This is a genomic window from Pyrinomonadaceae bacterium (assembly GCA_036277115.1).
In the GTDB taxonomy this organism is placed as follows: domain Bacteria; phylum Acidobacteriota; class Blastocatellia; order Pyrinomonadales; family Pyrinomonadaceae; genus UBA11740.
In genome coordinates this window covers 1-461,373 of sequence record DASUNM010000021.1, presented here as the reverse complement: position 1 = coordinate 461,373, position 461,373 = coordinate 1, and the positions used below count along the sequence as shown (strand labels likewise).

General features: G+C 56.3%; 397 protein-coding genes, 26 tRNA genes, 1 other RNA gene and 1 pseudogene (1 of these 425 only partly in view). 219 read left to right on the top strand and 206 right to left on the bottom strand.

All coding sequences use genetic code 11. The annotated features are described in order from the left end of the window. Both VFX97_06410 and VFX97_06405 read left to right on the top strand, forming a co-directional pair. Positions 1–527: the 3' portion of a hypothetical protein gene (locus VFX97_06410; protein HEX5702811.1), read on the top strand. 406 nt of this gene lie to the left of the window's left edge; the window shows 527 of its 933 coding nt (coding positions 407–933); the start codon falls outside the window, past its left edge; the stop codon is at positions 525–527. A 96-nt stretch (positions 528–623) separates the two neighbouring features. Further along, positions 624–1,259, top strand: coding sequence for a hypothetical protein (locus VFX97_06405; protein ID HEX5702810.1), 636 nt, complete (start codon positions 624–626; stop codon positions 1,257–1,259). A gap of 128 nt (positions 1,260–1,387) precedes the next feature. Here the strand turns inward: VFX97_06405 and VFX97_06400 are convergent, their stop codons facing one another. The 3 genes from VFX97_06400 to VFX97_06390 are packed head-to-tail and all read right to left on the bottom strand — an operon-like array spanning position 1,388 to position 3,452. After that, positions 1,388–2,548 (bottom strand): carboxylate-amine ligase, encoded by a 1,161-nt coding sequence (locus VFX97_06400; protein HEX5702809.1) that lies wholly within the window; start codon positions 2,546–2,548, stop codon positions 1,388–1,390. Positions 2,549–2,582: 34 nt separating this feature from the next. Beyond that, positions 2,583–3,116, bottom strand: coding sequence for a hypothetical protein (locus VFX97_06395; GenBank protein HEX5702808.1), 534 nt, complete (start codon positions 3,114–3,116; stop codon positions 2,583–2,585). A 3-nt stretch (positions 3,117–3,119) separates the two neighbouring features. Then, positions 3,120–3,452, bottom strand: coding sequence for a PilZ domain-containing protein (locus VFX97_06390; protein HEX5702807.1), 333 nt, complete (start codon positions 3,450–3,452; stop codon positions 3,120–3,122). A 127-nt stretch (positions 3,453–3,579) separates the two neighbouring features. On the opposite strand from VFX97_06390, the gene VFX97_06385 reads away from it, so the two are divergent. Together VFX97_06385 and VFX97_06380 are read left to right on the top strand one after the other, a co-directional pair. Next, complete coding sequence (locus VFX97_06385; protein HEX5702806.1) at positions 3,580–4,776, top strand: cystathionine gamma-synthase; 1,197 nt, start codon at positions 3,580–3,582, stop codon at positions 4,774–4,776. Between the two features lie 71 nt (positions 4,777–4,847). Next, positions 4,848–5,780, top strand: a complete 933-nt coding sequence (locus tag VFX97_06380) for a protein phosphatase 2C domain-containing protein (GenBank protein HEX5702805.1) — start codon at positions 4,848–4,850, stop codon at positions 5,778–5,780. Between the two features lie 9 nt (positions 5,781–5,789). On the opposite strand, the gene VFX97_06375 is transcribed toward VFX97_06380, so the two are convergent. Both VFX97_06375 and VFX97_06370 read right to left on the bottom strand, forming a co-directional pair. Continuing rightward, a complete protein-coding gene (locus tag VFX97_06375) occupies positions 5,790–6,281 on the bottom strand; it encodes an NfeD family protein (protein ID HEX5702804.1) in 492 nt (163 codons plus the stop codon). Between the two features lie 157 nt (positions 6,282–6,438). Further along, entirely contained in the window at positions 6,439–7,356 is a 918-nt protein-coding gene (locus VFX97_06370) for a proline dehydrogenase family protein (GenBank protein HEX5702803.1), read from the bottom strand. Positions 7,357–7,397: 41 nt separating this feature from the next. Between VFX97_06370 and VFX97_06365 the strand changes: the two genes are divergently transcribed. Continuing rightward, the gene (locus tag VFX97_06365; protein HEX5702802.1) at positions 7,398–7,715 is read left to right on the top strand and encodes a hypothetical protein; all 318 of its coding nucleotides are present in this window, start codon (positions 7,398–7,400) and stop codon (positions 7,713–7,715) included. Here the strand turns inward: VFX97_06365 and VFX97_06360 are convergent. Beyond that, a complete protein-coding gene (locus VFX97_06360) occupies positions 7,698–8,306 on the bottom strand; it encodes a hypothetical protein (GenBank protein HEX5702801.1) in 609 nt (202 codons plus the stop codon). The genes VFX97_06365 and VFX97_06360 overlap by 18 nt on opposite strands. A gap of 79 nt (positions 8,307–8,385) precedes the next feature. Further along, positions 8,386–9,681, bottom strand: coding sequence for a VWA domain-containing protein (locus VFX97_06355; protein ID HEX5702800.1), 1,296 nt, complete (start codon positions 9,679–9,681; stop codon positions 8,386–8,388). A gap of 124 nt (positions 9,682–9,805) precedes the next feature. Between VFX97_06355 and VFX97_06350 the strand changes: the two genes are divergently transcribed. The 4 genes from VFX97_06350 (at position 9,806) to VFX97_06335 (ending at position 14,500) form a co-directional block, all read left to right on the top strand. Beyond that, positions 9,806–10,582, top strand: coding sequence for a uroporphyrinogen-III synthase (locus tag VFX97_06350; GenBank protein ID HEX5702799.1), 777 nt, complete (start codon positions 9,806–9,808; stop codon positions 10,580–10,582). A gap of 41 nt (positions 10,583–10,623) precedes the next feature. Further along, on the top strand, positions 10,624–12,009 hold the full coding sequence (locus VFX97_06345; GenBank protein ID HEX5702798.1) for a sigma-54 dependent transcriptional regulator: 1,386 nt from the start codon (positions 10,624–10,626) through the stop codon (positions 12,007–12,009). A 107-nt stretch (positions 12,010–12,116) separates the two neighbouring features. Next, entirely contained in the window at positions 12,117–13,100 is a 984-nt protein-coding gene (locus tag VFX97_06340; GenBank protein ID HEX5702797.1) for an alkaline phosphatase family protein, read from the top strand. A gap of 14 nt (positions 13,101–13,114) precedes the next feature. After that, complete coding sequence (locus tag VFX97_06335; protein ID HEX5702796.1) at positions 13,115–14,500, top strand: MFS transporter; 1,386 nt, start codon at positions 13,115–13,117, stop codon at positions 14,498–14,500. Here the strand turns inward: VFX97_06335 and VFX97_06330 are convergent. The 22 genes from VFX97_06330 to VFX97_06225 form a co-directional block, all read right to left on the bottom strand. Continuing rightward, positions 14,497–14,790 carry a PP0621 family protein gene (locus tag VFX97_06330; protein HEX5702795.1) on the bottom strand — a complete coding sequence of 98 codons (294 nt, stop codon included), beginning with the start codon at positions 14,788–14,790 and terminating at the stop codon, positions 14,497–14,499. The two genes, VFX97_06335 and VFX97_06330, sit on opposite strands and share 4 nt — an antisense overlap. A gap of 46 nt (positions 14,791–14,836) precedes the next feature. After that, a complete protein-coding gene (locus VFX97_06325; GenBank protein HEX5702794.1) occupies positions 14,837–15,079 on the bottom strand; it encodes a hypothetical protein in 243 nt (80 codons plus the stop codon). Between the two features lie 98 nt (positions 15,080–15,177). After that, positions 15,178–15,753: RNase P RNA component class A (gene rnpB, locus VFX97_06320), an RNA gene on the bottom strand. A 167-nt stretch (positions 15,754–15,920) separates the two neighbouring features. Beyond that, complete coding sequence (locus tag VFX97_06315; GenBank protein ID HEX5702793.1) at positions 15,921–16,628, bottom strand: CPBP family intramembrane glutamic endopeptidase; 708 nt, start codon at positions 16,626–16,628, stop codon at positions 15,921–15,923. After that, entirely contained in the window at positions 16,625–17,074 is a 450-nt protein-coding gene (locus VFX97_06310; protein HEX5702792.1) for a hypothetical protein, read from the bottom strand. Before VFX97_06310 ends, VFX97_06315 begins: the two co-directional genes overlap by 4 nt. A gap of 81 nt (positions 17,075–17,155) precedes the next feature. Then, positions 17,156–18,244: a polysaccharide biosynthesis/export family protein gene (locus VFX97_06305; protein HEX5702791.1), complete on the bottom strand. Its 1,089-nt coding sequence runs from the start codon at positions 18,242–18,244 to the stop codon at positions 17,156–17,158. A gap of 162 nt (positions 18,245–18,406) precedes the next feature. Next, positions 18,407–18,865, bottom strand: coding sequence for a hypothetical protein (locus tag VFX97_06300; protein HEX5702790.1), 459 nt, complete (start codon positions 18,863–18,865; stop codon positions 18,407–18,409). A gap of 6 nt (positions 18,866–18,871) precedes the next feature. Beyond that, complete coding sequence (gene rapZ, locus VFX97_06295) at positions 18,872–19,795, bottom strand: RNase adapter RapZ (protein HEX5702789.1); 924 nt, start codon at positions 19,793–19,795, stop codon at positions 18,872–18,874. Positions 19,796–19,988: 193 nt separating this feature from the next. After that, positions 19,989–20,522, bottom strand: a complete 534-nt coding sequence (raiA, locus tag VFX97_06290; GenBank protein HEX5702788.1) for a ribosome-associated translation inhibitor RaiA — start codon at positions 20,520–20,522, stop codon at positions 19,989–19,991. Between the two features lie 76 nt (positions 20,523–20,598). Then, entirely contained in the window at positions 20,599–22,200 is a 1,602-nt protein-coding gene (rpoN, locus tag VFX97_06285; protein HEX5702787.1) for an RNA polymerase factor sigma-54, read from the bottom strand. Between the two features lie 93 nt (positions 22,201–22,293). Beyond that, positions 22,294–23,109 (bottom strand): LPS export ABC transporter ATP-binding protein, encoded by an 816-nt coding sequence (gene lptB, locus VFX97_06280; GenBank protein ID HEX5702786.1) that lies wholly within the window; start codon positions 23,107–23,109, stop codon positions 22,294–22,296. Then, positions 23,106–24,575, bottom strand: a complete 1,470-nt coding sequence (gene trpCF / locus VFX97_06275; protein ID HEX5702785.1) for a bifunctional indole-3-glycerol-phosphate synthase TrpC/phosphoribosylanthranilate isomerase TrpF — start codon at positions 24,573–24,575, stop codon at positions 23,106–23,108. Before trpCF ends, lptB begins: the two co-directional genes overlap by 4 nt. Positions 24,576–24,581: 6 nt before the next feature. Further along, entirely contained in the window at positions 24,582–25,646 is a 1,065-nt protein-coding gene (gene trpD, locus VFX97_06270) for an anthranilate phosphoribosyltransferase (GenBank protein HEX5702784.1), read from the bottom strand. Between the two features lie 50 nt (positions 25,647–25,696). Continuing rightward, positions 25,697–26,260 (bottom strand): aminodeoxychorismate/anthranilate synthase component II, encoded by a 564-nt coding sequence (locus VFX97_06265; protein ID HEX5702783.1) that lies wholly within the window; start codon positions 26,258–26,260, stop codon positions 25,697–25,699. 191 nt (positions 26,261–26,451) lie between these two features. Then, positions 26,452–27,225 (bottom strand): ankyrin repeat domain-containing protein, encoded by a 774-nt coding sequence (locus VFX97_06260; protein ID HEX5702782.1) that lies wholly within the window; start codon positions 27,223–27,225, stop codon positions 26,452–26,454. 55 nt (positions 27,226–27,280) lie between these two features. Then, on the bottom strand, positions 27,281–27,931 hold the full coding sequence (locus VFX97_06255; protein ID HEX5702781.1) for a peptidylprolyl isomerase: 651 nt from the start codon (positions 27,929–27,931) through the stop codon (positions 27,281–27,283). Further along, a complete protein-coding gene (trpE, locus tag VFX97_06250) occupies positions 27,928–29,427 on the bottom strand; it encodes an anthranilate synthase component I (GenBank protein ID HEX5702780.1) in 1,500 nt (499 codons plus the stop codon). The genes VFX97_06255 and trpE overlap by 4 nt, the downstream gene beginning before the upstream one ends. A 281-nt stretch (positions 29,428–29,708) precedes the next feature. Further along, a complete protein-coding gene (locus VFX97_06245) occupies positions 29,709–30,503 on the bottom strand; it encodes an SDR family oxidoreductase (GenBank protein HEX5702779.1) in 795 nt (264 codons plus the stop codon). 6 nt (positions 30,504–30,509) lie between these two features. Continuing rightward, positions 30,510–30,749 (bottom strand): hypothetical protein, encoded by a 240-nt coding sequence (locus VFX97_06240; GenBank protein HEX5702778.1) that lies wholly within the window; start codon positions 30,747–30,749, stop codon positions 30,510–30,512. Between the two features lie 27 nt (positions 30,750–30,776). Next, a complete protein-coding gene (locus VFX97_06235) occupies positions 30,777–32,678 on the bottom strand; it encodes a PEP/pyruvate-binding domain-containing protein (protein ID HEX5702777.1) in 1,902 nt (633 codons plus the stop codon). A gap of 5 nt (positions 32,679–32,683) precedes the next feature. Further along, complete coding sequence (locus VFX97_06230) at positions 32,684–33,832, bottom strand: hypothetical protein (GenBank protein ID HEX5702776.1); 1,149 nt, start codon at positions 33,830–33,832, stop codon at positions 32,684–32,686. Then, positions 33,829–35,280, bottom strand: a complete 1,452-nt coding sequence (locus VFX97_06225; protein HEX5702775.1) for an aspartate aminotransferase family protein — start codon at positions 35,278–35,280, stop codon at positions 33,829–33,831. Before VFX97_06225 ends, VFX97_06230 begins: the two co-directional genes overlap by 4 nt. Before the next feature lie 56 nt (positions 35,281–35,336). Here VFX97_06225 and rsmG point away from each other — a divergent pair, with 56 nt between their 5' ends. After that, complete coding sequence (gene rsmG, locus VFX97_06220) at positions 35,337–35,975, top strand: 16S rRNA (guanine(527)-N(7))-methyltransferase RsmG (GenBank protein HEX5702774.1); 639 nt, start codon at positions 35,337–35,339, stop codon at positions 35,973–35,975. A 128-nt stretch (positions 35,976–36,103) separates the two neighbouring features. Here the strand turns inward: rsmG and VFX97_06215 are convergent, their stop codons facing one another. Further along, positions 36,104–37,972 (bottom strand): hypothetical protein, encoded by a 1,869-nt coding sequence (locus VFX97_06215; protein HEX5702773.1) that lies wholly within the window; start codon positions 37,970–37,972, stop codon positions 36,104–36,106. 89 nt (positions 37,973–38,061) lie between these two features. On the opposite strand from VFX97_06215, the gene VFX97_06210 reads away from it, so the two are divergent. From VFX97_06210 to VFX97_06200, 3 genes are all read left to right on the top strand, one after another. After that, positions 38,062–38,670, top strand: a complete 609-nt coding sequence (locus VFX97_06210) for a molybdenum cofactor guanylyltransferase (GenBank protein ID HEX5702772.1) — start codon at positions 38,062–38,064, stop codon at positions 38,668–38,670. A gap of 67 nt (positions 38,671–38,737) precedes the next feature. Further along, positions 38,738–39,682: a hypothetical protein gene (locus VFX97_06205; GenBank protein HEX5702771.1), complete on the top strand. Its 945-nt coding sequence runs from the start codon at positions 38,738–38,740 to the stop codon at positions 39,680–39,682. A 30-nt stretch (positions 39,683–39,712) separates the two neighbouring features. Then, positions 39,713–41,326, top strand: coding sequence for a hypothetical protein (locus tag VFX97_06200; GenBank protein HEX5702770.1), 1,614 nt, complete (start codon positions 39,713–39,715; stop codon positions 41,324–41,326). Position 41,327: 1 nt separating this feature from the next. On the opposite strand, the gene VFX97_06195 is transcribed toward VFX97_06200, so the two are convergent. Continuing rightward, a complete protein-coding gene (locus VFX97_06195) occupies positions 41,328–42,983 on the bottom strand; it encodes a glycosyltransferase family 39 protein (GenBank protein HEX5702769.1) in 1,656 nt (551 codons plus the stop codon). Positions 42,984–43,189: 206 nt separating this feature from the next. Here VFX97_06195 and VFX97_06190 point away from each other — a divergent pair, with 206 nt between their 5' ends. The 8 genes from VFX97_06190 to VFX97_06155 all read left to right on the top strand — a co-directional run bounded on the left by VFX97_06190 (position 43,190) and on the right by VFX97_06155 (position 51,938). Then, positions 43,190–44,173 carry a Gfo/Idh/MocA family oxidoreductase gene (locus VFX97_06190; GenBank protein ID HEX5702768.1) on the top strand — a complete coding sequence of 328 codons (984 nt, stop codon included), beginning with the start codon at positions 43,190–43,192 and terminating at the stop codon, positions 44,171–44,173. A gap of 6 nt (positions 44,174–44,179) precedes the next feature. Next, positions 44,180–45,310 (top strand): serine hydrolase domain-containing protein, encoded by a 1,131-nt coding sequence (locus VFX97_06185; protein ID HEX5702767.1) that lies wholly within the window; start codon positions 44,180–44,182, stop codon positions 45,308–45,310. A 189-nt stretch (positions 45,311–45,499) separates the two neighbouring features. Then, complete coding sequence (locus VFX97_06180) at positions 45,500–47,887, top strand: SpoIID/LytB domain-containing protein (protein HEX5702766.1); 2,388 nt, start codon at positions 45,500–45,502, stop codon at positions 47,885–47,887. A gap of 103 nt (positions 47,888–47,990) precedes the next feature. Then, the gene (locus VFX97_06175) at positions 47,991–48,551 is read left to right on the top strand and encodes a Uma2 family endonuclease (protein HEX5702765.1); all 561 of its coding nucleotides are present in this window, start codon (positions 47,991–47,993) and stop codon (positions 48,549–48,551) included. A gap of 201 nt (positions 48,552–48,752) precedes the next feature. Then, complete coding sequence (gene miaA, locus VFX97_06170) at positions 48,753–49,718, top strand: tRNA (adenosine(37)-N6)-dimethylallyltransferase MiaA (protein HEX5702764.1); 966 nt, start codon at positions 48,753–48,755, stop codon at positions 49,716–49,718. An 87-nt stretch (positions 49,719–49,805) separates the two neighbouring features. Beyond that, complete coding sequence (gene hfq / locus VFX97_06165) at positions 49,806–50,099, top strand: RNA chaperone Hfq (GenBank protein ID HEX5702763.1); 294 nt, start codon at positions 49,806–49,808, stop codon at positions 50,097–50,099. Further along, the gene (gene tmk / locus VFX97_06160; GenBank protein HEX5702762.1) at positions 50,096–50,803 is read left to right on the top strand and encodes a dTMP kinase; all 708 of its coding nucleotides are present in this window, start codon (positions 50,096–50,098) and stop codon (positions 50,801–50,803) included. The genes hfq and tmk overlap by 4 nt, the downstream gene beginning before the upstream one ends. 58 nt (positions 50,804–50,861) lie before the next feature. Then, entirely contained in the window at positions 50,862–51,938 is a 1,077-nt protein-coding gene (locus VFX97_06155) for a DNA polymerase III subunit delta' (GenBank protein ID HEX5702761.1), read from the top strand. 79 nt (positions 51,939–52,017) lie between these two features. Here VFX97_06155 and VFX97_06150 read toward each other — a convergent pair whose 3' ends face one another. The 9 genes and pseudogenes from VFX97_06150 to pyrE all read right to left on the bottom strand — a co-directional run bounded on the left by VFX97_06150 (position 52,018) and on the right by pyrE (position 61,565). After that, positions 52,018–53,529, bottom strand: coding sequence for a hypothetical protein (locus VFX97_06150; protein HEX5702760.1), 1,512 nt, complete (start codon positions 53,527–53,529; stop codon positions 52,018–52,020). A 205-nt stretch (positions 53,530–53,734) separates the two neighbouring features. After that, positions 53,735–54,865: pseudogene (gene ispG / locus VFX97_06145) on the bottom strand (flavodoxin-dependent (E)-4-hydroxy-3-methylbut-2-enyl-diphosphate synthase). Between the two features lie 72 nt (positions 54,866–54,937). Beyond that, complete coding sequence (gene rseP, locus VFX97_06140; protein HEX5702759.1) at positions 54,938–56,371, bottom strand: RIP metalloprotease RseP; 1,434 nt, start codon at positions 56,369–56,371, stop codon at positions 54,938–54,940. Positions 56,372–56,465: 94 nt separating this feature from the next. Beyond that, on the bottom strand, positions 56,466–57,668 hold the full coding sequence (locus tag VFX97_06135; GenBank protein ID HEX5702758.1) for a 1-deoxy-D-xylulose-5-phosphate reductoisomerase: 1,203 nt from the start codon (positions 57,666–57,668) through the stop codon (positions 56,466–56,468). 5 nt (positions 57,669–57,673) lie between these two features. Continuing rightward, positions 57,674–58,084, bottom strand: coding sequence for a cytochrome c oxidase assembly factor Coa1 family protein (locus VFX97_06130; protein ID HEX5702757.1), 411 nt, complete (start codon positions 58,082–58,084; stop codon positions 57,674–57,676). 2 nt (positions 58,085–58,086) lie between these two features. Beyond that, positions 58,087–58,971, bottom strand: coding sequence for a phosphatidate cytidylyltransferase (locus VFX97_06125; GenBank protein ID HEX5702756.1), 885 nt, complete (start codon positions 58,969–58,971; stop codon positions 58,087–58,089). 126 nt (positions 58,972–59,097) lie between these two features. Beyond that, positions 59,098–59,889, bottom strand: a complete 792-nt coding sequence (locus VFX97_06120; protein HEX5702755.1) for an isoprenyl transferase — start codon at positions 59,887–59,889, stop codon at positions 59,098–59,100. A gap of 161 nt (positions 59,890–60,050) precedes the next feature. Further along, entirely contained in the window at positions 60,051–60,803 is a 753-nt protein-coding gene (gene truA, locus VFX97_06115) for a tRNA pseudouridine(38-40) synthase TruA (protein ID HEX5702754.1), read from the bottom strand. Positions 60,804–60,980: 177 nt separating this feature from the next. Beyond that, complete coding sequence (gene pyrE / locus VFX97_06110; protein ID HEX5702753.1) at positions 60,981–61,565, bottom strand: orotate phosphoribosyltransferase; 585 nt, start codon at positions 61,563–61,565, stop codon at positions 60,981–60,983. Between the two features lie 41 nt (positions 61,566–61,606). Here pyrE and VFX97_06105 point away from each other — a divergent pair, with 41 nt between their 5' ends. After that, the gene (locus VFX97_06105) at positions 61,607–62,440 is read left to right on the top strand and encodes an exonuclease domain-containing protein (protein ID HEX5702752.1); all 834 of its coding nucleotides are present in this window, start codon (positions 61,607–61,609) and stop codon (positions 62,438–62,440) included. Here the strand turns inward: VFX97_06105 and VFX97_06100 are convergent. The 10 genes from VFX97_06100 to VFX97_06055 all read right to left on the bottom strand — a co-directional run bounded on the left by VFX97_06100 (position 62,423) and on the right by VFX97_06055 (position 73,078). Next, the gene (locus VFX97_06100; GenBank protein ID HEX5702751.1) at positions 62,423–63,052 is read right to left on the bottom strand and encodes a VTT domain-containing protein; all 630 of its coding nucleotides are present in this window, start codon (positions 63,050–63,052) and stop codon (positions 62,423–62,425) included. The two genes, VFX97_06105 and VFX97_06100, sit on opposite strands and share 18 nt — an antisense overlap. Before the next feature lie 6 nt (positions 63,053–63,058). After that, positions 63,059–63,715 (bottom strand): VTT domain-containing protein, encoded by a 657-nt coding sequence (locus VFX97_06095; protein HEX5702750.1) that lies wholly within the window; start codon positions 63,713–63,715, stop codon positions 63,059–63,061. 83 nt (positions 63,716–63,798) lie between these two features. Further along, complete coding sequence (locus VFX97_06090) at positions 63,799–64,677, bottom strand: transporter (GenBank protein ID HEX5702749.1); 879 nt, start codon at positions 64,675–64,677, stop codon at positions 63,799–63,801. Between the two features lie 99 nt (positions 64,678–64,776). Next, positions 64,777–65,235 carry an NUDIX domain-containing protein gene (locus VFX97_06085; protein ID HEX5702748.1) on the bottom strand — a complete coding sequence of 153 codons (459 nt, stop codon included), beginning with the start codon at positions 65,233–65,235 and terminating at the stop codon, positions 64,777–64,779. Positions 65,236–65,243: 8 nt separating this feature from the next. Beyond that, positions 65,244–67,049 (bottom strand): glycoside hydrolase family 2 TIM barrel-domain containing protein, encoded by a 1,806-nt coding sequence (locus tag VFX97_06080; protein ID HEX5702747.1) that lies wholly within the window; start codon positions 67,047–67,049, stop codon positions 65,244–65,246. Positions 67,050–67,058: 9 nt separating this feature from the next. After that, on the bottom strand, positions 67,059–68,231 hold the full coding sequence (locus VFX97_06075) for a galactokinase (protein HEX5702746.1): 1,173 nt from the start codon (positions 68,229–68,231) through the stop codon (positions 67,059–67,061). Between the two features lie 213 nt (positions 68,232–68,444). After that, positions 68,445–69,425, bottom strand: coding sequence for a UDP-glucose 4-epimerase GalE (gene galE / locus VFX97_06070; protein HEX5702745.1), 981 nt, complete (start codon positions 69,423–69,425; stop codon positions 68,445–68,447). Then, positions 69,425–70,579 carry a hypothetical protein gene (locus VFX97_06065; GenBank protein ID HEX5702744.1) on the bottom strand — a complete coding sequence of 385 codons (1,155 nt, stop codon included), beginning with the start codon at positions 70,577–70,579 and terminating at the stop codon, positions 69,425–69,427. The genes galE and VFX97_06065 overlap by 1 nt, the downstream gene beginning before the upstream one ends. Beyond that, positions 70,554–71,771, bottom strand: coding sequence for a UDP-galactopyranose mutase (gene glf, locus VFX97_06060; protein HEX5702743.1), 1,218 nt, complete (start codon positions 71,769–71,771; stop codon positions 70,554–70,556). Before glf ends, VFX97_06065 begins: the two co-directional genes overlap by 26 nt. Before the next feature lie 38 nt (positions 71,772–71,809). After that, a complete protein-coding gene (locus VFX97_06055) occupies positions 71,810–73,078 on the bottom strand; it encodes a glycosyltransferase family 1 protein (protein HEX5702742.1) in 1,269 nt (422 codons plus the stop codon). A gap of 406 nt (positions 73,079–73,484) precedes the next feature. Here VFX97_06055 and VFX97_06050 point away from each other — a divergent pair, with 406 nt between their 5' ends. Both VFX97_06050 and VFX97_06045 read left to right on the top strand, forming a co-directional pair. Continuing rightward, positions 73,485–74,405 carry a YihY/virulence factor BrkB family protein gene (locus VFX97_06050; GenBank protein ID HEX5702741.1) on the top strand — a complete coding sequence of 307 codons (921 nt, stop codon included), beginning with the start codon at positions 73,485–73,487 and terminating at the stop codon, positions 74,403–74,405. Positions 74,406–74,584: 179 nt separating this feature from the next. Then, positions 74,585–76,783 (top strand): VWA domain-containing protein, encoded by a 2,199-nt coding sequence (locus VFX97_06045; GenBank protein ID HEX5702740.1) that lies wholly within the window; start codon positions 74,585–74,587, stop codon positions 76,781–76,783. Positions 76,784–76,826: 43 nt separating this feature from the next. Here the strand turns inward: VFX97_06045 and VFX97_06040 are convergent. The 5 genes from VFX97_06040 to VFX97_06020 all read right to left on the bottom strand — a co-directional run bounded on the left by VFX97_06040 (position 76,827) and on the right by VFX97_06020 (position 80,954). Next, positions 76,827–76,902 (bottom strand) — tRNA-Val (locus VFX97_06040). A gap of 123 nt (positions 76,903–77,025) precedes the next feature. Continuing rightward, the gene (locus tag VFX97_06035; protein HEX5702739.1) at positions 77,026–79,056 is read right to left on the bottom strand and encodes an ABC-F family ATP-binding cassette domain-containing protein; all 2,031 of its coding nucleotides are present in this window, start codon (positions 79,054–79,056) and stop codon (positions 77,026–77,028) included. A 70-nt stretch (positions 79,057–79,126) separates the two neighbouring features. Next, positions 79,127–80,290 (bottom strand): SurA N-terminal domain-containing protein, encoded by a 1,164-nt coding sequence (locus VFX97_06030; GenBank protein ID HEX5702738.1) that lies wholly within the window; start codon positions 80,288–80,290, stop codon positions 79,127–79,129. Between the two features lie 43 nt (positions 80,291–80,333). Beyond that, positions 80,334–80,528, bottom strand: coding sequence for a 50S ribosomal protein L28 (gene rpmB, locus VFX97_06025; GenBank protein HEX5702737.1), 195 nt, complete (start codon positions 80,526–80,528; stop codon positions 80,334–80,336). A gap of 45 nt (positions 80,529–80,573) precedes the next feature. Next, the gene (locus tag VFX97_06020) at positions 80,574–80,954 is read right to left on the bottom strand and encodes a RidA family protein (protein ID HEX5702736.1); all 381 of its coding nucleotides are present in this window, start codon (positions 80,952–80,954) and stop codon (positions 80,574–80,576) included. A gap of 529 nt (positions 80,955–81,483) precedes the next feature. Here VFX97_06020 and VFX97_06015 point away from each other — a divergent pair. Continuing rightward, on the top strand, positions 81,484–82,155 hold the full coding sequence (locus VFX97_06015) for an ATP-binding protein (GenBank protein HEX5702735.1): 672 nt from the start codon (positions 81,484–81,486) through the stop codon (positions 82,153–82,155). A gap of 18 nt (positions 82,156–82,173) precedes the next feature. Here the strand turns inward: VFX97_06015 and VFX97_06010 are convergent, their stop codons facing one another. The 4 genes from VFX97_06010 to uvrA form a co-directional block, all read right to left on the bottom strand. Next, positions 82,174–82,545: a TraR/DksA family transcriptional regulator gene (locus VFX97_06010; GenBank protein ID HEX5702734.1), complete on the bottom strand. Its 372-nt coding sequence runs from the start codon at positions 82,543–82,545 to the stop codon at positions 82,174–82,176. Positions 82,546–82,671: 126 nt separating this feature from the next. Then, positions 82,672–83,742 (bottom strand): hypothetical protein, encoded by a 1,071-nt coding sequence (locus VFX97_06005; protein HEX5702733.1) that lies wholly within the window; start codon positions 83,740–83,742, stop codon positions 82,672–82,674. After that, positions 83,739–84,311, bottom strand: a complete 573-nt coding sequence (locus tag VFX97_06000; GenBank protein HEX5702732.1) for a D-sedoheptulose 7-phosphate isomerase — start codon at positions 84,309–84,311, stop codon at positions 83,739–83,741. The genes VFX97_06005 and VFX97_06000 overlap by 4 nt, the downstream gene beginning before the upstream one ends. 36 nt (positions 84,312–84,347) lie before the next feature. Further along, positions 84,348–87,224, bottom strand: a complete 2,877-nt coding sequence (uvrA, locus tag VFX97_05995; protein ID HEX5702731.1) for an excinuclease ABC subunit UvrA — start codon at positions 87,222–87,224, stop codon at positions 84,348–84,350. 163 nt (positions 87,225–87,387) lie between these two features. Here uvrA and pgsA point away from each other — a divergent pair, with 163 nt between their 5' ends. Then, positions 87,388–88,122, top strand: coding sequence for a CDP-diacylglycerol--glycerol-3-phosphate 3-phosphatidyltransferase (pgsA, locus tag VFX97_05990; protein ID HEX5702730.1), 735 nt, complete (start codon positions 87,388–87,390; stop codon positions 88,120–88,122). Between the two features lie 198 nt (positions 88,123–88,320). On the opposite strand, the gene VFX97_05985 is transcribed toward pgsA, so the two are convergent. Then, entirely contained in the window at positions 88,321–89,511 is a 1,191-nt protein-coding gene (locus tag VFX97_05985) for a M48 family metalloprotease (protein HEX5702729.1), read from the bottom strand. A gap of 292 nt (positions 89,512–89,803) precedes the next feature. Here VFX97_05985 and VFX97_05980 point away from each other — a divergent pair, with 292 nt between their 5' ends. After that, on the top strand, positions 89,804–90,796 hold the full coding sequence (locus VFX97_05980; GenBank protein ID HEX5702728.1) for a Rossmann-like and DUF2520 domain-containing protein: 993 nt from the start codon (positions 89,804–89,806) through the stop codon (positions 90,794–90,796). 151 nt (positions 90,797–90,947) lie between these two features. Then, the gene (locus tag VFX97_05975) at positions 90,948–91,313 is read left to right on the top strand and encodes a helix-turn-helix domain-containing protein (protein HEX5702727.1); all 366 of its coding nucleotides are present in this window, start codon (positions 90,948–90,950) and stop codon (positions 91,311–91,313) included. A 55-nt stretch (positions 91,314–91,368) separates the two neighbouring features. On the opposite strand, the gene VFX97_05970 is transcribed toward VFX97_05975, so the two are convergent. The 7 genes from VFX97_05970 to VFX97_05940 form a co-directional block, all read right to left on the bottom strand. Then, the gene (locus tag VFX97_05970; GenBank protein ID HEX5702726.1) at positions 91,369–91,809 is read right to left on the bottom strand and encodes a hypothetical protein; all 441 of its coding nucleotides are present in this window, start codon (positions 91,807–91,809) and stop codon (positions 91,369–91,371) included. Between the two features lie 133 nt (positions 91,810–91,942). After that, the gene (gene ligA, locus VFX97_05965; GenBank protein ID HEX5702725.1) at positions 91,943–93,958 is read right to left on the bottom strand and encodes an NAD-dependent DNA ligase LigA; all 2,016 of its coding nucleotides are present in this window, start codon (positions 93,956–93,958) and stop codon (positions 91,943–91,945) included. A gap of 71 nt (positions 93,959–94,029) precedes the next feature. Beyond that, entirely contained in the window at positions 94,030–94,785 is a 756-nt protein-coding gene (locus VFX97_05960) for a GNAT family N-acetyltransferase (GenBank protein ID HEX5702724.1), read from the bottom strand. Between the two features lie 118 nt (positions 94,786–94,903). Beyond that, positions 94,904–95,704: a HAMP domain-containing sensor histidine kinase gene (locus VFX97_05955; protein HEX5702723.1), complete on the bottom strand. Its 801-nt coding sequence runs from the start codon at positions 95,702–95,704 to the stop codon at positions 94,904–94,906. Between the two features lie 22 nt (positions 95,705–95,726). Next, the gene (locus tag VFX97_05950) at positions 95,727–97,073 is read right to left on the bottom strand and encodes a hypothetical protein (GenBank protein HEX5702722.1); all 1,347 of its coding nucleotides are present in this window, start codon (positions 97,071–97,073) and stop codon (positions 95,727–95,729) included. 75 nt (positions 97,074–97,148) lie between these two features. Beyond that, positions 97,149–97,676 carry a thioredoxin family protein gene (locus tag VFX97_05945; GenBank protein HEX5702721.1) on the bottom strand — a complete coding sequence of 176 codons (528 nt, stop codon included), beginning with the start codon at positions 97,674–97,676 and terminating at the stop codon, positions 97,149–97,151. Positions 97,677–97,681: 5 nt separating this feature from the next. Further along, positions 97,682–99,406, bottom strand: coding sequence for a M28 family metallopeptidase (locus VFX97_05940; protein ID HEX5702720.1), 1,725 nt, complete (start codon positions 99,404–99,406; stop codon positions 97,682–97,684). Positions 99,407–99,569: 163 nt separating this feature from the next. Between VFX97_05940 and carB the strand changes: the two genes are divergently transcribed. The 23 genes from carB to fmt all read left to right on the top strand — a co-directional run bounded on the left by carB (position 99,570) and on the right by fmt (position 128,881). Next, positions 99,570–102,851 carry a carbamoyl-phosphate synthase large subunit gene (carB, locus tag VFX97_05935; protein HEX5702719.1) on the top strand — a complete coding sequence of 1,094 codons (3,282 nt, stop codon included), beginning with the start codon at positions 99,570–99,572 and terminating at the stop codon, positions 102,849–102,851. 99 nt (positions 102,852–102,950) lie between these two features. Next, positions 102,951–103,442 carry a MogA/MoaB family molybdenum cofactor biosynthesis protein gene (locus VFX97_05930; GenBank protein ID HEX5702718.1) on the top strand — a complete coding sequence of 164 codons (492 nt, stop codon included), beginning with the start codon at positions 102,951–102,953 and terminating at the stop codon, positions 103,440–103,442. Between the two features lie 139 nt (positions 103,443–103,581). Continuing rightward, positions 103,582–104,163, top strand: a complete 582-nt coding sequence (locus tag VFX97_05925; GenBank protein ID HEX5702717.1) for an energy transducer TonB — start codon at positions 103,582–103,584, stop codon at positions 104,161–104,163. Positions 104,164–104,260: 97 nt separating this feature from the next. Next, positions 104,261–104,782 (top strand): toll/interleukin-1 receptor domain-containing protein, encoded by a 522-nt coding sequence (locus VFX97_05920; protein HEX5702716.1) that lies wholly within the window; start codon positions 104,261–104,263, stop codon positions 104,780–104,782. 548 nt (positions 104,783–105,330) lie between these two features. Further along, positions 105,331–107,307: a hypothetical protein gene (locus VFX97_05915; protein ID HEX5702715.1), complete on the top strand. Its 1,977-nt coding sequence runs from the start codon at positions 105,331–105,333 to the stop codon at positions 107,305–107,307. Positions 107,308–107,765: 458 nt separating this feature from the next. Continuing rightward, positions 107,766–108,188, top strand: coding sequence for an NADH-quinone oxidoreductase subunit A (gene ndhC / locus VFX97_05910; GenBank protein ID HEX5702714.1), 423 nt, complete (start codon positions 107,766–107,768; stop codon positions 108,186–108,188). A gap of 82 nt (positions 108,189–108,270) precedes the next feature. Next, complete coding sequence (locus VFX97_05905; protein HEX5702713.1) at positions 108,271–108,894, top strand: NADH-quinone oxidoreductase subunit B family protein; 624 nt, start codon at positions 108,271–108,273, stop codon at positions 108,892–108,894. A gap of 102 nt (positions 108,895–108,996) precedes the next feature. Further along, on the top strand, positions 108,997–109,632 hold the full coding sequence (locus VFX97_05900; protein ID HEX5702712.1) for a hypothetical protein: 636 nt from the start codon (positions 108,997–108,999) through the stop codon (positions 109,630–109,632). 376 nt (positions 109,633–110,008) lie between these two features. Then, complete coding sequence (locus tag VFX97_05895; GenBank protein ID HEX5702711.1) at positions 110,009–110,641, top strand: hypothetical protein; 633 nt, start codon at positions 110,009–110,011, stop codon at positions 110,639–110,641. A gap of 75 nt (positions 110,642–110,716) precedes the next feature. Further along, entirely contained in the window at positions 110,717–111,820 is a 1,104-nt protein-coding gene (locus VFX97_05890) for a hypothetical protein (GenBank protein HEX5702710.1), read from the top strand. Beyond that, a complete protein-coding gene (locus VFX97_05885) occupies positions 111,817–112,299 on the top strand; it encodes a heme-binding domain-containing protein (protein HEX5702709.1) in 483 nt (160 codons plus the stop codon). Before VFX97_05890 ends, VFX97_05885 begins: the two co-directional genes overlap by 4 nt. 189 nt (positions 112,300–112,488) lie before the next feature. Continuing rightward, positions 112,489–113,265 (top strand): response regulator transcription factor, encoded by a 777-nt coding sequence (locus tag VFX97_05880; GenBank protein HEX5702708.1) that lies wholly within the window; start codon positions 112,489–112,491, stop codon positions 113,263–113,265. Between the two features lie 91 nt (positions 113,266–113,356). Beyond that, a complete protein-coding gene (locus tag VFX97_05875) occupies positions 113,357–115,015 on the top strand; it encodes a HEAT repeat domain-containing protein (GenBank protein ID HEX5702707.1) in 1,659 nt (552 codons plus the stop codon). Positions 115,016–115,099: 84 nt separating this feature from the next. Further along, complete coding sequence (locus VFX97_05870; protein HEX5702706.1) at positions 115,100–116,842, top strand: HEAT repeat domain-containing protein; 1,743 nt, start codon at positions 115,100–115,102, stop codon at positions 116,840–116,842. Next, the gene (locus tag VFX97_05865; protein HEX5702705.1) at positions 116,839–118,878 is read left to right on the top strand and encodes a HEAT repeat domain-containing protein; all 2,040 of its coding nucleotides are present in this window, start codon (positions 116,839–116,841) and stop codon (positions 118,876–118,878) included. Before VFX97_05870 ends, VFX97_05865 begins: the two co-directional genes overlap by 4 nt. 243 nt (positions 118,879–119,121) lie before the next feature. After that, entirely contained in the window at positions 119,122–121,110 is a 1,989-nt protein-coding gene (uvrB, locus tag VFX97_05860; protein HEX5702704.1) for an excinuclease ABC subunit UvrB, read from the top strand. A 127-nt stretch (positions 121,111–121,237) separates the two neighbouring features. After that, positions 121,238–121,996 (top strand): hypothetical protein, encoded by a 759-nt coding sequence (locus VFX97_05855; GenBank protein HEX5702703.1) that lies wholly within the window; start codon positions 121,238–121,240, stop codon positions 121,994–121,996. Between the two features lie 9 nt (positions 121,997–122,005). Then, positions 122,006–123,535: an FAD-binding oxidoreductase gene (locus VFX97_05850; protein HEX5702702.1), complete on the top strand. Its 1,530-nt coding sequence runs from the start codon at positions 122,006–122,008 to the stop codon at positions 123,533–123,535. A 303-nt stretch (positions 123,536–123,838) separates the two neighbouring features. Beyond that, on the top strand, positions 123,839–124,027 hold the full coding sequence (locus tag VFX97_05845; GenBank protein ID HEX5702701.1) for a GxxExxY protein: 189 nt from the start codon (positions 123,839–123,841) through the stop codon (positions 124,025–124,027). A gap of 62 nt (positions 124,028–124,089) precedes the next feature. Further along, the gene (gene aroC / locus VFX97_05840; GenBank protein HEX5702700.1) at positions 124,090–125,259 is read left to right on the top strand and encodes a chorismate synthase; all 1,170 of its coding nucleotides are present in this window, start codon (positions 124,090–124,092) and stop codon (positions 125,257–125,259) included. A 296-nt stretch (positions 125,260–125,555) separates the two neighbouring features. Then, positions 125,556–126,074: a peptide deformylase gene (def, locus tag VFX97_05835; protein HEX5702699.1), complete on the top strand. Its 519-nt coding sequence runs from the start codon at positions 125,556–125,558 to the stop codon at positions 126,072–126,074. A 106-nt stretch (positions 126,075–126,180) separates the two neighbouring features. Further along, complete coding sequence (gene pruA, locus VFX97_05830; GenBank protein HEX5702698.1) at positions 126,181–127,767, top strand: L-glutamate gamma-semialdehyde dehydrogenase; 1,587 nt, start codon at positions 126,181–126,183, stop codon at positions 127,765–127,767. A gap of 184 nt (positions 127,768–127,951) precedes the next feature. Beyond that, a complete protein-coding gene (gene fmt, locus VFX97_05825) occupies positions 127,952–128,881 on the top strand; it encodes a methionyl-tRNA formyltransferase (GenBank protein ID HEX5702697.1) in 930 nt (309 codons plus the stop codon). 1 nt (position 128,882) lies between these two features. On the opposite strand, the gene VFX97_05820 is transcribed toward fmt, so the two are convergent. After that, positions 128,883–130,280, bottom strand: coding sequence for a DUF58 domain-containing protein (locus tag VFX97_05820; protein HEX5702696.1), 1,398 nt, complete (start codon positions 130,278–130,280; stop codon positions 128,883–128,885). Between the two features lie 51 nt (positions 130,281–130,331). After that, positions 130,332–131,306, bottom strand: coding sequence for a MoxR family ATPase (locus tag VFX97_05815; protein HEX5702695.1), 975 nt, complete (start codon positions 131,304–131,306; stop codon positions 130,332–130,334). Positions 131,307–131,473: 167 nt separating this feature from the next. Here VFX97_05815 and VFX97_05810 point away from each other — a divergent pair, with 167 nt between their 5' ends. The 4 genes from VFX97_05810 (at position 131,474) to VFX97_05795 (ending at position 135,061) form a co-directional block, all read left to right on the top strand. Next, on the top strand, positions 131,474–131,938 hold the full coding sequence (locus VFX97_05810) for a prepilin-type N-terminal cleavage/methylation domain-containing protein (protein ID HEX5702694.1): 465 nt from the start codon (positions 131,474–131,476) through the stop codon (positions 131,936–131,938). Positions 131,939–132,158: 220 nt separating this feature from the next. Continuing rightward, complete coding sequence (locus tag VFX97_05805) at positions 132,159–132,527, top strand: nuclear transport factor 2 family protein (GenBank protein HEX5702693.1); 369 nt, start codon at positions 132,159–132,161, stop codon at positions 132,525–132,527. Between the two features lie 38 nt (positions 132,528–132,565). Further along, complete coding sequence (locus tag VFX97_05800) at positions 132,566–134,083, top strand: sulfatase (protein ID HEX5702692.1); 1,518 nt, start codon at positions 132,566–132,568, stop codon at positions 134,081–134,083. 51 nt (positions 134,084–134,134) lie between these two features. Beyond that, complete coding sequence (locus tag VFX97_05795) at positions 134,135–135,061, top strand: hypothetical protein (GenBank protein ID HEX5702691.1); 927 nt, start codon at positions 134,135–134,137, stop codon at positions 135,059–135,061. 623 nt (positions 135,062–135,684) lie between these two features. On the opposite strand, the gene groL is transcribed toward VFX97_05795, so the two are convergent. Both groL and VFX97_05785 read right to left on the bottom strand, forming a co-directional pair. Continuing rightward, the gene (gene groL / locus VFX97_05790) at positions 135,685–137,331 is read right to left on the bottom strand and encodes a chaperonin GroEL (protein HEX5702690.1); all 1,647 of its coding nucleotides are present in this window, start codon (positions 137,329–137,331) and stop codon (positions 135,685–135,687) included. A gap of 65 nt (positions 137,332–137,396) precedes the next feature. Next, positions 137,397–137,720, bottom strand: coding sequence for a co-chaperone GroES (locus VFX97_05785; protein ID HEX5702689.1), 324 nt, complete (start codon positions 137,718–137,720; stop codon positions 137,397–137,399). Between the two features lie 416 nt (positions 137,721–138,136). Between VFX97_05785 and VFX97_05780 the strand changes: the two genes are divergently transcribed. The 3 genes from VFX97_05780 (at position 138,137) to VFX97_05770 (ending at position 142,552) form a co-directional block, all read left to right on the top strand. Continuing rightward, positions 138,137–138,844: a Crp/Fnr family transcriptional regulator gene (locus tag VFX97_05780; protein HEX5702688.1), complete on the top strand. Its 708-nt coding sequence runs from the start codon at positions 138,137–138,139 to the stop codon at positions 138,842–138,844. Between the two features lie 323 nt (positions 138,845–139,167). Then, the gene (locus VFX97_05775) at positions 139,168–141,060 is read left to right on the top strand and encodes a hypothetical protein (protein HEX5702687.1); all 1,893 of its coding nucleotides are present in this window, start codon (positions 139,168–139,170) and stop codon (positions 141,058–141,060) included. A 190-nt stretch (positions 141,061–141,250) separates the two neighbouring features. Then, positions 141,251–142,552 carry a glucoamylase family protein gene (locus VFX97_05770; GenBank protein ID HEX5702686.1) on the top strand — a complete coding sequence of 434 codons (1,302 nt, stop codon included), beginning with the start codon at positions 141,251–141,253 and terminating at the stop codon, positions 142,550–142,552. Between the two features lie 7 nt (positions 142,553–142,559). Here VFX97_05770 and VFX97_05765 read toward each other — a convergent pair whose 3' ends face one another. From VFX97_05765 to VFX97_05745, 5 genes are all read right to left on the bottom strand, one after another. After that, positions 142,560–142,898, bottom strand: coding sequence for a tetratricopeptide repeat protein (locus VFX97_05765; protein HEX5702685.1), 339 nt, complete (start codon positions 142,896–142,898; stop codon positions 142,560–142,562). A 47-nt stretch (positions 142,899–142,945) separates the two neighbouring features. After that, a complete protein-coding gene (locus VFX97_05760; protein HEX5702684.1) occupies positions 142,946–143,302 on the bottom strand; it encodes an antibiotic biosynthesis monooxygenase in 357 nt (118 codons plus the stop codon). 48 nt (positions 143,303–143,350) lie between these two features. Further along, positions 143,351–143,734 (bottom strand): hypothetical protein, encoded by a 384-nt coding sequence (locus VFX97_05755; protein ID HEX5702683.1) that lies wholly within the window; start codon positions 143,732–143,734, stop codon positions 143,351–143,353. Continuing rightward, positions 143,731–144,591 (bottom strand): TIGR02587 family membrane protein, encoded by an 861-nt coding sequence (locus VFX97_05750; protein HEX5702682.1) that lies wholly within the window; start codon positions 144,589–144,591, stop codon positions 143,731–143,733. The genes VFX97_05755 and VFX97_05750 overlap by 4 nt, the downstream gene beginning before the upstream one ends. A gap of 216 nt (positions 144,592–144,807) precedes the next feature. Then, complete coding sequence (locus tag VFX97_05745) at positions 144,808–145,077, bottom strand: hypothetical protein (protein ID HEX5702681.1); 270 nt, start codon at positions 145,075–145,077, stop codon at positions 144,808–144,810. A gap of 229 nt (positions 145,078–145,306) precedes the next feature. Between VFX97_05745 and VFX97_05740 the strand changes: the two genes are divergently transcribed. The 3 genes from VFX97_05740 to VFX97_05730 all read left to right on the top strand — a co-directional run bounded on the left by VFX97_05740 (position 145,307) and on the right by VFX97_05730 (position 146,514). Then, the gene (locus VFX97_05740) at positions 145,307–145,762 is read left to right on the top strand and encodes a response regulator (protein ID HEX5702680.1); all 456 of its coding nucleotides are present in this window, start codon (positions 145,307–145,309) and stop codon (positions 145,760–145,762) included. Positions 145,763–145,797: 35 nt separating this feature from the next. Continuing rightward, positions 145,798–146,007, top strand: coding sequence for a hypothetical protein (locus VFX97_05735; GenBank protein HEX5702679.1), 210 nt, complete (start codon positions 145,798–145,800; stop codon positions 146,005–146,007). A 288-nt stretch (positions 146,008–146,295) separates the two neighbouring features. Continuing rightward, positions 146,296–146,514, top strand: coding sequence for a DUF2007 domain-containing protein (locus VFX97_05730; protein HEX5702678.1), 219 nt, complete (start codon positions 146,296–146,298; stop codon positions 146,512–146,514). Positions 146,515–146,526: 12 nt separating this feature from the next. Here the strand turns inward: VFX97_05730 and VFX97_05725 are convergent, their stop codons facing one another. From VFX97_05725 to VFX97_05715, 3 genes are read right to left on the bottom strand one after another with little or no spacing between them, the layout of a single operon-like run. Then, complete coding sequence (locus VFX97_05725; protein HEX5702677.1) at positions 146,527–146,907, bottom strand: hypothetical protein; 381 nt, start codon at positions 146,905–146,907, stop codon at positions 146,527–146,529. Next, complete coding sequence (locus tag VFX97_05720) at positions 146,904–147,368, bottom strand: response regulator (protein ID HEX5702676.1); 465 nt, start codon at positions 147,366–147,368, stop codon at positions 146,904–146,906. The genes VFX97_05725 and VFX97_05720 overlap by 4 nt, the downstream gene beginning before the upstream one ends. Further along, positions 147,365–148,414 carry a fatty acid desaturase gene (locus tag VFX97_05715; GenBank protein HEX5702675.1) on the bottom strand — a complete coding sequence of 350 codons (1,050 nt, stop codon included), beginning with the start codon at positions 148,412–148,414 and terminating at the stop codon, positions 147,365–147,367. Before VFX97_05715 ends, VFX97_05720 begins: the two co-directional genes overlap by 4 nt. A 170-nt stretch (positions 148,415–148,584) precedes the next feature. On the opposite strand from VFX97_05715, the gene VFX97_05710 reads away from it, so the two are divergent. Genes VFX97_05710 through VFX97_05695 form a run of 4 tightly spaced genes read left to right on the top strand, consistent with a single transcriptional unit; the run spans position 148,585 to position 149,877 of the window. Beyond that, positions 148,585–148,869, top strand: a complete 285-nt coding sequence (locus tag VFX97_05710; protein HEX5702674.1) for a hypothetical protein — start codon at positions 148,585–148,587, stop codon at positions 148,867–148,869. Beyond that, a complete protein-coding gene (locus VFX97_05705) occupies positions 148,866–149,249 on the top strand; it encodes a hypothetical protein (protein HEX5702673.1) in 384 nt (127 codons plus the stop codon). The genes VFX97_05710 and VFX97_05705 overlap by 4 nt, the downstream gene beginning before the upstream one ends. Then, entirely contained in the window at positions 149,249–149,554 is a 306-nt protein-coding gene (locus VFX97_05700; GenBank protein HEX5702672.1) for a hypothetical protein, read from the top strand. Before VFX97_05705 ends, VFX97_05700 begins: the two co-directional genes overlap by 1 nt. 8 nt (positions 149,555–149,562) lie before the next feature. After that, complete coding sequence (locus VFX97_05695) at positions 149,563–149,877, top strand: hypothetical protein (GenBank protein ID HEX5702671.1); 315 nt, start codon at positions 149,563–149,565, stop codon at positions 149,875–149,877. A gap of 273 nt (positions 149,878–150,150) precedes the next feature. Here the strand turns inward: VFX97_05695 and VFX97_05690 are convergent, their stop codons facing one another. Both VFX97_05690 and VFX97_05685 read right to left on the bottom strand, forming a co-directional pair. After that, positions 150,151–150,399 (bottom strand): hypothetical protein, encoded by a 249-nt coding sequence (locus VFX97_05690; protein ID HEX5702670.1) that lies wholly within the window; start codon positions 150,397–150,399, stop codon positions 150,151–150,153. A gap of 24 nt (positions 150,400–150,423) precedes the next feature. Next, the gene (locus VFX97_05685; protein ID HEX5702669.1) at positions 150,424–150,963 is read right to left on the bottom strand and encodes a hypothetical protein; all 540 of its coding nucleotides are present in this window, start codon (positions 150,961–150,963) and stop codon (positions 150,424–150,426) included. A 1,676-nt stretch (positions 150,964–152,639) separates the two neighbouring features. Here VFX97_05685 and VFX97_05680 point away from each other — a divergent pair. From VFX97_05680 to VFX97_05570, 23 genes are all read left to right on the top strand, one after another. Beyond that, positions 152,640–152,727, top strand: a tRNA-Ser gene (locus VFX97_05680). Between the two features lie 167 nt (positions 152,728–152,894). Continuing rightward, positions 152,895–152,972: transfer RNA gene (locus VFX97_05675), tRNA-Arg, on the top strand. Between the two features lie 90 nt (positions 152,973–153,062). After that, positions 153,063–153,140 (top strand) — tRNA-Leu (locus VFX97_05670). Positions 153,141–153,292: 152 nt separating this feature from the next. After that, positions 153,293–153,368, top strand: a tRNA-His gene (locus tag VFX97_05665). A gap of 11 nt (positions 153,369–153,379) precedes the next feature. Further along, a tRNA-Asp gene (locus VFX97_05660) sits at positions 153,380–153,454 on the top strand. Between the two features lie 33 nt (positions 153,455–153,487). Beyond that, positions 153,488–153,579: transfer RNA gene (locus tag VFX97_05655), tRNA-Ile, on the top strand. A gap of 3 nt (positions 153,580–153,582) precedes the next feature. Beyond that, positions 153,583–153,661 (top strand) — tRNA-Lys (locus VFX97_05650). Between the two features lie 9 nt (positions 153,662–153,670). After that, positions 153,671–153,744, top strand: a tRNA-Pro gene (locus VFX97_05645). Between the two features lie 36 nt (positions 153,745–153,780). Further along, positions 153,781–153,856: transfer RNA gene (locus tag VFX97_05640), tRNA-Arg, on the top strand. A 166-nt stretch (positions 153,857–154,022) separates the two neighbouring features. After that, positions 154,023–154,097 (top strand) — tRNA-Gly (locus tag VFX97_05635). 88 nt (positions 154,098–154,185) lie between these two features. Continuing rightward, positions 154,186–154,260, top strand: a tRNA-Cys gene (locus VFX97_05630). 123 nt (positions 154,261–154,383) lie between these two features. Beyond that, the gene (locus VFX97_05625) at positions 154,384–154,938 is read left to right on the top strand and encodes an HNH endonuclease (GenBank protein ID HEX5702668.1); all 555 of its coding nucleotides are present in this window, start codon (positions 154,384–154,386) and stop codon (positions 154,936–154,938) included. Positions 154,939–155,032: 94 nt separating this feature from the next. Beyond that, positions 155,033–155,104 (top strand) — tRNA-Phe (locus VFX97_05620). A gap of 81 nt (positions 155,105–155,185) precedes the next feature. Further along, positions 155,186–155,261: transfer RNA gene (locus VFX97_05615), tRNA-Val, on the top strand. Positions 155,262–155,694: 433 nt separating this feature from the next. Next, positions 155,695–155,771, top strand: a tRNA-Met gene (locus tag VFX97_05610). 91 nt (positions 155,772–155,862) lie between these two features. Further along, positions 155,863–155,937: transfer RNA gene (locus tag VFX97_05605), tRNA-Ala, on the top strand. 112 nt (positions 155,938–156,049) lie between these two features. Further along, positions 156,050–156,129, top strand: a tRNA-Thr gene (locus VFX97_05600). A 107-nt stretch (positions 156,130–156,236) separates the two neighbouring features. Beyond that, positions 156,237–156,312: transfer RNA gene (locus VFX97_05595), tRNA-Asn, on the top strand. Between the two features lie 87 nt (positions 156,313–156,399). Next, positions 156,400–156,475, top strand: a tRNA-Lys gene (locus VFX97_05590). 127 nt (positions 156,476–156,602) lie between these two features. Continuing rightward, positions 156,603–156,677, top strand: a tRNA-Ile gene (locus VFX97_05585). Between the two features lie 88 nt (positions 156,678–156,765). Continuing rightward, a tRNA-Gln gene (locus VFX97_05580) sits at positions 156,766–156,840 on the top strand. A 68-nt stretch (positions 156,841–156,908) separates the two neighbouring features. Continuing rightward, entirely contained in the window at positions 156,909–158,483 is a 1,575-nt protein-coding gene (locus tag VFX97_05575; protein ID HEX5702667.1) for a hypothetical protein, read from the top strand. Positions 158,484–159,134: 651 nt separating this feature from the next. Further along, on the top strand, positions 159,135–160,376 hold the full coding sequence (locus VFX97_05570; GenBank protein HEX5702666.1) for an ATP-binding protein: 1,242 nt from the start codon (positions 159,135–159,137) through the stop codon (positions 160,374–160,376). Positions 160,377–160,892: 516 nt separating this feature from the next. Here VFX97_05570 and amrS read toward each other — a convergent pair. The 16 genes from amrS to VFX97_05490 form a co-directional block, all read right to left on the bottom strand. Next, positions 160,893–161,936 carry an AmmeMemoRadiSam system radical SAM enzyme gene (amrS, locus tag VFX97_05565; protein ID HEX5702665.1) on the bottom strand — a complete coding sequence of 348 codons (1,044 nt, stop codon included), beginning with the start codon at positions 161,934–161,936 and terminating at the stop codon, positions 160,893–160,895. Continuing rightward, entirely contained in the window at positions 161,911–163,584 is a 1,674-nt protein-coding gene (locus VFX97_05560; GenBank protein HEX5702664.1) for a hypothetical protein, read from the bottom strand. Before VFX97_05560 ends, amrS begins: the two co-directional genes overlap by 26 nt. A 504-nt stretch (positions 163,585–164,088) precedes the next feature. Beyond that, positions 164,089–165,543 (bottom strand): FHA domain-containing protein, encoded by a 1,455-nt coding sequence (locus VFX97_05555; GenBank protein HEX5702663.1) that lies wholly within the window; start codon positions 165,541–165,543, stop codon positions 164,089–164,091. Positions 165,544–165,593: 50 nt separating this feature from the next. Continuing rightward, entirely contained in the window at positions 165,594–165,851 is a 258-nt protein-coding gene (locus VFX97_05550) for a hypothetical protein (GenBank protein ID HEX5702662.1), read from the bottom strand. A gap of 92 nt (positions 165,852–165,943) precedes the next feature. Next, on the bottom strand, positions 165,944–166,735 hold the full coding sequence (locus VFX97_05545; GenBank protein HEX5702661.1) for a hypothetical protein: 792 nt from the start codon (positions 166,733–166,735) through the stop codon (positions 165,944–165,946). A gap of 65 nt (positions 166,736–166,800) precedes the next feature. Then, a complete protein-coding gene (locus VFX97_05540; GenBank protein ID HEX5702660.1) occupies positions 166,801–167,994 on the bottom strand; it encodes an AAA family ATPase in 1,194 nt (397 codons plus the stop codon). A gap of 49 nt (positions 167,995–168,043) precedes the next feature. After that, positions 168,044–170,335, bottom strand: a complete 2,292-nt coding sequence (locus VFX97_05535; protein HEX5702659.1) for an ATP-binding protein — start codon at positions 170,333–170,335, stop codon at positions 168,044–168,046. An 81-nt stretch (positions 170,336–170,416) separates the two neighbouring features. Beyond that, positions 170,417–172,486, bottom strand: a complete 2,070-nt coding sequence (locus VFX97_05530; GenBank protein ID HEX5702658.1) for a hypothetical protein — start codon at positions 172,484–172,486, stop codon at positions 170,417–170,419. An 879-nt stretch (positions 172,487–173,365) separates the two neighbouring features. Next, entirely contained in the window at positions 173,366–174,442 is a 1,077-nt protein-coding gene (locus VFX97_05525; GenBank protein HEX5702657.1) for a hypothetical protein, read from the bottom strand. After that, positions 174,433–174,663 (bottom strand): radical SAM-modified peptide, FtsH ternary system-associated, encoded by a 231-nt coding sequence (locus VFX97_05520; protein HEX5702656.1) that lies wholly within the window; start codon positions 174,661–174,663, stop codon positions 174,433–174,435. The genes VFX97_05525 and VFX97_05520 overlap by 10 nt, the downstream gene beginning before the upstream one ends. Positions 174,664–174,670: 7 nt before the next feature. Beyond that, positions 174,671–175,867 carry a hypothetical protein gene (locus tag VFX97_05515; GenBank protein ID HEX5702655.1) on the bottom strand — a complete coding sequence of 399 codons (1,197 nt, stop codon included), beginning with the start codon at positions 175,865–175,867 and terminating at the stop codon, positions 174,671–174,673. Positions 175,868–175,883: 16 nt separating this feature from the next. After that, on the bottom strand, positions 175,884–176,765 hold the full coding sequence (locus tag VFX97_05510; GenBank protein ID HEX5702654.1) for a ubiquitin-conjugating enzyme E2: 882 nt from the start codon (positions 176,763–176,765) through the stop codon (positions 175,884–175,886). A gap of 20 nt (positions 176,766–176,785) precedes the next feature. Further along, positions 176,786–177,439, bottom strand: a complete 654-nt coding sequence (locus VFX97_05505) for a hypothetical protein (GenBank protein ID HEX5702653.1) — start codon at positions 177,437–177,439, stop codon at positions 176,786–176,788. Positions 177,440–177,480: 41 nt separating this feature from the next. Continuing rightward, positions 177,481–178,479, bottom strand: coding sequence for a TIR domain-containing protein (locus VFX97_05500; protein ID HEX5702652.1), 999 nt, complete (start codon positions 178,477–178,479; stop codon positions 177,481–177,483). A gap of 31 nt (positions 178,480–178,510) precedes the next feature. Further along, positions 178,511–179,656, bottom strand: a complete 1,146-nt coding sequence (locus tag VFX97_05495) for a ThiF family adenylyltransferase (protein HEX5702651.1) — start codon at positions 179,654–179,656, stop codon at positions 178,511–178,513. 7 nt (positions 179,657–179,663) lie between these two features. Beyond that, entirely contained in the window at positions 179,664–180,398 is a 735-nt protein-coding gene (locus tag VFX97_05490) for a hypothetical protein (protein ID HEX5702650.1), read from the bottom strand. A 657-nt stretch (positions 180,399–181,055) separates the two neighbouring features. On the opposite strand from VFX97_05490, the gene VFX97_05485 reads away from it, so the two are divergent. After that, positions 181,056–181,130: transfer RNA gene (locus VFX97_05485), tRNA-Val, on the top strand. 116 nt (positions 181,131–181,246) lie between these two features. Here the strand turns inward: VFX97_05485 and VFX97_05480 are convergent. The 8 genes from VFX97_05480 to VFX97_05445 form a co-directional block, all read right to left on the bottom strand. After that, positions 181,247–181,852, bottom strand: coding sequence for a hypothetical protein (locus tag VFX97_05480; protein HEX5702649.1), 606 nt, complete (start codon positions 181,850–181,852; stop codon positions 181,247–181,249). Between the two features lie 71 nt (positions 181,853–181,923). Then, positions 181,924–182,079, bottom strand: coding sequence for a hypothetical protein (locus VFX97_05475; GenBank protein HEX5702648.1), 156 nt, complete (start codon positions 182,077–182,079; stop codon positions 181,924–181,926). Positions 182,080–182,349: 270 nt separating this feature from the next. After that, positions 182,350–184,530 (bottom strand): hypothetical protein, encoded by a 2,181-nt coding sequence (locus tag VFX97_05470; GenBank protein ID HEX5702647.1) that lies wholly within the window; start codon positions 184,528–184,530, stop codon positions 182,350–182,352. 28 nt (positions 184,531–184,558) lie between these two features. After that, a complete protein-coding gene (locus VFX97_05465; GenBank protein HEX5702646.1) occupies positions 184,559–185,596 on the bottom strand; it encodes a ThiF family adenylyltransferase in 1,038 nt (345 codons plus the stop codon). 29 nt (positions 185,597–185,625) lie between these two features. Continuing rightward, entirely contained in the window at positions 185,626–187,203 is a 1,578-nt protein-coding gene (gene aroE / locus VFX97_05460) for a shikimate dehydrogenase (GenBank protein ID HEX5702645.1), read from the bottom strand. Between the two features lie 78 nt (positions 187,204–187,281). Continuing rightward, positions 187,282–187,794 carry a zinc ribbon domain-containing protein gene (locus VFX97_05455; GenBank protein HEX5702644.1) on the bottom strand — a complete coding sequence of 171 codons (513 nt, stop codon included), beginning with the start codon at positions 187,792–187,794 and terminating at the stop codon, positions 187,282–187,284. A 43-nt stretch (positions 187,795–187,837) separates the two neighbouring features. Then, positions 187,838–188,638: a 23S rRNA (guanosine(2251)-2'-O)-methyltransferase RlmB gene (gene rlmB, locus VFX97_05450; GenBank protein ID HEX5702643.1), complete on the bottom strand. Its 801-nt coding sequence runs from the start codon at positions 188,636–188,638 to the stop codon at positions 187,838–187,840. After that, positions 188,622–189,119 carry a hypothetical protein gene (locus VFX97_05445; protein ID HEX5702642.1) on the bottom strand — a complete coding sequence of 166 codons (498 nt, stop codon included), beginning with the start codon at positions 189,117–189,119 and terminating at the stop codon, positions 188,622–188,624. Before VFX97_05445 ends, rlmB begins: the two co-directional genes overlap by 17 nt. A gap of 385 nt (positions 189,120–189,504) precedes the next feature. On the opposite strand from VFX97_05445, the gene VFX97_05440 reads away from it, so the two are divergent. The 3 genes from VFX97_05440 (at position 189,505) to VFX97_05430 (ending at position 192,898) form a co-directional block, all read left to right on the top strand. Continuing rightward, entirely contained in the window at positions 189,505–189,645 is a 141-nt protein-coding gene (locus tag VFX97_05440; GenBank protein ID HEX5702641.1) for a hypothetical protein, read from the top strand. A 135-nt stretch (positions 189,646–189,780) separates the two neighbouring features. Further along, positions 189,781–190,539 (top strand): NYN domain-containing protein, encoded by a 759-nt coding sequence (locus tag VFX97_05435; GenBank protein HEX5702640.1) that lies wholly within the window; start codon positions 189,781–189,783, stop codon positions 190,537–190,539. A 781-nt stretch (positions 190,540–191,320) separates the two neighbouring features. Then, positions 191,321–192,898: a hypothetical protein gene (locus tag VFX97_05430; GenBank protein HEX5702639.1), complete on the top strand. Its 1,578-nt coding sequence runs from the start codon at positions 191,321–191,323 to the stop codon at positions 192,896–192,898. Positions 192,899–192,908: 10 nt separating this feature from the next. Here the strand turns inward: VFX97_05430 and VFX97_05425 are convergent, their stop codons facing one another. From VFX97_05425 to VFX97_05415, 3 genes are all read right to left on the bottom strand, one after another. Continuing rightward, complete coding sequence (locus VFX97_05425; protein HEX5702638.1) at positions 192,909–194,069, bottom strand: citrate synthase; 1,161 nt, start codon at positions 194,067–194,069, stop codon at positions 192,909–192,911. Between the two features lie 84 nt (positions 194,070–194,153). Continuing rightward, a complete protein-coding gene (locus tag VFX97_05420; GenBank protein HEX5702637.1) occupies positions 194,154–194,954 on the bottom strand; it encodes an SAM-dependent chlorinase/fluorinase in 801 nt (266 codons plus the stop codon). 77 nt (positions 194,955–195,031) lie between these two features. After that, complete coding sequence (locus VFX97_05415) at positions 195,032–196,021, bottom strand: hypothetical protein (GenBank protein ID HEX5702636.1); 990 nt, start codon at positions 196,019–196,021, stop codon at positions 195,032–195,034. Positions 196,022–196,232: 211 nt separating this feature from the next. Here VFX97_05415 and VFX97_05410 point away from each other — a divergent pair, with 211 nt between their 5' ends. Then, positions 196,233–197,447 (top strand): cysteine desulfurase family protein, encoded by a 1,215-nt coding sequence (locus tag VFX97_05410; protein HEX5702635.1) that lies wholly within the window; start codon positions 196,233–196,235, stop codon positions 197,445–197,447. A 137-nt stretch (positions 197,448–197,584) separates the two neighbouring features. Next, complete coding sequence (locus VFX97_05405; protein HEX5702634.1) at positions 197,585–197,953, top strand: iron-sulfur cluster assembly scaffold protein; 369 nt, start codon at positions 197,585–197,587, stop codon at positions 197,951–197,953. Positions 197,954–198,084: 131 nt separating this feature from the next. Here VFX97_05405 and VFX97_05400 read toward each other — a convergent pair whose 3' ends face one another. Continuing rightward, on the bottom strand, positions 198,085–200,817 hold the full coding sequence (locus VFX97_05400; protein HEX5702633.1) for a PBP1A family penicillin-binding protein: 2,733 nt from the start codon (positions 200,815–200,817) through the stop codon (positions 198,085–198,087). A gap of 179 nt (positions 200,818–200,996) precedes the next feature. On the opposite strand from VFX97_05400, the gene VFX97_05395 reads away from it, so the two are divergent. Beyond that, the gene (locus VFX97_05395) at positions 200,997–201,812 is read left to right on the top strand and encodes a CAP domain-containing protein (GenBank protein ID HEX5702632.1); all 816 of its coding nucleotides are present in this window, start codon (positions 200,997–200,999) and stop codon (positions 201,810–201,812) included. Positions 201,813–201,875: 63 nt separating this feature from the next. Here VFX97_05395 and VFX97_05390 read toward each other — a convergent pair. Further along, positions 201,876–201,952 (bottom strand) — tRNA-Pro (locus tag VFX97_05390). 140 nt (positions 201,953–202,092) lie between these two features. After that, complete coding sequence (locus VFX97_05385; GenBank protein ID HEX5702631.1) at positions 202,093–202,671, bottom strand: MerR family transcriptional regulator; 579 nt, start codon at positions 202,669–202,671, stop codon at positions 202,093–202,095. A gap of 213 nt (positions 202,672–202,884) precedes the next feature. Here VFX97_05385 and VFX97_05380 point away from each other — a divergent pair, with 213 nt between their 5' ends. Together VFX97_05380 and thiL are read left to right on the top strand one after the other, a co-directional pair. After that, a complete protein-coding gene (locus VFX97_05380; protein ID HEX5702630.1) occupies positions 202,885–204,054 on the top strand; it encodes an aminotransferase class I/II-fold pyridoxal phosphate-dependent enzyme in 1,170 nt (389 codons plus the stop codon). A 61-nt stretch (positions 204,055–204,115) separates the two neighbouring features. Next, positions 204,116–205,141: a thiamine-phosphate kinase gene (gene thiL, locus VFX97_05375; protein HEX5702629.1), complete on the top strand. Its 1,026-nt coding sequence runs from the start codon at positions 204,116–204,118 to the stop codon at positions 205,139–205,141. Between the two features lie 129 nt (positions 205,142–205,270). Here the strand turns inward: thiL and VFX97_05370 are convergent, their stop codons facing one another. After that, positions 205,271–206,827 (bottom strand): cation:proton antiporter, encoded by a 1,557-nt coding sequence (locus VFX97_05370; GenBank protein HEX5702628.1) that lies wholly within the window; start codon positions 206,825–206,827, stop codon positions 205,271–205,273. A 362-nt stretch (positions 206,828–207,189) separates the two neighbouring features. On the opposite strand from VFX97_05370, the gene cysS reads away from it, so the two are divergent. From cysS to VFX97_05330, 8 genes are all read left to right on the top strand, one after another. Next, positions 207,190–208,590 carry a cysteine--tRNA ligase gene (cysS, locus tag VFX97_05365; protein HEX5702627.1) on the top strand — a complete coding sequence of 467 codons (1,401 nt, stop codon included), beginning with the start codon at positions 207,190–207,192 and terminating at the stop codon, positions 208,588–208,590. A 101-nt stretch (positions 208,591–208,691) separates the two neighbouring features. Beyond that, positions 208,692–209,534, top strand: a complete 843-nt coding sequence (locus tag VFX97_05360) for an NAD(P)-dependent oxidoreductase (GenBank protein ID HEX5702626.1) — start codon at positions 208,692–208,694, stop codon at positions 209,532–209,534. After that, a complete protein-coding gene (gene waaF / locus VFX97_05355; protein ID HEX5702625.1) occupies positions 209,531–210,592 on the top strand; it encodes a lipopolysaccharide heptosyltransferase II in 1,062 nt (353 codons plus the stop codon). Before VFX97_05360 ends, waaF begins: the two co-directional genes overlap by 4 nt. Positions 210,593–210,800: 208 nt before the next feature. After that, a complete protein-coding gene (locus VFX97_05350; GenBank protein HEX5702624.1) occupies positions 210,801–211,358 on the top strand; it encodes an isoprenylcysteine carboxylmethyltransferase family protein in 558 nt (185 codons plus the stop codon). A gap of 1 nt (position 211,359) precedes the next feature. Then, positions 211,360–212,175, top strand: coding sequence for a DUF3108 domain-containing protein (locus VFX97_05345; protein ID HEX5702623.1), 816 nt, complete (start codon positions 211,360–211,362; stop codon positions 212,173–212,175). Further along, positions 212,162–212,974, top strand: coding sequence for a glycerophosphodiester phosphodiesterase family protein (locus VFX97_05340; GenBank protein HEX5702622.1), 813 nt, complete (start codon positions 212,162–212,164; stop codon positions 212,972–212,974). Before VFX97_05345 ends, VFX97_05340 begins: the two co-directional genes overlap by 14 nt. Before the next feature lie 129 nt (positions 212,975–213,103). Then, the gene (locus VFX97_05335; GenBank protein ID HEX5702621.1) at positions 213,104–214,423 is read left to right on the top strand and encodes an inositol-3-phosphate synthase; all 1,320 of its coding nucleotides are present in this window, start codon (positions 213,104–213,106) and stop codon (positions 214,421–214,423) included. A gap of 355 nt (positions 214,424–214,778) precedes the next feature. Further along, a complete protein-coding gene (locus tag VFX97_05330) occupies positions 214,779–215,993 on the top strand; it encodes an AAA family ATPase (protein ID HEX5702620.1) in 1,215 nt (404 codons plus the stop codon). 34 nt (positions 215,994–216,027) lie between these two features. Here VFX97_05330 and VFX97_05325 read toward each other — a convergent pair whose 3' ends face one another. The 4 genes from VFX97_05325 to smpB form a co-directional block, all read right to left on the bottom strand. Further along, the gene (locus tag VFX97_05325) at positions 216,028–216,837 is read right to left on the bottom strand and encodes a HEAT repeat domain-containing protein (GenBank protein HEX5702619.1); all 810 of its coding nucleotides are present in this window, start codon (positions 216,835–216,837) and stop codon (positions 216,028–216,030) included. A 39-nt stretch (positions 216,838–216,876) separates the two neighbouring features. Then, a complete protein-coding gene (locus VFX97_05320; protein HEX5702618.1) occupies positions 216,877–217,710 on the bottom strand; it encodes a DnaJ domain-containing protein in 834 nt (277 codons plus the stop codon). A gap of 102 nt (positions 217,711–217,812) precedes the next feature. Further along, complete coding sequence (locus VFX97_05315) at positions 217,813–219,318, bottom strand: leucyl aminopeptidase (GenBank protein HEX5702617.1); 1,506 nt, start codon at positions 219,316–219,318, stop codon at positions 217,813–217,815. An 18-nt stretch (positions 219,319–219,336) separates the two neighbouring features. Then, a complete protein-coding gene (gene smpB / locus VFX97_05310) occupies positions 219,337–219,804 on the bottom strand; it encodes an SsrA-binding protein SmpB (protein HEX5702616.1) in 468 nt (155 codons plus the stop codon). Positions 219,805–219,904: 100 nt separating this feature from the next. Between smpB and VFX97_05305 the strand changes: the two genes are divergently transcribed. Beyond that, positions 219,905–221,407 (top strand): phospholipid carrier-dependent glycosyltransferase, encoded by a 1,503-nt coding sequence (locus VFX97_05305; protein HEX5702615.1) that lies wholly within the window; start codon positions 219,905–219,907, stop codon positions 221,405–221,407. Between the two features lie 4 nt (positions 221,408–221,411). On the opposite strand, the gene VFX97_05300 is transcribed toward VFX97_05305, so the two are convergent. Beyond that, a complete protein-coding gene (locus VFX97_05300; protein ID HEX5702614.1) occupies positions 221,412–222,647 on the bottom strand; it encodes a competence/damage-inducible protein A in 1,236 nt (411 codons plus the stop codon). A gap of 3 nt (positions 222,648–222,650) precedes the next feature. Beyond that, positions 222,651–223,145, bottom strand: coding sequence for a luciferase family protein (locus tag VFX97_05295; protein ID HEX5702613.1), 495 nt, complete (start codon positions 223,143–223,145; stop codon positions 222,651–222,653). Between VFX97_05295 and VFX97_05290 the strand changes: the two genes are divergently transcribed. After that, positions 223,144–224,292: an isocitrate/isopropylmalate family dehydrogenase gene (locus VFX97_05290; protein HEX5702612.1), complete on the top strand. Its 1,149-nt coding sequence runs from the start codon at positions 223,144–223,146 to the stop codon at positions 224,290–224,292. The genes VFX97_05295 and VFX97_05290 overlap by 2 nt on opposite strands. 119 nt (positions 224,293–224,411) lie before the next feature. Here VFX97_05290 and VFX97_05285 read toward each other — a convergent pair whose 3' ends face one another. The 5 genes from VFX97_05285 to VFX97_05265 all read right to left on the bottom strand — a co-directional run bounded on the left by VFX97_05285 (position 224,412) and on the right by VFX97_05265 (position 227,919). Further along, positions 224,412–225,293 carry a hypothetical protein gene (locus VFX97_05285; protein HEX5702611.1) on the bottom strand — a complete coding sequence of 294 codons (882 nt, stop codon included), beginning with the start codon at positions 225,291–225,293 and terminating at the stop codon, positions 224,412–224,414. Between the two features lie 61 nt (positions 225,294–225,354). Continuing rightward, complete coding sequence (locus tag VFX97_05280; GenBank protein ID HEX5702610.1) at positions 225,355–225,714, bottom strand: hypothetical protein; 360 nt, start codon at positions 225,712–225,714, stop codon at positions 225,355–225,357. After that, positions 225,711–226,250, bottom strand: a complete 540-nt coding sequence (locus VFX97_05275) for a hypothetical protein (protein HEX5702609.1) — start codon at positions 226,248–226,250, stop codon at positions 225,711–225,713. The genes VFX97_05280 and VFX97_05275 overlap by 4 nt, the downstream gene beginning before the upstream one ends. Positions 226,251–226,388: 138 nt before the next feature. Then, positions 226,389–227,384 carry a M28 family metallopeptidase gene (locus VFX97_05270; protein ID HEX5702608.1) on the bottom strand — a complete coding sequence of 332 codons (996 nt, stop codon included), beginning with the start codon at positions 227,382–227,384 and terminating at the stop codon, positions 226,389–226,391. 49 nt (positions 227,385–227,433) lie between these two features. Then, the gene (locus VFX97_05265) at positions 227,434–227,919 is read right to left on the bottom strand and encodes a transcriptional repressor (GenBank protein HEX5702607.1); all 486 of its coding nucleotides are present in this window, start codon (positions 227,917–227,919) and stop codon (positions 227,434–227,436) included. Positions 227,920–228,073: 154 nt separating this feature from the next. On the opposite strand from VFX97_05265, the gene VFX97_05260 reads away from it, so the two are divergent. Further along, positions 228,074–228,159: transfer RNA gene (locus tag VFX97_05260), tRNA-Leu, on the top strand. Between the two features lie 29 nt (positions 228,160–228,188). Here the strand turns inward: VFX97_05260 and VFX97_05255 are convergent. After that, positions 228,189–229,304 (bottom strand): glycosyltransferase, encoded by a 1,116-nt coding sequence (locus VFX97_05255; protein HEX5702606.1) that lies wholly within the window; start codon positions 229,302–229,304, stop codon positions 228,189–228,191. Positions 229,305–229,780: 476 nt separating this feature from the next. Here VFX97_05255 and VFX97_05250 point away from each other — a divergent pair, with 476 nt between their 5' ends. Both VFX97_05250 and VFX97_05245 read left to right on the top strand, forming a co-directional pair. Next, positions 229,781–230,992, top strand: a complete 1,212-nt coding sequence (locus VFX97_05250; GenBank protein ID HEX5702605.1) for a glycosyltransferase — start codon at positions 229,781–229,783, stop codon at positions 230,990–230,992. 8 nt (positions 230,993–231,000) lie between these two features. Further along, positions 231,001–231,948 carry a glycosyltransferase family 2 protein gene (locus VFX97_05245; GenBank protein HEX5702604.1) on the top strand — a complete coding sequence of 316 codons (948 nt, stop codon included), beginning with the start codon at positions 231,001–231,003 and terminating at the stop codon, positions 231,946–231,948. 301 nt (positions 231,949–232,249) lie between these two features. Here VFX97_05245 and VFX97_05240 read toward each other — a convergent pair whose 3' ends face one another. The 11 genes from VFX97_05240 to VFX97_05190 form a co-directional block, all read right to left on the bottom strand. Continuing rightward, positions 232,250–233,209 (bottom strand): glycosyltransferase family 2 protein, encoded by a 960-nt coding sequence (locus VFX97_05240; GenBank protein ID HEX5702603.1) that lies wholly within the window; start codon positions 233,207–233,209, stop codon positions 232,250–232,252. Further along, positions 233,182–234,132 carry a glycosyltransferase family A protein gene (locus VFX97_05235; protein ID HEX5702602.1) on the bottom strand — a complete coding sequence of 317 codons (951 nt, stop codon included), beginning with the start codon at positions 234,130–234,132 and terminating at the stop codon, positions 233,182–233,184. Before VFX97_05235 ends, VFX97_05240 begins: the two co-directional genes overlap by 28 nt. Before the next feature lie 4 nt (positions 234,133–234,136). Then, a complete protein-coding gene (locus VFX97_05230; protein HEX5702601.1) occupies positions 234,137–235,504 on the bottom strand; it encodes a glycosyltransferase in 1,368 nt (455 codons plus the stop codon). 311 nt (positions 235,505–235,815) lie between these two features. Continuing rightward, the gene (locus tag VFX97_05225; GenBank protein ID HEX5702600.1) at positions 235,816–237,144 is read right to left on the bottom strand and encodes an alpha/beta fold hydrolase; all 1,329 of its coding nucleotides are present in this window, start codon (positions 237,142–237,144) and stop codon (positions 235,816–235,818) included. 20 nt (positions 237,145–237,164) lie between these two features. Beyond that, a complete protein-coding gene (locus VFX97_05220) occupies positions 237,165–239,018 on the bottom strand; it encodes a CocE/NonD family hydrolase (GenBank protein ID HEX5702599.1) in 1,854 nt (617 codons plus the stop codon). 382 nt (positions 239,019–239,400) lie between these two features. Then, positions 239,401–241,107, bottom strand: coding sequence for a D-aminoacylase (locus VFX97_05215; protein HEX5702598.1), 1,707 nt, complete (start codon positions 241,105–241,107; stop codon positions 239,401–239,403). A 113-nt stretch (positions 241,108–241,220) separates the two neighbouring features. Further along, the gene (locus tag VFX97_05210) at positions 241,221–242,729 is read right to left on the bottom strand and encodes a serine hydrolase (protein ID HEX5702597.1); all 1,509 of its coding nucleotides are present in this window, start codon (positions 242,727–242,729) and stop codon (positions 241,221–241,223) included. 25 nt (positions 242,730–242,754) lie between these two features. Next, positions 242,755–246,057 (bottom strand): PDZ domain-containing protein, encoded by a 3,303-nt coding sequence (locus tag VFX97_05205; GenBank protein ID HEX5702596.1) that lies wholly within the window; start codon positions 246,055–246,057, stop codon positions 242,755–242,757. Positions 246,058–246,090: 33 nt separating this feature from the next. Further along, complete coding sequence (locus VFX97_05200; GenBank protein ID HEX5702595.1) at positions 246,091–247,188, bottom strand: hypothetical protein; 1,098 nt, start codon at positions 247,186–247,188, stop codon at positions 246,091–246,093. Between the two features lie 227 nt (positions 247,189–247,415). After that, a complete protein-coding gene (menC, locus tag VFX97_05195) occupies positions 247,416–248,549 on the bottom strand; it encodes an o-succinylbenzoate synthase (GenBank protein HEX5702594.1) in 1,134 nt (377 codons plus the stop codon). A 240-nt stretch (positions 248,550–248,789) separates the two neighbouring features. Further along, positions 248,790–252,269, bottom strand: coding sequence for a TonB-dependent receptor (locus VFX97_05190; GenBank protein ID HEX5702593.1), 3,480 nt, complete (start codon positions 252,267–252,269; stop codon positions 248,790–248,792). 370 nt (positions 252,270–252,639) lie between these two features. On the opposite strand from VFX97_05190, the gene VFX97_05185 reads away from it, so the two are divergent. The 14 genes from VFX97_05185 to VFX97_05120 all read left to right on the top strand — a co-directional run bounded on the left by VFX97_05185 (position 252,640) and on the right by VFX97_05120 (position 270,343). Continuing rightward, complete coding sequence (locus VFX97_05185; GenBank protein ID HEX5702592.1) at positions 252,640–253,593, top strand: MurR/RpiR family transcriptional regulator; 954 nt, start codon at positions 252,640–252,642, stop codon at positions 253,591–253,593. Between the two features lie 68 nt (positions 253,594–253,661). Continuing rightward, positions 253,662–254,468, top strand: a complete 807-nt coding sequence (locus VFX97_05180; GenBank protein HEX5702591.1) for a GNAT family N-acetyltransferase — start codon at positions 253,662–253,664, stop codon at positions 254,466–254,468. 55 nt (positions 254,469–254,523) lie between these two features. After that, complete coding sequence (locus VFX97_05175) at positions 254,524–255,696, top strand: M20 family metallopeptidase (protein ID HEX5702590.1); 1,173 nt, start codon at positions 254,524–254,526, stop codon at positions 255,694–255,696. Between the two features lie 89 nt (positions 255,697–255,785). Beyond that, the gene (locus tag VFX97_05170; GenBank protein HEX5702589.1) at positions 255,786–256,952 is read left to right on the top strand and encodes a pyridoxal phosphate-dependent aminotransferase; all 1,167 of its coding nucleotides are present in this window, start codon (positions 255,786–255,788) and stop codon (positions 256,950–256,952) included. 91 nt (positions 256,953–257,043) lie between these two features. Beyond that, positions 257,044–257,868: a M55 family metallopeptidase gene (locus tag VFX97_05165; protein ID HEX5702588.1), complete on the top strand. Its 825-nt coding sequence runs from the start codon at positions 257,044–257,046 to the stop codon at positions 257,866–257,868. Between the two features lie 588 nt (positions 257,869–258,456). Beyond that, a complete protein-coding gene (locus VFX97_05160; GenBank protein HEX5702587.1) occupies positions 258,457–259,449 on the top strand; it encodes a fatty acid desaturase in 993 nt (330 codons plus the stop codon). A gap of 12 nt (positions 259,450–259,461) precedes the next feature. Next, the gene (locus VFX97_05155) at positions 259,462–260,043 is read left to right on the top strand and encodes a CDP-archaeol synthase (GenBank protein ID HEX5702586.1); all 582 of its coding nucleotides are present in this window, start codon (positions 259,462–259,464) and stop codon (positions 260,041–260,043) included. After that, positions 260,040–262,766: a PEP/pyruvate-binding domain-containing protein gene (locus VFX97_05150; protein ID HEX5702585.1), complete on the top strand. Its 2,727-nt coding sequence runs from the start codon at positions 260,040–260,042 to the stop codon at positions 262,764–262,766. Before VFX97_05155 ends, VFX97_05150 begins: the two co-directional genes overlap by 4 nt. Next, complete coding sequence (locus VFX97_05145; protein HEX5702584.1) at positions 262,753–263,427, top strand: hypothetical protein; 675 nt, start codon at positions 262,753–262,755, stop codon at positions 263,425–263,427. The genes VFX97_05150 and VFX97_05145 overlap by 14 nt, the downstream gene beginning before the upstream one ends. Continuing rightward, on the top strand, positions 263,424–264,416 hold the full coding sequence (locus VFX97_05140) for a class I SAM-dependent methyltransferase (GenBank protein HEX5702583.1): 993 nt from the start codon (positions 263,424–263,426) through the stop codon (positions 264,414–264,416). Before VFX97_05145 ends, VFX97_05140 begins: the two co-directional genes overlap by 4 nt. Next, on the top strand, positions 264,413–265,198 hold the full coding sequence (locus tag VFX97_05135) for a lysophospholipid acyltransferase family protein (GenBank protein ID HEX5702582.1): 786 nt from the start codon (positions 264,413–264,415) through the stop codon (positions 265,196–265,198). The genes VFX97_05140 and VFX97_05135 overlap by 4 nt, the downstream gene beginning before the upstream one ends. Then, entirely contained in the window at positions 265,195–267,039 is a 1,845-nt protein-coding gene (locus VFX97_05130; protein ID HEX5702581.1) for a fatty acyl-AMP ligase, read from the top strand. The genes VFX97_05135 and VFX97_05130 overlap by 4 nt, the downstream gene beginning before the upstream one ends. Continuing rightward, a complete protein-coding gene (locus VFX97_05125) occupies positions 267,036–269,720 on the top strand; it encodes a thioester reductase domain-containing protein (protein ID HEX5702580.1) in 2,685 nt (894 codons plus the stop codon). Before VFX97_05130 ends, VFX97_05125 begins: the two co-directional genes overlap by 4 nt. Further along, on the top strand, positions 269,717–270,343 hold the full coding sequence (locus VFX97_05120) for a CDP-alcohol phosphatidyltransferase family protein (protein ID HEX5702579.1): 627 nt from the start codon (positions 269,717–269,719) through the stop codon (positions 270,341–270,343). The genes VFX97_05125 and VFX97_05120 overlap by 4 nt, the downstream gene beginning before the upstream one ends. Positions 270,344–270,359: 16 nt before the next feature. Here the strand turns inward: VFX97_05120 and VFX97_05115 are convergent, their stop codons facing one another. Next, positions 270,360–270,728 (bottom strand): gamma-glutamylcyclotransferase family protein, encoded by a 369-nt coding sequence (locus tag VFX97_05115; GenBank protein HEX5702578.1) that lies wholly within the window; start codon positions 270,726–270,728, stop codon positions 270,360–270,362. Between the two features lie 189 nt (positions 270,729–270,917). On the opposite strand from VFX97_05115, the gene VFX97_05110 reads away from it, so the two are divergent. From VFX97_05110 to VFX97_05030, 17 genes are all read left to right on the top strand, one after another. Then, positions 270,918–271,916 carry an ornithine cyclodeaminase family protein gene (locus VFX97_05110; protein HEX5702577.1) on the top strand — a complete coding sequence of 333 codons (999 nt, stop codon included), beginning with the start codon at positions 270,918–270,920 and terminating at the stop codon, positions 271,914–271,916. 67 nt (positions 271,917–271,983) lie between these two features. Continuing rightward, on the top strand, positions 271,984–272,298 hold the full coding sequence (locus tag VFX97_05105) for a cupin domain-containing protein (GenBank protein ID HEX5702576.1): 315 nt from the start codon (positions 271,984–271,986) through the stop codon (positions 272,296–272,298). A 113-nt stretch (positions 272,299–272,411) separates the two neighbouring features. Beyond that, positions 272,412–273,482: a chromate resistance protein ChrB domain-containing protein gene (locus VFX97_05100; GenBank protein HEX5702575.1), complete on the top strand. Its 1,071-nt coding sequence runs from the start codon at positions 272,412–272,414 to the stop codon at positions 273,480–273,482. Continuing rightward, positions 273,482–274,666 carry a chromate efflux transporter gene (gene chrA, locus VFX97_05095; GenBank protein ID HEX5702574.1) on the top strand — a complete coding sequence of 395 codons (1,185 nt, stop codon included), beginning with the start codon at positions 273,482–273,484 and terminating at the stop codon, positions 274,664–274,666. Before VFX97_05100 ends, chrA begins: the two co-directional genes overlap by 1 nt. Before the next feature lie 17 nt (positions 274,667–274,683). Continuing rightward, entirely contained in the window at positions 274,684–275,895 is a 1,212-nt protein-coding gene (locus VFX97_05090; GenBank protein ID HEX5702573.1) for an MFS transporter, read from the top strand. Between the two features lie 65 nt (positions 275,896–275,960). Next, on the top strand, positions 275,961–276,752 hold the full coding sequence (locus tag VFX97_05085) for a sterol desaturase family protein (GenBank protein HEX5702572.1): 792 nt from the start codon (positions 275,961–275,963) through the stop codon (positions 276,750–276,752). 271 nt (positions 276,753–277,023) lie between these two features. After that, positions 277,024–277,431 carry a thioesterase family protein gene (locus tag VFX97_05080; GenBank protein ID HEX5702571.1) on the top strand — a complete coding sequence of 136 codons (408 nt, stop codon included), beginning with the start codon at positions 277,024–277,026 and terminating at the stop codon, positions 277,429–277,431. Between the two features lie 44 nt (positions 277,432–277,475). Further along, on the top strand, positions 277,476–278,048 hold the full coding sequence (locus tag VFX97_05075) for a hypothetical protein (protein HEX5702570.1): 573 nt from the start codon (positions 277,476–277,478) through the stop codon (positions 278,046–278,048). Positions 278,049–278,080: 32 nt separating this feature from the next. Next, a complete protein-coding gene (locus VFX97_05070; protein HEX5702569.1) occupies positions 278,081–278,626 on the top strand; it encodes a hypothetical protein in 546 nt (181 codons plus the stop codon). Continuing rightward, complete coding sequence (locus VFX97_05065) at positions 278,614–279,891, top strand: MFS transporter (protein ID HEX5702568.1); 1,278 nt, start codon at positions 278,614–278,616, stop codon at positions 279,889–279,891. The genes VFX97_05070 and VFX97_05065 overlap by 13 nt, the downstream gene beginning before the upstream one ends. 142 nt (positions 279,892–280,033) lie before the next feature. After that, on the top strand, positions 280,034–281,122 hold the full coding sequence (locus VFX97_05060; protein ID HEX5702567.1) for a hypothetical protein: 1,089 nt from the start codon (positions 280,034–280,036) through the stop codon (positions 281,120–281,122). 123 nt (positions 281,123–281,245) lie between these two features. After that, positions 281,246–282,673 (top strand): aldehyde dehydrogenase family protein, encoded by a 1,428-nt coding sequence (locus tag VFX97_05055; protein HEX5702566.1) that lies wholly within the window; start codon positions 281,246–281,248, stop codon positions 282,671–282,673. Beyond that, positions 282,624–284,027 carry a glycosyltransferase family 4 protein gene (locus VFX97_05050; GenBank protein HEX5702565.1) on the top strand — a complete coding sequence of 468 codons (1,404 nt, stop codon included), beginning with the start codon at positions 282,624–282,626 and terminating at the stop codon, positions 284,025–284,027. Before VFX97_05055 ends, VFX97_05050 begins: the two co-directional genes overlap by 50 nt. A 67-nt stretch (positions 284,028–284,094) precedes the next feature. After that, on the top strand, positions 284,095–284,760 hold the full coding sequence (locus tag VFX97_05045; GenBank protein ID HEX5702564.1) for an ABC transporter ATP-binding protein: 666 nt from the start codon (positions 284,095–284,097) through the stop codon (positions 284,758–284,760). Then, the gene (locus tag VFX97_05040; GenBank protein ID HEX5702563.1) at positions 284,760–288,152 is read left to right on the top strand and encodes an ABC transporter permease; all 3,393 of its coding nucleotides are present in this window, start codon (positions 284,760–284,762) and stop codon (positions 288,150–288,152) included. Before VFX97_05045 ends, VFX97_05040 begins: the two co-directional genes overlap by 1 nt. 367 nt (positions 288,153–288,519) lie before the next feature. Beyond that, positions 288,520–289,776 (top strand): PQQ-binding-like beta-propeller repeat protein, encoded by a 1,257-nt coding sequence (locus VFX97_05035; protein HEX5702562.1) that lies wholly within the window; start codon positions 288,520–288,522, stop codon positions 289,774–289,776. Positions 289,777–289,804: 28 nt separating this feature from the next. Then, positions 289,805–291,460 carry a hypothetical protein gene (locus VFX97_05030; protein HEX5702561.1) on the top strand — a complete coding sequence of 552 codons (1,656 nt, stop codon included), beginning with the start codon at positions 289,805–289,807 and terminating at the stop codon, positions 291,458–291,460. Positions 291,461–291,466: 6 nt separating this feature from the next. Here VFX97_05030 and VFX97_05025 read toward each other — a convergent pair whose 3' ends face one another. Together VFX97_05025 and VFX97_05020 are read right to left on the bottom strand one after the other, a co-directional pair. Then, complete coding sequence (locus tag VFX97_05025; GenBank protein HEX5702560.1) at positions 291,467–292,696, bottom strand: PQQ-binding-like beta-propeller repeat protein; 1,230 nt, start codon at positions 292,694–292,696, stop codon at positions 291,467–291,469. A 105-nt stretch (positions 292,697–292,801) separates the two neighbouring features. After that, positions 292,802–293,251, bottom strand: coding sequence for a hypothetical protein (locus tag VFX97_05020; GenBank protein HEX5702559.1), 450 nt, complete (start codon positions 293,249–293,251; stop codon positions 292,802–292,804). A 323-nt stretch (positions 293,252–293,574) separates the two neighbouring features. Here VFX97_05020 and VFX97_05015 point away from each other — a divergent pair, with 323 nt between their 5' ends. Both VFX97_05015 and VFX97_05010 read left to right on the top strand, forming a co-directional pair. Continuing rightward, a complete protein-coding gene (locus VFX97_05015) occupies positions 293,575–296,769 on the top strand; it encodes a carboxypeptidase regulatory-like domain-containing protein (protein ID HEX5702558.1) in 3,195 nt (1,064 codons plus the stop codon). A gap of 19 nt (positions 296,770–296,788) precedes the next feature. After that, entirely contained in the window at positions 296,789–298,036 is a 1,248-nt protein-coding gene (locus VFX97_05010) for a PQQ-binding-like beta-propeller repeat protein (protein ID HEX5702557.1), read from the top strand. 1 nt (position 298,037) lies between these two features. Here the strand turns inward: VFX97_05010 and VFX97_05005 are convergent, their stop codons facing one another. The 4 genes from VFX97_05005 to VFX97_04990 all read right to left on the bottom strand — a co-directional run bounded on the left by VFX97_05005 (position 298,038) and on the right by VFX97_04990 (position 303,422). Next, positions 298,038–300,131 (bottom strand): M20/M25/M40 family metallo-hydrolase, encoded by a 2,094-nt coding sequence (locus tag VFX97_05005; protein HEX5702556.1) that lies wholly within the window; start codon positions 300,129–300,131, stop codon positions 298,038–298,040. A 10-nt stretch (positions 300,132–300,141) separates the two neighbouring features. Continuing rightward, the gene (locus tag VFX97_05000) at positions 300,142–300,546 is read right to left on the bottom strand and encodes a hypothetical protein (GenBank protein HEX5702555.1); all 405 of its coding nucleotides are present in this window, start codon (positions 300,544–300,546) and stop codon (positions 300,142–300,144) included. A gap of 188 nt (positions 300,547–300,734) precedes the next feature. After that, positions 300,735–302,102 carry an NAD(P)/FAD-dependent oxidoreductase gene (locus VFX97_04995; protein HEX5702554.1) on the bottom strand — a complete coding sequence of 456 codons (1,368 nt, stop codon included), beginning with the start codon at positions 302,100–302,102 and terminating at the stop codon, positions 300,735–300,737. A 6-nt stretch (positions 302,103–302,108) separates the two neighbouring features. Then, positions 302,109–303,422, bottom strand: a complete 1,314-nt coding sequence (locus tag VFX97_04990) for a coproporphyrinogen-III oxidase family protein (GenBank protein HEX5702553.1) — start codon at positions 303,420–303,422, stop codon at positions 302,109–302,111. Positions 303,423–303,686: 264 nt separating this feature from the next. On the opposite strand from VFX97_04990, the gene VFX97_04985 reads away from it, so the two are divergent. Next, on the top strand, positions 303,687–305,165 hold the full coding sequence (locus VFX97_04985; protein ID HEX5702552.1) for a cation:proton antiporter: 1,479 nt from the start codon (positions 303,687–303,689) through the stop codon (positions 305,163–305,165). Between the two features lie 87 nt (positions 305,166–305,252). Here VFX97_04985 and VFX97_04980 read toward each other — a convergent pair whose 3' ends face one another. The 5 genes from VFX97_04980 to VFX97_04960 all read right to left on the bottom strand — a co-directional run bounded on the left by VFX97_04980 (position 305,253) and on the right by VFX97_04960 (position 311,321). Then, positions 305,253–305,759, bottom strand: a complete 507-nt coding sequence (locus tag VFX97_04980; GenBank protein HEX5702551.1) for a hypothetical protein — start codon at positions 305,757–305,759, stop codon at positions 305,253–305,255. A gap of 128 nt (positions 305,760–305,887) precedes the next feature. Continuing rightward, a complete protein-coding gene (locus tag VFX97_04975; protein HEX5702550.1) occupies positions 305,888–307,393 on the bottom strand; it encodes a PQQ-binding-like beta-propeller repeat protein in 1,506 nt (501 codons plus the stop codon). 214 nt (positions 307,394–307,607) lie between these two features. Continuing rightward, positions 307,608–308,939, bottom strand: a complete 1,332-nt coding sequence (locus VFX97_04970; protein HEX5702549.1) for a PQQ-binding-like beta-propeller repeat protein — start codon at positions 308,937–308,939, stop codon at positions 307,608–307,610. Between the two features lie 30 nt (positions 308,940–308,969). Then, positions 308,970–310,298, bottom strand: coding sequence for a PQQ-binding-like beta-propeller repeat protein (locus VFX97_04965; protein ID HEX5702548.1), 1,329 nt, complete (start codon positions 310,296–310,298; stop codon positions 308,970–308,972). Positions 310,299–310,499: 201 nt separating this feature from the next. Beyond that, the gene (locus tag VFX97_04960) at positions 310,500–311,321 is read right to left on the bottom strand and encodes an ankyrin repeat domain-containing protein (GenBank protein ID HEX5702547.1); all 822 of its coding nucleotides are present in this window, start codon (positions 311,319–311,321) and stop codon (positions 310,500–310,502) included. A gap of 176 nt (positions 311,322–311,497) precedes the next feature. Between VFX97_04960 and VFX97_04955 the strand changes: the two genes are divergently transcribed. The 4 genes from VFX97_04955 (at position 311,498) to VFX97_04940 (ending at position 317,907) form a co-directional block, all read left to right on the top strand. After that, positions 311,498–313,687: a PQQ-binding-like beta-propeller repeat protein gene (locus tag VFX97_04955; protein ID HEX5702546.1), complete on the top strand. Its 2,190-nt coding sequence runs from the start codon at positions 311,498–311,500 to the stop codon at positions 313,685–313,687. Between the two features lie 143 nt (positions 313,688–313,830). After that, complete coding sequence (locus VFX97_04950) at positions 313,831–315,312, top strand: PQQ-binding-like beta-propeller repeat protein (GenBank protein HEX5702545.1); 1,482 nt, start codon at positions 313,831–313,833, stop codon at positions 315,310–315,312. Positions 315,313–315,599: 287 nt separating this feature from the next. Continuing rightward, entirely contained in the window at positions 315,600–316,748 is a 1,149-nt protein-coding gene (locus VFX97_04945) for an iron-containing alcohol dehydrogenase (protein HEX5702544.1), read from the top strand. A gap of 19 nt (positions 316,749–316,767) precedes the next feature. Further along, positions 316,768–317,907 carry a PQQ-binding-like beta-propeller repeat protein gene (locus VFX97_04940; protein HEX5702543.1) on the top strand — a complete coding sequence of 380 codons (1,140 nt, stop codon included), beginning with the start codon at positions 316,768–316,770 and terminating at the stop codon, positions 317,905–317,907. A gap of 173 nt (positions 317,908–318,080) precedes the next feature. Here the strand turns inward: VFX97_04940 and VFX97_04935 are convergent, their stop codons facing one another. From VFX97_04935 to VFX97_04925, 3 genes are all read right to left on the bottom strand, one after another. After that, positions 318,081–319,712, bottom strand: a complete 1,632-nt coding sequence (locus VFX97_04935) for a sodium:solute symporter family protein (protein HEX5702542.1) — start codon at positions 319,710–319,712, stop codon at positions 318,081–318,083. Then, positions 319,709–319,948, bottom strand: coding sequence for a hypothetical protein (locus tag VFX97_04930; protein ID HEX5702541.1), 240 nt, complete (start codon positions 319,946–319,948; stop codon positions 319,709–319,711). The genes VFX97_04935 and VFX97_04930 overlap by 4 nt, the downstream gene beginning before the upstream one ends. A gap of 156 nt (positions 319,949–320,104) precedes the next feature. Continuing rightward, on the bottom strand, positions 320,105–322,093 hold the full coding sequence (locus VFX97_04925; GenBank protein ID HEX5702540.1) for a tetratricopeptide repeat protein: 1,989 nt from the start codon (positions 322,091–322,093) through the stop codon (positions 320,105–320,107). A 202-nt stretch (positions 322,094–322,295) separates the two neighbouring features. Here VFX97_04925 and VFX97_04920 point away from each other — a divergent pair, with 202 nt between their 5' ends. The 6 genes from VFX97_04920 (at position 322,296) to VFX97_04895 (ending at position 328,573) form a co-directional block, all read left to right on the top strand. Continuing rightward, a complete protein-coding gene (locus tag VFX97_04920) occupies positions 322,296–322,880 on the top strand; it encodes a hypothetical protein (GenBank protein ID HEX5702539.1) in 585 nt (194 codons plus the stop codon). Between the two features lie 61 nt (positions 322,881–322,941). Beyond that, positions 322,942–323,400, top strand: coding sequence for a CARDB domain-containing protein (locus VFX97_04915; protein HEX5702538.1), 459 nt, complete (start codon positions 322,942–322,944; stop codon positions 323,398–323,400). Between the two features lie 67 nt (positions 323,401–323,467). Continuing rightward, complete coding sequence (locus VFX97_04910) at positions 323,468–324,679, top strand: hypothetical protein (protein HEX5702537.1); 1,212 nt, start codon at positions 323,468–323,470, stop codon at positions 324,677–324,679. A 32-nt stretch (positions 324,680–324,711) separates the two neighbouring features. Continuing rightward, on the top strand, positions 324,712–326,448 hold the full coding sequence (locus tag VFX97_04905) for a CARDB domain-containing protein (GenBank protein ID HEX5702536.1): 1,737 nt from the start codon (positions 324,712–324,714) through the stop codon (positions 326,446–326,448). Positions 326,449–326,761: 313 nt separating this feature from the next. Continuing rightward, entirely contained in the window at positions 326,762–327,760 is a 999-nt protein-coding gene (locus VFX97_04900) for an acetamidase/formamidase family protein (GenBank protein ID HEX5702535.1), read from the top strand. Between the two features lie 54 nt (positions 327,761–327,814). Continuing rightward, positions 327,815–328,573: an SDR family NAD(P)-dependent oxidoreductase gene (locus tag VFX97_04895; protein ID HEX5702534.1), complete on the top strand. Its 759-nt coding sequence runs from the start codon at positions 327,815–327,817 to the stop codon at positions 328,571–328,573. A gap of 119 nt (positions 328,574–328,692) precedes the next feature. On the opposite strand, the gene VFX97_04890 is transcribed toward VFX97_04895, so the two are convergent. The 5 genes from VFX97_04890 to VFX97_04870 all read right to left on the bottom strand — a co-directional run bounded on the left by VFX97_04890 (position 328,693) and on the right by VFX97_04870 (position 332,715). Next, a complete protein-coding gene (locus VFX97_04890; GenBank protein HEX5702533.1) occupies positions 328,693–329,946 on the bottom strand; it encodes a WG repeat-containing protein in 1,254 nt (417 codons plus the stop codon). Between the two features lie 149 nt (positions 329,947–330,095). Continuing rightward, a complete protein-coding gene (locus VFX97_04885; GenBank protein ID HEX5702532.1) occupies positions 330,096–330,563 on the bottom strand; it encodes a DoxX family protein in 468 nt (155 codons plus the stop codon). 39 nt (positions 330,564–330,602) lie between these two features. Further along, positions 330,603–331,178, bottom strand: coding sequence for a hypothetical protein (locus VFX97_04880; GenBank protein HEX5702531.1), 576 nt, complete (start codon positions 331,176–331,178; stop codon positions 330,603–330,605). Positions 331,179–331,243: 65 nt separating this feature from the next. After that, positions 331,244–331,750 carry a PaaI family thioesterase gene (locus tag VFX97_04875; protein HEX5702530.1) on the bottom strand — a complete coding sequence of 169 codons (507 nt, stop codon included), beginning with the start codon at positions 331,748–331,750 and terminating at the stop codon, positions 331,244–331,246. 80 nt (positions 331,751–331,830) lie between these two features. Continuing rightward, positions 331,831–332,715 (bottom strand): SUMF1/EgtB/PvdO family nonheme iron enzyme, encoded by an 885-nt coding sequence (locus tag VFX97_04870; protein HEX5702529.1) that lies wholly within the window; start codon positions 332,713–332,715, stop codon positions 331,831–331,833. Positions 332,716–333,043: 328 nt separating this feature from the next. On the opposite strand from VFX97_04870, the gene VFX97_04865 reads away from it, so the two are divergent. The 3 genes from VFX97_04865 (at position 333,044) to VFX97_04855 (ending at position 337,999) form a co-directional block, all read left to right on the top strand. Continuing rightward, positions 333,044–335,518: a protein kinase gene (locus tag VFX97_04865; GenBank protein HEX5702528.1), complete on the top strand. Its 2,475-nt coding sequence runs from the start codon at positions 333,044–333,046 to the stop codon at positions 335,516–335,518. A 130-nt stretch (positions 335,519–335,648) separates the two neighbouring features. Continuing rightward, on the top strand, positions 335,649–336,041 hold the full coding sequence (locus tag VFX97_04860) for a hypothetical protein (GenBank protein HEX5702527.1): 393 nt from the start codon (positions 335,649–335,651) through the stop codon (positions 336,039–336,041). A gap of 146 nt (positions 336,042–336,187) precedes the next feature. Further along, a complete protein-coding gene (locus VFX97_04855) occupies positions 336,188–337,999 on the top strand; it encodes a cation:proton antiporter (protein HEX5702526.1) in 1,812 nt (603 codons plus the stop codon). Positions 338,000–338,119: 120 nt separating this feature from the next. Here VFX97_04855 and VFX97_04850 read toward each other — a convergent pair whose 3' ends face one another. Beyond that, positions 338,120–339,379: an RNA polymerase sigma factor gene (locus tag VFX97_04850; protein HEX5702525.1), complete on the bottom strand. Its 1,260-nt coding sequence runs from the start codon at positions 339,377–339,379 to the stop codon at positions 338,120–338,122. Between the two features lie 96 nt (positions 339,380–339,475). Here VFX97_04850 and VFX97_04845 point away from each other — a divergent pair, with 96 nt between their 5' ends. From VFX97_04845 to VFX97_04800, 10 genes are all read left to right on the top strand, one after another. Continuing rightward, positions 339,476–339,826, top strand: a complete 351-nt coding sequence (locus VFX97_04845; protein ID HEX5702524.1) for a YciI family protein — start codon at positions 339,476–339,478, stop codon at positions 339,824–339,826. Positions 339,827–339,835: 9 nt separating this feature from the next. Next, positions 339,836–340,234, top strand: coding sequence for a YciI family protein (locus VFX97_04840; protein ID HEX5702523.1), 399 nt, complete (start codon positions 339,836–339,838; stop codon positions 340,232–340,234). 96 nt (positions 340,235–340,330) lie between these two features. Next, positions 340,331–340,741 carry a YciI family protein gene (locus VFX97_04835; GenBank protein HEX5702522.1) on the top strand — a complete coding sequence of 137 codons (411 nt, stop codon included), beginning with the start codon at positions 340,331–340,333 and terminating at the stop codon, positions 340,739–340,741. Positions 340,742–340,799: 58 nt separating this feature from the next. Next, positions 340,800–341,288 (top strand): VOC family protein, encoded by a 489-nt coding sequence (locus VFX97_04830; protein HEX5702521.1) that lies wholly within the window; start codon positions 340,800–340,802, stop codon positions 341,286–341,288. 142 nt (positions 341,289–341,430) lie between these two features. Beyond that, positions 341,431–341,847 carry a VOC family protein gene (locus tag VFX97_04825; protein ID HEX5702520.1) on the top strand — a complete coding sequence of 139 codons (417 nt, stop codon included), beginning with the start codon at positions 341,431–341,433 and terminating at the stop codon, positions 341,845–341,847. Positions 341,848–341,854: 7 nt separating this feature from the next. After that, on the top strand, positions 341,855–342,622 hold the full coding sequence (locus VFX97_04820; GenBank protein HEX5702519.1) for a DNA alkylation repair protein: 768 nt from the start codon (positions 341,855–341,857) through the stop codon (positions 342,620–342,622). Then, the gene (locus tag VFX97_04815) at positions 342,619–342,993 is read left to right on the top strand and encodes a DoxX family protein (protein ID HEX5702518.1); all 375 of its coding nucleotides are present in this window, start codon (positions 342,619–342,621) and stop codon (positions 342,991–342,993) included. The genes VFX97_04820 and VFX97_04815 overlap by 4 nt, the downstream gene beginning before the upstream one ends. A 20-nt stretch (positions 342,994–343,013) precedes the next feature. Continuing rightward, complete coding sequence (locus VFX97_04810; GenBank protein ID HEX5702517.1) at positions 343,014–343,403, top strand: DUF1801 domain-containing protein; 390 nt, start codon at positions 343,014–343,016, stop codon at positions 343,401–343,403. Between the two features lie 27 nt (positions 343,404–343,430). Next, positions 343,431–343,790 (top strand): DUF1428 domain-containing protein, encoded by a 360-nt coding sequence (locus tag VFX97_04805; GenBank protein HEX5702516.1) that lies wholly within the window; start codon positions 343,431–343,433, stop codon positions 343,788–343,790. A gap of 159 nt (positions 343,791–343,949) precedes the next feature. Next, positions 343,950–344,798, top strand: a complete 849-nt coding sequence (locus tag VFX97_04800; protein ID HEX5702515.1) for a 5'-3' exonuclease H3TH domain-containing protein — start codon at positions 343,950–343,952, stop codon at positions 344,796–344,798. Between the two features lie 340 nt (positions 344,799–345,138). On the opposite strand, the gene VFX97_04795 is transcribed toward VFX97_04800, so the two are convergent. Next, positions 345,139–346,107, bottom strand: a complete 969-nt coding sequence (locus VFX97_04795; protein ID HEX5702514.1) for a hypothetical protein — start codon at positions 346,105–346,107, stop codon at positions 345,139–345,141. A gap of 181 nt (positions 346,108–346,288) precedes the next feature. On the opposite strand from VFX97_04795, the gene VFX97_04790 reads away from it, so the two are divergent. The 9 genes from VFX97_04790 (at position 346,289) to VFX97_04750 (ending at position 357,998) form a co-directional block, all read left to right on the top strand. Next, positions 346,289–346,882 (top strand): hypothetical protein, encoded by a 594-nt coding sequence (locus VFX97_04790; GenBank protein HEX5702513.1) that lies wholly within the window; start codon positions 346,289–346,291, stop codon positions 346,880–346,882. 211 nt (positions 346,883–347,093) lie between these two features. Continuing rightward, on the top strand, positions 347,094–348,254 hold the full coding sequence (locus VFX97_04785) for an FAD-dependent oxidoreductase (GenBank protein ID HEX5702512.1): 1,161 nt from the start codon (positions 347,094–347,096) through the stop codon (positions 348,252–348,254). Positions 348,255–348,325: 71 nt separating this feature from the next. Then, the gene (locus VFX97_04780) at positions 348,326–350,293 is read left to right on the top strand and encodes a CocE/NonD family hydrolase (protein ID HEX5702511.1); all 1,968 of its coding nucleotides are present in this window, start codon (positions 348,326–348,328) and stop codon (positions 350,291–350,293) included. Positions 350,294–350,506: 213 nt separating this feature from the next. Then, on the top strand, positions 350,507–350,977 hold the full coding sequence (locus VFX97_04775) for a response regulator transcription factor (protein HEX5702510.1): 471 nt from the start codon (positions 350,507–350,509) through the stop codon (positions 350,975–350,977). A 174-nt stretch (positions 350,978–351,151) separates the two neighbouring features. After that, the gene (locus VFX97_04770) at positions 351,152–351,613 is read left to right on the top strand and encodes a DUF1579 domain-containing protein (GenBank protein HEX5702509.1); all 462 of its coding nucleotides are present in this window, start codon (positions 351,152–351,154) and stop codon (positions 351,611–351,613) included. Between the two features lie 45 nt (positions 351,614–351,658). Beyond that, on the top strand, positions 351,659–352,225 hold the full coding sequence (locus VFX97_04765) for a DUF4199 domain-containing protein (protein ID HEX5702508.1): 567 nt from the start codon (positions 351,659–351,661) through the stop codon (positions 352,223–352,225). Between the two features lie 246 nt (positions 352,226–352,471). After that, the gene (locus tag VFX97_04760) at positions 352,472–354,373 is read left to right on the top strand and encodes a M1 family metallopeptidase (protein ID HEX5702507.1); all 1,902 of its coding nucleotides are present in this window, start codon (positions 352,472–352,474) and stop codon (positions 354,371–354,373) included. Between the two features lie 435 nt (positions 354,374–354,808). Continuing rightward, entirely contained in the window at positions 354,809–357,502 is a 2,694-nt protein-coding gene (locus tag VFX97_04755) for a serine/threonine-protein kinase (protein HEX5702506.1), read from the top strand. A 202-nt stretch (positions 357,503–357,704) separates the two neighbouring features. After that, positions 357,705–357,998: a hypothetical protein gene (locus tag VFX97_04750; protein ID HEX5702505.1), complete on the top strand. Its 294-nt coding sequence runs from the start codon at positions 357,705–357,707 to the stop codon at positions 357,996–357,998. A gap of 296 nt (positions 357,999–358,294) precedes the next feature. Here the strand turns inward: VFX97_04750 and VFX97_04745 are convergent, their stop codons facing one another. Continuing rightward, complete coding sequence (locus VFX97_04745) at positions 358,295–359,797, bottom strand: tetratricopeptide repeat protein (protein HEX5702504.1); 1,503 nt, start codon at positions 359,795–359,797, stop codon at positions 358,295–358,297. Positions 359,798–360,000: 203 nt separating this feature from the next. Between VFX97_04745 and VFX97_04740 the strand changes: the two genes are divergently transcribed. The 4 genes from VFX97_04740 to VFX97_04725 all read left to right on the top strand — a co-directional run bounded on the left by VFX97_04740 (position 360,001) and on the right by VFX97_04725 (position 363,291). Continuing rightward, positions 360,001–360,525 carry an META domain-containing protein gene (locus VFX97_04740; GenBank protein ID HEX5702503.1) on the top strand — a complete coding sequence of 175 codons (525 nt, stop codon included), beginning with the start codon at positions 360,001–360,003 and terminating at the stop codon, positions 360,523–360,525. Positions 360,526–360,932: 407 nt separating this feature from the next. Continuing rightward, positions 360,933–361,526, top strand: a complete 594-nt coding sequence (locus tag VFX97_04735) for a phosphoglycerate mutase family protein (protein ID HEX5702502.1) — start codon at positions 360,933–360,935, stop codon at positions 361,524–361,526. A gap of 113 nt (positions 361,527–361,639) precedes the next feature. Further along, on the top strand, positions 361,640–362,545 hold the full coding sequence (locus VFX97_04730) for an alpha/beta hydrolase (GenBank protein ID HEX5702501.1): 906 nt from the start codon (positions 361,640–361,642) through the stop codon (positions 362,543–362,545). Positions 362,546–362,568: 23 nt separating this feature from the next. Then, complete coding sequence (locus tag VFX97_04725) at positions 362,569–363,291, top strand: hypothetical protein (GenBank protein ID HEX5702500.1); 723 nt, start codon at positions 362,569–362,571, stop codon at positions 363,289–363,291. A gap of 77 nt (positions 363,292–363,368) precedes the next feature. On the opposite strand, the gene pepE is transcribed toward VFX97_04725, so the two are convergent. Further along, positions 363,369–364,091: a dipeptidase PepE gene (pepE, locus tag VFX97_04720; protein HEX5702499.1), complete on the bottom strand. Its 723-nt coding sequence runs from the start codon at positions 364,089–364,091 to the stop codon at positions 363,369–363,371. A gap of 379 nt (positions 364,092–364,470) precedes the next feature. On the opposite strand from pepE, the gene VFX97_04715 reads away from it, so the two are divergent. Continuing rightward, positions 364,471–365,874 carry a tyrosinase family protein gene (locus tag VFX97_04715; GenBank protein HEX5702498.1) on the top strand — a complete coding sequence of 468 codons (1,404 nt, stop codon included), beginning with the start codon at positions 364,471–364,473 and terminating at the stop codon, positions 365,872–365,874. Positions 365,875–366,343: 469 nt separating this feature from the next. Here VFX97_04715 and VFX97_04710 read toward each other — a convergent pair whose 3' ends face one another. Further along, entirely contained in the window at positions 366,344–366,979 is a 636-nt protein-coding gene (locus VFX97_04710; protein ID HEX5702497.1) for a hypothetical protein, read from the bottom strand. Between the two features lie 238 nt (positions 366,980–367,217). Here VFX97_04710 and VFX97_04705 point away from each other — a divergent pair, with 238 nt between their 5' ends. Beyond that, positions 367,218–369,068: an alpha/beta fold hydrolase gene (locus VFX97_04705; protein HEX5702496.1), complete on the top strand. Its 1,851-nt coding sequence runs from the start codon at positions 367,218–367,220 to the stop codon at positions 369,066–369,068. A 157-nt stretch (positions 369,069–369,225) separates the two neighbouring features. Beyond that, the gene (locus tag VFX97_04700) at positions 369,226–370,113 is read left to right on the top strand and encodes a dienelactone hydrolase family protein (protein HEX5702495.1); all 888 of its coding nucleotides are present in this window, start codon (positions 369,226–369,228) and stop codon (positions 370,111–370,113) included. 197 nt (positions 370,114–370,310) lie between these two features. Here VFX97_04700 and VFX97_04695 read toward each other — a convergent pair whose 3' ends face one another. Both VFX97_04695 and VFX97_04690 read right to left on the bottom strand, forming a co-directional pair. Beyond that, positions 370,311–371,216, bottom strand: a complete 906-nt coding sequence (locus VFX97_04695; protein ID HEX5702494.1) for an alpha/beta hydrolase — start codon at positions 371,214–371,216, stop codon at positions 370,311–370,313. A gap of 152 nt (positions 371,217–371,368) precedes the next feature. Next, complete coding sequence (locus tag VFX97_04690; protein HEX5702493.1) at positions 371,369–373,066, bottom strand: M1 family metallopeptidase; 1,698 nt, start codon at positions 373,064–373,066, stop codon at positions 371,369–371,371. A gap of 876 nt (positions 373,067–373,942) precedes the next feature. On the opposite strand from VFX97_04690, the gene VFX97_04685 reads away from it, so the two are divergent. From VFX97_04685 to VFX97_04660, 6 genes are all read left to right on the top strand, one after another. Then, complete coding sequence (locus VFX97_04685; protein ID HEX5702492.1) at positions 373,943–374,377, top strand: hypothetical protein; 435 nt, start codon at positions 373,943–373,945, stop codon at positions 374,375–374,377. Positions 374,378–374,526: 149 nt separating this feature from the next. Next, on the top strand, positions 374,527–375,951 hold the full coding sequence (locus VFX97_04680) for a serine hydrolase domain-containing protein (GenBank protein HEX5702491.1): 1,425 nt from the start codon (positions 374,527–374,529) through the stop codon (positions 375,949–375,951). A 378-nt stretch (positions 375,952–376,329) separates the two neighbouring features. Then, the gene (locus tag VFX97_04675; GenBank protein HEX5702490.1) at positions 376,330–377,043 is read left to right on the top strand and encodes an SGNH/GDSL hydrolase family protein; all 714 of its coding nucleotides are present in this window, start codon (positions 376,330–376,332) and stop codon (positions 377,041–377,043) included. A 320-nt stretch (positions 377,044–377,363) separates the two neighbouring features. Continuing rightward, a complete protein-coding gene (locus VFX97_04670; protein HEX5702489.1) occupies positions 377,364–378,251 on the top strand; it encodes a DNA adenine methylase in 888 nt (295 codons plus the stop codon). A gap of 35 nt (positions 378,252–378,286) precedes the next feature. Next, the gene (locus VFX97_04665) at positions 378,287–379,420 is read left to right on the top strand and encodes a hypothetical protein (GenBank protein ID HEX5702488.1); all 1,134 of its coding nucleotides are present in this window, start codon (positions 378,287–378,289) and stop codon (positions 379,418–379,420) included. 2 nt (positions 379,421–379,422) lie between these two features. Continuing rightward, positions 379,423–380,355: a hypothetical protein gene (locus VFX97_04660; protein ID HEX5702487.1), complete on the top strand. Its 933-nt coding sequence runs from the start codon at positions 379,423–379,425 to the stop codon at positions 380,353–380,355. Between the two features lie 28 nt (positions 380,356–380,383). On the opposite strand, the gene VFX97_04655 is transcribed toward VFX97_04660, so the two are convergent. Then, positions 380,384–380,854 (bottom strand): hypothetical protein, encoded by a 471-nt coding sequence (locus VFX97_04655; GenBank protein ID HEX5702486.1) that lies wholly within the window; start codon positions 380,852–380,854, stop codon positions 380,384–380,386. 571 nt (positions 380,855–381,425) lie between these two features. On the opposite strand from VFX97_04655, the gene VFX97_04650 reads away from it, so the two are divergent. Next, on the top strand, positions 381,426–382,262 hold the full coding sequence (locus tag VFX97_04650) for an AraC family transcriptional regulator (protein ID HEX5702485.1): 837 nt from the start codon (positions 381,426–381,428) through the stop codon (positions 382,260–382,262). Positions 382,263–382,335: 73 nt separating this feature from the next. Here VFX97_04650 and tnpA read toward each other — a convergent pair whose 3' ends face one another. Continuing rightward, the gene (tnpA, locus tag VFX97_04645; GenBank protein ID HEX5702484.1) at positions 382,336–382,779 is read right to left on the bottom strand and encodes an IS200/IS605 family transposase; all 444 of its coding nucleotides are present in this window, start codon (positions 382,777–382,779) and stop codon (positions 382,336–382,338) included. Positions 382,780–383,270: 491 nt separating this feature from the next. Here tnpA and VFX97_04640 point away from each other — a divergent pair, with 491 nt between their 5' ends. Further along, positions 383,271–384,830: a M1 family aminopeptidase gene (locus VFX97_04640; protein HEX5702483.1), complete on the top strand. Its 1,560-nt coding sequence runs from the start codon at positions 383,271–383,273 to the stop codon at positions 384,828–384,830. Positions 384,831–385,145: 315 nt separating this feature from the next. On the opposite strand, the gene VFX97_04635 is transcribed toward VFX97_04640, so the two are convergent. The 3 genes from VFX97_04635 to VFX97_04625 form a co-directional block, all read right to left on the bottom strand. Next, complete coding sequence (locus tag VFX97_04635; protein HEX5702482.1) at positions 385,146–386,489, bottom strand: hypothetical protein; 1,344 nt, start codon at positions 386,487–386,489, stop codon at positions 385,146–385,148. A gap of 530 nt (positions 386,490–387,019) precedes the next feature. Beyond that, positions 387,020–388,705: a M14 family metallopeptidase gene (locus VFX97_04630; GenBank protein ID HEX5702481.1), complete on the bottom strand. Its 1,686-nt coding sequence runs from the start codon at positions 388,703–388,705 to the stop codon at positions 387,020–387,022. Positions 388,706–389,014: 309 nt separating this feature from the next. Further along, on the bottom strand, positions 389,015–390,496 hold the full coding sequence (locus VFX97_04625) for an alpha/beta hydrolase (GenBank protein ID HEX5702480.1): 1,482 nt from the start codon (positions 390,494–390,496) through the stop codon (positions 389,015–389,017). 302 nt (positions 390,497–390,798) lie between these two features. Between VFX97_04625 and VFX97_04620 the strand changes: the two genes are divergently transcribed. Both VFX97_04620 and VFX97_04615 read left to right on the top strand, forming a co-directional pair. Then, a complete protein-coding gene (locus VFX97_04620; GenBank protein ID HEX5702479.1) occupies positions 390,799–391,440 on the top strand; it encodes a histidine phosphatase family protein in 642 nt (213 codons plus the stop codon). A 153-nt stretch (positions 391,441–391,593) separates the two neighbouring features. Beyond that, positions 391,594–392,592 (top strand): LLM class flavin-dependent oxidoreductase, encoded by a 999-nt coding sequence (locus VFX97_04615; protein ID HEX5702478.1) that lies wholly within the window; start codon positions 391,594–391,596, stop codon positions 392,590–392,592. A 270-nt stretch (positions 392,593–392,862) separates the two neighbouring features. On the opposite strand, the gene VFX97_04610 is transcribed toward VFX97_04615, so the two are convergent. The 4 genes from VFX97_04610 to VFX97_04595 all read right to left on the bottom strand — a co-directional run bounded on the left by VFX97_04610 (position 392,863) and on the right by VFX97_04595 (position 398,111). Further along, entirely contained in the window at positions 392,863–393,828 is a 966-nt protein-coding gene (locus tag VFX97_04610) for an amidohydrolase family protein (protein ID HEX5702477.1), read from the bottom strand. A gap of 317 nt (positions 393,829–394,145) precedes the next feature. Continuing rightward, the gene (locus tag VFX97_04605; protein HEX5702476.1) at positions 394,146–395,399 is read right to left on the bottom strand and encodes a S8 family peptidase; all 1,254 of its coding nucleotides are present in this window, start codon (positions 395,397–395,399) and stop codon (positions 394,146–394,148) included. 380 nt (positions 395,400–395,779) lie between these two features. Beyond that, complete coding sequence (locus VFX97_04600; protein ID HEX5702475.1) at positions 395,780–397,105, bottom strand: L,D-transpeptidase family protein; 1,326 nt, start codon at positions 397,103–397,105, stop codon at positions 395,780–395,782. A 310-nt stretch (positions 397,106–397,415) separates the two neighbouring features. Continuing rightward, complete coding sequence (locus VFX97_04595) at positions 397,416–398,111, bottom strand: peptidoglycan DD-metalloendopeptidase family protein (protein HEX5702474.1); 696 nt, start codon at positions 398,109–398,111, stop codon at positions 397,416–397,418. A gap of 170 nt (positions 398,112–398,281) precedes the next feature. Here VFX97_04595 and VFX97_04590 point away from each other — a divergent pair, with 170 nt between their 5' ends. Further along, a complete protein-coding gene (locus VFX97_04590) occupies positions 398,282–399,265 on the top strand; it encodes an NAD(P)-dependent alcohol dehydrogenase (GenBank protein HEX5702473.1) in 984 nt (327 codons plus the stop codon). A gap of 70 nt (positions 399,266–399,335) precedes the next feature. On the opposite strand, the gene VFX97_04585 is transcribed toward VFX97_04590, so the two are convergent. The 3 genes from VFX97_04585 to VFX97_04575 form a co-directional block, all read right to left on the bottom strand. Beyond that, positions 399,336–400,013, bottom strand: coding sequence for a hypothetical protein (locus tag VFX97_04585; protein ID HEX5702472.1), 678 nt, complete (start codon positions 400,011–400,013; stop codon positions 399,336–399,338). A 31-nt stretch (positions 400,014–400,044) separates the two neighbouring features. Next, positions 400,045–402,192, bottom strand: a complete 2,148-nt coding sequence (locus tag VFX97_04580) for a molybdopterin-dependent oxidoreductase (protein HEX5702471.1) — start codon at positions 402,190–402,192, stop codon at positions 400,045–400,047. 104 nt (positions 402,193–402,296) lie between these two features. Then, positions 402,297–402,896 carry a GAF domain-containing protein gene (locus VFX97_04575; protein HEX5702470.1) on the bottom strand — a complete coding sequence of 200 codons (600 nt, stop codon included), beginning with the start codon at positions 402,894–402,896 and terminating at the stop codon, positions 402,297–402,299. A gap of 209 nt (positions 402,897–403,105) precedes the next feature. Between VFX97_04575 and VFX97_04570 the strand changes: the two genes are divergently transcribed. Both VFX97_04570 and VFX97_04565 read left to right on the top strand, forming a co-directional pair. Continuing rightward, positions 403,106–403,918, top strand: a complete 813-nt coding sequence (locus tag VFX97_04570; GenBank protein HEX5702469.1) for an arginine deiminase family protein — start codon at positions 403,106–403,108, stop codon at positions 403,916–403,918. Between the two features lie 82 nt (positions 403,919–404,000). Next, positions 404,001–404,936 (top strand): alpha/beta hydrolase, encoded by a 936-nt coding sequence (locus tag VFX97_04565; GenBank protein ID HEX5702468.1) that lies wholly within the window; start codon positions 404,001–404,003, stop codon positions 404,934–404,936. Between the two features lie 58 nt (positions 404,937–404,994). On the opposite strand, the gene VFX97_04560 is transcribed toward VFX97_04565, so the two are convergent. The 3 genes from VFX97_04560 to VFX97_04550 all read right to left on the bottom strand — a co-directional run bounded on the left by VFX97_04560 (position 404,995) and on the right by VFX97_04550 (position 408,436). Further along, positions 404,995–405,858, bottom strand: coding sequence for a PP2C family protein-serine/threonine phosphatase (locus tag VFX97_04560; GenBank protein HEX5702467.1), 864 nt, complete (start codon positions 405,856–405,858; stop codon positions 404,995–404,997). A gap of 115 nt (positions 405,859–405,973) precedes the next feature. Beyond that, complete coding sequence (locus VFX97_04555; protein ID HEX5702466.1) at positions 405,974–406,726, bottom strand: response regulator transcription factor; 753 nt, start codon at positions 406,724–406,726, stop codon at positions 405,974–405,976. Positions 406,727–406,735: 9 nt separating this feature from the next. Further along, positions 406,736–408,436, bottom strand: coding sequence for a HAMP domain-containing sensor histidine kinase (locus VFX97_04550; GenBank protein HEX5702465.1), 1,701 nt, complete (start codon positions 408,434–408,436; stop codon positions 406,736–406,738). Positions 408,437–408,669: 233 nt separating this feature from the next. Between VFX97_04550 and VFX97_04545 the strand changes: the two genes are divergently transcribed. Next, the gene (locus tag VFX97_04545) at positions 408,670–410,109 is read left to right on the top strand and encodes an MFS transporter (protein ID HEX5702464.1); all 1,440 of its coding nucleotides are present in this window, start codon (positions 408,670–408,672) and stop codon (positions 410,107–410,109) included. Here VFX97_04545 and VFX97_04540 read toward each other — a convergent pair whose 3' ends face one another. Both VFX97_04540 and VFX97_04535 read right to left on the bottom strand, forming a co-directional pair. Beyond that, positions 410,110–410,454 (bottom strand): redoxin domain-containing protein, encoded by a 345-nt coding sequence (locus VFX97_04540; GenBank protein HEX5702463.1) that lies wholly within the window; start codon positions 410,452–410,454, stop codon positions 410,110–410,112. Between the two features lie 3 nt (positions 410,455–410,457). Continuing rightward, a complete protein-coding gene (locus tag VFX97_04535; GenBank protein HEX5702462.1) occupies positions 410,458–410,904 on the bottom strand; it encodes a hypothetical protein in 447 nt (148 codons plus the stop codon). 186 nt (positions 410,905–411,090) lie between these two features. Between VFX97_04535 and VFX97_04530 the strand changes: the two genes are divergently transcribed. Further along, entirely contained in the window at positions 411,091–411,699 is a 609-nt protein-coding gene (locus VFX97_04530; protein ID HEX5702461.1) for a tyrosine-protein phosphatase, read from the top strand. A 361-nt stretch (positions 411,700–412,060) separates the two neighbouring features. Here the strand turns inward: VFX97_04530 and VFX97_04525 are convergent, their stop codons facing one another. From VFX97_04525 to pyrR, 7 genes are all read right to left on the bottom strand, one after another. Then, complete coding sequence (locus tag VFX97_04525) at positions 412,061–412,987, bottom strand: DUF4956 domain-containing protein (protein ID HEX5702460.1); 927 nt, start codon at positions 412,985–412,987, stop codon at positions 412,061–412,063. 31 nt (positions 412,988–413,018) lie between these two features. Then, on the bottom strand, positions 413,019–415,235 hold the full coding sequence (ppk1, locus tag VFX97_04520; protein ID HEX5702459.1) for a polyphosphate kinase 1: 2,217 nt from the start codon (positions 415,233–415,235) through the stop codon (positions 413,019–413,021). 33 nt (positions 415,236–415,268) lie between these two features. After that, positions 415,269–415,916 carry a metallophosphoesterase gene (locus VFX97_04515; protein ID HEX5702458.1) on the bottom strand — a complete coding sequence of 216 codons (648 nt, stop codon included), beginning with the start codon at positions 415,914–415,916 and terminating at the stop codon, positions 415,269–415,271. Positions 415,917–416,052: 136 nt separating this feature from the next. Next, a complete protein-coding gene (locus VFX97_04510; GenBank protein HEX5702457.1) occupies positions 416,053–417,186 on the bottom strand; it encodes a hypothetical protein in 1,134 nt (377 codons plus the stop codon). Between the two features lie 225 nt (positions 417,187–417,411). After that, entirely contained in the window at positions 417,412–418,779 is a 1,368-nt protein-coding gene (locus tag VFX97_04505) for a dihydroorotase (protein ID HEX5702456.1), read from the bottom strand. Positions 418,780–418,782: 3 nt separating this feature from the next. Then, the gene (locus VFX97_04500; protein HEX5702455.1) at positions 418,783–419,805 is read right to left on the bottom strand and encodes an aspartate carbamoyltransferase catalytic subunit; all 1,023 of its coding nucleotides are present in this window, start codon (positions 419,803–419,805) and stop codon (positions 418,783–418,785) included. Between the two features lie 124 nt (positions 419,806–419,929). Continuing rightward, positions 419,930–420,499: a bifunctional pyr operon transcriptional regulator/uracil phosphoribosyltransferase PyrR gene (pyrR, locus tag VFX97_04495; GenBank protein ID HEX5702454.1), complete on the bottom strand. Its 570-nt coding sequence runs from the start codon at positions 420,497–420,499 to the stop codon at positions 419,930–419,932. Positions 420,500–420,635: 136 nt separating this feature from the next. On the opposite strand from pyrR, the gene VFX97_04490 reads away from it, so the two are divergent. The 8 genes from VFX97_04490 to VFX97_04455 all read left to right on the top strand — a co-directional run bounded on the left by VFX97_04490 (position 420,636) and on the right by VFX97_04455 (position 426,534). Beyond that, on the top strand, positions 420,636–421,739 hold the full coding sequence (locus VFX97_04490) for a quinone-dependent dihydroorotate dehydrogenase (protein HEX5702453.1): 1,104 nt from the start codon (positions 420,636–420,638) through the stop codon (positions 421,737–421,739). A gap of 57 nt (positions 421,740–421,796) precedes the next feature. Then, positions 421,797–422,528 (top strand): orotidine-5'-phosphate decarboxylase, encoded by a 732-nt coding sequence (pyrF, locus tag VFX97_04485; GenBank protein HEX5702452.1) that lies wholly within the window; start codon positions 421,797–421,799, stop codon positions 422,526–422,528. 123 nt (positions 422,529–422,651) lie between these two features. Further along, positions 422,652–424,256: a DUF3108 domain-containing protein gene (locus VFX97_04480; GenBank protein HEX5702451.1), complete on the top strand. Its 1,605-nt coding sequence runs from the start codon at positions 422,652–422,654 to the stop codon at positions 424,254–424,256. Between the two features lie 142 nt (positions 424,257–424,398). After that, complete coding sequence (locus VFX97_04475) at positions 424,399–424,983, top strand: nuclear transport factor 2 family protein (protein HEX5702450.1); 585 nt, start codon at positions 424,399–424,401, stop codon at positions 424,981–424,983. A gap of 87 nt (positions 424,984–425,070) precedes the next feature. Next, positions 425,071–425,229 (top strand): hypothetical protein, encoded by a 159-nt coding sequence (locus tag VFX97_04470; GenBank protein HEX5702449.1) that lies wholly within the window; start codon positions 425,071–425,073, stop codon positions 425,227–425,229. Positions 425,230–425,265: 36 nt separating this feature from the next. Continuing rightward, positions 425,266–425,742: a hypothetical protein gene (locus tag VFX97_04465; GenBank protein HEX5702448.1), complete on the top strand. Its 477-nt coding sequence runs from the start codon at positions 425,266–425,268 to the stop codon at positions 425,740–425,742. A gap of 12 nt (positions 425,743–425,754) precedes the next feature. After that, positions 425,755–425,934: a hypothetical protein gene (locus tag VFX97_04460; protein ID HEX5702447.1), complete on the top strand. Its 180-nt coding sequence runs from the start codon at positions 425,755–425,757 to the stop codon at positions 425,932–425,934. Between the two features lie 36 nt (positions 425,935–425,970). Next, positions 425,971–426,534, top strand: coding sequence for an AAA family ATPase (locus VFX97_04455; protein ID HEX5702446.1), 564 nt, complete (start codon positions 425,971–425,973; stop codon positions 426,532–426,534). A gap of 4 nt (positions 426,535–426,538) precedes the next feature. Here VFX97_04455 and VFX97_04450 read toward each other — a convergent pair whose 3' ends face one another. Then, positions 426,539–427,933, bottom strand: coding sequence for an IgA Peptidase M64 (locus VFX97_04450; protein HEX5702445.1), 1,395 nt, complete (start codon positions 427,931–427,933; stop codon positions 426,539–426,541). A 126-nt stretch (positions 427,934–428,059) separates the two neighbouring features. Between VFX97_04450 and VFX97_04445 the strand changes: the two genes are divergently transcribed. Further along, positions 428,060–429,046, top strand: coding sequence for a hypothetical protein (locus VFX97_04445; protein HEX5702444.1), 987 nt, complete (start codon positions 428,060–428,062; stop codon positions 429,044–429,046). A gap of 20 nt (positions 429,047–429,066) precedes the next feature. Here VFX97_04445 and VFX97_04440 read toward each other — a convergent pair whose 3' ends face one another. The 6 genes from VFX97_04440 to VFX97_04415 all read right to left on the bottom strand — a co-directional run bounded on the left by VFX97_04440 (position 429,067) and on the right by VFX97_04415 (position 437,531). Beyond that, complete coding sequence (locus tag VFX97_04440) at positions 429,067–429,516, bottom strand: hypothetical protein (GenBank protein HEX5702443.1); 450 nt, start codon at positions 429,514–429,516, stop codon at positions 429,067–429,069. 234 nt (positions 429,517–429,750) lie between these two features. Next, on the bottom strand, positions 429,751–430,821 hold the full coding sequence (locus VFX97_04435) for a dienelactone hydrolase family protein (protein HEX5702442.1): 1,071 nt from the start codon (positions 430,819–430,821) through the stop codon (positions 429,751–429,753). A gap of 11 nt (positions 430,822–430,832) precedes the next feature. Next, the gene (locus VFX97_04430) at positions 430,833–431,849 is read right to left on the bottom strand and encodes a hypothetical protein (GenBank protein ID HEX5702441.1); all 1,017 of its coding nucleotides are present in this window, start codon (positions 431,847–431,849) and stop codon (positions 430,833–430,835) included. Positions 431,850–432,016: 167 nt separating this feature from the next. Next, entirely contained in the window at positions 432,017–433,804 is a 1,788-nt protein-coding gene (locus VFX97_04425; GenBank protein ID HEX5702440.1) for a hypothetical protein, read from the bottom strand. 31 nt (positions 433,805–433,835) lie between these two features. Continuing rightward, on the bottom strand, positions 433,836–435,185 hold the full coding sequence (locus VFX97_04420; protein ID HEX5702439.1) for a sigma-54 dependent transcriptional regulator: 1,350 nt from the start codon (positions 435,183–435,185) through the stop codon (positions 433,836–433,838). A gap of 93 nt (positions 435,186–435,278) precedes the next feature. Continuing rightward, positions 435,279–437,531, bottom strand: a complete 2,253-nt coding sequence (locus VFX97_04415; GenBank protein HEX5702438.1) for an ATP-binding protein — start codon at positions 437,529–437,531, stop codon at positions 435,279–435,281. 103 nt (positions 437,532–437,634) lie between these two features. Between VFX97_04415 and VFX97_04410 the strand changes: the two genes are divergently transcribed. The 4 genes from VFX97_04410 to VFX97_04395 all read left to right on the top strand — a co-directional run bounded on the left by VFX97_04410 (position 437,635) and on the right by VFX97_04395 (position 441,938). Continuing rightward, positions 437,635–438,576, top strand: a complete 942-nt coding sequence (locus VFX97_04410; GenBank protein HEX5702437.1) for a type II CAAX endopeptidase family protein — start codon at positions 437,635–437,637, stop codon at positions 438,574–438,576. A 15-nt stretch (positions 438,577–438,591) separates the two neighbouring features. Next, entirely contained in the window at positions 438,592–438,969 is a 378-nt protein-coding gene (locus tag VFX97_04405; GenBank protein ID HEX5702436.1) for a DUF2203 domain-containing protein, read from the top strand. Positions 438,970–439,218: 249 nt separating this feature from the next. Next, complete coding sequence (locus tag VFX97_04400; protein ID HEX5702435.1) at positions 439,219–440,361, top strand: RDD family protein; 1,143 nt, start codon at positions 439,219–439,221, stop codon at positions 440,359–440,361. Between the two features lie 149 nt (positions 440,362–440,510). Further along, on the top strand, positions 440,511–441,938 hold the full coding sequence (locus tag VFX97_04395) for an NFACT family protein (protein HEX5702434.1): 1,428 nt from the start codon (positions 440,511–440,513) through the stop codon (positions 441,936–441,938). On the opposite strand, the gene VFX97_04390 is transcribed toward VFX97_04395, so the two are convergent. Then, positions 441,935–443,773, bottom strand: a complete 1,839-nt coding sequence (locus tag VFX97_04390) for an ATP-binding protein (GenBank protein HEX5702433.1) — start codon at positions 443,771–443,773, stop codon at positions 441,935–441,937. The two genes, VFX97_04395 and VFX97_04390, sit on opposite strands and share 4 nt — an antisense overlap. Positions 443,774–443,852: 79 nt before the next feature. Next, a complete protein-coding gene (gene polA / locus VFX97_04385) occupies positions 443,853–446,585 on the bottom strand; it encodes a DNA polymerase I (protein HEX5702432.1) in 2,733 nt (910 codons plus the stop codon). A 260-nt stretch (positions 446,586–446,845) separates the two neighbouring features. Between polA and lpxC the strand changes: the two genes are divergently transcribed. From lpxC to VFX97_04355, 6 genes are all read left to right on the top strand, one after another. Beyond that, positions 446,846–447,727 (top strand): UDP-3-O-acyl-N-acetylglucosamine deacetylase, encoded by an 882-nt coding sequence (lpxC, locus tag VFX97_04380; GenBank protein HEX5702431.1) that lies wholly within the window; start codon positions 446,846–446,848, stop codon positions 447,725–447,727. A 257-nt stretch (positions 447,728–447,984) separates the two neighbouring features. Next, positions 447,985–448,989 carry a hypothetical protein gene (locus tag VFX97_04375; protein ID HEX5702430.1) on the top strand — a complete coding sequence of 335 codons (1,005 nt, stop codon included), beginning with the start codon at positions 447,985–447,987 and terminating at the stop codon, positions 448,987–448,989. A 117-nt stretch (positions 448,990–449,106) separates the two neighbouring features. Continuing rightward, positions 449,107–449,181, top strand: a tRNA-Gly gene (locus VFX97_04370). Positions 449,182–449,324: 143 nt separating this feature from the next. Then, positions 449,325–449,399, top strand: a tRNA-Cys gene (locus VFX97_04365). Positions 449,400–450,087: 688 nt separating this feature from the next. Then, positions 450,088–450,774 carry a hypothetical protein gene (locus tag VFX97_04360; protein HEX5702429.1) on the top strand — a complete coding sequence of 229 codons (687 nt, stop codon included), beginning with the start codon at positions 450,088–450,090 and terminating at the stop codon, positions 450,772–450,774. Between the two features lie 48 nt (positions 450,775–450,822). Further along, entirely contained in the window at positions 450,823–451,860 is a 1,038-nt protein-coding gene (locus tag VFX97_04355) for a hypothetical protein (GenBank protein HEX5702428.1), read from the top strand. A 305-nt stretch (positions 451,861–452,165) separates the two neighbouring features. Here the strand turns inward: VFX97_04355 and VFX97_04350 are convergent, their stop codons facing one another. The 8 genes from VFX97_04350 to VFX97_04315 form a co-directional block, all read right to left on the bottom strand. Continuing rightward, positions 452,166–452,312, bottom strand: coding sequence for a lmo0937 family membrane protein (locus VFX97_04350; protein HEX5702427.1), 147 nt, complete (start codon positions 452,310–452,312; stop codon positions 452,166–452,168). Positions 452,313–452,370: 58 nt separating this feature from the next. Further along, positions 452,371–453,216, bottom strand: a complete 846-nt coding sequence (locus VFX97_04345) for a Ku protein (GenBank protein HEX5702426.1) — start codon at positions 453,214–453,216, stop codon at positions 452,371–452,373. Positions 453,217–453,333: 117 nt separating this feature from the next. Continuing rightward, on the bottom strand, positions 453,334–454,119 hold the full coding sequence (locus VFX97_04340) for a Ku protein (protein HEX5702425.1): 786 nt from the start codon (positions 454,117–454,119) through the stop codon (positions 453,334–453,336). Positions 454,120–454,457: 338 nt separating this feature from the next. Continuing rightward, positions 454,458–454,679, bottom strand: coding sequence for a translation initiation factor IF-1 (infA, locus tag VFX97_04335; GenBank protein ID HEX5702424.1), 222 nt, complete (start codon positions 454,677–454,679; stop codon positions 454,458–454,460). 25 nt (positions 454,680–454,704) lie between these two features. Further along, positions 454,705–455,064, bottom strand: a complete 360-nt coding sequence (locus VFX97_04330) for a hypothetical protein (GenBank protein ID HEX5702423.1) — start codon at positions 455,062–455,064, stop codon at positions 454,705–454,707. A 63-nt stretch (positions 455,065–455,127) separates the two neighbouring features. Then, positions 455,128–456,024 (bottom strand): fatty acid desaturase, encoded by an 897-nt coding sequence (locus VFX97_04325; GenBank protein HEX5702422.1) that lies wholly within the window; start codon positions 456,022–456,024, stop codon positions 455,128–455,130. Positions 456,025–456,026: 2 nt separating this feature from the next. Continuing rightward, entirely contained in the window at positions 456,027–456,293 is a 267-nt protein-coding gene (locus tag VFX97_04320) for a hypothetical protein (GenBank protein HEX5702421.1), read from the bottom strand. Then, a complete protein-coding gene (locus tag VFX97_04315; GenBank protein HEX5702420.1) occupies positions 456,290–456,703 on the bottom strand; it encodes an STAS domain-containing protein in 414 nt (137 codons plus the stop codon). Before VFX97_04315 ends, VFX97_04320 begins: the two co-directional genes overlap by 4 nt. A gap of 248 nt (positions 456,704–456,951) precedes the next feature. Between VFX97_04315 and VFX97_04310 the strand changes: the two genes are divergently transcribed. After that, complete coding sequence (locus VFX97_04310) at positions 456,952–457,176, top strand: helix-turn-helix transcriptional regulator (GenBank protein HEX5702419.1); 225 nt, start codon at positions 456,952–456,954, stop codon at positions 457,174–457,176. A gap of 111 nt (positions 457,177–457,287) precedes the next feature. Further along, positions 457,288–458,775 (top strand): radical SAM protein, encoded by a 1,488-nt coding sequence (locus VFX97_04305; protein ID HEX5702418.1) that lies wholly within the window; start codon positions 457,288–457,290, stop codon positions 458,773–458,775. Here VFX97_04305 and VFX97_04300 read toward each other — a convergent pair. The 3 genes from VFX97_04300 to VFX97_04290 all read right to left on the bottom strand — a co-directional run bounded on the left by VFX97_04300 (position 458,772) and on the right by VFX97_04290 (position 460,950). Beyond that, entirely contained in the window at positions 458,772–459,128 is a 357-nt protein-coding gene (locus VFX97_04300; GenBank protein HEX5702417.1) for a hypothetical protein, read from the bottom strand. The two genes, VFX97_04305 and VFX97_04300, sit on opposite strands and share 4 nt — an antisense overlap. A gap of 55 nt (positions 459,129–459,183) precedes the next feature. After that, a complete protein-coding gene (locus tag VFX97_04295) occupies positions 459,184–460,407 on the bottom strand; it encodes a DEAD/DEAH box helicase (GenBank protein HEX5702416.1) in 1,224 nt (407 codons plus the stop codon). 153 nt (positions 460,408–460,560) lie between these two features. Next, positions 460,561–460,950, bottom strand: a complete 390-nt coding sequence (locus VFX97_04290) for an RNA-binding protein (GenBank protein HEX5702415.1) — start codon at positions 460,948–460,950, stop codon at positions 460,561–460,563. Positions 460,951–461,373: the final 423 nt, after the last annotated feature.

Here is a 461,373-nt window from a genome sequence, read left to right as displayed (position 1 = left end):
AAATTCTCGACACGTTTAAAAGCTTCATCACGGCCACGCGTTTGCCGGTGCTGGCCATCTGCGGTGGGCATCAACTTGTTGGACTTAGTTTCGGTGTCCGCGTCTTGACCCTCGATCAGCAGGAACAGGAACAGCGACGTACTGGCCGGGTAACGGAATACCAGTATCGTTATGTGCGGATTGTTGAGCCCGAAGATCCAATCTTCGAGGGCATCGACAATCCGGAGTCGCGCCGCTGGCACGACTACACTCGCGAGGGCTGCATTCTGCGCGTCTGGCAGAACCACGGACTGCAACTCGATGGTGTTCCCGAAGGCTTTACGTTGCTGGCCACCTCAGTTCTCAGTCGCAATCAGATGATGGTCAAGCGCTCTGATGGTCAGTTGATTTATTCCGTTCAGTTTCATCTGGAAAAGTCTTTCGAGGATTGGCACAAAAACCCGACCCGCTGGGAACATCCGAATGAATCGCGCGACGGCCGGATCCTTTTTGAGAATTTCCTCAGACTCGCTTTAGAAAACCGCTAGGCTCTGTGGCGCCTCTGTGGTTCTCTGTGTCTCTGTGGTAAACGATCCTTCTTTCACCACAGAGGCACAGAGGACCTCAGAGATTCACCGAGACCATTGAAGCCGGACCGCCTGACAAACGAAACTCTGGTAACTGCGGCTAAGATTCTTGCGTCGCGCGATCGTCATTTAGGATCCATTTACAAAACGCTGGGCGTCCCACCCATGTGGGGCCGCCGGCCTGGCTTCGAAACGCTTCTGCGGATTGTCCTTGAGCAGCAGGTTTCGCTTATCTCAGCGCGCGCTGTTTTCGCGCGCTTAAAAACAAACATCGAACCGTTTACTCCTGCCGCGTTAATCTCGCGCGATGAGCAATATCTGCGCTCGCTCGGCCTGACCCGGCAAAAGGCTCACTACTGCATTCAAGTCGCGCACGCGTTCACGAACGGCGACCTGCAAGGCGTTGGTAGGTTGAGTGACGACGAGGCGCACGCGACACTACTGCGCATCAAGGGCGTCGGTCCGTGGACGGCGAACATCTACCTGCTGATGGCTCTGAAGCGGCCGGACATCTGGCCCGACGGGGATATCGCTCTGGCCACCGCGGTCGGCAGAGTTTGGAAGCTTGAGACGCGTCCCACGTTTCGTGAACTTGCCGTGCTCGCCGAAAAATGGCGTCCATACCGTTCCGTCGCAGCACGAATGTTGTGGCAGTACTACCTAGCTGAACGCGCGAAGAGATTGAAAGCATAAGTGGCTGGAGTATTCGCGATCAAGATAGTGCCAGATCGGAAGAATCGCCTTTTCTCAGGGCCGATCACAAGATGGCATACCCTCGCTGGTCAAGCTGATTCTCGACGTTCTTAGATCAGTCCATCTCGTTACTTCGCAATCGTTGAGGGCGCAGTAGCAAATTTCCCAACGTTAAGATCGACGTCACGAGGAACGTTTTCCATTGTCAGCTCCATGAGCCGATCGACAACCGCGGTCAAGTCATTCGTCTCGCGATAGATGCGGAGTTGTTCCTCGGCTGAGGTTCCGCGCTGGAGAATGGTGTGGATATGTTCGACTTCCTTGCGTGAACCGAGATCGTCAAGTACGTCGTCAACAAACTCTAAAAGCTCGAGCACTAAATCTCGCGTCGGCACTTCTTTCTGCTTCCCGAAATCAATCATCTTGCCTTCCAGACCCCAACGCACCGCGCGCCATTTGTTTTCCTGAATCAACATGCGCCGGTAGAGACGGAAGCCGAGATTTCTTTCAATCAGTTTGGTGAGCTTCGCGACAATCGCCTGGAACAGCGCTGCAATTGCGACCGTGTCGTCCACGCGCGTAGGAATATCGCAGATGCGAAACTCCAGCGTCGGAAAGACGGGATGCGGCCGGCAGTCCCACCAAATTTTCTTGCCGTCATTGATGCAGCCCGTCTTCACCAACAAATCGACGTAACGCTGAAACCCCGGATAGGAATCAAAGTGATCGGGAATGTCAGTGCGCGGAAACTGTTTGAAGATTTCCGACCGATAACTCTTCAAGCCCGTGTTATGACCCATCCAGAACGGCGACGACGTGGTGAGCGCGAGGATGTGCGGCAGAAAATAGCGCGAGGCATTCATGATGTGGATCTGGCGCTCGCGGTCCGGAATACCGACGTGAACGTGCAAGCCAAAGATCAAAAGCGAACGAGCCACGGTTTGCAGCTCCTGGACCAACAGCTCGTATCGCTCATCCTCGAAAATTTTCTGGTCCTGCCAACGCGAAATCGGATGAGTGGACGCGGCAACGATCCGAAGTCCGTTTTTTTCGGCAAGTGAGGCAATGACCCCGCGCAGGTTCGATATGTCGGCGCGCGCTTCCTGAATGTTTTGGCAAATGCCGGTGCCCACTTCGATCATGGACTGAATCATCTCGGGCTTGATCTGCTCCCCGAGAATCATCCGCCCTTCATCCAGAAACTCAGTGACGTGCGAACGCAGCTCCCGCGTTGCCGGATCAACGATCTGGAACTCTTCTTCAATGCCGAGTGTGAATTGGTCGAACATACCACGCTGCGGACAGCGCCCGCGTCTTACACTGTCACTTCATCCATTGCTTCATTATGCGCCAATCGGGCCTGAACTTTCGGAAACGTTCGTAATACAAGTGCTGAATCATGGTCAGGATCGATCCCCATCCGCCATATAAGTCGAGGTGAACATGCCACTCGCGCTCACCTTCCTGCGGGTCGATGTAAAGAAAGTGCAGCGACGCGCGTGGGCGGCCTTTCTCCAGAAAGCCGCCGGTGTTATCACGATGTCTGGCGAACGATCGCGTGAATTGTCGCCTGCTCTGCAGGTCAGTTTCAAGGTCGGACACGGCGCTGAAGTACATTCCCACGCCGCCGCGCCCATAAACATTGACGATTCGACCGACATGACGCCATAGGTCGGTCTCAATCAATCGGTCGGAGAGAAGGTCGAGCGCCTCATGTTTGTCCCGCGTCAGCGCGTTATACGCGCCCTCGTCGCCTTCGTGACCGTACAGCCCGCTAAGTTTTTCCCGGTAGCGCTGGCGCTTCTCTTCCGAAATTTCAGCCCAGACGAGCGGCTGTTCATCGATCGCGACCGCCATGTTCTATGCCGGTCGTAACCCAAGCTCCAACGCGCGACGCGTGTCGTCTGTCAACTCGTTGAATTTCACGCCTACACCTTCGCCGGGATTGCTGTAAACGACCTCTCCGGTGACGATCACGTGATCGCCGCCGATGGGTATGCGCAGCGCCAGCCTGGCCCCGACCGGAATGCGCGTCTGCGTGCTCATGTACAGGCCGCCAGGGCTGATGTCCTTAGTGCTCGCGACACCGGTTGATTCAGCTCCATCAAAGTGTACGTCCACGATCAAACGCGAGCGGTCGTGTTGCCGTCGATCATCGTGCGAAATTTCCTGAGGGTCTTCGGTTTCGGCCATGGCCTGTCCTTCGAAGTCTTATGGCGTTAACGCGCGTGATTCTACTCGATTATAGACAATTAAATCTATTTGTTACGCAACCGGATGCGCGAACCGCCCATTCGATTGACACTAAGATCGCGCGAAGATACTATCGCCTTTCGCAATCAGCTCCCGAAAATCTACTTTTCGAGCTTCAACTATGGGCTTCGCAACAACGGCAATTCACGCCGGCAATGAACCAGACTCCGCTACGGGAGCGGTGAGCGTCCCCATCTATCAAACGTCAACGTACGCGCAGGACGGCCTCGGCAAAAATAAGGGATTTGAGTACGCGCGCACCGCGAATCCGACGCGTCTGGCGCTCGAGCGGAACATCGCGGCACTTGAAGGCGCCCAGTTCGGTTACGCGTTCGCCTCAGGAATGGCCGCCATCGATGCGACGCTACGGCTGATTAAAGCCAACGAGCACGTAATCGTTTCCGACAACACGTATGGCGGGACGTTTCGGCTCTTCAGCAAGATTCTTTCGAACTATTGTATCGAGTTCGACTTTGTGGACACCGCGGATGTGACGAACGTCGAAGCCGCCATCAAAGACAACACGCGCATGGTGTTTATTGAGACGCCGACGAATCCGGTGATGATGATCACGGATTTGCAAGCAGTCAGCGACGTGGCGCATGCCGCGGGAGCACGCGTCGTCTGCGACAACACTTTCATGTCGCCGTACCTGCAAAGACCGATTGAGTTCGGTGTCGATATAGTCGTTCATTCGACGACGAAATTTCTGAATGGCCATTCGGACGGTATCGGAGGCGCGGTCGTGCTCAATAACGAAGACGACGCCGCGTGGATTCAATTCGTCCAGAACAGCGCCGGCGCGATTCTTTCTCCGTTTGATTCCTGGCTGGTTTTGCGCGGCACCAAAACTCTGGCGCTGCGCATGGAGCAGCATGACAAATCCGGACGCGCAGTGGCCGCGTTTCTCGAGGACCATCCGAAGGTGCAGAAGATTTACTACCCGGGATCGCTGTCGCACAAACAGCACGAGCTGGCCAAGCGCCAACAGAAGGGCTTCGGCAGTATGATTTCGTTCGATGTCGGATCGCTTGAGGCGGCGCGGACGGTGCTCGAATCTACAAAACTTTGCACGCTCGCGGAAAGTCTCGGCGGCGTTGAGACGTTGATTTGTCATCCAGCCACCATGACGCACGCCTCGGTTACGGCCGAATCGCGCGATCGGCTCGGTATTACCGATGGGTTGGTGCGAATTTCCGTCGGCATCGAAGACACTGACGACATCATTGCAGATTTGGATCAGGCGCTCGCCTCCGTTGGGTGACAACACAGCGGCGACAATATAAAATCCCTGACGAATTACCGGCTTCAAATTCGCCCTTAACGCTCCTCAAAATGCTCGTAGAGCTACACGCCAAATCCGATGTAGGCCGCGTGCGCCGTGGCAACGAAGATAATTTTCTGCTTCTCGATCTGGGGACGCAGCAGGCGTGGACTGGCTCGGATGGCGCAGACAGCCCGTCAGAGATGAATCAACTGGACGTCGGCGAAAAAGGTTTGGTCCTGGTCGTATCAGACGGCATGGGCGGTGCGCTGGCCGGCGATGTCGCCAGCCGCATGGCCATCGATTCGGTGCGCGAAGTAATGACCGGAAATGACGGTAATGCCTGCGATCCGGAATCGTCGCTGGTTGATTGTCTGAAACACGCCACCCTGCAAGCCAACCGCGCGATCCACTATAAGAGTCTCGAGGACAGCCGTTGCAGCGGCATGGGCGCGACGTTAACCGGCGCCGCTATTCGCCACGACATGCTCGACCTCGTGCAGGTGGGTGACAGTCGTGCGTATGTTGTGCGCGGCGATCAGATTCGCCTGGCCACTAAGGATCAGTCGCTCGTGCAGCAGCTTGTGGACGTCGGCCAAATCAGTGAGGAAGAAGCCGAGACGCACATGTTTCGGAACGTGATTCTTCAGGCCCTGGGCGCCCAGACTGAGCTGACGCCTGTCACGGCGCGCATTCAGCTTCGCCAGGGCGACGTGCTATTGCTTTGCAGTGACGGGCTGTCAGGAAAACTGCGGAATGAAGAGATTCGTCAAATCGTGAGTGACTCGAGTGACGACTTAACCGCCGCCTGCGATGCCCTGGTGGCAGCCGCGAACGACCGCGGCGGCGAAGACAACATCACGGTTGTGTTGGCAAAATTTTCAGGGGAAGATTTACAAGACTCAGCCGGAGACCGGATTACGATCGAGTTGCCGGTGATGGATGACGATAAGACGCTCGACGAAACTGAGATAGACACGCAGCATCGCACGCCCAGGCTCTGATTCCTGTCGCTAAGACTTCAATTCCTTCCCGCGCCAGTCGGGCACCTGCCCAGTACGACGAACATAAATCGAAGCACCCTTGACCCGCTCGACCTGCACGCGGTCGCCGGCTTCAAGCGGCTCTTCACCGTCAGCCGGATAAGCAGTCCAGGTTGAACCGAATACTTTGACGGCGCCTTCATGCAGCGCGCCGCGACTGGAAGTAACGACCGTGCCTACCTGACCTGGGAGGGCATCGGCGCCGCTTTTCAGATCGCCGCCGGACTTCTCACGCGAAAAGTAGTTGACGAAGATGGTGCGCGATGCAGCAGTCAGCCCAATTGAAACCACGGCAAAAATCAGGAACTGCAATGGCAGGCTGGTGACGCCTGCGAGATTAGCCAGCGCCGCGGCCAAAGCGCCGATACCAAACCATAGCAGTACAAATCCAGTTGAGAAGATCTCAGCGGTGATTAAAAGTGCGCCGAGAATCAGCCAAACAATCCAGAAGTAGTTTTCCATGGGTTAAGTGCTCGAAGTCGCGAAGGACAGCATGACCATTTTCCATTTGTCATTTCTGATTTGTCATTTGGCATTTTAAGTTGCGTCTTGAATTGGTGCCGGTCCCTCCTGTCAGCGGGAATGGAAAATGTTAAATGCCAAATGGAAAATGCTCTTTCTACTTCCAAAGGTTCTTCATCACAAACCAAATATTTGCCGGACGTTCCGCGAGCCGGCGCATAAAATACGGATACCAGTGCTTACCGTATGGCACATAGACGCGCATATTATACCCGTCGCGCGCCAGTTTCTCCTGCAAATCGCGGCGGATGCCGTAAAGCATCTGAAACTCGAAAGCTTCCTTGCCGATTCCCTGATCGCGCGCGTGGCGAATCGTGGCGTTAATCATGTGCGGGTCGTGGGTGGCGATTCCATGATAGGTGCCGCTGGAGAGCAGAAGTTTCATCACCCGCACATAATTTTCATCCACGTCCTTCTTGTCTGGGAATGCAACTTCGGGGGGCTCGTTGTAGGCGCCTTTGCAGATGCGTATACGTGCCGGAATCTTTAACAAGTCCTGCGCGTCGTCGTAGGTCCGCCGCAGGTACGACTGCAAAACTATTCCCACGTCATTCAGACCAAATTCGCTGCGCAGCCGCTTGAAGATATCGATCGTAATCTGAGTAACCGCTGAGCTCTCCATATCGACGCGCACAAAGTTGCCGCGCCGGGCGGCGTCGGCGACGACTGCACGCGCGTTGCGATAGGCCAGTTCCGGATCGATATCGAGGCCGAACTGGGTCAGCTTGATCGAGACGTTCGAGTTGATATGTGACTCGTCGATTTTCGCAAGCACGTTGAGATACTCACGCACTTCGCCTTCGGTTTCCGCGACGCTATCGACGGATTCGTTCAGGTGATCGAACGAGGCGGAACATCCGCGCGCGTTAAGTTCCTTGATCGCGGCCACGGCTTGGTCGTCCGTTTCGCCGGCGATGAACCGTGCGGTGATCTTTCTGAACGCCGCGAAACGCGCGGCGAAATCTTTGAGTTTGTCCTGACGGGCGAGGTAAAGCAGCGCGCTGCGAGTTAGCATTTGTCCGGGTACTTAACCGCTATGATATTCTTTCGGTGATAATGCGTTTCAAGCTGATTTTGCTTACATCGCTGATTGCGTCGATGTTCGGTGTTGGCTTTTCCATCGCGCTCATCCTTGCGACAGTTGGCGCGTCAGAACTCTTTTCAACGGCGCCTCTGGGCCCGGAATCAGTTCGTTGGCTTTATCTCGAACTGTCGCTGCCGCCGTTTTTCGTAGCAGTGCTCGGCGGTATCTTCGCTTATCGGCATACCGCTCACCGACGTAAACTGCAGGCTTTCTTAACCGGCATCCTCGTCTTGCTGTTCTGCTTCGCTGAATTCATCGCCCTTGAGCGTTTTCTAACCTTCGCCGACTGAACTCCTCACCGTCGCCTGGGGTCCCAGCCCAATCTCTTTCTGGACCGGCTTCAAAGCATCAATCACAAACTGAATGTGCTCATCAAGCGTAACTCCGAGTTCCTCTACACCTTGATGAATGTCATCGCGATTAACTGAACGCGCGAAGGCTTTGTCTTTCAGTTTCTTCTTTACCGATTTCACTTCAAGATCATCCAAACTGCGAGTGGGCCTAACCAGTGCGCATGCGACCAGAAATCCGCAAAGCTCGTCCGTCGCAAACAGCGCCTTAGCCATCTGCGTGTCGCGGGGGACGCCTGTGTACGTCGCATGACCGAGTATTGCTTTGATTATTCGATCGGGATAACCGCGGCCGCACAGAATGTTAGAGCCTGTGAATGGATGCTGGTCCGCTGACGGAAACATTTCGTAATCAAAGTCGTGAAGTAAACCGACCAGACCCCACTCGTCTTTGTCCGCGTCCGCGTCGCCGTAGCGTCCAGCACACGCGCGCATTGCCGTCTCGACCGCCAGGCCATGCTTGCGCAGGCTATCGCCCTTCGTGTACTCGCAGAGCAGTTCCCACGCTTCTTCACGGGTCGGTGTTGTCATGAAATTCGCTGGACCGAGTGGAAAACTAACACGCGGGATTCGTCAGCGACAAGTGATGAGAGCTTCGCATGGGCGTCTATTACTTTGTCTTCGAGCGATAGCCGGGCCGCGCGCGAATTGCGACGTCTTTGCGAGTAGTCTTGACCTGAATCTTGCGGTACTTCCCGTCCTTCTCACGGTTTGTCGGGTAATATCCGAGCGAATACTGCGTGCGCAGCTCGGCCGCGATTGCGGCGAACGCCTGCGGCAGCATCGCGAGAGTATCGGCGCGGTGCACCTGTCCACCCGAACGTTCAGCCAGTTCCTTCAAGTACCCGTCCGCCATGAAGTACGCCCGGTCGAGCATCCCTTTGATCGAGTCGTCGGGGGTTGGGCGCTTGTTTGGTGCGGGCCCAGGATCCATTGTCGGTCGCCGGCCGGAAGCGTCGGGGAAATCGGTTGGCGATCCTTGCGGCGTCTGCGTCGGGATCGGACGGCGCACCGGGCGGCTGAGAATCATTTCCAACGGCGATTTGCCCTGCGCCGAACGATTCGGATCCGAGGAAGGATCTTCAGAGGGAAAGGTGGAAGGGGTGGTGCCCTGTTGGCGAATTACGTCGCTGGTCGGTAATCCGATCCCGCCCTGCTCCCCTGCCTGACGTCGCGCGATCGCTTCGGTCTCCGCTCGGGTATCGAAACGAATCGGATAAACGATCACGCCGCTTTCGTCCAGGTTCTTGAGCGTGCCCTCGTAACTCCCGCCCCTGTCGCTGTGCCAGTCAACACCATCCGTGAAAACGACGATCGCGCGCCGCCCACTAACCGGTCGCAGATTATTCAGCGAGCGCTCAACCGCGTCATAGACCTTCGATCCCTCGCCCGAGGTGGTCTGCGAGATAGCATTGCGAATGACGGCTTTGTCGGACGTGAACTCATTCCAGTCTTTCACCGAATCGTCGAACGAGATCACTTTCACTTTGTCGGCTGGGCCGAGCTGCTCGACAAACGCGATTGCCGCACGCTGTATCATCGGCAGCTTCTCTTTGGTACTCCCGCTGGTATCCAGAAGCAGCACCAGAGTGAAGGGCGCGTTCACCGTCGCGAGAAAAGCGATTTCCTGGGCGACGCCGTCCTCAGAAATCTTGAATTCCTCTTTGACCAGATCGGCGATGTACTTTCCGGTGCGCGAACTGGCAATCACCGGAACCGTCACCAGGTTGGTGTCGACTTTAACCGTCTCCAGATCCTGTTCGGTGGGAGCCTCTTCGACCGGCTCGACCTTGGTCGGTTTTTGCGGAGTAGCGACTGGCGGCTTCTTCTGGGGCTGAGCGAGCAAAGACTGCCCCACAAATACGAGACTAATCAGCAGGGCCAAAACTCGAGTTGCCTGTTGCATTGGAAAAAAGACGGCCGCGGTGAATCGAACTATTCGGAGAGACGCGGTATTGTAAACACGTTTCAGCGCGAATCCAACTAGATCTGTCACACCACGCGGTGTTTGACGATCCCTCGTATGTCCGATGAATGAACGTGTTCTGCTCGTTGCCCCGGCGTCAAATCTGATTCCGCAGCTCGAATCGGCGGGTTATCAAATCATCACGTGGCCGAAGCTGCGGTTAACGCCTCTTGAGAATTTCGCGGCTCTCGATGAGGCGATCGCGAATCTCTACGGCTACGACTGGATCATCTTCACTAACTCCGACGCAGTTCGCTTCTTTGTCGAGCGCATCAAGCAGCAGTCACGGGAAATTGGCGACCTCGACACACTCCGGGTATGCGCAATTAGCGAAGCGACCGCCACCGCCCTTGAACATGCGCGGGTTCATGTCGATGTGGTGCCGACGGAAACTAATCCGGCCGCAATTATCGAACAGTTGGCAACGTACGCCGGCGGCTTCGATCACCTGGATCGCCTGAACTTCCTGTTGCCGCAGGCCGCGATAGGCCGCGACTATCTTAAAGCATCCATTGAAGACACTGGTGCACGCGCGGACGTGGTCGCTTCGTATCAGACCGTCGCTAACGATGAGTTGACGCGATTAACGGGTCTGCAAAGCATGCTGCTCACCGGCAGCGTTGACGCCGTCGTGTTCACCCACCCTGATGAAGTGTTCGACTTGGCGCGCGTGCTCGACACGAACCACCCGGCCCCGCTCTTCAGGAACACGTTCGTGCTCGCTGTTGGCGATGCCACCACTAACGCAGCCGAAGCCGTTGGCATTTCTCAGCCGGCCCAGGCGAACGAGTCACCACCGCACGCAATCACTGAATCGCTTGCGAAACACTTCGGCGTTTAACCTCGACGGCCCGTCATTTGCGCTGTGCTAAACTGAGGCGGATGAAAGGCCGCGTGCTCATCATCGACAGCGACCGAAACTCTTCGCATGCTTTGCGCGATCAGTTGAAGGTGCTTGGTTACGAAGTCCTCGCCGAACCAAACAACGCTTCCGGCATCAAAGTCGCCGAGACATTTTCGCCCTCGGTAATCATCACCGACACCATTCCGACCGACGGTGAGGCATTCGCGGCCCTGCGCGAAATCCGCGTCAACCACCCGCACACGCCGATAATTGTGGCGGGCGAAGCCAGTTCGGTGGAAACCGCGCTGCGCGCGATTCAGGATGAGGGCGCCTACCATTATTTCAACAAGCCAGTCGAAGTCGAGAAACTGACGCCGGTGCTCGAGCGCGCGGTGGAACTCGCTGAAGCACGACGCGAAAACGAGTTACTAAGACGAGAATTGCGCGACCGGGGCGCGTTCGGAGAACTGGTCGGCAGTTCCGAAGCGATGCAGCAGGTTTATCGCTTGATCGAACAGGTTGCGTCGTCGTCGGCTTCGGTGCTGATCACAGGCGAATCCGGCACGGGCAAAGAGTTGGTGGCCCGGACAATTCACAATTTGAGTCCGCGGCGCGATGCACCGTTTCTCGCCATAAACTGCTCGGCCATTCCGGACACGTTGATGGAGTCTGAGTTGTTCGGCCACGAAAAAGGAGCTTTCACCGGCGCGGTGGCGCGGCGACACGGTTGTTTCGAGCTGGCAAACACCGGCACCCTCCTGCTCGATGAAATCGGCGAAATGCCGACACTACTGCAGGCAAAGCTGCTCCGTGTGATTGAAGAACGCGTCCTGCATCGGCTTGGTAGTCGAAAGGACATCTCGGTTGATGTTCGCATTCTTGCTGCGACCAACCGCGACCCGCATACAGCTGTTCGTGATCGGACGCTGCGTGAAGACCTGCTGTACCGTTTGAACGTAATCACGATTCATCTGCCGCGTTTGGCTGAACGGCTCGAAGATCTGCCGCTTCTGGTGCAACATCTCGTGACGCGGCTGGCCGCCAAACATGATCGACCGGCGCGATTCATTAGCCCGGCGGCACTCGACGCTCTACAATTTCATTCGTGGCCCGGTAACGTCCGCGAGCTGCGCAACGTCATCGAGCGTGCCGTCGTGATTTGCTCGGGTGAACAAATCGAGCGGCATCATTTCACGCCATATCCGTTTGATCAGCGGCAGCGGTTACGGTCCGAAGATACGGTTACGTTTCCGGTGGGCACGCCCCTGGATGAAATTGAGCGCCACATGATTCTGCGCACGCTCGACAAGACGGGCAATAACAAGACGCGGGCGGCGGAGATGCTCGGCATCAGCTTAAAGACGCTGCACAACAAATTAAATGCGTATCGGGCCAAGGGACTTCTTCAGGAAGAAGAAAGATAGGAGTATTTTCCATTTCTCATTTGGCATTTAATATTTTCTCATTTCTAATCGGCTGGGCGCGAGTGCCCGCGATTCGGGAATGGCAAATGGAAAATGTGAAATGACAAATGGAAAATGTTCTGCTCTTCTTCATTGACGGACTCGGCATCGGCACGCGCGGGCCGCACAACCCGCTCGATGGGTTGCCGGATGCTGAGCCGTTGGCGATTTTTCAAGACGAACAGGCGCGAATTCCGTTCGACGGCGTCTTAGTTGAGACCGACTCGCGGTTAGGCGTAGAAGGCCGACCGCAAAGCGCGTCCGGTCAAACGACGATCCTCACAGGGATTAACGCGCCGGCAGCGATAGGCCACCACAAGCAGGGCTTTCCGAACGCCGCGCTGCTTGAAATAATTCGTGAGCATTCGATTTTCTTGCAGCTAAAGCGCGCGGGAGTCGCTCCGATTACTTTCGCAAACACTTATACCAGGCGTTTCTTCGAGAGTCGTCCACGATGGATCTCAGCGACGACGGCTGCAGTCGAAGCAGCCGGCCTGAGTTTCAATACCGTCGATGACCTGAGGGCCGGCCGCGCGGTGTACCAGGACTTCACTAACGGCCAACTACTCGAACGCGGCGAAGACGTTGAACCTCGCACGCCCGAACAAGCAGCCGACGTTCTCGCATCCGTCGTCGCGGACCATCGATTTACACTTTTCGAATACTTCATCACCGACAAGGTCGGCCACGCTCAGGACATGACTTCGGCGAGGCTCGTACTGCAGAATCTGGCCCGGATGATTCGCCGTCTCATTGGACAACTGGATTTACAGACGACGACCATTATCCTGACGAGCGATCACGGCAACATTGAAGACCTATCGACAAAGAGCCACACGCTCAACGCCGTCCCGACAATCTTTTGGGGCGCCAACAAGGAATGCATTTCGGCACGCATCACCTCGCTCGCGGACATAACGCCGGCGATTGTGGGCTCGTTAACCGATAGCCCCTCCCCGCAAGCGGGGAGGGCTTGGGGTGGGGTTGCGCAGCCGCCAACCTCTCCCCCCAACCCCCTCTCTGCTTGCGGAGATGGAGCTAAGCCAGATTAAGAGCGCAACCGCGAATGTCTAAAACCCAAAGCGCCCTACTTGAAAAGAACAATCCGCGTGAGATTGTCGGTTGGATGATGTATGACTGGGCGAACTCCGCCTTCTACACAACGGTGGTGGGAGCGCTTTACGGACAATATCTGACTTATGTAGTGCAGCAGGCGGTTGGCGAGAACGGCATCGCGATCAGCTTAGGTTCGTTCTTTTCCATCTCAGCGAAATCCTTTTACCCGCTTTGCATTACGTTGGCAGTGCTCATGCAGATTTTTCTTCTGCCCTTGCTGGGGGCGATCGCTGATTACTCGAGCCTGAAAAAGCGTCTCCTGATCTTCTTCTGTTATGCGGGCGCAGGAGCGACATGCCTCATGTATTTCGTCGCTAACGGGAGATACCTTCTCGGTGGACTGCTCTTCATCATCGCGATGCTGGGCTTCAACGCGGCCATCGTGATCTACAACTCTTACCTCCCACAAATCTGCACTGAGGACCGGCGCGACAAAATTTCGAGTCGAGGTTTCGCGCTCGGCTATCTCGGTGGTGGACTTCTGCTGGCGATGAACTCAGTCTTCATCGGCGTCATCGCTCCGCGGATAGGAATCTCCGAGGCGACGGCCGTCCGCATCTCGCTGCTGTCCGCCGGTATTTGGTGGGGCAGCTTTGCGTTACTGACATTTAGCCTGCTGCGATCACACAATGCGGCGCGCCGGCTCCCGCCGGGCAAGTCCTACCTAACGATTGGTTTTTCTGAACTGGGCCAGACTTTTCGCGAGCTACGGCGGCTGCGGCACACGTTCCGTTACCTGATTGCCTATCTGTTTTTTATCGACGGCGTGCAGACAATCATCGGCATGGCCGGTGTTTTTCTCGCTCAGGAATTGTTCGTCGCGCGCGGCCTGGAGGCCAACCCGGCATTTCTGCTCGGCATCTTCCTGTTGGTTCAATTCATGGCCATATTCGGGGCGCTGCTGTTCGAACGTATCGCCGCCTTCATCGGCACTAAAAAGGCAATCATGGCCTCGCTCGTGATCTGGTCGGGCGTCGTCATCTACGCCTATGGATTTTTGCAGACCACGACGCAGGCCTGGTGGATGGCAGCGTTCATCGCCGTAGTGTTGGGAGGCACGCAAGCCCTTTCACGCGGCCTGTACTCACGCATGATTCCGCCGGGACGCGAAGCTTCGTTTTTCGGACTTTATGAAATCTCCGAGCGCGCTTCGTGGATGGGCATGGGAATGTTCACGATCGTAGTCAACCAGACGGGTTCCTATCGCCAGGCCATTCTCCTTCTAATCGTCTTCTTTGTGATTGGCCTGTTGATTCTGATCTTCACTGACACTGACCGGGCAATACACGAAGCCGGAAACCTCCTGCCTGAAGAGGCGGCGGAAACCCAAAGTTAGGCCGCCGTGTTCGTGCGTCGAGACGTGCCGGCACGCTTCAAACATTCGCGTGAGCAATAAGCGAGCGAGCCGCTGCTCAATGTCCTGCCTTCCGGGGTCCAGACACCACACGTTTCGCATTTGACGAGTTTCTCGGCGGCATTGCCTGGCCGGGCGGGCGGGCTGGCGACTTGTTGAAAGTGCCGAATCGTCTTGAGGAATTGTCGCGCGATAGTGATAACCGGACGAAGCACTCGATACAGCACTAACGCGAGAACGAGCAGGACGCCGACGACGAGCAGGATTTTCAATTGATTTTTTTACCGCCGTTACGGGAACTAACCGAAAGGCACTAAGTCACGGCAAGTCGTCTTTTCGCCTGCGCGGATATGGATCGACCGCGCGCCGGCGCGACGGCGAATTTGGCGCGCGCCTGTCGATGCTGCCCGCCGGCAAACCGCGACCATGCACAGCCTCTGTCAGGATTCGAGTAATTTCCTGCGACAACGTGCGATGCTCTGCGGCGGCTTTGCGCCGCAGGGATTCTTTCAGATCGCTTGGGACATAAGCTCCGATGAAAACGCCTTTGCGATTGGCCATTGGTTGGGGGCTCCTTCATTCCAGGCTGATCGAACTCGGAAATAGCCGCACTCAGACGATAAGAAGCAAACAAAGCAGTACGAGGAAAATGCCGATGCAATGAGAGCAAGTCTGTAAGCCGAATTCTGTCTCCCGCTTTCAGATTTGAAATTTCAGATCTGAGATCTCAAATCTGAAAGCGGAAGGGCGATCATTCCTCTAGCCCAACCGTTGCCGATTGGATCCAGCGACCTACCCGGAAGCCTTGGGCGGGCAACCCCACTGAAATCTCAGATCTGAGATCTGAAATCTCAAATGCTTCCCTATTTGGTCTTGCACCGCGAGGAGTTTGCCTGGCCGCGCATGTCACCACACGCGCCGGTGCGCTCTTACTCTCTCAAATCGGAAACCTGAGATTAGCCTTTCGGCCGCACCGTTTCACCCATCACCTGCGGACTCAGATCTGAGATCTCAAAATCTGACTTGCCGCCGGCTGGTCTGTTTTCTGTTGCACTTGTCGTCGGTCAGCTTTGGAATCTTGAATGAATTCTTGAATCCGAAGCTGCCGCCCCGCCGTTAGCGGGCTCGCTGCCCTCTGGTGTTCGGACTTTCCTCTCCTTCGATTCGCGTCTGATTCAAATCTTAGATCTGAAATCAGACTTTGAAACCGAAGCAGCGACCGCCCGACCTGCTCTCATGCAAGGCTCGATGATTATAGCAAACCATTGTTCAACACGCACAGACGAAAAAACTAAGCGTTACGCACGGCGGGGGTCGGGGCACTAGCCCGACCGTCAGGGAGGGCTCAGTAAGTCGCACAGTTGGAGCTCTCCCTGACAGACGGGCTAATGCCCCATCTTTCCTAGCCGAAATACCCCAAACCGACACGTAAGTGCCGAAGCATCGACGCCGGCAGTGTCGAGACAATAAACCACGTCATCACCGAATGCGTGACAGCCAAAGCAAAGAGGTTCGGGGCGCGCTGATAGACCGCGGCCCAAATTCCGCCTGCGATAAAAGTAATCAGCGTGATCCATGGATTGGGAAGGTGCAGCAGACCAAAGATAACGGCCACGAGCGAAACGCTAAGCCAGCCACGGCCGAGCGCAATCATTGCGCGCCGGTTGAAGAAGCCCTGGAGTACGTATTGTTGCGCCAGGGCCCAGGCAAATCCAATTGCGAGCTGGAGCCCCAAATTTCGATTCGGATGCCATCGCAGGAAACTAATCGACGAACCCGTCATCCACGCAACTAACAGGCAGGCACCGGCCACCAAGAGGACCGGCACCGCCAACAGATAAAGTGCCGGGAAAAAATTGTCGAATCGAAAGCCGACGTCGCGCAGGCTTTCACGCCGGACGCGGTGCGACACGAACATCAACAGAGCCCCAAAGATCACCGGCACTGCGATAACCGCTTTGCTGAAGCCTGCGGCAGAAGCAGCCATCCATTCCGCAATTACGACTGAAGAAGCGACAGAGGCGAGCTCCCAAATGGCGAGCGTCCGATCCGGCAGCGCCGCCGCTTGAGGCACGCTCGAAATATCCGGCGGTGAGGTTGAATCGTTCATTGAACGGGTGCGGAATGGACTGTAAAGCGCAAAGGCTTTCCGATTATCTGGAGTGTTCTCCGCGCCGGCGAGGCGCCGCGATGGAGCAGATAGACGCGGGCTTCGTGTTCGCCCGGCGGCAGCGCCGGCGTTCTAAAAATGAAACCGTGCGAGCCATCCGTAGCTCGTCCTGCTTGGCGGACGTCTGGCCGCAACTCAGCGGCCGTGCGTTGTTCGATAAATTGATCGTCGATGAAGAGTTGTACTTCCACGCGCCGGCCCGGATTGTCATCGTCAACTGCCCACCCGGAAATCGTGTTTGCGTCTGCAGAATCCAACCAGCCGCGCAGGCTCGGGTTCGTCGTTGAAAGATAGAAGCCTGCGGCAACCGTTGTGACCAGTAGTGCTTCGACGATCGATTTGCCGATTAGCAAATTAACCAGGCCCGCACGTGAAAAGAGATTCATGTTCTGCTATTTAGACAAAGAAAAAGGGCGGCACGCGTACGCACCGCCCTTCGTCATCCGCGTCTCATGCGGCAGAGATTATCACATACCTGACCTGACCTCGATTCGGTCACCGGCTTGCAGCAACGGGTCGGCCGCTTTTCCTTGTTCGATGGCTTTAAGGTTGTGGTCCTGCGATCTGAGAAAGCCGCTTCCATCGCGGCGCGATATTTTTGCGGTGAATTGACGATCCTGGCGAACGCCACCGGCAGCGAGCAACAGTTGCGTCAGTGTCATCCCCTGACGCAATTCCTTTTCACCGGCGGCCGCTATTTCCCCACCGACATAAACGAACAGACCGGACGCGGGCGAAACACGAATAACATCGCCGGGCATGACCAGCATCGACAGCTCGTCGGTACGATTCACCGAGAGACTTGTTTCCTGGCCGTTTCTGACAACTGTTACGGTCGCGGCATCGGAACGCGGTAAAGCTTCAGCTAACAGCGTGAAGAGTGGCATCGCTTCACGGCGCATTACCTTGCGTCCCGGGTTGTCCACGGCGCCGGTTATCAAGACAAAGTGACTTGCATAGTCGCGGACACTGACCGATGGTCGCGGGTTCTGAATGACCTTGATCTCTGCGCCCAGCCGGCGCGCGATTTCGTCAGGCGTCAGACCGGCGACATTCAGTGGCTTGGCGAGCAAAGGGTACTCCAACACGCCGTTCTTCATCACGGTAAAGAGTGTCGATTCGCGCGTCGCCATGTTCGACAGACGAATGTCGAGCACATCGCCAATCCCAACTCGATAAGTCGAGGTCGGCGCGGTCGCCGGAGCAGGACGCGCTGTCGTGGAATTACCGACGTTCAAGCTCGTCGGTTTCACCAGCTGGTTCACCGCGGCGCGTGGAATGTCGCGAGTGTTTGTTGGGCGTGGCGGCGTGACCACCGTCGGATGAGCAGCCACCGGGACACCTGAATCGCCCCAAGCCGGTTTCGGCTGGTTCGCCATGCCGGCGTCATTCAGGGGCGTATTATTGGGCGCAACGGTTCGATTCCGGGTGGACGAATTCTGATTTTCCTGAACTGTCGAAGGCGCGCCGGTCATGCGCGCTCGGATTTGCGTTTGCGCAGTGGCCGCCGGGACAGCCACCAAGAGGAAGAGAAAAACGAGGGATGTGTTCTTCATCATGACACTCAACTCCACATCAACTTTGCTGCTGGCGTCGGGCAATGACGCCGAATTGCTCGCCCGTCGGGCGACGGGCTTATCAATGTGGATAAACGACTAAAGGCCGCTGGTTTCAGGAAAATTGGGAAAGTTTCCCGCGGACAGGCGGGCAGCGCAGAACTATTCGGAAGGGACGGTCCGCGGTAGGAGTTCACCGGCCATTTGAATTCCGTCCTTACCGCTGTCACGGACGGCTTTCGAGACGGTCAAGAGGGACCCGCCGGGCTCCTGTTGCGCCAGCTTCAGCACCATCGGCAGGTTCACGCCGGAAATAACTTCCACTGTGGGGTCATCAAGAAACATCGAGGCGACATCGGTCGGCGCGCCACCGAACATGTCGGTGATTAGCAAAACGCCTTTGCCCTGAGACACGCGGGCGATCGCGCGCTCCAGCTCGTGACGCGCGACATCCACATCATCATGCCAGTCGATCGACGCTGAAGTGATATGCGGCAGCGGTTTGCCGAGAATCATTTCTGCCGCGGCGAGAAACTCACTTCCCAGGTGTGCATGTGAAACAATCACTCCGCCCACAAGGGGTTGAGGAGCAGTACGCGCTGTGCCGTCGATAACTTTCATGTCGCTCTAACTCTTCGCGTGCGCCGCCTGACGAACGTCGCGATGGACCGCCTGCGCATCGAACCCACCCTTACGCAGACGCGATGCCAGCTCATTCGCAACCATTACCGATCGGTGACGCCCGCCCGTGCAACCAATGCCGACCGTCAGATACGACTTCCCTTCCCGTTTGTATTGCGGCAGCAGATAAGTCAGCAGATCCATGAATCGTCCGACAGTGTCCTCGACTTCGGGCTGCGCGTTCAGGTACTTAATAACCCGCGGATCCTCGCCGGTCAGGTTCTTCAAAGTGGAGATGAAGAACGGATTCGGAAGATGCCGCACATCAAACAGAAGCTCCATCTCTCGCGGCACTCCGTATTTATGACCAAAGCTCAAAACCTGAACGCGCATTGGCGCCGCACTTGTCGAAGGCCGGAATCGCTCGAGTAACACGTTCCGCAGGGAATGAACCGTGTAGTCGGACGTATCGATCACTTCATCCGCCAGAGCGCGCACGCGCTTCATCGCGGTCCGTTCAGTGCGAATCGCATCGTGCAGGCCCTTGCCGCGTTCAGCCGGGTGGGGCCGCCGCGTTTCACTGAAGCGGCGCGCCAGGATCTGATCCGAAGCTTCGAAGAAAAGAACTGACACGGTCAGGCCGCGCCGGCGAAGGCTGCGCAGTTGCGTCGCGAAATCCGCGAGGAACTGGCCTTCCCGAAAGCTGATCACCAGGGCCGCGCGATCAATCCGTCCGCGATCATCATCACGCGACTGCACCAGGCGCGCGAAGGTGGGCAACAACGTCAGCGGCATGTTGTCCACGCAAAAGTATCCCAGGTCTTCAAACGCGTTCGTCGCCGAACTCATGCCCGAACCGCTGAGCCCTGTGATAATGACGACGTCAGGCGCCGTGCCATCAATCGTCTTGGGTTTTTGCTTTGCTGCCATACGTGGCACAGACTTCAGTCTGCGATTTCAACGACTTTGACCCTGATTTGGTTAGAAAGCACAGACTGAAGTCTCTGCCACCACATCGCGAACGGCTTCAATGTAATTGGGACTGTGCATCAATACAAGCACAAACGAAAAGGAGCGCGACCAAAGTGATCCGCTCCTTTGCCGTAATCAAATTCAATTACCGTCACGGCTCGATCAGACCAAAGTTTCCATCCTGACGCTTGTAAAGCACGCCGAGACGGTCTGTGTCCGCGTCGCGAAAGACGACGAACTGGTCACGGCGGCCTGACAAGTCGAGAGCGGCCTCTTCAGCCGTCATTGGTTTCACCGCGTAACGCCGCGCGGCAATGATGCGAGCCGGGGGCGGCGCGGCTTCAATCTGTCCATCCGGACTTGGGGCGTCCGCAGATCGCTTGCGCGCGTGCTGCTTGCGGTCAATGATGCGTTTCTTGAGTTTGAGAGCCTGCTTCTCGAGCTTGTTGATCGCCCGGCTCAAAGCCATGTACATGTCGGCGTTCGTGTCTTTGGCTGCGAGCGTGTGATCGAGCCAGTAAACAACGATTTCGCCGATTTGCCGGTTCTTTTCGATTTCGAGAATTACATGTACGCGCGGCTCGGTTCCATTGAAGACGTTGTTAAGTTTCTTGAATTGCTCTTCAACATGACGTCGTATTGCTGGAGTGACTTCCACATGGCGTCCGGTATATTCAAACTTCATTGCGGTTTTTTGCCTCTCCTGTTGGCGCGCAGGACGAATGTTTTCTGGTCAGCGATGCGAAGCGACGATCAGCACATTAAACAACTGCGCGACGCTCGCGCGACCCGGGAATACTCATTTGGTCCCGGTACTTTGCCACCGTTCTGCGCGAAAGTTTTATTCCGTCTTTCACCAGTATCTTTACCACTTGATCGTCGGTAATCGGGTTGTGAGAGTCTTCTTCTTCTATCAATTTTTTGATCTTTAGCTTGATAATTCGCGTCGAGACTTCTTCGCCTTCCTCGTTCAGCATGCCTTCGGTGAAGAAGCGGCGCAGTTCGATCACGCCCTGCGGGGTGTGGGCGTATTTGCGATTGACGACGCGCGACACCGTCGAAAGGTGCATGCCGATGTCTTCGGCGATGTCTTTCAACATCATCGGCTTGATGTACTGGACGCCATTATCGAGAAATTCGCGCTGGCGATTCACGATCGATTCCACGACGCGATATATCGTCTGGCGGCGGTGCTCGATGTTTCGCAACAGATCGACTGCCGAGCGCATCTTTTCTTTGATGAAGTCGCGCGTCTCCTTGGTCGTGTCGCCCTGCGAAAGCATCTGTTGATAACTGGGACTGATGCGCAGGCGCGGGCTGCCGTCATCGGCAAAGTAGATGATGTAATCGCCGCCCTCGTCCAGCTTCTCGATGTAGATTTCGGGCGAAATCAGAACCGGCTCTTCCGACGAATAGCGACGACCCGGATACGGGTCAAGCGTGCGAATGAATTCCAGCTCAGCCACAAGCGTTTCGACGGTTAAACCAATCTGTTTCGCCAGGTGTGGCAGCTTGTGCTGTTGCAAAGCTTCAAGATGGTCGCGGATCAATTGACTGGCCAATCGCTCCGTCTCGCCGCGCACCTCCAGCTGCGTCAGCAGACACTCGCGCACATCACGCGCGCCGCAGCCAACCGGATCGAGCCTCATCACCAGCTGACGCGCGCGCTCAACAGTCGTTTCCGGCCAACCACCTTGTGCGGCGATCTCTTCGTTGCTCGCATTTAGGCGACCGTCTTCATCGAGATTTCCGATGACGGCTTCCGCGGCGTCGCATACCGCGCCGTCCCCGCAATCCATGTGAAGCTGCCATTCAAGGTGCTCGCTTAATGAAGGCGCCTTCGTAAGAAACTGCTCGAAAGTTGGCGCGTCTTCTTTGTACTCAAATTCCTGGGTCTTGTACCCGGGGTCGAGGTAGTCCTGAAACTCGCGGCCGAAATCCACTTCTTCAAAGGGATCGCGCGTCCCTTCGACCGCAGTGTCTTCCGTGCCTTCGGCCGTGGCTGCTTCCGCATCCATTTCAAAGTCACCGATAGGTTGCGCGTCGGGTCCCGATTCGGAAAACGCGATTTCGCCGTCGCCATTCGAAGACGGCGATCCCAGTTCCGGAGCAGACGCCTCGACGTTCGGCCCGGGCAGGTTTTCGAGCTCGCCACCATTGGCCATGTGGTCGAGGATTTTCTCAGCCAGTTCGCGCGCTTCCTCCTGCGTGGCCACCTCTTCGAGCACCGGATTTTCATTCAGCTGTTGCTGAATCAAATCGGAAAGCTCGATGGTAGTCATCTGCAGCATCTCGATCCGTTGACGCAACTGTGGCGTCAAGACGAGTCGTTGCGAAAGACTGGTGGTTAACCTAACTGACATAGTCGGTGAATCTGCTCTTCAACTGCCGGGGGCTTGCGTGCGGGAATCCCGCGGGGAGATTATAACGCAATCGCGCATCAATCACTCGTCACGTTACATTCGGAACTTCTCGCCAAGATAAAGTCTTCGAACCTCGGCATCTTCTGTCAAGTCCCGCGGCTTTCCAGAGCGAAATATTTTTCCTTCAGCCATGATGTAGGCGCGATCGGTGACGCCGAGCGTCTCACGGACATTGTGATCCGTGACGAGAATTCCAATGCCGCGATCCCGCAAATATAGGATGACGGTTTGAATGTCATCTACTGCCTTGGGATCGATTCCAGCGAATGGCTCGTCGAGCAGGATGAACTGGGGCTCAGTGGCTAACGCGCGCGCGATCTCAGTGCGACGACGTTCGCCGCCCGACAGCGATTCGCCCCGCGTGTTGCGTACATGCTCGATGCCGAATTCCTGAAGCAACTCCTCTACCCGTTTTAGTTGTTCACGACGACGCAGCCCCATGGTCTCGAGAACGGCAAGCAGGTTTTCGGCGACAGAAAGTTTTCGAAAGATGGATGGCTCCTGGGGTAAGTATCCCAAGCCCAGTCGGGCCCGCAGGTACATCGGCAGACGCGTCACGTCCTCACCGCTCAAGGAAATGCGGCCGTCTTCAGGGGTCTCCAGACCGACCATCATGTAAAACGTCGTGGTCTTCCCCGCGCCATTTGCGCCCAGCAAACCAACCACTTCGCCTGGCTCAACGTGGAGGGTGACATCGTCCACCACGCGCCGCCGGCCGTAGGACTTTCGCAAATTGAACGCGGCCAGCGCGTGCGCCGACACGGTCTTTGGTTCAGACTCATTCGCGCGCGGCTGCGCTTTCGTGGATGGCGGAGCTTCGATGGTTTGGGCCAAAACGCTTTCCTTCATTGCGCGGACACTTCGTCTGGCAGTTTAACCGCTCGGACGGCGGCGACAAACTCCCTCATGCGTGCATGGTCTTTCTTACCGGGCGAAAGCTCCAACAAACTGCAGGCGTCAACTGCGTAAGGATGAACTCTGGCAATGGCCTCAGCGACATTTTCGGGGGAAAGACCCCCGGCCAGAAACACACGCGGAAGTCGCCGTTCGGCCTCACGCGCCAGGGACCAGTCCGCCGTTTGACCCGTGCCGCCGCGCAGCTTTGGGTCGTAAGCGTCGAGCATGAACCCATCAACCGGATAGCAACTCAGGCCAGGAAAATCGATTGTGCCGTTCGAACGGACTACCTTAATGGCGAATCGCGTCGGGGCACGCTGCTTCAACTCTGCACAGTACTCAACCGTCTCGTCGCCGTGGAGCTGGATCCCATCCAAGCCGCTGAGTTCGGCAATTCTGTGAACATTCTCGACCGATTCATTCACAAACACGCCGAACATCACGACGCTTTCGTAATCTGATCGAGTTTCGACGCGAAGCGCGGTGATAATTTCGCGCGCGGCATTGGCTTCGATGAACCGCGGGCTTGCGGGGAAGAAATTAAATCCAAGCATGTTGGCGCCTGCTTCAATCGCGGCGCGCGCGTCTTCCAGATTGGTGATGCCGCAAATCTTCACAAACGCCGAACGCGCTGCGATTGGTTCTGATTCGCCGACAAAATCGCGAATCGCATTCGCCGGATCATCGGCCCGCATCAAAGCCTCGCCAACCAAAAATCCGCTGTAGCCCAGTTTGTGAAGCTCACGGACATCAGCAGGCGTCAAACCGCTTTCGCTGACGAGAACCGCATCGGCGGGCGCAAAGCGCGCTAACTTTCCAGAGGTCGTAACCGAAACGTTGAACGTTCCAAGGTCACGATTGTTCACCCCTATCAAGTGAGCACCACAGGCGACCGCTCGATCGAGTTCATCACGGGTGTGAACCTCGACGAGGGCATCCATTCCCAGTTCGTCCTCCGCGACCTCGCGCAGCCGCTTCAGTGTCTGGTCGTCCAATGCGGCAACGATCAGCAACAACGCGTCTGCGCCGGCAACCGCCGATTCGTAAACCTGATATTCGTCAAAAATGAAGTCCTTGCGCAGCACTGGCAGGCGGCTGGCTTCCCGAACCTGCCGCAGATCATCGAGCGACCCATCGAAGTAATCTTCCTCCGTCAGGACCGAAATAGCCGCCGCGCCTGCGGATTCGTAGATCTGGGCTGTCGCCGCTGGGTCAGCCGCGGACTTGATTGGGCCTTTGGAAGGAGATCGCCGTTTGAACTCGGCAATGAGGTTGGGCCGGCTTCTATCTTGCAGCGCTGCAATGAGGCGATGCTGAGACGGTCGGGCAAGCTCGCGCAACCGTTCGAGCGGCATGCGCGCCTTCGCGGCCTTAACGCGTTGGCGCTTTACGCTAATTATTTCAGAGAGAAAATCCATCGGCAGTCACTCGCTCGCGCTGGTCGTCCGCACAAGCTCGTTCAGTTTTCCCACGGCGCGGCCACTGTCGATACTGTCTTCGGCTAGGCGCATTCCCTCTTTCAAATCGGCTGCTGAGCCACCCACGTGCAAGGCAGCCGCCGCATTCAGCATCACGAGGGTTCGGGCCGCGTCTCGCCGCTGCCCGCCCAGGATCTCGCGAATCGTCGTCGCATTTTCTTCCGCGCCCTCTCCTGCCAATCCATCTAGAGGACTTCTCTGAACGCCGAAATCCTCCGGGGCAATCTCGAATGTGCGAGAGTTGCCGTTGGACGCCTCCGCACCAAACGTTTTGTCCGCGAGCGTTATTTCATCAAGGCTATCCGCTCCATGTACGACCCACGCTCGTTCGGTGCCGAGAAGAGTCAAAGCGCGGGCCATCGGTTCGACGAAGTCCCGATTGGAGACACCGATAATCTGCCTTGGCGCGCCTGCGGGATTCGTCAACGGGCCAAGCAGATTGAAAGTCGTCTGCACGCCGAGCTGCCGGCGAATGCCGGCCACGCGCGCGGTGGCGCCATGATAAAGGGGCGCGAACATGAAACAGATGCCAAGCTCATTCAAACATCTCTCAGAGATTTCAGGGGCGACCGAAACGTTGACGCCCAATGCCGACAGCACATCGGCACTACCGCATTTGCTGCTCGCCGCGCGATTACCGTGTTTGGCTACCGGTAGCCCTGCACCCGCAATGACGAACGCTGCCGCCGTCGAAACGTTAAAACACTTGGCTGAACTCGATCCGGTTCCGGCCGTATCAATGAACCGCTCGTGCCGGGACTGAATTCGCGTCGCGCGCGCGCGCATTCCTTCAGCCAGCCCGGCTAGCTCTTCGACTGTCTCGCCTTTGAGCTTGAGCGCGATCAGCGTCGCGGCGATCTGACCGTCGGCAGCCTCGCCGTTAAGCAAAGCTTCAAGGAGATCGTTCGCTTCACTGCGCGAAAGATCTTCGCGGCGCACTAACCGCCCAATGAAGTTTTTGAGTTTGGAGTCTGAGGTCTGAGGTCCCGTGGCTGGTGTTGTGTGATTCATCGTCGCGACGCTTCCATTAATAGAGAGACTCCAGACTTCGCATCCCAGACTCAAAGACTCAGAAAGTTCTTGAGCAGCTTCTTCCCTTCGGTCGTCATGATCGACTCCGGATGAAACTGAACGCCTTCGATCTTTAGTCTGCGATGGCGCAAACCCATGATCGTTCCGTTTGGTGTCGTCGCAGAAATCTCCAATTCATCCGGGAATGTCTCACGCTCGACGATCAGGGAGTGGTACCGGCCCGCGGGGAAAGGATTTTCCAAACCCTCGAAGATCGTCTTGCCGTCGTGCTGCACTCGTGACGATTTTCCGTGGAATTGCCGGGACGCACGCACCACTCGTCCACCAAACACCTGCCCGATCGCCTGATGTCCCAAACAAACGCCCAGAATAGGAAGCTTGCCGGCAAACTTTTCGATCACCGTCATCGCGATGCCCGCGTCCGAGGGCGTTCCCGGTCCCGGCGAAATCAGAATGCGATCCGGCTTCATCGCCTCAATCTGCTCGACAGTGACTTCATCATTGCGCCGGACTTCGATCCGCTCGCCCAGTTCCCCTACGTACTGCACGAGGTTGTAAGTAAACGAATCGTAGTTGTCGATTACCAGAAGCATGTCTGTCAGTGGTCAGTTGTCCGTTGCACGATCGTTGGTGCTTTGTGCTTTGTACTTTGTACTTTGATGTGTCATCCCAGAGTACCTTCAAATTGAAAGTGGGTCTGGGTTAAGGAATCAAAGTACAAAGAACTAAGTACAAAGCACAAAAGACCAACTGACTACTGACAACGGACCACTGACAAGTCTGACTACGGACTATCTCTTTCCGCGGCGCGCAACCTAAGTTCAATACTGGCCCGGCTATTCTTCGCGGCCCAACCCGCCGCCGTCACGCCATCTACATCGCGAATCTTCGGATCGGCGCCGCGGGTAAGCAGCACGCTGACAATCTCCTCGTGCCCGTAGGCGGCCGCCCACATTAGGGGCGTGCCTCCCAACGCGTTCTTGACGTTCGGATTCGCACCACCGTCCAGCAGCAGTTTAAGTATCCGTGCGTTTCCGTAAAGCGCGGCACCGTGCATGGCCGCGTCACCGTCCTTGTCCTGATGATTCACATCCCCGCCACGTTTCAGAATCAACCCCACGGCTTGTTCCCGCTGATGCCACACGGCGAGCATCAAGGCCGTCATGCCTTCCGGATTTTCAGCTTTGAAATCTACGTTCGGTCGCGCAAGCAGGATGTCGGTGACAATGTCCTGATCTTCTGACAACGCAAGCAAGAGCGCAGTCCAGGAATTACGCCCTTGCGCATTCACATCTGCGCCGCCGCGTAACAGGGCTTCGACGATGGTGGCATCACCGCGCGCGGCGCTTGCGGTCAGAGCCGTATCACCGTCTGCGTTCTTCGCGTTCACGTTGATGCCGGCGCTGATAAAACCGTTAATCGCCATGACATCGCCGGCCGCCGCGGCTCTGAAGAAGGAGGACTCGTCGAAATCGTATCCACGCAGTTTTAGGAATTGCTTCGACGCTTCCGGTGTCGGCTGATCGCTCGAGGTCCCTGTGCATGCACCCAGACACATACATAGCGCCATCGCCGCGTATTTAGCGGACCGGCGGAAAACCGTAGGTTTGCGACTATTTTTCACAGCGCGAGACAGTTGCATGAGTAATTCTGACCGGCGAAACGGGTTTCTCTGCCTCCGCCGGCGCCCGGTTGATCGAGTCGGCGACTTCAATCCCGCGCAGCACACGACCGAACGCCGCAAACTTTCCGTCCAGATGCGGCCCATCACCGACCAGAATAAAGAAGTGCGTCGTGGCGCTGTTCGGCTCTTCGCCACGGGCCATCGACACGATTCCGCGCACGTGTTTCACGTCGTTAGGCTCGTCGGGCAGCGACCGTTGCATTCTGGCCGACAGTTCCCCGCCCCACTTCTCGCTCGTGGAAAGATTTCCACCCTGAATCACAAAACCTTTCACGGTGCGGCTGAAGGTTGTCGTGTTCAGCGCGCCCGAAGCCGCCAGATTTAAAAACCCGCGCACGGTTTCAGGCGCCTTGTTCGGCAACGTCTCAAAGACGATGAGGCCCTGTTCGGTTTCGAGTGATACACACTGGCCCGTCATCTGTTCGACTGACGCGCCCACGAACGGTTCAACCTTTGGAGTAGGCGACGCAACCGGTCGCGCGTTGGCTTTCTTCAAAGTGTCCGCGGCCGGCGATGGATTCTGTGCGCAAACCGCAGTCGCAGCAGCCGCCAGGATTAACAGAAGTTTAACTAAGGTCATAGGCCTCTCTCAGCCAACTCGATCGCGCGAAATAGCGCGCGCGCTTTGTTGACGCATTCTTCGTACTCACGCTCGGGGACTGAGTCGGCAACAATGCCCGCGCCCGCCTGCACGGTAGCCACGCCGTCGCGCAAATGGATCGTGCGGATGGCGATACAGGAATCCAGGTTGTCAGCGTAATCGACATAAAGCACGGACCCTGCGTAAACGCCGCGCTTCGCCGGTTCCAGCTGATCGATGATTTGCATTGCCCGAATCTTGGGCGCGCCGGTGACTGTGCCCGCAGGAAAACAGGAACGCAAAGCATCGAATCGATCCAGATCGTCACGCAAGCGCGATCGCAGGCTGGTCACCAGATGTTGCACATGCGAATAACGTTCGATCGACATCAGCGCTTCGACTTTCACCGAACCGTAATCTGAGACGCGTCCCAAATCGTTTCGCCCCAGATCCACCAGCATTGTGTGCTCGGCGACTTCTTTCTCGTCACTGCTCATCTCTTCGCCGAGCATCCAATCTTCCGCTTCGGTCGCCCCACGTCGCCGCGTGCCCGCAATCGGACGGTAATCCAAACGCTGACCGTGACAGCGAACCAGCATCTCGGGCGATGATCCGATGATCGTCTCGCTGCCCATGCGCAGCAGGAACATGTAAGGTGAGGGGTTTGTCGCGCGCAGCGCTCGATAAATCGCCAAAGGATCGGCGGCAGTTGGCTTGGTGAATTTCTGGGCGATGACGGCCTGATAACAGTCGCCGGCCGCGATGTGTTGTTTCACCTTTTCGACCGCTGCTTCGAATTGCGGCCGGGGCCAATTGGATTGGAAGTGAACGGTTGTCTGACCGATTGTCGGCTGACTTGAAGGAACAGTTATCGGCTGACTCAGGAGTTTCTCTATTCGCTCAGTCTCGCGAACAGCTTGGTCGTAAAGAGCGCGCAACGCTTCACGCTCGCCCGATGCTTCAGACACGAACACGATGGAAGTGATTTCAATTTGCTGCTGCACGCGATCGAAGGCCAGCACGGTGCGGAAGAACATCCAGGCAGCATCATCTGCATCCGATTGATGACCATTGCGGCCCAGCACAGGCTCGAACCAGCTCGCCGCGTCATACCCGAGGTAGCCGACCGCGCCGCCGCACAACGGCGCTAATCCGGGTCGGCGCGCCAACTTCTTTTCGCGAAATGTCTCGCGCAGGACATCAACCGCATTCCGCTCGACTGTTTCCTGCCGGCCCTCCTTCTGAATCGTGGTGGTGTGGCCGCGACCGCGAGCAATCATCCACGGGTCCGCCCCCACAAATGAATAGCGAGCAAGTCTTTCCCCGCCTTCGATCGATTCCAGCAAAAACGAATAGGACGCGTCGCCCGAAATCCGCAGAAACGCTCCGAGGGGCGTCTGCAGATCCGCGAGCACCGTCCGCGTCACCGGCACCACGTTTCCGCGCGCGGTTTCACGTTCGAATTCTTCGAAGGTCGGTGGCGTTAGATCCAGCATCGGGGCGTAGATTATCAACTTTGCGCCGGCCGACAAACTGTTTGCACGACGAGGCCGGAAAGCGTCCTATAAAGAGAGCATGTTCGAGACCGACACAGTTTTACCGCCCGTTCCTGTCATTGAGGCCTTCAAGAAAGACGTCGACCGGACATTGATTAGAGAGACCTAGAAACTAACGGTTGAGCAGCGGGTTGAAAAGCTCATGGCCTTGCAGCGGGTCGCTGAAGAGTTGTGCTACATGGGCCGAGAGGACCTAGTTATCGGGTTAACAGAGGCGGCGCTCAGAGCATTCGATTGGCGGCCAGCCAGTGTCCCCCATCAACAACCAGCACCGCGCCGTTGATGTAACTGGCTGCGTCTGAGCAAAGGAAGACGGCGGCTGTTTCGATGTCCTGGATGCGGCCCATGCGGCCGAGTGGCACACGGAGGCGAAGTTTCTCTTTGATTGCTTCAGGAACGAGGCGCTTCATCCCCTCTGTATCTTCGATTGGACCCGGCGCAATCGCGTTAACACGAATGCCATAGCGGCCCCACTCGACCGCGAGATTTCGCGTGAGCGCATCGACGCCGGCTTTGGCCGCCGAGACATGCAGCTGCATTGGCGTCCCGAGATAGTGCAGCGTCGCGCTGATGTTCAGAATCTGTCCGCGGTGCTGCTTGAGTTGATCGAAGGCGGCACGGCAGACGTTAAAGGTGCCTTTCAAATCGATATCGACGACTGTGCCGAAGCCGTTCGGTGAAAGCTCCTCCGGTTTGCAAAGAAAGTTTCCGGCCGCGCCGTTCACGACTATATCGATCCTGCCGAAGCGCTCAACGGTAGCGGTAATGGCGGTCGCCACCTGATCCGGATGGCGAACGTCAGCCGCGACGGCGAAGGCTTCACCAGCGGCACCCGTCCGCGCTTCGTTTATAGCTGCGGCCGCCGGCTCGAGGTGTTCCATGCTGCGGCTAACCAGCGTGACGTTCGCGCCTGCTTCGGAGAGTGCGCGCGCCACGCCTCCGGTGATACCGGTGCCGCCGCCCGTTACAAACGCAACATGTCCGGTCAGGATACCGGGAGAGAATAGTGACGTCATGATGAGCTACTGCTTCCTGCGCTTTAAGAAGTACGCGCACTGATTGTTGTCGGGGCAGGAAGCAGCCGCGAGTTCCCAGCCGACTGAGCCTTGTGAATTCAGCATCGGACTCTGACTGGGATGACCATAGACAGTCAGGTATTCCCAGCGTTCGGTCTCAGCTGTTTTCGTCTGTCCGCTGATGCCGAATCCGATTGCGCCTAACAGCGCGAGTGCGCCCACAAACCAAAACTTCCTGTGTTTCATCGATACACCTCACTTCAACTTTCTAGTCTAACCGCCGGCAATGAACGGTCTTGCCTGAACTATGTAGATCTGTCCGCGCATGTAAGCCCATTCGATGTCCTGGTCGCGTCCGCCGAATACGCGTTTGATGTTTTGCCCCGCGGCCGCAAGCCGTCGCACCACCGCATCGCTGAGAACAGCTCGTTCGCCGCTAATCGGAATTTCTTTGAGGCCGCCGTTTTCGTCGAACGTCAGCAAACTGTCTTCTTCGGAGCGTGTCAGGACTTGAACGGCGTTAGCACGCGGCCGGAATACCACCTGTTCGGCCACTCTCTGGCCTTCGACCACTTTGATACCGAGCCCGCGCTTGGCGCTGATGAAGATGGCTTCGCGCGCGTCACGATTGAATGGATCCGTCGTAATCATCACACCCGAGCTTTCAGAATTAATGCCATCCTGAATCAGCACGGCCATGAATACTTTCATGTGATCAATGCTGGCGCGCTCGCGTGCTTCGTAAGCCTGGAAGTTCCAAACCGACGCCCAAACGGTCTTAATACCTTCGATCAATTGCTCGTCCGTCCGCAGATTCGGCATGCTGGAGTAGAGCCCGGCGCCGCTGAAATTTGGCAAATCCTCGCTGTTTGTTGAGCTGCGCGCGAACACGCCTCGACCGCCGAGGTCGGCCCGCCACCGACGCAGCACTTCGGCGCGCAGCTTCGCGTCGAACGTTCCCCGCTGAATCCTTTCCCGGAGTTTCGTCAGCTCGCTGCGCCGATGCGCCGGGTCGTGTATGAACTGTTTGTCTTCCAGCAGCTCGTAAATCTCGTCATCGATATTGTTCTGTTTGATGAACGCATCGTAGTACGAGAATGGAACTGTGAATCCGGGCGGAACCACGAAACCCGGCAGGCGGGCCCGAATCAACTCGCCAAGGTTCGCCGACTTTGCGCCGTACGCGACAGATGATGCTCTTCGCTGTGCGGTTAATGGCGCAAGCCCCGTCACTGACAAATCGAACCGCGGGGTCATGATGTCGCGCCGCTGCTTCATCCGCTGCTGATACTCATCAAGGGCATTATTGTCGGCCAGTTTGATTGAGTAGCCGTCACGACGCGCGTCGAGCTGGATCCACCGGCCGTCATATTGCTGGAAAAGCTCGTGCGCGTTCTTGATGTAAACGTTCGGCACGCCCCAGCCTTTGGCGAGCAGATTGATGTGCGAAAGCGGCGTCGAAGGTTTGCCCGTAATGATTCCGGCGACCGGCGGCAATTGAATCGGGACTTCGTCAAGCACGAGAATCTCGTTGGAACCAATCTCCACATGGTCATCCAGTTTCCGGATGACGTGAATCCGGCCAAGGCCTTTGGCGACGTTCAATGCCTGATATTCCTGCCCCCGGAGGATCTCAGCTTGCAGCACGCGTGTTAACCCGGCGATGTTGGCTGAGGCTTGCTCCTGCCGCAGCGAATTCGGCTTGTAAGCAACGGGCGTGAAGAATGTCCGGTTGATGACTTCGGAAGTTAGTTTGATCTGTTCGGGTGGAATCAGATCGCCTTCCCAGAATTCAAACGTCCATTTTCTGACTGGGGTTTGATACGCCACCGTACCCAGAATGAATCGCCGGTTCGGCTTGATGTAATTGTTCTCGAAAAACACCTGACCGCGTTCAAGCGAAAGGTAAGTGCCGTTAACGAAGTCCTTGTGAAATTTGTAGCGCTTTGAATTGACGTAGTAGATGTGGTTCTTGTTCTGCCGGTCGATCACGAACATCACATGGGGCAAAGCATAGGGCGTATCCTGATCGTAAACGACGCCCAGCGAATCAAATTCGGGCCGGGAACGCACCGCCGGGAGCGAATTCGGACCCTGAGCCTGGCCCACCGCGGACGCTGGGGCCAACGTCCACAGAATCAAAACCAGAAGTAACAGCAATTGCTTTCGAATCATCAGGTTTACTGCTGCGCCTTACACAAATTGCTGGCGTGAGCCAACACCTTCCTGAATTGAAGGGCCGCGTCTTTATTTTTAAAGTTGATACTCGCCGTTTCCGTCAATGCATCCTCAAGCGTTCGGCCCATCGTCCCACCATCGTTCGCGTGCGTGAAGAGCTTGATCTTGGGCTGATAGTCCCGCGTCGTCATTGTAACCGTCGCATAGTCTCCCAGGTCCGACACCCTAACGGCTTCGGGATTAATGTCAGCGAGATTAATCCGATACTGCATGATCGGATTAATTAACGCCGGCGAGACCTGCGATGTGCGGATTAAGGGCACAACACGGTACGCGATTTCGCAATTATCAAAAGCCAGGGGCTCAAACCTCCTGGGTCTGACCACGTCGTTGGTTGCCCCATGCCGTTCAATGTGCGTCTTCAACCACCGCAGAGTATCGGCGAGTTGCGTTTGGTTTGCGGCCGACGGTAAGTCAGCAGGCAACTCTTCGCGATCGGTAGGCGGCGGCGAAATCGCGTCAGCGTTCGCGGGAGTGATGGTGTCCGCAAACTCACGAAGAATGGTCTTTTGCATCGGACGAAGGGGAAAGACGGTGTCGCCGATCTTCATCGCCACCTCATTAGCACGGGCCAACAACTTTAAGTCCGCTAAGCTCAACTCGTCGATCGACATGAATTCAACCGTGAGTTCGTCCTTCTTATGAGCCGTCGTGACCACTGCGGCCGAAGGCAGGGACACGCTGAACCCAAGATTCGACTTGGGCGCTTTGGGATTGCTTATATCTTTTGGATCTTTCTTCTTACCCTCAACATTCGAGTACGTCAGCAAGCCGAAGTCGAGCACTTTAGCGTCGGCCTTGACCAGCAGGCGATGCTTCGCGTCCGGTTGATACAAAGCGCTCGGCGCAAAAGAATAGAATTCAAAGTAGATTCGATCGGGCATCTGTGAAGGTTTTCCCTTCCCCGGGTATCGACCTATCAACTGGATCTGCATGAATTGCGAAGGCGTGTTGACGACGTAGAGGACATCGCTGTGGACGATGGTACGATCGATACTCTTCTCGTATCGGCTGACAACATGAGACTCCTGAGCCAGCCCCGCGCTCGCGGCGAATAAAAATACAACCAGGTGCATGAGCGCGTTTTTCATGGATGTTTCAAGACGCTGACGGCTTCTTGCGCCAGCAATTCTACCAGATCGTCAACGTGCCGCTGCTCAGTCAGGTAACTGTTGATGTTCACGCGCAGCGCCCGGCGGCCGTGAAGAATCGTTGAGGGAAAGAAGGCGTTGCCGCTGCGTTCGATGCGCTGCTGCAAAGCCTGCTGAACCTGATCCTGATCATCCGGCGCCATCGCCCGCACCGTCTCAGGGAGATAACGGAAGCAGCACACTGCCGTCTCAATCTCTCCGACGCGATCGAAATCGGGCAACCGGTCCAAACGTCGCGCGAGGTGTTCCGTCAACTCGAGGTGGCGCTCAGTAGTTTCGGCGTACCCGGATTTGCCCATGAACTTAAAGCACATCCAGAGCTTGAGAGCGTTGAAACGTCGCGTGCCCATCTGACCGTAACGAAAGAAATCGAGCTGCGCATCCGGGAAACCGCGCTGCTCGCTCAAGTATTCCGGCGACATGTCGAACGAGTTGCGCAGAACCTGCGCCCCGTCGCGCACTAATGTCGCGCCGCAGGAAAACGGCACAAACATCCACTTGTGCGGATCGAAGGTGATCGAGTCAGCTAACTCAATGCCGCTCAATTTTGATTTGTGCTTGTCGGAAAAAGCGAGCCCGCCCCCGTACGCCGCATCAACGTGAAACCAAAGATCGTGCTCGCGCGCGACGTCAGCAAGTTCCGGAAGCGGATCAATGACTCCTGTTGAAGTCGTCCCGGCCACGCCGACGATGCAGAAGGGACGGCGGCCCGCTTTAATGTCTGTGCTGATCGCATCTCGCAAACGATCGAGCCGAATGTGAAAGCGTTCGTCCGTTTCAATCTTGCGAAGGCTCTCACGCCCCAGCCCGAGGATGTCGAGACTTTTCTCAACCGAATAGTGACACTGTTCGGACGTGTAGACCGTCAGTTCCCCGGAGGCACGCGCGCCAAGTCGCGGCATGTCGCGAGACACTCGATCACGCGCGCACTTCAGCGCGATCAGATTTGCTTCCGAGCCGCCGCTGGCGAGCACGCCATACGCCGTCGATTCATAGCCGATTAATTCGCACAACCAACGGATCACTCGATCTTCGATTAGCGCGGAAGTCGGCCCATTCCGCCAGGCGCCGGCATTTTGGTTAAGTGACGAAGATAGCGCGTCGGCCCACACCCCGATCGCCAAAGGCGTCGGGTTGAACTGGCCGAAGTAGCGAGGACTCGGAACCTGCATGGCGTGCGGCACAACGTCGCGGGCAAACTTGTCGAGAATTTCCTCTGCCGGGACACCATGTACTGGTAATGGTTCTTCAAATAGCTTCTTGAGATCGTCAGGCGTGGCCCTCGACGTGACGGGTCGCGATTCGAGAGACCGCGCGTGCTCAGCGATCAGCCTGGTGACCGCGTTTCCGAGCGTTTCGTGCAGACGGCTGAGTTCGTCAGGGGTCATGATAAGGTTAGCCACGCCAACGCGAACGACGCTAATGTAAACAGATAAGACGGCAAATGGAAACGGAGGTCGAACAATTCAAACGCGCGCTCGTCGTGAACAGTGCCGGGTTCGGAGTCGAACTTCAATCGGAACACATTGAACGTCTAAGCTCGTATTATGAACTGCTTCTGAAGTGGAATCCGAAACTGCATCTGGTCGCGCCGTGCTCACCCGAAGAGTTCGCTGTCAGACACATTCTTGAATCTCTCACGCTCCTGAAACACGTCCCAACGAATGCGCATGTCGCCGACGTTGGGACCGGCGCCGGGCTGCCCATCATTCCGTGCCTGCTTATGCGCGATGACCTTCACGGTGTATTGATCGAGTCAACGCAACGCAAGGCGGCGTTTCTGAAAGAGGCCATACGCCCCATCAAATCTCCCGCCCGAACTCAATTGATCGTGGCGCGCTTCGAAGACGTGCCTTGCCCTGACGTGGACTTCATCACCTGCCGCGCCCTCGACAAGTTCAGCGAACTGCTACCGAAACTGATCGCTTGGGCGCCCCCAGAAGTGACTTACCTGTTCTTTGCGGGCGAATCGCTGCTGGAGCAAATTCGAAAGCTGCTCCCGGTTCGCTCAGTTGAACGCATCCCACAATCTGAGAAGCGATTTCTCGTCACCGCTGGTGTGCACGAAAACCAGCACTGTTAGGCCTGTCTGGCTGGAACAACCGCCAGGATCCGGCCACACCGCAGAAAAGCGCGAAATGCTGGAGTCGTAGCCTGAATGGGTACGCACGCCTCCGGCGTGCTCAGGCGCGCCAGAGGCGCGCGTACCGGCTATTTAATTGTGACTGTGATTGTTTGCTGACCGGTGACCACGAATTCAGCCGGCGCCAATTCACGCTCGTAAAGCTGCGAGACTGACATCGGCGTGTACCCGCCCGAACTGCGTTCACTGTTTAGCGTGGCGACAGATGACGGCGGCAGATTCGGCATCTCACTCGTCCCGATTACGACGCCGGGCGCTGGCCTTTGCACGCGGAGATAAAGCCGATCGTTCTTCTTCACCTTATTGATTGCGGACACCAACTGATCAAGGTTGAGCGGGACAAACTGACGGGCGGCGGAAGCCTCCTGCAAACTGGCGCCATCGCCGACGGTAATCATCAGCGGTCCTGACGCCGCGTCCGCGGGAATCTGGACCGGAATGCGTTGCACGAATTGCCGTCCGGCATCGGTGCGAAGATAGGCTTGAACTTCAACCGTTTCACCGCTCGCGACTTCAGTTCGATCCAGCGACAGCCGTTCGAGCGATGCCACGTTTGTATCCTCACTGGCCCAAATCTCGAGATTAATTCCCTTGAGCGCAACGTTTTCAAATCCGCTGGTGAGAAGTTCCGCAACCGGGCCCGCTATTGAGCTGGCCGCCAGCATGGTGGCGTTCTGCGAAGCAAACCGACGTTCCAACTCGATTGGCTTTTGTCCTTCGACCGCGATTGAACCGCGCAGGGACAGAGTTGCTTCACCCATCGAGCGCTCCTGCGCGTTGATGCTGTTGAAGACCGTGATCATCAAAAGCAGAGGCGTCAGGTATTCGTCGTTGACCACTTCAAAAGCAAACTTTTGATTCTGATTGCGACTGGTGTGGAGGTTGATTTTGATCGGAATCATTTTGGGCGCGCGGCCCAGCTTTCCGAAAATTCCCGTCGATCGATCCTGCGAAATCGTCCCCACCATCTGACCCGGCACCGCCAGCTTGAACGAGTTGTACGCGTTCGGAATCACTGTGACCACTGAGCTTTCCGCCATCGGCATGTCAGCGCCGCCGAGACTCAGGAACGGATGGCCGAAGGCATAAATGCGCTCGCCGTCGCGCGACGTGACGGTTCCCGACGCCGCGATTGAAAGATCACCACGCACGAGCTGAACACTGACCGACGCGCCTGGCGCCAGCGTGTTTGCGTTGAACGGAGCCAGCGGAGTAATTGCCGCACCGCCGCCGACACCCGCGACGGGCAGGAGGCCGCGGCTAGTCAACTCGTTTGAGAAGAGCGAGAGGCTCTCCTGAGAGATGCCACTGAAAACTACTGGAGTGGCAATCGGCTGAATTTGCTGGCCGATGAACGGCGCGAGCGGCGAACCCGCCGAGACGCCCGCCATCAGCGGGCCATTGGCCATATCTTGCCTCGGCAGCGATGGCTTCCAATCAGTGCGCGCCAATTGCGCCATTGAGACAGGACGCGCACGGCGCGCAATCTTCGGCGAGCCGTTTTCGAAAATGTCGATCATCTGCTCGATCGGGGTTATCCCGCAGATAGGTTCTTTCGCGAAAGGAAAGCTGTAGGCAATTGCGCCTACTAAACGGTTATCAACGTAAACAGGCGAACCGGACATGCCTGCGAAGACCCCGGTTTTAGCTACATTAGGTCCGCTGAGTCGGCCAATGATCAGTGAGTGGCGCGGGCCATTGAAGCTCGGCAACACGCCGATAATCTCGATTCCAAATTCTTCGGACGCGCTGCCGGAAAATACCGTGCGGGCGACGCCCTTCATTCCCGGGCGCAGATCCTCAACGGGCAGAATCGTGTGACCGCCGACGGTCTTGAAAGACACGGGGGTCTTCTCCTGGGCGCCCACAAGCGAAAACATGCTGAGAACAAAGGCAGTGAGGACGAACAACGAAACGATTTGTTTAGTGATTTTCATAATGCGATTGCGCGTGTTCGGAGCAGCGCTGTAAACGGAATATAGCCCAATTCGATTGAAAGTAATAGCATCAACTCCGGTTGACGCTCATGTTCGATGTCCAAGGGTTCATTCTGGTTGGCGGCGCCTCTCGACGAATGGGCCAAGACAAGGCGCAATTGCGGCTCGGGGCTCAGACCATCCTCGAGCGGATAGCCGCTGAGTTGTCTCCGGTCACCTCTTCTGTGACGCTGGTCGGAAGCCCCGAGGCCTATGCCGGGCATTCCCTGCCAACTGTTCCCGATGTCTACGAAAAGTGGGGAGCACTGGGCGGAATCCACGCGGCACTGTCAGCGGCAAAGACTGATTGGATTATCGTGATCGCGTGTGACTTGCCGTTCGTCAAGCGAGATCTCTTCGAATGGTTAAAGAGCTTTGTAGCGGACTCCATTGATTCGATCGTTCCGATGCAGGCCGACGGTCGTCCCCAACCCGTGTGCGCCCTTTACCGTCGCGAAACCTGTCTGCCGGAGATTGAGAGGCTGATCAGCGCCGGCGAACATACTCCTCGGGCCCTGCTGGCAAATGTCAGGACCCGATATGTAGAGTTTTCTGAACTGGGTGATTTACGGGGCGCGGAAAACTACTTCCTAAATTTGAACACGCCGGGAGATTTGGAACGCGCGAGATGGCTTGTGGAAATCGGTGACTCGCTGTAAGTTCGGCACTTCTATTTCGCTGCACTTTTCTGTTGCAAAACATCCTTCTTCCCGCATAATGCGAATCATGGCATCGCGCCGGAGCCCCATCAAACGTTTTGCGACAACTTTTCTGCCGATTGTTCTGATCCTATTGATCGCAGTCGTCGTGGTGATGGGTCTGATTGTTTACAACATCACGCGACCGACGCGCGCCGCTTATCTCGTTACGCCCCAAAGCTTCACCCTCGGCCCAATTCTAAAAGCCAGCGACGCCACCTGGGCTAATCATGATGGTACAAAAGCGCGAGGTTGGCTGATCAAGGGCGATGAAGGCGCGCCCGCAGTCATTCTTCTGCACCGGTATGGCGCGGATCGATCATCACTGCTGAATTTGGCGGTGAAGCTGAACGAAAGCACGGGCTTCACCGTGCTGTGGCCTGATCTGCGCGGGCACGGTTTGAATCCGCCGGTCAACTGGACACTGTTTGGCGCGATCGAGGGCGACGACACCACGGCGGCGATTGATTACCTGCGCACTTTGAAGACCCCGGCGGGACAGGCGCATGTCGGTTTGATCGGAATCTTCGGAGTAGAGCTTGGCGCTTACGCCGCGCTCGATGCCGCCAAGCGCTATCCGGAAGTGCGCGCGCTGGCGCTGGACTCGGCGCCGGGCTCACCGGACGATCTGGTTCGTGCGGCCACCGGTCAACGCACGGCGATGAGCAACGTGTTGTTTCAAAAATTGGGTTGCTGGGGCGTGCGTGCTTACGCTTGGGGTAAATATCAAAGCACTCCGTCCTGTGAACTCGCGCGCGCCTTGCGAAATGTGAAAGTGCAAGTCCTCACCGGACCGGCGAACGATCCGTGGCGTGCTTCCACACTTGAACTCGCAAACTGCTTCAGCGGCGGCGCAGTTGAAGTTAAGAAGGACTTACAACTCACTGCAATAAACCTCAATACTGCCACCGGCGAGCAGGAAGAAGCCTATGATCGGCCGGTGATCGAGTTCTTCAAGAACGCGCTGAAGTAAGCCCGCAATGCGCACGCTCATTGTCGTCGAATGACGTCCCGCCCAACGCCTAGCCGCAGAGTTTTCACAACCGAGCCCGATCCCGTAAGTTTTTTCTCCCGGCCACGCGTGCTTTTGGCGGCGGTCTTCGCGGTTACCCTCCTCAGCTACATCCTGCTAATCAACAGGAACTACTACTGGGACGGAATCTTCTTCGCGCACACGATCGAAAGTGCGCCGCGGCTGAATGCGTCTTTGGTTCACCCCAGCCACCTGCTGGACATGGTTTTTCAATACGTGATTTACCGTGCGGTGCTGCTAACAGGTTTCCAGCCGCGCGCGCTCACGGTCATGCAGGTCAGCAACTGTATTTTCGCGGCGTTGGCAGCATGCGTGTTCTTTAAAATCTGTCTGGAGTCCTTTAAGTCTATCTATGTCTCGCTCGTCTCAACCGCGTTGTTCGCCTTCGCGGCGACGTGGTGGAAGTTCTCGACCGACGCCAACAGCTACATCCTCGCCGTGCTGTTGCTGCTCGTTTGTTTCTTTCTGGCATTACCGCAGCGAAAGCCGAGCCCCTTCACGTTGGCGATGGTTCATGTGCTGGCGATGTTAGTCCATCAGCTGTCGTTTCTCTTTTTTCCCGTGGCCATTGCCGCCTTGATTTTTCAATGTCGAGGCCTCACGAGAAACGATCAGATCAAGTGCGTGGCGAAATACGTGCTGACGGTCGGATCCGTCACGGTCGCGGTTTACTTTGCGATGTTCTATTTGGCGACCGGCAGTCTTTCTGTGCGAGCGTTTGCGACGTGGATTACTTACTTTTCGCCTGAGCACGGTTTCACTTTTAGCGTATGGAACAATCTGGTTCATACGGTGCGCTCGCAGTGGCGCGTCTTTCTGGGCGGACGCACGGGCTTTGTTCGTGATTTGTGGGGCCCGGTAATTCTGACGCTGGTAGCCGGGAGCTCGCTGGTTGTCCTGGCTTTCTTTGCGCTAGTACTGCGCCGCGTCGCAGAACTCAAAGCGGCGGTAACTGCCGCGATTCGAGGGCGCGCGCAATTCAATCCCTTGATGACGCTGTGCATCATTTGGGCGCTTGTCTATATCGTTTTCCTCTTTTTCTTCATTCCCCAAAACACTTTTTACCGTCTGTTCCATTTGCCGGCGTTAGTGATTCTGGCGGCGATATTTCTGACGACGATTCAGAGATCCCCGAATCACGTGCGCAGGTATCGCGCGGCGCTGTTTGCCGCGGCGGTGTTCTGCTCGAACCTGACGCTGTCGCAGTACCCGTCCTCAAAGGTGGTCACGAATCCGCCACTGCAACTGGCATTGAAGTTGGAGCAACGCTGGCCATTAGGAATGGCCGTGTACTATGCGACGCCAAACAGCGATAACCTGTTGGTTCGATACTTCAATCCGACGAGCGTCTGGATTCAGGCTGATGCTGATGTCATGCGTAGAGAACCGGCCAAATTTCCCGAGCCTGCGCACGGTGCCTGGCTCGAAACAACACTCATTGAGCAATTTGAGTTGACGCCTGAAGGGAAGGTCTGGTTGGATGCCCACACCTTTAAGCGACCGGAGTTCGAATTGGTGAACAGAAAATATCGAATTCGATTCAGCCAACTTCGCACCGGCTCATTCAGAAATCCGGTCAACTGACTTACCGCGGCCGAACCACAAACAGAGTGACCCAGCCGTTGCTGCCAACCTTTTCCGATTCAACTCCGGAGTAGTTCGACAACTGCTTCTCCCAACGCGTTTCAACCAGGACGAGCGCAACGCTGCCTTTCGCTCGGATCGCGGGAGGAAGCTCCTGCGCTCCATCAAATCGAATCGGTTCGCCGTTTGGTTGGTAAGCCAGACGGCCGCCCGCATAGAACTCGGCGGTTCGATCGTCACACAAAAGATAGAACACAGGAGCGCCGCCATGGCCGCGCGCTTCAGCCATTCGCATCAATTCGCGCACCGACTCTCGGTTCGCAATCGCGCGCGCCGGTTGCAAAGCCATCGCGCTCACAACTACGGAAATCAAACCGAAGAGCAGGAAATTCAGGACTCGCCGCCGCGGCGCGAACAACGCTACTGATGCGCTTACAAGCACGGGCACGGTGCCGGCAATCACCCACACACTCGACATGCCCAAAGCGCGCGTGGCCGACCAAGCGCCCACGACGGTTAATAGAAGAAGCATGCCGCCGGTCAATTGAATCAGACGCTGGCCGAGTCCAGCTTTAACCACAAAGGTAATTCGTTCTGCTATCAATAGCGCCGCCGCCGGCAATACCGGCAGCACGTATCCGGGAATTTTTGATCCGGACAAGGAAAAGAAGAGAGTTGGAACAATGAACCACGCCAGCGCAAAGATTCGCGTGCGATCAATTACGTTCACTGCGCGCCATCGCCAGCGCGGCGACGCCGCAAGCGTGGCGATCAAGACCATCGTCCAAGGCAGAACCAGCGCAGCTACGACCGGCACGTAGAAGTAAAACGGTTGGGGATGACGGTACTTATTCGAAACGAAGCGCGCGAAGTGATGCTGAACGATGAATTGATCGATGAACGTCCAACCATGCCGGTAAATCATCGGCCCGTACCATACGGCAGCCACGGCGATGGCGATTGGAATTCCCCATAACAGGCTGAACACCAAACGTCTGCTCGGCAACGCTCGGCATACCAGGAAATACAGGATGATGATGCCGAACGGCAGCACAATTCCCACGAGACCTTTTGCGAGTAGCGAAAGACCGATGAACGGATAGAAGCCGGCGAGCAGCCACCCTCGTGTGTCACGTTCCTGAGTATTTCGTACCTGCCAAACAAAGAAGCAGCAAAGCGCGCCCGTCAGCGTCATCGTTAACACAATGTCGAAACTCGCGCCGCGTGAGAAGACAATTGTGCCGAGGCTGGTAAGGAAAACGAACGCGGTCCAATGCCCAAGATTCGCGCGGTTTTTCACGACGTCTTCGTCGGCATCGTTCAACCTTGTGATGTTCTTACCGGCCCAGAAAACAAAAGCGGCGGTCAATAAGCCGCATATAGCCGGCCCCAGACGAGCGGCGAACTCGCTGATGCCGAACACGCGATAGTTCGCCATCATCATCCAGTAAAGCAGTGGCGGCTTCTCAAACCATGGCACGCCACCGAGTGTCGGTGTGATGAAATCGCCGCGCTGAAACATCTCGCGCGCGACTTGAGCATAACGAGGCTCATCTGGTCCGACGAGAGGAAGCGAACCTAACCCATAAAGATAGATAGCGCCGAGACTCAGGAAAAGGATCTTCCAACCGTGCTTGGCAAGTTTTGAAGTTGGCAAGTATAGTCCCAAGGAATGTGAAACGGTCAGTTGTTCTTTTGTTCTTTGTACTTAGTTCTTTGTACTTTGATGTGTCGTCCCGGCACCTTCAAATTGAGAGCTGGGGGAAGCAATCAAAGTACCAAGTACGAAGTACAAAGTACAAAGTACAAAGTACAAAGTACTAACGATCGGACAATGACTACTGATAACTGACCACTTGGTAAATGCTTCGCACGGCAGTCATCGGCGTTGGACATCTTGGCACGCAGCACGCGCGCATTCACGCAACGCTGGCGGCGGAAGGTCTCTGCGAGTTCGCCGCGGTTTGTGATCTCGACGAGAAACGAGCACAGCAGGTCGCGACAGAGCGCAACACTCAATCGACAGCAGACTGGCGCACCCTGATCGGAAGAGTTGAGGCCGTCAGCCTTTCTGTACCCACTGAAGCGCACTCTGAAATCGCTTGCGAGCTGCTCAATGCAGGCATTCACGTCCTGGTTGAGAAACCGATCTCACGCACGCTTGAAGAAGCCGACCGCATGATCGCGTCGGCGCACGCAGGAAAAGCCGTGCTGCAAGTCGGACACGCCGAACGCTTCAACCCGGCATTGGTGGCGCTGCGCCCGCATGTGCGCAATCCCGTCTATTTCGAAATCCATCGCGTCGGTGAATTCACGGCGCGCTCACTCGACATCGATGTGGTGCTCGACTTGATGATTCACGATCTGGACATCGTTCAATGGCTGGTCGGGGAAGCCGTCGAAGTCACCGAGCTGCATGCTGTCGGAATTCCGATCCTGACGGACAAGGTTGACGCCGCTAACGCGCGGCTGGAATTCGCGACCGGCGCCGTCGCCAATATCACCGCGTCGCGCGTCGGCACTGAAAAAATTCGCAAGATGCGCTTCTTCCAACCGCGGGATTACATCGCGGTCGACTATGTCACGAATCACGCTTCGATCAGCGGATTGGCGCCCTCAGCCGGGGGCGCGTGGCCCGGGGTGCAAACCAGAGTCCTGGAAGTAAACAACATCGAGCCGTTGCGCGCTGAGATTGAATCATTCCTGACTGCCGCTGAGACCGCGACGCGACCAATCGTATCAGGCGAAGATGGCCGGCGCGCTTTGGCCCTGGCGCTACGCACCTTAGCGCAGATAAGCGACCACACAGTTCGAACGGGCGTTCATGCATTCTTCAGCCATCCCTAAATCACGGTGAGCATCAGCGAGACCAAACCAGAGTCACGCATTTCAGCCTTGCTGCGCGACCGTATAGAGGCAGGCGACTTCCCTTCCGCCGTTTATGTTGTAGCCGAGCGTAGCCGCGGAGTATTTGCCGATGCGCTGGGCGACGCCACGCGCGAACCGGAGAAGCGGCCCGCCACGCTTAAGACGATTTACGACCTGGCGTCGCTGACAAAGCCCCTGGTGACCGGGCTTTTGTGCGCGCGTCAGATGGAACATGGTGGGCTGAACATCGATGACCGTGTCGCCGACTATCTGCCCGAATTCCATCGCGAGGATAAGCGCAACATCACGATCAAACACCTGTTGGCCCACACCTCAGGTTTGCCGGCGTGGCTGCCCATCTACCTGCAGGCGAAAGACAAAGGCGAAGCGATGGCCGCAATCGCTGAACGTCCGCTGGCATACGTACCTGGCGAACGTGTTGTTTACAGCGACCTCGGATTCATCGCTCTTGGCTTCCTCTTGCAACGCGTAAGTGGACGGTCGCTTCCGGAACTCGCACAAGACGAAATCTTTGTACCTTTAGAGCTTGGGCACACTTTTTTCAATCCTTCAGCGGCGATGCGCACCGGCGTTGCGGCTTGCGAGACCGGCAACGCCTACGAGCGCGACATGTGCGAACGCGATTTTGCCGGACAAACCTATGCGGGATGGCGCAGTAAAATTATCTGGGGAGAAGTCCATGATGGTAATGCGCATTTTCTAGGCGGCGCGGCGGGTCACGCCGGACTTTTTTCAAACGCCGCAGACACTTTGCGCATCGCAAACCAGTTCATTGCCGAGTTATCTCAATTACTGAGTGCCGAGACTTGCCAACTGTTTCGTCAGAACTTTACGGAAGGTTTGAACGAGAATCGTTCGTTTGCGTGGCAGCTTGCCGCCACGAAAGATTCGACCGCCGGCGGGAGTCTCTCACCCGATGCCTTCGGTCATACGGGCTTCACCGGTACAAGCTGTTGGATCGACGCCGCACGTCAGCGCGTGTTTATCCTGCTCACAAATCGCACGCACGCGCGTCAGCATCCTTTCGCGAACATCAATGCCGTCCGGCGCGAGTTTCATACGCTCGCAAATCAAGCACTGAACGATCACGGATAATTGACCGAGCCTTAGACCCCTCTCCGCTTGCGGGGAGGACCGTACCCTCTGCTTGTCGCGTGATTGGAAGATCGTGCGGTTGGCCGTTGCCATCAGCGGCCAATGGAAACTTTTCGCGCGGACGCAACAACCTTGTAGTAAGATTGCGTCGCGCCCGCCCCTCATAGCGCTCAAAGTAAGATCAGAAGTATGTCAATTCATAAACAGCAGGCCACGGCCGTTTTACTCGCCGCGACTTTCCTAATCGGCTGCTTGTCGTTTGCACCGCTCTCAGCTCAGCCGCAACAGCGTGATCGCAGCGTTACTGCGAGCCTGCAAAACGACCAAAGTCAGTCGCCTGAGCCCGTCATGCGCATTGCGCTTTCGACCAACACGCGGGCCGCGACTATTTCGAGCGGCGCACAACTGCTCAACGCCTCTGACTTCATCGGCGAGCCTCAGCCGCTGGAAACTTCGCGCGTGCGCGTTGAATCGCGCGTGCTCTCGCCACAAAATCAACCCGATCAGGATGTTGAGATCACCCTGGCGCGCTCTCTCTCGCGTGAAGACGCAGATCGTTTAATCAATTCAGTACGTGAAGCGACTGAAGAGGAAGCGAAAGCCGTCGTTGATTCGGGTGATAGATGGCGCGTCGTTGTTTTAAAGCAGTCTTTGGAAGAGGGTGAAGCGGCGATCGAGAAGCTTGACGCCGCCGGGTTCGACGCCAGGTTATCGTCCGGCAAACCAAATGAAAATCTTAAGCCTTCCGAAAGCGGTTTAACTTCCGGCGCTGCGTCGAGACCGCGCGCTACCACGTCCTCCGCATCGAGCTCAAGCCCAAGTCCGCTAAATCGCGTGAGACTTACGTCACGCGCAATGGCGCCGAACCGCGAAGTGGTTGCGTTCGCCGGCGGCCTGTCGCCGCTGCGTTCGAGTGCGCCACTCACGTTCGCGTCGAGCGACGAGAAAAGCGCACCGGTCCGATTCAACGACAAACCATACCGCGGACGGATTGAAGTCTTCGCCAACCGGCGCGGCTCATTAACTGTCGTAAACGTGGTCGGTCTTGAGGATTACGTGAAAGGCGTGGTACCGAACGAGCTTTCCTTCCCGGCGCTCGAGGCCTTGAAGGCGCAGGCCATCGCCGCTCGCACTTACGCGCTGAAAAACCGTGACCAATTCTCTTCCGAAGGCTTTGATCTGCTCCCCACGACGCGCTCACAGGTTTACGGCGGCCTGACCACCGAGACAACTTTGACGACACGGGCCGTCGATGAGACCCGCGGTATCGTCGCCACGTATCAAGGCGAGCCGATCAACGCTCTCTACACATCCACCTGTGGCGGGCGCACGGAAGACGTCGAGAACATCTTCAACGATGCCGTCCCCTATCTCCGCGCGCGTGAATGCACCGCGGAGATTAAAGCGCCCTTCGCGCCATTCGCCATTAACAGTTCCCGCTCGCTCTTCGAAATCAAGGATGAGCGCGACCTGATTTTTGCCCGCGATGTCGCTTTGCTTGCCATCAATGGTTTCAATCTGCCGACGGGAAAGATCTCCAGCGCCTGGCTGGCTGACGACCTCGAGAGCGATGAAGTGCGCGATTGGCTGGCTGTGGTCGCCCGGCTGTCAAAGAATGCCGCGCACCGCCCACCGCCGGAAGACTCAATCAAGGCGCCATCGTTTAGTACCGCGCTCATCTCCGCTATTTTTGGAGAAGCACGCGCCGATACACTCCTGAACTCAGCGGACATCAACTACCTCTTGAGTTTTCGAGACGGTGAAGACGTGCCCGCTTCAAATCGGGCCGACGTCGCCATGCTGATTCGCGAAGGCGCGCTCACGCTGTTTACCGACGCGACGCTACGACCGAAAGAAGCGATGCCCCGCGGTCGGGCGCTGCACGCGATTGCGCGAATGCTCGAAGCGCGCGGTTCACTTAGTTTGCAGAAAGGCACGACGCGCCCGACAGTCAATGGCGCGTTAATTCTCCGAATCAATCGCTCAAAAGAGCAGCCCGTCGTCGTCAGTCGCGACACTTTCCTGTTTCGACAGTTCGGCGAAAGTCTTTATCAGATGAAGTCGGTGACGCTGATTGGCGGCGAAGCAGTGACCTTCCATGTCAGCCCGAAAGGCGAGGTCGATTACCTCGAAATCAAACCCGCGACGGACGGCGCGTCCGCGGAAAGATTTTCGCCATTTACGAATTGGACAACGGAATTGTCGCTGGGACAGGTACAGGCGCGTCTGGCACGCTCCGCCCGAGGCGCCGGTGCGATCACCGACCTGCGCGTCGTGAAACGCGGATCCTCAAGACGCGCAACGGATCTTGAAGTAGTCGGCACGCAGGGAACGGCGCATGTGCGCGGTGGACGCATCCGATCCGCGCTGGGGCTGCGCGAGCAACTGTTTGTGATTGACCGAGTCTACGGCGCAAACGATCGAGTCACTGGGTTCGTCTTTATCGGTCGCGGCTGGGGTCACGGGGTGGGCATGTGCCAATACGGCGCGTACGGCTTAGCGAAACAGGGCCTCAACGTCGAACAGATCCTCAAGACCTACTACACAGGTATTGATTTAACGAAGCTGTATAACTAAAGCTCTCCTCGGCTGGCTGTCGAAGAGTTGAGCTTGCTAAAAACCGAGCATTAACCCGCCTCTCCGAAATGTGCTAAATTGCCAACAATCTGAAGGAACTGATATGGCAGCTAGAATCGAGCCTTTATTGACCGTGGCTGACCTCGACGCCTGCCCGGACGATAACAATCGTTACGAACTGATCGGAGGAGAACTGTTCGTGTCGCGCGCTCCCGGAATTCCACACCAGCGTGTGATTCTCAATTTGGAGATCGGTCTTAGTAACTATCTAGCTGAGCATCCGCTTGGAGTCTTAGTTCCCGGAGCCGGGGCGATCTTCAGCGATTACGATGCAGTGATTCCGGACCTTGTCTTTGTACGAAATGAGCGATGGCTCCAAGTGGTTACCGGCGAGAAATTCACAGGCGCTCCCGATCTGGTGATTGAGGTACTCTCTCCCGGCGCTGAAAACCGGCGCCGCGATCTGCTGGTGAAACGGCAGCTCTACGGTAAATACGGTGTCACCGAATACTGGGTCATCGACAGCGAAACGCGTGCGGTTGAAGTGTATCGTTTGCAGAAAGAACATCTCGAGAGCGTCGCTAATTTGAGTAACGGTGACGATATTACCAGCCCAGTCCTGCCTTCCTTGCGATTGCCGGTTAGCGCGATCTTCAAGCTTTAGCGGACCAGCGAAGCTTCACCCCGCTGCGATGCGCTTCTCCCGCAATCAAATTATCGGCGCTCTGATCCTCCTGGTCGCCATCTGGCTCGTGATTGTGATCCGGCTTATCATCGCTCGCGGGTGAACAATCAGCATAAAGAGAGAATTGCGGGCAGGACGAGCACCCCAGCCGGGCTGTCCCGCCCCGGACCCCGCTTGCCCGTGCTCCCAGGCAGGGAGGACGACCGCGCTGAATTAAACCGCCGTATCATCGCCATTGTCGGTCCCACCGCCTCAGGCAAATCTGAACTCGCAATCGAAGTGGCGCTGCGGCTTGGCGGCGAGATAATCAACTGCGATTCCGTCCAAATTTATCAAGAGATTCAGATCGCCACGGCCAAAGTCCCCCTTAGTGAACGACGCGGCGTTCCGCATCATCTGATTGATTTTGTCCCGCCCTCGATCAACTTCACCGCTGCTGATTTCGCGCGGGCGGCGGCGAAGACAATCGAAGAGATTGAGAGCCGCGGAAATATCGCCATGCTGGTGGGCGGCACCGGGTTCTACCTGCGCGCGTTGCGCCAGCCTTTCTTTCCCAGCCCGGCGACGGACGACGAGTTGCGCGCGCGCTTGACGGCGATTCGCGAGCGCCGCGGACCTGGACACCTTCACAAAATCCTGGGAAAGTTCGATCCGGAAGAGGCCGGAAAACTAAGCCGGCGGGATTGGCCTCGCGTTCAGAGAGCGATCGAGTTCTATCTTCAGACTGGTGAACGCATTTCCTCGCAGCGACCAATGCGCGAACAGCCACCGGCATTCGCTGACCGAATCAGAGTCTTCGCTCTGAATCCACCGCGGGAAGTGCTTTACGGACGAATCAATGCACGCACTGAGTCGCACTTCGAGAATGGCCTGGTTGATGAAGTTCGCACTTTGCTCGGCAAAGGTGTGCCGGCAAATTCCAACGCGCTGGGCGCGCACGGATATCGGCGCGTCGTTGAGTACCTGCGCGGAGAACGCGACCTACCAGGCGCAATTGAACAAACACAGCGCGACGTGCGCCACTATGCGAAGCGACAGTTAACATGGTTTCGACGCGAGCCGGGCGTCCAGTGGCTGGATGGCTTCGGTGATGATCCGCAAACGCAGAGTTACTTGCTACAAGTGCTTGCACAGTCCGCAGACTGAACTGAGAAAAAACTTGTCACGTCGAATCTCGTGATATACTCTCACCTCCTCTTGTAGATTCGATCAGTTTGGCCACGTCGGAGGATGATGGATTCCAAAACTGCTCCGCAAAACATTCAGGATGGATTCCTGAACCTCGCGCGCCGCGAGAAAATGACGGTGACGATCTATCTCGTGAATGGCGCGAAACTTTTAGGGCGCATCAAGAGCTTCGACAAGTTCTCCCTGATTTTGGAAACCAGCACGCAAGAGCAACTAGTTTTCAAGCATGCAATCTCCACCATCTCTCAGGCGCGCCGTTCGACCGGCGAACTTCGTCACCAGCCGGCGCCCGCTCCTGAACCCCCAGCCGCACCGGCCGAAGAGACTTCCGCTTCTTGAAATCAGTTGACCTGCAAGACGTCAACGCACCTATGGGCGGCGCTTTCATTACATTTGAAGGAATCGATGGCTGCGGAAAATCTACGCAGCTAAGAATGCTGGCGGGCGAGCTGCGCGTGCGGGGATTGCCCGTTATTGCGACGCGCGAGCCAGGCGGGACGCCGCTCGGGCTGAAGTTGCGCGCGGCGCTTCTGGACGTGAAGGAGGAAGTCGATCCGCTCACCGAGTTGCTCGTCTTTGCCGCTGATCGCGCGCAACACGTGCGTAAACATCTGCTGCCGGCGCTGGAGCGGAATCAGATTGTGCTGTCAGACCGGTACGCCGACGCGACGGTAGCTTACCAGGGCGCCGGGCGTGGATTTAAGCCGGAACTGATCGAGGAGATTATTCAATTGGCAACGGACGGGCTCAAACCCGATCTGACTTTGCTGTTTGATTTATCGGTGGCAGATGCCGCGATCCGCACGCGTAAGCGCGTGCAAAGCAAGCGGACCGATCGGCTGGACGTCGAGAACGAGGACTTTCACACGCGCGTACGAAACGCGTACGTAGAAATCGCCAAAGGCGAGCCAGATCGCTTTCGGGTCATCGACGCACGCGGCTCAGTCGATGAAACTCAACGTCGCGTGATGGAAATCGTGATCCCGTTTTTGGAACAGCGGGGCCTAATCGGGGCAGTAGCCCGACCGTCAGCGAGGGTGTAGGCACGCATGCTGCTGGCGTGTCCGCGAGAGCACGCCGGGAGGCGTGCGCGCCGGAATCATGTTCTCAAACCTTATCGGTAACGAAGAAGTGAAGCACTCGCTGCAGCGGCTGCTTGAGAACGGCCGTTTGCCGGGTTCCCTGCTCTTCACCGGCGAAGAGGGCGTCGGCAAAAAGCTGTTCGCGCTGGAACTGGCGAAGATCGTGAATTGCAAAACTCGTCGCGGTTTCGAGGCGTGTGATGAGTGCTCATCGTGTAAGCGAATCTCTCACTCGACCTTTCCGCCTTTCAACGCCGACGACGAAGATAAGACGCGATTGATTTGGAGCGAGCATGCGGACGTCGCAATGGTGCGGCCCTACAAACAGATCATCCGCGTCGGACCGATTCGCGAACTAGAGCGCGAGGCCAACTTCCGCCCGTTCGAGGGCGCGGGCCGACTTTTTATTATCGAAGACGCCGATTACATGAACGACCAGGCCGCCAACGCTTTGTTGAAGACGCTGGAAGAGCCTGAGCCAACGACGCATCTTGTTTTGACGACCACCAATCCGTCGGCTCTGCCCGCCACGATTCGTTCGCGTTGCCAGACAATTCAGTTCGCGCCAATTAGCGCCGGTGAAATTGAGAAGTTTTTGATCGAGGCAAAGGACACCTCGCCGAAGGATGCGCAGCTACTGGCCAGGACATCGCGTGGGAGTCTCGGTCGCGCCTGCGCGGCCGAAATCGACACATATCGCGAACGACGCGAAGCGATGATCGCGGTGCTGGAAGCCCTCACCGTTGCACGCGATCGCGCGGCGTTGATGCGATCGGCAGAGGAGCTTGCCGCGATTAAAGACCGCGATGAATACGAGCAATCGCTGGGCGTGCTGCAAGTTTTGATTCGGGATGCATGGGCTTTGTCGTTGGGCAGGCCGAAAGAATCGCTGGTGAATCTCGATGTAGTCGATCAGCTTCAAAGAATCGCCGGTGACCTGCGAAGCTCAGAAGCCGCCGCCTGGCTTCAGCAAATCGAAGAACTCCGCGGCGCCCTCGAGGTAAACATCAATCGCAAGATCGCCAGTGACGCTCTGTTGTTTTCAATGACAGAGCCCGACCGAGTTCAAGGGCCTTACTCACGCTGGCGGCCTTGAACCTGGCAGTAGGACAGTACCTATCGACAGCGGTCGCCTGCGCAGACACTCCGCTTCTACAACTAATTTTAGAGAGAAACTATTTCGGCGAAGACGGACAAGAGTTGTTTTCCGTGTTCTTGTCGGTAATCTCGGAAGTAGTCTTAGTCGCTTTCGTCTCGACCTGAGCGTCGCCGCTGTTTGTACAAACATCAAGTTTCGCAAACACGCGACGGTCAGGTGCGTTGTGCGAGAGCGTGATGATGCAGCCTTTCATCGCCGGCTTGCCGATGCCCGTAAAAGTGACGGCGCCGGCCGCGGAGCCGGTCGGCGGCGCGCTTCCCGCACCGGTCTGTGCGGCGCCACTGCCTCCCCCGCCAGATTGGAGCTTGCCGGTCTGGGCCGCGCCCCCGCCTCCGCCGCCGGGCTGGAGTTTCAGGCCCGAGGTTCTGGATGAATCTGCCGGGCCGAGGTTGGTGAAGCTGTAATCGCCGGTGAAGCTATTGAACTGAAACATGCGACTCGGATCAACTTCGTCCTGCAAGCAAATATCGAAGGGGCGAACAATCACGGTCGCCGTCACACTGAAACCACCTGCCTGTAGGGCGGTGATCGTACGGTTCGTGGTGTACCGGCCGTCGAGCTTAACCTCCTCGGGTTTGATCCGAAGATTTTGAAAGTTTCCGCCATCCATGTTGATGACGCCGCGTGCATCCAACTGCAGCGGTACATCCTTGATAATCCCGGCCAGCCCACTGACTTCGATCGTCAGGGTTGTTTTTTCACCACGCAGCAAATCGAGCTTCGGTGCGCTCAACCGAACGGCGATGTTGCGCGAATTGCCGGTGAAGGCCTTGTCTCCTTCTTTGATGTTAATCGAGTAAGGGCCGGTTATGTCCTCGGGCGCGACAAAAACCAGTTGGCGCGGCGACTCAGCCAACACTCTGATTGGGCCGCCTGAGTCCTGGCCAAACCCAGGACGAATCAACCCGGTACCGACAAGATCTCCATCGAACGCCCCGTGAATCACTGACGCCCGTCCCTGTTGCGTCAACAGCGGAAAAACAATAGTGCTGCCGGCATTTGCCTTGGGCGGATCATAGAGCGGAAGATCAACATTCGCCCCGTCGATGATGAAGTTGGGCGTTTGCTGCGGCGTAACTGGTCGGGCACTGACCTCTGGCGCGAGAACGACGAGTTTGAGTAGATTTGGCCTGGACGCGGGCAGGTCGACAATCTCTCGCGTCTTAACCGTGAATTGTGCCTCAGTTACGGTAACCGTCTCGCTTCCCAACCCGAGCCTGAGGCTTTCCAATTCGCTTTTGTTTTTTGCTACTTCCTCAGGCGTGTTCCCCTTCGGCTCGGTAACCAGAGTGCCGGAAATCGTGTCGCCCGCCCGCATGTCGTCAGGGAGATAAACTTTGACGTTGCCATACCGCCCCGTGTCAATTTTGACTTCAATCGCGCCGCCGAGATTTTTACTGGTGACATTCACGCCACCCTGCCAAGCGTTATGCTTTGCTTCGGACGAAGACAGAAAAGTTTGAGACAAGCCTGCGGCCAGGATTAAGTGAGCCGCACAAACTATCAGACGGGGACTGGGGGATCGCATCGCAATGTTCTCCTTGAGAATGCACCTAACTGAAACTTCAGAAGCTCAGGCCCGGGTTGGCCGGTTGCGAGAAAAATGATTGCGATTAACGGCCGTAATTCCTATCACCAACACGAGAGCGAGTCAATGATTTCGCGGGCGAACGCAGCCAAATGAAAAAGGCCGCGGGGCCGCGGCCTTCGTAACTGGTTCTTCTGCGCAACCACTAGGAAATCGTCACGAGTTCGGGGACAAAGCGCGTGAGATTCGCCTCCGGAGCCGCCTTGGGGCCTTCCGCCAAGAGCTTTTCAGTCTCCATCACGAACGCTTCGACAATGTCTTCGCCGGCGACTTTGCGCATCGGTACGCCGTCTTTGAAGATCATACCGACGCCGCGGCCAAAGGTGATTCCCAATTGCGAGTCGTGCGCTTCGCCAGGACCGTTCACGGCACAACCCATGATCGAGAGATGTAATGGTTCCTGAATGTGCGCCAGCCGTCTTTCAATCTCAGTCACAATCTCCACAAAATTATCGACATCCAGGCGGCCACAGGTCGGGCACGCGACCACGGTCACTCCTCGCGTACGCAGCCCAAGTGACTTCACAATCTCCCAGGCGACGCGCACTTCTTCCTGCGGTTCGGCGGCGAGCGAAACGCGAATCGTATCGCCTATGCCTTCATTCAAGAGAATGCCCAGGCCGATCGACGATTTAACAGTGCCGGTGAAAGCCGTGCCCGCTTCGGTCACCCCGAGATGGAACGGATAATCGACCTTTTCAGCCAGCAGCCGATACGCAGCGACTGTACGGTGCACGTCGGAGGCCTTTAGCGAAACGATGATGTCGGTAAAGTCCAGGTCTTCCAGAATCCCGATGTGACGCATCGCTGATTCAACCATCGCTTCGGGTGTGGCGGTGCCATACTTTTTCAGCAAATCCTTTTCCAAAGAGCCGCCGTTCACGCCGATCCGAATTGGAACTTTTTGCGCTTGCGCCGCGCGAACGACTTCGACGATGCGCTCGTGCTTGCCGATGTTTCCGGGATTCAGACGCAACTTGTCGATGCCGGCTTCCAGGGCGAGCAAGGCGAGCTTGTAATGGAAGTGAATGTCGGCGACAAGCGGAACTTCGGGAACGCGCTTGCGAATTTCTTTCAGCGCGATCGCCGCGTCGTTGTCCGGCACAGCCAGGCGGACAACTTCACAACCCGCGCTGACCATCTCCTCGATTTGTTTGACCGTCTCATCGACGTTGGCCGTGTCCGTCTTGGTCATCGACTGAATGACCACGGGCGCGCCGCCACCTATCTGGACGTGTTTGACTTGTACTGCTCTGGTCTTCCGCATAGATGTCTGACGTTTAGAGGCGGGCGCTGTCCGCCAACCGACGAGAGCAACGCCCTCGTCTAAACCTTAAGCGTGATTCTATCACCTTGTGGGACCGGGCTGGGCAGGCGAGGCTGCGGGTGTCGGACTTGGGTCTCCGGACCCGCGGAACAGTGCTGTCTGCTTGATCACGTCATTCGTAATCACAAACACCATCAGGAGGATCACCATTACGAACCCGACCTGTTGAATGCGCTCGCGGATCGTCCGCGAGATGCTAAGTCCAACCTTGGCCAGCGCGCTTTCGAGCATCAACAGAAATATCGCCCCACCATCCAGCACCGGAATGGGCAGCAAGTTGAAGATGCCGAGGTTGAGACTTAGAAAACCGAGCGTCCCAAAGATGCCGGCCCAGCCGAACTTGATCGCCGAAGTAGCGGCGACGCGATAGATGCCGATCGGTCCGGAGATCGTGTCGCGCACCGACCGCTCGCCGGTGAACAGTTGACCTAACGCTTTCCCGGTAACGCGAAGATATTCAAGGTTCGTGTCGATCCCTTCGGAAAGCGCGGTAATGGGTCCTACACGTTGAAAAGGAATCTCTTCGTCAGGTAGAAAACCAAGCCGCTCGCGATTTTCGCTTGCGTTCAAACGGCGCGGGGTCGCGGTGATATCCACCTGTTGCCCTTGCCGCTGAACCCGCAGAGTGATCGGCTGCCCTTTGTGATCGCGGATGAACTGGCTGACTTGCTCGGCGCTTTTTACCGGCTCGCCATTGACCGCAAGTATTCGGTCGCCGGGTTGTAATCCCGATTCAGCCGCGGGGCTGTTGGCCTCGACGTTCCGCACCACGATCGGCAGGTTTCCGTAATCGGGAAGAAAGTCGAGCGTCCCCATCGTCTCGCCTTGTTCGGTGCGAGCCGTCGGCTTAATGGTGAGTTTGACTCGTTGCCCGTTACGCTCAACCTCGAGCGGCAGATCCTTCCCTGGCGACAGCAGCGCATCATCAGCAATCGTGCGCCAGCGCGGGTTCTCGCGCCCGTCAAAAACGACGATGCGATCACCGGGCTGAAGACCGGCCGCTTCTGCTGCGCCTCCCGGGAGCAGGTACCGCACCACCGGAGGCGGCGCGAGCTGCACGCCGTAAATCATCGCGCCCGCGAATGGAATTGCGATCGCCGTCAGGATGTTCATTACCGGCCCCGCCACCGCAACCAGGATGCGTTGCCAACGTGGCCGGAGGTCGAAACGTTCATGCGCGGGTATGTCGGACGCGCCGTCGCCTTCGATCGGTGCGTTCGATTCGTCGCCACCGAGCTTCACATAGCCACCCAGCGGAATCAGCGAAACCCGATAATCCGTGTGGCCCTTCTTCCATCCAAAAAGCCGCGGGCCAAAGCCTACGGAGAAGGTCTCAACGCGGATTTTGAAGAGTTTGGCAACGATGAAATGCCCGAATTCGTGCAGGACAACCGCGGTGCCGAGAATGAAAATGAAGGCGAGAACGCCAATAATGCCACTTTGTAAAAGGCTCATTTGATTACTATCTTAATGAAAAATCCATCAACAATTCCGAGTGTAAGCGGACGGTAGAGATGCGTCAAACGCAGTGAAGGTTGGCGAGTTCGGATTAGGCGGCCGTAGTCTCGACCGTTGGCGCGGCAAGCTGGTCGATAGCTGCCGTCGCAGTCACACGGGCATCACGATCAGCCTTCAGAATGGTTTCGAGAGTATCAGCCTCGCGACGAGCATGTTGAGTCATCACAGCCTCAATGACACGAGGAATGTCGGTGAGGTTGATGCGTTCTTCAATAAATGCGCGTACGGCTTCTTCATTGGCCGCGTTCAGGGCCGCCGGGGTGGTGCCGCCCGCTTTCAATGCGCGATACGCCAGTGAAATACACGGGAAGCGATCGAGGTCGGGCGGTTCGAAGTTAAGCGACGAAAACTTTGTCAGATCGAGTGGCGCAAGTTCAGATGCGTGGCGCTCGGGATAAGTGAGCGCGTACTGAATTGCGTGGCGCATGTCCGTCACGCCCATCTGCGCGATAACCGAGCCGTCCACTAATTCGATCATCGAATGCACGACCGACTCAGGATGCACAACGATGGTAATTTGCTCGGCGTCGAATCCAAACAGCCAATGCGCCTCAATCACTTCGAGCCCCTTGTTCATCAAAGTCGCTGAGTCGATTGTGATTTTCGCGCCCATGTTCCAGGTCGGATGTTTCAGCGCCTCAGCAACCGACGCCGATTCGATAGCAGCTTTGTCACGCGTGCGAAACGGGCCGCCTGATGCCGTTAGAATCAGCCGGCGCACTTCCGAACGGTTCTCGCCGCGCAGACATTGATGCAGCGCGTTATGTTCCGAATCCACGGGCAGCATCTCTGCGCCCGATTTTTCCGCAGCCCGCGTCATCAGCGCGCCGGCCATCACGAGCGTTTCTTTGTTTGCGAGCGCCACGCGCTTCCCTGCTTCCAGCGCCCTGAGCGTCGGCACGAATCCGACGGCGCCCACCGTACCTGACACGACAATTTCCGCGTCGTCGCGCGTTGCAACCTCAACTAAACCTGACTCACCAACGAGGATGGTGGGTGCCGACACTGCTCTACTGCCCAGCTCGCTTCGCAGTCGCTCGGCAGTTTCTTCGGATTCGACTGAGACAAGTTGAGGATTGAACTTCTCGATTTGGTCGGCGAGTTTATCGATGTTTCGCCCGGCGCCCAACGCGACGACACGGAAGCGATCGTGGCCCAGCGCTTCGATCACGCGCAAAGTGTTGCAGCCGATCGAGCCGGTCGAGCCGAGAATAGAAACTCCACGAGCTGTCATGTGAGTTACCGCGCTGGCGGCTGGTCTTCGTAGGGGGCTTTCAGAACGACCTTACGTCCATCATCGTCGTAGAACGCTTCGGTGACGCGCCAGTCCTGGTTGCTGCGATACGCGAGCGAGACCGTCGCATTGACAGTCTTTCGCTCGCCATACACTTTCAAGTTCAGCGTCGCTTCACCGTTTTGATTTTGGGTATTAATACTGCCGGTCGGGAAGGAGCCAAAATCCTTGACCTCGCCGATGTCTCGCTTCAGCTCTTCATTTGTGCGCAGATAAGTGCGTGCAGTTTCAGCGGCTTTGCTATTGTTCATCGTGCTGAAGGCGAACCACACGATACCGCCGACGAAGAGCGCACCCACAAGCGCCAAAACTGCCAGGATTCCGACGACAATCAGAACTATTTTTTTGGTGGACATAATCAGCGGAAGTACGCCAGGGCAAAATAGTAGATGAGCGGCGCATTAAACAGCAAGCTATCGACCCGATCGAGCATGCCGCCATGCCCCGGGAGAATCTTGGCCGTGTCCTTGGCGCCGGCGCTGCGTTTTAGCGCACTCTCAGTTAAGTCGCCGAGTACACCAAAAACATTCATCGCGGCCGCCAGCGGCAAAGCGAACTTCAAAGGCAACTGCCGGAAGAACCAGTAATGCGCCGCGGTCGCCAGCAACAGGCTCGCGAGCATGCCGGCAATTGCACCCTCCCAGGTTTTTCCCGGACTTACATTTGGCGCCAGCTTGTGTCTTCCGAACGCCCGGCCGCCGTAATACGCGGCCGCATCCGAACCCATCAGCACAAGAAAGAAAAATGACAGGAGGTCCTTTGATAGCTCTGCGCTGAATCCGTTGCGCACAGCAACGAGGTGGCTTCCCAAAAGGACCACGTACATTACACCGATCACGGTGGCTCCGCTGCGCGCCAGCATGCGTTCGAAGGGGGCGCCCCGCAGCATCGCCGCCACCAAAGAACAAATGGTCAGCAGGATGAGAACCGCAACGACCGCTGAAAAGTCCACTGCCTCGCGTGGATCGGCGAAATAAAAAATCGTAAACAAGGCAGCGGCGCCGAGAAACCCGGCGACCGGGTCAGCCCGAATCTGTTGTTTGGCCGCGATGATCCAAAACTCGAGCAGCGCCAGAAGCAGCGCGACGCCGACCAGCACCACGAACACGGGCGCAAGCCGGGGCACTAAGATCGACGCAATGAGGATGGGCAGCAGAATAACCGCCGTCAGCAGACGGGCGACGCCGGACGGAATCGCGTTGAGCTTCGACAGCGGATTCGGTTTGTCTGGTTGATTCGGCAAGAGAGTGTAAGAAGGGCGCCTATCTGATCCAACTTTTGTTTAGAGGCGGGCCGCCCGCCTTTGTCTGAGAAAAGGAGGGCAGCAGCCCTTTTCTAAAATCAACATCAGGCTCAAGGGCCCCCGACCCTACTTCGCGTTCACGACGAGCTTCAGTCCCCCGAACCGCCGGCGGCGTTGTTGATAATCGACAATCGCTTCGAGCAGATGCACACGGCGAAAGTCGGGCCACAGTGTTTCCGTCACATGAATTTCCGCGTACGCGCTTTGCCACAAAAGAAAGTTCGAAATGCGCAGCTCACCGCTGGTCCGCACCAGGAGATCGAGTTCAGGTAAGTCGCGCGTGTACAACTCGCGCGCGATGTCTTCCTCTGACAATTCATCCGGCGTCCGCTTCTCAGCGATTACTCTGCGCATTGCCGCGCGGGACGCATCGACGATTTCTGAGCGACCGCCATAGTTCAGCGCGACGCTCAGCACCATCCCACTGTTCTTCGCCGTGCGCTCTCCGGCGCGCACAATTTCCTGCTGCACGTTCGGCGCAAGTTCGTGAGTGCGGCCAATTGTCTGAAACCGAATGTTCTGTCGATTGATCTCTTCCAACTCAAGCCGCAGGTACTTGCGCAGCATCCGCATGAGCGCATCCACTTCATAACGCGGGCGCTTCCAGTTCTCGGTCGAAAATGCGTAGAGCGTGAGCGCGCCCAAACCAAGCCGCGCGCCAGTATCGACCGCGGCGCGCACGGCTTCGACGCCGGCGCGGTGTCCGGCGATGCGCGGCTGTCCACGCTGCGCCGCCCAGCGCCCGTTACCGTCCATAATGATCGCGATGTGCTGCGGCAGACGATCCCACGCGATCGACGAAAGCAGGCGCTCGTCGCGACTGCCTTTCTCAACTACCTCTGTGAAGTTTTCGTGCACTGATTGGATATGAAGCCAGAACCACCTGCGTCAGCGGGTGGGTCATAAATTCCCTGAAAGTTGAGTGATCCATTCGCTCACGCGAATGGCACCGACTTCATTGCGACGCCGGCCAACTCAAAACGAAAGAGGCTTAATTCTTACCGCAAGCGAAAAGACTGTCAATCGTACTGCACACTGATCAGTGTCAGGCCGTGCGCGGGCGCCGTTGGGCCGGCCAACTCACGTTTGCCTTCGCGCAGCGCGCGCACGACGGTCTCCTCAACGATGTCGCCACGCGCTGCCGCCAGCAGTGTTCCCACAATCGACCGCACCATGTAACGCAGAAAGCCACTCGCGGTGACGCTGATTTCGATCAGATGGCAACGGCCGCGCGCGCTCCATCTATGTTCAAGACCGCAGCGCGTTACGTGGCGGATTCGCGACTCGACGTCCGATTGCGCCGCCGAGAAAGCGGTCCAGTCGTGCTCGCCCACAAACGACGTCGCGCAGCGGCGCGCTAACTCGAGGTTCAGCGCCCGAGACTCGAGCAGCGCATAGCGCGACCAGAATGGCGGCATCACCGGCCCGTGCACAATGCGGTAGCTGTAGGTCTTACCACGCGCCGAGTAACGCGCGTGAAAGTCTTCGGCAACGGCGCTCACAAACAGCACCCGCACATCCGGCGACAGATTTCCGTTAATCGCGCTGCGCAGTTTGGCTGGAGTAATTTCACGCTGTAGCTGCACACTGGCGACTTGTCCTTCCGCGTGCACGCCTGCGTCGGTTCGCCCTGAACCGTGGACGACAACTTCACGACCGTCAAGCAACGAGAGAGCGCGCGTCAATTCCCCCTGCACGGTTCGCAAGCCTTCCTGAATTTGCCAGCCGTGAAAGTCAGTGCCGTCGTATTGGAGCAGAAGTTTGAAGTTCATGGAGAGTATGAGGCTCTGCCGGCTGATGTGCGTTCTGCTCCCCTCTCCGCTTGCGGAGAGGGGCCGGGGGGGGAGAGGTTTGCCCGCGCACAACCCCACCCCTAACCCCTCCCCGTTCACGAGGAGGGGGATCGAACCCGCCAACACTCGCGAAAGCCGGCGGGCAGTAGCCCGCCTCTAAACGGACTCTTGAATCTTCCGGCTCCCGGGTTTCACCGCCTGCTCACCACGTTTACAAGCGTCACAATCCGCCGGCTGCACCGCCGGAACATTCAGCGTCGCCAGCGAGAACCTTGGTACGCCGACGTCAGCTTCGCCGCCGGATCGATCGATGATTGAAGCGGCACCTACGACGTCAGCACCATTCTCAGTTAGCGCTTTGATTGTGTCCCTGGTCGAGCCACCGGTCGTGATCACATCCTCGACCACCAGGACGCGTTCACCCTGGCGGACGGTGAAACCGCGCCGCAAAGTCATGGCGCCCTGCTCGCGCTCAGTCCAGATGAATCGCACTCCGAGTTGCCGGGCTACTTCATATCCGATAATGAGTCCGCCGATTGCCGGCGACGCTACCGTTTCAATTCCCTTTTCGCGAAACTGTTCGGCGATCGCTTCGCCAAACTGCGCCGCCACTGAAGGGGTTTGCAGCGCGATCGCGCACTGCAAATAGACAGAACTGTGCAGCCCGCTCGACAAGACGAAGTGTCCTTCGAGCAGCGCGCCCGTTCGTTTGAATGTTTCCAGCACCTCAGTCTGTTTCATAGTTAGCACTGCGCTTGCACCGTCGCGTACAATGCCCCGTGATGGTGCGACGCAATCTTGTTTCTGATTCTACTCTGATAGATGAAACTCTCGAACTAATACGCGCCCAAGGCGGCCGAGCGAGCTTTCTGCAAGTCGCAGAGTCAATCTTTCTCCTATCCAATATCGACCGCGAATTGGCCGCCTCGATGATCAGCGAGCTGGTCGAGAACGATCCGCGATTCGTTCTCGAAGCCGATCACCTGGCGGCAGCCCCAGACTCCAACTCGGCCCTGTTGCGGGACCTCGAGTTCGTTGTGGTCGACGTCGAAGCAACTCACGAACGCCGAACGCCGGCGCGGATTATTGAAATCGGCGCTTACCGGGTCCGCGGCGGCGATATTTTCGACAAGTTCGAAACGCTGGTAAATCCGGAAGCGGTCGTGCCGAAGTTTTTGACGAATCTCACCGGTATCTCAACCGAAATGCTGCTGACGGCCCCCAAGTTCGCGGAAGTCGCGGACGAATGGCTGGACTTCATCGGTGATGCGGTGCTGGTCGCACACAACGCGAATTTCGATCTGCCGCTCATGAACCGCGAAATAGCCCGCGTCTTCCCCGGCTACCGTTTGCGGAACGCGCATCTGTGTACGGTTGACCTGGCGCGCCGGTTGGTGCCGCGCTGCGAGAGTCACGGACTCGATTCCCTCGTCGCGTACTTTGGTTTCGAAGTCTCGCGCCGACATCGTGCCGCTGATGATGCGCTGGCCACCGCCCGCGTTTTTCTCCGTTTGCTGAACGACTTGTCTGAGAATGGGATTCTCACGCTGGCCGAAGCCCGGAGTTTTCAGGCCAAGCTTGCGGCGGGCGAGCTGCAGCTAGCTTTCGACTCCTGACGGCTCGCTCTTGCCGGACTGGCGCATCAGCGCCTTCGCGATGAAGAACACCACGATCAGTACGGCGAGAGTGATTCCGATCGCCGGATAGTAACGAGTTATTAACTCCTTCGCCTGATCGCCGTAACGCGCGGCCAGAAACCCCAGCAGCAAATAACGAAAGGTGCGTCCCCCCGCGACGGCCAGGGTGAACCGCATCAGGTTCAGCCGAAACACACCCGCCGAAACCACAAACAGCTTAAAAGGAAACGGCGGCGGCAGTAGCGAAGCGACCAGCACGGACATCACGTCATAACGGTCGATCAAGTCCTTGACGCGTTTTTGCTTTGATGCAGAAAACTTTGATAACGCTTTTTTCCCGGCACGCTGAGAGAGCCGATACAAAGCCACGCACCCAATCGTTGAACCGATCGTTGCCGCAGCCACGTAAATCAACATCCAACCTGGCCGCGCGGCCGCCAACAAAAGCAGCACGGCATCCACGCCGCCGGGCATCGGCACCATCACCGAATCCAAAAACGCGATTGCGAATAGTCCAAACGGTCCCAGTGAAATCAGATATTGCGAAATCTGCCCGAGCGCTTCGGTAATCTTATGAATTAAAGCCTTCAAATATGATCAGCCTTTCAGTGAATCTTCAGTGATGTGCTTCCCCTCTTCGACGGCCGTTCTGCCCCGGCGCGAGATGAGGTAAATCGCGAGGCCAAGCACGGCCACCGCCGCGACGATGCTCACGATGAGCAGTCCATTGTCTTTCAGGAATCTTAGGACAGCTTCGCCATAGTAAACCGCGAGGATGCCTTCTACGTAATAGCGTGTCGATCGCGCGATCAGAATCGTCAGCAGAAACTTGCGCCGCGGAAACTGCAACGCGCCCGCCGTCGCGACGAAAATCTTGAAGGGCAAAGGCGGCGGCAACAAAGCCGGAATCGCCAGCGCAAACACCCCAAAGCGCGCGTAAGCACGCTCAACCTTCGCGACTCGATCGGCGCGAAAGCGTCGATGAAGAACTGCCAATCCGCCGCGCTTGAAAATCGTGTACAGGAGCAAGCAACCAAGCACGGAGCCAATTGCGGGAAAAAGCGGAAAGAAAAAAGCTGTCTTCGGATGCGCGTAACAACGCGCAACCACGAGGTAATCGTTGATTTCAGGCAGCGAGAGCAGCGACGAGTCCAAAGCGCCTATCAGAATCATCGCCGGCCCGGCGTAGTAAACCGGCACGCCGACAATGAAACCTCCAACGCGTCGGGCTATGGCATCGAGCCAATCAAACATAATCGGTGACAGGTGACAGGTAACGGGTGACAGGAAGATGGTCGTAGCAACCTGTCACCTGTTACCAGTTATCTGTCACCGGTTTACTGTGCTGGTTTGAAGATTGAAGGGGTGTCGTACGTAACGCCTACGGTAAGTCCCGAGCGCGGGCTGTGACTTGTCAGGCCTTTGATGCCGGCAAAATCGAATCTCAGACCGGACGCGCGAATCTGCATTCCCAGGCGCGCTTCGCCTTGCGACTCAGTTCCCAACGGTCCGTCGCCGGGGCGCGTGTTCACGCGGCCGTTTACCTCGCCGGCGATGCTGAATTGATCATTGAGCCGAATGATGCTCGCGGCGCCGTAGGTGATCACGTCGTTCTGCGAGAACAGTTGGGTTGGCGCCGTGAGAATAGCAACGCCGAGATTGCCAAACGTGTTCACGCGGCCGTTGCGGCCGAACTTCTTTCCGACAAGCACCTGACCGTATGCGTTGGTCTGGTTCAGACCGATGCCGCGGCCCTGGCTCGAGTTCGGCAGCTGGACGCCGAACCGGAACCCGATCGACGGCCCGTTCTTAGTTTCCGCGCGCAGCTTAATCTTGGTTGAGAGCGTGAAGTCGCCGAAGTCGTTCGTTGAGTTGGCGCCGGGGGCGAGCTCCAAAGGAATTGCGCTTAGACCCTGCGAATTTATGCTCAGGAAGTTTTGCGCGACGCCCTCAATCTGCACTTCCACGTTCGGGGACAGCCCAATGTTTATGCCGATGACGCCCGCCCGCGTCAGGTCGCCATTCAAACCTGAGACCGGAAACTTTACGTTCTGCAGAAAATCCATGCCGACTTCCAACCGCATTGAGCCGGGCGGAATGATGTCGACGTCTTCGGTGATCAGCGGCCGCTGCTGAGCGCGCACACCAGACGCAGCCGCAATCACGCAGATAACAGCTGCTACGCAAAGATTCAGTAAATTGTTTTGTCTATTCACGTTGAAGGTTAGCAATCAAGCTGAACGAGCGAATTGTAATGCGGCGTTGCGTTAAGCGTCAACGCCTAAGTCCCTCGTCAGGATGATTAAACGCCCGGATTACTCGAGCTTGCCAATAAGTTCATCCACCAGTGCTCCCTGCCCACTCAACATCTTTTGCTTCGCCACGTCCGGCGCAAACCACTCAGCTCGATCCACCTCGGGAAACTTCTGCATCCGGCCCGATCTCGGCGGCCATTCAGTTTCGAACTCATTGCTGTTCAGTGTTGCCGGATCGAAGTCGCCTTCCACGGCCCAGGCGCTAACGATCTTGCCGTTCTTCTGTTTGATCGGCGTTAGGGGAATGTAGTTCCCGTCGGGAGGTGCCAAGCCGGTTTCTTCTTTGAATTCGCGCTGGGCCGCGGCGAGCGGTACTTCATCCTGGAATTCGCCTTTGGGAATGGTCCAGGCGCCTTCGTCTTTGTTGCGCCAGAACGGACCGCCCGGATGAACGAGCAGCACCTCGATTGAACCTTCGTGGTGCCGGTACAGCAACAAGCCGGCGCTTTTCTTAGGCATGATTGGGACTAACGTTCTCGCATGGCTGCCTCGACCGCCTTGAAGACTTCGCGATGAATCTCGGCAATCTTCTCAGGTGGCACCTTCGGTCGTCGATCGAAAGTAAGCAGACCGTTGATCTCCTGTTCGATGTCGGTCAGCTGTGTGTAGCAAAAACCGGCGAGGAACTTCAGAGATGCGATGCCTTCCGCCAGATCGCGATACTTGGCGAGTAATTCCTCAGGTGTCTTGAACGAGTCATAGAACTGATAGAGCAAATCGCGGTGCTCCTCAGGAATATCCTGCGGGACCGCCAGAAACCCACCCACCTCGGAAAGGACGATCGGCTGTCCGCGATATTCTGAACCACGCGCGAACAGAGGCTTCTCGCCGACCCAGACTTTTAATGGCAGTTCGCCGCCGGATAATTTATCGCGATAGCGTTCGCGCAAAAGCGCCGCCGTCGGGGTGTAGTCGTGAATGGCACATACATCTGTGATGTCGCTGTGTTCCCAGCCGTCGTTATCGACGACCGGCCGCGTCGGATCAATCCGGCGCGTCGCGCGGACCATTCGTTCGAGATAGGCGTATTGTCCAGCATGCTCCTGCTCGAGTCCCGGAAAACCCATACTCTCGTTCACGGGCACCCAGGCAATGATGCAGGGATGATTCAAATCGCGGCGCACCGCGCGCTGCCATTCGGCGGAAAGCAACTCCTCCGACTCAAGTGACCATTCACGCGCATTGGGCATCTCTTCCCAAACCAGCAGCCCCAACCGATCGCACCAGTACAACCAGCGTGGATCTTCGACCTTTTGATGTTTGCGCGCGCCGTTGAAGCCGAACATCTTCGTCCAGCCAATGTCGGTTTGCAGAGCTTCGTCCGAGGCCGCAGTGAGATAACCGCCCGGAAAGTAGCCCTGATCCAGAATCATCTTCAGGTAGATCGGCTCGCCGTTAATTCGGATGGATCCGTTGCGTAACTCAATGCCACGCATTCCGAAGTATGAAGTCACCTCATCGAGCAACGTGTTCTTGTCGTCATACAAGCGAATGCGCAGGTCGTAGAGATGCGGTGAATGCGGATACCAGAGTTTCGCGTAAGGAATCCGGAGCACGAACTGCCCGGTAGCCACCGGCGTGAACTCTTCAGCGCGCGCCACCGAAAGGCCATGATCAAAAACTTCAACTTTGATCTGCCAGGCCGCGGACGGTGCATGCAGAAACACGGCGAGGTAAACCTGGTTGTTGTCCGCGCGCGGGACGATCTGAATCTCTTCGACCCGAATCGGCGGCGCACTTTCCAGCCAAACCGTCTGCCAAATTCCCGTCGTATTGTAGTAATCGATACCGACCGGCAAACCAGTGTGCGATTGTTTGCCCCGCGGCTGACTCGGGTCTTGTCGATCTTCAACGCGCAGGGTGATGCGATTCACGCCCGGCTTCAGGTACGGCGCGATGTCGAATTGAAAAGGAACATGCCCGCCCTGGTTATGACCGACCTGCTGCCCGTTAATCCAAACCGTTGAGGCGTAATCGACCGCGCCAAAATTCAAAAGCACATCAGACTGCTGCCAGTCGTTTGGAATCTCGAAGCTTCGAGCGTACCAGACGATTTCATGGACGGATTTCTCGTTGATCCCCGAGAGCTCCGTTTGATACGCAAACGGAACCATGATGCGCAAAGGCAGCTCACGGCCATCGTGCCAGCCGGCGTCCTGTCCTTCGTCAGCATCATCGAACGCGAATTCCCATTCGCCGTTTAGATTTAGCCACGGTTCACGGATGAACTGAGGACGCGGATATTCGGGACGAGGAATGTTTTGGTTAGGCATCGCTGGTTGTCATGAAAGTGGTACTGACACCTCTTCGCGCGTGCCTGCGTCGGCTTTTACTAACCAAATATCCGGTTCAATGTTAGTTGCGGCCCGATACTCGCTTCGCACAAACCGGCCGAAGTCGTCCACGGCGTCCGGTCGGACAATATTGATCGTGCAGCCACCGAAGCCGCCGCCGGTCATGCGCGCACCAATGACGGCCTCCTGACGCAAGGCAATTTGGACCATCGTATCAAGTTCCGGAGAGCTGACTTCATAATCATTACGGAGCGATTCGTGCGAAGCATTCATTAATCGGCCGAGCAGCTCAGTGTTGCCGTCACGTAAAGCACGGAACGCTTTCAATGTGCGATCGTTCTCTGTGACCACGTGCCGGCAGCGCCGGCGTACCGTCGCCGGCAACTCGCTCTCGTGCTTCTGAAGGTCGTCAACCGTTATGTCGCGGAGCGATCGTATATGTGGCAATTTCAGCTTCAGAAGCTCTACTCCGCGTTCACACTCTGCGCGCCGCTGATTGTAGACCGACGAAGCGAGGTCGTGCTTAACGTTGGTGTTGCAAACAACCATCGCCGCCTTAAAGTTCGCCAGCGAAATTGGTTTCGCTTCCAGGGATCGGCAATCGATCAACAGCGCGTGATCTTTGCGCCCCAGGACTGCCGTTAGTTGATCCATGATGCCGACTCTTGCTCCTACGAAAACCGTTTCGGCTTGTTGAGCCGCCAACGCCAGCGCCACGTCGTCAATCTTCACTCCGGCAATTGTCGTCAACGCCTTACCCGTTGCCACCTCAAGCGCAGCGGACGATGACAGGCCACCGCCGATCGGCACGTCGGAATCGATAAGCAAGTCAGCGCCGGTAAGCTTCAAACCTTGTTCAGCAATCGTCCACGCCACGCCCGCGACGTAGCAAAGCCATTTTCTTTCGCCGGCCAGCGATCGATCATCGAGATTGAACTCCCCATCTTCTTTCAAAACGAGGGACTTCACCCGGACGCGACGATCATTCCGCTGCCCAATCGCGACATACGTGCGACGGTCAATTGCCATCGGCAGCACGAAACCTTCGTTGTAGTCGGTGTGCTCGCCGATAAGGTTGACGCGGCCGGGGGCTGAGAAAACTCTTGGAACCGAGCCGTAAGTTTCCTCAAAAACCGATCGCAGATGGTTAACGTCGACCATTGTTCCAGAAAGCACGCGCTCCCTCTCCCTCTGGGAGAGGGCCGGGGTGAGGGTGCGAAGCTTAGCGAGCACAAGGATTTTTTGAACTAACTTCTCGGTGTCGTCGCCCTCACGACACCGAGAAAATAACTGAGCTATTACGCCGCTAAATCCTCACCCTAACCCTCTCCCAGAGGGAGACGGAATAGACCAATACCCTACCTCGAACGCTCATTATTCGCCGTAACCGCGAGGGTGTTGCTGCAACCATTGCCAGGCCGAATCCACGATCTTCCGCAAGTCCTGAAACTGCGGGGCCCATCCAAGCTCGCGTTTGATCTTTTCCGAGCTCGCTATCAGTACCGCGGGGTCGCCGGGTCGCCGCGGTCCAATCTTGATGGGAATTTCGTGTCCGGTAATCTCATTTGCCACGTCGATGACTTGGCGGACGGAATAGCCGGCGCCGCCACAGCCTAGGTTGTAGATTGCGCTGCGCTCGCCCAGTATCTGCAGCGCCAAAATGTGCGCGCGAGCAAGATCCACGACATGAATGTAGTCGCGGACGCAGGTGCCGTCGCGCGTGTTGTAGTCTTCGCCGTAAATTTCAACGTGTTCGCGCTGACCGGTGGCAGCTTGCAGCACTAACGGAATCAAGTGCGTTTCCGGATCGTGCCACTCCCCACAACGCTCCGTCGCGCCCGCCGCGTTGAAGTAGCGCAGCGACGCATAACGAATGCCATAGGCACTCTCATACCAACGCAAAGCGCGTTCGAACGCGAGCTTCGTTTCGCCGTAAGGGTTCGTCGGGTTGGTCAGATCCGCTTCTTCGATGGGCTGCTTCTCAGGCTCGCCGTAAACCGCAGCGGTTGAAGAGAACACGAGGCGCTTCACACCGGCGTCACGCATGGCGTCTAACAGCGACAACCCGGCATCGACATTATTTCGATAGTACTTAGCCGGATTCTGCACGGACTCGCCGACTAAAGAATCAGCGGCCATGTGGATCACGGCTTCTATTTCGTGCTCACGAAAAACTTCGATCAGTCGATCGCGGTCGAGCAAATCGGATTGGACGAAAGGGATGTTCGCCGGGACACTCTGTCGATGGCCTTTCCCGAGGTTGTCGTAGACAACAACGTCGTGGGCATCGCGCAAAAGTCCTTCAACGACAACGCTGCCGATGTAACCCGCTCCTCCGGTAACCAAAACTCGCATTAGACAGATTCTCTCCGCGGCAGAAGTTCCTGAAACAGCTTTCGTTGGTCCTGTAGCTCGTCAGCCAGCGGTTGGTAGATTTCGCGCTGGCCCTGCTCGTTTGGATAGTCCCAAAGGCCGTTGTGGCAATGCCGGTCGTCGTCCCAACCGGGGTGGTTCACAATTGGGTAAAGACAAATGCCCTGAAGTTCCACACCTTCCTGCAGCGCCGCGCGCGCTTCAGTGCAGACGTAGCGAAACCATTTCGGGCGCAACTCGTCTTCAATTCCAGTTTCGGCAACAAAGAATGGGCGTTGATATCGCGCATACAGTTCTTCAATTATTTCGCGAAGCGGCCTATAGCGCGGGTTTTCGGGCTCAATAAAGCCGCCAAAGCCGGCGCCGAGAAACCACTGATTGCGCAGGTAATAGTTGCCGCCGATTATATCGAGATACTTTGGATCACCACCGAGCTCGGGCTTTACACGCCCGGCCAACATGTCCCACGCTTCGTACTGGGACACGCGATAAGCCTCAGCCTCACGCGCGTGCTCAGGATTGTTCGGATCCAGCGGCAGCACATTGATCATCGGATCGATTTGCGCGATGCGTGTCCGCTTGTCGATGTCCCACAAAGCTTCACAGGCCGCAATGTTCGCGCGCACCAGCTGCTCTTTCAATTGGTCGCCGCGGCCGTGAGAGAACGGATTAAACGCCGCCGCGTCGCCCGCCGCCCACGAGAAGAATGAAATCTCATTTGTCGGACAGGCAAACAGAACGATGTCCGACTCTTCGCGCCAGAGACGGGCAAACTCACGCGCGTATTTCGCGAAGGCATCGATGAAACGCGGCTCAAACAGGCCGAGCCAATCGGGCCAGCCGTAATGAAACAGATCCCAGATTACCTGCGTGTTCGTTTCCCGCGCGGCCCGCATCATTGGCAGGAGACTCGAGAAGTCGTACGCGCCCGGCGTGCTTTCGATCAGATGCCAACGCAGACCGTCACGCGCGGCCGCAATTCCCTGCTCATGCAGACGCAGGTAGTCTTCGCGCGCGAGGCGATCGTGATGAGTGAAGGCAATCTCGTCGAGTCGCTTGCCGGACGCCAGCCGATGCGTCGAACATTCGAAACCGCCGAGAAAGAAACTTTCAAAGAGCCCTTCGTATCTCGCCATTCCCGCCATTGCTCGGAGTCAGCTCCGGAAGGGTCGCCTTGGTTGCCGTGACATGCTTTCCGTTCGGATGTCCGTTTTCCAGAATCAGCGCTTCCTTTCGTTTGACGCTCGACATCTTCGCATAGACGGTCAGTGCCTGCGCGACGATTTGGTCCATGTTGTAGTACTTGTAGGTCGCCAGACGACCGACGAAGTGCACTTCCGGTGTCTTGTCGGCCAACGCCTTGTAACGGGCGTAGACGTCCGCGTTTTCTTTCCGCGGCACCGGGTAATACGGGTCACCCTCGCTCTTCGGAAACTCGTAAACGATGCTCGTCTTTGAATGCTCCTGGCCCGTTAAGTACTTGAATTCCGTCACGCGTGTGTAGAGGTGGTCGTTCGGGTAGTTAATCACGGGCGCTGACTGAAACGTCTGCTGGTTGTGCGTTTCGTGTTTGAACTCGAGCGACCGATACGGCAGCTTGCCGTAGCAATAACCAAAGAACGCATCCACCGGCCCCGTGTAAATCATCTCCCGATGAGGAATTTCCTTCTCGACCTCGCGGTAATCACAGTTCAGCAGCACTTTGATGTTGGGATGATCGAGCATGTTCTCGAACATACGCGTGTAGCCGTGCAGCGGCATGGCCTGATAAGTATCAGTGAAGTACCGATCGTCACGATTGGTCCGCGTGGGAATACGCGAAGTAACGCTGGCATCCAGCTCCGACGGATCCAGTCCCCACTGCTTACGTGTGTAATTCTTAAAGAATTTTTCGTACAGCTCGCGGCCCACGGTGCCGATGACAACGTCTTCCGAAGTGCGAACCTGTTCGCGCGGCTCAGCGACCTTCTTCAGAAAATCTTCCATCTCAAAGGATGTCAGGCTGAGGCCGTAGAGCGCGTTAATCGTGTTGAGATTGATCGGGATCGGAACTATCTGGCCGTCTACGCTCGCGCGCACGCTATGCTGGTAGGGACGCCACTCAGTAAACCGCGAAAGATATTCGAACACTTCGCGCGAGTTCGTATGGAAAATATGTGGGCCGTACTTGTGCACCAGCACGCCATGCTCGTTGTAATGATCGTAGGCGTTCCCGCCGATGTGCGGACGCTTGTCGCATATCAGCACCTTCTTGTTCGAACCTCGGGCGAGGCGCTCGGCGAGCACGCTGCCCGCGAATCCCGCTCCAACAATTAAATAGTCAAACATTACTCACTCCCCTTGTTAAGAATAATTAAGATTAAGATTTACGCTGCGTTGCTCGTTACCAGTGCCGGCCCTGTCGCCCGGGCTTTCGCCGCCATCACGTTCGGCTTCCGCCGGTGTAGCGATACTCGATCAATCAGCTCTGACATTCCCGCCCAGGTTTTATCCCACGAAATATTGGCCAGGAACTCATCGACACGTTGCAGCCATTTCTTGCTCGTCGCTTCCGGGTTCAAGGATTGCTCAATCGCCGCGATGAATTCGTCCGGAGTCCGGGCGATGCGCACGAGATCCAACTTACCGTACGGTTTAATTACGTCAGCGATGGGTGTTGACACGACCGGCTTTCCGGCCGCGAGATACTCAGGTGTCTTGGTTGGACTGATGTAACGCGTCGCTTCGTTAATCGCGAACGGCATCAGCGCCACGTCCCAACCCGCGATGTACCGCGGCAACTCGTCGTAAGTCTTCGAGCCGAGATAATGAATGTTCGGCCGCTGTGGCAGAACCTTCGGATCAATCTTGGTCACCGGCCCAAGCATCACCAACTGCCAGTCCGGACGCGCTGCTGCCACGGCGTCGAGTAATCCGGTATCGAAGCGCTCATCGATGACGCCAAAGTAACCAAGCCGTGGATACGCAATCGGTTCCTGGTCTTCAGGGTCCTTTGCGCGAGTGCGCGCCTGCATAAAGTGTTCGCGATCGATGCTGCTGGGAAATGGATGTACGAATGGATGTTTGTGACGCTTGACCTCGTACAAACTGTGCCCGCCAGTGAAAACAACGTCGGCGCGGTTCAGTAGTTCGAGTTCCTGAAAGCGCAGGCTGTCCGGGGCGCCCTTGAACGCCGACAGCTCATCCATACAGTCATAAATGACGGCCAGAGGACTCAGGTTTTTTGTAAAATCGAGGGCCATCGGCGTGTAGTACCACAGCACGTATTCCTGAATCTGGTGTTCGCTGAAGAAAGTCTGAAGCAGGCTGCTGAGGACGGCCGTCTGCGCAATTTGGCTACTTAAACCGTCCGGCAGGATCGGCGTGACTACTTGCACTCCGTTTTCTCGCTCACGCACTTCGAGCCGCAGCGAACCACTACCACGCATCGCTTCTTCAATAAAAAAGACACGGCGCTCAGCCGCCCCACGTTTCAAAAGGTGCTGTGGTCGTTGATAGACCCAATCCCAACGCAGGTGCGAAAAGCAAACCAGATCCGGCGCCGGCTCAGATGCGCTGCGCGAGCCTTTGGGCAATGGCTGAGTTACCGCCTGAACATTTAGTGCCGGTGATGAATGCTGCTGTGAGTTCGACACAGATCTATCCTCCGATTGTTAAAATCCTCACGTAAAGCAGATAGAACTTCTCCCTTGGGAGTTTCTATCCTTATGTTGCCGACAGAGAGGAGTTCAGCCAGGATTGGCTGAAGCAATTAATTGCGACTTACAGTGTTTTGCAGCCGCAAGTTAACCTTGGTTCATGTTCAAGGCCACCGAATACTTACCTCTATCGTCGCTCCGTCTCGCTTTATTTCGATACAGCGCAACGTCAGGGTTAGCGCTTCTTTAGTCCGAAAACATTTCGTTTTCTTAAGTCAGTTTCAGGGATAGCAAACGGGATACCAGTATTATTAGTCGTTGCGTTGTGTAACGGATGCTTTGCAAAGCAGGCATGAGGGTTGCTCGGTACCAGGCAGCCAGAACTCAGCCACAAGAGAAAAACATGGCCAGCAAAGTACGACGAACAATGTGGACGCTGAGCGGCCTTTCATTGAAGAAGATGGCCGTCCGTGTTTGGAACGAGATGAATCGCGACGACGTCTTCGGCGACGCCGCAAAACTTGCGTACTACTTTTTATTAGCGTTGTTTCCGTTGCTGATCTTCCTGACGTCTGCGATCGGCTTGATCGTCGGCTCCGAGACCAGCATGCGTAACACGCTGTTTCAATATCTTGCGCGCGTGATGCCGTCATCGGCTTTTCAACTGATCGATTCGACCATGCTGGAAGTCACTAACTCCAGCGGCGCCGGCAAGCTTTCGTTCGGGTTGTTGTTGGCACTTTGGGCGGCGTCCAACGGCATGGGCGCGATCACGGAAGCATTGAACACGGCGTACGATGTCGAAGAGAAGCGGCCCTGGTGGAAACGGCGATTGGCTGCCGTGTTGCTGACGGTGGGCCTGTCCATTTTGATCATCGCCGCTCTCGCGATGGTCATCGGCGGTGGCCGGCTAACCGATTATCTTGCGGCCCTGTTCGGGTTTGGCTCAGCCGTCACATGGGTGTGGAAGATCCTGCAGTGGCCGCTCGCGCTGGCTTTCATGCTGGCGGCCTTTGCATTGATCTACTACTTCGCGCCGGACCTTCGCGATCAGGATTGGAAATGGATCACGCCCGGATCGGTTATCGGAGTTGTGCTCTGGCTTCTCGCCTCGTTTGGTTTGAAAGGCTACCTGCACTTCTTCAATTCATACAGCACGACGTACGGCTCACTGGGCGCGGTGATTATCCTGATGTTGTGGCTTTACCTGACCGGGTTGGCAGTTTTGATCGGCGGCGAAGTTAACGCTGAGATCGAGAATGTCGCGGCTCAGCGAGGCGCGGCGGACGCAAAGAAAAAAGGCCGGAAAACTCCAAAGCGGTAAGCCGCAAGATCGTCACGCAAGCGGACTTAACCTTTGTTTGGCACGCACTGGGTGTTAGAATCTGGGCCGCGATCCGAATAATCCGGGCAGACTCTCCCCGCTGCCTTGTTTCTCAAGCATTGCCCCGGACCGCCATCGTCTTAACTACCTCTTCCCGAACAACAACGGAGGACGCACTCATGACTCGGAAAGTACTGCTCGCCTGCATACTCGCTCTCAGCTTCGGCACGCCCGCGCTGCCACAACAGCCGCGGCCGCAGGATCGACCGGGAGCGCGGCCGCCAGTTACCCAGCAGCCGGCGCAGCAGGACGACGAGGACGATGTAGTCCGAATCACGACCAACCTCGTGCAGCTTGACGCCGTTGTGCTCGACAAGGACGGGCGGCACGTCACGGATCTGCGCCCCGAGGATTTTGAGATTGTGGAGGACGGCCGTAAGCGGCCCATCACTAACTTCTCTTACGTAGACACGTCGCCCGCGCGCAACACTTCGACCCCTGTGGTTGCGGCCGACGCCCCGCGCGGCAAAGAGGCAAAACGAACTTCGAAAGCACCGCCGACGCCCATCGCACCGGCCGTCGTGCCGAAGGGTCAGGCGCGGCGCATCATCGTACTGGCCTTCGACGACATGCATCTCTCGTTCGAGACGATGCGGATCGCGCAGAAGGCGGCCAGGAACTTTATCGAACAGGAGATGGAGCCCGGCGACTTGATGGCGGTGGTGAAAACAGGTTCGGAGGCGGGTGCGCTTCAGCAACTTACTACAGACAAGCGCCACCTTTTGGCAGCCATCGAGCGTTTGCGCTGGAACCCGCGCGGGAGCGCCGGCATCAACCCCATTGTTCCGAACGAGGGGACTGCGGCACAAGCGGCCGACCAAACCCGAGGCCTTCAAGAACGCATCTCATCCATCGCCACTCTCGAAGCTCTCGCCCGTTTCGTACGGGGCATGCGAGAACTCCCGGGCCGCAAGTCAGTCGTCATTATCACGGACCACATCCCGACCTTCGTGGACGGCGTTAACATTGTGGACACGGAGATGAAACGCCTGGTGGATCTTGCCAACCGCTCGTCCGTCACGTTTTTCGGCATCGACGCGCGAGGCCTCCCAGTACTCGGTCGTGAGGCGGCCGAGCCGGGGCTGACGATTGGCAGTACACAACTCGGCACTGGCAACACGCTCAACGCCGTTCTGCACGGCAACGACCCGAGTCTCGGTGCGCGCCGCAGCAGCTATTTCCGGTCGCAGGATGGGTTAAACCACCTGACGCGTGAGACTGGCGGGTTTGCGCTCTTTAACCGGAATGACATTCTCCGCAGCTTGAATAACATTCTCGACGACCACGAAGGTTATTACCTGCTCGGCTATCGCCCGGACGACAAAACTTTCGATTCGGAGACGGGCACGCGGAAGTATCGCTCACTCAGCATCAACGTCCGTCGGCCCGGCCTCAAAGTGCGCTCACGCAGCGGCTTCTATGGCACGCCGGAGAAACCGCGGGTGCCCACGGGGGCTCGCTCGCGCGACGAGCAGTTAGTTGACGCGCTCGCCTTGCCGTTTTCGTCGGGCGGTGTCGGCCTGCGGTTAACGGCGCTCTTCGGGAACGAAGCGCCCGATGGTTCCTTCATCCGCTCGCTCCTTCACATCGATACTCGCGATCTCACCTTCAAACCCGAAGCAGATGGCTGGCAGAGAGCGGACGTTGATGTGCTCGCCGTGCTCTTCCACGCCGACGGCTCCGTTGCCGGACAACTTAACCGCAAGCACAGCCTGCGCGCGCGCGGCGAAAGCTTTCAGCGCGTACTCAAGACCGGCATCGTCTATCCCCTGAACGTGCCGGTCCAGCAAGCCGGCGCCTATCAGCTCCGCTTTGCGGTGCGTGACGCGGCCACCGAGCGCATCGGCTCAGCCAGCGAGTTCGTCGAGGTGCCGGAGGTCGATAGGGGCAAGCGGCTTGCAGTCTCAGGCCTGGTCGCCGCGGGCTATGAGCCACCGCCTCCGGCGGCGCAGGCCACCGAAGCTTACGAGCCAAACCCCGAACTCAGCCCGGCCGTCCGGCGCTTTCGGCGCGGAACGCGGATGGACTTTGGTTACATCATCTACAACGCGCGCACTGACGGAAGCACGGGCAAGCCGAAGTTGACGACGCAAGTGCGCTTGTTCCGCGACGGCAAGCAGGTCTTCGCGAGCGACCCCGAAGCCTTCGACCCGGCCGCGCAGGTCGACCTCAAGCGCCTGACGGCAAGCGGCCGCCTGCGCCTTGGTGGAGACCTCACGCCCGGCGAATACCTGCTTCAGGTGATCGTTACGGACGCACTAGCGCCGGAGCGGGAACAAACGGTCACGCAGTGGACAGACTTTGAGATCATCGGTTAAGCGAAGACTGATTTAATCAAGCTGTTAGGATTAAAGAAGAGATTGGTAGGCACGAGCGGACTCGAACCGCTGACCCCTTCCGTGTCAGGGAAGTGCTCTACCAACTGAGCTACGTGCCTAAGGGGTGAAACTCGCTAAAGGACTGTTACTTTGCGAGAGCGCGAAAGTAACAAACGGCTGATCGAGAAGTCAAGCAAGTGGTCGTTGCCACAGACCGCCCCGCAACGCGAGCAGCAGACCATCTAACGGCGCGAAGTCTTTTTCTTTACCGGACTGACAGCAGCTTCCGCGCGTTCCCACTCATCGTACAATTCAGCCAGTCGCGCCTGGGCCTTTTCGTACGCGTCGTTCGCCGCCACGAGCTTGGTGATGTCACGCGCAACCTCGGGCTTGGACATTTCGTTCGAGACTTCCGCTACCTGCTTTTCGAGTTCGGCGATTTCCGCTTCGACAGTTTGTGGATCGCGCGGCTTTTTGACGACCTTGATGCGCTTGGATTCAGCGCTGGACCCACCCGCTACCGCTACAGCGGGTGGTACTGACTTCATCGCGCGTGAAGCCACCTCTGATTTAGAGTGACGCTTGCCAGAAGTTTCTTGTGACCGACTGGACGAAGCTGGATCGGCATGCTGCGATCCGCCCGCTACCGAAGGCGATGCGTCCCCTCGTGCGCGCGCAGCTTTCCAATCGTGATACTCGGTGTAATCGCCGTTGTAATGTTCGACTTTGCCGGCTCCGTCCAGCGCCAGGATCTGTGTCGCGACACGATCAAGGAAGAATCGATCGTGACTGATCGTGATGATCGTGCCTTCGTAAGCCTCCAGCGCTTCTTCCAGCGATTCGCGCGAGGGAATGTCGAGATGGTTTGTCGGCTCGTCCAGCACCAGGACGTTGACGCCTGAATAGATCAGTTTCGCGAGCGAAAGTCTTCCCTTCTCTCCGCCGGACAAATCGCGCACGTGTTTGTAAACGTCGTCGCCCACGAACAGGAACTTCGCGAGAAACGACCGCAGCTCACCGGCGGTTGCGCTCGACGGCGCCACGCGCCGCAGCTCCATGATGATTTCGTTTCGGTCGTCGAGATCTTCAAGCTGCTGCGCGTAATAACCAATTTCAACTTTGCTGCCCCAGCGAACGTCCCCGTTCAGAAACGGAATCTTTCCCAAAATCGTTTTCAGGAACGTCGTTTTCCCTGAACCGTTCGGGCCGATAACGCCGAGACATTCGCCGCGACGCAGAATTAGTGAGATGTCGCGTCCCAGGACATTATCGCCATAGCCGATCGCGCCTTCGTTGATCGTCAGCACGTGCGTTCCGGTGCGCTCGATGTCCTGTAAACGAAAGTCTCCCGAAGCTTGATCGCCACGCACGGCGTCAACTCGCTCGAGTTTTTGCAACATGGTGCGTCGCGACTTCGCCTGCTTCGTTTTTTGGCCAGCGAGGTTCTTGCGGATGAATTCTTCGGTCTTTGCAATCAAGCGCTGCTGATTTTCGTAGGCCCGCTGCTGAATCTCGCGGCGCTCTTCGCGCTCGACGAGGTAGTGCGAGTAGTTGCCGGTGTAGCTGGTCGCCTGGCCATTCTCGACCTCGATGATGCGGGTGCACGCGCGGTCAAGAAAATATCGATCGTGCGAAATTATGACGAACCCGCTGGCGTAACTCTGCAGAAACTGTTCAAGCCATTCGACCGCGTTAACGTCAAGATGGTTGGTCGGTTCGTCGAGCAGCAGCACGTCCGGCTCAGACAAAAGCAAGCACGCCAGGCCGAGACGGTTCTGCTGGCCGCCTGATAGCTTCTCGGTTTCCATCTGCCAGGAATCCTTTTCGAAACCGAGGCCCTGGAGAATCGCTTCGGCTTTCGCCGAGTATTCAAAGCCACCTTCGCGCTCGAATTCATGCTGCAGATCGCTGTAACGCGCGAGCACTTTTTCCAGATCTTCGCCCGGATCGGCCATGCGATGCTCAAGCTCGTGCATTTCGTGTTCGATCTGCTGCAGGCGGCCGAACGCGGCGAGTGCGGATTCGTGAACTGTTGAGCCTTGTTTGAAATGAACATGCTGCGCGAGCAAGCCAAGCTTCAAGCCACGCGCCCGCACCACGTCGCCGCGGTCAACTGCTTCTTCCCCGGTAACGAGACGAAAGATAGTCGTCTTCCCGGCGCCGTTGCGACCGACGAGTCCGACGTGCTCGCCCGGGTTGATCTGTAGCGAGGCGCCGCGCAAGACGTCCTGCGCGGCAAAGGATTTATGAACTTCGGAAAGTCGGAACAGCATGATTACTAGACACACGAAGCGGGTGCAAACCGTCAGCCTGCACCCGCCCGGATCAACTCGAAGATTCGCTTTACTTCTTTGCAGGCGAAGCCGTCGCGGCTGGGCTTGCCGCAGGCGTGGCTGCCGGCGTCGGCGTCGCACCAGGTGCAGCCTTCGAGGGATCGTAACCCGCCGGCCTTAACCCGAGGTTGCTCGGATTGTTGAGAATGTCATTGGCCAGGTTGTTAACGATCTTGGCTTCTTTCATCGCCACTTCCAGCAGCGCCGCGTTCAAAATCTGCTTTCGCTGATTTGTCAGCTCGAGCGTAATTTGCTGGCGCACGCCCTGACTTTCAAGCGTAAGGTTTTCAGTCTGCAGACGCTTCTCCTGCAGCTTGAAGATGTACCACTTGTTATTTAACAGCTTCGGCTCGGTCACGCTGCCCACGGTCATTCCTCCCATGAACGAGTCGGTCAGTTCCTTGGGAAAACCCGCTTGCCGCATGCCCTCTTCGCTAAAGGAGCCGATATCGCCGCCCTTCAAAAGGCTCTGCGGGTCCTCGCTCTTCGCCCGCGCGATAGTGGCGAAATCTGCTCCGCCCTTCAGGTCCTGATAGATCGCGTCGACTTTGGCCTTGGCCGCGGCCTCGCCTTTCGCGTCATCGGTAATTTGCTGCGCCGCGTTGTCGCTGGGATCGATAATGATGACGGCCAGCCGGACACCGCGCTCAGACACAAAAAGGTTTCGGTTCGCGGTATAAAAGTCTTCGACCTCTCGATCGCTGATCGTAATCTTGCCGGCGTACTTCTCTTCCAGCTTCTTAACCCCGAGATCCTTCTTCGCTTCTTCGCGTAAAGCTTCCATCGTCAGGTTCTGCGTCTTGAGCTGGCGCTGAAATTCGTCGTCGGTCATGCCGCTTTCCTGCTTGCGCGTGTTGATGACGTTCGTGATCTCGTCTTCGCTCGGCAGAAGCTTTTCCTTCTCAGTGCGTTGGAACAGCACCTCACGTCTAATCAACTGGTCGAGCACCTGCAGCCGCGCCTGCGCCAGATCGTGCGAGGAGAGGAGCGACTGTTTGCCCTGTGACTGCTGATGAATGATGCGCTCAACTTCCGCCAGCATGATCTTCTTGCCGTTGACGGTTGCAGCGACGGTGCTTTCCGGCGTGTTGGTGGTCGAGGAACACGCGGCGGCGGAAATCGCGATTACGACCGCGAACAACGAAAGCTTAAAAGGGGTTGAAATTCTGTACACTTGATTTGCTCCTAAATGTTGGACAGGCCGACGGCCCGTGGTGCTAAGCAGCCTTCGCAATCTTGCCGCCTTTGATGCACTTCGCGCAGACGCGCATGCGGCGCGCGGCGCCGTTCGGAAGCTGCACGCGCACCGGCTGAAGATTCGGATTGAACCGTCGCGGCGAGCGATTGTTAGCGTGCGATACGTTGTTGCCAAACTGCGGTCCTTTGCCGCAAGCGTCACATCTTTTTGCCATGATTACTAACTCTCCCAAACGGCGGGCAACGCCCGCCGCTAAATATCAATCCAGAATTGCGATTGCTTCTATCTCAACCCGCGCGTCGCGCGGCAGTCGTGCTGCCTGAACAGTTGCGCGCGCCGGCGGATCTTCGCCGAAAAAGCGGCCATAGACCTCGTTCATCGCGGTGAAGTCGTCCATATCCGCAAGAAAAACCGTGGTTTTAACAACCTGTTGCAAGTTCGCGCCCGCGGCTTCCAGAATCGCCGAGACGTTTCGCATCACCTGCTCAGTCTGTTCAGTGATGCCGCCGGCTACGAATTCACCCGTCGCCGGGTCTATCGGAATCTGGCCTGACGCAAACAGGAAGTTTCCGCTCCGCACCGCCTGCGAATAAGGGCCGATTGCCCGCGGCGCTCGTTCTGTTGCAACAATCTCTTTCACAGTCAGCTCAGACAGCGATTTAGGTCGCAAAACAAAACCGGTACTTTACCATTAGCTGGCGGGAATCGGAAACGGTGGGCGTATCCGAATTCTCAATGAGGATGAAAAAGGCCGCCCGGTCGTTCGCACCGGGCGGCGAAATCACAGGAGGAACCCCGAGGGTTCGGGGTTATTGGGTGCCGCTCTCTCGTAATAGCGACCGTGAGAGCCGGCCGCGTTACTCGCGGCTCGTTGGCGGCACGTCTGAATAACCTCAATCTCTCAGATGGCGAATTCGTGCGACGGGTTTCCTCGGCCCCTCGATCGCCGTCTTCCAACATAAATCGTCCGTTCGTAAGTAGTACAATTGGCGTCATTCAGCGAATGTTGTAATCTGGCCGCCGTTCCATCATTTCCATCGATGAGTTCTTCAGAAAATCGCAATCACAACGGATCCGCAGCTTCGCCGGTGATCTCAGATCTCAGATCTCAGATCTCAGAGGCAGAGACACCGCCAACCTCCGATTGTCCACACTGTTTCGGCAGCGGGATGGAAGTAATCCCAGGCGAAGGCGCGCGCCGTTGCCGATGCCAGTCACCCGACAATCGCGACCGGCTCCTGCAATCCGCGCGCATACCGCCGCGGTATCAGCACTGCACAATCCAGGGATACGAGGCCGCGAATGATGAACTCTCTAAATGGGCCGCCAAGATGGAAGCCCAGATCATCATCGACGATTACCTGTCGCTGGCGGGCCGCGGACTTCTGCTCACGGGTCCGGTCGGCGTCGGCAAAACACATTTGGCAGTCGCGATTCTGCGCGAGTTGATTTCGCGTTACCAGGCGCGAGGATTGTTCTATCAGTTTGGCGCGCTCCTGCGGCAGATACAGGACTCGTACAATCCCGTCTCGCAGAATTCTGAGTTGATTGTGCTTGCACCAGTCTTTAATGCTGAAGTTCTGGTGCTGGATGAACTCGGCGCGTCCAAGCCGACCGATTGGGTACGCGACACGATGATGCAAATCATCAACAACCGCTACAACGAAAAGCGCCTGACGATCTTCACCACAAACTTTTCTGATGCTCGCAAGAACGAAAAGGAAGGCGAGATACTCGAGGATCGCATCGGCGTCCCGCTGCGGTCGCGACTTTACGAGATGTGCAAAACTGTCGTGATTGAAGGTGAAGATTACCGAAAGAGACTGGGTGGTCAGCCTTAAGCGAAGCGGTTTTGTTCGTCAAAGAGTCGGTCGCGTTTCGTCACTCTTAGCCTCGATTGCTTCCTGACAGGCCGCGTCGTAACGCGCCGTGGGCAAAGCTTCCAGCCGGCGCTCGTCGATTTGCTGATTACACTTCGTACAGCGCCCGTAAGAACCCTCTTCCATTCGCAGCAGAGCCTGGTCGATGTCAGCAATCATCTGCGATTCACGCTCTCCCAGATTCAGCACCATCTCGCTCATCAGGTCGCGTAGAGCCATGTCGGCGCTTTCCTTTGCCCCGTCGTCGGCAAGTTCGATAGCGTTTGCCTGTCCCTCACTCACATGCTGGGCATGCAGACGCAGTTGAGCCAATAACAATTTTTTGTAGTGTTGGAGCTTGCCGTTATCCATGAGTGAAACTTTGACGGAGAGTTTCTGAGCTGTGAACTGCTTGGGGGAGCTGGATTATATATCTCCGCTGTACAGTGCGGCAACGCGACAATTGCATAATCGCGAGAGTGAAGTTGGCGACGAAGACTATTCCGCTGCTTTTCCGCTGATCAGTTCCGCCGCGAGCAGGGGAATTGTTAGCTCATGGTGGCCGGTGATGGCATAACCCTGACCCGCGCCGTCAGCCGTCGGTCGCCGCACAACGTTTGTTAGCGGCCGGTAGGATTGAATGAAGTCAAAGTTTGCGGTTGTGATATCGCGCAACTCATGCCCGAGGTTTCTCACCAGAGTCACGCATTTCAAAAAGACTTCCGGCAGCGTCACGGCTGACCCAACATTCAGATAAACTCCCCCGCCGTTCATTTGCCGAACCATTTCAGCGAGCAAACGAAAGTCTGTGTGCGAAGTGGAGCCAAGCGCGCCGCCGTCAGCGCTCGGATGAAAGTGTGCAATGTCTCCGCCGATTGTGACGAATGCCGTGAATGGGATCTTGTTTTCGTAAGCCGCGCAGAGCAGAGATAGTTCAGCATGACGCGGTTTGGCTTCCGACAACGCGCGGCCTACGCTCTCACCCAGGCCCAACCCTTCGCTGGCACCGTTCCCTGCGGCATCGTTTAGAAGTTTTCCGGTCTCATCAGCTCCGCCGAAAATTCCTTCGCCAAGGGTGGCATCAACATCTTCCGAAGTTGAACCGACCATTGCTATTTCGGCGTCATGCACCAGCACTGACCCGTTGCCGGCAATCGCGGTGACGAACCCGCGGTCCATCAGGTCGATGATAATCGGCGCCAGACCTGTCTTAATCACATGACCGCCAAAGCCCCAGATAATCGGCTTCCCGAGGTCACGCGCCTGTCGCATTCGTGCCGCCAGCTCGCGCAGATTTTGTACCGCCAGAATGTTCGGCAGGGACGAGAGGTAATCCTTTAACGACGACTCGGCCGCTATCGGTTTCGCGAAATCCTGAATCGTGACTTTGCTGGGACGCGCAGCCAGCGGATAGGTTTTCACCTTCTCAAGACTGATTGGCTTGGCATCGTAGATTGACATTGAATGAAAGTCAGAACCACCTGCGCTAGCGGGTGGTTGAACATAGTTGCCGGCGCCGTCAGAATTCAACGAATAACCACCCGCTACCGCAGGTGGTTCTGACTTCATGTCGGAAACACTTCCGTTTCGATCAGTTCACACAAGATGTGACCGATCAGATTGTGTGTCTCCTGAATTCTCTGTGTATCGTCGCTGGGAACAATCAACGCCAGATCGCACAGGGGCGCAACCTTTCCACCATCCCGGCCCAATAACCCGATTACTTTGATTCCCTGCGAGCGCGCCTGCTCACAGGCGACGACTATGTTCGCTGACTGGCCCGACGTTGAAATCGCGACGCAGACATCGCCTTCGCGCCCCAGCGCTTCGATCTGGCGCGCAAAAACGTTTTCAAATCCCGTGTCGTTGGCGATACATGTGAGTACACCGCCGTCTGTCGACAGCGCGATTGCCGGCAGCGCCTTTCGCTCTTGAAGAAAACGATTTACCAGCTCGCCGGCGATGTGTTGCGCGTCGGCCGCCGATCCGCCGTTGCCGAAGATGAGCAGCTTCCCGCCCGACGCGAGTGTCGCAGAGATCATTTCAGCCGCGCGCTCAACTTCGGTGCTGTGCGCAGCGAAAAACTTTCGCTTTGTTTCTAGACTTTCGTTGACGATAGCAGAGAGGCGTTCTGACATTTTTTCAGAATCGAAAGCGCGGCGGCGGCGAGTATATCACGCGACCTTCTTGCTTTCTTCGGCAATGTGCGGCGGTTCTGAAGCCGGTTTCGCGCCGTTGCGCTTCGCGTTTCCGTTGAGCAGCGGTTTGAGGACCTGGCCCGTGTGCGACCGCCGTACGGCCGCAACTTCTTCCGGAGTTCCGCTGGCGACGACGCGTCCCCCGTGCGCCCCGCCTTCCGGCCCCAGATCGATGATGAAGTCCGCGCTCTTGATGATGTCGAGATTGTGCTCGATGACGATGACAGTGTTGCCGAGGCTGACAAGCCTTTGCAGCACATCCAACAGTTTGTGAACGTCGGCGAAGTGCAAACCCGTCGTTGGCTCGTCGAGGATGTAAACAGTTCTGCCCGTCGCCCGCTTCGAAAGCTCCTTCGCCAATTTAATTCGCTGCGCTTCGCCACCTGACAAGGTCGTGGCCGACTGGCCCAGCTTGATGTAACCAAGTCCGACGTCGAGCAGCGTCTGGAGCTTTTGCTTGATTTGCGGAACGTTCTCGAGTACCGGCAGGGCCTCTTCGACCGTGGTGTCCAAAAGCTCAGCGATCGATTTGCCTTTGTACTTCACCGATAGCGTCTCGCGGTTGTAGCGCGCGCCCCGGCAGACGTCGCAGAGCACGTAAACGTCCGGCAGGAAATTCATTTCGATTCTTTTCAGTCCTTCGCCTTCGCAGCCTTCGCAACGGCCCCCTTTAACGTTGAACGAGAAGCGGCCGGGCTTGTAGCCGCGCTCGCGCGACTCAGGCAGCATGGCGTATAGCTCGCGAATCGGGGTGAATAAACCGGTGTACGTCGCAGGATTTGAACGTGGCGTCCGGCCAATCGGTGACTGATCGATTTCGATTACTTTGTCCAGATGCTCGAGCCCGTCGATCGCCTGGTGCGCGCCCGGCTCAGCGAGCGAACCATACAGTTCTTTCGCCAGTGCACGATAGAGGATGTCCTGCACCAAAGTAGACTTGCCTGAACCTGACACGCCGGTGACAACAGTCAACAAGGCCAACGGAAAAGAGACATCAATGTCTTTTAAGTTATTGTGGTGAGCGCCACGAATCGTAATCGCTTTGCCGTTGGGCAGACGGCGATCGAGTGGAATTGGGATTTTCCTCTCGCCGCTGATGTACAGGCCCGTTACGGAGTTACGATTGTGAGCCACATCGTCTGCCGTACCGCGCGCCACCACAATTCCGCCGTGCGTCCCGGCGCCGGGGCCAAGATCGACAACGTAGTCTGCGCGACGGATAGTTTCCTCATCGTGCTCAACCACCAAAACCGTATTGCCCAGATCGCGCAACGCCGCCAGCGTATCCAACAAACGCCGGTTGTCGCGCGGATGCAGCCCGATCGAAGGCTCGTCCAAAACGTACAACACGCCGCGAAGTTGAGATCCAATTTGCGTTGCGAGACGAATCCGCTGACCTTCGCCGCCCGATAAAGTGGCTGACGGCCGATCCAGCGTTAGATATCCCAGGCCCACCGTTTCGAGAAACCGCAGTCGATTGCGGATCTCCTGCATGATCAAACCGGCGATCTGTTGGGCCCGCTTGTCCAGCTTCACTTGATCGAAGGCCTTGATGGCGTCTTCGATGGTCATGTTCGTGTAGTCCGCGATACCGCGTCCGCCGACGCGTACCGCCAACGAATCCGATCGCAGGCGACGTCCGTCGCACTCAGAACAAACCGCCGGCGAAACCATTTCTTCCAGCGCGGCCCGAATTTTTTCGCTGGGCGGCTCATTCAAGCGCTCGCGCAGCCACGGCAGCGCGCCTTTCCAAGGCCCCTTATAACTGTAAAGACCCTGGCGAAATTTAATTGACGCCGCCAACCCGTGGAAGAAGGCCTCGCGAATTTGCTCAGGCTGGTCCCGAAACGGCGCGTTCGCGTCGCCTCTAAAATGCGCGATCAGGGCAAGCAGCGCGCTTCGCAAGTAGGCAGTCCCGGCTTTATCTGCTTCGGCGAAGGGTAACTCTTCAGCCTTCAGTTCCGCATTCGGGATTAGCTTCGCGGGATCAACTTCGACAACGGTTCCCAGGCCGTGGCAGTTTCGGCACGCGCCGTACGCCGAGTTGAAGGAAAAAGAGCGCGGTTCGAGCGGCGGCACGTTGATGCCACAATTCACACACGCCATTTTTTCCGAGTAGAGCTTCTCTTCCCCATCTACAACCGAGACGACCACGGCGCCGCTCGTCAATTTCAAAGCCGTGCGAATCGATTCACCGAGCCGGTCGTTTATTCCTGACTTGATCAGCAACCGATCAACGACCGCTTCGATCGTGTGATTGCGCCGCTTGTCCAGCCGAATGTCTTCATCGAGCGCGCGTAACTCGCCGTCGATACGGGCACGAATGAAGCCGTCACGCGCGAGCTTTGCCAACTCTTTCTTGAACTCGCCTTTGCGACCGCGCACGATCGGCGCCAAAACCATCACGCGCTCGCCTTCGGGAAGACTGAGTACGTCTTGCAGAATCTGATCGACACTTTGACGAGTGATCGGGGCCGCGCACTGGGGGCAATGGGGAAGACCCACCGACGAAAACAAAAGGCGCAGGTAGTCGTAAATCTCGGTAACTGTGCCGATCGTTGAACGCGGACTGCGGGCGACGGTCTTCTGCTCGATCGAGATCGCCGGCGATAGTCCTTCCACCGAATCGACGTCAGGTTTTTCGAGCTGATCGAGAAACTGCCGCGCATACGCTGACAGCGATTCGACGTATCGGCGCTGGCCTTCCGCGTAAATGGTGTCGAACGCGAGCGAAGATTTTCCCGATCCGGACAGGCCGGTAATGACGGTCAGCTTGTCGCGCGGGATATCTACGTCGATATTTTTCAGGTTGTGTTGGCGGGCTCCACGGACACTGATGCGATCAATTGCCATTGCTATAAAACAAAGTCGAGCGCCACAGACGAGAATTTGGCGTGGCGCAGAACCGACGATTGTAGCTGAGCGAAATCTCTCCAGCAAGCTCGCGAAACCATCGCCTTGACGTTGCATCAGCCGCAACCTAGACTTCGATTACCCCTGAGATTGGGAGTCCACGTTGAACCTTCCGAATGCACTGACGCTTTCCCGGATTTTTATCGTGCCGTTGCTGGTGGTTGTGCTGCTGACGCCGCTGAGCAACCGCATCGGGGTGCCGCAACACATTCTGGGCGTTTTGATTTTCACCGTCGCCGCACTGACGGATTTTTTTGATGGCAGGCTGGCGCGAAGCAGGAAACAGGTTTCGAAGCTCGGAAAGCTACTCGATCCGATAGCCGACAAGCTCTTGATTTCTGCCGCGCTGATCGCGCTCGTTGAAAATCATCTCGCGCCGGCGTGGGCGGTTGTGATCATCGTCGGTCGCGAATTTGCCGTCACCGGCTTGCGTTCGGTCGCGGCGACTGAGGGAAAAATCATCTCGGCCTCGGGCATGGGCAAGTTCAAAATGGTCATGCAGGTGATCACAGTGGGTCTTCTAATTTTGTCCTTGCCACCCTCAGGCGGTGGCGCGCCCGTTTCGAATTTCGGCAAACCGTTTCCGGCGATCAAGTTCTGGACTGTGCCTGAATTGCAAACGGCGTGGGGTCATTTGACCGGGCCGGGAAATACCACGTGGGCTGACTGGCAAGTGCTGCTGTACACGACCGGCCGCGCGATGCTGTGGATAGTGGTGCTGTCGGCAATTTATTCAATGTGGGATTACTTTCGGGCATTCTACGCGGAGGTGGTCCGAGAGAAACAGGCGAAAGCCAAGGCCAGCGCTGCCGCCGCCACGGCTCAAGAGCGAATTTAGATTCCGGTACGCACGCCTCAGGCGTGCTTGAGCAAGACCCCAGTCTTCTGATTGTTTAGAGGCGGGCGTTGCCCGCCAACGAGCGAGGGCAACGCTCTCGTTAAAGATTTTCGGCTGAAAAGAAAAAGGCTCTCAAGCATTTCGCTTGAGAGCCTTTTCCGTCTGTTTGCGCCCTTCCTCACGGTCGGGCTACTGCCGTTATGGCTGTGGCGACGGCGACGGCTGTGCGGTTGGATCGCGGCGCAGTGTCGGCGGCGCGGGCTTGGTCGTGTCCGTCTTTGGTGTGCCGTCCGGATTCGTCGCGGCCGGATCATCCGGGGTCGGCTGACGTCGCTTCAACGTCGGACGTCCGGGTGTTCCGTCTTCGCTACCGGCAATCGCTCCCGTTGAACTAGCGCGCGCATTCGATAAACGCAGCATACGATTCTTCACGCGCTGAAATTCCGAAGAACTAATGACGTACTCTTCACGTTCCGGAAAGCGCGCAGCTAAGGCGATGGCAGCGGCCCGTCGATCAGGCGGCGCCGGGTGCGTTGCGAAAAGCTTCGCGAGCGTCCCGGGTTTCTTCTTGTTCTTGGCTTCCAGCTTCTCAAACATCGTGGCCATCGCGTTCGGATCGTAACCGGCGGCCCACATGTATTGAACTCCGAGCTTGTCGGCTTCCTCTTCGGCGCCACGCGTGAACTTTAGAAAACTAAGTCCTTCGATCAATCCGCCCGCGTTGTACAAAACGTTCCCGATGACTCCGCCGCCGAGCAGGATGCCTGCAAGGAGACCGAGGTCGATGGCACGCATCTTGGCCTGGTTCTCCATAGCGTGTCGCGCGGCAACGTGCGCAATTTCGTGCGCCATCACGCCTGCCAGTTCGGCTTCATTGTCAGCCGCCAGGACTAAGCCCTTGTTTACATAGAAGAAGCCGCCCGGCAGAGCAAAAGCATTCACCTCATCGGAATCGATGACTCGAATTGTGAATGGAATCTTGGCGTCGGAATGCAGAACGATATTCTGGCCGACGCGATTTACGTACTCAGTAATAATCGGATCGTCGACGAATCTTGCCTCGCGATCCACCTGCGCGGCCAGTTGGCGGCCCAGCTTTACTTCCGACTCCGTTCCGGCAGCACCGATAATTCCTCCTGACCAGATGCCCTTGTTGATTTTGCGTTTGCCAATCATCGTAGGGTCTTCGCTGGTCGAGAGCGGCTTGGTGCGGGCAGTCTGCGTAGTAGCGGGCTGCGGCTTCGCGTTCTTGTCTTTGTCTTTTTGCTGAGAGCTGGATGGGTTCTGATCCTGCAGGCGACGCGGCGCGGCTACAGCGGCAACGCTCGTCAGCCAGAGACTCATGGCAATGCCCAGGGCGATGACGGCGCGAGAGAGGCTATGCTTCATTCTTTTCCTCCAGACCTGCCGAGGACTTTATCCTCAGCGACCGCAACAGCGTCACGGTCATGAATTTTTCCCAGGACAGCGCCCGAGGCATCGGCACTGAATTTACTGAGGCACCGCTTGGATGCCGGGCCGTAAGCCGAGGGTTGCGCATTGCTTTCAGCTTTCTTTCGGCAGCGAACCGCGAATTGCGTCCCCGGCATTATAGACTAGAAGCTGAGAAAAACCACGGAATTGCGGTGGTGTTGAGGCCATGCTAAAGTCCGCGGACGCAACCCACTCGATTTCAAACCCAATGCCGCCAGCCAGGAAGCGACCGCAACCAAAGTCAAAAACCTCGCATTCGTTCACGTCAAGATCGAAAGCGCAGCGGCTCAGGATTTCAATTGTCGGCGCCGGTCGCATGGGAACTGCGCTCGGTGTAGCCCTGCGCCGAGCCGCGCATCACATTGAGGTTGTCGTAAACAGGACCACCCCGAGCGCGCGCCGGGCGGCAAAGTTGATTGGCGGCGGCGCGGCAATCTTGGCGGAAAGCCAACCCCATAACGCACGAGCAAAGACGGTGAGCCGGCTCGTGGAAAGTGATCTGCTGCTGATTTCGACGCCGGACGATGCCCTTGAAGCAGTCTCCCAACGACTCGCGGCCATAATTCGCCGGTCGGGAGGAGATCGAAGCAAAGCTCCAAGTTTCGCACTTCACACCAGCGGAGCCCTTTCGTCGGAGGTCCTTGCTCCGCTGCGGGCGCTCGGGATTTCGGTCGGCTCGTTACACCCCCTGGTCTCAATTTCGGATGCCGCCCCGGATCAGGATGCCTTTCGCGCTGTTCACTTTTGCGTAGAGGGCGATCGCGCGGCCGTGCGGGTAGCAAGGTCACTGGTCAAAGAGCTGAACGGCAAACCATTTACCATCTCGTCTGAAGCGAAACCCCTCTACCACGCCGCCGCTACGGTTTCATCAGGGCACGTTACCGCGCTATTCGACCTCGCCACTGAAATGTTGCAGGAGTGTGGCCTCTCAAAGCATCGGGCGCGACAGATTCTCGCCCCCCTTCTCAAAAGCACCGCCGCCAACCTTGGCACACAAAGTCCTGCGGAAGCGCTGACGGGTCCATTCGCTCGGGGTGACTTCGCCACGGTGCAAAAACATTTGGCAGCAATGAAGGCAAAGAAAATGTCAGAGGCCGCAGATTTGTACGCGGCGCTCGGTCTCCGGGCCGTGAAGCTGGCTGAATCTACGAAGTCCAATCGGAGTTCCGCGAAAGACATCAAAAAACTACTCTCACGCTAGCCTCGTGATGATCACTTAACACTAATTAACAATTCTCGGGGCAGATTCATGCAAAAATCTGGAACCTGGGACATACGTCACGCGTCTTAATGGTGACCCCAGACGTTAATGAACGCAGGCTCCACAGCGTCTTAAGAACCAGGGAAATCACATGAGCACAGCTAAAGCCGCATTAGTAGAATCAATTAACAAACGCCATCTGCGCGGACTACCGTCGCGAACTAAAACAGGTCAGACTAACGGCCGCCTCAAGAAAATGCGCGATTTAGCGTCAGAGCTGCTGGAAGAGAGCGAGGCGCTCGAGCATGAAGGTGAGCTGGCTGAAACATCGGCAAAGATCGCAACGCTCAGCACCAACGCCGCGATTAACTTCTTCGAGGAAGTCCGTCAATTCGAGGTTAAATTGATTAACCGCGCGCTGGAACTAGCGGGCGGCAACCAGGCACGCGCGGCGCAGCTGCTGGGCCTGGGCACGACCACCCTCAACTATAAGGTCAAGACGTACGGTTTGCTTTAGTGGCACGGACTCCAGTCCGTGATTAAGCGATTTGAATTAGACAGGCCAACAACACTCAGTTGACGGCTTCTGAGGTTTCTTCGGCGGGCGCGATCAGCTGATCCGAGACCATCAGCGGGCGCTCTTCAAACAAAGTCGAGTCTACCAGCGTCTGCACCCAATACTCCCCCGCAACCGGAAAAGTCACATTCACAAAAAAGCTGATGTTGTCGGCCGACCCCTGGTTGATTTCGAAGCGTGCCGGCTGTGAGACGACCAGCGCCTGCTGGCGATCCGGCATGAGAATTCTGACTTCTGAAAGGTGCGCGCCGTTCCCGCGCCAGTGATTCACCACCGCCAACTTCGGCAGCCAGACCGGCAACTGCGGCACAATGATGCTCTGAAACACTCCCATGTAAGAGAGTTTGTTTCCGACTTCCAGGCGCACATCGTCACAAAGAAGCGTATAGACCAATTCGAGTTTCTGCTCGGCTTCCATCTGCTGAGTTGGTTGCATTTGAAATCAGTTTAGGCTCGACGTGAGGTCAGTACAAGGAGCGGTAGCGACTTGGTCGGCTTTCTGGCAGTCATGAATCTCAGTTAAAACCCGCTCATGGTCTGACCACATGATGCGAATCGCGAGCCCTAACTCACTTCAGCAGCTTTCTAAATTCGGTCTCATCAATAACTTTCACTCCGAGCTGATTCGCTTTATCCAACTTCGATCCGGGGTCGGCGCCGGCCAGCACGAAATCAGTTTTCTTACTGACAGAAGATGTGACGCGTCCGCCCCGTGCTTCGATCTCTGCGGTGGCTTCGTCGCGTGAGAGGTTAGGCAACGTCCCGGTTAGCACGAAAACTTTGCCGGCTAGAGTCTGCGGCTCTTCAGGCCCCGATGCTTTTTCGATTTCAGTTCGCACGCCGGCGGCACGCAAACGCCCGCACAGACGCGCGTTGCCGGGATCGGCAAACCAATCGTGAATACTCTCAGCCATCGTCAAGCCGATTTCGTGGACCTCATCCAGTTCTTCCACCGTCGCCTGCGCCAGTTTCTCGAGCGACCCGAACTCGCGCGCCAAAATTCCCGCGGTGCGTTCACCGACATGCCGAACGCCAAGTCCGTAAATCAGACTCGACAAGTCGCGCGACTTACTTGCCTCGATTTCATTAAGGACATTGGTCGCTGACTTCTTCGCCATTCGTTCCAGCGATACAAGATCGTCCAATGTCAGGCTGTAAAGATCGGCAACGTCCTTAACCAGCTTCTTTTCGATCAGTTGTTCCGCCAGCACTCCGCCCAAACCTTCAATGCGCATCGCTCGCCGTGAAACGAAGTGAAGCAACCGGCCGATCAACTGCGCCGCGCAGTCGGCCGCGATGCAACGCGAGACGGCTTCGCCTTCCGGCCGCGAGACAAGACCATCACACACCGGGCACTTCGTCGGCATCTTGAAAGACTTTTCTTTACCGGTGCGTTTGGACTCGATGACTTTCAGAACTTTGGGGATGACGTCGCCACCGCGCTCGATCAGAACCCAGTCACCGATCTTCAAACCGAGCCGCCCGATTTCATCTTCGTTGTGCAGCGTGGAGCGCGAAACCGTGACGCCTCCGAGCGGCACGGGCTCAAGCATCGCCACGGGAGTCAGCGCGCCGGTCCGGCCGACCGAAACCAGAATGTCATTAACGCGTGTCGTCGCTTGTCGCGCCGCGTACTTGTAAGCAACTGCCCATCGGGGCGCCTTGCCGGTGGCGCCGAACTCTTCCTGCATCGCCGTTGAATTCACCTTCACGACGAGGCCATCGATCTCGTAGTCTAGTTCTTCGCGCTTGGCCTCCATCCGACCGCAGAAATCGACAACCTCGTCGATCGATTTGCACAACGCTCGGTGCGGATTAACGCGCAGCCCGGCCTTTTCCAACCAATTGAGCGCCTCCCAATGCGTCGCAAATGCCTTGCGCTCGCCCGCGAACACGTCGTAGGCGAACATTCCCAGACGCCGGCGCGAAGTAATCGACGGATCGAGCTGTCGCAAAGTTCCCGCCGCTGCGTTCCGCGGATTCGCAAAGCGCGGCTCGCCGGCTTCCTCTCGCTCGCGATTGATCTTCTCGAACACTTTGCGCGACAGGTAGGCCTCGCCGCGCACTTCGATTTCGCTCGCGACTTTGTTTGCACGATCGTTCAGCTTCAGCGGAATGCTGCGAATCGTGCGCACGTTCGAAGTCACGTCTTCACCCCGCGACCCGTCGCCGCGCGTCACGCCGCGGACAAACGCGCCGTTTTCGTAATGCACCGCCAGCGAAAGTCCATCAATCTTCAATTCAGCGACGTATTCCAACGACTGGCCGTCAGCCAGTTTCCGGCAGCGGGCATCGAACGCGCGCAACTCGTCAATGTTGTAGCTGTTGTCGAGCGAAAGCATCGGCCGCCGATGCACAAATTCAGGCCAGCCTGCCGCGGGCCGGCCACCGACCCGTTGGGTCGGACTATCAGGCGTGATTAGTTCAGGATGTTGCGCTTCGAGTTTGCGAAGCTTCTCGAGCAGCTCGTCGTATTCCTGATCAGAAATCTCGGGATTCTCTTCGAGGTAGTAGAGGTCTTCGTGGCGCCGGATCTCGTCGCGCAGAGAGTTGATCTGTTTTTCGCTTGATGGTCGTTTGGGCAAGGCAAAAAAGTGGCACAGACTTCAGTCTGTGATTATCCCGCCACCGGAACCACAGACTGAAGTCTGTGCCACTACCTCTCTTTATAAAGCAGATACTTTGGCCGCTTGTCGTCACGTTCGAAAGCGCGACACACCAGGCCGGCGCTGAAAGCGCGGAGAAACTCTTCACGAATGCGCAGCGCTTCAGTCTTAGCCGCAGCCGGATCGGATTTCAGGAGCGCGCCATAATCGTTCGGAATCTCGATGAATTCATCCGGAGCTCCCACCGAAACGTCGCGACCTTCGGCCAACGCTTCGACGCGGGGTGATTTCAATTCCCACGACGCAAATAAACGATCGCTGTCCATACCGAGCGGCCCTGCCGAACGCTCCGTCGCGTTCGTAGCGTAATCCGTCCCATAAAAATTCACCGCGTATGATCGCACGACCACTCCAAGCCGATTCAGATTGAAATGCGCGTTGCGCGCGCGGACCGGTTCGAACGTCCACTTGATGAATGAATTGCCCTCAGCCAAAGCGCGCGCGCGTTGCGCCCATTTCAGCTTCGCCCCGATGCCAAAATTCTGATATTCCGCCGCCACCGCCATCATGTGCGAGTAGCCGAAGACATCTTTCCCGCGCACCGCCGCGAGGTGATGAACGAAACCGACGAGCTTCCCTTCCATGAAAGCGCCGAGCGTCCACCCGCCGGCCTGCTCTGAAACAATTAGATGCCGCCGCGGCGAGATTTCCAGGTCAGGCAGTCCGAACACTGCGCGCTGCAGGTACACACACGCGTCGTACTCTTCGATGGTATTTACCTGGCGGATGTCGACGCGCTTGTCCACGGCCGGAGACAGTCTGAAAACGGCGGCTCAGAATTTGATTGCGAGCCGACATCATAACACGACGGTTTCGCGATTTATCGACGGAAAGAAACTCTTCTGAGATCTCAGATCTGAGATCTCATGTGGCGAGACGAAGTGGCAAAACAAAAGTCAGTTGGACTTCGCCATCCCCGTTGCTGGCCGTAATCGAGCCGCCAAGAATTTCTACATTCTGGCGCGCGATTGAAAGCCCGAGCTCACCGGTGCTGGAGTTGTCGTCCGGGGCCAGAATTCCGATCCGTGCCGGCTCGGCAATTGGATCGCCCACATCTGTGATGGAAATCGCGACGCCATCCGGTACGGACTTCGCTTCTGCTGTAACGATGGCGCCTTCAGGACTTCTGGAAATGGCATGCGCCAGCAAATTGTAGATGACCAATCGCACGCGCGCGCGATCCGTAATCACAATTGGCAGGTCGTCGGCCGCTGAGGATCTGAGCCGGACGCGCCTCTTGTCAGCGCTGCGTGCCAGCGCCGGCAAAACGTCGCGTAACGTTTCTCCAGGGGCTATCTCTTCCTGGGCTAACTTTGTCTCTCCTGCTTCCAGCCGCGCTAAATCCGACAATTGATTGAGGCTGCTTTGCAGTTGTTGGGCTGAGCTTTGAATTCGTTCACAGAAGCCGCGCTGCGCGTCAGTAATTTTTTCCTGACTCAGCAGAATTTCTGAGAAGCCCATGATCGAAGTCAGCGGCGTACGCAGCTCATGCGCCAGCCGCGCCAAAAAGAGCGAGCGGTATTTCGTGGCCTGCTGTAATTCCCTAATTTGGGTCTGGAGAGTCTGAATGTCCGCGTTTTTCGTCGCGCCTCTGTCCGAACGCGGAGACGCTTCAGTAGCTTTAGCTGCTGAACCGCCTTCCGCGTCTGGACGAGTTTGAGCCATCTTCGAAATTAGTACCGAAACCTTACGGCCGGGAAAGTGCGTTACCGACACTTTGCACTTCGCTGCGGATCGCCGAGCCGAGACTTGCTTCGGCTGTTTCCTCTTTCGCAGTGGCGGACAATTCCAAAGTTGTCCCCGAGCCTGCGGTCGGCACCAGACGAAAGTCGAGTTTCGCTTCCGCCTTGCCACTGTCTCCCGAGCTGATACCCGTGGCGCGTCCGAACATTCCGCCAATCTTCTTGCCGGTCGAAGGCGCCTTCAAGGTCGCAATGTCCGTGTAAAGAATGTACGAGACCTGCTTCGCCTGCGCCTCGGCGACGGCTTCGCTCGCCGAAATTGCATTCAGCGGAACCGCGTCGATCCCCTGGGCGGTCAGCCCTGCAACGAGTTGCTGTTGCAGCGAATCAGTTGCCGCCGAAGTCTTCGTCTTGTTGTTGAGCTGAACCACACCGACTCGAATTCGCGCGGCCGGAGCAGTCGTTTGCGACTGGCTGCTGGATTCCGTCCGATTCTGCGGGCGCGAGTTGGCCGTCATCTCGTCCATCGACGGCATTGAAAACATCTCCTGCTGGTCCCTGGCCTGGGTGTAACCGGCCGGAATGTCGAAGAGCGCCGCGTCAAGCGGCTGACGGGAAATCTCGACGACTTCTTTAGTCATCGTCATCGTGACGCTGCCATCCGCGCCGTACATCGTCGTGGTTTCCTGTAAGGGAAAGCCGATGTGGGCCGGGCCGGTGGTCTTGTAAGCGTAGCGATCGCGGCAGCCGCCGCTCGTAGTCGTCGAGGTAGAGGAGGACTGATTCGACGGGCAGCTTAAGCCGTATTCGAGATTGATGTACCAGCCGTCCGTTTCGATCTTCATTTTCGTCTGCGAACAAGCGTCTGGCGATGAGTCCATGATCGTCGTTCGCTTGAAACGGCGCGCGGTGAAACCGAACATTTCTTTGCGTTCTCCGGTGTCCACCGCATTAACCGTCACCGTTACCACTCCGCCGCGCGTTGCGGGTGCTGCGGTGCCGGGCGCTCCAGTTGAGGTGCTGCTGCTGGACGCACCGTCATCCATGGGCGTGATCAAATACTTGCGGGCTTTGTCGTTAATCTGAATTGTGCGCCTCATATCGCACTGCGTGAGATTAACCGTGGTCATCGTGTAAGTGCCGGCACTGTGGCTGGTTTCGCTGCGTTCGCGCTGACCCTTGATCATGGTCGTGCTCTGCATTGAATTTCCGGCGACGGTTTGTTTGAAAGTGATTTTGAAATCACCCGTGAGCGGTTTCTCCGCTACGGGGCGGCGCTGGGCCGAAGTGATTGCAGAAACTATTGAGACTGCAAATACCAGAGACGCAAAAAGAAATAATCTGAACTTCATGAATGCTCCATTGATCTTTGATTGAATTAATTTGCGGGGAACGAAAGAGGAAACTACCAAAAACGATTCCGTTACTCAAGAACGCGGGCGCTGAGAATTGGTCGGCTTCCACTGATTCAGAAACGCCACGAGGTCCTTCCTCATCATCCTTCGCGCCGCCTCAAACTCGCCCTTGGTGCTGCTGTAGACGACGCAACCCTCATCGTCAATTATCACCACAGTCGGCACGCCAGAACCCAGCGTCGTCTCGTATTTCTTGATCAGATCGAGGTTTTTGTCACCTTCGCCGATGTCCACGTGCACGAGCAGGAAACTCTCTTTGACGATCTTGTTAGCTTCGCCTTCGTGCAGCGCTTGATCCAGCACGTGGCAGTCATAACACCAGTTGCCGCCAAAAATCAGCATCACGCGCTTGTTTTCCGCGTGGGCTGTTTTTAGAGCCGCTTCGATATCTTTCTTCGCATCAGCATTCGCAGGATAAAGATCGGTCTTAGCTGTGACTGCTTTCAGCGGTTCATCCGCGATCAGTGCCGGCGGCTGCGCCCCAGCGGAACCCGCGAGGCACACGACGAGAACGATTAACGAAAGTGAGAGCCTGCTCATCGTCGTCAGCTACCACCCATCGTCGCATCACGCTTCGCTTTGAATTCGCTACCGGACTTCCACGTGGGAAACGTGTCGGTCTGCGAGATGCGATGGCCGATGATCATCAGCAACTGTGCGTCATCGACGGCTCCAGCTAAATCCCAGTCTGGTTTAATTTCGTCGGACACTTTGTGATAGTCCTTCGCCGTGTACTCGTCGCGCTTCTGCTTGCTGAACGCGACGTCCTTGCCGCTGTAGTCAATACCTGAATCGGTGTAAAGAGCGGGCACGCCCTGCTTCGCGAACTCAAAATGATCTGAACGATAGTAGAAACCCTTTTCGGGTTCCGGATCGGGATTGACCACGCGGTTTTGCAGCTTCGAGACCTCGCGCAACAGATCGATCAGAGTGCTGTTGTCGTCGCCGACCATCGTGATGTCCTTGGTGCGGCCCCATTGATTTACGCCGTCCATGTTAATGTTCGCGACCGTCTTGTTAAGCGGATAGAGCGGGTTCTCGCCATAGTATTTCGCGCCGAGCAAGCCCTTCTCTTCCGCAGTCACGGCCAGGAAGAGTATCGAACGCGTTGGTGGCGTGCCGAGCTTGGTGAAGCCTTCCGCGATTTCCAGCATCGAGGCGATGCCTGAAGCATTGTCGAGCGCGCCGTTGAAAATCTGATCGCCTTGAAGTTTCGGGTCGCGGCCGAGATGATCCCAGTGCGCCGAATAAACCACGTACTCGTCTTTCTTCTCTGAGCCCTCGATCTTGCCAATCACGTTGTTTGACTGAATCTCGCGCAAAGTATTTTGAACTGTGAAGTTCGCCTTCGCTTTCAATTCGACGGGCTTGAAGTCTTTGCTGACCGCGGCTTTTTTCAAAGCATCGAGATCCTGACCCGCGGCCGTGAACAGTTCTTTCGCGCGATCGCCTGTGATCCACGACTCAACGGCGACGCGGCCGATGTTCTTATTAGGCTTCACAATGTCGAAGTTTTCCCGCGACCAACTTCCGGAAACCACTTCGTACGGGTAACCGGCCGGGCCGGTCTCGTGAATGATGATCGCGGCGGCAGCGCCTTTCTCAGTCGCAATTTCGTATTTGTAGGTCCAGCGGCCGTAGTAGGTCATCGCCTTGCCTTTGAAGATCTTGTCGTCGAGCTTCGAAGAGTCATTCGCGTCCGGGACGGCCGGATCGTTGATAAGCATGACGATGGTCTTCCCCCGCACGTCCAGACCTTTGTAATCATCCCAACCGTATTCGGGCGCGACGACGCCATAGCCCACAAACACCATGTCTGAGTTTTCAACTTTCGACTGCGGCACAAAACGGCGCGAGACAGCTACGTAATCTTCAGGAAACTTCAGATCGATCTTCTTGTCGCCGGCAGTAAACGAGGCAGTTGGTTGCGCGGTGAAACCTGCAAGCGGGACCTTTTGTATGTAAGTGCCATCGGGATTGCCGGGCTTTAGTCCAATCCGCTGAAACTGATCGGTGAGATATTTGACAGTGAGCTCTTCGCCTTTCGTGCCGGGCCCGCGCCCTTCGTATTCATCAGCCGAAAGGGCCTTCGTGTGCTGCATCAGGTCAGCCGTTGTTATCGTGTCGAGCCCCGGTTTTAGATCGGCGGGCATCGTCCACGTTCCGGCGGTATCGGCCGGGCGAGTTTCCGTCGGCGCCGGCGTACAGGCAAACGCGAGCAACAAAACTGTGGAGAGCAAACCAGCAAACAGAGCAAATCTCTTGATCATCTCAGGCACCTCAGTTGAATTGTCAGGACCGCCTGCGGTAGCGGACGGGCTATTATTTAAAACAAAAGGTTTCTATGACGTTAAGAGGCGCAAGTCAAATCGCGGATTTACTCCCCCGGTTCGCTTCAAACAGATCGGCGTGTAAAATGCTTTACCGTCTTCAATGCCCAAGCGCACTGACATTCACAAAATTCTGATCATTGGCTCAGGCCCAATCGTCATCGGGCAGGCGTGCGAATTCGACTATTCAGGTACGCAAGCATGCAAGGCCCTGCGGCAGGAGGGCTACCAGGTCGTGCTCGTCAATTCGAATCCCGCCACGATCATGACCGATCCGGGCATGGCCGACAGCACTTATATTGAGCCGCTCACCGTTGAATCAGTCGCTGCGATTATCAAGAAAGAAAAGCCGGACGCGTTGTTGCCGACCGTCGGTGGACAGACTGCTTTAAATCTGGCGATCGCTTTGGATGACGCGGGCGTGCTCGATGAATTTGGCGTCGAGATGATTGGCGCGAAGCGCGAAGCGATCAAAGTTGCCGAAGATCGCCTGCTATTCAAAGGAGCGATGGACGAAGCGGGCATGTTGATGGCGCGCGGTGGCTTTGCCAAGACATGGACCGAAGCCGAAGCCATCGTCAAGATCACTGATTATCCCGCCATCATCCGGCCATCGTTTACGATGGGCGGAACAGGCGGCGGCACCGCATTCAACCCTGAAGAATATGAAGAGATTGTCCGCGCCGGTCTCGCCGCTTCGCCGATCCAGGAAGTTTTGATCGAAGAATCTATCCTCGGCTGGAAAGAATTTGAGCTGGAAGTGATGCGCGACCTGGCTGATAACGTCGTCATCATTTGCTCGATCGAGAACTTTGATCCGATGGGCGTGCACACCGGCGATTCGATCACCGTCGCGCCGGCGCAGACGCTCACCGACCGCGAGTACCAGACGATGCGCGACATGGCAATCAAGATCATTCGCAAGGTCGGCGTCGAAACCGGCGGCTCGAATATTCAATTCGCCGTCAACCCGGAGAACGGCGAGATTCGCGTGATCGAAATGAATCCGCGCGTGTCGCGTTCTTCGGCCCTCGCTTCGAAAGCGACTGGCTTTCCGATCGCCAAAATTGCGGCGAAGCTGGCGGTCGGTTACACGCTCGACGAGATTCCGAACGACATCACAAAGAAAACGCCGGCGTCGTTCGAACCGACGATTGATTACGTGGTGACGAAGATTCCGAAATGGAATTTCGAAAAGTTTCAGGAAGCGGAAGACGTGCTCGGCACACAGATGAAGTCAGTCGGCGAAGTCATGGCCATCGGCCGCACTTTCAAGGAATCACTCTTTAAAGGCCTGCGCTCACTGGAAGCCGTGAAGCCTTTGCGCCTCGAAGACGTGCCGAATGATGAGCTGCAACGGAAACTGGCGCGTCCGAATTCACAGCGCTTCTCGTACATCACGTACGCGCTTGAGCATGACTGGTCGATCGATGAGATTCATCGTCTGTCGAAGATCGATCCGTGGTTCTTGGATCAGCTTCAACAGGTGATGGAAATTCAGCGTGAGGTTGAAGCGGTGCCTGGGTACGCTGTCGTCCCGACAGCAACCGATGATCAGGTCAGCTCTCGGGACGAGAGCGTACCAAAGCTCGAAAACATCCCCATCGATCTCCTCCGCGCCTTTAAAGAAGCCGCCCTTTCCGATCGCCGGCTCGCTTATCTAACTCAACGGAGTGAAGACGAGGTGCGCGCCTATCGCAAATCACTCGGCCTGATTCCGGTTTACAAACGTGTAGATACCTGCGGCGCTGAGTTCGAATCCTACACGCCTTATCTTTACTCGACGTATGAAGAGGAAGACGAATCTCAACCGACCGACAAACCGAAGATCATGATTCTCGGCTCGGGGCCGAACCGCATCGGTCAGGGCATCGAATTCGATTACTGCTGCGTGCACGCCTCGTACGCGCTGCACGAAGCCGGTTTCGAAACGATCATGGTCAACTGCAATCCGGAGACGGTTTCGACTGACTATGACACTTCGGATCGTTTGTATTTCGAACCGCTCACCTTCGAAGACGTCATGAACATCGTCGATGTCGAGAAGCCGACCGGTGTGATCGTGCAGTTTGGAGGTCAGACACCTTTGAACCTCGCGATGCGTCTGCATGAAGCCGGCGTCCCCATCATCGGCACGTCGCCGGATTCGATCGACCTCGCCGAGGATCGCAAACGTTTCGGCGCGCTGCTGCGTGAAGGCGGAATTCCGCAACCGGAAAACGGTACGGCAACTTCAATCGAAGAAGCGCGCGAAATTGCCGGGCGCATCGGCTACCCGGTGCTGGTGCGCCCCAGCTATGTCCTTGGCGGCCGCGCGATGGCGATTGTTTACGACGACGAAGCGCTCGAGCGTTACATGCGCACGGCCGTTGATTTCTCGCACGAGCGGCCGGTGCTGATCGATAAGTTTCTCGAGCAGGCCGCGGAGTTCGACGTTGATGCCGTCGCTGATGAAACGGCGTGTGTGGTCGCGGCTATTCAGGAGCACATCGAGGAGGCCGGCATCCATTCGGGCGATTCATCGTGCGTGCTCCCGCCGGTGCGCATCGCCGAAGAGCATCTCGAGACGATGCGGCACTACACGCGCCGGCTGGCGACTGCTTTGTCGGTTAAGGGGCTGATGAATATTCAGTTCGCGATCAAGGACGACCGCGTTTACGTGCTCGAGGTGAATCCACGCGCATCGCGCACCGTGCCATTTGTTTCGAAAGCGACGGGTGTTCCCCTCGCGCGCATCGGCGCGCTCGTGATGGCCGGCCAAAAGTTGAAAGACTTTGGTTTACCAAATGATCTGACGGTCGATCGCTTCTATGTGAAGTCGCCGGTGTTTCCCTTTGCGAAGTTTCCCGGCGTCGATCCGGTGCTGAGTCCCGAGATGCATTCGACCGGCGAAGTAATGGGCATTGGCGAGACGTTCGGCGAAGCGTACGGCAAGGCGATGGTCGCCGCCGGCTTGAAACTACCGGCGAGTGGAACGGCGTTCATTAGCGTGAACGACAACGACAAGGGTCAGGCCGTTTTGCTGGCGCGCCGTCTTGTGCGTCTGGGTTTCGAGCTGATCGCGACGCGCGGAACCGCGGAACGCCTGCGGGAGGTCGGTCTGAAGATTGAGAATGTCTTCAAAGTAAATGAAGGCCGGCCGAACATCGTCGATCAGATTAAGCAGAACGAGGTTGCCCTAATCATCAACACGCCGCTGGGACGCGCTTCGCACTACGACGAACAGGCGATCCGCCGCGCGGCCCTGCAATACAGCGTGCCGTGCGTCACGACCATGACCGGCGCACAGGCGTTGGTGGAAGCACTCGCAGCGAGCGCGACACCCGCAGAAATCAATGTGCGCGCGTTGCAAGAGCTGCACGCGGTCACGGCGTCTGCGCGGTGAGGTCAGAACCATCCGCGTAAGTGGATGGGTTAGTACCCCTGTTGCGTTACGCCTTTACCCCACCCGCTGACGCAGGTGGTTCTGACCTCTTATTGCCCTATGCCCACTGAAATCAACGCCGTCGTCATCACCGCCAGCGATGCATGCTCACGCGGCGAGCGTGAGGATAAATCAGGTGAGTTGCTGGTTGAACTTATCACTGGGATTGGGGCGCGCATCGTCGCGAAAGAGATTCTCGCCGATAATCTGGAACCGCTCGCCGACAAACTGCGCGAGTACGCCGAACGTTCTGATGTGAATCTGGTGGTTACGACCGGCGGCACAGGTTTCGGTCCGCGCGACAACACACCGGAAGCAACTCTGCGCGTGATCGAGCGCGAAGCATCCGGTCTCGCCGAAGCTATGCGCATTCAGACTCTCAAGAACACGCCGATGGCGATGATCTCGCGCGGCGTCAGTGGCATTCGCTCCGGCGCACTCATCATTAATCTTCCCGGTTCACCCAAGGGTGTACGAGAAAGCTTTGAAGTGATCAAGCCAGTGCTGTCGCATGCCGTTGCTCTGCTCGCGGGAGAGCGAGACGGTCACTGAGAAACATTTGGAGTGCGCCGGCTTGACGGCGCTTTGGATCTACCGCTGAGCTACAAGAGGAGAATTTGGAGTGCGCCGGCAAACCGTAGCGACGACGGCGCTTTGGATCCACCGCTGAGTTAACCGGAGACTGACACAAATGAAGACCACGCTCGCCCTCGTCCTGTTTGCGCTCGCCCTCTCCCTCTGCAATCTCATGGGCCGACGCAGTAACACAAATACGAATAGCAACTCCCGGTCTTCAGGTGAGATGGCTGAATCCTCGCCGGCATCGAACTCGGCCGACGAGCCGGTGAAAGAAACAGCAGCGCCGCCGACCGTCACTCAGGGCGTGCCAAGGGCTGGCGCACCCGGGTCCTTGCCTTCCGCGAATCACGATTCCGCCGCGAGTGCTCCGCCGCCTCCGCCTAAAAAGGAAGCCACACCCAAGCCACCTCCCAAAGTAATTTCCGGTGGCGTGCTTAACGGCAAAGCGATAAGCAAACTCCAACCCGCCTATCCACCGATTGCAAAGGCAGCAAAAGCCTCCGGCATGGTCACGGTCCAAGTCCTGGTCGATGAGAGCGGAAATGTAGTCACGGCGCGCGCGGTGAGCGGGCATCCGTTGTTGCAGCAATCGGCCGTGGCCGCCGCGCGCAACTGGAAGTTCTCGCCGACAGTTCTGTCCGGCCAGCCGGTGAAGGTCAGTGGCGTGATTACTTTTAACTTCGTGGCGCAGTAACGCACGACCGGTGGTAAACTACGCCAGCACCTTCAACTTAGTTACCCCAACCTCTCGGCTTCCGAACTGCGGGTAACGGAATCGGAGAAGTTCATCAATGGTGACCCCAAGTGCAGTCCCACCTATCTTTATTAGCTATGCTCACAAGGACAATGAGAACGCCGATCCTTCAAAGCGCTGGCTGGACAGGTTGCGCGAGCAACTGGAGCCGCTGGTGCAGCAGGGCCAGATTGCGTTGTGTTCTGATCAGGACATTGATCTCGGTGAAGACTGGCACAGTCACATTCAAAAGCATCTGAACGGCGCCCAAGCCGCTGTCTTGCTGGTGAGTCCGGCCTTTCTCGCTTCGAAGTACATTCGCAACAGCGAATTGCCTGTGTTGCTTCGCAAAGCCAAAGAAGAAGGCGTGCGGATCCTTCCAGTCATCCTGAGACCCTGCATGTTCGCGGAAAGCAAGTTTAAGTATCCCGATCCTGCCACCGGCCCTGAAGAATTCACGCTCGCCTCGTTACAAGCCGCAGGCTCGCCGAACAAGGCACTGAGCGAAATGACTGAGGGCGAGCAGGACCGCGCGTTGCTCAAAGTCGCACAAACTTTAGCGAAGCTGGCAAACCCTTAGCCGGCTCCTCGGAAGCCAGCGCAGCTCCGTTGAGCCAAACAGCCAGCTCACGCGCAAACTTTCAAACTGACATTTCCCGCATCGACAAGTACGCGCCCGCGGAACTTATCGGACGCGAAGCTGAATTGAAGATTCTGTCGGACGCATGGCAACAGGCTGTTAGCGGCGAACCAAAGCGGCCACACATCCTTACGTTCGTCGCCCTCGGCGGCGAAGGAAAGACTTCCCTAATTGCTAAGTGGGCGGCCGACCTCGCATACCAAGATTGGCCGGGATGCGACGCGGCCTTCGCGTGGTCCTTCTACAGCCAGGGAACGAGTGAGAAAAGGCAGGCTTCATCTGACTCGTTTTTGAAAGAAGCTCTACTCTTCTTTGGCGATGTTGAGATAGCCAACAGTGCTGCCAGCTCGTTTGATAAGGGCCGACGGTTGGCTCAGCTCGTTGGCGGACGGCGCACCCTGTTAATTCTCGACGGAGTTGAACCGCTGCAGTATGCACCCACTTCACCTACCGGAAGCGAACTTAAGGATCAAGGCGTTGCCGCCCTTTTGAAAGCGCTGGCGTCGCGCAACGACGGCCTCTGCATCATTACTACGCGATACTCAATTCCGGATCTTCGCAACTTCTGGCAAACCACCGCGCCTGAAATCAAACTGAAGTCACTCTTATTGGAAGCGGGGGTCGCGCTGCTCCGCCGACTTGGCGTGAAAGGTAGACAGGCTGAGTTCGCGCAATTAGTCGGCGACGTGAGGGGTCACGCGCTTACATTGAACCTGCTAGGTTCATATTTACGAGATGCGCACGGTGGAGACATTCGCAAACGTGACTTGATTAACTTGAAAGATGCCGATGCCGAGGAACAGAGCGGACATGCCTTCCACGTAATGGATGCTTATGTCGAATCGTTCAAACGCGAAGGTGACACAGGAACACGTGCGCTCTCCGTACTGCGGCTGCTCGGCTTGTTTGATCGCCCTGCTACCGCTGATTGCCTGAATGCGTTGTGGATTGGCGAAGAAATCGGCGGATTAACCGGACCGCTGGTTGGCATCAGCGAAGCACAACGGAACATTACGCTCAAGCGGTTGAACGAGGCGGGTTTGATAACTGTGAATCGTAATGAAGCGGCGGAGTTAGTTTCCCTCGATGCGCATCCACTGCTTCGTGAGTACTTTGCTGCGCGTATGCGCGATGAGTTGCCGGGTGGTTGGCTCGCAGCGCATCGACGGCTCTACGAATACCTACGAGATAGCACAAAAGAAGGCGACCAACCGACGCTTGAAGATCTTCAGCCGCTCTACCAGGCCGTTGCGCATGGCTGTCAAGGCGGTTTGCAGAGAGAAGCATGTGATGTTTACGCCCGCCGAATTCTGCAGGGTGACCACTTCTATAGCTCGAAGAGCCTCGGCGCGCTTGGTTCGAATTTGGGAGCGGTGGCAGCGTTTTTCAAAGAGCCATGGACCCGAATTTCACCCGGAGTCGCTCATCGACAAGGGTGGCTCTTTAACGAGGCTGGCTACTATCTAACCGCGTTAGGTCGTCTCCTTGAGGCCCTAGAGCCGATAAGCGCAGGATTAGAATATTTTGTGAGACAGGAGAAATGGATTGAGGCAAGCATCGCCGCAGGTAACATGGTCGAGCTAGAACTAGGTGTTGGCCAAATTACAAACGCCCTAGCAGCGGGGAAGCGAATATTGAAATTTATCAAAGACAACCCAGAATGGGGGATACATCAACTCTACCGCGCGTCGTATGCACATGCCTTGCATCACGCCGGTATCCACCATGAGGCACTCATTCAGTATCAGGAGACGGAGAAAATACAATCAACAAACTTAAATCAAGGCAAGTTTCTTTATTCACAACAGGGCTTCTTCTACTGCGAGCTTCTGCTAAAAGAACCTGAGCGGGGCGCTTGGCTCTGCATGCTGGAAGCGGACTCTCCCTCTCGGGACGCCAATGAATCAGCATACTTCAAGAGCTGTGACATAGTTAGAGGGCGAACACTCGAAACGCTTCGGATTGCTATTAAAAACAATTGGCTCGTCGATATCGCTCTCGATCATCTATCACGCGGCCGGGCAGAACTATTTAGTACTGTCATTGAATCCAAGAACCAGGTCGCGTCAGATCGACTGAACATGGCGCACAGTCATCTTCGTGATGCAGTAAACGGTCTTCGCCGTTCAGGGGATCAGCTGAAACTGTGCGATGGTCTTCTTTCTCACGCTTGGCTTGTCTTTTTGAAAGCCGACTCTGATCGGGCACTTGCCGCGCTGGACGAAGCGTGGGAGATTGCTGCGCGGGGTCCGATGAAGTTGCACATGGCGGACATTCACCTTTATCGCGCGCGGTTGTTTCATGCGGTGAAACCTTATCCGTGGAATAAGTTTGACGATGGGCGTGAAGGACGTGGGCCCAAGGATGACCTTGATGCGGCCGAGGAACTGATCAACAAATGCGGATATCATCGTCGTGACGAAGAACTCGCTGACGCGAGAGAAGCCGCGAAGGGTTGGACGTAGTTTTTGGAGTGCGGCGGCTTGACGCCGCTTTTCTTTTCTTTAATCGCGCGCAAGGTAAATGATAAAGCGCCGTCAAGCCGGGCCCTCGAAATGTTCTGTCGCACGCTTCGCGGGCTGTGATTATTTTATCCGGACGGATCCAGCCCCGACTCATCGGGGCTGCGCTACTATTAATCGTCAGTCCGAGGACGTGAGCCCAAAAGCGCCGACAAGTCGGCGCAGTCCAAATAAGCGAATCCAAAGCGCCGTCGCCGCTACGACCACCCCAGCGCGGCTGCCGCGCTGGGGACCCCGCTTCGCTCTGCCGGCGCACTCCAAATGGCCGACGCCAAATGTTGATTGACTTTAATCTTACGCGCCACTTAATATTCCCGCGTCCGCGGATCAAGTTAACAGCAGCGATTTGTAAACGATAACTTCGCGAGCAGGATCGCTCGGCGGCGGAAGCAAAGCTGGACATGATCAGCCACATCCTTCTACAGGCAGCGACGACAACGAAGACCATTGGCGGGCCATCGACGGCGTATCTGCCGGTGATGGTCTTTTTCGTGATCGCGATCATCTTTCCCGTGCTACCCATCGTCCTCGGCCGGTTCCTGCGGCCGTTCAAGTATGAAAAGAACAAGATGCGGCCGTACGAGTGCGGCATCGATCCGGAAACGGGCGCGCACGATCGCTTCACCGTGCGGTTCTATATCATCGCGATGTTGTTTCTGATTTTCGACGTTGAGACGATCTTTTTGCTGCCCTGGGCGATCATCTTCATGGGCGACGATTTCTCGTTCACTAAGTTCGCGCTAATCGAGATGTTCGTCTTCATCGGCATACTGATAGTCGGTTATTACTACGCGTGGCGCAAAGGCGCGCTAGAATGGGCTTAAGAAACCGTGAATGGAAAATCGTGAATCGTAAATAGAAGAAGCTCACGACCATTTTACGATTCACCATTCACTATTTACGCTTATGGCTGAACACGACGAAGGATTCGTCTTAACCACAGTCGATTCGATAACGAATTACGTTCGACGCTCAATCGCGGCGAAGGCCATCGATATCGGCGCGCCGGTCGTGAACTGGGCGCGGAAATCTGCTCTGTGGCCGATGACGTTTGGGCTCGCCTGTTGCGCGATCGAGATGATGGCCACCGGCGCGGGGCGCTTTGATATCGATCGGTTCGGCGCCGGAGTATTCCGTCCCAGCCCGCGACAGAGCGATCTAATCATCATCGCCGGCACGGTGACGCTGAAGATGGGACCGGTGGTACGTCGTGTCTATGACCAGATGCCGGAACCGAAGTGGGCCATTGCGATGGGAGCCTGCGCGTCAACGGGTGGGCCGTTCGACTCGTACTCGACGATGCAGGGCGTCGATAGAACAATTCCCGTTGACGTTTATATTCCCGGCTGCCCGCCTCGGCCTGAAGCTTTGCTCTACGGCCTAATGCGCCTGCAGGACATCATCATGCGCGAAGCACCTTCCGCATACATCTTCGAATCAGACGGGAGCGTGCGGCGTAACCGAACGTTCGACGAAGTCGAGCCGGCGAAGCTTGCTCCAGCTGCCGAGAAATCAGAAGCGGCCGCTTAGTGGCAACCGCTCCCCTGAACCCGGTATCATATTCCCGACAAAAACGCTCTTCTGAATTCTTCGATTTGTACGCTCGTGCGTCACGTTCGAGGAGGAGTCTTTATGAAATCTACATTCTCAAAGCTGCTCTTGATTGCGGTGATTACGTTGGTGAGCTTGCCGGCAGTCGCATTAGCGCAGACAACAAAGCCGCGCATGAAGCGAACAACGCCTGCGAAGAAGGTCGTGGTGCTGGTTCCTGTCGGCACGAACCTGAAAGTTCGCCTGGAAGACACGCTCTCCAGTAAAGACTCTCGTACGGGCGACAAATTCACCGCGACGGTGGTCGATCCGAGTCGCTTTGACGAAGCAACGGTCCGCGGTCACATACGATCGATTGTGAAGTCCGGAAGAATCAAAGGCAGCACAACGATCAATCTGGCGTTTGATTCAATTACGTTGCGTGACGGCCGGTCCGGCACGTTGCACGGATACGTCACGCGCGTTTACGACGGCAAAGGGAGCGCGGACGAGGAGGGCGGCGTGAAATCCGAAGGTCGCGGCAACCAGACCGTCAAGCGGGGCGGCATTGGAGCGGGTGCGGGTGCGATTATCGGCGCCATCGCGGGCGGCGGGAAAGGCGCGGCGATCGGAACGATCGTGGGCGGGGCTGCCGGCGTCGGCTCAGTGGCGATGAAAGGCGGAAAAGAACTCAAGCTTGAAGCCGGCACCGAAATGCTCGTCCACGTCACGCGCTAGCGAGTGAAGGTCCTGCTGCACCATTGAAGTCATTTCAGTGGTGAGGCCGGCGCGATCCTTAAATAGATCCCACACTTCTCCTGAGATTTGCGCCTCAGTCTGACTGGTAATTCGTTCCACATACCTGAAGCGATCGAGCGGACCGGGGTGAGTGTCATCTTCGCTGGTAACTCGAGTCAGCGAGTCTCGCGCCATGCTTTCGACTTCCTCGTGAGCCGTAATCGGCAACTTCTCTTTTCAGCGAAGCGTGTCAGGCACATAATGGCGGCGGCACGTCAGTCTTAACAACTCTTTACAATCAACTCCGATCACGATGATGGCAGGTAACGTACACTTCAGCATCCAGACCTGGCAGCCATCAGAAGGAGGAAGGAAGATGAGTCAATCACGAAATGGATCGTTGTCGCTTCGCAGTCACCGCGTCGTGCGGTCAACGACGGCGCTATTACTTATCCTGGCGGGCAGTTTTAACCTCATCGCGTGTTCCCGATTGGCGGTCGCTGACAGGGCCTCAGATCCCCCAACCTGGAACACTAAAATAGTGGCCGACAACGAACCGGGCGAGCCTTTGATCGTCTCCGGCACCATCTATTCTCCTGACGGCAAGCAGCCGTTGGAAGGAATCACGCTTTTCGTTTATCAGACCGACGCGACCGGGGTTTATACCACCAGCGGCGGCGACAATCGGGCTACGCGTATTCACGGCGTTATGCGCACAAACGCGCAAGGCAAATACGAGTTCCGCACGATTAAACCCGGCTCGTACCCGAACAGTCGCAACCCCGCGCACATCCACGCCTATGTTTCAGGTCCGGGTTACCCGGAATACTGGATCGATGAATATCACTTCAGCGACGATGCGTTCGTTAGCGAAGCGGACAAGCGGGCGGCGAGCGGCCAGGGAACCTTCTCTCCGATCTTAAGCCCGACCCGTGGGGCGGATGGTATTCTTCGCGCAGTGCGCGACATTCGCATCGAACGGTGCACGAGGAATTGCACGGGAAGATAGTCTGGCTGTTAACCTGCAGTTCGTGTAAGACGTCTCAGTATTAACAGCGACAGACCTTCGAACGGCAAACGAGGAATGCTCATCAAATCGCTAACTCGGACGGCCACCGCGCTGGCTGTTTTATTACTCGTCTCCACGTTTGCCAACGCGCATCCGCCCACGGGCATCGTGGTGGATTCACGCGGTCGTCTTTATTTCAGCGACCTGGAAACTATTTGGAAGCTTGGCCCGGGGGGCAGACTTGTGGTTTTTCGCGCAGGCGTCGCCGGACGGCATGTGCACGAACTGTTCATTGATAGTGATGGGAATGTTTACGGCTCGGATGTTGGCTACGACCAGGCGACCCGGAAATATGTCGGCTCAGTCTGGAAGATGTCGGCTAGTGGAGTAGTAACGTGGCTGCAAGAGCCGTCGGACAATGCGAAACCCGGCATCAGCATCTGGGTTGATCGTTCCGGCAACATGTACTCAATCGATCAGAACAATCATACGAAGACGCGGACGGTGCTGCTGCGTCGCACGCCGGACGGAACTGTGACGACACTCGCGGGCGGCGCATACGGCCACGCGGATGGACAGGGCACAGCCGCTAAGTTTAGCAGCGTGGGTGGCATGACGTTCGGCCCTGACGGCAATCTTTATCTGACAGACGGCAGCACAGTGCGCAAGGTAACGTTAGATGGCAGAGTGACGACGGTGGCGAGAAACTTGGACTTTACGACGCCAGAGGATCAGAAACAGGATGGAGGCCTTACGGGATTGGCGGCGGATTCGAACGGAAGTATTTATGTGGCTGACACCGGGCGTCGGCGTCTGTTGAAAGTGAAGTCTGACGGAAACACTGATGTCGTCTATCGTGCCACCGCGCCGTTTTTTCCCAACGGCGTCGCGGTGGGACGTGATGGTTCAATCTACGTTTTGGAGTTCGGTATGACGCCGCCGAACATTAACAGCGGTCCGCGCGTGCGAAAAATTTTACCCGACGGCAAGAACGTGGTGCTGGTAACGCTGGGTGAGCAAGCGGCTCAAACGCCGGCCGACTCTTCTTCAGGCGGCGCTCCCGACTCAAACATTTATGCCACCCGGCCAGACAGGATTCTCATGCTCGTTGCGCTGCTGGGTGTCGGTGGACTGGCTACGTGGGTCTGGCGGCACCGGCATGGAAATCAAAGCGCATGAAAACAAAATTACTTCGAATTCTAAAATGGCTCGCTATTGTCCTGGCGCTCGCGGCCGTCGGAATTCAATTTGTGCGGCCGGCGCGTACGAATCCGCCGCTCGAGCCCACCCAGACGCTTGAGGCGCACACGCAGATGACTCCGGAAGTCGCAAAGATCTTTGAGCGCGCCTGCAACGACTGCCACTCAAACGAAACGACGTGGCCCTGGTACACGAATGTGGCCCCGGTTTCCTGGTGGACAATAGATCACGTAAATCACGGACGAGAGCATCTAAACTATTCCGATTGGGGCAAGCTCCCGCGCCGCGACCAGGAGAAGACCTTGCAGGAAATCTGCGATGAGGTGCTTGACGGCAAAATGCCCTTGCCGTCGTATTTGCCGATGCATTCAGAGGCGCGCTTGTCAGAGGCCGACAAGAAGGTCCTTTGCGACTGGACCGAAGCCGAGCGCCAACGAATGGCCGCCCAACCCCGGTAATCTTGCGGTCTACGCTTATTCCCCCGCGGAGGAACATGCCCCCCTTACGTGCGCCACCGCACATTACCAATTTGTGTCAATTTGCTAAATTAGGCTTGAGTCGGGGTGTCCCTGCCTGCTATATTCGGTTGGGCGCGCCCCCAAGCGCGGACTTGCCGAACCCCCTTCTCGCCTTCGGGAAACTGGGAAATGACAGAAAGAGATAACGGGAAGTTGGGTCAACCTCATTCAACCGAAGCCACAGGTGCAGCCGTGGCTCCTGCGCAAGCAACCTCACTTCTGATCATTGAAGACGACGAAAACATTTCGAGCGCCATCCAGGAGTATTTCACTCGCGCTGGTTACAGTGTGACAACCGCGGCCGATGGTTTGGCCGGAGTTGAAGCAGCCGGCAAGGATAGACCTGATGTGGTCGTGCTCGATTTGATGTTGCCAAAGATGGACGGTCTGGCCGTCTGCAAAGAGCTTCGTCTCAAAAGTCCGCAGATGCCGATTCTGATGCTGACGGCAAAGGACGATGTGGTCGACAAGGTGCTGGGCCTGGAAATGGGCGCCGACGATTACATCACCAAACCGTTCAGTTTGCGTGAACTGGAAGCAAGAATTAAGTCCGTGCTACGCCGGTCACGCGCGGGAACGGCAGTTGAGGGCGAAGACGAAGCGCCCATCCTCCGTGGGAATTTGCGGATCGATCCAATCCGGCGCGAGGTGACAATTGGTGACCGGCACGTTGAGCTCACCCCAAAAGAGTTTGACCTGCTGCGATTGTTCGCTTCGAATCCTGGCCGCGTTTTCCCGCGAAAGTACCTGCTCGAAAAGATTTGGGATTACTCCTACGAAGGCTACGATCGGACGATTGATTCTCACATCAACCGGCTCCGAGCAAAGGTCGAGCAGAACCCGGACAATCCTCAGCTCGTGCTGACCGTCTGGGGTATTGGCTACAAGTTCACGGACGCTGAATAGCCCGGTCCGTTCTTCACCGCAAAGACTTGCCCGCGAAGTGAGCTGAATCCACCAGCTCTTTCAATCCTGACGCAAGCAGAAAGACCCGCACATGAAGTCCACAGAAAATTCCGCCTGGCATCGCATCGCATTTCGCTCGCTGAGTGTAGCGCTGTGCTTCTTGTTGTCCTGCAGCGTTGTCGCTGCGCAAGCGCGCACTGAGCCACCGCCGAGTCGTGGCCTACTGGGGTGGTTGATCGACAACTACATCTTAACCATCGTCCTGGTCGCTGGGTTCGCGGCCCTGGTTGTGTGGCGGGCCCGGAAAATGAGAACGTCAGATGTAGTGGCAAGACCGTTAGAGCCGCGCCCCGTCCAATCGCCGCGAGAAATCACCGCCCCGGAAAGCCGAAAGTCCCCTGCCGCTTCATCTGCCACGCAGGAGTCAGATCATCAGCCGCGCGCTCGCGCAGCCAAAGAGACTGCGGCGCCAGATACCGCGCAGTCAGCATTCGGCGCGTACCGCATTGATCAGGAAGTCGGCAAGCTCGTACTCGGCAAGCCGCACCGCATGGACGTGATGGCGTCCCGCGTGAAGGATGATCGTCGTGCTATCGAGGCTTCATTAATCAAGGCGTTAACCGCCGCTGACGTTGACCAGGCCGGTCGCGAACGCGCGCGCCGCGCTTTGGAAGATTACGGATTTGTCGCGCGCCAATGCGCGCTCATGCTGCAAGGCCGCGATGCGTGGGAGCGTTCGTCGGCCGCTCGCGTGCTGGGTCAGATTAGTTCTCCCGCGTCATTGCCCGCGCTGCTCGAGGCTTTGCACGACGCCGATTCCGTCGTCAGAAACCAGGCGGTCACCAGCCTGGGCCAGTCGAAACAGCCCGCTGCGATCGGCGCCCTGCTCGATATCGCCCGCCGTCATTCAGACATTCCTCCAGCCCTCTTGAGCGAGAGCCTGACGGCGTGCTCGGTTGATGACCTTAGCTTTTTGGATTCAGCGCCGTTCGATTTCAACGAACCACAGCCTAACGTGGACGGCGAACCGCAGGAAGTTGATTCGTTTCTCTCCTCGGAACAATTGCCGACCGGTGATGACGACGATGCGTTGCTGGGATTGTTGACGCGACTGGAAAGTTCGGACGACGCCGAGCGCGCGCAAGTCGCCCGCGAACTGGCTTCTCATCGCGCGCAACGCGCGGTGGCGGCCTTGGGCTCTACCGCATTGCACGATACCGACCCGAGTGTGCGGGCGGCTGCGGTAGCCGGTCTGGGCAATATTGATCACGAATCAGTTTTCGCGCCGGTGCTGATCTCGCTGGCCGACGATACGCGCGAAGTGCGGGCGGCCGCGGCTCGCAGTTTGTCGAGTCTTCATTTTGATCGCACCGAAGCCTATGCTCGGGTGATGAAATCGGCCGACCTGCAGACTCTTCAAACCTTTGCTCAGGCGTGTGTGAAGACAGGTATTGCTGCCCAGGCGATTGACCGCCTGGCTAGTGAAGACCGGAGACACGCGCAGGAAGCGTTCGCTCTCTTCTCGCTACTGGCCAAGGCCGGTGAGGTCCAGCCCATCCTGGAGATCATCGGAACGCATCCCGAGGTTCAAGTGAAGCTCGCCGCCGTGCGCGTGTTGAGTGTGGCGGGCAGTTCGGATGCCGCTCCAAAACTCCGGGAACTAGTGGCCACGGAAGGCATGCCGGAAGATGTTCGCACCAGCATTCTCGAACTCCTCTACAAGTTCGACAAAGAACCCGCCGCAGTCTAAACGCAAGTGACAACGTTCCCACGGACGTTGCATAATTCCTTCTGCGAAGACGTTCGCGTTTCTCATTTGAGGCCGCCCCAATTCATGAGCACCGCCAATCAATCCTCATTACCGCGAGTTCTGGGCCTGATCACAGCATTCGGGTGCTGCGCGGCAACGGTGGTGTTTACTGCTTCTCCGATCGCGTTAACCCAGAGCCGCATCATCGCGCCGCAGCGGTCAGCCAACGCCAACTCAACCAAACGATCGCGCGTCGCCACTTTGCGCGCAAGCGATTCAACCAGTGGATCACGTGTTGCGCTGACGTCCGATCAGTCCCTGAACGATTACGAAGCGTATCGCCGCGGCGATCGATTCTACGTGCGGATTCCGGCGGCTGATGTGCCGCGACCGGAAGCCGTGCGTGGTCGCGCGTTTGGCGACGTCAAGGTGCAACGCGGTGCCAGTGACACCGTGCTTTCTTTCCGGCTCCAGCCCGGCGCCACGGCTCGGGTCGAGCAGCGCGGAAACAAGCTCGATGTTGTCTTCACCATGCCCGGGTCGCGCTCAGATGTCACGACCTCAACGGGTCGCGACGTGGCGGGTAACGATGCGGGACCGGCGCCACCTCCAGCCGATCCACAACGACGCGGCAATGCAAACTCAAACAGGTTAGGTGCGGCGGATCGTGCGGGCAATCGAAACTCGAACGATCGATCTTCTGCTGCTTCGGCCCGAGCGACGCCGACGCCGCGCGCGACTCCATCGCCAAAACCTTCACCGACACCTTCGGCTAAGCCGAGTTCAAGCCCCACCGCGACGCCGCGCGTTTCACCGTTCGTAGCGCAGCAAAGGAGTTCGCCGTCGCCAGCTGCGACTGCGGCTTCGTCGCAAACATCCGCGCAGGGTTTGACCTGGAGCAACGTGAAGCAGCGCGTGCGCTACTGGATCCTTTTGGCGCAGCTAAATCCGGTCCCTGTCGGTATCGGCGTCGCTGTACTTCTGCTGCTGATCGGCTTGCTGATCATGCAGCGCCGTCGTGCGAAAGCAATAAAGCGAAGTCGACCGCGCAAGTCGCCGATGAAGCCCGCCGTCCTCGCCACAGAGAAAGCTCCACCTATCGCCGTCGAACCGCAGCCGGTTGAGCCCCTCCAAACGGAAGCCGACCTCGCCGGCGCTACGGTAGCCGCCGCGGTGGTGACACCCGAGCCGCCGCAACCTGCGCCGCAAGCGACGGACGCCCAACATGAACGCGTGACACGCGCTTCCGAGGAAGTGAAGACACTGATGGCCGGTGGCGATTATGACAAAAGTATTATCGCTTCCGACGATCGCTACACGCGCCAACTGGTTGGGGCGGAGTTGCTATCGGCCCTCGTCGGGCGGAATCTTCAACGTCGCGAGCGTGCCCGCGCGGCGTTCATGAATCATGGTTACTTTGACGATGCCACCCGCGATTTGCGAATTGCTGAGTCACCCAATGAGCGGGCCGCGGCCGCGCGCCGGCTCAGCTTCGTGCACGATCGCGAGGCGACCCCACATTTGATCGCTGCGCTTGAAGACTCTTCGCCTGACGTGCGTCGTGCGTCCGTCGAAGCGCTGATGGACTTGCGTGACCCGGCGGCGATCGCGCCGTTGAACTCGCTCATGCAAACCGAAACAGATCGAAGAGTGCCACGGAGTTTACTTAAGCACGCAGTCGAAGCTTGCGCCACGAGTGGGTCGGAGCCTGCGGCGGCAGAGAATCTCAGATCTCAGGTCTCAGATCTCAATAGTTCCCTGCCCGAGGAGGCGTCAACTCCGATTTCGCGAACGGCCGATAATGAACGTGAGGTGATTGAGATATGAGTGCGCGCGAGCTGCTTGTCCAACTTCGGGAAAAAGGCGTTGATGTGAAAGCCAACGGTGATCGTCTGGTGATCGATGCGCCAAGAGGCGCGATTACGCCTGATCTGCGCGACGCTTTGTCGGCAAACAAGGCCGAAATTCTGCAAATTTTGACGGCGCCACCGATCGAAAGAGTGGCGCCTAAGCCCGCGCCGGTGCTTGTGCAGGCTCCTGTCGCGGCACCTGAGCCTCCAGCGGTACAGCACGAAGCGCCATCACAAGCGCCGGAACCGGAAGCAATCTCTTCCGAGAGATCTTCGGTCCTTGAAGAGACCAACCAGCTCGAAGTTGAACTGAATCGGCTGCGCACGGAAGAGGAAGCACGCCGGGCAGAATTCGAAACAGCCCGTCTGGCGGCTGAGCATGCTTTTAATCAGGCGTCTCACCAATGGCGGCAGGAACAGGAAGCAGCCGCGCGCCGGCGCGCTGAGCAAGAGAAACTGCGGATTGAAGCGGAAGCGCGCGAACGGGCGGCTGAGGAGACCCGGCGTCGCATCGCGGAGACCGAACTGGCTCGCGCCGAAGAGGAATTGAAACGCATGCGCGCAATGGAAGACGCGCGACGCGCCGAGGTCGAAGCGCAATTTGCCTCCGCGGAAGCAGCGCGCCAGACCGAACTCGAACAAGCGCGCAACGTGGAAGCCGAACAGTCGCGCATACGCGGTGAGGAAGAGCGACGGTTTCTCGAAGGTGAAGCGCGCAAGCGAGCACAGGAAGACGAGATGCGCCGCCGCGCCCAGACACGCATCGCCGCCGTCGAAGAAGAAATTCTCCGGCTGCGCCTGCGCGAAGATGCGCGCGTGAGGTCCGCCGAAGAAGCGAGGCTGCTGGCGGAAGAAACGCAACGCCGCCGCGCGGAAGAGGAAGCCCGACGGCACGCTGAGGCCGAAGCTCAGCGTCGTGCCGACGAAGAGGCCCGGTTGCGGGCTGAGATCGAGGCGCAGATGCGCGCGGAAGCCGAGGCGAAGAGGAAAGTCGAAGAAGAAGCGCAAAAGCGAACTGAAGCCGAGGCTCGCCGGCGCGCACAGGAAGAGGCCGAACGGCTCGCCGCTGAACAGGCGCAGTTTGCAGCTGAACAGGAAGCTCGTCGTCGCGCCGAGGACGAAGAACGCCGGCGCCTCGAAGAAGAACGTCGCCTTCAGGCAGAGGTGGAAGAACGATTGAGGGCTGAAGAAGCCGCGCGTGCACGGGCAGAAGAAGATGTACGCTTGCGAGCTGAAGCCGAAGTGCGCCAGCGGGCCGAACTCGAAGCGCGAATTCGTGCCGAGGTTGAAGCAAAACTGCGTGCGGAGGAAGAAGAGCGGCAAGCGTTGCTTGAGGAGCGCGAGCAAGAACAGTACGTACAACGACCTTCCGAAAGGATTAAGCCAGGCGAATTTCTCGGCGGCGAGGACTCCGAGTTTCAGCCCGTCAGCATGCCTGAAGCGACCCCAGTTTCGTCAGCAACGCGCCCGGATGCTCGCGCGCGAGCGGCGGAGCTGCAAAATCTCGCGTCATTGGAAACTGAGGATGCTTTCCAGGAGATCACCGAAGCCTTCGATGACCCGGCGTCCGAAGTTCGCAATGCGGCCGCGCAAGCGTTGTACGATTTTCAGGAAGACCGCGCCGCCGCGTTTACGCGCGCCTTGCGTGATTCCCCGGCAGAACGCCGCGCCAGAATTGGCGCCGCCATCGCGACTTCAGGACTCGCGGACGAGGCCATCAACAACTTGACCGGCGAGAGCCGCGACAAGACCTACGACGCATTCTCTCTCCTTTTCCTGATGTCGAAATCCGGGGAAATAAATCCGCTGATGCGAGCTATCGAAGCTCATCCCAGCACCGAAGTACGTCTGGCCGTCGTGAAGCTGCTTGCGTTAAGCGGACAGCCGGATGTGTTGCCGGCATTTCGTCGCATGGCTGTGCGCGGAACGCTGCCGCCTGAAGTTCGTTCGGCGGTGATGGAGGCGATTTATCAGGTGGGCAGTCACCCGGGAGAAGAGCAGCAGGTCTCTTAATCCAAGTGAAGATTTACCTTTTTGGAAAGGCGCAGAGTCATCGGCTCTGCGCCTTTTGCCTTCTCGGCATCATCCCGGGTTCGCATCAGCTCGTCGCCTTTGGTTTTTGCTCGGTGTCTCTGCGCGATCTCTGTGTCTCTGTGGTGGCCATTCGTCAAACAAAACTCACCACAGAGACACGAGCGCGCAAGTTAGGGGGTACAGTTTGTTCTAATTACGATTCACGATTTACTATTTACGCTTATGCCCTTCGTCCTGAAATCGAATTATCGTCCCTGTGGCGACCAGCCGCAGGCAATCGAAGCCCTGGTGCGTGGCGTCAATGACGGCGCGAAGGATCAGGTTCTGCTCGGCATCACCGGCAGCGGCAAGACTTTCACGGTCGCGAGTGTCATCGACGAGACGCAACGCCCCACACTCGTGATAGCCCACAACAAAACTCTTGCGGCCCAGCTTTACCAGGAATTCCGGACCCTCTTCCCCGACAACTCGGTCGAGTATTTTGTTTCGTACTACGACTATTATCAGCCCGAAGCCTATGTGCCGGCCTCAGACACTTACATCGAAAAAGATGCGATCGTAAACGAAGACATCGACCGCCTGCGCATGTCCGCGACGCGTGCCTTGTTTGAGCGCCGGGACGTTATTGTGGTTGCAAGCGTCTCGTGTATCTACGGCCTCGGCGATCCGGATGCGTACTACGGCATGCTGGTTTTCCTCGAGCCCGGGATGCGCATCGCGCGTGACACGCTGCTCCAGCGACTCGTCGAGTTGCAGTACGAACGCAACGACATCGATTTCAAGCGCGGCAGCTTTCGCGTGCGCGGAGACGTTGTCGAGGTTTATCCCAGCTATCAGGACGAAGCGTATCGGATAGAGCTGTGGGGAGACGAAATCGATTCGATCTCGACAATCGATCCGCTACTCGGCGAGATTACGCAGAAGCACACTTCGCGACTTCCCATCTATCCGAAGTCCCATTACGTGATGCCGCGCACGACTTTGAAGCGCGCCATCAAATCGATCAAACAGGAGTTGGAGTGGTGGGAACCAAAGCTGATCGAAGAAGGAAAGCTGCTTGAAGCCCAGCGCCTGCACCAGCGCACGATGTTCGACCTCGAGATGATGAAAGAGATGGGCTTCTGCCGGGGCATCGAAAACTATTCGCGCCATCTCACCGGAAAGCAACCGGGAGAGCCGCCGCCGACGCTGCTGGATTATCTGCCGCGCGACACTCTCGTGATTATCGACGAATCGCATCAGACCATTCCGCAAGTGCGCGGCATGTTTTTTGGCGATCAATCACGCAAGAAGACGCTGGTCGAATATGGATTTCGTCTGCCGTCCGCGCTCGACAACCGGCCGTTGAATTTTGAAGAGTTCGAAGAACGAGTGACGCAACGGATTTACGTTTCGGCGACCCCGGGGCCATACGAATTCACCAAGACCAGCGGCGAAGTGATCGAACAAATCATTCGCCCGACCGGGTTAATGGATCCGGAAGTTGAAGTACGTCCGGTCAAAGGTCAAATCGATCATCTCCTCAACGAATGCCGCATCCGCGCTGAGCGCAACGAACGCGTGCTGGTGACCACGCTCACCAAGAAGATGGCGGAAGACTTGACCGAGTACTTCACAGAAGTCGATGTTCGCGTGCGCTATCTCCATTCGGACATTGAAACGCTGGAGCGCATCAGAATTCTGCGCGACCTGCGCCGCGGTGAATTCGATGTGCTGGTCGGCATCAACCTGCTGCGGGAAGGGCTGGATCTGCCGGAAGTCTCGCTAGTTGCGATTCTCGACGCTGACAAAGAAGGGTTTCTGCGTTCCGAATCGTCTCTGATCCAAACGATCGGCCGCGCCGCGCGCAACGCGGAAGGCAAAGCGATCCTTTATGCCGACCGGATAACTGATTCGATGAAGCGGGCGATTGACGAAACCACGCGCCGGCGGGAATTGCAGCGGGCATACAATCTCGAGAACGGCATTGTGCCGCAGACCATCATCAAGCCAATCGAAGCGACCCTGGTCACCGCCGCCGAAGCGGATTACTTCAAGGTGCCGCTGGAACTCGAGGACATCGAAGCCTACAGTCCCCAGCAAATCGGCGAAACGATTGCGCGTCTTGATTTCGAAATGCGCGAGCATGCGAAGAAGTTCGAGTTTGAGAAAGCTGCTGAACTGCGTGACCGCATCAAGTATCTGCGTGAACGGGAGCTGCAAGTCGCGTAGGGACTCTTAACCACAGACGACACCAGAAGCAGACAAACATTAAAACCGTTGTACTTTTTGACTCTTCTCAGTGTTCCTCGGTGGTTGAAATAGTGCTCGTCAAGACTGAACCATATCAGATCACGCAATGAGAATTTCGTCATGGCTGGGAAGACACCGTGGACACGTGCTGGACGTTCTGGTCTTCCTGGCAAACCTTTTCCTGTTCGGTATTGTGGCGCGTTGGTTGGGCAAACTGGGCGCCGGCTTTACGGCCAACGAAGATAAGGCAGCGCGGCAGCTCGCCTTCATCATCCTGGCCGCGTTCATCTCTTACACCGCCGGCGCAATCCTCAAGCGCGCGCCATTGCATGCGCGACGTAAAACGCTTCCGAGTCCCGGGTACGCCGGTTGTCTGTTTCTCGGATGGGTTTCTCTCTCCCTGAGTCTCTCGATTTTCGGCGCGGCCGTCGTGGCGGTCGGTCTTGAGCACGCACCCAAAGGCGTTCCCCTCGCATTGGTCATCCTTTTAAGCACACTCCCTACTATCTTCGCGGCGCGCGTCGTCTTCCCGCCAAAGAAACTCGAGCAAATGCCGGCGTGGCGCAAGAGCTGGCCCATGGAATTACTGGCTGACATTCTGATTGTCGCCGCCGTACTCCTGCTCACCACCATGTGGAATATCTGGTTCGCTGACCTGTTTATATTCGATTCGCCTGGTCTTGGTTTGACGGAGAAGCTGTTTGCGGCCGGCTTGGCGGCGGGCGCGTTTGCGTTGTTTTATGTGACCCCGCGGTTTCTGTTCTTAATTGAGGACTTTGATCGCTGGCCCACCTGGGTCACGATTGGATTGACGCTGGCGCCGCTCATCGGACGTATTCTTCTGGCTGGCTCGGCAGGCGGCTGATCATTTGTGATGTTGACGAAGACCACACCGGACGAGATTCACGACTTTCTTGGCGATGCGAGTTACCTGACTGGCGGCTTCACCTCTGCTGTGTTCTTTCCGGAAAGTGCGGAAGAAGCTGCTCAGCTTCTGGCGAAAGCCAGCGGAGATAAAACGCCGGTCACAATCTCAGGCGCGGGCACGGGTACCGTTGGCGGTCGAGTCCCCTTCGGCGGAATCGTCATCGCCACCGACAAACTAAATCACATCAAGCGTGTTGCTCGCGACGAGAAGGGTGGCCACGCCGTCGCCGAAGCAGGCGTCCGATTGATTGAACTCCAGCGCGCGGTTGAAGCCGATGGCCTGTTTTATCCACCTGATCCGACCGAGAGGACGTGCTTCCTCGGCGGAACGATTTCCACGAACGCCTCTGGATCTCGCACCTTCAAGTACGGCCCGACGCGAAACTATATCGAGCGTTTGAAGATTGCTTTGGCCACCGGTGACGTAATCGATTTGCGGCGAGGTGAACTACAAGTTCGCGACGGTGGCCACGTTACGATTCCGCTTTCCTCCGGCCGCACCATCAACGCGAAGGTGCCGGGTTATCAAATGCCGAAAGTGAGAAAGCACGCCTCCGGATATTTCGTCGCACCCGGAATGGACGTGATCGATCTATTCATTGGCAGCGAAGGAACCCTGGGCGTGATCCTGGAAGCTGAAGTGCGGCTCATTGCAAAACCTGAAAGCCTTCTGAGCGGCGTTGTGTTCTTCGATTCCGACGAGAACCTCCTTGCTTTCGTTCGTGATGTGCGAACGCGATCGCTGAGGCACAGACTTCAGTCTGTGTCCGTTGCACATGATTCACAGACTGAAGTCTGTGCCACGCTCGACGCGCGCGCGCTGGAATACTTTGATGTTGAGTCACTCAGCTTCCTGCGCCGGAAATACGACACCATTCCTGACGGAGCGGTTGGCGCGATTTTCTTTGAGCAAGAAACCAACCCCGCAACCGAAGAGTCGCTGATGAACGAATGGCTGGAACTGACGGAACGTCATCAGGCTCTGGGCGAGCAGTCATGGTTTGCCACGAATGAACAGGATCACGCTAAGCTCCGCGAGTTCCGTCACGCGTTGCCGGTGCTGATGAACGAACGGTTCGCGAAATACAGGCAGCGAAAAGTCTCAACCGACATCGCTGTGCCTGACGATTCATTCGCCGACATGCTGAGCTTTTATCGCGACGCGTTGCGGGGCGGCGAATTGCGCTACACGATTTTTGGCCACATCGGCGACAATCACGTGCACGTAAATATTCTGCCGCGCAACGACGAAGAGGCCGCAAAGGCCTGGGAGATTTATCGAAGTTTCATTCGACGTGCGGTGGAGCTGGGCGGAACGATTTCCGCCGAGCATGGCATCGGCAAATTGAAGCGTGAGTATTTGCGGGAAATGTATGGCGATCAGCACGTGCGCGAAATGGTTGAATTGAAACGAGCATTCGATCCGGCAGGCATTCTTGGGCGTGGAAACATGTTTGATGAAGGGCTTCTCGCTTAGCAAGAATCGTTACCTTGCAACGAAATGTTAAGATCGCCTTCAAGATTCACCGCAGAGACGCAGAGATCGCTGAGGTTTCGCAGAGGAACCACGCCTCAGTATTTTGCGAGATCCATGCACGTCAACGAAATCACCCGAGATCAGCGCAGGCATCTCCGTTCACCGCGCTTTGGGTCCGGGACTATTGGAATCGGCCTACCAAAAGTGCATGTATCAGGAGTTGACAGCCCGAGGCGTTGGATTCGAGCGGGAGGTTCCAATACCGCTCGAGTATCGGGGCGTTCGGCTTGACTGCGGATTCGGTTGGATCTTCTCGTCGCCCGCCGGCTGGTAGTTGAAGTGAAGGCAATTGAGGCGATTGCCCCCATCCATGAGGCGCAACTGATAACATATTTGCGGCTTGGTGGGTGGAATGTTGGGCTTCTTATGAACTTCAATGTTGTGGTATTGAAGGACGGCATCAGAAGAAGAGTGCTCGATTTGAGGGAATGACTCTCTGCGCTTTCTCTGCGTTCTCCGCGTCTCTGCGGTGAGCGCCCTTTCTCGCAACTTACATGTTCCGCTTCACCACCGCCGGCGAATCACACGGACGCGCATTGGTCGCGATCGTCGAAGGTCTGCCCGCCGGACTGCCCATCAACGTCGATCAAATCAATCATGACTTATGGCGCCGGCAGCAAGGCTATGGCCGCGGCGCGCGGATGAAGATCGAGAAAGACGAAGTTGAAATCCTGAGCGGAGTGCGACATGGCGTGACCCTCGGTTCGCCGCTCGCGCTGATGATTGAAAACAAGGATTGGGCGACCTGGGACGCAGTGATGGCGGTCGAGCCGAAAGAGCTTGCGCCCGAGAAATCCCGGCTCGTCAAACGCCCGCGCCCCGGTCACGCGGATTTAGCCGGCGGTTTGAAGTACGACGCGCGCGATCTGCGCAACGTCCTGGAGCGTGCGTCGGCACGTGAGACCGCAGCCCGCGTCGCTTGCGGAGCAATCGCGAAGCAATTGCTGCAACAGTTTGGAATCGAGATCCGCAGTCACGTAATTCAACTGGGCGGGATTCCCGAGCAGCCGTTGGAACTGACTTTCGATCAAGTCTCATCGATTCCCGACGATTCGCCTTTGCGCTGCGCCGACGCGGACGCGCAACAGCGAATGATTCAATTGATCGACGAGACAAAAGCCGCGGGCGACACCCTTGGCGGCATCTTTGAAGTCATCGCGCGCGATGCGCCGCCGGGTTTGGGCTCGCACACCGCCTGGGATTTGAAACTTGATGGCCGCCTGGCGCAGGCGATCATGTCGATTCCCGCGGTCAAGGCCGTGGCTATCGGCGCCGGAATTGAAGCGAGTTCCCTTCCCGGGTCGAAAGTTCACGATGAGATCGGTTATAGCGATGACTTAAAGGAATTTGTGCGCGAGACCAACCGGGCGGGTGGCCTGGAAGGCGGTGTGACGAACGGTGAAGAGATTCGTGTGCGCGGGTTCCTGAAACCCATTTCCACGCTGCGGCGCGCACTGCGCTCGGTCGATATCGACACAAAACAGGAAGAGCGTGCGGCGTTTGAACGTTCCGATATCACGGTCATTCCCGCCGCGGGCGTAATTGGCGAAGCGATGATGGCACTCGTGCTCGCCCAAGCCACCCGCGAAAAGTTCGGCGGCGACAGCCTGGGCGAGATGAAACGGAATTACGAAGGCTATCGCGAACAGTTGCGAGCGTATTGATCGGAACTTGACCACAACAGACACATAAGAAAGCCCAGCGGAAACCTCCGTCTCTATGGTTCAATCCTGTAGTGTCCTAATTTGCTTTTTCTGTAACGCTCTGTGGTTCTCGGTGTCTCTGTAGTGGCAGTTGCTTAGAGAAGCATTCACCACAGAGACACTGAGGCTTCACAGAGTTCCACAGAGATTCTGAAATTAGGACACTCCGTTCAATCCTCTCTGCTGGCGAAAGCCGGAACGTTCATCGTAAAATCAACGACGCTAAACTAAATCCCTGAGGAATCTTCTTTTATTGAATGGCAGTATTGAAACTGGTTACCTGGCCCAATCCGATTTTAGAAACCCCCGCTGATCCCGTTACCAAATTCGACGACGATCTAAGGAAGCTGGCCGATGACATGTTCGAAACGATGTATGCCGCGCCCGGCGTCGGACTGGCCGGCGTCCAGGTCGGCATCGCGAAGCGTCTGTTTGTGATGGATTGTTCGGGCGGAAAAGATCCGGCAAGCCGTTATTTCATGGCCAATCCTGAGATCATCGTGCAGGAAGGCAAACAGGACGGTGAAGAAGGCTGCCTCTCGATTCCGGGTATTTACTCAAAGGTGTCTCGCAGCATGCGCGTGATCGCGCGCGGCCACGATCTTACTGGTAAGCAGTACGAGATCGAGGGAATAGAGCTTGAGGGACGATGTCTGCTCCACGAAACGGATCATTGCGACGGCATCCTTTATGTAAATCGCATAACGCCGCTCAAGCGCGAGATCGTCAAACGAAAGGTCAGGAAATTGCAGAAGGCCGGCGAATGGCCTGAGTAGTCTCGGTGTTCTCTGTGAGTCCTCTGTGCCTCTGTGGTGAATACTATCGGAAGGCTCATCAACCACAGAGACGCAGCGGCCCACAGAGAAACACAAAGGAAAAACCATGACTGAATTTCAAAACGAACCATTTACTGATTTCAGCAAAGAAGAAAATGCACAGGCAATGCGCGACGCCCTTGAAAAGGTAAAAGCGGAGCTCGGCAACGAATACCCGCTTGTCATTGGCGGCGAACGGATCAAGACCGGCGATACGCTGGACAGCATTAATCCGGCCAATCGCACGCAGGTCGTCGGCAAGTTTCACAAAGCCACCAAAGAGTTGGCTAATAAAGCCGTCGAGAGTGCTGCTGAGGCCTTTAAAACGTGGCGCAACGTTCCGGCCCAGGAGCGCGCCGATCTTTTGTTCCGCGTCGCCGCAACGCTGCGCGAGCGCAAGCATGAATTCTCGGCATGGATGATTCACGAAGTCGCGAAGTCCTGGCCCGAGGCCGACGGCGACACCGCCGAGGCAATCGACTTTCTTGAGTTCTACGCGCGCGAGATGCTGCGCTACGCGGGTGACCAGCCGCTGACGAAACTCAAAGGCGAGGACAATCAGCTTGAATACATTCCGCTCGGCGTGGGCGCGGTGATTCCACCCTGGAACTTTCCCCTCGCGATCATGGCGGGCATGACTGCGGCTTCAATCGTCACCGGTAACACAGTCGTTCTGAAGCCTTCATCCGACGCACCGACCATCGCTTACAAGTTTTTTGAATTGCTTGAAGAAGCCGGCATGCCTGCGGGTGTCGTGAACTTCATGACCGGCTCAGGCGCGGAAGTTGGCGATGTCGTGGTCGATCATCCCAAGACGCGTTACATCGCGTTCACCGGCTCGAAAGAGGTTGGCCTGCGCATCAATGAACGCGCGGCGAAGGTGCACGATGGGCAGCTTTGGATCAAACGTGTCGTGGCTGAGATGGGCGGCAAAGACGCGATCATCGTCGCCGAGGACGCCGATCTCGAAGAGGCCGCAACGGGCGTTGTGCAAGCCGCATTCGGCTTCCAGGGTCAAAAGTGTTCCGCCTGCTCGCGAGCCATCATCGATGCGCGCATTTACGATCCGATGATTGAGAAGATTGCTGAGCGCACGGCGAAGATTAAGCTCGGCGCTCCATCCGACAACAGCATCACTATGAGCGCCGTGATCAACGAGAAAGCTTTCAAGTCCATCAACGGCTACATCGAAAAAGGCCAGGCTGAAGGCGGGCGGTTGATTGCCGGCGGCGGCTCAGACGGCGAGCAAGGCTTTTTCATCGAACCAACGGTGATTTCCGATGTGAAACCGGGCTCGACCATCGAGCAGGAAGAGATCTTCGGCCCGGTTCTGGCTGTTATTAAAGCAGACAACTACGACCACGCGTTGGAGATTGCGAACGACACACAGTTCGGTCTGACCGGAGCGGTTTACTCCACTGACGAAGCGAAACTCGATCGCGCACGTAACGAATTCCATGTTGGTAATTTGTACTTGAATCGCAAATGCACTGGCGCGCTGGTTGGCGTGCATCCCTTTGGCGGTTTCAACATGTCAGGCACCGATTCCAAGGCCGGCGGTCGCGACTACCTTCTGCTGTTTATGCAGGCAAAGCTTTCGTCCGAGAAAGTTGGCGCGACGAGGAAACGCGCCGAAGCCGGCACGGCGATCTGATTATCGCGCCGTAGGCGCGAGATGTTTATAGATTCCGGAGTCACAGAATGAGCAGCCGGTGGATAATGCGTTGCATTTTCCACCGGCTGAATTCTTCATGAGAACTTCTTTTCTATAAACATTCTGCCGCTACGCGGCTGCTTCATCTGTCGTGCACGGCTCGTTAACTGTAAACTGCTCAACAATGCGCATTGTTTTCATGGGTACGCCTGAATCTGCCGTGCCGTCTTTGCGACGGCTGGTTGATGACGGTCATGAAATCGTCTCGGTCTGGACGCAGCCGGACAAACCGGCCGGGCGCGGAAAGAAGCTGCATCAGTCGCCCGTGAAAGAATTCGCGATTGAAAACCACCTCACAATTCATCAACTGCAAAAGATTAGAACTCCGGAAGCGAAAGAGTTGTTCGCCTCGCACCAAGCGGATGTCGCCGTAGTTGTTGCTTATGGAAAAATTCTGCCGGCTGAATTCCTGAACGCGCCGAAGCACGGCTGCATCAACGTCCACTTCTCCCTCCTGCCAAAGTATCGTGGCGCCGCGCCGGTGAACTGGGCGATCATAAACGGTGAAGAAGAAACCGGCGTCACCACGATGAAGATTGTGCAGGAACTCGATGCCGGACCAGTTCTGCTTCAACAGGCCACGAAGATCGGTGAGCGCGAAACCGCTCCGGAACTCATGTCCCGCCTATCCGTAATGGGGGCCGAACTGATTAGTGAAACCCTTAAGAATCTGCACGACATCGAACCAAAGCCACAACTTGATCCGGAATCCACGCTCGCGCCGATCCTCAAGCGCGAAGACGGTCTCATCGACTGGGCGCTGGATGCGTTTGAGATCGAGCGACGCGTGCGCGGTTTCCAACCCTGGCCAAATGCTCACACGTTATACAAATCTCGCCGTCTAATTATTTGGGAAGCACAGCCGCAACAAACCGTTGAAGTTAGCGAGGCCAACGGGCGAATCTTAAAGGTCGATGGCGACGAACTGGTCGTCTCAGCCGGTGATTCAACTGGTTTGCGAGTTAGTCAATTGCAGATGGAAGGATCGCGCCGGATGACGGCGCGCGATTTCATCAACGGCGTTCATCCGCAGATTGGTGAGTCGCTCGGTTAGCTCACAGGAAAATCACAAACGCCCGCCGCCAGATGTGCGCGGGAATCGATCCCTGCGGTGCGGCAGTCAGCAGAATCGAGTAGTTTCCATCCGGTTGGTGCCCGCGCAACTCAACTCCTTCGGTGATCGCGCTCGGCCAGAAATCGCTCGGGACCTTCTCTTCGTAACGCGCCATCGCCAGTCTTCTCAGGCAAGCGTACAACTGCTCCGGCCCGGTGCTATACGGTCCACGTTCTGAGCCGAGCACTAGTGAAACTTCTGCGCGCTCGTCGATGAAGTGTTTTACCAGCGACGCCGCCTGGACAACTCCATTTTCGAATCGAATCCGGAAGTTCTCTCGATCGATGTCTTCCGTCAGACGCGTGTCCAGCATGATCGTAATGCGCCGCTCGTCTTCGGCCGCGAACTCGCGCACGGTCAATCGCCGCGCGCGCGCCGTCGCCTTCCAATCGATGTGCCGCAATTCGTCGTGCGCCTGATAATCACGCAATAAAAGTAAGTCGTGGCCGAAGCCGCGGCGAAATGAAGTCCGCTGGCCCGTGAAAAGCGGCAGCAGGTGTAGCTCGTCAGGAATTGGTTGCGGCTTTGGATAGACGACGATGTCGACTTCGCGCGTCTTCAAGCGACGGCGGTGACGGAAGAATCCGAACGGAAATCGCGTCGAAAGCTCGAAACCGGTGACCAGAATGTGACCGCGCTTGGGGAAGAGTTGCTCGACCGTTTGCTCGGCCGACGCGCGATGGGGCACGTACGTGAAATAGCCGAGCGTGCGTTTCAAATACCGGACCCGGTGCTTCCATCTCTGCGGCTTTGACTTGCCGGATGGGCCACGCGCTTCGACCAGGATTGAGAACGAAGGCAGCGCTCGCTTTTCATTCTTGACGGTGACCAGCACTTCGGCGGGCTCACCGGCGAAGATGTGATCGGGAAAGCGCGCCGCTGCGGTCAGGTCGCGCAGCGCCAGACGCGCCACCGCCCACGACACGAACAGAGTCGAAAGCATGATCGAAAACACCAGAAACAACAGATTGTTCCCCGTGTTCCATGCGGCCAGCGCGACGATCAAAAGAATAACGATGAAAATGACTCCGCCGCTCGTGACTTCCAAAGGCAACCCGCGCCGGCCCACTTCAGCGTACGCAGAGCGCGCCAGGGGCGGCACGATCAGAATCGTGATCAGGAGGGCGAAGATGAGTGAAGCGACGGCGCCCGTGCCGACCAATCCCGGGTCGCCAATGCGCCGGGCAAAAATTGTGAAGAGTGCGGTCGCAAGACCGGCAAGCACCAAAAGGGTGCCGAGAATCGCGTTACGCCAACGGGCGAGAAGATTTCGGATTTCGGATTGCGAATTGCGAATTTCTGTTCCGGGACCGCGATTTGACGTGCTTTCACTATTCACAATGACAAGTAGTTGTCGAATTTCGAAATCCGCAATTCGAAATTCGCAATTTTAGAGCGGCACGCTGACACTCTTTAGGATCTCGTGAAGCACGGCTTCGGCTTCTTCGCTCCGGCGCATCGCAGAGGCGTAACGCGAGCTCACGGTAATACGGTGGGCGAACACAGGAATGACGAGTCGCTTCACGTCGTCGGGGATGCAGTAATCGCGTTCTTCTGTCAGCGCGAGCGCCTGCGCCGCCCGGAACAACGCGAGCGTGCCGCGCGGACTAACGCCGAGATCGAGCATCTCAGAGTTACGCGTCGCGGCTACGATCCGCATTAAGTAATCCACGATCGCGTCATCAACGGTGACTTTGGCGACCGCTCTCTGTAATTCGAGAATCTCTTCGGCTGTCATAACCGTCTGCACTTCGTCGAGCGGCTCTGCGTGTTCGCGGTCGCGGAGCATCTGCTTTTCATCAATTAGACCCGGATAGCCGATTCGCAGACGGAGCATGAATCGATCCACTTGCGACTCGGGCAGCGGATAGGTGCCGTGGTGCTCGATCGGATTCTGCGTCGCCATCACGATGAACGGCTGCGGAAGTTGATGCGTGACGCCCTCTACGGTGACGTGCCCCTCGGCCATGGCTTCCAGCAATGCGGACTGGGTCTTGGGCGTGGTGCGGTTGATTTCGTCGGCCAGGATTACGTTCGCAAAGATCGGTCCCTGCCGCCATTCAAATGTCGTGGACGTCTGATCGTAAACCGACAAGCCGATCACATCCGACGGCAAGAGGTCTGACGTGAATTGAATCCGCTGGAATGAACAGTCCAGGGCCCGCGCCAGGGCGTGCGCCAAAGTCGTCTTCCCTACCCCGGGCACGTCCTCAACCAGCAGATGTCCGCCGGCCAGAAGCGTGACGATTGCCAGGCGCACAGCCTCTGTCTTTCCGCGAATAACGCGCTCGATTTCGGCTTGCAGCAGATTGACTTTCTCTGCGGTGGTCACGAGCGGGGCATCGGCGGTGCGAAGGTTTCTCATCAAGCCGCCATTTTACATGCATTATCAGGCGCTCGCTATCTTCCTTTGGGCGGCGGACCTGATTAGCGTGACGATTCTCGGCGGTGGTAAGATTTGGCGGTCAGGCTGGCGCGCCGCTTCTTTTGGAACTTGCGGCGCTGCGAGTCGTTTTTAGCAAAGGAACTTTCATGAAGAACACCCTCAAGGCAAGACGTAACGAACAGGGCTTCACGCTCATCGAGCTGATGATCGTGATTGCCATTATCGGCATTTTGATTGGTGCGGCTGTAGTGGGCTGGCGTGCAGCAAACCGTTCGGGAAATGAAGCGGCCACGATTCAGAACCTTAAGACAATCTCAGCCGTTCAGATCCAGTACTACAACACGCGCTCGCGGACGTTTGGTACCTTCGAACAGCTAACCAAGGAAGAGTTCTTAAGTTCAAAATTCTCCGGGAACCCGCCAGTTGCGGACGGCTATCTCTATACCCTGAACGTCACGCCGAAAACGGCAAACTCGAGTTCGTCGTATACGCTTAACGCGGATCCGGTCGACGCCGGCTCCGGCACCAACCACTTCTACATCGATTCGAACGACAGCAGCATTCACGTCAACCCGGCGCAACCCGCCGGACCAAAGGACCCAGTACCATAGTATCTTCGATCGATTGACTCGAAGACGGACGTTAATGAAGTCACTTCCGGGAGCTAATCCCTCTCCCTTTGGGAGAGGGCAGGGTGAGGGTTCTCGACGAAGTCGAGAATAGCGACCGGGTCTCACCGCAACTATTAATCACCCGAAGTTCAACCCGGTCGCTATCGCTCCCGGTACTGACCTCAACAAGGAGAATCCGCGAATGCAGGCAGAGCAGAAAATGACTTCAACCGACGACCGCGAAGCGATCGCGCGCACGATTCAAACGTACATCGATGGCGGCAGGTCAGGTAAAGGCAATGACATGAAGCCGGCGTTCCACGATGGAGCGACCATCTACGGCTACATTGGGCCAGACTTGATCGGCGGCCCGATCCAGACGCTGTTTGACTGGAACGACGGCAACGGCCCGGCTACTGAACTCAAATCCAACATCGGCAACATCGACATTCAGGGCACCATTGCGACCGCGCGCGTCGAACTGGATAACTGGACCGGCCATAAATTCACGGACATGTTCACGCTGCTAAAGACCGACGGCGAATGGAAGATCATTAGCAAGGTTTTCTATCTTCATCCCGAAAACTAGCGCGAAAGGACTCGTTCAACCTCGCGGAAATCGATGCGATGAAGCGGCAAGGCTTCAGGGCGATTGAAAAAAGCTGCAGCGTGCGCTTCTGCACCCGGTGGCATAAATTGCTCGCGATACACAAGAAGCGTTTTGTCGTCAGCATCGTCTTGGTTTTTCTCGTTCTGATCTTTCCCGCATCGCGCTTTGCCAACCAGCCTCGTTCCGTCAACTCGCGACCTAACATCGTCTTCATCCTGGTTGACGATTTGCGGTGGGACGAGCTCGGCATAGCGGGTCATCCTTATCTCAAGACGCCAAACATAGACCGGCTCGGCCGAGAGGGCGCGTACTTTCGCAACGCCTTCATGACCACGCCGCTTTGCTCGCCTTCGCGCGCCGGTTTTCTGACCGGACAGTATCCGCACACACATGGGATCATCGACAACGTTGACCGTTCCGCCGCCAGTCATCGTCTGATTACATTTCCGCTGCTGTTAAAAGAGGCGGGATACGAAACCGCGTTTATCGGCAAGTGGCATATGGGAAACGACGACACACCGCGCCCGGGGTTTGATCGTTGGGTGAGTTTCAAAGGCCAGGGCTCTTATCGTGATCCTGATTTCAACATTGACGGCGTCTCGGTTAAGGGTTCCGGCTACATCACAGATCTACTGAACGGCCATGCGGTCGAATTCATCAAACGGCGTCACGACAAACCATTTCTGATTTATCTGGCGCATAAGGCCATACATCCCGAAGTGATGCAGCACGATGATGGCAGCGTGAATCTTGCGCACGCAGAAGTTTTTATTCCGGCCGATCGTCATCGTGGTCTTTACGCCGGGGCGAGAATTCCACGGCGAGCGAGTTACGGGCGCGCGCCCCACGACAAGCCGGCATTGCAGCGCCGCATCGGCAACCTGACGCCTCTGGGCGCACGCACGGTCACCAGTGACGAAGCGATACTCGGGCGGCAGCGTTCATTCATGGCGGTTGAGGAAGGAGTCGGTGAAATCCTCACCGCTTTGAAGCAAACCGGCCAACTCGACAACACGGTAATTGTGTTTGCGAGTGACAACGGCTACTTCTACGGTGAACACGGACTCAGCGTCGAGCGACGACTGGCATATGAAGAATCAATCCGCATGCCTTTGCTGGTGCGATATCCCAGGCGAATCAGCCCTGGCACGGTGCGAAACGAGCCGGCCCTCAACATCGATCTCGCGCCTACAATTTTGGAATTAGCAGGTGTCCCGGTACCGAAGACTATTGAGGGCCATTCGCTTGTCCCATTGATGACCGGCAGCCGGCGCGCCTGGAGAAATTCGTTTCTGATTGAGTATTACTCAGACAAGGTGTTTCCTCGTATTCTGCAGATGAGCTACCAGGCGGTGCGCACTGATAACTGGAAGTATGTCCACTATCTCGAGCTGGACGGCATGGATGAACTCTACGATCTACGAGCCGATCCATTTGAGATGAGGAACCTGGTGAACGATCCTCGCGCGGCGACAGCTTTGGCAAAAATGAAGCTGGAGTTAAAACGATTGGCTAAGACATCGGCGACGAGATAACCCTCTGCCCACACTCGGCAGTGATGAAACGGAAAAGATCCGATTAGCTAAATGCCCAAACGCGAAGACCCGATTGATGGACTATTTAAGCTTCCCTTGACCGAATTCATCGGCGGGCGCAAGAAACTGGCCGCTCAACTCAAGAAGGATGGGAATGCGGATGAGGCGGAACGCGTTAAGACGCTAGCCAAGCCGCCCGTCTCTGCCTGGACTGTGAACCAACTCTATTGGACGCATCGCGAAGAATTCGACGAATTGCTGGCGACCGGGCAAAGATTCCGCAAGGCCCAGACGTCCGGGAAGATGGCCAACATGCGGGAAGCTCTGGACGGACGACGCGAGGCGCTCTCGCAGCTTTCCGATCTGGCCACTGAAGTCCTCCGCGACGCTGGTCACAACCCGTCACTCGATACGCTGCGACGCATTACCACGACCCTCGAAGCGCTCTCGTCATACGAAACACTTTCCGAAGGACTGACACCGGGGCGACTAACGCAGGACGTCGATCCACCCGGCTTCGATTCATTCGGCTCGTTCGTCCCCAGCGCCGTTAAAGAGAAGCGCGCGCCGGATCCGCCGAAAGTGAGTCCGCCAAAAACATCAGTCACTGCTTCAAGTAAACCGGAAAGCACAAAAGCGGCTGCCGACACAACTCAGCGTGAAGAGCGACAAGCACGAATAAATGCCGCAAAGGCTTCGCTGCAAGTATCAAAGAAGTCTTTGGCCGCGGCGCGTGCGATGACAAAGAGTCTGGAAGCTGCGCAGAAGCGGGCCGAGGCCGTCGCGAAAGAAGCCGAGAAGCAGAAGCGCCAGGCCGAAGAGCGCTTCAAGAAAGCAAGCGCTTCATCCGAAGATGCGATCGAACGCGTGCAGAGTATCGATGCGGAATTAATAGAAGCGGCTAAGGCGTTGCAGGAGGCGGAGCGAGCCGTCGATAAAGCAACCCGAGAACTCGAGACGTCGTTTCGCGGGTCCTAGTGGCCACAGAGCTTTTTCTCAAACGTCGAAGTTCCACGTCTCTCATTCACACCGGGCTTCAGCCGGTGATGAAAGACCGTGAGAATCATAGGAACCGTTTCAACGGTAATAATATACTTGACTCATCAATCAACTCTGATTGTCGTGAATGAGTCAGCCCGAGGGGCTGAAAGATAGTAGCCGGGGGTTGAGCGCGTCAGCGCGCACCCCCGGATCGAAGTGTATATAATCTCTGACCCTGGAAGGGTCACAGAAACTCGTCTTGCACCCCTTCAGGGTGCGAATTCCAGGTCGACGTGTCCGGGGGTCTACGCTTCGCTGCGATCCCCGGCTACTCTCTTGCAACCCTGCGGGTTGCGAAACCAATTGGTGTGTCAAGTATATTGAAACCGTTGAAACGGTTTCTTAGTGTCGTTTGCCAGGGCAAGTCTCCGCAGGCAATCGCCTGAGTAGCTTACGAAGCAGTAAACCGTTAAAACGGTTCACTAGTCTCGCACTTGCTTTTCACCGGGCCAGAGCCCGGTGTGAATGAGAGCTGCCTTTTCGGACTCTTGAGGCAAATCGGCGGAAAAAGACGGGAAGCCCCGTGATAAAAATTGAGGCCTCCCATCCAGTCAGGGGAATTACATATCCATGCCGCCGGGCATTGCCCGTGGCTTATCATCGTCCTGGAGCTCAGAAATCAGAGCTTCAGTGGTCAGCATCAGGCCTGCGATTGACGCGGCATTTTGCAGCGCGCAACGCGTGACTTTCGCAGGATCGATGACGCCGGCAGCCACGAGATCCTCAAAAGTCTCAGTCGCCGCGTTGTAGCCAATGTTCGGGTTCTTTTCGGCGCGAACCTTCTCAACGATCACTGCGCCTTCTTTGCCCGCGTTCGCGACGATCTGACGCAGCGGCTCTTCCAATGCGCGCCGCACGATGTTGACGCCAATTTGCTCGTCTACATCGCCACTCACTTCGCCGTCGTTATCCGTTTCGAACAGCTTGAACTTATCGAGCGCCTTCGCCGCGCGTATCAAAACCACACCGCCGCCGGGCACGATGCCCTCTTCAACTGCGGCGCGCGTGGCGTTCATCGCATCTTCGACGCGGGCCTTCTTCTCTTTGAGTTCCGTCTCGGTCGCCGCGCCGACACGAATTACCGCGACGCCGCCAACCAGCTTCGCCAGCCGCTCCTGCAATTTCTCTCGATCATAATCCGACGACGTTTCTTCGATCTGAGCTTTTAGAGTCTTCACCCGGGCTTGCACGTCTTTGGTGGTGCCGTCGCCATCGATGATGGTCGTCGTGTCTTTGTTGAGCGTTATCCGCCGGGCGCTGCCAAGATCCTCAAGCTTGACGCTCTCAAGTTTAATCCCGAGATCGTCGCTAATGACTTTGCCGCCAGTCAGGACCGCAATGTCTTCAAGCATTGCCTTACGCCGATCACCAAAGCCTGGCGCTTTCACCGCGGCCACTGCGATCGTACCGCGCAACTTGTTCACCACGAGCGTCGCCAGCGCTTCGCCTTCGACGTCCTCGGCAATAATCAGGAGCGGTTTACCCAGCCTGGCTGCCTGCTCAAGAATTGGCAGCATGTCCCGCAGCGAGGAGATCTTTTTCTCGCTAAGAAGAATGACCGGGTTCTCCAGCTCAACTTCCATGCTTTCCGGATCGGTGACGAAGTAGGGCGAAAGGTAGCCGCGATCGAATTGCATTCCTTCGACCACTTCCAGGGCCGTCTCCATCGTCTTCGAGTCTTCGACGGTGATGACGCCATCCTTGCCAACCTTCTCCATCGCCTCGGCAATCAACTCGCCAATGGTGTGGTCACCGTTCGCGGAGATGGTTCCGACCTGGGCGATCATTTCTCCCGAGACCGGCTTCGCCATCTTCTCAATCTCTTTGGTGGCACGTTCGACCGCCTTGTCGATGCCGCGCTTCAAGGCCATCGGGTTTGCACCTGCCGCGACAGTTTTCACGCCTTCGCGGAAGATAGCCTGCGCCAGCACAGTCGCTGTGGTAGTTCCGTCGCCGGCGACGTCGCTGGTTTTCGAAGCCACTTCGCGCACCATTTGCGCGCCCATGTTCTCCATTGGGTCTTTCAGGTCGATCTCTTTCGCCACCGTTACTCCGTCTTTGGTGATGGTCGGGCTGCCGTATTTCTTATCGAGCACAACGTTCCGTCCCTTTGGTCCCAAAGTAATTTTCACTGCGTCGGCGAGCTGATTGACGCCTCGTAAAATTGCCGCGCGCGATTCTTCGCCATGAGTTATTTGTTTTGCCATAATCTTTTCTTCTCCTAATTAAAACTAAAGTTTTGAACCAAAACTGTCGGTTCCGTTACACCAGACTATTTACCTTTTTTTCCACCGGCCGCTGCGCCGGCGCGCGTGATGACGCCAAGAATCTCGTCCTCGCGCATGATCAAAAGCTCTTCGCCATTGACCTTAATCTCAGAACTGCTGTACTTGCCGAACAGGACGCGATCTCCTGCTTTGACGTCCAATGTTTGGCGCGTTCCATCTTCCTTGTACTTGCCCAGGCCGGCGGCGATCACTTCACCCTCTTGCGGCTTCTCTTTCGCTGAGTCGGGAATGATGATGCCTCCACGAACCTGTTCGCCTTCATCAATGCGTTTCACGATTACGCGATCGTGTAGTGGTTGAATATTCATTGTCATAACTTGTTACAATCTCTTTCTAATGTGGATCGCCAGGAGCCTGAGGCAGAGCGAATGACACGGCGGGCTTGTTCTAGTGTAAGGACTCACCGAGACAAGACCAGTCGTGTGCCGTACTCAGAACGAGCTAATACAACCTGAACTCTTGGTATTTGAGCTGTGGATGTCAGATGGTCTGGGGGATTCCAGAAGAGCTGAGAAAGGAGTTAGCTGGTCTCGGTTCTGTTTGACCCTACGCTTCGGTGCGTTATATGTCAACGGGAGCATATAGGACACAAGCAACACATAAAGCGCACGCGGTTGACTGGCATTGCAATTCCCTTTTTGAAGCTATTCGCACGTAGGGTAAAATGTGCGTCGACCAATTGGTAGCTTTCAAACTTGACCGCCCCTGGATTCTTTAAGTTTCTATGACAGCAGAGCTCTCCAAGCCGGTTGAAAACCGGTTGCTTGCCGCGCTTCCGCCGGATGAGTATGAACGGTTGCGACCAAACTTGCTGCCGGTTTCATTCACTCTCGGTGAAGTTGTCTACGAATTCGGGGGACAACTGGATTACGTCTTCTTCCCGACAAACTCGATCGTCTCGCTGCTCTACACAATGGAAAACGGCACCAGCGCCGAAATGGGTTTGACGGGCAATGATGGGGTCGTCGGAATCGCTCTCTTCATGGGTGGCGGAACTATGCCCAATCGCGCCGTCGTCCAGAGTGCCGGGGGCGCGCTCAGGATGAAAGCAAAAGTGCTGCAAGATGAGTTCGCCCTGGGAGGCAAATTCCAACATTTGCTGTTGCGTTATACCCAGGCGTTGATTACTCAGATCTCTCAAACGGCCGTTTGCAACCGCTTGCACTCAGTCGAGCAGCAATTGTGCCGTTGGCTTTTGTTGAGTTATGACCGCATTCCCGGAGATGAACTGATCATGACTCAGGAACTGATCGCAGACATGTTAGGGGTACGCCGGGAAGGTGTGACGGTGGCTGCCGGTCGCCTTCAGGATTCAGGAGCGATTAGTTATGTGCGCGGCCGTATCAGGATTCTCGATCGCGAAAAGCTGGAAGCGACCGTCTGTGAGTGTTACCGGGTGGTGAAAGACGAGTTCGTGCGGCTGCTGGGATAGCTCATCTGCTCAGTGCTTTGTCGAATTCTCCCCTTTGTGTGGTAACGCACAGACCGCGAATTGCCCTCATGATATAAACCTCACTTAGCTCTGCTTTAGAAATTCCTTTCGACATCTCGGATCAGGTCAGCAACCTTCTTCTTGAGCCGTTTGTAAATTTCCCGAAAAGGGCTGTAGCGAGAGGAAGTTGTCTCCACGTCTCTCCGTCTGATTCAAGTCACAAGATTAATGGTGCCCTCAATATCAGGAAACGTGTGTTTAGAAAACATTGGTAACAGCTAGCAAAAGCTGAAAGGAAAAAGATGAAGAATTCAAAACGTATAATGTCAGGATTTATCCTGTGCGCGCTCGCCGTCATCGGCGTCACCGCACAGGCGCAGCGGCGCCCTGCCCGCGTCAATGACCGGCAGGTCGCCAGCGTACTTCAACGAATCGAGCGGAGCACTAACACGTTCCGTAACAGTCTCAACCTCGCCCTGGTGAACCAGCGCGTTGACCAGACGCGGCCCCAAAATAATATCAACACGTTCGAACCGGACCTGGGAACGGCAATCGATCAATTCAAGAATCGCTTCGCCACCCGCCAGGCGGACTCTACCGACGTTCAGAACATTCTGCAGAAGGCTTCACTCGTGAATGGTTTCATGAGTCGCCATCGCTTGAACACTCGAGTGCAGAACGATTGGGCGGTGGTGCGGACCGACCTTAATGCGCTGGCGACTGCCTATGGCACAACCTGGCAATGGAACCGCGAGCAAGGCTCAACCAGTCAGTCAAACAGGCTGCGGGACAGCGAACTCAATCAGCTAATTCAGCGGATCGAGACAAGCGGTGCCAGGTTCCAATCGAGTCTCACCGACGCATTCAGCCGGAGCCGTTACGAGCAAACGAATGGCGAGGTCAACATGAATGATGACGTGCGGGACTTCAAGAGCGCCACGGCGCAATTGCGCAACCAGCATAACGCCAGACAGCCAGTTGCCGACGATATCGAACGCATGCTCGCGCTGGCCAGACCGATTGACACATTCATGCGCAGCAATCAGCTCACGAACCGGGCGCAGACTGATTGGTCAACGCTGAAGAACGATCTAAACACGTTAGCCGGCGCATTTAATGTTTCCGCGAATTGGCAGGACGTCAATCAGCCAAGTCTGCCGCAATACAGCTCGAATAGTCGCTTAACCGGAACGTACAGGTTGGATTCGTCGCGCAGCGACAATCCCCGTGATGTTATTGAACGCGCGACACGGAACCTTCCCAGCAACCAGCGACAGGGTGTTTATGACCGCATGCTTGCCCGGCTCGAGTCGCCGCAAATGCTGGCCATCGAGCGGAATAATTCCACGTTGAGCCTCGCGTCAACACGCGCTCAGCGTTCCACTTTTGAAGCCGACGGCGTCGAGCGCCAGGAGCAACTCAATGGTAGAACGAGCCGAGTAACTGCGACCCTGCGCGGGGAACAGTTAGCGGTGAACTCAACCGGCTACCGCGAGAATGATTTCAACGTCACTTTCGAGCCTATCGAAAATGGCCGCCGCTTGCGCGTAACGCGCGAAGTCTTCGCAGACCGGCTGAACCAGCCCGTGATTGTTAATAGCATTTACGACCGGACTTCAGATGTTGCTCAATGGAATATCTATAACGGTTCCGGACCAGTGCTCGGCAACTCAGGTGTGAACAACGGCGAATTCATCCTTCGTGATGGTGAAACCGTTGTAGCTGTCCTGAACAATGACCTGACCACCAAACGCACCACACAGGGCGAAAGGTTCACCCTGACGGTCCGCGAGCCTGGTCAGTACGAGGGCGCTGTCATCGAAGGCACGGTTGCCAGTGTTTCCCAAAGTGGAACGCTAACCGGCCGATCGGGAATGACGCTCAACTTCGACTCGATCCAGTTGCGCAACGGTCAAACTTACAGATTCGCCGGCACTCTTTCGAGTGTGAGAAATGCGAATGGCGAGACAGTTAGCGTTGACAATGAAGGAAGCGCCCAGGGCGACAACCAAACGACTCAGACTGTCACTCGGACAGGCATTGGTACGGCCATTGGTGCGATCATCGGCGCAATTGCCGGCGGCGGCAAAGGCGCGGCGATTGGCGCGGCCATCGGTGCGGCAGGAGGAGCCGGCTCAGTATTCGTGACCGGCAAGGAAAGCCTCGAACTTCCGCAGGGCACGGAACTAACGATTCGTGCAGGCTCGCCGAGATAACTATCCAGTGAAGCAGCCTTAGTTGGAGATTCGACCAGGTTGCTTCGCTAATGATTAAGAGCCAGTCGGGGAGGGTTCCACGGTCGAGCGTGATCGTGAAACCCTCCTCTTCTCTTTTTAGGATCACATTTTTCACAACGGCTCGAACGGCTTGGGAGGGCGCGCAAGACAATCTACTATTTGCAGGACCATGTCGTCCCGGAAGCTGAGACAACCCACGTTCTCCGACAAGAAGCTCGCGACGCTCCAGCGGGTTACCTTTAACTACTTCCTGAAAGAAACAAATCCACGGAATGGCCTGGTACCGGACAACACACGCCAGGGGGCACCGTGCAGTATCACCCCGACCGGATTTGCACTCGCTGCTTATCCCGTTGGGGTCGAGCGCAAATTCATCACGCGCCAGCAAGCGATCAAGCGAACGCTCACCACTCTGCGTTTCTTCTGGCATAGTCCGCACGGGCCGGAACCAGACGCCACCGGATACAAAGGCTTCTACTATCACTTCCTGGACATGAAGACCGGGCGCCGGACGTGGGATTGCGAGCTGTCGACAATCGACTCCGCGTTCTTGATCGCGGGAGCCCTAACGGCCGCGGAATATTTCAACCGCGACACGGAGAATGAACGTGAGATTCGCACGTTGGCCGAAGCCATGTACCGCCGCGCCGACTGGCAATGGGCCCGGAACCGCGGAGTCACGGTCACGCATGGATGGAGACCGGAAAGCGGCTTCATCAAATATCGCTGGTCCGGGTACAACGAAGCGCTGATTCTTTACGTCCTCGCCCTCGCATCGCCGACCCACCCGGTGCCCGCCAAGAGTTACCGGGCATGGACAAGGACCTACAAGTGGAAGAAGCTTTACGGCCGCGAGTTTCTGTATGGCGGACCGCTCTTTCTCCATCAGCTATCGCACATGTGGATCGATTTTCGCGGCATTCAGGACGACTTCATGCGGAAGCATGAGAGCGATTATTTCGAGAACAGCCGCCAGGCTACCTACATTCAACAGCAGTACGCTATTCGCAATCCGCGTGGCTTCAAAAGCTATGGCGAATACATTTGGGGGCTCACCGCGAGTGATGGCCCCGGACCGGCCCGCAAGAAGATCAAAGGTAAGTTGCGCCGGTTCTACGACTACATAAACCGTGGTGTTCCTAACGGGCCCGATGACGGCACGCTTGCTCCCTGGGCCGTGGTTGCTTCACTTCCCTTCGCCCCCGAGATCGTTCTGCCTTCGATCCAACATTTCGACAAGGCTTTTCCTGAGATGACCAGCAAGTATGGATTCAAGTGCAGTTTCAATCCCACGTTTTCGACGGCATTGAGCAAGGAATGGATCTCGAAAGGCTATTACGGTCTGGATCAGGGCCCGATCGTTCTGATGATTGAGAACTACAGGTCCGAATTTCTCTGGCAGCTGATGCGCGGCTGTCCTTACATCATCGCCGGTCTTCGCCGCGCCGGATTTTCGGGCGGGTGGTTGTAATCATTAATCATTGGCAGAGAGCATCACTGCCGCCGTCAACACCGTCCAGCAAGGCTTGCATATGTTGTCCGGCCTTCCACGCGCCGGTACGCCCCGCGGCTTCAATGCCGTCTTTCCACACCTTCTGTGCTCCGGCAACGTCATCCATTTTGGCCAACGCGGTGCCCAGCATCTGATAAGCGGCCGTGTAATCCGGATTGAGAGTCACGACCTGACGCAAAGACTTCGCTGCCTCAGCCCAGTGCTCCAGCTTGAATTGTTCACTGGCCAAGCCATACCAGATCATGGCGTTTTCCGGCTGCTCGGTGAGCATTGCGGTGAAGACTTCGATTTTCGATTGAGCCATAAGATTTTCTACTCAAGCGCTTGGATTCAGATCTGAACGAGATCGGTCTAGTGCATGTTGAATGGACCGCCGTGCGGTTCAGGCGCCAAGTCGGGCCGTGAGGAATCCTGCAGAACCTCGTGCAGCTCCAGCACATTCGTTTTCGAGTACGCGTCTTTCGGTAAAGTGCCTGACTGGGCGTGACCCTTCACGAATGCGTCGGACCGGACCCAGTTGAGAAAATCCTGGCGGCTTTTCCACATCGTGAAGACAACGTAAGGGTCTCCATCGTTTACCGGGCGCAATATCTGATTGGAAATGAACCCGTCCATCTTATCCACCAGACCGGCTCGCTCCCGGAACACCTTCTCAAAGGCGTCTGCGTACTCGGGCTTCACATAAAGTCGATTGGCAACAGTTATCATTAGCGTGTCTCTCTTTTGTTTTCGTCAGTTTGGTTCGGCGAGAAGCGCTCAGGGTTTTTGGTACCCCAGAACGCGCGCTTTAAGTTGAGCTGTGCGGGGATCTTGATCAAAAGTAACCCATCCTTCGCGGGTAGCATGGCGGGGCAGAAAAGCCACATCAAGTTCCCCGCGCGCTTTTTCCTCCCCAGCGTTCTCCATCACTACTTGAATGCGCACTCCCTCAGCTGTTTCGTCGCCGTGATTAGTCACCGTGACAGGCACCACGAAATTGAACTGGCGCTGTTCCGGTTTACCAAGGCGGACCTCAATGCTAGGCGGCTCGTTTCCTCTTGAGGCGCCTGCATAGATGAGATACCCGATGGTGGAGAGAACCAGGATGAGACCGACGGCAAAGACAATCCATTCCAACCAATTCTTTTGGACCTTTTTCATTGCAACAATAGCCTTCCCGCGGATGCGCCGAGTGTCCCCGCTAATCCGAGCGCGATGGTTTGAGCCAGCGCCGTGTACATTGTCACACCGTCAAAGCGCCCGAAGAACCAGAGGACCATTGCCGAAGCAGTTAACGCGATCGCATACGTAAGCACAGAGCCCAGCAGAATAAAAGTTGAATGGTCCGCGCGGACAAACTGTTCGGCACCCTTGAAGTCGCTGTAATGCAGAACCAGGAAAGCAATTAAGAGCGAAAACACTGCCACTCCCGCCAGCTTTAGCCATGATGTGTCAATTCCAACGATCACGATTTCTTCGGTAGGCGCCAGGTTCGCGGCGAAGAGTATGGCGCCGAGAAATCCAAGTATCATCTGACCTCCGAAGTGAATCTCATTCTTAGAGGAGCTTCCTCCCATCCCCTCGTCTGCTTTGCCCCCAGCGCCAAGCTGGGCGGTCCCGATTGAAACGCCGATTGCCACCGTCATCGCCTCCACGACAATGACCCCGACAATCTCATTAGTAGGCATTTCAAGCGTAATCCGGCCGAGTAGGAAGAGAACGAGACCTGCGAGGAGAAGACCAATACCCATCTCCTCGACTGAGTCAATTGCGACTTCCTTCATGCTCGAGTCGCGCCTTAACCCAGCATAGCGATTGTAGCCAAGCAATAAGAGAAACGTTACGACTACATAGGCTATCAGCCGGTAAGGATGCGCGGTAAATCCAGCCCACCAAACTTCCATCGTGTACAAGAGGGGCAAGCTGAACATTAACCCGCCAGCCACACCGCGTCCGTATTCCTGAATGGATTTGGCTACCGGGCGTTCTCTTACTCTTGAATTACTTGATCGTGCCATTCGGAGAGAAGTTATTCCCAGAGATCAGTGGGAGCAGTTTTTACCATATCTATTCGAGCTAATCTAACTCCAGCTCGATCGATCATCGTTGGCGCCGGTCGCCGCTTTTTGTGTTTACTAACGAGATATTGCCAGGACGGTTCGCCGAAGCGGAATAAATCGCGCCTTGCTTTTGGAATGTTCGCTTACGCAAAGATAGGCCTTATCACCGCCAACCTATTCCGCGCTCTTATCTTGCTCGCCTTGGGCGTCATCCTTTTGACTATCCACAGTATCTTTGAGGAATAGTGGGGTTTCCGGTTCCTTCTTAATTGGTTCTGTGACCGGTTCTTTGACCAGTTCTTTAGTGTCCTGGTCGCTCAACCCCTGACCAAGTTCGTACCCGGCCTGCCAGTACTTCGTGTCTTCAGAATTGAGTCCTGCTTCAACGCCCCTGGTGAACTCGCGCGAATTCGCATCTGCATCTGTCTTTTGGCTGTCGCTCATTGTTGTCTCCTCTGAGGAATGTAGTCCGGCGAAGAATTCCCGTCTGTGCGCCAGTACACATACGTCGAATTCAGCAGAGAATTGCGGCCGCTTATACGCGCAAGGCCGCTGCGAATATTTCACCAGAAGATTTATTTGGGATATGTGTGTTAACGCACAGACCGGTGTCTCAGTCGGATCAATACTTAGCCTCTCGAATAACAACTATCCCCTGAATTAGGAGGCGAAGATGCTAGACGACGCCCGACTCCGAGTTCTCTGCGTTGATGACGACGAAGACTCGCGCGCGATGTTAACCGCGCTATTAAGGCTCGAATTTATCGAAGCCAAAGCTGTGGGAACCGGCGCCCAGGCTTTGTCGTCGAGTCAAGCCGAACCGTTCGACCTATACATGCTGGACTCGCGCTTACCCGATGTGGATGGCTTTGAATTGTGCCGCCGGCTGCGTGCCATTAATCCGCACACGCCGATTATTTTCTTCTCCGGCGCCGCCTTTGAAATCGACAAAAAGAAGGGCATCGAGGCGGGTGCTAATGCCTATGTCACTAAGCCCGACCTTGATGGCCTGGTCAGCAGTATTAAGCAATTTGCTTCCCTGGCACATAGCCCCAGGGGCAAGGTCATTCCGTTTAGGCGAAAGCCGCACCGCTCATCGACTTTCACTCTCGAACCCGCCGCAGCTTGATATCGGAGCATTTCGACTAGCACGAAGTTGAATAGATGAATAGAAAACCCATAAGGCTGATCAAGCGAAACGCGCGAGTGCCGCAGCCACAGGCGCCGCTCGCACCAGCCACCAGCCCAAACAGATGGTCCACGGCAGTGCGCTCATGGGTCGTCGAGTTCCAACAACGCGATCGAAATGAAATAACCCCGGCCTTTAATAGTTTATTTAAAGACGCCCTCGCCGAGTCGGGCCCTACTGAATAGTACTCACAACCGAAATGGAGAAAGATGAAATTATCTAGTCTGAAAATCGTTTCGAAGGAACCAACAGATCAAAGGTCTGTGCCAACGACAATAGAAGACACGCCTCCGCCGCGGATTCGCGCGGTGTCGCCGGAGCCGCGGCCGCCCCGCCGTGTTCGACGCCTCGACGTAGATGGCGTTCTCGCTCGGTCGGTGCCCAAGACCGCAGTCGAGATCCTCCCGGTCACCGAGGACTAGGTTCTCTCGTCACCCAGGAAAATGCCCGTCAAAAGGGACAGAACAGGCCCAATGCCGGAAGAAACAGTACTTAAAGTGTTTGCCACTGAGATTGATGCCGAAATGGCTCGAGACGTGCTGAAGGACGAAAGTATTACGGCCTTTGTTTTTAAGGATGACGGTGGTGGGATGGAGCCTCATCTTCAGCACACAAGGGGAGTTCGTTTGGTGGTTAACCCGGTTGATGCTAAACGTGCCCAGAAGGTGCTGGCGCCTTTGTTCTCGATCTGAATCGACTCCCGTTCAATGCCCGAGCGGGATTCTCTGAAAACGCGACTTGCCTTCCCGATTTTCCCACGAGATATCGAGCACATACGGCTTGATTTCACCCGAAATAACTCTAAGTCGTTCCATCTGATCACGCGCATCAGTGGCGGGCTTTCCGTTGGTCCACGTTCGGTGGAAAGGAACCGATGCCTGTTGGGGAAGCATGGACTTTATTTCGTCGAACTTGATGTGGGATTGCGAGAGCTGTCCGTCAGGTGTTTCCTCAGCCTTCAAAAAGATCGTCAGAATTTCCACCGACCTGACCACCTCATCCGTTTCGTTCGTCAACTCCAGGAGTATTCGTGGTTTCGTATCCAGAAGTCTAAAAGTAAATGGATGCTGAGAACTGTTTTTCATGGTGATGAGATCCTATTCGGTGGCGGTTGTATTACTTCGATCCTGGGCGGCGTTTGAACCTTGATGAGCAGCCGGGCGATAAACCTTCTCAACTGATTGAAGTTGTCCGGGCGCGTGAGAAAAACATTCTCTCCAATCTCTACTTCCTCGCCCTCAGCGATACCTTCAATACAAAACACTACCACGGGCACGTGCTCTCCAACCTCAGCGCGCTGGCGGATACTACGCGCGCTAAGCACAACGTCGAGCGGCAAGCCGGCAAGGCTCACCAGTATCAAGTCTGGCTGCGTTCGGTGCGCGTTCTCGATAGCGTCTCGTTCATCTCTGGCGAGGGCCACGCGATAGCCATCCGCTATCAGCAATTTCTCGATGCCGTCACGAGTCTCATGGACATCTTCCACTACCAGGATGATCGGCGACACGTCGAGCTCGGTAGTTATGATTGGGGGCAATGTATTCATGCTTGCGCCATGTCCTGCCGCGCGCCGGCGCCGGCACGTTTAGCCAGCTTTACCAACTTCACCGCTTTCGCCAGTCGCAGAAATTGCATGGCGCGAATACCCCACCAATTGACATCGATTTCGTACCAGGCCAGACCATGACGCGCCGAGGTTGGGTGCGCATGATGATTGTTGTGCCAGCCCTCGCCAAAGGTCAGCAGTGCGACCCACCAGTTGTTTTTTGAATCATCCTGGGTGGCGAACCGCCGTTTGCCCCACATGTGTGTGGCCGAATTGACCAGCCAGGTGGCGTGCAAGTTGAACGTAACCCGGAAGAAAACACCCCACATCAGATAGGACCAGCCACCGAAACCAAGTAATGCCATACCGAGAACGACCAGCGGGACCCAGTAAAAACGATTGAGCAAGACGTGGAATCTGTCCTTCACCAGGTCGGGTGCATAACGTGCTACCACGGACGAGTCATGTGCCTGGGCCTTGCCTTTCAACATCCAGCCGATATGCGACCACCAGCCTCCATCGCGGGGCGTGTGCGGATCGCCAGGAGCATCTGTGTGCGCGTGATGGATGCGGTGGGTTACGACCCATTGGATGTGGCCCCCTTCGAGTGCAAGTGCGCCGCAAACACTCAGCAGATACTCAACTATTTTGGGTGTCTTATATCCGCGATGCGTTAACAGACGGTGAAAGCCCATGCCTACTCCGAGGCTTGCGGTAATCCACCACAGCACGACAGCGACGACTATTGCTCGCCAATTAAACATGAAGAGTGCCGCCACCGCGCCGACATGAAATAGCCCTATGAAAATAGCGGTATCCCAGTTAATGCCCTTCGTCTGGTCTTTGTTTATCGTTTCGCTAATCATTCCCAATTCCTCATTCTCCCAATGACCAAACGACAAGCTCCACTGCACTAGTTTTGACTGTGTTAGGCCGATGATTTGTGTACTTGTGTACTTAGCAAGATACGACTTTCGCGCCAATGCCGTCCGTGCGACAGCACACATATGACGCAAAGAAATATTACGGTTCGAAGCCTTCTGCATTGCTGTTTATCCCGCGGCCCGTTTTGATGCACGTTAAGCGCAGCTCGCGCTCTATAAGCGGTCTAACGCACAGACGGTTTAACTCGCGGATCTTAATATTGGTACCGGCAAATTTCTGTGATTTCACATTTAGCAAAAAAAAATAGTGGAGAGAAACGTTGAATCAAAAAATGAGTATTAAAAGTTTAGTAGCGGCAATCGGCCTGGCCGCTCTAGCCGCCTTTGGCGCCTGGCAGTTCTATTTGTTTGTGAGCTTTAAGGACTCACAGGGCGTCGTCGATGTTCAGGGAGGCACAGTTCACTTGTGGCTGGCTGTCGGCATCGCGCTTATCGTCTGCATCGCCGGGTTCTTTCTTCTTTCAAAGTTCCTTCGCTACGACCTCCGAAACGAGATGCACATCACTTCGCCGGGACCACCTCAGGGCGCGGAGAGAATCGCGAACAACGTACTATGAGCAACATTTATGCCATGCGAAGAGCGAACGGCGATTGGTTTGCTTTTGAGGGTCGCGGTCGCTATCGCGTGCCGCTGTTTCACAGCAGCCACGATGCGATGATGGCCAGTTTGCGTAACTCTGGAATGCTGCTTTTCAGACCGGTGGCACTCGACACGGGCCTGCTCAAGGAAATGGTTCCCGCCGGCGGCTCAGGTTATGTGGACTTCTGTATGGTGAAGGATCCGCTTGTCAGTCTGCGTCGTGGTAAACCGGTTGGACAAGAGGACCTGGTTTTGTTCCTGAACGAATCCGCCGAACGGTCGACCGTTTCCGGCAATGGAAATGGTCACCAGAGTTCGGGCCGTCTCTCCCCGCTTCAAAATGAATGGTGGAATTGATGAGTAATCTGACTAAGTTTGTGATCGCGTTGGTTGGTTTAGTGGCGATGCTGCTTGTCGCCAGCCGGCAGTTGTTTCTGTTCGTCGTAATGAAAGATCCTTCGGGACTAAGCATAACCGGAGTAAACTCTCATTTATGGTTGGCTGCGATCGCGGGAATCATTGCCGGCGTTGCCGGCGGCTTAATGTTTGTCTTCTTCGGTCGTCATGAGACGAATAAGTGGTCTAAAGTCGTAATGACTCCCACTGGGCCACTACTTAATCCCTTTCCGATCAACCTGGCGACTGAGCGTCACGATTCATGAGTACATCGATGTCCACCATAAACTCAGAGCAATTCGGAGAACTTTGTAACGAGGTGTGGCGTGACCGTGCCTCAATCCTCAGAGGACAAGGCAGCTTGAGCGGCGAGGCCACCCTGGTGCGCGCAGTGTTCTGGCGCCTCTGTAAAGCAGGAATTGAAACTAAGGGTTGCGCCGGCAGCGATAGTTCACAGCCTCCGCTCGACGCCTATCAAGTAGTAGTCGGCCGCATGCTTGAACTGAGCGGTCGCCCGGCCTTTGATTCCGCGCCGATCATGACGGACCTTGTGACTCGTTATCAGAATGAAAACGGCCAAACCGCATGATGAGAATCCATTGCACTCACTGCAAAAGACCCTTAAGACTCTGGGAGATAAATTGTCCCTATTGCCACCGATCGTCGATAAAATGGCGCCAAGTAATGATCCTGTCCGTCGCTGTAATGGCCGCCAGCCTATTCCTGTTTAAGACCTTCTAAACCTGATTAGAAAAAGCATTAGGCTCGCCTCGATCCGCTCGAGCATCGCGGACCCGCGCAGCAAAAAGAAAAGGGCGGCCAGCCTAAGCCTTCCGCCCTTTTCGTTAAGTCGTCGCTGCGACTATTTGTTGTGATTGCCGTTCGCGTTGGCATTAACGGGACGCACACCCGAGGTGTTCTCGTTCCCGTTATTGTTTACCACCACACCTGTTTTCGGAGGTGCGTTGTTCGCATTAACGTTGCCAACGTTGGCGTTTGTCTCAACCACTCCGTTACGGTTAGCACCGTTTTCATTCGCCGTGTTCTGACCACAAGCCGCGGTCAGGCTCAACGCCGCTAGAACGAATAGTAAAGCTAAGTTTCGTTTCATGTTTGTTCCTTATCTGAGTAAGGCCTAGCGGTTGACCGTTTCGGCGCGATACTTCTTCCAATCCTGCTCAAAATATTCCGCATCTTCCGGAGTGCGCGGCGTGACGCCCATTAGGATGCCGCCCTTCTTAATGCCTTCTTCATAGTCCTTGACGCGCTCTTCAGGAATTCCGGCGCCCACAAGCAGTCCGATTAAACCACCGGTTGCGCCGCCCGCACCCGCGCCCGCGATCCCTGCGGCGAGTGGTCCTGCGATGAGCAATCCCAGCCCCGGCAAAGCCAGGGTCGTGCCGATCGCGGCAATCGCTGCCAACGTGGCGCCTACTGCGCCTCCGATGCCTGCACCAGTGCCCGCGCCCTTCAGAGCCTTGTTGCCTAATTCCGTTTCTCTGTCATCGACGGCGAAATGTTTATTGCGTGTTTCGTCCGACATCACCAGGTTGACGTCTTTTTCGCTATAGCCCCTGCTGGTGAGCGAGCCGTAGGCACTCTCAGCACTGTCACGATCGGGAAATAGTCCCGTTACCATGTTCGATTTTGCTTTTGCTGCTGTTGTATCTGACATTAAATATTCTCCTTGTCGCAGATAGGTTTCGGAATCGAAGAACGCAGATGAACTGCTGGCATTTGCGTCTCGGGTCTCGTCTGACTAAGTGACTCCGCGTAATAAACAGGACCCGAAGACCAAATGTGCATGCTTTTCGGTTCCTAACCAATGAGTTCAAACTTAGAACTGCAATGAACATGCCGCCAGGTGTTTGGCGTGAGTTTCGAAGAAATCTTGGGAGTGAATTGTTGATGTGTGGCGCTCTTCAGCCGCTAAAAGAAAAGCTTTGGAATCGCGCTCGCCACCGAATGCCGAGATTGTTAGAGCGCGGCGTTATAGGGGGTTTTTGCTTGAAGGAAGCCCTTCACCGTTCAACTCGCCAACGACACGGTTACCCGGGAAAGAGAACAATAAGTGGTGGCGCGAAACTTCAAATAACGGAGCGTGGGAACGCGGAGTAAGGATCGCGAACGAATCCGTTTTTAATACGCTTGTCGAAAGCTCGAAGAGTTACAGTACATTCTCAGTCTGCTGCGAGAATTACAAAGTAACGACACGATTAAGAAGCAGCTTTATGAAAAAGAACACGCAGGTCTCACCGATGACGCGCGACATTTTGCTTGCGCCAGTGGCACAGACTTCAGTCTGTGATTCTGACTCTTGAACGCGCAGATAAGGTCCGTGCCCCTTCCGCCGGCTTCTTGGCGCGAAGGCGCGCGGACATTCGATCGACTTCAATCGTCACCGTGAATCTTGAACTCATCATTCGAAGGCAACTCGTTTCCCTCGAGTGAAATCAAACCCGCCGGAGATGCTGTTCGTGGAAATTTTTTCTAAAAGTTCTTGACACGATCACCATTGATACTTTATACAAGACAGTTCGCGCGAAACACCGATCGCGCACTGTGAGAGAAAAACTTCAATGCTGAAGAACAGGACAAACCGGAAACATACGATGAAATGGCAGCCGCGCGCCGCCATGTATGCGGTCGTCTGTTCGTTAGGCTTGAACGTCTCAGCGACCAATATTTTTGGCGGCAGACTCGGTCAAGAAACGTCCATAGATAGCCGTCGAATCAGGCAATAATCAGCGGGAGCGGACTCCCGCTCCCAAATCTCAAAGCAAAATTCGCGAGAATTGAAGGAGCGGGCAGCTTCCCTTGGAGGCTTAAAGCCCGCTCGTTTAGTTTTTTGACAATCGAAATACCTATTTGCGAAAGATGAAGGCAGGGAGCCTCCCCTGCTGTCTGAGATCAAGCGTCAACTCGATCTCATAAACATCGCGGATGACGACGCTGTTGCTTTGCGAGCGGTCCAGGCGTCGCCATCGTCAGGAGAAGTGTGCCTCGAAGTGTGCGAGCACCCCCAAGCGCGATGCGCGCGCGGGGACCCCGCTGTTCGCGGCATTATCTCTCTGCCTTCATCTATTTTTTTAACACAGCGAATCGCAGATTTGAAATCTTGCATGTGGAGATTTGAAATCTGAAATTAATTTCGCATGTGTGGCTGAGCAGCAAAAGGATCTCCTTCGAAATCGAGCATCCGTCGGACTTCGCAGGTGCGAGTCCTGCCACATGCACCTCAATGAAAAGCGGTCTTGGTACTTTCTTTGTACTTTGTCGTCATGGAATAGTTGACTCATCACGTCCAGGACATCAAAGACCAAAGTACAAAGACCAAAGATCGTCTTCTGTGGAAGGTGGCGCGCGGTGGCGCGCAACTGGTCTTGAAAACCAGGCCGAGCAATGCGTCTCGAGGGTTCGACTCCTTCACCTTCCGCCAATTTGGAGGCGTCGCCTAACGGTATGGCAGTCCCGATTTGTCGGGACTAAATCGCCGTGCATTGCGGGTGCAGGTTCAACTCCTGTCCTCCACCAAAGTTTCGGCGGTGAGATCGAGTGACAGCACTGGTGGCTGTCAGCGCAGCTCGCTCACCGCCGGAACCATGCGGACCTGTAGCTCAGCGGAATCAGAGCGCGACTCTGCGAAGGTCGAGGTCGCACGTTCAAATCGTGCCAGGTCCGCCAAATCGTAGTCCAACGTCCAATGTCGGAAGGTCCAAAGTCACGTTAGTAAAGAGACTTTGGACCCTGGACTCGAGACTTTGGACGCGACATGCCGGCGTAGCCCAATCGGGAGGAGGCGCTAGTCTTAGAAACTAGACAGTGTGGGTTCGAATCCCTCCGCCGGTACCAGACAAGTGGCACAGACTTCAGTCTGTGATTGGCTCGTCGGATCACAGACTGAAGTCTGTGCCACACGGCGTCGAATGCAAAGAGTCGCGCAGTTAGTTTTTCAAACTAACCTTAGAGAGTTCGAGTCTCTCCGACGCTACCAACAACTTGCTGTGGCCTTGGTGTAAATCGGCTAACACACTGCACTGTGACTGCAGAGATGACGGTTCGAGTCCGCAGGTCACCCCAAATCAATATCCGGAACTGTGGCCGAGAGGTGAGGCACCTGATTGTCGATCAGGCCGATGACGGTTCGAGTCCGTTCAGTTCCGCCAACTTTAAGAGACTTTCAGACAATCAATAATTGTCCTGGCGTAGCACAAAGGTAGTGCGGCAGGCTTATACCCTGTGAGCTCCCGATTAGAGCATGATCCAGGTTCGAATCCTGGCGCCAGGACCACACGCGTCAGTAGCCAATATTGGATCAAGGCACCTGCCTCTTAAGCAGGGGAATGTGAGTTCAAGTCTCACCTGGCGCACCAATTTCATTTCGGGGTGTGGTGTAACGCAAGCATCCGAGTCCTGGGAACTCGTGGCGACAGTTCAACTCTGTCCTCCCCGACCAATTCATCAATTTGAAGTTCGAATTTCGAAATTCTCGGCTCCTGTAGCTCAAATGGAAGAGCGCGACGCTTCGAACGTCGAGGTTGCGGGTTCAAGTCCTGCCGGGAGTTCCAATTTGGAGTGCGGCGGCAAGCGTTAGCACGACGCCCTTTGGATCCAATTCTAAGAACATACAATTCAATGTCCTCACCCACAATCCAAAGCGCCGTCGCGGCGAGCCCGGGGCCCCCAGCGTGGCAGCTACGCTGGGGTGCTCAATCTGCCGGCGCACTCCAAAGTGCGGAAGTGATGTAGCTGGAAACATGCGAGTCTTCCAAACTCGTCTCGAGAGTTCGAATCTCTCCTTCCGCTCCAAAACAAGTGGCACAGACTTCAGTCTGTGATTTCTTTTCAACATGCGCGCTGTGCTCATCACACATTGAAGTCTGTGCCACTTACTCTTGCGCGCGTCGCCAAGCGGCTAAGGCGTCGGATTGCAAATCCGATATCGTGAGTTCGAGTCTCACCGCGCGCTCCACACAAAAAAAGTGCTTTGTGCTTTGAACTTAACCGTCTGGGAAAGCTGATTCATCCAGCCCAAGAGATCAAAGACCAAAGTACAAAGACCAAAGATCACTCTTCAGAAAGGAGGTGCCGGGCAATGGCACTTAATGGCAGAGTTCTGTTGCTTAACCAAACATACGAGCCGCTCGGCACCGTCAGTGTCGCGCGCGCAATCATCATGGCGTTCAAGAACACGATCTTCGTCGAGGAATGGGACGGCGATCGCGTGCTGCGATCTGCGCATGATGAGTTCCCTGTGCCGTCGGTGATTCGCCGGCGCACCTACATCAACGTTCGCCGCCGCCGCGAGCAAGCGGGCATGAAGCGCCTGCGAATTTACATGCGCGACAAGTACCGTTGCCAGTACTGCGGTGAAAAGAAGGGCGTGGCCGAACTGACCCTCGATCACATCCTGCCGCGTTCGCGTGGCGGTGATAACTCGCCCGTGAACATCGTCACGGCGTGCATCAAGTGCAACAACCGGAAAAGCAACCGCACCCCGGAAGAAGCACGCATGCCTTTGCTGACTACGCAGACGGCGCTACGCGTGAAGCTTGAACGTGTCGTGCTCTGTCACTACGCCGAGGCGCGGGCCGAATGGCGCAAGTACCTGTTTATGGACGCGCACGATGATCGAGAAAAACGGGCTTAGGTCTTTGGTCTTGGGTCTTTGTTCTTATTAATCACTAAGTCGATGATTAGGAACTCAAAGACCAAAGTCCAAAGATCAAAGCCCTCTCTTCCGCGGTCGGATAGCTGAGACGGATTAGCGCGGGTCTGAAAAGCCCGAAAGGTTGGTTCGATTCCAACTCCGACCACCGTCCATAAGTTTCGGTCACGAGTTTCGAGTTCGTTCGTGGCGACTATTCCCAACTTGAAACTCGAAACTGAAATATTCCGCCCGAGTAGCTCAACTGATTGAGCGCTGGTCCTACAAACCAGAGGTTGAAGGTTTGAGTCCTTCCTTGGGCACCAAACATTAGTTTCAAGTATCAAGTTCCAAGTCTCAAGTTTGAAAACGAACAACTTGAAACTTTGAACTTGAAACTTGGAACACAGTTTATCGGGGCGTGACTCATCCCGGCAGAACGGTGGCTGCCGGGAGCGTGGAGTTCGCAGAGGCGTGTCGGCCTCACGCCCCGACCAATCTCAGATTCTGGTTTCAAGTTTCAGGTCCAAGTCCCCGCATGAAGCCCTTGAAACTTTGAACTTGAAACTTGAAACCAATTCGTGGCCCGCGTTCCCGGCATCGGTCTTCTAAACCGAACCTTCGAGAGCTGGGCGGAAAGGCGCGAGGTTCAACTCCTCCGCGGGCTTCCAAACCAAGTTTCAAGATCGAAGTTTCAGGTTTCAAGCTAGCGCTGCGTCCAACCTGAAACCTGGAACTTGAGACATGAAACTTACTTTCGGCTGTGTAGCTCAAATGGAAGGAGCAAGCGTCTCATAAGCGCGAGGTTGGTGGTTCAACTCCACCCACAGCCACCAAATACTAGTTTCGACTCCTGAGTTTCGAGTTTCGAGTTTCGAGTTGGAGCGATGCCAAGCTAACCCAAACTCGAAACTCGAAACTAAATCCGGGCTGGTGATGTAACCGATAGCATAGAAGTCCTGCAAACTTCTCGTGAGGGTTTGAATCCCTCCCAGTCCACCAAACCTTCTAGTGCTTTGTACTTAGTACTTTTTGCTTTGTTCGCCCTAATCGAAGGTTGAACCAATGGTTAGAGATCAAAGTCCAAAGACCAAAGCACAAAGTTCCCTCCTCTGGCGATGTAGCTCAACTGGATAAAAGAGCGTCGGTCTTGTAAACCGGACGATAAGGGTTCGACTCCCTTCATCGCCTCCAAGAAACACGATCTTGGTCTTTGATCTTTGGCCTTTGGAAAACCTTCCGCGTTAGACACGCCTTAACGAGTCAATCAAAGACCCAAGACCTAGTTCAAAGAGCTATGTTGTGGCGTAGCCAAGTTGGTAAGGCACCGGATTGTTAATCCGGCTATCGAAGGTTCGAATCCTTCCGCCACAGCCAGCTTCGCAGTTTCGGGTTTCGAGTTTCGAGTTTGTAGTCCGATTTAACTCGAAACCTGAAACTCGAAACTCGAAACTGCAATGCTGTTGGCCCGGAGCTCGAGGGACAGAGCGGCGGCCTTTTAAGCCGTGAGGTGCGGGTTTGAGCCCCGCCGGGTCAACCAAACACAAGAAGGTGCTTTGGACTTTGGTCTTAGGACTTTGCCTTTCTTCTTCAAGTGAATGACTCAGCGCCGCCGACATAAAATCAAAGACTAAAGACCAAAGACCTGAGTACTAAGTTCCTCTTGTCGCGGTGTAGCTCAATGGCAGTAGCACTCGATCGATAATCGAGCGACGAAGGTTCGATTCCTTCCGCCGCGACCATGCATTAAGTTTCAAGTTCCAAGTTTCAGGTTTCAAGTTGGTTGATAAGCAAACTTGAGACTCGGAACTTGAAACTTGAAACCTTTGCTGCGGGATGGTGTAACCGGCAACACGTCGGGCTTTGAACCCGAAGATGAAGGTTCGACTCCTTCTCCCGCAGCCAATCTTTCTGAAAATTCGCAAAAGGTATCTCGATTGTCACCAGACAATAGAAGTGTGAGGTAACGAATAATGGCAAACAAGAATCTATTCAAGTCACTAATCGGCAAGCTGGTTCCACCAACTGATGCCCTCAACGAAGAGCGCGCTCCGGCGTATGCTCTTTCGCCAAAGCATCAACTGGCGCAGTACGCCGCGACTGGCTGTCTGAACAAGACGTTTTACGCGGGCGCGGGCGAACAACTGGCGAAGGTACTCGAACTCTGCGCAGATCTCGATGCTGAGTTCATCGCCAAGACTGCGGTGTTCTGCCGTGAGCGCGGTTTCATGAAGGACATGCCGGCGCTGCTTTGCGCCGTTCTGTCGGTCAAGGACCGCGAGCTGCTGAATGCCGTGTTCCCGCGCGTGATTGATAACGCGAAGATGCTGCGTAACTTTGTGCAAATCGTGCGTTCGGGAGCAGTCGGCCGCAAGTCGCTCGGTTCAGCGCCAAAGCGTCTCGTGCGCGAGTGGCTTGATGCCCGCGATCCCGAAGCGCTCTTCAGAGCAAACGTGGGCCAGGACCCTTCACTGACTGACATCGTGAAGATGGTCCACCCCAAGCCGAAAGACGAAGCGCGCGAAGCACTGTTCGGCTACTTCATTGGCCGTGATTATGCCTTCGACAAACTGCCGGAAGTTGCTCGCAACTTTGAGGCGTTTAAGAAGGGCGAAGCGCGTGAGGTTCCCGATGTTCCCTTCCAGATGCTGACCGCACTGGAGCTGGGAACAGCGGAATGGACGGCAATTGCGCGTCGCGCTCCATGGCAGATGACACGCATGAACCTGAACACTTTTGCGCGTCACGGGGTGTTCGGTCAGCCAGATCTGACTGAACTGATCGCTAATCGCCTGCGTAATCCTGAGGCGATTGCGAAGGCCCGAGTGTTCCCGTACCAGCTAATGGTCGCTTACACAATGGCCAAGGCAAATGCCGACATCCCGCAGGAAGTTTGCGAGGCGCTTCAGGATGCGATGGAAATCGCCACGGCAAATGTGCCTGAGTTCAAGGGAAAGGTTTACGTTTTCCCGGACATCTCAGGTTCAATGCACTCGGCCGTGACTGGTTACCGTCGCGGTGCGACGACAGCCGTGCGTTGTATCGATGTCGCCGCGCTGGTTGCAGCCACAGTGGTGCGCAAGAACCGTCAGGCTGAAGTTGTTCCGTTTGAGTCGGACGTGGTTCAGGTTCGTCTGAACCCGCGCGACAGCGTGATGACGAACGCCGAGAAGCTGGCAAACCTACCCTGTGGCGGAACCAACTGTAGTGCGCCGCTGCGCTTTCTGAATCAGCGTCGCGCCATCGGGGACCTGGTCATCTACGTTTCTGACAACGAATCGTGGGTTGACGCACCGCACTACGGGTCTTTTGGTGGCAGCGCGACTGAGACGATGAAGGAATGGGCGAGCTTCCGCCAACGCAACCCGGCAGCACGAATGGTCTGTATCGACATTCAGCCTTACGGGACCGTGCAGGCGAAGGAACGTCCGGACATTCTGAATATCGGCGGATTCTCAGATCAAGTCTTTGAAGTGATCTCAGGATTCGCGCGCGGTGAACTGAACGCCGACCATCTCGTAGGTGTGATCGAGTCGGTGGCGTTGTGAGGTCAGAACCGCCCGCTACCGCAGGCGGTTCTGACTTTGGGCCGAATGCTGTCGTGACTACATTCACTGGAAATGAACCGTCTCGACAATTCTTGTCGGCCTTTTAAATGTGATGGCGAATGCTGGTGTGGAGTACATGGTAAGCGAAAGCGAAAGGGTTCGAATCCCGACCCGCCTGATTTTTCTCGTGGGTGCCTCTCGCCGATTTTGTCGCCATTTTGACTTGTCAGTCGCATCCGCGGTGCAGTCCAACGCGGTGCAAAACAAACGGAAGTCGATACTGACAACGGACTACTGACAACTAACATTGGAGGGGTGAATGCCGAAAGGACTACATCACCACCGAGCCCAGTGGAGCGTGATAACTCCAGCGATGGCAACATCGTGCTCAAATGTCTTTTCAATCTTGTCACCCCTTTTTGAAAAAGCGTTCTTAGTACTTCGTACTTGGTGCCTGGTAAAAACCTACAAAGAACAGAGCACAAAGTACCAAGCACGGTTTATTCGCGACGAATGCCGATGGAACTACATGCCTTTAAGCACGAGGATCCGGGTTCGAGTCCCGGTGGCTCCAACAAATGCGGGCCATAGCTCAAGGGTTAGAGCACGCGTTTCATCAATTTTTGTCGTCGCGGTTTTTTGGTTACGTATATGGGCTTAGAGAATTTCATAGAGGAGGCTCTGCACCAACCTAACGACTATGTCGCGTACCACATCGGGCGCGAGTTGGCGAAGCTGCATCCCGAAAAGGCGATCATCGAAGGCGACACCGGGTCGTTTGACCTGGAGGCATTCGCCCGTGCCGAGAAGTGCGCGATCGTCCACGAAACATCGCTCTTCAATCACATCAAGACCGAGTGGGTGGCTCCCGAAAAGCCGGCGCGCCACTGGATCGAAAACTCCTGGCTGAACGTGCTCTGGAAGGGCAACCTGCTGGATGTCGTATTCGTGACTTTCACCAGCGGATGCTATCTCGTTCGTCACCACTGGATCGTGGCCGACGAGCGCGAGGTGGCCGACGAGTTCTTCGCCGAAGTGTGCGAATGGTCGTCAGAAGTACGCGGCGAAGTTTTGATTTTCCATGACGGTGAATGGATGAAGAACAAAGAACTTTACGAGTCAATCAAGTCCGCCACATTCGACAATCTGATTCTGCGCGCCGGTCTGAAGGAGGAGATTCAGACGGACTTCGCGCAGTTCTTCGCTTCGCGGGAGGTCTACGAAAGATACCGAATTCCCTGGAAGCGTGGCGTGCTGTTCATCGGCCCTCCGGGTAACGGTAAGACTCACACGGTTAAGGCGCTGGTAAATCAGCTTGCCCGGCCCTGCCTTTACGTGAAGTCATTCCGGTCCGAGTACGAAAGCGATCAAGAGAACATCCGGCGCGTCTTTGCCCGGGCGCGGGCGACGACGCCGTGTTTCCTGGTGCTCGAGGACGTTGATTCAATGATTGATGATAAGTGCCGTTCATTCTTCCTCAATGAGCTGGATGGTTTCGAAGCTAACACCGGGATTGTAGTCGTCGCGACGACCAACTATCCCGAGAAACTGGATCCGGCGATTCTCGATCGGCCGAGCCGTTTCGACCGTAAGTACACTTTCGATCTGCCCGGTCCTGGTGAACGCGCCGCTTATGTCAAGCTGTGGAACAATCAGCTGCAGCCGGAGATGCGTCTGCCCGGTGAGGCTGCGGAAAAGATTGCGCAAGGGACAGAGGGGTTCTCGTTCGCGTACCTGAAGGAGCTGTTCCTCTCGTCGATGATGCGATGGATGGCCGATCGAAGAACTGATTCGTTCGAAGCTGTGGTGCTGGAACAAAGAGCTTGTCTGCAGCACCAGATGGGAGCCGCGGAGCAAACAGCCAGGGAGCAAGCTAGTGCTGCATCAGCTTAAACAGACGCCTCGCTGCCGTCTCGTGACGAGAGCGCGAGACGTGGTGTAATCCAGTCCCTCCCCGGTTGGCGTGACGAGGCACAACCAATTCCCTGCCCGCTTAAGCTCAGTGATTGGGGGGCTCTTGCGCACACTCAATTTAATAGACTTATAGCCGCGCTAGAACTGTTTTGGGCTAGTATTGGCCACTGAGGGCAGTCTTTCTGATCGAAGCGTGTGCAGAAGTCGCGGCAACTCCCATATCGGCGCCCAGGAAGGGTCGAAGCGGCTTTCGCTCTGTTCAATCGTTTCTCGTGCGATCTAGGAATCGAAGTTCATCAAAGCCCGATAGGGACGCAAAAGGCGACGATTCATCGCTGACCTAAAACAACAGCTTTAACGCAAACTGCTACGGTCTTGAAGACCTGAATCGCCGCTCGGAAAGCACCCAGTCGTCAGATTCTCCTTCTAATGATCTGGAGTTCTGCCCAGCTATTTGGTGTATCGGTGAACGGTGCGCACCCAGTCAGCGGGGCCTTAATCGGCGGTTTCTGCAGACATCCGAACCCCGGGGACTCGCGTCTGGCAATTCGGACAACAGCCATCTTTTATATGATTGCTCATTAACTTGAATCCATGCCGCTGAATAATCGTATAAGCACAATTGCCACAGCTCGTGTTTTGCTTATGAGGGAGCGGCACGTTGCTCAGATATACATAACGCAACCCTTCCGCTAATCCAATCTGACGCGCCCGTTCGAGCGTTTCGATCGGAGTCGGCGATAGATGGCTCATTTCATAGGCGGGAAAGAATCGCGCCAAGTGCCAGGGCGTGTCGACCCCCAGATCATGTTTAATAAATCTGGCAATATCTGTTAACTCCTCGTCGGTGTCGTTCAAATCCGGAATGATCACGGTGGAAAGCTCCAACCAAACATTAGACGAGCTCAACAGTCTGAGGGCTTGTAAGACTGGTTGCAGCTTGCCTCCGAGGTGCTGATAAGTAGTCTCCTTGAACGCCTTTAGATCCACGTTGGCTGCATCCATGTACTGGGCAGCCGCCTCGAGCATTTCCGTAGACATGAAGCCATTGGTTTTGTGAATATTCAACAACCCGGAAGTTCGCGCCAGGCGCGAAACCTCTTCGACATATTCAAAGAAAATCGTCGGCTCGGTATAAGTGTAAGCGATGCTTTGACAATTGGACTGCAGTGCCTCGCGGACTATATCTTCGGGCGAGACTGTGGGGCCAGCGGCGTACTCGTTGGGCATCTGCGAGATTGCCCAATTGACGCAATATTGACAATGAAGATTACAGCCAGGAGCAGAAATAGAGAGCGCTCTGGAGCCCGGGTAAAAGTGGTAGAGCGGCTTCTTTTCCACAGAATCCACATTCCGGCTGGTAAGTCGGCCAAAGGAAGTCGTGTAGAGGACTCCGGCACGATTCTCCCGCACGTAACAAATGCCCTTCATGCCTTCGTCGATGCGGCAGAAATGCGGGCACAGTTGGCAAAGCACACGACGGTCCTCGAGCCGCCGATAAAGTCTCGCTTCCCTAAGCTGTGTCAGTTCCAAGGCCATGGATGCTGATCGGTATGGGCTTATCTCTCGGGCCGCTCTCTAGTTCTCTTGCGGCAGCTTGATAATTTTGGGCTGCATTGAATTTGTCCCCCGCCAATGCGAAGCACATCGCGGCGCTCAGGTAATCGCCCGCCTTTTGATATTCTTCGGCTCGACCTCTAAAAAGGTTTTCGGCATTAAGATTGTTATCTTGCGTGACCGGCCGGAACACGCTTTGGCTGGTTCGCTGATCTGCGTGACGGTCGGACCTCCAACTCGCGCCCCGCCCAAAAGTAGAATCTCTCAATCCCCTTATCTGCTCGCGGGCGCTGGCAAATGCTGAGACTCGTTCCGGTCGCGGTGGAGAGGTCCAATTCAATTTAGGCAGTTCGCGCTTACGGGCCAGCTCAAACTTTAAGGTGGAGGGATTCGTCTGCGCAAACAGTGAGCGCGAAAGAAGAGTGAACGCATTACGAGGCACGTCCAACCGGAACTCCTGAGCAAAGAAAGTATAGGTCTCTTCCTTTATTTGAAGGACCTGTGAAAGCAGCGACCATGGCAAGTCGGGTACAAAGCGTGACCGTACGGGAATAAAGAGACTTGTATCCTGAACTTGGCGAAACGGAACTCCGAATGGCAGCGATTCGAACTTCATGGCGGTGCCCATCAGCACGGCGCAATCCACTCCCAGGCATATTCTGTAGTCCGCAAAGATTTCGCCCGGAAGCCGGTGAAGTAAACGGCGGACCCATTCGATTTCGTCCAGTTTCAGCACTAACGCCGCAGTGGACGATAACGGCCCCGAGTCCGGTAGTAATCGCACGGGCAGTTCAAACTTCCGGGCGGGCAGATCAGATATCGGCCGCAACGTCGTCTCAGCCGGCCCCATTAACTTTACCGAGGTTAGGTTATCACCCTCAAAAAATGGTGGAATCGGCGATACGCAAGTGTTTGAAAAGTAAGAGCCAGCACTAAAAAACACCAGCGTGTCTGCTGCGAACACGTCGATGATGTGCCGGGGCAGACATGGATACTGATGCCGCCATTGGACGAGCACGTTCCGATCGGGTGCCTCTTCGACGCTGGTGAATACGGTCGTGTGTGGTAAACCCAACAGATAAGACAAAACAAAAGGAGGTACTCGATCCCCGGTAGGCGAATCCGGCCGCGGACTCACTTCCAGAAGCACCAGCGTTTTGTTGCCGGGATTTTCAAGCCGGGCAACACGAAACCGAAGATGATGGTCCTGAAAATAATTGACCAGCATGTCACACAGGCCAGCAAGTGCCACGACAAAGATTGTCGCCGGCTGCATGGGGCGATGCGTGGTTACGGGTGGAATCCGCAACAGGATCTGAGCGAGGTCGACTTCCTGCATGCGTGCTGCCGAGAGCGTATGGGTCCCATCCCGATCCACGAGATAGAGATCATTACCGCGGGGAGGCTCGATCGCTTCGGCGTCATACCCTCTGGGGGCGTCAGCATCACGGTAGCGAATAAAGGTCCTATTCTGCCCTACGAATAACATCCCCTGACTTAGAACCGCCGCGGCGCTGGCCTGGTCGTACAAACGCGAGAGGTCGCCCGGCTGCGAGTTAGGTTGGAGGAATACGAGTGCTACTCTTTCCTCATCCATCGTCCGCACGCTCACCTGTCCAGCAAGAGGCATCTCCTGACTAAGACACGCCAGCAATTGAGCCAATCGATCATTTGCCAAAGAGAGTTGGCGCGACGCGCTGTTTTGGGGCAACCAAATGACCCCGCTTCGACCAACTAGAATTCTGCGAGCGTCCGCAGTCAATCCGGAAAAAGTAGGCGGTTCATCAGCGCCGCTGGGCCGGGCAATCCGGTGCGGAGTTAAAGGAGCAGACGGAACTTTAGCTTGATTTTGAATCGGTGGCGTTGGGGCGCGAGGCAACTCGACCTTAGGCACCTTGCGAAAGGATATTCGACCGTGTTCCTCGCAGAAATCGGTGCCGGGCACGGCTCGATCGCTGCACCTCGCGCCTTCGATAACCTTATTGCACTGGCCCATGTCGTCTCCCTGAATATCAATAAGACTCAGTCGTCATGAGGTTCACAATTCCGCGCGCGAACAAATGGGCGTAGAGAATTCATGCTCAGATCAAGATCAAATGCTTCAGTGATGTGTCTCACGGTAACTAAAGACTAACTACCAGCGGCGACGGCCCCCCAAGCTTATTTTGATGCCGTTCGGCTGCAAGAAATCAAATTGAACGTTATCTGGCGAAATAATAATCGTCCCTCCTTTCACTCGGTTAACGACCCTAAACTCCTTGCTTGACCAGATGAAACGATAGTTATCGATATCTGAGCTCCCGTCGCGAAGCCTTTTGGTTGGAACATTGCTGACATATCTGGCGACGTTGAGACGCCCCACATTGCCGGTATTGGAACCATCGGATCTCACGAGATACTCAGCTGTCGGTGCGCCCCATCGAAACCAACCGGGCGAATCCGTCCATATCTGAATGCCGGTTTTCGTTTCAGGATGAACAAATATGACTTCCTTGGAGCCAGCTCGCCACACCGTCCAATCTCCAAAGCGGGCTCCCTGAGCCTCGCCCAGTTCAAATGTATCGGAAGTGCCGTTTGTCGGCAGTTCGTCCTCTGCCGGCACCCATTCTGAAAGACGGGATTCTATCTCGGCAACGAGCAATCTATTCTCGGAAACCGCAGCCAGGTAGTTCCAACCGATTCGGAGCCGTTCGTCGTTATGTTCATTTCCGAACCGATTCAGAGCTTCCTCATAGCCAATCTGAACCAAATCATAACGCCCGATCTTTGTGCCATAAACGGCGAGAGCCTCCCAGCATAATGCTGTCGTTAAAACGTCATGGTCGGACTGTGCTTCGACCAGGGACCTCGCTTCGGAATAAGACTCACTCGCTGCGGCAGAATCCGTTTGCATCATTGACAAACTCAGTGCCCTGCCCAATAAGGCGTTAACGCGAGCGAGCACATCATCCTGCCGGAGTTTGGAGAGCCATGCACTATAGGATTCCAGCGCTTCAGCATAGCGGCCCTGCGCCATCAATAAAGGCGCAGCCCGTTCGTGGTCGTGCTCCCTTAGATAAATTCTGAGGGCTTCGCTTGAACCTCGCGCCTCTGTCCAACATTCAGCCGCGGCTCGCCAGAGGCCGATTGCCTCGTAGGATTCAGCAGCACGCGTGAAAAGAACCGGCGCCAGCCAGATCGCATCCTCGGGGCTCTCGCCCAGCCAGTACATTAGAGTCTTTTTTTCGTCAATTACTTCGTTGCGATCTGTTTCCGATCTCGAAGCAGTACCGGCCTGGATAATCCGAACTCCCAAATCTACTAGATCGTGGAATTCAATTTCTGTAGTTCCAATCACGATTTGCGCCCCGCGGGACAGCGGGACTGTCGAACTGACGAATTCACCGTTGTAATACGTCCCAATTTCATCCGCGAGGTTAGTCAGCAGATACCGTCCCCTCTCGAACCGTACTTCCGCATGGACTGCCGCGCTCAGAGGATCAGTCAGACAAATGTCATTCAGGCGAGACCTGCCCATAGTCAGAGTCTCGCGTGCAAGCTCGTAGGCTACAGGTGTGTCACGAGGAGGAGTGACGACTAAGAATGGCATTGTTTCATCAAGGCGTCGTCCAGGAATCGGTGCCTGGATTTATTGCCTGGTCATTCAGGTTGCTCTTCGCGCCGCTCTTCGGGTACGGGCGCACCATCTGCGAGGGTCGGGGTGCCCGACTGCTGTTGTCCAGCATCGACGATTTCCGGGTGGCGCGCCAATCGGCTCGATACTGCCTTAGCTACGCGATCATGAAATTCCTCGCTCGCGTTAGGAGAGTTGTCATCGACAATAAACTCGACTATCTCCCCGGTATCCTTATTAAACTTAAACGAAACACGAACAGCAGGCCGATTCTTTTCGCTCATGATTGGTTCCTTTCGGCTGTTGGCGTCGTGTCACAACGGCCACACTTCGCCACGACTCACTGCGCGGATTCAACGCAGGACGAAACGATCGTTCAGTACAGTTCCAACTCAACATTAATGACTGAACCTGTCTGCTCATTGGTCAGGATCCTACCACCGTTCTGGCGCACCAGACTGATCAGTGTTTGACGATAAGCCTCGCCAACGGCCTGATTCATAATGTGCGAAGCGCGCTCTGCACCTTGCGCTAAGGTAACCCTCAGTCGATCGCGTAATGCCTCGCGCGTAGCTGCTTGTCGCTCGGCTAGTTGCTGCTCGGCGAGTATTTGGGCTTGGGTGCGCGCTTGGTCCCGCGCTGCTTCTAACTCAGATGCATGCTGTTGAAGATGTAACTCTTCGATGGCTTTGCTAAGTTTATGATCTGCGCTTTTCTGCGCTTCCTCCAGGGCGACACCTTCATCCCGGCCGCCCCAGTTATCATCAAAGTACGTGCCGACAGCTTCGACTGCAACCTCACCCACCGTAAAGCCTGAAGCTTCAACGGCAGCCCGGGCTTCGGCTGTCACGGTCTCGGTGAGTTGGGTTTCTACCGACAATTGGTGCGTGGCCGGATCATACATCATGGTCAGGTCTCCCAGATTGCGGTGAAATACTCCTTGCTGATCCCGATCCCAGGGCTCGAACTCCTTGAACTCGCCCGACAGTACTCGTTCCAGCATTGCCAGCGCGCTATCTCCCATTTCTTCATCGAGCGGCACTCGGGTGTTGATGCGCGCGAGTTCGGAAACGCTTCCGCTGACTGATTGAACCTGCTCAACCGTTTGTCGCCACGCGCTTTCGATGCATCGATTAAGCTGAATCGTTACTCTTCGCGGATTGCACATTTCTTGGTTCGTCCTTTCGAATTCGATTCGTCTGACCAGCCTCACAACGAGGCTAAAACCAACACTCACGCGGCGCCATTCAACGACTGTTGCTCGAGAATCTGCATAACAGCTTCGATAAGAGACTTGATCTTATCTATGAGCGCCACCCGTGTCGGCTCATCTTCAGTGTGGCGTAATAACTCCTGTCGCAGATGTTCCGCCTGACGTAGAAAATCAGCATAGTCAGCGTCGGTTCGAAGCTCCCGATGGCGGGCCTGGAGTATTTGTACATCGCCCCCTATCGCATCGATACCGCGTTCGGATTTCCATTGAACATCGGCATAGGCCTCGAGGTAGGGATCGACAATCGAGCGCAGATGAGGAATCTGATCAGGATTGTTCCACACATGTTTTAAGACCCAAAAGTCACCAGGATTGGCCTCAGTGCTCTTGCGACGAATCGCCGAAGCAGCTATCAACTTAAGCAACTTAATTACCCGACGATCGCTAAGGTCGATCCCCTCGGCGCGAATGCGGCGAATGACTTCTCGGTAATCCCTTCCGATTTTGTCAACGTTTACCTCATCAAGCGACCGGTGAAGAGTGCGCAGGGCGGCAGTAGTAGTGACATTCCCCAGCTCCATCTTATTGCCGCTACCAATGCGATCTCGTTCCAGTTGCCAGCCACGGCTAAACAATTCGCCAAACCTTGCTTCCTCCACATTGTCGGTCCACAGGCGGACCAGAAACCGATCGTAAAGCGCGGCCAGCGAAGCGTCGTCGGGCACCTCGTTGCTGGCGCCAATGGCGCAAATCAGCGGCACGGGTTCCGGCCTGCCGCCGTTATAAAAAACACGCTCATTGAGGATAGTCAGCAAAGCGTTGAGAATGGCACTATTGGCCTTGAAGACTTCGTCCAAAAACGCAATCTCGGCGCGCGGCAACATTCCGTCCGTAACCCGCCTGTGACCGCCACCTTCCTGAAACGCGCGAATGTTGACCGGGCCGAAAATCTCATTGGGCTCAGTAAAACGAGTGAGAAGGTATTCAAAATAGGCGTTACCAGTCTGGCCGCCGTCAGTACTGCACAACAGAGAGAAACGCTTGATCAGTTCCGATTTGGCGGTACCTGGTGGCCCGATTATCAACACATGTTCCTGGGCCACGGCGGCCGTGGCAATCAGTTCCACAAGCTCGTCTTTGCCAACGAAGGCGCTCTTCAGCAGCCCCGTAAGATCTTCCACGCCAACCAAACAATTGAGCAGTTCCTGTCTCATGAGATACTCCGACAAACTGAGAGTGCCGAGCCTGCTAGCACTAATCTCTCTATCCTCGGCCGCGCCGCCCGGAAAGATGTACCGATTCTCTTTCGTCTCGGCGTTTGTTAATTAAGCCAATCTTTTGACCGAGATAGCGGGGAGTGATTAGTTGCCCCTCCATGTAATGCTCGAGACTAGCCTCTTGAAAGATGGCCCGGATTTCGTCGTTATTGAATCTAACCGTGTATTCCGCAATCAGGTCCATTACCGCCCCGAAAAAAGCCTCTGGGGCAAGTCCGTCTTGTTTGCTCATTTCATGTGACACGACATCAAAAATATCGCGCAGGTCAGTTCTCATCGGTAAGAGTGACGCATCGCCCTGGGTGGCGCCCGGATCCGCTTCGATCGTGGCCAGGTCAACCCCATAACGACTACCTATTTCGGTTAACCGCTCAGTCATTTGAGTGAGCAATTCACTCTGTTCCTGGTCAACTCTCTTTTGCCTGCAGTTCTGAATAAACGTGAAAAAGCCACGCACGTCGCGAATGAAACTCGCCTGCCGTTCTTCAGCGGCGTAACGCTTCTGGTAACGTGGATGGCTGTTGAATAGCTCACTGAGGAAACCTTCGGGCACCTGGGGATCGCCTTCCCCGCTGCCGCTCTTCTCCCACTCATTCAGGTATTTGGTCGCGAGCAGGCAAAGATTCTTCAGTAGTTTGTCTATGCCGAAATTCGCCGCGTGAATCTCTGCCACGCGATGACGGGCGACGTGATCTGGAAGCCCAATCTCGATCGGGCGCAACCGCGACGGGCGAAGTAAGGCCTCATCAATTATATCGATACGATTTGAAGTGCCGATGATTAGCACTGCCTGGTCTTGCCTGAACCCATCCAGTTCAGTTAAGAACTGCGCCACTACTGCATTGTTGGCGCGCGCCCCACCATCAGAGTAAGTGCTGCGTTGGCTGGCAATACTGTCAAACTCGTCAAAGAAAACTACGGCCGGTGCGTTGCGACGGGCCGTCGCGAAAATCCGACGCAAATTATTCTCGCTCTGTCCCACATACTTATCCATGATCTCAGGGCCTGAGATCATCTGGATCGTGGCATTCATTTCGTTGGCAATGGCTTTCGCGAACAAGGTCTTACCCGTTCCGGGCGGACCATGAAAAATGAAGCCGCGCGGAATAAGATCGCCGCGCTGGCGGTCACTGATTCCTTCGATCGGGCCGGCTACCAACATGATTATCCGGCGCAGCTGATGCTTAACGCTTTCATAACCGCCGATATCGTCGAAGGTCGTGTCGGGAATCTCGATTTCGTCATTCGAAGAGGTCTTGAACTGGCGTATCACACGGTAGATGTCGTTAGGCGAGGATCCCGCCGCCACTTTAGCCCCGACATAATTCATGGCATGTCGAAATTGAATTGCATTGAGCCCTGAAACATTCTTGTACAGCCCCTCCGGATCATATTTCGCAAAGCGGGCATGCTCTTCGCGCGTAAGCAGGCGCGTCACCGTATGTGCAGAGTGTTTGCCGTCCAGAGAGATGTAGCGCGGCAGTCCCGTAAGCGAAACATGAACGGCCAGCCGGTCAGTCAGAACCTTCTTCGCTTCCAGCGAAGGATCAAGGAAGGCGAGTAACTGCGGCTTCTCACCCTTGGCGCTCCGTTGATAGAGGAGCTCGATCATCGGCGGCGTATCCAGTAAGTCCAGAGAACGCAGCACCAGTACTTCGCCCGGCTTCAAGTTATGGATGACTACCGGCAGGTTCGCCAGCGGATTGGCTGGCCCACCCTGAAGCGCCTGTTCCAGTTTCTTCTCGGCTCCCATTCGGGTTCCATCCGGTTGCGTGGTATCGAGCACCACCTTTTTGCCGGCCTGACTACAGACAAACTCGTATATGAATTCTGTGAGGATCTTGTCGCAACTCACGAGCACTGACAGACCGTTGCGTAGATAGTCAGCAATGGCATCCATTTCGTGACGGTAAGCGGTCCGGACGGCGCGATTGTCGGTAATGTCTTCGGGAAATTGATAATTGTCGGTTCCGATCCCGATGACATCTAGTTCTCCCGACTGCTCCTGCTGCCATAAGTCATCCAGTTCAGACCCCAATATCCTGGTGTGGGCCTCGCCTTGCCTTGAGGTCTCGGACTCTTCAAGTCTTACTGGAAAAAGCAAGAAAGCAGACACAGGTAAACGCTGTTGAGATACTGAGGGTCCTCCATTGGCTGGAAAGCGCGCGGGATAGATCTTCAAAAACTCGCTCAACTCTTCTTGCGGATTCGCCGCCTGGTATTGTCGGGCGACTTCAAACTTATCGCCCAAATCCAAGCGCAAGATAATTCGCTCCATGTCTAATTTCCTTCTTCAAACTTGCCTGTTGGTGCATTCTTTGACTGAGCGCTGCTTTAACCAATCAAAACCTGAAACAAACTACTGCTCAACATGTAAAAACCGGTAGTTTCCACGCCAGCTGATTGGCGTTCTGGGACGCCTATCGGAAAGAACTCCCCGCGGCACCACCTCATCGTTGTCGGAGTGGGACGAGATTTCGCTTTCCTCATACTCGACAACATCAACCTGCAAATCATTTTCCGAGACGGCCCCAAAGCCTTCAGCAACTCTGCCGCGGGCGATAACTCTGAATTCGATTTGAGATCCTTTTAATGCATAGGAACCGCTGAGGCTGGGAGGAAAAGGACTCTCCCTACGCAACCATCCGTGAATCCTGGGAAGATCAACTTTCCCAACAAAAGACGCGCTCTGAAGGGTGCCGTCCTGAAAGAACCGCAGTACATTAATGCGTTCCTCACTGATCGATGCAAAATAAATACCGTCAAAATGAATCGCGGCGACCGGTTTCGGCATGACCGCTGGTTTCGACTCTGGCGCCACAAAGATCCTCTTGGGCGCGTCCATACCGGCCCACATTAGCTCGCTGCCGATCACCTGGTGCTGTCCGAATGAACGCGCCGCCGGGGGATTTCTCCTCCTGCCTGAAGCCTCATCTTTACCGATCCTGATGAACCAGGCTTGTTGTTCAGCCTGACTGCGCACGGCATTGTAGAGATCGCGATGCGCCGCGCAGTCGTCGGCATCCCAATGCTCGCCAACGATCCACATTACTTGCAGCGTGCGATACCGTTCTGACCATTCCCGCAACTGAGCCAATACTGCTTCCAGCATCTCTTTCGGCCGCAGGCTGGACCGGTCGCGATGGTAGAGCACCCGATGGACATCGGCCGGTCGCAGCATCGTCGCGGGCTCGGTCCAGGCACTCCCCACAAAACTCTGTTGGACCTCATACCCACGCCGATGCATTGTTTGCGCAAGCGCAAGCGTGAGCGCTTTGGCCAGCACATCACCATCACCCAGCAGTTCCAATCCAGACTGCGTCACCAGGTACACCAGTTCGCGAGACCGCTCGCGCTCGGTCTCACGTCCATAGTAAAGCGCTTCCTGGTTCAACAACCGGTGTAATAACACATCACTCGGATAGGCCAGCTCTGTGGGAACGAGGCTGTCCAGACTACCCTTATTAGTAATGCCGGCGTAGCCGCCCATCGCGTACGTCTGAGAACCTCCACCGCTTCGGCACTGACTAATTCTCGGGATCAAACGCAACATCTGCGTTAGTGACTGCTGTACTGCCGGCGGCACGTCAAGCAGACTGAACAGATCCAGCAACTCGCGCGGGTCGGGAGCACCGGTGAAACGTGGCCCATACTGGTTCAAAAACCGTAGTTCATCGGGATCAAGCCGCCGCAGGTTGGTCTCAATCTTTGCCTTGGCCTCTGCCGGCAGCAAAGCATTCAACCCAGGACGTTGCGCAGGATCGGTCTGGCGCCACAGATCTTCCGGCTGGGCACGGTCCAGCTCCGCCCCCAGCGCTCGCGCAAAAGTCACCACATCTGTATGTTCCGACATGCTGTATTCAGCCGAGAACTTTATGCCCTCAATCAAACGGGCGATCACGACCCCCGCCATGGAGTCTGAAATGTCCCAGCTACTTACTCTGCGCAGTAACGGTTGCACTGATAAGCGGTTCAGGAAATCAAGGTAGGCTGACGTGTCCACGTCCATTGGCAGAAATCTGGGCCGTGCCACTGCCGCCTGCGGTTGGGTTAGCAGCGTTCCCAGGTCTTGCACGATAAAAAGTGGCGGCGTCGACCCAATCGTCGCCGCTCCCCGCAGCCAGGAAGCCGGTCGTGACGGCGTCGGAGGGGTCGCGTGCGCCAACGGCAAAGTCAGCAGGTGGGCGTTGATTGCTTTTCGATTTACACTCACGGGTGTTACCCGTCGCATAACCGCGGACGTTTCAGTCGCGCCCGTCAAATTAGTTATCGACGAGATATCCCAGATTTGCAGTGCGCTGAGAGTTTCAGGCGGAAAGCTCGCCAGGAGATTTCCATCAGGGCTAACCGCCAAGGCTCGCGTCGACCACCGATCATCACGCTGGGCTGGAAGTTGGGGAATCGCGTGAATGACTTCTCCCTGTTCCACGTGCCAAATGCAAACTCCCAGATCGGACTGCTGCGAGCGGGAAAACAGCAAACTCCCGTCCGGACTCCAGGCAACAGCTTTTAAGGAGCGACCGGGAGCTTTGAACACTTTCAGGAGTTGACCGTCTCGCGAATTCCACACCCGCACCGTATTGTCTCCGGAACCGGACGCGAGGAGCTCCTTGTCGGGTGAAAAAGCAACGCTGGTCACGGAAGCGGAATGGTCCGTCCGACGCCAGAGCAGTCTACCGCTCTCGACCTCATAAACAGAGACAGCGTCGTCATCTGAACCAGCCGCAAGCAGCTTGTCGTCACTCGAAAAATTGACGCTATTGACCGCACCAAAATGCGTTGGACGCGTTCCTTCCACAGGAACGCGAAAATTAACCAAGCGTACTGGATTACCCCAACGAACTTGTGACACACGAATAGTTTGTGAACACGTCGCCAACAGTTGCCCAGTCGGAGACACGGCGACGTTGATACCGAAACCGCCAAAAGGCTCGGAAAATTCTACCTGTCTCCTGGTTTCGGTTTCCCAAATGCTAAGAGAGCCCCTGCCACAGCCGACCAAATACACTCCATCGGGAGAAAAGGCACAACCAAGCACTTCAGTCTCTGAAAGGATATTCTCTTTTGTGAGTTTCTCGTCCGAATCGAGATCTATGAGCCAAACCCCTTGCGCGCCAACCGCGATCTGTCGACCATTGGGAGAGAAACTGACGCAGCTTATATGGCTTGAGTCTGTGAGGATCCGGCGAAGAGGAAGGATCTTCTCAGCGCGTTTTCGTAATGTGGCGACGGTGAGAGCAGTCATATCGCGTCCACGTTTCTAAAACAGATCGGCGAGGCTCAGTTGCCTACGTTGTTCCGCTCGATTTCATTCGAAGGTTACTTCCCCAAATGAAATTCCGGTGTCACCATACGTGATGTACGGAAGAACACTCTGCATAGAGCTGGCAAACGGTAGGGTGAGCAGCTGGTAGTCCTTGGGCAATCCCTCTTCGGCGACAATCATATTTACCAACGGCTGGAACTTTAGAAAGTATTCGTTGCCCCAGCGATTCACTCTTATGGCCGCTTCATTGTCACCAGGCACCCGCACAAGCTGTTCAATTCTGCTGAAGATCGGCCAAACTCTGGTTTGACCACCCGATGGTTCGTCCTTGAGTTCGGCACGAAAGTAGTCGTATGCCTCGTAAAATTCCAGACAAAAAGCACGATGCTCGTCCCGGCGCCGAAGGGCTTCCAAAACCAGGCCCACATTGCGACAGGCGCGACGGGATTCAGGCATCACTAGCCACCGATGTCTTAAGGCCCTGGAGATGTCCGGATTTGACAACAAAGCGCCAACTGCGTTCATCCACTCATCGTCGCTTCGCCATACATCCTTGATCACAATTTCGTTCGGCTGCCATCGGGGCAGTAGTTCTTTAGCCAGTGTTAAGAGCGCCGCGGGAGTATGGGTGTCAAGAAACCAAAGCGTGGCGAGCGGGCTGCGTTCGATAAGCGCATGCAGGTTTCGTCGGCCTTTCCGGGCATCCTTCTTAACCAACGCCACGGCGCGGCTCAACAATGCCTGATAGCATAAGTTTTCGGTTACTCCGCTCGCAGCCGGCAACGTTCGAATCAGCGCGACGGTGAAACTCTCTCCAGCCTCTTGAAGCGCCTTGTCTATTAGAGAGTTGTTAGTTGCCAGGGCAACTCCGAGGATCCAGGTAGGAATCTCCAGTTTTCCCCAACAGGCCGGATCAAGACTGATCTCAGAAGCCAGCGATTCCAGGCAACGCTCGATTGTCTTGATGAGAACGGCGTTTGGCTCGCCATACAGTTCACGTAAAGCATTCGCCTCGGCAACTAGCGGCCGCCGCGCTCGCGGGTTCCCTTCAGCCACAGACGAAAGGAACTCAAACAGCGCCTGCTGTAACGAGGCATTGCTTTCCGGAGCTATCCACATAACATCCTTTCGATTTCGTCAGCTCCGGCACTGGCGAGCAAGTCCTCGACTAAATCCGCATACATACTATCGCCCAGGATTTCGATGCCATCATCCGTAATGCTCAGACGCAAACGGATTCGCTTTCTCTCCGGTTCCATGTAATCTGCCTCGGTAATCAGATCCGGAAGACTAGCCACAAAGAGCAGTTTCGGTTTGGCACTGGCTGGTTTATCAATCATGTTTCACTCACTCACCCGGCATTGGATCATCACCCGCCATTGGATCAAAAACACGAAACGAACATTCGACAAGGTCGCCTTCAGTTCCGCGTTGAAAGCACCGAACTGTGCGTGTGCTGTTGTGTATATTTACCAGGATGGCGACTTGCCATGGCTTGGTCAGAAATCGACGGTGCAGATCCTGGTCCATTCCTGAGAGGCCGAAATCGCTGGTCGCCTCAAACAAATGCGTATGAAACCAGGCAACAATCTTCTTGTCTGGATAGTCACGATCGCGCCGCCGCGTGATTCGGCTCCATGTTTCACCAGTGAACAGAAGTGATCCGGTTTTCCCCCAGACCGCCTCGGCCTGAACGACCTCAGTAATCTCAAGCAGCCAGCGAAACCCAGGCTCGTCTTCGCTTACACTGCCCTCTGATTGCCGATAAGGAACTCCAAGCAGGTAACCGCCGTCCTCAACCGAGTTGCTTAGTTCCAAGTCACGATGAAGCGCGTCGTAGACGTTGGTGCTCAGCATAATGGCGCCGTCCGCTGGGCCGTCAGGACCATGGGTAACCGTGTCGCCGTAACTTACGAGGGCCCGAACAGGTAGCGGCGCCGCGGGCAATTTGTGAAACACCGTGCGCTCCCGATCATCGGACAGCAACGGCAGCTTGAATACGCCCTCGACCTTATAGATGTTGGACGGCAGGAGATCCGGGCTCATAACGTTGACCTTTTTGGCGGACGTGTCGACGGCGTAATAAACGGTGTCTGCCGGCCCTAATTTCCCCCGCTCGATTAACCGGCGCGCCAGAAATTCGGCTCCGGCGAGAAAAATGTCATCGACGCTATAATTTCCCTGATAAATGCGACGCTGAAACTCTAATAATTGGATTGTGAAATATTTTATGTGCGCCTGCGGATGAAGGGACAATCGCGGCGGCGGCTCTTGTTCCGGATCATAACGTGTACTGTAAAGTGAGGTTGCTCCTTCTGGTCGCAAAGCCCTTCCCAATTCCCCTTCGTGAGAGCAGTGCGGAGTCAGCAGATACCAGGGCTCCCGAACGCGCTCGATCGCTTCCGGCAATGCCTCCTTGAAGATACGATTCGCAAAGGGAGCAGCTACCGCGACCGGCAGTGTCACGGTCGCGCGTGTTTTGAGATCGCGATCATAGAGAACGATCAGGAAACTTCGAACGGTTTCTATATGCGAGTCACCCATTGCCAGTTACCGGAGGTCAAACGCGATCGATCGGCTTAAAAGTGATACGCACTAGCGGCTGTGCAATCCCCCACTTGCTCGCCAGGTCGTCCAGGAAATCCTGCACAGGTCCCTGAAACGGAGAACCACCGATTTGATAAATGTAATCCCAGTGGTCAGGGTCCACGGCCCACTGTCCGGCCTCAGCGTTAAAACAATTTGTCGCATCGAAATTCCGCCACTGCACCATTTCCGCCAACATTGTTACTAGTCGTGATAATCCGAGCCCGGGGAGATATCGGTCCATTAATATGCCAAGACAAACCATTCCTTTGTCTGCATTGATGTTGGGATGAAAGATCGGAGTGAGCCAGCGTACTCTCGGTGCCTCTCTCGGGTATCCCGCACCCAGTTCGATCTCACAACGATGCTCCTCGCCCACGATGGGAGTATGTCCATCTGCTTTCAAGCCGACGAAACTTGGATAGTTGAGGCTGACTTTATAAATGGTTGGGACATTGTTGAAATAGTTTTCACCTTCAAATTTGATGTGTTTGTTCCACTCCGTCAGCTCGGTAAGCTCATTATAATCCGCCGTTAACGCCTTGATGCGCGCATCCTCGCTGACGACGCCTGCAATCGATTCGGGAAACACCCGGAGGGTGGCGCCATTCCATAAGCCCGCATCGCCGACGTTCTGTTCGCCGCGCAACCGCTTGGTTCGGTCAGGCTTTTCAGGATCAACCAAATCAAGAACAGCCCGTTGACTTCGCCCTCGTCCATCCGTCCTCGGCCATCCTCGCTCCTCGAAAAAATCGTAGGCCAGTTTGCTAAGTTGCGTGGTTGACGAAACCTCACACTCGAATCGCTGTCCATCGGGCGATTCAATATAAAGAAGTACATTTTCGTTACTAGCCATGAGGATCACCTGAGAGTTACTCAATCCGAAGCGCTACCCGCGGGCGGCACTGGCTTGAAAGTAATTGCCCGTTGCGTCTCGCGCTGGGGTGCGCTCGCTAAGGTGGTTAAAGTGCGTTCCAGTTCTATTACTTTGCCTTGCAAATCCTTGTTCTCGCGCACTGTCTGTTCCAGTTCAGTAAGTCGGGATTGTAGGGCCTGATTTTCTTCGATCAATCTGCCACCACCGCTCAGAAACCGCTGCACAGGATTGTCGGGCTCTTCTGGGTCGGTGCGGATTCTCACGATTAACTCCTGAAATTGCTCTCGAAATCTGGAGATTTCCCTTGCTTCCGAAGAATAGGTAATCAGGCTATAGGGCTTGAAGTCATTCGGGATGTTGGCATCGCGCTGGCTAATTAGGATTGTCCGATTGGAACGGGCGTGGCGCACACCAAGCTGATAATACGCGCGCGGGTCACCGCATTCAGAGACATCGACTACGGCCAGTTCGGCCTGAATAAGCTTTGAAAGGATGTTGTCGATGAGGGCGCCTGGTTCCCCCATCACTTGACCCAGGTCACACTTGAATCCCCTTTCTATAGCGATGGGCTGAATGAGCACATCATACACCCATCGCCAGTCGTTCAGTTTAAGCTTAGGTGGTGGAACCACGTAGCAATAGTCTTTGATCACGGCTGGCTTCCTTTCATCGCCGCACGATTCCAATCATGATTCTAAGATTTGGCGACAACCCGCAGGTGCGCGCCGTTCTGAACGCGTTCGTCATAAAGCGTCGAATCGCCTCGCAACAGACGGTGATTCGGCACTCCGGCGCGAGCTAACAATTCTACAGTTGGCTCGCCGGCGGACCTCCCCAGATTACTCATGAACTCAGCCGCCAGTCTCTTGACTGGCGTATCGAGCAAAACATTTGTAACGAACCGATGACCCGCATCATCTTCCACAATCAACCCTACGGACGAGGTCGGCAGAATTATGTCTTCAACCAAATACAGGGTCATGTCGTCGCTTATACCAGCTTCGGCCAGTGTAAGAGTGTTATCCAGAGGCGGACCGTCCGGTTTCAATTTCAACCGATGTTGGACAAAAGCGGGATCGGCCGTCGCCGGCCATTCATGAACGAATTCAGCTATCAGGTGTGCTATTTGCACGTTGGCCCGCACGGTTGTTTCGAAACGTTGGCTCTGCCGCGTCATTAAGTAGAGACGTAGGTCTGGAACCGGCGAGACGGTCTTAGCATGATCATCCGGCGGGTTGGCCTGCATTCTCGCCGACACTATGTCGGCAATCTCGTACGCGATCGCTGTAAGGTATTCGTCGGCGTGGGCTCCGCCGTCACTCCACACTGGAATGCCATTCTTTGGGCGAACATTCATTTTGGCCAGCCAGTCAACTCTTTTCCAGGGACAATCTCGGGCAATTACGGGAAATGTTACCAGACCCTTTCTGGCTCCGTACTCGAGCAGAATCGGGACCTCTTTGTTAAGGATAAACTCCGACGTCAGGAAATTGGCAGTGATCAGGAATATGGCCACCTGTGCTTCAGCCATCGCTGCTTCTATTTCTTTCTGCCAATCTGAACCGCCGCTGATTCGATCATCGCTCCACAGATCGATTAGGCCAGCGCCACGCAACACGCCCAAATGTAACAACAACGCGTTCTTTTCTTTTTCGTCTGCGTGACTGTAGCTGATGAAAACCTTCGATCCCACCGCATCTCCTCCCGCCAAGATATCTGTTGCTCTAGAACCAGAACTGCTCAAGATCGCCGGTAAGTTCGTATAGCCTTAAGCCTCGCTCGCTGCGCGCTGCCAGCACCTCACCGGGTGGCACACCCAACTGGGCAAGAGTTCGGTCCAAATAAGAACTGCGCCCATCAACCCTCGAGAGAATCTGGGGTTTCCTTGTCTTGCCGCACCGAGGACAAGTGATTCTCGCTTCCGCGATCTGCGCCAGCAGCGAATCTACATCTTCGGTAGTTCTGCAATTGTCACAGATAAAGCCCAACAGAAAATCTCGGCCCAATTCCAGGATAGGCGGGCTTCCGAGTTCGGTCTCCGCCCGTCGTAATAACTGCCCAGCCGTTGTCTGATTTACTCCGCTTTCCAATTCATTGACCTCACGATAAGGATCGTGGTTCAGACATTCAAGCGAGCGCGGCAAGGTCGAGCGGTGCATCGCTATCTTCAGCCCGTTGTAAACCACCGCTTCGCCGGCGTCGACGTTCAAACCTGAGAGATAACGAACTGTCTCCTGGGCCAGCAAACCGCCGATGATTGATGCGGTGAACGCCGTCGTCGCTTGTGGCTGGTCGTTGGACTCATTTCCGTCTCGGGAGAATCCGGTACAGGATAGCCTTTCAAAGATGCGCTGCCGACTATCAGCGTTTAGCGTGCAGTCAAAGCAGGGGCCCTCCCCGGCCATGAACCAGCGCACCTCGCCACCCAATGCCCACATCCCGCCATCCAAAAAAGGAACTCCCGCCAGTACACTGCTGAGTCCGACTCGAGAACGCGCTGCCAGATTGTCGAGGCAGCCCACTACAATATCCGAGTGGCGATAGAATCCAAGGCCCAGGTCATGAAATAAGTTGCCGTCAATGGCTCGGAGATCTATATCCGGATTAAGCCGTCTCGCAGCATTGACGGCGGTGCTCGCCTTCGGATACCCGACATCAGCATCGCGAAAAAGAACCGAACGGCTGAGGTTAGAGATCTCAATCCGATCGAAGTCAACAACCAGTATTTTGCCAATTCCCAGGAGCGCAAGATTCTTGATTAACTCGTTTCCCAGTGCTCCGGCGCCCGCAACCAGCACCCGTGCCTTCTGCAATAGAGTCTGATCCCAACCTTGAATTCCTTTTTGGCGCTCATATCGAATCGAATCCATTTCAAAACTAGCGACCATCGCGGTTTGCAGTCCCTGCTATGCCGGCGCCTGTTACCGGACAGTAGTCGTGCCCCTGCGAGCCATTCCAGTCATTCCAACAGGTGAGGTGACGATAAATATCGTCATGAAAATGTCCATTGCATTTTCCGCACGGACATTTGACGACCCGATCGCCGGCCCGGATCTGAAAGCGACACCATTGACACCAATACCCAATAATCGGCGAACCATCTTCCACTTCGAACAATGGTTCCTGACCGTAAGGCATCCAAACTTTCTCGATCCCTCTTAAGAACTGCGTCGAGATGTGGGCTATCCGACGGCATTGCAATTGTTCCGTCGCGCTTTCATATTCGGGAAACCTGCCGGACCATCGGTAGGGACATCCAACTTCCCACGCCTCGGCTATTGGGTCGTAACGCTTAGCTCCGCACACCGCGGCGTTTGCGAACCGCTGTCGCCAGCAATAGAAGCGGTACTGATTATCATCATGATAAGCGCGCTCGCACAGTGGACACAGCCGCACGACATCTCCGTCACGAAATTTATGCTTGCAGCAATAACAGGTACGCATGTACCACGCCGAGTAAATCGTGGTCGTTCGCAGGGCCAGTTCCGGTAAGTCCGCGTTTGCAGGATCACGCGAAATCGCTACTCCCAGTTCAATCTCCTCGCTGAGCAGCTTCGTCACGTGGTGGCGAAACGGGGTCTTCGATCCTGGCGCCTTTCGTGCTCCTTGCATACAGAGCCTAGGTTCTATCTCTGCCTTCTTCTAGAGTAGTAAGGACTGCTCAGGCCATTGGGGGCCTCCCCAGGGTGTGTCGGCAAGGTAACTTGATTAAACCAAACCGGGATCAATGAAGAACCGATGGAATTAAGGGATGCCCCTCGAACGGCCAACGTTAGAGCAGGAACTCTATGCTCGATGCTGCGACCTGTCAAGACTAATGTGCAAAGGCGGTTATCGTCTCTGCTTGTCACATTTCGACATCGCTTCTAGCCTTTAGTTAGCGCTGTTCGTGATCGATGTTTTTGTCCGGCAAGAGCGTTTGTCAGCACCTTGGATAAGACGTTGTGTTTAGCGTTATCGTGAAGAGATTGATCCAAGATCATGCAGATCTCCGGTCGAACATGTCAGTCCCAGAGGTATGGCCTTGCGATTGAACCTTTGAGTTGCCCGACCGCAGTCTGCGCAGGGTCGTGCGTCAAAACGAGAAAGGTCTTTCGATAATGATTGCGATTGAAACTGGTTGGTGTTGGCACATGGCTCATAGCTAGCTGTACCCGCTTCCTGGCGCAAGGCTGGCACGATCGTATAACATGCCGACGCTCGCGGTCAGATTTGGGGTTAGATCTCTGATCCACAGGCCGCGCACCCATTGATTCTAACGAATTTATCGCCCGCTTGGCTCAGTGGTAGAGCACTCGCTTCACACGCGAGGGGTCACTAGTTCGAATCTAGTAGCGGGCACCAAAACACGAAAAAGGGCGGCCAGGCTACTGGTCGCCCTTTCCATTTTCGGTAGTGGGATAAGTCTACAGACTTACCCCACTATCCCATTTTCAGTTCATGACGCTGCCACCCAATTACTAAAAAATCGGGTGACTACCGCCACGGCTGTGATCCGCAGTCTGTGAGTAGAGCCGCCGGTCGTTGTGATACAGAATCAGGTGCTCACCTTCGTACCGCACGACGTTTGATATTCGTTGCCAGTCGCGCTCGTGCTCAGCGATGACAAATGCTGCCGGACTGTTTGCCAGCACCATCCCCGCCGCAAATACGTAACCACCCTGATCGTAGACGCTACCGCGGTATTGGTTGGCGCCCACTGCGATATCCGGAGAGTACTGTCCGCTGCTGTCGCGCGTGCGATCCGCCCGACCGATAAACACGGTGTAGTCGCGGTAGTTGAGTCGCGAACGATAGCCCTTGCGCGCGGCGGCGGCAAACAAGTCCGCGAACCCGTTATCGATCGCCCGTATCACTTCAGGCCGTGGCGCAACTCGCGCAACGACAGTAACGCCGCGCGGTGTCGTCGTGGCCACTGTGAACCGGTCGCCCGTCACCTGTTGAGCGCGCGCGACCAAACCCTGGTTGACCGAACCCTGGCGTTGCATGTACGGCTGAGCTGTAACAACCGACACACTGCCGAGAACCATTAAGAATGCACTGATGATAAAGTTTTTTGTCTTCATTTTACTTCTCCTAAAACGCCGCGACCCGCGCTTGGGGGCACGGGTCGCATTGGTAAAACTCACGGAAAGCTTTATTCGGGCCGCCCCCGGTTGTTGTTAGTCGGTGGAGGTTTCTGCTTTTCCTTGTCGACGATGCGCGGCTGGTCCTTCGGCGGGCGGTTGGAATTATTGCCGCCTTTCTGAGCGAACAGACCGAACGGGAGCATTAACCCGATTAGTACCGCCATTAAAATTAGTCTTACGTGCTTCATGTTTCCTGACCGCCTCCTCGCGTATTTCTTTGTTTTGAAGGAGAGGCGGAGAGCTTGCGTCTTAGGTTTCAGCAACATGGGTGCCACACCCGTGTTCTTAGACGCTAGATTAGCTCAAAAAGTCTGCTGCCGCGATCTTTGTTGTGTTCGAGGGCAGTTCTGAGGAGGGATCCGCATATGAGGGCCCGTGTTTTCTTCGATTTTCCGCACTGTTTGGCACTTCGCCGAACCATATCGTGCAGGGCCTCAGCGGCGCACAGTCACACTAATTGTCCCCACATTGTTGCTGTTATCGTAGGCCCGCAACGATATCGTGTGTTCTCCGGGACCTTCGATTAGCAGGTCCACCGAGAAGCGCTCGCGCGGACTGTCCGCGATGCCGTCGTCGGGAAAGACTTCTCGCCAAATCCCGCCGTCCACGCTGACGTCGGCACGCTTGATTCGGCCGGTTGCGTCCGCGACCTCGAACACGGCACGGCCACGGTCTCCAGTTACCGAAGCAGTGCCGATCAATTGCAATACCGGCGGCGTGTTATCTACGTCCACTGCCTCGCTCAGGCGCTCGCCTGAAAGGGCCGCGCCCGTCGGATTGTCCAGCACATCGGATGCCACCACTCTAAAGATGTAACGGCCATCGGCGAGGCTGGCAGCATCAACCGTGTAGAACGTTTCGCGAATGTGATCTTTCAGCAGGCGAAAGTTTGTCTCGCCGAGAGAGTGATAGTAAACGGCGTACTCCAGCGTGTCGCTGTTGCGGTCTTCGGACTGCCACTGCAACGAGCGCGCGCCGCGTTGAAACAAACGGCGCGGCGGTGTCTGACTAGCCATGCCGAACAACGACGGATCCAGGCCTGCCGACTCGATGTTCGGATCAGTTTGAATCAAAAGCTGCTGCTGCAAAGCCACCCCCGGCGGCAGAATTGTGATTGATAGGATTTCCGGCGCGACGTTCCGCGGTAAGTAAGCAAGGCTCACGTCTTCCAACTGCGGCTGCGCGGCGCGTGCACCCGTACCGCTGCGAAGGACTGCGCGCCATTGCACAAAGCGCGCTTTGGGACTGGTAATTTGCGCGCCCGTAGCGTCGGCGTAGCTCGCGCTCCAATCGCTCCAGGTTGCGTCAGGCTTGTCGCTGTTGCCGCTGCGTGTTTGCAACTGAATTGGGCCCTGCCCGCGCCACCAAATGCGACCCCAGGTTGAAGCGAGTTTCGCATCACGCACTGGCGACTCATACGTTCCCTCAGTCACGCGCGCATCGCCGTACCGAAACAGCTTTCCCTGGTTGCTCGACGCCGCAAACACGTCCGCCCCGCGGGCGACCATCGAGGAAATCTGACCTTCGGGCGATTGCAGTAGCAGCGTGTCTCGCCCGTCATTCGTAATTGAGTAGATGCGGCCTTTGTCGGAAGTGCCGAGGAGCACGCCGTTGCGGGTTGCGAGCAACGCAAAACCGGTCACAGATGTCGAGCTCCAAACAATGTCCGTGCCGCCATCACTTAGGATGCGGAATACAGCGCTGCGTACATTATTCAAGTCATTGCGGCTCCGGCTCGGCTGCGCAGGCTGTGTTGGCTGCGTCCCAGTCGTCTCGTCGGTCGTCGCAGTTGTTGCTGCTGCCTCGGCAGCGGCGGCTGTCTGAGGGCGATTAACCGCAACGGCGTCGCTAAGCCCGAGCGCGTAAATCGATCCATCATCCGCCACTGAGAGCGCATGAATCTCGCGCAAAGGCGCATCGTACAAGCCAAACGCTTTGCCGTCTGAAGAGATCCTCAGCACCAGCCCGCCCGGATCGGTTCCCGCAATCAGGTCTCCCTGCTTCGTTACCGCCAGTGACATCACGTGCGTTTGGTTTGTGTTCAGCAGCAGAGCGGTTTCGGGGTTTGCCCCCGCGGCGCGCACGCGATAGAGCTTTCCATTATCGCCCGTCCCCACCACCAACGAACCGTCGGGCATGACAGCCAGCGACCAGATGTACTTGTCGACGGGATCGAAATAGACCTCGGCTTTGCCGTCCGATGTGACCCGGTAAACCTTTCCGTCCGGTGAGGTCGCCGCGAAGAGAGCTCCATCTTTCGCGACCGCGAGCGCAGTGACATCGAGTTCGGCCGCCTTGTACAAGAGCGCGCCTCTGCCATCCGCCGTGACGCGAAAGAGTTTCCCGTCGTGACCGGTGCCCAGATAAAGATTGCCGGCCGCGTCAACCGCCGTGGACCAGATATAAGGCTGCTCAGTGTCGAAGACTCGATCCAGACGCGGCGCGAGCGTCACGACGCCGTTGTCTGTGATCGAAACTCCGCGCGCTTCGCCTTTCAACACTTCCGAGCGGGAATTTATCTCCCACACGACCGGCTCACCGGCAAGTGCAGAAGTGATAAGAAGCGAGATGAGGGTGAGCGCAACCGCGCTGGTTCTGAATATTCGTTTTCGCATGAATTAAGTCGCCAAGACTGAAGAGATTTTAATTACCAATATATTTGGAATAGAGCGAGCGCGCAGTTGCGATGTCGTCCGTACCGCGAATGATCGAGCGCGCATCCTGAAAAACTGTCAGTTCGTATTCGCCGGTGCGGAACCTGAGTAAATAATCGTTCGCTTTCACTTCGCCCGCTGGTTCCAGCTTCTGACGCAACGCCGCCAAATCGATATGCACAGATTCCGACGGGGAAATCTGCACCGCCTGCCGGCCGCACATCACTGCGGCAAAGTCGCGCGTATCTGCTTCCAGCGTTTCAAACTTTCCGAGCGCGCATGTCGGGCAATCACTGAGCGGAGCGCCGAGAGAAATCTTGCGCCACTCATTCCGCCACACATCAAACTGCATTAGCGAGCTGTGTAGACTCGGCACATCACCTGTCAAAAGCTTCAATGCTTCACTAACCTGCACTGAAGCAACGATGCTGATGATTGGCATTATGACGCCCGCGGTGTCGCACGTAGGCGCGCTCGCTGCGGGCGGCGCTTCCGGAAAAATGCAGCGCAGGCACGGCGTTTCGTGCGGCCGAACCGTCATCGTCACGCCATAAGATCCCACCGCCGCGCCGTAAATCCAATTCACCCCGTTCTTGATACACGCGTCGTTAATCAGGTATCGCGTCGCGAAATTGTCCGTGCCGTCCAAAACCACATCCGCGCCGGCGATTAGCCGCTCGATGTTTGAATGGTTAACGTCGGCGATTTCAGGCTCAACTTCGATGTCGCTGTTGATGTCCGCGATGTGATTAGCAGCCGCGACGGCTTTCGGCAGACGTTCTGCGGCGTCGTCTTCCGTAAACATCGTCTGACGTTGGAGATTTGAAGACTCAACAAAGTCTCGATCGACGATGCGCAGCTTACCAACACCCGCGCGTGCTAAAGCCTCGGCCTGCGACGAACCGAGCGCGCCGCAACCGATGATCACCGCGCGCGAGTTTAGAAGCTTCGCCTGGCCCTCTGGGCCGATGCCTGAGAACAGAATTTGTCGGCTGTAGCGTTCTTGAGAATTGGAGTTTGAAGCCATTAAAGAGACTTTGATGCGAGACCAGCCGTTCACGTCCCTGCATTGTTGAGCGCGCGCTCTGCGGCGTCGCGCATTAATTCAACATCAGGCTCTTTTCCGGTCCAGAGTCTGAATTGCTCCACCGCCTGCCCAATCAGCATTTCAAGTCCGCCGACAGTTTCACAGCCGGCTTGGCGCGCTTCACGCATGAATTGCGTCTCAAGCGGATTGTAAACGAGATCGTAAGCCAACCGCACCCCGCCCAGTTGTTCCGCAGTCACAGGCGTCTGAGTTTCGAGTTCGCCCCGCGTACCGACCGGCGTCGTATTAATGACCACATCGAATGCTTCGAACATCGCGCCCGCAAGAGGGAGACAACTCACCTCAAACTTATCTCGAATCGTTCTTGCCTTTTCAGCATCGCGGCAAAACAGAGTGACAATCGCCCGTTCCTGCCGCAATGCCCAAACAAGCGCGCGCGCTGCACCGCCCGCGCCGATCACCGCGCATCGTACGCCCGTCAAAGATCCGATGCGGCTTTTCAATGGCCCGATAAATCCCGCCGCGTCAGTGTTGTAGCCGTGAAGCTCATCGCCCTGAACGACGATTGTATTAACCGCACCAATCTCCTTAGCCGCCGGTTCGATCCAATCAAGATGCTTCATCACTGCCGACTTGTGCGGCGCAGTCACGGCAAATCCGCGCAGGTTCCACTCGATCTCACGCGAGTCTTTCCGCACCAATCGACGCATGAAATCGTCCACGTCTTGAACTTCAAAAGGAATGAAGACAGCGTTGATGCTTGCTTCAGTAAGTGCGGCGTTGTGAATATACGGCGAGATTGAATGCGCAACCGGCCGGCCAATCACGCCCATGATTTCGGTCGCACGATCGATGCTGTCGATCCGATAAACCTCGCGCAGCTCGCGAGCGGTCACTTGTCCCGGTGCGCTGGCGCTGTCTTCATCGAGTGATCCGTACGTGAGAAATGAACCGCGCGAAGGTCCCAGAATGCGCGTCATCACGCCGGCCTGGCCCATTGCAATCGCAATCAACTCACGACCTTCGCGTTGCGCGCGATCGAGCAGATTGAAAACCGGGATACAATCAGTCGCGTCTTCAGCTTGCGCCGCGATCTTCAGAACGGCGGCCGGCATTGACAGCAATAACTCGAATATCGCATCGAGGTCCCCAGGAACACTTACAAAGTCATGGTACGAAACGATCGCCCGTTTCCAATCGCAACTGCCAAGTTGAAGTTGACCCCAGCCTTCGTCCTCGCGCTGCCTTAGAAATTGAGCCAGATCGTGCTCCAGATCCCAGAATTCGAAGCCGTCCCACTTACTTCCGTCCGGGCTATCACGCCGGAACAACACCCGGTCGCGGAGAGGGATTGACCTGGCGCCACCGTATTCGGTTGGACGAAGCGTCAGAATCACTGGTCGGGTTCGCGACCTGAGCAACTCTGGAAGCTCCCATTTCCGCTGCTGGAGTTCGTCAGCCGCAAGGTAATCGAGTCGCACTTCAATTAGATCGGCAACCTCAGCGGCTCGTTCAATCGCAGGCGGTAGCTGATCGAAGCGCCGTACGCAAACAGGAACACAGATTTTTGCTTTGCCGTTATCCATCCAACAGACTTAGAGGCGATGGTTTTGTCGATTCCCATCGCCTCGAAATGGCTGACCTCAATTGTTCACGCCCCGCGTCTAAGATGGTTTCTGATTTACCGGATCAAAATGTCGAGTCGCTGGTTCGGTTCCCAGGTGACGCGTAGTTCCTTCCGTTACGCTCGCGACCGGCGGCCGAAGTTCATTGGTTCTGCCTGGCTCCATGCGTTCAGGAGCCACGTACTGAATCTGTTGCGGAATAAACTGCGACGACTTGAGTTGGTTTGCGCGCACGATTTTCGAGATTCCGTTACCCAACATCCCGAACGCGGGCAACAACATCCAGAACCACCAAACCTGCGCGCCGATTGGTCTTCCAAAAATCGCCAGCGCCACAGCTACAGCCAGAAATCCAAAGCCGGTACATACATCCCGGATGCCGCCATCAAGAGTTGGTTGGTTCTTGCGACTCTTTTTTCCCTCGGAGTATTCAACGGGCGTCGCCGGTAACTGTCCGGTTAGCGCCTGCGGAACCAGACTGATATTCGCGCCGCATGCGCGGCAGAAATGCGCGCCTTCAACATTTTGCGCTGCGCATTTGGGACAGAACATTTTTAAAAGGCACCTCCGTCAGAGTTGTCGTCGAACGATGTTTTCAGGTTTTCCCTGTATTGGCCGAGCGTTGCCGCAACGCCTCGTAAAGGATTACGCCCGTCGCGACCGAAACGTTCAGTGATTCAATCTGGCCCAGGACGGGAATTCTGACGACGGCATCGCAGTGCTCGCGCACCAGTCGATGTAAACCTGAACCTTCGCCGCCCATTACGATCGCCGAGGCGCGCGTCCAGTCCCATTGAGTGTAATCCGACTGGGCCTCGGCGGCCGTGCCCACGACCCACACGTTACGCTCCTTGAGTTTGTCGATCAAACGCGAGAGGTTAGTTGCGCGCGCGACTTGTACGTGCTCAAGAGCGCCCGCGCTGGCTTTGGCGACCGTTTCGGTAAGCCCGACGGCGCGACGCTCCGGGACGAAAACGCCGTCCACCCGTGCGCATTCAGCCGTGCGCAAGATGGCGCCCAGATTATGCGGGTCTTCGATGCCGTCCAGAACCAGGGCGAGTGGTTCAGGATTCATGCCCACACGCTCAGCGATAGTTTCAATCAAGTCATCCGCGTCGATGTAATGCGCGGCGGCAACGCGCGCCACCACACCCTGATGAGTTCCGTTGCCTGCGCGTTTGTCGAGCGTCACCCGCGGCGCCTGATGTACCGGCACACCTTGTGCACGAGCCAACTCAATTAACTCGCGCAGACGACCGTCTTTGGCTCCTGACGCAATGGTGATCTCCTGGAGCTGCCGCCTGCGCGCGCGCAACGCCTCGATGACCGGATTGACGCCGAAGATCTCAGTCGTCCGATCGTGAGATGAAGGCTGGTTTTTACGATTGCTGGGCATCGTTCTGCAACTGTGGCGCTAGAAATCGAAGCAGCCGCGAATATCGTGTGAATTGAAATTCGTTGTCGCTGATGGTGGCTGTAGCATTGATCTCGCGCACCAGCGTGCGACGTTTTTCACTGGCGCTGGCTCGCGCCTCAAGCGGCCACACTTTATTCAAGGCAATGCGCATGCGAACGTAACTATCGTCGCCCACAGCGTGCGGGCTGTTTCTTCGCAGCACCTCAGTCAGCGCGCGAAAGTTTTCAAAAGCGATTGGCTTCTTCTCCGCGCCGAGGCATGAGAAGTCGAAGCTGCCCGCGCGAATTCGCCAGCCGGTCTCATCAGCACGAGAGTAAATGTCGAGCACCGCTTCGTCTGAGGTTAGCTGGCGTTCGTCGAGTACTTGCTTTGATTTGTCGCGCTTCTGTTCAACCTCAGTCGTCGTAAAGAACAAGCGGCCGAGAACAATCAGCACTACATCATTCCAGGGCACTGACATTCTCTCTCCCGTTCGGCGCGCCGAAGCAGTTAAAGCATCCTTTGCTATCGTGAGGGCGGCAATTTGCTTTGGCGGTGTTGCCGGGTTCAGCTGCGCGTCTGAAATTGTTACAGGCTCAATCCCCGCCCTTCGTAACTTCTCCGAAATCGCTTGTGCCTGCTCAGCGGCAGAGGTTGCATACAGAGGCGCCACTCTTGCACTCAAGAGTGCGTTCAATTCCGGCGGCGCAAGGTTTAGCAGATGCGCAGTCTCGGCGCTTACTTCCCTTCCGTCAGCGCGGGCCGGCACCGCCACCACATGTACAACATCTTCTGTTCTTTGCTCGGAGGATGGAACGGGTTCAGGAGCTGTACCGGTCGCGTTTGCTGGCGGGGCCTCCACACTGATGCCCAACCCCGCGCCACAGTACAAGCAGTTCGCGCGCGTGGGCGGATTCGCTCTTGAACACGAAGGACATGGGACCAGCTCGCTCGCGGTGAACGCGCGCGGCGCCTGCGTCGATTCGACGCTGTCTGTAAGCATCTGATCGTCGAGAGTCGCCAACTGAAAACCTCAGCCAGATTATACACGCGTTATGAGCGCGTTTTTGGCCCACTTGACCGACGGCTGTGGCCAGCGGCATGCTAGAAGCGATTTCAAAACACTAACGGAGCTTATTATCGTGAACCACTTTGACTCGTCGAACAATGTCTCTTTGCAGTTCGGCCATCGCGGAAAAGTGGCGATTTTTATTGATGGAAACAATCTGTTTCACGCAGCGCGATTTCACAATATCGATATCGACTACAACAAGTTGCTGCGTGTGCTGCTGGGCGATGGCCGTTTATTTAGAGCTTTCTTTTACACCGGTGTGGATGCGGGAGCTGAACGTCAGCAAGGCTTTCTGCTCTGGATGCGACGCAATGGTTTTCGCGTCGTGCAGAAGGAGCTGAAAACTTTCTATGACGGATCGCGCAAAGCGAACCTCGATGTCGAGATCGCCGTCGACATGCTTTCTCTTGCGGGGCGTTACGACACTGCCGTGCTGGTCTCCGGAGATGAAGACTTTGTCTACGCGGTTAACGCGGTGGCCTACAAAGGTTGCCGGGTTGAGATTGCCGGCTTTAGATCGAATTCAGCGCCGAAGCTGATCGACGTCGCGGACTGCTTCATCGATCTGGGTGAGATCGCTGACCGAGTTCGCAAGGAATTCGTCCACCCGAACAAATACGAAGACCGCGAGATTCACTATTCGCAACAGCCACCGCCGCCCGCACCATTCAATGAACCGGTGGCGACTGTGCCATCGTGCGCGGACGCAAACAGAACGGAGCAACCCGTTCATCCGGCGATTGGATCGATCATCCAATCAAACGGAGGGGAAGGCGCGGATGGATTTTCAGGTGCGGTGGAATTCGTGCGCGTGACTGACGAGCAGTAGACCCTTCCATTTTTTTCACTCTTCACAACTTCGCAAGGGCAAGTATCGATCTGTCCCGCTCCCGCTGGCGAAACGTCTTCATCCGTTTTAGACATATAGGTCGTAGGGAAATTTCCGTTGACAGGGATTACCGGGTTTGTTAATAAGGCCCCGTAGTCCCAACACCTGTTTTCGGCTTCCTGCTTCTCAGACATTGACGGACGCCGAACTACCGGAAAAAGAAACGAAAACCCTTCTGGGATATCTCGCGAGAGCACCCTGTCTAGCGAGTTGTCGTTGCACATTTGAAAGCCGAGCCGGTGACAGTCTCACGAACAAAAGGAGTCCCTTCATGAAGCGCTTAATTACTTCTCTCTTACTCGTCACTTATTTTTGCGCGACTGGCTTTGGCCAAGCCGCTAATAACCAGGGAGGCACCGGCGCGAATGGATCCGGTCTAACCACGCTCACCAGCGTCGGCGAGAGCCTTAGAGTTCACGCCGTTTTGATTCCTCGCGTTGATGCCCGACGAATTTTCGGTGAAGAAATCGCTAACAACTATGCCGTGGTCGAAGTGAATATTGGAAATAAGAGCCCTGACGCTTCGTTCATCCTTCACGGAATCTACATTGACTACAGTAGATGGGCACTCCGTGGCGGCGAGGCAAAAGGCACGTCTTCCGAACACATTGACGGCAGATATCAACGGCCAACCTATTCAAATCAAATCGCGAGTGAAGAATACCGAGTGGTGCGCGGCCAATTCCTGGACGCCAAGATGTGGACGAAAAGAGCCTGGACTATGCGTCTACTCACCTTCGCCGGCAGTCTGGCGGGCGCATACCCATTTCCAGTCGGGCGGGAGATCTTTACAAAGCAATTGAGTGCCTTTAGCGGGGTGTTTGTACCGGGCATGAGGGAAGTATGGCCTGATTCAACGATCGAACAGTTGAATAACATCAGCGATTTTGGCTACCGGACAAACAGAGCGATACCTAAACAAGGCGCCGAAATAGTTGTGGGCTTTTTTCCCATCGAGCGCTTCTTAACACCTGGCTTCAAGAAGCTTTATCTCAAATCTCCGGCGCTGTTCTTTGCGCCTCTACAAATGCTCTTGGATAAGAAAATCGAGAATGATGTGTTGGCGGCTCTCAATTTAGGCTTTGACAAAAACCAGTTGGCCGAGCTGCGCACAGCTTTACCTTGTTACGTCAGTATCAAGGAACACTCGATCGAAAAACCCGCCCCTGATTACGAAGTCTGCTTAACCGAGATGGGGTTACAGGAGAATGAGAAAGACGGCGTTAAGGTGATCACGGTCAAAGACGGCAGTAAGGCAAAGTCCTTCCGAACCCTGACATATCTGGACAACGTGAGTCTCAACAACGTAACCGTGGTTGTCGACGGAGTTATGTCTGTCAACACCACTGCAATCGCAGCGAAAGTAGATGAAATTGGATTTGACGCTTTTGACGGCTGCGCCAGCGCGGAGTTGCCATGCTTTTGGGCGGACACTGAAGCGGGCGGCGGCGTGCGCACGGGCTTTATTAAAGGTGCGTACTTCACTGGGGGCTCGCTGGTAATCGACGGAAAAGACAAACTTAAGCTCAAAGATTTTCAGGTGATAACGGATAAATCTGACGACCAAATCCAACGCTTCTCGTTCAAACTAACTGATCCGATAGGTTCTGACACAAAGATCCACTTCAAAGTCACAAAACCAAATCCCGCAGGCGGTTCTGCAGCGCCGCTCGAGAGCAATGTTCGCGAGTATCTGATTCACTATCCGGCACCCTCTCAGCCGACAATTTCTGATGTGACGCAGGACAAGCCTGAAAAAGGAAAACTCACAATCAAGGGGTCGGGCTTCATTGACTCGCCAACGTATCCGTTGCAAGTGAAGCTAACTAAACCGGACGGCGCCACTATGACTGCGAAGGTCCTTTCAAGGAAAGTGGCGGAACTAGTAGTTGAAATGCCCTCCGGCCCAGCCGGATGTTGGACCGGGACTGTCCTACTAGGCGGTGCCCTTGCCGCTCAGCAAACAGGCGCAGATTGTTTCTGCTTCTTTATTGCCCCGGCGCCGAAGTTAGAGTCGGCGACCATCGACGGAAAGATGATTACCTTGGAAGGCGAAGACTTGATCCCTACGCAGTTATGTAAACCGGCGGGACCTGCGCTTTCGTTTGAAATCAGCAAGGGGGACAAGACTGCTGAGTATCAAGTGGTCGGAGCCGGGCCTTTTGCAGGATCAGAAATGATTCTGCGCCTTAGAGACACGGCGCCCGCCGTTGACGATACGTGGGTTGTGAAGGTGTTACTCGACGGGAACGTAGTTAAAGATAGCGGTACAGCCTCCATTAAGAAGAAGGCACCGTAGCCAGTAACAGTTACCGCTCGTCAATCGGCACATAGGGCACGTTGCGTGGCCCGACGTATTCTGCGCGCGGCCGTATGAGTTTGTTGTCGGCGTACTGTTCCAAAATGTGCGCCGTCCAACCACTGATGCGGCTGATGGCAAAGATCGGCGTGTAGAGATCCAGCGGAATTCCCATCATGTAGTAAGTCGAAGCTGAATAGGCATCCACATTCGGCAGCAGACCCTTCTCGCGCTTCATTATTTCTTCCAGCTTCGCGGTGATGTCGTACCACTTGGAGTCGCCCTTGCGCTCGCCCATCTCTTTCGAGAAGCGGCGCAGGTGAGTCGCGCGGGGATCTTCCGTCTTGTAAACTGCGTGCCCGAATCCCATGATTTTCTTTTTCTTCGCCAGCGCGTCTTTGACGTAGTCTTCGACTTTATTCACGTCGTCGATTTCCAGAAGGATCTTCATGATTGCGGTGTTTGCGCCACCGTGCAGCGGTCCCGACAGAGCGCCCAAAGCAGCGGTGACTGCGCTGTACATGTCGGCGAGCGTGCCGGCGACGACACGCGCGGTAAACGTCGAAGCGTTGAGTTCGTGATCAGCTTGCAGAATCAGCGCGACGTCCATGGCGTGAGCGTCGAACTCGTCAGGCATCTCGCCCTTGAGCATGTAAAGAAAGTTCGTTGCGATACTAAGATCGGCCTTTGGCTCAATCGGCTCGAGGCCATTTCGAGTGCGGTCAATCGCGGCGACGATCGTGGCAAACCGGGCCGTCAGGCGGGTGGCAACTTTGATGCTGTTTTCACGCGAAAGATCCTTTGCTTCCTCATCCAACATCCCGAGCGCCGAAACCACAGTACGCAAACGATCCATCGGATCGGCGCTACGCGGAACTCGCTCAGTCATGCCTTTGATGAGTTCGGACACCTGCCAGGGAAGCGCGTAAGACGCTGCGAGGTTCTGCTTCAGTTCGTCCAACTCGTCGCGCTTGGGCAAGCGGCCATTCCAAAGCAGGAATACGACTTCTTCGAATGTAGATTTCGTGGCCAGGTCGTGAATGTTCACGCCCTGATAAATCAGCTCGCCTTTTTCTCCGTTGACGTCGCCGATTGATGAGGCAGCCGCGACTACGCCTCGCAGTCCGGTGGCTACTGCGCTGGCTGCGCCGCCTTGCTTCGCTTTGTCCATCTGTTTGTCCTTCAGGGTTTGAATTAAATTTGAAGATAGCAGAGCGTTTGTGGAGAGACAAGCGAGCAGGAATCGTCGCCGCATCTACGCATGGTCGTCATGCAGAAGCAAGACTGAGTCGCCCCGCTTGGCCGGCAAAATCGCCGCCGCTGAAGCATTTTGCGCGGCGATTTCGACAAAGCCGGCGCTGCCTACGAGCATAAACATTTCATTCTTCGGACCGCTTTGATCGGCAAAGAACTTCCGCATGGAACTGACTTCTTTATCGTTGACGATCAATTTCGCGCCGGCGGCAATTCGCTCTTCGTCGATGTGTTCCGACGTGAAGTTTGTGATGCAGTTGCCAAAGCGATCTATGTGAATGACTGAGCCTTCGAAGCCGTTCTGAGTCTGTCGCGGCGCAAGCCGCTCAAGCGCTACGAGATCGAAAAGGGGCGCCCCACAACTTTCGGGAGAAACGCCGGTTGAAAGCGCGGCGGCCACCGGAGCAAATACGTCGCGCCCATGGAATGTTGAACTGACCGGTTTTTTGAAGAGCTGCTCGTTCGCGATCTGCCAGGCCGTGAACTCCCGCTCCCGGTCAATAATCCAACTGAACAAGCCGTTATTGGGACCGATGAAGAATTGATGCCCGCTTTCCACAAGGATCGGTCGTCGAGTTGAACCGACGCCGGGATCGACCACCGCAAGATGAATCGTGCCGGCCGGAAAGTCTTTGTAGCAGGCAAAGAGGGTGAAGGCCGCGGCCTTAATATCCTGTGGAGGAATTTCGTGCGTCAGATCGACGATTGTCGCGTGCGGATTGATCGAGAGAATCACGCCCTTCATCGCAGCGACGAAATAGTCCTGTATCCCGAAATCTGTAAGTAGAGTGATGATCGGCATCAGTTTCGAGTTTAGAGTTTCGAGTTCCGTAAACGAACTCGAAACTCTGAACCCGAAACTCGAAACTGCTTTTGGGTTTATTGGATCTCAGCTTCGCCTGCGGTGCGAATCCGCAGTTGCTGGCCGGTATAAAGATAGATGTCTTTGCCGCGCTCGCGCATGACGCCCGCCGTGCCGACACCCGCACCGATCGTCGCGCCGATGGCCGCGCCACTGCCGCCTCCGAAGATGGCGCCGATAACAGCGCCGATTCCGGTTGCCGCGCCAACCTTGGCGACGTCGCCCTTCGTGGAGTCTTTACCCTTCACGCCGCCTTCCTGATCCACTTTGCCGACGCCCTGGCTCGCGCCGGTTGGGAGAACTTCGATCACTTGCGCGCTCATCTGCGCTGACCGGCCGTCGGGCAAACGGATTTGCTCGAAGGCCAATTGCAATTCGGCAGTCCCCTTCACTTTGCCGGGCCGCTGCACGCGCGTGACCTGGCCGAGGATGACCGCGCCTTCATATTCGGCGGGCTCGAGGACCTTAGCTTCGAAGCGGTCGCCTTTTTGCGACGCATCGGTCGCGAGGTTTGAAAGCAACTCGACGCGCATGATCGTGTCGCGGGGAATCACGATCAGGCTTCCGCTGTTGGTTGTGTTCGGGGTGTTGTTATCGGGCTGATTAGTGTTCGTCGACACCGGGGCTTGCGAATCGTCGCTCGTGTCGCGAATCTTCAAGTCTTCGGGGATGGTTGAATCGAAGTTTCGACGGTCATAGCCCGCGCTGTAGCCGGCTTCGAAACCTTGCCGGTATCCGTTGCGATACTCGTCTAAACTGCCGTGGGCCGCTGAATATGCGCGGTCGGCTTGCTGGTACTCAGCTTTTGCGCGGACGTCACGGTCGGCTCGCTTCGCGGAATCCTGAACACCGGCCGGATAGCCATCAGAGTAGCCCGTGCGATAACCGCGCATCAGCGCGCTCGCCTGATTCTGGCTTGCGTCCTGCGCCGAGGCCGAGTTGAAACCGGCCGGCAGCGCCAACATCAGGGCCATTAACAGGCTCAAAGAAATTCGTTGTGTCTTCATTTCATAAACCTTTCATCCCGCAATTTAGGGGCAGTTTGAAAGGGAGAGGCTTGTTTAAATGCCAACGTCTCGGCATCAGTTTCGATCGAATGCTACCATCGCGCGACAAGCGGGACAATCTGCAGTCGCAGTTGATTCGCGGCAAACTCCGCTGGAATCGCTGTTCTGATGCGTTAAGATACAAGGCGGTTGTAAAACCAGACCTAACGATATGCGAAGAGTCTATCTCGATCACAGCGCCACGACTCCCGTCGATCCGCGTGTCCTCGCGGCGATGATGCCGTACCTGACCGAGAACTACGGGAACGCCTCGAGCGTGCACCTGTTCGGCCAACAAGCACGCGCGGCCGTGGACAAATCGCGTCGCCAAATCGCTTCGTTGATCGGAGCCAGGCCCAACGAAATCGTCTTCACTTCGGGAGGCACTGAGGCTAACAACCTGGCCATCCGTGGAAATTGCGAAGCGGCCGAACCGCACGGCCGGCACATCATCACTTCGGCCATCGAACATCCTTCCGCACGAGGACCAATCGATCAGTTAGAAAAACAAGGGTGGGAAGTTACGCGGCTGCCGGTCTATGACAACGGCATTGTGCGCGTCGAAGACGTGCGCGATGCGATTCGCGCCAACACAACTCTCCTCAGTGTCATGCTCGCGAACAATGAGATCGGCACGATTCAACCGGTCGTAGAAATCGGAGCGCTGGTCCGCGAACTACGAGACGGTCAGCGACATCTTTGGTTTCACACCGACGCCGTCCAGGCCGCCGGTCGAATTCCAATCGATGTCGATGCACTCGGCTGCGATTTGTTGACGCTCTCAGCACACAAGATGTACGCCCCGAAAGGCGCGGGCGCATTATTCGTGCGGCGCGGCGTGCGCCTGTTGGCCCAAAACGTCGGGGGTCATCAGGAGCGTGAGCGACGCGCAGGCACCGAACCAGTCGCGAACATCGTGGGCTTTGGCGTGGCGGCAGAGTTGGCGAAGCAGGAGATCTTCGATCGCACTGAGCACACGCGGCGGCTGCGTGATCGATTTGAAAGCGGCGTTTCCGAGCGCATCGAAGACATCATCTTCAACGGCAACCGAGAACAGCGCCTGTCGCACGTTTCAAACATTTCATTCCGCTTCATCGAAGGCGAGGGCTTATTGATTCATCTGGATCTTCAGGGGGTCGCGGTCTCGACCGGATCGGCTTGTTCATCAGGCACGCTTGAGCCGTCACCGGTGATTCGCGCGCTCGGACGCGATGAGGAGCTTGCGCGCGGCGCAATCCGGTTCAGCTTCGGCAAAGACAACACGGAAGAAGATGTCGATCGAGTTCTCGATGTTTTGCCGCGCGCTGTTCAGAGTTTGCGTGCGCTTTCACCCTTGGCGCGTCCTTCCAAATCTGTCTCATATTCTCACCCGGTTTCAACCGGGTGAACACGCTCTCCTGCTCGCTGAAAACCGTTTGAACGGTTTCGGAAAACCATCGCGCACTTAAACTGTTGAAACAGTTTTCGGGCCTCGCTCGACGCCAATAGTCACGTCGGCTGAAGCCGTGTGAGAATGATATTGGAATGGCCTATTCAGATTCCTTCCGCGATCACATCGCCAATCCGCGAAACGCAGGCGAACTGAACGACGCAAGTGCGATCGCCGAAGAAACCAACCCCGTCTGCGGCGACCGGATGCGTCTAAGCCTGCGCGTCAACGCTGATCGTATTGAGGCTGCGCGTTTTCTTGCCTACGGGTGCCCACCAACTCTGGCTTGTAGTTCGGCTTTAGCGGAGATGCTTGAAGGAATGTCGCTGGAAGAGGCGCGCGCGTTGACGAAGGATCACGTTGTGAAAGCTGTCGGCGGTTTACCTTCCCGAAAGCATCACGCCGCCGCCCTCGCGATTGAGACACTGCAATCAGCACTGAACCATTACAACAGTCGACAGTAAACACGCGTTCGCGAAGCGGCGCTCCATTAGGAGCGAAAACCGGCGCGGCGCGCGTCAGCGACTGGAGCGCAATCGTCCCGATTGCCGGTCGTCTTGAAGGCAAGCGGGACGCTTGCGCTCCAGTCAGTTCGTCAATCTCGATTCGGTGGCCGCGCTCGTTGTGCAGTAGCGGGCGGCGATGCCGAAGCCTTCTTGTGATACTCCGGCCCGCAGTATCTCCTCGGTTCCTGTCCAATCATGAAAGTCTTGGTGCGGATCACCGGACAGGTGTCGACCGCTATCAAATTAGTCGCCGGATCAACATCGAGCGTGATCGTGCCCTGCAGCCGGCTTGAATCGCCGTCGTAAATCTTCGGTGTCGGTTTTGGCTTCGGCGGTTCCGGCAGCGGGTCAGGCAAACTCGCCGGCTCAATCTGCCGATTGTTTTCATCCTCCGTTCCCTCACCGTCCGAAGAATCCTCAGCCATGTCTTCGGCGTCATTCGTTTCCGAACCAGGCGAAGTCCCGTTGATGAACAGTTCGGTGCGACTACTGATTGCGTCCGCTTGCGCCAACTGGCCGGTAGCCGGATCGATGTTGGCTTCCTGGAGCCCGGAAGGCATCGACCAGTCGCCCGTCCATTCCGGATGAATTGTTAACGCCGTGTTCATGAAGTCAGCCCAGATAGGCAGCGCCGAAGCAGCGCCCGTCAGTCCCAACTGCGCGCCATCGTCGAAGCCGACCCAAACGACGCAGACCAAGTGCGGCGTGTAGCCGGCAAACCAACCGTCGCGTGACGTGCCGGTTTTTCCCGCCACGTTGAATTTGAAACCGCGCGCGCGAATGGGCGCGGCCGTGCCGCGGTTCACGACATCTTTCATGAAAGATGTCATCACGTAAGCAACTTCAGGCCTCATTACTTCATTCTTTTGCGCCGTAGGCTGCGCCACAGTGGTGCCGTCACCCGTTGTTATGCGATTAATCGCGGTCGGCGAAATGCGCCTCCCGTTTGCCGCGAATCCGGTGTAGGCCGAAGCGATTTGCAGCGGCGTGGCTTCAGCAGTGCCCAGGGCCATGGCCGGATAAGCGCGCGGCACGCGTGGCAAACCCGCTTTCGCGGCGAGACTCATGACGCGGCCAATCGTGACTTCCATCGCCACATCGACCGTTACCACGTTCAAGCTTTTCACCATCGCGTCGCGCAACGTGACGGGCTGCATCGAATACTTGTCACCCATGTTGCCGGGCGAGTATTGCTGACTGTCGTAAATAAAAGTCTTCGGTTCGTCTTTGTAAACCGTGGCTGGCGTGATCACGCGAGGCACGCCGTCGTAGGCCGTGTTCAGCGCGGTCGCATAGACGAATGGCTTGAAAACCGATCCAGGTTGGCGCAAAGCCTCAGCCCGATTGAATTGGCTTTTCGAGTAGTCACGCCCGCCCACCATGGCGACAATCTCACCGGTGTCCGCATTCATCGCCACCAGCGAGGCCTGCACGGTCCCTTCTGGAAATCGCTTCGCCTGAATCTTGTCGAGCGCCGCCAACTGTTTTGTGACTGCTGCATAAGCCGCGCGCTGCAAATCCATGTCGATGGTCGTGTAGATGCGCAGGTGATCGGCGCCCTGGCCCGTGATCAAATCGCTGAGTTGGTTTTGCACGTAATCGGCAAAATACGGCGCGTCAGAAACGTCGATGCGCCCCTTCGTCGGGGCAATCTTCAGTTCAGTCGCTTTCGCTTGCTCGGCTTGTTCCGGAGTAATTGTTCCGGTTTCGGCCATCGACTCGAGCACCTGGTTGCGGCGCGCGCGCGCTGTTTCCAGATTGTGATAAGGGTTGTAACGGTTTGGACTGCGGATAATACCGGCGAGAAAAGCGGCTTCGGGCAGCGTCAGCGTCGTGACGTCTTTGTTGAAGTACGCGTTCGACGCTTCACCAAATCCATGAATCGCAAAGCCTGATTGCTGTCCGAGGTAAACCAGGTTGCTGTACAGCGCGAAAATTTCCTGCTTTGAAAGACGCGTTTCCAGGATGACGGACATGTACGCTTCCGGCACTTTGCGCCGCCAAGGTGTCTCTTGCGACAACAGCATGTTCTTGACGATCTGTTGCGTGATGCTGGAACCGCCCTGTCGCGCTATCGGAGAGTTGGGATCACTGTCGTAACGCCGCACCAGCGCGCGAATGATTCCGCGAATGTTCACCCCGTGATGTTCAAAGAAGGAACGGTCTTCAGTGACTGTGATCGCTTTGACCAGATGGTCGGGCAAGTCGTTGAAACCGACGACACGGCGCTTTGCCCGGTCGGGGCCGGTCACCGAACTGATGAGTTCCGGTTCGAGCTGCGCCCGATCCAACCGGGCGCCGCTGTCGCGAACCGTCAGGCCGCTGATGGATTTGCCGTCGCGCGTGAATTGAACGCGCAGCGGTTCGAACGCGCGCGCGTGATCCAGCATGGCGTCGGTGCCGGGTTGAACTTCAATGGTTGAACCATCAAGCGCATAACGGCCGCGTGCCGTTTCGGCCTGTTGCCCGCGCTCAACATAACCGGCGCGCCGCAGGTAGGCGACGAAATCCTGTTGCGACAATCCCTGGCCGGTTCGAATCTGCTTGGGCGCCGCGTAGATTCCGGCGGAGCGCGTGAACACTTCACCGGCCAGCAGGTTGTCGATGCGCGCGGAAAAAACTACCCAGTAATAAATCAGGATACCTGCGCCCAACGCGAACAAGGCCAGCGCGGGAATCGCGACGTACGGGCGCGTCAGAAATCTAAGAAGGCGGCGGCGGAATGTCGGTCGTGGCTCTTCGTACCGAACGACTCGCGGCGGTTGACCGCTGCGACGTACGATGCGGGGAATATGATCGTCTGGTGGATGCCGGATGGGCATGAAAATCGAGTGACGCGGTCTCCGGGGGCGGCGACACCAGTTCTGATGCTAAACGCTAACGCCGGGACTGTCTACTAATGATTGACACATCCGCGAGCATTGGTTAGTTTAGGCTGCGATTTCCCCGACATGCACGCAGTAAACTGCGCTGTTCAGTAAGACTTAAGGAGTTCCCCCAGATGAAAGTTAGAGTTGCGTTCATCGCCCTGGTTGCGACCTTGGCCGTCTTCACGGCTTTTCAAAGAACCCACTCACAAACAAACAAGTCGTCCGGCGGCTCTGCCTTGACGGACTCCGAGCGGGAGCTGCTGAACGAGATCAATGAAGCGCGAGCGAATCCCCATCTCTACGCCACGTACCTTGAAAAACTAAAGCCGCAGTTTAGCGGGAAGCAGTACACACCCGCGGGGAAAGATCCGCTCACGACTGAAGAAGGATGGCACGCGGTTGACGAGGCAATCAGATTCTTGAAAGCTCTCAAGCCTCTGCCACCGCTAATTGCTTCAAGTGGTTTGTCCCTGGCGGCGTTGACTCACGTTAAAGACCAGGGCGGCAGCGGCGGGACCGGACATCGCAGCGCCAACAACAATCTGATCGAAGAACGCGTGAAACCTTATGGCAGATGGTCGGGCGCCATTGGCGAAAACATCTGCTACGGAAATGATTCCGCGCGCGAACGATTGCTGACCTGGTTGATTGACGACGGGTTTCCGAGCCGCGGCCATCGCCGTCGTTTGCTGGGGACCGAATTTCAAGTCGCGGGAATTTCGTGCGGTTCACATCCACAGTACAACGCGATGTGCGTGCTGACGCTTGCCGGCGGCTTCAGTGAATTCAATCCGGGAACGTCTCCTGCGAAGGCTACCAAAACGCCGGCTAAGACGACGACTACTCCGGCGAAGACAACGGCTACTGCGACTAAGACTACTTCTGCTCCGGCCAAGACCACGCCGCCAAAGTCCGGTGGCACAAAATCCAAGCCGGCAAAGATGTAGAGCGGCTGATAGATCCCACAAAGGAAAAGGCTTTCCGTTTTTTACACGGAAAGCCTTTTTTAATGGTCGGGACGACTGGATTCGAACCAGCGACCTCACGCACCCCAAGCGTGCGCGCTACCAGGCTGCGCCACGTCCCGTCAACGCTTTTAGTATCGCCGCAAACATTTGGATTTCAAAACGTGCGCCCCGGTGCGAGCGTCAGAATACCGATTTTAGTCGGGTGCCGGGCCCGGAAAAAGGCCCGACTAAAAGTTGGTACCCTCACGACGCGAGTTAATCACTCTTCTTCGGTGTTTTTCCGGAGTTCCGCGTCGGTTTCGTTGAGCAAGTTCAGAATCTCTTTGAGTTCGGACGCAATCCGCCGCAACTCAGCCTTACTCTCATTGCTGATGTCATCAGAACCCGGTGACGCTGAGGCTTCGAGCGCCGGTTGCGGGGCGGCTGAGGATATCCGCCCGGCCAGTGATGGAGGCGGTTTTAGGCTGCGTACCGGCGCTTTTGCGACCGCCACATTGTCGCGCACGGGTCCGCCAGTGCGTAATTCATTTGCCAATTTCTTTTTCGCTCCTGCGATAGTGTACTGCTCGTCGTAAAGCAACTCTTTGATCCGCAGCGCCATTTCCACGTCGCGGCGCCGATAAGTGCGTTGACCCGCCCGGTTTTTCTGCGGCGCCAGCGTCGGAAACTCTGTCTCCCAATACCTCAGCACGTGCGCCTGCACCCCGGCGAGCTCGCACACCTCACCGATTTTAAAGAACAACTTTTCAGGAATGGCGACGGAAGTCATCGAGAGTGCGACCGCAAAGTGCCTGCGTCGCCGGGCCGACCTTTCAAAGGCCACGCGAAGCTGGCGCATGTTAACTGCCGGAACTTTTGCATGTCAACAGTTTCTTACACTTACGGCGCCCGAGTTCATACTAGAGTTTAAAACCAAAATCTTAAGAGCGCAGTCTTCACAGCCGGCTCCAGCGGAATTCCTGGGCATGCGCGAGGATTAGGCGAGCAACACGACCGCGGATATAATCTCGTGTTCTAAGCACCCGCCCTAATCGGAGGTTTCTTACCAAAAATGATCGCTACGGCCGCCGGGTTTCGCCTCGCCGCGCGCTTTGATGAAGTCGGATTTTCCGACATCGTAAACATCCGTAATCGGGTCATGGAACTCCGAACGCAGGGCGCGAGCGTCTATCAGTTCGAAGGCGGCGAACCCTTCCGTCCGACCCCTGACTACATTAAGGACGCCATGGTCGCCGCGCTGAAAGACAACAAGACTCGCTATGCGCCCTCGTCCGGCATTCCCGAACTGCGCCAGGCCATCACTGACAAGCTGCGAACGCGCAACAATATTCCGGCGAACGTTGAGAACGTCCTCGTGGTCATCGGCGGTATGCAGGGTCTGTTTGCCGCGTTCCAATCGGTGGTCAATCACGGCGATGAGGTTCTGGTGTTCTCGCCGTTCTGGACTCCTATCAAAGATTTAGTCGCGCACTGTGAGGGACGGATCGTACTCGTCCCCACCCAGGAAGCGCGCGCGGACGGATTCGCCGCAACCCTCGCGCGCTACGCCTCGCCAAAGACGCGCGCCATCTACTTCAACACGCCGACCAATCCTTCCGGCGTGGTGTTTACGCGAGCTGAAGCCGAGGCAGTCGCTCGCTTTGCAATCGATCGTGACCTCATCATCATCGCGGACGAAGCTTACGAAGACATCGTTTACGACAGCGAGCACTTCTCAATCGCTTCGCTCGACGGCATGTTTGAACGAACGATCACGACCTTCACGTTGTCGAAATCTTATGCGATGACCGGCTGGCGCATTGGCTACGCAGTGGCAACTGAACCGTGGATGACCGGACTGCGCAAAGCGCTGCTGTACTCTTCCAACGGAGTTTCGACGCCGACGCAATGGGCGGCGCTGGCAGCGTTCACGACCGATTCAGACTTTTTGGAAACCTCGCGGGCTGCTTATCGCGAGCGACGCGACTTGTTGGTGGCTGGATTGAGTGAACTCGGTCTGACCTGCGACCCACCGGCGGGCGCGTTCTACGCTTTTCCGGACGTGACGCGCATCAGCGCCAACAGTCGCGAAGCGGCGGAAGTCTTATTGAACCGCGCCCAGGTAGCCACCGTCCCCGGCGTAGTGTTCGGGCCCGACGGTGAAGGTCACGTGCGGTTTTCCTTCTCGACTTCGATCGAAACCATTCAGGGCGGCCTCGAATCCCTGCGACGGAATCTTTAGTTCAGAGTTCAAGCTTCAGCTTGCTAGTATGAACAGCGTAAACGCTGAACTCTGAACAATCATGAACGAGTTCGATTTCATCCGCCGGCTTCGTGAGCAAACCAAATCACGCTCCCAATCTTCGCGGCTAAGCGTCGGAATCGGTGACGATGCAGCAGTGATTCGACAATACTCCGACCGCGACTTTGTTTTAACGACGGACCTGCTGGTCGAAGGCATCGACTTTCACCCGCAAATTACGCCACCTCGACTCCTCGGTCACAAAGCACTGGCGGTTTCAATGTCAGACATCGCGGCCATGGGCGCGCGTCCACGTTGGGCGCTTGCTTCAGTCGGCTTTGCGAAAGACGTTTGGGATAGCAACTTCAAAGATGACTTCTTCGCGGGCTACCTGGGACTGGCTGATCGATATGACGTCACACTTGCGGGCGGTGATGTTTCCGCCTCGCCGCAGATTGTTATCGATTCAATTCTCGTTGGCGAGGTAACGACCGGACGGGCCGTTTTGCGATCCACTGCGCAACCCGGCGATCAAATTTTTGTAACGGGCAGTCTCGGCGGCGCCGCGGCGGGATTGAAGCTGATTGAATTTGGCGCGCGTGTGTCAGAACCGGGAGCCGCCGGATCGGACAGCGACGACGACGCGATCCAAGCCCTTCTCCTTCGCCAACTCTCTCCGCAACCGCGTGTCGGCTGGGGCATCGTTCTCGGCGAAGAGCATCTGGCTACTTCAATGATCGACATCAGCGACGGCCTCTCTTCCGACCTGCATCACCTTTGCACCGAGAGCAGCGTCGGCGCGACGATTGACGCCGCGTCGCTCCCCCTTGATGAAAACGTGGTGCATCTCTGCGGCCGTCGCGCGCTCGACCCGCTTGCGCTCGCTTTGCATGGCGGCGAGGATTTTGAGCTGCTTTTTACCGTTGCTCGAGAAAACGTAAAGCGCCTGCCGCAGCTCGTGGATGGGATTCCGATTTCACACATCGGCGAAATTGTAGACGCGACGGGAAGCGTGCGCGTTAATGAACAGAATCGAGTCTGGGAGCTTGCCCCGCAAGGTTTCGAGCATTTCGGGGATAAGTCATGAGCGTGACCGAGGTTCGACAGCCAGGCCGGTTTCCTGCCAGGCTTTCCAGCCGCCTTCCAGGGCGCGTGCGTTTTTGTAACCTGCCTGTCTGAGTTCCTGCGCCACCCGGGCGCTGGTCGCTTCGTTTGGTCAAGCACAGTAGGCAATCAGCCATGCCTCCGGATTGAGACCGAATTTCCTCGCTTCATGAACCACGTCGTCGGGCGCCAGACGCACTGCGCCTTTGGCCTGAGTGTCGCTCTCTTCCAAACTCCGTTCTGTGCGCACGTCGAGGATCACGACCGGCTCGTTCGCTTGCCAGAGACGCTTTAACTCATCTATTGAAATTGTCTGCGAAGCGATTTCTGTTTCCAGAATTCCCGCGGCGGGTTCAGAAGCGGACGAGACGTCCCCGGACTCGGGAGCGACAGCGACTGGTAGCTTCGCAATCGAATGCAGCTCCTGACTTGTAAAGCCTGGCGGCACGCTGGTAACGAGCCCTTCCCGCCTCGCGCGCCGGCGCGCCAATCTCGCCAGAAGCATCGGCGAGCCACCGTGCACAACGACCGATACCAGCACCACCAGCGAGCAGACGGCGAACAATTGATCGCCCCCGGGCATGCCGGCGAACACCGGCAAAAGAATCAACAGCAGTGAACTGAGACCGCGCGGACCGAACCACGCGATCAGCAGGCGCCCGCGCGGGTGTACGTTTGAACCCTGCAGCGACAGCAAATACACCGGCGTCCTAACCAGCACTGCAATCGCGGTAAACAACAAACTGGGAACGCTGATCACCGTAAAACCACTCCAAATCAAAGAGCCTCCGAGCAGCACGAAGGTAAAGAGCAAAAACATCTCGGCCGTGACTGCGCCATACTCAACAAAGCAATCGCAAAGCTCTACGTCCAGCGCGGCGATGGTTATGCCCGCCGCAAAGGCCGCCAGAAATCCGCTGCCGTGAACCGACTCAGCCGCCGCGAACGCGGTGAACGCCACGCCGAGCGAGTAAAGCGATTCATAGTCGCGCCGCACGCCAAGACGCTTTCTAATTAGATCGAGCGCGGCCACGGCCACTAACCCGACCATCACTCCCGCGCCCGGACCAAGAATGAAAAGTTTTAGACTTAGCGTTGCCAGGGCGCCACGGTCGGGCGATCCGCCTCCAAGAAAAGCCATCGCCACCAGCACGATGGGCAGGAGGACGACATCGTTCAGTCCGCTTTCGAGCTGAAGCGGTTTGCGCGCGTCTTCCGGAATGTCTCGGCGGCGCAGCAGACCTCGCAGTAAGACTGGATCGGTTGAAGCCAGAGCAGCGCCGAGAATCGCGGCGGCCGGAACCGAAAAGCCGAGCAGCCACCATCCGGCCCACGCGATGATGGCCGCGGTGACCAGTGTCCCCGGACCCAGGAGCCGAAATGCGAGGGCGGCGTGACGCCGGACGTCGGCAATGTTAAGCGAGATAGCGTCGGTAAAGAGAACCAGCGCGAGGCTCAAGGTTGCGACGACCCGCAGGCTTGGAGACTGTAGCGAGACGTTGAGGACAGCGAGACCGTAAGGGCCGAGGGCGGCTCCGAGGGCGAGAAACACGGCCACCTGCGGCAGACGGCTGCGATCAATCAACCCCGAAAGCAGCGCTGACACGATGATGACGGCGCCAATGATGGCCAGCGACGATGCAAACGATTCGGCCGTGAATTCAGTCATCGGGAACTTAGGTCAGAAACCTTCTCGATCAACCACAGATTACACTGATTACGAAGACCGTTGAAGCGATCGATGATTGGTGATCCCTGGCTCTGCTCAAGAAAACTCATGAGCGATCTGTGTCTTTCTCCCCTCCCCGCATGGGGTTGGGGGTGGGGTTTGTCTGGCTCGCCACCTCTCCCCCCAACCCCCTCTCCGCTTGCGGAGAGGGGGACAACGAGATAGAGCGCGCGCGACTTTTTTGTGCAAAGCCAACATTAGTAGGGGGGAACGACATCTCGACTTTTGCGGAATCTCACCGGCGTTAAAACAGACTTGGGCCTGTTTGACTCGCTCATTTCCCTTCCCTATTCTCGCTTTCAATGTTGCGCATTCATAACACGCTCTCGGGTCAGCTGGAGGAGTTCAAACCGCTGGTTGAAGGCGAGGCGAAGTTTTATTACTGCGGCCCGACAGTCTGGGACTACGGACACGTCGGAAATTTCCGCTCGGCGATTGCCCAGGATGTTGTGCGGCGCTACCTGAAATTCAAGGGCTTTCGGGTGACGTCAGTCATGAATCTGACGGACGTTGACGACCGGATCATCGCGCAGGCGCAGAAGGCCGGACAATCCATCGATGACTACACCGCGAAGTACATAGACGCGTACTGGGAAGATTTCGATGCGCTCGGTTGTGAGCGACCCGATGTCGCTCCGCGCGCGACTCGGCACATCGCTGAGATGGCCGACTTGATCGAGAAGCTCGAGCAGAGCGGTCACGCTTATCGATCTGATGACTCGATCTATTACCGCATCAGCTCGTTTCCGGAATACGGGAAGCTGTCGAAGATAAATTTCGAGGGCAACATCGCCGGCGGGAGCGATCGCATCGACACCGACAAGTACGAAAAGGAAGACGCCAGGGACTTCGCACTTTGGAAAGCTCCGTCAACCCCCGATGAACCTGCGTGGGAGACCCAGATCGGGCGCGGCCGCCCCGGTTGGCACATCGAGTGTTCGGCGATGTCGATGAAGTATCTCGGCGAGACCTTCGACATGCACCTCGGCGGCATCGACCTGGTCTTTCCGCATCACGAGAACGAAATCGCGCAGAGCGAGGGCGGGACGGGAAAACAGTTCGCGCGCTACTGGTATCACTTTGAACACTTGAAGGTCGAAGGCGAGACGATGTCCAAGTCGAAAGGAAACTACTACACGTTTCGCGATATTGCGGAGAAAGGTTTTTCCCCCGCGGCCGTGCGCTACTTCCTGCTGAGCGTTCCCTTCCGCAAGCAGTTGAACTTCACGTTTGACGCCTTGCAAGGCGCTGAGAAGACGGTTGAAAGCCTTCGCGATTTTCGCGCACGGCTCGAGGAAGCCAGAACAGAAGCCGGCAGCAACGAAGGCGTCCGCCACGCGACTGAACAAGCGTTGAAAAATTTTGAAGCGGGTATGGACGACGATCTGAACACGTCGGTGGCGCTCGCGGCGATTCACGATCTGACCCGCGCGGTGAATCCCGAGATGGCGAAGGGCAAGCTGCTCGACGACAACAGGCGTGAATTGATTTCGGCGCTCGAACGGTTCGACAGCGTGCTGAACATCTTTGGAAAACCACAGCGCGAATTGCTTGACGACGAAATTCAGGCATTGATCGACGAACGTCAGGAAGCCCGTCATCGGCGCGACTTCGCCCGCGCAGACGAGATTCGCGACGAATTGACCGAGCGCGGTATTACCCTTGAAGACACCAAAGACGGCGTGCGGTGGAAGACTAAATAAGTTTCAAGTTCCAAGTTTCAAGTTTCAAGTTTGGGTGAGCAGTCAGGACTTGAGACCGAAGCTCTTGCAAATCGCAGAACTTGAAACGTGAAACGTGAAACTTGAAATTCTTAGTCACAGGCGGCAGCGGTTATCTCGGCACTCACCTCCGCTCGTTTTTCAATGCCGAAGACCTCTCGCGACGCAGTCAGCTGGACGTGCTTAGTCCTCTCGACGCGGCGCGCGCGGGCGCTTATGACGTCGTGATTCATCTGGCTGCGCACCTCAGTAAGGATCCCACAGACGCCGAACAAACATTTCGCACGAACGTCGAGGGTACCCTAAACCTGCTGCGTGTGATGGAACCAGGGACGGTTTTCATCTTCGCATCAACGAAAGATGTCTACGGGCCGCATGCCGACGCATTTGAAGAAGTGTCTGAGACGTGCAGCACAGAATACGCGGATCACAGCGCCCTGGAATGGTCGAAGCTGGTAGCCGAAAAGTACGTGCAATACTACGCCGCGCAGCGAGACTTCCGTTCGTGCATCTTTCGGCTTTCGACGGTCTACGCGCGTCCCTCGGAAGGAAACGTCAACGGGGTGGTGACGCACTATGTTGAATCGGTTAAGCGTGGCTGGCCGATTCGCCTGCCGCTCGAAGGCACACCAGTGCGCGATATTCTGCACGTTGATGATTTTGCGCGTGCGTGCCAGGCCTTCATCGATTCGCCCGTGACGCATGGGCTGTATAATCTGGGGGGAGGTAAAGAGAATGCGCTGTCTCTTCGTCAAATAATTGATAAGACTGCGGAGATCATTCAGTGCAATCCGGTCATTGACGAGGAGAATCCGTTACCGCCGCCGGTGCCGCTGAATTATGTTTCCGATTTGACTCGGGCCAGTGAGGATTTAGGCTGGCGGCCGCAGATGGGAATCGACGAAGGCCTGCGGAGTTTGATTTGATCAAAGCGCACGACGTCAGCAGCATTGTCGTCCGCGCGCCCAACTGGGTCGGCGACGCGGTGATGAGTGTCGCTGCCCTTCGCGAGTTGCGCCGTCTGTTTCCCAACTCGCACATTACGGTCGTTTCGAAGCCAGGCACGGCTGAAGTCTTCGCCGGCGCTGATTACATCGATGACGTGCTGGTTTACGAACGCGCCGGTGTGAAATCATTTTTCGATCAGGTCGACGCGTGGAAACAGCGGGAGTTTGATCTCGCGCTCCTCTTTCAGAACGCTTTCGAAGCAGCCGCTCTTTCATTCATAGCGCGTGTGCCCCTGCGGGTTGGTTACGCGACTGAACGGCGGGCCTTTCTCCTGGGTCACGCGGTGCCGGTCCCCGCATGGAAGAGCGAACGCCACGAGATCTTCTACTACCTGAATCTCGTCGCGGAACTGGAAAAGCTGTTAACTGGATCGACCGCTGAGCCAGCGGAGCCCCATTTTGGAATTTCAGTTTCTGACCGGCAGAAACGTGAGGCACGCCGGCTTTTGCTGGAGCGAAAGGCGGAAACCGCGAAACCGTTAGTTCTGCTCTGCCCCGGATCAGTGAACAGCCGCGCCAAGCGCTGGCCGGCGGAACGGTATGCGGCGTTGGCGGATCAATTCGCAGACACGGGAGCCACAGTCGCACTAATTGGCGCATCGAGCGAGCTTGATGTGTCGCAAGCCGTCGCTGCAATGACCAGGCGGCCGCCAGTCGTGTTCACCGGCCAAACTTCAGTCTCAGAAGTCCTCGCGCTCATCAGCATCGCCGATGTCCTGATTACGAACGACACCGGGCCCGCGCACATTGGGGCCGCGGTGGGTACGCCGACTCTCGTAATCTTCGGGCCGACTAATCCACTCACCACGCGCCCCTTTGGGCCCGCGGGGGAGATTATTCGCTACCCGCCGGAGTGTGCGCCCTGCATGTTGCGGGACTGCCCCATCGATCATCGCTGCATGACTGCGATTGCGCCTGAGGAGGTCTTCGACCGTGCTCAGAGGGTAATGCGGCAGCGTCTGGAGGTTGCCGTCTGAAAACTTTTTACAAATACCAGGGACAACTCGGTTTGGCACCATCTCATCTCACGCCTGAAAGTCCGAAGCGCGAGCTGATGTCTGGGGAGACGCTGCGGGCAACGCGCCAGCAGTTACGTCTGCTTTGCGCTTCGGACTTTTGCTTTTCTACTACTCGCCTTCGTTGGTTACTTCTCAATAACATTCCAATATTTGTGAGGCCGCTGTCGTGAGCGCACGCCGAGGCGGAACCTGGTTTCAACGTTGGCGCGTGCCGCTTGGATTCCTGATCGCGCCGATTTTTGTTTTGCTGGCCCGGCCCAGACCCTGGACCCTGGCGATCGGTGGCGTCATTGGTTTACTCGGACTGGGGTTGCGCGCGTGGGCTTCGGGCCACCTGCGGAAGAATGACGCGCTCGCGATTACTGGCCCGTATGCATACACACGGAACCCGCTGTACCTCGGGAGTTTCTTAATTGGGATCGGTTTTACCGTCGCCGGTGGTCGATGGGCGCTGGCCCTCCTGTTTGCCGCGCTGTTCCTGGGCATCTATGTCCCCGTCATGCGCGTCGAATCCGCGACGCTGGAGGAGCTGTTCGGGCATAAATATCGCCGGTATGCTCAGGCGGTCCCCCTGTTCATCCCGAGGCCGCGGCCGTATCGCGAAAAGGCCGGTGCGAAGTTTGATGTGACGCTCTACAAGCGCTATCGGGAATATCAGGCGGCGCTCGGCTTTGTAATTGCGTGGACTTTGCTAGCGCTCAAGGCCTGGTACTTTCGTTATTGATATGAGAAGTAGGATCTTCAAAAGCTCAGTTCGCGTCGCGTTGCTTATTCTGGTCAGCATCCAGGGCGTCGCGTTCGCACAGCAAAAGCAGACGTCGAAATTGCCCTTCGCGCGCGGCGAGCAGCTCCTCTACAAGGCTGAGATCAATCGCGGACTATTGCGGGGCATTGACATCGGCGAGCTGCGGTTCAGCGCGAATCTCGCGAGCGACAACAACGTGAGCATGGTGGGCGATGCCGTGTCGAAAGGTTTCCTGATCAGGCTTACCGGTACTCACTTCCAAATCCACGTTGAATCGGTTGCTGACGCGCAGCCATTTTCGGTGCTGCGAATGAAAAGCACTTACAAGGACAAGCGCAACACGACTTATAGCGAAGCCACGTTCGACACCGACGCCGGGAAGGCCGTTTGGACTGAAAGCAAGCGTGATGAGAAGCCCAATGCGACGACGCTCGCCATCAACAGTCCGGTACATGACGTTCTGACTTTGATCTATTTTGTGCGCACCCAAAACCTGAAGCCCGGCCAAACATTTGAAGTCATGATGGTGGATGCCGGTCGGACTTATCGATGTGTGGTGAATGTCGTCGCCGGGAAAAAAATGGGCAGTCCGGTCGGACGCGTGAATACCGTGCGCGTCGAGCCCGCTATTTTCGATGGGAATCGTGAGGTTCGCCCGCGCGGCACGCTCGTAATTTGGATGACAGACGACGCCCGTCACATTCCCGTGAAGGCCCAGGTCAAAGCGCAGATCGGTAACGTCGATATCAATCTCAAGCGCGTCACCTATCGAGATGCGGTCCTTGCGCGCAACTAAATCCGTAAGACAATCCGAAGCGATTTCACAAACCAGCCCATTAATCATTGGTCATCGGGGCGCGTCAGCCTTTGCGCCAGAAAATACTTTGGCGGCATTCGCACGCGCGCTTGACGACGGCGCAGATGGACTTGAGCTTGATGTGCGACTTGCGAAAGACGGCGCCGCGGTTGTAACTCACGACGCCACGCTGCGACGCACGGGTTTGACGTCAGGTGAAGTCGCAAGGATGACGTCCGCACAACTCGCAAAGGTTAACGCCGGCAGTTGGTTCAATCGCGCACACCCCACGCTTGCGCGCGATGAGTACGAGCAGCAACGCGTGGCCACGCTCACCGATGTGTTTCAGTTACTCCGCGACAAACCAGGCGTCATCTACGTTGAGCTTAAAACCGACGGCGCAGACTCATCCAGCGATCTGGTGCGAGCCGTTGCTGACGCAATCGTCCATTTCGGTTTCCACGCACGCGTGGTGGTAGTTAGTTTCAAGCTCCCGGCATTAGCCACAATCAAGTCGCTCAATCCTTCGATTCGGACGGGGGCATTATTCGCGCCGCAACGTCGCCCTAATGTGAGCTGGCGGGCGGACTCAATGCTAGCCGCCGCAACTGACTGCGGCGCGGACGAACTTCTGCCGCATCGCCTCCTCGCGCGACCGAAGCTCATCGAGAAAGCGCGTGACCAGCACCTGCCAGTCGTTGTCTGGACAGTGGACGATCAATCCTGGGTCTCTCGCGCTGGAACTCTCGGCATCCATGCGCTCATCACCAACAATCCGGCTCAACTACTTAACGTTTAGAGAGCTACTGCCCGCCATTTGCTGCTACCCGGCCTCTAAACACAATGCTCACGTGCGAATCGCGCACGTCTCATGTATCATCGTCGGTCTAGTCATTCGTCCTAAATATCCGGAGGTAAATTCTTAGTAATGCCAGTACAGAAGGGCGCGGAAGTCGCGCCTGCTAAAGGTAAGCTCGGCGTTTTGCTGGTCGGCCTGGGCGCGGTCAGCACCACATTCATCGCCGGCGTTGAAGCAATCAAGAAGGGTTTGGCCGAGCCAATCGGCAGCCTCACACAGATGGGTGCGATTCGTCTGGGCAAGCGTACGGACAACCGCAACCCGAAGATTAAGGACTTTCTCCCGCTCGCGACGCTTAACGACCTGGTGTTTGGGGCCTGGGACATTTTCCCCGATTCAGCCTACGAAGCCGCGCTGCATGCTGGCGTGCTCGAGAAGGATATCGTCGCGAAACTGAAGAAACCGCTCCAGAAGATTAAGCCGATGAAGGCTGTCTTCGACCAGTCGTACGTCAAACGTCTCAGCGGCGCGAACGTAAAAACCGGCAAACACAAACTTCAGCTGGCGAACCAGCTCATCGACGAGATCGCCGAATTCAAGCGCATAAACAAATGCGATCGCCTGGTAATGATTTGGGCGGCGTCGACGGAAGTGTTCATGAAGCAGCACGCCGTTCATCGCACGCTAAAATCGTTCGAGCAGGCGATGCGCGACAATCACAAAGCCATTGCGCCCTCGATGATCTACGCCTATGCCGCTTTGAAGTCCGGGATTCCCTTCGCAAATGGCGCGCCAAATCTTACGGTGGACATTCCCGCGCTGATGGATTTGGCCAACGAGAATGGCGTCGCCGTCTGTGGAAAAGATTTCAAGACGGGTCAGACTTTGATGAAGACGATCCTCGCGCCCGGCCTGAAGTCGCGCATGTTAGGACTGGATGGCTGGTACTCGACCAACATCCTGGGTAATCGCGATGGCGAAGTTCTTGACGATCCCGATTCTTTCAAAACAAAAGAAGAATCAAAACTCTCGGTCCTGGAGTACATCCTCCAGCCTGATGTTTATCCGGAGCTCTACAAAGACTTTTCGCACGTCGTGCGCATTAATTACTACCCGCCGCGCGGCGACAACAAAGAAGGCTGGGACAACATCGATATCTTCGGCTGGCTGGGCTATAAGATGCAGATCAAGATCGACTTTCTCTGTCGCGACTCAATTCTGGCGGCTCCGATCGTGCTTGACCTGGCGCTTTTCCTCGATTTGGCCCAGCGGACCGGCATGAAAGGCGTGCAGGAGTGGCTTTCGTTCTACTTCAAATCGCCCATGACTGCGCCTGGCTTGTACCCGGAACACGACATTTTCATTCAACTGATGAAACTGAAAAACACGCTGCGTCACCTGCGCGGCGAAGATCTCATCACCCACCTCGGACTCGAGTACTACGACTAACTTAGGAAAGGGCTGACGTTTTGAGAAGCGCTCAGCCCTTTCCGTGTACCTGCTCTCGACCCTGTTTGGCACCACGCCAAAGTGTCAGTGACAGAGTGCCGCTAATTGTCACGCTCGTGTTACATAAGCGCGTAGTACTTAACGACACTTAACAACTCTTCAAATATTTTGGATGACATTTCGCGGTACGTCGTATATATAGCGTGTGGGTTGATGCGTCAGGCTCCGAGCGAGCGAACGAAACAATCCCCGCGCGCATCATTGCGATTAGCGGATCGTCCTTTGCATTAGTTGCAGACGGAGGATCCAGTCGCCACGAAGCGAGGGCAACGTGGTAACGGGTGGGACAGAAATTATGGCAACCCCAGAGAAACAATTAGAGTCATTGGACCAGACAGTTTTTCTTGACCCCGATCAAAAGAGTCCGCGAGCGCAGGACTTTGAAGACCGTCTGGAAGGACGCATTGTCGGCCAGGAACGCGCGGTCCGCCGCATGGCCGGGCTGTACCAGATTTTTCTCGCGGGCATGAATCCGATCAATCGGCCAATCGGCACGATGCTGTTTCTCGGGCCGACAGGTTCGGGCAAGACTCGCGTCATCGAAGCGGCCGCGGAAGTTCTGTTCGGCGACACGAATGCGGTCGTCAAGATCGACTGTGCCGAATTTCAGCACTCGCACGAAATCGCCAAGCTGATTGGCTCGCCTCCGGGATACCTGGGCCATCGCGAGACTTCTCCGATGCTGACGCAGGAAAATCTCGATCGGATGCACACCGACGAGATCAAACTGACCCTGGTGCTGTTCGATGAAATTGAGAAAGCTTCAGACGCGCTGTGGCAGTTGCTGCTCGGCATTCTCGACAAAGCGACTCTGACCCTGGGTGACAATCGCCGCGTGGATTTCTCGAAGTGCATGGTCATCATGACTTCGAACCTCGGCGCGCGCGAAATGTCCGAACTGATTTCCGGCGGCATCGGCTTCGCGCCCGGCAAAGGCGTAAAGAACCCGCAAGACACGGAAGTCGATCAGAAAATTTATCGCACCGCTGTCGAAGCAGCCCGGCGGAAGTTCTCGCCTGAGTTCATGAACCGCATCGACAAAGTGGTCGTGTTCCGCTCACTCAAAGAGCATCATCTGCGCGCGATTCTCGATCTGGAATTGCAGGCGGTGCAGGATCGCATCATGATTTCGGCCGGCACCAAGTTCGTGTTCCAGTGCTCTACCGAAGCGAAGGACATGCTGCTGGAAGAAGGCATCGACTACAAATACGGCGCCCGTCACCTGAAGCGCGCGGTTGAGCGATTCCTCGTTTACCCGCTATCGAATCTGGTGGCGACGGGACAGATTGGCCTGGGCGACCTGGTGTTCGTCGGGCTTAATTCGGATACAAAACGGCTGGTCTTTTCGAAACAGTCCGGTGGGGCGCTAATCACGGACATCCCGGAAGCGCCGGCCCAGGAGAAGAGCCTGGCGGCGCGGTCCGGAAGCGTCGGCTTGCCGATTCCGCAGGTTAAGGAATCAAAAGCTGCGAAAAAAGGCCAGGGTCGCGGCGAACGCGCCGAAGGCTAACTCCGCACGACAAGCGAACTACGAAGGCGTCGGATTAATTTCCGGCGCCTTTTCCTTTTGCACGGTTGATTTGACGGACCGCGAGGCGGGCGGCTTCCGAAAGATAAGGATCAGCGTTGGCTAGAAAGGCTGCGTTCAAGGCCGGCAGGGCCGAATCATCGCCAATTCGGCCGAGCGCGGTTGCGGCTTCACGTCGCGTGTCGATCGAGTTCGATTCATTCTGTAACGCGCTGATCAAAACCGGCACCGCTGCGCGACTGCCAATCTGCCCCAGTGATCGCACTGCTGACCTGACGACGAATTCTTCTTCGTCACTCCTGGACTTCTGCTTCTTTGAACTGTCGCCGGCGATGATCTGCGCGAGCGCGGGCACCGCCGCGGCGTCACCGATCTCACCCAAAGCGATCGCAGCCGCCGCGCGCACCGACCGTTGCTTGTCACGATTCAACAAATCAACGAGAGGGGAAACCGCAGAAGGATGGCGAGTCTCACCGAGCGCGAAGACGATTTCGCGACGCACGAACTCCCCTTTGTCTTTCAGCAGCGGAAGTAACAACGTCGCGGCTTCGTGGTTGGGCAAAGAAATAACTGCGTGGGCTGCCGCAGCGCGAACGGTCGGACTCGCGTCATTCAACGCAGCCGCTGCCGCGCGTGACGCTTCGGGCCGCTTCAGATTCTCCAGGCGCATCAACGCGTCCCGCCGTTCCTCAACTTCCAGCGATCCCAACCGCTGGCGTTGCCGTTCGATTTCCCGCTGCACCGGTGTCAGGCGCGTGCTCTCCTGGCCGACGGTGAGTGTCGTAAACACAATGCAGGACGTGACAACGGTGACGATACCCGCCATTCGTCCACACTGTTTTGACCTCCGGTGGTTTGTCATCAGCTAATTACCAGCATCGATTCGTGACGCGACGGCGTGCAGCGTATCAATAATCAGGACCGCGATCGGCGGGTAAAACAACAAGTCGTAAATGAGAAGCAGCGTTGTTGAAGATGATGCGCCCACCGCATTGGGAACATGGCGAAACAAAAGAGCCAAATCTGAAAAGAAATCCTGTGAATGCCATCCGATCAACAAACCAATGCCCAGGCTGACCACATAGCCGCCCAACAAAAACGCGGTAGCCGAGAATCTCGAGAATGGTTTTGCCTCAGCCTTCTCTTCTTCGGTAATTGAGTAGTGAATGTCATGTGGCCGGTATGTGTAATGGCGAAAATATTCGCGCAGGCGGCGAGCCAGGTGCCACACTCCAGTCATAAAGAGCGTCACGAGAATCGCGCGACCCACCACGCCGAACGACTGCCACAGCGGGGGCTTGATCATGGCCACGAAGAAGGTCGAAAGAAAAAGCGACACCGTCGTAAAGACGGCCCTTTGGCGAGCAATACTCTCGCGCCGATCATTTTCGAGGATTTGATTTACGACGCGGTCCCAACGCGCCTGCATCTCACGTGCGCGTTGCGCGTGCGGATTCTCAGAATACAGGATTGAAGCGGCCTGGGTGCCTTTGTCGAGTTGCTGATCGTGAAATGCCCGCTCTTGCGGATCGATTAGTGTGTGATAGGCCAGCGACAGCAGTGCGAACTCGCGTGCAGCTTTTTCGGAACCACGATTTACATCGGGATGCTGCTTGCGCGCCAGCTTTCGATAGGCGGACTTAATCTCGCTGGCGGGCGCTGAACGCTTAACTCCGAGGACCTGGTAATAATTGATCATCGTAGGGGAACAAGAGGATACGCGCTCGCTTTGGCCGCGTGATCGCGAGCGAATCCTCAGTTTCAGGGAGATTTTAGCATCCTTCGACGCGAGGCGGCGAATTTAAGATGCGTTCTGGGCGGCCGAGCGTTCGATGAACTCGACCAAAGTTCGCACCGCAACTCCGGTTGGTCCCTTAGACCGAAAGGGCGTGGCCGGGTCGCCCCAGGCAGTGCCCGCGATATCGAGATGCGCCCACGAAACTCCGTCGGCGAATTCTTTCAGGAACGCCGTCGCTGTGATCGTGCCCGCTTTCTTGCCGCCCACATTCTTGATGTCCGCGATGTCGGATTTAATTTGGTTCGTATAGTCGTTGTCGAGCGGCAGTTGCCAGAAGCGCTCGCCGACTTCTTTGCCTGCAGCTATGAATGAATCTATCAAGTTTTGATCGGTCCCGAGGATGGCCGTGTTGACGTCGCCGAGCGCAATCGAAACCGCGCCCGTCAAAGTCGCCATGTCGATGATCTGAGTGGCCCCGAGCTTCTTCGCGTAGGCGATCGCGTCCGCGAGAATCAAGCGACCCTCGGCGTCGGTGTTGATGACTTCGATTGTTTTCCCCGTCATTGCGCGCAGGATATCGCCCGGCTTGGTTGCTTTGCCCGAGGGAAGATTCTCGCAACAGGGCGCCACGCCCAGCACCGGAATGGACGGCTTCAGCTGCGCAATCGCACGCATAGTGCCGATGACTGTCGCCGCACCGCTCATGTCATACTTCATCAATTCCATGTTCTCGCCGGGCTTCAGAGAGATGCCGCCCGAATCGAACGTGATTCCCTTTCCGACGAGGGCCAACAAGCCGTCCGACTTGGTCTTTTTCGCCGGGGTGTACTTCATTACGATCAGCTTCGGCGGCTCATCTGATCCGCGCGAGACGCCAAGGAACGAACCCATGCCGAGCTTTTCGATCTGCTTCTGATCCAGCACATCAATCGCAAGCCCGAACTGTTTCGCGATCTGCTTAGCGCGATCAGCCATTTCGGTTGGCGTGAGATAACCGCCGGGCTCGTTCGCCATGTCACGCGTCACATTCGCCGATTCGCCGATGATTCGCCCGCGCTCCGCGCCGCGCTGAAGGGCTTTTTGGTCTGCGCCTTCGATCACAACATCGAATCGTTCGACCTGGCGATCTTCTTTTTCTCTCGTGCGGTACTTGTCCGGGTCAAACAGTCCCAGGATGGCGCCGCCAATTACCGTCTGCGCGACGCGCTCAACATCACCGTCGGCGCGCGGAACGATCGCGATCGTCTTCGCGGCTTTGCTGCGCAGGAAACGCGTCGCCGTGCCGCCCATCTGCGAAATTTGGCGCGGCCCATACTCACCGCGCTCGCCGCAACCAATCAGAAGTAACCTCTTCGCCTGCAGCCCACTATCGGTGAGATGGAAGTAGGCCGTCTCGCCTTCCTTCGCTAAGAATTCTTCCGACTTGATGATTGATGTAATGGCCCGATCGACCGCCTTGTCCAAAGTCTTAAGCACACCGTCGTCTGGCTTCTCGCCTTTGAAAACCGCCACTGCGATAGCGTCCGCGTCGATCTTATTGATTGATTGTGAAGTTCCTCTGACGTCCATTTATTAAGCGCCTCTCATTTATCGATTTCTTTGTTTCAGCTGCGCGCGTGTCTCGCGATCGACCAGGCGCCGCAGTTCAGTCTCCCGTTTGTCGTAAAGCTTCTTGCCTTTAGCAACTCCGATTTCGAACTTAATCCTGCGTCCCTTTAGATAGACCCGCGTGACCACGAGCGTCATTCCCTCCGCGGCCGCCGCCTGGTCAAGCTTGTCGATCTCGCGCCGGTGCAACAGCAGTTTGCGTGTGCGCAAGGGATCGTGGTTCGCAAAATTACCGTGCGTATACGGCGAGATATGCGCATTGAACAGCCACGCTTCGCCTTCACGAACCCCAACGTAGGACTCTTTCAATTGGATTCGGCCATCGAGCACGCTTTTCACTTCCGTCCCGACCAGGGCTATGCCCGCCTCGTACTTCGCGGAAATGTGATAGTCATGAAACGCCGCGCGATTTGTGGCCAGGACCTTCTCTGCCGTCGCTGTTGCCATTAAGGGATTGTTAAATGGTGACTATAACAAGCGGCGCAATGACGGACAAGCAAAGGACGTTTCGGCCGTCGAATGTTCGCTGTTATCCTCGCGCGAGATTATGAACCAGCGAATCCGACTGTGGACTTTCTTGTTTGCCGTCGCGGCGATTCCGAGACTGCTCGGCGCATTTCTTCTGCCCAATACATTCGGCGACGCTTACGTCTACATCCGAGACATCGGGACCCTAAGCACGAAGATCAAAGCCGGCACCTTAGCACTCACAGACTTGTACGGGTTCTGGCTGCCTCTGTACCAGTTGATAGCAGCGTTCGTTAACGTGTTTGTTGGGAATGGCTTTTACACAGGAAAGATTGTTTCGGCCGTGGCGGGAATCGGCATTTGTCTGCTCGTGTACACGATCACACTGCGCGTTGTGCAGCACCAAACCGCTGCACTTCTGTCATTTCTGCTAATCGCGCTGAACCCGCTTCACATCATGAATTCCGCGTCAGCTATGACTGACGTTCCGCACGCACTGTTCGTACTCGCAAGTCTTTACTTTGTGCTGAAGAAGCGTTGGGTGGTGGCGGCGGTTTTCGCTGCGCTTGCCGGGCTGACGCGCGTCGAGAGCTGGATGTTGATTGCGCTCATCCCCACCATTCAGTTTTGGAAAGAACGTCGTGTTTCGATTCCTGCTCTGCTCATCATGCTCTTCGCGCCGCTCTTTTGGTTTTACGTTTCGTGGAAGGCCACAGGTGATTGGCTGGCTTGCTTCAAAGCTCGTGACCAATACAAAGATTGGCTCCTGACGCAGAACCCCGCGCTCGCCGAATTCTCAGTGAGAGGCGTGGTGCAGGATACCGCGATGCTGGTTTCGGGGATCGATCTGGCCGTGCTTTGCGCCGCGCTGGTTGCAGGCTGGCTGGTTGTCAGGCGCTTGACTCAGCGGGCTGATGGCGCAGTCGCGAACCTCGACGACGGTGCGAAGCCCGCACCAATGAGCATCGACTCAATACTTCCGCTGCTCGTTTTCTTCTTTCCCTTCCTCGGCCTGCTCGTCGTCGCTTATCTGACCCATCAGCAGCCGATTATCTTTCCGAGATACGGCCTGATTCTTTTCAGTCTGGGCATTCCGATCCTTGCGTGGACTTACTTCGCGATTGTCCGTCGCCGACCGCAATGGTCCCGGCGAATTCTGATAGCGATCGTCCTGCTCTGTGCAGTGAACTTTTCCGCGCAATTTGCCGGCGGAATTGGCGAACTGAATCGCTATCGGGCTCAACGCCACGTGGCTAATTACCTGGGCTACCAGTTCGAAATGAACCCGGGAGTAAAGATCTTTTGCGATGAAGGAACTGTGCGAGCGCTTTCCGGAATTCCAGAGGATCGGTTCGTCACTTCAGCAGACGCGCCGAAAGATCCGGAGGACTTTCTCACTTTCCTCGAAAAGCTAAATGTAGAGTGGTTAGTAGTCGTGGTGAAAAATGATTCCCTCGTAAGACGGCTCTTTCCCGATTCTCAGTACGGCGAGCCAATAGGGCCTTACGAGGCGGTCATGTTGCGTCAGTCGCCATTCTTGCACATTCGAATGTTCATCTATCGGCGTAAACCGGCTCCGTAAACTCTCAGATCAACCGTCTCCTCAACATATCCAGCGCCGCCTGCGATGCGCGCCAGCGAATGAGTTCGCGGTCGCCGGGCAGCGTTAGCTTCTTGTGCTCAGTGTGCGCGTCATCGGCCAGTGCGATGTAAACCAGGCCTACCGGTTTTTCTTCCGTGCCGCCGTCGGGGCCGGCAATTCCAGTCACTGCCAAACCAAAATCGGTTTTCGCTTTATGACGAACGCCGCGCGCCATGTCGCGCGCAACCTGTTGGCTCACCGCCCCAAACTCCTTGATCAGTTTTTTGTCGACGCCCAACAGACGCGTCTTCGATGCGTTTGAGTAGGTCACAAGTCCTTCAATGAAATATTTTGAAGAGCCGGGCACACTGGTCAGACGTTGCGCGATCAATCCGCCGGTACAACTTTCCGCGACCGCCAGGGTGAATTCAGTCATCGCCAGCCGCCGCCCGACAACTTCTTCCATCGTCTCGCCGCGAAATGAAAAGACGGAATTGCCGAGCGCCTCTTCAATCTTCAGCGAAAGGTGATCGAGTAACGCCTCGGCATCGCCTTCGGTCCGCCCATGCGCGCGCAGGTGAATCTCGACTTCACTGCTATTGAAGAGAATGGTCGTTTGCGGATTATCGAACTGCGTGTAGATCGGCGAAATCTTTTCATCAACCGCGGACTCACCCATGCCCGTCACCCGCATTAAGCGCGTCGCGAAGCGCACGTCCCCCGCGATCTTTTCCAACCGCGGCTTCACTTGGGTGTCGAACATCGGTTTCATTTCACGCGGCGGGCCGGGCAACAGGGCGACGGCGCAACTTCCCTGCTCCAGATAAAGCCCGGGAGCAGAACCGTTCGGATTGGCCAGCACTTCAGCGCCATCTATCACCATCGCCTGACGCGAATTTCGTTCCGGCATAGTCACGCCGAACCTTTGAAACTTTTTGCGAATCTCTTCGAGGAGCTTTTCGTCGAGCGACAACCGGCGGCCGAGCGCGCGGGCGACAACTTTGCGCGTGATGTCATCCTCAGTCGGGCCAAGTCCGCCCGTCGCAATCACCACGCGCGAACGCTTCACCGCATCCTTCACGACTTCTTCCAGACGCGCATCGTCGTCGCCGACGATCGTTTTCAACTTTACGTCAATGCCGATGCGATTCAGTTGATCGGTAAGCCAGAGACTGTTTGTGTCGCTTTTGTTTGGCGACAGAAGCTCAGAACCGATAGCGATGATTTCTGCGGAGAGCATACGTCAATTTTTGACCGCGTCGGCGTAGGCATGACTGAGCCACTGCAAAGCGTCGTGAATATCCGTTTCTGATTCGACGATGAAGGAAATCCACTTCCCACCGGGCGTCGATGTGATGACTCGCTCGTCTTTCTTCATCTTCTCAGTGATGTCGCGGGAACGCCTGCTTAAGCGGAACGCGATGCTGTTCGGAATGTCGATCGCACGCGTGCGTGGCAGCGCGGCAAAAATTTTCTGGCCGTGGTATAGGCCCGTGAAGCCGAACATCGGGCGTGAGCTCACATCCGGCCACGCAAGAATTTCGTTCTCAAGCAAGGCGGCGAACCGCTTGATCTCTTCAGATGCACGCCGAAGCGTTGGTCTCGGATTCGCTGATGACTTGCGAGTGCCTTTCTGAACTCGACGCATAAACCTGACCGGAGTCGCTACTGTAACGCCGGCCGCGCTTCTTGTCGATTCTTTCACCCGTCGCTTATAGTCAATTTCTTTTTGAACCATGGCAAAACAATCCTATTCAATCGTAGCTTTACCCGGAGACGGAATTGGTCCTGAGGTTTTGGCGCAGGCTCTGCGCGTCTTGCGTGCGGCCGGCGAGCTGTTTCAAATCAACTTTCAGATCGAAGAGATTCCCTGCGGCGGCCACTACTACGCGGAACACGAGATCGAGTGGCCCGAGGGTTCGTTTGAAAAGTGTCAGGCTGCAGACGCAGTTCTGCTCGGCGCGGTCGGTCACGATATCGACGGGAAAACGGTTTTCACGAAGCCGGGTAAACCATATCCAGAGCCTCAGTTAGCGGGCTTTGCGCAGGTGATTCTCAATAGGCAGAAACTTGATCTGTACGCGAACGTGCGGCCGGTCAAGCTCTATCCCGGAGTGAAGCACAAGATCCACGGCGAGCTAAAGCAGGTTTGGGAACCGGGCAAGGTCGATTACGTCGTGATTCGCGAGAACACCGAAGATGCGTACACAGGCGAGACCAGCGATATCGACGGCGGGCGTGTCACGCCGATTCGCATTACGCGCCGCGCGACCGAACGCGTCGTGCGCTACGCTTTCAACCTGGCGCGCCGGCGAAACAAACAGAAAAAAGTTACCTGCGTTGAAAAGTCGAACATCATCGGCGCCCATCGCTTTTTCCGCGAAGTCTTCCGCGAAGTCGGCCAAAGCGAGTTTCCCGACATCACGCTTGATTACGCTTACGTCGATGCGTTCTGTCAGTGGCAGATTCGTAATCCTGAATGGTATGACGTCGTAGTCGCGCCTAATTTGGCGGGCGACATCATCAGCGACAACGGTGCGACGACCGCCGGCGGATTAGGCCTGGCGGTTGGCGGCAACATCGGCGACGAGCATGCGATGTTCGAACCGATTCACGGCAGCGCACCGAAGCATGCGGGTAAGGACAAAGCGAATCCGCTCGCGGCGGTGCTCTCGATGCAAATGATGCTCGACTGGCTGGGGCAGCGTCACGATGACGAGCGGCTGCTGCGCGCGGCTGCGAAAGTGGAGGTCGCGGTGTCGGAACTGCTCAGCGAAGGCCAGACACTGACGTACGATTTGATTGGCGAGGAGAAAGCTTCTCGCTGCAGCGAGGTCGGCGCCGCGGTTGAAGAGAAACTGCGAAAGCTGTCATCGACAGTTTAGCGGACGGGCTACTCCCGCAGGTTGCTACTACAAAGAAAGAGGCGGGCAGGAGCCCGCCTCTAAGCCACGCAGAAGTCCCCCATTCCTAATCCTCGGGTTTCCTCCTCGTTACCGTCCTTCTATTGATTTGGTTGGCTGCCGCGACTCAATACTTTAGTGCTGAGTACCTTTCCCGCATTATCGAGTAGGACTTCGATAACGCTGCCGCCGCTGTCCTGAACGCGCCGCACCGTCTGTCCCGCAGAGTTCGTTGTTTCAGACAAAACTCGCAAACTCGAGACATTGCCGATCGTTTTCGAATCGACGGCTTTCCCGGCCGTATCCAATGTCCGCTCGACAATGTTTCCGGTCGTGTCGACAGTGCGCTGAACGGTTTGGCCAAGCGTATTAACCGTCTGGCTTAACACGCCGCCGGGTTGAAGCGCTGTGTTCGCGACACCGCCAACGGTGTCAACGGTCTTGTCTACCGTCTGCAATAAGCGTTCGAGGATCTGCGGATTGCGATCAATCGTCGTGAGCGTGCGGTCGATAATCTGCGCCACGTTATCGAGTCTGACCTTCAGTAAGACTTCGGCTTTGACTCCTTTAATGTTGAGCTTCACCTTGTCGATGCTCACGTCAGCACCGGCCGATAGAGCCAGCAGATTCGCCAGGCGCGCATCCAGCGATACCTTCGCCTTCAAATTGTCGACCTCGAGATTGATCTCGTCCACCGACAGGTTTGGCACGTCGAGCAATACATCAGGATCACCAGTCGCGGCTTCCTGACGACGACGGGCGCTAGACTCCTGCTGGCGCGTGCGCTCTTCCTGCGTCAGCGGGCGCACGGGCGTGACTGGTGTCGGCGAAGGCCGCGGTTGCTGTTGGTTATTCCGTGTGCTGCCGCTGGTGATTGACGCGTCCGTTGATCCGGTGGTTGTTGTAGGTGTTTGCGCCACTGCGGCGATGCTCGCCAGCAAAACACAGGCGCCGCAAAGGGCGAGGCTCCTCAGGTGATTCATGTATCCTCCAGGTTTGGTCCAGGGTTTCAAATGGAGGGGGCCAACGTTTCGAAAAAGCAATTCAGCGCGGGGGACGCGCGGGGCGTGAGTTTAAGCGATCCAGAACTTTTTGAATTGAGCCACGGAAGCGAACGGTGCCGGTGACATTGCGCATTAACACATCAATTTTTCCGGCACGCACCTCGACCCCCACATTCATGCTCAGGTTCTTCCCTTCGCGGCTGTCCAACCCGACCGAAGTCGCCGCGAAAAAATCGTTCTCAGTAATACGGCGCTCAACAATATTCAAATCAAAGGTTTCTTCTGCGCTTACGCGCTGAACAGGATCGGGAGTGGGAGGAAGTTTCTGTTGGCTGGCACAGCCCACCGCCGCCGCCGCCACGATTGCCGAAATTGAAACGATTCGAGATATGAAATTCACGGCTTACCCTTCTGACTATTAGTCGCGCCAGCCGGGGTCGCCGGTGGTGGAGCGTTAACAGGAGTATTTGCTGGCGACGGCGCCTTTGGTGGTTCGCTATTTTCAGTAATGGGAATTTCGCCGAGCGCTTCTGCCACGATACGTTCAATATCAGCCAGCCGGCTGGTTATCTTCAAACGAATGCCAATGTTTCGGTAGGTCACGCCGGGCTCGAGTTTGTCGGGCAGATTGAATCGCTCAACCTGCCAAATCGTCTGGTTTTTGGACTTGTCGAGAAACTCAACGGTGGAATTGGCGATGGCGTCGAATCGCAGCGATTCGGCCGTAATATTCGCGATGATGGCTATGTCCGCAGCTTCCACATCCGGATCGTTTCTGATGTCCGGAAGAACGGGCATGGGTTGGGCCGGGGGCGCAGGTGGTGTCGATCGTTGCGTCCGTGCAGTCGGCCGGCTTGTTCGACGCCGTTGAGCAGTCGCCTCCGTAGCCACGGACAAGACTCCCAACGCGCAAACAATCGCGAACAGAATTTTCATTTTTGTTTTAACTTGCGTCAGCGCTCGGAACTTATCTGCACTCTATTAAGACAACATTCCATCAGGCACCGTGAGGAGCAAACACAATGCCATCCAAGAGTTTTCCAGGGACCGATGCTGTCGAGAAGCGTGGCCTGACTACTTTGCGTGGGTTCGAATTCGTTCTTCGATCTTCGGCAAACTCAGAATCATCGCGTCGCCGACCGCTTTCAAACTCTTCGCCGAAACTTTATCGAGGGTGTCTTCCTTGGTGTGCCAGTAAGGATAGGTTCCCAGCTGAATGATATCGACCGCATCGACGCCCGCGCGCAGGAACGGTGCATGGTCGTCGTCACTGACGCCTTCGTAAGCGTCAGTGAACTGTGAGCCGTAGCCGGCTTGCTTTGCGGTCTGCCAAATTAGATCGACAAGCCATTTCGAACTTAAAGCCGGACGCCCGAACTTCAGATCTTTATAGCCCACGATGTCGAGCAAGATCATCGAGCGCAGGCGCTTCAGCTCATTTTTCGCTATCAGCTGAGTGACGTAATGGCGGCTGCCGTACGTGTTATCCGGAAGTTCATTGCCGGGATCTGCAGGATTCGGGTTCTGACAAGTATCCCAGTCCTCGCAAAACGGTTCTTCCCCATCGAAGAAAACGAACCAGTAAGTGAATTTCGGTTTTGGTTTCGCGGCCAGCACGCGCGCGATTTCAATCACTGCTCCGGTTGAAGATCCGCCGTCATTCGCGCCGACAAACTTGATGTCTTTGAAGTACTTGGTGTCGTAGTGACTTGAGATAATGATGACGTCAGCTGATTCACCGGCGAGTTCAGCCGTGACATTCACCATCTTCTTCTGGCCTTGCGGCGTCGTCGCTTGAAACTCGTCGGCCATGACGTTGAGCCCGTACGACTTCAGCTGATCGACGATGTAACCGCGCGTTTTCTCTAATTCGGCCGAGCCCGCAGGCCGCGGGCCGAACTCAACCTGTTTGCGCACGTGTTCAAAAGCACGATTGCCGTCAAAGTCGGAACCCGACTTTGGCTCAGGCGAATTCACAGTTCCAATGTTTGTCGGCTTGTTATTGGTACTGGGACAACCGAGCAGCGACAGCGGCAGAATCAGCGCGAACGCAACGGTGAAAAATCGCACAGGACTTCTGGAGAATTGAATGAGTTGGCGGCGAGTTTGAGTCATCAGGTTAGCGGGCGGCAGCGCGCGAAGTCGGGGTCTTCTTCACGCTCGGTATACGGGCCTTTCGACAGTCATAACAAACACCAATCATCCGCAAGAGATGCTCGGTGAGCTCAAATCGATGCTTGGCGGCCATCGCATCCTGAATTGCTTCCAGTTCCGGGGAATAAAACTCGATGACCTTGTGGCACTCAGAGCAAATCATGTGGTCGTGATGCTCATGTTTGTAATGGTGCTCGTAATGCGCGCGGCCGTCGCCGAAGCGCACCTCGCGCGCCAGCCCGGCTTCCATCAGCAATCGCAGCGTTCGATAGACTGTCGTCTGCCCCACGCTCGGATCCTGTGCTTGCACCAACCGGTAAAGGTCTTCGCCGGACATGTGACCTTCGGTGCGCAGGAACACATCCAGAATCAGGTCGCGCTGCGCGGTGCGCTTCAACCCCTTCTTCTGAATGTGTTTTACGAAAACTTCCTGCTCTTCAGTCATCGGCATGGCAAGACTCACGAAGCGGCTGGCATTTTACCACCGCCACGATGTGGTCAGAAGGGCGAGTATGCTGCCGTAACCAAAACGGTGGCATTCGGTGGTGGCCAACGACAACTGGACTTCTGACACAATGAAGCTGCGTGGTATCTTTTTGCGGATTGCCGGGGTGGCGGAATGGCAGACGCTACGGACTTAAAATCCGTTGACCGTAAGGTCGTGTGGGTTCGAGTCCCACCCTCGGCACCAACTCTTCCATTCGAGCTGACATCGAAGCATCAATTCGGTTTGCTAACGCTGCAATCTTTGATGATTGTCCAAAGCGCGTTGATGCTACGAGCTGACGAGAAATTCATCTCAACCCGCCGTCTGGCAGCTTCGCCCAACTCTGCGGCAAGCAAAGGATCGCGTAACAAGCGAAGCATTTGGTCGGCCATTCCGGCAACGTCTCGCTCCTTGACGAGCAGGCCTGTTTGATTGGGTATGACCGCATCGGGAATACCACCATGATACGTGGCCACGACTGGGAGACCGCTAGCGCCGGCTTCGAGAAGAGCGACGGGTGTGCCTTCCATGGCACCCGAAGCGGCTTCGATGGAGTGCTGGGCAAAGAGACGCGCGCGCCTCATCTCATCGGCCACGACATGGTGAGGTTGGGTGCCCAGAAAAGTTACGGCGCGTTCAATCGCAAGCCTTCCCACGAGTGTCAGGCACTCCGCGAACAGTGGCCCATCGCCAATCATGCGCAGACGCGCTTCCGGGTATGCCTTCACCACATCGGCAAAGGCTACGAGTGTTAATTGTGGCCCTTTCTTTTCGACGAAGCGTCCGACGGTTAGCACGTGCGGAGGAGACTCGGACGGCCTGGCTCCATGGAAAAATTCGCAATCAACTCCGCACGGATTGTAATGCACTCGCTCGGGCGGCGCGCCCATGTCAATCAACGTTCTTTGCATTTCGCGGGACACCGCGATCAACGCTGCCGCCTGCCTGAACATCACCGAATAGCCCTGAGCATAGCGCTCTAACACCCACCGCTCACTCATATCGTATCCGTGAAAGTGAACGACGAGTGGCAGGTTTAATTTCCGGCACGCCCCCAGGACGGCGACTCCGGTGGGCCCATATTCCGCAAGCACGACCTCAATTTGCTGTCGCCGGAAGAATTCAACGTAAGCCGAGGTAATACACCGCTCATATCGATCGGGGAAAAGCACGCGTTGCGCACGATGATAGGCACGGCCCGGCAAGCTCTTCTCCCATAGCGACGCCGATTTCGCCCACGGGGGCCAATCATCTAACAGCACCGTTTCAGCCGGGAGGTCTGTGACATGCTTTCGGATGAAAGTCTCCGAATAGGTCACCGGGCCGTTTCTGACGATGCATATACGCATAACGACAGTGGAATCAGATCGCCAAACTCTTCAATGCTGTGCGATCTTAAGGGCCTGAACACTATAAAGCGTAAGGATTGGGAACAAGGTCGCTTGAGCCAATGAGGCAGCTCCAGCATCCGCTCAAACTGAAAGAACCTGAATTCTTTGGGATGACTCAGTTAAATTTCCGGATGCCGGTTGAGATAGCGATGGAGCGCCATCGTGCCACTTTTACCAAACGCGCCGGTTCGGCGCATGCTACCACAGAGGAATTCTCCTTTCAGCGGCCGCGCACGAGTCGTTGGGCTGAGAGGTTAAGACTGTATCCGCGGCGCTGGTTTGGCGGGATTGGCTGCAAGATCTTGGCTTCTGGTTGATACTACCAGCGAGGGACTCCGTCTCTCTGGCGCTTGTTCACACTCGTCCGCTATTTTCGGAAGCAATGAAAGATGGATCACCCAAATGCGTGAACGCAGCTTCCCGCTTAGCTCACTATGAGAACTGGTAAACGTACTTTCAAGCGGATCAAGATCGGAATTGTCGCTAACGAATTCTTCGCTGAAGGGGTGGGAGGGATCGGGGGGTTCGGTTGGGCGGCGCGGCAGGTCGCGAACTTCTTCCACCAACACCCTGAACATGGCATCGACGCGGTCTTTCTAAACCGGACGCTGCCACTAAACGAAGGTGCGGTTGAGAGTTGGGTCCATGACACTCGCTTGATTTCGCGAGGCGTGACTTGGCGGTCGGACTTGCGACGACTGCGAGCTGAGCGTTTTGATTTGTTGTTGATGATTGACTACCGCCCGAGCTACCGCTTCTTTGCAGGCGCATTGCCGCGGACGCCAATCATCGTCTGGGTGCGCGACCCGCGACCGCCGGCCGACGTGCGGAAGATCAACACGCTCCGCATCCCCGGCGCCGGCCCCGCGCGGCCGCAGGGGATAGACGAAATTAACTGCACCTCGCTCGGCGTAATCGTGCGCGCGTCGCGCCTACTCGCGCGACCTGTTCTGTTCGCGACGCTGGCGACGGACTTGGCGGATAAAGTACACGATACTTACCGCACTACTCCGTCGCAGATCTTTCACCTCCCGAACCCGATAGACATTAACCCAGCCGGCGAGACAAAGAGCGAGCGGCTTCGTGTCATCTTCCTCGGCCGCCTCGATCCGATCAAACGCCCGTGGCTGTTTGCAGAGCTGGCCCGGCAGTTCCCTGAAGTCGAGTTTCTTTTCCTGGGTAACAACCACTTCGAGGGCGAGGGCGCGTGGCAACCCACACACTTGCCCGCCAACGTGCAAATGCTTGGGCACGTGGACGGCGCGGAGAAGCTGCGGTTGCTCGCGTCGGCATGGGCGCTCGTCAACACCTCCATTCATGAGGGGGTGGCGGTTAGCATGCTTGAATCCCTTGCCTGCGCGACGCCCGTTATCAGTTGTCAGAACCCAGCGGAGTTGGTCTCGCGCTTCGGCATCTACACCGGGCGCTTCGACGGCACCGGGCTTGAAGGAATGCCGAAATTCGTCGAGGGTTTAAGGCGTCTGCTCGGAGACCGCGAGCTGCGATTGCGGCTCGGACGCGAAGGTCGCCGGTGGGTTGGCGAGACGCACAACAGCTCGCAGTTCATCGCAGCTTTCGACGAGCTGTGCGCGCGCGCCGAAGTCCGCAGGCCCGTTGGCTCTGCGGAGGGGAGAGCGGAAGGGTGAAGGTTGAGATGGAGCGGCCTTCGGTCTCAGTTGTGATCGCCACACACAACCGGCGCGCGTTTTTAGCGGAGGCCGTCGCAAGCGTCCGTGCGCAGACGTTCGAGAGATGGGAACTTTTAGTCGTTGACGACGCCTCGGAGGACGACACCTGGGAGTGGCTCACGCGCGAGCGCGAGCACGACGAGCGGCTGCGCATCTTCAGACTCGCGGAGAACTCCCAGCGCGCGGTGGCCGCCAATCACGCGCTCGCCGAGGCGCGCGGAGAGTTCATCATGTTCCTCGACGACGACGACCTCCTCCGTCCTGAAGCCCTCGCGCAACTCGCCGAAGCCTTGCGTCAAGATGAAAGCGCCGTGGCGGCTGCGGGCGCGAGGTTCAAGTTCAAGGAAAGCGGCCAGGGCGTCCGCATCAACCATCCGTCAAAGCCCGTGAAGAAAATCATCTGGCCAGAGCTGTTGCACGGGAGTGTCTGGTCGGCCGTCTCTGGCCAGACGCTCTACCACACAGAGAAAGTCAGACAGGTGGGCGGCTACCCGCCGGGAGTGATCGTCGTTGACGACCGTACGTTGTGGTTACGCATCGCACGGCTCGGCCCCGTACTCATCCTGCCGTCAATCGTGCTCGACTACCGCACGCACGATGGTCAGTGGCGACCGCACAACATACAGGAGATGAGGAAAAGCGTGTTCGAAGATTTCATGGCCGGACTGCGGCCACATGAGTTACGACGCGCACGCCGCTACCGCCGGAGCGGCGAATGGTCGCGCGCGGCTGACGAAGAGTTCGAGCGGGGAAACTACCGAGCGGCTTTGGCCGGCTATCTCAGGGCGTGTCGAGCGGCGCCGACGCTGCTCCTCTCTCCGCTAATCGGAAGACGGACGATTAATGCTATTAAGAGTTCGCTCCGGGGTCTCCTGTCCCACAACCGCCCGGGCAGAGGTCAGCGGCCCGCATGAGAATCGCTGTCATCGTGAAGGGCCTTTGCCTCAAAAGGCTTGAACCCGGACAGTCGCCATATGACAACCCGAATGGTTGAGAGAAAGTAGCCGGAGGTCGCAGCGAAGCGCAGACCTCCGGATTGCGTACATGCGTCAATGCACCCCGCAGGGGTGCAAGAAAATAGCGAGTTCTGGCATCCCTTCAGGATGCTCGGATTCTTTAGCTTCTCCTTCCGGTGGTCTGCGACCACCGGCTACTGTCTCTCAGCCCTTCGGGCTGAAACCATGTTTTCGTTACTCGTCCGCTTACTGGGCAGGTCTATAGTGAATCAGAGAGAGCGTTCGCAGACTTCATTATCCACCATCGTCCGCGCGTGCTGATCTGGTTGGCCGCGAACTTCAACGCCCAGTTCAATCTCTCACTGGGCGACGCGGGTGGGATAAAAGGTGGTCTCACTGGGCGAGACTTTGAACCTTGGCGCAGGTGTGCGATGCGGAGGCTAACGCTGAGGTTGAACAAAATTCGGCGGATTACAAGGTCCATCTCCGGATTAAGGTTTCGCTCTTGCAGTTCCCTAAACGCTGCCAATCTATCCGCTAAAGTCTCTGGCAAACTGTGGGACAGTCCGCCGGCATGGATGGCGTATTCAAAAACAGGCTCGGGAACATAATCCAGCTCGTAGCTCGCTGAAATCTCCAGCCATTTTAAGTAGTCTGCAGCGACGTGTCCCGGCGTGAACCCGCCGGCAACCTCGAAACATTGGCGCCGGGCCACTACCGACGAGCAAGGCACGAAGCATCCGGCGGCAAAGGCCTCCAGCACGCGCCCCCGGCTGGGACGAACACCATCAAAGAACGTGCGCCGCAAACGGCGGGGAGTCCCCTGTCGATAATCAACCAGTGTGGCATTGCCGAAAACCAGCCCGACTTCATCTCTGCTGAACAGCGGCAATTGGCGGCTGAGACGGTCGGCGTACCACACGTCATCCGAGTCGATGAAAGCGACGAATTCTCCACGCGCGTGTTCCAAACCAAGATTACGTGCGGCTTCTGCCCCACTGTGTGGTTGATCGAGAATTGTGATGCGTGGGGTGAAGCCCTTCAGTACATGCCGTGTGCCATCTGTTGAGCCGTCGTTGATAACCAACAGCTCGAAATGCGGGTAGCTTTGCGAGAGAACGCTCTTAATTGCTCGAGTCACCCAGTCCGCGCGATTGTGAACGGGCAAGATGACGGAAACGAGTGAGCCGGCTAGCGCGTTGTCGTGTGGTGATTCCATAGCGTTGGAAAAGCAAGGCGTGATTTTTCAAAAGCCTGCACAAGCCGGACGAAACAGAGGACAGTGCAAACCTTAATCCTATCGCGCCAGCGAAAAAGCGACGGCTCGCGCATGACCTGGGCCATGGCTCTAACAGGGGGAACGAGATCCAGCAGCCAGCTTCTGTCGAATTCGAGGTACGCGCTTCCCTTCAAGCGTTTCAGATCATGATGTCCACCAGCAACGCGGACAATCTTGGTGTACAGCTCGGCGAAAGATGCGCGTGCGGGATGGAACACACGCGTCTTTTCGCAGTATTCCAACTTGTAGCCATAGCCCGTGACGCGCCTGCCCCACTCCAGATCACCACCCGACTTAACTTCCGCGAGAAAGTCCCCCGCCTGCGCTAATACTTTTCTAAACGTAAAGAGATTTGCGGTCGCCCCGAAACCGTATTTCCTCACGAATTCCTTCTGGGGCAGCGCTATCAATTGTTCATATTGCTCGATGGCATTCGGCTGCGCGGCTACGCGCGGGAAAATCTCGACGTGACCGGCCACGACCGCGCAATTCGCTTCCAGCGCCGTCAGGTGGGCCACGCCTCTTTCGATCCAATCGGACGCGGGAATGCAATCGGCGTCGGTGAAAGCGATGATCTCTCCCTGCGCGACCGCCACTCCCGCATTTCGTGCGGCGTAGGAGCCCGGTCGTCTCTCATGTACAACTCGCGAGTGAGCATTTACGGAAACAAGCTGAGCAATCTTCTGCCCGGCCTCGCCGTCTCGCTGCTCAGGATGATTATCGACTACGATGACCTCGTATAACTCATCGGCGTAAGTTTGTTCCTCGAGCGCATGAAGACAACCGGCCAACCGCTCGGCATCATTCCAGACGGGAACTATCACCGACACGAAGGCATTTCGAGTTTCCCGTACTGAAGACATAGATTCAGTCCAACGCGCCCTGGTGCGAATACGGCTGCGAGGCGAACGGACCCACTATCCTTGAGCTAAAAGCACCGTGGTCGTTATTTTGTTCAGTCGACACCAATGCGGGCAGCGACCCCCAGTTATCAGGTTTGTCCCGGTGGTTTGTAATCAGCTCGCTCATGCTTTCCAGCCGCGTCTCCCAATCGCCCTGGCGCGCAACCGCGCGCCTCCGCGCAATTAAAGCGTCGTCATCTCTGAGACTAAGCGCATGCTCAATTCCCCGCAGGAACTCCTCCGGATGTTCCTGACTGGTGACAATCACTTGATGCTGCTCATTAAAGGCGCAGACCCACGGCAGATTTGTGGAAACGATTGGCTTACCCATCGCCAGGTATTCATTAATTTTCGACGGCACCACTGTTTCAGTGTAGGTGCTGCGCTTGTACGGAACGATACAGACGTCAAAGGTCCGTATGTAATCTGCCAACTCTCGATGCGGGCGCTGACCCAGGATGTAAACGTTCGGCAGATCGGCGAAGTCGTTCAACGAAATTTCCGATGAGCCTACGAAAACCCACGACCAGGTGGGACGCGCCCTCGCCATCACGGTCAGCATATCGACGCTTACATGACGATGCCATCCTCCGACATAGCCAATTACCTTATGCCCATTTTTTGCCGCTGGCGCGGGTGACTTCGCCGGGGATTGCCTGGCCCATGAGAATTCCCCATGCGCGGATCGGAGCGAGGGGAAGTCAGAATCTTGTACCGGAAAGGCCTTTAAGTTTACGCCGTAGGGAAAAACGTGGACGTTGTTATTCCATTGACGGCAGTGAGTTGCCAACTCTTCACAAATAGTGAAGACGACATAGCTTCGCCTGACTAACTGAGCTTCGTTACGCGCAAGCTGTTGAGAGTCGGTTGTTAGTTGAGCGAAGTCGCCGGCGCAGTAGTAGATTACCCGGCTGTTCGTTGAAGACAACAAATCCAACACGCCGAGAGTTGTATCGGTGGGCAGGAATGTCCAAATGATGGGGTCCGTCATGCGAAGACCACGCGCGACTTTTCCAATCAGTGGCAAAAATAAATGTCGATTAAGAGATTCTCGTATGCCGGAGCCAAAGGGAGGCAAAACCAGCGGAGCATGGACCCAAATATTAGGCGCGACCTGGCGGAGACTATGCTGATGCAGCGCCCCTGCCCAATGCTTTAACCGTCGCACGATCCGTTTCGTATCGCGAAAACCGGGAGAACGCACGCCGGTGTTTTCAATATAGAGCACTCGATTGCCGGCCTGACTTAGTCTGACGGCGAGTTCTTGCGGAGCTTGCCACTGATCGTCCCAGTCAATGCTCGACGTGAAGATAATGTTGCGGCCCGTAATCATCTAATATTTACGAAAGCAGTCGCGGAATCGTAAAAAATCGATCTCAACCAAAAATATTGATTTGGACAACTCTTATGGGCCGCTCAGGGGGCAAACCGATTAGCGATTTGCTGAGGGTATATGTAAGAAATTAATTACGCAACGGGCAATTGGCTGAAACGTCTCAAATTCGATTAACGCGTTGAAGAACTCCCGTGATCAAGTCTGCAGGTGTAGCGCGGCAGAAAATTATCGCCGGGATTCCGCGTCAATGGCTGAAGATGATTTCGTGGAAAGCGAATTGTGCTGCACAGCCGCGAACAGAGGGCTCATCAACGCAGCCGCTGCGCGAGCCAATCGCCGATCATCGTCAACACGTCGTCCCGCATCATTATCGGCGGCGGAAGCTTCGCATAGTTGATCGGAAAGCCGTCGGTGTCCTGGACAAATAGATGGTTGAGGTCAGGTAGCACGCGCGCTGTCACGTCCTTATTGCCCCCCTCCTTGAACGCGGCTTCCTGTAACGCCACCTCCGCGGGCACAGCCTGCTGGTCGCGCGAGCCGGTGAGGATCAGCACCGGTGTCTTCACCCGGCGCATAGTCGCTGCTGGATCGTAAGTAAGAAAGAATTTCATCCACGGGTCGGCTGCCATCATGGCGTCGATCCTTCTCGGGATGTCGGCGATGCGGGTTTCTCGCTCGGCGGGCGTCAGCTTCGTGTCGTGCTCGATGATGTTCTTTAATTGATAGTGGAGCGCCGTGCGCCCGGGTTGGGCGATGCCGGCGAGCAGCACGATGACGCGCAGCGTGGGCTCCTTTTCGGCCATCATCGGCGCAATGATGGCACCTTCGCTGTGACCGAGCACGCCGAGGCGATCGGCCTTGATCTCTGGCCGCGTGCGCAGATAAGCGAGGCCGGCGCGCACGTCCTCTGCGAAGTCGGCGCTGGTTGAGCCCTTGAACGTGCCCCCCGAGCCGCCGGTTCCGCGGTCGTCCATGCGCAGCACCGCGATCCCGCGGCGCGCCAGCGAATCGGCGATCTGGCGGAAGGGCCGAAAACCTGGCAGCCCGATGTTCTCGTCGCGGTCCTGCGCTCCGGATCCCGTAACGGTGACGATCGCACCGACGGGTTTTGTACGGCTCGCAGTCTTGGGTAGTGTCAGTGTGCCGGCAAGCGTGTGGCCGGCCGGCGTCTTCACCACTACATCCTCGGCCGTGTAAGGTGCGTCAGCAGGTGCTGAATAGTCCGGCTTCGGTGTCGGAGTCGGGGTCGGAGTTGCCGTCGCGGTTGCTTGCTCGCTGCGCTTCAGGGTGAGCGGGAGCTTTTGGTCTCCCTGGGTGAACGTCCCGATCAACTCCGTGCGCTCTTTGTTCAGGGTACCTTCGAAGACGATCGCGGGGGACTTAATCTCCCAGCGCACGGCATCACCATTGACCGTGATTGTGTCAATCGGGATGGTCGCGCCTTGATCGAGGCTGTCTAATTTACCGGTGTAAACGCCGGCGTTTGATCTTGTCACGGTCAGGGCCAGGCGAAGCTTAGTACCACCCACATCAAGTGCGCCCTGCCATGCGCCTTCAAAGTCTTTCGCCGGTGTTTGAGCAAAGACGTAGCATGATAGGCCAAGCACAAACAGCACTATCCATAACTTGTTTTTCATAATTCCTCTTTACTAACCCCTTACCGCCGCGTCTCAACCGGCACAGCGATGTGCGATGCGTGTCTGCCGGAGCGGAACACTCGCTGGGTCACTCGCTGAAAGTCCGATTCTTTCGCCAGAAAAATGTTCGGCACGAATCGTTGCGGGTTGCGATCGATTACCGGAAACCAGGTGCTCTGAACCTGCACCATGATCCGGTGACCTTTTTTGAACATATGATCGTTGGCCGGAAACGGAATTTGATAGTGCTGGACAGAGTTTGCCGGAATCGGTTGCGGTCTTTCAAAGCTCTTCAGATAGCGGCCACGGAAAACATCGCCGGCAATCATCAATTGAAACCCGCCCATTTCCGGATCGGCGTCGTATTTCTGCGGATATACGTCGATGAGCTTTACGATCCAGTCGCTGTCAGTGCCCGTCGTCGAAGCAAATAGGTTAGCGATAATCCTCCCGGACACGACAACATCTTTTTCCAGCGGTTCACTCACCCATGAAAGAACATCGGGTCGATGGTCCACGAAACGTTGATCTTCGACCAGCCAGGTTGACCAGCCGATACGAAGCCTTATCGGGCGCGGACGGTAAGGAACCGGATTCCAGGGATCGGAAGTGTAGCTGTCAAACGATTGGCCGGTTGCCGGGGGAGTGGTGAATGAAAGCACCCTGTCTTTTTGTAAATACAGCTTGCGATCTACCACGTTCTTTTTCGGCGGCCACGCATCGTGCCGGACCCACTCGTTGGCGCCAGTCCTGAACGTCAACGCTTCCGAAAGTTCATGACTTCCCTTGCCTTTCAAATAGTGAGCAAGAAACGGCACGAGTATCCTGGTCCGGTAGTGTTCCGAAGTCGCACTGCCGAAATCTATCTTGCCCAGCTTTTTGCCATCGCCTCTTGACCAGCCCCCGTGGTTCCATGGGCCCACGACCAGAAAATTCTGCTTCGCCGTGTCATGTCGTTCGAGCAGCTCATAGATCTTTATCGGGCCGTAAAAATCTTCCTGGTCCCACCAGCCCGCGACGTTCAGCGTCGGCACAGTCACGCGGTTCAGCCACGGCGCGAAAGCCTGCCGTTTCCAGAAATCGTCATAGTCGGGACGATTCGCAAAGTCGCGCCAGCTTGGGATCTTGCCGTGAAAATATTTTGATTCGACGTTGGCGAGCGAGCCGAGTTTCAGATACCACTCGTAGGTGTCAAACGTGTCGATGACCTGCGAGACATTCGTCATCTCCTTCGACGATTCCATCATGTAGGCGAATTCAAAACCATAGCTCAAACGGAAGGCGCCGTTGTGGTGAAAGTCGTCGCCGATCCACATGTCAGCCGGCGACGCTTGCTGGACGACTGCTTTGAGTGACGGATGCGGATCGAGCATGGCCATCACCGCCAGCCAGGCGCCATAGCTGGTTCCGGCGATTCCGACTCGCCCGTTGTGGTTCGAGACATTTTTCAGGAGCCATTCAATCGTGTCGTAAGTGTCGGTGCTTTCGTCGATCGCGTTCTTGTCTTTGGGATCGCGCGGCTGCCGCAGCATGACGTATTGGCCTTCAGACTTGAATCGTCCGCGAATGTCTTGCTGCACGATGATGAAACCTTCATTAGCTAATTCGGGCAGCGCCGCTGCGATCTGCGTCGGCGTCGAGTTGCCGATGCCATACGGCGTTCTCAGAAGGAGAAAAGGAAACTGCTCGCCGGCGCGCGTCGGCGCATAGATGCGCGTGTTGAGACGGACGCCATCGCGCATCGGCACCATTGCGTCGGTACGAGTAAACGGTTCCTGCTGCGCGCTGACGGACGCGAAGGTCGCGAAGATGACGAGAGCGACCAGCGCGCGAAGTAGGTTTGTGATGGCGTGTTTCATTTTGCGTAATTCCATTGGGTCGGTGTTTCCATAGGCCAAAAAAGTCCTAGGTGGCGCAAGCGTCCGCTCATTACGGAACGTGTGACCGACCTTACTCAACAAGCTGCGGAGCAGCGGGGGTAGTTAAGCCCAAGGCGAGGCTTTGCGAGCCTTGGGTAACGTGCATCCAAATCGTCTGGAGCCGCGGAGCGGCGACCTGTAAGCCCGCTGAGTTGTCAGCCCTTTGAAAGCTGACTTACCGAACCGTATGCCAAAAATCTCTGTCGCCCGCTTCGCGGGCTCGATTGATCTAAAACGCATGGTTTCCCAAGGCTCAACAAGCCTCGCCTTGGGCTTAGCTACGACCGCTGCTTCGCAGCTCCGCTATCAGTTCGTTGCGTCGCCCGCTGCCGCACGCTCACTTCACTTTCCCCGGTCCCCAAAGCGCCTTTCCTGGTTTTGCTCCGGTGACCTCACCGTCCTTGAGTACCTGCGTGCCGTTCACAAATACGTGCTGCACGCCAACCGACAACTGGTGCGGATTTTCAAACGTCGCGCGGTCAGCAATCGTCTGCGGATCGAACACCACGACATCTGCGAACATTCCGGTTCTAAGAAAGCCGCGCTGAGCAAGCCCGAGATTAGTGGCCGGCAGGCTTGAGAGCCGCCGCACTGCTTCGGTCAGCGAAATCACTTTTTCTTCGCGCACGTATTTGCCAAGCAGACGCGCAAAATTGCCGTAAGCCCGCGGATGAGCCGAAGACCGCAGCGCGTTACCCTCCGGCGCAATCGAAGCGGCATCGGATCCAAACGAAACCCACGGTAGGCGAATCTGCTTCTTGAGATTGTCTTCACTCATCAGGAAATAGATGGTGCCGATTCGAGATCGATCTTCAAGCACAAGATCCATGATCGTCTCGACCGGATCCTTGCCGCGCATCTTCGCCACTTCACCCAGAGTCTTGCCGACCAGCGGTTTCAATTGCTCACTTCTGAAACTGGCCAACAGCAGACGGTCCGGCGATCCCGCCAGCGCGTAGAGGTTTTCCCAGTCGTTTGAGTTAGTCCGAATGGCCTCGGCAATCTTCTTGCGCGTTTCCGGATCCTGGAGGCGTTTGTAACCGGCGTCGCGTCCGCCATCCCAAACCCAGGGCGGCATTGACGCGTCCAACCCTGTGCCGCCGGCCGGATAGTTGTACATGTTGGCCGTGATTTTTAAGCCGCCGCGGCGAGCCTTCTCGATCATCCTGATCACCTGATCCATCTTGGGCCAGTTGTCCGCGCCCGACGCTTTGAGGTGATAGATTTCCGCGGGCAGCCCGGCCTCGCGACTGATGCGAATGGTTTCCTCCACGGCTTCGATCAACTGATTGCCTTCGCTGCGCATGTGCGTGGTGTACTTGCCTTTGTATTTGGCCGCCACTTTGCACATCTCGATAATCTCTTCCGTTTTGGCAAAGAAAGCAGGCGGATAAATCAGCGCCGTCGTGATTCCGAGCGCGCCCGCTTCCATCTCGCGTCGCACCAATTCGCGCATCTGTCCGAGTTGCGCAGGCGTCGGCTGCTTGTCTTCCAAACCAATGACGTGCTCGCGAATGGTTACTGCGCCAATAAACGAAGCGACGTTTTGCGGGATGCCGCGTTTCTCGAGGTAGGTGAGATATTCGGCCAGCGTCGTCCACTCGATATCGACTCCATCGGCTCGCGTTTCCTTCATGCGCTGCTTCATCTGATCGTTAAGCGGGCCCATGGAAAATTCGCCGAAGATCTGCGTCGTCACACCCTGCTTGATCTCACTGAGCGAGCGCGGATCGCGAATCAGGGACGATTCAGAATGCGAGAGCATATTGATGAAGCCCGGCGCCACCGCGAGACCTTTTGCATCCACAACCGTGGTTGCGGTGGCCCGGCTCAAATTGCCGACGGCTGCGATGCGGTCGCCTTTTAGTCCGACATCCGCCCGCCTCGGGGGGCGGCCAGTGCCGTCATAGACAGTGCCGCCTTTGATAATTACGTCGAATGATTGAGCCTGTGATTTGGCGCGGGATTGTCCCTGCGCGATTGCGGTGAACGACAACGCGAGCACGATCGTGAGCGCGATTAGTTTTTTCAGTCTGTTTCGCATGTTAGTTCCGTGAAGTGCGTCTTCTTTCCATCACGAGTTATCGCAGCGGCCTGATACACGGCTCTCGAGGAAAGTACGCAGTCCTACCCACCGGCCACTCGAACACGAATAGGTTACCGCTCTGACTGCCGCTTGAACCGTGCACCACCCAGGATCAATTCGACTTCTTTGGTGTCGGGTTTGACGTCAAACCTGACCAGGCTTTCGCCCTGCCAGGCTTTGTTCGATTTTCCCAAAAAGGAATCTTTTTCCCAGTGCTCCAGGTCGGCGTAAGTTTCGCGGTTGATCACCGCGCGGAGTTTTCCGGAAACCATTTGCACTTCGACGGCGCCGTAATAGGGATCGGAATATTTTCCCGCGTACGCGTCAAGCGAAAGCGTCGGCTTGGTGTCTTTCTGTCGCGCGGCGCGCCTGGTTTCCAGAGTCCTGGCGGCCTCAGCCTCGAGGCCGTCGTACAAAACTTTCATCTCTGCGCTCCAATCGCGGCCGCTGCCGTCGAAGGCGAAGAGATCGAAAACTTTATACATCAGCGCGTGACGTAGTTCGGCGTGGTCGAGATTGCCGAAAATATAAACGCCCAGCTTCTTGTCGCGGAGTAAGCCGACGATGGCCGTGCGCCCGGCGAGACTGCCGGTGTGAAAATTGACCATCTCGCCACGGTAATCGTGCTGGATCCAGCCAAGTGCATACGTCGTCCAACGCGGCTTCAGCAAACGGAAAGTCGGGTAAAAGTTTGCCGGAAGGATCACTTGCGGTTTGAAGAGTTCGTCGAAGGTCGCCGGCTTAAGCAGAGTTTTGCCATCTGCCATCACCGCGTTGTTGAGCGTGAAGTTTACCCATTTGCCAATGTCGTCCGACGTAGACCACACCGAACCAGCGGGGCCGGCGACATCAACCGCTGATTCCGGAATGACCGTCACTTGATCCTTGATCTCGTAGTGAGCCGACGAGCGATTCTGGTAGTCGCGCGACGCTCCGAGCGTCGGGAAAGTGTTTTTCATCCCGAGTGGGCCAAACACGCGCTCAGTCATGAATCTTTCCCAGGACATCCCGCTCGCTTTCTCGATAATTCTTCCCGCGACGAGATACATCACGTTGTGATAAACAAACCCGCCGCGAAACGGGTAGGTGGGCTTGGAATACTGCAAACGACTGACGATCTCATCCGCCGACAAGTCAGTGGCGCGCGCCCAGAGAAAATCAGCGTTCGGCAGTCCGGCGTTGTGCGTGAGTAGATCGCGGACCCGAATTTCACTGGTAATGTAGGGATCGGCGACGCGAAAATTCGGCAGGTGCTTCGTGACCTTATCGTCCCACCCGACCTTTCCCTCATCCACGAGAATGCCCATCGCCACTGCCGTCATCGCTTTGGTCGTTGACATCGCGCCGAAGAGCGTCGAGGAATCAACCGCCAACGGTTTCCCTTGCTCGCGTACGCCGTATCCTTTCGAAAAGAGCGTCTTGCCGTCTCGCACGACGACCATCGACATTCCGGGAATCTTCCACTCCCGGCGCGCCGCTTCGACATACTTGTCGAGAATCTCGACTTTATCCTGACCGAACGCGAACGCACTGAACGACAGCAGCAACAAAGCTGCCCGAAAAACTCTGTGTATCCTCATGAATCAAACCTCACTTTGAGAGTAATCACCTGCTGTCCGGTCTCCTGGACACGCGATTGATCGGCGCCGGTCGGGGTACGCGCTTCACCGGACTCTGTTCCAGCAGTTTCATTGCTTCCTGCACCGCGCGTTCAAGCTGTGGATCGTGTCCCTTAATGACTTCAGCCGGTGTGTATTCCACCTCGATGTCCGGCGGCACGCCCTCATTTTCGACCGCCCACTTGCCCGACAAATCGTAAAAGGCCAGGTTGGGAGCTGTGATTCCTCCGCCATCGATGGTCGGCGGAAAACCTAAAGTGCCGACCAGCCCGCCCCAGGTACGAGTTCCGATCATGGGACCGAGCTTTCTTTGTCGGAACATGTAGGGCAATGCGTCGCCGCCTGACCCGGCCGATTCGTTGATGATCATCACTTTCGGTCCGTAGATTCCGGCAATGGGTGAAGTAGCCGGTTGACCGTCGCGCTGCGCAAAATAGCCCATCAGCTTGCGGTCCAGCTCACTAACTATGTAATCGGCAACCTGGCCGCCCTGGTTATAGCGTTCATCGATGATCGCGCCTTCCTTGTCCTGCTGCGCATAGTAGTAACGAGTAAAGTACGTGTAGCCGGGTCCTCCGGTATTAGGAAGCCAAACGTACGCCAACCGGCCGTTGGAAAGCTTGTCAACAGTTCGCCGATTGTCTTCGATCCAAGCTCGCGCGCGCAGGCCATCCTCACTTGGTACTGGAATCACGGTAATCACCCGTGAGCCTTCCATTGAAGGAGTCTTGTTGACCCTGATTAGCGTCTGCCTTCCCGCTGTTCCCTCAAACGAGCTGTAAAGGTTAGTGGGCGGCGCGAGCGCACGGCCATTTACTTCGAGAATGTAGTCTCCTTCGGCCACTTGAATGCCCGGTGCGCTGAGCGGCGCTCGCAGATCGGGATTCCAATTCTCGCCGGTATAGATGCGCTTGATTCGGTAGCGTCCGTTCTCGATCGCGAAGTCTGCTCCCAATAGTCCAACCGGCACCGGATCTTCACCCGGCACGTCGCCCGTGCCGGTTAGATATGAGTGGCCTACCCCCAGTTCTCCGCCCACCACCGCGATGAGATATGCCAGGTCCGCCCGATGACCGACGTGAGCCACGAACGGACGATACTTCTCAAAGACTTGCTCCCAATCAGCGCCGTGATATTTCGGATCGTAAAAATACTCGCGCTGAATGCGCCAGGTCTCGCGATAAATATTTTCCCACTCAGCCCTGGGATCGATGCGCATCTCCATAGTCGCGAGGTTGAGCGGCCCATCCCCGACTCTCACAGGCGCCGGCCGATCGGTAGGCACGACTCCCCAACTGGCTCCGCCACCGGCAGCGGCCTGATAGAGCAGTTTCTTCTTGTCGCTCGAGAGCGAGTACGAGCGAATGCCTTCCAGAAAAGGAGCGGCGGCGCGCGCACTGAGTTGGTAGCGTTGCAATCGGAGTGAAGGTGGTCCAGGTGCAGTCGTCTGAATCGGTTCAGTGTAATAGAAACTTCCGGCTGCGCCCGCAGTGAGATTGCTATACTCGCCGGCTGGAATATTGACGGCAATTATCCTTTGTGCGATGCGATCGAAGTCAACGCGAACATTCAGCGTCCGCGGCGCCGCCGGTGTAGGTTGCGGTGGCGCTTCGCCGGGGGTGGGCCGTGGCGGTGGTTCGTCACCGGTTTCCGGCAATAGTGGCGAGGGTTCGGTCGCGCCTAACACCGCGAGGTAAATCGCACGACGCACCGGCCGATCGATCGAACTCATTTCCAGCCAACCGGTGCTCGGCCCATAATTAGTGCTCGCCATGAAGTAAAGATATTTGCCTCCCGCATCGAAGGCAGGCGAGATCGAATCTGCCAGTCCGTCCGTAACTTGTTGACTCTTTTTCTCAGCCAGCGAGTAAATGAAGATAGCGCGGAGACGATTCGGCAGGTTCCTGGAATAAGCGACCCACTTGGAATCGGGCGCCCAGGTCGCGTCGAACGAACGAAACGGATCGGGATAATTGTCGGTATCGATCTTCGTCGCCTTGCCGCTCGTCACTTCAATCATCCAAAGATTCTTGTGGTTGTCCTGAAGCAGGAGTTGCGTGCCGTCGGGAGACCACGCCGGGGCGGAGAAGAATGCCGTTGACGGCAGTGAAATAGAACGTGCCGCCGTCAGACCGAGCGGATCGCCCAGCATTAGTTGATATTCTCCGCTGGCGTCTGAAAGCCAGGCTAGCTTCGCCCCGTCAGGCGACCACGCCGGACTACGATCATGCGCGCCCGGGCTCTGCGTGAGATTTCGGTAGTCGCCTTTTTCCGTCGGCACGCTGAAAATCTCGCCGCGCGCTTCGAAGGCCGCGCGCACGCCGGTGGGAGAGAGCGCGGAGTTACGGATCATGCTGACTACTTTCTTAAACTGGGGCCGGGCCCAGGGCAGGTCGCCGTTCACATCGATGTTGAGTCGACGAGACTGCCCCGATCTGGGATCGAGCAGATGCACATAGCCGGCGTGTTCATACACGATTGCATCAGCGCCCGCGGAGGCGTTCATCACATCGAAATCCTCGTGACGCGTAACCTGGGCCACCTGCTTTGTGTCCGCGCGGTACGAGAAGAGGTTGACCATGCCATTGCGATCAGAGAGAAAGTAAATTGTGTTGCCGATCCACATCGGGTCGGTGTCGTTACTGTTGGTCCAGGGAAGTTTCTCTATGGAATGATCGGCCAGAGTCATCACTCGAATCGGATGCGTGCGGCCGCCGCGGTAGTTTTTCCAATAGCTGGCCTCGTACCACGCGGGAATAAACGCCGTGGAAAACTCTTCGTGGGCGACACGACGGCCATCGGGTGAGTAAACACCGCTGAAGGCCCGAGGCATCGGCAACGCTTCCGGCAAACCACCATCCAACCCGATCGTCCAGAGCCGGAAGTATGGCTGTGGCGCGCCCACCCGGCCCGACGCGAACAGCACCCGGCGACCATCCGGCGTCCACCCACGAACTCGATCAGGGCCGGGATGATAAGTTAATCGCCGGGGGTCACCGCCCGTGGTTGGCACCAGGTACACATCGGTGTTACCGGCAACTGTGGCGCTGAAAGCAATCTGCGACCCATCGGGCGAGAAGTAAGGATCCATTTCGGCCCCGGCCGTCGAAGTGAGCCGGCGTGCCTGGCCACCGTCGCGCGACACAAGCCACAAATCTCCCGCGTAAGCGAAGGCGACCAAATCGCGGCTCACACTCGGGTGACGAAGCAATCGAGTTCCCTGCGCTGTCCCGATGATCGGGATGCCTACCGCCAGCAGTAACCCGAAAAACACAGATCGTCGTTTCATGATTAATCTCCCAGGAAGACGAATTTCACGTGTTCATGTTGCCGACACACTCGCGGGGCGCACAATTCGCCAGATGCCCACTGTTAGTACCGGCAGAATCAACAGCAGAATAAAGGCGTAGGTGAGCAGTCCATAACCCTGAGCAATTAGACTCACCAGACCAACCGCGGCGGCGGCGTATACGGACACGACCATGATGCCCCCCGAAATGGCGGGCCGCAGAAATCGCGGCATGGGCCGCTTCCGCTCCTCGAACGTTCTCGCCACTCGTTCGTTAATCGCATGCAGCAGGGCCACTCCGGTGTCTACCAGTGTCAGCAGCACCGCAATCTGAAATGCCCACGCGAACCACGGCGCTCCGAGCTTGTCCAGCAGAAAAGCTGAGGGCAATGCGACCGCTCCGATCTCGTGGTAGTAGCCCATCATCGCGATGTAAAAAACGAAACCCGGCAGCATGCCGAGAGGGCCAGCTAAGAACCCTGCGACGAGTGCTTCGCGGCGGTGCGTCAGGTGCCGGATGCAAAAAAGCACCGCCGGAATACACGCCACGTTGTAACCGGCATAAGTAAGACCGGCCTTGAACCAATTGCCGCTCACCGGAACCGACGAAAAGTTGGCCGCGATACGATCGCCAAACGCGAAAATACTCCAGATAACAAAGACGATGTAAACGAGGTACAGGTAGCCGACCGACATCGCCAGGAATTTCTCGATCGTGGCGTTGCTATTAAACAGCACGAAAGCGGTGGCGGCGATCATGGCGAGCGAGCCGACCAGTTTCGGCAAGCCAAACAGGTTGTTCGTGATTTCACCGGCCGCCGCTCCCATCACCGCCAGTATGATAATCATGAGAAGGATGTAGGCTATCTCGAACAGGAACCAGGCTGGACCAAGCAACAATTTGAAGAACGAACGGTAGTCGTAAGCTCGTGCGCGTCGCGCCAACTCGAAACTGATCATCAGCACGACACTCCACAACAGCATGCTGACGGCCATCCCCAACAAACCACCCCACGCTCCGGCCGGCAGAAAAAACTCGACCAGCTCGCGCCCGGTGGCATAGCCCCCGCCAATCACTGCCGCTTCGAAGACAAAACCCGGCAGGAGATAGCGCTTGAAAAAATCGTTCATGGAATGAGATGAAAGCCAGCGTCTTCGCTCCGCCAGGAGCGAAATGTTTATAGAACCCTAGCTGGCCTTAGTTATTAAAGCTCCGTCAGGAGCGAAATGTTTAGTATCCGCCGAAAGTATTTGGAGCTTGTTCCGCACATTCCGCTCCTAAAGGAGCTTGATAATTCTGGGGCCGCTTGCCAGCTATAAACATTTGGCCCCTACGGGGCTGCAAAAATCCCGTTAGTTTATGTGTCTAAGCGAACCGTCTCCCGCCTGACCGTCAACGCCTCGATTCGATCTTCATTAACGTCAAAGCCGATTCCGGGACCGGTCGGTGCCTTGATCGTGCCTTGCCGCGAGACTTTGACGGGCGGATCGATGATGTCCTCTTCCCAGTAACGCTTCGAAGCCGAGACATCCCCGGGCAGAGTGAATCCGGACTGGGTTGACATTGCGATGTTATGCGCGCGGCCGATGCCGGATTCCAGCATTCCGCCACACCACACAGGAACCCCGCGATCTGCCGCGTAAGCTTGAATCTGCCGCGCTTCGGTGTGGCCACCCACGCGCCCCAGTTTGATGTTGACGATTCGGCACGCGCCCAATTCCAGAGCGTGGCGGACGTCGTCAAGCGAAACGATCGACTCATCAAGACAGATGCGAGTCTTGATTTGGCTTTGCAGTTTCGCGTGGTCAACCAGGTCGCCCGCGGTCAGCGGCTGTTCGATCATGAGCAGCCGATAATTATCGAGCTGTTTAACTACACTCAAGTGCCCATTCAGCGAGTAGGCCGAATTAGCATCAACCGAGAGCGTGATATTCGGAAACTGTGACCGAATCGCTTCGACCAACTGAATATCCTTACCCGGTTTGATTTTGATTTTGATCCGCTGATAACCGGCGTCCAGTTCGACGGCAACTTTATCCAACAACTCTTCAGTTGTTTCCTGTAATCCGATTGAGACTCCACAGTTGATCTCATCGCGCGTACCGCCGAGGTATTGCCACAAAGGACGGCCGGCCAGTTTCGCTTCCAGGTCCCACACCGCGGTCTCGACACCGCCCTTGGCCATCCGATGACCGCGAATTTGCGCCACCGAGCCGTTCACTTCGGCGGCGCTTTTGACACGAGCCTGGGTCAGGAGCGGACCGATGTGCTTCGTGGTAATCAACCACGCGGTATCGATCGTTTCGTAATTGAAGAAAGGCTTTTCGGCGGCCACGCACTCGCCATAACCGGAGGCGCCGCTTTTGTCGAAAGCTCTCACGATCAAGATGCGACGGCGGGTGGTGCGGCCGAAACTGGTCTCGAACGGAGATATCAGCGGCAATTCGATCTCGCGCAGCTCTAACCTCTCCAAATGCAACTCGGTCGTCATTTGATTCGCCTGGCCTGGATTTGCGGCACGGTCAGCATGACCAGTGCGAAGCCTAATACCCAAAGCCTTTTTGCATATCGATTTAGATGAGGCAATTGCTTAACTCCTTCAACAAAGGTTTCTCACGCTGGTTCGACATCTTGACGCTCGCCACTAACACTGCGGCGGTTCCTTCAAACCGCCGCAGGTTCATAAACGGGGAGTCGAATAAGAAAAAGGGAGCGGCGAAACTTATCCTCGTTAAAAGTTCAACTTCAGCCCAAACTGAATGATCCGCGGGTTCACTGAGGTAGTTGAGATCACCCCAAATGTGGCCGCGGAAGCATTGGTGCCGGGGTTGCCGAACTGCGGATGGTTGAAAGCGTTGAAAAGCTCGGTGCGGAACTCGACATTAGCGCTCTCATTGATAAAGCGCAGGGGTGTCCGTTTGATGATCGCGATGTCGGAGTTATTTTGACCCGGGCCAATCACGATGCCCACACCACTGTTGCCGAAATCCCTGCCGCCGCCAGGTTCGATCAGCGGCCAAACAGGAGCGCCACCAACCGCGAGCAGGCCGTTTACACACACCCTGTTGAAGTAACCCGACCCACCGCTGGCTCCGCCCAACCTGCTGACTGTGGAACCGGACGTAACCAGGTTCGCGTGCGTGCACCCGGCGGCCAATGGCGCTCGGTCACTCGTGATGCCAAAGGCGTTTTGTGCGTTCGTGCCGGTTAGGCTAAGCGGGACACCCGATTGGATCGTGGTCACACCCGCGAGTGACCACCCGCCCAACAAGTGGTTCACCACTGAGTTGAATTGTTTTGGACTGGGGAAATCATAGACGTAACTCAAAACGAACCGGTGCTCGCGATTGAAGTCGGTGCGGCCGTAAGTGGCACGCCGGTCATTCTGGTTTCCGGCGATTCCACCAGTACCCGCAGCCGAAGTGTTTGCGGCCGCGTCGCTGTAAGCATGGGCGAACGTGTAAGCAGCGAGAAACTGCAACCCACCGCTGAACCGCTTCGTGAGGCTAAGTTGCAGACTGTCGTAACGCGAGGTAGCACTCGAATCGATAGCGTTCAGGCCGGTTGCCGTAAAACCCCGGATGGGCACGCGCAGCGGGACATTCGCCGCTGTGTTAGTCGTCACGCCACGAATCGGATTGGACGCACTGGCCAGCAGGGCTTGGTTGAGTGAGTGAGAAAAGACGAGGTTAGAGCCGCGCGTTCCCACGTAGCCGGCTTCCGCCAGATAGTTGCGTCCGAGATCTGCCTGCAGGCTCAAGTTGTACTGCTGCGTTTTTGGTGGGCGATAATTCGGAACGACCAGCGAAGTTGTCAGCGCCGTCGTCGGCGAATAAGGCGCAAATGCAGGCAACACGGGCTCAGGCTGAAATGGATTCGCAATAGAGGCGGCGGCGTTTGGGGCGCCTTGAAACTGACGCAGCGCGGCGAAGGGCCGTGCAGTCGCCAACTGAAGAAAGGCTTGTCCGGTCGCACGCGTGTGATATATCCCATAGCCTCCGCGCAGAACCATCCGCTCTGAGAATGGCAGGAAGGAGTTCGGCAACCGCCAGGCGAAGCCGATTCGTGGATCAAAGTTATTCTGTCCTTCTCCCCGAGTGCCGAACTCATTATCTAACTGCGTCACGCCCGCTGGAACAGTACCCGGAAAGTTATTGGAAACGGTGAAGCCTGCGAGGGTGCCACCAGCCGGTGGATCGGGATTGGCCAGGCTGATATCGAACCCTGAGTTTCGCCCGCCGGTGTCACCGAGATGCCCAAGTCGCTCATAACGCAACCCGAGATTCAAGGTAAATGAAGGAGTCAATTTTATATCGTCCTGGATATACAAGTTCCCGTCGTTGACGATCCACGAGCGATTGAGATCGCCGGGCAGGTCTATGGACAGAAAGATATTGCTGAACGGGGTGCCATTGCCGGCGGCAGGAAGACCCAGCAATATGTCAGCCCAACTCGTCGTTATGATTCCGCCGAAGAAGGTGAAGTCATCCAGGTCGAGCTTGCTGCGAGTGTAGCCACCACCTAAACGGAATGTGTGACGTCCGCGCATCCAAGTCACCGAGTCCTGGAAGTTGAAATGATCCTGATTCACTCGCACGCTCTGACCATTTCCGCCGGTAGCCATCGTACCCGCCCCAATCACCGGGAACTGATTGGCGACTGGCGGCGCATTCACTCCGATGTCCGCAAACGTGAATGGCTCCTGTTGCAGGTTGCCGACCTCTGTGCGGTGGAACCCGAAATCAAACTGATTGACCACCGTGGGGTTAAACATGTAGACGTGGGCCAGCGAAAGGTTCCTGAACTTGTTGGGGATAAATACCGGGAAGCCGGGGACGGTAGGAGTCCCTGTTTGGCTTGTCGGAAACGGGTTCACCAGGTCACTATCCGCCGCAAAGAAGCGGCCATAGATCTTGCTTTTGTCCGTGTGCAGCAAGTCCAGGTTTATCATGAACTGATCTTCGTCGAAGGTGCCGGGTTCGCTGAACGCGGAAAAACCGCGCACGTCAAACGGCAACGCTGGATTAACTGTTTGCGGAGTCGGAATCACAAATGCCCCGTTCGGGTGTCGCAGATTCAACAGAGCGATGGCCTGCGAGCTGATGTTTGAACCGTCAGCGAGAATGGCTGGTCCAACGTTGCCAAGTTGCGTCTGGAAGGTGCCTCGTTGCCCTGCAAACAAAGCTCCCAATGCGGCGCGCGAGCGATCGTTGGTGAACGCCGGCGAGGAGATGTTGGCGGTTGAGCCCCCGCCTACTCCGTTAATCTGCCGAGTCCCCTGGTAAGAAAAGAAGAAGAGCAATTTGTCTTTCTTGATCGGACCGCCGACCGTGCCTCCAAACAAGTTCTGTCTCAAGATGCCGCGGGGTTGTCCGGCACGGTTTCGGAAAAAGTCGTTCGCGTTGAGTACATCGTTACGGAAAAACTCGAATGCCGAACCATGAAACGCATTACCACCGCTTTTAGTCACGACGTTTACGTTCGACCCGGCGTTGCGCCCGAAAGAGGCGTCGTACAGACCGGTCTGCACTTTGAATTCCTGAATTGCATCGGGACTGGGAATGGCGATGCCGCCACTAAAGCCGCCGCTCGCCTGAAGGTCGTTAATCTGCACGCCATTCATCTGGAAGTTATTGTCGCCACCGAACGCTCCGTTTGAGCGGAATCCTCCTCCCGACTCGCCCCCCGTCCCGCGTCCCAACGCGGTCGCATTCGTCACTCCGGCTGAAATCCCGGGCGAGAGCGTCACGATCTGAGTGTAGTTGCGAGTAACCAGCGGAAGATTCTTTACCGCGATCTCATCTGCGACTCGTCCCAGCGCGGGAGACTCCGATTGCAATAATTCGGTCTCAGTGGTCACGCTGACTGTCTGAGTCATTTCGCCTACTTCAAGCTGGATGTCGAGCCGGCTTGTCTCCGTCACGTTGACACGAAGCCCCGCCTTGATCGCCCTCTTAAAGCCTGACTTGAAAAACTCGATACGGTAGGCGCCGGGCAGCAGTTGCGAAAAGGCGTAATCGCCGTTGTCCTGGCTGACAGCATTGCGTTTCTCGCCGGTCGCTTCGTTGACGATCGTCACTTGCACACCGGTCACGCTTGCACCTTGTGGATCGGTTACCGTTCCGGTAACTGCTCCCGTGCCGGCGGTTTGGGCTAATGCAGGCACGCCGAAAAGTAAACATGCGAGGCCAACACCAACGATGAGTCGCATAATTCTCATGGCTTTGTCCTACCTCCAAAAAAGTTGTGTCACGCTAGTTCCAAAGTCAGGTTTCTGTTGAGCGTGAGCGTGCTTCCGCGCTCGGCTCGAAGTCACAAGACCACGAGCAGCAGCACCGTAATTCCACAGAATCGCCGTACAGGGTCATCATGATTCTCGTTTTTAGGGAAGACTTTTACTGGAACTCGCGAAGGGGTATAACGCAAGTGCTGCAGAAAGTCAATAATGCCGCACATGCTGCACGGGGTCTTGTGCGTCGAACCGAGTTCTGCTATCTTGCGCCCCGATAAATGGCCGACCGCGCTACGTGATGACTCGGCCACAAGAGATCCTGATTTCTGCGAACCAGGAAAATCAAAAGATGAACAGGTCAAACTCACATCGGAAGAAAAGACGCTCAACTACCGACCATGACTTGAACTCTGACGGAAGGATTTCCGTTCTGGCGACTCGGTTCGCGCAGGCGCAATCGGTGCTTAATCCACGCCGCCGCGAGTTGATCAGGGCCATACTCGACTCCGCGGAGGAAACTTGCTTCCTCTCATCTCGTGAATTAGCTAAACGCTATCGCGTCGACGCCACCACTATTCTCCGTGCGACCCAGGTGTTGGGTTATCAGAGTTATTCTGATTTTTCCGCCGACCTGCGACAGCACTTCGTCACGCGAATCACGCCGTACGCTGTTCTAAAAGCGGCGACCCGCGAGAAAGCCAGCGTCGCCGATCATATCGATCATGCTTTGGAGAAAGCGCTCGATAACATAAATACTTTGAAATCGGATTTGGATAGAGAGCGCCTCATAGAAGTAGCTAAGCTAATCAAACGGTCGCGCCGCGTCCTCGTGGTCGGATTGGACTTCGCCGCTTCGCTGGCTTTTTATCTCGCCTACGGATTGTCAGCGCTGGGATTTGACGCGGAGGCGCCGACGGGCAGCACCGGAACGCTGCAATACAAGGTGAAAGTCCTGACGCCGAAGGATGCACTCGTGGCGATCAGCTTCGGGCAATGCCTGAAGGATACGGTCGATTCCGTACTGCGGGCCAAAAAACAGGGGGTCCCGACTTTTGGAATCACTGACAGCGATACGTCACCGTTGGCGCGCTACTGCGATACTCATCTCGTGACTTCCGTTGTCAGCCCGTCCTTCCTTAATTCGTATGTCGCCCCGACAGCGGCGATTAACGCGATCCACGTAGCCTGCTCTCATATCGATCCCAAGCGTGCGCTCACGCGATTAAGACCGACCGACAGAGAGTACGCGTCGGGCTCCCGTTGGTATCGGGAGCCGAAAGGTTCCAATGGGGATCTGGCTTAATAGTCATTGTGTCCAGCGCCATAGCAAAACAGCCAATTACTATCCGGGAGATAACACTCCGCTCAGAAATGCGAGAGGTTGAGAATCTTCAGAAGGAGGTCTGGCAATCCGACGATCGCGATGTTGTCCCGCTTAACATCCTGGCTGCGACTCGGGAAGTGGGCGCAATTCTTTTAAGCGCGTTTGACGGGCCGGCGTTGGTGGGCTTTGCGTACAGTTTCGTGGGCCGTGAGAAAGAACGTCTGGTCCATCATTCGCACATGCTGGCGGTCACGCCATCGCATCGCAATTTGAACCTCGGCTACCGACTTAAGCTTGCTCAGCGAGACCGCGCGCTCGCACAAGGCATTGATACCATGACGTGGACGTTTGACCCGCTTCAGAGTTTGAACGCGCACTTTAATTTCACAAAACTCGGAGTGTTGTCCGACACGTACAAAATTAACTTTTATGGTGAAAGCACATCTGGATTTTTACTTCAGATTGGCATGGGCACCGATCGACTCTGGGTCACGTGGCGGCTCGATAGCCGACGAGTCCTGGACCGACTGCAGGAAAGTGGCCGAAGCAGAATATTAACGCCTGAGCTGCGAAGCATATCTCCTCTGGTCCGATTCGGACCAAACAACGCGCCTGAGAGGGCAGCGTCAGCGAAAGACTCTGAGCAAAAATTTCTTTCAATCGAAATCCCTTCAGAGATCAACTCATTGCAGATTGAAAGCCCACAACTCGCCTCAGAGTGGCGCGAAGAAACTCGCCGAGCCTTTAGCGAGGCGATGTCTGCGGGGTACCTCGTTGAGGACTTTCATGTTTCGTCAAGAAATGATTGTTCCGTTGGGGTGTACCTTCTCAGCCGCGGTAGAACAATTTATTAGTTCGGCTGAAGCCATTGAAAGATCGTAGCGACGAATACACTTGAGCCAGCAGATCATGAACCCTCCTGATTCTACCGGGATCCTGGCGCTCCATACGTTTTTGTCGAGCCGGCAAGATGAGATTCTTGAATCGATTTGTCGGCTGGTTGAGACTGAATCGCCATCCGGCGACTTCGAGGGCAGTCGTGCTGTCGTCGATCTGCTTGTCAGTACTGCTGCAGAGATTCCGGCCATCACAACAGTCGAGAGAATACCTGTGCGTGGCTATGGCGAACATTTAAAGCTGACTGCGTTCGATCACCATGCCGGCGATACTCCCCGAACGTTGCTGCTGGGTCACACCGATACGGTTCATCCTCGCGGCACCTTGCGCACGCAAGGTGTGCGCGCGGAAGATGGACGCCTTTATGGTCCTGGTATCTTCGACATGAAGGCCTCCTGTGTGCTGGCCCTGGAGTCGCTTCGCGCTTTGAGTGCCCTCGACATCTCACCGCGCCACCCGGTGTCTTTGCTCCTGACGTGCGATGAAGAAAGCGGAAGCAACACCGGGCGCCGGCTGGTGGAGGAAGAAGCGCGGCGCACGAAGCAAGCTCTGGTGCTTGAGCCCCCGGCCCCGGGAGGAGAGGTGAAGACCGCGCGCAAGGGTGTGGCGATGTGGACCGTCGCAGCCCAGGGAATTGCTGCGCACGCTGGTTTGAATCCCGAAGCAGGCGCCAGTGCAATTCTCGAACTTGCTCGTCAAACTGAACGGTTCCACTCCATGAAAGACTCAGCGAACGGCACGACTTTCAACGTCGGGGTCGTGAGTGGCGGCACTCGTAGCAACGTGGTGGCGGCCGAAGCACAAATCGAAGTTGATGTCCGATTCAGTCGGATGAAAGAAGCTCACCGAATCTCTGAGCTCATGCGCAACCTGGAGCCGTTCGACAAGCGCATACGTCTAACCGTGGCGGGTGGACTCAATCGTGGGCCACTGGAACGAACCGAAGGAGTGGTGAGACTTTATCAGCACGCCCGCGCGGTAGCAGGTTGTCTGGGTTTTGAATTAAGAGAGCGTTCAGTCGGAGGAGCCTCGGACGGCAATTTTGTAGCGGCACTTGGTGTTCCCGTCCTCGATGGCCTTGGCCCGGATGGAGATGGCGCGCACGCCGCACATGAACACGTCTTAATCTCGGATATCGTGCGGCGCGGCGCTATGCTTGCGGGACTGATAGCATCATTAGAATAGCCCGGACTAAACCTCTCAGTGACATTACGAGTAGACAAAAACAGTTTTTCCGAAGATAAGATTGCAGACTGATTGAGCCGATGAAACCAATGCAACGAAAATCCCGCCCTGACATTAGAGCGCTTACCAGACTGGTGCCTCCCAGCGGCAACCTTGTGCAGGGCCAGTCGGAGCTGCCTATTAATCCCGTTTTAGCCGACGCGGCCGCGCGAATAATTTCCGCCGGCAAGAATCATTATGGTCCGGCTGAAGGTCTGGATGAACTTCGCCTCGCCGTGACGGAAAAGATCTCTACCTTCAACGGCATCAGAATCGATCCCGACAGTGATCCGCTCGAATTATTAATTACTCCCGGCGCGACCGGTGCACTTGTAGCAATCGCTCAAAGTTACCTAAGGAACGCCGCCGCGCTCGTCTTTGAACCTTACTATCCTTATCACCGCCACATCATCAACGAGTTGGGAGGAAGCACTGAAGCACTCGCGCTTCACGGTGAGAGCCTTGAACTCGACGGGGATGAATTACGCGCGCGCTGCCGCGAGTTGAAGAGCCGACAGTCGTTTCCCCTGAAAGCAATTATTCTCTGTACACCGGTGAATCCTACCGGAAAGGTGTTCAGCGCGAGTGAACTGGAAATCATTGCGTCGGTTTGTCACGAGTTTGATCTCCTCTGCATATCAGACGAGGTTTATGAACACTACGTGGTAGGAAGTCAGCCCCATATTTCTATCGCGACCCTGCCTGGCATGTGGGAACGAACGATTACAGTCAACTCTTTCTCCAAGTCATGGAATATTTCGGGCTGGCGCCTGGGTTATGTTTACGGCAACTCGAGTCTCATCTCCCCTCTCAATCGCGCCAATAATGTCTTTTACGTATGCTCGCCGACTCCGCTCCAGCGTGCCTTAAGCGAAGTGTTAATGACCGACTCGGATTACTACACACGTTTACGCGAAAAGTTTGCGCTGAAAAGGAAACTGGTTGTTGGGGTGCTTGACCAGGTTGGGTTTAAGACTTTTGACTCAGGTTCTGCCTTTTATGTTTGGGCCCGCATCCCGGAAGGGTTTACCGGGGCGATGGAGTTCAATCAGTTGTTGATGCACCGAGCCGGAGTGGGAGGCGTACCGGGGAATGCTTTCACCGACGAAGATCACTGGGACAACTACATGCGACTGTGCATTGCGCGTGAAGATGAAGTGTTACAAGGCGCACTCGACCGGCTGCAAAGCGTTCTCATGCCGACAACTTCGTTATAAATAAGGAGCGATTAGGATGAAATCTTGCGTAGTCTGTTTGGCGCTCTTGATATTTGGCTCGCTCCTGACCGTTAACGCGCAGGAAAGAAAAATGAAAATTTACATTTCCGCGGACATGGAAGGCGTTGTTGGCGTGGTAACCGGCGAGCAATTAGGACCTCAGGGGTTTGAGTATCAACGGTTCCGAGAGTTCATGACGCAGGAAGTTAACGCCGCGATCGAGGCCGCATTCGAAGCCGGCGCGACGGAAATTGTCGTCAGTGACTCACACGGCAATGGGCAGAACCTATTAATTGAGAAGCTGCCGAAGAACATCCTGCTCGTTCGCGCATGGCCGCGGCCTTTGATGATGATGCAGGGCATTGATGAGACTTTCGCCGGCGTCATCTTTATCGGTTATCACACCGGGACCACTAACCCTCAAGGGGTGCGAGCGCACACAATATCAAGTGCCCGCCTGGCTGACGTGCGACTGAAAGGCGTTTCGGTCTCGGAGGCCGGCATCAATGCGGCGATCGCCGGTCACTTCAACGTGCCGGTGATTATGGTATCGGGCGACGACGCGGTGGTGAAAGAAACTACAAGGCTGTTGGGAGATGTCGAAGGCGCAGTGGTCAAATGGTCGACGGGTTTTCACTCGGCAAAGACCATGATGCCCGAAGCTTCTTACCAGCTAATCCGCGAGAAGGTAAAGAAAGCCATCGGCCGACTCAAAGATTTCAAGCCCCACAAGCTTGCGGGCCCTATTCAGTTGGATGTGCGTTTCAAAAACTACCGCCCATCAGAAGTCCTGAGTTACCTGAGCATCGTGGAACGCACCGACGCGCACAGCATCAGATTCACAGGCAAGGACATGATCGAAGTGTCTAAGTTCCTGGAGTTCATTGTTACCTACGAACCTGCGTTGGAGCCGTAAGTCTTGCTGGTGCAAATCTGAGCTCCGATGCTCTGCCTCAAAAACCTGAGAGTCTTACTCTCATCCACACCGGGCTTCAGCCCCGTGATGAAAGACCATAAAAATCAGAGGAACCGTTTCAATGGTTTGCCCGTGTCGTTTCACAGGGTAAGTCGTTCGTAGCCAATCGCCTGAGTGTCTGGAGAACAGTAAACCGTTAAAACGGTTCACTAATCTCGTGCTCCGCTTATCACCGGGCTAAAGCCCGGTGTGAATGAGAGCTGCTTTTCGCACTTTTGAGGCAAGTCTGGCTGCCTGCAACTATCGAAACGAATCTCGCGGTGCACCCGCATCCCATTCGCTGGCAATTCTCATCAAGAAAACTGCGGCGCTTATTTCTGTCAGCTTTACCGGGACGATCTTTCGTTCTTACCTGCCTGCAGCAATTTTCAGTCTTCTGCAAAGACATCGCTGCGCATGTTTTATTTAAGCACGTTTTGTTGACTTGAATTCCATCGCCTCACTAGAATGCGCCACACTAACATCACTGTTGCGCGACCGGAATTTTTTCGCCACGAACGGTAACCGAAAACAACCGAGACTTCCGTAATGACGCAAGAAGGAGAGATGCTGATGCATCACGGCGCTGTGCCAGGCCTTCCTCCATCTGCGGCCACGATGGCGCACTTGCGAACATCGAACTGGGCGGGTGGCGCGCTGCTGAGTTCGGCCGCTCTACTCACGGTGGGTGGTGTCGCGCTGTCCCTCCAACCAAACTGGTGGTCGTGGCTGCTGGGCCAGGTGGTTCTTGCTGCCGCGATGGTCCAGTGGTTCGCTCTCCTTCATGAGTGCGGACACGGAACGCTCTTTCACACAAAGGCCCTGCATGCACCCGTTGGTTGGGTAGCCGGCTTTTTTTCGATGATCCCCTACGGCTGCTGGAAGCGCGTCCATGGCCGTCATCACAAATGGACTGGATGGCAGGATGTGGATCCCACCACTGCCGCGCTCGTACCTCGTCCTCTCGGCCGGGCCGAGCGCGTGTTGATGAACGTATGCTGGAGGTCCTGGATCCCACTGTTCGCCACGCTGTATCGCGTCAATAACTTCTGGAACTTGCCCCGGCTCCGCTCGCTGTTCTCTAAGGGGGACGACCGGCGGCGTATCGCGATCAGTATCATCACGCTCCTCTTAGCTTATGTGGCCGTCGCGGTTATCGTCGGTCCCAGGACGCTGGTGCGGATTACGCTCCTTGCATCGTTGCTTGCCTTCGTCGTGGAAGAGCTCATCATTTTGAGCCAGCACACGCACATTCCTCAGAACCTGAGTCAGGGAAAGGCAGTCCCTCCGTTTCCCGCCGTCGAGCAACAGGTGTTCACGCGATCCCTGGTCTTCCCATCGTGGCTTTCGGCGATGCTGCTGCATATCGACGCTCATGAGCTCCACCACATGTATCCATTCGTGCCCGGGTATCAACTCCGCGCGATCTCTTACAACACGCAGAACGAAATAAATTGGTGGACGTGGGTGAAGTGCGTGCGCGCGATGCCCGGCGAGACTTTCATGTTTCACAATCGGATCGAAACGGGCGTCGATATTTGAGCCAACCCAACCATGCCAGATCCACTGCACTGCGGTCTCTTCTTAATTGTGGCCTTCGTGCTTGCCGGCCTGCTGCAGTCATTGTGGCTGCGTAGTCGAGTCTCGCAGGTCCTGGCGATTCCGCTTGATGGCGGCCGCACGTTTCGCGGACGGCCTATCCTCGGTGAGAACAAGACGCTGCGGGGCTTTGTGGTCATGATTCCAGCCGCGGCGCTGGCGTTTCTCGCAGTTGCCATCGTGGTTTCTTTTTCGCGAGGAGTGCCTCCCGCTACGTTGTGGCAGTTAACGCCGGCGGGATACGCCGCGCTTGGGGCCTGGGCCGGATTCGGCTTTATGGCCGGGGAGATCCCAAATTCATTCGTTAAGCGCAGGTTAGGCATTCTGCCCGGACAAGCACCGGCGTCTGCTATCACCACGGCAATCTGCTTCACGATTGATCGCACCGACTCGATTCTCGGAATGCTCGTAGCGGTGACTGTCGCAGTTCCCACTCCGTGGATGACGTGGGTGTGGGTGCTTGTTCTCGGGCCTTTGATCCACTGGTTGTTCAGCTGGTGGCTATTTCGAATGGGCGTTAAGAGGCGACCGGCATGACAACCGCTGCCGTCCGAGCCGCGCCTGTGCTGCAAAGCACCGGCTACATAGTCCCGCTCGACGAGGCGACGCTTCCCGAGCTCGTCGGCGGTAAGGCGTATAACCTCTGCCGGATCTCGCAGCTTGGTCTTCGCGTGCCCAGCGGCTTTGTCGTTACAGCGCCCGCTTTCGCCTCGCACCTGGAAGAGAATGATCTGACCGAGAAGATCCGCGCGCTGCCGCAGTGGAAGACCAGATCGCTTCCCGGGGAACTCGGTCTCGCGACCCAACGACAGTTGTCGGCGCGCATTCGCGATCTGATTGTCAATACTTCCCTCTCGCCAAAGCTTTCCGATTTGTTGGCTGCGTCCGCCGAGGCGCTGCTCAGTCGTGGGCCAGTCGTCGTGCGCAGTTCGGCTGTCGGCGAGGATTCCGAGCGAGCCTCGTTCGCCGGGCAGCTTGATTCCATTCTTCACGTGCGAACTTTGGCAGGACTGGAGAATGCCTTGCTGGCCTGCTGGGCTTCATGTTGGTCCGAGCGCGCGATCGCATACCGCGCCGCTCGAGGATTTGAAGTTCGGGGCATGGGTGTCGTCGTGCAAACCCAGGTTGACGCTGTTGCCGCCGGCGTCCTGTTTACCCGCACCGCCGCAGGAACAATTCTGGTCGAGTACACACCAGGACTTGGTGACGCGCTCGTGGCCGGCGCGATCGATCCCGGGCGGTTCGTGCTTCAGCGAGACGGGACCGGATTCCAGGCGCTTTCCGCCGGCGAGCGATCAGTCAAGAACGTCGAGAACCAGTTGTTCTCTCGAGCCAGGCGCGCCGAGCTTGCCCGGCTCGCCGCGGTGCTCGAAAAAGGGCTCGGCGGAGCACAGGACGTTGAGTGGGCGATCGACCAGGCGGGCTCGCTTCAGATCGTGCAGTCGCGTCCGATCACCGCCAGCGTGACTGTAAATGCGCCGCTTCCCCACGGGCGCCCGGTGCGCTGGTCGGATGCCAACATCAACGAGAACTTTCCGGAGCCCGTCTCCCCCTTCCTCTACTCGATCGCGAGCGCCGGTTACGCCCACTATTTTCGAAATCTGGCCCACGCTTTTGGCCTCTCGCAACGGCGGATCGCTGCGATGGACGATGCACTCCGCCACATCATCGGCGTTCACGGCGCCAGGATGTATTACAACCTGACGAACATCCACACAGTGCTTCGCACGGCGCCCTTCGGCGATGCCCTGGTTGCTGCATTCAACAGCTTCGTCGGAGCGAACGGATCTCTCGGAGCGCCCCCGGTCAAGAGTAACCGGCTGCGCGAATTTGCCGAGCTTGTTGTGATCGCCTTAAAGACCTCTTGGCTCTATCTCTTCCTCGGGCGACGTGTGGCGTCGTTCGAACGGCTCGTTGACGATTTTGCCGAGCGCACTGAACCGCAACGGCTCGCTTCCCTGCCCCTCCGCGATCTTCGGCTACTGCTCAACGAGCTGATGGACATCCGCTGTCATCGATGGATCAACGCCAGCCTCGCCGACGCGGCCGCCATGGTGTGTTACGCGATGCTGCGCCGTCAGGTTGAACAAGTCAGCGACGGCAAATCCGGGGCGCTGCACAATACCCTCCTCAAAGCTATTCCCCAACTCGTCAGCGGAGAGCCCGTGCAACACCTCTGGGAGCTGTCGCGGGCCGTTCGCACTGAACCGGTGCTGCGCACTTTATTTGAGTGCGAAGCGGAATCAGTTGTTGACCAACTCGCAGTCAATCCAGAATTTGCCGACTTCCGTGCGCGATTCGAAGAGTACTTGCAACGATGGGGTTTCCGGTGTTCCGCGGAACTCATGCTCACGGCACCAAGCTTTCAGGAACAACCTGAACTGCTGGTTGAGACCATTCGCGCCTATGCGCGTCTGGACGGCGAGTCGCCTGACGCGACGCTCAGCCGGCAACTGGCTGAACGTGAACTTGAAACGCGCCGCTTACTGCGAAAGTTGCGGGGCCGCCCGATCTCCTGGTGGCTGCCCTTCGTCAGCCGTGCCGCCGTCCTACGCACCGTGCTCCGCTGGACGCAAGCGGCCATCGCGTATCGAGAGCGAGCGCGACTCAAGCAGGCGCTTCTGTACAGCCGCTGTCGCCGCGTCGCGTTAGCGCTGGGCGATCGGCTGGTGGCGCGCGGACATCTGGCCAGGCAAGAGGATGTCTTCTGGTTGACTGTCACCGAGGTCGATGAGCTTGCGGGCGGGAGCGCCATGTTCCCGCATCACGTGCAGGAACTGGCGGCTTTTCGAAAGCGCGCGCACGAGCGCCTCGCGGCAATGCACCCCGCGGATAACTTCACTCTTTCCGAAGGAGAATATCTCCCCCTGGATGGACACACGCCTGGCAATGAAACATGGCCGCGAAACGGTCACGCCAATCCGGCCAACGGAGGTTCGCGCACCCTGCGGGGCGCGGGTGCATGCGGAGGCTGCGTGACCGGCCGCGCTGTTGTTCTAAGCGACGCAAGTGAGGCAGGCCGCCTGGCCGCGGAGGACATCCTGATTACACGTCAGACAGACCCGGGCTGGGCGCCAGTCTTCTTCCTCATCAAGGGTTTGGTTATCGAACGCGGCGGCATGCTTTCCCACGGAGCGATTGTCGCGCGCGAATTCGGAATTCCATGCGTTGTCGGTGTGGCGCATGCCACGCGTGAACTCTTCCAGGCGGGAGAGATAGAAGTTGACGGCGATCGAGGGGAGGTCCATGTCCTCGACTAAATTGATTTACGACTACTGGCGTGAGCGGTATCCGGCAAGCGTATTCGTGCCCTTCGCCATCTTGCTCGCCGCCGCGGGCGCCGCCGCGGGAGGATCGCTTCCCACGGTTCGCGATGCCATAAGAAGTTGCATCCTCGCTTACACGTTGGTTCTCGTTTTCCGCATCGTCGATGACCTCGCTGATCTCGGTAGCGACCGCCTGCACCACCCGGACAGAGTGTTGGTCAAAGCATCAAGGGCGTCGAGACGAACTCCGATCGTTGTGCTGGCGTTGGTGATCGCTCTCGGCGACGTGGTCATGATGATGTCCCAATCGCGCGCCGGCGCCCGCATTGCTGTCTTCGCCGGGATTTCGATCTTCCTTGGTCTTTGGTATCACCGCCGGACGCGCCTTCGCGCCGGTCCACTCGCCGGAGCGCACATCCTCCTCCTCAAGTATCCGGCTATTTCTCTTTTGACCTGTGCGAACTGGGACGGCCTGGCGCTTAACACCGCGCTCCCCTCGCTTGGCGCGATCTATCTCGGCTTGTGCATTTACGAACAGGTTAGCGACCGGGCGGTTCGCCAGTCGCGCGGGGCCCCGTTGATTTTCGCCGCGGAGTTGGGACTCCTTGCAGGACTTCCCCTGCTCGCGCTTTCGACCGGAGGTTTCCTGCGATGAGCATGACAGCAACTGCGCTACAAATTGAACCGGTCGAGTCCGTGCGACCCGAATCCAAGTTTGAGAGTGTTCCGTGTTACTACTGCGAGGCCACGGAAACGGTGCCCTTTCTCACGGCTCAGGATGATCTCACCGGCAAGCCCGGGACCTTCACCTTTATTACATGCGCGCGCTGCGGGCTTCGCTATCAGAACCCGCGGCTCGGCATCGAGCACGTCAAGCCCTTTTACGATCAGGAGTACATCGCCCACCGAAAGCAGAAAAGCTGGGGCCCGCTTACCGGTTTTTTCAACTGGGTGATGGATCGACATGACCGGCAGAAGGAAAAACTCGTGCTCCGGTACGTCGCGCTCGATTCCGAGAGTGAGGTTCTCGACGTCGGGTGCGCCGTGGGAACCTTCTTGCAGAAAGTGCGCACGCGTTATGGCGCTCGCGTCGTAGGCGTTGACTTCAAGGATCTAAGCGACTGCCCTTCGCTGGAAGGCGTCGAGTTCCACTGCGGCCTTTTTTACGAGCAGCCGCTCGAGAGTGAACGCTTTGACGCGATTACGATGTGGCATTTCCTCGAACACGATTACGATCCCGTTCGCACACTTCAAACGGCCAAAGATCTGCTGAAACCATCCGGCCGTCTCGTGATTGAAGTTCCCCGACTGGATTCGCTCACTTTCCGGCTTTATGGCAATCGGTGGCCCGGCCTGCAGGCGCCACAACATACCGTGCTTTATGACCGCGAGATGCTTTTGCGCATGGTCCGGAAGGCCGGGCTGGAGGTCGTCGACTATTTGCCCTACGGTGCGTTCCCGGCCTTCTTTTACTTCTTTGCCGGAGCCGCCTTCAAGCTACTGAAGGGTAAGGGTCTTAATCTGTCGAAGGCCATCTATCCCTACTTTGTCGGGCAGATACTATTTGCCCCGATCCTGGCTTTCGAAAAGCAGCTCAACTTTGCGATGCAGACCGTAATCTGCAGGCGGGAGGATCAAGTATGAGCAAAGCTAGACGTATTCTACGCTCAGCAGGATTTCTTCTGGCCGGCTCGTTCCTGATGCTGCTGGCCGCGATCCCCACGCTTTTCCTCGCCCGCCGCTTCTATTCCGAAGTCATCGGCCGCTGGATCGGCCGCACTGTTCTTCGCATTTGGAGTATTGACTACACTACGCACTATTCCGAGCCGCTTCCCGACCGCCAGACCGTCTACATTTCGAACCATACGTCGACGCTCGATGTCATGCTTTTGATGGCGCTCGGGTTGCCGCGCGCGCGATTTTTCCTCTCCGGGTATCTGCGCAAATTCCCCGTCGTCTTGATCATCGGATACATCATCCGTGTCTTTTGGACAGTGCCTCAGGAGTTTCCTGAGCGAAGGCGCCAGATTTTCAGCCGCGCCGACCGCATCCTGCGGCGCACCGGAGATTCTGTGTACCTCAGCCCCGAAGGGAAGTGCGTCACCACCGGCGAAATCGGCGCCTTTAATAAAGGAGCATTTCATCTCGCCACCAGCCTCCGGGCGCCTATCGTCCCGATCTACATTTACATCCCGCCGAAAGTGCAGGGCTGGAGAAGTTACGGAGCCCAACCGGGGAACGTGGATGTCTATTTCCTCCCGGCCATCGATACCTCGTCATGGCGGCTCGAGGATCTCGAGACAAATCGCGATCGAGTTCACGATCTCTACGTCCGCGTGCATGACGCGTTGCGCGCAGACGGTGTGCTTCCGGCGGACGTTGGCATCGAACCGCAACAACCCAAGGTTATGAGGGCCGCTGTATGACGCACGACTTCCGCTCGCTGGTCGCCATGCTGCGTTACCGGGCGCTGCACCAGGGGAACCGTCGCGCCTACACTTTTCTAGTCGACGGCGAAACCGAGAACGCCGCGCTAACCTATGGACAACTGGATCGCGGCGCGCGCGCCATCGCCGCCACCCTCGCGGATCGAGGAGCGCGCCCGGGAGATCGTGCCATTCTGCTTTATCCGCCGGGCCTCGATTTCATAACCGCGTTCTTCGGAGCAATCTACGCGGGCGTGATCGCCGTACCCTGTTATCCACCTCACCGCTCGCAGCTCGCCCGCTCGCTGCCGCGCCTGAAAGCGATCATAGCTAATGCCGAGCCCAGCGTTGTCCTTTGCCCCGCCGGAGTTGCGGCCTTGTCTGCCTGGGTTGCGCATGTTCCCGCGCTTGGTGCGCTTCCATGGATCGCCACTGATTCACTCGGGGACGACGCAGCCACCTCGTGGAAAGAACCTGACGCCGGCCCGTCAACTCTGGCCTTCCTTCAGTACACTTCGGGTTCGACTGCCGCACCTCGTGCGGTGATGGTCACGCACGGCAACCTCCTGCACAACCTCGCCGTCGCCAATCACGTGGAAGAGAATGACGACGACAGCATTTCGGTTTCCTGGCTGCCGGTCATCCACGATATGGGGTTGATCGAAGGAGTTCTCGAGCCTGCCTATGCGGGTTACCCGGCTTATCTGATGGCGCCGGCCACTTTTCTGCAACGTCCGATCAGCTGGCTGCGGGCGATTAGTAAATATCGCGCGACCAACAGTGGCGGGCCCAACTTCGCATATGACCTTTGTACTCGAAAGATTCGCGCTGAGCAGCGGGACACTCTCGACCTTTCGAGTTGGCGCGTCGCATACAACGGCGCCGAGCCTATTCGTCGCGATACCCTGACTGCCTTCAATAAGGCCTTCCGCGATTGCGGCTTCGATTGGAAATCCTTTTATCCGGTTTACGGCCTCGCCGAATCGACGCTGGTAGTTACCAGCGGTCGGCGCAGCTACGAGCCGGTGTTTCTCGACGCCGATGCCGCCGCGCTGCGCGATGGAAAAATTGAGGAAGCGTCGCCGGTTGGCTCGGGCCGACGAGTCTCACTGGTGTCGAGTGGACCGCCCGCCTTCGGCTCGCGCGTTCTCATCGTCAATCCCGACACCTGCCGGCGTTGCGCGCCGCGCGAGATTGGTGAGATTTGGCTTTCTTCGCCGAGCGTTGCAAAAGGCTACTGGCGACGCGAAGAGGAAACTTTGCAGACTTTTGGCGCGATGCTCGCTGACGATGGAAGCGGACCGTATCTGCGCACGGGGGACCTGGGCGCACTCATCGACGGCGAGTTATTTGTCGCGGGACGACTCAAAGACCTACTGATAGTACGGGGCTTCAAACACTATCCGCAGGACCTCGAGTTGACGGTTGAGCGCCAGCACCCGGCCATCCGTCCCGGTTGCGCCGCTGTATTCGCGCTTGAGGCGCACGACGACGAGCGGATCGCCGTTGCCGCTGAAGTTGATCCGCGGCGCCTGGAGATCGCGCGGATGAATCCTCCGGAATTCCCCGACGCGCCGTTTCGCTTACGCGAGGGCGCGCGTGCGATCTCAGAACTCATAGGCACGATTCGCCGGGCCGTCGCAGAAATTCACGGCGTTCAACTCCACACGATCGCTCTGCTAAGACCCGGAGCGATTCCGAAAACATCCAGCGGCAAGATTCGCCATCGCGACTGCGCCCAGGCGTTATCCGGCGGGCAATTGGCTGAGATTGTGCGGTGGGTCCAACCCGATGTGGGACCAGCGGATTCTAGGGCCGTGCTTCTGACGAGCGAGATATGACAGCCATCCATCTCACGGCAAGCGACGCGTTGCGGCCGAGATTGGCGCAACTCACCGCCGATGTGCTGCGCATCCCCGTGGGCGATGTCCAGCCGGCCGTGCCGCTCGCAGCCATGGGCATGGATTCGCTTGCCGCAGCCGAACTGACTGCACTGATCGAAGATGAGCTCAACCACGAGCTGCCCCCGGCAGTGCTCTTTGAGTGTCCTACTCTGGAATCGCTCTCGCGTTTCATCGAATCGCGCGCCGGCGGCTTAACCATTGAAGACGATGAACGGTCCAAAGAGAAAAGCATTGCAGGAATGCTGGCAGACGCGATGTTGCCGGCGGACATCGTACCGGCACGGTCTCAAGATCGGGTTTCAGATGACGTGCTTTTGACCGGCAGCACGGGTTTTGTCGGCGCGTATCTTCTGCGCGCGCTCTTGCGCGACACGCCGGCTGTTGTCTATTGCCTGGTCCGTCCGAATGGCACGGAGGCCAGCGCTCGTGTGCGCCGAAATTTGATTCAGTACGGAATTTGGGAAGAGCGCTTTGCAAAGCGTATCCGCTGTGTTTACGGCGACATTACGCAAACGCATTTGGGGATGGCCGGCCGCGACTTCCAAGCTATCGCCGGCTCTGTCGGTGCCATCTATCACGCCGCCGCCGCAGTGGATTGGGTCCGCCCGTATGAAGAACTTCGGGATGTGAACGTCCTCGGCACGTGCGAACTGCTTCGTCTTGCCTGCGCCGGCACGCCAAAATCCTTTCACTTTCTTTCGAGCCTGGCGGTTTGCTATTCCACCGGCGCGATTGGCGACGCGCTTGAGACAGATGACCCTCTCCTCAATTTGAGAGGCCTGCGCCTGGGTTACGCGCAGAGCAAATGTGTTGCCGAGTCGTTGGTGCGACAGGCAGCCCAGCGCGGCAGTCGCGCAACCGTCGCGCGGCCTTCGCTCGTTTCCGGCGACTCAACATCCGGAATATCTAATGCCGATGACTTACTCTCTCGCTTTTTCCGAGGCTGCATCGAAATGGGAGCGGCGCCCGATCTCGACTGGGCGATGGACTGCGTCCCGGTCGATCACGTGGCTGATGCCATGGTGCAGCTTGCGCAAGACGACGTCCCTGGCGGTGTCTATCATTTAGTTAACCCGCAGTTGCGGTATTGGCGCGAGTGCGTACTGTGGATGAGTCTTCGCGGCTACTCATTTGATCTAATCCCGTACCGCGACTGGACGCGGCGCCTGCGCGAGACATTAACTTCATCAAACCCGCTCTATCCCTTGCGGGCCTTTTTTCTGCGGACCATTCCCGAGGAAGGAGGCCTGGCTATTCCCGAGCTCTATGAGGAAACACGCCGCCGCCGCGCGCGATCGGATTTCTCCCACACGATTCTTGCGCAATCGGGGACAGCCTGCCCGCCCCTGGATGCGCAACTGCTCGATCAATACTTCGAATCCTATGCGGAGCGGGGTCTGATTCCGTCCGTGTCCGGCGCTCCAACCGTGCATCGTGAAGCGAGTCTCAGCAGACCTCTGGTCATCGCAATCGAACGTTCGCTGCAGCGTCGCACCGGTGATCCGGCGCTACGCATCACGAGTGTCAAGATCTCTCCTATGAATGGCGACCATAGCATCGTCGCCGAGCTGACCTCGTGGAGGCGTGGAGGTCGACCCGGGCTTCGCCGGGCCCAACTAACGGTCGAGTCGCGAGCCGGACATACGTCGGTCATTGACGTGGTGCTGAAGTCCAAGCCTCCTGATTCGGATGCGATAGAGGTCGGCGAACAGGTCGCGCGGCTGTGCGGCCAACAGCTGGGCGAGTCATATGCGGCGTGGCGCGATCACGTCGGGTTGACCCGCGGGCATCTCAGGGAACTGGCGATCTACGAAACTGATGATGATCGCTTCCGCCTTCATATCCCGGAGCCGCTCGCCGTGTCGCGCGACGAGGATCGTGACGAGTGGCTGGTCGTGCTCGAGTACGTGAGCGATGCGCAGGTAGCCAATGCTTGGGACCGCGCGTGGACCAGCGGGGAGATCGAAGTCGCTCTGCGCGGTCTGGCGGCTCTTCATGCCGTCTGGCGCGATCGTTGGGAGGATCTGGTCTTGCAGAGTTGGCTTCCGCCGCGGCGCAGCCCGGCGCAAATGGCCCAGATGCTTCCCTTCTGGTCGGCCCTGGCCGCAAACGCACGACCGGCTTTTACGAACTGGGCTGGATCCGATTTGGCTGAAGCGCATGAATCACTGCTCTCCGGCATCGATCGCTGGTGGCAGCCGCTCAGCCGCGCACCGCAAGTCCTGATTCACAACGATTTCAATCCGCGGAACATGATGCTTCGCGGCTTGCGAGGCGTAGCTCAGCGCCTCTGCGCCTACGACTGGGAGCTCGCAACTATCGGAGCGCCGCAGCGGGATCTGGCCGAGTTTCTCTGTTTCGTGCTGGCGCCTGAGACAGCGGCTGATGATGCGCCGACTTGGATCCGGCGTTACCGCAGCCTGCTTGAAGAACAAACGAGCGCAATCATCAATCCAGTCGAATGGGAGGAAGGATTTAGAGCCGCACTTTGTGACTTCATCGTCGACCGGCTGGCAATGTATGCGATGATCCATCGCTTTCGACCGCAGCCGTATCTTCCCCGGGTCATGCGTACGTGGCTGGCCCTGCACAAACGCCTCCCCTGGCCCATCTCGTGAACAACCCCGCTCCTGACCCGGAACCGACCGGACCCGCGGGCTCAATCCATTTGAGCAATCTGCTCACGTACGCAGCGCTGTTGTCAGGCTGCGCGGCTGCGGCGTCCGCGATCATGCATCAACGCTCTGCTGCCGGGGCGTTCATAGCAGTAGCCGTTATTGCCGACACCTTGGACGGGCGCTTCGCTCGGTTGTTTCGGAGGACCCGCTTTCAGTCCGCGTACGGCGTGCAACTCGATAGCCTCGCCGATGCCGTGACGTCAGGCTTTGTTCCGGTGATCGTACTCGCGTCAGACAGCACTGCTTTGACACGGGGAGCAACTCTCGCATGGTGGGGCTGCGCGTTTCTATATTCCCTCGCGGCTATCACCCGACTCGCTTATTACAATCTCAAGCACGGTGACGGCCCCTGGTTTGTCGGAGTGCCGGCGCCATTGTGCGCCCTGGTTATATCAACATCGCTCCTCTGGTCGCCACGCCCGTTGGCCGCCGCAGTGATTATGATCGGCTGCGCCGTGGCCATGATTGCGCCGATACGCGTGCCGCGTCCGCGGGCAGCCGGATTCGCCGCCTGGGTTGGCTGGGCGATGCTTGTCGTAGTGCTGCACGTCCGGGCCTTGTGAAGAAGACGCTCAGCGCTCATGATGCAGCGCTGATGTAGGCCCATGAAGGAGTTCCCGATTTTAATCGAACATTAATGCGCTTGTAATCAGCGGCTTCCTCATAAACATCGGATTGCTCCAGCTCGTTCCTGGTCACTTGAAACCTGGTCCCTTCGACGGAGTCTGATTCACGTCCAGTGAACTGAGCGTTCAGATAGTATTTGTCGCCGCTGGTTACGGTAACGCCGGAATCCTTAATCTCAATCCTGGTTTCGCGATAGCCGGGCAGCGTGTCGGGCTCGCCCTTGAGTTTCCGGCCAAACGTGGCTAACTGAACGGCCTCAGTTTGCAACGTCCCGTACGAAAATAAGTGCTCTAGTTCTTCTGCAGGATCAACGCTCTCCATATTGATTACCTCACCCCAATGATCTGAATGTCCTCGCCGTCATCCAAGCTGTTCAAGTTCCGTTCGCAGTGACTTCCGCTCCTTGCTTCCCATGATAGCTCATCGTATAGTAACCCAAATTTGCGTGTAACAAGTGTTACGTTTTCTTAGAATCCAGGAACGCGAATAAAGCCCGACAACGGAATGCCTATGAAACCGAACGGCACTCTAATTCTCAAACGCTCTGAGGTCGCGTCCCTCCTGAGTCTGGAAGAATGCATCGGAGCAGTCGAAGAGGCGTTCAGGATGCATGAGGAGGGGCAAAGCTTACCACCGGGCGTTCTCGAGACGCTCACGATGGACGGCGGCTTCCACATTAAGGCGGCGGGGCTAACGCTCGACGCCAAGCCTTACTACGCCGCGAAAGTGAACGCGAACTTCCCTCAAAATAAGAGCAAGTGGGGATTGCCTGCGATTCAAGGAATCATCGCCCTATTTGACAGCCATAGTGGTTACCCACTCGCCCTGCTTGATTCCATCGAGATCACCATCTTGCGCACCGGTGCGGTCTCCGCAGTCGCCGCCAAATACCTGGCTAGACCCGATTCGAGGGTAGCGACCATCTGCGGCTGCGGCGTGCAGGGGCGCGTTCAGTTGAAAGCTCTCATGCAAGTGCTCCGGCTCGAAAAGGTTTACGCCTACGATCAGGACCAGGCTCATTCCGGTAGGTTCGCCGATGAGATGTCTCGGGAGCTGAAAATAGAAGTTGTGGCTGTTACTGATCTGCCGAGCGCCATCCAGGAAAGTAACGTCTGCGTAACCTGCACACCTTCGAGGCGGCCATTCTTAATGCGGGAGCATGTACGCCCAGGCACGTTTGTGGCGGCGGTGGGCGCCGACAACCCGCTGAAACACGAGGTGGAGCCAGCGCTACTCGCCGCAAACAAAGTAGTGGTCGACGTTCTGGAGCAGTGTGCCACCATCGGGGACCTTCATCACGCAATCGCTGCGGGCGTCATGAGCAAGTCAGACGTATACGCGGCGCTGGGCGCGATCGTCGCGGGGCGGACCACTGGCCGTGCTTCTGCTGAAGAGATCATTATCTTCGACTCCACTGGAACGGCTTTGCAGGACGTGGCCGCGGCCTCGGTTGTGTATCAGAAAGCTCTCCAAGCCGGGTTGGGGGTGTGGCTCAACCTCGCCGCGTGACAGGCTGTTGATGGCAATCCGGCCGACGCCATCAGGATGAAATTACGCGAGAGAGGAAGAGGAATATATGTCCGAAATAAGTTGGTCTGATGTTGAGAGTTCGCCGGTCAGAGAGCTATTCAAAGGAATCAGGCTCCGCCCATTGTGGAAGGGCGAGAATGGAGCCAGCGCTCAAGTGCTGGAGATCGATCCCGGTTCTCGCTGGGAAGGATTGGACGTGCACGACCCTGGCCCGGAGGAAGTTTACGTCGTATCGGGAGTTTTCAACGATGGCGTGCGCGACTATCCGGCGGGCACATTCATTCATAACCCGGCCGGCTCTGCACACGTTCCACAGAGTTCCACGGGCTGCACTCTTTTTGTTTTTTACCCGGAAGGATAGCGGCGCTCGATGTTTAGCAACCGATTTTCAAGGTCAGGCCACGATGTCTATGGCCCTCGGGCTGGGCGGGTGTTGCGTAACTCTGAATGCAATTCGCCGCGCGTGACTCGCTTATGACAACCAGGAGCGAATCATCTGCAAAAGAGTGGATACTGCTCATCCATCAGTTGCCGCCGCGCCCAACCAATTTACGTGTGCGCATTTGGCGAAAGTTGCAGAAGCTGGGCGCGGTGGCGATCAAGAATTCCGTTTATATCCTCCCGGCAAACGACAAGACAAATGAGGATTTTCAATGGCTGAAGCAGGAGATCGAATCGGCAGGCGGTGAAGCTGCGGTGTTTCGCGCCGACTCCGTCGAGGGCACCACAGATAAAGAGATCATTGCCCTGTTTCGCAAAGCGCGAGATGAGGAATTTGCGGAAATCGCAGCAGGACTTGACGGATTGTCCGGCGCGGTGCGGAAGCAGATGCGGGGCAAACATCTTTCGGCTGGGCGATTGTCATCGCATGAAGCTGAACTCGACAGGCTCCACGCAGAGCTTGAACGCGTCATTGCCAATGACTTCTTTGCAGCGAAGCGGAGAGTCGCTGCGCTAAATGCTTACCAACGTTGTCAGAAGGTTATCCGCGCGTCACAAACCCCAATTGGTAAAGCGGCAACCTCATCGCAGCGGCAAGATGCGCTGACAATTCACGATTACCAGAACCGGCGCTGGATGACTCGACGCAATATTCACATTGATCGCCTGGCCTCAGCCTGGCTTATCAAGCAGTTCATTGATAAGCGCCCGCGATTCTATTTTGTGGCAGAGGGTGAAACCGTCCCGAACGCCATACCCTTCGACATGTTTGGCGCCGAGTTCACCCATCACGGAGAGGACTGCACGTTCGAAACATTGCTCAAGCGATTCGGCTTAAGCGACACGCGCGGGCTATCTGAATTAGCGCAGATAGTGCATGACATCGATCTTAAGGACGACAAATTCCAACGTCGCGAAGCCGCCGGACTGAATGCCATCATTAACGGACTGAGCGAGAGTCTGCGCGATGATCGCAAGCTTCTGCAGCAGGCCGGCGCAATCTTCGACGGCCTGTTCGTGCTGCTCAATAAACAAACGGAAACCAGACCGCCCGGGTCCCGGACGAGGAAAAGAAAAGGCCCTCGAAAAAAAGCTTTAAGTTAATGGGTGAAGATCTGAATCAGGAATTGCCGGCCGATCACAGACATCAAATGCCTTCGTGGCGCGAGGTGTTTCTGTATTTCCTTTTTCTCGGCTTCGTGAATGTCGGCGGGCCAGTCGCGCAAATCACCATGATGTACAACCACATGGTCGAGAAGCGGAAATGGCTCAGCAAAGATCGCTTCGTAAACATCATGGCCTTCTGTCACATGCTCCCCGGTCCCGAGGCGCTCCAACTAGCCATCTATGTCGGCTACTTGAAAAGAAAACTTGTAGGCGGAATACTCGCCGGCCTCACTTTTATCCTTCCGGGCGCGTTGGTAATGATCGTCCTGAGCTGGTTGTACGTAGCCTACGGCAGTCTCCCGCAAGTCAACCACGTTCTCTACGTCTTGAAACCCGCCGTGCTCGGCATAATCGGAGCAGGAATCCTCAAACTTGGCAGAGCTTCAATCCGCAGTTTCTTTCTCGCCGCGTTGCTGATCGCTGCTTTTATAGGAATGTATTTCGCCGGCATCAACTTCCTTTTGATCCTGCTCCTCGCCGGTATGCTCCACTTAGTGTTTGCTCAAGGATGGCCCAGCATCCGGCGTGCGAAGACAACTCTCCCAACGATGATTGGTGGTTTCATTCTGCTGGCGCCGTTTGAAAATTCACGCTGGCTGCAAATGGCCTGGTTATTCTTCAAGACCGGACTATTCAGTTTTGGAGGCGCGTATGCCTCAATCGTGTTCCTCGAACGCGGAGCGGTTGAGCAGCACCAATGGCTGACGAGCAGCCAATTGCTTGACGGCGTTGCTCTCAGCGTTGCAACGCCGGGTCCCTTCATGCTGTTCGCCACGTTCACGGGATTCCTCGCGGGGGGACTTCGGGGAGCGCTCATTGCCACCTTCTTTGTCTTTCTTCCCTCATTCGTATTCGTGTTGGCCGGCGCCCGCTATATTGAAAAGCTGCGCAACAATCGTTGGATACAAGCGTTTCTTGCCGGTGCCAGTGCAGCCGTTGTCGGAGTGATCGTTGTCGTGACTCTCGATCTGATCCCTTCGGCCCTGGTCGATCTCCCGACTATCGCGATAGCTCTAACCGCTCTTGTCGTCATAGTTATTTTCAAGGTTGATGTGGCCAAGGTGGCTTTGGGAGCTATGGCCGGCGGAATAATTCATGCGACGGTGCGCGGCCTGTTGTAAAGACCTGCTGTAAAGAGATGAATGAAGGTGCCGTAACGAATCCGGTAGGTTGGCGCCACAACGTGAAGGACTATCTCAGTCTTGAGCGCAACGTATCCATTGCGTCAGTGGCTGTCTTGCTGCTTGGATTCGGTGAAGAGTTATGGAAGAAGTTTATCCCAAAGTATCTTGAGGTACTGGGCGCGACTACTCCGATCATCGGTCTTTTCGGCAGTGCCACGGATTTCCTCGATGCCATCTATCAGTACCCGGGCGGATGGATTGCCGATCACCTCGGTCGCCGACGCGCTTTTTTGATTTTCATCACGCTCGCTTCCTGTGGCTACGTGGTCTACCTCCTAAGCCCTTCCTGGCCCTATCTGTTCATTGCTTTGGCTCTCACGATGGCGTGGCAAAGCATGGCTTCGCCTGCGATCTTCGCAATCATCGGCGATTCTCTGCCTCGCGAGCGCCGTGCGATGGGCTTCACGATGCAATCCATTCTGAAACGTGTTCCTGTCGTGATCGCCCCAATTATTGGCGGAGCGTTGATAGCGTCGCTCGGTATCTTCAACGGTGTTCAGGTCGGGCTTCTAGTTACGCTAATCCTGGCGGGAGTAACCCTCTTGCTGGTTACCAAAGTAAACATCGCTATTGGAACGACTGTGACCACGAATATTCGCGGCGTCTGGCGATCCTTTCACAGCACGCTGAAACGTCTGCTGATCTCGGACCTCATCATCCGAACCTGTGAAGGCATGACAGGCGTAATGACCATTCTTTACCTGACCAATGTAAAAAAACTTAGCGTCGCATGGTTTGGGGCTTTGATTGCCATCCAGATGACTACTTCCATCCTGGTTTATTTGCCGGCGGCAAGAATCGCCGATCGCATCGGTCGGAAGCCGTTCGTCATCGCTACCTTCCTCTGCTTCGCCTTGTTTCCTATTGCCATCGTCTTCTCTTCAAACTTCACTGTGCTTGTCGTCGCGTTTGTGATTGGCGGCTTGCGTGAGATTGGCGAACCGTCGCGTAAAGCAATGATTGTCGACTTTGCCCCGCACAACATGCGAGCGAGATCCGTGGGCCTTTATTATCTGATACGCAGTCTGTCGATTACACCGGCTGGAGCGATTGGCGGGCTGCTCTGGAATGTGTCTCCCGAGGTTCCCTTCGTGGTTGCCGGAGTCATTGGACTCGTCGGCACGCTCGTGTTCGCGGCCACAGTGGAAGAGCGTTACGCGACTTAATTCAAACGGAAGGGATTGACACGTGTTCCGCAAATAGGTGGGGCCAAACGAGAAAGGTCAGCAAAATGCAAGTCTTGCTCAGTGATCAAATGCGACTACTGGTGCTGGTGGGTTTGTGTGGTTTGTTGTGGTCGGTGGAATCTATCCTTCCGCTCTATCGATATCAACACCGAGTGCGACACGCGGCGCCCAATGTCGCGCTCGCTGTGATTTTAGTTCTGATGAATTTGGCGCTCTCTTTCACCTCTGCCTACCTTGCCGCTTTCGCTGTACGTAATGGCGTTGGGCTCTTGGCTCTTTTTGCGCTGCCCGCTTGGGGACAGGCGTTGTTAGGTATTGCCGCCTTAGATTTTTTCGCGTACCTGGCTCATCTCCTTTTGCATAAATCTTGGCTGGGTTGGCAGTTTCATCGCGTCCATCACTCAGAAAATGCAGTTGACGTAACAACTGCTTTCCGGCAGCACCCGGGCGAAACGGTATGGAGACTGCTATGGCAACTAGCCGCAATCGTCGTGTTCGGCATTCCGCTCCCCATCGTGATTATTTATCTGATCTTGTCCGCGCTAAACGCTCAGTTGGAACATGCGAACATTAAGCTGAATACTCGTCTCGACGCCATGGTGCGTCTGATTTTTGTAACGCCTCACATGCACAAAGCACATCACTCGCGTGACCAGAGGGAGACCGATACAAACTATTCAAACATCTTTTCTTTATGGGACCGTGTCTGCGGCACCTACACTGCGGAAGTGGACTTTCGAAAACTGCGGTATGGACTCGATGGCTTTGACGTTGAGGAAAGGCAAACACTCCCGGGATTGCTGAAAATGCCATTCATGAGCTATACCCGCACCTGACGTGGGCGAACCGGATCTTCCGGCACTCCAAGGTTGAGGCTTTTTTTGGAGACATATCACCCTCGTCGCCGGTACGCCAACTGTGTCAACCCAGCCGAATGCAGATATACTCAGCGGCACAAAAGGAATAAAAAGCTCGGCGAATGGTTAAGGGAAGATGAACTTAATCGTGCTGAGAGGAACGTGCGAGAACAAGGGCTATCAGTTCTCCGCGCCAGAAAAAGATCTCACGTTTAACCAGTTTCGTTGCTGGATAAAAGATTAACTCATTATGCCTGCATCCATTGAACTAAAGCGCCGACTGCGCTGGGCCGATGCCGACGCCGCCGGTCGCCTGCACTTCCCGCGTATTTTCGAAATCGTCGAAGAGGCCGAGAGCGAACTCGTTCGCTGTATCGGGTGGCCGATGAACCGAAGCATGGGACACGATTTTCCACGGGTGAAAATCGAGTGTGAGTTTCGGAAAGTACTCTCGCTGGACGATTCGTTTCGACTGAGGCTCTCAGTCGGCCACCTTGGGCGCACTTCGTTTCGTTACGATTTTCAGGTCTTCGGCGCCGATGACGAATTGGCAATCGAAGGTGCCATGACGATTGTGGCGTTAAAAGACGGGAAGCCGACTGAGATTCCCGCATCATTGCGCGCCGCATTGAGCGCCGACGCTTCGTACTCAGCTTAGACTGAGGCTCTCTATCTCGAGGCAACGCAGATTGTAAGATTTAGATGTCAGATCGATCCGCACCATCTCTATCGCGCTCCCTTGCGATCGGCGGACTGGGCTTCGCGGCCGTTAGCTTGTGCGTCTTCGCCACAGTCGCTTTCGGCGAGCGGTGGATGTACCGGAACCTTGGATTAGTCGGTGCGTACTTAGCCTGGACAGCGCTCTTCATTCTGCTGGGCGGCACGGTGCTCGGCTCCCTCGTAGTAAGGCGCTGGCGGCTCCCGAAGTTTTATCTGCTCTTTGGATTGTCTTTTTTTCTGTACGCCGCCGGCTGGGTCGCCGCGTATTTCACTTTGCGGAACGCCGCCGGCGAACTAGCCGGTTTGTTTCTGGGGTCGATTCTGATGGCGAGCGGTTTCGCGATCGGCTTCAGCGTAAAAGGCTCGCTGGTGAAGTTTGCGGCGATTCTCTTCGTGGCAAACTGCCTCGGGTATTTCCCAGGCTCAGCGCTCAACGACTTTCTGGGCGGCCGAACCGGAATGTTACTTTGGGGAGTTGTCTATGGCTTGTTTCTGGGAGCCGGCCTCGGCGCTGTGCTTCACTTTGCACAGTTAACTCGAACCTCTTCGGGTTAGAGCCGCCTGGGCTTATTTACCACACACTCCAAATGGACGCCGGCGAATTCCTCACTCGAGCTACGATTTGGATAACAATTGTTCTTTACGTCGCGGGCGTGTTGGTGCTCGTTATAAACAAGCCACGACCATGGACGCGCGACACAGTCAGAGTTGTTTGGACGGCTGCCTGCCTCTCATTAATCCTTCACTTCCTTTTCGCCTTTGAGTTCTACCACCAGTGGAGTCACGCGGCGGCTTATCGCGATACCGCGCGGCAAACCTACGAGGTCGTCGGATTCCCGTCGGGCGTCGGTCTTATCGTCAACTATGGTTTGTTGGCGATTTGGGTCTTAGACGTCGGCTGGTGGTGGCTACGGGGACGGGATTCATATTTCAAGCGGCCACGTTGGGCAATTCTTGCCTGGCATTGGTTTCTGATTTTCATCATCTTTAACGCCACAGTGGTTTTTGGAAAAGGTCTGGCGCGCTGGGTTGGGCTGTTAGTCAGCTTTATTCTGACGCTGGCGTGGATAATCGTGACAAAGAAAATGTTTATCTCGAAGCGTAAGAACGTCTCTCAAGTATGGATTCAGTGAGCGTCGAAACCAACAGGCTGAATAATCGGCTATTAGCCGCCCCGATTTATTGCGGATGGATCAATCTGTCCGTGGCTGCGCTCGCTATGGTGGGGACCCTTCCGGGCCGAACGCAGGGACTCGGACTAATCACCGAACCGCTCCTCGCCAGTCTGCAAATGGATCGCGTGCTGTTCGCCCGCATCAATCTTTGGGCAACCCTAATTGGGGCGCTCTTTTGTCTCGGCGTAGGACGATTTATAGATCGTTTTGGCGGCCGGATGGTGCTGACGGTGGTTACCATTGCGCTCGCTGCAGTCGTTCTCTTGATGAGCCGCGCCGAGAGCATTCTCTTAATTGCAATCCTAATCACACTCACGCGCGGATTTGGCCAAAGCGCGCTTTCAGTCGTCAGTATTACGATTGTCGGAAAGTGGTTCGTCCGCCGGCTTAACGCGGCGATGGCGGTTTACACGGTAGTCTTGAGTGTTGGATTTATGATTGCTTTCCCCGTCGTGGGGGCCATGGTGATCAAATCAGGTTGGCGCTCTGCATGGGCCGCCATAGGTTTCTGCCTGCTGTTTGGATTGGCGCCGCTCGCGTTGCTGTTGGTTCGCAGTTCACCCGAAGCGTGTGGCCTGAAGACTGACGAGATGCGAACGGAACCGCAACCGGATCAGAGTCCGGCTGAAGGACAAACTCTCGGACAGGCGCTGGCAACGCCCGCTTTCTGGGTCTTCGGAATTGCCAGTGCGATTTACGGATTAATCGCTTCAGGCATCGCGCTATTTAATGAGTCGATTCTGGCTGAGAGAGGTTTCGACGCCTCCACATATCATCGGACTCTGGTAATCGTCGCGCTGACATCATTGGTGGGAAACTTTTTCGGAGGCTGGCTGACGACGCGCTGGAGGATGAACCGCCTTTTGACGCTGGCCATGGTTTTACTCGCCGGATCGCTCCTGGGCCTGCCGCACGTAAAAACTCAAACGCACGTGGTTGCGTATGCCGTGGTCATGGGACTAGCAGGCGGCTTTGTGATAGTCATCTTCTTTTCTTTCTGGAGTCACACTTACGGGCGGGCGCATCTCGGAAAGATTCAGGGAGCAGCCCAGGCGCTCACGGTCCTCGCCTCCGCGGTCGGCCCTCTGTTGCTGGCTGAAAGCGTGGCGCGTACCCAATCGTATGCGGCAATGTTCTATGTGTTGACGGTGGTGGTGATCATACTGGCGATGGGCGCGTGGTTCGTTAAGCTTCCGAGCGAGAAGTTAGAACCGGGGCGGTAGCGAGAAGTCAGTACCGAGAGCGGTAGCGACCGGGTCGCGCTCTTGCATCATCAACGTCGCGAGAGGACACCCGGTCGCTACCGTTCTCGGTACTGACCTCACTTCTGGTATTTTAGGTCTGCAGATTACAACTGAACACAACATGTCCCCTGTCGAAGCTAAACTCCAATCCAACATCGTGCAATCGCGGAACGTTCTGGACGCCTGGGTTCGTGAAGTCGTTGCATGGCATTTTGATCCGGCCACCGGTTGTCCCTTCTGGTTGGATCACGCGAAGAAACTTTCGTGGGATCCGCGCAAAGAAGTAAAAGGCTACGACGACCTGGCGCGGTTTGGTTTTTTCCAGGACGAATGGCTTCGCGGCGGGCCCGTGCGGCGATGGGTGCCGAAAGGTTTCGATGGTCGACCGGTTTACACATTCGAAACAGGCGGCAGTACCGGCGTACCGAAGTCGCGCATCAACATCGAAGACTTCCGGATTGATTACGAGGCCTTTAGCACTACGTTGCCCGACGAGTTCTTTCCCAAGGACTCTGACTGGTTATCGCTGGGACCCACCGGGCCACGCCGTCTGCGTCTCGCGGTCGAGCATTTGGCGCAGTTCCGCGGCGGCATCTGCTTTATGGTGGATCTCGATCCGCGTTGGGTCATCAAGCTGATCAAGCAAGGCAAAGCAAAAGAAGCCGAGAGCTACAAACAACACGTAATCGAGCAGGGCCTCACGCTGCTGAAGGCCCACCCGAACATTCGTTGTCTTTTTACGACGCCGAAGCTTTTGGAAGCCCTCTGCGAAAGAGTGTCGCTGAAAAAGATGGGAATCACCGGAGTGTTTTGCGGGGGCACCGAAATGACTCCACAGTTCCATCGCTTCGCAGTCGAAGAATTACTGGAGGGCGCTTATTTCGCGGCCACCTACGGAAACACTCTGATGGGTTTGGCGGTTCACAAGCCGCGCATCCCTGAAGACAACTTCGCCATCATCTATTATCCGCCGCTGCCGCGCGCCATGATCGAAGTCGTCGATCCTGACAATCCCGAGAAACTCGTAGGCTACGGCGAGACTGGCCGCGTCCGACTGACAACTCTGACCAAAGAGTTTTTCATGCCGCGGTTTCTCGAGCGCGACGAAGCTGAACGCGAACCGCCGTGTGATCTCTATCCGTGGGACGGTGTTAGAAATGTGCGGCCATTCGCGAAACTGAGTACATCGGTGGTTGAAGGAGTTTATTAGGTGTAGGAGGTCAGTACCGGGAGCGGTAGCGACCGGGTGACCGTCAAGCCGCGGCTGGCCGTCGCAGTAACGAGACCCGGTCGCTACCGCTGCCGGTACTGACCACACCGCGCAAGATTCACCATGATTTCGATACCAATCCTTCGCAAAGGTGAACCCTACACGAGTCTCGACGTAGTTCGTGTTCCGCATCATCGCACGCGCGAACCATTTGTTGAGATCAGCCAGGCGAACGCTGGACTGATTCGCCGCGACTTGCTGGATCAACGGAGCGCTCGCGCCGCACTGACAAAATTCTCCACCGCTGAACTTGTCGAAATCTGCGCGCGTGCTGCGGGCCACTTTCTGAACGACGTGCTTCCGCTCGGCGCGCTGCCTCAGTCGCCAGATGATTATGTGCAGCAGGTCTCCGCGACAACCGGATTGCCTCACACCCTGGCGCGGCGGAACATGGTGAAGGTCGGAACGATGCTGGCAGAGATGGGAGGCGTCCTTCACGGTCTGACCAGAAATCTCGACTGGGGAATTCTCGATCGAGGGTTCGGAGAGTTCGAAGGGCATGCGCTGAGTTTCTTCCCGCGTGGAGAATCGCTTGGCGCGGTGTTGCCGAACAATTCGCCGGGTGTTCATTCATTATGGATTCCCGCGTTTGCATTGAAGATTCCGCTGATTCTGAAACCTGGCGGGGCTGAACCCTGGACGCCTTTCCGGATCATTCAAGCGTTGATTCGAGCCGGCGGCCCGCGCGAGGCATTCAGTTTTTACCCGACCGATCACGCAGGCGCCGGTGAGATTCTGCGCCATTGCGGCCGCGGCATGGTCTTCGGCGACAGCTCAACGACCGGTATTTGGGAAGGCGATACGCGCATCGAGATTCATGGTCCCGGTTACAGCAAGATCGTGATCGGTGAAGACTGCGTCGATGACTGGGAACAATATCTTGACGTGATGGTCGATTCGATCGCTCAGAACAGCGGACGCTCCTGTATCAACGCGTCCGGTGTTTGGACTCCACGTCATGCTGAAAAGATTAGTCACGCGCTGGCTGAGCGGCTTGCCAGAATCGTTCCGCGCGCGGCAGACGACGAAACTGCGCAACTCGCGCCTTTCACCGACAAGGGCGTTGCCGCGCGGATTTCGACAATCATCGATCAAGGATTGAGCGAGCCGGGCGCCAGCGACGTGAGCGCGACCGCCCGTCGAACTGATCGGCTGCTGGAATGGGAAGGCTGTTCATATCTGTTGCCGACGATCATTCACTGTGAAGACGCAACACATCCGCTCGCGAATCGAGAATTTCTTTTCCCGTTCGCCAGCGTCGTTAATGTCAGTCAGGATCAAATTCCCGACTCGCTCGGCCCCAGCTTGGTAGTGACTGCGATCACGAACGATCCGAAACTGGTGCAGAAACTGGTCGCCTCGCCGAACGTGGATCGGCTGAATCTCGGCGCTGTGCCTACGAACCACGTGAGTTGGGATCAGCCACACGAAGGCAATCTGTTTGAACATTTGTATGCTCGCCGGGCCTTTCAACGCGCTGCCTCCGCTTGATCCGGGCAGCCGAAATCCTGAGGGAACGCGCAGCACAAGTTTTGTCGTGAAGATTCTCTATCTCACAGGTGGCGCCGGAAGGATGTACTGCGGCAGTTGTCTGCGCGACAACGCGCTGGCGACGGAGCTAATCGCGCGCGGGCATGACGTGATGCTGCTGCCGGTTTATACGCCAACCCACACCGACGAGCCGAATGTCAGTCAAAATAAAGTTGTTCTCGGCGGCATCAGCGCGTATCTCGAACAGTACGTCCCGTTTTTCCGCAACGCACCTGCGTGGCTCGATAAGCTTTGGGACTCACGAGCGATCTTGGACCTGGCATCCCGGCGGTCGATCTCAACCAATCCGAAAATGTTGGGCGAGATGACTGTCTCGGTTCTCAAGGGCGAAGACGGTTTCCAACGCAAAGAAATCCACAAACTGATCGATTGGCTCAAGAGCGAGCCGCTTCCTGACGTCATCAACCTTCCCTATTCGCTGCTGCTCGGTCTGGCTGGACCGCTCAAGCGTGAATTGAATCGACCGATTTGCTGCACGCTGCAGGGCGAGGATCTCTTTCTTGATAGCCTGCGAGAGCCATATCGTGAACAGGCGCTGGAGCTAATTCGCAGCAACATCAAGCACGTCGATCTTTTTCTTCCGATCAGCGAATTCTACGCCGAATTCATGCCCGGCTATCTCGGTATTCCTGCGGAGAAGATGCGCGTCGTGCCGATCGGGATAAACCTCCACGGCTTTGAAAAGAAAGAGCCTGTGGCGAAGAACGGTTTCACTGTGGGATTTCTCGGACGCATTGCTCCGGAAAAGGGACTGCACGTGCTCGCCGACGCCTACAAACTGTTTCGAAAAGAAAGCAACGGAGCGCCAGCACGTCTCGAGGCCGCGGGTTGGATTGCGCCCGAATGCAAACCGTATCTTAACGATATCCAAAAGGGTTTGGCAGAGGCGGGACTTGCTTCCGAGTTCAGTTATCGAGGCGTTCTGGACCGTGAAGAGAAGATCGACTTCCTCCGCCAACTGGATGTGATGTCGGTGCCGGCGACATACGACGAGCCAAAAGGCGTTTCGTTGCTCGAGGCGATGGCGTGCGGTATCCCGCTCGTGCAACCTCGCCGCGGAGCGTTCACCGAGATCATCGAGAAGACATCAGGCGGCCTGCTGGTTGAGCCGGACGATGCGCAAAGCCTGGCCGACGCCCTGCTTCAGATTTTCCAGGACCGCCCGCGCGCGGAAGAGATGGGCCGTCAGGGCGCGCTCGGCGTGCACCAGCATTACAGTGCGCCGCACATGGCTGATCGCGCGCTGGAAGCTTACGAGAGTGTGATAGGAACCGGGGCAGTAGCCCGACCGTAAGGGAGGGCTCCGGTGCGAGCCAATTAAGCCCTTCCCTTACGGTCGGGCTATTGCCCCGCTTTTCAACATGCTGAAAGCCGAAAACATCTCGAAGGAATACCCTTCTCCAAAGGGGACGCTACGGATTCTCTCCGGCATTTCGCTCTCACTTTCACGTGGCGAAGCCGCCTCGATCATGGGCCCTTCCGGCAGCGGCAAAAGCACGCTGCTTTACATCCTGGGCACGCTCGAACCAGCGAGCAGCGGGGTTGTTACCCTGGCTGGTGAAGATCCGTTTCAACTCGGGCCGCGCGAGCTTGCCGTCTTCAGAAACCAACACATTGGCTTCGTCTTTCAGGATCACTGTCTCCTCCCGCAGTGTTCTGTGATTGAGAATGTGCTCACGCCCACGCTTGTTTCCGCGAATAGCGATGGTGCCCACGAACGCGCCCTCAATTTGATCAAGCAAGTAGGCCTTCAGGATCGAACGGAACATCGTCCGGCGGAACTCTCAGGCGGAGAAAAGCAGCGAGTTGCGCTGGCGCGCGCTTTGATCATGAAGCCGCAACTGCTCTTGTGTGACGAGCCCACCGGAAACCTCGATCAAAAATCAGCAGACGCAGTCGCTTCTCTGCTGGTTGAATTGCAGAAGAGCCAGGAAGCGATTCTGATCGTAGTCACACACAACCCGGAACTGGCCGCTCGCTTTCCCCGCCAATATCAATTGCGAGATCAGCAGCTCCACGAGGCTTAATGCGCACCTCCGATCTCATCAAGCGAAGCGTGAAGCATTACTGGCGCACGAACGTCCCGGTCGTGTTCGGGGTCGCGACGGCGGTGGCGGTGCTGGCCGGTGCATTACTGGTCGGCGATTCTGTGCGGGCCAGCCTGCGCGATCTTTTCCTCCAGCGCTTGGGACAAACCGACCATGTGATCGTGGCGCCCGGCTTTTTTCGCACGCAGCTCGCTGAAGATATTCGGCCTGAACTCGCCGCGCACGGCTTCTCGAACAGTTGTCCGCTGATCGAGTTGGATGGCACGGCCGGCAGTGATAGCGGCGCGCGCGCCGGCGGCGTACGTGTTTACGGTATTGACGCGAGATTCTGGCAGTTTCATGGCCGTGATCAACGACCGCCGGAAAATCGCGAAGCGTTGATTAGTGACAGTTTGTCTCGTGAACTCAACCTTCAACCCGGCAACTCGCTTCTGATCCGGATCCAGAAGCCTTCCGACGTTCCACTTGAGTCTTTGTTTGGACGGAAAGATGAGGCCGGCGTCACTTTGCGGCTGACGATTCGAGAGGCTCTTTCACCGGCCCAGTTGGGCGAGTTCAGCACGAGTCCCCAGCAAAGCAGTGTGCGCGCAGTTTTCGTCCCGCTGCAGCTTCTGCAACAAGAGTTGGATCACCCGAACCGAGCGAACACGATCATCGTCTCCGGTTCAAACGATTCGAGTGAAGGTGCAAGTGCGGAAAAGACAAAGGCGCTTGCGAGCTTACTTAAAGGCAAGGCTCAACTCGAAGACTACAACATCAAGCTGCGAGTACTGGATGAACCGCAAAGCCTGTCAGTTGAGGGCGACACGGGAATGATTTCAGAAGCGCTGGCCAAAAAAGTGAGTGAGACATCAAGTTACTGGCCGTATTTGTCCTACCTCGTCAACAGCATGCGGCTGGAAAATGGCCGCGCCATTCCTTACTCGATCGTCACCAGTGTGTCCGGCGAGATGTTTGAAATGATTCAGCACCACGATGGAGGGCATCTGCGGGGCTGTGACGATAGCTTTACCGATCTGCCGCCACTGATTCTCAATACATGGGCGGCAAATGATCTCGGAGCGAAGCTCAAGGATCGCATCACGCTCGACTACTACGTGTGGCTGGAGCAGGGCCAACTCGCGACCCGTTCGTCTGAGTTTCGGGTGGCGTGCATCATCCCGATGGAAGGGATCGCCGCCGATCGCCACCTCGTCCCCGATTATCCGGGGATCACTGAATCGGAGCACGTGAGCGATTGGGATCCGCCATTTCCGGTGGACCTGAGTCGCATTCGGCCCCAGGACGAGGAGTACTGGAAAACGCATCGCACGACGCCCAAGGCCTTTATCCCGCTCGGCGTCGGCCAAAAACTTTGGCAATCACGCTTCGGAAACCTGACGTCGCTGCGCATTCCTGCCAAGCACGGGCAGGATTTTGCGGGGATGCGTGCCGCGTTCGAGCAAAACCTGCGCAACAAACTAGACCCGGCAGAAATGGGTCTCGCGGTTCTGCCCGTGCGCGCTGAAGGATTGGCGGCATCGCGAGGCGCGACCGACTTTGGGGAGTATTTTCTCTACTTCAGTTTCTTTCTCGTCGCCTCTGCCCTGCTGCTCGCATCACTCTTTTTCAAGTTCGGTATCGAACAACGCTTGCGTGAAATCGGCACACTGCAAGCGATCGGCTTTCCTCGTTCGAAAATTCGAAATCTCTTTCTGGCTGAAGGGCTGGTCTTATCTCTGGTTGGAAGTTTGCTCGGTTTGCTCGGGGCGGTGGCGTACGGTTATCTGATTCTGCTCGGTCTGCGCACCTGGTGGGTAGACGCGGTGGGAACCACACAGCTGCGTCTTCACGTCTCGCCAATGTCTCTTCTGGTTGGCGGAATTGGCGGTGTGCTCGCGGCCTTGATCTGCATCGCATGGACTTTGCGACGTTTGGGAAAAGCGTCCTCACGATCTCTTTTTTCTGGTGTTGTCCCCACGACTCCGCGACTCCGCCTGTTCCCATCAGCGAGTTGGCGCCTCTGGTTATCAATTGCCCTCACCGTATTTGCGCTTCTGATTCTGGTTGCCGCAACTTTTAAATTAGTTAGCCAAACCCTGGGTTTCTTCGGCAGCGGCACGCTGCTTCTCGCGGCATTACTATATTTCGTATCGGGCTGGTTGAGACGGCCGCGGCGCAAGACAATTCGCGGGAGGGGTTGGCCCGCAGTCTGGCGGCTGGGATTCAGAAACGCCGTGCATCGACCGTCGCGCAGCGTAATGTGCATTGCTCTGATCGCGATGTCCGCTTTCATCGTCGTTACTGTCGAAGCATTTAGAAAAGGTGACCAAAGCCTTAGTCGAGACAAGAAATCCGGTACCGGCGGATTCGCGCTAATGGCTGAGTCGCTTTTGCCCCTCGTACATGATCCAAACACCGCTGCCGGACAAGAAGCATTGAACATCGAAGACTTCGCGACAGGCTCAGCTTTTTCCGGCGGTTCTTTCACGCGATTCCGTCTGCGGCCCGGCGATGACGCAAGTTGTCTCAATCTGTACCAGCCGCGTAATCCGCGCATCCTCGGCGCAACGGCGGAATTTATTCAGAGCAACCGCTTCACTTTTCAGAACTCGCTGGCTACTTCCGCGGACGAGACCGGCAATCCCTGGCTCTTGTTGAACCGGCAATTGGAACCCGGTGTAGTGCCCGTCATCGCCGACGCTAACTCAATGACCTACGTACTTCATTTGAGGGTTGGCGACGAGTTTGTTTTGAATCGCAACGAAGGACCGGTTCGTTTGCGCCTGGTCGGCGCATTGTCCGACAGCATCTTTCAAAGCGAGCTAGTGATGTCGGAAGAGAATTTCGTAAAACTTTTCCCCGCCGCGCCCGGCTACCGCTACTTCTTGATTGACACTGAGGGCGATCTCTCGCCAATCGCGGTCGCGCTGGAAGATCGACTTTCGGATTACGGCTTCGACGTTTCAAATACCGGTGAACGGCTCGCCAATTTTCATCGCGTCGAGAATACTTATCTTTCAACCTTCCAGATGTTGGGGGGCCTGGGTCTGGCGCTCGGCACTCTGGGAATGGCTGCTGTGCTGTTGCGTAACGTCCTCGAGCGGCGAAAAGAGCTGGCCCTGTTGCGCGCCTTGGGATATAACTCGTCGCACTTCACCATGATGGTGATTGCTGAGAATGCTTTCTTGCTCGTAGTCGGCTTGGCCACCGGCACGGTCTGCGCGCTGGTTGCGATTGCGCCGGTCCTTTTTGACCGCGGCGGCCGGTTGCCTAACATTTCTCTGGGCGTCCTGATGGTCGCGGTATTAATATGCGGGCTTGCGGCATCATTGGTGGCGACCTGGGTGGCGCTGAGATCGCCGCTGTTACCTGCGTTGAAAGCGGAATAGTCCACAAGAAGCTGCGAAGCAGCGGTTGTAGTTAAGCCCAAGGGCGAGGCTCTGCGAGCCTTGGGTTACTAGTAAACAGTTTGCCGGAGCCGCGGAACGGCGACCAACCCTTAACGAGGGCAGTCGCGTTGGTTCTGACTCGAAACTCAAACTTTGAACTCGAGACCGAGATGTCGCCCGCTTCGCGGGCTCCGCCCATCAAAACGGGACTGGTTCCCAAGGCTCGCAGCGCCTCGCCTTGGGCTTAGCTAAGACCGCTGCTTCGCAGCTCGACGAGCTTGCTGCTCTCATCCCGGACTTTTTGGGCAAAGCTTTTTTTGAATCATTGAAATCTCGTAATCCCACGGATTATTCGAGGAGGAAAGAAATGAAACGCCAATTTTTTTTCGCAATCGCTATCGTCCTGCTCTCGATTACATTTGCAAGCGCCGAAAACTGGCCGCAATGGCGCGGGCCCTTGCTCAACGGCATCAGCACCGAGAAGAACCTGCCGCTCAAGTGGACGGTCGAGGAAAACGTCGCCTGGAAACTCGCCATGCCCGAATGGAGCGGCTCAACTCCAATCATCTGGCGCGACCGGATTTTTCTTAACGTGGCCGAAAGGGACGAACTGTATCTCTGGTGCGTGGATCGCACGAAAGGCACGATGCTCTGGAAAAAGTTGCTGGGTAGCGGCAACGTGAAGATGCGCAAGCAAAACATGTCTTCGCCCTCCCCCGTAACTGATGGCAAGAACGTCTGGGTCATGACCGGAACCGGCATCCTTAAAAGTTTTGATTTCACCGGCAAGGAGGCGTGGACCCGCGACATTCAAAAAGACTACGGCGAGTTCGGTCTGAACTGGGGCTATGCGTCGTCGCCGCTGCTTTTCGAAGACGCGCTTTACGTGCAAGTACTGCACGGAATGAAGACCGACGACCCTTCGTACGTGATGCGAATTGACAAGAAAAGCGGCAAGACGCTTTGGAAAGTCGATCGGCCAACGGAGGCCATCCGCGAGTCGCCGGATTCCTACACGACGCCGGCCTTGCTTCGTTACGGAAAGACGACTGAGGTCGTGATCACCGGCGGAGATGTTGTAACCGGTCACGATCCGGCAACGGGCAAGGAACTCTGGCGCGCGAACGGCCTTAATCCTGAAAATGCTCCGATGTATCGCATTGTGGCCTCACCGATAGTTTTCAACGATTTGATTTATGCGCCGACGCGCGTGAAGCCGTTATTGGTGTTCAAGGCCGGCGGACGCGGCGACATCACCACTTCGCATCTGGTGTGGTCAACCAACAATGGCCCGGACGTGCCGACGCCGGTGACCGATGGAAAATATTTCTACATCGTGAATGACCGCGGCATCATGTGGTGTCTCGACGCAAAGACCGGTGCGGAGATTTACGGTCAGCAACGCCTTAAGCCGGGCACGTACAGCGGCTCGCCCGTGCTGGCCGACGACAAGATCTACGTGACGAATGAAGAAGGACTGACGACAGTCGTCAAGGCCGGACCAAAATTCGAAATTCTGGCTGAGAATCCTTTGAATGATTATTGTCTGAGTTCGCCGGCGATTTCCGACGGGCAGATTTTCATCCGCACCGCGACGAATCTCTACGCAATTGGGAAGAAGTAGGGCCGCGCGATAAATGAGCTTGAATAACATGAAGCCTGCATCCTGGCGCTTGCGACTATTGATCCCAACTCTGTTCTTTGTGTTTGCCGCGTTAGGCAACGCACAGACTTCGCAACTTGGGAAGGTCGAATTCCCCACTTCTGGCTCGTCGCAGGCCCAGGAACATTTCCTGCGCGGCCTCGCGGCACTCCACTCCTTCTGGTACGAAGAAGCGATTGAAGCCTTTCGCGAATCAACCAAACTCGAACCGGATTTCATGATGGGTTATTGGGGTGAAGCGATGGCTCACAATCATCCGCTTTGGACCGAGCAGGATACGCCGGCGGGACGCCAGGTCATCGCGAAGATCAAAAACACGGCCAAACTAACTGCGCGAGAACGCGCTTACTTGAGCGCGGTGAAGATGATTTACGGCGAGGGCGACAAGCGAACCCGCGACGCGGCTTATTCTTCGGCGATGGAAAAGATCTATCGCGACTATCCAGACGATCTGGACGCGGCGGCGTTTTATTCACTTTCCCTTCTTGGCCTGGTGCGTTCGGAAGACAGGAGTTTTCGCTTGCAGGCCCGCGCGGGAGCGATTGCCCTTGAGGTTTATCAAAAGAACCCAAACCATCCGGGCGCAGCGCATTACATCATCCACGCTTTCGATGATCCGGAGCATGCGATTCTGGCGCTGCCCGCAGCCCGTCGCTACGCCGGAATCGCACCGGAAGCTCATCATGCCCGGCATATGCCGTCACACATTTTTCTGCAACTGGGGATGTGGCCTGAGGCAGCGGCGTCGAACCAATCAGCGTGGGAGGCATCGGACACCTGGATGCGGCGCAAGAAGCTTTCGCCAAACGTGCGCGATTATCACAGCCTGCACTGGTTAATGTACGCCCAACTGCAACAGGGCCAGTACCGTCAGGCCGAAGAATTGCTCACGCTGATGAAAAAGACGATGTCCGAGTCTACCTATGACAACAAGCTTCGTCCGGGTTACTACGAGAACAACTACGCCAATATGGCGGCGGCATTTGTAATCGAAACGGAACGATGGGATCTCGCAGCTACAATTTTTCCCGCTACGTCACCCAGCTCGCCGGCTCCGGCCGCGAGCGTGCACGGCGCTCACGGATCCTCGGCGCCGAGCGATGGCCCAATGACGGTGCGCTACTCAAACATTGGACAACGGTTGCCGACCTTCACTCGGAACCTGGCAGCGGCGCTCAAAGGCTCGATGAAAACCGCGCCCACAATTCCCGACGTGAATGTTGACTTGCCCGGCAATGCCGCAAATGTGATTGGCGAACTACAGGTCGCGGCCGCCTTCGCATCCCAGAGCGGAAATCACGACAACGCAATTGCACTCGGGCGCGAGGCGGTGCGCAGAGAAGAGAAAATGGGTCCGCCCTCGGGACCGCCGAGCCTCGTCAAGCCTTCGCATGAGTTGTTGGGTGAGATTCTGCTCCGCGCCGGCAAACCAAATGAAGCCGCAGAACAATTTAAGATTGCTCTGCTTAGACAGCCGAATCGCGCGCGGTCCCTGCTGGGCAGCGCGCGCGCGGCAGCGAAAATGGGAGATCAACGCGGAGCTATCTCGGCTTTCGCGCGTCTGTCGGAACAGTGGCGTAATGCCGACAAGGAAATACCTGAATTACTTGAAGCGCAGAACTTTCTGAAGCAAGCCCGCTTCTGAGCTCTGCTATCTCTTCGCGCTCACGTCGTACGCGTAAATGGTGTCCTGATCCCGGATGTAGAGCCGTCCCCCCGCAACCACTGGATGCGCCCAAGTGGGCAGCGAGCCCTGCTGAATTCTGAACCTGCCTTTTTCCTGATACGCCTCAGGATTTGCCGCAATCAGTCCCACCACACCGTTCTCGCTAAACGCGTAGAGGAAGCCATCGGCATAAGTAAGCGAACCCTTGCCGACACTGCGATCGCGCCACGCGACTTCGCCGGTGTCGAATTTCATCGCCGTAAGAATTCCACCGGAAAAGCCGTAAAGGTGATCGCCAATTAGAATGGAAGTGGCGTGGTGGTTTCGCATCTCTTTGGTGAAGTAGACTTCCTGCCCTTTGCCATCTGCTTTGATCTCGACCAATCCGCCACCGGTGCCGTAGTCTGAGGAAATCCAGACACGATTGCCGCGAGCCACGGGCGTGGCAATATTGGCTACGTCGTTCGACGGAGCGGCATACTCCCATAAGAGCTTGCCATCGCGAACATCCAGGGCCACCACTCGACTTCCAGTAAAGAAGATTACTTGGGTCGTGCCACCAACCTGGACCGGGAGAGCAGAAGAGTAGCCGGCCTCGTCACTTTGACTCTTCCAAATCAGCGTCCCGTCAGCCTTCTTCAGCGCCACGATCGAAGCCCCTGGTCCACCGGCATTGACCAGAACTTTGTCGCCAATCACCAACGGTGATTCGCTGATACCCCAGCGGATGTTCGAGCCGCCAAACTTGGACAGCACATTTTGTGTCCAGGCAATTTTTCCGGTACGCGCGTCGAGCGCCGAAAGATCGCCACTCCCGCCGAGAGCGTAAATTCGGTCGCCGTCGATCGTCGGGGTCCCGCGTGGCCCGCCGCCGCGATCATTGTCAAAGGTCTTGCCATGCGGCGTCGCCCACACTTCCTTTCCGGTCGCCACGTCGAACGCGATCACAAATTCGCGGTCGCCCCGCGATCCCATGGTGTACAAGCGGCCTTTGGAAATTGAGAACGAAGAGTAACCGCTGCCCGCGCCGCTCGCTTTCCAAACCAAAGGCGGACCGGCTTCCGGCCATTGCTTCAGAAGCCCGGTCTCTTTCGAAATACCGTCGCGGCTCGCGCCACGCCACTGTGGCCATTCACCGTTGGTCTGGCCGAATGCGGTTGCTACAAATGTTAGAACGATCAGAATGGATCCGAACTTTGAGCCTGAGTATTTCATCTATTGCCTCCTCAGCAAGTAATGACAAGGGGAGATCAGCATCGGGAATCTTCGCCTCGTTAGAAGCGATATGGTTATAACCTACCGCGCCTTATTCACTCTAAATCAGGACTGCGGTTTGAAATACAGAACCATGCCCGCTCCTGCGGCCGCCATCAGGAACCCAAGATAAAGCATTGGATTCGGAGCGGTCTTAGGCGGATGCAACCAGATTGAGAACAAGACGTTCACCAAAGGTGCGCCCGCGAAGACCAGCGGCATCACGTAATTCGGAACGCCGCCGTACCGAAAAGCAAAGATAATGCAGATCGCTCCGAGAGCGCCCAGCACGCCGCCGGCCGTTGCCGCCAGCGAGCTCTTCATTGTAAATCCCTGTAACTGGCCCTGATACGAGAGATTGGCCACCGGTACCAGCACACCAATCAGGAAATAAGCAACGCCGACACAGAGCAACGCGCGCATCGGATTGCCGAGCGCCACCTGGCCCTTGTGCAACACTGGTCCGTAAAGCCCCCAAGCCAACGCGGCGCCTAAAGCGAAAAGGATCCAAAGCATTAGTGCAACCCTCCGACTGAGTTATTCGTAAAACGAAGCTCTTAGTAAGCAGCGCCGCGTATTCTAGCAATGTGGATAACTAATCCCTAGAAAGATGCTCGGCCCTATCGATCCTTTGCGTTGAGGTTATCATCAAAGCGAACAACTCAAAGATCGCAGTTGTTAAGACTTGTAAATTCTTTCGGCGACCGTTGTTTAAGGGTCTGATTCCGATCTTCTGCAGCGACATTTCCAACAGTTTTAGTGATAATGAGCGCACCCGACCGTCGCTCTGGAAACACAGGTCACTAATAGACGTTAAGAGTTCGAGGAGGAAATCCGGTTTGAAGTCAATTCTTTCAATCGCTTTCATCGCCACGTTGATCCTGTTCGGAGCAGGGGCTGCTCTGGGCCAGACACATCGGGGCTCGGTCCGTGGGACCGTGTACGACCCCAACCGAGCGGTTGTGGTAGGCGCTACCATTACCCTTACCGGTCAGGAAACCAGCGAGACTAGAACCACGACAAGTGGTGACGAGGGTGGTTATGCTTTTTCCTCACTCCGGCCCGGGCGCTATCGTCTGACTGTTTCGGCGACAAATTTCGCGACCTTTTCCCCTGAGATTACGCTCCTGGTGAATCAGGAACTTCGGGTTGATGCGGAGCTTCAACCACAGGGCATGAGCGACCCTTATGTGCTTGTCTCGGCGCGGGACGACGTTAAGAGGGAGACCGCGTCACAAGGCACAGTTATTGAGAATCGCCAGATCCAGGGCCTGCCTCTCGACGGCCGCAACTTTTTCGAGTTGGCGCTCCTGGTCCCGGGCGCGGTACCGCCGGCGCAAGGTTCGGCCGGTTCTGTCCGCGGTGATTTCGCATTCAGCGTCAACGGTGCGCGTGAAGACAGCAATAACTTTCTGCTCGACGGGGTTTACAACGTCGATCCGAAACTGAATACGTTTGGAGTGCGTCCCCCTGTGGATGCGATCCGCGAGTTTGAAAACCTGACGAGCACTTACGACGCATCGTTCGGACGCAGCGCCGGCGCGCAAGTCAACGTCGTTCTGAAGTCCGGCTCGAACGATCTTCACGGCAGCATCTTTGAGTTTCATCGCAATGGCGCGTTGGACGCGCGGAATCTCTTTGTGCCCGCGAACGAGCCGTCTCCGAAGTACATCCGCAACCAGTTTGGCTTTTCGATCGGCGGGCCAATTCGGAAAGACAAGACGTTTTTCTTTGCCGACTACGAAGGAACGCGTTCGCGTGAAGGGATCACGCGGGTGACAAATGTCCCGACACTGGCCGAAAGAACCGGTGACTTCTCGCAGAGCCTGTTCGGTGTTCCGATCATTCCGGGCACCGGCGTGCCCTTCCCCGGCGGCAGCATTCCCGGCGCAGCCATCAATCCCATCGGCCGGAATATCGCGGCGCTTTATCCATTGCCAAATCGGCCGGATCCGTTCGCCAACTTCGTATCGTCACCGATTCAGCAAGACCGCAACGATCACTTCGACGTGCGGATCGATCATCTTTTAAATTCTCGGTCGAGCTGGGCTTTTCGTTACAGCTTTGGAGATCGAGATCTGTTCGAACCGTTTGCGGGCCCAGGTCTTTCGCTGGTGCCCGGCTATGGCAACGACGTTACCCGCCGCAGCCAGAACGCGATGATTAGCGAGACGCATGTTTTTTCCCCGGCGCTGGTCAATGATCTTCGCTTTGCCTTCAATCGCGTCGCTTCAGCCGTCCGTCAGGAGAATCAAGGCACCAGCGTCAATCAAGCTGTCGGCATGCCTGAGTTGTCGTCGAATCCACGCGACTTCGGATTAAGTTTCATTACGATTACCGGATTCTCGCCGCTGGGACACGAAGGCAATAACCCGCAGAACAGCGTGACGAACACGTTTCAGATTCTCGACTCGGCGACCTACGCCCGTGGCAGCCACCTCTGGAAGTTCGGGGGCGATATTCGGTTGGTCCAGCAGAATGCTTTTCGCGATGTGCAATCTCGCGGTCTGCTTCAGTTTTCACCATTCGGACAGATCACCTTCAATGCGCTTGGTGATCTGCTGCTTGGTCTTCCGCTCGTGACGGGCGGCGCGCGGGTCGACAATGCTCAGCACCTGCGCAGTAACAGCTACAACCTCTTTGTGAACGACAGCGTGCGCGTGACGCGCAACCTGACGCTGATCGGTGGTCTGCGTTACGAATACAACACGCCTCCGGTTGATGCCTTTGACCGCGCGACTATTTTCGATCCGGCCACAGGCGGGTTGGTACCGGTCGGCACCGCCGGTGTTCCGCGAAGCGGCTTTCACTCCGACAAAAACAATTTTGCGCCGCGCGTAGGTTTTGCCTGGACCATTGGCGACGAAGGCAACACGGTGGTCCGCGGCGGCTATGGCGTCTACTACGATCAGTCAGCGCTGGCGCCGGGCGAAGCGCTTTACTTCAATGCGCCTTACTTTGACTTCAATCTGTTCTTTCAAATACCGGGATTGCCGCTGACGGTCAACAACCCTTTCCCGGCTTTTTTCCCGTTCGCCCTTCCTGATTCAGCGCTCGCGATTCAGCGCGATCTGCGCACCGCGTACATGCAACATTGGAGCGGCAGCGTGCAGCAGCAAATCGGTCGCAGCCGCGTGCTCGAAGTTAGTTACGTCGGTTCAAAGGGCACCAAGCTGCTGTCGGCGCGCGACATTAATCAACCGCAGCCAAGCGCCCTGCCGCCGGGCCTGCCGTTCGTGCCGCGGCCAAATCCTTTTTTTGATGACATCACCCAGATCGAATCGCGCGCGAATTCGCGTTACGACAGCCTGCAGGCACGCTTCCAACAACGGTTGGATTTTGGTTTGGCGCTGCTTGGCTCATACACCTGGTCGAAATCTGAGGACGATGCGTCCAATTTTTTCAGCAGCGCCGGCGATCCAAACTTTCCCCAGGACAGCTACAATCTGCGGCCCGAGCGCGGGCCATCGAACTTCGACACGCGCCATCGATTCGTATTGAGTTATAGCTATGACCTGCCGTTTGGAAAGGGCAAGCGCTATTTAACGGACGACGGCTGGGTATCGAAGCTGCTGAGCGGCTGGCAGACTTTGGGAATTGTGACGTTGCAGTCAGGACGGCCGTTCACAGTCGCACTGCTTCCCGAGATCGACAACAGCGGCACCGGACGATCTGTGCTTGGTTTTGGCGCAAATGATCGGCCGAATGTTTCGGGTGATCCGAATCTATCGTCACCGTCCGCCGATCGCTGGTTCAATACGGCCGCTTTCGCCTTCCCGGCTCCCGGCACATTTGGCAATGCCGGCAGAAATATTCTGAGGGGGCCTGGCTATCAGAACGTGAATGCGTCTCTCGTAAAGAACACGTTGCTGACTGAAAGACTTAATCTTCAGTTTCGCGCCGAGGCGTTCAACCTTTTCAATCATCCGAATCTGAATCTGCCGGACAACTTTTTGGGCTCGCCAACGTTTGGCCGGATTACTTCGGCGCGCGATCCACGTCATCTGCAATTCGGCGTGAAGTTGCTTTTCTAAAATTCGAGGTAACAAGCACATGCGATCTCCTCTCCTCAAATGTCTGGTCGTGATTGCGATTTCAATCACTGCTTCACGCGTCGCGCCGGCCGACTGGCCGCAGTGGCGCGGACCCAATCGCGATGGCCTGGTTAAGGGCGTGGCGAATCCGGCAACCTGGCCGAAGACCCTGAAAGAAGAGTGGAAGATCATGGTCGGCGTCGGTCATGCCTCGCCTGTTGAAGCGAACGGGAAGATTTACGTGTTCGCGCGCCAGGGCGAAGCCGAGGTGCTGCTTTGCCTCAACGCTGTGACCGGAAAAGAGATTTGGAAGTCAGTCCCACAGCCCATCAGTTACGAAATGCACGAAGCCGCGAAGGGTCACGGCAAGGGGCCAAAGGCGACACCGATTGTTAGCAACGGCATCGTTTACACCTTCGGCATTTCCGGCGTGCTCTCAGCCTATGACGCGAACACCGGCAAGCTAAAGTGGCAGCGTGAATTCTCGAAAGACTATCCGAAGACTTCCCCACTGTTCGGCACCTCGATGTCGCCGCTGGTTGATAGCGGCTTAGTAATCGCGCACGTGGGCGGACACGACAAGGGCGCGCTGACTGCATTCGACGCGCAGACCGGCGCCACGAAATGGTCGAACGCGATGGACGGGCCGGCTTACGCCTCGCCAATTATCGTCAACCTGGCGGGCGCGCGGCAGATTGTCACGTTCATGCAGAAAGATTTGGTGGGAGTTGATTTCGCGACCGGCAAGCTACTGTGGAAATTGCCTTCCAAAACTCGATATGACGAGAACATCAACACGGTGGTGACTTACAAAGACATGCTCATCTTTTCGCGCGAGGAGCAGGGCTTGGCGGCGATTCGCTTGACCAAACCAGCCGCTGAGATCGTTCCGCAGGAGGTCTGGGTCAACAAAGCAGCGGAACTCTATATGAACTCGCCGGTGTTACAGGGCAACACGCTATACGGCATGACCGCGCGGCAGAAAGGACAGTTCTTTGCCGTGGATGCAGAAACGGGAAAGACGGTGTGGCAAAGTCCCGGACGCATGGGAGAGAACGCCGCGATCCTAAACCTGAGCGACAAGGTAATTCTTCTCCTCACTAACGACGCGAAGCTGATTGTGCAAGCGGCTGACGGCAAGACTTATTCACCACTCGCCGAGTACACCGTCGCGGCGAGTCCGACCTGGGCCCATCCGCTTGTTTTGGGCCGGCGTATTCTGATTAAGGATGAGAATTCGTTAACGTCGTGGGCTGTGGCGCCATGATTTACTGCGGCGCGGTGGCTAACGCTTTAATCAACGATGTGAGCGCTTCGAGGTCTCTCAAATCCAACACCTCAACCGGCGAGTGACTATAACGCCCCGGCCACGACAGGCCGGCGTGATTCACGCCGTAACGCACGAAATCAGATCCGTCGGCGCCGCCGTTTGTGGCTCCGACCTGCAATGGAATTCTTTGCCGCGAGGCAATTTTCATTATTCGATCAAGCTCTGAGGGCGTCGCGACACTCGAACTATCGAGGCCGCGGATTACCGCGCCCTTCCCTAACGGAGCGTAGGCAAAGCGCGTCGATTCCAGTGGTGAGTCGGACGAGACAAACGTGTCCACGCTAAATACGCGTTTGAGCGTCGCGCCGTAACGCTTCGCCATCGCCATCGCACCCTCTAATCCGGTTTCTTCGCGCACAGACCAGGCGAAGATCACCCTGTGGTTGAGCGTAGCGGGGTTGATTGCTTTCGCAGCCAAAACCAGCGCCGTCGAACCAGCTCGGTCATCCAGGGCCCGCGCGGTAAACCGAGTACCAGCGAGACGTGTCGCACTCTTGTAAGCCGTTACCGACAGCCCGACCTTCACTCCCAAACGCTTCAACTCGGCAGCGTCCATCCCGAACCAGGCCGTGACGCTCTCGGGTTGTTTTGTGGTCGCGGTGTCCCGCGAAACGAATACTCCTTTTAAAGTGCGATGAGGGCCCTGCTCTCCGGTTGAACGATCAAAGTGCAATAGCGCCGGCTGCCCTTCCCACAAGGATGGGTACAGGCCTCCGCGGGTACGCAGTGACACAGTGCCATCGTCCGCGATGGCACTAATCTCAAAACCTACTTCATCCAGGTGAGCCACAAACATGACCGGGTCTTTCTCCGGCCCGAACTCGACGATCAGATTTCCTTCCGTATCCGTGACCGCCCGCTGTCGCGCCCACGCCGGCAACGCGGATATGATCGTCGCGCGAACCTCGCTTTCGTGGCCCGATACGCCCGGAACATCGGCAAGTGTCTTCAAGAGACTTGCGGATTCTCTGTAAAGGTCTGCCGGCGGAATCGCGCGTGATCTCTCCGGCAACGAAATCCATCGCGTTGTCGACGCGGGCCTGATGCCGGCGGCGGCTTCAATCTCGCGCCGCATCGCGTCGGCATCAGCGTTACTCACGCTTTCTACCAACGAGCCGGAATATCTAGTCCTGGGCCAAACCATGTGCACGGTCTTAATGCCGGAGATGTCAGGCACATATGAAGGCTTATCGATTTGTCGCTTGAGGACACGCGTCGCCTCGCTGCTGCCGATGTCTGCTGTTCGTTCGATTACGGTAAGCTCATCAATCTTTCCCAGCTTCCTCAGCGCCGCTTCCAAACCGTCGTTCCCAAAACTGCGTAAGGTCGATAAGACGAAAATCGTTTCTCCCTGGGTGACCTCTTCGTTTGCGGCATGAGCCACGGCCGCGCAGCCGACGCGCAAGGCGGCCCCAGGTCCGGCGACGTAATCACCATAATTCCACGCGGGCATGTCGCGAACGACGGGATCGAGCATTTGAATTCCCAATCGCTGCACTTCGGCTCTTGAGGAGGCGCCAACATCTACCCAAATATCATCCAGCGTGGTGACCGCGGCATTAGCCTGGCGCCCTCGTTGCAAATGCGTGCTCCTGACGATCACAACACCGGGCACGGCGCCGCTGCGGGTTAACACCTTGACGCGCTGGCCTTCATGAAACTGCGTCCACAAAGGGTGAAGTCGCAGGCTGCCTACTTCGCGAAGGCGCAGGTATCCGGTCTCTGTTATTTCAGTGAGGGCGAAACCAGGACGATCTAAAGCGCAAACTATTACCCGGCGCGGACTGCCCGATCCTTTTCGCCTGATCAGATTTCCCGTAGCGTCTCGCTGCCAGCCGGGCAAGGCTTTCAACAGAATGTCTGTAGCGAGATGTTCCCAACCCGGCGGCGCGTCCAGCGTGATCCAGGTTGCAAGCGCGTTTGTTTGATTGTCCGAGGTCTGGGACTGGGCTGAAGTGGAAGTTGCTAAGCTTGAAAGTATGACAAGAAGAACGACTGGAAGGTGATTAGTAAACGGCCAGGAACGTTTCATAGTCAGTTTTCTAGTCTTTAATCCGCCTCCCGCTCAACAAAAGGATCGCCGCGCCCATAGATCCACAGCCGAGCGAATCGGCCACCGTCCACCACCAGGGCATTCCGGTGGTGTAGTCAATCCAAAAGAAAATCGGCCCGGCCAACAGATAGGCCACGCCGTTGAGAAGCACGAGCGCGCGAAAGCGAACCACATCAGAAGCGATCACCCACAACGATATGCCGTGCATGCCGTAAGTGTAGGAAGCCTGACGGATCATGAACATGAGGAGCGGACTGCTCGCCATCTCGCCCATCCCCAACCAGGCATGCGACGCTTCCATCCATGAGCGCGGCATGATGACGGAAATGAAGGCGAGGATCTCAAACGTTCCGGCGAGTCGTAGAAGCCACGCTAATAGACGTCGAGTATCCATGTGGTTGGATTTGTTTGAATCAAGTCCCGTAGGGACTAATGTTTATAGATCCCAGAGAAATCAAAATAAAATGAGCTCCGTAGGAGCGAAATGTGAGTGGCCCCGGAGGATACATCTCGCTCCTACGGAGCTTCGGTTTATTCAATCGCGAGAAACTATAAACATCGCGCTCCTCACGGAGCAAGAAGTCACGAGCGCAAGGCGCCATGCCACTTTTCCGGATGGGCCTCCGCTTTGCCGTCTTCGAAATAACGATATTGCGCCGAAAGCGTTTCTTCCGGATCGGCCTTGATGGGCGCTCCATCCACTTGCTCGTACAGCGGGGGCGGAATCTCGGCAAAATCGGACATCGGGCCATAGACCTCATCAACGCCCTCCTTGAAAACGTCGCCGATCAAAAGGTTGATAATGCTCACCCGATGTTCAGGATATTTTCGCAGGAACTGCGCGAAGCTGAAACCCTCGTTATAGAACGCGTAAACCAGCTTACGCATCGATTCGATGCCGCGATCCAGCTTTGACTGAAACTGTCCCAGACGCTCGGCTGAAAAGTCATCGTGACGGAATGCATCATGGATCGCGTCGGCGGCCAGCTCGGCCATCTTAAGCGCCAGCAGAACGCCGGAAGAATAGATCGGATCGAGAAAGCCGTACGCGTCGCCGATGATGATGAATCCATTGCCTGCGTTCTTCTTCGAGCGATATGAGTAGTCAAGAATGGAATAGATTTTATCGACGCGCTCGCCCTCAGCCACACGCCACCGGCAGGCTTCAGTCTTTTGCACTTCCTCGTCAAAAATCTTCGCCAGGTCCTGACCCCGTCCTTTGAGCAAATAATCCGGGTTGGCCACGATGCCGACGCTGGTGATGCCGTCCTCAAGCGGAATGTACCAGAACCAGCCGCCGCTTCCTTTCGGAGTGCGCAATACCAAAGTGGCGCCGCCATTGAGGTCCTTTTCCCGATGAGCGCCTTTGTAATAGGAGTAAAGGACAGCCTTCTTAAGCTTCGGGTCGCGCACACGCCAGCGAAACTTGTTCGAAAGCATCGCGCTTTGGCCCGTTGCATCGACTATGACTTTGGCGAAGAACGATTGGCGCACTCCGTCCTGCATCTCGACCTCAACCCCAGTGGCCTTGTCGAGTTCGAAGAGCACCTGTTTGACGGCGACGCCCTGATGAACGTGGGCGCCCTGCTCGGCCGCGTGTTCCATCAGCATCTTGTCGAAGACGGCGCGCGTGACTTGCCAGGTGACTGCGCTCTCATTGTGCACCGCTTCGAAGAAATAAAAGGGGTGCGATTCCTTTCCGGCCTGGTTGGCAAACTGGACACTGTACTTTTGCGTGAACGCACTCGACTTAAGCTTTTCCAAAAAACCCATGCGCTGAAAGGTCCAGTAGGTGTCAGTCATCAAAGACTCGCCGATGTGATGGCGAGGAAACTTTTCCTTTTCAAAGAGCACAACCTTGCAGCCTTCTCGCGCGAGAATGCTGGCGACCGCGCTGCCGGCGGGACCGCCGCCGATTACAATAACGTCATAATTAGTATTAGCTGTCATCTGGTTTTAAGCGTAACGAACAGTCTTTAATTCAGGTTCAAAAAACTCCCAAAGAATTTCATCTACTTCCAGTAAGCCGCGCCGCGTGAGCTTGATTGTGCCGTTCTGGCGATCGAGTAACTCGTCGCCATCCAGCCGCTGATAAACATGCTGAAATTCGCGCCACACGTCCACGCCGAACTTATTCAGAAAATATCCGGTGTCGAGTGAGCCGGTTTTTAGTTGGAGGATCATTTCGCGAATCATGCGCTGCTTGTTGGTCAAAGCCACCGCGCGCAACAGCGGCAAATTATCGGTCTTCAGGATGCGCACATATTCCTCGAAGCTGTGCACGTTCTGAAAATTGACGCCGCCGAAATGCGAAAACGATGCGACGCCGAGTCCGATCATGTCACCGCCGTGCCACAGCGCATCCGTGTAAATGAAGCGGGATGGCTTCCTGGTTGAAGTTAATACAGTGGCGCTGGCGACTTCGTAACCTCGTTTCTCAAACTGCTCGAACGCGTAATTCAGCCAGCGGCGTTTCGTCTCCCAGCCCGCTATGGGTGACGTAATTCCCTGTTTGAGCATCTCCTGCGAAATGACGGTGTTGTAAGGCAACTCCATCTGGTAGATGGTCACTGAGTCGGCCTCGAGTTCTAATGCTCGCTGGACTGTATCGCGCCATTTCTCTTCCGTCTCGCCCATCATCCCCGCGATCAGATCGATATTGATTTGCGGAAAACCAACTTCGCGGGCCCAGCCGTAAGCGCGATAAATCTCAGGCGAAAGATGCGCGCGGCCGTTCGCTTCCAAAATCTGATCGTCGAAGTGTTCGATCCCGAGACTAAGCCGAGTGACGCCGATGTCCTTCAGCGTTTGGAGTTTTGATTTCTGCAACGTGCCGGGTTCGCATTCGAAAGTGACTTCTTCGGCATTTTGCCAACTGACATGGCGATTGAGTCCATCGACCAGGTAATGAAGCTGCTTCTCGCTGATGTAAGAGGGCGTGCCACCACCGAAGTAAGCAAATCTCAGTTGCCGCCCCTGAAACGCGCGCGTTCGGCTATACAGTTCGTTTTCCTTTATCAGCGCGTCCAGGTAGACCTCGATCTCGGAGGCGTTCTTGTCCGTATAGACTTTGAAGTAGCAAAACTTGCAGCGCTTACGACAGAAAGGAATGTGGATATAGAGGCCGAGCGGATCATCCACCCGCGCAGGTTGGTCGAGGGCCGCGAGCGCGTCGCTAACGAACTCAGGTTTCCACTGCGAGAACGGCGGATAATTCGAAACGAAATAGTTGCCGACTTCCGTTCCCGTTTGTGGGTTATCTATGGTCATTTAGCTCTTTCTTGCGTCCGCGCTCTTTTTCCCCGTACTCATCCCCCATCACCTATCATTCATCACTGGGTTCGGGGATTTTTCCAGAGGGATTGCTCAATGATAAGACGGCGCGGCGGACGATTGAGTTTCACCAACAAATCAACTCTTTACAAAAATTAACATTTGAATTGGTGGTAAGCAATTTGAGCACCATTTTTAGAAGCGGGTTGCGACGGCCCATGGCCTCGCCTAAACTCTGGTTTCACGTACGAGGACCCCTGATTGTCAGCATCAACTTCAGTCAACACGCGCCATTATCTGACTTATCTGGCGATGCTTTTGATCTTTGGCGCCGGAATATGGCTGATCCTCGCGTACGGTACACGGCAACACCCGCAGGCTACCGGGTCCTCATCGCCAGTCAACCACGTTTCGCCCACAGACTCACCCACTCCAGCTGCAACGCCGGATTCGTCACCGTCAGCCGGCATTGTGCAAACCTACATCGAAAGAATTCGGGAGAACCTCAGAAGCTCTTTGAGCATCCTGCTGCTCCAACTGGTCGTCATCATCATCGCTGCGCGCATCTTTGGCGCACTCTTTCGACGCATCGGTCAGCCGCGGGTGATGGGCGAAATTATTGCCGGCATTGTCCTCGGGCCTTCCGTGCTGGGACTCATCTGGCCGCCGGCGATGAGTTTTCTATTTCCCACAAACTCGTTGGAGCCGCTGAGGCTGCTGAGCCAAGTCGGGGTCGCGCTCTTCATGTTCGTAGTTGGCATGGAGTTGGACCTCGCGCATCTGCGGCAGAAGGCCCACACCGCGATCATGGTCAGTCACGCGAGCATCATCTTTCCCTTCTTCCTGGGGACGGCGCTTTCGCTGCTCGTCTATGGATCACTGGCGCCGAGTCAGATTTCATTCACCGCGTTCTCTTTGTTCCTGGGGATCGCGATGAGCATCACCGCCTTTCCGGTGCTGGCGCGAATTCTTGAAGACCGAAAGCTTTCGCAAACGCCACTCGGCGCGATTGCGCTCACGTGCGCTGCGGTTGATGACGTCAGTGCCTGGTGTGCGCTGGCTCTGGTGATTGCAATTGCCCAGTCAACCGGCGTGGCCGCATCGCTACTGACAGTCGCGCTCACCGCGGTGTTTGTCTGCGTGATGTGGCTCCTAATCAGGCCTATGCTGGCGCGCCTCTTGTCAGCACGAACGCATACGGCGCAACAACATCCCGCCCTGGTCGCCGGCACACTCGCCTTTGTCCTTGTCTGCGCTCTTTTGACTGAAGCCATCGGTATTCACGCTCTCTTTGGAGCATTTCTGGCGGGCGTCGTCATGCCTTCAACGGCGGGAATCCGCGACTTGCTCAAGGAAAGAGTCGGGAGCTTCAGCGCCGCGGCGCTTTTACCGTTGTTCTTTGCGTTCACCGGTCTGCGACTGCAAATCGGCCTGCTGAATGATTGGCAAAGCTGGGCGATGTGCGGACTGATCATCGTGGTCGCCATCACCGGCAAGCTCGGCGCGAGTATGTTGATGGCCCGATGGACGGGAATGAGCTGGCGTGACGCGTTCGCGTTGGGCGCGTTGATGAACACACGCGGGCTAGTTGAATTGGTCGTTCTGAATATCGGGTATGACCTGGGAATCCTGTCGGCGCGAGCCTTCGCCATGTTGGTTTTGATGGCGCTGGTTACGACGTTCATGACCGGGCCATTGCTGTCGCTGGCGAGAAGCGGCAGTGAGTACCGGAAGGTTTAGAGGCGGGCTACCGCCCGCCGCCCTACCAAAAACAAAAGGCGGGCAGTAGCCCGCCTCTAAACGATAGGGACCCGCCCGACGGGGACCTCAATTCTTCTTAAAGACCCGCTTCGCTTCGTAGGAGACATTCGGGTTATCGACGTACATGTCGATTACCAGCTCGCCGTTCGACAACGTCCACTTGCGAGTGGTTTTGGTGACGGCCGGGCCATTTGGAGTCTCGGTCGTCACCACGTCATCTACCAGAATGCCTTTGTTGCCGGGCATCCAGTAAGCGGTGCGCTTTCCCTTCGGCGCGGGCGCATTGGCCGGAGCATTCGGCGGCACCGGCGGAGCGAAATCACGCTCCTTGCCGTCGAGAACATAATTATCTTTGACGGATCGTTCGTTGTTGGGCTGGATAAGTTTCGTCTCGACCTGAATTTCGTCACCGGACTGCGCGACGGTCATGGTTTGGTTCATGTTTCCCGGCAGACCGAAGCTGCGCGCGCGATCCATTGTCCACGACCCGTTGAAATCAAGCTTCTGCGCTGAGACGGTGGCACTGCACGCCAACAGCAGACCGAGAATGCCAAGCATGGATAAGCGTTTCATATTGAAAAACTCCTGTGTTTCTCTGTGAGCCTCTGTGCGACCTCTGTGTCTCTGGGTGAATGATGCCAAGGAAAAAACTCACCACAGAAACACAGAGAACACTCGGAGGAACACAGAGTAATGCACGATCACTTCGCGGCGATATTGTACGCGGCCATTTGGTTCGCGTTACGCACGATCAAACGTCCGCCGGCGATGGCCGGGTAGTTCCACGTCTTTCCTTCGATCGCCTGAAAGCGCGCCAATTCTGAAAACTGATCCGGCGCGGCCTTCACTAAAACAAGTTCGCCGGTTTCCGTAATCACGATCAAATTACCGCCGGCAAGTAGCAGTTGGCCGTAGCCGTAACGCCCGCCCTTCCATTTGCGTTCGCCGGTATTGACGTCGACGCAGCTCAAAATTCCCTCGTCTAAGCCGTAAACGTGACCCTGGTGAAGAACCGAGCTGTTGAACTTGTTCTTCATATTGATGTTTTCCCAGACCGCGCGGGCGTTCGCACCATTGACTTCGACCAGCGCCGCCCCTTTGCCGTAGCCCGACGAGATAAAGAACCGATTAGCTCCCACAACGATCGGCTGCGAAGCGTTGATGCCCATGTCCGTGTCCCAGGTGAAGCTCCAAATCAGTTGTCCATTTTCAGGGACCAGACCAACCGCGCGCGTGGAACTGACCACCAGGATTTGCCGGCGGCCGCCGAGCGTGACCAGCATGGGCGAGACGTACGCTTGCCGATCATCAAGCGACCTCCAAACCGGCGCGCCGTTCATCTTGTTGTAGGCCACGACTGATTTTCCGCCGCTGCCGCCCGGCAACACGATGACTTTATCGTCCACGATCAGTGGCGACGCGGCCATCGCCCAGGGCAGATTCGAAGCGCCATTCTCAGAAAGAATGTTCTTGCCCCAAATCACCCGGCCCGTTTTGGAATCGAGGCAGCGCAATTCACCCGTGGCCCCAAGAACGTAAAGTCTCCCTTCGTCCCAAGTGGGCGTTGAGCGCGGCCCATCACCAGTTGAATCGGTGTACTCAGCATTCCATGCTTGGGTCCATAGCTCACGACCGGTAGCAACGTCATAGGCCGCGGCCACTTCCTGCCGGCGACGCTGTTCGATGGTGAACGCCGCGCCGTCTGCAACTGTGAATGACGCGTACCCGATACCAATCGGTTGTTTCCAAATCGGGGTCAGGCCTCCGGCGGGCCAACTTGTTAACACGGGAAGTTCTTCGTAGCGGCCGTCCCGGTTTGGTCCACGATAGTTGGTCCAGTAATTCTTTGTCGCATGGGCGAAGGCCGCTTCCGCTCCCGGGCTGGCCGCGGCTTGAGCCTGACCAGGACTGGCTTGCGCTTGTGATGCGAGCGGCTGCTGGGCGACGAGACTCTGCTGTTGAGCGCGATGCTGCTCAAGCTCGGTGTAGTGAGCTTCGTTCTGTGCTGAGCGACGCCACGCCGTGAAGAGAAAAATATAGCCCGCTCCCAACACCAGAATCGCGACCGTTGCCAGGGCTTTGACGAAGATTGGACTGCCGCGCCGCATCCATAACAGGACAATGCCCACCGGCGGCAACAAAACCGATGCGACAATCAATCCCGGCAAAGACTGATACCAGGGCTTCGATTCTTGGGTTTGAAACATTTTTTGGCTTCCCCCGCTTAACTCTAAAACGATCTCAAAGGGAGACTGTTAACAACCCGGGCGCTTACGCGACGCAATCGGTTGGTTCCGATTGTCGTCAATCGCATCTCTCTGTGCCTCTGTGAAGCCTCTGTGTCTCTGTGGTTGAGTTCCCTTGCGAGTACATTCACCACAGAGACACAGAGATCGCACTGAGACACGGAGAACCGCGAAGTTACTTCCCAATCGCGTACAGATTCTTCTCGCCGCGAATGAAAATCCTCTGTCCGGAAATTGCCGGCGAGGCGTACACGGGTTCACCAACCGAATTAGTGCCGAGAATCTCGTGCTTCGGTCCCGCTTTGACGACAAACGTATCGCCGTCCTCGCTGGTCATCAGAATCTTCCCATCGACCGCCACTGGCGACGCCGTAAAAGTAGCCGGAATTGGAATCCGGCCGCCTTCGTACACAACTTCACCTGTTTTTGCGTTGAGGCAGGTGAGAATCCCCCGATCCGTTGTCAGGTAAAGATAGTCGCCATAGAGAATCGGTGATGGCACGTATGCGGTGCCCTTTGAGTATTTCCAGGCGACGGTTTCTTTAAGATCACCCGACCCGCCGAGTTGAATCGCCATCACTATCTTGGCTGGGAAACCGGCGCTCACAAAAACCATTTCCTGATTCGCGACCGGAGACGGGATCGCATTACTTTCGACGCCTTTGTGCGTCCACAGTTCCTTGCCGGTGGCCGGATCATAAGCAACGACGGCTTCGGTGCCGACCGTAATCAACTCGGTGCGCTTGCCGTTTGAAACCAGCATGGGTGTGGCCCAACTAACCTGAACCTTACGCGGCACCCGCCAAACTTCTTTGCCGGTTTTCTTGTCGACGGCGACGATGAACGATGCGCCTCCGTTTTCCTCATCGCACTGAACAATCACCAGATTTTCAAAAACAATTGGCGAAGTTCCGGTACCCATGCCGACCGTGCCGAGTTTCCCGAAGTCAGCCTTCCATGCGAGTTTGCCGTTCAGATCGTAGGCGTAGAGCCCTTCTGTGCCGAAAAACGCAAACACCATCTTGCCGTCGGTTGCCGGCGTTGATGCCGCATATGAGCTCTTGCGGTGACGATTGTCGAAGGGCGTGCCTTCCCAGGCAGTCTGCTGCCAAAGAATCTTTCCCGTATCAGCGTTGAGAGCAATCACTTTGAAAGTGTGCTTGCGGTCAGCGCCGACGCTGTCCGGATGGAGGAATTCTTTGTTGTCTGGCATCACGTGCTTGACGGCCTTCGCGCCGGGAACCACGTCGCCCTCGATCGCAGTGGTCAGGAAGACTTTGTTCCCCCACACGACTGGCGACGAGTGTCCGCGGCCGGCAATCGGCGTCTTCCACTTAATGCCCTGTGACGTATTCCAGGTAGTAGGCAGATTCTTCTCTTCAGAAACGCCCGTGCCGGTCCCACGCCATTGGGGCCAGTTGGCGCTCAAGGCGGTAATCGTAGATGAAGTCAAAACCAAAAGAAGACCAACAGCGATTGTAAGTTTGATTGCGAAAAGTTTTTTCATGCTCGAATTTCCTTGAGTAATACTGGGTCCTTAGTTCCCCGCCTTGCTCTTTCCCGCACTCGCGTTGCCGAAAGCAAAAACGTGATTAATACCGCGAACGATGAGCATACCATCCGAAATCGCCGGTGTTGCCATCATCACTTCGCCGACCGGGTTCTTAGCCAACAACTCGTGCTTTGGCCCGGCTTTGACGACGAAGACGTCTCCGTCTTCACTCGACAGATAGATCTTTCCATCGGAGGCGACTGGTGAAGCTGTAAACGCCCCGCCGGTGCCGCCAAGCCGCTCCTGATACACGCGCTCGCCGGTCTTTGCGTTGTAGGCCGTCATCACGCCCTGGTTCGAAAGCGTGTAGAAGTAGTCGCCGTAAACAAGTGGCGTAGTCATGTATGGCCCGCCACGCGGCTTGCTCCAGGCGATGAAGTCAGATGAATCTTTGCCATCTTTCAGTGAAATGTCTCCGTTGGCACCGGGCCGAATCGCGTAGATTGGCTGAATCGGGCGATAACCGTTGGTCACAAAGATCAAATCGTGGGCGACAAACGGCGTGGGAGTCGCAATCTCCGAGTTCGGCGTCAATCTCCAAAGCTCTTTGCCCGTTAACGGATCGTAGCCGCGGATGGCCTTGGTACCGTTCGTAATCAGTTCAGCGCGCGTCTTTCCTTCATAAATTCCGGGCGAACTCCATGACGGAATTTCTTCACGCGGAGTTTTCCAAACCTGCTTGCCGGACTTGATGTCGTATGCCGCAACGAATGAATTTTTCTGTAGGTCCGCCTGAACGATGACGAGGTTCTTGTAAATAATCGGCGAGCTGCCAAATTCCCACTGGTAGTCCGGATCATAGAACCAACCCGCATCGAGCACGCCGAGGTCCTGCTTCCACAGGAGCTTTCCCTTTAGATCGTAGGCGTACAGCCCTTCTGAGCCGAACAGCACGACGAGATATTTACCGTCGGTGACGGGCGTCGAATCCGCGTGAGTGGATTTGGGATGACGCTTGACCTTTGGTATTCCTTCGGAAGCGATGCGCTCCCAGAGAACTTTGCCCGTGCGTTTGTCGAGCGCGTAGACCTTCCAGGTGTGCTTGGGATCTTCTTTGACGGGCGCAACGTCGCCATAGAGACCGAAACGCGTTTCGTCTTTGGTCCCCGAGGTGACTGCCGTACTTACGAAAACCACGTCGCCCCAAACCACCGGACTGGAATGAGCGAGGCCCGGCACTTTCGTTTTCCAAACCAGGTTCTCAGCCTTTGCGGCATTCCAGGTTTGCGCCGCGGCCGCGCCCTCAACTACGCCGGCCGCGCCCGGGCCACGAAACTGGGGCCAGTTTTGGGCTGCCGCGGAGAAAGAGCTCACGGATAAGAACAGAAGAAGAAATGTTAATCGTCTCATATGGTATTCACGCCAGGGTGTAAGACATCGCGGCCGCGCGGTCAGTTCCCGGAGCGGTAGCGACAGGGTCCTATTCACATATCACATCCAACTACGGTTGCCGCGTTGCTCGCCCTTACCCGGTCGCTACCGCTCCCGGTACTGACTCCGCTTTCCGGCCACTGCTCACTGCTTGGTCTCTTCAACTTTTTTGTAAACGGTCGTGGTAGTACCCTGCTTCAGAGTGAGCCCTGAAGTCTTCTCACCTTCCACCGTAAAAGTAACCACGAGTCCGCCAAACGCAACCGGACGAAAAGTTGTTTTGTCGAGGGCCATTAGCGCGAACGGGACTGGATTGCTCGGGGGTTTCAGGAACAATCTGCCGTCTTTCAGACTGAACGCGATCTCGGCCCCCGTTTCCGGCTTGTATTGGCCCACGTAGGATTGAAGGGTCGCCGCGTCGACCTCGAGCGGCGGCTTCGCGCCCGCCTTCTTAAGTGACTCAGCGATTGCGGCTTTATCTTTATCGCCCAGTGATGCCGCCAGCGCCACAGTGAGGGTCTCGGGTTTTGCTCCGCCCTGCGCAAGCGCTACTTCAACCAGGGCGACATTACCTTTGTCCACTCCGGTGATCAGGACATCTTCGACGCTGGTCGGATCTTTTTCTAACAGAGCGCTGACGAGCTCGACATTGATATTCTCGCCCAAAGCCCAGGTCATCGCCTTTGCGTTGTAGAAGGTATCTTTAACAGTCGCGTCCGCGCCGCGGGCGAGCAGCAGTTTGACGATGGGCGCGTTTCCGCGCTCGGCGGCCTTGAATAGCGCCGTTGCGCCGTAGCGGAACTTGGCGTTCACGTCGGCGCCTTTATCGAGAAGTGCGGTCACCGCGGCAACGTCACCGCGGCGAACAGCCTCGTACATTTGGTCATTGAGTTGCTGCTTTGCGTCTTGCGCCAGCACCGGGGTCGCGGCAAGCAGCAGCGATAATGTTAAGAGGATCGCCTTCATGAGTTATTTACCCGGTCGCTGCCGCTCGCGGTACCGACAAGTCTCCGCGCTTTTCGAGTTGCGACTACAGTGATAAATTCAATCGCAGCAGCAAACAGAAGAGTTTACAAAAATCAGCTACAACGCAAGTGTACGCATTCTACATCTTTAGGGTTGCAGCGTCGCGACAAAAACCAATGACCTACCGAATTTCACAATTCTTAACAATCTCAGTTTTTCTGGCCGTTCTGTCCCCGTCGATGGCCAGCGATTGGTCTGAATGGCGCGGTCCGGCACGGGACGGCATTTCGCTGGAAAAAGATTTGCCCGTGAAGTGGTCGCCTGCCGGCGAAAACCTGGCGTGGAAAGCGCCATACGGGGGCCGGTCGACGCCTATCGTAATGAATAACCGCGTGTTCCTCCAGAACACCGCGGGCAAAGGCGAGTTAGAGCAGGAACGCGTGATGGCCTTCGATGCCGACACCGGCAAGCTGCTCTGGGAACATCGCTTCAACATTTTCCTGAGCGATGTGCCTCCGCACCGGGTGGGTTGGGCCTCCCCGGTCGGCGACCAGGCCACCGGCAATGTCTATGCGTTAGGTGTCGGCGGCTCGCTGCTCGCGTTGACGCGCGAAGGCAAAGTTATCTGGGAACGCTCTCTCGGTGAAGATTTTGGTTTGTTGACGACGCATGGCGGCCGCACGGTATCGCCGATCATCGATGGCGACCTGCTGATTATCAGCGGCATCACCTTCGCCTGGGGCCCGCACGCGCGCGGCGCGCATCGCTTCATGGCGTTTGATAAGCGCACGGGCGAAACGATTTGGCAGAGTGCTCCCGGCGGCCGTCCTTACGACACAACTTACGCGCCTCCAATCATCGTCAACATCAATGGCACGCGTCTGTTGATTCAAGGTGCGAGCGACGGGGTGGTCCATGCGATTAAGGCGCAGACGGGCGAACCCGTTTGGAAATACGAGATCAGCAAACGCGGCATCAATACCGGCGTGGTAGTGCACGGCACGACCGCCATCCTGACGCACAGCGAAGAGAATATCGCGTCGAGTGAAATGGGAATGGTCGTCGCGGTCGATGCGAGCGCGAAAGGCGAATTGAAAAAAGAGAACGTGAAGTGGAGCGTTTATGGATGGCAGGGTGGCTTCTCTTCCCCGGTGATAGACGGCGACCGTTTCTATCACATCGACAACGGCGCGAACATCGCGGCATTCGAAGTCGCCACCGGCAAGCGATTGTGGCTCGAGAACCTCGGCACCATTCAAAGAGCTTCGCCGGTGCTGGCGGACGGCAAGCTGTATGTCGGCACTGAGAATGGAAAGTTCTATATTCTGAAACCGAGCGCGACCGGCGTTGAGGTTCTCGATCAGGATCAACTCGGGACAGAAGCTGATCCGGAAGAAATCATCGCCTCAGCAGCCGTTTCCAACGGGCGTATTTACTTCGTCAGTGACGCTAATCTCTATTGCATCGGCAAGAAAACCAGCGGCGTGACGAATCAGGGACCGCCGGTCGAAGGCTTGCCTAATCCAAATCGCCCTGCCACCCACGTGCAGGTTTTCCCGACGGAGCTGATGTTGAAGCCGGGGGACACCGCGCGTTTTCGCGTCCGGCTGTTTGATGAATACGGAAAATTCATTCGCGAAGAAGCGAACGCGACCTGGTCGCTTGATGCGCTGAAAGGAACGGTCGCCAACGGACAGTTTGTAGCGGCCAGCGATGGCGGGCTGCAGGCCGGCTCAGTGAAAGCCACGGTCGGCAATGTGAGCGGCGCCGCAACGGTGCGCATCTATCCGCCGTTACCCTGGACCGAAAACTTTGACGCGATGGCTGCCAACACCGTGCCGCCGCTCTGGGTGAACGCCACTTTGAAATTCATCGTCCGCGACTTTGAAGGGAGCAAAATCCTCGTTAAGACCACGGAAGGTTCTTCGCTGCTAAGTCGCGCGCGTGCCTATTTCGGGCCGTCTGATTTTTCAAATTACACGGTCGAGGCGGATGTTCGCGCCACTACAAAACGGCGGCAGCAAGGCGATGCCGGCGTGATTGCGCAACGATATGTGTTGACGATTTACGGCAACAGCCAGCTGCTAAACCTCGAACCATGGCAACCCGAAACTGCGCGCACCGTCAGCAAGCCGTTCGCCTGGAAGCCCGACACCTGGTACCGGATGAAGTTACAAGTTGAGAATCTGCCCGACGGCAAAACTCGCGCGCGCGGTAAAGTCTGGGCCGTCGGCGAGGCTGAACCGGCCGCGTGGATGATCGAACGGATCGATCCGATTCCAAATCGGCAGGGCGCGCCGGGAATTTTCGGCAACGCCCTCGCGGAGGTCTTTTTTGATAATTTGAAAGTTTATGCGAACAAGTAGAGTGATGGTTCTCTGTGCCTCTGTGAGTACTCCGTGACTCTGTGGTTAAACTTTTGCTGAGTTATTTTCACCACAGAGGCACAGAGGATGCACGGAGACACAAAGAGTATTGACGCTTTGACCTAATGCTTATGAAGAAGAACATGAAAACAACTGTGATAAAGCGATGGCTCGCGCCTTCTGCCTTCTGCCTTCTGCTTTCTTTACTGCTCACTGCTCACAGCTCACTGCCCACCGCCTCGGCGTCCGATCCCGGCTCAGGCGATTGGCCCATGTGGGGTGGCACGGCTGATCGGAACATGATCTCGAACATGAAGGGCTTGCCGACAACCTGGGACGTCAAAACGAAAAAGAATGTTAAGTGGGTCGCGGCGCTGGGCTCGCAGACGTACGGCAATGTCGTCGTGGCCGGCGGCATGGTCTTTGTCGGCACAAACAACGAAGGCCTGCGCGACCCGAAGATTACCGGCGACAAAGGCATCGTCATGGCCTTTCGCGAATCGGATGGCCAATTCATGTGGCAGATGGTCCACGACAAGATGGCGCAGGGCCGGGTTAACGATTGGCCTTACCAGGGCGTGGCATCCTCGCCGCTGGTGGAAGGCGATCGGGTCTATTACGTCTCAAATCGCGCCGAGTTGGTCTGTCTCGACACGCAGGGTTTTCGCGATAAAGAGAACGACGGGGTCACCAATGAAAAGCTGACGGGCGAATTCAATGGCGACGTGGTCTGGATCTACGACATGGTCGAAGAAGTCGGTTCCCTGCCCCACAACCTCGCGAACTCTTCGCCGGTGATGCATGGCGACCTGATTTATGTCAGCACTTCAAACGGCCAGGACGAAAGTCACGTTAACGTTCCTTCGCCGAAAGCGCCTGCGATTATTGCCGTAAACAAGAAGACCGGGAAACTGGTTTGGGAGGACAACTCAGTCCACGACAAAATTCTTCACGGGCAATGGTGCTCGCCGACGGTCGGCACGATTGGCGGCGTCGTTCAGGTAATTCACGGTCAGGGTGACGGCTGGATTCGCGGTTATGAAGCGCTGACGGGGAAGAAGCTTTGGGAGTTTGACTCGAATCCAAAGGACTCAGTCTGGCCTAAGACGCGCAACGAATTGATCGGCACCCCCGTCGTTTACGAGGATCGGGTCTACATCGCCAATGGCCAGGATCCGGAACACGGTGAGGGTGTCGGTCACATGTACTGCATCGATGGCACCAAGCGGGGCGACATCACCAAAACCGGCTTGGTCTGGCACTACGACAAGATTCGCCGGTCGATCTCGACGCCGGCGATCAAAGACGGAATTGTTTATCAGTCCGATTTCAGCGGCTTCTTGCACGCGCTCGATGCCAAGACAGGAGCAGTTCATTGGGTTCATGATCTATTCGCCGCAGTTTGGGGTTCGCCCGTGCTGATTGACGGCAAGGTCTACCTTGGTGATGAAGACGGCGATGTGGTGATCATGCAAGCGGGGAAAATCAAAAAGGTGCTGGTAGAAATCAACATGGGCAGCTCCGTCTATAGTACGCCCGTGCCCGCCAATGGAGTGCTCTACATCAGCAATCGCAATCAGCTTTACGCATTGGCGGAAGCGAAACCGGCGGCTGCGGCAAAGTGAATGGACGGTGCGAGTTATTCGGCTCCGTTAGGAGCAGATGTTTATAGATATCGTTTCGCAAAGTGGATGAGTCAGTACCGGGAGCGGTAGCGACCGGGTCTTTGGAGTGCGGTGGCACGCACCGGGGTCCCCCGCGCGGCAGCCGCGCTGGGGTGGTCGTAGCGCGACACCGCTTTGGATGTCCAGAACGCTTGCTGTCAGGGTTCAACCAAAGCGCCGTCGCCGCTTCGCTCTGCCGGCGCACTCCAAATACCCGGTCGCTACCGCTCCCGGTACTGACATGAACTATGCAATCCTTCGATTTTCAACCTCGAACTCGAGTGGTGTTTGGCGCGGGCTCGATCAAGCGACTCGGTGAGCTTGCTGCCGAACTGCAATTTCGCCGGACCCTGCTGGTTTCCGATCGAGGCATGCTGGCATCTGGTCACGTCGATGAAGCCCTCGAGCCTTTAGCCGACAAAGGAATTGAGGTCGCTCGGTTTCACGACTTTACCGAAAACCCCGACACGGCGGTTATTGAAGCCGGTTGCGAATTTGCCAAGACACTCGCAGTAGATTCAATCATCGCGGTCGGCGGCGGCAGTTCGCTGGATTGCGCGAAAGGAATCAACTTCGTGCTGACGAACGGCGGGCGGATGCACGACTATGCCGGCTACGGCAAAGCGTCAAAAGCGATGCTGCCGATGATTGCGGTCCCCACCACCGCCGGCACTGGTAGCGAGGCCCAGAGCTATGCGGTAATCACCGATGCCGAGACTCATGCCAAGATGGCCTGCGGCGATCCGAAAGCCTCATTTCGACTGGCGCTCCTGGATCCGCAACTGACAATCTCGCAGCCGCATGCGATCACCGCCACGGCTGGCTTCGACGCGATTACGCACGCCGTCGAGACTTATGTAACGACCCGACGAAACCCGTTCTCCGAAGTTTTTTCACGTGAGGCGTGGCGGTTGCTGGATAGCCGATACGAGCGCGTGCTGGAAAGTCCTGGCGACCTGGAAGCGCGAAGCGCAATGCAACTCGGCGCGTATTTTGCCGGCGTCGCCATTGAGAGTTCGATGCTCGGAGCGACACACGCCTGTGCCAATCCTTTGACGGCGCATTACGGAACCACTCACGGCGCTGCGCTGGCCATGCTGCTGCCAACCGTTGTCCGCTGGAACAAGTCTGCGGCGGGTGAACGTTACGCTGAGTTCGCACGGGCTTCCGGCTTGTATTCCGGTTCCAACAACGATGAGGCAACTGAAGCGTTGGCCCGCCGCCTCGAACAACTCGCGGCTGCCGGCGGCCTGCAAACAAGTTTAAGCGCGGCGGGGATCGAATCCGAGCAGTTGCCTTTTCTCGCATCTGAGGCGGCTCAGCAATGGACGGGTGGATTTAACCCGCGCGCTTTCGATCAAATTGGAGCATTGGAGGTTTACAGGAGTGCTTTTTAAGCAAAGAGCAAAGAGCAAAGTGCAAAGAGTTAATGCGGTACTTCAGACCCGTCTCGGTTTTGTTTTGGTCTTGATCTTCGCGCTTTGCGCTTTGCCCTTCGCCGCGCGCGCGCAGGACACGCCGGCTGATAACTGGTCGCAGTTTCGCGGCAATCATTCTTTGACTGGAGTATCGCAGTCAGCACTCGGCAACAACCTCAAGTTGCTTTGGACTTATGAAGCAGGCGACTCAATTGAGTCCTCAGCCGCCATTGTGGGGCGGACGGTTTTCATCGGTTCGCAAAAGGGCGAGCTGGTGTCGCTTAATCTCGACAACGGCCAGGTCTATTGGAAGTTCAGCACGGGCGCTCCCGTCGGTGAATCGTCGCCCGCTTACAGCGCAGGCGTCGTTTACATCGGTGATTCCGCCGGCTGGCTTAATGCGCTCAACGCTTCAAACGGACAAAAGCTGTGGGCCTTCAAGACTGGCAGCGAGATCAAATCATCGCCGGTCGTTGTCGGCGACCGAGTACTAATCGGATCGTACGATCAGCATCTTTATTGTCTTTCAGCTCGCAACGGATCGGTTCTTTGGAAGGTCCGCACCGATGGGCCAGTGCATGCGACGCCGAGCATTTATGGCGGCATGGCCTTCATCACTGGTTGTGACGAAGTGTTCCGCGCGATTCGAATCAGCGACGGCGCGCAGGTCTTTCAGATCGCCTCTGGCGCATATACGGGAGCTTCGCCGGCTTTGTCAGGAGGCTCGGCTTTTTACGGAACGTTCAATAATGATGTGCTCATGGTGAACCTGACTCAGCGGCGCATCGCGTGGCGCTATCAACATCCGAGCCGAAAGTTTCCGTACTACTCATCAGCCGCCGTGACCGCGAATCGAGTTGTGGTCGGCGGACGTGACAAGCTGGTCCACGGACTCAATCGAACCGGCACCGCCGCCTGGACGTTCGCGACGAACGCTCGCGTTGAATCTTCGCCGGCAGTTTCCGGCAATCGGGTGTTTGTTGGTTCGAACGACGGGAAGTTTTACGTTCTGAACCTGGCGAGCGGAGCGAAACTTTGGGAGTTCCATGCCGGCGCGCCTCTATCAGCATCACCGGCAATCGCCAACGGCCGCGTGGTTATCGGCAGTCAGGATGGACGGTTGTATTGTTTTGGTTAAGTCCGCGGAACTAGCTCGGGTTAGCGTAAAGCCTGGAAGTGTCAGAACCCGGAGCGGTAGCGATGGGATCAGCCATTCAAGTTGAGTCTCGATCCGTCGCATCCACCACCCCACGCGGGCTGCCCGCGTGGGGACCCCGGTCCGCTCGCGGTTCTGACATGGCTTTAATCGCCTCATGACTTCCGGTTTCCAAAGTATTTCGCGATAGTGGTCTCAGCCGGTTTCGCTGTCACCAGCGAAACTACAAACATCAAAAGAGACGAGACGAGAACCATAGGCACAACCGGCATGAAGCCGAAGACGGCGGTGCCGCCGGGTGTGCGGGAAATGAGTTCAGTCCCGCCCACGGACCAATAGACTGTTGCCGGTCCGGGTGCCGGTGCAGGCACCACTGACTGAAAGATCGCCACGGCAACGACTGCCAGGGCAACCCAAAGAGTGACCGCGAGCGCGCCCCATTTCGTACTTCCCTTCCAGAACAAAGCGCCGATCAGCAGAGGCGAGAGCGCCGCGAATCCAGAAAACGCATACTGAATCGCTAACTCAAAGATCGTCTCCGGCGCGCGCAATGCGACCAGATAAGACACCAATGTGATGATCACGATAAAGATGCGCCCGGTCTGCACCTGCACCGCTTCGCCAAAGCGCTTCTTGCCCCCATAAAAGGCAAACACGTCCTCCGTGAACATCGTTGATAGAGCGAGAATCTGCGAGTCGCTCGCCATCACTGCCGCCATAATCCCAGCACCCAGCAAGCCGGCGAGCCACAGCGGCGCGTACCGTTCGAGCAAGCGCAGAATCACATCATCTCCGGCAGCCTTTTCGCGCAACTCATCGCGCTGTTCCGGCGCCATCGTCTTACCCTGCCGCGCCAGCGTCGCGCGCGCCTCTTGCTTGGCGCGAATTTGCGGCACGTCCGTCACGCGATTCGCCATTACGCCGAGAAAGACACACGGCAGCCAGATCGCCATGATGCACAGCGGATAAAGAATCACTGTCTTCTTAAAGTGGGCCATCTTCTTCGCGGTCAGCGAGAAGATGAGAATGTGCGGAAAGGCGATCGCCGAGAGCGGAATGAAGGTGTAGCTGAAAAAGTAGTAAGGCGAAATGCGTTCACGCGTGAACAGCGGCGCCAGAGCTGGCGAAGCGAGTATTTGTTGAGCAGCATTCTTGTAGCCGCCCATGCCGACGCCGATTACCACCAACGCGACCGCCCCGAAGATCAGGAACAGAATGGTTTGAAAGGTATTGACCCACGCCGTGCCGCGCATGCCGCCGAAAAAGACATAGCCCATCACGACCATCGCGACGATCGCTCCGCCAAACCAAAACGGAACCACTCCGCCGCTGACAGTGTTTAGGGTCGTGCCTCCGCCCATGATGCCGATGATGATGTAAGGAACCAGCAGCGCGGCCTGCACCACGGAAATAACCGTTCCGATATGCGTGCATTCCCAACGATCGCGAAACATCTGCACCGGAGTCATGAAGCCGTATTTCTTTCCCAGCGCCCAGACACGCGTGCCGATCAGAAAAATCGTCAACGGAATTACCAGACCTGACGACGACGCCATCAGTCCAAATGTGACGATACCGTTATTGAAAGCGTGGCCCGACGAACCGAGGATGGCGAAGGCCGTCATGTTCGTGCCGAACAACGAGAAGAGGAAAACGGCTGGTCCGAGTTGGCGGTTGGCGAGGAAAAATCCTTCCGCTTTCTCTTTTCCCTTCGCGCGACGAAAGGCAAAGATTCCGATGTAAAGAACTACCGCGAGATAGGCGAAGACAAGGATTGCTGGAATCAAGAGTTTTCCTCCTTGTCAGAGGTCTGTTGTTCAACTTCGCGCTCGAGATGCGAAGGCCAGGCAAAGGTGACGAGCAGCCACATCACCAAACTAGCGGCAACCGCGAAGCACGCATGATAAAAAAGTCCGATAGGAACAAAGCCGAACACCAGCGGATAAGGCGTGCGCCAAAACCAGATGTCCTGATGCAGGATGTAGAGAACGGCTACCGCGACGATCAATAGGATTTTTTTCATAATCGTTCGTTTAGGCCAAGCCGAGACCTCGTTCGACAATCGCTGTCAATTTGAAGCCGAAATTTGTTTCCGTAAGTCTGGAGTCTGGAGAATATAACGCAAGGCGGGAAAATCTACGAGTGAATCTTAATCGAGTCGGCTTGAAACTCACCTGCATCACGTCGGTAATCCCACGCGACGTACGAGATCCTGAAAACGCCGATCGTCGCGCAGCGGATCGAGATGCGATTCGATGTTGAGTGTCAACAACAGCACGTCCCGCTCCTGAAAAGCTTTGTCTAACCAGGCGAACGCCTTCTCTTTGTCTCCCAAGGCAACGTGCAATGAAGCGATGAGGCACGCCGCGACGTAGCGGGTCTTTGCTTCGTCTTCCAGTTCGTTGAGAATACGCCTCGCTTCGCCCGTCTTCCCGATCTTGGCATACGCCCAGCCGAGCCGCGCCTTCATCACCGGGCTGCCCCCGGAATGTTCAACCGCCTTATGAAAGGTGGTCATAGCTTCGTCGTCCATGCCCTTTGCCTGGTAGGAACGAGCCAGGTAGTTGAGAGCGGGAGCAAAGGTTGGTTCAAGCTCGAGAGCGTTCTTGAACTCGACAATCGCCGCGTCATATTGGCGGGCACAGTAGTATGGATAGCCCACTTGCGTGTTGATGATTGGCGAAAGCGGATCCAGCTCCTTTGCGCGACGGAGGGCTTTGATGCTCTCCTCAGTGCGCCCCATAAAAACCAAAAACTCTCCGTACCATTGATGCGCGGTAGCGTAATTCGGATTCAGTTTCAGCGCTTGTTGGAATTCACGTTCGGCGCCAATCCAATCCCAATCGTATTGCTCCTTGATCAGTGCCAAGGCCACGTGCGGCTCAGCCAGAGTCACATCCAACACCATGGCTTTTTCCGCGGCGTCTCTTGCTTTTGAGTTCGACTCGCGGCTCGACGTGCTCCCCCAGAGACTCTGCAGCACAAAGGACTCCGCCAGCGCGGAATACGCCATGGCATATTTCTGGTCCCGGGCGATCGCTTGATTGAAAAACTCGATCGACTTCTCAATCCCGTCCTGTGTTCGTTTGTTCCAAAAGAAACGGCCCTTGAGGTACAGCTGATAGGCCTCAGCGTCGCGCGAGTGCCGCGGCGTCGAGGCATGATCACGGCCAAGAAGTTTGGCCCCGAGTCTGGTGGCCAGTTGATTGGTGATCTCGTCTTGTAAGGTCGCGAGATCGTCGATTGAGCGTTCGTAGGTTTCTCCCGCCCAGAGCACACTGCCATCGTCGGTCCTAACCAGGCGAACGCTGACGCGCACGCGGTCGCCATCACGCCGAACGCTTCCTTCCAGAATCGAAGCGACGCCAAGTTGCCCGCCCACTTCCCGTGGATCGGAATCTCGACGTTTGAAACGCATCACTGAACCATGGGAGATGACCTTCAAATCCTCAATCTGCGATAGCGCAGTGATTAAACCCTCGGTGATGCCATCGCTGAGATACTCGTAGTTGGAGTCGTCGGGTACGTTCTTCAGCGGCAGCACTGCCAAAGAGCGGATCGTGGCCAGCGACTTTGGCGCCGCAGGTCGACGCAGCAAATACGCCAGCAGTGTCCCGCCAATCAGGAGGACGGCGATAATGGCGATGCCAACGTAGGTCCTCCGCGACATCCGACGCCCGAGCGTAGCGGCGTACGGCAACTCCGCCGCGGAATGCTCCAGGACCTTTGAGGGCGCAGGCAGACTCTCAGAGGCCGTGGTCAGAAGGTCTCCGCGCGATGACTCTTCCGCATCTTCCAGGCTGGCGCGCCGCTCATGGGTTTGCGTAACCCGAGCATCAATTTCTTCCAACGGCCCAATGTAGCGGTAGCCTTCGGCCCAGCGGGTTTCGATGAAACGCGGCGTCTCTGTGTTTTCTCCCAGCGCTTTGCGGATTGCGCCCACGCACTTGGTCAGGGTGATGTCGTAAACGTCGCGACCCTCCCAGAACTTATCCAACAACTCCTGGCGGCTAACAATCCGATCGCGATTCTCGATGAAGTAAAGCAGGACCTGAAAAGGCTTATGCGAAAGGTGCACAGGCTTACCATCGGCGCCCGTGAGACGACGTGTGTTTGGATCGAGCTCGAATTCTTCGAGCCGGTAGATCATTTGGATCTCCACTGTCATCAACGACTTAGCCTTCGGTAGTTTTTCTTCTCATCTTTTTCGCAATCTGTTCAGGACTTGGGGAATGGTGGCGTTGTATTTCTCGACCGTGAAAGCGGTTCGCAAACTTTCGGTGTCGCGGCCAGGCATTTTACCGCTAACAGACAAGAAGCCGGAAGAGACTTCAGACATTGAAAGAAGAACAACCCAAAGGAGAAACAAGATGAGCAAACAAATGAGTCGCGTTAGCGGCGTAGTCGCCGCGATGTTATTTGCCGTCGCCGCGGGTTCGCCGGCGCGGTCCCAAGGTCATGCAAAACCGAAACCAACGCCCTCAGAGCCGGTCAAGACGAACCAGAGTGAGTTTAAATTCAAGGAGGTACGTATTTCCGCTAACCACGTTGTCGCGAGCTGCAATACGACCCAAGGGTGCAAGACCCTGAAGAGCGTCTGCGAGACGCTGCCGAAGCACACTTTCGCAACCAATGAGGCGGGAAACGTCGGGGTGTGCGCCGACACCACCAGGACCTCCAGCCGCGGAGCCTTTTTTCTCCGGAACACGAACACCGCTGACGACACCTCAAACGGAACCACGAACGTTGCGGGGATTGACTTTCGGCCTGGACGTAACCAGACCCAGGGAAAACGCCGATACGCCTCGGTCACAATCCTAAAACAAGTTGATATGAGCACGCCCTCACTCAATTGCGAAGGCGCCGCGATATGCCTAAGGGTGAAGAACACCTGCGCAACTCTGGGCGGTACTTACAAGCCGAGAAACGACGTGTCAGGTTCGTGCAGGCACTGACAATGGCCATCGGAAATCAACATGTCTATGAAGGGTGCGACTTTTGGAGCCGGAGATGACGATGAGAAACAGATGCCTGAGGGACTCGATTCTTACCATTGTTGCGCTGGCTTCAGTCTTTGGACCACAGCCGGCAACCTCGGCCCACGCGCCAGAAGCGAACCGCAAAAATATGACGGTCGTTGCCGTGCCTGACTTACGCATCAGCGAGTTTCTCTTCGCCACCACGAATGAAAAAGTGGTCCGCGTCCACATAGTGAATAGCGGCGGCGCGGCTTCCGCATCCTGCGTCCTGCGGCTCACCGTCCGCAAAATCAACGGGGTTCCGGTTGGCAGAGTAATCGAAATCAAACTGTCGCCACTGGCCGCCGGCAAAGACAGATGGATGCTGATAAACGCCAAAGGCATTCTGCCGACCAATGTCTCGCTTGAATCAACCACCTTCAAGTTAAACGCGGACGCAACTTCAATCGTGACGGAGTCGGATGAAGCTAATAACGAAGTCTGGCACAACTTGTGAAGCGGATGCCGACAGCATTTCTGTCCTTTTCGCCTAGAACGCAAATCGGATTTGAAAGGAAGGATGTATGAACAGAAAAGTTTTCCTACAAATGATGCGGCCAATAATTGTTTCCGGATTGCTGATCGTAGTCATAGCCGGGAATGCGAATGCGCAAGCGGAAGAGCTCTTGTCATTCAATTACAGCAAGGTGGTTATTCAAGTTTCAATTAGGGGAATAGAACGTCAACAATTCCTGGCCGACCCGGTAAGCGCGCTCCGCTCGCAGGGTATCCGGGTCCCCGAGTCCGCTGAAGCGCCCTGGCGCGAATTCACGCAGCTGCTGCGCAGGTTGAAGCCTGACAGGGCCTCCGCGGGTCGCAGCGGGTCAGTTAATAACGAAACATTACATTTCAGGATTGAGCTTCGCGACAACCGCGTGATCTTTCTCGGCACGGGTGAAGCGAATGTTGCGAATCCGCCCGCGAACAGTTCAGGCCTCGCTCGTAAGTTTATCGAAGACCCAGTGGGTACTCTGCGAGTGCACGGGATGAATGTGCCGAGTGTCGAGGAAAGCGACTGGAGACAGTTGGCCGAAGCGCTCAAAGCCGTGCAACTCGCGCACGCGAGATCTCGCTCGGCAGTCGAGCGCAAAGGTCCCGCCGACTCGGACTCTCCGCTCGCGTCGACAAAGCCACCGAAGTCGGCCATGAACGGAAGCTTGGCCGACGGACGCTACATGCTGACCGCACTTGCTGCGCAGGTTCAGACTGCTAACGACGAAGCCTCTCGCGCTGCCGAAAAGCAACGGAGTCTGGTGAAGCAACCAGGGAGCCTGACCACTCGTGAAGTAGCGCGAGAAAAAGCGGTGCTGCAACAACTCGAAGCCAACGCCAGAAGAGCCGCGGAAGTTCTCGAAAGCGTTAAGCGACTCTATGCCGAGGTGGAACGCAAACAGGGCAGGTTTGATGGACTCGACTACCTGATCCACACCGCCCAGAATCAGGCTCAGACTGCCAGCGACCAGGCTTTAAAAGGCGCAGAGGAACAACGAGGACGACAAAATAAGCTGCAGGAGCTTCGGGCGCGGGCCGTTACCGACATCGACAAGTCGGAAGGTGGCCGACTAACGACTGGTGATAACAAGCAGCGACCGCAACCAAGTGGCATGACCCCCCGCGAAGTAGCGCGTGAAAAAGCAGTGCTGCAACAACTCGAAGCCAACGCCAGAAGAGCCGCGGAAGTTCTTGAAAGCGTTAAGAAGCTCGCCGCCGAGGTAGATCGCCAACCGCGGCGTTAGGACTATGGTCTGCAGCAGTTAGGAGAACTGAGATGAGAAGACTAAAAGCAAAATTGAATCAGACAACTCTTCGGATCGTGGCAGTGTTGATCTTCGCGTTGGCTTCGGCGGTGGCGGTCGGCGCCAGGTTCTACCTCGAGCCGGGAGCGGCGATTTCGCAGACGAATGAGGCGGCTGTCATCAAAGTAATTGCGGTCGGAAGGGAGGACTTATACGACACGGCGTCGCAAGGAAATCTGAATTTCCACGTCAAGGTACGCGGTAGTTGTGATACGGGCTGGAGAGTTGGATCCGCCACGGTGACGGTCAAGGGAAAGGTTCATCATCTCAACGTCAAAAAGGACCTCGAAAGTATCGGGTTCGATAACGGGGAAAAATGGAGTTTCCAAGTGGTCACATTTCCCTATTTGACTCCGGACACCAAGTCTTCGCCAGTGGCTATGTGCAACGCGGAACTCGAGCGGCGACTGGCACGCGGAGACTCGAAAGCCCAAGTGTTGAGCAAGGGGTTTGACCTGACCGCCCCGCATGGGTATGACGCCAAGCTCTCAGTCGCGTGTTTGAGGAAAAAAAACGGATTCCTGGAAAGCTACCATCCCTCCGCGTACACCAAACTGCCAGTGACCATCAGCTGCCAACCGACCGATTATAAACCTGAGCCCACACCCGGAGCCCCGAAGAGCACACCGGGAACTCCGCAGCGCACACCGGGAACTCCGCAGCGTACGCCGGGAACTCCGCAGCGCACACCGGGGGCTCCGCAGCGTACGCCGGGCGCGCCGAAGCGAACCCCTTCCCTTCCCGGGCGTCTTCCAATGCCGGAACCCGAGAGTGTCGCAAACGAGAGTCTACCGAATCCGCAATTGGAATTCGTCGGCCAGGAACCTTACGAAGTGAACGGCGCGAAAGGTACCCGGTATAAACTGGGCGTTACCAACCACGCGAGTATTCCCGACTCACTCTGGCAACAATCACCGAATCTGCCGGCGTGTGGGAAGAACGAAAACGCAGCGCGCACCTGGGTTGAGATATTTGGATCGCCCGGCAACAAGAGACTCTACGGGTTTTGCGGCGTTCGTTCGTCGGAGGATTTGGCTCAGCTCTGGTTTCCCATGCCGGCAGGTGAGAGAGGACCGCAATGCGTCTATGTCGTGATGACTGACCGGCAAACCGGAAAGAAATACATATCCAACCGGGTTTGCTCACGAAGTTTTACGGTGGTGACAGGTAGTTTGAAAGGTGGCGGCCAACAGGAAGCCCCTGCCGAAGATCGTTCCAAAGATCGTATGGGGAACTTCGAGATCCAACGTTTGATGTCCCAGTACAATGAAAACCAGCCCGGGACATTCCAGGGAAACCGTCCGGAGACTTCGCTTAATCAAGGGCCATCACCGCTGGAACAGGCTGCAAGTGAGGCCGCCAACAACAAGGCGGTGCAACCCGATTTAAGCATCAGACAGTTTCTCTTTCCACCCACCAATGACAAGGCCCTCCGTGTGCGCGTGGTTAATACCGGCCAGGGGGCTTCCGCTGCCTGCCGGCTGGTTCTCACAGTGAGAAAGATCAACGGCGTGGCCGCTGGCAGAACAACTTATGTAAACGTGCCTGCGCTCGCGCCAGGCGCGGCTGACTGGCTCCACATTGATGCCAGGAGCATCCTGCCAAACAATGTCTCTCTTCAATCGACGACTTTCAGGCTCAATGTAGATGCGACTGAGATCGTTGCGGAGTCAAACGAAAGCAACAACGAAGTCTGGCACAATCAATAAGAGCGAAAAAACGGCGTCGGGATATTAGCGTGTCTAGTATCCCAACACCGAAAAAACTCCCAAGCGTCTAACGAGCTGCGAAGCAGTGGTTGTAGTCTAAGCTCAAAGCGAGGCTCTACTACATCCGCTGCTTCGCAGCTCGTTGACGATCACCCCGCCAATCCACAAAAAATAATCGTTCATGTTATGACGTAAGATTAGGTAAGATGCCTTCGATAAGACTTGAAATCCGTTGGGAGTAATTCCGTTTGGGTTCGAGTCCCACCTCGGCACCGAAACTGACCATTTAAGAATGCTCCGAGACAGAAGAACTATGTCAATACACAATGTTCTGATCCCTGTTTTGTGTTTTGTGGCGCTGGTTCCCATCGCATCGGGCCAGACAACCCATCGCTTAAAGCCGACGGTCGGCCATTCGACGTTTGCCGCTCGCCCGCCGGTCCTTACCGTGAAACCCGGCGACACGCTTGAGAGCGAATCGCTTTGGGGCGATTGGTACGAGCGCGCGGGCGGAAAATGGCCGGGCGAGGTTGGACCGATCGCCATTGAGGGTGCAGAGCCGGGCGATACGCTGGTTGTGCATGTGCTGCGTGTGCGCCCGAACCGCGACACCGCTATCTCCACTCAAGGCGGAACTTTCGGAGCGCTTGTGCCGGACAGCGGCACGGCTTTTCTCAACAATGTATTCCCGCGCGGACGCTATGTCTGGCGGCTCGACCGTCAGCGGATGACCGGCACAGTCGATCTTCCGGGCAGCTCGATGAAGCAGATAACGGTGCCACTAAGCCCAATGCTCGGGCGGGTCGCCACGGCGCCCGAGGGCGATGAAGCGTTCAACGGACTTTGGCCCGGCCGCTTCGGCGGCAACATGGACACGCCTGATGTCCGTGAAGGGGCAACAGTCTATCTGCCGGTGTCTTACAAAGGAGCGCTATTCTATTTTGGTGACGGCCACGCTTTGCAGGGCGATGGCGAGATCTGCGGGTCGGGGCTTGAAACATCAATGGAAGTCGCTTTTCGCTTCGACCTCATAAAGGGAAAGAAGGTCGCGTGGCCTCGCATTGAGGATGCTGACCACATCATGGTGGCTGGAAGCGCTCGCCCGCTCTCGGACGCGCTGCGAATTTCGTTCGTCGAGCTTATCAATTGGCTGGTGGCAGACTACGGGTTCAACAAAGAGGACGCCTATCAACTTACATCACAAGTAGCGACGGTCCGCGTGGCAAACATGGTCGACCCGCTGTACACAGTGGTTGCGAAGTTTCCGAAAAAATTCCTTCCACCGAAATCGCAACGCGCGCCTGCTAAATAAAAGGCGACCCTGGTCTGTTCGCGCACGCACTGCACGATCTAATCGATGAGCACAATGACTAAAACAGTCCTGATCACCGGAGCAACAGCGGGATTCGGTGCGGCGATGGCGCGCCAGTTTGCGGAAGCCGGCTGGCGAGTCATCGGCACCGGGCGTCGCGCCGAACGGCTGCGCAGCCTTGAGGATCAATTTGGCAACGAGCGGTTTCACGCCGCCGTCTTCGATATTCGCGATCCGTCGGCAATGGACGAGGCATTGTCAGCCCTGCCTGAATCGTTCCGCGGAATTGACGTGCTAGTTAACAATGCCGGCCTGGCAATTGGAAACGCTCCGGCGCCGCAAGCAAAACTGGAAGACTGGCTCACCACGATGGAGACCAACGTTACTCCGCTGGTAAGACTCACTCATAAGCTCTTGCCCGGATTGATCGAGCGGAAGGGTTTGATCGTAAACCTCAGCTCAGTCGCCGCCACGTATCCGTATCCCGGCGGCAACGTCTATGGCGCAACAAAAGCGTTCGTGACGCAGTTCACGCTGGGCTTACGCAGCGACCTGCACGGCACGGGAGTCCGGGTGACTTCGATTGAGCCGGGACTATGCGAGACCGAATTTACCCTTGTGCGCACCGGCGGCGATCAAGCCGCGTCCGACGCTCTCTACAAGGGCGCGCACCCACTCACCGCCGACGACATCGCCGGCGCGGTGTTCTGGATAGCGAATTTGCCGCCGCACGTGAATATCAACCGATTAGAAGTAATGCCCGTGACTCAATCGTGGCCTGCCTTCCAGATCTTTCGCGATCCGCAAGAGTAGGGGCAGTAGCCCGACGGTCAGGGAGGGCGTGTCAGTACCCGGAGCGGTAGCGACGGGATCAGTCTTTCAAATGGCGTCTTGATCCGGTCGCTACCGCTCCCGGTACTGACACTTCGCCGCTACTGCTCCGCGCCTGCCGCTTGCCAGACAACCTTGCCCTCTCTATCAATATAGGTCTTACAGTTTCTTGCGTAGTCGTCGCAATTCACTGCGGCCAGGCCACCGCTGAAAGACATGGCGTTGGTAAATTGAGGCGTGATCACCACGCGACCTTCGAGATCGATGTAGCCCCAAAGTCTCTTTTTGTCAGGTGTCATGACTGCGACTGCGGCCAGACCCTCAGAAAAGACTTTGCCCCACTCGTACTGAGGCTTAATGACGACTTGACCCGTTCGGTCAATATAGCCAACGCGAACCGGGCCGCGACTGGCATCACGCCACTTGGTCCCGTCGTCGACGACTTGTCCGACCATCGCGCGGCCCTCTGAGAACCTTTCCACCAGATCGAATTGCGGCGGAATCACCAATTTTCCCGTGCGATCCATGAAGCCATACTTGTCCTCTTTATAGCCTCGATACAACCGGTTATTCCTCACAGAAATCCGGACCAACGCCAGACCTTCGGAAAAGCGATCCACCCCTTGCCAGTTTTGTGATTGAAGAACGACTTTCCCGGTGCGATCGATGAATGCATAGCGAACGTTCCTCAAAATCACCAACGCTAAGCCCTCGTGGAAATCGCTGGCGTAGGTGAATCGAAAAGGAATCACCACCCGACCTTCCTTATTGATATAGCCGTATCGCTGTCTCTCTGACCCCGCCACGAAAGCCAGGCCCTCTGAAAAATCTCCGACCTCGGTGTATTTCGCCGGGATCACAATGCGTCCGCTGCGATCGATAAATCCCCAGCCTTGACCCGTGTACTTCGCCAGGCCTTCATGAAAGTTGCCATACCCCGTGTGGTAAGTCTTCGGTGGGATGACCACGCGACCGCTTTCGTCAATTATTGCGTTGAGAAAGCCGGGATTACGACACATCGGACACAACGCCCAACCGACCGTGGCGAAGCCTTCTGAGAACTCGCCAAATCTAAGCCCAATTGTTTCGGGTTCCTCCCTTTCGCGGAACATCTCGAATGCTCGCGAGATTCGCCTGATCTCTTCCTGTAAATGTGGTTCGGCAGCGCTAAGGACAACCCGCCCGTCGCTGTCGATGAACGCAGTGCTGTCACCGGTTAGAAAAAGTTTTCGAGTTGGTTGCGAGACTGTCTCCCCTTTTGCCGGTGACGCCATCGTCCTGTCGACCGTTTGCTGGGCGACCGCGAACAGCAGGAAACCCAGAACCAGTACGGTTGCACTAATCAGTTTGGTCATTGAGCCTGGAAGCCTCACGCGTAGCAGTTCTCGTGCGGCCAATCATGGAAGGAACGTGGTGGGTTAACGAAACTTGCGGGGCCGCAGCCCGACCGTGAGGGAGGGCGTCGCATTCGCAGTGGCCGATCACGCCCTCCCTGACAGTCGGGCTACTTCCCCGCCCACTTCTGCTCAGTTGCGAAATATGTCCACCCGATTACGAACAACTGAAATGGAATTCTCACGAGCAGGTAAACCGGGCCAGCTTCATGGCCTCCGAAATCAACCCGGTTGATGGCCGAATAAATATTGGCCGGCAAAATCGCTATTAGCATCAGGATCAAGAGGAACCCGGTCAGGCGCGTCAGCCGTGGAATCCACACGCCGATCGCTCCGAGTAGTTCGAGGACACCCGTGAGATAAACCAACGCAGTGCGATACGGCACGCTGAGTGGAAGCATCGCCGCCATCTCCGGAGTTCTAATGAAATGTCCCACGCCGGTGAAGATGAAGAAGAGCGAAAGACCTACGCGCGCGCGTTTCGCCGGCTCAATGTGAAATCTGGGACTCCACCTTCCCGCGAGAGTGAGAAGCAGGTAAGGACCGACCAACAACAAGAGGAGAACGAGCAGGGTCATACGGCGTCAGTCTTCTTAAGATTAATTTTCGACGAGCGTTCAGTCTCCCGCAGACGCAGTACAGCCCGCCTTTCCGGTACCCACTGTGTGCTGAGCCTGCGGTCTGATTGTCTTTTTTAATTTGAAGTCCCGGATATCGACTTGCCCTGTTTTCACAAACACAGTCGTGTTGCCGCAACGCGTGTCGATAACCATCTCGTTTTTCCGGCTGCTGTCTCCAACGGTCTCGCCGTCTCTGGTGGCGACCGTTAGGCCTGTGCCCGATGACGATGACACCCTAACGCGACCGGCATCCAGCATTCTTATTGTGATGCGTGAACCAGTGAAGCTGAGCTTCATCGTGGATTCGGGTAAGACTTCAACTCGTCCGAGTTTGCCAAGGCTGACAACCGCGCTTGAGCCCTTCCGGGTGGTAATAGTGCTATCGGAAAAGACAGTCGCGCCGGAGATCGCATTCGTGCCGTTGACGCTCACTTCACCAACCACAGAAAGATCGCCGGTTGGACCACTTTGACCCTGCTGTCCGGCGGCATCGAACGCCACTGGCGCGTTTACAACCAAGATTGCGGCGACGAAACAAAGTAAGAAGCGCCTGGGGCTTTTGGAATTGTTCATGTGTTTCTCCTTCTGGTCGTGATTGGTGACGTTTGTTCCCCTCGATGTCGATCTCGTCCTGCCGCTTAAGAACGAAGAATCAAGCAAGTCGTCGTCGCGTGCGCGTATAACTTCCCTGCTTCATCGATCACGCGACCTTCAGCGGTGGCGGTTCGGCCGCCTAAGTGAATCAGCTTCGCTTCGGCACGAACGCGCCCCGTATCCGCCGTTATCGGCCGTACGAAGTTAACTTTGATTTCCAACGTCGTGTAACCGGCGCCTGCGGGCAACGTCGAATGGACTGCGCAGCCCATCGCTGAGTCGAGCAACGTCGCCGCCAGTCCGCCGTGCACAACGCCGATCGGGTTGTAGTGATATTCCTTCGGCACGACTGCGAATATCGCGTGGCCCTCGCTTAACTCCACCAGTTCGAATTTCAGTAGTGAAGCGATGGGTGGCGGCGGCAACTCGCCCGCGACGATCTTTTGCAGGAATTGCATCCCGGTTAAGCCGCGGGCGGCTTCACCAAGTCTGCGCGGATCTTCCCAGCTAACAGTGATGGTTCGTTCAGATTCACTTTGATTGTTCGACATTGTTTGATTTAGCTGCGATTCATTTCTTATACAGTCGTGAACGGCGAATGGGTGCGTCGACTAAACTCAGCGGGACGGAGTCATCTACTCGGACGATAGATTCGCGGTAGAGTTCGCGCCACGCGAAATCCTACGTTATCACGCGTCTGGTGCGGAAAATATGTAATGTCACCACGATGCGCCGAACGTGTGGTGAACCATTCGTATGCGAACGAGCCTCCACGCCGAGTGCGCGCCACGTCGTTTGATACACGCAGGACCGAATCCTCGACATCTTGCGTGACTCTGCCAGCAGGCGGATAGCTTTGACGGCGATCGAATGTCCACTCCCAAACGTTTCCGAGCATGTCAAAGAGTCCCCAACCATTCGGCAAAAGTTGTCCGACCGGATGGGCGCGCTCCTTCTTCGTGTTGCCGTCATACCATGCGTAACGTGGTAACAGGCTGACGTCATTTCCAAAATGCCAGGCCCAACGTCTCCCAGCCCGCGCGGCATATTCCCATTCCGCTTCTGTCGGCAAACGGTAGCCGGTGCGTCGCAAATAATCAGCCGGCAGCTCAAGACCCTTTGACGCGTCAATGTCCTCGGGATAGACCCACTGGTTTTTGGGAATGCCGGCGAGTTCGCTCAGCCAGTTGCAGTACCTCGCGGCGTCGTACCAACTGACAGCGACCTGCGGGCTGTCGGGCGTCCTTGAAAACTTCTCAAACCTCGGCGGGTCGCCGAATCGGGTTGCGGTCGCGGCGCGCCAACGCGCGCCATAATCGGGAACTGTCTCCAGAAATTTCCGAAACTGATCATTCGTTACTTCGGTCGTGGCGATCGCATACCTTCTGGGAATTACCACCTCATGCTGCGCTTCGACTTGAGATCGCCCGGACTCAGTCACCGGCGAACCCATAACAAATCCGCCGCCCGCGATACTAATCATCACGTGACCGTTGGGCCCGACGAAAGAACGCACGCTCCTATGCTCGTTTCGCCGTTGCGAGTGTGTATTGATAGTCGCTCCAAACAGGAAGACACAGGCCACGCCGCAGACCACCATTTTCCGTTTGGCCCGAAGGAGTTGGGATGGCAATGGTTCCATAGCGCAGAGTCCTTATAACGTGCGCGGGGCGCAGTGCCAAGCTTTCATACCGAAAAATATTGGTTCACCAGCCCGCGTGCGGTAAGATTTCATCTGTCGTCTTACCGCCTCACTGATTGAACTCGCGACGTCGCGGGCGCTTAACCGCCGCTGCGTCTAAGCGTCGAGAACCAAAAGGATGAGTGAGTCATCCTGAACTGAAATGGAAGAGTTGTTCCCCCAAACTGATCTATCGCATTACCGCATCATCTCGAAGCTGGGCGCGGGCGGCATGGGTGAGGTTTACCTCGCCGAGGACACGCGGCTGGATCGCAAAGTCGCGCTGAAGATTTTGAACGAGGACGTCGCCACGGATTCGGAACGATTGCGCCGGTTTGTCCAGGAAGCGAAAGCGGCCTCGGCGCTCAATCATCCCAACATCATCACCATTCATGAAATTGGCGAAACCGGAAATCGGCACTTCATCGCCATTGAATTCATCGACGGCGAGACGCTGCACGATCGACTGAAAGGCGGCCCCATGTCACTCAGGTCAGTGCTGGATGCCGGGATTCAGATCGGTTCGGCATTGCAGGCTGCTCACGACGCCAACATCATTCACCGCGACATCAAACCCGAAAATGTGATGGTGCGTCCGGATGGACTAATCAAAGTCCTGGATTTCGGAATCGCGAAAGTAACCGGGCCAGTCACGCCGTCGCAGGTTGATGCCGAAGCACCCACCCTTAAAGGCGGGACGTCACCGGGAACGATTGTGGGCACGGCAGCTTACATGTCTCCCGAACAGGCGCGCGCCAAACCGATCGACGCGCGCACGGACATCTTCAGTCTCGGCGTTGTCCTCTATGAAATGCTGACCGGCCGAAAACCTTTTGAGGGCGAAACTTCGATGGATGTCATTGCGGCAATTCTGCACAAAGAGCCGCCGCCGATTTCCGAGTCGATGCCCGATGTGCCGGCCGAGATCGAAAGGATCGTCAACAAGCAGCTCAGAAAGGATTGTGACGAGCGCTATCAAACCATCAAGGACTTGCTGATTGATTTAAAAGACGCGCAGAGAGAGTTGGAGTTCGAAAACAAGTTGAAGCTTCGCGCGACCCTGCGCGAGACAACTCCCCGCGCAACACCTCCGGCGAGCGTCCGCACTACCGCGAGTACTGGTTCAATCGTCAACGAAATCAAGAAACGCAAAGCTACCGCCGTGGCGGTGGCGACTGCCCTGGTCCTCGCTTCGATCGCGATCATCTACACAATCTCATCACGTAATCGTGCTTCGCCGTCCTCCGCCGAACCTGTGCCTATCGGTTCGATCGCCGTACTTCCCTTTCAGAACCGAAGCTCAGTCGCGGAAACTGAATATCTTTCTGAGGGCCTGGCAGAATCGCTAATTTACGGGCTGTCACAATTTCCCAACCTGCGAGTCAGCCCGTCGAGTACAGTCAATCGGTACCGAGGTAAAGAGATGGATGCCGTCGCGATTGGCAACGAACTCGGTGTCAACGCAGTCATGACCGGACGCTTCGCGCAACACGGCGACAATCTCATGATCAGCGTCGAGTTGGTGGATGTGCGAAACAATAAACTGCTTTGGGGCAGGCAGTACGACCGCAAGTTGACCGATCTGCTGACTACGCAAAGAGAGATTGCCGGCGAGATTACCCAACACCTAAGACTGAAAATTTCAGGTGAAGAGCACAACCGCGCAACGCGGCATTACACAAAGAACTCAGAAGCCTACCAGCTATATCTGAAGGGACAGTACCACTCGGCGAGATACACGAAAGAAGGCTTCAACAAGGGCATCGAGTACTTCGAACAGGCGATCGCGAAAGATCCGAACTTCGCGCTGGCGTACAGCGGGCTGGCATTCTGTTATTACAACCAGACTGACTGGGTCTTTGCGCCTAAAGACTCTGTGCCGCGCGCGAAGCAGGCCGTCGAGAACGCTTTGCGGATCGATGATTCACTGGCGCAGGCCCATACGATGCGCGCCATGTTGCTGCTGCAATACGACTGGAACTGGTCTGGGGCCGAACAGGAATTCCGGCGGGGAATCGAGCTGGATCCGCATTATGCCCTGGGCCGCTCGTTCCTGGCGTGGCATCTCGCGGCGATGGGACGTTTTGACGAGAGCATTGCCGAGGACAAACGAGCTCTGGACCTGGATCCGCTCTCGACCGCAGTCAACGCGGATTTGGGATGGGATTTGTATTTGGCCCGGCGCTACCCTGAAGCAATCGAGCAACTTCGCAAAGCAATCGATCTCGAACCGAACTATTGGGTATCGCATGTCTTGCTGGCTCGCTGTTACGTGCAGACCGGAAGACTGAACGAAGCCGTCGCGTCATATGAAAGAGCCCGACAGATCGAAAACTCCATTCCTGAAGTGGTGGCCGGGGTCGGACACGGTTACGCGGTGTCAGGCCGAAAAGCCGAGGCGCTTAAGATCATTCGAGAGTTACAGGAGCGATCGAAGAAGGAGTTTGTTCCCTCGTACACAATCGCGACGATCTACGCCGGTCTCGGTGAGAAGGAGCAGGCGCTGCATCATCTCACAAAGTCATACGAAGAAGGCTCGTTCTACATGATTCATCTCAAAGTTGAGCCATTACTCGATCCACTTCGTTCCGATTCAAGGTTTACGGATCTAATGAGGAAGGTGGGGCATGTGCGGTAGGAGAGTATGCGTCTGATGTGTCGGACTCCTTCTGCCGACATTCCGCACTCTCAGACTTTTGAGGCAAAGCAGTTTGATCCGTCGCTACCGCTCTGGGTACTGACACGACGTGCGCTAGAATCAGCCCTTAATGAAGCAGCTCTCAGAGACAATTAGGATCCAGCCTTTGACATGGATCGTCTCGCTGGTGGTCCTTGTCGCGTTGTGCTTCTCGATCGGTGAAGGACTGCGGCTCACACCATTTCCCGTCTCGACCATCACCACAGGCGAGGCGTCGGATGGCCAATTCTCGGTCAAGGCCTCCCGCGAAGTCGCGCCTTACAAGTACGGCCCAGTTGATGTCCCTCCGCAAAACCAAAAGCGTAACAAGCGGCATACAGTAGATTTCGTCTGCGCGCCCTGCGGAGTGGTGCGCAGTCTGCCGACTTGCCGGTATGGTTCCGGCGACCGGCCGGCGGCGCCCGTTTTGTCTGCTCTATTCGTCTCGCGTCTCTCGGGCCGCGATCCGCCTTCCACTGTCTAAGTAATCTCAAAATTAACGACTTTCAGAAGTTAGAGCGGGCCAATCTTTGTGCCTGAACTGGCTTCACGAGTTTGCTGCACGGCCGCAAACTCGCTTGCAAGTCTCCGGACGATTGAGTTAATTCACAGACAAGGATCAAATTTGAGATGGGGATACCTGAGATTCCTCTAACTGCCAACCTTCTGTTATTCGCTGCCGGACCTTCCGGGCACGCTGAACTTCTAAACAACATTGCGTTGTGTGTGATCGTCGCGGCCGTGCTGGCGTTCGTCGCGAACAAGTTAAAGCAGCCGGGACTGCTCGCTTATTTGCTGGCCGGGGTGCTGATTGGTCCTGAAATCGGATTCAAGCTCATCACCGACCCTGAAATCATCGAGGCCATTTCTGAAATTGGATTAGTTCTACTTCTGTTCATCATCGGCCTGGAGATGGACCTCAAGAAGCTTCGCGCTTCAGGCAAGCCCGTGATCGCGACTGGCGTAACCCAATTCCTGATCTGCGTGGCGCTGGGCATTCCCTTTTTTCTGTTGCTCGGCTTCCGCGCGGGCAACCCAAACGCATTTGGCGGCGAGTTCGGATTGTTGTACCTCTCGATAGCCGCCGCCATCAGTAGCACGATGATCGCGGTGAAGCTGCTCTATGATAAGTACGAGCTCGACACGCTTCCCGGCCGCATCACCCTCGGCATCCTGGTCTTTCAGGACATCTGGGCCATCATTGCGCTGGCGCTGCAACCCAATCTCCGTAATCCCCGATTCGCGCCTCTTGCCTCCTCATTTGGAAAAGGAATTCTGCTGCTGGCGGTTACGCTACTGCTCAGTCGTTATGTTCTTCCCCGCCTGTTTCGGTCGGTAGCAAAAATACCTGAACTCGTGCTCATCATGGCGCTCGCCTGGTGTTTTCTTGTCTGCGCGGCGGCGAGCTACTCCGGCTTGTCGAAAGAGATGGGCGCACTGATTGCGGGAGTCGCACTGTCGACCTTTCCTTACAGTTTGGATGTCATTGCGAAAGTCATCAGCATCAGGGATTTCTTTGTCACGCTCTTCTTCGTGGCCCTGGGAATGAAAATTCCCATGCCCACACCCGGTATCCTTGGCTTAGCTGCGCTGACTTCAGCTTTTCTGATCGCCAGCCGCTTCATGTCGATCTTTCCGGTGCTCTACCTGATGCGCTATGGCCACCGCGTCAGCCTGATTCCGGCGATCAACCTCTCTCAAATCAGTGAGTTCTCGCTCGTCATTGCTTCTTTGGGATTGGCCCTGGGCCATATCAATAGCCAAACCGTTTCGCTGATCATATTTGTGTTCGTGATCACTTCAACCATCTCTACCCACATGATTAGCTATAACCATCAACTGGCCGCCGGGTTAAGTCGGGTGCTGTCGGTCTTACGTATTAGGGACCTGGCGGGAAAGAACATCACGGAAGCCCTGCCGGCTTCTCCTAAGCGCGTGGTCTTCCTCGGATTCTTTCGCGAGGCAAGCGCCATCGTTCACGAGTTTGAATTGAGTGGAGGTGAAAACCAACGCCATCCGTTACTCGACGAGATGCTGGTCATCGATTTCAATCCCGTGGTGTATTCCGAACTACAACGGCGCGGTATTGAATGCGTCTATGGGGACATAGCGCATATGGACACGCTGCATCATGCCCGAATTCACGACGCGGAGGTCGTCATCTCAACAATTCCTGATCACATTCTGAAAGGAACTGACAACGAGCGGCTGCTGAAAAAGATCAGTCAATTGTCGCCCGACGCGCACATCATCGTGACCGCAGACAGCCCGCGCGCCGCGATCGATCTTTACGACCGGGGCGCAGATTTCGTCTTCATCCCGCGCATCCATTCTTCAAGTGAGGTCGCAAGAGTGATCGAAATTGGACTCAGTGACGGGTTTGAGAAACTGCGGGATGAGCAGCTTGCACACTTGCGCACGCGCGACGAGGTTCTAGCCTGAGGTTCGGGCGCTCCGCCATCTAAAGGTCGGAGAGTCTGTCTTATTCACACCGGGCTTAAGCCCGGCGTGAATGAGAACCGCTTTTCGGACTTTGTGGCGATGACGTTTCCGGCAACTCTCTCAGTCGCCTGAAGCTACTTGCATGTTCCGCCGGCGCTTTTCCAGGAAACGTCTTTCGGCGTCGTTGCTCGTTAACTCGAGCGCGCGATCGTAGCTGGCAGCGGCCTCTTCGCTTGATCCACTTCTGCGCAAAAGGTCCGCGCGCGCGGCGTGTAGCAGATGGTAATCATCAAGCTCGCCGGACGCCATCAGGTCGTCGATCAAGCGAAGTCCGCTCTCTGGCCCATCAGCCATGGCCACGGCAACGGCGCGATTGAGCGAGACAATCGGAGAGGGCTGCAAACGCGCGAGGCGATCATAAAGCTCTACAATCTGTCGCCAGTCCGTCTGTTCCGAGCGTTGCGCTTTGCAATGTTCCGCCGCGATCGCGGCCTGCAGCGCGTAAGTGCCCGCCGCAGGCGATGCGATTGCCTGCCTAACAAGAGGAAAGGCCTCGTCGATTTGGGACTGATTCCAAAGCGCGCGATCCTGCTCTTCCAGCACCACTAGATCGCCGGACTCATCCACGCGCGCGTCGCGCCGCGAGTCATGCAGAAGCATCAGCGCCAACAAGCCGGTAACTTCAGCGGGTGGATACGGCGCCAATAACATCCGCACGATGCGCGCCAGGCGAATCGCCTCAGCGCACAGATCCGTTCGCACCAGACGTTCGCCGTGAGTCGATGCGTAACCTTCGTTGAAGACCAGGTAGATGACCGTCAAGACCGCGTCGAGCCTTTGACGAATCTCGCTGGTGTCAGGAATCTTGTAAGGAATACCGGCGTCGCGAATCTTTCGCTTCGCTCTCACCAGCCGCTGCGCCATCGTCGGCGCTGGAACCAGAAAGGCGCGCGCGATCTCATCCGTTTCCAAACCGCAAAGCGTACGCAGCGTCAGAGCGACCTGCGCTTCCGGGGCCAGTGCGGGGTGACAACAAGTGAAAATCAGCCGCAGTCGATCGTCGGGAATTTCCCCGTCCGTCAGCTCTGGTTGCTCAGTTGTAGTTGGCTGCTCCAGCGCGTAGGATTCGGCCTTCTCTTGAAATCGTGTCTGGCGCCTGAGCCGATCGATGGCTTTGTGCTTCGCAGTTTGAATTATCCATGCGGCCGGAGATGCGGGCACGCCTTCGTTCGGCCACTGCTTTACGGCCGCGGCAAAAGCCTCTTGCGCGGCATCTTCGGCAACATCGAAATCGCCGAACGAGCGGATCAGCGTCGCTACGATGCGACCCCAATCGGCTCGATAAACGTCGTCAACCGCCGTATTAACCGTGGAAATCATGATTTCTGAGCGACTTGCCTGCGAATCATAAAAAATTTAGCGCCGCGGTGTCGATTTCGGCTGATGCGGTTCGATTATCCTGTGGAGGACAGGAACATGAAGTTCATGCTGCTGATTTACCAGGACGAAGAGATTTGGGGAGCTCTCACGGAAGCAGAGAGACAGGAAGTCTACCGCGAATATCGCAAGCTGATTGAGGAACTCGAGCCCAAAGGAACTTATCTGGTTGGCGACGAGTTACAGCCTACTAAGACAGCCCGGACCGTTCGCGTTCGCGAAGGCAAGCCGATGATCACTGACGGGCCGTTCGCAGAGACCCGCGAACAACTCGGCGGATTCTTTCTTATCGAAGCCGCGGACGCGAATGAAGCAAATGCCATCGCCGGGCGCATTCCCTCGGCGCGAATGGGATCAATCGAGGTGCGGCCGGTGGCGCCCACTGCCTGAGGATTAGAAATGAAATACATGTTACTGGTTTACATGGACGAGCAGGCGATCACCGATCAAGAGCGGCAGCAGTGCTACGTCGAATCCGCGCAACTCACGCAGGATCTTAATGCAAAAGGCCAATATGTAGCCGCCGGCCCTTTGCATTCCGTCGCCACCGCGACGAGTGTGCGCGTGCGCGACGGACGGCGCGTCGTCACTGATGGGCCGTTCGCCGAAACCCGCGAGCAGCTCGGTGGTTACTACATCGTTGACGCAAAAGACCTTGATGAAGCGATGGCGATCGCCGAGCGAATACCGCCCGCGCGTTACGGCACGATCGAGATTCGGCCTCTTTTGGAAATAGAAGGGCTGCCAGGTCAGCAGCCCGCGCGTGCTGAGATCTCAGATTTGAAATCTGAGATCTGAAATCTGAGATCGGCGGGTGTCGATCCAGCGCCGGCTCGTTCGACTAACAAGTGAAAGCAACAAAATTTAGGAAGGACAGACAAAACAATGCGATTCATGGTGATAGTAAAAGCGGACAAGGATTCTGAAGCAGGCATTATGCCGACTGAGAAGATGCTCACCGACATGGGCAACTTCAACCAACAGTTAGTCGATGCGGGCGTGATGCTTGCCGGTGAGGGACTTCAGCCGTCTTCGAAAGGGGCGCGCGTGAAATTCGGTAGCAAAGGCACCACGAGTGTCATCGACGGCCCGTTCGCGGAAACTAAAGAGCTAGTCGCCGGATTCTGGGTGTGGAAATGTAACTCGAAAGCAGAAGCGATTGAATGGCTAAAGAAGGCGCCCTTCGAAAACACCGAGGTTGAGATTCGGCAGGTGTTCGAAGCGGAAGACTTTGGCGAGGAATTCACCCCTGAAGCACGCGCGCAGGAAGAGCGAATCCGAGAACAACTCGAGGCGCAGAAGTAGCAGAGCCTTTGGGTCTGAGCTCTGAAGAACAGAACATCTCAAATTGAAAGGAAGGATCATGCGAGGAATCACACCAATGTTGTGGTACGACAAGGAAGCTGAGGAAGCCGCGCAGTTCTACTGCTCGGTTTTCAGAAACTCAAAGCAGGGTCACGTCAGCCGTTACCCGGGCGGCGAAGTGTCCGAGAAGTCCGGCCAACCGGCTGGCTTAGTCATGACTGCTGAGTTCGAAATTGACGGACAGAAATTCGTGGCGTTAAATGGCGGCCCAATGTTCAAGTTCAACGAGGCGATTTCGTTGGTCATCAATTGCGAGAGCCAGGAAGAAGTCGATTATTACTGGGAGAAGCTCACGGCTGATGGCGGCCAGGAGAGTATGTGCGGCTGGCTGAAGGACAAGTATGGCTTGTCATGGCAGGTCACGCCGACGCGTCTCACCGAATTAACAAAGGACCCGTCCAAAGCAGGCAAGGTGATGGAGGCGATGATGCAAATGCGCAAGCTCGACATCGCAAAATTGGAAGCCGCCGCTGCGGAAGCCGCGTAGCAGCGAAATGTCTATAGCCCGACGCGATTGATATGTGGTTCAGGAGAGCAAGATGGCGCTCGCTGTCTTGCTCCCTGAGAAGGGATTGAAAGACAGTTGTTCTATACACATCTCGTGCCTACGGCACTCACAAGGAGACAACATGGAGATAGTTCCACATCTAAACTTTAACGGGCAGTGCCGAGAAGCTTTTGAAACTTACGAAAAGGTGCTCGGCGGCAAAATCACCTTCATGGGAACCTGGGGCGAGATGCCGGGCGCCGATCAATTCCCGGCCGAGATGCACAAACTGATCATGCACACCACGCTCTCGCTGGGCGATCAAACGATCATGGGCGCCGATTCTCCACCCGACCGATACGAGAAGCCGCAGGGACTTTGGGTCTCGATCGGTGTCAACGACACCGCTGAGGGTGAACGAATCTTCACGGCACTCTCTGAAGGGGGCGCCGTGGTCATGCCGTTTCAGCAAACGTTCTGGTCGCCGGGCTTTGGCATGTGCAACGATCGCTTCGGCACGCCGTGGATGGTGAACACGAACGGCCCGGCACAAAGCTGACGCACCGATGGCGACGAAACCCGAGAAGCCGCTAAAACTCACGGCCAAGGAGTTCCTCGCGCGTTTGAAAGCGCAGGGGTCTGCGGCCGAAGCCGAGAAGACGCTGCGTTATTTCAAATCCGGCGAAGGTGAGTATGGCGCAGGCGATAAGTTTATCGGCGTGCGCATGGGACAAGTGTTCGCCCTCGCCAAAGAGTTCAGCGATATGCCCCTGGATGAACTCGAGAAGCTGCTCGACAGTCCCATCCATGAAGCCCGCGTAGGCTCGCTGAGCATCATGGGCATACACGGGCGTCGCAAAAAAACGCCGGAAGCGCTGCGAAAGCAATTCTTCGATCTCTACATGCGGCGTCACGATCGAGTGAACAACTGGGACCTGGTTGATTTGGGCGCGCTCTACATCGTTGGCACTTACCTGATCAATCACCCGCGCGCGGTCTTGTACAAACTCGCGCGCTCAAAAAATATCTGGGAGCGCAGGACGGCGATTGTCGGCACTGGCCCGCTAATCCGAAATGGTGAGACGGCCGACACCTTCAAGATTGCGGAGATGCTGCTCAATGACAAAGAAGACCTGATTCACAAAGGCACCGGCTGGATGTTGCGCACGGCCGGGGACGTTCACCGGGACAAGCTGTTGAAGTTTCTGGACAAGCACGCCGGGACGATGCCGCGCACGTGCCTGCGATATGCGCTTGAGAAGTTCGATAAGAAGCAACGCGAGCACTACATGAGTCTGGGAAGTAAATCGAAAGCGAAGCGGAGCAAAACATGAACATCATCCTGTGGATTCTTCAAATTCTGCTTGGGCTGTTATTTCTTTTTGCGGGCGTGACGAAGTTTGTATTTTCTGTCGAAGAGATGAACGCGCAGGCGCCGGTGGTGATGCCGGGGATCTTTTTGCACTTCATTGGAATCTGCGAGGTTCTTGGAGGACTCGGTCTGATACTTCCGTCATTGTTGCGGATCAAGCCCCGACTGACGTCGTGGGCAGCTTTAGGTCTCGCGATCATAATGGTTGGGGCGACTGTCATCGGCCTGATGGGTCCCGTGAAAGCTTCGGCGGCTTTCACACTTATAATTTGCTTGCTTCTTCTTCTTGTCGCGTACGGGCGGTGGCGGCTCAAGCCGATTTCGCCTAAATAACGCGCGAAGGTGAACTCGAGATGGCGACGAAGAAGAAATCAGTTAAGCAGGCAAAGCCGCAGAGCATCGACGAATATCTCGCGCGCGTGCCGGCGGAATCGCGGGCGGCGCTCGAAAAGCTCCGCCGCACAATCAAGTCAATCGTCCCTGAAGCGCTGGAGACAATCAGCTACGAGATTCCCACTTTCCAACTGAACGGCCGGATGTTGGTTTCGTTCGCAGCTTTCTCAGCACATTGCAGTTTCTTTCCTGGCGCGGGACCCCTCGAAGCGCATAGAGACGAGCTGGAGTCGTTTCCAACTTCAAAAGGAACAATACGCTTTACGCCGGATCGTCCGTTGTCTGCGACCTTGATTAAGAAACTCGTCGAGACGCGCATCAAACTGGACCGGGCGCGCACGAAACTCTAATTCTAATAATTGCCGAAGGAGAAACTGATGAAATACGTTGATGGATTTGTCCTGGTGGTACCAACCAAAAACCTGGCTGCCTATAAGAAGATGGCGACCGTGGGTAAAAAAGTTTGGCGCAAACATGGGGCGCTCCAATACGTCGAGGCCGTCGGCGATGATCTCGATGTGAAGTTTGGAATTTCATTTAAGAAACTGGCAAAGGTGAAGCGCGGCGAGACTGTGATCTTTTCGTGGATCGTTTACAAGTCGCGCGCGCACCGCGATCAGGTTAATAAGAAAGTCATGGCCGATCCTGAGATCAAAAAGTCGATGGAAAAAGGTCCAATGCCTTTCGACGTCAAGCGGATGGCATACGGCGGCTTTAATTTTTTGGTCGCAGGGTAACTGAATCAGTGGGCCGTGAGCGGTGAGCAGTAAATCAGTTGACCGTAGAAACTGAAAGAATGCCCGTGATTACCTCAGGGGCAAAGGGGCTTGCGCTCGCCACCGCGAGTAATTGATTTCTTTTACTGCTCACAGCTCACTGCCCACTGCTCACTGATCATGATCGTTCATCTCATCGACGGAACCTACGAACTGTTTCGCCATTTCTACGGCCTCCGGCGTTTTCACAAAACCGATCCGCCTTTGGGAGCTGTGGCTGGCGTCCTCAGCATGACAGTGAAGCTGCTCGAAGACGGCGCCACCCACGTCGGCGTCGCAACCGATCACGTCATCGAATCTTTTCGCAATCAGCTGTGGCCGGGATACAAAACCGGCGCGGGCATAGACGCGGCGCTGCGCGCTCAGTTTCACCCCCTCGAAGACGCGCTCGCGGCGATGGGCGTTGTTGTCTGGCCGATGGTCGAGTTCGAAGCTGACGATGGTTTGGCTGCCGCAGCTCATCTCGCCGCGCGCGACAAGAAGGTGCAGAAGGTTTGCATCTGGACGCCGGACAAAGACCTTGCCCAGTGCGTAGTTGAGGATCGCGTGGTGCAAATTGATGGCCGCCGGAATCAGATTCGTGGGGCGGAAGCCATTCGCGCCAAGTTCGGGGTTGCGCCTGAGTTTATTCCTGACTACCTGGCGCTGGTTGGCGATTCGGCCGACGGGTATCCCGGATTGCCAGGCTTTGGAGCGAAGACGTCAGCCAGACTGATCACTCAGCACGGTCCCATCGAGAACTTCCCTGCTTCGGTGCTCAGCGACACAAACCGTGAACTAGCGCTGCTATTCAAGAACCTCGCTACTCTGCGCACTGACGCGCCGCTCGATTCACCCACAAACGGGAAAACGACGTCAGTGGCAAAGCTCCGCTGGCGCGGTGCGCATGAACAATTCCCAGCCGTAGCGGAGAAGATTGGCAATCCGCGATTGGCAGAGAGACTGCGTGCGTGCAGGAGTGGGCAGTGAGCAGTGGGCAGTGAGCAGTGGGCAGTGGGCAGTGGGCCGCGAGCAGAAGTGCGCGAAGCGCACGAAAACATAAAGCCTGGGGTGCAGCGAGCGAAGCGAGCAACCCCAGATCCGTGTGGAGAAAAATAGAGCCCGCGGAGCGGGCGACAGTTCGTTCAATGCAACATCTGCCGCCCGCTTCGCGGGCTCTTTGATTGAATCTCGCTGGCTGTCCCCGGGGCTTACGCCCCCGGGCCGGGTCCCCAGCCGAGCATCTCGGCTGGGGTGGAGGTCTTTATGCTTCCGTGCGCTTCGCGCACTTCTGCTCACTGCCCACTGCTCACTGCCCACTGCTCACAGATTAATGCTGCTGCTGCGCTCGTCCTGATTGAATCAATCGTTGACGTGCGGTGTTACCGGGAACGGCGATATGTGTCGCCGGATCGAATTCCTTTCCCACGGAGGGACTACCCTGTGGCACCCAAATCTCCACGCGCGTTGAGCTATATCCACTCGGAATGTAACGCACGAAATAGCCGTCAGGATGCATCGACCAACGGCCGCTCGGTACGTTTTGGCTCCCGGGGCCTAACGGCGCGTTGCCACTCAACACCGCCACCCGCTCCATCTCGGCGAAGCTGGCACCCGGAGTCGTCAGCATCTGGCGTAACTGCGCTTCAGCCTGCGCGATCTGGCGCAGCGGCTCAGGCACGCCGCCGAGGGCATTGGTCAGAGCATTGCCCTGCAGCACATCCAATGCGCTTCGGTTCAACGATGCGAGCTGACGCGGAGTCAACAGTTGCGAGGCCGTTGCTTTCAATTCTGATTGGAGATCCTCGAACTTCGCACGCGCGATGATTGCCCACAGCAAGGCCTGGATGTTTTGCTGCGGGATCTCGGGACGATTGACTGAGTTGCGCACGATCGTCATTACCGCATCTTCAGCAGGCCCTTTCGGAGGCGCGTACAGATAACCATCCCCGTCGCCTGGCCCGTGCGTTCCCGCCTTCAGGCAGTAACTCTGCGTCTGCATTTCATACGAGCCCGGTTGCAACACGAATCCGCCGTTCGGAGTACGCTGGAGCGTCATTAAAGAACGCGTCGCCTCGCGCGGAGTGAAGCCATCTTTGGACGCATCGCCCCACTTTGCGTCGGAAAGACTGGTCGTAATTGGCGCCTTTTCGCCCAGAAGATTCGGCGTCTTCTTTTTCAGCTTGTCCCCAAGCCCACCCAAGCCACCCAGTTGCGCGAACGCTGACGCGGACGTAGCGAGCATGAAGCAGGTTACTGCCAACGAAACGAAAACATATTTTGAAACTGATTTACGCATTGCACACCTCTTTTAAAGACATCCTAGACGTCAGTATAGCTAATAACGTTGCCTCCTCGGGTAACTTGTCCAGCCACCCAGCAGCGATTCGCGACCTTATTGCATGACTCGCGACACAATTTCCACATCCCGCCCGTTGTATTTCTTTCTCATTAAATACAATTTTTGAGGAGAACTAAGCATGGCAACCAAGAAATCTCGAAAGAATGAGGACGTGGTGACGCGTGTCGTTGAGCGCGCGGCCGAATTGGTAAGCGAGGCCGGCGATCGCGTCGCCGAATTCACTGAACGCGCGCTGGCGCAAACAGCCAGCGTGGCGAAAACCGCGGGTAACACGGCGGCCGAGCAATTGAAACCGGGCCGGAGAGGCGCCACTACTGTCGGTACCGTGGTGACCAGCGTCGCACGGACGGCGGCTAATCAAAACCGCCGGCTGGCAAGGGCCGAAGCTGATATGGTTGAACGCGCCGCTGAAACGACCACGAACGTGGCGCGCCAGGCGCGGAACACTGTCAGCGACGCGACCCAGCGAGTCGGCGGCGCCGCGCGACAAGCAACGCGGAATGCTTCGAAAACCGCAAACAAGGCGCAACGGCGCGCGACAAAAACCGTCAAGAAAGCAGCAAAGAACGTAGAGCGCACGGCAGCAAAAGTCGCCCGCGGCGCGAGCAAAGCCGTTAAGCGGACTACAAATGCTGCTGGTTCAGCCGCGAAGGGCGGGACCAAGAAACGCGGGAAGAGCAGCGCGACAAATCGGCGCGCCAAGAAACGCTAACCCAGCGGTCAGGAAGTCAGTAACATCTACGTGAGCGGATGGGTCGACCGTTCAACTACATGAGCGATCGACCTACCCGCTATCGACCACCCCAGCACGGCTGCCGCGCCGGGGACCCCGGTGCAGGGGGTACTGACTTCACTTCACCTTGACTGCCACCCGGCACAAGGTTCTTCCATAATTCCTCCAATCTGCGTAATCTGTGCATTCCATGTTGCCGGAGATCCCTCGCCGAAGTTTTCTGCGCGGAGCGCTCGCGACTGGCGCAGTCATCGCCGCCACTCGCGCGAACGCATTCGCGTTGGTCACTCCGCAACGCCGGCTGGCGCCGGTCAAGGTCTCGCGCGATCGAATCATTCGTGAAGTCGTCGGCCTCCGGCCCTACCGCGCAGAGGGATTTGTGGTCGCAGCTGAACGCTTAAGCGACAAGCTGCTCGTACACAACTACGGACATGGCGGGGCGGGCATCACTCTGTCCTGGGGAACGGCATCGCTCGCCGTCGACCTTTTGTCAGTACCGGGAGCGATAGCGACCGGGTCCCGGCGGCCACGCGGGCAGACGGCCGCAACCCGCTTCGCCGTTCTCGGCGCCGGCGTCAATGGTCTCTCAACCGCGCGCATGCTGCAGCGCCGGTACGGTAACGCGGGCGCCACCGTAACCATCTACGCAAAACACCTGCCTCCCGATACCACTTCAAACATCGCGGGTGGCTTTTGGTCACCGACGTCGCTGTTCGACGAATCATCGATCACGCCCCAGTTCACCGAACAGTTTCGACAGGCTGCGCGCATTTCGAATCGAGCTTATCAACTTCTGGTTGGTCCTGAGTACGGTGTGCGTTGGATCGACACGTTCAGACTCTATCGCGACGAATCACACTTGAATGAAGAGCTCGAGGGCGGCAACGATCTCTATCCCGAGTATCAGATCCACCGCGATCCTGACCGTTACTTTGGCTTTCCCTTTGTGCGCCAGCACAGCACGATGCTGATCGAGCCGCAGCGATACCTGAGCGCGCTGCTGCGCGACTTTTACATCGCCGGCGGCAAAGTGATCGTGAAAGAGTTTCGCGATCGCCGTGAACTAATGCGATTGCCTGAGCGCGTGATCTTCAATTGCACCGGCCTGGGCGCGCGCGCCCTTTTCAATGATCAGAAGCTGGGGCCCGTGCGCGGCCAGCTGGCCATCCTGCTGCCCCAACCAGAGATCGATTACTGCTACCTTGGCCCGGGACACATGTTTCCACGCCATGACGGCATCGTGCTCGGCGGCACTTTTGATCACGATGACTGGTCGCTTGAGCCGCGGGCCGATCAGCGAGATAACATCATTCGCGCGCACATGAAAATAATGAAGGGTCTAAAATCATAGAACTTCTGCGGAATCCCGACTCATGGGCTTTCCGCACATCAGGCGCACAAACACCGCTGGAGGAGTCCCGAATGCGTAAGCACATCTTGATGTTGGCGATTCTGGTCGTCGCCGCTCTGCTCCCGGCATTTTCGATTCAGACTACAACCGTCGACGCTCAACAACGGACCGGCCTCACGCCGGAACAAATCGCCCAGCGTCACGCCCTCGAAAAAGAGTTGCAGTCGATTGCTATCGTCGACCGCAAGCTCATGATTCCGATGCGCGACGGCGTACGTATTGCCGCCGACGTATATCGGCCCAAAGACACTTCAAAAAAGTATCCGACCGTCTTTGTGCGCACGCCTTACAACTTTAACTTCTGGGACGTGCGCAATGGCGTGCCTCGAGACATGAGTTCCCCGCTTGACGCCGTCAAGCGTGGTTACGCCTACGTGCTGATGAACGAACGGGGACATTTCTTTTCCGAAGGCAACTACGACATTCTGGGCCCGCCGCTGACAGATGGTGATGACGAACTTAACTGGATAGCGAAGCAACCTTGGTCAAACGGCAAGGTGGGATTGATCGGCTGTTCTTCAACCGCTGAATGGCAGTTAGCGGTCGCCGCGGCCGGAAACCCCGCGTTGGCAGCAATCATTCCGCAGGGCTTCGGCGCGGGCGTGGGGCGCGTGGCTCCTTACTGGGAGCAGGGTAACTGGTACCGCGGCGGCGCGGTGCAGATGCTTTTCATCGCGTGGCTTTACGGCGAACAGAATCAGTTGCGGCCCAGCTTTCCGCCGAATACTTCTCAGGAAGATTTAGTTCGCGCTTCACGCATGTTCGACCTCGCGCCGCAAATGCCGCCGGTCGATTGGTCGAAAGCTTTGCGTCACCTGCCCGTGATGGACATCTACAAAGCCATCGACGGTCCGCGCGGAGTCTTTGCCGATGAAATGCCGGTTGACACAAAGGGTTCGATGATTAAGAGAACGCCGAATGATCCGGCGTGGTACCGAGGCGGTCTCTGGCACGACAACATGCGCATCAACGTGCCGGGCTTTTGGTTTATGTCCTGGTATGACGTGTCGGTTGGCCCAAACCTGGCTGCGTACAATCATGTGCGCAAGACTGCTTCACCCGAAATTGCCAATCAGCAGTACGCAGTGATCGCGCCGACACTGCACTGTGCTTATCGCCGCGCCACAGAAAACACAGTCGTCGGTGAGCGGAGCATGGGGGACGCCCGCCTGAATTACGACGAACTGACCTGGGGCTGGTTCGATCGCTTTCTCAAAGGCGAGAACAATGGTGTTTTGGAGAAGATGCCGAAAGTGCGTTACTTCACCATGGGCATGAACAAATGGCAGGCGTCCGACACCTGGCCACCGAAAGGCGCCCAACCGCTTACCTTTTATTTATCGAGCGGTGGCAAAGCCAACACCCTCAACGGTGACGGCACACTTGTCGCGAATGCGCCCGAAACTGATTCGCCGGATAAGTTTGATTACGATCCAATGAACCCGGTGCCTTCATACGGCGGCAATGTTTGCTGTACCGGAAACGCGATCCAGGGCGGCGCGTTCGATCAGCGAAAGACGGAAGAGCGCAATGACGTTCTTGTTTACAGCACAGAACCTTTGAAGGAAGGAATTGAACTGAGCGGCCCGATCACCGTGACGCTCTACGTCTCTTCGGATGTAAAGGACACCGACTTCACGGTGAAGCTGCTCGACGTTTATCCGGACGGCCGCGCATACAATTTGGACGAGACGATTCAGCGCATGCGATATCGAAACGGCTACGATCAGCCGCCGGCCTGGATAGAGCCCGGCAAGGTTTACAAATTCAGTTTTCAACCGATGACCACGAGCAATTACTTCGAGGTGGGGCATCGTATCCGGATTGAGATATCGAGCAGCAACTTCCCGCGCTTCGATCGCAACTTGAACACGGGCGGTCGTAACTATGATGAAACGAAAGGCATCGTCGCCCACAACGTCGTGCACCATTCGAAACAGCATCCATCGTCAGTGACGATTACCGTGGTCAGGAGGTAGTCCATCCAGCCTGCGAAGCAGGCGAAAGCATAAAGCCTGGGGCGTAAGCCCCAGGACTGCGATGATAAGCCTGGGAGCCCGCGAAGCGGGCGACAGAAATGTGGTCAAACCGTTGAGCACACTCGCAAAGTCTGTCGCCCGCTTCGCGGGCTAACTTTGGGTTTGGGGTGGAAGACTTGAAGCTGCCGCCTGCTTCGCAGGCTTACCTCTTTAATGAAGAAGCACATTCTCATTTACGGCATTTGCGGCGGCCTCCTCATCGTCATGCTGAAATTGATCGAGTACCGCTTTCTGATCATTGAACGCTCAATTGAGATCTATGGCGGCTTGATCGCGCTGCTGTTTGCATCAGTCGGAATCTGGCTCGGCCTCAAGCTCACGAAAAACAAAGAGACGGTTGTGGTTAAGGAAGTTCCGGTTGAAGTAACCGTCGAGGTTCCAGTTCCGACTCGCGAACCGTTCACGGTCGATCAATCGAGGTTACAGGAGCTCGGCATCACTGCGCGCGAGCTGGAAATCCTCCAGCTAATAGCGGGGGGTATGAGCACACGTGAGATCGCTGAAAAACTATTCGTCAGTGAGAACACCGTGAAAACGCATTCCAGCCGCCTGCTCGACAAGCTGAACGCAAAGCGGAGGACCCAGGCAGTGCAAATCGCGAAAGAGCTGAGATTGATTCCGTGACGAGCCTGCTCCGCAGGCTGTTCCCTCACCCGAAAGGATGATTCTCCTCGCAAACGCCAAAATCACCCGAAAGGATGATGACTTGCACCTGGCGTTTCGCTAATCTCACGCCGCATTGGAAGAGCAGCAGGTTAAGCGGCGGCACCAATTCAAAACTTCAAGAGAGGGAAAACTATGCAAAAGGAGTTTCTATTAAAACTAGTCGGTTCATGGGAAGGACCTGTCCAGACCTGGTTTGAGCCCGGAAAGCTCGCTGACGAGTCGAGAGTCAAAGGCGAATTTCGCCCGCTCCTCGACGGACGGTTCATTCGTCATACCTATGAAGGTGAAATGCAGGGCAAACCGCGACACGGCGAAGAGACCTTCGCCTTTAACACCGTGACGCAACGTTTCGAAGTCGCCTGGGTGGACGACTTTCACATGAGTTACGCGATTCTGTTCTCCCAGGGCGAAGCCACTCCGCAAGGATTTGCCGTCCTGGGCAAGTACGATTGGCCGGATTCGCCGCCTTGGGGATGGAAGACGGTGTACCAACTGATTGACGATGATCACCTCACGATCACCGCCTACAACATCACTCCGGATGGGCAGGAAGGTAAAGCGGTAGAGACGGTGTACACGCGCCGCAAAGAGTAAAGCACTCGTGCCGCTTTCTGATTTAACTGCGAAAGGATTCTCCAAATGAAAAAGATTGTTCTGATCTTCGGTCTTATTTCCGGCGCGCTGATGGCGATCTTCATGTTCGCGACTATACCGTTCATAGACAAGATCGGTTTTGACAAGGGCCTAATCGTTGGTTACACGAGCATTGTGCTGGCCTTCATCCTGGTTTTCTTCGGCATCCGATCGTATCGCGAGAACGTTAACGGCGGCGCGGTGACCTTTGGCCGCGCCTTTGTGATCGGGATTCTGATCACGCTGATCTCATCAATCTGTTACGTGATTGCCTGGCAGATTCTTTTTCACAACTTCATGCCTGACTTCTTCGACAAGTATGCGGCGCACGTCATCGAGAAAGCGCGCGCGTCAGGCGCCACTCCTGAGGCGATTCAGACCCAGACTCAGGAGATGGATCAGATGAAACAGCTCGTCAAGAACCCCTTCTTCCACAACCTGTTCGTTTTCCTCGAGCCGTTTCCGGTCGGGCTGGTGATCACGGTTATCTCGGCTTTAATTTTGAGGAAGAAATCAGGCCGGGCTAAAGAGGATGCTGACGGCGCGGGATCACTCGCTTCTTCGAATGCCTGAAGACGTTGGGTGGTCATGATGGCGGGCCGTGTCAGTACCGGGAGCGGTAGCGACCGGATCAAGAGGCTAGTGAAAACTCAGTCTATGACGCAAGTAAATTTTCTGGCATAGCCTCTAGATCCCGTCGCTACCGCTCCGGGTACCGACACAACAGCATCCTCGCCCCGCCGCTTTTCTAATCCCTCCAATCCGCGCTAATCTGTGGATTCAACCCTCTCCTCGAATCTGCGTTTCCGGGAAATGATCATGCGATATTCTGTTTTCTGCTTACTCATCTTAATCACCATGGGCACCAGCGCGGCCGCTCAGGACTACCATTCTTTCGCCAACCCAGCTGCGGTACGGGTACGTCACGTTGATCTGGATTGGGACGTGCTCTTCGATCAGAAGATTCTGAAAGGCTCAGCGACGTTGACCGTCGAGCGAACGTCGCCAACCGAACCGCTGATTCTCGACACGCGCGACTTGAAGATTGAGAAGGTTGAGACGTCGGGCAACGGCACGACGTACGCGGCGGGCACGTTCACCGTGGGAGCGAGCGATCCAATTCTCGGCGCGTCGCTGACAATTCCCTTACCCGCGAATGCCACCCGCGTTCGCATTCATTACTCAACTTCACCGGGCGCTTCCGGATTGCAATGGCTCGCACCAGCGCAAACCGCCGGCAAAAAAGATCCGTTCATGTTCACACAGTCACAGGCGATTCATGCGCGCAGTTGGATTCCTTTGCAGGACACACCGTCGGTGCGCGTGACTTACACTGCGCGCGTGCGCACGCCGCGCAACCTGCTCGCCGTGATGAGCGCCGAGAACGATGCGCGCACGCCACGCGATGGCGACTACAGCTTCCGCATGCGCCAGCCGATTCCGTCTTATTTGATCGCACTCGCCGTGGGCGATCTGCGTTTTCGCAGCCTGGGCCGGCGCACCGGTGTTTACGCCGAGCCTCAGGTGATTGCGCGAGCGGCCAGTGAACTCAGCGACACGGAAAGAATGGTGGTGGCTACCGAGAGGCTCTACGGTCCGTACCGCTGGGGCCGCTACGACATTCTGGTTTTGCCGGCCAGCTTTCCTTACGGCGGTATGGAAAATCCGCGGCTGACTTTCGCCACGCCAACAATTCTCGCCGGCGATAAAAGTCTCGTGTCGCTCATCGCGCATGAGCTGGCCCACTCGTGGTCCGGCAATCTAATTACGAACGCGACCTGGCGCGACTTCTGGCTCAACGAAGGCTTCACGACTTATCTCGAGCGCCGCATCCAGGAGGCAGTTTATGGCCGCGCCCGCGCCGAGATGGAAGCCACCCTGGGCCTGCGCGACCTGAATGACGTGATCGCGTCGCTTGAAGATCGAGACGAGATTTTGCACATCGATCTGCAGGGTCGCGATCCGGACGAAGGCTCGAACGATATTCCGTACGAGAAGGGCGCGCTCTTTCTGCGTCACCTCGAAGAGACTTTCGGCCGCGCGCGATTCGATCAGTTTTTGAGGGGTTATTTCGATCATTTCGCGTTTCAAAGCATCACCACCGCCCAGTTTGTCGATTACCTGAATAAGAATCTGCTGGATAAGAACCCAGAGCTGGCGAAACGTGTTCCGGTGAGTGAGTGGATCGGAAGACCGGGCCTTCCCGATAGCGCGCCGAAGCCAACCTCGCCGGCGTTCGCTCGCGTGGAAGAACAAGCGACCCTTTGGCTCCGACGTCAGATTCCCGCGGCGCAAATCGGAGCTGCTAAGTGGAATACACAGGAATGGCTGCATTTCCTGAAGTTCGTTCAGGATCAACTCAGCAAAGGTTTGGAGGGAGACCGTGTCGTTTTGTCAGTTCCCCCGGGGACCGCGCCCCCCGGTGCGCGTATGGAAGAACTTGATAACGCCTTTCGTCTGACCCAATCAGGCAATTCCGAGATCGCTTTTCAGTGGCTGCTGATGTCGATTCGCAATCGTTACGATCCGGCGGACCGGCGTTTAGAGGAATTCCTCTTGTCGGTTGGTCGCCGCAAATTCATCCGGCCGCTGTATCAGGAATTAGCGAAGACAGCCGCGGGCAAAGCGCGCGCAATAGAGATTTATCGGCGGGCGCGGCCGACCTATCATCCGATTGCAGTCGCATCGATCGATGCGGACCTCAAGTGGCCAGGAGAATAATCCACAGATTACACACATAGGCAGGCGGGTACGTTGATCCGCGGAGTGGTTGAGCGCAAATGGGCTTTGCCCAAAAAAGTCTCAGGTGCCGTAAGCGCGCGCTCATCACGGAACGTGTGACCGACAATACGCAACGAGCTGCGGAGCAGCGCAGATAGTTAAACCCAAGGCGAGGCTCTGCGAACCTTGGGTAACGGGTGCACACAAATCGTTTTGGAGCGGCGGAGCCGGGCTCCGTTAATCTAAAAACTATGGTTACACCCAATGCTCCCAAAGCCTCGCCTTGGGCTTAGCTATGACCGCTGCTTCGCAGCTCGACTATTAGTTCGTGCGCGTCGCCGGACTTTAGAGCAAAGCCGCGTAACTAGCTGAAGCGCAGAGTGATCCGCAAAAATAATTTGTAAGTTTCACGCAAGTCTATAAACTAGCGGGCCGATGAACACCTGCCCCGCCTGTTCAGCCTCAGTTCCTGAGAACACTTCGCGCTGCCCTGCCTGCGGCGCGGCGTTAACCGAAACACAGGCCACCATTCGTCAGCCGCCGCCAAAAGAAAAAAGCAAAGCTCCGACCAGTTCGCGCTCTACCTCTGCCAGCGCGCGCAGCGAAGGGAAGTTCTTAGCCGGAACAGTTCTCAATGATCGCTACCGCATCACCGGCTTATTGGGCCGAGGCGGAATGGGCGAAGTCTATAAAGCCGAAGACCTCAAACTGGATCAAACCGTCGCCTTGAAGTTTCTGCCCGAACACTTCGCTGAAGACCCGGCCGCACATGAACGCTTCGTCCGCGAGGTTCGCACCGCGCGGCAGGTCTCGCACCCCAACGTCTGTCGCGTTTTCGACATCGGCGAAGTGGACGGCGCGCAATTTCTCTCAATGGAGTTTATCGACGGGGACGATCTGTCTTCGCTGCTGCGTCGCATCGGCAGACTTCCTCCTGATAAAGCGCTTGAGATCGGCAGACAACTTTGCGCCGGACTTCACGCGGTTCACCAGGCGGGCATTCTGCACCGCGACTTCAAGCCGGCGAATGTGATGATTGATGGGCGTGGCAAGGCGCGTATCACGGATTTCGGCGTCGCCGGTCTGGAGAGCGAGTTGAAAGAGGGCGCCATTGCGGGCACGCCCGCCTACATGTCGCCCGAACAGATCACCGGCAAAGAGTTAACGGCGAAGAGCGACATCTACTCGCTCGGTCTGGTGCTCTATGAAGTATTCACCGGGAAGCGAGCCTTTGCCGGCGACACAATCGGCGAACTGGTACGTCAGCACAGAACCTCCGCGCCGACTACCCCTTCCGAAGTTCTCAAAGACATTGACCCGCTGGTTGAGAAGGTAATTCTTCGCTGTCTCGAAAAGGACCCGCGCGAGCGACCCGCGACAGCGTTGCAAGTGGCCATGATGCTGCCGGGCGGAAATCCTCTCGAAGCGGCAATCGCGGCAGGCGAAACGCCCTCACCGGAGATGGTTGCCGCAGCCCCGAAGAAAGGCGCGCTCAAGCCCATCGTTGCACTTGCTTGTCTCGCGACGGTTCTCGGGCTTTTTGTATTCATCGCTTTCTTTTCGGACGAAGTTAGACATCACGAATGGATTCCGCTCGAAAAATCGCCAGAGGCTTTGGCAGAACGCGCCGATTCGATTGTCAAAAAACTCGGCTATACGAGCGTCCCGATTGATACTGATTACGGGTTCGAGAACAATTTTTTCAGTTACGCCCGCACGGATCCATCGCCGGATCATTATGAAAGACTCCGCACCGGACAGCCCCCCGTGATTTATTTTTGGCATCGCAGCAGCCCGCGCTATCTCGAACCCTGGTATGACGTATTGGTTTTGCTCAATGACCCGCCGAATGATGTCACGGGGATGACCAAAGTCATTTTAGACGTGCGCGGACGCTTGCTCGAATTTCAAGTCGTGCCGCCTCAGGTCAAGAAAAAAAACGCGCAGACGAGCGAGTTTGATTGGGCGACGCTTTTCACGGAAGCCGGCCTGGACATCCGCAATTACCGGCAAACAGAATCTAACTGGACACCACCTTTTTTTGCTGACGCGAGTTTGTCCTGGGAAGGCCCGCACGTTGACCACGCGCAAATTCCCGTTCGCATCGAAGCCGCGGCCTATCAAGGTAAGCCCGTCTATTTTCAAGTCGTCGCGCCGTGGGACCAACCGCTGCGGCAGGAAGAAACCGTCTTGAGTGCGCGTCGTAGAGCGGCCGCGGTGATCGCGATTTCGGTTCTCTTGAGCGTCGTTATGGCAGCAGTCTTTCTCGCCCGCCGCAACTTGCGTCAGGGGCGCAGCGATACGAAAGGCGCGTTCAAGGTTTCGATTTTCGTTTTTTTCATGGGTTTGGCGGGAAACCTGCTTATTGCCGACCACATTCCCGATCTCACCAAAGAAATTCCGCTGCTGCTTAAAATGGCGGGATATTCGCTTCTTGGGGCGGTGACGATTGGATTGATTTACCTTGCGCTCGAACCCTACGTGCGTCGTCGTTGGCCGAATTTGATTATTTCCTGGAATCGACTTTTGGTTGGCGATTGGCGCGACCCGATGGTCGGGCGCGACATTCTTGTGGGTGGCATGTTGGGGCTTGGGCATACTGCTGCGATTTACGTAACGGTTCTGTTGGCAACCTGGAGTAGCGGCAGGGCTTTTCCGAATGCCGGTTTGGACATTTCATATCTTGACGGTATCAGGCATCTGTGGGCGAATTTCTTAATGTTCATGCCAGCCGGTGTGTTTGGGCCTTTCTTCCTTTTGCTGCTTCTGATTCTGCTGGTAACAATTTTCAGAAAACAATGGCTGGCAACCGCTGTGTTTTGGATATTGGTGTTCTCGGTTGAAGGTTTAGCTTTTATGAGAGGATCGCATTGGATTGACTTACTCGGAACGGCTTTGATGACCACTATCACCGTCGTTGGCATTGCTCGATTCGGACTTTTGGCGATGATTTCGCGAGCAATCTTTTTTGAGTTGAGTTTTCACAACGCGATTACGTCCGATTTCTCGAGCTGGTATTTCGGCAATACGATTTTTGCGGCCGTGATTCTGTTCGGTCTGGCAATTTACGGCTTTTACATTTCGCTGGCCGGACAGAAGGTGTTCCAGCGAACCTTGTTGGAAGAGTGAAAAGCGAGAGTGAATTCGAAGAAGTGTCCAGGTCGCGACTCGGCGACAAAGAAAAGCCGTGATGACGTTGAACTCAATCTGCGAAACGCAATCAACGGGTACATGTGTCACCCCAAATGATCCAACGCGCTGGCGGTACGCCCATTGCAGGGTTAATGATTAAGCTAATCTTAGCTGTATCAATTCAAACTAAAGGGGACACATGTCAGCAACACAGACAGCATTATCAGGAATCGTGACCGACATTCGCGAAAACGGCGGTTTGCAGGCACCTGCAAAACGTGACGTGGCGGAATCGGTACTGAAAACAGTAGACAATACAACGCAGAAAGCTACAGGTATGAGCTTTTTTCACATTCTGACTCTGGGAGCAATCGGTGCATCGGTCGCACTATTCCTGAGTGGAAAACAAAGAGCGGGAATTTTCGTAGGTCTCTGGCCGCCTACTTTTCAGGCGTTAAAGGCCGTGGTCGATAAAGGCAACGAAAAGGCTTAATAGGACACTTCGATCCTTCGCGCAAACCGTTGGGCTTGCGCGAAGGGATCGAATCCTTAAGACTCGCCAACCGCATTCGCTCACTACTAACCACTCACGTCCTTTTGTTCACTCTTGATTCTTGCGCCCCTTCAGGGCCGGGTCTTTTTTGAACTGTGACAGGGGTGTCGCTCGCTAGGCTCGCTCACCCCTGGCTAGTTTCCGGCAGCCCTTCAGGCTGCTCAACGCCCTCTGCCTTCTGGTTTCCGCTTTTTGCTTACTGCCCACGGCCCACTGCTGACCGCCCACTGTCGTAATCACGCCTTCGCCGCTTTCGTCCTTACAAACGCGTAATTAATAGCCGGCAGCGAATTAAAGTTCGCAGCCTTCCCGCAAAACGTTTTCGCCTGACCCGCATCACCTTTGCCCTGATACGCCTGGCACAAGCGATACAGATCGTACGGATTCTGCTGATTGGCTTGCTGAAACTCGCTGACCGCCTTCTCATAATCCTTCATCTCAAGCGCGATCAGTCCGATGAGTTGATGGGCTTGCCGCATCTGCGCCGGGTTCTTCTTCGCCTCAGTGCCGGTGCGAAACGCGTCACCTTCCCGCTTCGCCGCCGGCAAGTCTTTCTTGCCCAAAGCCACGCGCGCGAGATTGTAATGATGAAACAGTCGCGCGTTGTCCTTGATCTCCTGGGAAAGAGTTGACGCTTCGGTCATCTTCAAACCTTTCTCAAATTGCGTCTTCGCGTCGTCATACCTGCCCATCTCAAGCAGGATGTTTCCCTTGAGCTGCAAGTCGCCGGTCATCCCCGGCACATCGCTGGTCTTCTCTCCCAGAGCGTATTGCTGGTCGACATCCGCCAGCGCCTTGTCCCATTTGCCGCTATCGACATCCACCACCGTCAAAGCAAACAACGCCGTGCGCCGTTCCGCATCACTGCGCGCCTTGTCGGTAATCTTCTGTAACTCAGCCGTCGCTTGAGCCGCGTCGCCCTTGTAAAGCAAAGCCATCGCAATGCCCTGATGAGCGTTAATGAAGTTCTGATCGATCGACAGGGCTTTGCGGTACTGCGTGATCGCATCGTCAAACTTGCCCATCTTCAAAAGCAGTTCCGCGTACGAGTCATACGGATTCGGATCGTTAGGAATCAGCTCAATGTATTTCTTGAACGCACCTTCGGCGTTCGCGTACTCCTCGTTCTGGCGGTACGCATAGCCGAGCAGGTTGAAGGCTGAAGAAAACTTTGGCTCGAGCTCAGTCGCCTTCTTGTAATACTGAATCGCCTGCGGCATCTGCTGTTGGCCGAAGTGGTAACCAGCCAGCGCAAAGTTCGCCCGCTCGTCATTCGGATAAGCGGCGATTAGCTGGTCAAGGTGTTCCTTCTGTTTCGCCGGATTGCCGTTAGCGCCGGCTTCCGTGCTGAGGATAAGCAGCTTCTCGCCATTGGAAGCTTTGTCGGCGAGGCTCACCGCTTTCTTCAGGTGATCAAAAAATTCTTTTCCCGTAGGACTAACGTTGGCCCGGCTCAGCTCTGCCCAGGCAAAGTTGGGATCGAGCGAGATTGCCCTGTCGAAGTGCGTGATGGAATCCTGGATCAGCAACTTCTCGTTGAGATCCCGGCCTTGCAGAAAAGCCTTGCGCGCTTCCTCGGAAGAAGTAGTGATGGGAATCTTCCCGGCGGCACTCGATTCCTTGGCTTCAACCGTAGTCTTGGTCTCAGTACTCTCGGCCACGTTTGAACAACCGGTTAGGGCGCCCGTCGAAGCGAAGATCAGGGAAAGTAAAATCAGAACGGATCTGTTGCGTGACATAGCTGTGCTCCTTCGATCTTTTGCGCAGGAAAGAAGTGTCGCGCCTCGCTTCGCGACTTGGGGAGAGCTTGGCAGTGTATTTACGATTTACTATTTACCATTCACAGCGTTTTTCCGATGTTAAGAGTTGTAAATTCTTTTGAAAGCTCATCGCGTTCCTTTTTGAATCATGGAACAATGAGCCACACTTTCAGGAGGATCCTATGAAGAGACTTCAATGGCTCATTACACTTCTGTTGGTAACGACTCTTCCTGCTTGCGCACGACAACAAGATCCGGTGGCGTCGGCCGCTAATCAAAGTGCTACCGCGACCGGGGCAACGACGCCGGACACTCTGCCTGCAAACGCGCATGACCAGAAGCGGACCGATGAACTTTCCGGGACGTCCTGGAAACTGGTGAAGCTGCAAACAGGAGATGAGGAGACGCACGTGCCGGATGACGGGTCGAAGTACACCATCACCTTTGGCGCCAACGGCCGCGTAACCACGCGCGTTGATTGCAACCAAGCCAGTAGTACCTGGAAGACACCGCGCGCGGGTGAACTGCAATTTGGATCGTGGTCGAGAGGGAGTGCTAAGTGTGGCCCCGGTTCCCTTCACGATAAGATTGTTACCGAGGGCGCCAACCCGCGCTCGTACTCGATCAAAGATGGGCACCTGTTCTTATCGGGAATGGCTGCCGGCGGTTACTACGAGTTGGAGCCGCTCACGACGAAGCAGGAATGAGCCATTGGTTCATTGACTCATTGACTCATTAGTTCATTGGTTGAACCCACCCGCTACCGCAGGTGGTACTGACTTCCTGCTCACTGCTCACTGCTCAATGCCTTGTGTTTGTTTCAGTGCGCGGAGCGCACGACGGCATAAAGCCTGGGGTGCCGCGAGCGAAGCGAGCAAACTCCAGGATCGCGCGCCCAAAAGGCCGAGCCCGCGGAGCGGGCGACAGGTTGTTCGAAGCAGCCTCTGCCGCCCGCTTCGCAGGCTCTTGATTCAAATCGACACCCACCTGGGGCTTACGCCCCAGGCTTTATGCTGCCGTGCGCGACGCGCACTTCTGCTTGCTTAACGCGACCTCTGGTAAAGTAATTGACTGATTTAGAAACTTGATTAGGAGAAGCTCTCAAATGAAATCAATGCCCTATTCTCGAAAATTAAGATGGTTGGCGGGCCTGAGCCTGCTTGCGGTCTCAAGCATCTGCCTCTTTGTTTCCAGCGTGGGGAGCCGACCCGCGGCCGGCGCGACGTCTCCGCAGGAAGACTTCAAAGCGACCACCGTGTTTCTGGTGCGTCACGCAGAACGAGCGGACGCCCCACGCGAGGACCCGCCGCTGCTGGAAACGGGAACCGCCCGGGCGCAGGCACTTGCACGCATCCTGGCAAAATCCGGAATTAAGGCCATCTACACATCTCAGTACCTTCGCACCAAGGCCACTGGGGAACCGCTCGCGAAGCAGTTGGGCATCGAAAGCGTCGCGATCTCGCTGAAGACGAGTGCGGCCAATCCCAGACAGGTGACGCCGGAGTCTATTAAGGAGATAACCGATAAGATTTTTCAGAGACCGGGTGAGAACGCGCTGGTAATTGGCCACAGCAACTCAGTGCCCGATGTGATCAAAGCACTGGGCGGAGATGTGGTTCCGACCATAGACGAAAAAGAGTTTAATGATCTGTTTGTGGTAACTGTCTATGCCAAGGGCAAGGCCACGGTTACTCATCTGAAGTATTAACCGGTGCTAGCCCGCGGAGCGGACGTCAGCATAAAGCATGGGCGTAAGCCCAGGTGCCGCTCAATTCATCCATCGGTTCATTGATTCACGTGGTCAATGAAAGAATTAGTTCAATGACTAAATCGACCTTACTTGCCCTGCTGTGTTCGCTCTTCACGCAATCGCTGACCGTCGCGCAGCAGCCGGCGAAGTTAGAAGACCCGCCGTGGATTAAGCTAGTCGCCACCCAGCGAATTTTTTATGCGGTTCCCGGCATGGAGAGAATCCGGCCGCAGAAGGACCTGACCTACAAGAGCGTTTCTAAAGAAGAACTCAAGCTGGATGTATATCAGCCCCGCAGTCGCCGGCGCGGCGCACTGAGTCCGGCCATCGTCTTCGTTCACGGCGGCGCAATTCCCTCGAACTTGCGCACCAAGCCGAAAGAGTGGGGCGCATACGTCTCTCTTGGTCAACTGGCGGCGGCCTCCGGCTTCGTTGGCATCACATTCAATCACCGCTTCTATGGTTGGGACATGTATCCACTGTCGGATGCCCGCAGTGATGTCTCCGCGGCGATCGCTTATGTGCGCGATAACGCAGCGCGACTTGGCGTTGACAAGAATCGCATTTGTCTTTGGTCGCTGTCGGCCGGCAGCGTATTGCTCAGTTCGCCGATCAGCGAGCCTCCATCGCACATTCGCTGCCTCGTCTTTTATTATCCGATCATGGATCTGGAACCGATGCGCAAACAGCGGCCCGCCATCACCGATGACGTCACCCGCGAGTTTTCGCCGATTAATCGTCTGAGAAGAGCGCGCTTCACTTTTCCGCCGATCTTTATCGCCAGAGCTGGCCGTGAAGAGCCCGCCTTAAACGCCGCAGTCGACACTTTTATCCAGGTGGCGGTTGAGAGGAAAGCAACTCTGGATTTCAGCAATCACCCGGACGGACGCCACGGCTTTGATGTGCTCGACGATAATGCGAGGACCCGCGAGATCATCAAACGGACCATAGAGTTCATAAAAACGCGAAACGACTGATTCACAACCCCTAAGGAGATTACATGAGCAGCACAACCACCATATCCGTGAGGGCTTTGGCCTTCGGCGGTAAATTCGTTGGCCAGCACGTGGGCTTTGCCATGATCGACATTTACGGACCCGACGATGCCGACAAACCTTTGGCATCCGGTCGGACGGATCAGGGCCTGGTAGCGAACACCGATGGCTCCGGCGTTACGCCTTTGATCATGGACCAACCTTATCTTTGGGGTTACCCGGTACGTGCGGATGAGGCAACGGAGTTTACCGCCGAAATCGCTTTGACCGAACCCACGGTGCTGACTTTCGTGGCCACCTCGGTGGCCGATCCTCGGATCGCGGTTTCGTGCAAACGGCTGGTAATACCGAATGTGAAGCTCACTGGCGCGATGGCGGTGGTGATCGTGATACCAGGACTACTGACCGCGTTAACTGAACCGGCCGCCTCAGCATCCATTGTTGCGGGAACCCCAACAACCATCACCGCCCAGGTGCGCATGATGTGTGGCTGCATGATCGATAACCTGTTTTGGCCGGCCGCAAATTTCAACGTGCAAGCGATTATCAGCAACGCCGGCAATGAAGAACCTTTAACCTTGAGCTATGGGGGTCAGCCCAGCTTGTTTTCAGCGCCTTATACTTTTCCCGCCCCGGGAGACTATTCCATTCGAATCGTGGCTACTGAATTCAATGGCAATCTGGGCGCAACCTCTCCGGTGATGGTTAATGTGAAGCAGAACGGATAAGAGTCTTAGGTCTTAGGTCTTAGGTCTTAGGTCTTAGGTCTTAGGTCTTAGGTCGTAGTTTGTTTCTGAATGAGCGGCTAAGCAAGCAACTCATCGAGGTAGGCACCCGGCAGAGTCTCAACCGGTTCATGTCCTCTTCGGAAAATGCGCGCTCCGGTCGAACCCTTCAATAGCGTCGCGCCGTTTTCAATTCTCAGCATCGCGCCTTCTCTCAGGCCGACCACCGGCGTTTCGTTGTCTTCGAGGAACTGAACAATTCTTTCTTCGCGCGTCTCTCCCTTGTGCGTCGAATTTGGATCCGCATCCAGGTAATGCGGATTGATCTGAAATCGGACCAAACGAAGCGCTTCTAAGGACGGCGGCTGCACGATGGGCATGTCGTTGGTTGTCCGGATGGTAGGCGCGGCGACATTCGAGCCGGCGCTCGATCCGATGTAAGGCATCCCCGCGCGGACCCGCTCGCGGATAGCGTCGAGCACCTCTTGATCATAGAGCGCCTTCAGAAGCCGAAAGGTATTACCGCCGCCGATAAAGATTGCTTCCGCCTCACGAACAGCCTTCGCAGGTTCAATCGCCGTGTGAATTGAATCGAGCGCGTAGCCGATCTTTTCAAACCGCGCGCGCGCCTGAGTTGCATACTTCGACTCGTCGTGAAGCGCGTAAGGAACAAACAGCACTCGCTTCACGTCGCCGAGAAAGTCGGATATCTCGTTCGCCGCATGATCGAGATACCCGCTGCCATGAAGTGTCGAATTGCTAATTAGTAAAAGGCGAGTTGTGTTGCTTGATTCAGTCGTCATGCTTGGACTGAGAGTATAGGCAATCCTTCCCCAAGCTAAAAAGACTCCCGGGCCTGATTGCTGAACTGCTCTTGCGCCTATCGCATTTGCACGAATCTGAATGACTACGGCCTCTCTGCCAGCGAGGGTATTTTGTTTGGAAGTATGTATTTTACGCACAAGGAGTTAGGGAGAATTGCGCAAAATACATGCACAAAAATCGAAGGGATACTTGACAACGGCGGCTGACGGGAATAATTTCCGTCCTCAGTTGAGCCTGTTTGGGTAAAGAAACCGTTTACCGGGTCTTCGTTACCTGACGCAAGTCATCCCGGCAAACCTCAAAACTCCTGGTTGCCCTCTCTTAAAGGAGAGCCCTCTCGAAGACGGAGAAATTTTTATGAAGAACAAAATCACTCGTCGCGGGTTTATCAAAACCGCAGGCGTTGCAGTTTCTGCTGCGATCATCGTGCCGACCGCGTTCGACATCGAATCAATCGTGCAGGCCGCACCGGTGATGCGGCGCAGTATCGCGGGCCTAACCGCCAGTAGCCCGACCATCGTTTCGTATCGCAATGCCATCACTGCGATGAAGGCCCTGCCCGATAGCAATCCGATCAGTTGGGGTTATCAGGCAGGCATCCATGCCTCATCGGGCGGAGGCGGTTTTCCAGCCTGGAACACTTGCGAGCACCACACCTTCTTCTTCTGGTCCTGGCACCGGATGTATCTTTACTGGTTTGAGCGAATCATTCGAAAGCATTCGGGCGACGCGAACTTTGCGCTGCCCTTCTGGAACTATTCCGCCGGTACGCTGGCATCCCGGAAAATCCCCGCCATGTTTCGCGACTCATCGAGCGTGCTCTTCGCCAGCCGCAAAGCGGCTATGAATAATGGTACGGGAGCGCTACTCACATCCGCAGTCAACACCAGCGCCGGGATGAGTGAGACCGACTTTGGGGATGGACAGGAGTCACTTGAGAGCACCCCACACGATGATGTGCACGTGGGAGTCGGCGGAGGGATGGGATCCGTGGCCACGGCAGCTAAGGATCCATTGTTCTACATTCACCACTGCAACATCGACCGGCTCTGGAATCTCTGGCTGGCTCAAGGCGGGGGGCGCACCAATCCTCTTTCGCATACGCAGTGGAAGAACAAGAAATTTACCTTCTTCGATGAAAACGGGGCTGAGGTAAAGATGTCAGGCTGCCAGGTCCTGCGCGCCGCCGCGCAGCTGAACTATACGTACGAGAGTGAGCCGACGCAGGTTAAACAGTTCTGCCTGAACATCATCCTCCCGCCGTTCATCTTTCAAAGGGAAATTCTGTTCCGCGTCCCCATGCAGCCGATGACGCTCCGTTCCGAAAAAATGACAATTTCCATGGACATCAGACCGTTCCGGCAGCGGCTTACCACACTGGCGGCGAGCACGAGGGACGACATAATTCTTGAGGTGGAAAACGTGGAAGCTGATCGGCCGCCGGGCGTCACTTACGAAATCTACGTTGGCCTGCCCGCCGATGCTGAACCTGATCCGAAGAGTCCGTTCTACGTCGGCAACATGTCGCTGTTCAGTACCGGCATACGCAGCGACACGCACCACCAGTTTAAGCCGGCTCGCTTCTCGTTCCGTCTCAATCGCGCGCTCAACGCAGCGCTAAAGTCGGCGGGAGACACCATGCCGGTAACCATCGTCCCGCGAGACATTGAGATCGATGGCAGGCCGACCGCCGGCCAATCTCAGTCGGACGTAAGAGTTGGTGGCGCGGTCATGACCATAAAGAGGAGGCGGCGGCGATAATCTGGAAGGGCGTTGTCATCACGGCGAAGGCGTGACAGAGAGAATAGCCAGGGGTAAGCGACCGGCGGTCGCCCGGATGAGAGCTCAGAGGTCAGAGGCAGCGTCGCCGCCCTGAAGTGGCCCAGGCTTTTACATTCTGCGCCTGACTTGGCTGATTCTCTGACCTCTGACGTGACCTCTGCTTTCGTGCTGGGAATTAGCCTACGGAAAACGGCTCCGTTAGAAGGGAGTTCACATTTCCCTCTAACGGAGCCTGTTAGCAACCGGATTGCGTGCCATCCCCCAACGGACGCTCTACGGTTGAACTTGAATCTGCCCTTCGCCACTTCTCACATCAGCAAACGAATAGGTCGAAAGCGAAAAGACCTTACAACTTGTTTGGCTGCCGGGAATGATGTTCGCGGACTGAACGCGTATCTCGTCTTCGAGCTCTGCGTCCGTGGCCCACCATTTCCAATCCGCGCGAACGCTACGGCCTGACGATGATGTCGCCAACTCCGTCGTTCGTGTCGACAAAGAGGTACGCGGAAAGGGTGAAGGACTTGATGCTAATCTTATCTTCCCGCGGCATCTCGTAACCCACGTCGTCTTTGCGCTCGGCGTCAGTTGCCCACCACCGCAAGCCCACTCCGGGGTCGTCTTTCCATTCAGCGTCCGACGGTATCCAATTCCTTTCGATTGGCTTGTAGACACCCCAGGTCAGCCGATCCGGCTCGCGCTCGTTGTTGCCGTTGTCCTCGACCGTGAGCAGCACGCGCTGCCCGACCAGGAACGGGATAGTCGAGTCACGGACGACGCCCTGCATTACCGCCTGGTTTTTATCGACGGTCATGTCGTCGAACGCGACGAGCATCGAGTAGCCCGTGTACTTCTCTTCTGGGGAGCCATCTCCATCGACGTCGTGGTAGACGATGGTGGCCTCGTCACTCACGAACAGGGTGCCGGACGCTCCGCCGCCCTCGCGGCCCTGGGCGTCGAACTCTACGTGTTTCGCATTGTTGTCGCCGAGCGTGAACTTGTAGGTGCCCTTGGCCTGAGGTTGTGCGCTAGCGATGGCGCAGGCCATCAAGAGCAGCGTTAACGTTAAAGCAAAGCGGGTGATCATCTCAGAAACTCCTTCTTTGTTGGTGTAATTTTGAATCAAGATGGCGTAAGTTTTTTCGTTGCCGGATTTCGCAGTAAGATAGACGCGCCCTGGGCTATATCTTGCGAAGCCGTTCCTAAAAACTTTTCAAAGAATTTTGTCGTCACTTGTCTAACCGCGATGGACGATACCCTTTCTGCGGCGGCGCGTATTTAGGTGGGTCTGAAATCCTTCTGAGATTCTTGTTAGAGAGTTCTGAATGACCGTGATCAAAGCCCGGACAAAGCTTTCCTACGAATTCGGAGCCTTTCGGGTGGATGTGACCGAGCGCCTGCTTTTCCACAAAAACAGCCTTGTTTCGCTGACTCCTAAGGCATTTGACACCCTCCTCGCCCTCGTTGAGCACAACGGTCAACTGCTCACCACTGAGGAGTTAATGACGCAGGTTTGGCCGGATAGCTTCGTCGAGGGAAACAATCTGGCCCAAAACATTTCGACGTTGAGAAAGGTTCTGGGCGCCGGTGGAGCCAAGTACATCGAGACGGTGCCGAAACGTGGCTACCGGTTCGTCGCGGACGTGAAAGAGATTCGTGATGAAGTTGGTACGCATGCCTCTGGCATGCAGCACTCCGGAGGACTGCGTACCTCCGCTATCGTCGACGGCGGCCAGGTCGGCACGCATGCCTCTGGCATGCAGCACTCCGGAGGAGTGCGTACCCCCGTCACTCTCGACCGCCCTCCCGAGACGATGTACGCGCGCAGTGGCGATGTGAATATCGCCTACCAGGTGATTGGGGAAGCCCCGATTGATCTCGTCTTCGTCATGGGTTGGGTTTCGCATCTCGAGTATTTTTGGCGCGAGCCGAGTTTCGCGCGCTTCCTCATGCGCCTCGCTTCTTTCGCGCGGCTCATTCTCTTTGATAAACGCGGCACCGGACTTTCGGACCGCGTGCCGCTTAATGAATTGCCTACCCTTGAGCAGCGCATGGACGACGTCCGGGCGGTAATGGATGCGGTCGGATCAGAACGCGCAGCGCTTTGCGGCGTCTCTGAAGGCGGGCCCATGTGCAGTCTTTTTGCCGCGACCTATCCGGAAAAAACGCTCGCCCTGGTCATGATGGGTACCTACGCCAAACGGATTCGTGACGATGATTACCCCTGGGCGCCCACCACCGAACAGCGCCAACACTTTTTCGAAGAGATGCGTGAACAGTGGGGCGGGCCGGTTGGTCTCGAAGAACGCGCGCCCAGCGTCGCCGGCGATCCGAAGTTTCGCGAATGGTGGGCCACCTATCTGCGCATGGGCGCCAGTCCGGGCGCCGCCCTGGCCCTGACTCAGATGAACGCGGAGATCGATGTGCGCCCGGTCTTGCCGTCAGTTCATGTGCCGACGCTGGTCATTCATCGTACTGGCGACCAGTGTTTGAAAGTAGAAGAAGGCCGATATGTAGCGGAGCACATTCCGAATGCGAAGTACGTGGAACTACCGGGCGAGGATCATCTTCCTTTCGTGGGCGATCAGGATGCGATTCTCGATGAAGTTGAGGAATTTTTGACCGGCGTCCGCCAGACGCAGGAGCGTGACACGGTTCTGGCTACGGTTTTGTCCACTCAGATCATCGACTCGAACGCGCATGCCCAACGTCTGGGAAATGAACAGTGGTATGCGCTCCTTAATCGCTTGCGCGAGCAGGTGCGGAAAGAGATTGAGTGGTTCCGGGGACGCGGGATCGACATGGTCGGCGATCGCCCGCTCGCAATTTTCGATGGGCCGGCACGTGCGATTCGATGTGCGTGCGCGATCACCGAGTCCGCCTCGCGCCTGGGTGTCTTGATGCGTGCGGGGTTACACACCGGCGAGTGTGAGATGGAGAGTTTGTCGGGCGGGGTGACAAGTGATGTGAAGGTGCGCGGCCTTGCTCCGCTCGTCGGCGCGCAAGTGGCAAACCGCGCGGCCGCCCGCGAAGTTCTGGTTTCCAGCACGGTTAAGGATCTAGTGGCCGGTTCAGGAATCGAGTTTGCGGACAAGGGGGTTCACACCTTCGCTGACCTTCCCGGTGACTGGCGACTCTTTGCTGTTGAGCGCGGAACGGTGACACTGCGGCGGTGAGAGACAGGATTAACAAGATTTACAGGATATTTCTCGCCACACGAAAGCGTAGCATTTCTGACTGTGAGCATTGTGTGTGAATCGTGTAAATCATTAAATCCTGTCTATTCTTATCTGTGTAATCTGTGTAATCTGTGGATGATTCTGGGAGGAACCCATGGAACGTAAAACAGCAGCCGACTATCCGCAGGAGTTGTTAGACCTCTTTCACGAATACCAACACGGCGACATTGACCGCCGCGCTTTCCTCGATGGCGCCGCTAAGTTTGCGATCGGCGGCCTGACCGTCGCGGCAATTTTCCGGGAAATGACGCCGAACTTCGCCTGGGCTCAGCAGGTGCCGCCCGCTGACAAACGCATCAAGGTTGGTTACGAAGTTGTGCCCTCCCCGGCCGGAAACGGCACCATCAAAGGCTACCTCGCGCGCCCGGCAAAAAGTGGCAAGCGCCCGGTCGTGCTCGTCATTCACGAAAACCGCGGACTCAATCCTTATATCGAAGACGTGGCGCGTCGCTTCGCGATCGCCAACTTCATCGCCTTTGCGCCCGATGGCTTGACGTCGGTCGGAGGTTATCCCGGCGACGAAGACAAAGCTCGCGCTGCTTTTCGGAACGTGGATGGAAAGAAGATGACCGAAGATTTCGTCGCGGCAGCCAAGTGGCTCAAAGCCCGTAAAGATTCCAACGGCAAACTTGGCGCGGTCGGTTTTTGTTTCGGCGGCGGAATGGTGAATCAACTGGCCGTGCTGCTGGGCTCTGATCTGAACGCCGGCGTTGCGTTCTATGGCCGGCAGGCGGGCGTCGCTGATGTCCCGAAGATTTCCGCGCCGCTGATGTTTAATTACGCGGGCAACGACCAGGGGGTTAACTCCGGCATCGCAGCCTATGAAGCGGCGCTGAAAGCCAACAACAAAGTGTTTGAGTCACACATGTATGAAGGCAAACAGCACGGCTTCCACAACGACACCACGCCGCGTTATGACGAAGCCGCCGCCAAGCTGGCCTGGACGCGCACGCTCGAATGGTTCATCAGATATTTGCGGTGAGTTAGGCCCGAAGGGCCGTTTGGAAATAGCCACGACCGTCAGGTCGTGGTGAAGGTTACGGATGATTGGCGAGGTCCGAAGGATCGGCATGAATTATGTCGGCCCTTCGGGCCTCTTGCTCATGTTGGTGACTATTACCCCGACCTGACGGTCGGGGCTATTACATCGCGGCGCTTCGCGCCTAAGGAAGAGCGCACTCAGTTCTGCAGTGTTTTAAGAAATGACTCAAGCAGCCTATTAAACCGCGCGGCCTCGTCCACAAACAGCGCGTGCCCCGCGTCTTCGAAAATCTCCATGCGCGACCCGCGAATGCGCTTCTGCAAATCCTCGTAAAATTGCATCCACGGTCTGACCAGCGCGACGACGATGAGCGTCGGCTTATCGATCTTCGCCAAAGCCGGACGGTTATCGGACGACACGCCTCCGACGATTAGCGCCACGACGGAATCGGTCGGCATCCGCAGCGTCGCCTGCGTCATCCTGCGAATGTAGTCCTCACTCTGCGGCTTCTTATACAGTCCGCGCACGAAACGGTCGGCCGCCTTCCGCCGGTCGAGCTGAAATGAGTTCGTGAAGGCGAGCAGGCCGGACAGCGTCGCCTCGTCGTACTCGCGCCCGGCAATCCCGTTCACCAGAACCAGGCCGGCGAGGGTTTCGGTGCCGAATTGATCTACGTAGGAAGCAGCTTCGGTGACCGCTGAGGTGTAGGCCACCAGCACCACCGGTTTCAATTTCAATTGGTCCACGACGCTTTTTATGTCGCGGGCCCGCGCCGCCGGGTAGTGGCCGTCGGCAGGCTTCGAAGATTGACCTTGTGAGCGCGGGTCCATCGCCACCACGCGGTGGGCCCGGGCGAAGTGTGCAAGCTGATGCTCCCAAATCCATCCGGGCGTCATCAGGCCCGGGACAAACAGGAGGGTCGGATTCCGATTCGGCGATTTGGGTTTGGACTCGTAGTAATGAATCCGCACTCCATCGCGCGTAGTTATGAATCCCTCTCTGGTGTTACGCGGGAGTTTGTTTTGCGCCTGCGCCGCGACTGCGGTTAAGCCACAGAGAACGATGAACACCGCTCGCAGGATCGAAGTGCGTTTAGTCCGCATGGGAAAGGAATATTACCAACCGGCAGGTTCACACAAGGGCGCAAAGAAGTTATCCACACATTACGGATGAACCTCTTACCCGGTCCTACCGCTCCCGGTACTGACCTCACCGCTCACCGCCCACTGCCCACTGCGCACTGCGCACTGCGCACTCACTGCTCACTCTTCGCTGCATCAATATAGAAGTTGCGATTCACCTCAAAGGTTTTGATTTCTTCAGTGTACTCAAGAGTCTGTTTTACTTCGTTCGGTGTTATCTGAATTTCCTTGCCATTAATAGTTACGCGAACCGGCATGGCGAATCCCTTAACGACTCTTTCGTAGTAAAACGACAGGCTCTTCCCGTTCACGTTGTATTTCAACAAGGGAATCTTTGTCGTCCGCAGGTATTGGTCAAATAACTTACTGAGATCAATCCCGGCCTTAGTGCTGATATAGCCTTCGATCTGTTCCGTCGTCACGGTCTGATGCCAAAAATCAGCGTTGAGACCGCGCAGGATCGCGAGCCACTTCGCGTCGTCATTGATGATGTGGCGGATGGTGTGCAGCATGTTCCCGCCTTTGGGATACATGTCGCCTGAACCTTGCCGGTTCGAGTTATAAACGCCAATGATCGTACGGTCGTTTCCGATGCTGCGGCGGGTACCGACGACGTAATCCTCCGCGTCCTTCTTCCCGAAGTGGTATTCGACAAAAAGGTTTTCGGCGTAATTGGCAAAGCCTTCATGAATCCACATGTCGGCTGCGTCTTTCATGGAAATGTTGTTGGCGAACCACTCATGCGCCGATTCGTGGACAATGATGAAGTCAAATTTGAACCCGACCCCGCAGGCACAAGGGTCCCGGTCCCAATAGCCGTTCCTGAACCAGTTGCCGTAAGTAACCGAGCTCTGATGTTCCATCCCCGGATATTGGACCGCGACCAGTTTGTAACCGTCTTCATAAAAAGGATATTTCCCAAACCAGTGCTCGAACGCTTCCAGCATCCGCGGAACTTCTTTGAAGTGTTTGAGCGCCGCTTCCTTCTGATGAGGCAGGACCCAATACTCGATATCCAGCACGCCACCTTTCCCCTGGTACTTTTCCGCGAGCTTTATGTAGTTGGCGATGTTGACGTTGACGCCGTAGTTGTTGATCGGATTCAGGACTTCCCAATGGAAGGTTTTCTTCTTCCCCGCCACATCATGATCCGTCTTTTTCAAGCGCCCGTTCGAAACAGCAGATAAATTCTCCGGCACCGTTACACTGATCTTCATGCCGCGTTCGGGTTCCTCAGAGCCATGATCTTTGTTGGGCCACCAGATACTCGCGCCAATGCCCTGACAAGTGGTCACGATGAAATGCTCTCCCAGATCGTCTCTTCCCCAAGTTATCCCGCCCACCCAGGGCGGATTCCTGCTGACCACCGGCACGCCTTCGTAAAATATTTCGATCTTGTCCTCAGTGCCTTTGGGAATGTCCCTGGCAAACATGACCCAGTAGACATTTCCTTCACGTTCAAATTTGAGTTGCGAGTCGCCGTGGGTGATCTTGGTGATTGCTAATGGCGGCTGCAAATCAATTTGCATTTTGTTACCCGGTTTTAGCGTCTTGAAAGTTATTGTGTTCGACCCTTTCAACCTTCTGGTTGCCGGTGAGAACTCCACCTGCAAGTGGTAATGCAGAACGTCCCACCATTCGCGTTCCGGCGTGATCGAGCCGCGCAGTGTTTCCTGGCGAGTGATCGGTTCGGTCTTAGTCTCTTGTGGGCCCAGAGCAATTCGAGGATTTTGGGCAAATAGATAACCGGCGCCGGAGTGCGGCAGTAGTAGTACTGCAATTGCGAGTATCGCCAATTTACATTTATGCATCGTGATCAGATCTCCGCTGGTGCGACTAATATAATCCACAGATTCCTCAAACAGTGAGCAGTGAGCAGTGAGGTCAGTAGTGCGCGGAGCGCACGTCAGCATAAAGACTTCCACCCCAGCCGAGATGCTCGGCTGGGGACCCCGGCCTGGGGTGCAGCGAGCGCAGCGAGCAAACCCCAGGATCGCGATTTACAAACTAAAGCCAAGCCCGCGGAGCGGGCGACGTTCGACGCAACATCTGCCGCCCGCTTCGCGGGCTCTTTGATCCAAAACGGCAGGCCCGAAGGGCCGTTAGGAGATAGCCACGACCGTCAGGTCGTGGTGACGGTTATGGATGATTGGCGAGGTCCGGAGGACCGGCATGAATCATCTCGGCCCTTCGGGCCTCATGCACTTGTTGGTGACTGTTACCCCGACCTGACGGTCGGGGCTATTTCATCGCGGCGCTTCGCGCCTGATTTCTGCTTTCTGATTTCTGCCTTTCGCCTCCTGTCGTCTGCCTTACGCGGCTTTGCCGCCGCACATGGCGGTAAGCCTCTGGCTTACCCTGTGGTGATTGGTTTTTGATTTGCGGCTACGCCGCCGAAGCTCGAGGCGCAGCCTCGAGCTACTTGAAGAGCGAGCCGGAAAGGCCGAGCCTTTCCGCTATGTGCTGCGGCACAGCCGCGTGCGCTCCGCGCACTTTGGACTGCGCCGGCCTCGACGGCGCTTTGGATCCGTTTGAGTTCCTTTGCGTCTTGGCGCCTCGGCGTGAACCCACCCGCTACCGCAGGTGGTACTGACTTCTGCTCACCGCCCACTGCCCACTGCACACCGCCCACTGCCCACAGCTCACTGCCCACCGCCAACTGTTTTTAGAGTAATCTGTCGATTGTCTTGAGCCTAAAGTTACGCATCCTGATCCTTGCCGTCTTAGTGTCGATTGCCGTTGCCGGGTTCATCGTGAGTGCAGTTCTCTGGCTGCGACAGTCTCCGAACGTCGCCAGCGATCCTTACGCGACGCTTCCCTTCCGGCCGGCAGTAACTTACGACTCCGGGAACGTGTCCATCCGCAATACGGAACAAGAGCCATACTTGAACACAAGTTTAAGGATTTACGTGGGAGGAACGCTCTACAGCATGCAGATCGGCACGATCCGTCCCGGCGAGACCGTCACACACTCTCTTCTTAGTCTCACCAACGAACAAGGCGCTGCGTTCAATCCGAATTCCGTCGGTTCAAATCAGATTAGTGAGTTAGAAATACGCGCGACCTTTCGCGGTCACGAAGTGCATAAAGATTTTCCCGCACCTAAGTTAGCTAGTGAGTGAGTTCTGATCTCTGATCTCTGATCTCTGACTTCTGACTTCTGACATCTGACTTCTGACTTCTGACCTCTGACATCTGGTTTCCGGTTTCTTGCATCCTCAGCATCCATTGTGGTTTTCTGTGTCATCTGCATCACCCGGGAGTAAGACTCATGAAGCACAGAAACCATCTGCTATTAGCCGTCATAGCTTTATTATTCATCGCCCCAGCCTGCCTGGCGCAAACACAGTTTCCCGATACGCCTGCCGGTAATCAGACGAAGGCATGGTTGGATGCTTTCAATGCTGGAGACCTCGAGAAGTACAAGGAGTTCCTCAGCAAGAATTTGCCGGCTCGTCTGGAACGAGCTGCTCAGCACATGGAATCGCGGCAAGCGGTTGGCGGCCTCGCACTGAAGAAGATCGAGGAGTCGACCCCGGCAAAGCTCGTCGTCCTCGCCGAAGAACGTAATACTGATCGGTTTGTCCGGCTGACCGTTGAGGTGAATGCCACCGCGCCCCACCAGATGACCAGACTCGACCTGCAACCGATTCCCCGACCGGCGGAATTTGCCCTTCCTCATTTGAGCGAGAGCGAACTCATTACTGCCTTAAAAAAGAATCTCGACGACGCCGCGGCGGCTGATCGTTTTTCCGGTGCCGTTCTGGTCGCCAGGTACGGTAAGACTGTTTTCTCTCAAGCGTACGGGCTGGCAGATCGCGAAAAGAAAACCGCGAACACTTTGAAAACGCGCTTCCGAATCGGCTCAATGAACAAGATGTTCACCGCGGTTGCCGCGCTTCAACTCGTGCAAAAAGGGAAACTCGATTTGAAAGCGCCCTTCGGCAACTACCTGACCGACTATCCGAATAAAGACGTTGCTTCAAAGGTAACCATCGAACAGCTGCTGTCACACACCGGAGGCACGGGCGACATCTTTGGTCCTGAGTTCGACAAGAATCGTCTTGAACTAAAGACTTTGCAGGATTATGTGAAGCTCTATGGTAATCGCGCACCGGGGTTCGCGGCGGGCAGTCGCTGGCAGTACAGCAACTACGGTTTTCTTCTGCTCGGTGTATTAGTCGAAAAAGTCAGCGGTCAAAGTTATTACGACTACGTGCGTGATCACATCTTCAAGCCGGCCGGAATGACCGGGACTGCCTCTGAACCGGAAGAGCAACTCGTGGCGGACCGAAGCATGGGCTACACGCGATTCGGTGGCGCGGGCTTGCGGCCCAACACTGACACTCTGCCCTACCGCGGAACTTCCGCGGGCGGTGGCTATTCAACGGTGGAAGATCTATTGAAGTTTGCGACCGCGCTGCAAACGCACAAACTGCTCAATGCGCAATATACGGAAATGCTGACGACCGGGAAGGTTGATACACCGGGTGGTAGTAAGTACGCTTATGGGTTCCAGGATTCGGTGATTAACGGCACGCGGTGTTTCGGGCACGGTGGCGGCGCCCCGGGCATGAATGGCGAACTCAAGATCTGCCCCGGCCCAGGCTACGTAATCGCAGTGTTGGCAAACATTGACCCACCTGGCGCCAGCCGAGTTGCGGATTTCATTACTAACAGGCTGCCAGTGAAATGAGCTCCCTGCAGTGCGCGGAGCGCACGTCAGCATAAAGACTTCCACCCCAGCCGAGATGCTCGGCTGGGGACCCCGGCCTGGGGTGCAGCGAGTCCCGATGTATCGGGACGAGCAAACCCCAGGATCGCGATTTACAAACTAAAGCCAAGCCCGCGGAGCGGGCGACAGGCCGTTCGACGCAACATCTGCCGCCCGCTTCGCGGGCTCTTGATTCAAACTCGACACTTTCCCGGGGCTTACGCCCGGGCTTTATGCTGCCGTGCGCTCCGCGCACTTCTGCTCACCGCCCACTGCTCACTGCTCACCGCCCACTGCCCACTGCCCACTGCTCACTGCCCACTGTTCTAGAGTAATCTGTGGATAAGTTTGGTTCCTTCGATGAGATCAGCATTGCTGTTGATTATGCTTTCAATGACGGCCGCCGGTTGTCTTTCGCGAAACCCTGCCGTCACTAAAGACGCAGAACGAACGGTAGAGAGCCAACAAAGAAAACCTATGATTGCCGGACCGATCACTTACGTTGCACTTGGAGATTCAACCGGGATCGGTGTCGGAGGAACTCGGGGCGGCTATGTGCCTGTCCTGTCCCGGAAGCTAGAGCAGGTGCGCCCGGGATCAAAGCTCCATAACTACTCACTGAGCGGCGGCACCACGGCCGATGTCTCGCGCCAAATTGAAAAGACAGTTGCGGCAAAACCTCAGCTCATAACAATCAGCGTCGGGGTTAACGACATCAGACGTGGCGTTTCGGCAGAACGATTTGCGGCGAATTACGATGAAATACTGGTCCGACTAACGAGTGAAACCGACGCGACGGTGGTGATCTCTAATATTCCTGACCTCTCCAGCTCAAGACACGTTCCGGCGGTAGTTCGCATCCAGATGCAAGCGATGATTGAGCAATTCAACGCGCGGCTACGCGAGGTCGCGAATAAGCGGGCCGTTCAACTCTTTGACATCTATCAATTTACGCACGAAGAGTTACAACAACACCCTGAATACTTTTCGCGGGATGGCTTCCATCCCTCTGACGCTGGTTACGATCTCTGGGCCGAAAAGATGTGGCCGGTGGTGGCCGCGTCGCTGGAGTAAGATTCTGACTTCTGAGTTCTGCGTTCTGCCTCCTGCCGTCTGCCGTTGCCTTCTGCTTGCTGACCTCTGATCTCTGACCTCTGGTTTTCTGGAATTGCGCGCGACCTTTCGTGGCCACGAAGTCCACAAGGATTCTACCGCCGAAGGGAGCTGTGGTGGTTTTGATGGCTGCAAGATCAGCCGTACAACCCAAATTACAACCGCAGGTCTGAACCAAGTTTCGGATCTCTCATTACACTCATACTTATCACGTGAGACCCGTTGTTGCCTGTGTTAGACTCATGCACTCTCAACGAGCACGTCTGCACATTGCCTGAAAAGTGACAACTGAGAAAGATACTAAGGATACCAGCGGTCTGATTAGGTCGCCTCTGCGATATCCGGGAGCCAAGCTCCGGCTGCTTACACCAATCGCCGAGACACTTAAGTTGAACTCGCTCAAGCCTAAACTTTTCTGTGAACCTCTTGCGGGCGGGTTGAGCGTCAGCTTAAGACTCTTAAGCCAGAACTTAGTTGAAAATATAGCGATTGGCGAAAAAGACCCGCTTGTAGCTGGCTTTTGGAAAACGGTCTTCAAGGACACTGAGTGGCTTGTAGAGCAAGTCGAGCGGTTGGAAATCACAGTAGAGAACTGGAAGGCATATCGCGACCGTGTCTGCAGAACGAATCGAGAATCTGCATTGGCGTGCATCTTTCTAAACCGAACTAGCTTTTCCGGAATACTTGCAGACTCTGCTGGGCCAATTGGAGGGCCGAACCAGGCCTCGGACTACAAGATCGATTGCAGGTTTAACAAAGAGGATGTGATAAAGCGAATCCGCCAAGCGAGTGAACTTAAGGATCGGGTAAAATTTGTTAATCGAGGCGGATGGAAAAGTACTATCAAAAAAGTTAAAGCGCTAGACTACAAACCTCAGGAAACCTTCTTTTATTTTGACCCGCCATTTTATGCTAAAGCTGACAGGTTGTATCGGTACTACTTTGAAGATCAAGATCATCTTGAACTGTGCCGCTTCTTAAATACATTTAAGCGACCTTGGCTATTGAGTTACGATAACGCACCAGAAATTGTAAAAATGTACTCCTCGGGTGCCAACGGCACGAATCACGTCGAACACTTGTATTCGATCGCATCCGCGGGCACTCGACAAAAGACAAAGGAACTATTTATAACCAATCTCAAACGGCTTCCGGCGTCGGCTAATTAAGCAGTTCAAAATGAATCTGGAAGAGAGGAAATCCGATGGCCCCTGAATCATCAGAACCAAACAACTATCATCGGGTCGTTCATATTAAGGTCGATCAACTCCTACTCGATTACGACAATCCTCGGCTTGCCTCGGGTCGCGACTTTACAACGCAGGACGATATTGTGAAGCTGCTCTGGACAGAGATGGCAGTAGATGAGGTTGCTCTGTCGATCGCTGCCAACGGATTCTTCCCAGAAGAGAATCTGTTTGCGATTCCCGAGAATCCGAGAGAGAAGGACCCAAAGAAAAAGAAGTACATCGTCGTCGAAGGCAACAGACGTTTCGCGGCTGTCCGTCTATTAAGAGAGGACGGACTTCGGCAACGAGTGAAAGCTACCGACCTCCCAAGATTAACTGCACGTGAGAAGAAAGCACTTGATGAGTTACCTGTCGCAATTTACGAGAGTCGCAAGGATTTATGGGAGTACTTCGGATTCCGACATATTAATGGCCCTAAAGCGTGGGATTCATTTAGCAAGGCAAAGTACATTGCTTATGTAAAGACGAATTATCGCGTCTCACTAGACACGATCGCAGAGCGGATCGGTGATCAGCACTCGACGGTCAAAAAACTCTACCGTGGATATCAGATACTTCGTCAGGCGGAATCTCAAGCTGGCTTTAACCGCGAAGATAGAATCAGGAACAAGTTTTATTTTTCCCACTTGTACACCGCAGCCGATCAAAAAGGGTATCAAGACTTCCTTGGTATTACTTCCGAAAATTCACTAAAGGCAAATCCGGTTCCGAGAAAGAAGCTAAAAGAGCTTAGAGAACTAATGGTGTGGATATATGGAAGCAAAGAAGAGAACAAAAAGCCGGTTGTCTCAACGCAGCATCCTGATCTAACCAATCTTAGAGTTGTTCTTGGCAATAAATCCGCCTTAGCGGCCCTTCGAGCAGGCTATCCGCTTGAACGGGCGGTCGAGATCTCTCGCGGAGACAAACTAAGATTTCGGGAAGCAATGACAAAAGCCAAAGAAGACCTTACTGAGGCAAACGGTTCAATGGCTCTCGGGTACTCGGGAGAATCTGATCTTTTTGAACTGGGGAAAGAAATGCTTTTTCTGATTGAACGGATGATTGAGTCAATGCAGTCTGTGATTGCGAAACGCACGAAGAAATAATTATGCCTCGTTTAACCCTCCCTTCAGCACCCACAAACGAATTGATGCTCGCCGATTGGGTCGAGATACTCGCCTTACTCTCGCCTGATGAGAATTCAAGTAGGGGCGACCTCGAAAGCGCACTCAAAACCGCTTCCGTCTTGGAAGCTAAGGGCGATGCGGCCATCGAGGAGAAGTGCCTTCAAGTGTTCAGCGAGTTGGAAGAACGATCAAAATCCGCGGACAGCTCTTATCCTTTTACCATTGAAGGAGGAACGGTTAAGGTAAAACAAGACAGGAATCAGTTCGTGGGTTACCTTTTCTGTTTGTTTCTGTCTTACTTTCGCTGGAAGTCTCAACGTCATAAAGAAGTAGGTATCAATCCATGGTTGTTATTTGAGGAACTTTGTTCAATCGCAGCCAAGAACTATTTGGCTGGCACCGTCATAAGCTTTGGAACGTCCCGTGGACAGAGTAACAAAGCACTAAAGGCTTTTCGGATCAGTGTCGACGAGTTGGGAAAAGCTCTTGGTGAAGGCGGAGGGTTTAGGGACCAACCTATACGCGGCGTAAAAGACGACAAGGTCGACCTCGTCGCCTGGAAAGATTTTAATGACGGATGGCCAAGCAAGCTGGTTATCTTCGGCCAATGTGCTGCAGGCGCGGACTGGTTGGACAAAGATTCAGACTTGGATCCGGAGCCTTTTTGGGCGCAATGGATGAGCATACCGAGAGTGAGTCCGCATATTCGGACCTTTTACATCCCTCACAGGATTCGCAAGGACCTCTGGGACCAACGCGCGCGAAGAACGGGCGTACTCTTTGATCGCTGTCGAATCGCATACTGGTCATTCCAAGAGAACAAGACAATCCAATCAGACCCACGTTATCAAAAGTGGTGTGACTTCGTCTTGAATAAACACCTAAAAGTATCGACCTCTGGTAAGTTGCCTTAAGTGAGCGCGGGTCGCTTTGAAAAGCGAGCTACAACCGTTCTTCTATCCATAACGTAATGAAAGTCTTTAGTTCATCAGTGAGTCGTCCATCTCCACTGCCTGCATAAATTCGAAAGTTCTTTGAGTAAACCATTTGGCGAATAGACTCGTCCTCGCAATAACTCCCAGTGATACGATTAAAGAAAGCTTGCATCACTAAGCTAATTACGACCGTCATCGAATTCTCAGTGGTGTTATGTCTCTCCGCCCAACGTACGATCTTCTCACCGTGGCCGCGCCCGGAAGCGTACTGTTCCACTTCAAACATAAGAACATGTTGGATGCCCTGTTCATCAGAAAGAGAAACTGTAATATCGGCTCCACGCGACGAACCCCGAGCGAGCGCAATAGTCAGTTTCCCCGTGAGATAAGGCACTCTCATCTTTAACATGTTCAGATGGGCTAGAATTTGATCGATTGTTAGATTGCTCCATGTGTCTCTTCCGTCTTCGTTTGCCATAGAATTCACCAATCTTTGATTATAGCGCCCAAAATGTGCCTTCTGCCTTCTCGTAATACTAAAGAAAAATCAACCTTGATTCTTGGAACGTTCGAGTCCTCTTAAGGAGCGTGCGCGTTTCGCTCAGGAAGGCGCATGTTCAAGTTGATTTCGATGTTCCGTCTCGGAACTGCCAAGTTCCGAGCGGCAACGCGGTCATTCCTCGTCAGCATGTTGAAGTTCTGAGTCTGAAAGTGAGCGTTCCGAGGCGAAAATTCTAAGTTCAGTCTCGGTAGGCCCACATAATCCAAAACGCCGTCGAGGCCGCCGCACTAAACAGAACCAGAGGCAGGAAAGACTCATCGGCTACTGCCTCTCTATCAACCTAATGGCCCCGTTTCGTTCTGATTAGTTTGTAGAGCAAAAAGTAATGGTAATGAGTCATGAGTGTTGCGGCACACGGCAACCCAATCCACCTCGCGTCGCCCGTGATTTTCACTTTCCAGATGATTTTGGAACGGGCGTTGGGGGACGGACGTTTCCACCGTGAACACGTCAGAGGTTAGTGCTATCGTCACTATCCGTCGCCGTCATGCATCAGCAATTCAGTCCAATCACACTCGGACAACGCCTGCTGACTTTCAACGCCGGCGGTTTTGTCCTAACGGAAACAACTCATCGGCCGGAACAGAAGCTGCCTCGTCACCTTCACGAACTCACGAACCTCGCCTTCGTCGTCGCTGGATCATTCACAGAGATTCTTGATCGGCGCTCGATTGAATGTGACCGGCAGAGTGTCTTGATCAAGCCACCCGGCGAAGCCCATGCGAATCGCTACGGAACCGCAGGCATGCGCTGTCTCCTCGTGGAGATCACGGGGCCACAGCTGGACGATCTTTATCCATGCTCCCGAGCGCTCGCCGAAGTCCGCCACGTTCGCGGCGGACTGTTGTCGTTGTTGGGAACAAGAATCTACAACGAGTTTCGTCTGCAGGACGAAACCTCGATTCTCGCCATTGAAGGCTTGATGCTGGAAGTCGTGGCGAGTCTGGCCCGCCAACACACTCGCTCGATGAGGAAGCGGCCTCGCTGGCTGGACCAGGCCAAAGACATTCTTCACGCGGAGTTCCCCAACCGCGTGAGTCTGGCCGGAGTGGCGGCGACAGTTGGGATTCATCCGGTGCAGCTGGCCAGGGCCTTTCGCGGCTCATTCGGTTGTACACCCGGCGATTATGTACGGCAGCTCCGCATCGATTTTGCCCGCCGTGAACTTTCCGATTCCAATAAGCCCATCGTCGAGATCGCTTTGGCCGCAGGCTTCGCGCATCAAGCCCACTTCTCGCGGGTTTTCAAAGCGCACACCGGTCTGACTCCCAAAGAGTTTCGTGATGAGCATACCAGCGCAACCCGAAGGGTTGCCAGAAAGTAGCCGGTGGTCGGAGTCCTCGGAGACCACCGGAAAAGTCGTTAATCATGACCGCACCCCGAAGGGGTGCCAGACGTCACAACAAGTACTTCTCATCAAATTCGATACCGGCCGCGTTAAGAAGCTCTCTCAATTCATCAACAAACGAATGTTTACGATGATGCGCCTCCTGCGTGGCAATGTAGCGCCTCACGGATTCGGTCGCCGTGGGGCTTACGGTGAACGCCGCATAACCCTCTTGCCAGGTGAATCTGCGATCAAAATTCTCTTTAGCCCACGTGGACGATTCCTTCTTCAAGTCGCGAAGTACATCCGCAATGCAATGCACTGGCCTGAGACTCGCAAGGATATGGAGGTGATCCTCAACTCCGCCGACAATCTCGGGCACGCCGTTCATGCCTTTAATGATCCCGCCGAGGTATGCATGAAGACGTGGTTGCCATTCGGGCTTAATGAAGGGTCGCCGCTCCTTGGTCGAGAAGACGATGTGATAGTGCAGGCTGAAGAAGGTTGAACCCATAATCTGAAGTCTAGATTACAGGTCAATGTGAAAGATCTTTACAGCGAAGGATCTGGCACCCCTCCGGGGTGCGACCAAATTAATATCGCCTTTCCGGTGGTCTCCGCGGACTCCGACCACCGGCTACTTTCTTGCAACCCTTCGGGTTGTCGAAGTGAGTTCGACTATATAAATCCGGTTAAAAGTTCACTAGTCTCGCACTCTGCTTATCACCGGGCTAAAGCCCGTGAATGAGAGCTACCTTTTCGGACTTTTGAGGCAAAGCCCCTCCCCAGGACACATCGCCGGCGCTAACTACAGACAAACACGCATGAATCAGGTAAGACCGTAAGCAAAGTCTCCTGTTAGTTTCGACGGGAAAACGTCTCAAGAGCGATTGGTCTATGCGTCTGTCTATCTTGCCCCTTGTTTTCGCTTTTTCATTCACCTTCGGAAACTCGATATCACATGCGCAAAAGCTTTCCCATGCGCAAGACGGAACTCGATACCAGATGTCCGTGAAGGTACTGGCGGCGGATAAAACACTCGAAGTCACAGGTACGATGAGTGTCGCCGCGGCCGCAGCGCAACGTGATTTTGTCGAGTTCTCTTTAAGCGAGCTGATGCGCGAGGTGCGCGTGGAAGTACTCAGCCCCCGAGCCAGTAGTGGTCTGGCCAGGGTCGAGAACGCGCGCACTGAAGGAGGTTTTTTCACGACTGACGGCACGCCGAACCGAGACGCTGTTTACCGCGTCCATCCGAGCAAACCATTTCCGGCCCGTGAACCCATTGAACTGAGATTCCGGTATTCAGGCGGCGGCACCGCGCGTTTCATATTTCACGTTGGCCCTGAAGTAACTTTCGCATCCGCATACGGCACCACGTGGTACCCGCAACTTAATGAAGCCTCACAAGGGATCGGGTCGATGGAAATCTCCGTTCCCGCCGGTGAGCAGGCGATCGCGTCAGGCGACAGGACCAGTACCCTCAGCGAGGAAGAGCGCGGAATCTTTCGGTTTCAAATCAGGCATCCTACGTTTCTTTCGTTTGCGGCCGGAAAGTTCACCGTGGTTCGTCGCGACGGCCCGGTGCGTGTTTCGGTTTATCTCCTCCGCGCCCGGCCCGGCATGACGGAGTATCTGGCAGGCGTACAGAGAATTCTAAAGACTCTTGCCGAAGAGTTTGGGCCTTATCGCTTTAAAGAGTTTGCCCTTGTCGAGATACCCCGAGAGCTGGCCAAAAAGTCCGGTTTCAACGCGGCCACGCCACAGGGTTTCGCTTATATCAACAGTAACGCCTTCAATGTTTCAGCGGCGAGGTTCAACGTTTTGTTGGAATGGTACGGCCACGAATACAGTCATGAATGGTGGCCCCATGTGGTCTCGCTAAAACGACCGGGCGGGCGCTTCATTGAAGAAATGCTGGCCGAGTACGGCGGGCTGCGCGCCGTGGAAACGATTGCGGGTCCGGCCGCGGCTGAACGCTTTCGCCGCATCGGGTATGAACATGATCCGATTTACAGCGCCTTGGAATACTTCAAGTTGGTAGGTAAAGGAATTGACGCGCCGATCGGTGACCTTCCGGCAGACGAGAAGTTTCGGAATATTGCCTACAACAAAGGCTTTCTCGTCTGGGACATGCTCTCCCGCGAAATTGGCCGGCGCAAGTTTCAAAGTGTGCTGGGCGGCATCACCCGGCGTTATGCGTTCCGGCGACTCACGCTCAAGGAATTCTGGCGAGAGATAGAAGCCGGCGCGGGACGGGATCTGGGATGGTTTTATGATCAGTGGTTTGAGCGAACCGGCGCGCCTGAGTTTCAACTCAATTGGACACAAGCAGGCAGTAGAGTTAGCGGCGCAATCACGCAAGCGGCCCCCTACTATCGCACCACTCTTCAGATTGAGATCGAAGGTGACAATGGAAGACGCTTGTTGCGGAACGTGAGAGTTGGCGGCGCACGCACAACTTTTGTGGTGCCGGTAGGGTTCCGGGCCCGCTCAGTCACACTCGACCCGCATTATCACGTGCTGCGCTGGACACCCGAATATCGTGCGGCGGCAGGCATGCGTTAACTAGCCAGGGTGCCGTAAGCAGCCTGAAAGGCTGCCAGAAAGTAGCCAGGGGTGAGCGAGCACAGCGAGCGACACCCCTGGATCAGTGTTAGAAAAAAATCGGCGCCCTGAAGGGGCGCAAGAGACGGGCAGTAACTAGCGCGTATCCCGACTAAGTCGAGCGGAACGGTAAGCCATAGGCTTACCGCACTGTGCTGGGGCAAAGCCGCGTGCGCTCCGCGCACTTCTGCTCACGGCCCACTGCTCACCGCCCACTGCTCACCGCCCCCTCCTCACCGCCCACTGCTCACCGCTCACTGCTCACTGACTCGGATGCTACTCAACTCCGCCGGCGGCCTCGATTAACTGCATCGCTGGTTCGCTGACGAAGACTTTGGCGTGGAAGCGCCGGCCCCACGCGAGCGGAGTGACGTCGCGATACTCGTACGTGTTCTCAACGTCATACTTTGGGCCATAGCCGGGATGCAGTTTCTTGCGCAGCGAGGCGCGTAGGTTGGGATCAGCGCCGTGCTCGAGTAACAACTCCGCGAATGGCGCCGCCAGCTGTTTGCGAGTGTGGGCCCAACCGCCCTTATAGTTCATCCAGAAATTAGGCTGTGAAACAACCGTGCCGAAGAGTGCGGTGTGGCCCCCAAAACCCTCTTCGTCAACCGCGGCTTTCGCGTCGACATTCATCCCCTGGGCCAGCAGCCAGCGCGCGATCTCGATCTCGTCATAGTCCGCACACAGATGCAGCAGCGTCGTCCCCTTCAGCGGCGTGCCCTGCGTCGCGTTTACTTCGTCATGACAGCCCATATCCGGCGGGTAAATCTCTTCGTGCGTGAACGTGCGCGTCAAAAGTTGTGGGTCGCGGCGCAGATGTTCTTCCAGCAGATCGATGCGGCCGCGATGCAAAGCCATCACCGGCGTATCGGGCAGTTCAAGACCGTGCGCCGAATACATCTCAAGAATCGCATGCTTCGCTTCAGGGTTGCGGCTGTCAGTTTCCAGCACAACATCGACGGGGGCAATCCTCTTGCCATGCGCGTCGACCACGCGCGCGCCAAATTCCAGCGCGACGGCCGTGCCGGAAACGCTGAGCGTGTACGCCGGTCCCCCAAGCGCGTCATCCGGCACCGTTGGGCGGCCCATCAAATCGTAAAGCAGATGCGCGGTGTCGATTCGGCTTTGCAGCATGGCCCGATCGATAGCGTGGCGGTGGTCCGTCGCTCCGAGGTCGTGCAGCATCCGGATTATCTCGTTGCGGCCGACGTTCGCGGCATAACTCATCGGCGGTCCCCAGTTGCTCTGGCGAACCAGCGCGCTTTCCGTCAGCAAGTGCGGGTTGCTGAGAATCAAATTGCGTACTGCGTCAACGTCGTCATTCCAAATTGCGTCGACGAGTTGGCAACATTGAACCAGGCGCGGCCAGCTGGGCACTCCATAGCTGCGCGCCAGAACGAATTGCGCATCAGCGAGGGTGACCTCGGGATGGCGCGCATCCGGCGTGCGGCCGGCGGATATCTTGTCTGCACGCTGCGGATGATATTTCTTGAATTCTTCAACCGCTTCCGGCTCTCCGGCGCGAATCGCGCGCAAAAGATCTTTAGCCTGATGTTTAAGTTGATCGAGGTTGGGCCGGACAGGAAGGTGTCGATCCTGTGGATTGTGTATGGACATAACGAGCCTCCTTTCATGCAGTCGCCCAAGTCCGCTATCGGGCGAAGGAGGTTCGCAGTTCGAACCTGGAATCTGGTTGTATCAATCAGGTGGACTCAGTCCTGTCCGCGGACGGTGGCGGCCTGTACGCCGGGCCGAGAATAGCGTTGCGGCGAAGAGGGGGTCAAGCCCGATGCAGTGATGAGTAATGAGTTGATGAGTAATGAGTGATGAGTAATGAGTTGATGAGTGATGAGTGATGAGTGATGAGATGATGAGTAATGAGTGATGAGTAATGAGTGTCTTTAGCAAGTGAGCAGGGACGGCGAGCGGCTCAGCCGCAGCACATAGCGGAAAGCCTCCGGCTTTCCGGCTCAGGCTCTTAAAAGAATGTCCGGCGAGGCTCAGCCTCGCCGGACGATTAAAGGAAGATGCTGGCCGGTAAGGCAAAGCCTTACCGCACTGTGCTGCGGCGTAGCCGCGAGGTCACGCCCTCCCTTACGGTGGCGCTACTGCCCGTTTGAATCTGTGTAATCTGCGTAATCTGTGGATTACTTCCCTTCCATCAATCTGCTAGCCGCATTCACATTCTGCATGAGTTTATAGACGGGGAAGGTCTTTCCCGTTTCCAGGTAAGGATCGAAGAAGTTCCAATCAACTAAACCGTCGTCGCTTTCGGGTTCAAGCAAATAACAAACCAGCCGGCCCAGAGGTTGCGCGGTCCGCACGAGGATGGTGCCGGCGGGAAAGGTCATCTGCTCTTTCTTGTACGCGCCGGTGATTTTCATTTCATTATGTTTCTGAAAAGCCCGTTGGGAGCGCGTGGCAGTTGCGATCGTGAATACATCTACTTCCGCCGTCAGCGGCGCGGTCAGCTCCTCAACGGCAATTCCGTGCTGTCGAAGTTTTTCAATCACACCTTGCAAATCTTTTTCGGGTTTGAAGAGGTAAGCATGAGGAGCGGGTACGGTCTTAGTCGCAGCGAACATGCCATAATCATCCATCCTCATCGGCTTAAATTTATCCTCGACCATCGCGGTCATGTCCTTGCCGTTGCGCGGATTTTTCACCTTCACCACTTCGCCGATCAGAATGTCTACAGGCTTTGGGAGGGGACGCATTTCAAACGCGACGCCGTGTTGGACCGGTGCGTTACTCATGAACTGGCGCACGGTCTCTTCGTCCGCGCGTTTGGTCAGGTGGTAAATTTCCGGAGCGTTGGCGGCAGCGTACCGAAAGATCTCTTCGACAAAGGCTTCGGTCACTTCCACGCGACGTTTGAAAGTCAGATAGCTGTACGCTTCAGAAAGAATTGTCAGGCGGTTGCGCAGGCCGTGGTAGTTCTGGCCGATGCGCGGCTGGTGCGTAAAGGCTTCCCACCTCGTCTTCTCGCCCGGTTTTGGCAGATTTTCAAAGCGGGGAAAGTTGCCGTAGTAGTAAGTGCGAAACTTGTGACGTTGCAGCATCGCGCGCGTAATCGCCGGCAGCATCCGGTCGCGGTGATAACTTAAAACGGCCGGGCTGGTATTTGGATTCAGCGGCTGCGAGTACGTTAGGTGGTAGCCGTGATACGACCCGTTGGTCGTGTGTAAATCAACCGTGAGGTGCGGGTCCCAACGGTTGCATAAATTGATGAGCGATTGCGCTTCGGGTGAATCGAGCTTCATGAAATCACGGTTCAGGTCATAGCCTTTAGAGTTTTCGCGCACGCCGACACCGGCCACCGGTCCATACTGCGCGGTGCGGTTATTGACGTTGATTTTCTCGTTGCCGTCCGCGTTGTAAATGGGGGCGATCAGAATGATCACCTTGCTGAGCAGGGGCTTAAGGTCGCCAAACAGAATGCGCCGGGAAAGATGCAACGCCGCCTCTTTGCCTTCGACTTCGCCCGCGTGAATGTTGCCCATGATAAAGACAATTGGCTTACCGCTGGCGCGGGCATCACGCGGATTTGAGATCGGCGTATCCGAGAAAATCATGAGCGGCAACTTCCGACCTTCTTCCGAAGTACCGAAGGACTCGAGGCGCAGGAGCGGACTGCGTTTCTGCAGTTCCGTGATGAAGCTCAGGACTTCTTCATACCGGGTTGTCTCCTCATAGTTAGTGAGCTCGGCGCGTGTTTTTGGCAGGTCTGCTGAGGACTGAGTACTGAGTACTGAGGACTGAGACTGCGCGGAGTTGGCATTCAAGGCGAAGAGAAATAGCGAGATACAGAACGCGAATTTGGCACGTGACATTCCGGCATTTTAACAAAAGCAGTGGGCAGTGGGCAGAAGGCCGACGGCAGCCCGCGTAGCGGACGGCAGCATAAAGTCTCGCACCCCAGCCGAGATGCTCGGCTGGGGACCCCGCCCTGGGGTGGAGCGAAGCGGAACCCCAGGGAACCGCAGTTGAAAAATTTTCAAAGCCCGCGGAGTGGGCGAGAGCCGTTGATGCAACGGCTCTCGCCGCTTCGCGGGCTAACTGGTTTTGGTGTCTTCAATCCTGGGGCTTACGCCCCAGGCTTTATGCTGACGTCCGCTCCGCGGACTCAGTAAAGGCGTTCTTCAACGACGCGGCGGAAGGGTAAGGGCGAACCCATTTCTTTTTACGTTCTTCACGCACGACGTGTCTAAATTTTTCGTCGTACCTCGCTCAACAAACGCAGCCATGACACCCACGATGCAGTCGCTGCCCTGCAAACCGCCGAGACCATGGGCGCCATGCGGCACCACAAGGTGCAGGCTATTCGAAAGATGTTTTGCGACCGCGTCCCCGTGTGCCGGCGGCGTTACCGGATCCCATTCGCCGGTGAGAATTAAAACCGGCGCGTCGCCTTTAGTCGGCTCGCTGTAGTCTTTCGAAATCGTCGCCCGCGGCCAGAGCGCGCAGGCTTCTCGCTGTTGACGCAGGCGATAGTCGCCGAGAAAAGTGTTGGCCGACAGCCGTTCGCCTTCGCCGGGTTTGATCCAGGGAAGATCTTCCGCGCACGTAATTGACAGGTAGAGGCCGTTGCTGCCGGTGGCGACGATTTGCTGGCGGTACATCAGCGCCGCTTCGGCGAGGGGCGCAAAGTTTCCCTGGGCCGCCAGGTGAATAACCAAAGGTACTCGACTCGCCGCCCGCGGCTGGTAGAGCATGTAGCGAATGGCTTCGGCCGCCAAATCGCGTGAGAGTGAAACTTTCGCAGTGGCTGAGTTCGGGAGACCGATTGCAACTTCTATCGGTCCCTTCAAGAGTCGTTCAAGAACCGCTTTTGTTTCCTCACGCAAATTCGGAAACGCTTTATTGCATGCGTCATCGCCGCCGCATTCAGCAATGATTCCCTGCAGCGCGCGCTCGTTCACGAGGGCAAAGTCGCGCGGCATAAACTGGTTCGTCGGCGCCACGCCCTGCAAAGTCACCGTGCGGACGCTCTTCGGATGGCGCTTGAGATAAACCAGCGCGGCGCGGGTTCCATACGAACCGCCGAATAGATTCAGCCGTTCGTAACCGAGCGCGGCGCGTACTTCATCGAGATCATCCATGGCGATCGGCGTGGTGTAGAGCTTGAGATTCGCTTTCGGCTCTAATTCCTGGCGGCACTTACGCACGTCTTCGAGCGGGAAAAAGTATCCGAGGTAGCTTTGCGGATTGGCGGGATCAAAAAGTTTGCAGTCCAGTGGATGCGAGCCGCCGGTGCCACGCTGATCGATAAAAACCATATCGCGACGGGCGCGGATGGGGGCGAACACCTGGGCGATGCCGGGAGCATCTTCGGTCGCGGAAGAACCAGGGCCTCCGGGAATATAGACGAAGGGATCAGGTTCACGCGCCGGTCCCGTAGCCGGAAATACGACCACCTTGAGGGTGATCTGCCGTCCTTTGCGCGCCGCGCGGTCTTCGAATACCTGGTAAGTCCCGCAGAGAACTTTCTCAGTAACTCCCGTAACCTGACAGGGCGTCAGTTCAAGCCGTGCCGGCTTTTTTGCATCTTGTCCCGCCGCGACGCTTAGCAAGCCGAAAGCGACAAGCGACAGACCCGTGACTGTGATCAATAGTTTTCGCATCGATGTTGATATAGCGCTTTCTGGAGACGAGAACAAGTTTTGCCGCGCAAGGCCCGAAGGGCCGAGATTCAATAGCCAGACCGTCAGGTCGTGGTGGAGGTGTATGAACATTAATGAGGTCCGAAGGACGGGGATGGTTCATGTCGGCCCTTCGGGCCTCAATATTCTCTTGTGATTGTTACCCCGACCTGACGGTCGAAGCTAATACGTCTCGGCCCTTCGGGCCTCTTCACCATTTGTGCGTGTCTATGGACTAATTTGTTATCTTTACCGGTCATATACTGTTTTCAAAAAACACCAGCATGACTCTGACCATCCAGCTGCTGCGTCACGGACAGACAGCGCTCAGTCGCGATGACGTGTTCTGCGGATCCGGGCTTGATCCGGAGTTGACCCGTGAAGGATTGGAGATGGCCCAGGCTTTTGCCGCGGCCTATCGCACAAAACCATGGCGCGCGATTTACTCCAGCAGTCTGCGACGAGGCATCACTACCGCGCAGCCTCTATGCGATGAGTTGGGACTTGGAATGCAGGTGCGTGCTGACTTGAACGAAATCAGCTACGGCAAGTGGGAAGGATCGAGCAAGGCGGACGTCGACAATCAGTATCACGATGATTACATCAGTTGGCTCGCAGATCCGGCCTGGCACGCACCGACTGGAGGCGAGTCGGCAATTGCCGTGGCCCGCCGCGGTTTAGGAGTAATCGATGAAATCAAGCGGGAGTTTGATGACGGCAACGTCCTGATTGTGTCTCACAAAGCCACGATCAGAATCATTCTTTGCAGCTTGCTCGGGATCGATGTCGGCCGCTTTCGTTACCGGCTCGGCTGTCCGGTGGGTTCAGTTAGTGTGGTGGAGTTTTCTACATCCGGGCCCCTGTTGCACACGCTCGCTGATCGTAGTCATTTGAGCGAGGCAATGCGATCCTTGCCGGGAACGTAGCAATGCAGTGAGCAGTGAGCGGTGAGCAGTGAGCGGTGAGCAGTGAGCAGTGAGCAGGAGTCTATCCACCGAGTTGATCCATCGGTTCATTGAACCCATGAATTCAATGAGTCAATGGATCAATGAAACAATGAGCAATAAGTGAATGAGGCAATGCCCCGCGTGATTCCCTTTTCCATACTCGATCTAGTTCCGGTAATACTCGGTGAGACGCCCCGCGAGGCGCTGCCGAAGAGTCTCGACCTGGCTCAACACGCCGAAAGGTTTGGTTACACGCGGTACTGGGTTGCTGAACACCACAACATGACCGCGATTGCCAGTGCGGCGACCTCTGTGGTGATTGGTTACCTCGCGGGCGGCACCAAAACTATTCGCGTAGGATCCGGTGGGGTGATGCTGCCTAATCATTCGCCGCTGGTAATCGCCGAGCAGTTTGGCACGCTCGAATCGATCTATCCGGGACGCATTGATCTCGGTCTGGGCCGCGCGCCGGGAACTGATCAACGAACACTTCACGCGTTACGCCGCGATCCGAGACGCGCCGATGATTTTCCGCACGACGTTTTGGAGTTGCAGGCGTTACTCGGGCCGGTGAAGCCCGGCCAGGCGGTGCGCGCGGTTCCCGGCGCCGGCACAGAGGTCCCCATCTGGATCCTCGGATCAAGTTTGTTCGGCGCAGAGCTCGCCGCAACCCTCGGACTGCCTTACGCCTTTGCTTCACACTTCGCGCCTGGCGCGCTGTTTGAAGCTCTCGATATTTATCGCCGAACGTTCCATCCTTCGAAACAGCTTGATGGTCCCTATGCAATGGTGGGGGTGAATGTCGTGGCGGCGGAAACGGATGAAGAGGCGCAACGTCTGTTCACCACGGTGCAGCAGTCATTCACAAACCTGGTGCGTGGCACCGGCGGGAAGTTGCAGGCTCCCATCGACAACATCGAAGAGTATTGGACGCCGGCGGAAAAGCGCGCGGCTTCGCGCATGCTGGAACACTCGATCGTCGGTTCGAGGGAGACGGTGCGCAGAGGGCTGGAAAGCTTTGTTGAGCTGACTAATGCCGACGAGTTAATGGTGGTCACGAGCCTCTATGATCATGCGGCGCGTGTCAGGTCGTATGAGATCGTCGGGGAGATTCGTTCATTGAGCCATTGACTGATTGATTCGTTGATTCATTGATGCAATGCTCGAGTGGTCGCCGAGTCCGCGGAGCGGACGGCAGCATAAAGCCTGGGGTGGAGCGTAGCGGAACCCCAGGAAGCCGTCGTCGCAAATTTTCAAAGCCCGCGGAGTGGGCGAAAGCCCCATTGCCTCAACAGCTGTCGCCCGCTTCGCGGGCTTGGTTCGTTTTCCGACGAGTACCTGGGGCTGACGCCCCAGGCTTTATGCTGACGCGCGCTCCGCGCGCTAAACCGCGAACGTAGCTCAACGCAAATAGGGCGCGACGTTCTTGGCGATCTGATTGAACTCGGCTTCGGTAAGCGGCAAGCGGCGGAACGAGGCCCAGCTCTCGCGCGGATGGAGATTGCCTCCAGCCGCAGCATCCGAACCAAACAAGATTCGTTTCGCTCCCACCTGGCGAATTCGCTTAGCCACGAGGGCAGCGTTGGCCGGCGAAATATTCAGATCCACACACGACGCCACATCAAACCATAGGCGACGCGCACGCGGATCGCGCCGCTCGACTGCGGCGGCGAGTTCAGCCATCGCTTCATCCGCCCGCGGATCATTGTAGCCCGGTCCAGTCCCCGCCAGATGCGCCACTTGCACATCAACGTTCCGAACCAGCGGCAGCAGTTGTTCCAGAAACACACGCGCCTGAACAGCGCCATACGGCCGCTGTTTCGAGATGGATGCGCGCAGGTGCACCACGATTGTCATGCGATGCTTATTGGCTGCGCGGAAGACTCGGCCTACCTGCTCGACGTGCGCCGGATTCTCGAGCTGTACATCTGAGTTACCGAAATGCAGCTTGAGACCGCGCTTGAGATTTGGATCTTTCGCGCACCGTTCGAGTTCGGCGAGCGCATAGTCCTCGAGCGGATTGAAGCTGCAGAAAACGCGCAGGCGTTTCGGATAGAGCGCCGCCTGCGCGCTGTTCCAGTCGTTCTCAGCACGGACTTTGGTGTATTCGTCTTCGATGGTGCGCGACGGATTCCCCCAGGTGTAAGCAACCGAAAGCAAAAGAGCGCGCTGAATGCCGGCCTTGTCCAGCAGCGCAATCACGTCCGCCGCCGCGAGGGTTTGCGACTCGGGCGCGCCGGGCATGAGCAGCTTAACTAATGGCGGACTGAAGATGTGTTGGTGATGGTCTGCGGCCGGAGGAGTTTGAGCGCGCGCGACTGTCGCCAGAATGATGAAGGCGAGGATCCGCAAAAGCTGAGATTTCATGGTAAGTGGAGTATACGCCTCACGCGGTGGGCAGTGGGCGGTGGGCAGTGGCAGTCCAGAAGTGCGCGGAGCGCACGCCAGCATAAAGCCCGGGGCGTAAGCCCCGGGAACCGTCGAGTTAAATCTAAAAGCCCGCGAAGCGGGCGGCAGATGTTGCGTCCAACGAGCTGTCGCCCGCTCCGCGGGCTTGGTTTTGTTTATTCGCGATCCTGGGGTTTGCTCGCTTCGCTCGCTGCACCCCAGGCCGGGGTCCCCAGCCGAGCATCTCGGCTGGGGTGGAAGTCTTTACGCTGACGTCCGCTCCGCGGACTCACACTTCAGAAATTCGTAAACAGCAAATGATTGTTAGGCGTGGAGCCTCCTCCTAACAGACCTCCGCCGGTGCCAGTCACCACTCCCTTAGTAGAGAGGTTCTTGATCGCGGTCTGCACCTGAGCCGGAGTAGCCCCCGGGTTGAGTTGCAGATATTGCGCGGTCACGCCCACCACGTGCGGAGTCGCCATCGAAGTGCCGCTGATGGTGTTGGTGGCCGTGTCGCCTGTGCCCCACGCCGAAGTGATATCCACGCCCGGCGCATGCAGGTCAACGCAGGTCCCATTGTTGGAAAACGAGGCCTTCGCATCGTTAATGTCCGAAGCCCCGACCGTAATGCCTTCGGCAACACGCCCCGGCGATTGGTTGCAGGAATTTACCGGGAAGCCCAAAGCATTCCCGTTGCCGGCCGCGATCGAAGTGGAGACACCGTCGTTGATCATATTGCGCACCGCGGTGTCGAGCGCAGCGTTCGCGCTGCCGCCCAGACTCATGTTGGCTACCGCAGGCTGTCCGGCTTGATGATTTCCAGTAACCCAGTCCACACCCGCGATGATCGCCGACGTAGAAGTCGAGTTGCCGCAACCAAAGACACGCACCGCGACCAACGTGACGCCCTTGGCAACGCCGTAAGTCGAACCACCGATCGTTCCCGAGACGTGCGTGCCGTGTCCGTTGCAGTCCTCAGTGCTGGGCGTCGCGTCAACGGTGTTGATGCCCGCGAGCACGCGTCCAGCGAGATCCTGATGAGTGGCGCGTATGCCGGTATCAATGACATAAGCCTTAACGCCGGCTCCGGTCGCGCTGTAAGTATATGAAGCCGACAGCGGCCGATTGCGCTGGTCAATCCGATCCAGTCCCCAGGTCGGATTGAATTGCGTCGCTGAGAGCGTCACGAGGCTGTCTTCCTCGACGTAGGCGACCCGCGGATCCAGACTTAACAGGCGCGCTGCCGCTTCCGGCATCCGCACTGAAAAACCCTGGAGCGAGTGGCGGTAAATGTGATTTACCTCTCCTCCGTAAATTCCCGTCAGGAGGGCGGCAAGTGTCGGCGCTAGCGAGTGTTCACCTCTCGGCCCCGCCGCCGAATCATGTAGCACTACGATGTATTGGTCAGCCACCGCATTTTCGACCTTGAGCAGTTTGCTTAGACCCTGAACCAGATCCGGCTGCGCACTGGATGACTGGGTCGAAATGGTAATCCCGGCGAAGAAGGCAACAACAAGCATGGCAACGAGGAATTGCTTGGACTTCGACATGATCTATCTCCTTTTGGTTAGGCAGAGTTGGTCTTACGCGTTTCAAGAACCTTCAGAGTGATCTCCGAAATTGAATGGTTACTTGTCGCCTAGTTCGGGAAATGAAAGTTACGGGACTGGTTATTTCAAAATTGCATTTAGCTTGCGGGAGGGTGTGGATTACTAATTTAAACGCGGGGACGGCCCGAAGGGCCGTTAGGAATTAGCCACGACCGTCAGGTCGTAGTCAAGAAGCCTCCAACACAACGAGGTCCGAAGGATCGGCATGATTCATGTCGGCCCTTCGGGCCTCAATGTCTGTTGGAATGTTGACCCCGACCTGACGGTCGGGGCTATTCCACGACGGCGCTTCGCGCCTGGCCCCGGGTCGGATATTGACCTCACAGCCCGACAGGCGCCGGATAGCCTTTGCCCTTAAGCGCGGCGATCGCGATGACGATCTCGTTTTGATTTTGCGAGCGCGTCTGTTTCGCGGGCTTCGCGACGGCGCGTGTTCCCTTCTCTGTTTTTGCAACCGAAGGACTCGGTGATGGCGCCGTGGTCGAAGCAGTGGAATTGCCGGACATCTTTGCGAGCGCTTCTACCACCTGCGTGCGCTCATCGGCGGTAAGGTCTTCCAGCTTTACTCCGTATGCTTCCAGCACCGCGCGCAGGCCTTCCTCGGTGTTGGTGTTTTGGTCGTACACGTCGCGATAGACGTGCAGGCTGCCGTCCTCGACCGTAATCGTTTCATACCGCAGTTCAACCGGAATAGATTCCTTGAGTTTCACTTCCTTCGTTTCCGTTTTAGCGCGCGCAAATGTATTCAGTTCCGCGTCAGTCAGCATGTTGCCGCCCAGTCCCGCCAGTTGCTTTGAAAATTCACGTATCTGCGGCGTCGTCAGGCCGACACAACCATGCGAGCCAAACTTGCCGAGTTTGGCCGGAGACTTTCCGCCGTGAATGAGCGACGGTCCGCCGATGGGAATCTTGATCGGGCCCAGCGGATTCAAACGACTACCGGCCTCGACCGTTTTTCCAGCGCTGACATTTTTCATCTTCGCTACCCAGGGCTCGTCGGGCGGCGTCCAAGTCGGATTGAAAATAATCGTGCGGGCTTTTCGGTGACCGGTCGGCAAAGGAAATTCGGGATAGCCGATCGCGATTTTGTAAGACTTCACCAGCCGCCCACCGTCAAACACATCCATCCGATATGCCGGAGCGTTCACGATCACTCGCGTGTCGGTGGGGACTTCATTCACCTTCGCGGTGCCGCTTCCTGCCGTTTTGTCGGACGCGTCTTCACCGCGCCAGAGTTCATTAACCAGGGCCGCAAGTTGTCCGGACTTTTCCTCGCCGATCACTGCCTTGATCTTCTCTTGCGCGTCCGCGTGAGCGCGCACGCTTCCCTCTCGCTTTTCCAACTCTGCCTCGTCCAGTTTAGCGGTCTCAGCGCGAGCCAGTTCCTTCAACCTGGTGACTTCCTCGTCGTTTAGCTTCAGACGGGTTTTCAGTGTTTCGGCGAACGAGTTGTCGGCGAAAAAAGCATCAAGCACGGGCAGCGTGATTGGTTTCACATTGGCAGAATCTGTGTTCAGTGGCGAGGGCGAAGACAACGGTGAAGGTGAGCCGGCGCTGTTCGTCTGAATTTTCGAATCAGGTTGCGGAGTACACCCGGCCGTCAGCACGAGCGCACTTAGAATCGCGATATGAATAAAAAGTCTCATCAATTTCTCCGGTACCAGAAGTAGTTTCTGAGAAATCGTTGCAACGCTCATTCCTGATGTCTGATGCTTTCAAACCGGGATGAATCGGAGTGGCGGTTGACCGATAAGCGAACGTTGATTGGGCTTTCTGTCCACGGGAGGGACGCCTTTCGGAGTGCGGTGAAATGATCTTTGACAGGATTTACCGGGTTAACCGGATTAAGAGATCCACGCGCTGTCGAGCCCGCTCCGCGGGCTGAATATTCTCTTGAACGGCTTCCTGGAGTTCCGCTGCGCACCCCAGGCTTTATGCTGTCGTCCGCTCCGCGGACTAACGTCGCAGCAGTGGATAAGGATTGATGTTGACGCCGTCCCACCAGCGCTTTGGATCGGAGGTCATCGCGATGGAGAAGTGCAGGTGATAGTTCCCGGCCCCGGCGTTCCCCGTATCGCCAACGTAAGCGATCGTTTGACCCTGAATTACGAAGCCGCCTTCATACAAACCGTCGGCATAACGTTCCAGGTGGGCGTAATAGTAAATGAACTTTTGGTCGTCACTTAGCTGGTAGATGGTCGTCCCGCCGGCTTTGCTTTGAAACAGTCTCAGGATTTTGCCCGCCGCAACCGCCAGTACCGGTGTCCCTTTCGCAGCTGCAATGTCGATGGCGTCGTGCACACGTCCGTCTCCGCGTGCCGCGGTAAATGTATCGAGCAGTTGAGCACTGCTTACGCCGGCGACCGGAATGATTAAACCCGACGGTTGAACAATGGGAGCCGGACTGGATTGAGCGTTGCTGTTATTCGCTGTGGGTATAGGCGCGGGAGATACTTCGGCAGATGGACTCACGGAAGTTATCGGGGGCGAAATCGTGAACGGTGATGGCTCAGCAACTGGCGAAGGACTAACGGTGAGAACGTTTCGGTGAGCTTGTCTGCGGCTAAGCCAACTCAGAACGATGCCAAGTGTCGCGAGGAACACCAGCGCGAGCAGAAGAGTTTTCGTGCGTTGCCTTTGTGCCCATTTCATGACGAGACCTGTTTGTGCTCCGGTTAAGGAGGACTCCACAGATTACGCTGATTTAGCGAGCTGATCCATTGAATCATTGACTCATTGTTTCAATGGATCAATGGATCAATGAACCAGGTGATTCATCCCCGCCGAAACATTCGCTCCTGCCCACTCGTAGGACGACTGTCATGAAAGCAATCGTCTATCACGAACACGGTTCCGCAGACGTGCTCAAGCTGGAAGACGTCGAAAAGCCCGTCCCAAAAGACAATGAAGTGCTGATCAAAGTGCGCGCGGCGTCCATCAATCCGCTCGATTGGCGTCTGATGCGCGGCGAGCCAAAGATCATTCGGGTGATGGCCAAACTGATGGGGGGAACAGGAACCGGCCGCCCCGGTGTGGACGTCGCGGGCGAAGTTGAGGCAGTCGGCAGTAACGTCAAAAAGTTTAAGGTGGGCGACGGAGTGTTCGGCAGTTGTGTTGGGGCGCTTGCCGAATACGCGTGTGCAGGCGAAGCGAAGGTCACGCTCAAGCCGGTGGGAGTGACGTTTGAACAAGCGGCGTCGATTAACGTCGCGGGCCTCACGGCCTTGCAGGGTCTGCGCGATAAGGCGAAGCTGCAACGCGGCGAGAAGGCTCTGATCAACGGCGCCGCGGGAGGCGTCGGCACATTCGCGGTGCAGGTGGCGAAGCACCTGGGCGCTGAGGTGACCGGCGTATGCAGCACGCGTAATGTCGAGATGGTGCGCTCAATCGGCGCTGACAGGACGATTGATTACACGAAAGAAGATTTCGTGAACCTGCCGGAACGATACGATGTGATATTCGAATGCGTCGGTAACAAATCGCCTTCCCAACTACAAAGCGTGCTCAAACCTAACGGCAGAAGCATCGGTGTGGGTGCGCCGCACGATCTGTCGATGATTGGCTTGCTGGCCAGCGCCATCTCGGCGATGCGTCTGTCAATGTTCTCAGATCGGAAAGTGACGTCGTTCCTGGCCAAAGGAAACGCGGACGACCTGGCTTTCATAGGAAACCTGATCGTCAGCGGCGAACTAACGCCGGTCATCGATCGAGTTTACGACTTGACTGAATGCGCGGACGCGATGCGACACCTCGAAGAAGGACACGCGCGCGGAAAAGTGATTGTCGCAGTGGGTGGTGAGCGGTAATCACTGAGCAGTGGGCAGTAATCAGTGAACGGTGGGCAGTGGGCAGTGGGCAGTGACGACTTTTAGTCCTTCATTCGTCGTACTCTTCTGAACCCTGCACCCACAGGAACGACTGAACATCGATCATATCGCGCGGCCCCAAGTCACGTTGGTCGCGCCGCACGACTTGGGCAAACTGCAGAAGGTTCTCATAAGTCTCCCACGACGGTCGCGAACGATAACGAAAGTCGAACTCGTATGCGCGCGCCGCAGCGCGGGTAACTGTTGGCTTGAGAAAGATGTGCGTCTCGGGCTGCGCGATAAAACCAAAAACGGTCACGAGCGGCCAGGTCAGGACGCGGGTTTGTTTACGCGGCAATTCCGAGACTACCTGGATCCAGCGTGCGAACCTCCGTTCGAGCGGAGCCTTGCCGTGAAGAAAGTCATACAGGCCTTCCGCAAAGGCACGGGCGCCGGCGGCTGATTTCACCGCGTCGCGCAAAGCCATCTTCTCAAACGAGAAGATCATGCTGTGACGCGACTTTTGCTCAACGCGCACCGCCCGGGCGGCGATCTCCGAGAACTCTCGCTGCCGCAGAAGCCGGGCAAATTCTGGGCGCGACAGTGTCTGTTCCCATCTCTCGTGAGTCTCGACCTTATATTCGCGCTCCCAAGTGATGTACGTGTGGTCACGAAAGCCCTCCGGAAAAAACCGGAGAAATTTCCGACGGCATCTCAACGCGGCCGCGGAGACATTCCTGGTTGTCATGTCCGTGTCCCTTAGTGTCGTGGAGGGAACGCTAACTCGCTTCGACTAAAACGGGGGTTCCGTTGAAAGCGGCCGTACCGCAAAGTGCATCGATGGCTAAATTGTCGGTGAGGTCGTTGATACTCGCGCCGGCATTCTGTTGCGCCACGCCCAATTGGATTCCCTCGCGGTCATGGCCCCAGCCGTGAGGAATGCTAACCACACCGGGCATCATCTCTTCAGATATCTCGATCGGAATCTCGATTGAACCTGTTCTCGATCTCACTACGACTCTTTGTCCCTGCTCCACCGAGCGTTGGGCGGCATCTTCCGGGTGCATGAGCATGGTGCATGCCGGTTTACCTTTCACCAGCCGCTCGCTGTTGTGCATCCACGAGTTGTTACTGCGCAGGCGGCGCCGGCCAATCAAAAGCAGATGACCATTGGTGGTGAGATGCTCGCCCTCCCGGACGCGCGCCCAGGTTTTGAGGCGCTCGATATCTTCAACCAACACTTTCGGGGCGAGCTGGACGCGTTTGTCAGGAGTGCGCAAGCGTTGCGGGAGACATGGGCGCAGCGGTCCGAGATCGATTCCATGTACTTCCTTCTTCAACTTGCGCAGATTCAAACCCTTCGAAAACGGATTGAGCTTGTCGCCGTAAGGTCCGAACCGCAGCCCTAAATCCAGCTGTCTTTCCGGTCCTAAGAACCGCTGGCCAAGCGCACGTTTAAGCTTCCCGACGACGCCGGCGTTTTCCATGCGCGTTTGCAGTTCAAGAAAGATCTGCCACTCGTGCCGCGTCTCACCATTCGTTTCAAACAGCGGCGGCGAAAACTTCGCGATGTTCCGCACTCCAAAAAGATGAAAGGCAATGTCGTAGTGTCCCCGTTCCAGCGGCCCTGTCGGCGGCAGAATGATGTGCGCGTGTCGCGTCGTTTCGTTGATGTAAAAATCAATCGAGGCCATGAATCCGAGACCGGCGAGCGCCCGATCCAGCTCACGCCCGTCGGGCGTCGAAAGCACCGGATTGCCGGCATGCGTCACCAGCGCCTTAATCTGCCCGTCGCCTTCCGTCAGGATTTCTTCCGCGAGCGCGGCCACCGGCAATTCGCCGCCGAACTCGGGAAGTTTGCGCACGCGGCTGTGGTAACGGCCATAACTACCGCGCGGCGCCAGCGACTCGGGCGCGTTGACTGGATCAAAAGCAGGCAGCGGAAACATGGCGCCGCCCGGACTGTCTAAATTCCCAGTCAACGTGTTCAGACAAGTGATCAGCCACTGACAGAGCGCGCCGAACTCCTGCGTGCTGACGCCGATTCTTCCATAGCAGACGGCGGATTCAGCCGTCGCGAATTCTCTCGCCAGCGTTCGTACCTGGTCTGCTTCCATTCCGGTAATCGATGCGACTTGTTCCGGAGAGAAGGCGCTCACCATTTCACGAAGTATCTCGACACCATCCGCGAACGAAGCTAACGAGCCGAGCCGCGTGAGTCCTTCGGCAAAGACGACATGCAGCAGGGCCAGCAAAAAGAACGCATCTGTCCCGGGCCGGATGAACCGATGCTCGTCAACCAGCGCGGCGGTTTCGTTTCGGCGCGGGTCGATGAGAACGACTTTGCCACCACGCGCGCGAATGTCTTTCAGTCTTTGCGGCATGCCGGGCGCCGTCATCAAGCTCCCGTTTGACGCCGCGGGGTTCGCGCCAATCATCAGGAAAAACTTTGTGCGATCGAGATCCGGAATCGGAATAAGCAGTTGATGGCCAAACATCAGGTAACCAGCGAAATGATGCGCCAGTTGATCGACTGAAGTTGCCGAAAATTTATTGCGCGTGTGCAGGCTGCGCAGGAACGGCGGCGCGAACAGCAGCGCGCCGTAGCTGTGCACCGTAGGATTTCCCAGATACGACGCGACCGCATGCCGGCCGTACTGCGCTTGAATCCGTCTGAGGTTTCGGGCGACTTCATCAAAGGCTTCGTCCCACCCGATGCGTTCCCAACCTTGCGGCGTGCGGCGCACCGGATGTTTCAAACGATCTTTGTCGAAATGAAGGTCTTGTAAGGCAACCGCCTTGGGACAGATAAAGCCGCGGCTAAATGGATCGTCTTTGTCGCCGCGGATGTCGAGACTGCCGTCAGCGTTCTGCGTGATTACGATGCCGCAGATCGCTTCGGTGAGATTGCAGTTGCGGTAGTGCATATCTTGTCAGAATCACCTGCGGTAGCGGGTGGTTGAACTTTGAGATTTAAGGAGCGCCAGCCTTGCAGATCAACCACCGGCTACCGCAGGTGGTTCTGACCGGCTCATCGGGCGGCCTGATTCTCAATCGCTTTCGCGGCCAGACGGGTCGCCACTTCAGTCAGTTGCGCTTCTTCGCCGCTCGGCGCCTGCGGCTCGGTGTAATACATCGCGAACGAGCCGAGCACTTTCCCCCGCCGCGACAGGATTGGCGTCGACCAGCACGCGCGCAGGACGGTGCCTTCCGTTAGTTCGCGAAAATCGTCCCAGAGCGGATCGGTACGGATGTCGGTGACCACGACACGCTCGCCGCGATACATCGCCGTCCCGCAAGAACCATGCTTGGGACCAATCGGGGCACCATCGACGGCTTTAACGTAATGATCGGGAAGACTGGGCGCAGCACCATGCAGGATGTGATTACCATCAGGACTGAGTAGCAGGACCGAGCAAATCATCTCGGGTGATTGAGCTTCGATCATCTGGACGAGCGTCGAAAGGATGTCTCTGAGCGGCACGTTCGCGGCGATCATTTCCTCTATCTTCGTCTCACCGTCGCGCAGGGCGCCTTCATCCGTAACGGCGCCGCCACCGAGTTTCTCGCGCAGCGCTTCAGGGATCACCAGCTGCTCAGTCTTCGCTTCCGATTTACTAAAATCCGGCATCAGTTAAGTCTCCTACAGGTCCGTTCGGCGGGTAGTGTCTTACTTTGCGTGTCTTTGCGTCTTAGCGCCTTTGCGTGAACCGTACACTTTGTCACAAGGGCTATTTCACGCAAAGACGCAAAGTCGCAAAGGACGCAAAGAACGAAATACGACACTACTTTCAGCTGGGCGACATTGTACGCCTGAGAATGCGGCGTTACCATCGCGCAATGTTTGCCAGAGCCATCGTGCGCCCGCCGGCTCCGAACTTTGCCGAAGGTTTGACGACGGCGGGATTGGGCCCGCCGGATTACCAACGCGCGCTCACACAACACGAGGCGTATTGCGCGGCATTGGAGCGGTGCGGATTGACAGTGACTCGGCTGGACGCGGACCCGAATTTCCCGGATTCGTGCTTTGTTGAAGATGCGGCGGTCGTCATTCCGGAATTTGCATTCCAGTGTGCCCGCGATCCAGTCCCGACGCGCGTGGTCCTGACGCGGCCGGGTGCCGCCAGTCGTATGGGTGAGGTCGAGAGTATGCGCGCCGCTCTGGAGCAAATGGCGCCGGAGTTCGCCATCCAGCAGATTCAACCGCCGGGTACTTTGGACGGCGGGGACGTTTGTGAAGCGGGGGAACACTACTTCATCGGCCTATCGGAACGAACCAACGAAGCGGGCGCAGAGCAACTGGCCCAGTTTGTCACCGCGCACGGCTACACGGCCGGATTTGTCGATATACGCACCCACGATTCGCTGCTGCATCTGAAGAGTGGCCTGGCTTATCTCGACAGTAATCAACTGGTCGTCACGGAAACACTTGCCGAGCGGAAAGAGTTCGAGGACTTTGATCTTGTGGTCGTGCCGCGCGGCGAGGAGTATGCCGCGAACTGCATCACGGTAAACGATTACGTTTTGGTCGCGTCGGGACACGCACAGTTTGCAGAGCAGCTGCGGACACGAGGGCTTAAAACTCTGGCGCTCGACATGAGCGAGTTTCAGAAGATGGATGGCGGCTTGAGCTGTCTGTCGCTGCGTTGGTGACCCGGTTTATTGTTTCGCCCTCACTCACTCTTCGGCGTAAAATATGGCTCCCAAACCAACCGTCGCATCGAGGAGAAAGACTATGAACATTCGACATCGGCTGTTTTTGCTTTCCACCGCTGTGCTGCTGGCCGCGGCTACGTTTACGCAGACAGCATCGGCCCAACCAAAGAATCTGCAACCTGAGTCCCGTTTCGCAAAACTCGATGACGCGCGCGTTCATTACGTGAGTTACGGTAAGGGTGACGATGCGCTGGTGCTGATTCATGGATGGACGCAAAGCATCGACGCCGCGTGGCGCGATCAGATTCCGGAATTCGCGAAGCACTACCGCGTGATTGCGCTCGACCTTCCGGGGCACGGCCAGAGCGACAAACCTCAGTTCTCAAAGGACCCGGTGCCAAAGGATCGGCCGAGGAAGCCATTCGTTTATTCGATGGATCATTTCGCGCGGGCGGTGGCGGCCGTGATGCTCCACGCGAAAGTAAAGCGCGCCGTGCTCGTGGGACATAGCATGGGGACGCCGGTCGCGCGTCAGTTTTATCGCAAGTTTCCGCAGAATACGCTCGGAATTATCATTGTTGACGGATCGCTGAGGCCTTTCGGCAACCCGGCGATGATCGATCAGTTGATCGCAAACCTGCGCGGCCCAAACTACAGCGCCTCTATCGATCAGATGTTTGGAATGATGTTTGGCGGCGGACTGTCGGCTGAGGCTCAGCAGCGAATCAAAGCCTCAACGGCAAACACTCCGCAGCATGTGCTGGTGGGCGCGTTTGAAGGCATGGTTGATTCGGGGATTTGGGGTGAAGACAAAATCAATCTGCAGGTGCTGGCGATCATGGCTAAAAATCCGTTCTACCCGCCGAACGTCGAGGAATCATTCCGCGGCATCGCCCCGAAAATGGATTTCCAATTGTGGGACGGAGTCGGACATTTCCTGATGATGGAAAAGCCCAGGGAGTTCAACGCCGCTGTGATTGCGTGGCTGGACAAAAATGGGCTGCTGAAGAAGTAGTCCGCCGGTACGCATATCTCGTGCATGCTGCACGCCGGATACGTGCGTATCCAAGACCTCAATTTCGTCGGATGATCGCGAGCGACACGTCATCGGCGAGTGAACGCGTCGCCGCGAAATCCTGTACCGCGCCCAGGACTGAAAACAGAGCAGCGTCAGCCGAACTGGCTTGCGAGTCGCGCAGGTGCTTTTCCAGACGAGCGTTACCGAACTCTTCCGCGGTGCTGTTCCGTGATTCCGTGATGCCGTCGGAATAGATTAGCAACGTGTCGCCTTTGCCGAGGACGCACGAGCCGCATTCATACTCCGCATCGCCCAGCGCGCCGAGCAACATCCCACCTTCCGTCAACAACTCGAGTTCTCCATTCGCGCGCAGGAGCATTACCGGCGGATGTCCGGCACTGCAATAGCTGAGCAGGCCCGTGAACGGATCGAGTCGCGCCAGAAACAGGCTGGCGAGCGGGCCGAGCGGCGCCGTGCGACACGCGTCGCGGTTCACATCCGCAACGATCGAATGGGGCGCCGCTACCGGCGTGGTGTGCGCGCGCACCAGGCCGACCAGGTGCGGCGTCCACATGCCGGCGGCGAGGCCTTTACCGCAAACGTCACCTAATGCCATCACGATGTCATTCGCTGATTGCTCGACGGTGAAGAAATCACCGGGCAGTTGGCGCACCGCGAAAATCTCGCTTGCGATCTCAAAGTCACCGAAGCGGACCAGACGCGGCGCACACAGCCGCCGGTGCACCTGCGCCGCTTCGAAGATCGATGTGTGCAGTTCAGCGTAGTCTCGCTGCAATTCTGCCAGTTTCGACTCGAGTTCCTGCCGGCCCGGCTTCCGGGAAGCTGTTCGGCGCGGCGCGTACGTGCGGACTTCGAGAGCGGGTTTGGCAGCTAAGCGATTGTTGAGAGAGCGCGTCATGAAAGCTCCGGCTTTGTCAGAACCACCTGCGGTAGCGGGTGGTTTATCTTTGAATGTTGGATACTCTACCTGCACTTCAACCGCCCGCTACCGCAGGCGGTTCTGACTTCTTGTATCAACCAACGAACTTATAACCAGTTCCGTGCACGGTAAGAATGAAACGCGGCTCTTCCGGATTCGGTTCCAACTTCTGCCGCAGGTGCACGATGTGTGTGTCCACGGTGCGCGTGTTCGGATAATTCTCGTAACCCCAAACCGCGTCCAGCAGCCGATCGCGACTCAACGTTTCCGCCGGATGCGCGACGAAGTATGCGAGCAACGCAAACTCCTTCGCCGAAAGCTCCACACGCGACCCGTTTCGCATTACTTCGTTGCGCCGCACATTCACTTCGACGTCGCTGAATTTATATATCTCGGGTTCGGGTGAGTGCGGTGAGGCGCGACGTAAGACGGCTTTGACGCGCGCCATCAGCTCGCGAATCGAAAACGGCTTCGTCACGTAATCATCTGCGCCCAGTTCCAGGCCGACGACTTTATCGACTTCCTGACCGCGCGCCGTCAGCATGATGATTGGCAAAGATGGTTTCTTCGCTTTGAGCTGCTTGCACACGTCCAGCCCGCTCATGCGCGGCATCATCACGTCGAGCACAATCAGGTCGGGTTCGTCAGCCAGCGCGCGCTCAAGCCCTTCCACGCCATCGCTCGCGCTGATGACCTCGTAGCCTTCATATTCAAAGTTGTCGCGCAGACCGGCGACCATTGCCGGTTCGTCTTCGACAATCAAAATGCGCGTCTTCTTGCCGTTCAGTACTTCGACGACGGCGGTGTCGCCATTTGCGTGTCCGTTAGATTTCACTTTGCTGCTCATGTTGGCTCCTCAAGAATTACCGTTACTGCGCCCTCCGTGACGGTCGATCTTATGTCTTCCGTTCAACGGCAGCGACAGAATGAACTTACTTCCCTTGCCCGGCGTGCTCTCGACCGTAACGTTGCCGCCGTGCGCATTGGTGATGTGCCGCACCAGCGACAGGCCGAGGCCGCTTCCTTTTGTGTTGTGCACGAGCGGGTCGCCGGTGCGATAGAACTTTTCGAAAATCTTTGTCTGCTCGCGGCGCGTGATGCCGATGCCGCGATCCTCGACCTCCAACTTTACGGCGCCGTTCTCGCGATAGAGTCTGACGCCGAGAAACTTCTCTTCCGGCGAATACTTCAGTGCGTTATTCACCAGATTCAAGAGCGCACGCGCCATCGCCTCGCGATCGACGTAGACGGCCGGCAGGGTTTCGTCGATTTCCTCTTTCAACGTAAAGCCCTGCTGTTCGATTTGATACCGATACGAATCGAGCGTGTTGCGCACGAGATCGGCGATGTCAGTCTCGCGAAATTCGTATTCCTTGGCGCCGGCTTCAATGCGCGAGAAATCCAGAATGTTGTTGATGAGTCCGGTCAGCCGCTCACTCTCTTTGCGGACGATCCGGTAGTACTCCTGTTTCTTTTCCTTGGTCGTGATCCGGCCCAGCTCAAGTGTTTCTGCGTACAAGCGAATCAAAGCGAGCGGCGTGCGCAGCTCATGCGAAACGTTCGAGACAAAATCCGACTTAAGCTTTGCCAGCGCCATCTCTTTGCTCACGACGCGTTTGGTGAGGATGAGTCCGATCACAATCAACCCGGCAAGTATTCCGAGGATGATGAAATTACGCCGCATCCAGGTGGCGCCGAGCTGGTTAATGCTTGTGCCCTGAAACTTGATCCCCATCGACAGCCCGCCGAACACCGCATCGAATCTTCGTGAGGCTTCCGGCTTCCCCTCTCCCCATCCGGCCGTCATCGTTATCGGTTTCAGCTCGCCCTTGCCTTCGTAGTCAGTGAAATAGATCATCATCGCGACCTGATTGCCGCTCTGATCGCTGGATCTCGCATCTACAATCTCTTTCAGCATTCCGGGAAAGAAAGTGTTCTTGAGATAGCGGGGGTCGACCGAAACGCAGCCGAACGAAACGCGGTCCCTGGGCACATTAGGATTGGTAAAATACGTAGCCAGGAGATGCATTTGACCTTCAGGGCGTTTGGTAGGTTCGTTATAAAAGGCGAATGGTCGCGATTTCTTGTGCAAACTCTCGACCATCTGCCGCCCTTCCATCCCGAACCAACCCTTAAGCACGTCGGCAAGATGTTCGCGCTCTTTGCGCACATATTCGTCTGAAGCTTGCGACGGCTGCGAACGAGAAATCATTCCTTTCTCGTCATACATCATCGCGTGCACGAGATGCGGATTTTTCTTCAACAGCTCATCCAGCGCCTTCTCTTTCTCCTGGACATTGAGGGACGGAGGCGGAAAGCTGTTGCGCGCATCTTCGATCACTGGCATGAACTTCTTGACGATCGTCTTTTCTGAAATCGCGAGGTACTCGCTAAAGTCGCGGTGGATAGCCGCCTCGAGTACTTTGGCGCGCTTGAATGTTTGCAATTGATAGAAGTTGACGACGATAAGAGCGGCCGCCGGCAAAAGCACGGCAATGCCGAGCGTCAGGATCAACCGAAAGCGATTGAAGCCGCCCAGGAATTTTCGTTTCTTCATATCGGGACCTCTGACCAAATCGCGGTCAGTATAAGACGCAGGGGGCACCGGCGTGTCAAGGTCAAGTAAAAAGATGTCAAGAGTTGTGAAGACCAATCCTCCGATCTCACGATTACGGTGATTAAAACGAGAAGTCGGCCTGGCGACCTGGAAGCGTCTTTGTCGCATAGGCTTAGGGCTTTTCAGTTTTCTTTAATCTGTGTAATCTGCGTAATCTGCGGATTCCATCTGAGATGCTCTTCCTACAGTCCAATCTCGCCCAGTCTTTTCAATCCCCGTATGTGCGCGTGCTGTTGGGGGCGATCGCGGTGGCGTTGCTCTACGTCTTCTACCGCGAAGTAAGAAAGATTCCCGCAAAGCTGTTCACGCTGATGATCACGGCGTTCGTCGATATGGTCGGACTGCTGATGATCATTCCGCTGCTGCCTTTTTATGTAAAGAGTCTGGGCGGCAACGGCATCGATGTGCTCGGATTCAATCTCGGCATCGGCACAATTTCCGGAATCATCGTTGCCGCGTTCACCGTGGCGCAGCTTCTCAGTGCGCCGATGTGGGGAAGATTTTCTGACCGCGTCGGACGGCGGCCGACCTTGCTAATCGCGATTGGCGCGGCCGGGATCTCGTATCTGGTCTTTGGCTTTGCGACCTCGCTTTGGGTCCTGTTCCTTTCGCGCCTCGTTCAGGGCGCCGGCGGTGGAACAGTCGGCGTGATTCAGGCTTACGTGGCGGACTCGACAGATCCAAAGGACCGGACGCGCGCGCTGGGTTGGTTGTCCGCCACGACAAATCTGGGTGTGGCATTAGGCCCGGTGTTGGGATCGTTTGCGATTACGTTGGGCCAGCGAGATTTGATGCCCGGAGCGGCGACGCTGCAGATGGGCCCCGCGATGCCGGGCATCCTGGCCGCGGCGCTGTGCGGGCTGAACATGATTTTCGCGTGGCGTTATCTTACAGAATCCCGCGAAGCGACGGTGCAAAGTTCATCGGATGTCGCGCCGCGGAAGTCACGTGAAGCGGCCTGGAGCATCCTGGCCCAGCCGAGCGAACCCTCGTCACGGTTGATTCTGATCTACGCCATCAGTATTGGCGCGTTTCAGGGAAGCTTCTCAGTCCTCGCATTGTTTCTTAACGCGCGTTTTCAGGTAACCGAGCAAACGATCGGTTACTTCTTCATGTACACGGGCGCAATCTCGGTCTTTGCGCGCGTACTTTTGCTGGGACGCATGGTTGACTGGCTGGGTGAAGCAAAGTTATCCCGGCTCGGTCTGATCTTGCTCGCGGCCGGTGTCGTTGGAATGCCCCTCTCGCAGAATCTCGGGATGCTGGCGATTGCGACCGCGTTGATTCCGCTTGGCACTGCCTTCACCTTCCCCTGCGTCACCGCGCTGCTCTCCCGCGTCATTAATCAACGCGAGCGCGGGCTGTACATGGGCATGCAGCAGACTTACGGCGGGGTCGCCCGCATCATCGCGCCGCTCTTTTACGGCTGGGCGTTTGATTCCCTGGGAGTTTCGTCGCCTTACTTCTTCTCGAGCGCGATCATCGCGGCGACGATCTTTTTAGGATTCGGATTGGATAAGTACGTGAAGCAGGAACGCGCCACCGCCGCGGGCTTGGCTCAGACAGTTCCCGCAAAGGAAGTCGCCGCTGCCAAGTCTGGAAGCGCCGACTAGTTACTGCAAAGCCTTCGCCGCTTCGAGGACCTCTTCCGGCCGCGCCCGCACAAAAAGATTCTCTGTCACCATTCGCCAGCGAACTGTTCCGGACGCATCGATTAGGAACTCTGCCGGACGCGCGACGCCTGCGCCGTTTTCTCCCTGACCCTCGTGGACCAGATCATAGCGGCGGATCGTCTCGAGTTTAGGATCCGAGAGAAACGTAAAAGTGTATCCGGCTTTTTGCAGCATGTAGTCGCGATTTATCTCGGGCGCATCAATACTGATCGCGACGGGACGGATTCCGGCTTCGTTAAACTTACTGAGATTCTTTTGGATGCTCCGTAACTCGGAGTGACATATCCCTCACCAATAGCCCCGGTAAAAAATTAGCAGGACGCCTTTTGGTGGTTTGTTATTAATCGGCTGAGACAACAATTGAGCCAGCGTGGTCGGCTGTGTGTTCGGATCAGTGAGAATGAAGTCGGGCGCCTTTTGTCCGACCTGTGGCGCTGCGGCCGAGGCCGGCAGACGCCTGCCCTGGACGAAGTACAAGAACAGAAACCCCGCGATCAGTAGTAGTCCTAGCGCTCCGGCCAAAGTGCTGAAAATTTTTGAGACGATTCTCTTGTCAGGTTTGAAAGCCCGGCGCAGTCCAAGGACTAAAAGCACCAGCGCAACTGCGAACAGGATCAAATTGACCCACGGAAAATCCCGCGTAATTGGCCACTCAATGAACAGGAAGGTATAGCTAAGAAACGCAAACAACGTCAGTAAAAATCCCGCCCAAAGCGGCCAGTTAAGCTTTTTCATGGCGGAACTATTTACCACAAAACGGCGTATTAGAACCAGGATTAGGCAACGCGAGCGACGTTGCTGCGTCTAAACACGAAAGGCTTTTTGAAATTCTTGAGCTTTTCCGCACCTCAATGTTATCTTCATGGCGGCCGCGCTGGCCGTTGTCACCAATTGACCGTTTCTTTTAACTGAGGATCCGACATGCAGAAACTGCAACCGATGTTAGTTCGTCGTTTTTTTGGTGTTTTAGCTACTGTTCTTGCCATCACAACTTTTGCCGTCGCCCAGGAGACTCCACAAAGAGCCACCTACGTAAAGATAAAGAACTTCGGGCAGATGGACGATCGCTTTTTCCGCGGGGCGCAACCCAAAACTGAAGAAGATTACAAGGCTCTGGCCGCGCTGGGGATCAAAACGATCATCGACTTGACCGACGATCCAAAAGAGTACGAGAAGCCGTTGGTCGAGTCGCTGGGAATGAAGTACGTACACATTCCCATGATCGCGAAAAAGTATCCCACTCCAGCAGCTACGGAAGCGTTCTTAAAAACCGTGAACGACCCGAGCACCGGAAAGTTTTACCTCCACTGCGCCGGCGGCCGGCATCGCACAGGCGCGATGGGTGCGGTTTATCGTTACGAGTTTTACAACTGGGACTTCGACAAGGTTTATCAGGAAATGAAGCAATACGACTTCTACACGAGCTGGGGTCACGGCGCGTTCAAAGACTTCGTGAGGGACTATCACGCGAAGAAGCAAGGGAACAACGCGAACGCCGCTGAGGCGCCACAAAAGGACGACAAGCAGTAAGTCGTGCTTTAGTTGAAAGATGAGAAGGCCGCTCTGATCACTCAGAGCGGCCTCTTTGTTCGTAGCAGGGGACGTTCTTGCTGGAAGCTGGCGCGAAATTGGGATCAGCCCGCAGGGCTGAAAGAAGAGTAGCCGGGGCGTTGAGCGCGTGAGCGCGATACCCCCGGATCGAGTGTCTTTGGATTTCTGACCCTTGAAAGGGTCACAGAACTTGTTTGCACCCCTTCAGGGTGCGCATTCCGCGCTGACGTTTCCGGTTCTACGCTTCGCTGCGACCCCCGGCTACTCTCTGACAACCCTGCGGGCTGCGAACCTGGTTGATGGGCCAAGTAGATTAATACCGACTAGAGTCCATCGAGACTTACTTGTAGATATACGTCTGGCTGTCTTTCTGTTCCCACTCGACGCTGTCGATGTTCTCTCGATCGGCTGCGAGTATTTCCTCGCTCAAGCGGTCGGTGCTGATGGCGGCATTCATGTGCACGACGTAAACGATCTTCCCTAGTGGATCGTCTTCATCCTGCCGATTAATCTCACGGAGTTCCATGTCGAATTTGTGCCGGTTGAAAATTCCCTTCAACACATTGTGGGTGTGATCGACGTTCTTAGATTCGACCGCGACCTCCATTGATCGAAACACCTGCGATTGCTCAAACGACTCGAGAATCGCGAGGGCAAGCAGCACAAACAGGCTCAGAATAATCGCCATGTCCCAGCGACCGACACCCGCGGCCAGCCCAACGCCGAGACAAACCAACAGCACAGTGATCTCTTTCGGATCGCGAATGTTGGTGCGAAAGCGAACCAGCGATGCGGCCGCAAAAATGCCGAAAGCGCGCGCCGCGCTGTCACCCACGACCATCATCATCGCCGCGGCCACCACGGCCATCAGAATCTGTGTCTGCCCGACAAAAGGATTGCGGCGGCTGACCGCGACTCCCCGACGCGGACGGAACGCCAGAATCGCGGCGAGCAAAGCTGCCAGGGCAAATCGCAAAGTGACGATCGCCGCTGTGGCGGCCCAGTTTCCGGAATGTGACGGCGCTACATCCGGCGAACTCTCAGCAAATAAATCGCCAAACAACGTGCCGCTATTCCGTTTTGCAGGCTCAGGTGAACTCTTTGGCGCTTCAGCCGGAGACGACTTGGGTTGGGCGCCGACACCTGCGTCGGCAGTCGCGGCGGCGTTGTTGATATCTGGGCGATCGCGAAGCACGTAAGCCAGGCCACCGCTTATCAGCAGGATGAGTGCGAAAGTACTTAGGACTGTCAGACTAAGCCTGTTCATCTCTTCATTCCTTTACATTGACGCGGCGAATTTATTGCGCGTGCTTGGCCCACAACCGCCGGCGCTTCATTGGGTGGACGCTCCCGCCCGATGGTGCGCTGTTGCGGCCTTCAAAAAAGAGTTGGCTGTTGAATGGTTCCTCACCCACGCCGATTTGCGGTTTCTGATAAGTGCCTTCCGCCGTCAGAATCCGCGCGGCCATGTTGTCGCGTAAGTAAGCGGGCACCACGACGTCTTTCAGGTATGACTTAAGTTGCTCATCCCGCACCGGCGTCACAACCTCGACGCGCCGGTCCATGTTCCGCGACATCCAGTCGGCTGAGCCGATGTAAACCTCGTCATCGCCGCCGTTCGCAAAATGAAAAATGCGACTGTGTTCCAGGAAGCGGCCGACGATGCTGCGCACGTGAACTGTTTGCGACAGCCCGGGCACGCCCGGACGCAGCATGCACGAGCCGCGCACGATCAGATCGATTTTGACCCCGGCTTGCGACGCGCGATAGAGCGCATCGACTGTGTCCAGATCGGTTAACCGGTTCACCTTCGCGGCGATGTAAGCTTCGCGACCAGCTTCGGCGTGTTCCCGCTCACGTTCGATCAAACTCAACATCCGATGCCGCAGGTTCACAGGCGCGACCAGAAGCTGCTTGTATTCTTTTTGGAGCGAGAAACCGGTGAGGAAATTAAATAAGTCGGTCGCGTCCTCACCGATTTCCGGATCGCTGGTAAGCAGGCCGAGGTCCGTGTAAAGCCGCGACGTGGTCGGATTGTAGTTGCCCGTCGCAATGTGCGTGTAGGTTTGCAGACCTTCTGCCTCGCGCCGCACGACCAATGCAAGTTTGCTGTGCGTCTTCAGATTCACGAGTCCGTAAACCACGTGCACTCCCGATTCGGCCAGACGCTTCGCCCATTCGATATTGTTCTCTTCATCGAAGCGTGCCTTGATCTCGACCACCGCGGTGACTTGCTTGCCGCGCTCGCTCGCCTCGATCAGGGCCTTTGGAATTGGCGAGTTCTTCCCGGTGCGATAGAGACAAATCTTAATCGCCACCACCTGCGGATCGTGCGCGGCCGCCTGAATGAACTCAACGACCGTCGTGTAAGACGTGTACGGATGATGCAGCAGGACATCCTGTTTCTTCAGCGCATCAAACGGAGAAGTCTTGCGGCGCAAAGGCGCCGGCACCGTCATCTGGATCGGCTTATCTCTCAATTCAGGGCGTTCGAGATCGTAAAGCTCCATCAGGCTGCCTGCACCCAGCACGCTGTCGATCACATAAACATCGTCGCGCTGAATACCCATCGACTTAACCAGATAGTCCACCATCTCCTGGGGCATCTGCGACGAAACTTCCAGACGCACCGGCAAGCCAAACCGGCGCTCGCGCAGCGACTCTCTGATCAAGCCGAGTAAATCCGCTGCTTTGTCTTCTCTGATTTCGACGTCCGCATCTCGCGTGACGCGAAACATATAGCCTTTGCTCAACTGCGCGCTGACGAACAAGTGGTGAATGTTCGCTTCGATCAGCTCTTCCATCAGCACGAACCGCTGCTCGCCTTCTTTTACCGGGACCAGACGCGGACAGAGCGGCGGGACCTTAATGCGCACGAACCGCACGGTGTCTTCAGTTGCGTATTCGCCGCTGATCAAAGCTCCGGTGTGCGCGTGATCGGCGTGGCGTTCCGCGGTCAAACCAATGTTCAGGCTCAGGTTCGACATGTAAGGAAACGGGTGCGCGGGATCGACGGCCTGCGGCGTCAACATGAGGAAGACGTTCTTCATGAAGTATTCGGACAGGCCCTTCTTTTCCGGTTTCGTCAGTGACGCGTACGGCATAATCACCACGCCGGCGTCCTTCAATCCCGGAATCACTTCGTCGCGCAACAAGCGACTGTGCTCCTCGACCATCGGCAGCACCCGCTCGCGAATCACTCTCAATTGATCGGCTGGACTTAGCTCGCCCGGCATCGGTTCCAGCTCATCAGCCTCAAGCATTTCCTTCAAACCGGAAACGCGCACCATGAAGAATTCATCGATATTGCTTGAGAAGACCGCGAGAAACTTCAGTCGCTCGAGCAAAGGCACCGACTTGTCCGCGGCCTCTTCCAACAGCCGCTTAAAGAACTCGAGCTGCATCAGGTCACGGTTGAATACTGACCACGAAAGAAAGCGATGGCGCTTCCCTTTTTTGCCGTCAGGAGATTTCCGTTCGGGGTCGAATATCGGCTGGTTATTATTGGGTTTCATGAATGACAGGACGAATCTCGAGACGAAGATTGCCTATGTCGGATTCCAGGTAGCGCGCGCCTGAACACTCTCGATTGTTCCGGTTTCGATTATATATGCAGACAAGCGATGGCCGTACACGCAACCAGTGTCCAAACCCAGCGCGTTAGGCCCCCGGCGCGGCTCGTCGGCGGGCCAATGACCAAACAAAACCATCTTCTCGCCATCGTAAGCGTCGTACCAGGGATCGCCATGCCTCGCCTCGCGCTTCGGGCCCAACGAACGCATTAAAGTCATGTCCTCGGTCGTTTGAGAATGCAACGCCACGTTCGGCCGCAGCCCCGCGTGGACGATCAAGTGTTTTTCCAGCTCGATGATGAACGGGAGCTGATTCAGAAACGGCAGAAACCGCTCCTTCTCATGCTTCAGTTCTTTGTGCGTCGGTTTTTGTGAGCCGGTGAGTTTAAACTTCTCACCATTCCAACGCCGCCGCAACGCCAAATCGTGATTGCCGATGACCGCTGTAAATCGTTTGTCGCTCATGAACAGCTCGAGCACTTCGCGATTCTTTGGTCCCTTCGTGATGAGATCGCCGACGCAAATCAAGCGGTCGTCATCAGTGAACGCCACTTTATCGAGCAGCGCCTGAAGTTCATCGTAACAGCCGTGAAGATCTCCAACGACGATTGTGCGCGATGCCATTTAGTCTGAACTCACTCCCCTTTGAAAGCGGCTACGAGTACCCTCCCCGCTGCGGGGAGGGTTAGGACGCGCGCCTCAACCTTCTCCCTACACCTCTCCGCACCGCGAGAGGGGAAAAGAACCACCAGTTTGAGACCTAGTTCGAGCACCGCGCGGTAATGATCATGTTGGCTTTGCGCGTGAACTCGGCCGTCCATTCCTCGGCCGGTCGATCGCGCTCGGCGTTGCGTGAAGCGCGAAAGACCTTGGTGATTGTGCCGTTTGTTTTTTCGGCCTCCAGCAGCCTTTGCAGACCTTCGGCCAGAAGCTGCCGGCCGGCTTCGCTGATCTTCGCATCGCCCACACTCTTGGCCGCGGTCGTGCACTGGCCATCGCTGACTTTGATCGGATCTTTTTTCTTCCAACCTTCGAGTTTCGCTTTGTTCTCGCTGGCGCTTGAGTAACCGAACGTTGATCCCATATCGCCGACGTAGAAGACGGCCTCGCCGGGTTTGCACCTGCGCTGGTTGCCTTCTTTGGATGAATCGAGACAAGCGATCTTGTGATTGTCGGTTTTGGTATCACCGTGATCGATGAATCCCAGCCAAAGTTTGAACGCATCGATCTGTGCGCGCGGCGCGGTACCTGAGAGCTTCGCGAGAGTTTCAGACAGCCCGGCTGAATCTTTGTTGTTGCAGTTCACATCGATACCACGTCCGAGTGACATCTCGATTCCGGCCGCGGGTTGAAACGGCGTCCACTGCGCGCCCTGAAAACTTTTCGTCAGACTCTTCTGACAGTCCGGACAATTCACATCCGCAACCCATTCATCATCGGCAAAGAAACCAAGCGCTTGTGAGAATCTTGACGACAGGAACTCCCCCTGAATTTCTCCGTTGCGGCGGTCCTTCGCTTGCCCTTTGAAGTGGGGCTTCACTTTGTAGCGAACCAGCTCGCCATCACCGTCAACATTGCCCGGCACCGAACAATGAAATTTCGGAGTTGTACCCGCTCCGGGGGTTTCATCCTTATTGGCGACGCATTGAATCGGGCGCGCCAGCCCATTCGCATCAACCGGTGGCGAACCGCGGCGCGGGCCGTCGGCCACGTTGTAGCCCAGCACCGGGTCATAACCCGGATGAGGCGCGCGCCAAACCATCGCGCTGCGCTCGGCGCGTTCGCGCTCCTCTTGCGAGAAGCACACTTGTTGAGCTGCCGCGCTTTTCGCGAAAGCGGTTCCTGCTAAGACGACGACGAATGCGATAAATATGCGAGACGATTTTCTGAACACGGATATCCCCTCAATCTGTAAGTTTCGAATCGGCAACCGATGCCACTGCCAATCCCTCAGTCCGTTGGGGGAAAGACTAACTATGCGTACTGAGTTGTTTGTAACGCCAAACAGATTAGCATTTTTGGCGGGTGTTTCAGAATGGGCGTGGCACAGACTTCAGTCTGTGGTTTCAAGTTACAAAAGACGCGAGTCGAATCACAGACTGAAGTCTGTGCCACTCAATCACTTCCGCGAGTGAGCCGCGCTGGCGAGGGTTCCCGGCGGCGAGGTGTTGAGCCGGCTGAAATCCGGATGAAGAAAAACAACGCGCCCGGCGACGATTGTCGCCACCGCCGCGCCCGTCATCGTGCGCCCGTGGAATGGCGTGTTTCGGCTTCTCGATGCCGAGCGCGAAACATCAAACGTCCAGATCATCTCGGGATCGAGAATCGTTACGTCGGCTCGCGCGCCGGGCCGGAACGCGCCCCGGTCCTCAAGCTTGAGAATGCGCGCGGGATTTGTCGCGCAGAGTTCTACGAAGCGCTCCAGCGAGATCACGCCATGCTTCACCAGGCCATCCATAGCTAAGCCAACAGAAGTTTCCAAACCGATAATCCCGAACGGAGCTTGATCGAATTCGAGCTCTTTCTCATCAGCATGATGCGGCGCGTGGTCGCTGGCGATGGCATCTACAGTGCCGTCACCCAGGCCTTCGAGAATTGCTTCGACATGATCGCGACTGCGCAAAGGCGGGTTCATCTTGGTGTTCGTGTCGTAAGCCGGCGCGTCACGCTCTCCCGCCACGGCGTCGTCGGTTAACGTCCAATGGTGCGGCGCAACTTCGCAGGTGACGGACAGCCCTCGTTCTCTTGCCCGCCGCACCGCCGCAATCGCCCCGCGTGTCGAAAGATGCGCGAGGTGAACGCGAGCGCCGCTGAGCTCAGCGAGCGCGCAATCACGCAAAGCGTCAACTTCTTCGGCCGTCGCGGGCGCGCCGCGCAAGCCGAGCACGAGCGACCAATGGCCTTCGTGCATTACGCCGCCGCGCGCGAGCGACTTGTCTTCACAATGATCGATGATCGGCAAATCGAATCCGCGCGCGTATTCCATGGCGCGACGCATCATCGCCGCAGTCGGCACGGGCCGCCCGTCGTCGGACACCGCGACAATCCCGGCGTCTTTCATCTCACCCATCTCGGCGAGCTCCGACCCGTCGGAGTTCTTTGTGACCGCGCCGATCGGAAGCACGCTGGCGAGATTCGCGCGCTCAGCCTGCTCGATCACAAATCGCGTGACTGCCGCGTTGTCGTTAACCGGATGCGTGTTCGGCATCGCGCACACGGTCGTAAAGCCGCCGGCCACCGCTGCTGCAGCGCCGCTGGCAATCGTCTCTTTGTATTCCTGGCCCGGCTCGCGCAGGTGCACGTGCATGTCGATGAAGCCCGGAGCCACAATCAACCCTGTGGCGTCGATCACTTCGGCGTCTTCGGGTGTCGCATCACTGTGGCTGGCAAGTCCGACCACGCGGCCGTCTTCGATGAAAAGACTCTTACCGGTGTTGGTTCCCTGCGCCGGATCGACGATGTATCCGTTTTTGATTAAGAGGCGCATCGTTTAATTGCGAGTCCCCCGCGTTTGATGTCGAGTCCTGCCGCGCACGCCACCCGCGGCGCGCGATTCCAGATCATCTTCACCCGGATGCACGGACGGCAACTCAGCATGTTCAGATCCGGCCAGCAAATAAAGCACCGCCATGCGAACGGCTACGCCGTTTGTGACTTGATCGAGAATCAGTGACCGGCCGCCGTCAGCTATCTCGGAAGAAACCTCGATGCCGCGATTCATCGGTCCGGGATGCATGACAATCGCGTCGGGCGCGGCAAGACTCAGATGATTCGGGTGCAAACCGTAGTGCACGGCGTATTCGCGCATGGACGGGAAGAAGGCATCGGTCTGACGCTCGCGCTGAATTCGCAACACCATCACCACGTCGGCATCGGCCACCGCGTCTTCGATGCGTTGCTCAACTCGAACGCCCTGTTCAATTAATTCCGCGAATTCGCGCGGGACGAGCGTCCCCGGCCCGGCGACGCTCACCGTTGCCCCTAATTTCGACAGCAGATAAACGTTCGAGCGCGCGACGCGCGAGTGCAGGATGTCGCCGATAATCGCGACCTTCAAACCTTCGATGCCATTTTTGTGTTCGCGAATCGTGAGCGCGTCCAGCAGCGCCTGGGTCGGATGTTCGTGCGAACCGTCGCCTGCGTTGACGATGGCGGCATCGCACACGCGCGTCAGATGATAAGGCGCGCCGGCGGAAGCATGCCGGATGACGATGCAGTCGGGTGACATCGCCTGAAGATTGCGGGCCGTGTCCAGCAGCGTCTCGCCTTTCGAGACGCTCGACGTCGACACGCTGATGTTGATCGCGTCGGCTGACAAACGTTTCGCGGCAATCTCGAACGAAGTGCGCGTGCGCGTGGATGCTTCAAAGAAAAGATTGATTACGGTGCGGCCACGCAGCGCCGGCACCTTTTTTATTTCCCGCTTTGAGATATCGCGGAACGACTCAGCAGTATCGAGCAGATGCGTGATTTGCTCGGCCGAGAGTTCGCGAATGCCCAGAAGGTGTTTCATCTGAAAAAACTGTCAGTGGTCAGTGGTCAGTGGTCAGTTGCAAATGCCGGAGGTTCGAGAACAACTGACGACTGACAACGAACAACTGACTACTAACATAAAAAAAGCGGCCTCGGAGGCCGCTTCACGCTGCCGCTTCGGCTGCGGGTCGCTCGACGATCAGGACTCCTTCGTCCTCGTCAAAGTCCGTCAACATCACTTTAATAATCTCACTCTTCTTCGTCGGCACATGTTTGCCGATGTAGTCGGCCTGAATCGGCAGCTCGCGATGCTCGTTGCCCCGATCGACCAGGACGGCGAGTTGCACGCGTCGCGGGCGGCCGAAATCGATTAACTGATCCAGCGCCGCGCGCACAGTGCGCCCGGTGTAGAGCACGTCGTCAACCAGAACAATCGTGCGGTTCTCGATGTCGCCCGGCAATTCAGTCCCGCTGACAATTGGTTTTGCCCCAACCGTCGAAAGATCGTCGCGATACAAAGTGATGTCGAGGATGCCAACCGGCGGACGCGTGCCTTCCAAATCCTCTATTTTGTCGGCGATCCGGTTCGCCAAAGGCACACCCCGACGACGAATTCCCACCAACACCAGATCCGTTAGTCCGTGATTTTCTTCGACGATTTCAGAAGCGAGTCGGGCAAGCGCGCGATTGATTCGCGCGTCGTCCATGATGCGGGCCTTTTCAGTGAATTCCACCGGCGTCAGATACTAACAACAGAAGTGATGAGAGACAAGTTGCGAGTGACAAGAAAACAGGCTTACGGCTAAACTCAACGTCGGGCCGGCGAACTTGTCGCTCGCCACTTGTCACTTGTCACTGTAATCTCGTCACTTGTCACTTTACAGTTCCATCGTCCGTCCAATTCTCTTTCGCCTGCCGGCAGAGACGGCGCACCACTTCGCTCTGTCGTCGCTGTCCGGAGCGTTGGGCGTCGAAGCCGTTCGCCATGCAGTCGAAAAGCGCCACAAACGAGCGCCGTTTGGAAAACTGAAAAGGTTCGGGCTGACTTTTTCGAACCCGGTCGGCCTCGCTGCGGGTTTCGACAAGAACGGTGAAGCGACCGACGCGTTAAGCGCACTCGGATTTGGATTTATTGAAGTTGGAACTGTGACGGGAGAAGCGCAGCCCGGCAATCCTAAGCCACGCATTTTTCGCTTGCCGAAGGATCGGGCGCTTATTAATCGGCTCGGTTTTAACAATACCGGCGCGAAGCAGGTCGTGAAGAACTTGAAAAAGCACCGAGCGGATTGCGTGCTGGGAATCAACATCGGCAAGTCGCGCAGCGTCCCTGTCGCAAAAGCGATTCCCGATTATCTGAAGACATTCGGAATCGTTTACGAAATCGCTGACTACATCGCGGTGAATGTCAGCTCGCCGAACACGCCGCAGCTTCGCGAATTGCAGCAGCCGGACCTGCTCAATGACCTGTTGACCTCTTTGCAAGGTCGCAATCGCGAGCTTGCGGAAAAGCATTCGCTGACGGCGCCACGCCCGCTGCTCGTAAAAATCGCGCCCGACCTCAGCGAAGACGAACTTAGCGCGATCCTCGCGGTTGCGCAGAAAAACGAAGTCTCAGGTATCATCGCGACCAACACGAGCGTTAACCGTGCAGGATTGCAGACATCGAATGCGCGGGTCGCTGAGATCGGCGAGGGCGGTTTGAGCGGCGCGCCAATCAACCGTCGCTCGGACGAAGTCATTCGCATGATTTATCGTCTGACCAATGGAACAATGCCCGTCGTGGGAGTTGGGGGAGTGTTCACAGCGGAAGACGCGTGGGAAAAGATTTGCGCCGGTGCGAGTTTGATTCAAATTTACACCGGCTTCATTTACGAAGGGCCGGGTATTGCACGCCGGATCAATGAAGGTTTGCGTCACTTCGTTTCAAAAGAAGGATTCGTATCGCTGGATGAAGCAGTGGGCTGTCGAGCATGACGGTACGCACGCCTCCGGCGTGCTGCATGCCAGAGGCATGCTTACCGAAGATCTGTAATGCAGAACGCACAAAACAAATTAATCGTCGCTCTCGACGTCGAGAATGCCGACAGCGCGCTGGCGCTGTTCGAAGAACTGCGCAGTGTTGCCGGCATGTTCAAGATCGGTTCGCAGCTTTTCACCGCCGCGGGACCTAACATCGTGCGCGAGATTGTGGCAAAGGGCGGAAGAGTTTTCCTCGATTTGAAATTCCACGACATTCCTAACACCGTCGCGGCCGCCGGCGTCGAAGCGACCCGGCTGGGCGTTTCAATCTTCAATGTACATGCGAGCGGCGGAGTGGAGATGATGAAGCGCACTGCCGATGCGGTGTCCGAGACTGCGGAGCGCGAAGGGATCGCCAGACCGAAGGTGATCGCGGTGACGCTGCTGACCAGCATGGACGACGAGACGCTCGGCGGCATTGGTATCGACAGGGCCGCGAGACAGCTTGTGACCCACTTCGCCCGCGCCGCCGCCGACAGCGCCCTGGACGGCGTGGTCGCCTCGCCGCAGGAAATCGGACTGATCCGCTCGTCGGTAGCTCAACAAAAATTCCTGATCGTTACTCCCGGCATCCGGTCTGCCACTGATGCCGCGAACGATCAACGCCGGACGATGACCGCCGCGGAAGCGGTGCGTGCCGGCGCTGATTATCTTGTCGTGGGCCGGCCGATTACCGCCGCCGTGAATCGAATTGAAGCTGCGCGCGGCATCGTGGTTGATATGACCAAGGCGCTCAGCAACTGACATGAGCCACAGAAGATACACACGAATCAGCACCGATAGAGTTGCATTTTCTTATCCGTAAAGATCTATGTTCATCGGTTGCTTTCATCTGGAACAAAGCCCGCTGCAAAGCGTTGATTAGGAATGACGTTGCGTCGCCCCTTACCTGTCTCTTATCATTCAAACGTGCACCGAAAAGTCACCTCACTAATCGCAGCATGTCTGGCCGCCCTGATCTTGACGTTCACGGGTGTACTCGCGCAGCAAAAGCCGGAAGCGGCAGTCCAGCCGTTCAATGCGGCGGTGTATCGCGTCGGTGAGCGGTTGACCTACGACGTGTCGTTCGCGCAGTTCGTAAGCGCCGCGCATGTCGACATGTATATCGCCGGTCGTGGCCGTTACTTCGATCGCGAAGGCATCGAACTTCGCGCGCATGTCGAAACTACTGGCATAGTCAACGTGGCGCTGCTCGCCCTGAATAACGATTATGTGAGCTACGTCGATACTTTTACCGGATTGCCTTACCGGTCGCAGACAGTAGTGCGCGAAGCCGGCCGTGCGACTGAAGCGTCCAGCGAATACAACCAGGCTGCCGGAACTGAAGCAATTCCCGGAAGGCGCGCAGGCGAGGTCCTTGGTACTTACGACTTGCTGTCCACGGTTTACCGTATCCGCGCGATGCCTTTGTCGGAAGGTTCCTCGTTCTCAATTAACGTACGCATCGACACGCAGGATTACCAGGCCGACGTTAAAATCATCGACCGCCAACTGATCAAGACGAAGGTGGGCTCATTCAACACGCTCGTCGCGCGCGTGAGTGCCAGTTCGGGACCGCTCTCAAACATTCGTGTGTATCTCACGGAAGATGAATGGCATGTGCCGGTGCTGGTCACGGCGAAACACAAAGACGGAGAGATTCGTGCAGAGTTGGCTGCGTCGCAGCTGAACACCCCGCCGCCAACTGCGACGCCCACGCCACCGCGAGTCGTGCCACCTTCTGACGGGCGAGCGTTGACGCCAGTCCCGAGCCCGACCACGCCGGTGTCCGCCACTCGTTTGAATCTTCCGTTCAATGTCGGCGAACAATTGAACTACCAGGTGTTTCTCGGCGCGACCGGACCGGCCGTTGGGTCAGCGAGTTTTTCCGTGGCCGCGCGCGGGCGTTATTTCAATCGTGATGGACTGTTGCTGACGGCGACTGCGCAAACGACGAACGCCGGGGCGCGCGTGTTTTACGTCAACGACAAGATTTCGTCCTACGTGGATCCGGAAACGTTACTTCCCTTTCGCACTGAGATGAATTTCGCGGAGGGCACCTGGCGCAGCACGCGCGGCTACAGCATCGATCAGAATCGTGGCGCGGTAACGACTGATACTCGAACGCGCATCGAAATCCCGGTCGGCACGCACGACTTGATTTCTTTGCTCTATGCAATTCGCACGTTTGATTTGTCGCCGCCCTCGACCGCTCTGTCACAGGCAAAGCGAAACGCGATTTCGATACTCGCTATCAACCAGCCGCGCACGTTGTTTGTCACGGCGCAGAAGCGGGAAACGATTGAGCTTAACGGTCAAAAGGTCCCCGCGCTGCTGCTGACATTAACCAGCGATGACGGCGCCGCTGACCGGCTGCAACTGCGACTTTGGGTGGGTGATGATTACCGACACCTGCCGCTGAGGATTGAGGCAGTAACGCCGCTCGGACCTGTGCGCGCGGATCTCACAATCAGAGCTAACACGCCGCGCTAACAACTCTCGTTATCCCTGAGATTCGAACGGCATCTGATGTCAAAAGATCTACAAGCGCATCATAGTCGGTTCTGTCGGCACTCAGCCTCGCCGTGAAGGTTTTTCTTAGACGTGCAGGAATAAGAGTTCGGAAGGGGAAACAATGAAAAACATTTTGCTGCTTGCCGGTTTTGCTCTGCTAATTAGTTACTCGACACCGCTTGTCGCGCAATCACAGAGTGATCGGTCGCAGACGTCACCGGACGAAGGTAAGACAAAAACTAAAGACGGCCGGACGATTGCGCGGGACAAGTCCAAACCCGTGCGTAAGGCGATCGAGGATTGGTACGCCCGCAACATGGCGGCATTCAAGGCAAAAGATTTGGCGGCAATCATGGCTTTGCGCGCCGACGATTTTCACACGGTCACGCCGGACGGCACGGTAAACACGCGGGCTTACATGGAGACGCGTACCCGACTCTTCCTCGAGAGAATCGACCATTTCATCTCACAGGATAATCAAATCGGAACGATTGAGGTGGAGGGCGATTTGGCGAGCGCTGACATAAGTCAAAAGACTGTTCGGATGCAACGCTTTCCAGATGGCACATTACACAAGGTCGAAAGCGCCGTCGTGCAGCGCGAGACCTGGAAGAAAACTGTCGAAGGGTGGAAGTTGTACCGCGTAGATAATATTCGTGACGGGGATCTGCTCCTCGACGACAAACCTTACAAACCCAATCAGTGACCGTTCACTTAGCTCAACGGAATTTGGAAACAAGCTGAGTGCAGTGAAACCTAGCCGCCAGTAGATCGGAGCGGCGAAAGGCAGATCATGACAGCCACAAAATACATTGGCGCTCCCTTCCTGACCGTCGGGATCGCCTTCATCACGCTCGGCGCCATCGGACAACGCGCCTTTCTGGCTATCGGTCTGGCCTTTCTCGTCCTTGGAATCATCCTTCTTGCTCAGAGCCGCCGAGCCGGCGGATAGGCCCACTATCAGACAAGTCGAAGCGTGAGGACTGTTATGAAACGTTTCTTACCCGCCCTACTGTTGATGATCGTCACTCTTTTCGCTGGACATAGTGCGTTCGGGCAAGACACGAAGCCACAACCTTCGGCCAGAGATATAGCGCGCAAGGTCAGCTTGAGATGCTCACCCGGCAGGCTCTATCTGGGTGACACACTTACGCTCAATATGTCCGTCCCTCACGGCCGGGACCTGGCGATCCTTGGTCCTGACAATAAGTTTTTTTGGTTGCGATCGTGGGAGCCGAATGACGAAGCCGCGACCGCCAGCTGGTATGCATTTGAAAAAATGAAGCTGCTTAAGATTGTCACGGCTGAGGCAAATGGCCGTGTCAGCACTGATGACGAACCAATCTTCACTAAGACCGGGTGGTACCGGATCCGAGTCAGCTACAACCTGGAAACGGACGACGGGACGCCAGTCAATGAGTGCAGAGTCTATTACACGCACAGGCGTCGTCCCGCGCGGGGGTAAGTCAGGAACCGCATGAGAATCCTCAGGTATGCTCTTACGGCTTTGTTCGGATTGATTGGCGTGCTGGCCCTGTTCCGCACTGTTGAGCGGATGGCAACTGGCGGCGGCTTATCACCGTCACAGGTAGTCATCGCAATCGTGATGTTGCTGTTGGCGGTGTTGTGCGTGCGAAAGGCCCGTGCTGCAACCTAAGTTATGCGTTCGCCGCTTTGCCTGTCGAGTTTAGTAATGATCATCCTAATCAATGGCTCATTCGGTATTGGTAAAAGCACCGTCGCGCGCCTTCTCCGCCGTCGCGTCCCACGAAGTTTGGTCTACAACCCGGAATGGGCCGGCTCAATTCTGATGCGATTGCCGAGGTGGGTAAAACTGCGTGGCGCCGGCACCGATGACTTCCAGGACATCGACCTGTGGCGAAGGTCGGTTATCTCTGGCGTGCGGCTTTTTCAGACAGTTACAACCGGCGCAGTAATCGTGCCGATGGCCTTCAGCCGCCGTGAGTACTTCGATGAGGTGGTGGCAGGTCTGAAATCGCTCGACCCGAATGTTCGCGTGTTCTGCCTGAGAGCGGATCTGGCGACGATCCTCGAACGGCTCGGCGCCAGGAGCCGGCGCGGCCGCGCCCGCGCTGTTGACTGGAGCGTGCGAAAGGCGCGTCTGTGTGTCGCGTCACATGAAGATGAGCACTTCGGGGAACCGGTAAACACCGTGCAGGCGAGCGCGTCCCAAGTCGCTAAGACGATCCTCCGGCGGCTGAGCGCCGGATCCCAACACTGTCGATCCGGGTTCTGACCTATCAGGCGTACAACCGGATCACGCGCTCAATCGCGCGCTTACAAACCTTGCAGAAGAAATCCGTTCGCGAAAACATGATGCAGTCCACCTGCGGCCGGTAGAATCCCTTGGCTTCGTACATCGCGCCTTCGAAAGCACCGACTCGCCCGTTGTACTTCTCTTTCGCCATCATCGCATCGACCATGCGACGGTCTTCGCGAAACAGCGCTTCCATTTCGGCTTCCGGCCGATTGTCTTTGCGAAGCTGCGCGCGCCGCGCACTGTATTGCCGCGAGTAGGCTTCGAACTCCTCTTTGCTCCAGGGCGTCGGAAGCGGCGTGTCGGCATCGACGAGGTCTTTCCACTTCAGGTTCTTCCTATCGAGCAGCGCGGTTGCGTTCGGCTCCCAGGGCTCGATGCGTTCCGCGGCGGGGGCGTAAGCGACCGGGGACGTGTAGTACTCATCAGCCAGAGCCGCGAAGTGGTGCCCGAACTCATGCACAAACACATAAGGCGCGAACGCGTTGTCCGCCGCAACCGTGCTGTAGAGATTGAAGATTCCCCCGCCGCCGTACGTCCGTCCGTTCACCAGCACTTCGATAAACTCGTACGGCGCAAACTGCGCGACCTTGCGCAGCCGCTGATTGTCGAAGGCCAGGATGTAACGTTCGGAACCGAACGCGTCATAAGTCGAAATCGAGTCGCGATAGATGCCGGTTGACGGTCGCGAAATACCTGATTGCGCGGCGGGCGGACAAAGACCCCAGACGTTGAACGCCGTGCGGTTCTCTTTGAAAGGTGAAGTCTCAAACAGGACCTTGATCAGACGCCGCGCATCGGCTACGAACTTGCTTTGCTCGCGCGCAGTGTAACCGTCGCCCAGCAGAAGCAGATCTACTTTCGTTGCCGGATCCCCCATACGCTGAATTGGGATCAGCCGCGCCGGCGCGGTGGGCTTCGATCGATCGATGAACATGTCCTTGGGATCGATCGAGAATTTCCAGGCCTCGTGCCATTTGTTCTTCGCGTCGCGCTTTCGCAGCACGATCTCGACCGGCGCATCCGGCGCGGGAAAGCGCAGCGACTCGCTAAACGTCCGCATGACACGACCGGCTTCGTCGGTTGTCTCCCACTCGCCATAAACCGACGCGAAGCCGCGCGAATACAACACGCGGTTCGTTTTCGCCTCGCGCACTTCGAAAAAATATTTGCCGTAGTCGGTCGGGTCGATCGTTTTCGTCATGTCGCCGGGCCAGGGCAAAGGCTCGATGACCACGCGATCGAAACTGAACGTTTCGTGTTTGGCGTCGCCGGTGTGGAAATAGTCGAGCCGCATGGTCTGCGGCGCGGCATATGAAGTTAACGAAACACACGCAACCAGCAGAAATAGTTTCAGGACCGAAAGGATGTGATTCATGAACCCCATTGTAACTTAGTAAGCATTTCAGACTGGAACGCGTTGTGACCGTCGGTTATCCGCTTGACTCACCTCTGAAACTTCGAAAGAATTTTAACCACTGAATCTGGAGAATCGATTTACTGTATGAAGAAATTTACCGCCATTGCTGACGCAGCCAGGCTGGTTCTGTTGATCGGATTCGTGGTCATGGTTACCGCGGCGCCGGCTCGCGCGCAGGAAATCAGGATTACGGTGTCACAGACAGTGGCCCTCAATAATGAGCGCGTTGAACCGTCCGGTCTGGTGCCGCTATCGGGCACTCAGCTTCTGGTGGCCGACGATAAACAACCTGGTCTTGTGGTGGTCGATTCAACCACCGGCAAGATTGCCGGCGAAGCCTTGCCGGTCGGAACAGTCCAGAAGAATCTGGATTGGGAAGCAATGGCGAAAGACCCGGAAGGAAACTATTACCTCATCGGTTCCCGTTCGCAGCTATTCAGTTTCCACTTTGACGAGCGACAGGCTAAGCATATAAATCCGACGTCAAAACCGCTGAATACTAAGCTCGAAATCGAGGGTTTAGCGGTTCGGAAACTCGACGGGCACACGGAAGTCTCGTTTGGCATTCGTGATAGATCTGGCGAAATCAAAGTCTATCGAAGCGCCTTCGATAATGCCCAGCCACTGTCCCTGACGCCTTTCTTTAAGTTCAAAGCGCAAATGACACAGGCTGTGGAGTGGCATCTGTCATCGATCGAGTATGTGCCGGAGCTACGCGGCTTTTTGATCATCACGACGACTGAGAATTCGCGGGACAACTCGTTCTACGGTAACCGGCTCTGGTTTGTCCCTGAAGAGGACTTGCCCCGGGCACAGCCAAAGTCAACCGATACCTTTACGGACGTGAAGCCACTAAGCAGCGATGTGTTTGAGAAGGAAATGAAAGCAGAAGGACTGACCGTCCTGTCGTACGACAGAAAAAAGAATGCGGTGACTTTGGCGATTGTGTATGACAACGATCTTGCCTGGTTGACCAGAAACCGGCCCAAGATTCCCGGTCCGGCCGCAATGCCTGGCAAGTTGCAGATCGTTGAAGTGAGCCTGTCAACCGGCACAATGAATTCGCGATGAGGAGAACAGATCGCCTGCTCTCACACCGCCGCCTTAGCGGTGCGGACGGTCACCTCGCCAGCCTCAGCCGACGTTTCGACATTGATCGTGCTCGCTTCGCCGCGGATGGCTATTCGCCGCATTGAATCTGCCGCAAACACGTCGACAGATTGAATCAGGCATTCCTCGGGCGCGCTGATGAATCTTTTTAGTCCGGTAGCGTCTCGGCCCTCACTGAGCAGTAGATCCGCATCGAACGCCAGTTCAGTCCGGTCGGCGCTGTTCACATCGTCGCCATCCATTTCCGCAATCGCGACGCCCTGCGGCAACAGATTCATCTCGCCATCGAGATAGATCGTCCACAAAAATCCCATGTCGAGCAGCAGGTGCGCGGCCTCGCCGGCAATCGTCCACCCGAGCACGGTGGCGCCGAGAACGTGCTTGATGACGTGATCCTGATGGGTTGATGTTTCGGCTTCAGTCCAGCTCATGAGTACCAGTCTACAGTCTTGAACAAGACAGTTGGAAGGCCAAATCCGCTTCAGCGCATGCTGTCGCCTTGCGTTATTTTGGCTCAGTCCTCCCCTCTCCGCTTCGCGGAGAGGGGTCGGGGGAGAGGCTAGGCGACCGCTAACCCCACCCTTAATCCCTCCCCACATGTGGGGAGGGAGACAAAAAAGGCTCGCCACGCGCGGGCGAGCCTTTCTAAGATACAACCTATTCGCTTAAAGCTTCGCGAGGATGCCTTTCCACCGAACCCAGGCGTCGTCGCGCGCTTTGCGATTGGCGCGATACATCGTGATTGCTTTGTCGTAGTCTTCCTTAGCTTTCTTGTCCGCGGCTTCGTCGCCGGTCGTCGCGGGTGCTTTCGGCTCCGGCGCATTCGGCTCGCCGGCTCTCATGAATCCGTGGCCGGCGCCCGCGTAAGTCACGGGATCGTATTTCACCGCTTTCTTACCTTCGGGAGTGCCGCTGGCATCCTTCCAGGCTTTCTTCATCGTTTCCATCGCTTCGACCGTCGGCTGGATCGTCGCGTTCACACGCGCGTCATTCTCGGCATAAAAGCCATAGACCGGCGCGTTGATGCGCGCCAACCCGGCCTGATCCACGGCGTAGGGCTGTCCCTGTGCGTTACTGCCTGGCGTGGTGCCATAAAAGACGAACGCAGCTTTCAATGTCGGCCGATTCATGGCGAAGCGAAACGACTGCGTGCCACCCCAGCAGTAACCGGTGACGGCAACTTTTCCATTTGCCGCCGGCAACTTTGCGACATAGTCCGCCACCGCATTCAGATCAGCGGTTATCTGATCCGGTGGCAAATCGCGAATCGCCTGGCCTATGGCATTCCCGCCTTTGGTGGCAACGTCGGCCGTGCCGCCGCCGTTCGGCCCCATGCCGGACAAAAGATCGGGCGCGATGGCGATGTAACCTGCCTCAGCCAATTCATCCGTGAGTTGCATCACCCAATCGCTCAAGCCGCCGATCTCGTGGATCACCACCAGGGCCGTCGCTTTCTTTTTCACTTCGGGATAGATGACCAGGCTGTTTACTTCACGATTGCCATACTTTACCTTCACCCATTCACGGTGCCGCGGCGACTTTCCGAGTTGCGCCTTCGCCCACTCCTGGGTCACCTCCGGCACGTTCGCGACGTCCACCGCAGGCGAGTGATGATGCGCGTCCATCTGTTGGGCCGCTGCGCGCTCAACCACAAAGAAGGCCGACCACGCCACCGCGAGCAACGTCACGGGCAGAACGAGAATGCGCCGAGGCATCTTGATGTTGGTTGTTTGCATGGTTCGGTTGGTTACCGCTTGAATCTTCCTCCTACAAAATATTTCTGCCAATTTTGGTAGCCTTCGCGATACCCGCGGAGAAAGCCATCGCGGTAAGCCTGTTCATAGTCCGCGCGACTCCCTTTACTGGAATGATAACCGACCGGCCGTTTGTGAAAGTGAGAACGCTCGGGATCGTATGTCTGCCCGCGCCGGCCGTCGTTTGCGCCGGTATAGAGCCCGTCGTTGTATCCAAGGTCGTATGCATCCAGACTATCGTCCCGATCGTAATCCGGATAACTAGCCGCGCTGTACGTGACGGTGTCATCGTAAGTCGGCACCTGGTAACACTCATCGCCGCGATAATGACGATGGCCACGGCGATCTCCATCGCGATCCCGCCAACGGCCCCGGTCGCCATCCCGATCACGATGGCGGTCTCTTCCATCGCGACCGCCACCTCGATTACCACCGCCGCTGCCGGCACTGCCTCCGGAATTCCCGCTACCGGAATTGTTACCGCCCGGACTGGCGCTGTCCGGAGTTGAGGCGTGCGTGCGGCCCGGAGCTACTATGTCACCGGCCTCAGTTTCGATCACACGGTCGCGACGATTGCCGCTGCCATCGCCCGACATTGTTCCCCGGACTCGTCCACCGTCTTCGTTAGGCCGGCGGTCGTTGTCGTTTCGGCGATTATCGTTATTGTCTCTCGAAGATCCGCCGTCATAGTTCCGGCCACCGCCGCTGTTCGGTGCCGGATTAGACCGCGGTGATTCCGCCGGAGGACTTGATGGCCTTTCAGAACGTGGTGACTCCGCTGGCGGACTGGGAGGCGGATCATTTCTCGGGCTTTCCGCTGGCGGGCTTGGCGGTGGATCATTTCGCGGTGCTTCCGCCGGCGGACTCGGTGGCGGTTCCGGCTTACTCTCGGGGGGTGGACTCTCAGGAATGGGTTTACTGTCCTGGGCCCACGTGATTGTGGGCGTCAACAAAGTGACGCAAAACAGAACCGCTGATAACAGAGTCAGCCTGACTGCGAGTGATTTCATGTGCACCTCCTGAGCTTTGGGCGAGACAAACCTTCAATTGTCGAGGAGAGCTGATGTTGGCTAGCGAGGCGATTATACGCCCCCACCCGCATCGCGCAACACGAAAATTAAGCACCTAACTACTATCCGTGTACGTTGATGCCAAGGCACGCATTCGCCGGCCAGCATCACACTTCAAGTCCAACGGATCGCATCAACTCGAGAGCATTGCTCCTTTGCAGTACACCCGCACGCAGTAAATAGTCAAAGGTCATACGGCCTCCTTCGAGATGATCTTCGAAGTGCACGTTTGCCGCCTGGGTCGGCAGCTCTTCAACAATCCGGGTCAGCGCCAGATCGTGTGTGGTCACCAAACCAATCGCTCCACGTTGAAGCAAACCACTGACTACTCCTTCGGCGCCGATGCGCCGGTCATGCGAGTTCGTTCCATGAAGAATCTCGTCCAAAAGGAACAGTACGGGCAGCGGGCCGTCCGTCAATTTCACGATCTGGCGCAAGCGAGTGATCTCCGCGTAGAAGCGTGAAGCTCCCGCCTGGAGTGAATCCTGAATCCGAATCGAGGCCCCCACCTGAAGCGGCGAAAGCCGCAAGCGAAGCGCGTGTACCGGCGCGCCGGCTTGGGCCAGAATAGTGTTCGTGCCCACAGTCCGCAGCAACGTACTCTTGCCCGACATGTTCGAGCCGCTAACAATTAACACCGCGGGACTGTCTGCCAAGAAAAGATCCGTACGTACATTGCGAGCTTCGGGTAACAACGGATGACCAAGCCCTTCACCTTCAAAGCGCGCTTCACCATCTATCACTTCGGGAAAAGGATCGTTGGGACGCTCGTAAGAGTAACTGGCTAAAGAGCTCAGCGCCTCGAACTCGCCCACGGCGGCCAGCCATTGCGCCACTGCCGGACCGGACTTCTGGCGCCAATCCTCAATCGCAATTGCGCACTGCAGAGGCCAAAGCAAGATGGCCGAGATCAACGCAAAGAAGATGTTGCGCCGCGAGTCCAGCAGGTCGATCAGAAGCTTGAGCCTGGCGATCTGCTGCGAGGGAGGATGACCTTCGACATCGAGTGCCGCGCGCAAGTGCATGAGTCTGGGGCTTGAGAAGCTCTCACGCTCGAGCCGCCGCAACACCTCAGAGAGTAAACCCAGCTCTCGAGCCGGACCAGCAATCCTCTGAATGACTTGGTTTACCGGCTTCCGCAGACTGAATGCGAAGATCTGCCCCGCGATAATTGCTGCGAGAAATAGCAGCCAACGGAACCCGGCAATCCAGAGCACCCCGGTCACCAATGCGAGGAGGGCCAGGGCCCTTGCACCCCAACGAATGCCACTCGAAATGACCCACGGTGGGGCTGCCGCCCAATGAGTAAGAGCCTGGGCCTCGGAACCGGTGTGGACACCTTCGCCGAGAAGCGCCAGGTCCTCGCGAAGATCAAGGCGAGGTCGAAGCTCGACTATGGCTTCCTGCCGCGCGCGCACAACATCAGGCGGTGCGGGCACCAGCAACCACTCGGCCAGCGTCTCTTCCCCAACTTGTGTGCGAGCGCAGGAGAGCAGTTCAAAAAGTGAGCCGGTGCCGAACAGGTCCAGGTCACGGGCATACGGGTGCGAATCCGTCAGGAATCGATCGCCGGTCGCTCCTTTTCCCGCCCAACGATCATCCAGCCGCTCCAGTCCCCGCTGGTAGAGCGCGGCGGCACGTTCGCATTGGCGACGCTTTTCGGCTATGCGCTGTTGAGACGGGGCCAGACCCAGGTAACCAAAGACTGGCAGAAGGAGCCACCAGAACGAGAGTCCATTAATGACGAACCAGATTAGCAACAAGAGGGCGGCCAGCATCCCGAGGCGTACCACTCCGACCTGGCGAAAGCGCTTCATGTGCGAGGCCCCTTCAGCCAGGCGTGCTTCGATCCGGCGCGCATATTCGACACGTGGTTCCGTCGTTGGTTTTTCCATCGAGCCGTTTAGGGAATGCAAATCCGGGATTCTATCCGCGAACGTTGATGCCGAGCGCGCGCATCCGCCGGTAGAGATGACTGCGATCGATGCCCATCAGTTCGGCGGCGCGCGAGACGTTGCCGTCGGCTTCGTCGAGTTTGCGCTGAATGAACTCGCGATGATACGCGTCGCTGGCCTCCTTGAAAGACGGAAAGCGGTAGGAAGAAGCAGGGGGTTCTGCGCTGCCGAACGCAGGCAGGTCTTTGACACCGACGCGATGGTTCGTGTGCATGATCACGATTCGTTCGACCGTGTTACGTAGTTCGCGCACATTCCCCGGCCACGAATAGCTCTGCATTGCTTCGATAGCCGGTCGGTCAAAACGCGGCGGCTTCTTCGCGTAGCTTTTCGCGAAACGCTCGTTGAAATGCTCAACCAGCAGCGGCACGTCCTCCAGGCGTTCGCGCAAGGGCGGCACTTCGAACGGAATGACGTTCAAACGAAAGTACAAATCACTGCGGAAAGCGCCCTTCTCGATCTCTTCATCGAGTTTCTTATTCGTCGCCGCGATCACTCGCACGTCTACACTGACCGGCGTGTTGCTGCCGACCGGCTCAAATCTCTGTTCTTCAAGCACGCGCAGGACTTTGGCCTGCACGTTCGCGCTCATGTCTGAAACTTCGTCCAGAAAGAGCGTCGCGCCGTCGGCCAGCTCGAACTTCCCCTTCTTCGCCGCGGTGGCGCCGGTGAACGCGCCTTTCACGTGACCAAACAGTTCCGATTCGATCAACTCTTCGGGAATTGCGGCTGAGTTAATTTCGATGAAGGGCGCCGCGGCGCGACGCGACTGCGCATGCACAGCCCGCGCGACTAACTCTTTACCGACGCCGGATTCGCCTGAGATGAGCACGCGCCCGTCGGTCGGCGCGACCACCGCGATCTGCTTTCGCAGCGCGCGCATCGCCACCGACTCGCCAATCATTGCGTACTCTGCTTTAAGTTCGGCGGAGAGAGACTGATTGGTGATCTCGAGTTGCCGCTGTCGCAACGCATTGCGCACCGTCAATACCGTCTTTTCGATCGAAAGCGGCTTTTCGATGAAATCGAACGCGCCGAGTTTCGTGGCGCGCACTGCCGTCTCAACATTCCCGTGCCCTGAAATTATCACCACCGCTGCGTCACAGTTGGCCTCGCGCATTTTCTGCAGTGTCTCAAGCCCGCTGATTCCGGGCAGCCATACATCGAGCAGCACGCAGCCGTAGGCCCGCTTGCCGATCGCTTTCAAGCACTCTTCGCCGGTCGCCACGCTATCGGGCGCGAATCCTTCGTCGCGCAGGACAGCGCTCAGCGACTCGCGAATGCCGCGCTCGTCATCAACGATGAGAATGGATTCGGACATTAGGTCTTAGGTCTTAGGTCTTACGTCTTCGGTCTCGGGTCTTAGGTCTCGGGTCAGGAGTTCCAACAAAGACCAAAGACCTAAGGCCAGAGATCAAATTGCACCCACCGGTATTTCAATCACGAACCTTGCCCCCCGCGGTATGTTGTTCTCCGCGTGGATACGCCCGCCATGTTCGCTTATGATGCGCTGCACGATCGCCAACCCGAGGCCAGTGCCGCGGCCGCGCGTCGAGAAGTACGGTTGAAAAAGCCGCTTGAAATCCGCCGCCGGAATTCCTTCACCGGTATCGGCCACTTCGGCAATGATAGTTTCCCGCGCCGCGTCATACCGGGTTTCGATCGTTACGCGTCGTTCGCCGGAATCGTTCAGCGCTTCCAGACCGTTGTCGATAAGATTTACAAAGACCCGCTTCATCTGTTCAGCATCGGCCATCGCCGAAGGCAGTTCTGCCGCCAGTAGCAGCTCCAAATTCGCTCGATCCAGACGATCCTCATACAACGAAGCCGCCTGCCGGACGACGTCGTTAAGGTCGATGTTGGACTTTTGCGCATCCGGCATGCGCGCAAACCTCGAGAACTCGTCCACCAGCGATTTCAAGCCGGCAACTTCGCGCGTGATAGACGTAGTACATTCTTCAACGACGCGCTTCAATTCTTCATCATGCACGCCGGTTGAAAGACCGTTGCCATTTGCGCTGTCTTTGCCGTTCGCCCGCACCCCGAACTGACGAGCGATGCGTTCCGCAGAAAGCTGAATCGGCGTCAGCGGATTCTTAATTTCATGCGCTATGCGACGTGCGACTTCACTCCAGGCGGCAGCGCGTTGCGCGGTTAAAAGTTCGGACAAGTCGTCGATGACCAGCACTACACCGCTACTGCGGCCCACCGACGTGCCGAGCGCAGTCGCGGTCAAAGCAACCGGCAGGGAGTTCGCCGCGGAGCCACGAGTCAATTGGCTCTGCTCGGCCGCCCGGCCGGCGCGCCGCGCGCGTTTGATCAATCTTTCAAGCACCGTTCGATCTTCGTGGCTCAATAAACTCGAAAGCTTTGCCCAGGCGGGCGGCGCTTCGGTTAGCCTGAGAATCGACGTGGCCGCCGCGTTGATCGTGGTCACGCAATCGTTCTGATCGAGGGACACGACGCCCGTGGAAAGCGAATTCAGCACTGTCTCAATGTAGTTGCGGCGCTCCTCGATCGCCTGGTTCTTTTCTTTCAACGTCGCGGCGCCGGCCTCGATGCGCCGCCGGTTCTCTTCCAACTCGGCGGTCATCTGGTTGAACGAGTCCGCGAGCAACGCCAACTCATCGTCGGCGGGAGTGTTTACGCGGTGCGACAGATTGCCGCGCGCGACTTCCCTGGACGCGGCCGCCAGCGACTTGATCGGCGCCGCCAGTCCACGCGCGAGGTGAATCGCCACCCATGTCGAAGCGAACACCAGCAACAACGTCATCAATCCGAGAGTTGAGAGCCCGAGCATACGGACCTTGCGTTGCCGCTGCACCAGATGTTGATATTCGCTCTGCGAGCCGGCGATTGTGTCGTTCACATCAGCGTCACTGAACCGGCGCGGTACAAAGATCAAACGCGTCGAGTCGGTCAGCGGCACTGAGGCCGCATCGAAACCTTTTGCGTCCGAGAGTTCGGAATGGGCTGAGTTCGCGTCCTGCCTCGCGCTCCCCATCACGCGGGCCAGCTCAGCCCGTTGCGAATCCGAAACCTGCGCAGCGCTGGCTGCGATGCTTTCCCCGGAACTTGAAACGATTTCAACCGCCGTCAATTCTCCCGTGTCCCGCAACTCGTCTAAAGTCGCTTGCCATTCCGCCTGCGGCTTTTGTCGAATCGCCGTGGCCAGCAGCGTCGCCGTTTCGCGCAGTCGTTGGCTTTGCGCGGCGGATATTTCGCGTTGTTGCTGCCGCACGCGCTCAACAACATTTTCGGGCAAGCGCCCCATCCACTTTTCGACTGAGCGATTCAGGAAAAGGTACGAGAACGCGGCCATCGCCGTGATGGGGAGCAAGCTGAGGCCGATGAAGTACACCAGCAGACGCGTCTGAATCCGCGACCCCGGCTGGCGCGCGTGACGCTCGCGACGCAGCCGCAAAAGGCTGCGCAGCAGGATGAAGGTGAAGACGACGAAGGCGACAAAATTCAGCGTCGACAGCGCGTACAAAAGGAGAGTGTCAGCGCCGGTTTCCGCCGGAACGAAAGCCCACAAATTGAACAAGCCCTGCGCCGCGATCAGCGCGAGCAAAACCACGACGATAGTGCCGAGCAGCCACGCGCGAACACGTGTTTGACGCGCTCGATCAACTTCGCCGCCGCCATTTTGATCGGATTTGTTCACAGACTTCCCAAGGTATGTGACTGGCGCAAAGTTTAGCACAGCCCTCGCCCGCGGGCCGTTCACAGGCTCACAGGCGAAGGTGCAATGCTAGAATGCGTCGCGCATGGAAGTTCGCAGCTTTTTTGTCGGTGAGGATGGCCATCTTCGCAGCGGTTGGCGCGCGACGTTTTTTTTCGCGGCGTTTTTGGTTGTGGGGAAGCTATTTGAAGTCGCCGGCGCAATCCTCACTTCCCTGACCAGCGGCATGCGCTCTGGTATCTGGGCCTCGACGTGGCCCTTTCTGATCGGGTCGCTGGTGCTGTTAAGTACGGCTGTACTGGTCGGCTGGGGCTGCAGCGCAGTCTTCGAAGAGTTACCGTTTAGGTCGATCGGTTGGTCTCCGCATCGCGGTTGGTTGCGGAACGTGGCGCTCGGTTCACTCATCGGCGCGGCTTCGCTACTGTTAGCGGCAGGGATCACGGCGGCAACGCGAGGCATTCGGTTCAGCTTCAATCCGAGTCCGGCAACAACAATCGGAAAGACGGCCGTGGTGGCGCTCATCGTTTTTGTTATCGCCGGAGCCGCGGAAGAGGCGCTCTTTCGCGGCTATCCTCTGCAAACTTTCACGCGCGCGAAACTCGCCTGGATCGGGGTAGTGGTGACGTCTGTTCCGTTCGCCGCTGCACATCTCTATAACCCAAACGTCAGCCGCGGCTTCACTTTCGTTAACACGGTCTTTGCCGGAGTTTGGCTCGCGGTCGCGTACCTGCGCACGCGAAGCTTGTGGTTTCCGCTTGGCTTGCACTGGTCGTGGAATTGGACGCAGGCGGCGCTGCTCGGCATCCCGGTCAGCGGCATCGAACGAATTACTCCGGCGCCTTTCTTGCACGCAATGAACGCCGGCCCGGATTGGCTGACCGGCGGCGCTTACGGTATCGAAGGCGGCGCCGCCTGCACCGCGGCGTTGGTCATCTCAACAATTGTTGTCTGGCGGACAAAGCTGGTTTCAACCGCGGAAGATCCTTCTTTACCATCGAAAGTAGCGTCAGCCGCCGCCACTCAGTAGAATGGCAGTCATCGTATGAAGCTGTTTACAGTTCAAGAAGCCAATTCTCTTCTCGGAGACGTGCGGCCGATCGTGGAAAAGATTCAGCGGGCGCATCGGCGACTGGGCACTTTTCAGAGAGCTGCGAAGCACGCCGCCGAAGGAGCCGAACACGGAGGCGGAGGTCTGCCGAACGGTGAACACTACGCAAAACTCCTGCTTGATTTGTCCGTGGGAGCTGGCGAACTCGAGTCCCTGGGGATTCAGCTAAAAGACTACAACCACGGATTGATTGATTTCCCCTCGATGCGGGACGGCCGGGTGGTTCTGCTCTGCTGGAAAGCCGACGAAGGCGACAACATCGAGTGGTGGCATGATGTCGAGTCCGGTTTCGCGGGTCGGCAGCCCCTCTAAGGAACTCTTTCCTTCCTTTGACGCTGGCTGGAGGCCCTCATGGCCACCTAAGCCAACTCTAACCGCTGCTATATTTTCTGATTGACGACTTAAAGTACAACTGTTAGTATCGGCGGCGAAAACGGTTGCGGGTTTGGGCTGCCCACCTTAGCCCGTCCGGTTTCGAGTTGCGTCGCGGGTGTTGCCGCGGTCGTGGACGTACTAAGTGGAGTTTTGGTTCCTGCCCCATAACGTCTCAGGTTCCTCAACATGCAGAAAACTCTGACCGAACCGTCGAATCAGGCAGGTGTCACAATCGCGAGTCACACGACGGCGCGACCACCAACTCAACCAACTGAGGCCGAGTCCAATTCAACTTTGATTGAATTTCCCGGCGCGCGAAGCATTCCTGAGTGGCGAAAACGCCTGAGCCAGCGCGTGCGCGAGGTCCAGGAACAGAAAGCGCGCGAAGCCGCGGAAGAGGAAGCGGTGTTGCGCGCGGCCCGAACCGTTTCCTGCTCACTGCCCTCCGGGCAACTTGAACTGGTTCCGGATGTCGCGCAAGCGCCATTGAATCCAATCGTATCGAAGGCTTTAGAGCGCGTGGATCGAGCGCGGCGCGCCGAACACCTCTCGACCGGAATTCGAGCGACGGCAGCAGCGCCCGCGCTTGCGCCAATCGAGGAGGAAACACCTGCACCAGTCGCAGCACCGATTGAGTCAAAACCGAAACTAACAATCGTTGCTCCCACCGTCGAGCCCGAACCCGTTGACCTTCCTGCTGAACCCGTTGAAGTTTTTGCTGAACCGGTTGAACTTCCGGCGGATGAGGAGTTGGCAATAACTCCGAGCGTTGTCCCTGAAGAAGTACTTCCGATCGTCGCCACTGAAGAAGTGGCGGATAAGCCGAAACGTGTGAAAGTGATTTCGGCCAGCGTCGAAGACGCGGCCCTGTCTTATCTCGAAACTTGTCTGTCAGTGCCGGCCCATTCAGCCGATACGCGCAAAGACATACCGGGCCTGACCCGCCGCGCGTTTGTGGGTTTGATCGATCTACTTCTGATAGCACTGATGGTTTCGCCGGCTGTAGCGGCCCTCGAAGCTGCCGCCGCCGACTGGTCAAATCCTCGCATCATCGGTCTGATGGCCGGTATCACAGCCGCAACGATGTTTGCTTATCTCACCGTCTCAATTGCATTAACCGGACGCACCCTGGCGATGCGGTTATTGCGCGTCAGGACGATAGACGAGCGCACGGGCCTCATCCCAACCGGCGGCCAATCTATCAAACGCGCGCTCGGTTACATTTTGTCGCTGGCTGTCTTTGGACTCGGGCTCGCGTTCGCATTCATCGATCGCGACAACCGGCCGCTTCACGATCGCTTTTCCAAGACCATCGTCATTCGCAATTAAAATATGGAGTGCGCCGGCAGAGCGCAGCGACGACGGCGCTTTGGATCAGAAGCAAATCCAAAGCGGTGTCGCGCTTCGCTTGCCACCGCACTCCAAATGATCCCGCGCTGACGAAGGGCAGTCCCGTCTTGTGATACCTTCACTGCTCGATGGACGACGCGACTATCGCCGCCATAGTTTCTGAGATCGAGCCTCTACTCATCGGCCGCTCCCTGGGAAAGATCTTCCAATTTACGCATCAGTCGCTCGCCATTGATTTCGGCCTTCGTGAACACGGCTATCTTTTCATTAGTGTCGACCCGGCCGCACCTCGTCTGTATCTAATTAAGCGACGCGTCCGAGACTTGGAAAAGGCTTCGGTGCCAACGACCCAATTCGCCTTGAGCGTGCGAAAGGAATTGGCGCGCAAGATCGTGACGGGCGTTGAGAAGCTGCCTACCGATCGCGTCGTAACGCTGAGCTTCGAGGGCTCAGATGACCTGGGTCAGCCGACGCAGCCCGCGTTGATTGCGCAACTGACGGGACGATCGGCGAACCTTTTTCTATTGAACGACGCTGGCGTCATCACTGCACGCCTGAAGGAAACCAAAGGCGCCGGGCAAACCGTCGGTGAGAAGTATCAGCCCCCGAAGAGCGGCGCGGCACACGCTGCCGGGAAGCCCGCGAGAAGCCCCGAGTTAAGTGACCGCGGTTCGTTGTCCGAGGTGCTCGATCATGAGTACACCGCACTCGAGGAGAGTCGCGGGTTAGACTCACAACTCGCGGCTGCGCGGGCCGAACTTCAAAGGGAAATTTCGCGACGCCGGAAACTACTGAAAAAGCTCGAGCGCGACCTCGAGGAACATTCGGGCGCTGAACAACACAAACAAATTGGCGACCTGCTGCTCGCGAATGTGACCACGGCGCAGCGTGTTGGCGGCCGGCTCAAACTCAAAGATTATTTCGCGGATGGCGAGCCGGAAATTGAAATCGAAGTTGATGAGAAGCTGACCGTGCCTGAAGAGGCTTCGCGCCGCTTCGATCTCTACTCCCGTTCAAAGCGAGCGCGAGTCCAAATAGCCAACCGTTTAAAGCAGGTGAAAACGGAACTCGCGGATTTGGGGATCAAACGCGAACGGCTCGAAACGTCGCCAGGTACGTTCGCCGGTCCCGCATCAGCCCCGGCGGAACCTAAGGCCAAAACCAAATCACGCGAAACGCGCGTACCGGGCACGCGTCGCTACCTTTCATCTGACGGTTACGAGATCCTGGTCGGCCGCGCGGCGCGCGACAACGACAATCTGACATTCAAAATCGCCAAGCCTAGTGACCTTTGGCTTCATGCCGCCGACTATCCGGGCTCGCACGTCATCGTCCGCAATCCGACGCGCAAAGAGATTCCCCAACGAACGCTCATTGAAGCCGCTCAGCTCGCGGCTTATTTCTCGCAGGCCAGCAAAGACCCGAAGGTTGGCGTGCACTACTCTGAGCGTAAGTTTCTTTCAAAACCGAAAGGCAGCGCCGCAGGCCTCGTGCGCATGTCGAAATCTAAGAACATTGTAGTTAAGCCGGCGGAAGCCGTCGCGCGCGTTCTTTAGGTAGGATTCAGAACGTTGGTGTTGTTTAGCGGCAACTCGATAGTGAATGTAGTTCCCTTCCCACGCTCACTTTGTACGTCGATGCTGCCGCTGTGCAGGTCGATGATTTGACGCACGATTGAAAGTCCGAGGCCTGTACCGCGTTTCTTTGTAGTGAAGAACGGTTCGAACAAGCGGCTCACCGTTTTCTCGTCCATGCCCGCCCCCCGATCGGAAATCTCTATTCGCACGCGCGGCGTGGTGATAGTCGTGGGAGCGCCTATTAGCGCCGGACTGGAACCCGGATCAATCACTTCAGTCGAGATTTTCAACGGCGCCCGCACTTCACTCGCATCAATCGCGTTGGCGAAGATGTTTACGAACACTTCACTCAGCTGCTCCTGGTCCCAGACACCGCTAATTTCCGTTGATGCGTATCGCTTCTCAATCGGCGTTTCCTTTTCTTTAATTCGATCGGCGACCAGGTCGATGCTCGCGTCGATAGTTTCGTGCAGATCGACTTCCGTGCGATCCAACTCACGCCGCCGTGAAAACTGCGTGACGTCAACTACGAGTTTGTTTAGATGCTGAATGCCGCGCTCTACCAGCGTGATCGTCCGGTGCGCTTCCTCGGCCGTTGTGTACTCGCGCAACATTTCGACGCCCAGCCGAATACTGCCCAGCGGATTCTTGATTTCGTGCGCGAGTTGCGCGGCGGCTTCGCCGACGGCGGCCAAAGCCTCTGTGCGCCGCAAAGCTGCCTCCGACTTGGCTGCTTCGGTGACATCAACCAAAGTCAGGATTTGACCGTTTTGATTGTCGATTTCGATCGGCGACGAATAGACGTCAAAGGTGTGCGTCGCCCCATTGTCAGCCAGATTCCAACGACCGCGATAAGTTGACGCGACAACATGCGAAGCCGTGGCGGATTCAAGCAGCTTCATGCCTTCTGTTGAGTCGTTCTGGTCGTGAATCGACGAACCGATGGCAACGCGTGGAAAGATCTTGAAGAAAGCACTATTCGCGCTGCGAATCCGGTCGTGGCGGTCGATAGCGGCGACAGCGCTTACCATCCCTTCGAGCATCTGGTTGCTGAACTCACGTTCACGACGCGCGGCTTCCACGCTCTCGCGAGTTTGGCGATAGCGCCGTTGCGCCGCCAGAACGGTCGCGGCGGTAACAAACAGGCCCGCGAGAATGGCGATAATCGTCCAGATCTTGATCGATCGCACGGCAGCGTTCGCGAGCTGTTCACTTCTGTCGAATACCTGTCTTTGCTCAACCCCGTTGTCCTGGATTAGCTCGTTCAATTCCCGATCGACGGCTTGAAACTGCGCGAAGCCATTCAACGAATAGTTGTCCGCATCCCGGGTCGTCTCAACGTAGGCCTCGAGGTCGCGATGGAAGGTTTGCCATTTGGGCAGCTGGGAAAGTGGTGGCCGGCCCAATGACGGCATCCGATTCGTTAGCTCGTTGCGCGCGGTGCTCAGACGCATGTCAAACGGCGGGCGCAACTCCTCACGCGCTTGCGCCTCCATCTTGTCGCGCGCTTCGTTATCCAGGCGCGTCAGCGCGATTCTCAGATGGAGAAGCAACTCCGCGCGCGCATTGAAGTGCTGTTGCAGGTTCAGCACTTCCCGACTCGTATCCTGGACGCGACGAATGCTGAGATTTCCGAGAACGATGACGAACAGAAGCAGCAACGCGCAGCCGACCAGCAGCGGCAGCAGCGTCGGATCCAAGCGCGGTTCACCGGGGCCACGTGGGGGCGTGGTCGTTTCCGAGGCCGCGACACGACGATAAACAATGTCACCTTCGGGAGACGTCTTTTTTCCTTGATGTTCCGGGAACGACATTGAAGGTCTTGGTCTTTGGTCTTTTCTTTGGTCTTTTCTTTGGTCTAAGACCTGCCCACAGCTCACTGCCCACTGCGCACTATTTCTTAGCTGACATCCAATCGTCGCCAATACCTGCTTCGGCAATGAGAGGCACGTCCAGTTCGACCACGTTTTCCATTTCCCGTTTCAGAGTGGCGGCCACCTTCTCAGCATCCTCAGCCGAGCATTCGATCAAAAGCTCGTCATGCACCTGCATCAACATCTCGGCATTCAACTTCTCACGCCGAAAAGCTTCATCGGCCCGAAGCATGGCCATCTTTACAATATCGCTCGCCGTGCCCTGAATCGGCATGTTGATGGCCTCGCGTTCAGCGGCGCGGCGGATGTTCGCATTGCGATCGTTGATGCCCGCCAACGGACGAATGCGTCCGTACAGCGAGCGGACATAGCCCTGTTCACGCGCCTGCACAGGAATCTCTTCCATATAGCGTCGCACGCCTTTGTACGTCGCGTAATAATCGTCGATCACTTTGCGTGCTTCCTGGCGCGAGATACCAACACGCTGTGACAAACCCCAGGGCTCGATCGCGTAGGCGATTGCGAAGTTCACAATCTTTGAGAAACGCCGGGCCTCTTTCAGTTCCGCATCAGTCTTGGCGCGGAAGACCAAACGCGAAGTGCGATTGTGGATGTCGTCGCCCTTTTGGAATGCGTCGAGCATCACTTCGTCGCGTGTCATGTGCGCGAGCAGTCGCAATTCCAGTTGTGAGTAATCGGCCGAGATTAGCTTGTTTCCTTTTTCCGGGACGAAGGCGCGGCGAATCTCACGGCCGAGCTCGGTGCGAATCGGAATATTCTGCAAATTCGGATCGCTCGCGGAAAGCCGCCCGGTGGCGGCAACTGTCTGGTTGAGTTGTCCGTGAATTCGGCCGTCGGCAGCGACCTGATGCGGCAGCGCGTCGGTGTAGACGCTCTTCAATTTCTCCAGTTCACGGTATTCGATAATCAAACGCGGTAGTTCATGCGTGAGTGCCAGTTCCTCGAGCACGGCTTTGCTGGTAGAGACACGACCGGTCGATGTCTTGCGACCGGAGATGATGTTCATAGCCTCGAAGCACTCTGCGACTTGCTTCGGCGAATTGATATTGAACTCGCGCCCAGCCATCTGACAGATCCTATCAGTCAGACTTTCTAATTGTTCGCCCAGCCGGCCTGATAACTCAGCCAGCACTGCAATGTCGATGCGCATACCCGCGCGTTCCATCCGGTAAAGCAGCGGGGCGAGCGGCAATTCGACGTCGCGATAGATGGTGCCGAGGTCCTTTTCATCAATTCGCTGCCGCAGAACAGTGGCAACCTGGGCCGTTAAGTCCGCAACTTCGACTGCCTGCCAACCGCTTTCACTCCAACCGTCGTGAGGCGGGCCGCCGCCTTCAATGCCAACTGTGTCACGCGCCAGATCAACGAGGTCGTATCGGCTGCGCGTCGGATCGATCATGTAAGCCGCCAGCAGCGTGTCGTCCGCAATCCCGGCGAGTTCAATTCCCAACGGCGTTAACAGAGCCGTCGCGCGCTTGTAGTCGTGGACGGACTTCTCAAGCAAGCCGTTGGCGAACAGTTCGCGCATGGAAGCCACCGCGGTGTCCTTGCCTTCGGCAAAGCTCTCGAAATCGACGAATGCTGACTTGCCTCCCGTCGCCGAAAACGCGATGCCCCGCGCGCCATGATCGTCGCGAGTGCTCTGCTGCTGACCAGCTCCGGCCGGCGTGGTGTTTGATACCGCGAACCCGACAGTTTCCGCCTGCCAAAGATTCTGAATTAGAGCGTCAAGCTCAGCTTTGTTCCGAATCTGCCGGTAATCGCGCTCGGCCGTAATGCGCGCGCTGGCGACCGCGCCATCAGCAAATTCCTGGGTAAGGTTGGCGAACTCAAGTTCACGAAACAAATCATACGCAGCGGCGCGATCCGGTGGGCGACGTTCTAGTAGTTCAAGATCCAATTCAACGTCGAGATCGGTTCTGATCTGCGCCAGCTCGCGCGACTGTCGTATCAGATCGGCATTGTCGCGCAGCGATTCGCGATAACGTTTGTTTTTTATTTCTTCCCAGTGTTCGAGCGCGTTTTCGATCGATCCAAACTCCTGAATAATTTGCACAGCGCCCTTCGGACCAACGCCGGGCGCGCCCGGAATGTTGTCGATCGAATCGCCCATCAGCCCGAGTAAATCGACGAGCTTGGCCGCCGGCACGCCGAACTTCTTTAGCACCCAGCCTTCGTCGCACCATTCGATTGGCGGCACGGGCTCTCTGCGTTTCACGACCTGCGAGTTCTGCCGCATCGCGACAATCCATGGATCACGCACGAGCTGGCACATGTCCTTGTCATTCGAAACGATGACTGATTTCAGGCCTTTCTCTGCCGCTTTCACCGCCAGCGTTCCGATCACGTCGTCGGCTTCGTAACCGGAAAGGCTGATCATCGGCACGTTGTACGCTTCACATAGCCTGCGGATGTAAGGAAGTTGAGACGCCAGGTCGTCGGGCATTTCTGTGCGCGTCGCTTTGTAATCCGCGTATGCCTCGTGGCGAAACGTTTTCTCTTTCGACTCGAAAATCGCGGCAATGTATTTCGGCTGCTCGTCCTGGATGAGTTTGCGCAGCATGTTCGTGAAGATGTAAACGGCACCCGTCGTCTGCCCTTTGGCAGTCATAAGCGGCGCGGCGCGATTCACCATCGGCGCGTAAAAAGCGCGGAAGATGTGCGACATCGAGTCGATGAGAAAGACTCGCTCGGCCGGCTGCGCGTCGGCAGGGGATTCTGTTTTCGGCATGATCGAATTTGATCATAGGGTTCAGTTTTGAGTAAGGCAAGCGGCTGTTTGTGCGACGCATAACATCTATCACTCTGTTTAGAGGCGGGCTAACGCCCGCCAGGCGCGTGGCGTGAATGCTGCGATTTAGATCAGGCACCGTCGCCACGACGCAACAACACGATCGATGAAGGCGTGCAATCAACGCACGTCAATGCAGGCATGAGCCTTGCACATCAATACGGCTCGGCGTAGTTAACTTCCATGCGACACCACCACGAATGAAGCAAACGACTCTCGCTGCACCTGTTTCAACTAAAGGGATTGGACTTCACACCGCCGTGCCGGTGACGGTGAGCTTGATGCCTGCGCCGCCGGACACAGGTTATGTGTTCCGGCGCACGGATCTGGGCGGCTTTGAAATTCCGGCAACTGTGGAGTCCGTCGCACACTGCAGTTACGCGACGACGTTGATGCGCACGGGCGTGATGCTTTCGACCGTCGAGCACCTGTTGTCGGCGCTCCGTGGCTGCGGGGTAGACAACGCTTACGTGGACGTTGATAACCTGGAGATTCCCATCATGGACGGCTCGGCAGAAACGTTCGCTGAGATGATCGAGTCTGCCGGCGTCGCCGAACAATCAACGGCGCGGCGCGCGCTGATGGTCAGAGAACGCGTGACTGTCGAATCGGGCAATCGCCGCATCAGCCTGGAGCCTGCCGAAACTTATGAAATCGATTGCTTGATCGATTTTCAGCACCCCATGATTGGAATTCAGCATCGCCGGCTGGTGCTCGAGAATGGATCATTTGGCCGCGATATCGCTTCGGCACGAACCTTCGGGTTTATCGAAGAAGTCGAAGCCTTGCGACGCGCAAACCTGATCCGTGGCGGCTCGCTTGAGAATGCGATCGTGCTTACCAAAACGGGAATGCTGAATGAGACCGGGCTGCGATTCTCCGACGAATTCGTCCGTCACAAGATTCTCGACATCATTGGCGATTTCGCGCTGTTGGGAATGACGCTGCAGGGACGAGTCAAGGCTGAACGGAGCGGCCACCTGTTGCACGCCGCCTTGATGTCTTCATTGCTGCGGAATCGAAAGGCCTGGGAGATTGTCGACCTGCCGGTCCGGGCGCCCGCCGCGGTCACCGCCGGTTGACCGAGACTGGAGCGCAAGCGTCTCGCATGTCGGAACCATGCTGACTGTCGTTTAGAGGTGGGCTACTGCCCGCCCGCAAATAGTCGGGCGGTAGCCCGACTCTAAACATAAGTATTAGGATTTTAAGCGGGACGATTGCGCTCCAGTCCCGCCATCCCCGGGGTTGTTACTTTCTGCTACAATAAATTTCCGCCAAACGCTCGTTAGATTTCCGGCATCTAACTCTGGCTAATTGATTCGGAGGGTTCTTCAATCACATGAAACTCAGCTTAATTCTCGTGGTTCTATTAGTGGCCGTTCCGGCTTTTGCTCAACCGCAATCCGCCCGCAACCAACAACCTGTCGTCACTGATGACGAGGTAAAAGTCACCGTCTACAAGCAGTTCTGGGACAATCGGGTCCCCAACCCGACGGTCGCCTACCAGGCTGCCCGGGATTACATGCAGCGTTACAGCAAGGAAGACGATCAGTACACGCGTTACCTGAAGGTGTGGATGGCGGCTTATGAAGAGGACGAGCGGACGGCGCGTATGGCCGCTGAGCGCGCGGACCGAGAGCAGCAACTGCTGGGCAGCTTTACCGTAAAGAACTATGCCAAGGCGTACAGTCTGGCGACTCCGGTTTTAACTGATAATCCTAATAACCTACGGGTCTTGATTGCCTTGGGCTATGGCGCGGTGGCTGCGAGCGCCGAGCGAAACGAAGCCTTCAACGCCGAGGCGGGAATACACGCCGCCAAGGCGATTCAGCTGATTGAGTCCGGTAAGACTCCGGTTGGTGAAGGCGGCGGCGCAGTGTGGGCGCCGTTCAAGAGCAAGGAGGACGTCCTCGGATCATTACATTACGCGCTTGGCTTTTACGCGTTGAAGCCGACGCCGGATTCGGCTGTTCCCCACTTCATTAAGGCTGCGCAGGTCGACGCTGATCGGCGGAACTCACCGACCACGTATTCTTTGCTGGCGCTGGCCTACCAGAACGGTCCGTACAAGCGGTTGTCGGAGGATTTCACGAAGCGATTTGGAAATCAGCCTGAGTCGCCGGAGAGTAAGGCTGCCTTGGACGGCGTCAATAAGGTCGTGGACAAGATGATCGACGCCTACGCGCGCGCCGTTGCGCTGGCGGGGACGAATCCGCAGAACCAGGCAGCGAAAGCTCAGTGGACGACGCAGCTCACCAACTTCTACAAGTTCCGCAACAACAACTCGGACGCGGGACTGAACGAGCTAATCGCAGGTGTTCTGGCCAAGCCTTTGCCGCAGTAGTAGGTTCGTGGCACAGACTTCAGTCTTTGATTCTTCGCGCCGAATCGCAGACTAGAGTCTGTGCCACCCACCTTGACAACGCATCCTCAATCATTAGAATCGAATTTCTTTGATAGAGCGGGAGTAGCTCAGTGGTAGAGCATCGCCTTGCCAAGGCGAGGGTCGCGAGTTCAAATCTCGTCTCCCGCTCCAAAATTTCGAGAACGAAAGCGGAAGGATGAAGAATCGGTTTTCAGTTTTCGGTTTTCAGTGTTGCAACCGCTAAGTTGCGGTTAGGGCTGAAGACTGCAAACTGAAAATGTGAATCTTCATCCTTCCGCTTTTTCATGCTTAATGGCGGCGTAGCCAAGTGGTAAGGCAGAGGTCTGCAAAACCTTTATTCATCGGTTCGATTCCGATCGCCGCCTCCAAATCCTTCAACAACTTAGCGCTTCTCGTTAAAACTTCGAAAACCAGTGTGTAGTAGGAATTGTAGTAGTCTTACTCAATCGGGCTGTTTTTGCAGGCGTTTGAACAACCAACCGGGACAATGATGAAAGAGGCTAGAGAGCCGGTAAATTCAACCACGATCTAATTGGTCGCATACGATGCAATTCAATCGTAACCGCTGCGGAGATTTTGAGTTGACGCGGCTCTTGGCAAAAGTCGGGATTGGGGGCGACTTCTGCATCAGACGCTGGGGTTAAGATAGTCGGCGTTCAGAACTGAACATCTGTCTCGGATTCGTGATGGCCTCAATCCTTGAGACAAGGGCGGCGTTAACTCTGAAGCGCGCGCCGCCCCTTTCTTTTCCAACCGAATCGGCATCTCTTTTCCAACCGAATCGGCATCAACCTCTACAGAATCCTTGACATGTTCCAAACAGCCTTTATACTGGCGCGCATTAATCGGCTCCCTGCCGCTCACATCATCGGATGTCTCCGGTGGTCAGCCGCTCACCATCACAATCAGCACTAGCCCGGCGCATTATCGGGTTCCGCAGAGGGGGACCACATGCCAATGAAACGCTTCTTAAAGTGGACAAGCATCTTGCGGTGTCTTTTGTTTGTCGTCGTCATCGCTGTTGCAGCGCAGGCGGGTCGCTTACTCCACTTACATATGAAAACTCGAATTGGCCCACGCACGGTTGGCGCGGCGGTTCGCAGACCTATTCCCTATGCGGTCACGTTGAGAGAGACTGTTCGCGGACCGGACGGCACGACAACGGAAGGGCCTGAATACACCTACGCCGTTCGCTCGGACGGGTCGAGGATGATGCGATTACGCGGTAAAGGTTTACAACGGATCATCTATCTCGCTTCGGGCTTCCAAGTGGACACTAACGATCAAACCAATACCAAGAGTTCGATTAGAAAAAAGAATTACAAACCCCTCGATTCGCAGCGGGACCCTAGTTCCATGTGTGTCAATTCGCTAGCCGGAACGCCCATGACTTCCCCGCCATCGGATACGTTTGTAGGCGAAGAGACAATCGCCGGATATCGAACCGCCAAAATTGTTGCGGGCATCATCACTTCATGGTATGCGCTGGATTATGGTTGTGCTCCCGTGAAAGAAAGGTGGCAGTTTAGCGCCACGGAGGTAAGCGAAAAAGAATTGGTTGCGCTCGTTGCCGGCGAGCCGGATCCAAGTTTGTTCGATGTTCCAGCACACTACCGTGAAGTCCTGCCCTCCGAGAGGCTATTAGGTCCCAATAAGGAGGCACCAGGTTGCGACGAAAAGTCCAGGAAAGCCTTTCAGGAAGCCGATGATGAGTACAAGCGCCTGAAGGCGAAGCCTCAGTAATAGTGCGCAGTAGGGTAAACGGCCGGATCGATTTGAGGAGAGTGAAAAATGAAGAGTCTAATCCTTGCTGCGACTTTATCGGCGACCGTTGGCTTTACCTACAGCGCCCTCAGCGCTGGATCGTTTAATCCACCGCCACCAAATGATCCGAATTGTTACAAAAACTGCGGCGTCGGAGAGGTAATACAATTTACGCATCGAAGTTGTAACGAAGGCCCGTTGGCGTGCGATGTCACACGGTGTCGCTGGTCAGCGGGATTTTTACTCTGCGGCTTTAGTGATCCTTACATTGATCGTTGCACCCCTCCTGGGGTGGAATTCATCTGGTGTAGAGACCAGCCTATCGCGGAAGAAGAGTGCGAGGATAACGGGTACTATTGGAACTACACTACCAACGAGTGTCAGGAAAGTCCGCCGAGCGGCGGTGGTTGTGCCGGTGGCGGATGTGAGGGCGGCAATTTCATGCCAGAATGCGAACCCGGTACTTGGGGGAGTTTAGAATGCTGTTGCTGCGTAGATTCTTACGGCACCTGCGTATCGAGCCCGATTCTTATCGACGTGCTAGGTAACGGGTTTGACTTAACTAACGCCCCAGGTGGAGTCAACTTTGATGTGAATAAGAACGGCGCTGCTGAAAAAACGGCATGGACGATACAAGGCTCAGACGACGCTTGGCTGGCGCTGGACCGCAACGGTAATGGACTAATCGATGACGGCGCAGAATTGTTCGGCAACTACACGCCGCAGCCAACACCTCGTGCTGGTGTTGGGAAGAACGGTTTCCTGGCGCTTGCAGTATTTGATAAACCAGTAAGCGGTGGCAACAGCGACGGCGTGATTGATTCACGCGACCCAATCTTCACTAGCTTACGACTGTGGCAGGACACGAATCACAATGGCATTTCGGAGGCTGGGGAATTGTACACACTGACTGAACTGGCCGTTGAATCAATCGGCCTGGATTACAAGCTTTCAAAGAAAACTGACGAACACGGTAATCAGTTTAAGTATCGGGCGGAAGTTGCCGACAGCCAGCATTCCAAAGTCGGACGCTGGGCTTGGGACGTATTCTTGCGCACGCAGTGATGAGTGTTCATCATTTGAACCAAGGGCGGCGCAGGGTGAGAACCTGGCTGGTTTCCTTCATCAACAACCCAATCCAGAATAGCGGGAAACAGAAAAGCAGCATTAACGCGAACACGACCAACCGCCGCTGCTAATCTTACTGACGGTAAACGATGGTTGATTTGTGCCGCAATAGGGACAGCGGTATTGGCCGTAGGGGTAGCTCATGAGCGCCGACCTATATCAGCGTCGAGCAACCCCGGCAAGTTGATTTTAAAACTAGCGTGCGGCTGTCTTTGGCGCACGCGATTCTACGGAGTGCGCCGCTAAACTGCGCGCCGGCCGGTTACCAGCTGAATGACCAGCACGACGAGCGCGATGACCAATAGCAGGTGCACCAAGCCACCGCCAACCTTAGCCAGGAAGCCAACCAACCACAGAATCAGGATGATCACTAGAATCGTCCACAACATAGGTTTTTCTCCTTTGTATCGCCATCCCGACACGTCGGGATTCCGACTTTACTGCTAATTAGGCCGCCTTACGTTTTCTGGCGAGGCTCTTCTTCAACACTTCCATCAAGTCAACGACTTTCCCTTCGTCGCGTTCGGTCTCTTCGACTTCGACGACGTCCTTGTGCTGTTTGCGTTTCTTCTCGACGAGCTTGAGTAGTTGCGCAGTCTTTTCGTCTTTAAGTTCTTTCAATGATAGGCGCTTGTCTGAGTGTTTGGCAATGAAGTTCTCGAACTTCTTCACGGTCGCCGCCGGCACCTTCTTCTTTTCGGGCAGATCAATTTCTTTTACCGATCGGATTTCGTCCGGAAAGCGCATCGTCTCAGCGCGCATGATTTCATTCTCAGGAAATATGGTCACCAGGTATTCCTTGCCGCGCATTACGAAAGTCGCGATGCCGGCGAGGCCTTCATTCTCCATCGTGGCAGTTAGCAGCCTATAGGCCTTCTCAGAGCCTTCAGATGGAACAAGAAAGTATGAACGGTCAAAGTACAGCGGAGGAATCGACTGCAAATCGACGAATCGTCGCAAGTCGATGTCGCGGCTGCTGTCTGGCGCAAGCCGTTCCAGTTCTTCGTCGGTCACCGGAACGTATTTCTCTTTGTCGAATTCATAGCCGCGAATCATTTCATCGTCTTCAAGATCCTTCTCGGTCTTTTGCGAGAAATAGCGACGCGAAAGCGGTTGGCCGTCTGGCCCAAGCATCCGCAGCGGCGCACGGTTAGTGCGCGTGCCGGGGTAGAGATCAACCGGGACACTGACTAAGCCAAACGTCAACGTGCCTGACCAGAATGGCCGCGCGGAACGAGCTTGAGATTCATCGTCAGCGCTCTGGCGTTTCTTTGTTGCTTTCTTACCTGCCATCTGTCTTTCGCCCGCTTCGCGGACTAATGAATTGATCTGCGCCCTCCCTCACGGTCGGGCTGCACCCACCCGCTACTGCGGTTACTGACACTCATTGCTCACGGCCCACTGCGCTCGCTACGCTGCTTTCTTCTGCTTCTTCAGTGCTTCGATACTCTTCGACAGAACCTTGTCGAGCGACGTTGAATGCTTCTTCGACTTCACCAGTTGCAATCGCGGCTTGTGACCTTTGGCTTTCTTCTCGACAAACTCCATCACCCGCGCGCGATACTCGTCTTTATAGTCCTTCGGATCGAATTCGCCTTTCAGGAGTTCGACTAGCTGTTTGGCCATGTTCAGTTCTTTCTTTTCCGGCGCGCGGCCGGCGGGACGCGGCAAATCTTTTGCAGACAAGACTTCTTCCGCGTTTCGTAGTGTGAGCAGCACCAAATGGTCGTCCTCAGCCCGCAAAGCGCCGACATAAACTTGTTTCCGCATTACCCAACGCACCACACCTTCACGATTCTTGTTTTGTAACGCTTCAACGAGCGCGAAGTACGCCGCCGCGTCGCCGTCCGGCGCAAGATAATAAGGCCGGTCGTAATACTCCGGCGGAATTCCTTCGGGCGGCACAAACTGCTCAACCTCAATGTCGCGCGAAGCTTCCGGCTCAAGACTCTCCAATTCTTTCTCGTCAAGAATCACGAACGTGCCCGGCTCGACTTCGAAGCCTTTCTGAATTTCTTCCTTAGAGACTTCGTCGCCCGTCTCAGGATTTATCATGTGCTGCTTGACGCGGGTTTTGCTCTTAACATCGAGAACATGAAACCGCACAGTCTGGTCCTTGACGGCCGAGTACAACTTTACCGGCAGCTTCGTAGCCGCCAGTTTCAGATTCCCTTTCCAGATTGCTCGCGCAGCCATCATGCCCTCGCAGTTTTAGCCGTCTCACACGGCGTACAACTTGAACAACGAATCTCGATTTCGATGGTCGTCTCGACGCACATTACGCACAGCGGGCCGTCGCAATCCACGCAACGAACCTCCGTCTGGTATGCATACGCCTGACTGCATGCCGGACAGATTCCGCCGTCCTCCTCCAGCCACCACGGCCGGTTTCTCTTAGGTTTTGGCATTCTTCGGGAACTCTTAGAGCATTTCGAGTTCCACAAATTCGGTTTTAGAAAAGAAGAATAGGAAGGTATAGAGCCGATGCAGGTGGGAGGCCCTTTTTCGGATCACTAACTGCCGTCAGGGAAGAATTACTTGTATCGATAAGTGATGCGTCCGCGGGACAAGTCGTAGGGCGACATCTCAACGCTGACACGATCGCCGACCAGGATGCGAATGCGATGCTTGCGCATCTTGCCCGACACCGCAGCCAGCACCACGTGCGAGCTGTTGTCGAGCTTTACCTTAAAAAAAGCGTTGGGCTGCTTGTCGATTATCACGCCCTCCGCTGGAACCAGATCATCTTTAGCCATTCAGTATCTCTCCTTAAAACTAAACTCAATCTTGATAATGGTCGACGATGCTTCGCTGCAGCGCCGTGGGAACGAGCTTCCAGCTGGTCGCGCTCAAATCTTTGCTGGAAAAGCTCGCCGATGATACACGAGAAGCCGACCACTGTCTGTCAGCCAGCGTCCACCGATAAAACGGACCATTTTCGCGACGACTATAAAACGCACCCGAGTCTGTGGCGCGTTCCTCGGGCAGAATGTTAACGTAAACTCGCAGACCGTTCATCTTTCGACCAGCTAAATTAACTTCAGCAGCATGAAGAGCACTGGCCCCAACACTATCGTCGCCACGATCATGTGCAACCAACTCAGGGCCAATCGACCGCAATTCGTGCATTTCATTTTCCATAGCGGGAGCACCGTGCCGCAATCGGAACATGACCAAATGATCCTGGTCCGCGGCTTGGCTTCTTCAGACTCTTTCATATGACGGCTTTCGCTTCTTGTCGCCGGTTACCAGTTGCCACATCGTCGCCGTCGAATTGAATCGAACCCGCTTTATCCTTCGGGCCAGACCAAGAAACTGCAGGGCGCGGATGCCCCACCAATTGAAATCAATCTCGTACCACTTCAAACCGTGTTGCGCTGAAGTGGGATGAGCATGATGATTATTATGCCAGCCCTCGCCGAAAGTGAGTAACGCCACCCACCAACTGTTGCGCGAGTCTTCGCCGGTTTCGAAACGCTTTCTTCCCCACATGTGCGTGGCGGAGTTCACCAACCACGTCGCATGAAGACCCAGGGTCACGCGCAGAAACACTCCCCAAAGCATTACGCCGAATCCACCGAACGCGAGCAGGCCCAGGCCCACCACGATAAGGGGAACGTAATAATACTTAGTCAGCCAGACGTAGTAACGATTTTTGATCATGTCCGGCGCATAGCGCGCGAGTGTGGCCTGGTCGTGGTCCTGGGCCGCGCCCCGGAGAATCCAACCGACATGTGCCCACCAGCCGCCGTCGCGTGGTGTATGTGGATCGCCTGTGCGATCCGTATGAGCGTGATGAATGCGATGCGTCGTGACCCACTGAATCGGCCCGCCCTCGAGCGACAGCGTTGCACATGTGACCAGGAAATATTCGACTGGCTTCGGAACCTTATACGCGCGGTGGGTGATGAGGCGGTGATAGCCCATGCCGACGCCCAGCATGCCGGCTACCCAATAAAGTATTACTGCTGTGATCAGCGCAGGCCAGCTCCAAAAAAAGAGCGCCACGATCGCCAACACATGACTAATGATAAGAAAAACCGCCGTGCCCCAATTGAGTCCCTTCGTCGGAGGTCCTGTTTTTTCACTCGCTGTCTTCATGGTCAAACGTTTCCCACTCCTAAAGCCATCGCCGAACGTATTTCTTCGGCCCCGGCCATTGCTTTAATCTTCTTCAATTCTGTCCGCTGGAAACCAAAGAAGGTGGCCATCTGGACAATCTGGTTTCGACTTACAAAGTCGGCTGGGTTAGAGCAGAATTTTTGTATCCCCGGATTGAATTCACGGCAGCTCATGCCCTTCGGAATTTTGAGACCCAGCCGGCAGTCACCATCTGCCGTAAAGTTAACGCAAAAATCACAGACGATCATCTTATTTGCGCTTCTTGCGAAATCGCGTTACCGGTCGCCTGGCTAGCATCAGCGGGAAAGCTTTTGATAGCGTTCGCTTCGGTGTCGTGAAGCTGAAAGACCGCAAACAGATTCGTCGCCTGCATCAACTGACGCACCGTGGGCGTCAGGTTGAATAACTTGAACTGGCCCCCACCGTTCTTTACTGACACGTACGTCGCCACCAACTCTCCCAGGTTCTTCGCACTGATCGAGTTGACTCCATCAAGACTCAGCAGGATATGTTTTCGTCCGGATGCCAGAAGCGCGGCCGCAGCATCGGCCAACGGCACACTGCTTCCGCCGAAACGCAGCTTGATTCTCAGCATTGCATCCGTGTGCAGGATGGTAACGCTTCCGACTTGCCGCTCTCTGATGCCTAGTTCGCTCAATAGTGTTTTCCCGTGAGCGACGCACACGTCCCCGCCAACGATTTCCGTTTTGCGAAATTGAGCTGTTAACTTCAGATAATCTGGGGAATTCCAGAAGAGCTGCGGATGGAGTTAGCTTGACCCAATCTCTTAAGAACACTACACGCGTGCTTTGTGTGTGTCAAACATGAGATATATGCCGTTGATTAAATATTGGACAGTCGCAGGATATAACGTGTATGCTGCACCCTCGACAAAGAAAAGGTGGAATGATCAGAGTTCAAATTGATCTCTTATTGAAAGCGCAGGGCCGATCGTTTTATTGGCTGGCGAAAGAAACCGGGGTTAGCCACACCACGCTTTGGCGTCTGAAAAAGGACAAGGCTCAGGGAATCACCTTCAATACGCTTGAGAGTATTTGCCGAGCTTTAGGATGTCAGCCAGGTGATGTGCTAAAAGTCACCCGTGACCGTTCGATCAAACAGCGTCGCTAAGGTCCGCGCGCCCTTCAATGATCCACTCCCCACCGGATTTGTTTTCCCCTGGCGCAGTCATGGTTCGACCATGCGGTGGTTAAGACAATTAGGTAAGGCTGGAGGAAAACGATGAAAGTTCTGCTCGTCAATCCTGAATTCCCGGATACATATTGGAGTTTTCGCCATGCGCTGCCTTTCGAAGGTAAGCGATGTGCTTTCCCGCCTTTGGGCCTGTTAACGGTGTCGGCTTTGTTGCCGGCGTCGTGGGAAAGACGACTGGTCGACCTGAATATCGAAAAGCTGCGAACATCCGATATCGAATGGGCTGACATGGTCATGGCAACCGCTATGTTGGTGCAGGAAGACTCGCTGCGAGAGGTCGTCCGGCGGGCAAAAGCTCGCGGTAAACGCGTAGTAATTGGCGGCCCTTACATAACGACGACGATTCACGACCTGCCCGACGCTGATCACATTTTTCTCGGTGAAGCCGAGACAACTTTGCCGCAGTTCATCGAGGACCTGGCGCGCGGTGAAGCTAAACGGTCATACCAGGCTGCTGAGCGTCCGCCGCTATCTGCGACGCCACTCGCGGATTTTGAACTCGCTAACATGAAGCGCTATAGCGCGATGTCAGTGCAGTATTCCCGCGGCTGTCCCTTCTCATGCGAATTCTGCGACATCATTGAAATCTACGGGCGCGTACCGCGAACGAAAAGCAATCAACAGATGGTCGCCGAGTTCCAGGCGCTGTACGATCTGGGTTGGCGCGGCACCCTGTTCGTCGTTGATGACAATTTCATCGGCAACAAAAAGAATGTCAGGCAACTGTTGCCCGAGCTCGCCAGATGGCAGAAAGAGCGAGACTATCCGTTTTCACTTCTCACCGAAGCCAGTCTGAACCTCGCTGACGACGAGGCCTTGCTCGCCAGCATGCGGGATGCGGGCTTCCATCGCGTGTTCATCGGGATCGAAACCCCGGTCGCAGAGAGCTTGCAGGAAGCCCAGAAGCCGCAGAACCGCGGCGACCTACTCGGTTCCGTGAAGAAGATTCAGAGTTACGGAATGGAAGTCATGGCCGGGTTCATTGTCGGGTTCGATAATGATCCGCTGGACGTCTTTGAGCGCCAGATCGATTTCATTCGCAAGAGCGCCATCCCATTGGCAATGGTTGGCTTGCTCAACGCTCTGCCCGATACGCAATTGTGGAGAAGACTGGAACGCGAAGGCAGGTTGCTGGGAAACGATGCTACCGGAAACAATACCGTGTGCAGTCTTAACTTCAAGACGATAATGGATCCCGCATTATTGATTCAGGGTTACCAGAGAATCATGCAGACCATTTATAGTCCGCGCGAGTATTACGAGCGGGCTCTCGTGTCCATGAAGCGAACAGCGACCGAGTTTGTGGAGCGGCCACACTACAACGCCCTTAACGCGCTCGCTTCCTTCACGCGGATTTTAGTTAGACTGGGAGTATTCGATCGCGAGCGCCGGGAATTCTGGCGCTTCTTCACGAAAACACTTCTCAAACACCGCAATCGATTTGCGGAATCGATGCGCCTGGCAGCGATGGGATATCACTTTCGCAAACTAAGCGACGCGTACAGCGAAAGCTAAACGCTCGCCTGGACGCTCGAGTGGATCAGCCGCCGCATTCGATCGGCGAACAAAACATCCATTTTGCCGGTTTCGATGATCGCGGTTACTTCGCCTTCGCCGAAAGTCGGATGCATCAGCACCTGTCCACGGCGATAGGTGCGCGCGCGGTCGTAGGGTGCACCGACTTTGCTAGACGTTCGCCGCGTGGTCCCGCTCTTGTAAGGAACGCGCGAGCCGCAGATCGGGCAACTCACCCGCGTAATCTTGCCCTTCTTAGTCATTGAGGCGACGATGTGGCCGCGTTCTTCACCACAAGTGATGCACATCTGCTCAACTCGATCTCCGATTGCGAATGTCTGTTTGTCTTCCATGGTGCTCCTTCTAAGTAATGCTCTCTGTTAGTCGTCTGGACGGTTAATAGCCCTCTTATCTCGCGCGACGCGGTCGAAACGATCGCATGGTGCTGCTTCGCGGCCGCGTGGCGCCGGCAATTGGCTTGACCGCTAACACTGAGGCGGTCTGCACTCCCCCAAATCCTTCGGGGACAACGCGCTTCACTGCTTGTCCGGTCAGTCTTTCAATGGCTCGCATTGACAGCTCGTCGACCGGCGCAACGATCGTAATCGCCTTGCCCTGGTTCCCGGCTCTGCCGGTGCGGCCGACGCGGTGAACGTAATCTTCCGGCGCGGCCGGCACGTCGTAATTAATCACGTGCGAGACCGAATCAACATCAAGTCCGCGGGCCGCGATGTCCGTCGCCACCAACACGCGGGTGCGACCGTCGCTGAACTCCCGCAAGGCGGCCTCGCGCTGCGGCTGCGAGCGATCGGCGTGAATGCGATCCACGCTGTGATCGCGAGCTTTCAAAATGTGTGACAGGCGCTCGGCGCCGCGCCGCGTTCGCGTAAACACGAGCACGCGGGCGAACGGTTCCCGCTCTTTTTCCAGGAGATCGATCAGGAGCGCTGTTTTGGAATGCTGCTCGACATGGTAAACGGTCTGTTCGACCATGGTCGCCGCTTGACCACGTTGATTTACTTCAATCAACCTGGGCTCTTTCATCGTCGAACGAGCAAGCTGTTCAATGTTTCCGGACATCGTCGCGGAAAACAAAAGTGTCTGCCGTTTTGAAGGCAGCATCGAAAGCACGCGCCGGATGGCGGGCAGAAATCCCATATCCAGCATGCGATCTGCTTCGTCCAGGACCAATACCTCGATCGTGGAAAGGTTGACCGCTTGTCTTTCAGTGAGATCGAGTAAACGTCCAGGCGTAGCGATCAAAACGCTCGCTCCGCGACGCAACTCGCTGATTTGTTTTCGTATGTTTGCGCCACCGATCGCAATTACGCTGCGATTGTCCTTCGACAGGTTGAGCTCGCCATAATTCTTTTGAATTTGCAGCGCCAGCTCACGGGTGGGTGCCAGTACCAGCACTCGCAGGCCGGGCCGCGCGCGCTCGCTGATCTTCTGCAGAATGGGAAGTAAAAATGCGGCCGTCTTTCCGGTGCCGGTTTCGGCACAGCCGATTACGTCTCGGCCGCTGAGAATGACAGGAATCGCCTGTAGCTGAATAGGTGTCGGTTCGTTATATCCGAGAGACTCGCAAGCGCTCAGTTGCGCAGGCGCAAGTCCCAGTTGAGAAAAATCCATAGAGTCCTTTTGTTTAGGGCGACAGATTTGTCGCCGAGATGTATGTACTGCAAGTAACAGGTCAGCCCTCCGTGTCCGCCATGATTAACGCTCGCGCGAAAGACCGCGGGGGACACAAAGGTACTGCTCACTGCTCAACCGCTGACTGGTTTATTACCAGCGCGGTTCGCGACTGCCGCCGCCACCGCCGCCGTAGCCGCCGCCGCTGCGACCGCCACCACCACCACGATTACCGCCAAAGCCGCCGCGGTTGCCGCCAAACCCACGACCGCCACCGCCGCCGCCACTGCGATTCTCGCGTGGTTTGGCTTCGTTGACTTTCAGGGCGCGTCCGCCGACTTCTTTGCCATTGAACTGATCGATGGCTGCTGCGGCTTCTTCCTTGGTGGACATTTCGACGAAGGCGAACCCTCTCGAACGTCCGGTGTCGCGGTCTTCCACGACACTCGCTGATTCAACCGTGCCGGCCGTTGCGAACAATTCCTGCAGCTCCTGACTGGTGGTTTGGAAAGCGAGGTTTCCAACATAAAGTTTTGTTGACATAAAGATATACCTTTTCCCTTTGGGAATAAAAAGAAGCTGCGAATCGGATGGGCTTCGGCGAAACGGTAGCGGTCGAAGGACCAGGTTCGGATGCTCTTGAAGAGCGGCTTCGAAGTGTGAAACAAGCCTGCTCTCGAACTATCCAAACGCCAGCGCTGACTCTTTATGCGCGGAGCGCATCACCGTTGATGCGCGAGAGAAGGATTAACCAGAGCCTATGATGCCTTATGGATAGGGTCAGTTGCAAGCCCAAAAGAGTATATGCATCACCTACAGAATATATTTCGAGTCGACAACATATTTTAGATGTGGTAAATAGACTTCGCAGTTATGATCGTGCCCAGACTCGACAAAGTATTAGCCAGGGAAAAGCGTACCTTCTACTGGCTGGCAAAGCAGACGGGTGTGAGTCATACAACTCTA

Coding starts and splice junctions, on each gene's coding strand:
- VFX97_04625 (HEX5702480.1), bottom strand. CDS start 390,496: ATGCGAAAACTATTGATCACAGTCACGGGTCTGTCGCTTGTCGCTTTC.
- smpB (HEX5702616.1), bottom strand. CDS start 219,804: ATGGCAACAGCGACGGCAGAGAAGGTCCTGGCCACAAATCGCGCGGCG.
- VFX97_04990 (HEX5702553.1), bottom strand. CDS start 303,422: ATGACCATAGATAACCCACAAACGGGAACGGAAGTCGGCAACTATTTC.
- VFX97_05205 (HEX5702596.1), bottom strand. CDS start 246,057: ATGAAACGACGATCTGTGTTTTTCGGGTTACTGCTGGCGGTAGGCATC.
- VFX97_04705 (HEX5702496.1), top strand. CDS start 367,218: ATGACCGTGATCAAAGCCCGGACAAAGCTTTCCTACGAATTCGGAGCC.
- VFX97_05250 (HEX5702605.1), top strand. CDS start 229,781: ATGAGAACTGGTAAACGTACTTTCAAGCGGATCAAGATCGGAATTGTC.
- VFX97_04805 (HEX5702516.1), top strand. CDS start 343,431: ATGAAATACGTTGATGGATTTGTCCTGGTGGTACCAACCAAAAACCTG.
- VFX97_04740 (HEX5702503.1), top strand. CDS start 360,001: ATGAAGAGACTTCAATGGCTCATTACACTTCTGTTGGTAACGACTCTT.
- VFX97_04920 (HEX5702539.1), top strand. CDS start 322,296: ATGAGCAAACAAATGAGTCGCGTTAGCGGCGTAGTCGCCGCGATGTTA.
- VFX97_04565 (HEX5702468.1), top strand. CDS start 404,001: ATGAACATTCGACATCGGCTGTTTTTGCTTTCCACCGCTGTGCTGCTG.
- VFX97_05980 (HEX5702728.1), top strand. CDS start 89,804: ATGCCGCCAGCCAGGAAGCGACCGCAACCAAAGTCAAAAACCTCGCAT.
- VFX97_05930 (HEX5702718.1), top strand. CDS start 102,951: ATGCCCACTGAAATCAACGCCGTCGTCATCACCGCCAGCGATGCATGC.
- VFX97_06080 (HEX5702747.1), bottom strand. CDS start 67,049: ATGCCTAACCAAAACATTCCTCGTCCCGAATATCCGCGTCCTCAGTTC.
- VFX97_06400 (HEX5702809.1), bottom strand. CDS start 2,548: ATGTTCGACCAATTCACACTCGGCATTGAAGAAGAGTTCCAGATCGTT.
- VFX97_04820 (HEX5702519.1), top strand. CDS start 341,855: ATGGCGACGAAACCCGAGAAGCCGCTAAAACTCACGGCCAAGGAGTTC.
- VFX97_05720 (HEX5702676.1), bottom strand. CDS start 147,368: ATGAATACATTGCCCCCAATCATAACTACCGAGCTCGACGTGTCGCCG.
- VFX97_04630 (HEX5702481.1), bottom strand. CDS start 388,705: ATGTCACGTGCCAAATTCGCGTTCTGTATCTCGCTATTTCTCTTCGCC.
- VFX97_04455 (HEX5702446.1), top strand. CDS start 425,971: ATGATCATCCTAATCAATGGCTCATTCGGTATTGGTAAAAGCACCGTC.
- VFX97_04390 (HEX5702433.1), bottom strand. CDS start 443,773: ATGTCGTTCCCGGAACATCAAGGAAAAAAGACGTCTCCCGAAGGTGAC.
- VFX97_05685 (HEX5702669.1), bottom strand. CDS start 150,963: ATGTCAGATACAACAGCAGCAAAAGCAAAATCGAACATGGTAACGGGA.
- VFX97_05475 (HEX5702648.1), bottom strand. CDS start 182,079: ATGGCGGTACTAATCGGGTTAATGCTCCCGTTCGGTCTGTTCGCTCAG.
- VFX97_06130 (HEX5702757.1), bottom strand. CDS start 58,084: ATGTCCACCAAAAAAATAGTTCTGATTGTCGTCGGAATCCTGGCAGTT.
- VFX97_05880 (HEX5702708.1), top strand. CDS start 112,489: ATGACAGAAAGAGATAACGGGAAGTTGGGTCAACCTCATTCAACCGAA.
- amrS (HEX5702665.1), bottom strand. CDS start 161,936: ATGGCCTTGGAACTGACACAGCTTAGGGAAGCGAGACTTTATCGGCGG.
- VFX97_06345 (HEX5702798.1), top strand. CDS start 10,624: ATGAAAGGCCGCGTGCTCATCATCGACAGCGACCGAAACTCTTCGCAT.
- VFX97_04950 (HEX5702545.1), top strand. CDS start 313,831: ATGAAAACAACTGTGATAAAGCGATGGCTCGCGCCTTCTGCCTTCTGC.
- VFX97_06095 (HEX5702750.1), bottom strand. CDS start 63,715: ATGTTTGATTGGCTCGATGCCATAGCCCGACGCGTTGGAGGTTTCATT.
- VFX97_06135 (HEX5702758.1), bottom strand. CDS start 57,668: ATGACAGCTCGTGGAGTTTCTATTCTCGGCTCGACCGGCTCGATCGGC.
- VFX97_05925 (HEX5702717.1), top strand. CDS start 103,582: ATGAAGACCACGCTCGCCCTCGTCCTGTTTGCGCTCGCCCTCTCCCTC.
- VFX97_05700 (HEX5702672.1), top strand. CDS start 149,249: ATGAGTAATCTGACTAAGTTTGTGATCGCGTTGGTTGGTTTAGTGGCG.
- VFX97_04760 (HEX5702507.1), top strand. CDS start 352,472: ATGCGATATTCTGTTTTCTGCTTACTCATCTTAATCACCATGGGCACC.
- VFX97_04405 (HEX5702436.1), top strand. CDS start 438,592: ATGAAGCTGTTTACAGTTCAAGAAGCCAATTCTCTTCTCGGAGACGTG.
- VFX97_05330 (HEX5702620.1), top strand. CDS start 214,779: ATGGCAACCCCAGAGAAACAATTAGAGTCATTGGACCAGACAGTTTTT.
- VFX97_05285 (HEX5702611.1), bottom strand. CDS start 225,293: ATGAATCACCTGAGGAGCCTCGCCCTTTGCGGCGCCTGTGTTTTGCTG.
- VFX97_05740 (HEX5702680.1), top strand. CDS start 145,307: ATGCTAGACGACGCCCGACTCCGAGTTCTCTGCGTTGATGACGACGAA.
- VFX97_05490 (HEX5702650.1), bottom strand. CDS start 180,398: ATGCAAGGAGCACGAAAGGCGCCAGGATCGAAGACCCCGTTTCGCCAC.
- VFX97_06355 (HEX5702800.1), bottom strand. CDS start 9,681: ATGCAACAGGCAACTCGAGTTTTGGCCCTGCTGATTAGTCTCGTATTT.
- VFX97_05385 (HEX5702631.1), bottom strand. CDS start 202,671: ATGCGCCAGCTTCGCGTGGCCTTTGAAAGGTCGGCCCGGCGACGCAGG.
- VFX97_04885 (HEX5702532.1), bottom strand. CDS start 330,563: ATGACCCTGCTCGTTCTCCTCTTGTTGTTGGTCGGTCCTTACCTGCTT.
- trpCF (HEX5702785.1), bottom strand. CDS start 24,575: ATGGATTTTCTCTCTGAAATAATTAGCGTAAAGCGCCAACGCGTTAAG.
- VFX97_05305 (HEX5702615.1), top strand. CDS start 219,905: ATGAACCAGCGAATCCGACTGTGGACTTTCTTGTTTGCCGTCGCGGCG.
- VFX97_04425 (HEX5702440.1), bottom strand. CDS start 433,804: ATGGAAAAACCAACGACGGAACCACGTGTCGAATATGCGCGCCGGATC.
- VFX97_04440 (HEX5702443.1), bottom strand. CDS start 429,516: ATGAGCTGGACTGAAGCCGAAACATCAACCCATCAGGATCACGTCATC.
- VFX97_06175 (HEX5702765.1), top strand. CDS start 47,991: ATGGCAGCTAGAATCGAGCCTTTATTGACCGTGGCTGACCTCGACGCC.
- VFX97_04635 (HEX5702482.1), bottom strand. CDS start 386,489: ATGTCCATACACAATCCACAGGATCGACACCTTCCTGTCCGGCCCAAC.
- VFX97_04915 (HEX5702538.1), top strand. CDS start 322,942: ATGAGAAACAGATGCCTGAGGGACTCGATTCTTACCATTGTTGCGCTG.
- VFX97_04845 (HEX5702524.1), top strand. CDS start 339,476: ATGAAGTTCATGCTGCTGATTTACCAGGACGAAGAGATTTGGGGAGCT.
- VFX97_05235 (HEX5702602.1), bottom strand. CDS start 234,132: ATGTCTTCAGTACGGGAAACTCGAAATGCCTTCGTGTCGGTGATAGTT.
- rapZ (HEX5702789.1), bottom strand. CDS start 19,795: ATGGCAGCAAAGCAAAAACCCAAGACGATTGATGGCACGGCGCCTGAC.
- VFX97_05695 (HEX5702671.1), top strand. CDS start 149,563: ATGTCCACCATAAACTCAGAGCAATTCGGAGAACTTTGTAACGAGGTG.
- VFX97_05555 (HEX5702663.1), bottom strand. CDS start 165,543: ATGCCATTCTTAGTCGTCACTCCTCCTCGTGACACACCTGTAGCCTAC.
- VFX97_05000 (HEX5702555.1), bottom strand. CDS start 300,546: ATGGATACTCGACGTCTATTAGCGTGGCTTCTACGACTCGCCGGAACG.
- VFX97_05060 (HEX5702567.1), top strand. CDS start 280,034: ATGTCCCCTGTCGAAGCTAAACTCCAATCCAACATCGTGCAATCGCGG.
- VFX97_05895 (HEX5702711.1), top strand. CDS start 110,009: ATGAGTCAATCACGAAATGGATCGTTGTCGCTTCGCAGTCACCGCGTC.
- VFX97_06150 (HEX5702760.1), bottom strand. CDS start 53,529: ATGCGATCCCCCAGTCCCCGTCTGATAGTTTGTGCGGCTCACTTAATC.
- aroC (HEX5702700.1), top strand. CDS start 124,090: ATGTTCCGCTTCACCACCGCCGGCGAATCACACGGACGCGCATTGGTC.
- VFX97_04545 (HEX5702464.1), top strand. CDS start 408,670: ATGCTCTTCCTACAGTCCAATCTCGCCCAGTCTTTTCAATCCCCGTAT.
- VFX97_04525 (HEX5702460.1), bottom strand. CDS start 412,987: ATGAACAGGCTTAGTCTGACAGTCCTAAGTACTTTCGCACTCATCCTG.
- VFX97_04570 (HEX5702469.1), top strand. CDS start 403,106: ATGTTTGCCAGAGCCATCGTGCGCCCGCCGGCTCCGAACTTTGCCGAA.
- VFX97_05090 (HEX5702573.1), top strand. CDS start 274,684: ATGAATGAAGGTGCCGTAACGAATCCGGTAGGTTGGCGCCACAACGTG.
- VFX97_06360 (HEX5702801.1), bottom strand. CDS start 8,306: ATGACAACACCGACCCGTGAAGAAGCGTGGGAACTGCTCTGCGAGTAC.
- VFX97_05425 (HEX5702638.1), bottom strand. CDS start 194,069: ATGGACAAAGCGAAGCAAGGCGGCGCAGCCAGCGCAGTAGCCACCGGA.
- VFX97_04830 (HEX5702521.1), top strand. CDS start 340,800: ATGCGAGGAATCACACCAATGTTGTGGTACGACAAGGAAGCTGAGGAA.
- VFX97_05335 (HEX5702621.1), top strand. CDS start 213,104: ATGCCAGTACAGAAGGGCGCGGAAGTCGCGCCTGCTAAAGGTAAGCTC.
- VFX97_05780 (HEX5702688.1), top strand. CDS start 138,137: ATGACAGCAGAGCTCTCCAAGCCGGTTGAAAACCGGTTGCTTGCCGCG.
- VFX97_06315 (HEX5702793.1), bottom strand. CDS start 16,628: ATGAACGATTCAACCTCACCGCCGGATATTTCGAGCGTGCCTCAAGCG.
- VFX97_06305 (HEX5702791.1), bottom strand. CDS start 18,244: ATGAAGAACACATCCCTCGTTTTTCTCTTCCTCTTGGTGGCTGTCCCG.
- VFX97_04690 (HEX5702493.1), bottom strand. CDS start 373,066: ATGCATAAATGTAAATTGGCGATACTCGCAATTGCAGTACTACTACTG.
- VFX97_04770 (HEX5702509.1), top strand. CDS start 351,152: ATGCAAAAGGAGTTTCTATTAAAACTAGTCGGTTCATGGGAAGGACCT.
- uvrB (HEX5702704.1), top strand. CDS start 119,122: ATGCCCTTCGTCCTGAAATCGAATTATCGTCCCTGTGGCGACCAGCCG.
- VFX97_04535 (HEX5702462.1), bottom strand. CDS start 410,904: ATGAAAAAGCTTAACTGGCCGCTTTGGGCGGGATTTTTACTGACGTTG.
- VFX97_04320 (HEX5702421.1), bottom strand. CDS start 456,293: ATGATCGTCTGTGATTTTTGCGTTAACTTTACGGCAGATGGTGACTGC.
- VFX97_06235 (HEX5702777.1), bottom strand. CDS start 32,678: ATGATTCGAAAGCAATTGCTGTTACTTCTGGTTTTGATTCTGTGGACG.
- VFX97_04750 (HEX5702505.1), top strand. CDS start 357,705: ATGTCAGCAACACAGACAGCATTATCAGGAATCGTGACCGACATTCGC.
- pepE (HEX5702499.1), bottom strand. CDS start 364,091: ATGACGACTGAATCAAGCAACACAACTCGCCTTTTACTAATTAGCAAT.
- VFX97_05215 (HEX5702598.1), bottom strand. CDS start 241,107: ATGCGAAACAGACTGAAAAAACTAATCGCGCTCACGATCGTGCTCGCG.
- VFX97_05570 (HEX5702666.1), top strand. CDS start 159,135: ATGGGCTTAGAGAATTTCATAGAGGAGGCTCTGCACCAACCTAACGAC.
- VFX97_04410 (HEX5702437.1), top strand. CDS start 437,635: ATGGAAGTTCGCAGCTTTTTTGTCGGTGAGGATGGCCATCTTCGCAGC.
- lpxC (HEX5702431.1), top strand. CDS start 446,846: ATGAAGCAAACGACTCTCGCTGCACCTGTTTCAACTAAAGGGATTGGA.
- VFX97_04945 (HEX5702544.1), top strand. CDS start 315,600: ATGCAATCCTTCGATTTTCAACCTCGAACTCGAGTGGTGTTTGGCGCG.
- VFX97_04865 (HEX5702528.1), top strand. CDS start 333,044: ATGGAAGAGTTGTTCCCCCAAACTGATCTATCGCATTACCGCATCATC.
- VFX97_05430 (HEX5702639.1), top strand. CDS start 191,321: ATGCGTCTACTCACCTTCGCCGGCAGTCTGGCGGGCGCATACCCATTT.
- VFX97_05400 (HEX5702633.1), bottom strand. CDS start 200,817: ATGCCCATCCGGCATCCACCAGACGATCATATTCCCCGCATCGTACGT.
- VFX97_06325 (HEX5702794.1), bottom strand. CDS start 15,079: ATGGCCAATCGCAAAGGCGTTTTCATCGGAGCTTATGTCCCAAGCGAT.
- VFX97_05870 (HEX5702706.1), top strand. CDS start 115,100: ATGAGCACCGCCAATCAATCCTCATTACCGCGAGTTCTGGGCCTGATC.
- VFX97_04600 (HEX5702475.1), bottom strand. CDS start 397,105: ATGAGACTTTTTATTCATATCGCGATTCTAAGTGCGCTCGTGCTGACG.
- VFX97_06375 (HEX5702804.1), bottom strand. CDS start 6,281: ATGGAAAACTACTTCTGGATTGTTTGGCTGATTCTCGGCGCACTTTTA.
- VFX97_04560 (HEX5702467.1), bottom strand. CDS start 405,858: ATGACGCGCTCTCTCAACAATCGCTTAGCTGCCAAACCCGCTCTCGAA.
- VFX97_05725 (HEX5702677.1), bottom strand. CDS start 146,907: ATGAAAAACAGTTCTCAGCATCCATTTACTTTTAGACTTCTGGATACG.
- VFX97_05170 (HEX5702589.1), top strand. CDS start 255,786: ATGCAACGAAAATCCCGCCCTGACATTAGAGCGCTTACCAGACTGGTG.
- VFX97_04895 (HEX5702534.1), top strand. CDS start 327,815: ATGACTAAAACAGTCCTGATCACCGGAGCAACAGCGGGATTCGGTGCG.
- VFX97_04850 (HEX5702525.1), bottom strand. CDS start 339,379: ATGATTTCCACGGTTAATACGGCGGTTGACGACGTTTATCGAGCCGAT.
- VFX97_05155 (HEX5702586.1), top strand. CDS start 259,462: ATGCCAGATCCACTGCACTGCGGTCTCTTCTTAATTGTGGCCTTCGTG.
- VFX97_05380 (HEX5702630.1), top strand. CDS start 202,885: ATGATCGCTACGGCCGCCGGGTTTCGCCTCGCCGCGCGCTTTGATGAA.
- VFX97_06335 (HEX5702796.1), top strand. CDS start 13,115: ATGTCTAAAACCCAAAGCGCCCTACTTGAAAAGAACAATCCGCGTGAG.
- lptB (HEX5702786.1), bottom strand. CDS start 23,109: ATGAAGGAAAGCGTTTTGGCCCAAACCATCGAAGCTCCGCCATCCACG.
- VFX97_06245 (HEX5702779.1), bottom strand. CDS start 30,503: ATGACGTCACTATTCTCTCCCGGTATCCTGACCGGACATGTTGCGTTT.
- VFX97_04695 (HEX5702494.1), bottom strand. CDS start 371,216: ATGCGGACTAAACGCACTTCGATCCTGCGAGCGGTGTTCATCGTTCTC.
- VFX97_04655 (HEX5702486.1), bottom strand. CDS start 380,854: ATGGCAAACGAAGACGGAAGAGACACATGGAGCAATCTAACAATCGAT.
- VFX97_04470 (HEX5702449.1), top strand. CDS start 425,071: ATGACAGCCACAAAATACATTGGCGCTCCCTTCCTGACCGTCGGGATC.
- VFX97_05710 (HEX5702674.1), top strand. CDS start 148,585: ATGAGTATTAAAAGTTTAGTAGCGGCAATCGGCCTGGCCGCTCTAGCC.
- VFX97_04530 (HEX5702461.1), top strand. CDS start 411,091: ATGCAGAAACTGCAACCGATGTTAGTTCGTCGTTTTTTTGGTGTTTTA.
- pyrE (HEX5702753.1), bottom strand. CDS start 61,565: ATGAAACAGACTGAGGTGCTGGAAACATTCAAACGAACGGGCGCGCTG.
- VFX97_04420 (HEX5702439.1), bottom strand. CDS start 435,185: ATGTCCGAATCCATTCTCATCGTTGATGACGAGCGCGGCATTCGCGAG.
- VFX97_05545 (HEX5702661.1), bottom strand. CDS start 166,735: ATGTGCAATCCGCGAAGAGTAACGATTCAGCTTAATCGATGCATCGAA.
- VFX97_05070 (HEX5702569.1), top strand. CDS start 278,081: ATGGACGCCGGCGAATTCCTCACTCGAGCTACGATTTGGATAACAATT.
- raiA (HEX5702788.1), bottom strand. CDS start 20,522: ATGAAGTTTGAATATACCGGACGCCATGTGGAAGTCACTCCAGCAATA.
- VFX97_05300 (HEX5702614.1), bottom strand. CDS start 222,647: ATGCTCTCCGCAGAAATCATCGCTATCGGTTCTGAGCTTCTGTCGCCA.
- VFX97_04775 (HEX5702510.1), top strand. CDS start 350,507: ATGAAGAAGCACATTCTCATTTACGGCATTTGCGGCGGCCTCCTCATC.
- VFX97_04905 (HEX5702536.1), top strand. CDS start 324,712: ATGAGAAGACTAAAAGCAAAATTGAATCAGACAACTCTTCGGATCGTG.
- VFX97_04880 (HEX5702531.1), bottom strand. CDS start 331,178: ATGAACAATTCCAAAAGCCCCAGGCGCTTCTTACTTTGTTTCGTCGCC.
- VFX97_04980 (HEX5702551.1), bottom strand. CDS start 305,759: ATGAAACGCTTATCCATGCTTGGCATTCTCGGTCTGCTGTTGGCGTGC.
- VFX97_06395 (HEX5702808.1), bottom strand. CDS start 3,116: ATGGCGGTCGCGATCGATGAACAGCCGCTCGTCTGGGCTGAAATTTCG.
- VFX97_05750 (HEX5702682.1), bottom strand. CDS start 144,591: ATGGCACGATCAAGTAATTCAAGAGTAAGAGAACGCCCGGTAGCCAAA.
- VFX97_06010 (HEX5702734.1), bottom strand. CDS start 82,545: ATGGATAACGGCAAGCTCCAACACTACAAAAAATTGTTATTGGCTCAA.
- VFX97_04660 (HEX5702487.1), top strand. CDS start 379,423: ATGCCTCGTTTAACCCTCCCTTCAGCACCCACAAACGAATTGATGCTC.
- VFX97_04345 (HEX5702426.1), bottom strand. CDS start 453,216: ATGGCAGGTAAGAAAGCAACAAAGAAACGCCAGAGCGCTGACGATGAA.
- VFX97_05010 (HEX5702557.1), top strand. CDS start 296,789: ATGCGATCTCCTCTCCTCAAATGTCTGGTCGTGATTGCGATTTCAATC.
- VFX97_06340 (HEX5702797.1), top strand. CDS start 12,117: ATGGAAAATGTTCTGCTCTTCTTCATTGACGGACTCGGCATCGGCACG.
- VFX97_04910 (HEX5702537.1), top strand. CDS start 323,468: ATGAACAGAAAAGTTTTCCTACAAATGATGCGGCCAATAATTGTTTCC.
- VFX97_04610 (HEX5702477.1), bottom strand. CDS start 393,828: ATGAAATCTCAGCTTTTGCGGATCCTCGCCTTCATCATTCTGGCGACA.
- VFX97_04735 (HEX5702502.1), top strand. CDS start 360,933: ATGCCCTATTCTCGAAAATTAAGATGGTTGGCGGGCCTGAGCCTGCTT.
- VFX97_05080 (HEX5702571.1), top strand. CDS start 277,024: ATGCCTGCATCCATTGAACTAAAGCGCCGACTGCGCTGGGCCGATGCC.
- VFX97_05210 (HEX5702597.1), bottom strand. CDS start 242,729: ATGAGGATACACAGAGTTTTTCGGGCAGCTTTGTTGCTGCTGTCGTTC.
- VFX97_04955 (HEX5702546.1), top strand. CDS start 311,498: ATGACCTACCGAATTTCACAATTCTTAACAATCTCAGTTTTTCTGGCC.
- ppk1 (HEX5702459.1), bottom strand. CDS start 415,235: ATGAAACCCAATAATAACCAGCCGATATTCGACCCCGAACGGAAATCT.
- VFX97_05160 (HEX5702587.1), top strand. CDS start 258,457: ATGACGCAAGAAGGAGAGATGCTGATGCATCACGGCGCTGTGCCAGGC.
- VFX97_04840 (HEX5702523.1), top strand. CDS start 339,836: ATGAAATACATGTTACTGGTTTACATGGACGAGCAGGCGATCACCGAT.
- VFX97_05025 (HEX5702560.1), bottom strand. CDS start 292,696: ATGAAATACTCAGGCTCAAAGTTCGGATCCATTCTGATCGTTCTAACA.
- VFX97_05515 (HEX5702655.1), bottom strand. CDS start 175,867: ATGGGTGACTCGCATATAGAAACCGTTCGAAGTTTCCTGATCGTTCTC.
- VFX97_05770 (HEX5702686.1), top strand. CDS start 141,251: ATGTCGTCCCGGAAGCTGAGACAACCCACGTTCTCCGACAAGAAGCTC.
- VFX97_05220 (HEX5702599.1), bottom strand. CDS start 239,018: ATGGAATTACGCAAAATGAAACACGCCATCACAAACCTACTTCGCGCG.
- VFX97_04505 (HEX5702456.1), bottom strand. CDS start 418,779: ATGCGCCTCTTAATCAAAAACGGATACATCGTCGATCCGGCGCAGGGA.
- VFX97_05175 (HEX5702590.1), top strand. CDS start 254,524: ATGAACCCTCCTGATTCTACCGGGATCCTGGCGCTCCATACGTTTTTG.
- VFX97_05035 (HEX5702562.1), top strand. CDS start 288,520: ATGAAACGCCAATTTTTTTTCGCAATCGCTATCGTCCTGCTCTCGATT.
- VFX97_05275 (HEX5702609.1), bottom strand. CDS start 226,250: ATGAAAATTCTGTTCGCGATTGTTTGCGCGTTGGGAGTCTTGTCCGTG.
- VFX97_04715 (HEX5702498.1), top strand. CDS start 364,471: ATGAAGAACAAAATCACTCGTCGCGGGTTTATCAAAACCGCAGGCGTT.
- VFX97_05105 (HEX5702576.1), top strand. CDS start 271,984: ATGTCCGAAATAAGTTGGTCTGATGTTGAGAGTTCGCCGGTCAGAGAG.
- VFX97_04300 (HEX5702417.1), bottom strand. CDS start 459,128: ATGGAAGACAAACAGACATTCGCAATCGGAGATCGAGTTGAGCAGATG.
- VFX97_04815 (HEX5702518.1), top strand. CDS start 342,619: ATGAACATCATCCTGTGGATTCTTCAAATTCTGCTTGGGCTGTTATTT.
- VFX97_05055 (HEX5702566.1), top strand. CDS start 281,246: ATGATTTCGATACCAATCCTTCGCAAAGGTGAACCCTACACGAGTCTC.
- VFX97_05525 (HEX5702657.1), bottom strand. CDS start 174,442: ATGTGGATAGCTCCGGAAAGCAATGCCTCGTTACAGCAGGCGCTGTTT.
- uvrA (HEX5702731.1), bottom strand. CDS start 87,224: ATGGCAATTGATCGCATCAGTGTCCGTGGAGCCCGCCAACACAACCTG.
- VFX97_06265 (HEX5702783.1), bottom strand. CDS start 26,260: ATGCTTCTGGTAATCGACAACTACGATTCGTTTACTTACAACCTCGTG.
- VFX97_05855 (HEX5702703.1), top strand. CDS start 121,238: ATGAGAATTTCGTCATGGCTGGGAAGACACCGTGGACACGTGCTGGAC.
- VFX97_06230 (HEX5702776.1), bottom strand. CDS start 33,832: ATGAAAAACGCGCTCATGCACCTGGTTGTATTTTTATTCGCCGCGAGC.
- VFX97_05755 (HEX5702683.1), bottom strand. CDS start 143,734: ATGAAAAAGGTCCAAAAGAATTGGTTGGAATGGATTGTCTTTGCCGTC.
- menC (HEX5702594.1), bottom strand. CDS start 248,549: ATGACGACCGAGTTGCATTTGGAGAGGTTAGAGCTGCGCGAGATCGAA.
- VFX97_04605 (HEX5702476.1), bottom strand. CDS start 395,399: ATGTCGAAGTCCAAGCAATTCCTCGTTGCCATGCTTGTTGTTGCCTTC.
- VFX97_05130 (HEX5702581.1), top strand. CDS start 265,195: ATGACGCACGACTTCCGCTCGCTGGTCGCCATGCTGCGTTACCGGGCG.
- groL (HEX5702690.1), bottom strand. CDS start 137,331: ATGGCAAAACAAATAACTCATGGCGAAGAATCGCGCGCGGCAATTTTA.
- pruA (HEX5702698.1), top strand. CDS start 126,181: ATGACTGAATTTCAAAACGAACCATTTACTGATTTCAGCAAAGAAGAA.
- VFX97_05200 (HEX5702595.1), bottom strand. CDS start 247,188: ATGAACGATTTTTTCAAGCGCTATCTCCTGCCGGGTTTTGTCTTCGAA.
- VFX97_05440 (HEX5702641.1), top strand. CDS start 189,505: ATGCCCAACCCCGCGCCACAGTACAAGCAGTTCGCGCGCGTGGGCGGA.
- VFX97_06190 (HEX5702768.1), top strand. CDS start 43,190: ATGCTTCGCACGGCAGTCATCGGCGTTGGACATCTTGGCACGCAGCAC.
- VFX97_05085 (HEX5702572.1), top strand. CDS start 275,961: ATGCAAGTCTTGCTCAGTGATCAAATGCGACTACTGGTGCTGGTGGGT.
- rlmB (HEX5702643.1), bottom strand. CDS start 188,638: ATGCCCAGCAATCGTAAAAACCAGCCTTCATCTCACGATCGGACGACT.
- VFX97_04780 (HEX5702511.1), top strand. CDS start 348,326: ATGCGTAAGCACATCTTGATGTTGGCGATTCTGGTCGTCGCCGCTCTG.
- VFX97_04900 (HEX5702535.1), top strand. CDS start 326,762: ATGTCAATACACAATGTTCTGATCCCTGTTTTGTGTTTTGTGGCGCTG.
- VFX97_04860 (HEX5702527.1), top strand. CDS start 335,649: ATGAAGCAGCTCTCAGAGACAATTAGGATCCAGCCTTTGACATGGATC.
- VFX97_05165 (HEX5702588.1), top strand. CDS start 257,044: ATGAAAATTTACATTTCCGCGGACATGGAAGGCGTTGTTGGCGTGGTA.
- VFX97_05800 (HEX5702692.1), top strand. CDS start 132,566: ATGAAGCGGCAAGGCTTCAGGGCGATTGAAAAAAGCTGCAGCGTGCGC.
- infA (HEX5702424.1), bottom strand. CDS start 454,679: ATGGCTAAAGATGATCTGGTTCCAGCGGAGGGCGTGATAATCGACAAG.
- VFX97_05445 (HEX5702642.1), bottom strand. CDS start 189,119: ATGTCAGTGCCCTGGAATGATGTAGTGCTGATTGTTCTCGGCCGCTTG.
- VFX97_04800 (HEX5702515.1), top strand. CDS start 343,950: ATGATCGTTCATCTCATCGACGGAACCTACGAACTGTTTCGCCATTTC.
- VFX97_05245 (HEX5702604.1), top strand. CDS start 231,001: ATGGAGCGGCCTTCGGTCTCAGTTGTGATCGCCACACACAACCGGCGC.
- VFX97_04810 (HEX5702517.1), top strand. CDS start 343,014: ATGGCGACGAAGAAGAAATCAGTTAAGCAGGCAAAGCCGCAGAGCATC.
- VFX97_05145 (HEX5702584.1), top strand. CDS start 262,753: ATGTCCTCGACTAAATTGATTTACGACTACTGGCGTGAGCGGTATCCG.
- VFX97_05540 (HEX5702660.1), bottom strand. CDS start 167,994: ATGAGACAGGAACTGCTCAATTGTTTGGTTGGCGTGGAAGATCTTACG.
- VFX97_06350 (HEX5702799.1), top strand. CDS start 9,806: ATGAATGAACGTGTTCTGCTCGTTGCCCCGGCGTCAAATCTGATTCCG.
- VFX97_05940 (HEX5702720.1), bottom strand. CDS start 99,406: ATGATCAAGAGATTTGCTCTGTTTGCTGGTTTGCTCTCCACAGTTTTG.
- VFX97_05970 (HEX5702726.1), bottom strand. CDS start 91,809: ATGCAACCAACTCAGCAGATGGAAGCCGAGCAGAAACTCGAATTGGTC.
- VFX97_04295 (HEX5702416.1), bottom strand. CDS start 460,407: ATGGATTTTTCTCAACTGGGACTTGCGCCTGCGCAACTGAGCGCTTGC.
- VFX97_06390 (HEX5702807.1), bottom strand. CDS start 3,452: ATGGCCGAAACCGAAGACCCTCAGGAAATTTCGCACGATGATCGACGG.
- VFX97_05405 (HEX5702634.1), top strand. CDS start 197,585: ATGGCCTATTCAGATTCCTTCCGCGATCACATCGCCAATCCGCGAAAC.
- cysS (HEX5702627.1), top strand. CDS start 207,190: ATGTTGCGCATTCATAACACGCTCTCGGGTCAGCTGGAGGAGTTCAAA.
- VFX97_05885 (HEX5702709.1), top strand. CDS start 111,817: ATGAAAACAAAATTACTTCGAATTCTAAAATGGCTCGCTATTGTCCTG.
- VFX97_05890 (HEX5702710.1), top strand. CDS start 110,717: ATGCTCATCAAATCGCTAACTCGGACGGCCACCGCGCTGGCTGTTTTA.
- VFX97_04755 (HEX5702506.1), top strand. CDS start 354,809: ATGAACACCTGCCCCGCCTGTTCAGCCTCAGTTCCTGAGAACACTTCG.
- VFX97_05495 (HEX5702651.1), bottom strand. CDS start 179,656: ATGGATTCGATTCGATATGAGCGCCAAAAAGGAATTCAAGGTTGGGAT.
- VFX97_05550 (HEX5702662.1), bottom strand. CDS start 165,851: ATGAGCGAAAAGAATCGGCCTGCTGTTCGTGTTTCGTTTAAGTTTAAT.
- VFX97_05510 (HEX5702654.1), bottom strand. CDS start 176,765: ATGGCTAGTAACGAAAATGTACTTCTTTATATTGAATCGCCCGATGGA.
- VFX97_04710 (HEX5702497.1), bottom strand. CDS start 366,979: ATGATCACCCGCTTTGCTTTAACGTTAACGCTGCTCTTGATGGCCTGC.
- VFX97_04430 (HEX5702441.1), bottom strand. CDS start 431,849: ATGAAATCACTCGCAGTCAGGCTGACTCTGTTATCAGCGGTTCTGTTT.
- VFX97_04875 (HEX5702530.1), bottom strand. CDS start 331,750: ATGTCGAACAATCAAAGTGAATCTGAACGAACCATCACTGTTAGCTGG.
- VFX97_06045 (HEX5702740.1), top strand. CDS start 74,585: ATGACTCGGAAAGTACTGCTCGCCTGCATACTCGCTCTCAGCTTCGGC.
- rpmB (HEX5702737.1), bottom strand. CDS start 80,528: ATGGCAAAAAGATGTGACGCTTGCGGCAAAGGACCGCAGTTTGGCAAC.
- VFX97_04930 (HEX5702541.1), bottom strand. CDS start 319,948: ATGAAAAAAATCCTATTGATCGTCGCGGTAGCCGTTCTCTACATCCTG.
- VFX97_04745 (HEX5702504.1), bottom strand. CDS start 359,797: ATGTCACGCAACAGATCCGTTCTGATTTTACTTTCCCTGATCTTCGCT.
- VFX97_05410 (HEX5702635.1), top strand. CDS start 196,233: ATGCGAAGAGTCTATCTCGATCACAGCGCCACGACTCCCGTCGATCCG.
- VFX97_05225 (HEX5702600.1), bottom strand. CDS start 237,144: ATGAAAAACAAGTTATGGATAGTGCTGTTTGTGCTTGGCCTATCATGC.
- VFX97_04925 (HEX5702540.1), bottom strand. CDS start 322,093: ATGACAGTGGAGATCCAAATGATCTACCGGCTCGAAGAATTCGAGCTC.
- VFX97_05470 (HEX5702647.1), bottom strand. CDS start 184,530: ATGCGAAAACGAATATTCAGAACCAGCGCGGTTGCGCTCACCCTCATC.
- VFX97_04395 (HEX5702434.1), top strand. CDS start 440,511: ATGGACGACGCGACTATCGCCGCCATAGTTTCTGAGATCGAGCCTCTA.
- rseP (HEX5702759.1), bottom strand. CDS start 56,371: ATGAGCCTTTTACAAAGTGGCATTATTGGCGTTCTCGCCTTCATTTTC.
- VFX97_06015 (HEX5702735.1), top strand. CDS start 81,484: ATGGAAGTAATCCCAGGCGAAGGCGCGCGCCGTTGCCGATGCCAGTCA.
- VFX97_05240 (HEX5702603.1), bottom strand. CDS start 233,209: ATGGAATCACCACACGACAACGCGCTAGCCGGCTCACTCGTTTCCGTC.
- VFX97_05705 (HEX5702673.1), top strand. CDS start 148,866: ATGAGCAACATTTATGCCATGCGAAGAGCGAACGGCGATTGGTTTGCT.
- VFX97_05535 (HEX5702659.1), bottom strand. CDS start 170,335: ATGGAGCGAATTATCTTGCGCTTGGATTTGGGCGATAAGTTTGAAGTC.
- carB (HEX5702719.1), top strand. CDS start 99,570: ATGCCCAAGCGCACTGACATTCACAAAATTCTGATCATTGGCTCAGGC.
- VFX97_05985 (HEX5702729.1), bottom strand. CDS start 89,511: ATGAAGCATAGCCTCTCTCGCGCCGTCATCGCCCTGGGCATTGCCATG.
- VFX97_04835 (HEX5702522.1), top strand. CDS start 340,331: ATGGTGATAGTAAAAGCGGACAAGGATTCTGAAGCAGGCATTATGCCG.
- VFX97_04435 (HEX5702442.1), bottom strand. CDS start 430,821: ATGCAAACAACCAACATCAAGATGCCTCGGCGCATTCTCGTTCTGCCC.
- VFX97_05030 (HEX5702561.1), top strand. CDS start 289,805: ATGAAGCCTGCATCCTGGCGCTTGCGACTATTGATCCCAACTCTGTTC.
- VFX97_04310 (HEX5702419.1), top strand. CDS start 456,952: ATGATCAGAGTTCAAATTGATCTCTTATTGAAAGCGCAGGGCCGATCG.
- VFX97_05975 (HEX5702727.1), top strand. CDS start 90,948: ATGAGCACAGCTAAAGCCGCATTAGTAGAATCAATTAACAAACGCCAT.
- VFX97_05875 (HEX5702707.1), top strand. CDS start 113,357: ATGAAGTCCACAGAAAATTCCGCCTGGCATCGCATCGCATTTCGCTCG.
- VFX97_04890 (HEX5702533.1), bottom strand. CDS start 329,946: ATGACCAAACTGATTAGTGCAACCGTACTGGTTCTGGGTTTCCTGCTG.
- VFX97_04975 (HEX5702550.1), bottom strand. CDS start 307,393: ATGTTTCAAACCCAAGAATCGAAGCCCTGGTATCAGTCTTTGCCGGGA.
- VFX97_06085 (HEX5702748.1), bottom strand. CDS start 65,235: ATGCCTAAGAAAAGCGCCGGCTTGTTGCTGTACCGGCACCACGAAGGT.
- VFX97_05320 (HEX5702618.1), bottom strand. CDS start 217,710: ATGATCAATTATTACCAGGTCCTCGGAGTTAAGCGTTCAGCGCCCGCC.
- VFX97_05815 (HEX5702695.1), bottom strand. CDS start 131,306: ATGAGAAACCTTCGCACCGCCGATGCCCCGCTCGTGACCACCGCAGAG.
- VFX97_04550 (HEX5702465.1), bottom strand. CDS start 408,436: ATGAAGAAACGAAAATTCCTGGGCGGCTTCAATCGCTTTCGGTTGATC.
- VFX97_05020 (HEX5702559.1), bottom strand. CDS start 293,251: ATGCTTTGGATCCTTTTCGCTTTAGGCGCCGCGTTGGCTTGGGGGCTT.
- VFX97_04330 (HEX5702423.1), bottom strand. CDS start 455,064: ATGGAAAATGAAATGCACGAATTGCGGTCGATTGGCCCTGAGTTGGTT.
- thiL (HEX5702629.1), top strand. CDS start 204,116: ATGAACGAGTTCGATTTCATCCGCCGGCTTCGTGAGCAAACCAAATCA.
- VFX97_05900 (HEX5702712.1), top strand. CDS start 108,997: ATGAAATCTACATTCTCAAAGCTGCTCTTGATTGCGGTGATTACGTTG.
- VFX97_04960 (HEX5702547.1), bottom strand. CDS start 311,321: ATGAAGGCGATCCTCTTAACATTATCGCTGCTGCTTGCCGCGACCCCG.
- VFX97_04855 (HEX5702526.1), top strand. CDS start 336,188: ATGGGGATACCTGAGATTCCTCTAACTGCCAACCTTCTGTTATTCGCT.
- VFX97_05115 (HEX5702578.1), bottom strand. CDS start 270,728: ATGGAGAGCGTTGATCCTGCAGAAGAACTAGAGCACTTATTTTCGTAC.
- VFX97_04785 (HEX5702512.1), top strand. CDS start 347,094: ATGTTGCCGGAGATCCCTCGCCGAAGTTTTCTGCGCGGAGCGCTCGCG.
- VFX97_04460 (HEX5702447.1), top strand. CDS start 425,755: ATGAGAATCCTCAGGTATGCTCTTACGGCTTTGTTCGGATTGATTGGC.
- VFX97_05950 (HEX5702722.1), bottom strand. CDS start 97,073: ATGAAGTTCAGATTATTTCTTTTTGCGTCTCTGGTATTTGCAGTCTCA.
- VFX97_05945 (HEX5702721.1), bottom strand. CDS start 97,676: ATGAGCAGGCTCTCACTTTCGTTAATCGTTCTCGTCGTGTGCCTCGCG.
- VFX97_06380 (HEX5702805.1), top strand. CDS start 4,848: ATGCTCGTAGAGCTACACGCCAAATCCGATGTAGGCCGCGTGCGCCGT.
- VFX97_04515 (HEX5702458.1), bottom strand. CDS start 415,916: ATGGCATCGCGCACAATCGTCGTTGGAGATCTTCACGGCTGTTACGAT.
- hfq (HEX5702763.1), top strand. CDS start 49,806: ATGGATTCCAAAACTGCTCCGCAAAACATTCAGGATGGATTCCTGAAC.
- VFX97_06215 (HEX5702773.1), bottom strand. CDS start 37,972: ATGAAAATCACTAAACAAATCGTTTCGTTGTTCGTCCTCACTGCCTTT.
- VFX97_04595 (HEX5702474.1), bottom strand. CDS start 398,111: ATGAAATGGGCACAAAGGCAACGCACGAAAACTCTTCTGCTCGCGCTG.
- rsmG (HEX5702774.1), top strand. CDS start 35,337: ATGGAAACGGAGGTCGAACAATTCAAACGCGCGCTCGTCGTGAACAGT.
- VFX97_04700 (HEX5702495.1), top strand. CDS start 369,226: ATGGAACGTAAAACAGCAGCCGACTATCCGCAGGAGTTGTTAGACCTC.
- VFX97_05420 (HEX5702637.1), bottom strand. CDS start 194,954: ATGCCGATCATCACTCTACTTACAGATTTCGGGATACAGGACTATTTC.
- VFX97_04575 (HEX5702470.1), bottom strand. CDS start 402,896: ATGCCGGATTTTAGTAAATCGGAAGCGAAGACTGAGCAGCTGGTGATC.
- VFX97_04350 (HEX5702427.1), bottom strand. CDS start 452,312: ATGTTGTGGACGATTCTAGTGATCATCCTGATTCTGTGGTTGGTTGGC.
- VFX97_04730 (HEX5702501.1), top strand. CDS start 361,640: ATGACTAAATCGACCTTACTTGCCCTGCTGTGTTCGCTCTTCACGCAA.
- trpD (HEX5702784.1), bottom strand. CDS start 25,646: ATGAATCACACAACACCAGCCACGGGACCTCAGACCTCAGACTCCAAA.
- VFX97_05465 (HEX5702646.1), bottom strand. CDS start 185,596: ATGGCTTCAAACTCCAATTCTCAAGAACGCTACAGCCGACAAATTCTG.
- VFX97_06300 (HEX5702790.1), bottom strand. CDS start 18,865: ATGAAAGTTATCGACGGCACAGCGCGTACTGCTCCTCAACCCCTTGTG.
- VFX97_05920 (HEX5702716.1), top strand. CDS start 104,261: ATGGTGACCCCAAGTGCAGTCCCACCTATCTTTATTAGCTATGCTCAC.
- VFX97_05255 (HEX5702606.1), bottom strand. CDS start 229,304: ATGCGTATATGCATCGTCAGAAACGGCCCGGTGACCTATTCGGAGACT.
- VFX97_04305 (HEX5702418.1), top strand. CDS start 457,288: ATGAAAGTTCTGCTCGTCAATCCTGAATTCCCGGATACATATTGGAGT.
- VFX97_04970 (HEX5702549.1), bottom strand. CDS start 308,939: ATGAAAAAACTTTTCGCAATCAAACTTACAATCGCTGTTGGTCTTCTT.
- VFX97_05520 (HEX5702656.1), bottom strand. CDS start 174,663: ATGATTGATAAACCAGCCAGTGCCAAACCGAAACTGCTCTTTGTGGCT.
- tnpA (HEX5702484.1), bottom strand. CDS start 382,779: ATGGGTTCAACCTTCTTCAGCCTGCACTATCACATCGTCTTCTCGACC.
- VFX97_04790 (HEX5702513.1), top strand. CDS start 346,289: ATGGCAACCAAGAAATCTCGAAAGAATGAGGACGTGGTGACGCGTGTC.
- VFX97_05415 (HEX5702636.1), bottom strand. CDS start 196,021: ATGAAGACACAACGAATTTCTTTGAGCCTGTTAATGGCCCTGATGTTG.
- VFX97_06365 (HEX5702802.1), top strand. CDS start 7,398: ATGCGTTTCAAGCTGATTTTGCTTACATCGCTGATTGCGTCGATGTTC.
- VFX97_04665 (HEX5702488.1), top strand. CDS start 378,287: ATGGCCCCTGAATCATCAGAACCAAACAACTATCATCGGGTCGTTCAT.
- VFX97_04675 (HEX5702490.1), top strand. CDS start 376,330: ATGAGATCAGCATTGCTGTTGATTATGCTTTCAATGACGGCCGCCGGT.
- VFX97_05865 (HEX5702705.1), top strand. CDS start 116,839: ATGAGTGCGCGCGAGCTGCTTGTCCAACTTCGGGAAAAAGGCGTTGAT.
- VFX97_04995 (HEX5702554.1), bottom strand. CDS start 302,102: ATGACAGCTAATACTAATTATGACGTTATTGTAATCGGCGGCGGTCCC.
- trpE (HEX5702780.1), bottom strand. CDS start 29,427: ATGCTGGATCTAACGCCACCGACCTTCGAAGAATTCGAACGTGAAACC.
- VFX97_05795 (HEX5702691.1), top strand. CDS start 134,135: ATGCCCAAACGCGAAGACCCGATTGATGGACTATTTAAGCTTCCCTTG.
- VFX97_04650 (HEX5702485.1), top strand. CDS start 381,426: ATGCATCAGCAATTCAGTCCAATCACACTCGGACAACGCCTGCTGACT.
- VFX97_04475 (HEX5702450.1), top strand. CDS start 424,399: ATGAAAAACATTTTGCTGCTTGCCGGTTTTGCTCTGCTAATTAGTTAC.
- VFX97_05805 (HEX5702693.1), top strand. CDS start 132,159: ATGACTTCAACCGACGACCGCGAAGCGATCGCGCGCACGATTCAAACG.
- VFX97_06255 (HEX5702781.1), bottom strand. CDS start 27,931: ATGACCTTAGTTAAACTTCTGTTAATCCTGGCGGCTGCTGCGACTGCG.
- fmt (HEX5702697.1), top strand. CDS start 127,952: ATGCGCATTGTTTTCATGGGTACGCCTGAATCTGCCGTGCCGTCTTTG.
- VFX97_05775 (HEX5702687.1), top strand. CDS start 139,168: ATGTCAGGATTTATCCTGTGCGCGCTCGCCGTCATCGGCGTCACCGCA.
- VFX97_04400 (HEX5702435.1), top strand. CDS start 439,219: ATGCAGAAAACTCTGACCGAACCGTCGAATCAGGCAGGTGTCACAATC.
- VFX97_04795 (HEX5702514.1), bottom strand. CDS start 346,107: ATGCGTAAATCAGTTTCAAAATATGTTTTCGTTTCGTTGGCAGTAACC.
- VFX97_04340 (HEX5702425.1), bottom strand. CDS start 454,119: ATGGCTGCGCGAGCAATCTGGAAAGGGAATCTGAAACTGGCGGCTACG.
- VFX97_05575 (HEX5702667.1), top strand. CDS start 156,909: ATGGCAAACAAGAATCTATTCAAGTCACTAATCGGCAAGCTGGTTCCA.
- VFX97_05395 (HEX5702632.1), top strand. CDS start 200,997: ATGAAAGTTAGAGTTGCGTTCATCGCCCTGGTTGCGACCTTGGCCGTC.
- VFX97_06035 (HEX5702739.1), bottom strand. CDS start 79,056: ATGCTGTTCCGACTTTCCGAAGTTCATAAATCCTTTGCCGCGCAGGAC.
- VFX97_04640 (HEX5702483.1), top strand. CDS start 383,271: ATGTCCGTGAAGGTACTGGCGGCGGATAAAACACTCGAAGTCACAGGT.
- VFX97_05150 (HEX5702585.1), top strand. CDS start 260,040: ATGACAACCGCTGCCGTCCGAGCCGCGCCTGTGCTGCAAAGCACCGGC.
- VFX97_05075 (HEX5702570.1), top strand. CDS start 277,476: ATGTCAGATCGATCCGCACCATCTCTATCGCGCTCCCTTGCGATCGGC.
- VFX97_05810 (HEX5702694.1), top strand. CDS start 131,474: ATGAAGAACACCCTCAAGGCAAGACGTAACGAACAGGGCTTCACGCTC.
- aroE (HEX5702645.1), bottom strand. CDS start 187,203: ATGGATAACGGCAAAGCAAAAATCTGTGTTCCTGTTTGCGTACGGCGC.
- VFX97_04325 (HEX5702422.1), bottom strand. CDS start 456,024: ATGAAGACAGCGAGTGAAAAAACAGGACCTCCGACGAAGGGACTCAAT.
- VFX97_06260 (HEX5702782.1), bottom strand. CDS start 27,225: ATGTGTCTGGGTGCATGCACAGGGACCTCGAGCGATCAGCCGACACCG.
- VFX97_05045 (HEX5702564.1), top strand. CDS start 284,095: ATGCTGAAAGCCGAAAACATCTCGAAGGAATACCCTTCTCCAAAGGGG.
- VFX97_05625 (HEX5702668.1), top strand. CDS start 154,384: ATGGCACTTAATGGCAGAGTTCTGTTGCTTAACCAAACATACGAGCCG.
- VFX97_05065 (HEX5702568.1), top strand. CDS start 278,614: ATGGATTCAGTGAGCGTCGAAACCAACAGGCTGAATAATCGGCTATTA.
- VFX97_04555 (HEX5702466.1), bottom strand. CDS start 406,726: ATGAGCAGCAAAGTGAAATCTAACGGACACGCAAATGGCGACACCGCC.
- VFX97_05690 (HEX5702670.1), bottom strand. CDS start 150,399: ATGAAACGAAACTTAGCTTTACTATTCGTTCTAGCGGCGTTGAGCCTG.
- VFX97_06310 (HEX5702792.1), bottom strand. CDS start 17,074: ATGAATCTCTTTTCACGTGCGGGCCTGGTTAATTTGCTAATCGGCAAA.
- VFX97_05730 (HEX5702678.1), top strand. CDS start 146,296: ATGCCGGAAGAAACAGTACTTAAAGTGTTTGCCACTGAGATTGATGCC.
- chrA (HEX5702574.1), top strand. CDS start 273,482: ATGGGTGAAGATCTGAATCAGGAATTGCCGGCCGATCACAGACATCAA.
- VFX97_05760 (HEX5702684.1), bottom strand. CDS start 143,302: ATGATAACTGTTGCCAATCGACTTTATGTGAAGCCCGAGTACGCAGAC.
- VFX97_05560 (HEX5702664.1), bottom strand. CDS start 163,584: ATGCCTCTTGCTGGACAGGTGAGCGTGCGGACGATGGATGAGGAAAGA.
- VFX97_06180 (HEX5702766.1), top strand. CDS start 45,500: ATGTCAATTCATAAACAGCAGGCCACGGCCGTTTTACTCGCCGCGACT.
- VFX97_05325 (HEX5702619.1), bottom strand. CDS start 216,837: ATGGCGGGTATCGTCACCGTTGTCACGTCCTGCATTGTGTTTACGACA.
- VFX97_05345 (HEX5702623.1), top strand. CDS start 211,360: ATGAGAAGTAGGATCTTCAAAAGCTCAGTTCGCGTCGCGTTGCTTATT.
- VFX97_06205 (HEX5702771.1), top strand. CDS start 38,738: ATGGCATCGCGCCGGAGCCCCATCAAACGTTTTGCGACAACTTTTCTG.
- VFX97_06240 (HEX5702778.1), bottom strand. CDS start 30,749: ATGAAACACAGGAAGTTTTGGTTTGTGGGCGCACTCGCGCTGTTAGGC.
- VFX97_05735 (HEX5702679.1), top strand. CDS start 145,798: ATGAATAGAAAACCCATAAGGCTGATCAAGCGAAACGCGCGAGTGCCG.
- VFX97_05480 (HEX5702649.1), bottom strand. CDS start 181,852: ATGAAGACAAAAAACTTTATCATCAGTGCATTCTTAATGGTTCTCGGC.
- VFX97_05955 (HEX5702723.1), bottom strand. CDS start 95,704: ATGGCTCAAACTCGTCCAGACGCGGAAGGCGGTTCAGCAGCTAAAGCT.
- VFX97_05745 (HEX5702681.1), bottom strand. CDS start 145,077: ATGAGCGACAGCCAAAAGACAGATGCAGATGCGAATTCGCGCGAGTTC.
- VFX97_05905 (HEX5702713.1), top strand. CDS start 108,271: ATGGCTGAACACGACGAAGGATTCGTCTTAACCACAGTCGATTCGATA.
- VFX97_06000 (HEX5702732.1), bottom strand. CDS start 84,311: ATGTCAGAACGCCTCTCTGCTATCGTCAACGAAAGTCTAGAAACAAAG.
- VFX97_05125 (HEX5702580.1), top strand. CDS start 267,036: ATGACAGCCATCCATCTCACGGCAAGCGACGCGTTGCGGCCGAGATTG.
- VFX97_06065 (HEX5702744.1), bottom strand. CDS start 70,579: ATGGCGAGATACGAAGGGCTCTTTGAAAGTTTCTTTCTCGGCGGTTTC.
- VFX97_06155 (HEX5702761.1), top strand. CDS start 50,862: ATGTTCTCAAACCTTATCGGTAACGAAGAAGTGAAGCACTCGCTGCAG.
- VFX97_05185 (HEX5702592.1), top strand. CDS start 252,640: ATGAACAGGTCAAACTCACATCGGAAGAAAAGACGCTCAACTACCGAC.
- pyrF (HEX5702452.1), top strand. CDS start 421,797: ATGCAGAACGCACAAAACAAATTAATCGTCGCTCTCGACGTCGAGAAT.
- VFX97_05100 (HEX5702575.1), top strand. CDS start 272,412: ATGACAACCAGGAGCGAATCATCTGCAAAAGAGTGGATACTGCTCATC.
- VFX97_05190 (HEX5702593.1), bottom strand. CDS start 252,269: ATGCGACTCATCGTTGGTGTTGGCCTCGCATGTTTACTTTTCGGCGTG.
- VFX97_05040 (HEX5702563.1), top strand. CDS start 284,760: ATGCGCACCTCCGATCTCATCAAGCGAAGCGTGAAGCATTACTGGCGC.
- VFX97_06210 (HEX5702772.1), top strand. CDS start 38,062: ATGTTCGATGTCCAAGGGTTCATTCTGGTTGGCGGCGCCTCTCGACGA.
- rpoN (HEX5702787.1), bottom strand. CDS start 22,200: ATGTCAGTTAGGTTAACCACCAGTCTTTCGCAACGACTCGTCTTGACG.
- VFX97_04680 (HEX5702491.1), top strand. CDS start 374,527: ATGAAGCACAGAAACCATCTGCTATTAGCCGTCATAGCTTTATTATTC.
- VFX97_04500 (HEX5702455.1), bottom strand. CDS start 419,805: ATGAAACACCTTCTGGGCATTCGCGAACTCTCGGCCGAGCAAATCACG.
- VFX97_05455 (HEX5702644.1), bottom strand. CDS start 187,794: ATGTTCTGTCCCAAATGCGCAGCGCAAAATGTTGAAGGCGCGCATTTC.
- VFX97_04725 (HEX5702500.1), top strand. CDS start 362,569: ATGAGCAGCACAACCACCATATCCGTGAGGGCTTTGGCCTTCGGCGGT.
- VFX97_06370 (HEX5702803.1), bottom strand. CDS start 7,356: ATGCTAACTCGCAGCGCGCTGCTTTACCTCGCCCGTCAGGACAAACTC.
- VFX97_04445 (HEX5702444.1), top strand. CDS start 428,060: ATGAAGAAATTTACCGCCATTGCTGACGCAGCCAGGCTGGTTCTGTTG.
- VFX97_05315 (HEX5702617.1), bottom strand. CDS start 219,318: ATGGACGTCAGAGGAACTTCACAATCAATCAATAAGATCGACGCGGAC.
- VFX97_06050 (HEX5702741.1), top strand. CDS start 73,485: ATGGCCAGCAAAGTACGACGAACAATGTGGACGCTGAGCGGCCTTTCA.
- glf (HEX5702743.1), bottom strand. CDS start 71,771: ATGTTTGACTATTTAATTGTTGGAGCGGGATTCGCGGGCAGCGTGCTC.
- VFX97_04375 (HEX5702430.1), top strand. CDS start 447,985: ATGAAACTCAGCTTAATTCTCGTGGTTCTATTAGTGGCCGTTCCGGCT.
- VFX97_05785 (HEX5702689.1), bottom strand. CDS start 137,720: ATGAATATTCAACCACTACACGATCGCGTAATCGTGAAACGCATTGAT.
- ndhC (HEX5702714.1), top strand. CDS start 107,766: ATGATCAGCCACATCCTTCTACAGGCAGCGACGACAACGAAGACCATT.
- VFX97_06075 (HEX5702746.1), bottom strand. CDS start 68,231: ATGGTCGACGTTAACCATCTGCGATCGGTTTTTGAGGAAACTTACGGC.
- VFX97_05850 (HEX5702702.1), top strand. CDS start 122,006: ATGTTGACGAAGACCACACCGGACGAGATTCACGACTTTCTTGGCGAT.
- VFX97_05110 (HEX5702577.1), top strand. CDS start 270,918: ATGAAACCGAACGGCACTCTAATTCTCAAACGCTCTGAGGTCGCGTCC.
- VFX97_05295 (HEX5702613.1), bottom strand. CDS start 223,145: ATGGTTCAAAAAGAAATTGACTATAAGCGACGGGTGAAAGAATCGACA.
- VFX97_04580 (HEX5702471.1), bottom strand. CDS start 402,192: ATGCACTACCGCAACTGCAATCTCACCGAAGCGATCTGCGGCATCGTA.
- def (HEX5702699.1), top strand. CDS start 125,556: ATGGCAGTATTGAAACTGGTTACCTGGCCCAATCCGATTTTAGAAACC.
- VFX97_05230 (HEX5702601.1), bottom strand. CDS start 235,504: ATGATTACGGGCCGCAACATTATCTTCACGTCGAGCATTGACTGGGAC.
- galE (HEX5702745.1), bottom strand. CDS start 69,425: ATGCGAGTTTTGGTTACCGGAGGAGCGGGTTACATCGGCAGCGTTGTC.
- VFX97_04765 (HEX5702508.1), top strand. CDS start 351,659: ATGAAAAAGATTGTTCTGATCTTCGGTCTTATTTCCGGCGCGCTGATG.
- VFX97_05290 (HEX5702612.1), top strand. CDS start 223,144: ATGGCAAAACAATCCTATTCAATCGTAGCTTTACCCGGAGACGGAATT.
- VFX97_04465 (HEX5702448.1), top strand. CDS start 425,266: ATGAAACGTTTCTTACCCGCCCTACTGTTGATGATCGTCACTCTTTTC.
- VFX97_04620 (HEX5702479.1), top strand. CDS start 390,799: ATGACTCTGACCATCCAGCTGCTGCGTCACGGACAGACAGCGCTCAGT.
- truA (HEX5702754.1), bottom strand. CDS start 60,803: ATGAACTTCAAACTTCTGCTCCAATACGACGGCACTGACTTTCACGGC.
- VFX97_04360 (HEX5702429.1), top strand. CDS start 450,088: ATGAAAACTCGAATTGGCCCACGCACGGTTGGCGCGGCGGTTCGCAGA.
- VFX97_05140 (HEX5702583.1), top strand. CDS start 263,424: ATGAGCATGACAGCAACTGCGCTACAAATTGAACCGGTCGAGTCCGTG.
- VFX97_05715 (HEX5702675.1), bottom strand. CDS start 148,414: ATGCAGAAGGCTTCGAACCGTAATATTTCTTTGCGTCATATGTGTGCT.
- VFX97_06200 (HEX5702770.1), top strand. CDS start 39,713: ATGACGTCCCGCCCAACGCCTAGCCGCAGAGTTTTCACAACCGAGCCC.
- VFX97_04825 (HEX5702520.1), top strand. CDS start 341,431: ATGGAGATAGTTCCACATCTAAACTTTAACGGGCAGTGCCGAGAAGCT.
- VFX97_04450 (HEX5702445.1), bottom strand. CDS start 427,933: ATGAATCACATCCTTTCGGTCCTGAAACTATTTCTGCTGGTTGCGTGT.
- VFX97_06105 (HEX5702752.1), top strand. CDS start 61,607: ATGGTGCGACGCAATCTTGTTTCTGATTCTACTCTGATAGATGAAACT.
- VFX97_05370 (HEX5702628.1), bottom strand. CDS start 206,827: ATGACTGAATTCACGGCCGAATCGTTTGCATCGTCGCTGGCCATCATT.
- VFX97_04355 (HEX5702428.1), top strand. CDS start 450,823: ATGAAGAGTCTAATCCTTGCTGCGACTTTATCGGCGACCGTTGGCTTT.
- polA (HEX5702432.1), bottom strand. CDS start 446,585: ATGCCGAAAACAGAATCCCCTGCCGACGCGCAGCCGGCCGAGCGAGTC.
- VFX97_05765 (HEX5702685.1), bottom strand. CDS start 142,898: ATGGCTCAATCGAAAATCGAAGTCTTCACCGCAATGCTCACCGAGCAG.
- VFX97_06225 (HEX5702775.1), bottom strand. CDS start 35,280: ATGACCCCTGACGAACTCAGCCGTCTGCACGAAACGCTCGGAAACGCG.
- VFX97_06005 (HEX5702733.1), bottom strand. CDS start 83,742: ATGAAGTCAGAACCACCTGCGGTAGCGGGTGGTTATTCGTTGAATTCT.
- VFX97_05180 (HEX5702591.1), top strand. CDS start 253,662: ATGCGAGAGGTTGAGAATCTTCAGAAGGAGGTCTGGCAATCCGACGAT.
- VFX97_04290 (HEX5702415.1), bottom strand. CDS start 460,950: ATGTCAACAAAACTTTATGTTGGAAACCTCGCTTTCCAAACCACCAGT.
- VFX97_04615 (HEX5702478.1), top strand. CDS start 391,594: ATGCCCCGCGTGATTCCCTTTTCCATACTCGATCTAGTTCCGGTAATA.
- VFX97_04590 (HEX5702473.1), top strand. CDS start 398,282: ATGAAAGCAATCGTCTATCACGAACACGGTTCCGCAGACGTGCTCAAG.
- VFX97_04480 (HEX5702451.1), top strand. CDS start 422,652: ATGACGTTGCGTCGCCCCTTACCTGTCTCTTATCATTCAAACGTGCAC.
- VFX97_04585 (HEX5702472.1), bottom strand. CDS start 400,013: ATGACAACCAGGAATGTCTCCGCGGCCGCGTTGAGATGCCGTCGGAAA.
- VFX97_05005 (HEX5702556.1), bottom strand. CDS start 300,131: ATGAAACGTTCCTGGCCGTTTACTAATCACCTTCCAGTCGTTCTTCTT.
- VFX97_05265 (HEX5702607.1), bottom strand. CDS start 227,919: ATGCCGATGACTGAAGAGCAGGAAGTTTTCGTAAAACACATTCAGAAG.
- VFX97_05135 (HEX5702582.1), top strand. CDS start 264,413: ATGAGCAAAGCTAGACGTATTCTACGCTCAGCAGGATTTCTTCTGGCC.